This window comes from Streptomyces sp. SS1-1, from assembly GCF_008973465.1.
In the GTDB taxonomy this organism is placed as follows: Bacteria; Actinomycetota; Actinomycetes; order Streptomycetales; family Streptomycetaceae; genus Streptomyces.
In genome coordinates this window covers 3,456,631-3,905,054 of the sequence record NZ_WBXN01000004.1, presented here as the reverse complement: position 1 = coordinate 3,905,054, position 448,424 = coordinate 3,456,631, and the positions used below count along the sequence as shown (strand labels likewise).

421 protein-coding genes, 13 tRNA genes, 1 other RNA gene, 10 pseudogenes and 1 riboswitch are annotated in these 448,424 nt (G+C 71.6%); of the genes and pseudogenes, 189 read left to right on the top strand and 256 right to left on the bottom strand.

Features of this window, described 5'->3' with window-relative positions; genetic code table 11:
* Window positions 1-132 precede the first annotated feature (132 nt).
* Both F8R89_RS19265 and F8R89_RS19255 read left to right on the top strand, forming a co-directional pair.
* Entirely contained in the window at window positions 133-900 is a 768-nt protein-coding gene (locus F8R89_RS19265; protein WP_151788202.1) for a glycosyltransferase family 2 protein, read from the top strand.
* Window positions 901-1,236: 336 nt separating this feature from the next.
* A complete protein-coding gene (locus F8R89_RS19255) occupies window positions 1,237-3,138 on the top strand; it encodes an NAD-binding protein (RefSeq protein WP_151788201.1) in 1,902 nt (633 codons plus the stop codon).
* Between the two features lie 110 nt (window positions 3,139-3,248).
* On the opposite strand, the gene F8R89_RS19250 is transcribed toward F8R89_RS19255, so the two are convergent.
* Window positions 3,249-5,084, bottom strand: coding sequence for a prolyl oligopeptidase family serine peptidase (locus F8R89_RS19250; RefSeq protein WP_151785132.1), 1,836 nt, complete (start codon window positions 5,082-5,084; stop codon window positions 3,249-3,251).
* Window positions 5,085-5,215: 131 nt separating this feature from the next.
* On the opposite strand from F8R89_RS19250, the gene F8R89_RS19245 reads away from it, so the two are divergent.
* On the top strand, window positions 5,216-6,055 hold the full coding sequence (locus F8R89_RS19245) for an SURF1 family protein (RefSeq protein ID WP_151785131.1): 840 nt from the start codon (window positions 5,216-5,218) through the stop codon (window positions 6,053-6,055).
* 16 nt (window positions 6,056-6,071) lie between these two features.
* Here the strand turns inward: F8R89_RS19245 and F8R89_RS19240 are convergent, their stop codons facing one another.
* The 7 genes from F8R89_RS19240 to F8R89_RS19210 form a co-directional block, all read right to left on the bottom strand.
* The gene (locus F8R89_RS19240) at window positions 6,072-7,121 is read right to left on the bottom strand and encodes a hypothetical protein (protein WP_151785130.1); all 1,050 of its coding nucleotides are present in this window, start codon (window positions 7,119-7,121) and stop codon (window positions 6,072-6,074) included.
* A 74-nt stretch (window positions 7,122-7,195) separates the two neighbouring features.
* Window positions 7,196-7,798 carry a SigE family RNA polymerase sigma factor gene (locus F8R89_RS19235; protein ID WP_086866933.1) on the bottom strand — a complete coding sequence of 201 codons (603 nt, stop codon included), beginning with the start codon at window positions 7,796-7,798 and terminating at the stop codon, window positions 7,196-7,198.
* Window positions 7,799-8,276: 478 nt separating this feature from the next.
* Entirely contained in the window at window positions 8,277-9,329 is a 1,053-nt protein-coding gene (locus tag F8R89_RS19230; RefSeq protein WP_151785129.1) for an aspartate-semialdehyde dehydrogenase, read from the bottom strand.
* Entirely contained in the window at window positions 9,326-10,603 is a 1,278-nt protein-coding gene (locus tag F8R89_RS19225; RefSeq protein ID WP_151785128.1) for an aspartate kinase, read from the bottom strand. The genes F8R89_RS19230 and F8R89_RS19225 overlap by 4 nt, the downstream gene beginning before the upstream one ends.
* 189 nt (window positions 10,604-10,792) lie before the next feature.
* Window positions 10,793-11,455, bottom strand: a complete 663-nt coding sequence (locus F8R89_RS19220) for a DUF5063 domain-containing protein (RefSeq protein ID WP_151785127.1) — start codon at window positions 11,453-11,455, stop codon at window positions 10,793-10,795.
* Window positions 11,448-12,047 (bottom strand): recombination mediator RecR, encoded by a 600-nt coding sequence (recR, locus tag F8R89_RS19215; protein WP_151785126.1) that lies wholly within the window; start codon window positions 12,045-12,047, stop codon window positions 11,448-11,450. The genes F8R89_RS19220 and recR overlap by 8 nt, the downstream gene beginning before the upstream one ends.
* An 88-nt stretch (window positions 12,048-12,135) precedes the next feature.
* On the bottom strand, window positions 12,136-12,477 hold the full coding sequence (locus F8R89_RS19210) for a YbaB/EbfC family nucleoid-associated protein (protein ID WP_062739792.1): 342 nt from the start codon (window positions 12,475-12,477) through the stop codon (window positions 12,136-12,138).
* Window positions 12,478-12,769: 292 nt separating this feature from the next.
* Between F8R89_RS19210 and F8R89_RS19205 the strand changes: the two genes are divergently transcribed.
* Window positions 12,770-13,522, top strand: coding sequence for an SLATT domain-containing protein (locus tag F8R89_RS19205; protein WP_151785125.1), 753 nt, complete (start codon window positions 12,770-12,772; stop codon window positions 13,520-13,522).
* Between the two features lie 3 nt (window positions 13,523-13,525).
* Here the strand turns inward: F8R89_RS19205 and F8R89_RS19200 are convergent, their stop codons facing one another.
* Entirely contained in the window at window positions 13,526-15,889 is a 2,364-nt protein-coding gene (locus F8R89_RS19200; RefSeq protein ID WP_151785124.1) for a serine/threonine-protein kinase, read from the bottom strand.
* Between the two features lie 252 nt (window positions 15,890-16,141).
* Between F8R89_RS19200 and F8R89_RS19195 the strand changes: the two genes are divergently transcribed.
* From F8R89_RS19195 to F8R89_RS19180, 4 genes are all read left to right on the top strand, one after another.
* A complete protein-coding gene (locus F8R89_RS19195) occupies window positions 16,142-17,497 on the top strand; it encodes an aspartate aminotransferase family protein (RefSeq protein WP_151785123.1) in 1,356 nt (451 codons plus the stop codon).
* Window positions 17,498-17,640: 143 nt separating this feature from the next.
* Window positions 17,641-18,342 carry a GntR family transcriptional regulator gene (locus F8R89_RS19190; protein ID WP_151785122.1) on the top strand — a complete coding sequence of 234 codons (702 nt, stop codon included), beginning with the start codon at window positions 17,641-17,643 and terminating at the stop codon, window positions 18,340-18,342.
* On the top strand, window positions 18,339-20,810 hold the full coding sequence (locus tag F8R89_RS19185) for a dolichyl-phosphate beta-glucosyltransferase (RefSeq protein ID WP_151785121.1): 2,472 nt from the start codon (window positions 18,339-18,341) through the stop codon (window positions 20,808-20,810). Before F8R89_RS19190 ends, F8R89_RS19185 begins: the two co-directional genes overlap by 4 nt.
* Window positions 20,811-20,887: 77 nt before the next feature.
* Window positions 20,888-21,538 (top strand): hypothetical protein, encoded by a 651-nt coding sequence (locus F8R89_RS19180; RefSeq protein ID WP_151785120.1) that lies wholly within the window; start codon window positions 20,888-20,890, stop codon window positions 21,536-21,538.
* A gap of 45 nt (window positions 21,539-21,583) precedes the next feature.
* Here the strand turns inward: F8R89_RS19180 and F8R89_RS19175 are convergent, their stop codons facing one another.
* From F8R89_RS19175 to F8R89_RS19160, 4 genes are all read right to left on the bottom strand, one after another.
* On the bottom strand, window positions 21,584-22,027 hold the full coding sequence (locus F8R89_RS19175; RefSeq protein ID WP_151785119.1) for a hypothetical protein: 444 nt from the start codon (window positions 22,025-22,027) through the stop codon (window positions 21,584-21,586).
* Complete coding sequence (locus tag F8R89_RS19170; protein ID WP_225994436.1) at window positions 22,024-22,290, bottom strand: hypothetical protein; 267 nt, start codon at window positions 22,288-22,290, stop codon at window positions 22,024-22,026. Before F8R89_RS19170 ends, F8R89_RS19175 begins: the two co-directional genes overlap by 4 nt.
* Window positions 22,291-22,362: 72 nt before the next feature.
* Window positions 22,363-22,593 (bottom strand): hypothetical protein, encoded by a 231-nt coding sequence (locus F8R89_RS19165; RefSeq protein WP_151785117.1) that lies wholly within the window; start codon window positions 22,591-22,593, stop codon window positions 22,363-22,365.
* Window positions 22,594-23,190: 597 nt separating this feature from the next.
* Window positions 23,191-24,474 carry an adenylosuccinate synthase gene (locus tag F8R89_RS19160; protein WP_151785116.1) on the bottom strand — a complete coding sequence of 428 codons (1,284 nt, stop codon included), beginning with the start codon at window positions 24,472-24,474 and terminating at the stop codon, window positions 23,191-23,193.
* A gap of 186 nt (window positions 24,475-24,660) precedes the next feature.
* Here F8R89_RS19160 and F8R89_RS19155 point away from each other — a divergent pair, with 186 nt between their 5' ends.
* Window positions 24,661-25,512, top strand: coding sequence for a diacylglycerol kinase family protein (locus F8R89_RS19155; protein WP_151785115.1), 852 nt, complete (start codon window positions 24,661-24,663; stop codon window positions 25,510-25,512).
* Window positions 25,513-25,563: 51 nt separating this feature from the next.
* Entirely contained in the window at window positions 25,564-25,845 is a 282-nt protein-coding gene (locus F8R89_RS19150) for a hypothetical protein (RefSeq protein ID WP_151785114.1), read from the top strand.
* 29 nt (window positions 25,846-25,874) lie between these two features.
* Here the strand turns inward: F8R89_RS19150 and F8R89_RS19145 are convergent.
* From F8R89_RS19145 to F8R89_RS19120, 6 genes and pseudogenes are all read right to left on the bottom strand, one after another.
* Window positions 25,875-26,420, bottom strand: a pseudogene (locus F8R89_RS19145) (Uma2 family endonuclease); the annotation flags it as partial.
* 105 nt (window positions 26,421-26,525) lie between these two features.
* On the bottom strand, window positions 26,526-27,746 hold the full coding sequence (locus F8R89_RS19140; RefSeq protein WP_151785113.1) for a cytochrome P450: 1,221 nt from the start codon (window positions 27,744-27,746) through the stop codon (window positions 26,526-26,528).
* 54 nt (window positions 27,747-27,800) lie between these two features.
* On the bottom strand, window positions 27,801-28,235 hold the full coding sequence (locus tag F8R89_RS19135) for a VOC family protein (protein WP_151785112.1): 435 nt from the start codon (window positions 28,233-28,235) through the stop codon (window positions 27,801-27,803).
* A gap of 31 nt (window positions 28,236-28,266) precedes the next feature.
* Window positions 28,267-28,932 (bottom strand): response regulator, encoded by a 666-nt coding sequence (locus tag F8R89_RS19130; protein ID WP_151785111.1) that lies wholly within the window; start codon window positions 28,930-28,932, stop codon window positions 28,267-28,269.
* A complete protein-coding gene (locus F8R89_RS19125; RefSeq protein ID WP_413251260.1) occupies window positions 28,929-30,281 on the bottom strand; it encodes a sensor histidine kinase in 1,353 nt (450 codons plus the stop codon). Before F8R89_RS19125 ends, F8R89_RS19130 begins: the two co-directional genes overlap by 4 nt.
* A 137-nt stretch (window positions 30,282-30,418) precedes the next feature.
* Window positions 30,419-31,288 carry an alpha/beta hydrolase gene (locus F8R89_RS19120; protein ID WP_151785110.1) on the bottom strand — a complete coding sequence of 290 codons (870 nt, stop codon included), beginning with the start codon at window positions 31,286-31,288 and terminating at the stop codon, window positions 30,419-30,421.
* 210 nt (window positions 31,289-31,498) lie between these two features.
* On the opposite strand from F8R89_RS19120, the gene F8R89_RS19115 reads away from it, so the two are divergent.
* Entirely contained in the window at window positions 31,499-32,101 is a 603-nt protein-coding gene (locus tag F8R89_RS19115; RefSeq protein ID WP_151785109.1) for a TetR/AcrR family transcriptional regulator, read from the top strand.
* 22 nt (window positions 32,102-32,123) lie between these two features.
* Here F8R89_RS19115 and kynU read toward each other — a convergent pair whose 3' ends face one another.
* From kynU to F8R89_RS19065, 10 genes are all read right to left on the bottom strand, one after another.
* On the bottom strand, window positions 32,124-33,332 hold the full coding sequence (gene kynU, locus F8R89_RS19110) for a kynureninase (protein WP_151785108.1): 1,209 nt from the start codon (window positions 33,330-33,332) through the stop codon (window positions 32,124-32,126).
* A complete protein-coding gene (locus F8R89_RS19105; protein WP_151785107.1) occupies window positions 33,325-34,185 on the bottom strand; it encodes a tryptophan 2,3-dioxygenase family protein in 861 nt (286 codons plus the stop codon). The genes kynU and F8R89_RS19105 overlap by 8 nt, the downstream gene beginning before the upstream one ends.
* Window positions 34,186-34,337: 152 nt before the next feature.
* Window positions 34,338-34,751: a DUF3151 domain-containing protein gene (locus tag F8R89_RS19100; RefSeq protein WP_151785106.1), complete on the bottom strand. Its 414-nt coding sequence runs from the start codon at window positions 34,749-34,751 to the stop codon at window positions 34,338-34,340.
* Between the two features lie 216 nt (window positions 34,752-34,967).
* The gene (locus F8R89_RS19095) at window positions 34,968-36,437 is read right to left on the bottom strand and encodes an MFS transporter (RefSeq protein ID WP_151785105.1); all 1,470 of its coding nucleotides are present in this window, start codon (window positions 36,435-36,437) and stop codon (window positions 34,968-34,970) included.
* Window positions 36,438-36,510: 73 nt separating this feature from the next.
* Window positions 36,511-37,542, bottom strand: a complete 1,032-nt coding sequence (fbaA, locus tag F8R89_RS19090; RefSeq protein ID WP_151785104.1) for a class II fructose-bisphosphate aldolase — start codon at window positions 37,540-37,542, stop codon at window positions 36,511-36,513.
* A gap of 171 nt (window positions 37,543-37,713) precedes the next feature.
* Window positions 37,714-38,262, bottom strand: a complete 549-nt coding sequence (pyrE, locus tag F8R89_RS19085; RefSeq protein ID WP_151785103.1) for an orotate phosphoribosyltransferase — start codon at window positions 38,260-38,262, stop codon at window positions 37,714-37,716.
* A gap of 9 nt (window positions 38,263-38,271) precedes the next feature.
* Window positions 38,272-39,066 (bottom strand): aldose 1-epimerase, encoded by a 795-nt coding sequence (locus F8R89_RS19080; RefSeq protein WP_151785102.1) that lies wholly within the window; start codon window positions 39,064-39,066, stop codon window positions 38,272-38,274.
* Between the two features lie 40 nt (window positions 39,067-39,106).
* Window positions 39,107-39,976 carry an SRPBCC domain-containing protein gene (locus F8R89_RS19075; protein WP_151785101.1) on the bottom strand — a complete coding sequence of 290 codons (870 nt, stop codon included), beginning with the start codon at window positions 39,974-39,976 and terminating at the stop codon, window positions 39,107-39,109.
* Window positions 39,977-40,057: 81 nt separating this feature from the next.
* Window positions 40,058-41,656: a polyamine aminopropyltransferase gene (locus F8R89_RS19070; RefSeq protein ID WP_151785100.1), complete on the bottom strand. Its 1,599-nt coding sequence runs from the start codon at window positions 41,654-41,656 to the stop codon at window positions 40,058-40,060.
* Window positions 41,657-41,736: 80 nt separating this feature from the next.
* Window positions 41,737-42,303, bottom strand: coding sequence for a DUF2617 family protein (locus F8R89_RS19065; protein ID WP_151785099.1), 567 nt, complete (start codon window positions 42,301-42,303; stop codon window positions 41,737-41,739).
* A gap of 331 nt (window positions 42,304-42,634) precedes the next feature.
* Here F8R89_RS19065 and F8R89_RS36230 point away from each other — a divergent pair, with 331 nt between their 5' ends.
* Complete coding sequence (locus F8R89_RS36230; RefSeq protein WP_192806170.1) at window positions 42,635-43,135, top strand: hypothetical protein; 501 nt, start codon at window positions 42,635-42,637, stop codon at window positions 43,133-43,135.
* Window positions 43,136-43,167: 32 nt separating this feature from the next.
* Here the strand turns inward: F8R89_RS36230 and F8R89_RS19055 are convergent, their stop codons facing one another.
* Entirely contained in the window at window positions 43,168-43,728 is a 561-nt protein-coding gene (locus tag F8R89_RS19055; RefSeq protein ID WP_151785097.1) for a hypothetical protein, read from the bottom strand.
* A gap of 129 nt (window positions 43,729-43,857) precedes the next feature.
* Here F8R89_RS19055 and F8R89_RS19050 point away from each other — a divergent pair, with 129 nt between their 5' ends.
* Both F8R89_RS19050 and F8R89_RS19045 read left to right on the top strand, forming a co-directional pair.
* Window positions 43,858-44,604: a phosphotransferase gene (locus tag F8R89_RS19050; RefSeq protein ID WP_151785096.1), complete on the top strand. Its 747-nt coding sequence runs from the start codon at window positions 43,858-43,860 to the stop codon at window positions 44,602-44,604.
* 49 nt (window positions 44,605-44,653) lie between these two features.
* Window positions 44,654-45,829, top strand: a complete 1,176-nt coding sequence (locus F8R89_RS19045; protein WP_151785095.1) for a pyridoxal phosphate-dependent aminotransferase — start codon at window positions 44,654-44,656, stop codon at window positions 45,827-45,829.
* Window positions 45,830-45,841: 12 nt separating this feature from the next.
* On the opposite strand, the gene F8R89_RS19040 is transcribed toward F8R89_RS19045, so the two are convergent.
* The 4 genes from F8R89_RS19040 to F8R89_RS19025 form a co-directional block, all read right to left on the bottom strand.
* A complete protein-coding gene (locus tag F8R89_RS19040) occupies window positions 45,842-46,399 on the bottom strand; it encodes a Uma2 family endonuclease (protein WP_151785094.1) in 558 nt (185 codons plus the stop codon).
* A 63-nt stretch (window positions 46,400-46,462) separates the two neighbouring features.
* Complete coding sequence (locus F8R89_RS19035; protein WP_151785093.1) at window positions 46,463-47,311, bottom strand: hypothetical protein; 849 nt, start codon at window positions 47,309-47,311, stop codon at window positions 46,463-46,465.
* A gap of 264 nt (window positions 47,312-47,575) precedes the next feature.
* Window positions 47,576-47,698 carry a DUF397 domain-containing protein gene (locus tag F8R89_RS36800; protein WP_225994435.1) on the bottom strand — a complete coding sequence of 41 codons (123 nt, stop codon included), beginning with the start codon at window positions 47,696-47,698 and terminating at the stop codon, window positions 47,576-47,578.
* On the bottom strand, window positions 47,658-48,575 hold the full coding sequence (locus tag F8R89_RS19025) for a helix-turn-helix domain-containing protein (RefSeq protein WP_151788198.1): 918 nt from the start codon (window positions 48,573-48,575) through the stop codon (window positions 47,658-47,660). The genes F8R89_RS36800 and F8R89_RS19025 overlap by 41 nt, the downstream gene beginning before the upstream one ends.
* A gap of 155 nt (window positions 48,576-48,730) precedes the next feature.
* Here F8R89_RS19025 and F8R89_RS19020 point away from each other — a divergent pair, with 155 nt between their 5' ends.
* Complete coding sequence (locus tag F8R89_RS19020; protein WP_151785091.1) at window positions 48,731-49,198, top strand: ATP-binding protein; 468 nt, start codon at window positions 48,731-48,733, stop codon at window positions 49,196-49,198.
* 303 nt (window positions 49,199-49,501) lie between these two features.
* Here the strand turns inward: F8R89_RS19020 and F8R89_RS19015 are convergent, their stop codons facing one another.
* A complete protein-coding gene (locus F8R89_RS19015; RefSeq protein ID WP_151785090.1) occupies window positions 49,502-50,026 on the bottom strand; it encodes a YbjN domain-containing protein in 525 nt (174 codons plus the stop codon).
* 159 nt (window positions 50,027-50,185) lie between these two features.
* Entirely contained in the window at window positions 50,186-52,783 is a 2,598-nt protein-coding gene (clpB, locus tag F8R89_RS19010; protein ID WP_151785089.1) for an ATP-dependent chaperone ClpB, read from the bottom strand.
* Window positions 52,784-52,902: 119 nt separating this feature from the next.
* On the opposite strand from clpB, the gene F8R89_RS19005 reads away from it, so the two are divergent.
* Window positions 52,903-53,316, top strand: coding sequence for a pyridoxamine 5'-phosphate oxidase family protein (locus F8R89_RS19005; protein ID WP_151785088.1), 414 nt, complete (start codon window positions 52,903-52,905; stop codon window positions 53,314-53,316).
* A 202-nt stretch (window positions 53,317-53,518) separates the two neighbouring features.
* On the opposite strand, the gene F8R89_RS19000 is transcribed toward F8R89_RS19005, so the two are convergent.
* Window positions 53,519-53,854 (bottom strand): hypothetical protein, encoded by a 336-nt coding sequence (locus F8R89_RS19000; protein WP_062673604.1) that lies wholly within the window; start codon window positions 53,852-53,854, stop codon window positions 53,519-53,521.
* Window positions 53,855-54,173: 319 nt separating this feature from the next.
* Between F8R89_RS19000 and F8R89_RS18990 the strand changes: the two genes are divergently transcribed.
* Entirely contained in the window at window positions 54,174-55,187 is a 1,014-nt protein-coding gene (locus tag F8R89_RS18990) for a helix-turn-helix transcriptional regulator (RefSeq protein WP_151788196.1), read from the top strand.
* Here F8R89_RS18990 and F8R89_RS18985 read toward each other — a convergent pair.
* On the bottom strand, window positions 55,166-56,227 hold the full coding sequence (locus F8R89_RS18985) for a helix-turn-helix transcriptional regulator (protein ID WP_192806169.1): 1,062 nt from the start codon (window positions 56,225-56,227) through the stop codon (window positions 55,166-55,168). The two genes, F8R89_RS18990 and F8R89_RS18985, sit on opposite strands and share 22 nt — an antisense overlap.
* Before the next feature lie 323 nt (window positions 56,228-56,550).
* Window positions 56,551-57,678, bottom strand: coding sequence for a sugar ABC transporter substrate-binding protein (locus F8R89_RS18980; RefSeq protein WP_192806168.1), 1,128 nt, complete (start codon window positions 57,676-57,678; stop codon window positions 56,551-56,553).
* A gap of 304 nt (window positions 57,679-57,982) precedes the next feature.
* Between F8R89_RS18980 and F8R89_RS18975 the strand changes: the two genes are divergently transcribed.
* Window positions 57,983-59,698 (top strand): PA14 domain-containing protein, encoded by a 1,716-nt coding sequence (locus tag F8R89_RS18975; RefSeq protein WP_151785087.1) that lies wholly within the window; start codon window positions 57,983-57,985, stop codon window positions 59,696-59,698.
* Window positions 59,699-59,726: 28 nt separating this feature from the next.
* Window positions 59,727-61,433, top strand: a complete 1,707-nt coding sequence (locus F8R89_RS18970) for a PA14 domain-containing protein (protein WP_151785086.1) — start codon at window positions 59,727-59,729, stop codon at window positions 61,431-61,433.
* A gap of 68 nt (window positions 61,434-61,501) precedes the next feature.
* Here the strand turns inward: F8R89_RS18970 and F8R89_RS18965 are convergent, their stop codons facing one another.
* From F8R89_RS18965 to F8R89_RS18945, 5 genes are all read right to left on the bottom strand, one after another.
* Window positions 61,502-61,948 carry a heat shock protein transcriptional repressor HspR gene (locus F8R89_RS18965; protein ID WP_151788193.1) on the bottom strand — a complete coding sequence of 149 codons (447 nt, stop codon included), beginning with the start codon at window positions 61,946-61,948 and terminating at the stop codon, window positions 61,502-61,504.
* Window positions 61,949-61,953: 5 nt separating this feature from the next.
* Window positions 61,954-63,132: a molecular chaperone DnaJ gene (gene dnaJ, locus F8R89_RS18960; RefSeq protein WP_151785085.1), complete on the bottom strand. Its 1,179-nt coding sequence runs from the start codon at window positions 63,130-63,132 to the stop codon at window positions 61,954-61,956.
* A gap of 33 nt (window positions 63,133-63,165) precedes the next feature.
* Window positions 63,166-63,819, bottom strand: a complete 654-nt coding sequence (grpE, locus tag F8R89_RS18955) for a nucleotide exchange factor GrpE (protein ID WP_151785084.1) — start codon at window positions 63,817-63,819, stop codon at window positions 63,166-63,168.
* Entirely contained in the window at window positions 63,819-65,663 is a 1,845-nt protein-coding gene (gene dnaK / locus F8R89_RS18950; protein WP_151785083.1) for a molecular chaperone DnaK, read from the bottom strand. The genes grpE and dnaK overlap by 1 nt, the downstream gene beginning before the upstream one ends.
* Before the next feature lie 94 nt (window positions 65,664-65,757).
* Window positions 65,758-66,822: an MraY family glycosyltransferase gene (locus F8R89_RS18945; protein WP_151785082.1), complete on the bottom strand. Its 1,065-nt coding sequence runs from the start codon at window positions 66,820-66,822 to the stop codon at window positions 65,758-65,760.
* A gap of 217 nt (window positions 66,823-67,039) precedes the next feature.
* Between F8R89_RS18945 and F8R89_RS18940 the strand changes: the two genes are divergently transcribed.
* Complete coding sequence (locus F8R89_RS18940; protein WP_151785081.1) at window positions 67,040-69,334, top strand: (Fe-S)-binding protein; 2,295 nt, start codon at window positions 67,040-67,042, stop codon at window positions 69,332-69,334.
* A gap of 175 nt (window positions 69,335-69,509) precedes the next feature.
* On the opposite strand, the gene F8R89_RS18935 is transcribed toward F8R89_RS18940, so the two are convergent.
* Both F8R89_RS18935 and F8R89_RS18930 read right to left on the bottom strand, forming a co-directional pair.
* Window positions 69,510-70,199, bottom strand: coding sequence for a DUF2637 domain-containing protein (locus F8R89_RS18935; RefSeq protein WP_225994434.1), 690 nt, complete (start codon window positions 70,197-70,199; stop codon window positions 69,510-69,512).
* A gap of 369 nt (window positions 70,200-70,568) precedes the next feature.
* Window positions 70,569-71,222 carry a DUF5701 family protein gene (locus tag F8R89_RS18930; protein WP_151785080.1) on the bottom strand — a complete coding sequence of 218 codons (654 nt, stop codon included), beginning with the start codon at window positions 71,220-71,222 and terminating at the stop codon, window positions 70,569-70,571.
* A gap of 208 nt (window positions 71,223-71,430) precedes the next feature.
* Between F8R89_RS18930 and F8R89_RS18925 the strand changes: the two genes are divergently transcribed.
* Window positions 71,431-72,747 (top strand): FG-GAP repeat domain-containing protein, encoded by a 1,317-nt coding sequence (locus F8R89_RS18925; protein WP_151785079.1) that lies wholly within the window; start codon window positions 71,431-71,433, stop codon window positions 72,745-72,747.
* 9 nt (window positions 72,748-72,756) lie between these two features.
* On the opposite strand, the gene F8R89_RS18920 is transcribed toward F8R89_RS18925, so the two are convergent.
* Window positions 72,757-73,623 (bottom strand): DUF72 domain-containing protein, encoded by an 867-nt coding sequence (locus F8R89_RS18920; protein ID WP_151785078.1) that lies wholly within the window; start codon window positions 73,621-73,623, stop codon window positions 72,757-72,759.
* Between the two features lie 190 nt (window positions 73,624-73,813).
* Here F8R89_RS18920 and F8R89_RS18915 point away from each other — a divergent pair, with 190 nt between their 5' ends.
* Window positions 73,814-74,644 carry an alpha/beta fold hydrolase gene (locus F8R89_RS18915; RefSeq protein ID WP_151785077.1) on the top strand — a complete coding sequence of 277 codons (831 nt, stop codon included), beginning with the start codon at window positions 73,814-73,816 and terminating at the stop codon, window positions 74,642-74,644.
* 22 nt (window positions 74,645-74,666) lie between these two features.
* Here F8R89_RS18915 and F8R89_RS18910 read toward each other — a convergent pair whose 3' ends face one another.
* The 4 genes from F8R89_RS18910 to F8R89_RS18895 all read right to left on the bottom strand — a co-directional run bounded on the left by F8R89_RS18910 (window position 74,667) and on the right by F8R89_RS18895 (window position 76,664).
* Complete coding sequence (locus F8R89_RS18910) at window positions 74,667-75,440, bottom strand: polysaccharide deacetylase family protein (protein ID WP_151785076.1); 774 nt, start codon at window positions 75,438-75,440, stop codon at window positions 74,667-74,669.
* Window positions 75,441-75,613: 173 nt separating this feature from the next.
* Window positions 75,614-75,805 carry a hypothetical protein gene (locus F8R89_RS18905; RefSeq protein ID WP_151785075.1) on the bottom strand — a complete coding sequence of 64 codons (192 nt, stop codon included), beginning with the start codon at window positions 75,803-75,805 and terminating at the stop codon, window positions 75,614-75,616.
* A gap of 83 nt (window positions 75,806-75,888) precedes the next feature.
* Complete coding sequence (locus F8R89_RS18900) at window positions 75,889-76,110, bottom strand: hypothetical protein (RefSeq protein WP_055621205.1); 222 nt, start codon at window positions 76,108-76,110, stop codon at window positions 75,889-75,891.
* 116 nt (window positions 76,111-76,226) lie between these two features.
* Window positions 76,227-76,664: a hypothetical protein gene (locus tag F8R89_RS18895; RefSeq protein WP_225994433.1), complete on the bottom strand. Its 438-nt coding sequence runs from the start codon at window positions 76,662-76,664 to the stop codon at window positions 76,227-76,229.
* Between the two features lie 159 nt (window positions 76,665-76,823).
* Here F8R89_RS18895 and metG (F8R89_RS18890) point away from each other — a divergent pair, with 159 nt between their 5' ends.
* Entirely contained in the window at window positions 76,824-78,443 is a 1,620-nt protein-coding gene (gene metG / locus F8R89_RS18890; RefSeq protein ID WP_151785073.1) for a methionine--tRNA ligase, read from the top strand.
* Window positions 78,444-78,508: 65 nt separating this feature from the next.
* Here metG (F8R89_RS18890) and F8R89_RS18885 read toward each other — a convergent pair whose 3' ends face one another.
* A complete protein-coding gene (locus F8R89_RS18885; protein WP_151785072.1) occupies window positions 78,509-78,979 on the bottom strand; it encodes an SgcJ/EcaC family oxidoreductase in 471 nt (156 codons plus the stop codon).
* A gap of 88 nt (window positions 78,980-79,067) precedes the next feature.
* Between F8R89_RS18885 and F8R89_RS18880 the strand changes: the two genes are divergently transcribed.
* A complete protein-coding gene (locus F8R89_RS18880) occupies window positions 79,068-79,541 on the top strand; it encodes a MarR family winged helix-turn-helix transcriptional regulator (RefSeq protein ID WP_225994432.1) in 474 nt (157 codons plus the stop codon).
* Between the two features lie 522 nt (window positions 79,542-80,063).
* Here F8R89_RS18880 and F8R89_RS36795 read toward each other — a convergent pair.
* Entirely contained in the window at window positions 80,064-80,225 is a 162-nt protein-coding gene (locus tag F8R89_RS36795) for a hypothetical protein (RefSeq protein WP_225994431.1), read from the bottom strand.
* Window positions 80,226-80,236: 11 nt separating this feature from the next.
* Here F8R89_RS36795 and F8R89_RS36790 point away from each other — a divergent pair, with 11 nt between their 5' ends.
* A complete protein-coding gene (locus F8R89_RS36790) occupies window positions 80,237-80,530 on the top strand; it encodes a hypothetical protein (protein ID WP_225994430.1) in 294 nt (97 codons plus the stop codon).
* A gap of 87 nt (window positions 80,531-80,617) precedes the next feature.
* The gene (locus tag F8R89_RS18870) at window positions 80,618-81,316 is read left to right on the top strand and encodes a Crp/Fnr family transcriptional regulator (protein ID WP_151785071.1); all 699 of its coding nucleotides are present in this window, start codon (window positions 80,618-80,620) and stop codon (window positions 81,314-81,316) included.
* A 9-nt stretch (window positions 81,317-81,325) separates the two neighbouring features.
* Here the strand turns inward: F8R89_RS18870 and F8R89_RS18865 are convergent, their stop codons facing one another.
* Window positions 81,326-81,844 carry a Pycsar system effector family protein gene (locus F8R89_RS18865; protein WP_151785070.1) on the bottom strand — a complete coding sequence of 173 codons (519 nt, stop codon included), beginning with the start codon at window positions 81,842-81,844 and terminating at the stop codon, window positions 81,326-81,328.
* 328 nt (window positions 81,845-82,172) lie between these two features.
* On the opposite strand from F8R89_RS18865, the gene F8R89_RS18860 reads away from it, so the two are divergent.
* Genes F8R89_RS18860 through F8R89_RS18845 form a run of 4 tightly spaced genes read left to right on the top strand, consistent with a single transcriptional unit; the run spans window position 82,173 to window position 88,065 of the window.
* Window positions 82,173-82,934: a hypothetical protein gene (locus F8R89_RS18860; protein WP_151785069.1), complete on the top strand. Its 762-nt coding sequence runs from the start codon at window positions 82,173-82,175 to the stop codon at window positions 82,932-82,934.
* Window positions 82,935-82,962: 28 nt separating this feature from the next.
* On the top strand, window positions 82,963-85,245 hold the full coding sequence (locus F8R89_RS37115) for a hypothetical protein (RefSeq protein ID WP_151785068.1): 2,283 nt from the start codon (window positions 82,963-82,965) through the stop codon (window positions 85,243-85,245).
* A gap of 5 nt (window positions 85,246-85,250) precedes the next feature.
* Window positions 85,251-86,729: a hypothetical protein gene (locus F8R89_RS18850; protein WP_151785067.1), complete on the top strand. Its 1,479-nt coding sequence runs from the start codon at window positions 85,251-85,253 to the stop codon at window positions 86,727-86,729.
* Entirely contained in the window at window positions 86,719-88,065 is a 1,347-nt protein-coding gene (locus F8R89_RS18845) for a DUF4407 domain-containing protein (RefSeq protein ID WP_151785066.1), read from the top strand. Before F8R89_RS18850 ends, F8R89_RS18845 begins: the two co-directional genes overlap by 11 nt.
* 58 nt (window positions 88,066-88,123) lie before the next feature.
* Here the strand turns inward: F8R89_RS18845 and F8R89_RS18840 are convergent, their stop codons facing one another.
* The 3 genes from F8R89_RS18840 to F8R89_RS18830 all read right to left on the bottom strand — a co-directional run bounded on the left by F8R89_RS18840 (window position 88,124) and on the right by F8R89_RS18830 (window position 90,363).
* On the bottom strand, window positions 88,124-88,798 hold the full coding sequence (locus F8R89_RS18840; protein ID WP_151785065.1) for a DUF4232 domain-containing protein: 675 nt from the start codon (window positions 88,796-88,798) through the stop codon (window positions 88,124-88,126).
* A gap of 238 nt (window positions 88,799-89,036) precedes the next feature.
* Window positions 89,037-89,987, bottom strand: a complete 951-nt coding sequence (locus tag F8R89_RS18835) for a DUF1648 domain-containing protein (protein ID WP_151785064.1) — start codon at window positions 89,985-89,987, stop codon at window positions 89,037-89,039.
* A gap of 28 nt (window positions 89,988-90,015) precedes the next feature.
* A complete protein-coding gene (locus tag F8R89_RS18830) occupies window positions 90,016-90,363 on the bottom strand; it encodes a GntR family transcriptional regulator (protein ID WP_151785063.1) in 348 nt (115 codons plus the stop codon).
* A gap of 133 nt (window positions 90,364-90,496) precedes the next feature.
* Between F8R89_RS18830 and F8R89_RS18825 the strand changes: the two genes are divergently transcribed.
* From F8R89_RS18825 to F8R89_RS18800, 6 genes are all read left to right on the top strand, one after another.
* Window positions 90,497-91,081, top strand: a complete 585-nt coding sequence (locus tag F8R89_RS18825) for a TerD family protein (RefSeq protein WP_151785062.1) — start codon at window positions 90,497-90,499, stop codon at window positions 91,079-91,081.
* Window positions 91,082-91,497: 416 nt separating this feature from the next.
* On the top strand, window positions 91,498-92,127 hold the full coding sequence (locus F8R89_RS18820) for a PadR family transcriptional regulator (protein ID WP_151785061.1): 630 nt from the start codon (window positions 91,498-91,500) through the stop codon (window positions 92,125-92,127).
* Window positions 92,128-92,417: 290 nt separating this feature from the next.
* Complete coding sequence (locus F8R89_RS18815; RefSeq protein WP_151785060.1) at window positions 92,418-93,158, top strand: ABC transporter ATP-binding protein; 741 nt, start codon at window positions 92,418-92,420, stop codon at window positions 93,156-93,158.
* Complete coding sequence (locus F8R89_RS18810) at window positions 93,155-96,022, top strand: FtsX-like permease family protein (protein WP_151785059.1); 2,868 nt, start codon at window positions 93,155-93,157, stop codon at window positions 96,020-96,022. Before F8R89_RS18815 ends, F8R89_RS18810 begins: the two co-directional genes overlap by 4 nt.
* Before the next feature lie 117 nt (window positions 96,023-96,139).
* Window positions 96,140-96,361 carry a type II toxin-antitoxin system VapB family antitoxin gene (locus F8R89_RS18805; RefSeq protein ID WP_192806167.1) on the top strand — a complete coding sequence of 74 codons (222 nt, stop codon included), beginning with the start codon at window positions 96,140-96,142 and terminating at the stop codon, window positions 96,359-96,361.
* The gene (locus F8R89_RS18800) at window positions 96,358-96,768 is read left to right on the top strand and encodes a PIN domain-containing protein (protein ID WP_151785058.1); all 411 of its coding nucleotides are present in this window, start codon (window positions 96,358-96,360) and stop codon (window positions 96,766-96,768) included. The genes F8R89_RS18805 and F8R89_RS18800 overlap by 4 nt, the downstream gene beginning before the upstream one ends.
* Window positions 96,769-97,044: 276 nt before the next feature.
* Here the strand turns inward: F8R89_RS18800 and F8R89_RS18795 are convergent.
* A pseudogene (locus tag F8R89_RS18795) lies at window positions 97,045-98,237 on the bottom strand (IS1380 family transposase); the annotation flags it as partial.
* A gap of 627 nt (window positions 98,238-98,864) precedes the next feature.
* Here F8R89_RS18795 and F8R89_RS18785 point away from each other — a divergent pair.
* The 3 genes from F8R89_RS18785 to F8R89_RS36225 are packed head-to-tail and all read left to right on the top strand — an operon-like array spanning window position 98,865 to window position 102,574.
* On the top strand, window positions 98,865-99,380 hold the full coding sequence (locus tag F8R89_RS18785) for a hypothetical protein (RefSeq protein ID WP_151785057.1): 516 nt from the start codon (window positions 98,865-98,867) through the stop codon (window positions 99,378-99,380).
* 12 nt (window positions 99,381-99,392) lie between these two features.
* A complete protein-coding gene (locus tag F8R89_RS18780; RefSeq protein ID WP_151785056.1) occupies window positions 99,393-101,549 on the top strand; it encodes a hypothetical protein in 2,157 nt (718 codons plus the stop codon).
* Window positions 101,546-102,574, top strand: coding sequence for a hypothetical protein (locus F8R89_RS36225; protein WP_192806166.1), 1,029 nt, complete (start codon window positions 101,546-101,548; stop codon window positions 102,572-102,574). Before F8R89_RS18780 ends, F8R89_RS36225 begins: the two co-directional genes overlap by 4 nt.
* Window positions 102,575-102,873: 299 nt before the next feature.
* Here F8R89_RS36225 and F8R89_RS18770 read toward each other — a convergent pair whose 3' ends face one another.
* Window positions 102,874-103,911 carry a saccharopine dehydrogenase family protein gene (locus F8R89_RS18770; protein WP_192806165.1) on the bottom strand — a complete coding sequence of 346 codons (1,038 nt, stop codon included), beginning with the start codon at window positions 103,909-103,911 and terminating at the stop codon, window positions 102,874-102,876.
* A 128-nt stretch (window positions 103,912-104,039) separates the two neighbouring features.
* Between F8R89_RS18770 and F8R89_RS18765 the strand changes: the two genes are divergently transcribed.
* Both F8R89_RS18765 and F8R89_RS36780 read left to right on the top strand, forming a co-directional pair.
* Window positions 104,040-105,008 carry a helix-turn-helix domain-containing protein gene (locus tag F8R89_RS18765; RefSeq protein WP_151785055.1) on the top strand — a complete coding sequence of 323 codons (969 nt, stop codon included), beginning with the start codon at window positions 104,040-104,042 and terminating at the stop codon, window positions 105,006-105,008.
* Window positions 104,975-105,139, top strand: a pseudogene (locus F8R89_RS36780) (integrase); the annotation flags it as partial. The gene F8R89_RS18765 and the pseudogene F8R89_RS36780, both read left to right, overlap by 34 nt.
* Before the next feature lie 731 nt (window positions 105,140-105,870).
* Here the strand turns inward: F8R89_RS36780 and F8R89_RS18755 are convergent.
* Complete coding sequence (locus F8R89_RS18755) at window positions 105,871-106,284, bottom strand: arsenate reductase ArsC (RefSeq protein ID WP_151785054.1); 414 nt, start codon at window positions 106,282-106,284, stop codon at window positions 105,871-105,873.
* A 92-nt stretch (window positions 106,285-106,376) separates the two neighbouring features.
* Here F8R89_RS18755 and F8R89_RS18750 point away from each other — a divergent pair, with 92 nt between their 5' ends.
* From F8R89_RS18750 to F8R89_RS18740, 3 genes are read left to right on the top strand one after another with little or no spacing between them, the layout of a single operon-like run.
* Window positions 106,377-106,685: an ArsR/SmtB family transcription factor gene (locus F8R89_RS18750; protein ID WP_151785053.1), complete on the top strand. Its 309-nt coding sequence runs from the start codon at window positions 106,377-106,379 to the stop codon at window positions 106,683-106,685.
* The gene (gene arsB, locus F8R89_RS18745; protein WP_151785052.1) at window positions 106,682-107,791 is read left to right on the top strand and encodes an ACR3 family arsenite efflux transporter; all 1,110 of its coding nucleotides are present in this window, start codon (window positions 106,682-106,684) and stop codon (window positions 107,789-107,791) included. The genes F8R89_RS18750 and arsB overlap by 4 nt, the downstream gene beginning before the upstream one ends.
* Before the next feature lie 58 nt (window positions 107,792-107,849).
* Window positions 107,850-108,914 carry an ArsO family NAD(P)H-dependent flavin-containing monooxygenase gene (locus F8R89_RS18740; RefSeq protein WP_151785051.1) on the top strand — a complete coding sequence of 355 codons (1,065 nt, stop codon included), beginning with the start codon at window positions 107,850-107,852 and terminating at the stop codon, window positions 108,912-108,914.
* A 10-nt stretch (window positions 108,915-108,924) separates the two neighbouring features.
* Here the strand turns inward: F8R89_RS18740 and F8R89_RS18735 are convergent, their stop codons facing one another.
* Together F8R89_RS18735 and F8R89_RS18730 are read right to left on the bottom strand one after the other, a co-directional pair.
* Window positions 108,925-109,293: an ArsR/SmtB family transcription factor gene (locus F8R89_RS18735; protein WP_151785050.1), complete on the bottom strand. Its 369-nt coding sequence runs from the start codon at window positions 109,291-109,293 to the stop codon at window positions 108,925-108,927.
* Between the two features lie 39 nt (window positions 109,294-109,332).
* Window positions 109,333-110,415, bottom strand: coding sequence for a flavin-containing monooxygenase (locus tag F8R89_RS18730; protein ID WP_151785049.1), 1,083 nt, complete (start codon window positions 110,413-110,415; stop codon window positions 109,333-109,335).
* Window positions 110,416-110,544: 129 nt separating this feature from the next.
* Between F8R89_RS18730 and F8R89_RS18725 the strand changes: the two genes are divergently transcribed.
* Both F8R89_RS18725 and F8R89_RS18720 read left to right on the top strand, forming a co-directional pair.
* Window positions 110,545-111,921 (top strand): NAD(P)-binding domain-containing protein, encoded by a 1,377-nt coding sequence (locus F8R89_RS18725; RefSeq protein WP_192806164.1) that lies wholly within the window; start codon window positions 110,545-110,547, stop codon window positions 111,919-111,921.
* Between the two features lie 243 nt (window positions 111,922-112,164).
* Window positions 112,165-112,698 (top strand): DUF5994 family protein, encoded by a 534-nt coding sequence (locus tag F8R89_RS18720; RefSeq protein WP_151785048.1) that lies wholly within the window; start codon window positions 112,165-112,167, stop codon window positions 112,696-112,698.
* Here F8R89_RS18720 and F8R89_RS18715 read toward each other — a convergent pair.
* Entirely contained in the window at window positions 112,666-113,061 is a 396-nt protein-coding gene (locus F8R89_RS18715) for a DUF5994 family protein (protein ID WP_225994429.1), read from the bottom strand. The two genes, F8R89_RS18720 and F8R89_RS18715, sit on opposite strands and share 33 nt — an antisense overlap.
* Before the next feature lie 314 nt (window positions 113,062-113,375).
* Here F8R89_RS18715 and F8R89_RS18710 point away from each other — a divergent pair, with 314 nt between their 5' ends.
* Window positions 113,376-113,966, top strand: a complete 591-nt coding sequence (locus F8R89_RS18710; RefSeq protein ID WP_151785047.1) for a DUF5994 family protein — start codon at window positions 113,376-113,378, stop codon at window positions 113,964-113,966.
* Window positions 113,967-113,971: 5 nt separating this feature from the next.
* The gene (locus tag F8R89_RS18705; RefSeq protein ID WP_151785046.1) at window positions 113,972-114,253 is read left to right on the top strand and encodes a hypothetical protein; all 282 of its coding nucleotides are present in this window, start codon (window positions 113,972-113,974) and stop codon (window positions 114,251-114,253) included.
* Here the strand turns inward: F8R89_RS18705 and F8R89_RS18700 are convergent.
* Window positions 114,250-115,290: a fatty acid desaturase family protein gene (locus F8R89_RS18700; protein ID WP_151785045.1), complete on the bottom strand. Its 1,041-nt coding sequence runs from the start codon at window positions 115,288-115,290 to the stop codon at window positions 114,250-114,252. The genes F8R89_RS18705 and F8R89_RS18700 overlap by 4 nt on opposite strands.
* A 453-nt stretch (window positions 115,291-115,743) precedes the next feature.
* Between F8R89_RS18700 and F8R89_RS18690 the strand changes: the two genes are divergently transcribed.
* From F8R89_RS18690 to F8R89_RS18680, 4 genes and pseudogenes are all read left to right on the top strand, one after another.
* The gene (locus tag F8R89_RS18690) at window positions 115,744-115,956 is read left to right on the top strand and encodes an excisionase family DNA-binding protein (protein WP_151785044.1); all 213 of its coding nucleotides are present in this window, start codon (window positions 115,744-115,746) and stop codon (window positions 115,954-115,956) included.
* Window positions 115,956-116,885: pseudogene (gene xerC / locus F8R89_RS18685) on the top strand (tyrosine recombinase XerC); the annotation flags it as partial. The gene F8R89_RS18690 and the pseudogene xerC, both read left to right, overlap by 1 nt.
* Window positions 116,862-117,152, top strand: a complete 291-nt coding sequence (locus F8R89_RS36220) for a DUF433 domain-containing protein (protein WP_192806377.1) — start codon at window positions 116,862-116,864, stop codon at window positions 117,150-117,152. The pseudogene xerC and the gene F8R89_RS36220, both read left to right, overlap by 24 nt.
* Entirely contained in the window at window positions 117,152-117,592 is a 441-nt protein-coding gene (locus F8R89_RS18680; protein WP_055467907.1) for a DUF5615 family PIN-like protein, read from the top strand. Before F8R89_RS36220 ends, F8R89_RS18680 begins: the two co-directional genes overlap by 1 nt.
* A gap of 332 nt (window positions 117,593-117,924) precedes the next feature.
* Here the strand turns inward: F8R89_RS18680 and F8R89_RS18675 are convergent.
* Window positions 117,925-117,998: transfer RNA gene (locus F8R89_RS18675), tRNA-Gly, on the bottom strand.
* A gap of 526 nt (window positions 117,999-118,524) precedes the next feature.
* Here F8R89_RS18675 and dcd point away from each other — a divergent pair.
* Together dcd and F8R89_RS18665 are read left to right on the top strand one after the other, a co-directional pair.
* Complete coding sequence (gene dcd, locus F8R89_RS18670; protein ID WP_055621172.1) at window positions 118,525-119,100, top strand: dCTP deaminase; 576 nt, start codon at window positions 118,525-118,527, stop codon at window positions 119,098-119,100.
* Between the two features lie 7 nt (window positions 119,101-119,107).
* A complete protein-coding gene (locus tag F8R89_RS18665) occupies window positions 119,108-119,623 on the top strand; it encodes a phosphoribosyltransferase (protein ID WP_151785043.1) in 516 nt (171 codons plus the stop codon).
* A gap of 15 nt (window positions 119,624-119,638) precedes the next feature.
* Here F8R89_RS18665 and F8R89_RS18660 read toward each other — a convergent pair whose 3' ends face one another.
* The 4 genes from F8R89_RS18660 to F8R89_RS18645 all read right to left on the bottom strand — a co-directional run bounded on the left by F8R89_RS18660 (window position 119,639) and on the right by F8R89_RS18645 (window position 124,400).
* Window positions 119,639-120,175: a Type 1 glutamine amidotransferase-like domain-containing protein gene (locus F8R89_RS18660; protein WP_151785042.1), complete on the bottom strand. Its 537-nt coding sequence runs from the start codon at window positions 120,173-120,175 to the stop codon at window positions 119,639-119,641.
* Between the two features lie 266 nt (window positions 120,176-120,441).
* Window positions 120,442-121,350: a Yip1 family protein gene (locus F8R89_RS18655; protein ID WP_151785041.1), complete on the bottom strand. Its 909-nt coding sequence runs from the start codon at window positions 121,348-121,350 to the stop codon at window positions 120,442-120,444.
* A 153-nt stretch (window positions 121,351-121,503) separates the two neighbouring features.
* Window positions 121,504-122,937 carry an FG-GAP and VCBS repeat-containing protein gene (locus F8R89_RS18650; RefSeq protein WP_151785040.1) on the bottom strand — a complete coding sequence of 478 codons (1,434 nt, stop codon included), beginning with the start codon at window positions 122,935-122,937 and terminating at the stop codon, window positions 121,504-121,506.
* A gap of 59 nt (window positions 122,938-122,996) precedes the next feature.
* Window positions 122,997-124,400, bottom strand: coding sequence for an FG-GAP-like repeat-containing protein (locus F8R89_RS18645; protein WP_151785039.1), 1,404 nt, complete (start codon window positions 124,398-124,400; stop codon window positions 122,997-122,999).
* Window positions 124,401-125,000: 600 nt separating this feature from the next.
* Here F8R89_RS18645 and F8R89_RS18640 point away from each other — a divergent pair.
* Window positions 125,001-125,333: a GYD domain-containing protein gene (locus F8R89_RS18640; protein ID WP_151785038.1), complete on the top strand. Its 333-nt coding sequence runs from the start codon at window positions 125,001-125,003 to the stop codon at window positions 125,331-125,333.
* On the opposite strand, the gene F8R89_RS18635 is transcribed toward F8R89_RS18640, so the two are convergent.
* The 7 genes from F8R89_RS18635 to F8R89_RS18605 form a co-directional block, all read right to left on the bottom strand.
* Window positions 125,330-125,536, bottom strand: a complete 207-nt coding sequence (locus F8R89_RS18635; protein WP_151785037.1) for a DUF4287 domain-containing protein — start codon at window positions 125,534-125,536, stop codon at window positions 125,330-125,332. The two genes, F8R89_RS18640 and F8R89_RS18635, sit on opposite strands and share 4 nt — an antisense overlap.
* Before the next feature lie 89 nt (window positions 125,537-125,625).
* Window positions 125,626-126,111 carry a universal stress protein gene (locus tag F8R89_RS18630; RefSeq protein WP_151785036.1) on the bottom strand — a complete coding sequence of 162 codons (486 nt, stop codon included), beginning with the start codon at window positions 126,109-126,111 and terminating at the stop codon, window positions 125,626-125,628.
* 5 nt (window positions 126,112-126,116) lie between these two features.
* Window positions 126,117-127,376, bottom strand: coding sequence for an SLC13 family permease (locus F8R89_RS18625; RefSeq protein WP_151788186.1), 1,260 nt, complete (start codon window positions 127,374-127,376; stop codon window positions 126,117-126,119).
* 135 nt (window positions 127,377-127,511) lie between these two features.
* Complete coding sequence (locus F8R89_RS18620) at window positions 127,512-128,039, bottom strand: hypothetical protein (RefSeq protein ID WP_225994428.1); 528 nt, start codon at window positions 128,037-128,039, stop codon at window positions 127,512-127,514.
* Window positions 128,023-128,514 (bottom strand): RNA polymerase sigma factor, encoded by a 492-nt coding sequence (locus tag F8R89_RS18615; protein WP_151785035.1) that lies wholly within the window; start codon window positions 128,512-128,514, stop codon window positions 128,023-128,025. The genes F8R89_RS18620 and F8R89_RS18615 overlap by 17 nt, the downstream gene beginning before the upstream one ends.
* Window positions 128,515-128,629: 115 nt before the next feature.
* On the bottom strand, window positions 128,630-129,259 hold the full coding sequence (locus F8R89_RS18610) for a class F sortase (protein WP_151785034.1): 630 nt from the start codon (window positions 129,257-129,259) through the stop codon (window positions 128,630-128,632).
* The gene (locus F8R89_RS18605; protein ID WP_151785033.1) at window positions 129,256-129,606 is read right to left on the bottom strand and encodes a Tat pathway signal sequence domain protein; all 351 of its coding nucleotides are present in this window, start codon (window positions 129,604-129,606) and stop codon (window positions 129,256-129,258) included. Before F8R89_RS18605 ends, F8R89_RS18610 begins: the two co-directional genes overlap by 4 nt.
* 194 nt (window positions 129,607-129,800) lie before the next feature.
* Here F8R89_RS18605 and F8R89_RS18600 point away from each other — a divergent pair, with 194 nt between their 5' ends.
* A complete protein-coding gene (locus F8R89_RS18600; RefSeq protein WP_151785032.1) occupies window positions 129,801-130,259 on the top strand; it encodes a VOC family protein in 459 nt (152 codons plus the stop codon).
* Between the two features lie 31 nt (window positions 130,260-130,290).
* The gene (locus tag F8R89_RS18595; RefSeq protein ID WP_151785031.1) at window positions 130,291-130,659 is read left to right on the top strand and encodes a DUF6479 family protein; all 369 of its coding nucleotides are present in this window, start codon (window positions 130,291-130,293) and stop codon (window positions 130,657-130,659) included.
* Window positions 130,660-130,678: 19 nt separating this feature from the next.
* On the opposite strand, the gene F8R89_RS18590 is transcribed toward F8R89_RS18595, so the two are convergent.
* Window positions 130,679-131,167, bottom strand: a complete 489-nt coding sequence (locus F8R89_RS18590) for a hypothetical protein (RefSeq protein ID WP_151785030.1) — start codon at window positions 131,165-131,167, stop codon at window positions 130,679-130,681.
* Window positions 131,168-131,353: 186 nt separating this feature from the next.
* Between F8R89_RS18590 and F8R89_RS18585 the strand changes: the two genes are divergently transcribed.
* Window positions 131,354-131,803 carry an FxLYD domain-containing protein gene (locus F8R89_RS18585; RefSeq protein ID WP_151785029.1) on the top strand — a complete coding sequence of 150 codons (450 nt, stop codon included), beginning with the start codon at window positions 131,354-131,356 and terminating at the stop codon, window positions 131,801-131,803.
* Between the two features lie 31 nt (window positions 131,804-131,834).
* On the opposite strand, the gene F8R89_RS18580 is transcribed toward F8R89_RS18585, so the two are convergent.
* Window positions 131,835-132,590, bottom strand: a complete 756-nt coding sequence (locus F8R89_RS18580; RefSeq protein WP_151785028.1) for a carboxypeptidase regulatory-like domain-containing protein — start codon at window positions 132,588-132,590, stop codon at window positions 131,835-131,837.
* Between the two features lie 574 nt (window positions 132,591-133,164).
* Window positions 133,165-134,829: a glycoside hydrolase family 13 protein gene (locus F8R89_RS18575; RefSeq protein WP_151785027.1), complete on the bottom strand. Its 1,665-nt coding sequence runs from the start codon at window positions 134,827-134,829 to the stop codon at window positions 133,165-133,167.
* 248 nt (window positions 134,830-135,077) lie between these two features.
* Here F8R89_RS18575 and F8R89_RS18570 point away from each other — a divergent pair, with 248 nt between their 5' ends.
* A complete protein-coding gene (locus F8R89_RS18570) occupies window positions 135,078-136,001 on the top strand; it encodes an LAETG motif-containing sortase-dependent surface protein (RefSeq protein WP_151785026.1) in 924 nt (307 codons plus the stop codon).
* 84 nt (window positions 136,002-136,085) lie between these two features.
* On the opposite strand, the gene F8R89_RS18565 is transcribed toward F8R89_RS18570, so the two are convergent.
* Complete coding sequence (locus F8R89_RS18565; protein ID WP_225994427.1) at window positions 136,086-137,057, bottom strand: nucleoside hydrolase; 972 nt, start codon at window positions 137,055-137,057, stop codon at window positions 136,086-136,088.
* Between the two features lie 285 nt (window positions 137,058-137,342).
* On the opposite strand from F8R89_RS18565, the gene F8R89_RS18560 reads away from it, so the two are divergent.
* Complete coding sequence (locus F8R89_RS18560; RefSeq protein WP_151785024.1) at window positions 137,343-138,101, top strand: hypothetical protein; 759 nt, start codon at window positions 137,343-137,345, stop codon at window positions 138,099-138,101.
* A gap of 16 nt (window positions 138,102-138,117) precedes the next feature.
* On the opposite strand, the gene F8R89_RS18555 is transcribed toward F8R89_RS18560, so the two are convergent.
* The 3 genes from F8R89_RS18555 to F8R89_RS18545 form a co-directional block, all read right to left on the bottom strand.
* Window positions 138,118-138,396: a ribosomal protein L7/L12 gene (locus F8R89_RS18555; RefSeq protein ID WP_151785023.1), complete on the bottom strand. Its 279-nt coding sequence runs from the start codon at window positions 138,394-138,396 to the stop codon at window positions 138,118-138,120.
* 32 nt (window positions 138,397-138,428) lie between these two features.
* Complete coding sequence (locus F8R89_RS18550) at window positions 138,429-139,166, bottom strand: GAF and ANTAR domain-containing protein (RefSeq protein ID WP_151785022.1); 738 nt, start codon at window positions 139,164-139,166, stop codon at window positions 138,429-138,431.
* A 159-nt stretch (window positions 139,167-139,325) separates the two neighbouring features.
* Window positions 139,326-140,675 (bottom strand): helix-turn-helix domain-containing protein, encoded by a 1,350-nt coding sequence (locus tag F8R89_RS18545; RefSeq protein ID WP_151785021.1) that lies wholly within the window; start codon window positions 140,673-140,675, stop codon window positions 139,326-139,328.
* Between the two features lie 98 nt (window positions 140,676-140,773).
* On the opposite strand from F8R89_RS18545, the gene F8R89_RS36215 reads away from it, so the two are divergent.
* A complete protein-coding gene (locus F8R89_RS36215; RefSeq protein ID WP_192806163.1) occupies window positions 140,774-140,944 on the top strand; it encodes a hypothetical protein in 171 nt (56 codons plus the stop codon).
* Between the two features lie 35 nt (window positions 140,945-140,979).
* Here the strand turns inward: F8R89_RS36215 and F8R89_RS18540 are convergent, their stop codons facing one another.
* Both F8R89_RS18540 and F8R89_RS18535 read right to left on the bottom strand, forming a co-directional pair.
* Complete coding sequence (locus F8R89_RS18540; RefSeq protein ID WP_151785020.1) at window positions 140,980-142,044, bottom strand: hypothetical protein; 1,065 nt, start codon at window positions 142,042-142,044, stop codon at window positions 140,980-140,982.
* Between the two features lie 70 nt (window positions 142,045-142,114).
* A complete protein-coding gene (locus F8R89_RS18535) occupies window positions 142,115-143,308 on the bottom strand; it encodes a PP2C family protein-serine/threonine phosphatase (protein ID WP_151785019.1) in 1,194 nt (397 codons plus the stop codon).
* Between the two features lie 143 nt (window positions 143,309-143,451).
* Here F8R89_RS18535 and F8R89_RS18530 point away from each other — a divergent pair, with 143 nt between their 5' ends.
* From F8R89_RS18530 to F8R89_RS18520, 3 genes are all read left to right on the top strand, one after another.
* Window positions 143,452-143,892 carry a hypothetical protein gene (locus F8R89_RS18530; RefSeq protein WP_151785018.1) on the top strand — a complete coding sequence of 147 codons (441 nt, stop codon included), beginning with the start codon at window positions 143,452-143,454 and terminating at the stop codon, window positions 143,890-143,892.
* A gap of 111 nt (window positions 143,893-144,003) precedes the next feature.
* Window positions 144,004-144,918, top strand: coding sequence for a hypothetical protein (locus F8R89_RS18525; RefSeq protein ID WP_151785017.1), 915 nt, complete (start codon window positions 144,004-144,006; stop codon window positions 144,916-144,918).
* Between the two features lie 63 nt (window positions 144,919-144,981).
* Window positions 144,982-145,959, top strand: a complete 978-nt coding sequence (locus F8R89_RS18520) for an endonuclease/exonuclease/phosphatase family protein (protein ID WP_151785016.1) — start codon at window positions 144,982-144,984, stop codon at window positions 145,957-145,959.
* 73 nt (window positions 145,960-146,032) lie between these two features.
* Here F8R89_RS18520 and snpA read toward each other — a convergent pair whose 3' ends face one another.
* Window positions 146,033-146,698 (bottom strand): snapalysin, encoded by a 666-nt coding sequence (gene snpA / locus F8R89_RS18515; RefSeq protein ID WP_151785015.1) that lies wholly within the window; start codon window positions 146,696-146,698, stop codon window positions 146,033-146,035.
* Between the two features lie 172 nt (window positions 146,699-146,870).
* Here snpA and F8R89_RS18510 point away from each other — a divergent pair, with 172 nt between their 5' ends.
* The 3 genes from F8R89_RS18510 to metG (F8R89_RS18500) all read left to right on the top strand — a co-directional run bounded on the left by F8R89_RS18510 (window position 146,871) and on the right by metG (F8R89_RS18500) (window position 151,217).
* Window positions 146,871-147,830 carry a LysR family transcriptional regulator gene (locus F8R89_RS18510; RefSeq protein WP_151785014.1) on the top strand — a complete coding sequence of 320 codons (960 nt, stop codon included), beginning with the start codon at window positions 146,871-146,873 and terminating at the stop codon, window positions 147,828-147,830.
* Window positions 147,831-147,946: 116 nt separating this feature from the next.
* Entirely contained in the window at window positions 147,947-149,332 is a 1,386-nt protein-coding gene (locus F8R89_RS18505; RefSeq protein WP_151785013.1) for a VWA domain-containing protein, read from the top strand.
* A 175-nt stretch (window positions 149,333-149,507) separates the two neighbouring features.
* Window positions 149,508-151,217 carry a methionine--tRNA ligase gene (gene metG, locus F8R89_RS18500; RefSeq protein ID WP_151785012.1) on the top strand — a complete coding sequence of 570 codons (1,710 nt, stop codon included), beginning with the start codon at window positions 149,508-149,510 and terminating at the stop codon, window positions 151,215-151,217.
* On the opposite strand, the gene F8R89_RS18495 is transcribed toward metG (F8R89_RS18500), so the two are convergent.
* The 3 genes and pseudogenes from F8R89_RS18495 to F8R89_RS18480 all read right to left on the bottom strand — a co-directional run bounded on the left by F8R89_RS18495 (window position 151,190) and on the right by F8R89_RS18480 (window position 152,531).
* Window positions 151,190-151,408 (bottom strand): DUF397 domain-containing protein, encoded by a 219-nt coding sequence (locus tag F8R89_RS18495; RefSeq protein ID WP_151785011.1) that lies wholly within the window; start codon window positions 151,406-151,408, stop codon window positions 151,190-151,192. The genes metG (F8R89_RS18500) and F8R89_RS18495 overlap by 28 nt on opposite strands.
* Window positions 151,409-151,475: 67 nt before the next feature.
* Complete coding sequence (locus tag F8R89_RS18485) at window positions 151,476-151,685, bottom strand: DUF397 domain-containing protein (RefSeq protein ID WP_151785010.1); 210 nt, start codon at window positions 151,683-151,685, stop codon at window positions 151,476-151,478.
* Window positions 151,682-152,531: pseudogene (locus F8R89_RS18480) on the bottom strand (helix-turn-helix domain-containing protein). The gene F8R89_RS18485 and the pseudogene F8R89_RS18480 overlap by 4 nt, the downstream one beginning before the upstream one ends.
* Before the next feature lie 156 nt (window positions 152,532-152,687).
* Between F8R89_RS18480 and F8R89_RS18475 the strand changes: the two are divergent.
* The 6 genes and pseudogenes from F8R89_RS18475 to F8R89_RS18450 all read left to right on the top strand — a co-directional run bounded on the left by F8R89_RS18475 (window position 152,688) and on the right by F8R89_RS18450 (window position 156,501).
* Entirely contained in the window at window positions 152,688-153,233 is a 546-nt protein-coding gene (locus F8R89_RS18475; protein WP_151785009.1) for an ATP-binding protein, read from the top strand.
* Between the two features lie 156 nt (window positions 153,234-153,389).
* The gene (locus F8R89_RS18470) at window positions 153,390-154,265 is read left to right on the top strand and encodes a helix-turn-helix domain-containing protein (protein ID WP_151785008.1); all 876 of its coding nucleotides are present in this window, start codon (window positions 153,390-153,392) and stop codon (window positions 154,263-154,265) included.
* Window positions 154,266-154,288: 23 nt separating this feature from the next.
* Window positions 154,289-154,761 (top strand): annotated as a pseudogene (locus F8R89_RS18465) (Uma2 family endonuclease).
* A 79-nt stretch (window positions 154,762-154,840) separates the two neighbouring features.
* Window positions 154,841-155,317, top strand: coding sequence for a hypothetical protein (locus tag F8R89_RS18460; protein ID WP_151785007.1), 477 nt, complete (start codon window positions 154,841-154,843; stop codon window positions 155,315-155,317).
* Between the two features lie 37 nt (window positions 155,318-155,354).
* The gene (locus F8R89_RS18455) at window positions 155,355-155,720 is read left to right on the top strand and encodes a PH domain-containing protein (RefSeq protein WP_151785006.1); all 366 of its coding nucleotides are present in this window, start codon (window positions 155,355-155,357) and stop codon (window positions 155,718-155,720) included.
* A 19-nt stretch (window positions 155,721-155,739) separates the two neighbouring features.
* The gene (locus F8R89_RS18450) at window positions 155,740-156,501 is read left to right on the top strand and encodes a nucleotidyl transferase AbiEii/AbiGii toxin family protein (RefSeq protein ID WP_151785005.1); all 762 of its coding nucleotides are present in this window, start codon (window positions 155,740-155,742) and stop codon (window positions 156,499-156,501) included.
* 75 nt (window positions 156,502-156,576) lie between these two features.
* Here F8R89_RS18450 and aspS read toward each other — a convergent pair whose 3' ends face one another.
* Window positions 156,577-158,340: an aspartate--tRNA ligase gene (gene aspS / locus F8R89_RS18445; RefSeq protein WP_151785004.1), complete on the bottom strand. Its 1,764-nt coding sequence runs from the start codon at window positions 158,338-158,340 to the stop codon at window positions 156,577-156,579.
* Window positions 158,341-158,542: 202 nt separating this feature from the next.
* On the opposite strand from aspS, the gene F8R89_RS18440 reads away from it, so the two are divergent.
* A complete protein-coding gene (locus F8R89_RS18440; protein ID WP_151785003.1) occupies window positions 158,543-160,726 on the top strand; it encodes a SpoIIE family protein phosphatase in 2,184 nt (727 codons plus the stop codon).
* Here F8R89_RS18440 and F8R89_RS18435 read toward each other — a convergent pair.
* From F8R89_RS18435 to F8R89_RS18425, 3 genes are all read right to left on the bottom strand, one after another.
* A complete protein-coding gene (locus tag F8R89_RS18435) occupies window positions 160,660-161,754 on the bottom strand; it encodes an AI-2E family transporter (RefSeq protein WP_151785002.1) in 1,095 nt (364 codons plus the stop codon). The genes F8R89_RS18440 and F8R89_RS18435 overlap by 67 nt on opposite strands.
* A gap of 146 nt (window positions 161,755-161,900) precedes the next feature.
* Window positions 161,901-162,881 (bottom strand): pirin family protein, encoded by a 981-nt coding sequence (locus F8R89_RS18430; RefSeq protein WP_151785001.1) that lies wholly within the window; start codon window positions 162,879-162,881, stop codon window positions 161,901-161,903.
* A 130-nt stretch (window positions 162,882-163,011) separates the two neighbouring features.
* Window positions 163,012-163,491 (bottom strand): SseB family protein, encoded by a 480-nt coding sequence (locus tag F8R89_RS18425; protein ID WP_151785000.1) that lies wholly within the window; start codon window positions 163,489-163,491, stop codon window positions 163,012-163,014.
* A 194-nt stretch (window positions 163,492-163,685) separates the two neighbouring features.
* On the opposite strand from F8R89_RS18425, the gene F8R89_RS18420 reads away from it, so the two are divergent.
* From F8R89_RS18420 to F8R89_RS18410, 3 genes are all read left to right on the top strand, one after another.
* Window positions 163,686-165,512: an acyl-CoA dehydrogenase gene (locus tag F8R89_RS18420; RefSeq protein WP_151784999.1), complete on the top strand. Its 1,827-nt coding sequence runs from the start codon at window positions 163,686-163,688 to the stop codon at window positions 165,510-165,512.
* A gap of 132 nt (window positions 165,513-165,644) precedes the next feature.
* Window positions 165,645-166,940, top strand: a complete 1,296-nt coding sequence (locus F8R89_RS18415; RefSeq protein ID WP_151784998.1) for a M18 family aminopeptidase — start codon at window positions 165,645-165,647, stop codon at window positions 166,938-166,940.
* Window positions 166,941-167,026: 86 nt separating this feature from the next.
* Window positions 167,027-167,272, top strand: a complete 246-nt coding sequence (locus F8R89_RS18410; RefSeq protein WP_151784997.1) for a DUF6458 family protein — start codon at window positions 167,027-167,029, stop codon at window positions 167,270-167,272.
* On the opposite strand, the gene F8R89_RS18405 is transcribed toward F8R89_RS18410, so the two are convergent.
* Window positions 167,260-169,086 carry an NHL domain-containing thioredoxin family protein gene (locus F8R89_RS18405; protein WP_151784996.1) on the bottom strand — a complete coding sequence of 609 codons (1,827 nt, stop codon included), beginning with the start codon at window positions 169,084-169,086 and terminating at the stop codon, window positions 167,260-167,262. The two genes, F8R89_RS18410 and F8R89_RS18405, sit on opposite strands and share 13 nt — an antisense overlap.
* 88 nt (window positions 169,087-169,174) lie before the next feature.
* On the opposite strand from F8R89_RS18405, the gene F8R89_RS18400 reads away from it, so the two are divergent.
* A complete protein-coding gene (locus F8R89_RS18400) occupies window positions 169,175-169,669 on the top strand; it encodes an LURP-one-related/scramblase family protein (RefSeq protein ID WP_151784995.1) in 495 nt (164 codons plus the stop codon).
* 19 nt (window positions 169,670-169,688) lie between these two features.
* Here F8R89_RS18400 and F8R89_RS18395 read toward each other — a convergent pair whose 3' ends face one another.
* Complete coding sequence (locus F8R89_RS18395; protein ID WP_151784994.1) at window positions 169,689-170,483, bottom strand: carbon-nitrogen family hydrolase; 795 nt, start codon at window positions 170,481-170,483, stop codon at window positions 169,689-169,691.
* A gap of 229 nt (window positions 170,484-170,712) precedes the next feature.
* On the opposite strand from F8R89_RS18395, the gene F8R89_RS18390 reads away from it, so the two are divergent.
* Entirely contained in the window at window positions 170,713-171,537 is an 825-nt protein-coding gene (locus F8R89_RS18390) for a maleylpyruvate isomerase family mycothiol-dependent enzyme (RefSeq protein ID WP_151784993.1), read from the top strand.
* A 71-nt stretch (window positions 171,538-171,608) separates the two neighbouring features.
* Window positions 171,609-172,394 (top strand): SAM-dependent methyltransferase, encoded by a 786-nt coding sequence (locus F8R89_RS18385; protein ID WP_151784992.1) that lies wholly within the window; start codon window positions 171,609-171,611, stop codon window positions 172,392-172,394.
* 1 nt (window position 172,395) lies between these two features.
* Here the strand turns inward: F8R89_RS18385 and F8R89_RS18380 are convergent, their stop codons facing one another.
* Both F8R89_RS18380 and F8R89_RS18375 read right to left on the bottom strand, forming a co-directional pair.
* Window positions 172,396-173,691, bottom strand: coding sequence for an MFS transporter (locus F8R89_RS18380; RefSeq protein ID WP_151784991.1), 1,296 nt, complete (start codon window positions 173,689-173,691; stop codon window positions 172,396-172,398).
* Window positions 173,688-174,350, bottom strand: a complete 663-nt coding sequence (locus tag F8R89_RS18375) for a GntR family transcriptional regulator (protein WP_151784990.1) — start codon at window positions 174,348-174,350, stop codon at window positions 173,688-173,690. Before F8R89_RS18375 ends, F8R89_RS18380 begins: the two co-directional genes overlap by 4 nt.
* Window positions 174,351-174,581: 231 nt before the next feature.
* On the opposite strand from F8R89_RS18375, the gene F8R89_RS18370 reads away from it, so the two are divergent.
* Entirely contained in the window at window positions 174,582-175,460 is an 879-nt protein-coding gene (locus tag F8R89_RS18370; protein WP_151784989.1) for a D-alanyl-D-alanine carboxypeptidase family protein, read from the top strand.
* Window positions 175,461-175,536: 76 nt separating this feature from the next.
* On the opposite strand, the gene F8R89_RS18365 is transcribed toward F8R89_RS18370, so the two are convergent.
* The 4 genes from F8R89_RS18365 to F8R89_RS18350 all read right to left on the bottom strand — a co-directional run bounded on the left by F8R89_RS18365 (window position 175,537) and on the right by F8R89_RS18350 (window position 181,134).
* Window positions 175,537-176,943, bottom strand: a complete 1,407-nt coding sequence (locus F8R89_RS18365; protein ID WP_151784988.1) for a dihydrolipoamide acetyltransferase family protein — start codon at window positions 176,941-176,943, stop codon at window positions 175,537-175,539.
* 10 nt (window positions 176,944-176,953) lie between these two features.
* A complete protein-coding gene (locus tag F8R89_RS18360) occupies window positions 176,954-177,934 on the bottom strand; it encodes an alpha-ketoacid dehydrogenase subunit beta (RefSeq protein WP_151784987.1) in 981 nt (326 codons plus the stop codon).
* A gap of 1 nt (window position 177,935) precedes the next feature.
* Window positions 177,936-179,114: a pyruvate dehydrogenase (acetyl-transferring) E1 component subunit alpha gene (gene pdhA / locus F8R89_RS18355; RefSeq protein WP_062666033.1), complete on the bottom strand. Its 1,179-nt coding sequence runs from the start codon at window positions 179,112-179,114 to the stop codon at window positions 177,936-177,938.
* 457 nt (window positions 179,115-179,571) lie between these two features.
* On the bottom strand, window positions 179,572-181,134 hold the full coding sequence (locus F8R89_RS18350) for a protein kinase domain-containing protein (RefSeq protein ID WP_151784986.1): 1,563 nt from the start codon (window positions 181,132-181,134) through the stop codon (window positions 179,572-179,574).
* 351 nt (window positions 181,135-181,485) lie between these two features.
* On the opposite strand from F8R89_RS18350, the gene F8R89_RS18345 reads away from it, so the two are divergent.
* Complete coding sequence (locus F8R89_RS18345; protein WP_151784985.1) at window positions 181,486-183,129, top strand: protein kinase domain-containing protein; 1,644 nt, start codon at window positions 181,486-181,488, stop codon at window positions 183,127-183,129.
* A 101-nt stretch (window positions 183,130-183,230) separates the two neighbouring features.
* Here F8R89_RS18345 and F8R89_RS18340 read toward each other — a convergent pair whose 3' ends face one another.
* A complete protein-coding gene (locus F8R89_RS18340; protein ID WP_151784984.1) occupies window positions 183,231-183,770 on the bottom strand; it encodes a bacterial proteasome activator family protein in 540 nt (179 codons plus the stop codon).
* A gap of 232 nt (window positions 183,771-184,002) precedes the next feature.
* Between F8R89_RS18340 and F8R89_RS18335 the strand changes: the two genes are divergently transcribed.
* A complete protein-coding gene (locus F8R89_RS18335; RefSeq protein ID WP_151784983.1) occupies window positions 184,003-184,770 on the top strand; it encodes a hypothetical protein in 768 nt (255 codons plus the stop codon).
* A 52-nt stretch (window positions 184,771-184,822) separates the two neighbouring features.
* Here F8R89_RS18335 and F8R89_RS18330 read toward each other — a convergent pair whose 3' ends face one another.
* A complete protein-coding gene (locus tag F8R89_RS18330) occupies window positions 184,823-185,803 on the bottom strand; it encodes an NAD(P)H-quinone oxidoreductase (RefSeq protein WP_151784982.1) in 981 nt (326 codons plus the stop codon).
* Window positions 185,804-185,973: 170 nt separating this feature from the next.
* On the opposite strand from F8R89_RS18330, the gene F8R89_RS18325 reads away from it, so the two are divergent.
* Window positions 185,974-186,981 carry an ATP-binding cassette domain-containing protein gene (locus F8R89_RS18325; RefSeq protein WP_151784981.1) on the top strand — a complete coding sequence of 336 codons (1,008 nt, stop codon included), beginning with the start codon at window positions 185,974-185,976 and terminating at the stop codon, window positions 186,979-186,981.
* Window positions 186,978-187,826: an ABC transporter permease gene (locus F8R89_RS18320; protein ID WP_151784980.1), complete on the top strand. Its 849-nt coding sequence runs from the start codon at window positions 186,978-186,980 to the stop codon at window positions 187,824-187,826. Before F8R89_RS18325 ends, F8R89_RS18320 begins: the two co-directional genes overlap by 4 nt.
* 14 nt (window positions 187,827-187,840) lie before the next feature.
* On the opposite strand, the gene F8R89_RS18315 is transcribed toward F8R89_RS18320, so the two are convergent.
* The 6 genes from F8R89_RS18315 to pdhA (F8R89_RS18290) all read right to left on the bottom strand — a co-directional run bounded on the left by F8R89_RS18315 (window position 187,841) and on the right by pdhA (F8R89_RS18290) (window position 194,881).
* Window positions 187,841-188,938: a potassium channel family protein gene (locus tag F8R89_RS18315; RefSeq protein WP_151784979.1), complete on the bottom strand. Its 1,098-nt coding sequence runs from the start codon at window positions 188,936-188,938 to the stop codon at window positions 187,841-187,843.
* Window positions 188,935-190,320, bottom strand: coding sequence for a molybdopterin molybdotransferase MoeA (locus F8R89_RS18310; protein ID WP_151784978.1), 1,386 nt, complete (start codon window positions 190,318-190,320; stop codon window positions 188,935-188,937). Before F8R89_RS18310 ends, F8R89_RS18315 begins: the two co-directional genes overlap by 4 nt.
* A complete protein-coding gene (locus F8R89_RS18305; protein WP_225994426.1) occupies window positions 190,317-191,246 on the bottom strand; it encodes an NTP transferase domain-containing protein in 930 nt (309 codons plus the stop codon). The genes F8R89_RS18310 and F8R89_RS18305 overlap by 4 nt, the downstream gene beginning before the upstream one ends.
* A 67-nt stretch (window positions 191,247-191,313) precedes the next feature.
* Window positions 191,314-192,735, bottom strand: coding sequence for a dihydrolipoamide acetyltransferase family protein (locus F8R89_RS18300; protein WP_151784976.1), 1,422 nt, complete (start codon window positions 192,733-192,735; stop codon window positions 191,314-191,316).
* Window positions 192,735-193,739, bottom strand: coding sequence for an alpha-ketoacid dehydrogenase subunit beta (locus F8R89_RS18295; RefSeq protein ID WP_151784975.1), 1,005 nt, complete (start codon window positions 193,737-193,739; stop codon window positions 192,735-192,737). The genes F8R89_RS18300 and F8R89_RS18295 overlap by 1 nt, the downstream gene beginning before the upstream one ends.
* Window positions 193,736-194,881, bottom strand: coding sequence for a pyruvate dehydrogenase (acetyl-transferring) E1 component subunit alpha (gene pdhA / locus F8R89_RS18290; protein ID WP_151784974.1), 1,146 nt, complete (start codon window positions 194,879-194,881; stop codon window positions 193,736-193,738). Before pdhA (F8R89_RS18290) ends, F8R89_RS18295 begins: the two co-directional genes overlap by 4 nt.
* A gap of 190 nt (window positions 194,882-195,071) precedes the next feature.
* On the opposite strand from pdhA (F8R89_RS18290), the gene F8R89_RS18285 reads away from it, so the two are divergent.
* Complete coding sequence (locus F8R89_RS18285; RefSeq protein WP_086866169.1) at window positions 195,072-195,557, top strand: Lrp/AsnC family transcriptional regulator; 486 nt, start codon at window positions 195,072-195,074, stop codon at window positions 195,555-195,557.
* Window positions 195,558-195,587: 30 nt separating this feature from the next.
* On the opposite strand, the gene F8R89_RS18280 is transcribed toward F8R89_RS18285, so the two are convergent.
* Both F8R89_RS18280 and F8R89_RS18275 read right to left on the bottom strand, forming a co-directional pair.
* Window positions 195,588-196,178: a TetR/AcrR family transcriptional regulator gene (locus F8R89_RS18280; RefSeq protein ID WP_151784973.1), complete on the bottom strand. Its 591-nt coding sequence runs from the start codon at window positions 196,176-196,178 to the stop codon at window positions 195,588-195,590.
* A gap of 19 nt (window positions 196,179-196,197) precedes the next feature.
* Window positions 196,198-197,724 carry a 3-hydroxyacyl-CoA dehydrogenase gene (locus F8R89_RS18275; RefSeq protein ID WP_151784972.1) on the bottom strand — a complete coding sequence of 509 codons (1,527 nt, stop codon included), beginning with the start codon at window positions 197,722-197,724 and terminating at the stop codon, window positions 196,198-196,200.
* Between the two features lie 160 nt (window positions 197,725-197,884).
* Between F8R89_RS18275 and paaN the strand changes: the two genes are divergently transcribed.
* The gene (paaN, locus tag F8R89_RS18270; protein ID WP_151784971.1) at window positions 197,885-199,591 is read left to right on the top strand and encodes a phenylacetic acid degradation protein PaaN; all 1,707 of its coding nucleotides are present in this window, start codon (window positions 197,885-197,887) and stop codon (window positions 199,589-199,591) included.
* Here the strand turns inward: paaN and F8R89_RS18265 are convergent.
* The 3 genes from F8R89_RS18265 to F8R89_RS18255 are packed head-to-tail and all read right to left on the bottom strand — an operon-like array spanning window position 199,576 to window position 202,330.
* A complete protein-coding gene (locus tag F8R89_RS18265; RefSeq protein WP_151784970.1) occupies window positions 199,576-200,352 on the bottom strand; it encodes a TrmH family RNA methyltransferase in 777 nt (258 codons plus the stop codon). The two genes, paaN and F8R89_RS18265, sit on opposite strands and share 16 nt — an antisense overlap.
* The gene (locus F8R89_RS18260) at window positions 200,349-201,575 is read right to left on the bottom strand and encodes an HTTM domain-containing protein (RefSeq protein WP_151784969.1); all 1,227 of its coding nucleotides are present in this window, start codon (window positions 201,573-201,575) and stop codon (window positions 200,349-200,351) included. Before F8R89_RS18260 ends, F8R89_RS18265 begins: the two co-directional genes overlap by 4 nt.
* Window positions 201,572-202,330 (bottom strand): DUF5819 family protein, encoded by a 759-nt coding sequence (locus F8R89_RS18255; protein WP_151784968.1) that lies wholly within the window; start codon window positions 202,328-202,330, stop codon window positions 201,572-201,574. The genes F8R89_RS18260 and F8R89_RS18255 overlap by 4 nt, the downstream gene beginning before the upstream one ends.
* A gap of 340 nt (window positions 202,331-202,670) precedes the next feature.
* Here F8R89_RS18255 and F8R89_RS18250 point away from each other — a divergent pair.
* A pseudogene (locus tag F8R89_RS18250) lies at window positions 202,671-203,111 on the top strand (acyl-CoA dehydrogenase family protein); the annotation flags it as partial.
* Window positions 203,112-203,143: 32 nt separating this feature from the next.
* Here F8R89_RS18250 and F8R89_RS18245 read toward each other — a convergent pair.
* The 4 genes from F8R89_RS18245 to F8R89_RS18230 form a co-directional block, all read right to left on the bottom strand.
* On the bottom strand, window positions 203,144-203,491 hold the full coding sequence (locus tag F8R89_RS18245; protein ID WP_086866162.1) for a rhodanese-like domain-containing protein: 348 nt from the start codon (window positions 203,489-203,491) through the stop codon (window positions 203,144-203,146).
* Between the two features lie 172 nt (window positions 203,492-203,663).
* Window positions 203,664-204,578 (bottom strand): hypothetical protein, encoded by a 915-nt coding sequence (locus tag F8R89_RS18240; protein WP_413251259.1) that lies wholly within the window; start codon window positions 204,576-204,578, stop codon window positions 203,664-203,666.
* 67 nt (window positions 204,579-204,645) lie between these two features.
* Window positions 204,646-206,133: a DUF2252 domain-containing protein gene (locus F8R89_RS18235; protein ID WP_151784966.1), complete on the bottom strand. Its 1,488-nt coding sequence runs from the start codon at window positions 206,131-206,133 to the stop codon at window positions 204,646-204,648.
* A 208-nt stretch (window positions 206,134-206,341) separates the two neighbouring features.
* Window positions 206,342-206,704 (bottom strand): winged helix-turn-helix transcriptional regulator, encoded by a 363-nt coding sequence (locus tag F8R89_RS18230; protein ID WP_151784965.1) that lies wholly within the window; start codon window positions 206,702-206,704, stop codon window positions 206,342-206,344.
* A gap of 156 nt (window positions 206,705-206,860) precedes the next feature.
* Between F8R89_RS18230 and F8R89_RS18225 the strand changes: the two genes are divergently transcribed.
* Window positions 206,861-207,511, top strand: coding sequence for an FMN-dependent NADH-azoreductase (locus tag F8R89_RS18225; protein ID WP_151784964.1), 651 nt, complete (start codon window positions 206,861-206,863; stop codon window positions 207,509-207,511).
* Between the two features lie 139 nt (window positions 207,512-207,650).
* Here the strand turns inward: F8R89_RS18225 and F8R89_RS18220 are convergent.
* Window positions 207,651-207,734: transfer RNA gene (locus tag F8R89_RS18220), tRNA-Leu, on the bottom strand.
* Between the two features lie 582 nt (window positions 207,735-208,316).
* Between F8R89_RS18220 and F8R89_RS18215 the strand changes: the two genes are divergently transcribed.
* The 6 genes from F8R89_RS18215 to pknB all read left to right on the top strand — a co-directional run bounded on the left by F8R89_RS18215 (window position 208,317) and on the right by pknB (window position 216,466).
* On the top strand, window positions 208,317-209,180 hold the full coding sequence (locus tag F8R89_RS18215) for an FhaA domain-containing protein (RefSeq protein ID WP_151784963.1): 864 nt from the start codon (window positions 208,317-208,319) through the stop codon (window positions 209,178-209,180).
* A 10-nt stretch (window positions 209,181-209,190) separates the two neighbouring features.
* Window positions 209,191-209,706 carry an FHA domain-containing protein gene (locus tag F8R89_RS18210; protein ID WP_151784962.1) on the top strand — a complete coding sequence of 172 codons (516 nt, stop codon included), beginning with the start codon at window positions 209,191-209,193 and terminating at the stop codon, window positions 209,704-209,706.
* Window positions 209,707-209,797: 91 nt separating this feature from the next.
* On the top strand, window positions 209,798-211,369 hold the full coding sequence (locus tag F8R89_RS18205) for a Stp1/IreP family PP2C-type Ser/Thr phosphatase (protein ID WP_151788183.1): 1,572 nt from the start codon (window positions 209,798-209,800) through the stop codon (window positions 211,367-211,369).
* A gap of 27 nt (window positions 211,370-211,396) precedes the next feature.
* On the top strand, window positions 211,397-212,839 hold the full coding sequence (locus tag F8R89_RS18200; protein WP_151784961.1) for an FtsW/RodA/SpoVE family cell cycle protein: 1,443 nt from the start codon (window positions 211,397-211,399) through the stop codon (window positions 212,837-212,839).
* Window positions 212,836-214,311 (top strand): peptidoglycan D,D-transpeptidase FtsI family protein, encoded by a 1,476-nt coding sequence (locus tag F8R89_RS18195; RefSeq protein WP_151784960.1) that lies wholly within the window; start codon window positions 212,836-212,838, stop codon window positions 214,309-214,311. Before F8R89_RS18200 ends, F8R89_RS18195 begins: the two co-directional genes overlap by 4 nt.
* A 169-nt stretch (window positions 214,312-214,480) precedes the next feature.
* Window positions 214,481-216,466: a Stk1 family PASTA domain-containing Ser/Thr kinase gene (gene pknB, locus F8R89_RS18185; RefSeq protein WP_151784959.1), complete on the top strand. Its 1,986-nt coding sequence runs from the start codon at window positions 214,481-214,483 to the stop codon at window positions 216,464-216,466.
* Between the two features lie 76 nt (window positions 216,467-216,542).
* Here pknB and F8R89_RS18180 read toward each other — a convergent pair whose 3' ends face one another.
* The 6 genes from F8R89_RS18180 to F8R89_RS18155 are packed head-to-tail and all read right to left on the bottom strand — an operon-like array spanning window position 216,543 to window position 220,906.
* Window positions 216,543-217,316, bottom strand: a complete 774-nt coding sequence (locus F8R89_RS18180; RefSeq protein WP_192806162.1) for a class E sortase — start codon at window positions 217,314-217,316, stop codon at window positions 216,543-216,545.
* A 6-nt stretch (window positions 217,317-217,322) separates the two neighbouring features.
* Entirely contained in the window at window positions 217,323-218,567 is a 1,245-nt protein-coding gene (locus F8R89_RS18175; RefSeq protein ID WP_151784957.1) for a class E sortase, read from the bottom strand.
* Window positions 218,564-219,202: an aminodeoxychorismate/anthranilate synthase component II gene (locus F8R89_RS18170; protein ID WP_151784956.1), complete on the bottom strand. Its 639-nt coding sequence runs from the start codon at window positions 219,200-219,202 to the stop codon at window positions 218,564-218,566. The genes F8R89_RS18175 and F8R89_RS18170 overlap by 4 nt, the downstream gene beginning before the upstream one ends.
* On the bottom strand, window positions 219,199-219,408 hold the full coding sequence (locus F8R89_RS18165; RefSeq protein WP_151784955.1) for a hypothetical protein: 210 nt from the start codon (window positions 219,406-219,408) through the stop codon (window positions 219,199-219,201). Before F8R89_RS18165 ends, F8R89_RS18170 begins: the two co-directional genes overlap by 4 nt.
* 4 nt (window positions 219,409-219,412) lie before the next feature.
* On the bottom strand, window positions 219,413-220,111 hold the full coding sequence (locus tag F8R89_RS18160) for a class E sortase (protein WP_151784954.1): 699 nt from the start codon (window positions 220,109-220,111) through the stop codon (window positions 219,413-219,415).
* 18 nt (window positions 220,112-220,129) lie between these two features.
* The gene (locus F8R89_RS18155; protein ID WP_151784953.1) at window positions 220,130-220,906 is read right to left on the bottom strand and encodes a DUF881 domain-containing protein; all 777 of its coding nucleotides are present in this window, start codon (window positions 220,904-220,906) and stop codon (window positions 220,130-220,132) included.
* Between the two features lie 141 nt (window positions 220,907-221,047).
* On the opposite strand from F8R89_RS18155, the gene crgA reads away from it, so the two are divergent.
* Window positions 221,048-221,302 (top strand): cell division protein CrgA, encoded by a 255-nt coding sequence (gene crgA / locus F8R89_RS18150; RefSeq protein ID WP_062665968.1) that lies wholly within the window; start codon window positions 221,048-221,050, stop codon window positions 221,300-221,302.
* Between the two features lie 281 nt (window positions 221,303-221,583).
* On the opposite strand, the gene F8R89_RS18145 is transcribed toward crgA, so the two are convergent.
* Complete coding sequence (locus F8R89_RS18145) at window positions 221,584-222,471, bottom strand: rhomboid family intramembrane serine protease (RefSeq protein WP_151784952.1); 888 nt, start codon at window positions 222,469-222,471, stop codon at window positions 221,584-221,586.
* A 125-nt stretch (window positions 222,472-222,596) separates the two neighbouring features.
* Complete coding sequence (locus F8R89_RS18140; RefSeq protein WP_151784951.1) at window positions 222,597-223,130, bottom strand: peptidylprolyl isomerase; 534 nt, start codon at window positions 223,128-223,130, stop codon at window positions 222,597-222,599.
* A 326-nt stretch (window positions 223,131-223,456) separates the two neighbouring features.
* On the opposite strand from F8R89_RS18140, the gene F8R89_RS18135 reads away from it, so the two are divergent.
* Complete coding sequence (locus F8R89_RS18135) at window positions 223,457-224,155, top strand: DUF5324 family protein (RefSeq protein ID WP_151784950.1); 699 nt, start codon at window positions 223,457-223,459, stop codon at window positions 224,153-224,155.
* A gap of 516 nt (window positions 224,156-224,671) precedes the next feature.
* On the opposite strand, the gene F8R89_RS18130 is transcribed toward F8R89_RS18135, so the two are convergent.
* A tRNA-Ala gene (locus F8R89_RS18130) sits at window positions 224,672-224,744 on the bottom strand.
* 182 nt (window positions 224,745-224,926) lie between these two features.
* On the opposite strand from F8R89_RS18130, the gene F8R89_RS18125 reads away from it, so the two are divergent.
* Window positions 224,927-225,475, top strand: coding sequence for a helix-turn-helix domain-containing protein (locus F8R89_RS18125; protein WP_151784949.1), 549 nt, complete (start codon window positions 224,927-224,929; stop codon window positions 225,473-225,475).
* A gap of 178 nt (window positions 225,476-225,653) precedes the next feature.
* Window positions 225,654-227,231, top strand: coding sequence for a serine/threonine-protein kinase (locus F8R89_RS18120; RefSeq protein ID WP_151784948.1), 1,578 nt, complete (start codon window positions 225,654-225,656; stop codon window positions 227,229-227,231).
* Window positions 227,232-227,271: 40 nt separating this feature from the next.
* Here the strand turns inward: F8R89_RS18120 and F8R89_RS18115 are convergent, their stop codons facing one another.
* A complete protein-coding gene (locus tag F8R89_RS18115) occupies window positions 227,272-228,582 on the bottom strand; it encodes a hypothetical protein (RefSeq protein WP_225994425.1) in 1,311 nt (436 codons plus the stop codon).
* 257 nt (window positions 228,583-228,839) lie between these two features.
* Window positions 228,840-228,968 (bottom strand): DLW-39 family protein, encoded by a 129-nt coding sequence (locus tag F8R89_RS36775; RefSeq protein WP_003999697.1) that lies wholly within the window; start codon window positions 228,966-228,968, stop codon window positions 228,840-228,842.
* 336 nt (window positions 228,969-229,304) lie between these two features.
* On the opposite strand from F8R89_RS36775, the gene F8R89_RS18105 reads away from it, so the two are divergent.
* Window positions 229,305-229,685, top strand: a complete 381-nt coding sequence (locus tag F8R89_RS18105; RefSeq protein ID WP_151784946.1) for a DUF6344 domain-containing protein — start codon at window positions 229,305-229,307, stop codon at window positions 229,683-229,685.
* Window positions 229,686-229,837: 152 nt separating this feature from the next.
* Here the strand turns inward: F8R89_RS18105 and F8R89_RS18100 are convergent, their stop codons facing one another.
* The 10 genes from F8R89_RS18100 to dnaA form a co-directional block, all read right to left on the bottom strand.
* Window positions 229,838-230,578, bottom strand: a complete 741-nt coding sequence (locus F8R89_RS18100; RefSeq protein WP_151784945.1) for an AAA family ATPase — start codon at window positions 230,576-230,578, stop codon at window positions 229,838-229,840.
* A 321-nt stretch (window positions 230,579-230,899) separates the two neighbouring features.
* Window positions 230,900-230,976 (bottom strand) — tRNA-Ile (locus tag F8R89_RS18090).
* A gap of 123 nt (window positions 230,977-231,099) precedes the next feature.
* On the bottom strand, window positions 231,100-231,861 hold the full coding sequence (locus tag F8R89_RS18085) for a DUF3566 domain-containing protein (RefSeq protein WP_151784943.1): 762 nt from the start codon (window positions 231,859-231,861) through the stop codon (window positions 231,100-231,102).
* 18 nt (window positions 231,862-231,879) lie between these two features.
* A complete protein-coding gene (gene gyrA, locus F8R89_RS18080; RefSeq protein ID WP_151784942.1) occupies window positions 231,880-234,474 on the bottom strand; it encodes a DNA gyrase subunit A in 2,595 nt (864 codons plus the stop codon).
* 42 nt (window positions 234,475-234,516) lie between these two features.
* Window positions 234,517-236,577: a DNA topoisomerase (ATP-hydrolyzing) subunit B gene (gene gyrB / locus F8R89_RS18075; RefSeq protein WP_192806161.1), complete on the bottom strand. Its 2,061-nt coding sequence runs from the start codon at window positions 236,575-236,577 to the stop codon at window positions 234,517-234,519.
* 506 nt (window positions 236,578-237,083) lie between these two features.
* Window positions 237,084-237,647 carry a DUF721 domain-containing protein gene (locus F8R89_RS18070; protein WP_151784940.1) on the bottom strand — a complete coding sequence of 188 codons (564 nt, stop codon included), beginning with the start codon at window positions 237,645-237,647 and terminating at the stop codon, window positions 237,084-237,086.
* Entirely contained in the window at window positions 237,644-238,765 is a 1,122-nt protein-coding gene (gene recF / locus F8R89_RS18065) for a DNA replication/repair protein RecF (protein WP_151784939.1), read from the bottom strand. Before recF ends, F8R89_RS18070 begins: the two co-directional genes overlap by 4 nt.
* Before the next feature lie 134 nt (window positions 238,766-238,899).
* A complete protein-coding gene (gnd, locus tag F8R89_RS18060) occupies window positions 238,900-239,775 on the bottom strand; it encodes a phosphogluconate dehydrogenase (NAD(+)-dependent, decarboxylating) (RefSeq protein ID WP_151784938.1) in 876 nt (291 codons plus the stop codon).
* Window positions 239,776-239,962: 187 nt separating this feature from the next.
* Window positions 239,963-241,093 (bottom strand): DNA polymerase III subunit beta, encoded by a 1,131-nt coding sequence (dnaN, locus tag F8R89_RS18055; RefSeq protein WP_062665940.1) that lies wholly within the window; start codon window positions 241,091-241,093, stop codon window positions 239,963-239,965.
* Window positions 241,094-242,055: 962 nt separating this feature from the next.
* The gene (gene dnaA, locus F8R89_RS18045; RefSeq protein ID WP_151784937.1) at window positions 242,056-244,014 is read right to left on the bottom strand and encodes a chromosomal replication initiator protein DnaA; all 1,959 of its coding nucleotides are present in this window, start codon (window positions 244,012-244,014) and stop codon (window positions 242,056-242,058) included.
* A 384-nt stretch (window positions 244,015-244,398) separates the two neighbouring features.
* Here dnaA and rpmH point away from each other — a divergent pair, with 384 nt between their 5' ends.
* The 9 genes from rpmH to F8R89_RS18000 all read left to right on the top strand — a co-directional run bounded on the left by rpmH (window position 244,399) and on the right by F8R89_RS18000 (window position 251,340).
* Window positions 244,399-244,536 carry a 50S ribosomal protein L34 gene (rpmH, locus tag F8R89_RS18040; protein ID WP_003956500.1) on the top strand — a complete coding sequence of 46 codons (138 nt, stop codon included), beginning with the start codon at window positions 244,399-244,401 and terminating at the stop codon, window positions 244,534-244,536.
* Between the two features lie 21 nt (window positions 244,537-244,557).
* Window positions 244,558-244,929, top strand: a complete 372-nt coding sequence (gene rnpA, locus F8R89_RS18035) for a ribonuclease P protein component (protein WP_079033564.1) — start codon at window positions 244,558-244,560, stop codon at window positions 244,927-244,929.
* Window positions 244,926-245,279, top strand: a complete 354-nt coding sequence (gene yidD, locus F8R89_RS18030; RefSeq protein WP_055621059.1) for a membrane protein insertion efficiency factor YidD — start codon at window positions 244,926-244,928, stop codon at window positions 245,277-245,279. The genes rnpA and yidD overlap by 4 nt, the downstream gene beginning before the upstream one ends.
* 3 nt (window positions 245,280-245,282) lie before the next feature.
* Window positions 245,283-246,548: a membrane protein insertase YidC gene (gene yidC, locus F8R89_RS18025; protein WP_151784936.1), complete on the top strand. Its 1,266-nt coding sequence runs from the start codon at window positions 245,283-245,285 to the stop codon at window positions 246,546-246,548.
* Between the two features lie 15 nt (window positions 246,549-246,563).
* Window positions 246,564-247,076: a protein jag gene (locus F8R89_RS18020; protein WP_151784935.1), complete on the top strand. Its 513-nt coding sequence runs from the start codon at window positions 246,564-246,566 to the stop codon at window positions 247,074-247,076.
* A 120-nt stretch (window positions 247,077-247,196) separates the two neighbouring features.
* The gene (rsmG, locus tag F8R89_RS18015) at window positions 247,197-247,913 is read left to right on the top strand and encodes a 16S rRNA (guanine(527)-N(7))-methyltransferase RsmG (RefSeq protein ID WP_151784934.1); all 717 of its coding nucleotides are present in this window, start codon (window positions 247,197-247,199) and stop codon (window positions 247,911-247,913) included.
* A 298-nt stretch (window positions 247,914-248,211) separates the two neighbouring features.
* Window positions 248,212-249,285, top strand: coding sequence for a ParA family protein (locus F8R89_RS18010; RefSeq protein WP_151788182.1), 1,074 nt, complete (start codon window positions 248,212-248,214; stop codon window positions 249,283-249,285).
* Window positions 249,282-250,379 carry a ParB/RepB/Spo0J family partition protein gene (locus F8R89_RS18005; RefSeq protein WP_151784933.1) on the top strand — a complete coding sequence of 366 codons (1,098 nt, stop codon included), beginning with the start codon at window positions 249,282-249,284 and terminating at the stop codon, window positions 250,377-250,379. Before F8R89_RS18010 ends, F8R89_RS18005 begins: the two co-directional genes overlap by 4 nt.
* 343 nt (window positions 250,380-250,722) lie before the next feature.
* Window positions 250,723-251,340, top strand: coding sequence for a GNAT family N-acetyltransferase (locus F8R89_RS18000; RefSeq protein WP_151784932.1), 618 nt, complete (start codon window positions 250,723-250,725; stop codon window positions 251,338-251,340).
* 94 nt (window positions 251,341-251,434) lie between these two features.
* Here the strand turns inward: F8R89_RS18000 and trxA are convergent, their stop codons facing one another.
* The 7 genes from trxA to F8R89_RS17965 form a co-directional block, all read right to left on the bottom strand.
* Window positions 251,435-251,767, bottom strand: coding sequence for a thioredoxin (gene trxA, locus F8R89_RS17995; RefSeq protein WP_062665925.1), 333 nt, complete (start codon window positions 251,765-251,767; stop codon window positions 251,435-251,437).
* Window positions 251,768-251,809: 42 nt separating this feature from the next.
* Window positions 251,810-252,778 carry a thioredoxin-disulfide reductase gene (gene trxB, locus F8R89_RS17990; protein WP_151784931.1) on the bottom strand — a complete coding sequence of 323 codons (969 nt, stop codon included), beginning with the start codon at window positions 252,776-252,778 and terminating at the stop codon, window positions 251,810-251,812.
* A 168-nt stretch (window positions 252,779-252,946) separates the two neighbouring features.
* Window positions 252,947-253,858 carry an anti-sigma factor family protein gene (locus tag F8R89_RS17985; protein WP_151784930.1) on the bottom strand — a complete coding sequence of 304 codons (912 nt, stop codon included), beginning with the start codon at window positions 253,856-253,858 and terminating at the stop codon, window positions 252,947-252,949.
* Complete coding sequence (gene sigM / locus F8R89_RS17980; RefSeq protein WP_151784929.1) at window positions 253,855-254,586, bottom strand: RNA polymerase sigma factor SigM; 732 nt, start codon at window positions 254,584-254,586, stop codon at window positions 253,855-253,857. The genes F8R89_RS17985 and sigM overlap by 4 nt, the downstream gene beginning before the upstream one ends.
* Before the next feature lie 25 nt (window positions 254,587-254,611).
* Window positions 254,612-256,336 carry a protein kinase family protein gene (locus tag F8R89_RS17975; protein ID WP_151784928.1) on the bottom strand — a complete coding sequence of 575 codons (1,725 nt, stop codon included), beginning with the start codon at window positions 256,334-256,336 and terminating at the stop codon, window positions 254,612-254,614.
* A gap of 136 nt (window positions 256,337-256,472) precedes the next feature.
* The gene (murJ, locus tag F8R89_RS17970; protein ID WP_151784927.1) at window positions 256,473-258,713 is read right to left on the bottom strand and encodes a murein biosynthesis integral membrane protein MurJ; all 2,241 of its coding nucleotides are present in this window, start codon (window positions 258,711-258,713) and stop codon (window positions 256,473-256,475) included.
* 45 nt (window positions 258,714-258,758) lie between these two features.
* Entirely contained in the window at window positions 258,759-261,167 is a 2,409-nt protein-coding gene (locus F8R89_RS17965) for a DUF6049 family protein (RefSeq protein WP_151784926.1), read from the bottom strand.
* A gap of 268 nt (window positions 261,168-261,435) precedes the next feature.
* Between F8R89_RS17965 and F8R89_RS17960 the strand changes: the two genes are divergently transcribed.
* Window positions 261,436-262,878 (top strand): CCA tRNA nucleotidyltransferase, encoded by a 1,443-nt coding sequence (locus tag F8R89_RS17960; protein WP_151784925.1) that lies wholly within the window; start codon window positions 261,436-261,438, stop codon window positions 262,876-262,878.
* A 115-nt stretch (window positions 262,879-262,993) separates the two neighbouring features.
* Here the strand turns inward: F8R89_RS17960 and F8R89_RS17955 are convergent, their stop codons facing one another.
* From F8R89_RS17955 to F8R89_RS17940, 4 genes are all read right to left on the bottom strand, one after another.
* Window positions 262,994-263,341: a hypothetical protein gene (locus F8R89_RS17955; RefSeq protein ID WP_318841303.1), complete on the bottom strand. Its 348-nt coding sequence runs from the start codon at window positions 263,339-263,341 to the stop codon at window positions 262,994-262,996.
* Between the two features lie 250 nt (window positions 263,342-263,591).
* Complete coding sequence (locus F8R89_RS17950; RefSeq protein ID WP_151784924.1) at window positions 263,592-264,869, bottom strand: MFS transporter; 1,278 nt, start codon at window positions 264,867-264,869, stop codon at window positions 263,592-263,594.
* A 166-nt stretch (window positions 264,870-265,035) separates the two neighbouring features.
* Window positions 265,036-266,118, bottom strand: a complete 1,083-nt coding sequence (locus F8R89_RS17945; RefSeq protein WP_151784923.1) for an inositol-3-phosphate synthase — start codon at window positions 266,116-266,118, stop codon at window positions 265,036-265,038.
* Window positions 266,119-266,161: 43 nt separating this feature from the next.
* Window positions 266,162-266,845 (bottom strand): PadR family transcriptional regulator, encoded by a 684-nt coding sequence (locus tag F8R89_RS17940; protein WP_151784922.1) that lies wholly within the window; start codon window positions 266,843-266,845, stop codon window positions 266,162-266,164.
* 352 nt (window positions 266,846-267,197) lie between these two features.
* Between F8R89_RS17940 and F8R89_RS17935 the strand changes: the two genes are divergently transcribed.
* Window positions 267,198-269,816 (top strand): transglycosylase domain-containing protein, encoded by a 2,619-nt coding sequence (locus tag F8R89_RS17935; protein WP_192806159.1) that lies wholly within the window; start codon window positions 267,198-267,200, stop codon window positions 269,814-269,816.
* Window positions 269,817-270,092: 276 nt separating this feature from the next.
* Window positions 270,093-271,595 carry a glycosyltransferase family 87 protein gene (locus F8R89_RS17930; RefSeq protein ID WP_151784920.1) on the top strand — a complete coding sequence of 501 codons (1,503 nt, stop codon included), beginning with the start codon at window positions 270,093-270,095 and terminating at the stop codon, window positions 271,593-271,595.
* Window positions 271,596-271,686: 91 nt separating this feature from the next.
* Here F8R89_RS17930 and F8R89_RS17925 read toward each other — a convergent pair whose 3' ends face one another.
* The 3 genes from F8R89_RS17925 to F8R89_RS17915 all read right to left on the bottom strand — a co-directional run bounded on the left by F8R89_RS17925 (window position 271,687) and on the right by F8R89_RS17915 (window position 274,464).
* On the bottom strand, window positions 271,687-272,718 hold the full coding sequence (locus tag F8R89_RS17925; RefSeq protein ID WP_151784919.1) for an alanine racemase: 1,032 nt from the start codon (window positions 272,716-272,718) through the stop codon (window positions 271,687-271,689).
* Window positions 272,719-272,816: 98 nt separating this feature from the next.
* Window positions 272,817-273,935 carry a peptidoglycan bridge formation glycyltransferase FemX gene (gene femX / locus F8R89_RS17920; RefSeq protein ID WP_151784918.1) on the bottom strand — a complete coding sequence of 373 codons (1,119 nt, stop codon included), beginning with the start codon at window positions 273,933-273,935 and terminating at the stop codon, window positions 272,817-272,819.
* A gap of 220 nt (window positions 273,936-274,155) precedes the next feature.
* Window positions 274,156-274,464 carry a hypothetical protein gene (locus F8R89_RS17915; RefSeq protein ID WP_086865985.1) on the bottom strand — a complete coding sequence of 103 codons (309 nt, stop codon included), beginning with the start codon at window positions 274,462-274,464 and terminating at the stop codon, window positions 274,156-274,158.
* Window positions 274,465-274,723: 259 nt separating this feature from the next.
* Between F8R89_RS17915 and rpsF the strand changes: the two genes are divergently transcribed.
* The 4 genes from rpsF (at window position 274,724) to rplI (ending at window position 276,430) form a co-directional block, all read left to right on the top strand.
* Entirely contained in the window at window positions 274,724-275,014 is a 291-nt protein-coding gene (rpsF, locus tag F8R89_RS17910) for a 30S ribosomal protein S6 (protein WP_005482942.1), read from the top strand.
* Window positions 275,015-275,082: 68 nt separating this feature from the next.
* A complete protein-coding gene (locus tag F8R89_RS17905) occupies window positions 275,083-275,670 on the top strand; it encodes a single-stranded DNA-binding protein (RefSeq protein ID WP_151784917.1) in 588 nt (195 codons plus the stop codon).
* A 58-nt stretch (window positions 275,671-275,728) separates the two neighbouring features.
* Window positions 275,729-275,965, top strand: a complete 237-nt coding sequence (gene rpsR / locus F8R89_RS17900) for a 30S ribosomal protein S18 (protein WP_003949403.1) — start codon at window positions 275,729-275,731, stop codon at window positions 275,963-275,965.
* Window positions 275,966-275,983: 18 nt separating this feature from the next.
* Window positions 275,984-276,430 carry a 50S ribosomal protein L9 gene (gene rplI, locus F8R89_RS17895; RefSeq protein ID WP_055621034.1) on the top strand — a complete coding sequence of 149 codons (447 nt, stop codon included), beginning with the start codon at window positions 275,984-275,986 and terminating at the stop codon, window positions 276,428-276,430.
* Window positions 276,431-276,607: 177 nt separating this feature from the next.
* Here the strand turns inward: rplI and F8R89_RS17890 are convergent, their stop codons facing one another.
* The gene (locus F8R89_RS17890; protein WP_151784916.1) at window positions 276,608-277,945 is read right to left on the bottom strand and encodes an MATE family efflux transporter; all 1,338 of its coding nucleotides are present in this window, start codon (window positions 277,943-277,945) and stop codon (window positions 276,608-276,610) included.
* Between the two features lie 457 nt (window positions 277,946-278,402).
* Between F8R89_RS17890 and dnaB the strand changes: the two genes are divergently transcribed.
* From dnaB to F8R89_RS17875, 3 genes are all read left to right on the top strand, one after another.
* Window positions 278,403-279,881, top strand: coding sequence for a replicative DNA helicase (dnaB, locus tag F8R89_RS17885; protein ID WP_151784915.1), 1,479 nt, complete (start codon window positions 278,403-278,405; stop codon window positions 279,879-279,881).
* 157 nt (window positions 279,882-280,038) lie between these two features.
* The gene (locus tag F8R89_RS17880; RefSeq protein WP_225994424.1) at window positions 280,039-280,374 is read left to right on the top strand and encodes a hypothetical protein; all 336 of its coding nucleotides are present in this window, start codon (window positions 280,039-280,041) and stop codon (window positions 280,372-280,374) included.
* A gap of 42 nt (window positions 280,375-280,416) precedes the next feature.
* Complete coding sequence (locus F8R89_RS17875) at window positions 280,417-281,808, top strand: serine hydrolase domain-containing protein (RefSeq protein ID WP_151784914.1); 1,392 nt, start codon at window positions 280,417-280,419, stop codon at window positions 281,806-281,808.
* A gap of 77 nt (window positions 281,809-281,885) precedes the next feature.
* Here F8R89_RS17875 and F8R89_RS17870 read toward each other — a convergent pair whose 3' ends face one another.
* The gene (locus tag F8R89_RS17870; protein WP_151784913.1) at window positions 281,886-282,338 is read right to left on the bottom strand and encodes a GNAT family N-acetyltransferase; all 453 of its coding nucleotides are present in this window, start codon (window positions 282,336-282,338) and stop codon (window positions 281,886-281,888) included.
* A gap of 9 nt (window positions 282,339-282,347) precedes the next feature.
* Window positions 282,348-282,806: a MarR family winged helix-turn-helix transcriptional regulator gene (locus F8R89_RS17865; protein ID WP_151784912.1), complete on the bottom strand. Its 459-nt coding sequence runs from the start codon at window positions 282,804-282,806 to the stop codon at window positions 282,348-282,350.
* Window positions 282,807-282,946: 140 nt separating this feature from the next.
* On the opposite strand from F8R89_RS17865, the gene F8R89_RS17860 reads away from it, so the two are divergent.
* Together F8R89_RS17860 and F8R89_RS17855 are read left to right on the top strand one after the other, a co-directional pair.
* Window positions 282,947-284,161: an MFS transporter gene (locus F8R89_RS17860; protein ID WP_151784911.1), complete on the top strand. Its 1,215-nt coding sequence runs from the start codon at window positions 282,947-282,949 to the stop codon at window positions 284,159-284,161.
* Between the two features lie 92 nt (window positions 284,162-284,253).
* The gene (locus F8R89_RS17855; protein ID WP_151784910.1) at window positions 284,254-284,676 is read left to right on the top strand and encodes a GlcG/HbpS family heme-binding protein; all 423 of its coding nucleotides are present in this window, start codon (window positions 284,254-284,256) and stop codon (window positions 284,674-284,676) included.
* Between the two features lie 79 nt (window positions 284,677-284,755).
* On the opposite strand, the gene F8R89_RS17850 is transcribed toward F8R89_RS17855, so the two are convergent.
* From F8R89_RS17850 to F8R89_RS17825, 6 genes are all read right to left on the bottom strand, one after another.
* Window positions 284,756-285,622 (bottom strand): GNAT family N-acetyltransferase, encoded by an 867-nt coding sequence (locus tag F8R89_RS17850; protein WP_151784909.1) that lies wholly within the window; start codon window positions 285,620-285,622, stop codon window positions 284,756-284,758.
* A gap of 88 nt (window positions 285,623-285,710) precedes the next feature.
* Window positions 285,711-286,193: an NUDIX domain-containing protein gene (locus F8R89_RS17845; RefSeq protein WP_062665870.1), complete on the bottom strand. Its 483-nt coding sequence runs from the start codon at window positions 286,191-286,193 to the stop codon at window positions 285,711-285,713.
* 88 nt (window positions 286,194-286,281) lie between these two features.
* Window positions 286,282-287,187: a LysR family transcriptional regulator gene (locus F8R89_RS17840; protein WP_151784908.1), complete on the bottom strand. Its 906-nt coding sequence runs from the start codon at window positions 287,185-287,187 to the stop codon at window positions 286,282-286,284.
* 219 nt (window positions 287,188-287,406) lie between these two features.
* The gene (locus tag F8R89_RS17835) at window positions 287,407-288,561 is read right to left on the bottom strand and encodes a cystathionine gamma-lyase (RefSeq protein WP_151784907.1); all 1,155 of its coding nucleotides are present in this window, start codon (window positions 288,559-288,561) and stop codon (window positions 287,407-287,409) included.
* Entirely contained in the window at window positions 288,558-289,049 is a 492-nt protein-coding gene (locus F8R89_RS17830; RefSeq protein WP_151784906.1) for a low molecular weight protein-tyrosine-phosphatase, read from the bottom strand. The genes F8R89_RS17835 and F8R89_RS17830 overlap by 4 nt, the downstream gene beginning before the upstream one ends.
* 7 nt (window positions 289,050-289,056) lie before the next feature.
* Window positions 289,057-289,434, bottom strand: a complete 378-nt coding sequence (locus F8R89_RS17825) for a phage holin family protein (RefSeq protein ID WP_151784905.1) — start codon at window positions 289,432-289,434, stop codon at window positions 289,057-289,059.
* A gap of 60 nt (window positions 289,435-289,494) precedes the next feature.
* Between F8R89_RS17825 and F8R89_RS17820 the strand changes: the two genes are divergently transcribed.
* The 4 genes from F8R89_RS17820 (at window position 289,495) to F8R89_RS17805 (ending at window position 291,795) form a co-directional block, all read left to right on the top strand.
* A complete protein-coding gene (locus F8R89_RS17820) occupies window positions 289,495-289,812 on the top strand; it encodes a cupin domain-containing protein (protein WP_151788181.1) in 318 nt (105 codons plus the stop codon).
* A 159-nt stretch (window positions 289,813-289,971) separates the two neighbouring features.
* A complete protein-coding gene (locus F8R89_RS17815) occupies window positions 289,972-290,184 on the top strand; it encodes a DUF5326 family protein (RefSeq protein WP_151784904.1) in 213 nt (70 codons plus the stop codon).
* Between the two features lie 351 nt (window positions 290,185-290,535).
* A complete protein-coding gene (locus F8R89_RS17810; RefSeq protein WP_151788180.1) occupies window positions 290,536-291,261 on the top strand; it encodes an IclR family transcriptional regulator in 726 nt (241 codons plus the stop codon).
* Window positions 291,262-291,357: 96 nt separating this feature from the next.
* Complete coding sequence (locus F8R89_RS17805) at window positions 291,358-291,795, top strand: SsgA family sporulation/cell division regulator (protein WP_062665858.1); 438 nt, start codon at window positions 291,358-291,360, stop codon at window positions 291,793-291,795.
* A gap of 72 nt (window positions 291,796-291,867) precedes the next feature.
* Here F8R89_RS17805 and F8R89_RS17800 read toward each other — a convergent pair whose 3' ends face one another.
* Window positions 291,868-293,358, bottom strand: a complete 1,491-nt coding sequence (locus F8R89_RS17800) for a YibE/F family protein (protein WP_151784903.1) — start codon at window positions 293,356-293,358, stop codon at window positions 291,868-291,870.
* Window positions 293,359-293,429: 71 nt separating this feature from the next.
* Window positions 293,430-293,586: riboswitch (TPP riboswitch) on the top strand.
* Here F8R89_RS17800 and thiC point away from each other — a divergent pair.
* Window positions 293,579-295,381: a phosphomethylpyrimidine synthase ThiC gene (gene thiC / locus F8R89_RS17795; RefSeq protein WP_151784902.1), complete on the top strand. Its 1,803-nt coding sequence runs from the start codon at window positions 293,579-293,581 to the stop codon at window positions 295,379-295,381. It overlaps the preceding riboswitch by 8 nt.
* A 52-nt stretch (window positions 295,382-295,433) precedes the next feature.
* Entirely contained in the window at window positions 295,434-295,922 is a 489-nt protein-coding gene (locus tag F8R89_RS36770; protein ID WP_225994423.1) for a hypothetical protein, read from the top strand.
* Window positions 295,923-295,953: 31 nt separating this feature from the next.
* Here F8R89_RS36770 and F8R89_RS17785 read toward each other — a convergent pair whose 3' ends face one another.
* The 3 genes from F8R89_RS17785 to F8R89_RS17775 all read right to left on the bottom strand — a co-directional run bounded on the left by F8R89_RS17785 (window position 295,954) and on the right by F8R89_RS17775 (window position 299,487).
* Window positions 295,954-296,826: a hypothetical protein gene (locus tag F8R89_RS17785; RefSeq protein WP_151784901.1), complete on the bottom strand. Its 873-nt coding sequence runs from the start codon at window positions 296,824-296,826 to the stop codon at window positions 295,954-295,956.
* 192 nt (window positions 296,827-297,018) lie between these two features.
* On the bottom strand, window positions 297,019-298,110 hold the full coding sequence (locus F8R89_RS17780) for a metallophosphoesterase (protein ID WP_151784900.1): 1,092 nt from the start codon (window positions 298,108-298,110) through the stop codon (window positions 297,019-297,021).
* Window positions 298,111-298,374: 264 nt separating this feature from the next.
* A complete protein-coding gene (locus F8R89_RS17775; protein WP_151784899.1) occupies window positions 298,375-299,487 on the bottom strand; it encodes a LacI family DNA-binding transcriptional regulator in 1,113 nt (370 codons plus the stop codon).
* A gap of 436 nt (window positions 299,488-299,923) precedes the next feature.
* Here F8R89_RS17775 and hisC point away from each other — a divergent pair, with 436 nt between their 5' ends.
* The 5 genes from hisC (at window position 299,924) to F8R89_RS17750 (ending at window position 308,376) form a co-directional block, all read left to right on the top strand.
* The gene (gene hisC, locus F8R89_RS17770) at window positions 299,924-301,003 is read left to right on the top strand and encodes a histidinol-phosphate transaminase (RefSeq protein WP_151784898.1); all 1,080 of its coding nucleotides are present in this window, start codon (window positions 299,924-299,926) and stop codon (window positions 301,001-301,003) included.
* A gap of 149 nt (window positions 301,004-301,152) precedes the next feature.
* Complete coding sequence (locus F8R89_RS17765; RefSeq protein WP_151784897.1) at window positions 301,153-302,661, top strand: cytochrome ubiquinol oxidase subunit I; 1,509 nt, start codon at window positions 301,153-301,155, stop codon at window positions 302,659-302,661.
* Window positions 302,662-302,681: 20 nt separating this feature from the next.
* Window positions 302,682-303,686 carry a cytochrome d ubiquinol oxidase subunit II gene (cydB, locus tag F8R89_RS17760; RefSeq protein ID WP_151784896.1) on the top strand — a complete coding sequence of 335 codons (1,005 nt, stop codon included), beginning with the start codon at window positions 302,682-302,684 and terminating at the stop codon, window positions 303,684-303,686.
* Between the two features lie 12 nt (window positions 303,687-303,698).
* Window positions 303,699-307,199, top strand: coding sequence for a thiol reductant ABC exporter subunit CydD (gene cydD, locus F8R89_RS17755; RefSeq protein WP_151784895.1), 3,501 nt, complete (start codon window positions 303,699-303,701; stop codon window positions 307,197-307,199).
* 103 nt (window positions 307,200-307,302) lie between these two features.
* Window positions 307,303-308,376 (top strand): M23 family metallopeptidase, encoded by a 1,074-nt coding sequence (locus tag F8R89_RS17750; RefSeq protein ID WP_151784894.1) that lies wholly within the window; start codon window positions 307,303-307,305, stop codon window positions 308,374-308,376.
* Between the two features lie 19 nt (window positions 308,377-308,395).
* Here F8R89_RS17750 and F8R89_RS17745 read toward each other — a convergent pair whose 3' ends face one another.
* From F8R89_RS17745 to F8R89_RS17725, 5 genes are all read right to left on the bottom strand, one after another.
* Entirely contained in the window at window positions 308,396-309,322 is a 927-nt protein-coding gene (locus F8R89_RS17745; protein WP_192806158.1) for an HAD hydrolase family protein, read from the bottom strand.
* 127 nt (window positions 309,323-309,449) lie between these two features.
* On the bottom strand, window positions 309,450-310,352 hold the full coding sequence (locus F8R89_RS17740; RefSeq protein ID WP_151784892.1) for an LLM class flavin-dependent oxidoreductase: 903 nt from the start codon (window positions 310,350-310,352) through the stop codon (window positions 309,450-309,452).
* A gap of 41 nt (window positions 310,353-310,393) precedes the next feature.
* Window positions 310,394-310,840 carry a hypothetical protein gene (locus F8R89_RS17735; RefSeq protein ID WP_151788178.1) on the bottom strand — a complete coding sequence of 149 codons (447 nt, stop codon included), beginning with the start codon at window positions 310,838-310,840 and terminating at the stop codon, window positions 310,394-310,396.
* 46 nt (window positions 310,841-310,886) lie between these two features.
* Window positions 310,887-311,435 (bottom strand): RNA 2'-phosphotransferase, encoded by a 549-nt coding sequence (locus tag F8R89_RS17730; RefSeq protein WP_151784891.1) that lies wholly within the window; start codon window positions 311,433-311,435, stop codon window positions 310,887-310,889.
* Window positions 311,436-311,594: 159 nt separating this feature from the next.
* Complete coding sequence (locus F8R89_RS17725; protein ID WP_151784890.1) at window positions 311,595-313,352, bottom strand: SDR family oxidoreductase; 1,758 nt, start codon at window positions 313,350-313,352, stop codon at window positions 311,595-311,597.
* A 266-nt stretch (window positions 313,353-313,618) separates the two neighbouring features.
* On the opposite strand from F8R89_RS17725, the gene F8R89_RS17720 reads away from it, so the two are divergent.
* From F8R89_RS17720 to F8R89_RS17700, 5 genes are all read left to right on the top strand, one after another.
* Window positions 313,619-314,596 carry an ABC transporter ATP-binding protein gene (locus tag F8R89_RS17720; protein ID WP_151788177.1) on the top strand — a complete coding sequence of 326 codons (978 nt, stop codon included), beginning with the start codon at window positions 313,619-313,621 and terminating at the stop codon, window positions 314,594-314,596.
* Window positions 314,586-315,518, top strand: a complete 933-nt coding sequence (locus tag F8R89_RS17715) for an ABC transporter permease (RefSeq protein WP_151784889.1) — start codon at window positions 314,586-314,588, stop codon at window positions 315,516-315,518. Before F8R89_RS17720 ends, F8R89_RS17715 begins: the two co-directional genes overlap by 11 nt.
* A gap of 51 nt (window positions 315,519-315,569) precedes the next feature.
* Entirely contained in the window at window positions 315,570-316,481 is a 912-nt protein-coding gene (locus tag F8R89_RS17710) for an ABC transporter ATP-binding protein (protein ID WP_151784888.1), read from the top strand.
* Between the two features lie 9 nt (window positions 316,482-316,490).
* Window positions 316,491-317,210 carry an ABC transporter permease subunit gene (locus F8R89_RS17705; RefSeq protein ID WP_151784887.1) on the top strand — a complete coding sequence of 240 codons (720 nt, stop codon included), beginning with the start codon at window positions 316,491-316,493 and terminating at the stop codon, window positions 317,208-317,210.
* A gap of 260 nt (window positions 317,211-317,470) precedes the next feature.
* Window positions 317,471-317,555, top strand: a tRNA-Ser gene (locus tag F8R89_RS17700).
* A gap of 31 nt (window positions 317,556-317,586) precedes the next feature.
* On the opposite strand, the gene F8R89_RS17695 is transcribed toward F8R89_RS17700, so the two are convergent.
* The 9 genes from F8R89_RS17695 to F8R89_RS17655 form a co-directional block, all read right to left on the bottom strand.
* A complete protein-coding gene (locus tag F8R89_RS17695) occupies window positions 317,587-318,378 on the bottom strand; it encodes an HAD family hydrolase (RefSeq protein ID WP_151788176.1) in 792 nt (263 codons plus the stop codon).
* A gap of 65 nt (window positions 318,379-318,443) precedes the next feature.
* A complete protein-coding gene (serS, locus tag F8R89_RS17690; protein ID WP_151784886.1) occupies window positions 318,444-319,721 on the bottom strand; it encodes a serine--tRNA ligase in 1,278 nt (425 codons plus the stop codon).
* A gap of 523 nt (window positions 319,722-320,244) precedes the next feature.
* Window positions 320,245-321,177: a prephenate dehydratase gene (gene pheA / locus F8R89_RS17685; RefSeq protein ID WP_151784885.1), complete on the bottom strand. Its 933-nt coding sequence runs from the start codon at window positions 321,175-321,177 to the stop codon at window positions 320,245-320,247.
* 109 nt (window positions 321,178-321,286) lie between these two features.
* A complete protein-coding gene (gene efeB, locus F8R89_RS17680) occupies window positions 321,287-322,606 on the bottom strand; it encodes an iron uptake transporter deferrochelatase/peroxidase subunit (protein ID WP_151784884.1) in 1,320 nt (439 codons plus the stop codon).
* An 8-nt stretch (window positions 322,607-322,614) separates the two neighbouring features.
* Complete coding sequence (locus F8R89_RS17675) at window positions 322,615-324,627, bottom strand: copper resistance CopC/CopD family protein (protein WP_151784883.1); 2,013 nt, start codon at window positions 324,625-324,627, stop codon at window positions 322,615-322,617.
* A 13-nt stretch (window positions 324,628-324,640) separates the two neighbouring features.
* Window positions 324,641-325,090: a copper chaperone PCu(A)C gene (locus tag F8R89_RS17670; RefSeq protein WP_151784882.1), complete on the bottom strand. Its 450-nt coding sequence runs from the start codon at window positions 325,088-325,090 to the stop codon at window positions 324,641-324,643.
* Window positions 325,087-325,743, bottom strand: coding sequence for an SCO family protein (locus F8R89_RS17665; protein WP_151784881.1), 657 nt, complete (start codon window positions 325,741-325,743; stop codon window positions 325,087-325,089). Before F8R89_RS17665 ends, F8R89_RS17670 begins: the two co-directional genes overlap by 4 nt.
* A 92-nt stretch (window positions 325,744-325,835) precedes the next feature.
* Window positions 325,836-326,570 carry a YcnI family protein gene (locus F8R89_RS17660; protein WP_151784880.1) on the bottom strand — a complete coding sequence of 245 codons (735 nt, stop codon included), beginning with the start codon at window positions 326,568-326,570 and terminating at the stop codon, window positions 325,836-325,838.
* 215 nt (window positions 326,571-326,785) lie between these two features.
* Window positions 326,786-327,628, bottom strand: coding sequence for a hypothetical protein (locus F8R89_RS17655; RefSeq protein ID WP_151784879.1), 843 nt, complete (start codon window positions 327,626-327,628; stop codon window positions 326,786-326,788).
* Window positions 327,629-327,850: 222 nt separating this feature from the next.
* Here F8R89_RS17655 and F8R89_RS17650 point away from each other — a divergent pair, with 222 nt between their 5' ends.
* From F8R89_RS17650 to F8R89_RS17640, 3 genes are all read left to right on the top strand, one after another.
* Window positions 327,851-328,300 (top strand): ATP-binding protein, encoded by a 450-nt coding sequence (locus F8R89_RS17650; protein ID WP_151784878.1) that lies wholly within the window; start codon window positions 327,851-327,853, stop codon window positions 328,298-328,300.
* A 210-nt stretch (window positions 328,301-328,510) separates the two neighbouring features.
* Window positions 328,511-329,251: an ABC transporter ATP-binding protein gene (locus tag F8R89_RS17645; protein ID WP_225994421.1), complete on the top strand. Its 741-nt coding sequence runs from the start codon at window positions 328,511-328,513 to the stop codon at window positions 329,249-329,251.
* Window positions 329,248-330,462: an ABC transporter permease gene (locus tag F8R89_RS17640; protein ID WP_151784877.1), complete on the top strand. Its 1,215-nt coding sequence runs from the start codon at window positions 329,248-329,250 to the stop codon at window positions 330,460-330,462. Before F8R89_RS17645 ends, F8R89_RS17640 begins: the two co-directional genes overlap by 4 nt.
* A gap of 13 nt (window positions 330,463-330,475) precedes the next feature.
* On the opposite strand, the gene F8R89_RS17635 is transcribed toward F8R89_RS17640, so the two are convergent.
* From F8R89_RS17635 to F8R89_RS17620, 4 genes are all read right to left on the bottom strand, one after another.
* Entirely contained in the window at window positions 330,476-331,711 is a 1,236-nt protein-coding gene (locus F8R89_RS17635; protein WP_151784876.1) for an MFS transporter, read from the bottom strand.
* Window positions 331,712-331,765: 54 nt separating this feature from the next.
* Window positions 331,766-333,112, bottom strand: a complete 1,347-nt coding sequence (locus F8R89_RS17630) for a PLP-dependent aminotransferase family protein (protein WP_151784875.1) — start codon at window positions 333,110-333,112, stop codon at window positions 331,766-331,768.
* A gap of 80 nt (window positions 333,113-333,192) precedes the next feature.
* Window positions 333,193-334,653 carry an aminopeptidase P family protein gene (locus F8R89_RS17625; RefSeq protein WP_151784874.1) on the bottom strand — a complete coding sequence of 487 codons (1,461 nt, stop codon included), beginning with the start codon at window positions 334,651-334,653 and terminating at the stop codon, window positions 333,193-333,195.
* A gap of 139 nt (window positions 334,654-334,792) precedes the next feature.
* Window positions 334,793-336,304 carry a PP2C family protein-serine/threonine phosphatase gene (locus F8R89_RS17620; protein WP_192806374.1) on the bottom strand — a complete coding sequence of 504 codons (1,512 nt, stop codon included), beginning with the start codon at window positions 336,302-336,304 and terminating at the stop codon, window positions 334,793-334,795.
* Window positions 336,305-336,806: 502 nt separating this feature from the next.
* Between F8R89_RS17620 and F8R89_RS17615 the strand changes: the two genes are divergently transcribed.
* Both F8R89_RS17615 and F8R89_RS17610 read left to right on the top strand, forming a co-directional pair.
* Window positions 336,807-337,466, top strand: coding sequence for a bifunctional DNA primase/polymerase (locus tag F8R89_RS17615; RefSeq protein ID WP_151784872.1), 660 nt, complete (start codon window positions 336,807-336,809; stop codon window positions 337,464-337,466).
* A gap of 55 nt (window positions 337,467-337,521) precedes the next feature.
* On the top strand, window positions 337,522-338,172 hold the full coding sequence (locus tag F8R89_RS17610; protein ID WP_225994420.1) for a hypothetical protein: 651 nt from the start codon (window positions 337,522-337,524) through the stop codon (window positions 338,170-338,172).
* 242 nt (window positions 338,173-338,414) lie between these two features.
* On the opposite strand, the gene F8R89_RS17605 is transcribed toward F8R89_RS17610, so the two are convergent.
* From F8R89_RS17605 to F8R89_RS17595, 3 genes are all read right to left on the bottom strand, one after another.
* On the bottom strand, window positions 338,415-339,380 hold the full coding sequence (locus tag F8R89_RS17605; RefSeq protein ID WP_151784871.1) for a DUF5926 family protein: 966 nt from the start codon (window positions 339,378-339,380) through the stop codon (window positions 338,415-338,417).
* A gap of 335 nt (window positions 339,381-339,715) precedes the next feature.
* Window positions 339,716-340,354 (bottom strand): ATP-binding protein, encoded by a 639-nt coding sequence (locus F8R89_RS17600; RefSeq protein WP_151784870.1) that lies wholly within the window; start codon window positions 340,352-340,354, stop codon window positions 339,716-339,718.
* A 153-nt stretch (window positions 340,355-340,507) separates the two neighbouring features.
* Window positions 340,508-341,335: a glycerophosphodiester phosphodiesterase gene (locus F8R89_RS17595; RefSeq protein ID WP_151784869.1), complete on the bottom strand. Its 828-nt coding sequence runs from the start codon at window positions 341,333-341,335 to the stop codon at window positions 340,508-340,510.
* 269 nt (window positions 341,336-341,604) lie between these two features.
* Between F8R89_RS17595 and F8R89_RS17585 the strand changes: the two genes are divergently transcribed.
* Together F8R89_RS17585 and F8R89_RS17580 are read left to right on the top strand one after the other, a co-directional pair.
* Window positions 341,605-343,086, top strand: coding sequence for a S1C family serine protease (locus tag F8R89_RS17585; protein ID WP_151784868.1), 1,482 nt, complete (start codon window positions 341,605-341,607; stop codon window positions 343,084-343,086).
* 60 nt (window positions 343,087-343,146) lie between these two features.
* Window positions 343,147-343,233: transfer RNA gene (locus F8R89_RS17580), tRNA-Ser, on the top strand.
* A 136-nt stretch (window positions 343,234-343,369) separates the two neighbouring features.
* Here the strand turns inward: F8R89_RS17580 and F8R89_RS17575 are convergent.
* The 10 genes from F8R89_RS17575 to F8R89_RS17530 all read right to left on the bottom strand — a co-directional run bounded on the left by F8R89_RS17575 (window position 343,370) and on the right by F8R89_RS17530 (window position 352,784).
* Window positions 343,370-344,746: a tyrosine-type recombinase/integrase gene (locus F8R89_RS17575; protein ID WP_151784867.1), complete on the bottom strand. Its 1,377-nt coding sequence runs from the start codon at window positions 344,744-344,746 to the stop codon at window positions 343,370-343,372.
* A gap of 60 nt (window positions 344,747-344,806) precedes the next feature.
* Entirely contained in the window at window positions 344,807-344,992 is a 186-nt protein-coding gene (locus F8R89_RS17570; RefSeq protein ID WP_151784866.1) for a helix-turn-helix transcriptional regulator, read from the bottom strand.
* Window positions 344,993-345,437: 445 nt separating this feature from the next.
* Window positions 345,438-346,913, bottom strand: coding sequence for an ATP-binding protein (locus tag F8R89_RS17565; protein WP_151784865.1), 1,476 nt, complete (start codon window positions 346,911-346,913; stop codon window positions 345,438-345,440).
* Between the two features lie 3 nt (window positions 346,914-346,916).
* A complete protein-coding gene (locus F8R89_RS17560; RefSeq protein WP_151784864.1) occupies window positions 346,917-347,789 on the bottom strand; it encodes a DNA primase in 873 nt (290 codons plus the stop codon).
* Between the two features lie 91 nt (window positions 347,790-347,880).
* Window positions 347,881-348,345, bottom strand: coding sequence for a hypothetical protein (locus F8R89_RS17555; RefSeq protein ID WP_151784863.1), 465 nt, complete (start codon window positions 348,343-348,345; stop codon window positions 347,881-347,883).
* A 204-nt stretch (window positions 348,346-348,549) separates the two neighbouring features.
* Window positions 348,550-350,655 carry an ATP-binding protein gene (locus tag F8R89_RS17550; RefSeq protein ID WP_151784862.1) on the bottom strand — a complete coding sequence of 702 codons (2,106 nt, stop codon included), beginning with the start codon at window positions 350,653-350,655 and terminating at the stop codon, window positions 348,550-348,552.
* A 105-nt stretch (window positions 350,656-350,760) separates the two neighbouring features.
* Window positions 350,761-351,078 (bottom strand): hypothetical protein, encoded by a 318-nt coding sequence (locus F8R89_RS17545; protein ID WP_151784861.1) that lies wholly within the window; start codon window positions 351,076-351,078, stop codon window positions 350,761-350,763.
* Window position 351,079: 1 nt separating this feature from the next.
* Entirely contained in the window at window positions 351,080-351,427 is a 348-nt protein-coding gene (locus F8R89_RS17540; RefSeq protein WP_151784860.1) for an RRQRL motif-containing zinc-binding protein, read from the bottom strand.
* Window positions 351,427-352,521: a conjugal transfer protein gene (locus tag F8R89_RS17535; protein ID WP_151784859.1), complete on the bottom strand. Its 1,095-nt coding sequence runs from the start codon at window positions 352,519-352,521 to the stop codon at window positions 351,427-351,429. Before F8R89_RS17535 ends, F8R89_RS17540 begins: the two co-directional genes overlap by 1 nt.
* On the bottom strand, window positions 352,518-352,784 hold the full coding sequence (locus F8R89_RS17530; protein ID WP_151784858.1) for a DUF6284 family protein: 267 nt from the start codon (window positions 352,782-352,784) through the stop codon (window positions 352,518-352,520). The genes F8R89_RS17535 and F8R89_RS17530 overlap by 4 nt, the downstream gene beginning before the upstream one ends.
* 440 nt (window positions 352,785-353,224) lie before the next feature.
* On the opposite strand from F8R89_RS17530, the gene F8R89_RS17525 reads away from it, so the two are divergent.
* The 3 genes from F8R89_RS17525 to F8R89_RS17505 all read left to right on the top strand — a co-directional run bounded on the left by F8R89_RS17525 (window position 353,225) and on the right by F8R89_RS17505 (window position 357,168).
* Entirely contained in the window at window positions 353,225-353,986 is a 762-nt protein-coding gene (locus F8R89_RS17525; RefSeq protein ID WP_151784857.1) for a GntR family transcriptional regulator, read from the top strand.
* A 1,182-nt stretch (window positions 353,987-355,168) separates the two neighbouring features.
* Window positions 355,169-355,438: a hypothetical protein gene (locus F8R89_RS17515; RefSeq protein WP_225994419.1), complete on the top strand. Its 270-nt coding sequence runs from the start codon at window positions 355,169-355,171 to the stop codon at window positions 355,436-355,438.
* Window positions 355,439-356,628: 1,190 nt separating this feature from the next.
* Window positions 356,629-357,168 (top strand): hypothetical protein, encoded by a 540-nt coding sequence (locus F8R89_RS17505; protein ID WP_151784854.1) that lies wholly within the window; start codon window positions 356,629-356,631, stop codon window positions 357,166-357,168.
* A gap of 627 nt (window positions 357,169-357,795) precedes the next feature.
* Here the strand turns inward: F8R89_RS17505 and F8R89_RS17495 are convergent.
* From F8R89_RS17495 to F8R89_RS17470, 6 genes are all read right to left on the bottom strand, one after another.
* Window positions 357,796-358,185, bottom strand: coding sequence for a hypothetical protein (locus tag F8R89_RS17495; protein WP_151784852.1), 390 nt, complete (start codon window positions 358,183-358,185; stop codon window positions 357,796-357,798).
* Between the two features lie 33 nt (window positions 358,186-358,218).
* Window positions 358,219-358,803, bottom strand: a complete 585-nt coding sequence (locus F8R89_RS17490; protein ID WP_151784851.1) for a hypothetical protein — start codon at window positions 358,801-358,803, stop codon at window positions 358,219-358,221.
* 186 nt (window positions 358,804-358,989) lie between these two features.
* A complete protein-coding gene (locus tag F8R89_RS17485; protein ID WP_151784850.1) occupies window positions 358,990-359,337 on the bottom strand; it encodes a MerR family transcriptional regulator in 348 nt (115 codons plus the stop codon).
* Window positions 359,338-359,359: 22 nt separating this feature from the next.
* Window positions 359,360-360,310, bottom strand: coding sequence for an aldo/keto reductase (locus F8R89_RS17480; protein WP_192806156.1), 951 nt, complete (start codon window positions 360,308-360,310; stop codon window positions 359,360-359,362).
* Between the two features lie 44 nt (window positions 360,311-360,354).
* A complete protein-coding gene (locus tag F8R89_RS17475; RefSeq protein WP_151784848.1) occupies window positions 360,355-360,786 on the bottom strand; it encodes a hypothetical protein in 432 nt (143 codons plus the stop codon).
* 57 nt (window positions 360,787-360,843) lie between these two features.
* Complete coding sequence (locus tag F8R89_RS17470; RefSeq protein WP_151784847.1) at window positions 360,844-361,710, bottom strand: bifunctional DNA primase/polymerase; 867 nt, start codon at window positions 361,708-361,710, stop codon at window positions 360,844-360,846.
* 376 nt (window positions 361,711-362,086) lie between these two features.
* Here F8R89_RS17470 and F8R89_RS17465 point away from each other — a divergent pair, with 376 nt between their 5' ends.
* From F8R89_RS17465 to F8R89_RS17445, 4 genes and pseudogenes are all read left to right on the top strand, one after another.
* Window positions 362,087-362,413 carry a hypothetical protein gene (locus F8R89_RS17465; protein ID WP_151784846.1) on the top strand — a complete coding sequence of 109 codons (327 nt, stop codon included), beginning with the start codon at window positions 362,087-362,089 and terminating at the stop codon, window positions 362,411-362,413.
* A 166-nt stretch (window positions 362,414-362,579) separates the two neighbouring features.
* Window positions 362,580-362,705: pseudogene (locus tag F8R89_RS36760) on the top strand (lipid-transfer protein); the annotation flags it as partial.
* A 229-nt stretch (window positions 362,706-362,934) separates the two neighbouring features.
* Entirely contained in the window at window positions 362,935-363,507 is a 573-nt protein-coding gene (locus F8R89_RS17450; protein ID WP_151784845.1) for a SigE family RNA polymerase sigma factor, read from the top strand.
* Between the two features lie 252 nt (window positions 363,508-363,759).
* Entirely contained in the window at window positions 363,760-365,403 is a 1,644-nt protein-coding gene (locus F8R89_RS17445; RefSeq protein WP_151788172.1) for a long-chain fatty acid--CoA ligase, read from the top strand.
* A 120-nt stretch (window positions 365,404-365,523) separates the two neighbouring features.
* On the opposite strand, the gene F8R89_RS17440 is transcribed toward F8R89_RS17445, so the two are convergent.
* Window positions 365,524-369,669, bottom strand: a complete 4,146-nt coding sequence (locus tag F8R89_RS17440) for a PAS domain-containing protein (RefSeq protein WP_151784844.1) — start codon at window positions 369,667-369,669, stop codon at window positions 365,524-365,526.
* Window positions 369,670-369,949: 280 nt separating this feature from the next.
* A complete protein-coding gene (locus F8R89_RS17435; RefSeq protein ID WP_151784843.1) occupies window positions 369,950-370,414 on the bottom strand; it encodes an SSI family serine proteinase inhibitor in 465 nt (154 codons plus the stop codon).
* A 166-nt stretch (window positions 370,415-370,580) separates the two neighbouring features.
* On the opposite strand from F8R89_RS17435, the gene F8R89_RS17430 reads away from it, so the two are divergent.
* Window positions 370,581-370,671 (top strand) — tRNA-Ser (locus F8R89_RS17430).
* A gap of 209 nt (window positions 370,672-370,880) precedes the next feature.
* Window positions 370,881-370,953: transfer RNA gene (locus F8R89_RS17425), tRNA-Arg, on the top strand.
* Between the two features lie 80 nt (window positions 370,954-371,033).
* On the opposite strand, the gene F8R89_RS17420 is transcribed toward F8R89_RS17425, so the two are convergent.
* From F8R89_RS17420 to F8R89_RS17365, 12 genes are all read right to left on the bottom strand, one after another.
* Entirely contained in the window at window positions 371,034-372,314 is a 1,281-nt protein-coding gene (locus F8R89_RS17420) for a tyrosine-type recombinase/integrase (RefSeq protein WP_151784842.1), read from the bottom strand.
* On the bottom strand, window positions 372,314-372,511 hold the full coding sequence (locus F8R89_RS17415; RefSeq protein WP_151784841.1) for a helix-turn-helix domain-containing protein: 198 nt from the start codon (window positions 372,509-372,511) through the stop codon (window positions 372,314-372,316). The genes F8R89_RS17420 and F8R89_RS17415 overlap by 1 nt, the downstream gene beginning before the upstream one ends.
* A gap of 179 nt (window positions 372,512-372,690) precedes the next feature.
* Window positions 372,691-373,839: a DUF3631 domain-containing protein gene (locus F8R89_RS17410; protein ID WP_151784840.1), complete on the bottom strand. Its 1,149-nt coding sequence runs from the start codon at window positions 373,837-373,839 to the stop codon at window positions 372,691-372,693.
* Window positions 373,836-374,255 (bottom strand): hypothetical protein, encoded by a 420-nt coding sequence (locus F8R89_RS17405; RefSeq protein ID WP_225994418.1) that lies wholly within the window; start codon window positions 374,253-374,255, stop codon window positions 373,836-373,838. Before F8R89_RS17405 ends, F8R89_RS17410 begins: the two co-directional genes overlap by 4 nt.
* Window positions 374,252-375,157, bottom strand: a complete 906-nt coding sequence (locus F8R89_RS17400; protein WP_151784839.1) for a bifunctional DNA primase/polymerase — start codon at window positions 375,155-375,157, stop codon at window positions 374,252-374,254. The genes F8R89_RS17405 and F8R89_RS17400 overlap by 4 nt, the downstream gene beginning before the upstream one ends.
* Before the next feature lie 91 nt (window positions 375,158-375,248).
* Window positions 375,249-375,434 (bottom strand): hypothetical protein, encoded by a 186-nt coding sequence (locus tag F8R89_RS17395; protein ID WP_151784838.1) that lies wholly within the window; start codon window positions 375,432-375,434, stop codon window positions 375,249-375,251.
* Window positions 375,435-375,458: 24 nt separating this feature from the next.
* A complete protein-coding gene (locus F8R89_RS17390) occupies window positions 375,459-375,923 on the bottom strand; it encodes a hypothetical protein (protein WP_151784837.1) in 465 nt (154 codons plus the stop codon).
* A 207-nt stretch (window positions 375,924-376,130) separates the two neighbouring features.
* Entirely contained in the window at window positions 376,131-378,245 is a 2,115-nt protein-coding gene (locus tag F8R89_RS17385) for an FtsK/SpoIIIE domain-containing protein (protein WP_151784836.1), read from the bottom strand.
* A 104-nt stretch (window positions 378,246-378,349) separates the two neighbouring features.
* Complete coding sequence (locus F8R89_RS17380) at window positions 378,350-378,667, bottom strand: hypothetical protein (RefSeq protein ID WP_151784835.1); 318 nt, start codon at window positions 378,665-378,667, stop codon at window positions 378,350-378,352.
* 1 nt (window position 378,668) lies between these two features.
* Entirely contained in the window at window positions 378,669-379,016 is a 348-nt protein-coding gene (locus tag F8R89_RS17375; protein WP_151784834.1) for an RRQRL motif-containing zinc-binding protein, read from the bottom strand.
* A complete protein-coding gene (locus F8R89_RS17370) occupies window positions 379,016-380,128 on the bottom strand; it encodes a conjugal transfer protein (RefSeq protein ID WP_151784833.1) in 1,113 nt (370 codons plus the stop codon). Before F8R89_RS17370 ends, F8R89_RS17375 begins: the two co-directional genes overlap by 1 nt.
* Entirely contained in the window at window positions 380,125-380,391 is a 267-nt protein-coding gene (locus tag F8R89_RS17365) for a DUF6284 family protein (protein ID WP_151784832.1), read from the bottom strand. Before F8R89_RS17365 ends, F8R89_RS17370 begins: the two co-directional genes overlap by 4 nt.
* 437 nt (window positions 380,392-380,828) lie before the next feature.
* On the opposite strand from F8R89_RS17365, the gene F8R89_RS17360 reads away from it, so the two are divergent.
* Entirely contained in the window at window positions 380,829-381,674 is an 846-nt protein-coding gene (locus tag F8R89_RS17360; RefSeq protein WP_151784831.1) for a sigma factor-like helix-turn-helix DNA-binding protein, read from the top strand.
* A 2-nt stretch (window positions 381,675-381,676) separates the two neighbouring features.
* Entirely contained in the window at window positions 381,677-382,483 is an 807-nt protein-coding gene (locus tag F8R89_RS17355) for a protein phosphatase 2C domain-containing protein (protein ID WP_192806155.1), read from the top strand.
* Window positions 382,484-382,597: 114 nt separating this feature from the next.
* Here F8R89_RS17355 and F8R89_RS17350 read toward each other — a convergent pair whose 3' ends face one another.
* Together F8R89_RS17350 and F8R89_RS17345 are read right to left on the bottom strand one after the other, a co-directional pair.
* Window positions 382,598-383,518: a hypothetical protein gene (locus tag F8R89_RS17350; protein WP_151784830.1), complete on the bottom strand. Its 921-nt coding sequence runs from the start codon at window positions 383,516-383,518 to the stop codon at window positions 382,598-382,600.
* A gap of 632 nt (window positions 383,519-384,150) precedes the next feature.
* Window positions 384,151-384,681, bottom strand: a complete 531-nt coding sequence (locus tag F8R89_RS17345; RefSeq protein WP_151784829.1) for a proline dehydrogenase — start codon at window positions 384,679-384,681, stop codon at window positions 384,151-384,153.
* A 125-nt stretch (window positions 384,682-384,806) separates the two neighbouring features.
* Between F8R89_RS17345 and F8R89_RS17340 the strand changes: the two genes are divergently transcribed.
* Window positions 384,807-385,475, top strand: coding sequence for a Type 1 glutamine amidotransferase-like domain-containing protein (locus F8R89_RS17340; RefSeq protein WP_151784828.1), 669 nt, complete (start codon window positions 384,807-384,809; stop codon window positions 385,473-385,475).
* Window positions 385,476-385,491: 16 nt separating this feature from the next.
* Here F8R89_RS17340 and F8R89_RS17335 read toward each other — a convergent pair whose 3' ends face one another.
* On the bottom strand, window positions 385,492-386,697 hold the full coding sequence (locus F8R89_RS17335) for an MFS transporter (RefSeq protein ID WP_151784827.1): 1,206 nt from the start codon (window positions 386,695-386,697) through the stop codon (window positions 385,492-385,494).
* A 91-nt stretch (window positions 386,698-386,788) separates the two neighbouring features.
* Between F8R89_RS17335 and F8R89_RS17330 the strand changes: the two genes are divergently transcribed.
* Window positions 386,789-387,550, top strand: coding sequence for a DeoR/GlpR family DNA-binding transcription regulator (locus F8R89_RS17330; RefSeq protein WP_151784826.1), 762 nt, complete (start codon window positions 386,789-386,791; stop codon window positions 387,548-387,550).
* Between the two features lie 38 nt (window positions 387,551-387,588).
* Here the strand turns inward: F8R89_RS17330 and F8R89_RS17325 are convergent, their stop codons facing one another.
* On the bottom strand, window positions 387,589-388,107 hold the full coding sequence (locus F8R89_RS17325) for a hypothetical protein (protein ID WP_151784825.1): 519 nt from the start codon (window positions 388,105-388,107) through the stop codon (window positions 387,589-387,591).
* A 100-nt stretch (window positions 388,108-388,207) separates the two neighbouring features.
* Complete coding sequence (locus tag F8R89_RS17320) at window positions 388,208-388,690, bottom strand: MarR family transcriptional regulator (RefSeq protein WP_151784824.1); 483 nt, start codon at window positions 388,688-388,690, stop codon at window positions 388,208-388,210.
* A 139-nt stretch (window positions 388,691-388,829) separates the two neighbouring features.
* Between F8R89_RS17320 and F8R89_RS17315 the strand changes: the two genes are divergently transcribed.
* The 4 genes and pseudogenes from F8R89_RS17315 to F8R89_RS17300 all read left to right on the top strand — a co-directional run bounded on the left by F8R89_RS17315 (window position 388,830) and on the right by F8R89_RS17300 (window position 392,719).
* Window positions 388,830-389,231, top strand: coding sequence for an HGxxPAAW family protein (locus F8R89_RS17315; RefSeq protein WP_192806154.1), 402 nt, complete (start codon window positions 388,830-388,832; stop codon window positions 389,229-389,231).
* A 60-nt stretch (window positions 389,232-389,291) separates the two neighbouring features.
* Window positions 389,292-390,169, top strand: a pseudogene (locus F8R89_RS17310) (DUF2797 domain-containing protein).
* A gap of 211 nt (window positions 390,170-390,380) precedes the next feature.
* Window positions 390,381-391,121 carry a response regulator transcription factor gene (locus tag F8R89_RS17305; RefSeq protein WP_192806153.1) on the top strand — a complete coding sequence of 247 codons (741 nt, stop codon included), beginning with the start codon at window positions 390,381-390,383 and terminating at the stop codon, window positions 391,119-391,121.
* Window positions 391,118-392,719, top strand: coding sequence for a sensor histidine kinase (locus F8R89_RS17300; protein ID WP_192806152.1), 1,602 nt, complete (start codon window positions 391,118-391,120; stop codon window positions 392,717-392,719). Before F8R89_RS17305 ends, F8R89_RS17300 begins: the two co-directional genes overlap by 4 nt.
* Here F8R89_RS17300 and F8R89_RS17295 read toward each other — a convergent pair.
* A complete protein-coding gene (locus F8R89_RS17295; RefSeq protein ID WP_151784822.1) occupies window positions 392,665-393,240 on the bottom strand; it encodes a TetR/AcrR family transcriptional regulator in 576 nt (191 codons plus the stop codon). The two genes, F8R89_RS17300 and F8R89_RS17295, sit on opposite strands and share 55 nt — an antisense overlap.
* 88 nt (window positions 393,241-393,328) lie before the next feature.
* Between F8R89_RS17295 and F8R89_RS17290 the strand changes: the two genes are divergently transcribed.
* From F8R89_RS17290 to F8R89_RS17280, 3 genes and pseudogenes are all read left to right on the top strand, one after another.
* Entirely contained in the window at window positions 393,329-394,210 is an 882-nt protein-coding gene (locus tag F8R89_RS17290) for an SDR family oxidoreductase (RefSeq protein WP_151784821.1), read from the top strand.
* Between the two features lie 95 nt (window positions 394,211-394,305).
* A pseudogene (locus F8R89_RS17285) lies at window positions 394,306-395,436 on the top strand (glycosyltransferase); the annotation flags it as partial.
* A 116-nt stretch (window positions 395,437-395,552) separates the two neighbouring features.
* A complete protein-coding gene (locus F8R89_RS17280) occupies window positions 395,553-396,341 on the top strand; it encodes a TetR/AcrR family transcriptional regulator (protein WP_151784819.1) in 789 nt (262 codons plus the stop codon).
* Window positions 396,342-396,347: 6 nt separating this feature from the next.
* Here F8R89_RS17280 and F8R89_RS17275 read toward each other — a convergent pair whose 3' ends face one another.
* The 4 genes from F8R89_RS17275 to F8R89_RS17260 form a co-directional block, all read right to left on the bottom strand.
* A complete protein-coding gene (locus F8R89_RS17275; protein ID WP_151784818.1) occupies window positions 396,348-396,818 on the bottom strand; it encodes a PPOX class F420-dependent oxidoreductase in 471 nt (156 codons plus the stop codon).
* Window positions 396,819-396,867: 49 nt separating this feature from the next.
* Window positions 396,868-397,692: a YceI family protein gene (locus tag F8R89_RS17270; RefSeq protein WP_151784817.1), complete on the bottom strand. Its 825-nt coding sequence runs from the start codon at window positions 397,690-397,692 to the stop codon at window positions 396,868-396,870.
* Window positions 397,693-397,786: 94 nt separating this feature from the next.
* A complete protein-coding gene (locus F8R89_RS17265) occupies window positions 397,787-400,303 on the bottom strand; it encodes an MFS transporter (RefSeq protein WP_151784816.1) in 2,517 nt (838 codons plus the stop codon).
* Window positions 400,304-400,316: 13 nt separating this feature from the next.
* On the bottom strand, window positions 400,317-400,766 hold the full coding sequence (locus F8R89_RS17260) for a MarR family winged helix-turn-helix transcriptional regulator (protein WP_151784815.1): 450 nt from the start codon (window positions 400,764-400,766) through the stop codon (window positions 400,317-400,319).
* A gap of 206 nt (window positions 400,767-400,972) precedes the next feature.
* Here F8R89_RS17260 and F8R89_RS17255 point away from each other — a divergent pair, with 206 nt between their 5' ends.
* On the top strand, window positions 400,973-401,170 hold the full coding sequence (locus tag F8R89_RS17255) for a hypothetical protein (protein ID WP_192806151.1): 198 nt from the start codon (window positions 400,973-400,975) through the stop codon (window positions 401,168-401,170).
* Window positions 401,171-401,651: 481 nt separating this feature from the next.
* Here F8R89_RS17255 and F8R89_RS17250 read toward each other — a convergent pair whose 3' ends face one another.
* The 8 genes from F8R89_RS17250 to F8R89_RS17215 all read right to left on the bottom strand — a co-directional run bounded on the left by F8R89_RS17250 (window position 401,652) and on the right by F8R89_RS17215 (window position 406,120).
* A complete protein-coding gene (locus F8R89_RS17250) occupies window positions 401,652-402,557 on the bottom strand; it encodes an RNA polymerase sigma factor SigF (protein ID WP_151784813.1) in 906 nt (301 codons plus the stop codon).
* A 268-nt stretch (window positions 402,558-402,825) separates the two neighbouring features.
* On the bottom strand, window positions 402,826-403,677 hold the full coding sequence (locus F8R89_RS17245; RefSeq protein ID WP_179199572.1) for an RNA polymerase sigma factor SigF: 852 nt from the start codon (window positions 403,675-403,677) through the stop codon (window positions 402,826-402,828).
* A gap of 164 nt (window positions 403,678-403,841) precedes the next feature.
* Window positions 403,842-404,135 (bottom strand): Dabb family protein, encoded by a 294-nt coding sequence (locus F8R89_RS17240; RefSeq protein WP_151784812.1) that lies wholly within the window; start codon window positions 404,133-404,135, stop codon window positions 403,842-403,844.
* A complete protein-coding gene (locus F8R89_RS17235; protein WP_055625257.1) occupies window positions 404,132-404,311 on the bottom strand; it encodes a hypothetical protein in 180 nt (59 codons plus the stop codon). The genes F8R89_RS17240 and F8R89_RS17235 overlap by 4 nt, the downstream gene beginning before the upstream one ends.
* Before the next feature lie 162 nt (window positions 404,312-404,473).
* Window positions 404,474-404,558, bottom strand: a tRNA-Ser gene (locus tag F8R89_RS17230).
* Window positions 404,559-404,614: 56 nt separating this feature from the next.
* Window positions 404,615-405,046, bottom strand: coding sequence for a tRNA adenosine(34) deaminase TadA (gene tadA / locus F8R89_RS17225; RefSeq protein WP_225994417.1), 432 nt, complete (start codon window positions 405,044-405,046; stop codon window positions 404,615-404,617).
* A gap of 38 nt (window positions 405,047-405,084) precedes the next feature.
* Window positions 405,085-405,612, bottom strand: a complete 528-nt coding sequence (locus F8R89_RS17220; protein WP_151784810.1) for a hypothetical protein — start codon at window positions 405,610-405,612, stop codon at window positions 405,085-405,087.
* Between the two features lie 313 nt (window positions 405,613-405,925).
* Window positions 405,926-406,120, bottom strand: coding sequence for a hypothetical protein (locus F8R89_RS17215; RefSeq protein WP_151784809.1), 195 nt, complete (start codon window positions 406,118-406,120; stop codon window positions 405,926-405,928).
* A 140-nt stretch (window positions 406,121-406,260) separates the two neighbouring features.
* Between F8R89_RS17215 and upp the strand changes: the two genes are divergently transcribed.
* Window positions 406,261-406,896, top strand: a complete 636-nt coding sequence (gene upp / locus F8R89_RS17210; protein WP_151784808.1) for a uracil phosphoribosyltransferase — start codon at window positions 406,261-406,263, stop codon at window positions 406,894-406,896.
* 33 nt (window positions 406,897-406,929) lie between these two features.
* On the opposite strand, the gene F8R89_RS17205 is transcribed toward upp, so the two are convergent.
* Both F8R89_RS17205 and F8R89_RS17200 read right to left on the bottom strand, forming a co-directional pair.
* The gene (locus F8R89_RS17205; protein WP_225994416.1) at window positions 406,930-407,571 is read right to left on the bottom strand and encodes a LytR C-terminal domain-containing protein; all 642 of its coding nucleotides are present in this window, start codon (window positions 407,569-407,571) and stop codon (window positions 406,930-406,932) included.
* A 112-nt stretch (window positions 407,572-407,683) separates the two neighbouring features.
* A complete protein-coding gene (locus F8R89_RS17200) occupies window positions 407,684-407,980 on the bottom strand; it encodes a type II toxin-antitoxin system VapB family antitoxin (RefSeq protein WP_003999914.1) in 297 nt (98 codons plus the stop codon).
* 114 nt (window positions 407,981-408,094) lie between these two features.
* Here F8R89_RS17200 and F8R89_RS17195 point away from each other — a divergent pair, with 114 nt between their 5' ends.
* On the top strand, window positions 408,095-409,789 hold the full coding sequence (locus tag F8R89_RS17195) for a helicase HerA-like domain-containing protein (protein WP_151784807.1): 1,695 nt from the start codon (window positions 408,095-408,097) through the stop codon (window positions 409,787-409,789).
* Between the two features lie 31 nt (window positions 409,790-409,820).
* Here F8R89_RS17195 and F8R89_RS37110 read toward each other — a convergent pair whose 3' ends face one another.
* The 3 genes from F8R89_RS37110 to F8R89_RS17185 all read right to left on the bottom strand — a co-directional run bounded on the left by F8R89_RS37110 (window position 409,821) and on the right by F8R89_RS17185 (window position 410,997).
* Window positions 409,821-409,946: a hypothetical protein gene (locus F8R89_RS37110; protein ID WP_264158888.1), complete on the bottom strand. Its 126-nt coding sequence runs from the start codon at window positions 409,944-409,946 to the stop codon at window positions 409,821-409,823.
* A 48-nt stretch (window positions 409,947-409,994) separates the two neighbouring features.
* Window positions 409,995-410,327, bottom strand: coding sequence for a hypothetical protein (locus tag F8R89_RS17190; protein ID WP_151784806.1), 333 nt, complete (start codon window positions 410,325-410,327; stop codon window positions 409,995-409,997).
* Window positions 410,328-410,403: 76 nt separating this feature from the next.
* Complete coding sequence (locus tag F8R89_RS17185) at window positions 410,404-410,997, bottom strand: HhH-GPD-type base excision DNA repair protein (protein ID WP_151784805.1); 594 nt, start codon at window positions 410,995-410,997, stop codon at window positions 410,404-410,406.
* A 118-nt stretch (window positions 410,998-411,115) separates the two neighbouring features.
* On the opposite strand from F8R89_RS17185, the gene F8R89_RS17180 reads away from it, so the two are divergent.
* The 9 genes from F8R89_RS17180 (at window position 411,116) to F8R89_RS17140 (ending at window position 422,533) form a co-directional block, all read left to right on the top strand.
* Window positions 411,116-413,218, top strand: coding sequence for a penicillin acylase family protein (locus F8R89_RS17180; protein WP_151784804.1), 2,103 nt, complete (start codon window positions 411,116-411,118; stop codon window positions 413,216-413,218).
* Complete coding sequence (locus tag F8R89_RS17175) at window positions 413,211-413,822, top strand: GNAT family N-acetyltransferase (RefSeq protein ID WP_151784803.1); 612 nt, start codon at window positions 413,211-413,213, stop codon at window positions 413,820-413,822. The genes F8R89_RS17180 and F8R89_RS17175 overlap by 8 nt, the downstream gene beginning before the upstream one ends.
* Window positions 413,819-414,292: a cupin domain-containing protein gene (locus F8R89_RS17170; protein WP_151784802.1), complete on the top strand. Its 474-nt coding sequence runs from the start codon at window positions 413,819-413,821 to the stop codon at window positions 414,290-414,292. The genes F8R89_RS17175 and F8R89_RS17170 overlap by 4 nt, the downstream gene beginning before the upstream one ends.
* Complete coding sequence (locus F8R89_RS17165; protein ID WP_151784801.1) at window positions 414,289-415,047, top strand: SDR family NAD(P)-dependent oxidoreductase; 759 nt, start codon at window positions 414,289-414,291, stop codon at window positions 415,045-415,047. The genes F8R89_RS17170 and F8R89_RS17165 overlap by 4 nt, the downstream gene beginning before the upstream one ends.
* 63 nt (window positions 415,048-415,110) lie before the next feature.
* Entirely contained in the window at window positions 415,111-416,919 is a 1,809-nt protein-coding gene (locus F8R89_RS17160) for a copper resistance CopC family protein (protein WP_225994415.1), read from the top strand.
* Between the two features lie 92 nt (window positions 416,920-417,011).
* Window positions 417,012-417,824: an Fpg/Nei family DNA glycosylase gene (locus tag F8R89_RS17155; protein ID WP_151784800.1), complete on the top strand. Its 813-nt coding sequence runs from the start codon at window positions 417,012-417,014 to the stop codon at window positions 417,822-417,824.
* Between the two features lie 80 nt (window positions 417,825-417,904).
* Window positions 417,905-420,379, top strand: coding sequence for a SpoIIE family protein phosphatase (locus F8R89_RS17150; RefSeq protein WP_151784799.1), 2,475 nt, complete (start codon window positions 417,905-417,907; stop codon window positions 420,377-420,379).
* A gap of 225 nt (window positions 420,380-420,604) precedes the next feature.
* Window positions 420,605-421,894: a phosphatase PAP2 family protein gene (locus F8R89_RS17145; protein ID WP_151788166.1), complete on the top strand. Its 1,290-nt coding sequence runs from the start codon at window positions 420,605-420,607 to the stop codon at window positions 421,892-421,894.
* Window positions 421,895-422,029: 135 nt separating this feature from the next.
* Window positions 422,030-422,533, top strand: coding sequence for a hypothetical protein (locus tag F8R89_RS17140; protein ID WP_225994414.1), 504 nt, complete (start codon window positions 422,030-422,032; stop codon window positions 422,531-422,533).
* A 9-nt stretch (window positions 422,534-422,542) separates the two neighbouring features.
* Here F8R89_RS17140 and F8R89_RS17135 read toward each other — a convergent pair whose 3' ends face one another.
* On the bottom strand, window positions 422,543-423,118 hold the full coding sequence (locus F8R89_RS17135; RefSeq protein WP_151784797.1) for a DUF6529 family protein: 576 nt from the start codon (window positions 423,116-423,118) through the stop codon (window positions 422,543-422,545).
* A gap of 207 nt (window positions 423,119-423,325) precedes the next feature.
* Window positions 423,326-423,413, bottom strand: a tRNA-Ser gene (locus F8R89_RS17130).
* Window positions 423,414-423,485: 72 nt separating this feature from the next.
* Between F8R89_RS17130 and ffs the strand changes: the two genes are divergently transcribed.
* The 6 genes from ffs to F8R89_RS17100 all read left to right on the top strand — a co-directional run bounded on the left by ffs (window position 423,486) and on the right by F8R89_RS17100 (window position 432,141).
* Window positions 423,486-423,582, top strand: an RNA gene (gene ffs, locus F8R89_RS17125) — signal recognition particle sRNA small type.
* Between the two features lie 50 nt (window positions 423,583-423,632).
* Entirely contained in the window at window positions 423,633-425,807 is a 2,175-nt protein-coding gene (locus F8R89_RS17120; protein WP_151784796.1) for a DNA polymerase III subunit gamma and tau, read from the top strand.
* Window positions 425,808-425,912: 105 nt separating this feature from the next.
* Window positions 425,913-427,166 (top strand): phosphoribosylamine--glycine ligase, encoded by a 1,254-nt coding sequence (purD, locus tag F8R89_RS17115; RefSeq protein WP_151784795.1) that lies wholly within the window; start codon window positions 425,913-425,915, stop codon window positions 427,164-427,166.
* 337 nt (window positions 427,167-427,503) lie between these two features.
* Window positions 427,504-429,267: a hypothetical protein gene (locus tag F8R89_RS17110; RefSeq protein WP_192806371.1), complete on the top strand. Its 1,764-nt coding sequence runs from the start codon at window positions 427,504-427,506 to the stop codon at window positions 429,265-429,267.
* 378 nt (window positions 429,268-429,645) lie between these two features.
* Complete coding sequence (locus F8R89_RS17105; protein WP_151784793.1) at window positions 429,646-431,136, top strand: N,N-dimethylformamidase beta subunit family domain-containing protein; 1,491 nt, start codon at window positions 429,646-429,648, stop codon at window positions 431,134-431,136.
* A 105-nt stretch (window positions 431,137-431,241) separates the two neighbouring features.
* Entirely contained in the window at window positions 431,242-432,141 is a 900-nt protein-coding gene (locus tag F8R89_RS17100; RefSeq protein WP_151784792.1) for a phosphoribosylaminoimidazolesuccinocarboxamide synthase, read from the top strand.
* Between the two features lie 7 nt (window positions 432,142-432,148).
* Here the strand turns inward: F8R89_RS17100 and F8R89_RS17095 are convergent, their stop codons facing one another.
* The 9 genes from F8R89_RS17095 to F8R89_RS17055 all read right to left on the bottom strand — a co-directional run bounded on the left by F8R89_RS17095 (window position 432,149) and on the right by F8R89_RS17055 (window position 437,182).
* On the bottom strand, window positions 432,149-432,592 hold the full coding sequence (locus F8R89_RS17095; RefSeq protein WP_151784791.1) for a glutaredoxin domain-containing protein: 444 nt from the start codon (window positions 432,590-432,592) through the stop codon (window positions 432,149-432,151).
* A gap of 66 nt (window positions 432,593-432,658) precedes the next feature.
* A tRNA-Gly gene (locus tag F8R89_RS17090) sits at window positions 432,659-432,734 on the bottom strand.
* Between the two features lie 22 nt (window positions 432,735-432,756).
* Window positions 432,757-433,371 (bottom strand): response regulator transcription factor, encoded by a 615-nt coding sequence (locus F8R89_RS17085; protein ID WP_151784790.1) that lies wholly within the window; start codon window positions 433,369-433,371, stop codon window positions 432,757-432,759.
* Window positions 433,368-434,594 carry a sensor histidine kinase gene (locus F8R89_RS17080; protein ID WP_151784789.1) on the bottom strand — a complete coding sequence of 409 codons (1,227 nt, stop codon included), beginning with the start codon at window positions 434,592-434,594 and terminating at the stop codon, window positions 433,368-433,370. The genes F8R89_RS17085 and F8R89_RS17080 overlap by 4 nt, the downstream gene beginning before the upstream one ends.
* Before the next feature lie 18 nt (window positions 434,595-434,612).
* Entirely contained in the window at window positions 434,613-435,389 is a 777-nt protein-coding gene (locus F8R89_RS17075) for an ABC transporter permease (RefSeq protein WP_151784788.1), read from the bottom strand.
* Window positions 435,386-436,345, bottom strand: a complete 960-nt coding sequence (locus F8R89_RS17070; protein WP_151784787.1) for an ABC transporter ATP-binding protein — start codon at window positions 436,343-436,345, stop codon at window positions 435,386-435,388. The genes F8R89_RS17075 and F8R89_RS17070 overlap by 4 nt, the downstream gene beginning before the upstream one ends.
* A 136-nt stretch (window positions 436,346-436,481) precedes the next feature.
* A tRNA-Gly gene (locus tag F8R89_RS17065) sits at window positions 436,482-436,554 on the bottom strand.
* A gap of 80 nt (window positions 436,555-436,634) precedes the next feature.
* Window positions 436,635-436,706, bottom strand: a tRNA-Gly gene (locus tag F8R89_RS17060).
* 158 nt (window positions 436,707-436,864) lie between these two features.
* Window positions 436,865-437,182 carry a histone-like nucleoid-structuring protein Lsr2 gene (locus F8R89_RS17055; protein WP_151784786.1) on the bottom strand — a complete coding sequence of 106 codons (318 nt, stop codon included), beginning with the start codon at window positions 437,180-437,182 and terminating at the stop codon, window positions 436,865-436,867.
* Between the two features lie 336 nt (window positions 437,183-437,518).
* Here F8R89_RS17055 and purS point away from each other — a divergent pair, with 336 nt between their 5' ends.
* The 3 genes from purS to purL are packed head-to-tail and all read left to right on the top strand — an operon-like array spanning window position 437,519 to window position 440,714.
* Window positions 437,519-437,782 (top strand): phosphoribosylformylglycinamidine synthase subunit PurS, encoded by a 264-nt coding sequence (purS, locus tag F8R89_RS17050; protein WP_006133353.1) that lies wholly within the window; start codon window positions 437,519-437,521, stop codon window positions 437,780-437,782.
* A complete protein-coding gene (gene purQ, locus F8R89_RS17045; RefSeq protein WP_151784785.1) occupies window positions 437,779-438,459 on the top strand; it encodes a phosphoribosylformylglycinamidine synthase subunit PurQ in 681 nt (226 codons plus the stop codon). Before purS ends, purQ begins: the two co-directional genes overlap by 4 nt.
* A complete protein-coding gene (purL, locus tag F8R89_RS17040; protein ID WP_151784784.1) occupies window positions 438,456-440,714 on the top strand; it encodes a phosphoribosylformylglycinamidine synthase subunit PurL in 2,259 nt (752 codons plus the stop codon). The genes purQ and purL overlap by 4 nt, the downstream gene beginning before the upstream one ends.
* Window positions 440,715-440,767: 53 nt before the next feature.
* On the opposite strand, the gene F8R89_RS17035 is transcribed toward purL, so the two are convergent.
* Entirely contained in the window at window positions 440,768-441,352 is a 585-nt protein-coding gene (locus F8R89_RS17035; protein WP_151784783.1) for a Uma2 family endonuclease, read from the bottom strand.
* A gap of 132 nt (window positions 441,353-441,484) precedes the next feature.
* Here F8R89_RS17035 and F8R89_RS17030 point away from each other — a divergent pair, with 132 nt between their 5' ends.
* Entirely contained in the window at window positions 441,485-442,282 is a 798-nt protein-coding gene (locus tag F8R89_RS17030) for a maleylpyruvate isomerase family mycothiol-dependent enzyme (protein ID WP_151784782.1), read from the top strand.
* Here the strand turns inward: F8R89_RS17030 and F8R89_RS17025 are convergent.
* Window positions 442,272-443,003, bottom strand: coding sequence for a peptidase E (locus tag F8R89_RS17025; protein ID WP_225994413.1), 732 nt, complete (start codon window positions 443,001-443,003; stop codon window positions 442,272-442,274). The two genes, F8R89_RS17030 and F8R89_RS17025, sit on opposite strands and share 11 nt — an antisense overlap.
* Before the next feature lie 110 nt (window positions 443,004-443,113).
* On the opposite strand from F8R89_RS17025, the gene F8R89_RS17020 reads away from it, so the two are divergent.
* The 3 genes from F8R89_RS17020 (at window position 443,114) to purM (ending at window position 446,630) form a co-directional block, all read left to right on the top strand.
* Window positions 443,114-443,908 carry an META domain-containing protein gene (locus tag F8R89_RS17020; RefSeq protein WP_151784781.1) on the top strand — a complete coding sequence of 265 codons (795 nt, stop codon included), beginning with the start codon at window positions 443,114-443,116 and terminating at the stop codon, window positions 443,906-443,908.
* A 61-nt stretch (window positions 443,909-443,969) separates the two neighbouring features.
* Entirely contained in the window at window positions 443,970-445,499 is a 1,530-nt protein-coding gene (purF, locus tag F8R89_RS17015; RefSeq protein WP_151784780.1) for an amidophosphoribosyltransferase, read from the top strand.
* A 42-nt stretch (window positions 445,500-445,541) separates the two neighbouring features.
* The gene (gene purM / locus F8R89_RS17010; protein ID WP_151784779.1) at window positions 445,542-446,630 is read left to right on the top strand and encodes a phosphoribosylformylglycinamidine cyclo-ligase; all 1,089 of its coding nucleotides are present in this window, start codon (window positions 445,542-445,544) and stop codon (window positions 446,628-446,630) included.
* 90 nt (window positions 446,631-446,720) lie between these two features.
* On the opposite strand, the gene F8R89_RS17005 is transcribed toward purM, so the two are convergent.
* Window positions 446,721-446,975: a DUF3073 domain-containing protein gene (locus F8R89_RS17005; protein ID WP_062673355.1), complete on the bottom strand. Its 255-nt coding sequence runs from the start codon at window positions 446,973-446,975 to the stop codon at window positions 446,721-446,723.
* A 317-nt stretch (window positions 446,976-447,292) separates the two neighbouring features.
* Window positions 447,293-448,390, bottom strand: coding sequence for a Leu/Phe/Val dehydrogenase (locus F8R89_RS17000; protein WP_151784778.1), 1,098 nt, complete (start codon window positions 448,388-448,390; stop codon window positions 447,293-447,295).
* Window positions 448,391-448,424: the final 34 nt, after the last annotated feature.

Genomic DNA, 448,424 nt, shown 5'->3' with positions numbered 1-448,424 from the left:
ACCGCAGCCGATCCGTCGGCTCCCACGAGGCTCGCGGCCTTGTTACTGTTGGCCACAGCCCGATCGCTGGTGCATCCCCCGTCGCCAGCGGTCGGGCCTTCGCATGTCCTCGGAAGGGTGGTGAGGGGCGCCGTGCTCCGGCGGGTCGTCGTCGTGACCGCGGTCCACGGGCCCTCGGCGGCGTTCCTCCCGCAGGCCCACGCGTCGCTGTGCGCCCAGGAGTTGCCGCCCGGCTGGGAGTGGCACTGGGTCGTACAGGAGGACGGCCGCGGCGACACCGTCCGCCCGTACGTCCCCGACGACCCCAGGGTGACGTTCCGTCAGGGGCGGCCCGGCGGGCCGGGGGTGGCCCGCACGCTCGCCCTCGCGCACACCGAGGGCGCCTACGCGAAGATCCTCGACGCCGACGACCAGCTCACCCCGGGCGCCCTCGCCCGTGACCTCGCCGTCCTCGAGGGGCATCCGTCCGTCGGCTGGACGACGTCCCGGGTGCTCGACCTGCTGCCGGACGGCTCGACGGCCGGCTTCCCCGGTGACCCGGACGACGGCCCGATAGAGCCGGGCGCCCTCGTCGGCCCCTGGCGGGCGAACGGCTGGCTCGCCCCCGTGCATCCGGCGACCCTGTGCGTCCGCCGGGACCTGCTGCTCGCGCTCGGCGGCTGGATGGCGCTGCCCGCGTCGGAGGACACCGGCCTGCTGCTCGCGCTCAGCGCGGTCAGCCGGGGCTGGTTCTCGGCCCGGGTGGGGCTGCTCTACCGCAAGTGGGACGGCCAGGCGACGGGGCAGGCCGCCCACGTCGACCCCGCCGAACGGGCCGCGCGGATGGCGGTGGTGGAGGCCAGGGCCCGCGCGCTCGGCTCGTTCGGCTGGACGTACCCGCCCGTCACGACGCCTCGCTGAGCGCCCGGTCCTCGCGGTCGGAGGGCAGGTCGAGCGTCCGGATCGCGTTCGCGCGCAGCAGCGTGTACGCCACCTCCTCGGACAGCCCGCCGACATGCTCCTCGGCGACCCGTCGCGTCTCCGGCCAGGTGGAGTCGGCGCGGGAGCGTCGGAGGCACCTTCTGACGGACTGTCAGACAGGGGTCAGGGCAGTGGCCGCCCCGGGTCCCGCCAAGGGCCCACCACGCGGGCGGCGCGCGGGAGTTCACCGGCTGTGGAACAACCGATCACGATGAGGCAGGCTTCTCCCTCGTGGCCTTTCCGCAGCAGACCTCGATCAGTGACAGCACCACGCACCTGGTGGTGTGCGGCGACGACGGGCTCGCGCACCGGCTGGCCGCCGAACTGCGCGGCGTGTACCGGGAACAGGTCACGCTCGTCGTACCGCCGTCCGAGCGGGCCGTACGGCCGCCGGCCGTCGGGCGGGCCCGGGCCGCGTCGGCGGCGCTGCTGGGCGCGGTGACCGCGGCGGTCAACCGCGCGGGCACGGCACCGGTCCCCGGCGAACCGGGCGGCACCCGCGTCCTGGAGGCGGCCGAGCCGACCGAGGCGACCCTCGCCGAGGCCGGGGTGGAGCGGGCCGCCGCCCTCGCCCTCGTCTACGACGACGACGAGACCAACATCCGCGCCGCCCTCACCGCCCGCCGGCTCAACCCGCGTCTGCGGCTCGTCCTGCGCCTCTACAACCGCCGCCTCGGCCAGCACATCGAGGAACTCCTCGACCAGGCCGCCTCGTTGGCGGCGGACTCCGGGGAGGGCGGCTTCGACGCCTCCACCACGGTGCTGTCCGACGCCGACACGGCCGCGCCCGCGCTCACCGCCACCGCCGTCGCCGGCACCAGCAAGGTCGTGCAGACCGACGGCCTGTTACTGCGTGCGGTGGAACGGCCGCCCGGCGAGACCCGCCCCACCGACCTGGCCACCCTGGCGCTGCTGTCCACGACCCGCAGCGACCCGGCCGGTGCGGACGGCTCGGAGGACAGCGGCGAGCAGGGCCCGCTGATGCTGCCGGACGCCGCCCAGGTCGCGGCGGCCGAGGGACGCGGCACGGTCGTCCTGGAGCAGGTGTCCTACGCCGGCCCGCCGATGCCCGCGGGGCGCGGCGGACGGAGCCTGATGCCGTCGTTCGGGTCCCTGTTCTCACGGCGGCTGCGGTGGTCCCTGGCCGGGCTGGTGACCTGTGTGGCGGGACTCGCGGTGGCGCTGACCGTGGTGAGCGGCGACCACCCGCTGCACGCGACCTATGTGACCCTGCTCGACCTCTTCGCCATCAACGAGCCCGCGCTCCACCAGCCGCTGGCCCACCAGATCCTCCAGCTGCTGTCCGGGCTGACCGGACTGCTGCTGCTCCCGGTGCTGCTGGCCGCGGTGCTGGAGGCCCTCGGCACGTTCCGCTCGGCGTCCGCGCTCCGCAAGCCGCCGCGCGGCCTGGGCGGACATGTGGTGCTGCTGGGGCTGGGCAAGATCGGCACCCGGGTGCTGACCCGGCTGCGCGAGCTGCACATCCCGGTGGTGTGCGTGGAGTCCGACCCCGAGGCGCGCGGCATGCCCACGGCACGGCGGCTGCGGGTGCCGGTGGTGCTCGGCGACGTCACCCAGGAGGGCGTGCTGGAGGCCGCGAAGATCCACCGCGCGCACGCCTTCCTCGCGGTGACCAGCGAGGACACCACGAACCTGGAGGCGGCCCTGTACGCCCGCTCGGTCCGCCCGGACCTGCGGGTCGTCCTGCGGCTGTACGACGACGACTTCGCGAAGGCCGTGTACCGCACCCTGCGCGCCGCGCACCCGCGCGGCTTCACCCGCAGCCGCAGCGTGACGCACCTGGCCGCGCCCGCGTTCGCCGGGGCGATGGCGGGGCGGCAGATCCTGGGCGCCATCCCGGTGGAACGGCGGGTGCTGCTGTTCGCCACGCTGGAGGTGGGCGGGCACCCCCAGCTGGAGGACCGGACCGTCGGCGAGGCGTTCCGGCCCGGCGCGTGGCGGGTGCTGGCCCTGGACCGGACCCCGCCCGGCGAACGCCGGGACGACCCGGCAGCCGAGCGCCCCCACGACGATCGGACCGTCACCGGGTCCGGCTGGGTGTGGGACCTGCCCGACACCTACGTCCTGCAACGCGAGGACCGCGTCGTCCTGGCAGCCACCCGCCAGGGAATGGCCGAACTCCTCGGCCGCCGGGGCCGCGAGCGCGCGGGGACGTGACCGGGCCGGGGTGGCCGGGTCCCGGGCGGGGTCCGGGCGGGGCCGGGCAGACGGGGCCTGGCTGACGGCCCCGGAATCGGCGTCCCGGAGCCGTCGGTGCCGAAGACCGGCTACTTCCCGCGCGCCGGCAGGTGCCGGGCCGCGAAGTCCAGTTCCAGGCGGACCTGCTTGATGCGCTCGTCCACCACCAGCGAGCCGTGGCCCGCGTCGTAGCGGTACACCTCGTGCACGGCGCCGCGCGCCTCCAGGCGCTTGACGTAGTTGTCGACCTGGCGGATCGGGCAGCGCGGGTCGTTGACCCCCGCGGAGATGTAGACCGGGGCCTTCACCCGGTCCACGTAGGTCAGCGGGGACGACGCCTCGAACCGCTCGGGCACCTCCTCGGGCGTACCGCCCAGGAGGGTGCGGTCCATGGCCTTCAGGGCCTCCATCTCGTCGTGGTACGCCGTCACGTAGTCGGCGACCGGGACCGCCGCGATGCCCAGCGTCCACGCGTCCGGCTGCGTGCCGAGGCCGAGGAGCGTCAGATAGCCGCCCCAGGAGCCACCGGTCAGGACGAGCCGCTCCGGGTCGGCGAGACCCGAGGCGACCGCCCACTCCCGGACCGCCGCGATGTCCTCCAGCTCGATCAGACCGACCCGGTGCTTGAGGGCGTCCGTCCAGGCCCGCCCGTAGCCCGTGGAGCCCCGGTAGTTGACCCGCACGACCGCGTACCCGTGGTCCACCCAGGCCGCCGGGCCGGCCGCGAACGAGTCGCTGTCGTGCCAGGTCGGGCCGCCGTGGATGTCGAAGACCGTGGGGAGCGGGCCCTCGGCGCCGGCCGGGCGCTGCACCAGCGCGTGGATCCGGCCGCCGGGCCCGTCCACCCACACGTCCTCCACCGGGACCGAGCCCGGGGACCGCATGCCGGGCGGGTCCAGCACGACGCGGCCGGTCGTGGACCGCACCGCCGACGGCTCGGCCGCCGACGACCACAGGTACTCGACGCTGCCGTCGGGCCGGGCCGTCGCCCCCGACACCGAGCCCGCCGGGGTCTCGACGCGCTCCAGCGCCCGCCGCCCCAGGTCGTAGCGGAACAGCTCGCTGCGCGCCTCGAAGCTGTGCACGATCAGCAGACCCGTGCCGTCCGGGTACCACTCCGCGCTGACGTCACCGGGCAGCTCCAGCGCCAGGTCCGTCTCCTCGCCGGTCGCCACGTCCCACACCAGCGGCTCCCAGCGGCCCCGCCGCTGATGCCCGACGAGCAGCCGCGCGTCACCCACCACCGGGGCGAAGCCCAGCACCTCCAGGCCCAGCTCCTCGGTGCCGCCCTTGGTGTCGTCCAGCTCGGCGACCGTCGAGCCGTCCGGGCGCAGCACCCGCAGCGCCGCGTGCATCGCGTCGCCGTGCTCGGTGTGCTCGACGGCGATCAGGGTGCCGTCGTGCGAGAAGTCGCCGACGCCCGCGGACTCGCGGTGCCGGTAGATCTCCGCCGGCGGCTCGCCCGTGCGCACGAGGTGGATCGTGGTGCCCTCCTCGTCGGTGGAGCGGCCCACGATCGCGGTGCGGCCGTCCCGGCCGAGGGCGAGGCCCGCCGGGTAGGAGGCGTCCAGGCCCGGTGCCGCGAGCTCGTCCTCACCGCCGTCGAAGGGCTGGCGGCGCCAGACGCCGAACTCGTCGCCGTCCTTGTCGTCGAACCACCAGATCCACGCGCCGTCCGGGGAGAGCACGCCGTCCGTCGTGCCGTTCGGCCGGTCGGTCACCTGGCGCTGCTCGCCCGTCGCCCGGTCCCACGCGTACAGCTCGTACGTGCCCGTGGCGTTCGACACGAACAGCGCGCGGTCCGGGGCGTCCTCCGCCCAGTCGGGCAGCGACACCCGGGGCGCCCTGAAGCGCCGCTCCCAGTCCGGCATGTCCTCGTCCTGCTTCCGGTGATCCCGCGAAGCGGACCCGTGGCTCTCAGTCATGACCCCATAGTGCCTGGTCCGGACGACATCGTGCGGCCGGGATCCCCAGCCTGTGGAAAACTCCCCCCACGCCCGGCCACGGCGGCACCCCGCGCCCCGCCGCCGGCCCGCCGCACCGTACCGTTGTGGACGTGTACCGGTTTCTGCTGACGCCCCGCTGGTGGGGGATCAACGTCTTCGTGCTGCTCGCCATCCCGTTCTGCGTGTTCATGGGGTCCTGGCAGCTCGGCCGGTTCGAGGACCGGGTGCAGGAGCACCGGAGCGCCGGTGACCAGGCCGCGGAGAACCGCGACGAACCCGCCCGGCCGCTCGCCGAGCTGCTGCCTGTGGACAAGGCCACCGTGGGCCGCCAGGCCACCGCGCGCGGCCGGTACGCCGAGCAGCTGCTCGTCCCGGACCGCGAGGTCGACGGCGAGCGCGGCAGCTATGTCGTCACCCTGCTGCGCACCGACGACGGCAAGGCCCTCCCCGTGGTCCGCGGCTGGCTGCCCGGCGACCCGGACCCGGCCGAGGCCCCCGCCGCCCCGTCCGGCGAGGTCACCGTCACCGGCGCCCTCCAGGCGTCCGAGGTCCCCGGCCAGAACGGCGTCCCCGCGCGGGGCGGCCTGCCCGCCGGCCGGACCGCGGCGATCAGCGCCGCGTCCCTGGTCAACCTGGTGCCGTACGACGTCTACGACGCCTGGATCACCCTCACCGAGGCCGACTCCGGGATGAAGGCGGTGCCGGTCGCCGCCGTCAACGACTCGGGGCTGGACCTGAAGGCGTTCCAGAACCTCGGCTACACCGGCGAGTGGTTCGTCTTCGCCGGCTTCGTCGTCTTCATGTGGTTCCGGCTGCTGCGCCGCGAGGCGGAGGCCGTACGGGACGCGGAGCTCGGCATCCTCCCGGACGGCGGGACCGCCGCCGACGGCACGGACCCCGCGCCCGGCGAACCGGGAGCGGGAGCCGCGCCGGAGAAGGCGAACGCCTGACCCTCGGGGCCGCCGGCTACGCGACCGGCAGCACGCCCGTCCAGTACACGGTCCCCGCGCACGCGTTGGACACGGTCACCGCGGCCGTGGGCGCCGCCGCCCCGGTCGTGTTGGAGACCGTGACGCTTCCGTCGGCCGCCGGGTCCTCGCCCAGCAGCTGCGCGGAGGTGCCCGTGTCGCCGCCCGTCGAGGTGCCGGTCGTGGTGCCGCCGGAGCCGTCGGACGCGGTCGGGTCGGGGGTCGGGTCCGGACCGCCGGAACCGCCGCCGTTGCTGTCCCCGGTCGAGGGGCAGGTCGCCGACGGCACCCAGGCGAACTTCACCTCGTACGAGCCGCCGGGCTTGAGGACGAGGGCCGCGACCTCCTGCGACGGGTCGGGCAGACCGGCCGCCGGGTCACCGGCGACATGCCGGAGCTGACCGACCTTCGTGGCGTCGGCCGCGCCCGCCGCGGACAGCGACAGCGAGCCGGGGCCGGTCACCGTGCAGTCGGCGGTGGAGATGTTGCTGAAGCGGAAGGTGCCGTACACCGCACCGGACGAGTCGGGGCCGCCCGCCTGCTGGCCGGCCACGCCGAGCTGCGCCGCGGTGCACGCCGGAACCCCGGCCGTGCTGGTGGCCAGCGGGTCGTCGGAGCCGCCGGTGCCGGCGCCCCGACCGGTGCCGGAGCCGGCGTCCTTGCCCTGGTCGCCGCCCTTGCCCTGGCTGTGCCCGCCGCCGGAGGAGCCGCCGGACGTGCTCTCGCCGCCCTGCGTCTCCTTGCCCTGGCCGGCGCCCCCCTGCGCCTGCTCACCGTGCCCGGCGTTGGACGAGTTGACGTTGGCGCCGCCGGAGTTCGACACGTGCACCAGGGCCGGGACGGCCGTGCCCACGAAGAGCACGGCGGCCGCGGCGCCCACCAGCGCCTGCCGTTTGCGTGCCCGGCGGGCCGGCACCGCCCGGCGCAGATGCTCGAGCGTGCCGTCGCGCGGTTCGATCTCCTGGACCGCGTCCTGCAATATGCGGCGCAGTGCCAGCTCGTCCGAGTCGAGCCCGTCGGGGCCCTGGTCTTCGGGGCCGTGGTCCACAGTTCCGTTCCCAGCGTGCGATTGCTTCGGCTGATGCTCGTCCGGCCGTCCGGACGGCCCGCTATGGTCCCCGCTCATGCCGGCGCCTCCATCGCGACCCGCAGCGCCGCGATGCCGCGCGAGCCGTACGCCTTCACCGAGCCCAGCGAGATGCCCAGCGTCTCGGCGACCTGCGCCTCCGTCATGTCCGCGAAGTACCGCAGGACCAGCACCTCACGCTGGCGGCGCTGCAGGCCCTTCATCGCCTTGATGAGGGAGTCGCGTTCCAGCTGGTCGTAGGCCCCCTCCTCGGCGCTCGCCATGTCGGGCATCGGCTTCGACAGCAGCTTCAGGCCGAGTATGCGGCGGCGCAGGGCGGAGCGGGACAGGTTGACGACGGTCTGGCGCAGGTACGCGAGCGTCTTCTCCGGGTCCCGGACGCGTTTGCGCGCGGAGTGGACCCGGATGAACGCCTCCTGGACTACGTCCTCGCAGGAGGCCGTGTCGTCGAGGAGGAGCGCCGCGAGGCCCAGCAGCGAGCGGTAGTGCGCCCGGTAGGTCTCCGTGAGGTGGTCGACGGTCGTCCCGGCCGCCGCGGCGCTCTCCGCCTCGGAACCGTCACGCTGACTGGGGATGCGGGTCGGCCGCGCTGCGGGCATGGGCGCGATCACCGGCATGCCGCCGGGCGCACCGGGCATGCGGGGTCGGACGGGACGGCGGGGCGGCCGTAGGGCCGTACCGCGGGTCGCCGCGCTGAAGTCGAGAACCTCTGCCACGCCAGTTGGACACGCTTCCCCCCAGGAGGGTTGTACGTGCCGGACGTCACTTTTGCGTCAGTCGCCGCCACCGGCCCTCGCGTGCCGGGCAGCACGACCGACCGTGCGTCAAACGCCCACATACCTACCCGCTCTTCCCTTGTGCCTCATCTGTGAACGGGCGTCCCCACGCCTGCTCGGTGGCGTCCCCACGCCGGAAAGACGCGTCTCCACGCCCTTGAAGGGCGACCGCAAAGACGCTCCCCGCCCTGCAAGCGGTTGCAGGCGCGGGGAGAAAAATCTTCTGTCGCCGCAACGGTCCTGATCAAGAGGCCGGGACCATCGATCGGCTCACATTGTTCACACAGATCCTACAAATGCGGTGGCCCAACCTCAGTGGTTTTTTCCGGCCACTGCCGTGTCAGGAGAGTTCCGCCGCCACGAGCTCGGCGATCTGCGCGGTGTTGAGCGCGGCACCCTTGCGGAGGTTGTCGCCGCACACGAAGAACTCCAGCGCCGTCGGGTCGTCGAGGGCGCGGCGCACCCGGCCCACCCAGGTCGGGTCGGTGCCCACGATGTCGGCCGGGGTGGGGAACTCGCCCGCCTCCGGGTCGTCGTAGAGGACGACACCGGGCGCGGTGGCCAGGATCTCGCGGGCCTTGGCGACGGTGACCTCCCCCTCGAAGCCGGCGTGCACGGTCAGCGAGTGCCCGGTGAGCACGGGGACGCGGACGCAGGTGACGGCGACCGGCAGCTGGGGCAGGCCGAGGATCTTGCGGGACTCGTCCCGCACCTTCATCTCCTCCGACGACCAGCCGTCCTCGCGCGGCGAACCGGCCCACGGCACGACGTTCAGCGCGACCGGCTCCGGGAACGGCCCGGTGTCGTCGCCGACGGCCCGCCGTACGTCACCGGGGGCGGTCCCCAGCTCGGTGCCGGCGACCAGGGACAGCTGCCGGCGCAGGGTGTCGACGCCGGCCCGGCCGGCCCCGCTCACCGCCTGGTAGGAGGACGCGACGAGGGAGCGCAGCCCGAACTCGGCGTGCAGCGCGCCGAGGGCCACGATCATGGAGAGGGTCGTGCAGTTCGGGTTGGAGACGATCCCGCGCGGCCGCATCCGCACCGCGTGCGGGTTGACCTCCGGCACCACCAGGGGCACCTCCGGGTCCATCCGGAAGGCGCCCGAGTTGTCCACCACCACGGCCCCCCGGGCGGTGGCGACCGGCGCCCACCGGGCGGCCACGTCGTCCGGCACGTCGAACATGGCGATGTCGACGCCGTCGAAGGCCTCCTCGGTGAGCGCCACCACCTCGACCTCCTCCCCGCGCACGGCCAGCTTGCGGCCGGCCGAGCGCGGGGAGGCGATCAGACGGATCTCACCCCAGATGTCCGCGCGCTGGGACAGGATCTGGAGCATGACCGAGCCGACGGCCCCGGTCGCTCCCACGACCGCGAGCGTCGGGCGGTGCGTCATCGCCCGGTGCCTCCGTACACGACAGCCTCGTCGCTGTCGGAGTCCAGGCCGAAGGCGGAGTGCACGGCCCGCACGGCCTCGTTGACGTCGTCGGCGCGGGTGACGACCGAGATGCGGATCTCGGAGGTGGAGATCAGCTCGATGTTCACGCCCGCGTCGGACAGCGCCTTGAAGAAGTCGGCCGTGACGCCCGGGTTGGTCTTCATACCGGCGCCGACCAGGGAGATCTTGCCGATCTGGTCGTCGTAGCGCAGGGAGTCGAAGCCGATGCGGGACCGGCTCTTCTCCAGCGCGTCGATGGCCTTGCGGCCCTCGGACTTCGGCAGCGTGAACGAGATGTCCGTCAGGCCCGTGGAGGCGGCGGAGACGTTCTGCACGATCATGTCGATGTTGATCTCGGCGTCGGAGATCGCACGGAAGATCGCGGCGGCCTCGCCCGGCTTGTCCGGCACACCGACGACCGTGACCTTGGCCTCGGACGTGTCGTGCGCGACTCCCGAGATGATGGCCTGCTCCACCTGCTTTTCTCCTCGCTGAATCGGCTCGCTGCTGACCCACGTGCCCTGCAGCCCGCTGAAGCTGGACCGGACGTGGATCGGGATGTTGTATCGGCGGGCGTACTCCACACAGCGGTGGAGCAGCACCTTCGAGCCGGACGCCGCCAGCTCCAGCATGTCCTCGAAGGAGATCCAGTCGATCTTCTTCGCCTTCTTGACCACGCGCGGGTCGGCGGTGAACACGCCGTCGACGTCGGTGTAGATCTCGCACACCTCGGCGTCGAGGGCGGCGGCCAGCGCGACGGCGGTCGTGTCCGAGCCGCCGCGGCCCAGCGTGGTGATGTCCTTGCTGTCCTGGCTGACGCCCTGGAAGCCGGCGACGATCGCGATGTTGCCCTCGTCCACCGACGTCCGGATGCGGCCCGGGGTGACGTCGATGATCCGGGCCTTGTTGTGGACCGAGTCGGTGATGACACCTGCCTGGCTGCCCGTGAACGACTGGGCGGAGTGGCCCAGGTTTTTGATCGCCATGGCCAGCAGGGCCATGGAGATCCGCTCTCCGGCGGTCAGCAGCATGTCGAGCTCGCGCCCGGCAGGCATCGGGGATACCTGCTCGGCGAGATCGATCAGCTCGTCCGTCGTGTCGCCCATCGCGGAAACCACGGCGACCACCTGGTGGCCGTTCTTCTTGGCTTCCACGATCCGCTTGGCGACGCGCTTGATGCCCTCGGCATCGGCTACGGAGGAGCCTCCGTACTTCTGCACGACAAGGCCCACGTGCGCTCCTCGCTCAGTCCGTGTGTGTCGGCTCAGTTTACCGAGCGTCCGAAAACGACCATCGGGTTCCCAGATGGTGAGATTCGGTAGCTCCGGGATGGTCCCTGCCCGGTCGGGCGCGGACCACTCCGAAAGTGGGGGAGGTCACTCCGGGACGCACGGCGGGCGGGAGCGCCCGTCGGACCGCCGTCAGGTCGCCGAGCGCAGTCCCAGCTGCCCGCCGATCTCCTGCTGCATGACCCGGCCGGCCTCGAACTCCAGGGTCTCGTCGCCCATCACACCCTGGTCGGTGTCCAGGCCGTCCAACTCCTCCAGCGGCTGGTCCAGCCGGATGTGGGCGAGGACGGAGTGCAGGGCGCGCAGGGTCGCCGAGGCCGTGGAGCCCCAGTTGGAGAAGTAGGAGAACTGCCACCACCACAGCGCCTCGTCGGTGCGGCCCGCGCGGTAGTGGGCCATGCCGTGGCGCAGGTCGGTGATGACGTCGGCGAGGTCGTCGGAGATCCGGGCCGGGACGGGGGCCCTGCGGGGCTCGTAGGGGTCGAAGACCTCGGAGTAGACGTCCACCGGGTCGAGCAGGCGGGCCAGGTTCTCCCGGAGCTCGTCGACGTCCGCCTCGGGGCCCAGGTCGGGCTCGTAGCGCTCGTCGGGGACGATGTCCTCGTGGGCGCCGAGACGGCCGCCGGCCAGCAGCAGCTGGGAGACCTCCAGCAGCAGGAAGGGCACCGTCGAGCCCGGCTCGTCGCCCTTCGCGACCTCCGTCACCGCGACCAGGAAGCTCTCGATCTGGTCCGCGATCTGGACCGCGAAGTCGTCCGGGTTCGGCTCGGTCGCGTGCAGCGTGGCGTCAGACATCTAGGAGTCGTCTCCCCTCGAAGGCGCGGCCGAGGGTGACCTCGTCCGCGTATTCCAGGTCGCCACCCACCGGGAGGCCGCTGGCCAGGCGGGTGACCTTCAGGCCCATGGGCTTGATCATGCGCGCGAGATAGGTGGCCGTGGCCTCGCCCTCGAGGTTCGGGTCGGTGGCCAGGATCAGCTCGGTGACCGTCCCGTCGGCCAGGCGCGCGAGGAGTTCCCTGATCCGCAGGTCGTCCGGGCCGACGCCCTCGATGGGGCTGATCGCGCCGCCCAGCACGTGGTACCGACCGCGGAACTCACGGGTCCGCTCGATCGCCACGACGTCCTTCGGCTCCTCCACCACACAGATGACGGAGGGATCGCGGCGGGGGTCGCGGCAGATGTTGCACAGCTCCTCCTGCGCCACGTTGCCGCAGGTCGCGCAGAAGCGGACCTTCGCCTTGACCTCCATGAGGGCCTGCGCGAGGCGCCGCACGTCCGTCGGTTCCGCCTGGAGGATGTGGAAGGCGATCCGCTGCGCGCTCTTGGGACCGACGCCGGGCAGCCGCCCCAGCTCGTCGATGAGGTCCTGGACCACGCCTTCGTACAACGGACTGCCGTCCTTCCTGGGTTCCTACGGTACGTACGGTAGTTGGCGCGACCCCGCCCGTGGAAGGCGGCGGGTGACGCGCCCTGGGTCAGAAGGGCAGACCCGGGATGCCCCCGCCGCCCAGCCCCTGGGCCAGCGGGCCCAGCTTCTGCTGCTGGAGGGTCTGCGCGTTCTCGTTGGCGGCCTGGACGGCGGCGACGACCAGGTCGGCCAGGGTCTCGGTGTCCTCGGGGTCGACGGCCTTCGGGTCGATCTTCAGCCCCCGGAGCTCACCGGAGCCGGTCACCGTGGCCCGCACCAGGCCACCGCCCGCCTGGCCCTCGACCTCGGTCCGCGCCAGTTCCTCCTGCGCCCGCTGAAGATCCTGTTGCATCTTCTGCGCCTGCTGGAGCAACTGCTGCATGTTGGGCTGGCCACCACCGGGGATCACGTCGAGCTCCTCGCGTCTGTACGGCTTTCCCGTTCAGCACGAGCCTACGTGCTCCGGGCGGCCGTCGCCCCGGCACTCTTTCGAGTGAGAGGAACTCGGGAGAACTGGATTCCTATACCTGATCAAGACCCACTTCCGGGCGGAAAAGACGCGAAAGACATCTCTTCGCCACCCATTGGGCGGTAGGAAGGGTCCGGCGCGTCAGCCTCAGGTGTCGCGTGACGTTCCGTGCGCCACGGGGGTCGTACCCGGCGCGCACGTCCCACGCACCGTGATCAGTAGGGAGTGCCGGGTGGGTCAGCCGGAGATGCAGCCCGAGAGGTCGCCGCACGACGGGTGGGGCGGCGAGGGGGCTCCCGGACTTCGGCCGGGCGATCTGACGGGGCGGGTCTTCCCGCTCGGGGACTGGGGGGAGCCCGCGGTGCGGTTGCACGAGCTGTACCGGTGGGTGGAGCGCCGGGCGCTGGAGACCGCCGCGTGGTATCTCGCGGACCGGGTGTGGAAGCGGCGCGGGGCCAGGGCGCTGCGCGGCGGGGCGGCGGCGGGCGCGGTCGCCGGCGCGGCGCTGCCGCTGCTCGATCTGACGGGTGTCGCGGACGGGGCGGCGCGCTGGGGGTATCTGGCGCTGCTGCTGTCCGTGGCCTGTGTCGCGGCCGACCGGTTCTTCGGGGTGACGTCCGGCTGGATAAGGGACGTCGCCACGGCCCAGGCAGTCCAACGGCGGCTCCAGGCACTCCAGTTCGACTGGGCGACGGAGAGCGTGCGCGAGGTCCTGGGCCCGGCGGAGGGCACGGCGAGCGAGGCGGCGGAGCGGTGCCTGGGGGTGCTGCGGCGGTTCTCGGAGGACCTCAACGAACTGGTGCGGGCGGAGACGGCGGACTGGATGGTGGAGTTCCGCACGGGTTCGGCGCCCTTGGGCATCCAGTCGGCCCTGTCCGGCGGCGCCCGGCAGGACGCCGGGACCGGCACGGGCCGCTTCCCGGTCCCCCCGGCGAACGGCGCCCGCCCGAACATGCCGCGTCAGCGTCCGCCCGAGCCCCGGTGACGGCTACTGCCTGCTGTAGGTCAGCTTCTCGCCGCTGCCCACGGTCACGCGCTCCAGCCTGCCGTCGGGCAGCAGCCTGATCCGCGTGGCCTTGCCCGGGGAGCAGGTGGGGGGCGCGCCGACGGTCACCGTGGACGGGCCGAGGGACAGCGTTCCGTCCGAGGCGGGCGCGGCGGCCAGACTCGCGGTGAACTCGCAGTGGTAGGTGCCGCTCCCGGCGGGCCCGTCGGCGACGAGGGTGAGGACGGTGTCGCCGACCTCGCCCTGCCGGAGGGTCAGCCGGCGGCTGCTCGCGCCGTCGGCGGAGGCGATCGAGGCGTTCCAGGTGCCCAGCATCCCGGCGGGTACGGCCCCGTCGTCCGCCGACGCGCTCGGGGACGGCGTCGGGGAGGCGGTCGTCGGGTCGCCGGCCGGGTCCTTCGTGACACCGGCGGTGGTGGGGGCGGGGGTCGGCCGGCCGCCGCCCTCGTCCTTGTGACCACCGCTCATCATCGCGTAGACGGAGCCGCCCGCGGCGAGCGCCACGACCAGGGCCACGACCACCAGCACCACGGTGGACCGGCCGCCCCGGCCCTCGCGCTCGGGCGGGGAGGGCTGGTACGGCGACGCCGGGTCGTATCCGCCTGGCCCGTACGGCGACCCCGGCCTGTACGGCGGGGTGGCACCGTACGCGGGCGCCTGGCCGTACGGGGCCGGGGCGGCCGGCGGATAGCCGTACCCGTGCTGCTGGGGGTGCTGCTGCGGGACGCCGTACCCGGGGTGGGCCGGGGCGGCGCCGGGCGCGGAGGCTCCCACCGGACGGCCGGGAGCCCCGGGCGGCGGGGTGTCACCGCCGGGCCGCGCGGTGACGGTCGGCACCTGGTGCGCGGGCGTCACGGGCCCGGCGGAGGCGTGCTCGGGGGAGCCGGGGGCGGTCGGCCGGGCGGGATCGGGGACGCCGGGGGCGGGCGGAGCGGCGGGGCCGGAGTAGGCGGGTCCAGCAGGGCCAGCAGGCCGGGGGACGGCGGGACCGGAGGCGGCAGGACCGGCACCGGAGCCTGCGTTGCCGGGTGAATCGGCAGGCCCGGGGCCCGCAGGGTCGAAGGCCGCGGAACCGGCAGGACCGGAGGCCGCGGGACCGGCACCGGAGCCCGCGGGACCGGCACCGGAGCCCGCGGGACCGGGTGAACCGGCAGATCCGGGGCCCGCCGGACCACCCGCAGCCGCCCCAGCAGCCCCAGCCGAACCGGGCGCACCAGCCGCACCAGCCGCACCAGCCGCACCGGGCACGGCAGGCCCGGCCGGGACCGGCCCCGGCCCCGGCCCCGGTGCGGCTCCGGGCCGCCCGGCATCCGAACCGGCCCCCGGAGCACGCGGCACCCTCGCCTCCGCCCCGTCCTGCCGCTCCCCCTCCGGCCCCGGCGACGCGTCACCCCCGCCACCCGGCGAACCGGCGGAGCCGACCGGCACCGGGTCCTCCGCGTCGAGCAGCCGTACCGCGTGCCGGCCCAGCTGGGCGACCAGGGCGCTCGGCAGCCACGGGTCGCGGGAGCGGCCCCCGGAGACGGTGTCCTCGGCGCCCGTGCGCTCCAGGATCGCGTCCAGGGAGGGACGGGCCTCCGGCGCCTTGCGCAGGCAGTCGCGGACCAGTTCGGCGATGCCCTCGGGCACCCCCTCCAGGTCGGGCTCGTCCTGGGCGATCCGGAACATGACGGCGTGCGCGCCGCTCTCGATCGAGCCGAAGGGCAGCCGGCCGGTGGCGGCGTAGGCGAGCACCGAGCCCAGGCAGAACACGTCGCACGCCGGGGTGATCCGGTCGCCCCGGACCTGCTCGGGCGCCATGAAGCCGGGCGAGCCGATGAGCGAGCCGGTGCGGGTGAGGCCGGTCTCGTCGACCGACTCCAGGGCGCGGGCGATCCCGAAGTCGATGACGCGGGGCCCGTCGATGGTGACGAGGACGTTCGACGGCTTCAGGTCGCGGTGCACGATGCCGGCGGCGTGGATGTCCTTCAGGGCGTGCGCGAGCCCCGCCGTCAGGATGCGCACCGACCGCTCGGGCAGCGCCCCGTGGTCGTGGCCGACGACCTGCTGCAGGCTCGGCCCGGCGACGTACCCGGTGGCGACCCAGGGGACCTCGGCCTCGGTGTCCGCGTCGAGCACCGGCGCGGTCCAGTACCCGCCGACCTGCCGGGCGGCCCGCACCTCCTGCCGGAACCGGGCCCGGAACTCGTCCTGCGCGGCCAGTTCGCGCCGGACCAGCTTCACGGCGACGGTGCGCCCGCGGTCGGACCGGGCGAGGTACACGTCCCCCATGCCGCCCGCGCCGAGCCGCGCCAGCAGCCGATACGCCCCGATCCGCGGCGGATCCCCCGGCCCCAGCTTCTCCATCACACGCCCCCAACAGCCCCCGCCTACGCGTCGGCCCCACGATAGTGCGGCGTCGTACGGGCTGAGCGAGCCGGTCTCCACGGTTCGGTAACAGGGAGCCCGGCGACAGGGACCCCGGCGAGAGGGACCCGTGACAGGGGGCCCTGCCCACACCGGCGGCGCCCACCCGTCGACAACCTGTCGCTAAAAGCCCCCGACCGCAGACAGGACGCCGATTCCGCGTGCGGGCCCCCGGTGCCTACCCTCGGGCGCATGACCCCTCAGCCCAACCCCCAGGCCGGCGCCGCCGTGAAGGCCGCGGACCGCGCGCACGTGTTCCACTCCTGGTCCGCGCAGGAGCTCATCGACCCGCTCGCCGTCGCCGGTGCGGAGGGGTCGTACTTCTGGGACTACGACGGCAGGCGCTACCTGGACTTCACCAGCGGGCTCGTCTACACCAACGTCGGCTACCAGCACCCGAAGGTCGTCGCCGCGATCCAGGAGCAGGCCGCGCGGATGACGACGTTCGCGCCGGCCTTCGCGGTCGAGGCGCGCTCGGAGGCCGCCCGGCTCATCGCCGAGCGCACGCCCGGCGACCTGAACAAGATCTTCTTCACCAACGGCGGCGCGGACGCCGTGGAGCACGCCACGCGCATGGCCCGGCTGCACACCGGCCGCCCGAAGGTGCTGTCGGCGTACCGCTCGTACCACGGCGGCACCCAGCAGGCCGTGAACCTCACCGGCGACCCCCGCCGCTGGCCGTCCGACAGCGGCACCGCGGGTGTCGTGCACTTCTGGGCGCCCTACCTCTACCGCTCCCGCTTCTACGCCGAGACCGAGGAGCAGGAGTGCGCGCGGGCGCTGGAGCACCTGGAGACGACGATCGCCTTCGAGGGTCCCGGCACGATCGCCGCGATCATCCTGGAGACGATCCCCGGCACCGCCGGGATCATGGTCCCGCCGGCCGGCTACCTCGCCGGGGTCCGGGAGATCTGCGACAAGCACGGGATCGTCTTCGTCCTGGACGAGGTCATGGCCGGGTTCGGCCGGACCGGTGAGTGGTTCGCCGCCGACCTGTTCGGTGTCGTGCCCGACCTGATGACCTTCGCCAAGGGCGTGAACTCCGGGTATGTGCCGCTCGGCGGTGTCGCCATCTCCGAGGAGATCGCGCAGACCTTCGCCCGGCGCCCCTACCCCGGCGGCCTCACCTACTCCGGTCACCCGCTGGCCTGCGCCGCCGCCGTCGCCACCCTCCAGGTGATGGCCGAGGAGGGCGTCGTCGAGAACGCGGCGCGGCTCGGCCGTACGGTCGTCGGCCCGGCCCTCGCGGAGCTGGCCGAACGGCACCCGAGCGTCGGCGAGGTGCGCGGCACCGGCATGTTCTGGGCCGTCGAGCTGGTCCGCAGCAAGGAGACCCGCGAGCCGCTCGTGCCGTACAACGCGGCCGGTGAGGCGAACGCGCCGATGGCGGCCTTCGCCGCCGCCGCGAAGGAGCACGGCCTCTGGCCCTTCGTGAACATGAACCGCACCCACGTCGTGCCGCCCTGCAATGTCAGCGAGGCCGAGCTGAAGGAGGGCCTGGCCGCCCTCGACGCCGCCCTGAGCGTGGCGGACGAGTACACCGGATAACCCCTCGGCGACGGCGGCACGGAAGGTGCCGTCACGAAAACTCCCGCGGACGCCGAACGCGTAAGGTGGCGTGCTCGTAGACATGTACGTGCACTCGGACACGTGCACGCCACCTCGACGCGACGACGGGAGACGCCCTGACCATGGCCGGGATCGGCGGCACCGGCTCCGTGACGCGGAGCACCCTGCGGCAGCAGCTCGCGGACGCCCTGCGGGACGAGGTGCTGGCCGGCCGGCTGCAGGCGGGACGGGAGTTCACCGTGAAGGAGATCGCCGAGCAGTACGGCGTCTCCGCCACCCCCGTCCGCGAGGCCCTGGTCGACCTGTCCGCGCAGGGGCTGCTGGAGGCCGACCAGCACCGCGGTTTCCGGGTGCACGAGTACTCCGTCGACGACCACCGGGCCATCGTCGAGGCCCGCGGCCTGGTCATCGAGGGCATGTTCCAGGTCCTGGGCCGCGACATGACAGGCCGCCGCGACCCCGGCGACCCGCGGGTCGCCGCCGCCGTCGCGGGGGTGCGCCGCCGCGCCGAGGAGGCCCAGCGCGCCGCCACCGCCGGCGACCTCACCGTCCTCGTCGGCTACGACCTGCGCTTCTGGCGGGAACTGGGCGCCCTGTTCGGCAACCCCTACCTCGCCGACTTCCTGCACCGGCTGCGGGTGCAGGCCTGGGTCTGCACGGTGCAGCATCTGCGCCGGCTGCACGATCTGCGCGGGCATCTGTGGGCCCGTCACATCGAGCTGACCGACGCCCTCGCCCAGCGGGACCTGGTCACGGCCCGCGCCATCATCGCCGCCCACGACCAGGACGCCCTCGCCCTGATCGAGCGGCTGGCGGCCGGATGAGCCATGGGCGGGGCCTGCCGGAGGCGTCCACCGACGACCGGCGGCCCGGCTCCGGCGCGCCCGCCCTGTCCGTCGTCGTCCCCGCCTACAACGAACGCGACCGGCTCGCCGACACCCTGGACACGGTGACCGCGCACCTCGACGCCCCGGAGTCCCCGTGGGACGGCTGGGAGATCGTCGTCGTGGACGACGGCTCCACCGACGGCACCGCCGGCCTCGTCACCGCCCGCGAGGACCCCCGCGTCCGGCTCGTCCCGGGCGCCCGCAACCGCGGCAAGGGCCACGCGCTGCGCCTCGGGGTGGCCGCCTCCCGGGGCCGCCGGGTCCTGGTCACGGACGCCGATCTCGCCACCCCCATCACGGAGTTGGCGGCACTGGACGACGCGCTCGGCGCGGGCCACGCCGCGGCCATCGGCTCCCGCGCGGTCCCCGGCGCCACGATCGGCGCCCGCCAGCACCGGCTGCGCGAACTCCTCGGCCGGGCCGGCAACGCGCTCATACGCCGGACCGCGCTGCCCGGCATCCGGGACACCCAGTGCGGTTTCAAGCTGTTCGACGGCGACCGGGCCCGCGCCGCCTACGCCGCCTCCCGCGTGGACGGCTGGGGCATCGACGTCGAGGTGCTGCGGCAGTTGCGGCAGTCCGGGCTGAGCGTCGCCGAGGTGCCCGTGCGCTGGTCCCACCGGCCCGGCTCCAAGGTGCGCCCGCTGGACTACCCGCGCGCGCTCGCCGAGATCGTCCGGATCGCGGCGCGCTCCCTGCGCCCCGCCGACGTCTTCGCCGTCCTCCTCTTCTGCCTGATGTCCATGGCCCTGTATTCGGGGCGTCTCTTCGACCCGGCCCACCGCTATCTGCCGGACTCGATGCGCGACCAGACCCAGTGGGAGTGGTTCTTCGCGGTCACCGCGGACAACGTCGCCCATCTGCGCAACCCGCTCTTCACCGACCTCCAGGGCTTCCCGGACGGCGTGAACCTGATGGCCAACACGGTCATGCTGGGCCTGTCCGTCCCGCTGACGCCCCTCACCCTCACCGCCGGTCCCGCCGTCACCCTCAGCCTCGTCATGGCGGTGGGCCTCGCCGCGACCGCCGCCGCCTGGTACCGGCTGCTGGTCCGGCGTCTCGTGCGCAGCCGGGTCGCGGCCTTCACCGGCGCGTCCCTCGCGGCGTTCGCCCCGCCGATGGTCAGCCACGCCCACGCGCACCCCAACTTCGTGGTGCTGTTCATGATCCCGCTGATCATCGAACGCGCCCTGCGGCTGTGCGCGGGCACCCGTGTGGTCCGCGACGGTGTCGTCCTGGGCCTGATGGCGGCGTACCAGGTCCTGCTGGGCGAGGAGCCGTTGCTGCTGGCGGCCCTCGGCATGCTGCTCTTCGCCGCCGCCCACGCCGCCGTACGCCCCGAGGTGGCCCGCGCGTCCTGGCGTCCGCTGCTGCGCGGCCTGCTGATCGGCGCGTCGGTCTGCCTTCCGCTGGTCGTGTACCCGCTGATCTGGCAGTTCCACGGCCCCCAGTCGTACACCGGCATCGAGCACAACCCCCGGACCTTCAACAGCCCGCTCGCGCTGCTGTCGTTCGCCGAGCGGTCCTGGCTCGCGGGCGACGCCGCGCGGGCGGACGCGCTGTCCTTCAACACCACCGAGCAGAACGCCTTCTACGGCTGGCCGCTGGTCCTGCTCGCCTTCGCGATCCTCGTCCTGATGCGGCGGCGGCCGCTGGTGCGGTCCCTGGCGTGCACGGCGGTGGCCGCCGCGTTCCTGTCCCTGGGCCGGGAGTTCCGTATCCCGCTGACGGACCTCACCCTGCCCGGTCCGTGGCGGCTCCTCGCCGACGCCCCGGTGTTCGAGGCGGTCATCGAGAGCCGCGTCGCGCTGATCTGCGCACCCGTCCTGGGAATGCTGCTGGCCCTGGCCGTGGAACGCCTGCTCTCCGCCCCGCCGCGCACCCGCTGGACGGGCCTCGCCGCCGTCGCGCTGGCCCTCCTCCCCCTGATCCCCGCCCCGCTGCGGGCCGTCGACCGGACCGAGGTGCCGGCGTTCATCGCGGAGGGCACCTGGAAGGCGTACGTCCGCGACGGGGAGTCCCTGGTGCCGGTGCCGCTGCCGGACCCCGGCGACGCGGAGGCCCTGCACTGGCAGACCGAGGCCGGCCTCGGCTTCCGGCTGCCCGGCGGCTACTTCAACGGCCCCTACGGCGAGGAGCGCGTCGGCATCTACGGCGCCGAGCCCCGCTTCACGTCCAACCTGCTGCGGGACGTCGGCGCCTCGGGCGTCGTCCCGCCGGTCGAGGACTCCTGGCGCGACCAGGCGCGGGCTGACCTGGCGTACTGGCGGGCGGGAGTCCTGGTCCTGGCCCCGCAGCCGCACGCCGACGCGCTGCGGGAGACCGTCCGCCGACTCGTGGGCTCCCCCGGCAGATGGGTCGACGGAGTATGGGTATGGGACCTGCACGGACCGGGACGCCCGTGAGCGGTACTGATTATCCTTCCCTGACCACCGTGCTACGCCTTTGCCACATCGTGCGACCGTTGTGTGAGGAGCCCCTTTTGGCCTGTGACCTGTGGCTGGTACCGCTCGTCGACGTGTTGTGCCACACCCCCGACAACCCGTTCGCCGAGGAACTCGCGCAATACAACAAGGTGCTCGCCGAGGCCGGGCTGCCGCCGGTGCCGGTGTACCAGTACATGCCGGGCCTGTCCGGCGACGTCGCGCCGGTCGCCGGTTTCGACTACGACGCGCTGCACTTCCTGCGCCGGGCCCATCTGCTCCAGGTGTGCGGGCTGCCCGTGACGCCGGTCGACGAACTCGGCGGCGACTACGAGCAGTTGCTGGAGATGTTCGAGTCGACGGCCCAGCAGTCCCATCTGGTCTGGCACTACGACCACGCGGGCGCCTACGTCCCCGTCGACTTCCCGCACCCGCTCGCCGACGACGACCTCCTCGCGGGCGGCGGCCCGCTGGGCTCCTCGCAGGCGCTGCTGCGCGAACTGGAGGCGGTGGCGCAGGCCATCGGCATCGACCCGGCCAACCCGCCCGCGGCCCCGCAGCCCCCGCTCGCGCCGACGGCCCTGGAGGAACCGGCGGTCCCGGCGCCCTACGACCCGAGCCCCTTCGCCCGCGAACGGCACGTCTGGCTGGGCCTGCACGCGGCGGCGACGCGGAGCCTGGCGCAGGGCTCGATGATCGTCTTCAGCTGACCGTTTCGGGGAGGGGGCGCTCGGTCGTCCCCCTCCCCGAGCCGGTCAGTGCTGCTCGACGATGCGGATGGTGCGGATGCCGGTGCCCTGGTAGCGGGTCGGCGTTCTGGTCAGGACGGGGCGTCCGCGCGGCCACTCGACGGTGGGCAGGGCGAGATGCAGCACATGCGCGCCGCTCCAGTCCGCCTCGTCCTTGCCCTCGTCCCCGGCACCGGCCGTCCGCAGCCGCTTGCCCACCGCGGCGGCTGCGGGGAAGTCGAGCCCCTCGACATGGACCGACGGCAGGGCACCCAGGTGCTCGGCGACTCCGGCCCGTTCACGTTCGGCGGCTGCGAGGCTCAGTGCCGGGATGTAGACCCGCAGGGCCGGGTTCTTCTCCGCCTCGACGACCAGCCGCGAGGCCATGCTGTTCCCCGCACCGAGGGCGAGCGCGGCCGTGTCGTCGAAGATGACGGCGCGCGGCAACGGGTACCGCTTCTCGTCCGTCACTGGACCTCTCCGATGCGTCCGGCTTCGAGGTCGGCCCACAGCTTCTCGCCGGCCCGCTCGTCGTCCTCCGTGTACGCCCTGCCGAGGAAGTGCTCCTCGACGTACGCCTTGGTCTCCTCGTACCGCTTGCGCAGCTCTTCCCTGGTGGGCGTGGCCCCGGCCAGCTCCGCCACGAAGTCCCGCATGCTCATCCCGCGCTCCCGGGCCAGCTCCTGCAGCCGGTCGCGGACGGCGGGGTCAACCTTGATCGTGGTGTCGGCCATGAGGACAGTATACCGGCGGTATACCACCTCGGGCCGCTGCACTACGACACTCATCGAACACGTTCCCTTTCTCTAGAAGGACCGCCCGGCGCGCAGCCGGGCCTCCGTGTGGCCGTAGGCCGACGGCAGGCACGGCGGCGCGCCCCAGGTCACCGCCCTGCGGATCAGCGCGTCGCTCGCGCCCCGACGCCACCACTCCTCGACCAGCGGAGCGAGCCGTCGCGCCTCGGCGCCGGTGAGGGTGAGACGCCGGTCGTAGTCCCCGAAGGTGAGCAGCAGACGGGCCGCCGCGGCGGTCCCCACGCTCGGCGACACCCGCCGGCGCGGAACTTTTTCGGTTTCACCCGTTCGTGGCGCGGCGTCGCACGGCGTCTCGAACACCGTGTGAACGGCGGGGAGTTGAGCCGAACGGCCCGAACCCACCGCGCCACCCACCACACGCCGCCGGCACCGGAGTTCGTCCAGCTCACGCAGAGTCGAGGCGATCCGCGACCGCCCGTCGGCCCACACGTCGGCGAGCACCCGGAGGAGGACACGGACGCTGTTCGGTAGGGCCGGGAGGTACGTCAGTACGCTCACCGCGCACCAGAAGGTGCCGCGATCGCCCAGAAGGTCGGCGGAGAGGCCTGAAATGACGCGCGCAGGCGTCGTACGATGACCACGCATTGGGAGGTGCAAGCTCCTGGTGTCGAGCCCCCGGGTGTTGGCGCACCGCGGGGGCGTTTCTGTTGGCGTGACTCTAAGGCCACGCAGAGCTACGTTCGCAAGCCCAAACCGTCTTTTCCCAGGCCGAAGTTGATGTTCTTCACTCCTGCGAGTGAAGCGCGCCGCCCCGGTGAACGCACGAGCGCCCGGCCGGGGTCGCCGGCCGGGCGCTCGCACGTGTGCTCCCGCGTGGTCCTACAGGAACGAGTTGACCTCGATCGTCTCGTCCCGGCCCGGTCCCACGCCGATCGCGGAGATCGGGGCGCCGGACATCTCCTCCAGCGCCTTGACGTACGCCTGGGCGTTCTTCGGCAGGTCGGAGAACGTCTTCGCCTTCGAGATGTCCTCGGACCAGCCGGGCAGCATCTCGTAGACCGGCTTCGCGTGGTGGAAGTCGGACTGCGAGTACGGCAGTTCCTCGACCCGGCGGCCGTCGATCTCGTAGGCCACGCAGACCGGGATCTGCTCCCAGCCGGTGAGGACGTCCAGCTTGGTGAGGAAGAAGTCCGTCAGGCCGTTCACGCGGGTCGCGTAGCGGGCGATCACCGCGTCGAACCAGCCGCAGCGGCGGTCACGGCCGGTGGTGACGCCCCGCTCGCCGCCGATCCGGCGCAGCGCCTCGCCGTCCTCGTCGAACAGCTCGGTCGGGAACGGGCCGGCGCCGACACGGGTCGTGTACGCCTTGAGGATGCCGATGACCCGGCTGATCTTCGTCGGGCCCACGCCCGCGCCGGTGCAGGCGCCGCCCGCGGTCGGGTTGCTGGACGTCACGAAGGGGTACGTGCCGTGGTCGATGTCCAGGAGGGTGCCCTGGCCGCCCTCGAACAGGACGACCTTGTCGTCCTCCAGCGCCTGGTTCAGCACCAGGACGGTGTCCGCGACGAACGGCCGCAGCTTCTCCGCGTAGCCCAGCAGCTCCTCGACGACCTGGTCGACGGCGATCGCGCGCCGGTTGTAGAGCTTGGTGAGGATCTGGTTCTTGACGTCGAGGGCCGCCTCGACCTTCTGGGTGAGGATCGACTCGTCGTACAGGTCCTGGACCCGGATGCCGACGCGGTTGATCTTGTCCGCGTAGGTCGGGCCGATGCCGCGCCCGGTGGTGCCGATCTTCCGCTTGCCGAGGAAGCGTTCCGTCACCTTGTCGACGGTGACGTTGTACGGCGTGATGATGTGGGCGTTGCCGCTGATCAGGAGCTTGGACGTGTCGACGCCACGCTCGTTCAGACCGCTCAGCTCGGAGAGCAGGACCGACGGGTCGACGACGACTCCGTTGCCGATGACCGGGGTGCACCCCGGGGACAGGATTCCGGAAGGGAGCAGGTGGAGGGCGTACTTCTGATCACCCACGACTACCGTGTGGCCGGCGTTGTTGCCGCCCTGGTAGCGCACCACGTAGTCGACGGATCCGCCTAGCAGGTCCGTCGCCTTTCCCTTGCCTTCGTCACCCCACTGAGCACCGAGCAGCACAAGTGCGGGCACGCGCGTACACCCCTTCCGGGCGGGGCATGTCCAAGGTCAGGGGTGTACGCCGCACGTGTGCGGGTGGTACACCGGCGACCTTCGTTGGCCGCAAACCGTCGGACCGGATGCCCCGGAATAGACGAAGCCCCTGGCGCAATAGCGCAAGGGGCTCTTGCACAAAGATGCTACCCGAGGAAGCGAGGCATGGCCGAGGTGGCGACTTTCGCGAGGTCCGATCAGCTGCTGGTGGTGATCGATCCGGTTGCTCGCAGGACGGACGGGGAGTCCGTGCGGATAGCGAAAGACGTGCTCAGCGCGGGTGCGACCACCAAGGTGTGCCTGCCGGAGGACGGCGACGAGTTCGCCCGGGCGCTGGTGCGGCGCGGTGCGCGCCGGCCCGTCGTGATCGGTGACGACGGCGCGCTGCTGCGCGCGGTGTCGCTGCTGCACCGGCAGCGGCAGCTGGCCGAATGCGTGCTGTCGGTGGTGCCGGTCGGCGGCGCGCTGTCGCTGGCCGCGTCCCTGGGGGTGCCGCTGGGCGCGGTGGCGGCGGCCCGCGCGGCGCTGGACGGCGCGGAGCGGCGGCTGGACCTGCTGGTCGACGACAGCGACGGCGTGGTCCTGGGCGGCCTGCGGATACCGCCGGTGCGCGATCCGGCGGACCCGGCGGGGGCCACCGCGCCGGGCCCGCGGCCGTGGCTGCGCACCTGCCAGTCCCTCGTACGGACGCTGGTCCCGGCGCGCGGCACCCCGGCGGCGGCCTCCGCCGGGCCGTCCCGGCTGCGGATCGAGGTCGACGGCGACACGCTGATCGACCTGGACGAGCCGGTGGACGCGGTGTCGGTGACCCCGGGCGCCTCGGGGATCGCCTCGGTGGAGGTGCACCGGGTGTCGGTGGGCGCGGCCGCGGCGCCACTGCGGGCCGAAGGCCGCACGGTCACGGTCTCGGGCGCCCACTTCCGCTACCGCGCGGACGCCGCGGTCTCGGGCCCGGTCCGCCGCCGCACCTGGACGGTGGGCGAGGGAGCCCTGAGACTGGTCCTGCCGGGGCGGTGAGCCCACGGGCGGCGATGCCCCGCTGTCACTGGTCTGGCCTATCGTTCGGCCATGGCACTCACCGACATCACCGCTTCGGCGGTCATCCAGGCGATCGAGGAGTTCGACAGGCTCGGCCGTGATGCCTTCCTGGAGACCCACGGCTTCAAGAGCGCCCGCCGGTACCTCCTGGAACACGACGGCAGGCTCTACGACTCCAAGGCGATCGTGGGCGTCGCGCACGGCTATGTCCCAGGTCTGGAGGCACTGGAGCCCAGCGAGTTCTCCGGCGGAGAGGGCCACGCCGTCTCGGTGCTGCGCGACCTGGGCTTCTCGGTCGTCGACGGCGCCTGAGGGAGCCGGGGGGCTGGGTCCGGCGGGCAGTCGACGTACTGCCTGAGTTCCTCGGTGTCGAGTTCGATGCCCACGGGGTCGGGGAGCACGACCTTGCCCCCGAACCGCACCACGTGGATGTCCCGGTACCCGTCCTGCGGGTCCGGATCGCTGTGGACGAGGAGGGACAGGTGCTCCCGGTCGATCAGCAGGTGGACCGGGATGCCCGCCTCCGCGTAGGCCCGGGGCTTCTCGATCCGGTCCCGCTCGTGGGTCTCCGCGTCGCAGGACGTGATCTCCACCGCCATGAGCACCCCGTGCGGGTCCGCCCAGTCCCCCTGGCCCACGAAGTGGTCGACGGGGGCCAGCACCCCGTCGGGGCGGGCACGGCCCCTGCGGTACGCCTCGACCTTGATGCCCTGGAGCGGGTTGAGGTCCAACTCGGGGCGGGCTCGCGTGCATTGCCGGATCAGCCACATGGTGATCGCGCCGTGGTTGCCGTTGATCACTTTCCTGAGCCCGATCCGTCCGTCGATGAACTCGAACCTGACGGTCTCGTCCTCGTGCTCCGCGAACTCGGCGATCCGCTGGAACATCGCCACCGACAACGTCAAGGTGCCTCCCTTCGCAGGCAGGCACCAGCTTGACGAGTGACCGGCCCACGACCGGGCCGTTCTCCTGGGCGTCAGCCCATCGGGTGATCAGCCGATCTCGACCCGCAGGTCCTCCAGGCCGCGGATCACGAAGTTCGGCTTTCGTTGCGGGTCCACGGCCGGGCGCAGGGTCGGCGCCTGTTCCAGGAGGGCTGTCATCGAGGCCGCCAGTTCGATGCGGGCCAGCGGGGCGCCGATGCAGTAGTGGATGCCCGCGCTGAAGGAGATGTGCGGGTTCTCCGTGCGGGTCAGGTCCAGGCGCTCCGGGTCGGTGAAGACGGCCGGGTCGTGGTTGGCGGAGCCGAAGAGCATGGCGATCTCCGCGCCGCGCGGGATCGTGGTGCCGTCGATCTCGATGTCGTCCAGGACCCAGCGCTCGAAGAGCTGGAGCGGGGTGTCGTAGCGCATCAGCTCCTCGATCGCGGACGGGATCAGGGAGTGGTCGGCGCGCAGGGCCGCCAGCTGGGCCGGGTTGCGGAACAGCGCCCACCAGCCGTTGACCGTGGAGTTCACCGTGGCCTCGTGCCCGGCGTTGAGCAGCAGGACCGCCGTCGAGATCATCTCCTGCTCGGTGAGCCGGTCGTCCTCGTCGTGCGCCGCGATCAGCCCGGAGATCAGGTCGTCGCCGGGCTCCTTGCGGCGGGCCGCGATCAGTTCCCGCAGGTAGTCGGAGAACTCCACCGACGCCCGGACCGCCTTCGCCGCCGTCTCCTCGGACGGGTTCAGCTCGTACATCCCGCAGATGTCCGCCGACCAGGGCCGCAGCGGCCCGCGGTCGGCCTCCGGGATGCCGAGCATCTCCGCGATCACGGCGACCGGCAGCGGCTCGGCGACCTCCGTCAGCAGATCGCCGCCGCCCCGCTCGACCAGCCCGGCCACCAGCTCGCCCGCGAGGTCGCGCACGTACGGCCGCAGCCGCTCGACCGTGCGCGGGGTGAACGCCTTCGACACCAGGCGCCGGATGCGGGTGTGGTCCGGCGGCTCCAGGTCGAGCATGCCGTGGTCGTTGAGCGTGTGGAACGGCTCGTGCTCCGGCGGCGGCGCGCTGCGCCCGAACTCCTCGTGGGTGAACCGGTGCTGGTACGTCCGCCCGAGCCGGCGGTCGCGCAGCAGCGCGGAGACGTCGGCGTGGTGCGGCACCAGCCACTGGTTCGTGGGCTCGAACCAGTGCACCCGGCCCCGGGCGCGCAGTTCGGCGTAGGCGGGGTACGGGTCGGCGAGGAACGCCGGGTCCCAGGGATCGAAACCGAGGTCGGAAGGAGCTGCCATGAACGGACGGTAGACCGCCGTCCCCCCTTCTGACCAGGGTTGCAGGCGGTGCCCCTACGCGGCGCCGAAGTCCGGGAGGGTCACCGTGCCGTCGTCGGCGAGCGGGAAGGACGGGTTGTGCGCGACCTCCCACGGGTGCCCGTCGGGGTCCGTGAAGACCCCCGAGTAGAAGCCGACGACGTTGACGGCGGCCGGCTTGGTGACCGTCCCGCCCGCGTCCGGCACGGCCGCGAGCAGGGCGTCGACCTCGGCCCGCGAGCGGACGTTGTGCGCGAGGACGATGCCCCCGAACCCGCCGGGCTCCCCCGGTTCCAGGCCGCAGTCCCGGGCCAGTTTCTCCCGGCTCCACAGCACCAGTCCGAGGCCGCCCGCCTGGAAGAAGACGGTCTCCTCGACCTCCTGCCCCCGCCAGCCCAGCGCCGCGTAGAACGCCTTGGAACGGGCGAGGTCACAGACGCCCAGCGTGATCAGGGTGATGCGCTGCTCCATGGGGTCACCGTAGCCCCGCCGCACGACGGTCTCAGCCCGGCGTGACCAGCCGGGCCTCGTACGCGAACACCGCCGCCTGCGTCCGGTCGCGCAGCCCGAGCTTGACCAGGATGCGGCTGACGTGGGTCTTGATCGTGGACTCGGCGACCACGAGCCGCTCGGCGATCTCGGAGTTCGACAGGCCCTGCGCGATCAGCACCAGCACCTCCGTCTCCCGCTCGGTCAGCTCCCCGTACGCGGCGTGCGCGGACGACATCGCGCGCGGGGCGTCGGACAGCTTGGAGAACTCGGTGATCAGCCGCCGGGTGACCGACGGGGCGAGCAGCGCCTCCCCGGCGGCCACCACCCGCACCCCGTCGGCGAGCTGGCGCGCGGAGGCGTCCTTCAGCAGGAAGCCCGACGCCCCGGCCCGCAGCGCCTGGTACACGTACTCGTCGAGGTCGAACGTGGTCAGGACCAGTACCTTCGCCGCCCCGTCGGCGGCGACGATCTCACGGGTCGCCTCGATGCCGTTCAGCTCGGGCATGCGGATGTCCATCAGCACGATGTCCGGCGCCAGTTCGCGGACCCGTTCCACCGCCTCGCGGCCGTTGACGGCCTCCCCGACGACCTCGATGTCCGGCATCGCGTTCAGCAGGACCGAGAAGCCCTCACGGACCATCATCTGGTCGTCGGCGATCAGTACCCGGATGGTCATGCGCTGTCCTCCGCGGCCGCCTCGACGGGCAGGAACACCGCCACCTCGTAGCCGCCGTCGTCCGTCGCGGCGGCCGTCATCCGCCCGTCGAGCATGGAGACCCGCTCCCGCATGCCGGTGATGCCGTGCCCGGCGCCCGGCGACGGTTTCACCAGGGCCGGCGCGGGCGGCGGGCCGTTGACTATGCGCAGGCCGAGCCCGCCGAGGACGTAGCCGACCTCGACGTGGGCGCTCGCGCCGGGCGCGTGCCGCAGGCTGTTGCTCAGCGCCTCCTGCACGATCCGGTACGCGGACAGCTCCACGCCGGGCGGCAGGTCGCGGACCGCGCCGGTCACCGTCTTGCGCACGTCGAGCCCGGCCTCCCGCACATTGGCGAGGAGGGCGTCCAGGTCGGCGAGGGTGGGCTGCGGGGCGTCCGGCGCCTCGTAGTCCTCGGCGCGGACCACACCGAGGATGCGGCGCAGCTCGGTGAGGGCGGCCACCGCGTTCTCCCGGATGGTGGCGAAGGCGCGCTCCAGCTCCTCGGGCGGGTTCTCCACCCGGTAGGGCGCGGCCTCCGCCTGGATGGCGACCACCGACATGTGGTGGGCGACCACGTCGTGCAGTTCGCGGGCGATGGTGGTGCGCTCCTCCAGCAGGGTGCGCCGGGACCGCTCCTGCGCGGTGACCGTCTGCTGGGCGCTCACCTCCTGCTGCGCGGCCTGGCGGACGTGCCGCAGGGACACCACGAGCAGGGCGAACGCGGACGTCACCAGCATCGGGGCGCCGTTGGAGTAGTAGTACGACCCTCCGATGACGCCGTCCGAGAGGACGACGTACACGGCGGTGACGACCCACATCCAGACGGCGGTACGGGGCCGGGTGCGCAGCGCCACCACGACCAGCACGGTGAGGTGGCAGAGGAACGCGCCGGGCATCCACGGCCAGTCCGAGTCGCCGCCGTTGAGGGCGGCGGTCACCGGCGTGATCGCGAGGGACAGCCAGAACGCGCCGATGGGCCGGGTCAGCGTGGTGACGATGGGCAGCGCGCACAGCAGACCGGTCAGCAGGGCCCTGCCGTCCCCGCCGGGCACGCTGCCGGACAGGGCGCCGATCAGCAGGGTGAACAGCGCGATCCCGGCGACCACCGCGTGCGGGAGGCGTTCGGCGGGAGTACGCATCCGGGCGGGCAGCCGGCGCAGGAACGGGCCGTCGGTGCCCCGGGGCGGCAGCGGTCGGTAGGCGAACGGGTCGCGGAACAGGTCCTCGCGCAGTCCCTGCAGCGAGTTGCGGGCCAGCCGGTACTCCGGGCTGCGCTGCTTGCCCGCGTCGCCCGGCGGCGGGGGCGGCATCTGGGTCGTCTCGGTCACGTACAGCACCGTAGGGGCAGGGCGGGGGTCCGGTCGTCCCCATGGAGGGGGGTTCTCCCGCGTACATCTCAGGTACTACGGGGAGCGCCGCAGGTCGCGGGGGGTGCGGCCGGGGCGGCGGGCGACGGCCCGCCCGCTCACCACGCCAGCTGGGCGATCTCCTCGGCGACGACCGCGCAGGCGTCCGCGGAGGGGTCGATCAGCGGGAAGTGACCGACGTCCTCCAGCAGGGTCAGCCCGGCCACCTCGCCGGCCTTCGCCGCCGCGTCCGCGTACGCCTCGGCGACGGCCTGCGGGACCACGATGTCGGTACGGCCCTGGACCAGCGTCGTCGCGATGCCGGTGGGCAGCAGCAGCGCCGGATCGGCGTACGGCTGCCGCTCGGCGTACTCCGGTCCGCTGCCGAGGAGCTGGCGTACGGCGCCGCCGCACACGTCCAGCTTGTCGGCGACGGTGAGGTCGGCGATCGGCGCGAGCGCCACGACCCCGCGCAGGGGCGGGGGCCCGTCGGTGCGCCAGGCGGAGCCGGCGGGCAGGACGTGCCGGGCGGCCGCCCAGAGCGCCAGGTGCCCTCCGGCGGAGTGCCCGGCGAGCACCATCCGGCGCGGGTCGGCCTGCGGCAGCGCCTGACCGGCCAGCGCGGGCAGCGCGTCCAGGGCGGCGGCGACGTCGTCGAAGGTGTCCGGCCAGCGCCCGGCGTCCGTGTCGGACCCGTCCGCGCCCCGCCGGTACTCCACGTTCGCCACGGCGAAGCCGCGCCGGGCCAGGAAGCCCGCGAACGGGGTGAGGTGCCGCCGGTCGTAGGGGGCCCGCCAGGCGCCGCCGTGCAGCAGGACGACCAGGGGTGCCGGCCCGGCGGGCACGTCGGTGCCGCGCGGCGCGTAGAAGTCGACGACCTGGTCGGGGTGGGGCCCGTAGGAGGCGGTGGCGTCGGGTTCGACGGGCGGGTGCGAGAAGGCCGACTCCTCCTCGGCGGCGTCCCGGGCAGCGGCGACGTCGTCCGGCATGCTCCAACCTCTCAGCGATCAAACGGATTTGGACGGAAGCGGGGGTGACGGACCAGGGGGCACCCCGGCCGTTGGCGGGGACGGTATCAGGCGGATGACGTGCGCGAACACACGCATGTCACGCACGGTGAGGGTCAAACGGTCCTGTGGTGCCGTTACGCTGGCCGCGCGGCAGGCACCGCGTCCGCCGTGTGCACCAAGGAGACCGAAATGTCCGCCGAACCCGGCACCGTCCGTCCCGGAGGGCGTACCGCCCGTGTCCGCGCGGCCGTGCTGCGGGCCACCGGGGACGTGCTCGCGGAACACGGGTTCCACGGCCTCGACCTCGCCGACGTCGCCCGCCGCGCGGAGGTCGGCAGGACGACCGTGTACCGGCGCTGGGGCTCGGTGACCGGACTGGTCACGGACCTGCTCGCGGAGATGGCCGAGGAGTCCTCGCCCCGCGAGGAGACCGGAACCGCGCTGGGCGACCTGCGGGCCAACGCCACGCTCGTACGGCGCACCCTGTCCGACCCCCGGCAGGGGCCCCTGTTCCGCGCGGTCATCGCGGCGGCGGCCTGCGACGACCGCACGGCGGCGGCCCTGCGCCGGTTCTACGAGGCACGCATCGCCGAGTGGGCGCCCTGCGTCGAACAGGCCGTCGCACGCGGGGAGTTCCCCGCCGGCACCGACGCGCGGGCGGTCGTACGGGCGGTGTCGGCACCCCTCTACTACGGGCTGCTGACGACCGGGACGGCCCCGGACGCCCCCGCCGCGGACCGCGCCGCACGCGCCGCGCACGCCGCCGCCGCGGCAGGGGTGTTCGTGGCCTGACCCGCTCTAAGACGTGTCCGCCCTAGCGACCCAGCACGTCCGCCAGGACGCGGGCCGCCCGCTCGGTGTCCGCGAAGGACACGTACAGCGGGGTGAAGCCGAAGCGCAGCACGTCCGGGTGGCGGAAGTCGCCGACCACGCCCCGCGCGATCAGCTCCCTCATCACGTCCCCGGCGTCCGCGCAGCGCAGCGCCACCTGGCTGCCGCGCTCGGCGTGCGCGGCCGGCGTCACCGGCTCCACCCGCCCGGCGGGCGCGTACGCCTCGACGCACTCCAGGAAGAAGTCCGTCAGCGCCAGCGACTTGGCCCGCACCGCCTCCACCGGCACCCCGTCCCACACGTCCAGGGCCGCCTCCAGGGCGAGCATGGACAGGATGTCGGGCGTGCCGACCCGGCCGCGCGGGGCGCCGGGGGCGGCGGTGAAGTCCCGGTGCATGCCGAAGGGTTCGGCGTGCGAGTTCCACCCCGGCAGCGGCGAGTCGAACCGGTCCTGCAGACCGTGGCGCACATACAGGTACGCCGGTGAACCCGGGCCGCCGTTCAGGTACTTGTAGGTGCAGCCGACCGCCAGGTCCACGCCGTGCTCGTCGAGCCCGACCGGCAGCGCGCCCGCGCTGTGGCACAGGTCCCACACGGACACCGCGCCCGCCGCGCGCACGGCGGCCGTGAGCGACGGCAGGTCGTGCAGCCGCCCGGTGCGGTAGTCGACGTGGTTGAGCAGCACGGCGGCCGTGCGGTCGCCCAGCGCGTCCGGCACCTCGGCGGGCGTCACGGGCCGCAGCGTACGGCCGGTCATCCGGGCCGCCGACTCGGCGATGTACCCGTCGGTGGGGAACGTGGTGGCGTCGACGAGGATCTCGTCGCGGCCGTCCCCGGCGATCCGCACGGCGGCCACCAGTGCCTTGAACACGTTGACGCTGGTGGAGTCGCCGACGACGATCTGCCCGGGCGCCGCGCCGACCAGCGGGGCGATCCGGTCGCCGATCCGCTCCGGCGCGGTCCACCAGCCGCTCTCGTCCCAGGAGCGGATGCGCAGTTCGCCCCACTGCCGGCGCACGACGTCCTCGACCCGGCCGGGGACGTGCGCGGGCAGGGCGCCCAGCGAGTTGCCGTCGAGGTAGACGACGTCGTCCAGGACGAACTCCGCGCGCTTGGCGGCGAGTTCGTCGGCGGCGTCCAGCTTCTCGGCCCGCGCGGCGAGCTCGGCCGGCTCGGGCATCGGCTCAGACATGGGACCTCGCCGTCCACAGCTCCGGGAAGACGTTCTTCTGGGCGCGCTTCTCCAGCCAGGCCACCCCGGCCGAGCCGCCGGTGCCGGCCTTGGCGCCCATCGCGCGGCGGGTGGCGACCAGGTGGTCGTTGCGCCAGCGCCACACCAGTTCGGCGACGTCCGTGAGCGCCTCGCCCAGACGGGTGAGCTCGGCGTTCTGGTCGCCGGTGTAGATCTCCGTCCACACCGCCTCGACGGCCTCCGAGGGCTCGTAACGGCGGGTGACGTCCCGCGTGAGCACCGACTCGGGGATCGCGTGGCCGCGCCGGGCGAGGAAGCGCAGCACCTCGTCGTACAGGCTCGGCTCGTGCAGGGCCTTCTCCAGCTCGGCGTGGACGCGCGGGGCGCCGCGGTGCGGGACCAGCATCGACGCCGACTTCTCGCCGAGCAGGAACTCCAGCCGGCGGTACATCGCGGACTGGAAGCCGGAGCCCTCGCCGAGGGCGCTGCGGTACGAGTTGAACTGGGCCGGCGTGAGCTGTCCGAGCGGCGTCCAGGAGGCGTTCAGGGCCTCCAGCTCCCGCACGGACCGCTTCAGGGCGTCGACCGCCACACCGGGGCGGTCCTCGCGCAGCGCGCGGGCCGCGGTCTCCCACTCGTGGACGATGACGGTGAACCACAGCTCCATGACCTGGGTCGTGACCAGGAAGACCATCTCTCCGGGATCGTCGGAGAGGGTGTGCTGCAGGTGGGTGAGGACGTCCGCCTTGACGTAGTCCTCGTACGGTGTCGTACCCGCGAAGTCGAGATTCGGGGTCTCGGGCTCCTGAGTCCCCGCGGTGGTGTCCGCGGACCGATGAGCCTGCTGGGACATCGCTGTCTCCTGTGTAACTCCGGGTAGCGGTCCGCCCTGCCGTTATCGGCAAAGGGGCCCCGGTCCCCACCGGCATCCTCAGCCATGTCCCCGGAACCTCGCAAGGCCCGCCCGGTCACACCGGACGGGCCTCACCGGGACGCCTGGAACCGCTAGCCCAGGGTCTGGGCCGCGGTCGGCGAGGAGTCCTTCAGGAACTGCGAGCAGCGCTCGTACTCCTCCTGCTCGCCGATCGACCCGGCGGCCCGGGCGAGGGCGTGCAGGGCCCGCAGGAAGCCCCGGTTCGGCTCGTGCTCCCACGGCACGGGCCCGTGGCCCTTCCAGCCGTTGCGGCGCAGCGCGTCCAGGCCGCGGTGGTAGCCGGTCCGGGCGTAGGCGTACGACTCGACGACGCTGCCCCGCTCGAACGCCTCGTCGGCGAGCTGGGCCCAGGCCAGGGAGGAGGTCGGGTACCGGGCGGCGACGTCCGAGGGCGCGGTACCGCTCGCGAGCGCCTCGCGGGGCTCCGGGTCGTCGGGCAGATGGGTCGGGGGCGGACCCCCGAGCAGGTTCTCGTGAATGGCCATGGTCCAAGTGTCGTCCATCCACCCACCCCGACCCCACGCAGCCCGTCCGGCGCTTGAGGACGAGGCCCGTCCAGGGCCGAAGCGGGGGTCCGGGGGCGGCAGCCCCCGGGGACGGGACGGGTAGGGGCGGCGGGGGCGAGAAACCCCCGGCCCGAGCCCCACCCACCGGGCCGCCGCCCTAGTCCCCCAGCCCCGCCTCGGGCCGCCAGCCCCGCCCTAGTCCCCCAGCCTCGCCTTGCTCCCCTGCCCCTCCAGCGGCGGCGTCACCACGGAAGCGTGCCGCAGGCACTCCGGCTTACGGCACCCCGCGGGCAGCGACCGCACCGTCGCGAACGCGACCACCGCCCCCACCACCAGCACCCCCGCACAGATCGGCATGGCCCGCCGGAACGCGGCGTCGAACGCGGACGCCGACCGGTACGCGTCCTCGCTCATCCCCGCGAGCAGCGGCAACGCGGCCACCGCGATCAGCCCCGCCGCCCGCGCCGCCGCGTTGTTGATCCCGCTGGCCAGCCCCGCCCGGGCGGTGTCGACGGACCCGAGGACGGTCGCCGTCAGCGGGGCGACCAGCGTGACCATGCCGGTGCCCAGCACCAGCAGCGCGGGCAGCACGTCGGACACGTACGCGGCGTCCGGCCCGACCCGCAGCATCAGCAGCATCCCGGCCGCGCACACCAGCGGCCCCACGGTCAGCGGCACCCGCGGCCCGATCCGGTCCGCGAGGGCACCGGACCGCGCCGAGAACAGCAGCATCAGCCCGGTCGTCGGCAGCAGCGCCGCGCCGGCCGCGAGCGCCGAGTACCCGGCGACCACCTGGAGCTGGAGCGCGGCCAGGAAGAAGAAGCCGCCGAAGGCCGCGTACACGCACAGCGTGACCAGGTTGACGGCCGTGAACTGCCGGGAGCGGAAGATGCCGGGCGGCATCATCGGATCGCTCCGGTGCCGCTCGACCCGGACGAAGGCGAACCCGGCGCCGACGCCCGCCACCGCCGCCACCTCGACGGTCGCCGACCCCGTCGGCGCCTCGATCAGCGCGTACGTCACCAGGGCCAGGGCCAGCGCGCCCAGGGCGGCCCCGAGCACGTCGAAGCGGCCGTGCCGGGTCTCGTCGCCCGACTCGGGGACGTGCCGTACGGCGATCGGCGCGCACACCAGCGCCACCGGCACGTTCAGCAGGAAGACCCAGCGCCAGCCCGGCCCGTCGACCAGCCAGCCGCCCACGAAGGGCCCGACGGCCGCCCCGATCCCCCCGAACCCGGACCACAGGCCGACCGCGCGGGCCCGGTCGTCGGGGTGGAAGGACGCCTGGATCAGCGCCAGCGACCCCGGGGTCAGCAGCGCCCCGCCGATCCCCTGCAGGGCGCGGGCCGCGATCAGCACCTCGACGCCGGGCGCGAGCCCGCACAGCAGCGAGGCCGCCGCGAACCACACCACGCCCACGACGAAGACGCGGCGCCGCCCGTACCGGTCGCCGAGGGAGCCGCCGAGCAGGATGAGCCCGGCCAGCGTCAGCATGTAGGCGTTGACGGTCCACTGGAGGGCGGCGAGGTCGGCGTCGAGGTCGCGGCCGATGCGCGGCAGGGCGACGTTGACGACGGTGGAGTCCAGCATCGCCATGCTGGAGCCGAGGACGGTGGTGAGCAGGATCCACCGGCCCTGCGAGGAGGCCAGCCGCACATCGGGCATGTCCCCAGGTATACAGCGAGCCCGGCGCCAAGGGCAGGCGCCGGGCTCGCGGGTCCCCCTCGGGGGACGGGAACTACTTGATCTTCGTACCGGCGGAGCGCAGGTGCGTGCAGGCCTCGGTGACGCGCGCGGCCATGGACGCCTCGGCGAGCTTGCCCCAGGTGCGCGGGTCGTAGGTCTTCTTGTTGCCGACCTCGCCGTCGACCTTCAGGACGCCGTCGTAGTTGCGGAACATGTGGTCCGCGACCGGACGGGTGAACGCGTACTGGGTGTCGGTGTCGATGTTCATCTTGACGACGCCGTTCTCCAGCGCGGTCGCGATCTCCTGCTCGGTGGAGCCGGAGCCGCCGTGGAAGACGAAGTCGAACGGCTGGGAGCCGGCCGGCTTGCCGTACTTGGCGGCGATGCCCTCGTTGAGCTCCTTCAGCAGCTCGGGACGGAGGACGACGTTGCCCGGCTTGTACACGCCGTGGACGTTGCCGAAGGACGCGGCGAGCAGGTAGCGGCCCTTCTCACCGAGACCGAGGGCCTCGGCGGTGCGGATCGCGTCGTCGACCGTGGTGTAGAGGGAGTCGTTGATCTCGTGGGAGACGCCGTCCTCCTCGCCACCGGTCGGGGTGATCTCGACCTCGAGGATGATCTTGGCGGCGCGGGCGCGCTCCAGCAGCTCCTGCGCGATGGCGAGGTTGTCGGCGAGGGTCTCCGCCGAGCCGTCCCACATGTGCGACTGGAACAGCGGGTTCTCACCGCGCGCGACGCGCTCCTCGGACACCGCGAGCAGCGGGCGGACGTACCCGTCGAGCTTGTCCTTCGGGCAGTGGTCGGTGTGCAGCGCGACGGTGATGTCGTACTTCTTGGCGACGATGTGCGCGAACTCGGCCAGGGCGACGGCGCCGGTGACCATGTCCTTGTTGTGCTGACCGCCCAGGAACTCGGCACCACCCGTGGAGATCTGGATGATGCCGTCGCTCTCCGCCTCCGCGAAGCCGCGCAGGGCCGCGTGCAGGGTCTGGGAGGAGGTCACGTTGATGGCCGGGTAGGCGAACTTGCCTGCCTTCGCCCGGTCGAGCATCTCGTTGTAGACCTCGGGGGTTGCGATGGGCATCTGTCCGCTCCTTGGAGTGTGCGGGTCGGCGTACTGCGTACGGCGTTCTTCTTGGCCCTGACCTAGACCTTGGGGGGGTGTGACGTCGTCGTCGGCGCCCATCTTTCCAGACGAACCCGGATGGTCCGAGCGTCTGTCACCAGCCGAGACGGACCCGGCCGGCGAGGGGGGTCAGTCCAGGCCGAGCTCGTCCTTGGAGTACGCGTACACGTACGGCACTTGGGCGCCCTCGCGGATCTTCTCGGCGGCGCCGGTGGCCCGGTCGACGATGGTCGCGACACCGACGACCTCGGCGCCCGCCTCGCGCACGGCCTCGACGGCGGTGAGCGGTGAACCGCCGGTGGTGGAGGTGTCCTCGACGACGAGCACGCGGCGGCCGGCGATCTCCGGGCCCTCGACGCGGCGCTGGAGGCCGTGCGCCTTGGCGGCCTTGCGGACGACGAACGCGTCGAGCCTGCGGCCGCGCGCGGCGGCGGCGTGCAGCATGGCGGCGGCGACCGGGTCGGCGCCCATGGTCAGCCCGCCGACGGCGTCGAACTCCAGGTCGGCGGTCAGGTCGAGCAGCACCTGCCCGACCAGCGGGGCGGCCTCGCCGTCGAGGGTGATGCGCCGCAGGTCGACGTAGTAGTCGGCTTCGAGGCCCGACGACAGGGTCACCTTGCCGTGCACCACGGCCTTGTCCTTGATCTGCTGCAGCAGCGCCGCGCGAACGTCAGTCATGCCGCCAGCTTAAAGGCGCCGCCAGCTCCAGACGGTCGTGGCCTCCAGTGGCTCCAGGGGCGTGACCAGGCGCGGGAGGGTATTGAGGCCGTCGGGCGGTCCCGTCTGCGGTTCGACGCAGACGGCGGGCTCCTGCTCGTCGTAGACGACGACCCACTCCTCGCGGCTGGTCACCTTCAGCTCCAGGCGCTCCGGCCAGGTGAGGGTGACGTCGACGCCGCCGGGCATCCCGAAGCAGTCGTCCCAGGGGCCGGGCCGCGGCTCGATCCGGTTGCCGGTCGGCAGGTGGTCGTCGCCGCGCTCCTCCTGCCAGGCCGGGGTGAAGTCGAGCCGCACGTCCTCGCCGCCGTCGCCGAGGTTCCGGTTGAACCAGGGGTGCCAGCCGATCTGCGCGGGGAAGGACGCGTCGTATGTCTCCACGGACATGGTCAGGGTGAGGCTGTCCGGGGTGAGCGCGACGACCTGGGTGACCCGGCCCGGGTAGGGCCACGGCTCGACGAGGTCGTAGGTGAGGACGGTCTCGGCGCCGGTGTGCCGGGCGACCTTCCAGGCGCCGTCGCGGGCCGTGCCGTGGATGGCGTGGGGCGGCGCGTTGAGCGGCATCTGCCGTACCTCGGCGCCGTCGCGGAAGCGGCCGTCGCGGATGCGCCCGCACCAGGGCACCATCGGGAAGCAGCCGAACCGCTCCCCCTGCCGCAGCAGTTCCGTCCCGCCGACGCGCAGCCCCCCGACCCGTCCGCCGTTGCCCGGCAGGACGTCCACCTCCGCGTCGCCCGCGGTCAGCGTGATCTGTTCGGTACCCACAGGACGACCCTACCGGGGGCGATCAAGACCGCCCCGCCGGTCAGCGGCGGCGGCGCAGCATCCGGCCGGCCACGATCGCCGAGGCCAGGACGACCGCGGCGGCCGGGGCGGCCCAGCGCAGCGCCGAGTTGGGCGCGAGGGACTGGGGCGGCGGCACCGGCGCGTACCGGCCGCGCGGCGGGGCGTGGTCGACCTCCTCCGCGCTGCGCCCGATCATCGTGCGCCGGGCGTGCGCGGCCTCCGCGACGGGCGCTTCCCCGTCGGCCCCCTCGTCCTCGTCGTCTTCTTCCGGTTCCGTGTCCGTGTCGGCCTCCGGGTCGAGCGCCGGGGGCGGCACCTCGGTGTCGAAGACGGACGCCGGCTCGGGCACCGGCGGGTCGTCCGCGTCCGGTGTCGTCTCGAAGTCGCTGGTCACACGCGGCTCGAACTCGCCCGGCGCCAGCGCCTCCTCGACCCCTTCCGCGGCGGCCTCCGGCCCGGCGGACTCCGCCGCCACCGCGCCGAGCCGCTCGGCGAACCGGTTCAGCAGACGGGTGACGGCCGCGTGCACGGCGTCGGCCTCGAACTCGGTGATCCGCCCGTCGGCCAAGGCGCCGCCCTCGACGGCGAGCGTCGTGCCGCCGTCGGCGTCCCGCGCGCGCAGGGTGAGCGCGAGCTTCACGGAACCGCTGCCGCGCGCCTCGGTCGCGTCGCCCTCCACGGCGTACGCACCGTCGTCCCGCGCGGTGACGCGCACGGCACCCCGGTAGGTGATGGTGTGCCCGCCGACGCGCAGCTTCAGGCGCCCCGCGACGGGTTCGGCACCGGCGTCCTGCTGGAGCCCGGGGACCGCGCGGGCGACCCGCACGGGGTCGGCCAGCACCTCCCTGAGCCGCTCGGCCGCGACCGGAACGAACACCTCATGCTCCATGCCGATCGAGCCTACCCAGCATGGCGTGAACCGCACCCACACAATCCCCGGATTCGGCGGCCGGATGCCCGCGGGCGCCGCTCAGTAGCGCGGATGCACGAGCGTCGACGGCGGCAGCCCCCCGATCCGGGACGCCTCGGCCGCCCGCACCCCCGCCGCGAGGCCCGCGCGGGCGAGCGCGCCCGTCCCGGCCCGCATCGGCGGCGGGCCGTCCCTGCCGGCCAGCACGAACCCCCAGTCGTCCGGCGCCCGCGCCGGTCCCGCCGCCGGGTCGCGGACCGCGAGGGAGTACGGGGTGGTCCGCAGCCCGGCGGCGCGCAGGGTGGCCTCGACGGTCCACAGGACACGGGGGTCCGGGGTGAGGGACCCGGCGTGCACGGCGAGCCGCCCGTGCGGGGCGAGGGCGCGGCGGGCGAGGCCGTAGAACTCCTGCGAGTACAGCTTGGCGCTGTCCGTCACCCCGGGGTCGGGCAGATCGGACACGATCACGTCGTACGAGCCCGGCGGCACCGACCGCAGCAGACGGAAGGCGTCGGAGTCCCGCACCCGGACGCGGGCGTCGCCGTGGACGTACCCGTTGAGCCGGGCCAGCGGCGGGTCCTCGCGGGCCAGGCGGACCACCTCGGGGTCGGACTCGACGATGTCGACCCGGCGCACGCCCGGATGGCGCAGCACCTCGCGGGCGGCCAACCCGTCGCCGCCGCCGAGGATCAGCACGCGCGCGTGCCCGCCGTTCATCGCGGGGTGCACCAGCGCCTGGTGGTACCGGCCCTCGTCGCGGCCGCTGACCCGGAGCCGCCCGTCGAGGAACAGGTCGAGGGGCCGGCCGCCGGTGCCGCCGGTGATGACGACCTCCTGGGTGCCGGTCCGCACGGCCACCCGCACGTCCTGCCCGTACACCGCGTGCCGCGCGGCCCGCTCGAAGTCGTCGACGAGGACGGCGGCCACGGCGAGGACGGCGAGCACCGCGAGGTTGACGGCGAGGAGGACCCGGCGGGCCCGGGGGCCGAGGTCGGCGCGGAACACCCCGAGGACGAGTGCCGCGCCCACGACCGCGTTGACCCCGCCGGTGATCAGGGCCGACGTCAACTGCCCGAGCAGCGGCAGCAGGAGGAAGGGGAAGGCGAGGCCGCCGACGAGCGCGCCGACGTAGTCCGCCGCGAACAGGTCGGCGACCGCGCCGCCCGCGTCCTGGCGGCGGATGCGCTGGATCAGTTCCATCAGCAGCGGGACCTCGGCACCGATGAGCAGCCCGATGACGAGCGAGAAGGCGACGAGGAGGACGCGGGGCGCGTGCGCCCAGGGGCCGCCCCAGTCGCCGGTCCAGGCGAACACGGCGTACAGGGCGAGGGCGCTGCACCCGCCGACCAGGGCGAGGACCGCCTCGATGGCGCCGAACCCGGCTGCGGCCCGGGGCCGCAGCCGTTTGGCGCCGAGCGAGCCGATGCCCATGGCGAAGACCATGACGGACAGGACGACGGACGCCTGGGTGACCGAGTCCCCGATCAAGTACGAGGCGAGCGCTACGAGTTCGAGTTCGTACACGAGTCCGCAGGCCGCGCAGACGAAGACGCCCGCGAGGACCAGGAACCGCCCGGTGTCCGGCCGGACCGGCAGCCGCGCCCGGCCACCCCAGGGGGGCGTCGTGCCGGGCGGCGCAGGCGCGTGCGGTTCGATCACGTTGCCGACGGTACGTTACGCCTGGGGCACGCTTCGTCACCCACACGTGTGGAATCGGCGGCTCCGGGGGCGCCGGTGGTTTATCCGGCGAGGACGGCGGACGGGCGCAGCCGGCTCGCCGTGGGCCGGCCGGGGCCCGCCGGGACGCGCACCCCGACCCGGGTCCGGGTCGCCACCAACTGGCCGTCCTGCGGGTAGGCGTGCCAGGTCCGCCAGTGCACCTGCCCCTCGTGGCGGCGGGCCAGCATCGCGGTGAAGGCGTACGGGCTGCCGGGGAACACGCCGGCCAGGCCGTGCGGGTGGTCGGCCACCAGCGCCAGCAACTCCTGGGCGCGGCCCGCGAACTGGCCCGGCGACAGCACCTCGACGCGGGCGGCGAACTCGTACTCCCAGTCGCCCGCGCGCTTGGCGACTCCGAGCGGGAGGGGGGTGCTGCTGCCGGCGATACAGGCCACCGTCTCCGAACAGCGCCCCCGCTCCTCCTCGACGAGGACCTGGTGGGAGGCGCCGAGCAACCTCAACTGCAGGCTGGTCCCGTCGAGTTCCAGGTCGAGCGTGGCCAGTGCGGGCAGCGGCTCCCGCCCCAGGGTCCAGGCCAGGTCGGCGGCGCGCGTGTCGCTGTAGGCGGTGTTCAGGGTCGTGAGCATGGATGGGCTCCGCTTGGCACGCAGGAGGAAGGTGGGGTGCCGGCCGTCGTCGCACTGCCGGCACCGGGACGTCGGCCCCGTCAGCCCTGTCGGCGGTCAGATGGGTGTCCGTGGGACGTCCGAGGGGCTGCGTAGGTGAACTTCACTGAATCATGAACTGTGTCGGCGACACAGCGTTTTTACCCAAGTTCGTAGGGTTTCCATCCCTCAGAGGGCTTATCAGCTCAACTGTTCAACTCCGGCGTGCGCCTGTACGAGGGGCGCACGCGCCGGAGCTCTTCGCCGGGAGACGGAGAGCGGGGCCGGTCCAGGCACCGGCCCCGCTCCCGTGGTGGATGCGGCTCCCCCTGCTGGGTGGAGCTCAGCTGCCCCGTGTCAGCTGCCCCCGCCACCGCATCCGCCCCCTCCGCCGCACGACGACCCGCCTCCGCAGGACGAGCCGCTGGAACAGGAGGAGCTGCTCGAGCACGACGACGAGGAGGAACTCCCGCAGGACGACCCGGTGTCCCCGCCGCCGACCCACCAGCTGTTGTGGTGGCTGCTGCTGCTGTCACTGCTGCCGCTGCTGCTGCTGCGGCTGTACGAGGTGCGCCGGTTCGAGCCGCGCCCCCGCCCGCGCGCCCGGCTCGCCGACCGTCGCGCGGCGTTGCGCGCGATGGACACGAAGACCAGGACGAACACCACCGCGACCAGCACCACGACAAGTCCTGTGACCATGGCGTCGGCCTCCTTCCGTTCCCCCGAGACGGACCCGGACATCCCCCCGTGGGCGCCGCCGCTCGGTGCGTGCGGGGGAGATGCCCGGGGCGCTCGCGCGCCAAAGCAGAGTTGAGGAACTTCAGAGGATCGGCCGCCGGCGAGAGGTCAGGTTCCGAGGTGGGCCCCGTCGCCCGTGCCGAGGAGAGGGCCGGCGAGCCGGCGTTCGACGGCACTGGGGAGGGACCAGAGTTCCGCGCGCCGCTTCCGGTCCGCCGCGCCCTGCCGTTCGGCGCGGTGGATGCCCGGCACGGCGAGCGCGAGGGCGGCCAGGGACACGACGAGTCCGGCGCCGAGGAACGCACCGGCGAGCAGGGCGCCGTCCGCGAGGGCGAACGGCAGCGCGAACCCGAGGCAGAGCGCGCCGAGACCGCCGAGGACGGCGACCGTCCACCACAGCGGGGTGAGCGGGTGCTCGTCCCGCAGATGGCCGACGAGCTGCCGGTCGGTGGGGCGGCGGCGCGGGTGCTCCCCGGCGGCGGCGAACAGCTCGGCCCGCCCGCGCAGCGCCCACACGGCGTGCGTGCCGGCCCAGCCGAGGGGCAGCACGAACAGCGTCACCAGCACGAGGACGACCTGGACCGCGCGGGGCACCGCCACCCAGCCGGCGGCGCCCGCGACCACGGACGCGAGTGCGGCCACCACGAGCACGCCACCGACCACGCTCACGACCACCAGCCACCGCCGGCCCGCACGCACCCGGGCACTCAACGGAAACTCGACCGCGTCCAATGCCCTCTCCCCTCCACGACCGCAGGCACTCTACGCACCGCGCCAGGCCCGGGGTACTGGTCGCCCATGGATGAGGTCGAAGTGGTCGTCGCCCATTCCGAGCGCGCGACTCTGCGCGTCGGCGGCATGTTCCTGAAGGTGGACGCCGATCAGGCGCGCCTCGGCATCGAGGCCGAGGCGATGTCGCTCGCGCCGGTCCCGACCCCGGAGGTCCTGTGGCGCAAGCCGTCCGTGCTCGCGACCGCCGCGCTCCCGGGCACGACGCTCGGGCGCCTCGGCGGGCCGGCGACCGGCTCGCCGGCGGCGTGGGCCGCGGCGGGCGCCGCCATCCGGAGGCTGCACGACGCGCCGCTGCCGCCCTGGACCGGCCGGGCCGGCCGGAGCGTCGACGCGTTGCGGAAGGAGCTCGCCGACGAGTGCGAGGCGCTCGTGACGAACGGCGTCCTGCCGGCCGGTCTGGTCACCCGCAACCGCCGCGTCGCCGAGGCCGCGCTGCGGCCGTGGACCCCGGCGTTCACGCACGGCGACCTGCAGATCGCGCACGTCTTCGTCGACGGCGACGAGGTCACCGGCATCATCGACTGGTCCGAGGCGGGCCGGGGAGATCCCCTGTACGACCTGGCCACCTTCGTACTCGGACACGAGGAGCACCTCGACGACGTCGTCACCGGCTACGGCACCGACATCGACCTCGACGTGATCCACGCCTGGTCGTCGTTGCGCAGCCTGCTGGCGGTTCGCCCGCTGATCGAGCAGGGCTTCGACCCCTTCGCGCCGGGCTGTGAGGTCGACGTGCTGAGATCCCGGATGTGAGGCTGGCCCCGGGACAACAGACAAGCATCCGCGTCAGAACGGTGGAGACATGAACGCCAGGCCCCTGCTGAACCGCCGGCTCGCCGAGTTCGGGACGACGATCTTCGCGGAGATGTCGGCGCTGGCCCTGAGCACCGGGTCCATCAACCTCGGGCAGGGCTTCCCCGACACCGACGGGCCCGAGGAGGTCCGGGAGGCGGCCGTACGGGCGCTGCGCGACGGGCGGGGCAACCAGTATCCGCCGGGCCCCGGCGTCCCCGAGCTGCGCGCGGCCGTCGTCGCGCACCAGCAGCGCCGCTACGGCCTGACGTACGACCCCGACACCGAGGTCCTGGTCACCGCGGGCGCCACGGAGGCCATCGCGGCGGCCCTGCTCGCGCTGGTGGAGCCCGGCGACGAGGTGGTCGCCCTCGAGCCCTACTACGACTCCTACGCGGCCTGCATCGCCATGGCGGGCGGGACCCGGGTGCCGGTCACCCTGCGCCCGCACGACGGCGCGTTCCGCCTGGACCTGGACGAGCTACGGGCCGCCGTCACGGACCGCACCCGCCTCCTTCTCCTCAACACCCCGCACAACCCGACCGGCACGGTCCTCACCCGCGCCGAGCTGGCGGCGGTCGCCGAACTGGCCGTCGAGCGGGACCTGCTCGTCGTGACCGACGAGGTGTACGAGCACCTGGTCTTCGACGACGCCGAGCACATCCCGCTCGCCTCGTTCCCCGGCATGCGGGAGCGCACGGTGACGATCAGCTCGGCGGGCAAGACGTACTCGTTCACGGGCTGGAAGGTCGGCTGGGTGACGGCCTCCCCCGCCCTGGTCACGGCCGTCCGCTCGGCCAAGCAGTACCTGACGTACGTGTCGGCGGGCCCGTTCCAGTACGCGGTGGCCGAGGCGCTGTCGCTCCCGGACTCCTACTTCGACCACTTCCGCGCGGACATGCTCGCCAAGCGGAACATCCTGGCCACCGGCCTGGAGGAGGCGGGCCTCACGGTCTACCGGCCCGCCGGCACGTACTTCATCACCGCCGACATCCGCCCCCTCGGCGAGTCCGACGGCATCGCGTTCTGCCGCACCCTGCCGGAGCGGGCCGGGGTGGTCGCCATCCCGACGGCGGTCTTCTACGACCACCGCGAGGAGGGCGCCCCCTATGTCAGGTTCGCGTTCTGCAAGCAGGCTGCGGTCCTGGCGGAGGCGACCGCCCGCCTGAAGACCCTGTCGGTCTGAGGGCGGTCGGACCTACGACCGGCCGTCCGACTCGGGCTCAGGACGCGGCAGCTCGTCGAGGTCGAGCGTGAAGGTACGGCCGTCGGCCAGGGGGATCGGAAGCTTGCCCGTGCCGTACTTGTGCGTGTGTGCCGCGATGTAACCGGTGCCGGTCGGCTGGGTGTGCAGGACGACCTCCTGGGCGTAGGGGTCCACCACCAGATAGATCGGGATGCCGTACCGCCCGTACTTCGCCGTGCAGTCGTCGTAGTCCTTGCGCGCGGAGGAGGTCGAGACGACCTCGGCGATCAGCAGAACGTCCTCGAAGCTGTAGCGCTTGCCCTCCTTGCGGGCGTCCTCGCGCAGGATCGCCAGATCGGGGGCGGAGTTCTCGTCGGCGGGAAAGTCGATGTAGACGTCGGAGGTGACCTTCGCATGACGGCCCAGTGCGGCAGCCGAGTCGATCTGCATCGACCGGATGGTGCTTGAGTGCTCTTCGCTCTGCGGGGTCATGATCACCTTTCCGTCAGCCCCGAACAGGACCGTGTAACCCTTGGGGAACTCGGTGTGCACGATCGCGTCGACGCTCATGGACGGCTCCTTCCCGTGTGTGGTCAGGATACGGCGGACGATGTCACCGAGCCGAGCGGCGGCTCAGGCCGCCGCGGACCCAATGGAGCCGTGCCTTCGGCAGTCCCGGCAGCGGCCCGGGCTCGGGGCCCGGAAGGCGCGTTCGCAGCCGTCGCAGGTCTGGAAGGGCAGGACGGCCGGGTGCTCGGGTGGAGCGGCCTGTGGCGGCAGGGGCGGGACGGGCAGAGGCGTCTCGCGGAGGCGGAACGCCAGGACGCCCGCCGGACGCGCCCGGAACTGCTCGGGCAGCCGTGCGGTCAGCACGTCCGTGATCTCCCGCGGCCCGACCCCGGCCGCCAGCCACGCGGCGACGGCGGGCGCCAGCCGGGCCGCCTCCGTCGCGGACAGGACCAGTCGCGGGTCGACGCGGCGCAACGACGACAGCACGGCGACGGCCTCCGGGTCGGCGTCGGCCAGGGCGGGCGCAGGAGGCGCAGGGGTGGGCACGGGCGAGGTGGCGTCGACCGGTTCGTCGGGGACCGGGACCGTCTTCCGCGACCGGGGACAGTCGTCCGAGTCCCGGCCGGCGGGGACGTCGTAGAAGAACGTCCGGGTGCGGACCTGGCCTGCCGGCGTCCGTTCGCGGCGCCGCTCCAGGTACCCGGCCGCCTCCAGCTCCCGCAGCGCCCGCGAGATCAGGATCTCGCCCTCGCTGAAGTGCGCGCACAGGGCGGCGATGCTCACGGGGGAGCCGTCGGGCAGCGACGCGATGTACGCCGCCACCCCGATGGTGACCGCGCTGCCGCGCCGCTGGGCGAGGGCGTTGGAGAACACCGTGAAGTCGGCCGTCAGGCGGGTGCGGACGTGGATCACGCCGGTCGTCGGAGCTCCGGCGTCGGCGCGCAGGCGCGCGTTAGACTGCGAGTCAGCCATCGGGAAGGCGTTCACTTCCTGATCGGTCAGGCCCTCGATCGGGATTGCCGTCCCGGCCGGGGGCCGATGTCTTTGTGCGGTTGTCGCGGCGAACGTAACCGCCCCTGTCCGGCCCCTGCAAGCCGGTCACCCGGACGAGTGACGAGCGCTGCGCGGCCGGGGAGGGTGGGTGGGCGGGGAGTTCTTTCCCCCGGTTCTTTCAGGAGGTCAGCGCCCCACCGGACCCTCGCGGACAAGGACCCGGTGCCCCCCCCGGAAGCCGCCTCAGCGAGCCTTCAACGCACCTATGAACGCGGCCCAGGACGCCGTGCCGAAGCACAACGCCGGGCCATCGGGGGCCTTGCTGTCACGCACCGGGACGGCGGCTTCCGGGTAGCGGTCGGCCACCTCGACGCAGTTGCCGCCCTCCTGATTGCTGTAGCTGCTCCTGCGCCACGCGACGCCGTTCAGATCGGGACGGGACCTTCGCTCCACGGTGGTTGTCCTCCCTCACGGATCGGATCATGTCCAGGGACATGAGCGGGGGCAGAGCTGCCGCCCGCAGCCGATCGTAGGTCAGTGCGAAGCGCGTCACCTCGCCTGGTTCCTCGATGAGTTGGCCATAGTGCGCGCCCTCCGTGTACGCCGCCTCCGTGCCGTCCGGCAGGGTGAGCAGCGTCAGCGAGCCGCCCAGCGCGTCGTGCTCCCCCTGATCGAACGGCAGAACCTGCACGGTGATCTGCCGTTCGGTCGCCGTGTCGAGCAACCGAGCCAGCTGTGCTCGCATGACGTCGCGCCCGCCGACCGGGCGTCTGAGGACCGCCTCGTCGAGAATCACCCACAGCTCGGGGCGCCGTGGTGCCCTGAGGCGTTCTTGGCGTCCCATGCGCAGGGAGACCCGCTCCTCCAACTGCTCCTTGCCGCCGAGCGTCCGTCCGACGCTCAGAACGGCCCGCGCGTAGTCCTCCGTCTGCAACAGTCCGGGCACCACATGGGCGGCGTACTCATGCACGGCCACCGCCCGTTCCGACAGCTCCATGAACTTCCGGGACCAGTCCGGGAACGCCTCCCGGTACACGTACGGCCACAGCTCGACCAGCAGGTCGTCCGCTCCGAGGGCCGTGTCCAGCGCTCGGGCCAGTTCCAGCGTGGGCTTCGCGCCGGACGCCCGCTCGATCTGGGTGATACGGGTGCTCACCACATGCGTCCGTTCGCCCAGTTCGGCCTGGGTCAGTCCGGCCGCCGCACGGAGGCGGCGCACCCGCGCGCCGAACAGGGCCGCCATCGACGCGCTGGGGTCGATTCCGTTGGCCAAGGCGTCACTTCCGTTCCTTACGGGTGGAGAAGTAAGGCTCCGTCACCTGGTGAGCGTAGGCCGTTCACCCGAGTCTTGAACACGGAACGTGACGACTCGTGTACGACAAGGACGGATGACCGGCCGTGCTGACAGAAACCCCCACCCTCACCGAGCAGTTCGCCCCCACACCGCGAGGTGCCCGGCTCGCCCGGCACCTCGCCGTCCGGTGGTTGGAGGAGCGTGGCTGGCCGCCCGCTTCGGACGGGTCGTGCGCGGTCGCCCTCATCGTGGCCGAGCTGGCGGCGAACGCCGTGCTGCATGGCCGGGTCCCGGGGCGGGCCTGCGCGCTCCGGCTCGCCCTGGACGCGGAAGCGCACCTCGTGAGGATCGAGGTCGCCGACGCCGCCGAGGGCAGACGGCCGCCCGCCTCCGCTCCCCCGGCGTGCCCCGAGGGCGAGTCGGGGCGGGGGCTGGTCCTCGTGGAGGCCCTGGCCGTGCGGTGGGGATGGGAGCCCCGGCGGCCGGTGGGCAAGACGGTGTGGGCCGAGGTCTCCGTCGAGCCGGTGAGTAGCTGCGCAGGCATGTGCCCGGGTACCTGTACTCATGTCTGAGCGGAGCCGTCCGGCCACTCTGGTCGTCATCGACCTGTACGAGCCGAAGGGCCTCCCCATGCAGACCTCTCCCCGCCTCCGCCTGCCGCGGCTGCTCGCGCTCGGCACGGACAGCCGGCTCGCGGTGTTCGCCCTGAGTGTCCCGGCGCCGTGGGTCTCGCGGGACTCGTCAACGCCGTGCTGCTCGGGCGCCTCGCCCACGGGATCCGCGGCGCGGGGCGCTGAGACGCGGAAGAGCCCGGCATCAGGGCCGGGCTCTCCTCCGCCCGCGGCGCCGCGCCGCGGGTGCGTCCGTCGCGACGACTACTCGTCGTCCTCGGGCTTGTCCGCCTCGTTGATCTCCTGCTCCAGGCCGAGCTGCTCGACGAGCCACTTGTCGAACTCGATAGCGGCCCGCACCCAGCTGACCGTCGACGAGACGAAGTGCTCCAGGCTGACGCCCGTGCCGATCAGCATCTGCGCCTCGCCGATCAGGCGGACGGTGCCGTCGTCATGCGTGTGGCTGTAGACCTTCGGCCACAGCGTCCGGCGGTTCCAGTCGTCGATCGACTCGAGGAGCGCGGGCTTCTCGTCGATCTGGTGGGGCCGGTCGTAGAACGTCCGCACCGAGAAGACCTGCTGGTCGTCCTCGCCGCGGAACATGAAGTACGTACGGAACTGCTCCCACGGCGCCGCGAGGTCACCCTCGTCGTCGACGACGTACTTCAGCTCCATCTGGTCGAGGAGCTGCTTCACGAGGTCCTGATCCGGGATTACGGGGCCGGGCGGCGGCCCGGGCTGCGGCTGCTGGCCCCCGAAGTTCGGAATCGAGGACGGGTCGATGCTCACCGTGATTTTCCCTTCGTACGGATTCCGCCATCCTCCCCCATGCAGGGAGGGGGGTGGCAAGCCCGGACGGGCCCTGTCAGCCCTGGGCTGACTCGATCCGGTCACCAGGACGGGTACCCGGTTCGCGCCGGGTACCCGTGATCACGGTGCCGGGACGCCTCAGAGTGTCTTCCCGGTGGCCGGTCCCACGATCAGGCCGTCGCCGAAGGCGTCGACCCGGACCGTGTCGCCGTCCTTGACCTCGCCGGACAGGATCTCCTTGGCGAGCCGGTCGCCGATGGCCGTCTGGACGAGGCGGCGCAGCGGGCGGGCGCCGTAGGCCGGGTCGTTGCCCTCGTCGGCGAGCCAGGCAAGGGCCGCGTCGGTGACCTCCAGGGTGAGCCGCCGCTCGGCCAGCCGCTTGGCGAGCCGGTCGATCTGGAGCCGCGCGATCCGGCTGAGCTCGTCCTTGCCGAGCGCCGAGAAGACCACGAGGTCGTCCAGCCGGTTCAGGAACTCGGGCTTGAAGGAGGCGCGGACCACCTCCAGGACCTGCTCCTTCTTCTCCGTCTCGCTGGTGAGCGGGTCGACCAGGTACTGGCTGCCCAGGTTGGACGTCAGCACCAGGATCGTGTTGCGGAAGTCGACCGTGCGGCCCTGCCCGTCGGTGAGCCGCCCGTCGTCCAGGACCTGGAGCAGGATGTCGAAGACCTCGGGGTGCGCCTTCTCCACCTCGTCCAGCAGGACGACGCTGTACGGCCGCCTGCGCACGGCCTCGGTGAGCTGGCCGCCCTCCTCGTAGCCGACGTAGCCGGGGGGCGCGCCGACCAGCCGGGCCACGCTGTGCTTCTCGCCGTACTCCGACATGTCGATGCGGACCATGGCCCGCTCGTCGTCGAAGAGGAAGTCGGCGAGCGCCTTGGCCAGCTCGGTCTTGCCGACGCCGGTCGGGCCGAGGAAGAGGAACGAGCCGGTGGGCCGGTCGGGGTCGGCGATGCCGGCCCGGGTGCGGCGCACCGCGTCGGACACGGCCCGCACGGCCTCCTCCTGGCCGATCAGGCGCCTGCCCAGCTCCTCCTCCATGCGCAGCAGCTTCTGCGTCTCGCCCTCCATGAGCCGGCCCGCGGGGATGCCGGTCCAGGCGGCGACGACGTCCGCGATGTCGTCGGGGCCGACCTCCTCCTTGACCATGGTGTCCCGCGCGGCCTCCTCCTCGGCCTCGGAGGCGGCCTCCAGCTCCTTCTCCAGGGCCGGGATCTCGCCGTAGAGCAGCTTGGAGGCGGTGTCGAAGTCGCCGTCGCGCTGGGCGCGCTCGGCCTGGCCGCGCACCTCGTCGAGGCGTTCCTTCAGCTCACCGACGCGGTTGAGGGACTGCTTCTCCTTCTCCCAGCGGGCGGTCAGGCCGCGCAGCTCCTCCTCGCGGTCGGCGAGGTCGCGGCGCAGCTTCTCCAGGCGCTCCCGGGAGGCGGGGTCGGTCTCCTTCTCGAGGGCCAGCTCCTCCATGCGCAGCCGGTCCACGGACCGCTGGAGCTCGTCGATCTCGACCGGCGAGGAGTCGATCTCCATACGCAGCCGGGACGCGGCCTCGTCGACGAGGTCGATGGCCTTGTCGGGCAGGAAGCGGGAGGTGATGTACCGGTCGGACAGGGTCGCGGCGGCGACCAGCGCGCTGTCCGCGATCTGCACCTTGTGGTGGGCCTCGTAGCGGCCCTTGAGTCCGCGCAGGATGGCGATGGAGTCCTCGACGGAGGGCTCGGCGACCAGCACCTGCTGGAAGCGCCGCTCCAGCGCGGGGTCCTTCTCGATGCGCTCGCGGTACTCGTCCAGCGTGGTCGCGCCGACCATGCGCAGCTCGCCGCGGGCCAGCATCGGCTTCAGCATGTTGCCGGCGTCCATGGCGGAGTCGCCGCCGGCGCCCGCGCCGACGACCGTGTGCAGCTCGTCGATGAAGGTGATGATCTGCCCGTCGGAGTCCTTGATCTCGGCCAGGACGGTCTTCAGGCGCTCCTCGAACTCGCCGCGGTACTTGGCGCCCGCGACCATCGCGCCGAGGTCGAGCGCGACGAGCCGCTTGTTCTTCAGCGACTCGGGCACGTCGCCCTTGACGATGCGCTGGGCGAGCCCTTCGACGACGGCGGTCTTGCCGACGCCGGGCTCGCCGATGAGGACGGGGTTGTTCTTGGTGCGGCGGGACAGCACCTGCACGACCCGGCGGATCTCCTGGTCCCGTCCGATGACGGGGTCGAGCTTGCCCTCACGGGCGGCGGCGGTGAAGTCGGTGCCGAACTTCTCCAGCGCCTTGTACTGCCCCTCGGGGTCTGCGGTGGTCACGCGGCGGCCTCCCCTGGCCTTCTGGAAGGCGTCCAGCAGCTTCTTGGCGGTCGCGCCCTGGCGGGTGAGCACGTCGGCCGCGGGGCCGCCCTTGGCGGCGATCCCGATGAGCAGGTGCTCGGTGGACAGGTACTCGTCGCCCAGGTCCTTGGCGCGGGCCTGCGCGTCCGCGATGACGGCGAGCAGGTCGCGGTTGGGCTGCGGGGGCGCCACGGTGGACCCCGTCACGCTGGGCAGGGCGGCGAGCGCCTGCTCGGTGCCGGACCGCACGGCGGCCTGGTCGGCCTCGACGGCGGCCAGCAGGTCGGTGATGTTCTCGTTGTCCTGGCCCTCGAGCAGAGCCAGCAGCAGGTGGGCGGGGGTGAGATCCGGGTGCCCGTCGGTCACGGCCCGGTTGCTGGCCGCGTTGATCGCGTCCCGGCTCCTGTTGGTCAGCTCGGCGTCCACGTGTCCCTTCTCCTCCTGGCGTCAGCGTCTCCCAGTAACTGACAAAATCAGCGTACACAAAGTTGAGTCCATTCCGCTCAAGGTGGGCTCGGGGACCGGGTACCCGCTAGGTTCCGACCATGGCCGCATACCCCCAGGATCCGGGCGCGCCGGACGCGCCGTACCTCTCCTTCTGGCAGGAGAGGCATCTGTGCACGCTCACCACGTCCCGTCCGGACGGCTCCCCGCACGTGGTGCCCGTCGGTGTCACCTACGAACCCGAGGCCCGGCTGGCTCGGGTGATCACCAACAAGTCCAGCAGGAAGGTGGCGCACGTGCTCGCCGCCGGCGCCGCGGGTGCGCGGGTCGCGGTCTGCCAGGTGGACGGCGGGCGCTGGGCGACGCTGGAGGGCGTGGCGCACGTCAGCGGCGAGCCGGAGCGGGTGCGGGAGGCCGAGCGGCGCTACGCCGTCCGGTACGGGCGGACCCCGACGCCGAACCCGGACCGGGTGGTCATCGAGATCGCGCTCACACGGGCGATGGGGCGCGGGTGAGGCACCGGGCGAGCCCCGGGACATGGATGTGGACGCGGAGGGGCCGGTTCCGGCCGCGTCGGGGAGCGCCGAGCGCGCGTCGCGGGTCGCCGTAAAGCGGGAAATATCCCCGAAAACTGCAGCGGCGTCACCGTGTTCAGGTCACGGTGACGCCGCTGCGGGGGGAAGCACCTGAGCGATCTGTTACGACGGGGGAATCGCGTCAGGCACTGCGGGGGGTGGCTGAAATGGTCCTTGGGGCCGGTGCCTCCGGCTCCACGAGACGGTGGTCCCGCTGGTCCAGGTTGACGAAGATCATTCCGTACCGGATGGCGCACCGCACGGGCTGCGGCGCCCCCCGAGGACGCCGCAGACATCGATACGCCCGAACGTCCTCGTCCTCGTCGCGCGTGACGACCACCGGTTCGCCGAAGACGGTCACCATCAGGGAGTCACCGGGGTGGGGGATCGCGGTGACCAGGTCGATGAAGTGCCACCCTGAGCGGTAGGCGGTCGCCATCTCCCTGCGAAATGACCTGTCGTCGGGTGGGGTGGTCATGCCGGCTCCTGCTCGCTGCCGCCATCCGCGCCGATGACCGGCCAGGAGCTGTCCCCGGCGATGACGACAGTCGGAGCCGCACTCGGCCAGCTGCTGTCCGCCCGCGAGTCGCTCTTCGCTTCCGAAAGGCCACTCAGGGCTCCGACGGCCACAACGGCGGAGAAGGCGGCGACAAGAATCGAGCGAAGCATTTTGTTCCGCATAATCGGCTTCGTCCTCACTTGAAGGTCCCCTCTTCCCCCGTCGAGTAAGACGATGGCTCATTCGGGCACTTCATGGCCACACGATCGGTGCATCATGTTCCTGCATGTTCAGGACCATGGGGGGTGGAGATTTGGCAACGAATCAGACTAAAGCGACACATCCCCATGCGATGACCGAGATGTGCGCTCAAGGCAGCCGTCTCTATGCGAACGCGCTGCGTGCGGGGCGTATCGCCCGCGCCGACGTGGAGTCCGCGCCCTGTCTGATGGAGTTCGCGCTGCTCTATCCGGACCCCGACGACGCGAACTGGCTGATCCCCCTCCCCGCCTCGGTGGCGCTCGCCCAACGGCTCAATCCCATCGAACGGGAGATCGCCGAGCGCCGCCGGCTGTCGGTCGAGCTGACCGAGTCCCTCCAGCCCTTCATGGACCTCAGCACCCAGGTCACCGGGAGCACCCACTCGATCACGGTCCTGGAGGGCGGCGAGCGGATCAACGCCGCCCTCAACCTGGCCACCGCCCAGTGCCAGACCGAGATGCTCACCATCCAGCCCAGCACCCGTATCTCCGAGGCCAGCCTCCTGCAGGGCCTGGAGCGCGACCGGCCACTCATCGAGCGCGGGGTGCGCATACGGACCCTCTACCAGCACACGGTCCGCTACAACCCCGGCAAGCTGGCCTACGTCGCCCAGCTCTCCGACGGCAAGGTCGAGTACCGCACCATCGACGAACTCGTCGAGCGCCTCATCATCTGCGACGAGTCGGTCGCCTTCATCCCCACCCGCGACGACCAGCAGGTCGCCCTGGAGCTACGGCACCCCGGGCTCATCCGGTACCTCATCAAGGTCTTCGAGTTCATGTGGAGCCGCGCGGTCCCGCTGAGCGAGCACGCCCCCTACGAGACCGCCCCCGACGGCATCACCGACATCCAGCACACCATCGCCAAGCTCCTGGTGGAGGGCCACGTCGACGAGGCCATCGCGCGCCGGCTCGGGATGAACGTCCGCACCTGCCGGGCCCACATCGCCAAGCTGGCCACCGCCCTGGGCAGCGGCAGCCGCGCCCAGCTCGGCTATCTCATCGCCCAGTCCGGCATCCTCAACGAGGATCACCGGCCCGGAGGCAGCTGAGCCGCGTCACGCCCGGCCGTGACGCCGAACGGCTGCCGGCCGGGGATCTGGGCCGCGCGGGCCGCCCGGTCCAGGCCGACCTGCGCGATCCGCACCCCGAGCTGCGTACGGCTCGCCGCGCCCAGCGTCTCCGACAGGCGGGCGATGTGCGCCCGGCAGGTGCGCACGCTGATGCCGAGCCGCTCCGCGATGACCGCGTCCTGGTGCCCCTCCGCGAGCAGCGCGGCGATGGACTGCTCCCGGTGCGAGACGCCCTCGAAGCCGGTGTCCGGGATCGGGGCGGTCAGCGGGATCGCGAGCCGCCACAGCCGGTCGAACGCCGTCACCAGGTAGTTGATGAGGGCCGGGTGGCGCAGCTCCAGCGCCATCGTGCGGTCGGTGTTCGCCGGGATGAAGGCCACCGTGCGGTCGAAGAGGATCAGCCGGTCGATGACCTCGTCCAGGGTGCGGGCCTCCACCGCGTCGCCCATCAGCTCCAGGTAGTTGAGCAGCCCCTGCCCGTGCCGGGCCACATGCGTGTACAGGTCGCGCATCCGCACGCCCCGGCCGCGCAGCGCCATCGCCCGGTGCAGACCCTCCGTCAGCTCGTGCTCGGGGCGGATGCCGCCGGGCTGCACGGTCAGCACCTCGCTGGTGCACGCCCGCGTCGCCTCGTCCAGCGCGGCCTGGATCCGCGCGTCGCCGTCGAGGATGCGCAGGGCGGTGCCCTCGGCGCCGGACGCCTGGCGGGGGAGCGGGGCGAGTCCGGCGTACCGCTCGAAGGCCGCGACCGCCGAGCCCATCCGCAGCTGGGCCGTGCTGACCTCCTCGTACATCCCGCGCAGCAGCCGGGTCATGACCTCCTGCGGGGAGGTCGGCACCAGCCAGTCCATGTCGTCGGGGTCCGGGTGCAGCAGCGCCAGCTCCAGCAGGCAGGGCACCGGTTCCGCGTCCTGGCGGGACACCCGTCCGCGGCGTACGGCCCGGGAGTACACGCGGTCCCCGGTCTCGCACAGGCGGTCGGCGCCATGGGGATGCTCCTGCTCCCCGTGCCCGGCCATCGCTCCATCCACCCCCGGTCTCGCCTCGCGCGCCGGTACCGCGCCCGGCCCTGCGGGCGTGAGGTTCGCTCGCGCTTCCGCAGCGCAACTATGCGCGGACGGGCCGTGGTCCGCAACACGGCTCCCGCCGCGCGCCGGGGCACAACATCCCGCCGTATCCCGGTATTTCCGTCCCTCAGGGGCGCCGGGCTGCAACAACCTGATGGGGGTTTTCCGGCCCTGTCGCCCGAGCGGCGGCCGGTTTGCGACCCCCGGGTTCGCACAACGCAAGAGCCGCCGGGGCGTCCTGCCCCGGCGGCTCCGGTCGTTCGTGGGCCGGTCGGCTACTTGCTGAGGCCGGCCTGCTGGCACGCGGCCTTGTACTTGGCCGTGCAGATCTCCGACAGCTTGTAGATGCCGTCGGCCAGGACCGTCTTGTCGATGTTCGACTTGGTCAGGGCGGCCACCGGGACCAGCAGGGCCGGGATGTCCTGGTGGGTGGGGCTGTCGACCTGGTCCTGGGTGAGGGAGTCGAACTGGATGTCCTTGCCCTGGACCTTCGCGACGGCCATCTCGGCGGCGCTCTCGGCCTCGTGCGGGTAGGACTTGTAGACGCTCATGTACTGCTCGCCGGTCAGGATGCGCTGCACGGCGTCCAGTTCGGCGTCCTGGCCGGTGATGGGCGGCAGCTTGGTCACGCCCGCGGCCTCCAGGGCCTTGATGACGCCTCCGGCCATGCCGTCGTTGGCGGAGTAGACGCCCTTGATGTTGGCCACGCCGATCTCGTTGATCGCCTCGGTCATGTTGGCCTGGGCGTTCTCGGGCTTCCAGTCCTTGGTGTCGTAGGACTTGGCGATGTCCACCGTGCCCTTGAGCTCGGAGAGCGCGCCCGACTTGAACTGCTTGGCGTTCGGGTCGGTGAGCGACCCGTTCATCATCACGATCTTGTCGGAGGAGTCGACCTCCCCCATCGCCTCCAGCAGCGAACGGCCCTGCACCTCGCCGACCAGCTCGTTGTCGAAGGAGACGTAGGCGTCGATGGGGCCCTCGGCGAGGCGGTCGTAGGCGATGACCGGGATACCGGCGTCCTTGGCCTTCTGCACCCCGCCCGCGATGGCGTGCGCGTCCACGGCGTCCAGCAGGATGACGTCCACCCCGTCGTCGACGAGCTGCTGGAGCTGCTGCTCCTGCTTCTTCGCGTCCGCGTCGGCGTTGCGGTAGACGACCTTGCCCTGACGGCTGGTGAGGCTCTCGACCTTCTCCTTGATGATGGGGTAGTCGAACTTGTCGTAACGCGTGTTCGCGGTCTCCGGCAGCAGCAGGCCCACGGTGATGTCGTTGCCCTTGGTCGGGCTCGCCTCGCTGCTGTCCCCTGTGACCCCCAGTCCGCCGCACGCGCCCAGCGCGAGCGTCATCGTGGAAGCGGCGGCCACGGCGGTGGCGGTACGGCGCAGAGAGCGCAAGGGACGCATAGGGAAGCTCACTTCTGGTGCCTTCGGGACACGGGCGCGCCATTGCGCCCCAATGTCTGAAAAGACAACGCGCCGACGCCCCCCAGCGTCAAGCGGAACCACTTAACGAGTGCGCAACACTACGCTCCGTCGATCATGTAAAGACATTGCGGAACTTCGCAGATCACCAGTTACACCCCCTCCACCGAACCTCACGCGGGGACCCGGCGGACGGCGTAGCGGAATTCGTACAACCAACCCCGTTCGTGATGAGTCCTGTTCGAGACGGCTCGCACCGCCGTCCCGTACTCGACCAGAGGATCGAATGAACTCAGCCAGACGCGCGACCACCGCCGCCGCGACGGCGGTCGCGCTCGCCACCGCGGGCACCCTGCTCACCACGGTCACCCCCGCGTCGGCCGCGGTGTCCTGCACCTCGCCGGTCTTCAAGCGCCAGTTCTTCGCGAACACCACGTTCTCCGGGACACCGAAGAAGACCGACTGCGACACCGCCATCGACCAGAGCTGGTCCGGCGCCCCCGCCTCCGGACTCCCCAAGGACAACTTCGGCGTCCGCTGGAGCGTCACCCGCGACTTCGGCTCGGGCGGCCCCTTCACCCTCACCGCCTCCGCCCTCGACGGCATCCGCGTGTACCTCGACGGCACCCGCAAGATCGACCTGTGGAAGAACACCTCCACCACGGTCTCCAAGACGCTCAACGTCACGATCCCGTCGGGCAAGCACACCCTGCGCGTCGACTACGTCAACTGGACCGGCAACGCCAAGGTGAAGTTCGCCTACACCCCCCGCACCACCGCCACGGTCGACAAGACCAAACCCCTCGCCCCCACCGGCGCCAAGGCCGCCTACGACACCACCACCGGCAAGGCCAGACTCACCTGGACCCCCAACAAGGAGATGGACCTCGCCGGCTACCGCGTCTACCGCCGCCTCAAGGGCGCCTCGTTCGGCACCACGCCCCTCGCGACGACCACCTCCACGTCGTACACGGACACCACCCTCCCGAAGACGGGCGCGACGTACTACTACGAGATCCGCGCCAAGGACAAGGCGGGCAACACCGGCACAGGCACGACGGACCAGCCGGTGACGACGCTCGACCGGACCGCACCCGCCGCGCCCACCGGGCTGACCACCGCGTCCCAGGAGAACGGCCTGCGGGTCGGCTGGAAGGCCGCCGCCGAGGCCACGTCGTACCGGGTCTACCGGTCCGCGAGCGCCGACGGCACGTACACCCGGGTCGGCACCACCGCCCAGGTCTCCTACGTCGACACCACCGCTGTCGAGGGCACCACGTACCACTACCGGGTCACGTCGCTGGACGCCGCCGGCAACGAGTCGGCCCGCTCCTCCTCCGTCAGCGGCCGGCGCCGCGACGAGACCCCGCCGTCGCTGGTCACCGGCGTCACCGTCACGCCGACCGAGTACGGCTTCGAGGTGCGCTGGGACGCCAACCCCACCCCCGACCTGCGAAGCTACGTCGTGCGCCGGGGCGAACTCTGGGGCGACGAGGAGGAGCAGGTGTGCTCCCTCTACCCGGGGTACTACGTGTCCGCCGACACGACGTCGTACGCCTACACCACGCTCCCGGACGGCGAGGAGTCCTGCTTCATCGTCGACGCGGTCGACGACGCCGGCAACTCCGCCTTCCAGTGGACCGGTGACGCCCAGATCGTGGTGGCGACGGAACTGGACACCACGCCGTCCGTCGAGACGCCGGAAGGCTCCCCTCTCACCCTTGAGGCGGCGGGCGCCGAGGGCGACGAGGGCAACCGGCTCAGCTGGCACGGCCTCGGCGAGGACGCCCCCGAGCAGGCGGCCGGCTACCGCATCTACCGCTGGAACCGCGGCACCTCGGCCTACGAGCGGATCGACGTCGCCGCGCCTGGCGCCACGGAGTACGTCGACACCGGTGCCGCGCGCGGCACCACGTCCTACTACTGGGTCACCGCTGTCGCCGCCGACGGCACGGAGTCCGTCCCCACGGGCGACTACGCCATCACGGCCCCCGCCCAGTGACCGCTCGAGAACGGACCGAACGGAACCCATGAACCCAGCCAGACGCGCGACAGCGGTGACCGCCACCGCCGTCGTGCTCTCCACCGCCGGTGGTCTGCTCACCGCCCTCGCCGCGCCCGCGTCGGCCGCGGTGTCCTGCACCTCGCCGGTCTTCAAGCGCCAGTTCTTCGCGAACACCACGTTCTCCGGGACACCGAAGAAGACCGACTGCGACACCGCCATCGACCAGAGCTGGTCCGGCGCCCCCGCCTCCGGACTCCCCAAGGACAACTTCGGCGTCCGCTGGAGCGTCACCCGCGACTTCGGCTCCGGCGGCCCCTTCACCCTCACCGCCTCCGCCCTCGACGGCATCCGCGTGTACCTCGACGGCACCCGCAAGATCGACCTGTGGAAGAACACCTCCACCACGGTCTCCAAGACGCTCAACGTCACGATCCCGTCGGGCAAGCACACCCTGCGCGTCGACTACGTCAACTGGACCGGCAACGCCAAGGTGAAGTTCACCTACACCCCCCGCACCACCGCCACCGTCGACAAGACCAAACCCCTCGCCCCCACCGGCGCGAAAGCCGCCTACGACACCACCACCGGCAAGGCCAAGCTCACCTGGACCCCCAACAAGGAGATGGACCTCGCCGGCTACCGCGTCTACCGCCGCCTCAAGGGGAGCAGCAGCTGGAAGAAGCTGACGACCACCAAGGCGACCACGTACACCGACGTCCCGCCGGCCACCGGCGAGTCGTACTACTACGAGATCCGCGCCGCGGACAAGGCGGGCAACGAGGGCACGGGCACGACGGACCAGCTCGTCACCACACCGGACCGGACCGCGCCCGCCGTCCCCACGGGGCTCGCCGCGACCGACAGTCAGCCCGGCGTCCGGCTCACCTGGAAGACGGTCCCCGGGGCCACCCGGTACGTCGTCCATCGGCGCTGGGACGACGACGGCGGCGACAACCCGGTCGTGCAGGTCGCGAAGGTGACGTCCACGTCCTGGGTCGACTCCACGGTCAAGGAGAACCTGTACTACAGCTACTGGGTCTCGGCCGTGGACGCGGCCGGCAACACGTCCGCGAAGTCGGCCGGCGCGTACGTGGCGCGCGACGACTGGGCGCCCTCCGCGCCCGTGGCCGTCGAGGCGAACCCGACGGCGGGCAGCGGCATCACCGTGACGTGGAAGGCGTCCAGTGCGCCCGTCGCCTCCGACCTGTCGACGTTCCGCATCTACCGCGACGGCAGGCTCGTCGACGAGGTCGGCCCCCGGCAGACGTCGTACACCGACACGAACGTGCGGCACAGCCGCTCGTACGTGTACACCGTGACCGCCGTGGACAGACAGGAACAGGAGTCCGCCGCCTCGGCGCCGGCCACGGCCGTCGCCCCGGCGACCGGTCTGGCCCCGGCCGCCGTCAGCGGGCTGCGGGGCGCCATGGACGGCTACGACATCGTCCTGCGGTGGCAGGCGAACACCGAGCAGGACGTCTCCGCCTACGTCGTCTACCGCGGGGAGTTCGTCGACGGCACCTGGGTGTACGCGGAGTGGGACAAGGTCATTCCGAGGCGGGGCGAGGACGAGGCGCTGTCCTACTCCCACGAGGTCTGGGACCCGACGGGCCAGGACGTCCGCTGGGCCGTGGTCGCCCGGGACCGCGCCGGCAACTCCCTCTTCACCGACGGCGGTGCGTTCTCGTACGTCACCGTCACCGAGCCCGTCACCGGACCTCCCGACGAGTGATGCCGTAGCGCACACGAAGGGGCCCGGAGACAGATCTCCGGGCCCCTTTCGCGTGCTGTGCGGGTGTCCTAGTCCTTCGCCCGCTTCGGGCGCCAGACGACCAGCGCGCTGGTCTGCTGGACCTCCTGGTACGGGACCAGGTCGCGGCGGTACGAGGCGTGGACCGCCGCCTCGCGCTGCTGCATCGCCGCCGCCGCTCCGTCCAGGGCCGCCTGCAGTTCGGCGACGCGGGTCTGGAGCGCGGCGACCTGGTTCTCCAGTTCGATGATGCGCTTGATGCCGGCCAGGTTGATGCCCTCGTCCTGCGACAACTGCTGCACCTGGCGGAGCAGTTCGATGTCGCGGGCCGAGTAGCGCCGGCCCCGCCCGGGCGTGCGGTCCGGGGAGACCAGGCCGAGGCGGTCGTACTGACGGAGGGTCTGCGGGTGCAGGCCGGACAGCTGGGCCGCCACCGAGATGACATAGACCGGGGTCTCCTCGGTCAGTTCATACGGGTTGCGCCGACGACCGTCCATCTGACTCATGCTCCCTTCGCGGCCTGGAACAGCTCCGCCCGCGGGTCCTCACCCGCGGTCGCCTCGCGATACGCCTCCAGCGCTTCACGAGCCTTCCCCGTCACGTCCTTCGGGACACTCACCTCGACGGTGACCAGGAGGTCCCCGCGGGTGCCGTCCTTGCGCACCGCGCCCTTGCCCCGCGCCCGCATGGTGCGGCCGTTGGGCGTGCCCGGCGGCAGCTTCAGGGTCACGGCGGGGCCGCCCAGGGTCGGGACCCTGACCTCCCCGCCGAGCGCCGCCTCCGCGAAGGTCACGGGGACGGTCACCGTCAGGTTGTCGTCCTTGCGCCCGAAGACCGGGTGCGCGTCGACGTGGACGGTGACGTACAGGTCACCGGCGGGGCCGCCCCGCTCGCCGGGCGCGCCCTTGCCGCGCAGCCGGATGCGCTGCCCGTCGGACACTCCGGCGGGGATGCGCACCTGCATCGTCCGGGACGACTTGGCCCGGCCGCTGCCCTTGCACTCGGCGCAGGGGTGCTCGGCGATGAGGCCGCGGCCCTTGCAGTCCGGGCACGGGTCGGTCAGCGAGAAGCCGCCGCCCGATCCGCGGGCCACCTGGCCGGTGCCGACACAGGTCGGGCACACGCGCGGGGTGCCGTTCTTGTCGCCGGTGCCCGCGCACGCCTTGCACGGCGACTGGGAGGACATCCGCAGGGGGACCGTCGCCCCCTCGATCGCCTCGGTGAAGCTGAGGCTGACCTCGGTGTCGATGTCCTGGCCGCGCCGCGGCTGGGTCCGGGTCGTGCCCGTGCCGCCGCGGTTGAACAGACCTCCGAAGACGTCACCCAGTCCACCGCCGAAACCGCCGGCTCCGGCCTGGCCGCCCTGGGTGCCTCCGAAGAGGTCGCCCAGGTCGAAGTTGAAGGAGCCGCCCGCGCCGCCCGGACCGGGGCGGAAACCGCCGTTGCCGAACAGGGCGCGGGCCTCGTCGTACTCCTTGCGCTTCTTGGGGTCGCCGAGGACGTCGTTCGCCTCGGAGATCTCCTTGAACCGCTCCTCCGCCTTGGCGTTGCCCTTGTTGGCGTCCGGGTGGAACTCGCGGGCGAGCTTCCGGTACGCCTTCTTGATCTCGGCCTCGGTGGCGTCCTTGGGGACGCCGAGGACCTTGTAGTAGTCCTTCTCGATGAAGTCCTTCGTGCTCATCCTCGACGTCCCTCCTTCCTCATCGGTTCAACGTCAGCCCTCGTCCGGGCCACCGCTCTCCTTGTCGTCGGCCGCCTCGGCGGACTCCTCCTTGGCGGCCTGCGCGCCCGGCTGGGGCTCGGCGACGGCCACCCGCGCGGGGCGGATGGTGCGTTCGCCGATGCGATACCCCGGCTGGAGGATCGCGACGCAGGTCGTCTCGGTGACGTCCGGCGCGTAGCTGTGCATCAGCGCCTCGTGGATCGTCGGGTCGAAGGGCTCGCCCTCCTTGCCGAACTGCTGGAGGCCCATCTTCGCCGCGACGGTCTCCAGCGACTCCGCGACGGACTTGAATCCGCCGACGAGTTCGCCGTGCTCCCGCGCGCGGCCGATGTCGTCCAGTACCGGAAGGAGCTCGGTCAGGAGGTTCGCGACGGCGATCTCCTTGACCGTGATCCGGTCCCGCTCCACACGGCGGCGGTAGTTCTGGTACTCGGCCTGGAGGCGCTGGAGGTCCGCGGTGCGCTCGCCGAGCGCGGTGCGCACCTGGTCCAGCTGGGCCACCAGGCCCGGGTCTGCGTGTCCGTCCCCGGCCGGGGCCGTCCCCTCGCTGTTCGGCGAGGGCGCGGCCTTCGGCTCGGCGTCGTCAGGGGTGGCGCCGGAGGGGACGTCGGGCTTCTCCTCGAAGCCCGGGGTCTCCTCCGTCATTACGCCGCACCGTCCTTACGCTCGTCGTCCACGATCTCGGCGTCGACCACGTCGTCGTCGGCGGCCTTGGCGCCACCGGCCTCGGCACCCTCGGCGCCGGCTCCGGCGGCCTGGGCGTCGGCGTACATGGCCTGGCCGACCTTCTGGGAGACCGCGGCGACCTTCTCGGTGGCCGTGCGGATCTGCGCGGTGTCCTCGCCCTTGAGCGCGGCCTTCAGCTCCTCGACGGCGGACTCGACCTCGGTCTTGACCTCGGCCGGGACCTTGTCCTCGTTGTCCTTGAGGAACTTCTCCGTCTGGTAGACGAGCTGCTCGCCCTGGTTGCGGGTCTCGGCGGCCTCGCGGCGGGCGTGGTCCTCCTCCGCGTACTTCTCGGCCTCTTCGCGCATCCGGTTGACCTCGTCCTTCGGCAGCGAGGAGCCGCCGGTGACGGTCATCTTCTGCTCCTTGCCCGTGCCCAGGTCCTTGGCGGTCACGTGCATGATGCCGTTGGCGTCGATGTCGAAGGACACCTCGATCTGCGGGACGCCGCGGGGCGCCGGCGGCAGACCGGTCAGCTCGAACATCCCGAGCTTCTTGTTGTACGCCGCGATCTCGCGCTCGCCCTGGTAGACCTGGATCTGCACGGACGGCTGGTTGTCCTCGGCCGTCGTGAAGATCTCGGACCGCTTGGTCGGGATCGTGGTGTTGCGCTCGATGAGCTTGGTCATGATGCCGCCCTTGGTCTCGATGCCGAGGGACAGCGGGGTCACGTCGAGGAGCAGGACGTCCTTGACCTCACCCTTGAGGACACCGGCCTGGAGCGAGGCGCCGATGGCGACGACCTCGTCCGGGTTCACGCCCTTGTTGGCCTCCTTGCCGCCGGTCAGCTCCTTGACGAGCTCGGCGACGGCGGGCATACGGGTGGAGCCACCGACGAGGACGACGTGGTCGATCTCGTTGATGGAGACGCCGGCGTCCTTCATGACGTTGAAGAACGGGGTCTTGCAGCGCTCCAGCAGGTCGGCCGTCAGCTGCTGGAACTGAGCCCGGGTGAGCTTCTCGTCCAGGTGCAGCGGGCCTTCGGCGGAGGCGGTGATGTAGGGCAGGTTGATCGAGGTCTCGGTGGACGAGGACAGCTCGATCTTGGCCTTCTCCGCCGCCTCGCGCAGGCGCTGGAGGGCCATCTTGTCCTTGGACAGGTCCACGCCGTGACCGGACTGGAACTGCTTGACCAGGTAGTCGACGACACGCTGGTCCCAGTCGTCACCACCGAGGTGGTTGTCACCGTTGGTGGCCTTCACCTCGACGACGCCGTCGCCGATCTCCAGGAGGGACACGTCGAAGGTGCCGCCACCGAGGTCGAAGACGAGGATCGTCTGGTCGTCCTTGTCGAGCCCGTACGCGAGCGCGGCCGCGGTGGGCTCGTTGACGATGCGCAGGACGTTCAGACCGGCGATCTCGCCGGCCTCCTTCGTCGCCTGGCGCTCCGAGTCGTTGAAGTAGGCCGGGACGGTGATGACCGCGTCCGTGACCTTCTCGCCCAGGTAGGACTCCGCGTCACGCTTCAGCTTCTGGAGGATGAAGGCGGAGATCTGCTGCGGGTTGAACGGCTTCCCGTCGAGCTCCATCTTCCAGTCGGTGCCCATGTGACGCTTCACGGACCGGATGGTCCGGTCCACGTTCGTGACCGCCTGGCGCTTGGCCACCTCGCCGACCAGCACCTCGCCGTTCTTGGCGAAGGCGACGACGGACGGCGTGGTCCTGGCACCCTCGGCGTTGGTGATGACGGTGGGCTCGCCGCCCTCCAGAACGCTGACGACGGAGTTAGTCGTGCCCAGGTCGATGCCGACCGCACGTGCCATGGTTGATTCCTCCAGCTGACTTGAGTGGAACGGACTCAAGTGTGCATGACGGCTCGCGACGGGTCAACAGAGCTGAGTCGACCTGGCTCAAGTCTTATCCGTTCCTTACACGCAACTGCGCGCTCACCTGCGACGATGCCATACGCCGGGACACACGGACGGAGTCCTGCTCCGGTACGCGCGGTTGACGCCTGGGGCCGTAGGGCTTGATGTGCAGCAGGCCGAGGACGACGAGCGCGGAGCCCGCCGCCACCCACCACACCGCCGCCCCGCCGAGCCGCCCCAGGTGCACCAGGACGCCGACGACCACCCCGGGCAGCGCGGCGGCGCCCAGCGCGACGGTCGTGCCCTGCGGGGTGAGGCCGGCCCGCCGCAGCCGGTGCGCCAGATGGTCCGGCGCGCCCCGCAGCAGCGGCCGTCCGGCCAGCCGCCGGGAGACGGCGACCAGGGCCACGTCGGTGACGGCGAGCGCGGAGAGGGCGTAGAGGACCCCGGCGCTGACGGCCGGGTCGTGCCCGGCCCGGGTCGTCACCAGCGACGCGGCCAGCACGAACCCGACGAACAGCGAGCCGGTCGCGCCGAGCCCGATCCGCGCGGGATGCCAGTTCGGCAGCAGGAAACCGGTGAGGGCGGCGGCCAGCACGCTCAGCAGCACCGCCAGCTCGTCCATGACCTCGGCCGCCGCGCAGACGCCCACCCCGAAGGCGGTGAGCACGCCGACCGTGCCGGCCAGGGCGTCCGCGTGGTCCAGCGCCTTGAAGGCGACGGCGACCAGGACGATCCAGGCGACGGCGGGCACCGCGAGCAGGAACCCGATGTCGCGGTACGGCACCACGCAGGCCGCCGCGACGGCCGTACCGCCGACCAGGAACCGCGCCTTGACCCGCCGCACGTCGGCGACGAGCCCGAGCAGGGCGACGGCGCCCGCGGCGACCAGCAGCCGCATGATCTCGGAGCCCAGCGGGGCGTACCCGGTCCACTCGCCGGCGGCGGCGACCAGGCAGGTCACCAGGGCGACCGCCACCCCGCCGAGCAGGGGCAGCGGGCGCTGGCGGCGCCGGTCGAGAATGCCGAACCGCAGAGCGGGCAGACGGAGCAGCGCCGCCAGCAGGGCGGTGACCAGCAGGGCGGTGGTGGCGGCGGTGATCCCGTAGAGCACGGAGTCAGGTTAGTGCCGTATATACCATTTCGGGATGAATAACACGATCGGTTCTTAAGGCAAGCCTCAGCGACCCAGATCACCTCACCCCTGACTACAGTGCGACGGAGGATGCGGGTAGTCTCAGAGGACTGCATAAGTTACCGCTTAGTAATGTCGCCAGTCATGTCGAGGGACCCCCTCGAACCACCCCCTCGCAGGCCCGAGGAGCCCCGAAATGCAACTCGCCGCGATCATCGTGTCGCTGGTGCTGACCGTGGTCGGCGTTGCGCTGCTCGCACGCGCCATCGGCCAGTTCGTCCGGTACTTCAAGCTCGGCCAGCCGGTGCCGGCCGGCAGCCGCACCGACAACCCCTACGCGCGCAGCGTCACGCTCGTGAAGGAGTTCCTCGGTCACACCCGGATGAACCGCTGGGGCATCGTCGGCATCGCCCACTGGTTCGTCGCGGTCGGCTTCCTGACGCTGCCGCCCACCCTCGCCCAGGCGTTCGGGCAGCTCTTCCAGGCCGACTGGACGCTGCCGGTCATCGGTGAGTTCCTGCCGTTCGAGATGTACATCGAGTTCATCGGCCTGATGACGATCCTCGGCATCGCCGTGCTCATCGTGATCCGGCTGCTGAGCCTGCCGTCCCGTCCGGGCCGCAAGTCCCGCTTCGCCGGCTCCAAGGCGGGCCAGGCGTACTTCGTCGAGTACGTCATCCTCACCATCGGCCTCGCCATCTACGTCCTGCGGGGCCTGGAGGGCGCGCTCCACCACGTCGACGGCTACGAGGCCGGGTACTTCGCCTCGTACCCGCTGGTGCTCGCCTTCAAGGGCCTGAGCGTCACCACGCTGCAGAACCTCGTCTACTTCGTCGCGATGATCAAGATCGGCACGTCCTTCGTGTGGATGATCGTCGTCTCGCTGAACACCAACATGGGTGTCGCCTGGCACCGCTTCCTGGCGTTCCCGAACATCTGGTTCAAGCGCAACGCCACCGGCGAGACCGCGCTCGGCGCCCTGCCCGCGATGACGTCCGGCGGCAAGCCGATCGACTTCGCCGACCCCGGCGAGGACGACGTCTTCGGCGTCTCCCAGGTCGAGCAGTTCTCCTGGAAGGGCCTGCTGGACTTCTCCACCTGCACCGAGTGCGGCCGCTGCCAGTCGCAGTGCCCCGCCTGGAACACCGGCAAGCCGCTCTCCCCGAAGCTGCTGATCATGTCGCTGCGCGACCACGCGCACGCCAAGGCGCCCTACCTGCTCGCGGGTGGCGGCAAGACCATGGAGGGCGAGGAGAAGGCCTCCGAGGAGCAGCTGAAGGACGTCCCCGCGGCCGCCCTCGCGGAGGCCGAGCGCCCGCTGATCGGCACCGCCGAGGAGAACGGCGTCATCGACCCGGACGTCCTGTGGTCCTGCACCACCTGCGGCGCCTGCGTCGAGCAGTGCCCGGTCGACATCGAGCACATCGACCACATCGTCGACATGCGCCGCTACCAGGTGATGATCGAGTCCGCGTTCCCGTCCGAGGCGGGCACGATGCTCAAGAACCTGGAGAAGAAGGGCAACCCCTGGGGCCTGGCGAAGAAGCAGCGCCTGGAGTGGCTCAAGGAGGTCGACTTCGAGGTCCCGGTCGTCGGCAAGGACATCGAGGACCTCACCGAGGTCGAGTACCTGTACTGGGTCGGCTGCGCCGGCGCCCTGGAGGACCGCGCCAAGAAGACCACCAAGGCCTTCGCGGAACTGCTGCACATGGCGGGCGTCAAGTTCGCGATCATGGGCGGCGACGAGAAGTGCACCGGTGACTCCGCCCGCCGCCTCGGCAACGAGCCCCTGTTCCAGGAGCTCGGCATGGAGAACGTCATGGCGCTGAACATGGCGTTCGGCGAGGAGATGGACGACGAGGGCAACGTGACGCCCGAGTCGAAGAAGCCGAGGTCGGCGAAGAAGATCGTCGCCACCTGCCCGCACTGCCTCAACACGATCGGCAACGAGTACCCGCAGATCGGCGGCGACTACGAGGTCATCCACCACACCCAGCTGCTCCAGCACCTGGTGGACGAGGGCAAGTTGATCCCGGTCACCCCGGTCGAGGGCATCATCACCTACCACGACCCGTGCTACCTGGGCCGGCACAACAAGATCTACACGCCGCCGCGCGAGATCATCGCCAGCGTCCCCGGTCTGCGCAACGAGGAGATGCACCGCCACAAGGAGCGCGGCTTCTGCTGCGGCGCCGGTGGTGCCCGGATGTGGATGGAGGAGCGGATCGGCAAGCGCATCAACAACGAGCGCGTCGACGAGGCCCTCTCCACCAACCCGGACATCGTCTCCACCGCGTGCCCGTTCTGCCTCGTCATGCTGACCGACTCGGTCAACGGCAAGAAGAACGACGGCAAGGCCAAGGAGTCCATCCAGGTCGTCGACGTCGCCCAGCTGCTGCTGGAGTCGGTCAAGACGCCCGTGACGGACGACGAGCCGCCCGCGGGCGAGGCCGGCGCCGAGAACGAGCCGGAGCCGGCCCCGGCGAAGTAGCCGCTTCCCGAGCCGCATGGCGAAGCCCCCTGTCCCGTAACGGGACAGGGGGCTTCGTCGTGCGTCGGAAGGAAGGGGCGCAGGCCGCCCCCGGGGACCCCGGTCAGCAGGCGTACGGACAGCCGCGGCAGCCGTACCGGCCCGACGGCCTGGTTCCGGGACCCCCGGCGGCGGCCTACGGCTTCGGCTGCTTCGGGGCGCCCACGGCGTCGGCGGCGTGCCGGGGGCCGGGGCGGGACGAGAACTGCCCGATGAGCTCACGGAAGCAGACCAGGGCGGTGATCGGCGGGATCCCCACGACCACCATCGCGAGCAGCGAGTGCGCCGACTGCCCGATGCACAGCGCCACGGCGGTGCCGGAGGCGATCAGCATGACGGCCCAGGACTTGCGGGCGGTCCGGCGCTGGACCGACGCCCGCAGGATGGACAGCCCCGCCAGCAGCCACGGCCCGTAGACGGTCAGCGGCCACCAGTGGGCCAGCTTCGGCGCCACCACGAGCAGCGCGATCGTCCGCAGCTGGTCGTACGAGTACGAGATGGACCAGGTGAGCATCGTCACCGCGCACAGGGTGATGAGGACGACCAGGATCGAGACGGTGAGGACCTTCGGGTTCTTGGTGAGCGAGTGCGCGCCCGGCTGGGGCCGCTTGCGGTGCACCGGGCGGGGCGACGGCCGGCGGTCGGCCTCCTGGCGGGGCGGGACGGGGTCCGGGGCGCGGGCGGCGCTCAGCATCTGGGCCAGCTCCTCGTCCAGATCCCAGGCCTCCGGCGACATGCCCCCGTCCGGCGGCTGCCAGAGGTTCTGCATATCGAGCTGCTGCGTGTAATGAGGCGGCTCGCCCACCGGCTCGTACTCGGTCCTCATTTTCTACGACCCCTCCCCTTCGCGTGCCGCTCGCAGATATTCACGCTCCATCCGGCCGATGGTTCTCAGGAAGTCGTCGAGCAGATCAGAGCAATAGGTGATGCTCTCCGCTGTGATCTGATCAGCTGCCTGACGCGAACGACGCGCGCACTCCTCAGCTGCGTGTTTTTCCTGCCAAGTCACGCCCACCTAACGAGCGCCGCGCGGGGCAGGACATCTGGCATTCGGGGGAATATGCGTCAACGGTGATGATATGGAATATCCCATGACCGCCGCCGCCCGATGACATTCCGAAAATGTGCTCCGGCACTTTTCCTTTGCGGATCTTGGCCGAATTCCACACACCACGGGCGGCGGCGAGGACCGCCGCTATCCGACGCGTCCGGTGGCGGAGCCGAAGCCCAGCCAGGTGTGGCGGTTGCCCCACCAGCACCAGCCGACCTTCGGGGCGTCCTTGCGTTCCCGGCCGTCGCGGCCCGTGCCGTTGCTGATCCAGACGGCCGGGGTGCGGGCGTCGAAGGAGCCGTCGGCCCTGCGCAGCCGCGAGCCGATCGTCATGAAGCAGTGGCCGCGCTCCAGGGCCGCGGGCTGCTGGATCACCCAGTGCAGTCCCTCGGTGAGGGTCAGCGGCGTACGGCCCTTCCCGGTGAGCTCGGGCAGGGCCTCCTCGGGGCTCCAGTCGGCGAGATGATCACCCCGGTCCACGCCGGTGACGAGGTGGAACGGCCCCTCGGGCAGCTCGACGCCCACGGGGGCGAAGTCGTCGACGTCGGGCATGTCGACGACCACGAACCCGGGCTTGCCGCGATGGCGCAGCAGCGGCGCGAGCGCGGAGGCCGGGACCCGGTCGGGGTGGACGGTGAGCAGGGCGCCGGGATGCGCGTCCGCGGCCCGCTCGGCGTAGGCCCGCAGCGCGGCGGCCGGGGTCCCGGCGAGGTCGTGCACACCGAGCTCGATCAGGCGCTCGGCCTGCGCGGCGAGCGGGGGAAGGGCGGTGACGGCGGCGGACGAGGTGTCAGGCACGGCTCTCCTTCGGGTGCGCTGCGGGGGGCCTGGGGTCAACGAAGGCTCCCGCACCGGCGTTCCCAGGTGCGCAGGGCCGTGCGCGACTCGGGCGTATTCAAGCCACATCCACCCATCCCGCCACCCCGTCCGGGCGCAGGGCTGTCGCCGCTTCTCGAACGCGTGCATCATTACCCAGTTGTTGTCCCTGGTAGTGACGAGGTGAGCGGTGCGCGCGCGACGAAGCGGGAAGTGTACGGCGGCCCTGACCGGCACCCTCGCCACGCTCACGGCCCTGGCCCTGACGGCCTGCGGCCCCACCGCCCACGACGACACGAAGGCCGAGCCCACCCCGCTCCGGGTCGCCGACGCCCCCGCCAAGCTGCCGATCCCGCACGGCAAGGGGAGCGAGGTCCCCGACGACTTCAACGGGGACGGGCACCGCGACCTCGTCCTCAACGACCTGGCGAAGGCGCAGGCGCACACGGACGACGCCGGCATCGGCATCGTCTACGGCAGCGCCCGCGGACTCACGCCCGGCGCCCGGCAGTTGCTGGACCCCCGGCGGCACGCGGCCGCCACCGACGGCCGGCAGCCCGCCGTCTTCGACGCCGAGGCGACCTGCGACCTCGACGACGACGGCTTCACCGACCTGGTGGTCTCCACCGACCCGCCCTTCGACGGCCAGGGCCGGCCGCCGGTCCCGCTCCAGATCCTCTTCGGCTCGCCCGGCGGCCTCACCGGCAAGGGCGTCAAGCTGACCGTCCCGGACGCGGCCCGCTACGGCAACGACTGGCCGGACCAGCCCGTGTGCGGCGACTTCGACGGTGACGGCGCCCAGGACCTGGTGGTGCACGCCTCGGACGGGCGGCTGAGCTTCCTGCGCGGCCCGTTCGACCGCACGGGCGCCCCGCACGCGGCCGGCGCCCCCGTCCCCTCGCCGGGCAACCTGCCCACCGGGCCGGCCGCCGACGTCGACGGCGACGGGTACGACGACCTCGTGGTCCGCACGGCGGAGAACTCCGGCACCTCGGCCGTCGTCCTCGGCGGCCCGGACGGCCCGACCCGCACCGGGGTCACCCTGCCCGCCGGGATCGATCTCGCGCTCGGCGCGTTCGGCCGGGGCAAGGCCCTGGACGCGGCCGTCGGCGCCATGGGGAAGACGTCTCTGCGCTACGACCTGCCGGCCCCGGCGGCGCGGGCCACGCTCGGCAGCGCCGGCTCGATGCTGGACGCCGCCGACTTCGACGGCGACGGACGGGACGAACTGCTGTCCAGCGGATCACAGTTGCGCGTCTTCCGGGGCCGCGCCGGCGGCCTGCGCACCACCGGCATGGTCACCGTGAAGCCGCCGGCCCACGGCACCACCCGCGTCCTGTCCACCGGCGACTTCGACGGCGACGGCCGGGCGGACCTGGTCGTACGGACGTATGTCGGCGAGACGAAGGACACCGTGGCCGTGTACCCGGGCCGCCCCGCGAAGGAGGGCCTACTGGCGGCCGAGCCGTCGGTGACGTTCTCCAGCACGGAGTTCCTGGTCCGCTAGGGCCGGCCCTCAGGGGACGCGAGTGCCCTGTGTCTGGCCGAGGAGGCGGGTCATCTCCTCGGCGGCCCGTACGGCCGCGTCCCCGCAGCAGTTGTTGAACAGCACGTGCAGGGCGTCCACCCGGCCGGCCAGCGTCTCCAACCGGGGCAGCCACTCGCGCAGTTCGCCCTCGTCGTAGCAGTGCCGGAAGCGCTCCTCCTTGCTGCCCGTCCCCCAGTGGGCGCTGCGGCCGTGGAACCGCTCGACCGAGAGCCGGGGCGAGGTGACCGGGGCGACCGGCGGCACGGAGGCGGGCAGCGTCTGCGTCATGTCCACCGCGACCGCCGCCATCCCGTGCCGGGTGAGCAACGCCCGCGTCACCTCCGCCTGTTCGCCCCGCCACCACGCCGGATGCCGGAACTCCACGCTCACCGGCCATCCCCGCGTCCGTCGCGCGGTCTGCTCCAGGAACGCCTCCGCCCGCGCGCCGGGCCGGAACCACGGCGGGAACTGGAACAGCACGGCACCCAGCCGCCCGGCCCGCCGCAGCGGCGCGATCCCCGCCGTGAACCGCGCCCACACCTCGTCCAGGAGACGCGGGTCCCGCGCGTCGGCCGGCCACCCCCGCGGCATCAGGGCCGGCCGTGTCGGATGGCCGGTCAGCAGGGAGAACGCCTTCACGTCGAACACGAAGCCGTCCGGCGTCCGCTCCGCCCACAGGGCGCTGTTCCGTTCACCGGGCAGCGCGTAGTACGTCGCGTCGACCTCGACCACAGGGAACCGCTCGGCGTAGTGCCGCAACCGCCCCTCGGCGTCCCGCCGCCCCACCGGGTACCAGCCGCTGCCGACCAGCGCCCGGTCCGTCCACGAACACGTGCCCACCAGGATGTCGCCCATGGGACGGCGGTTACCCGCACACCCGGCGGCCAGACGTGCCGGCCCGCCGTCTGCGGATGTGGCCTCCGGTCCCCGCGCGTAGTCTGGTCCGGGTACATCCGGTGCGCCGCAGGCGCGAACTCGCAGGTCACGCGTGTGCCCCCCACCCGTTCGGTGGCTGAGGCACGCCAGGACGAGCGGAGGACCAACCATGGGTACAGTCACCACCGACGACGGCACCACGATCTTCTACAAGGACTGGGGTCCACGCGACGGCGAGCCGATCGTCTTCCACCACGGCTGGCCGCTGAGCGCCGACGACTGGGACAACCAGATGCTGTTCTTCCTGTCGCACGGCTACCGGGTCATCGCCCACGACCGGCGGGGCCACGGCCGGTCGACGCAGACCGCCGACGGCCACGAGATGGACACGTACGCGGCCGACGTCGCCGCCCTCACCGACGCGCTCGATCTGCGGGACGCGGTCCACATCGGGCACTCCACGGGCGGCGGCGAGGTCGCCCGCTATGTCGCCCGCGCCAAGCCCGGCCGGGTCTCCAAGGCCGTGCTGGCCGGTGCCGTACCGCCGATCATGGTCAAGTCGGAGAGCAACCCGGGCGGTACGCCGATCGAGGTGTTCGACGGGTTCCGCGCGGGCGTCGCCGCCAACCGGGCGCAGCTCTACGTCGACGTGCCGTCGGGGCCGTTCTACGGCTTCAACCGCCCCGGCGCGGAGGTCTCGCAGGGTGTGATCGACAACTGGTGGCGGCAGGGCATGATGGGCGCCGCCAACGCCCACTACGAATGCGTCAAGGCGTTCTCCGAGACCGACTTCACCGAGGACCTGAAGCGGATCGACGTCCCGGTGCTGGTCATGCACGGCACCGACGACCAGGTCGTCCCGTACGAGGACTCGGCCCCGCTGTCGGCGAAGCTGCTGAAGAACGCCACGCTCAAGACGTACGAGGGCTATCCGCACGGGATGCTGACGGTCCACGCGGACGTCCTCAACCCGGACATCCTGGAGTTCATCCGGTCCTGACGCCGGTGGCGGCCGGCGCGGGTCAGCGCACCGGGAAGCCGCAGGTGTAGCCCTGCTCCGCGAGCCACGGCAGGACGCGGCGCAGGGCCTCGACGGTCTGGGAGCGGTCGCCGCCGGCGTCGTGGAACAGCACGGTCGGCCCGTTGGCCAGCTCCCGCTGCACGGTGGCGACGATGGCGTCCGCGCCCGGCTGCTCGAAGTCCTTGGTGTCGACGTTCCAGCCGAGCGGCCGCATCCCGCGCGAGGCGGCGAGCTTGCGGCTGTAGGGGGTGAACGCCCCGCCGGGCGCCCGGTAGTACATCGGCCGGACGCCGCCGGACGCCTTGGTGATCATGCGTTCGGCGTCGAGGATCTGCCGCGACTGGTAGGTCTGCGCGTTCTTGTCCATGGCGGTGTCGTGGGACACCGAGTGGTCGCACAGCCGGTGCCCCTCGGCGACGACCTTCTTCACGAGGTCCGGGTACGCCTCGGCCTGCGTGCCGACCATGCAGAACGTAGCCTTCACACCGTTCTCGCGCAGTACGTCGAGGACCTGCGGGGTCCATTTCGGGTCGGGGCCGTCGTCGATGGTGATGTTGACGCCGCGCGGCCCCTTCTCCGAGGCGTGCGCGATGGTCACGTCGACGGGCTGGGCGGCGCGGTCCGCCGCGGCCGGCGCGGTCGCCCGGGGAGCCGCCTCGCCCGCGGCGCCGGCCTGCGCGGTCCACACCGACGCCCCCGTCGCCAGGATCGTCACGCCCAGCGCCGCCCCGACCAGCTTGCCGTACCAGCCGCGCCCGCCCCCGTGCCGTGCCATGTCCGCCCCGCTCTCCCGCTGTTGCCCGCCGCTGCCCGGTCACTGTGACCATCTGGCATGACGAGCGTGGGCGGCCCGGGGATCCGTCCGTTACCGATCACGGACAATCCCGGGGGCGTTCGGGGACAACCCGGCGGGGCGCGGCGCGCGGCGCCGTCCCGGCGGAGCGGTGGTCAGGCGGCGCGGCCGCGCCGTCCGCTCCGCTGGGGACGGGCGGCGGTCATGTCGTCCTCCCGGTCGTCCGTCTCCTCGGCCCAGACACCCTCGTCGTCCCCGAAGTCGGGGGCCTGGAAGGGCGTCGTGGTGGGAGGCGGAGAGGCCGCGCCGGTCCGGCGGGGCTGCCCCTCGTGGGGGGCGGAGAACAAGGACGTCGATTCGATGGGAGTTCTGCCTTTCGTGCAGGTCCCACGACGGGACCTGGGGTGCCGTGACCGGGCACCGGCGGCTACTAGAGCTTGGTCATCTTGGCGTACGGGCTTACGATCCGCATCTGGGAGGAGCCGAAGTCCACGAGCGCCGCGACCCCGTCCTCGATGCCGACCACCCGTCCGAGGCCGTACACATCATGGGTCACCTGATCGCCCATGGCGAAGTGTTTTGGAGCCGGCACGACCGGGGCCTTGAAGGGGCTGGTGGGCAGATGACGCTTCGGCGCCGGAGGCTTTGTCATGGCTCAGTATGCGCCTTCGCGCGGCCGCCCCGCTGTGGCCCTGGGCACAAGAAAGCCACAGATGCGGTCATGCACGCCGTTGACCTGGGCTTTCACAAATCCACATCGCGGCCGGATCAGAACTCCCGGTCGGCGATCATGGCGTTGCCGAAGACGTCGTACACCGACACGCGGCCCCGGTCGGCGTCCTTCCACGCGGCGAACGCCTCGGCGACCGCGTCGGCGGCCTCCAGGGGGTCCCGCAGGGGGTCCCGTACGGGTGTGCGGCCGCCGTTGATGTCGGTGGAGACGTAGGCGTCGCCCTTCTCCCCCACCCGGATGATCCGCTGGACCCGGCCGATGGCCTCCCGCTGCCGGGCGTCCCCGTGCCGCGCGACCCAGGCGCGCAGCTCCTGGGCGTTGTGCCGGGAGCGGGCCTGGTCAGGGTCGTCGGGCAGCACCCCCTGAGCCTCCCCGGGCGGCGCGGCGTCGCCGGAGGTGCAGGCCGTCGTGCCGGAAAGCAGGACGGCGCCCAGCACGAGCAGAGCGGCGGCGGTGCGGGGGGTGCGTCTCACGGGGCTCTCCATCACAGGGCGGGCGGGTCCGGGGACGTCAGGCTAACGGCACACCAACTGCCCCTTCACGGAGCGCGGTTGGAATGGCCGAAGGTCAGGGGCACGCCGAGGGCATTTCCTGGCAAACCAGGAGCAAGGGCGCGGCTAGGCTTGGCCGGTATGGAGCCGTCCGAGCGATCCGAGTCCGGTGGGGATAAGGCGTACTACGTCACCACCCCCATCTACTACGTCAACGACGCCCCGCACCTGGGCCACGCCTACACGACGCTCGCCGCCGACGTCCTCGCGCGCTGGCACCGGCAGCGCGGGGAGAAGGTCTGGTTCCTCACCGGCACGGACGAGCACGGCCAGAAGATCCTGCGCACCGCCACCGCACACGGGGTCTCCCCCCAGGAGTGGTGCGACCGGCTCGTGGAGGAGGCGTGGCAGCCGCTGTGGCGGCACCTGGAGATCTCGCACGACGACTTCATCCGCACCACGCAGCGCCGCCACACAGACCGCGTCCAGGAGTTCGTCCAGGACCTGTACGACAACGGAGAGATCTACAAGGACGACTACGAGGGCCCGTACTGCGTCCACTGCGAGGAGTTCAAGATCCCCGCCGAACTCCTCGACGGCGAGGGCGAGTACGCGGGCCAGAAGCTGTGCCCGATCCACCGCAGGCCCGTGGAACTCCTCCAGGAGGAGAACTACTTCTTCCGGCTGAGCGACTACCCCGAGCGGCTGCTCGCCCACTACGAGGCCCACCCGGAGTTCATCCAGCCCGAGTCCGCGCGCAACGAGGTCGTGAATTTCGTCCGGCAGGGCCTCCAGGACCTCTCCATCTCCCGCTCGACGTTCACCTGGGGCGTCCCGGTCCCGTGGGACGACCGGCACGTCATCTACGTCTGGGTGGACGCGCTGCTCAACTACGCGACGGCGGCGGGCTACAACGAGAACCCGGAGAAGTTCGCGACGACGTTCCCGGCGGACGTCCACCTGGTCGGCAAGGACATCCTCCGCTTCCACGCCGTCATCTGGCCCGCGATGCTCATGGCCAACGGGCTGCCGCTGCCCGGCCGGATCGTCGCCAACGGCTGGCTGCTGGTGGGCGGCGAGAAGATGAGCAAGTCCAACCTCACCGGCATCGGACCGCGCGACCTGACCTCGCACTTCGGCGTGGACGCGTACCGCTGGTACTTCCTGCGCGCGATCGCGTTCGGCCAGGACGGCACGTTCTCCTGGGAGGACTTCACCGCCCGCTACACCAGCGAGCTGGCCAACGACTTCGGCAACCTCGCCTCGCGCGTGGCGGCCATGGTCGGCCGGTACTTCGACGGCGAGCTCCCGGCGTCCACCGCCGACGGCGACGCCGAGGACGCGATCCGCACCGGCCTGACCAGGACGGTCACGGAGGCCGACCGCCGTATCGGCGAGGAACTGGACTTCCAGGGCGGCATCGCCGCGATCTTCGACTTCGTCAAGCAGGTCAACGGCTACCTCACCGAGCAGGAGCCGTGGAAGGTGGCGAAGGACGACAGCGCGACCGCCCGCGCCCGCCTCGCGACGATCCTGTACTCCGCCGCGGAGTCGCTGCGCGCCCTCGCCGTCCTCCTCCACCCGGTCATGCCGGAGACCGCCCAGCACCTCTGGACGTCCCTGGGCGCGGAACCCTCCCTCGGCCCCCTGCCCGCCCAGCGGATCCAGAACGCCGGAACGTGGGGCGCCCTGCCCCCCGGCACACGGATCACGAAGGGGCCGGCGCTGTTCCCGCGTCTGGAGGACGTGGAGCGGGGGTGAAGGGGGGCGCCGGCGGGGCCCGGGAGTCGGTTGGGGCTGGAGGCCGACAGGGCCCGGGCGGTCGGTCAGGGCTGAGGGGCCGACAGGGCCCCGCTGACCGGCTGGGGCCGGGTGGCCGGCTGGAGGCGGAAGGAGACGGCCTCCATCAGGCGCCGGTGCCGGGTCTTCTGCACGGCGGCGATCCGCCATCCCTCGCCGGGCCGGCGCACGACGGTGTACGTGGCGAGCTTCCCCAGCCGCCTCGGCCTGCCCCTGCCGACCTCGCCCCGGGCGACGACGACGGCCGTGTCGGGGCCGTGGAAGCGGACGTCGGTGATGGCGAGGGTGAGTTCCGTGCCCTTGAGGAAGCTGTCGAACAGGGCCTGATGGGCGCGGCCGATCTCCTGGCCGCCCCGGTAGACGGTGCCGGCGAAGGTCACGTCGGTCGCGTCGCCGGTGAAGCACCGGCCGTACGCGGCCCCGTCCCCGCGCCCCCACGCCGCCCGGCTCTCCTCGAGGAGCGCCAGGATCGCGGCGGTGTCGCGGCTGGTGTTCATCGGACCTCCCCGTGATAACTTCCTGCCGACAGTAACTGCCTACAGGATTTCTCTTCTTTAAGGAAGAGATTAGGAGGGGCTGGGACCCGTGTCAACGCCGACGCCACCCGCGCGACCCGACGCGCACCGCACCTACCGCCGCTATCTGAGCGCCGTGATGCTGCACGGCCACGCGGGAGCCAAGGCGTGCGGCCTCGGCGCCACCGACCTCTACGCCCTCAACGTCCTGGAGCTGTCCGGGGCGATGTCCCCCGGCGAACTGGCCGACCGCACGGGTCTGACGACCGGCCCCACGACCCGGCTGATCGACCGGCTCGAACGCGCCGGTTACGTCCGCCGCGTCCCCGACCCCACCGACCGCCGCAAGGTCACGGTGGAACCGGTCGGGCGCCCGGGAGAACTGGACCGGGTCATGACCCCGGCCCGGCAGCGGATCGCCGGGATCCTGGACGGCTACACCCCCGACCAACTGGACGTCCTGTACGACTACTTCACCCGGGCCGCCCGCGCGTACCAGGAGGCGGCGGAGGAACTGCGCGGCGAGGAGCCGGACGCCTCCTGAACCCTTCCGGGCCAGCCCGAGGACGGTATGCGAACCTGCGGACGGTATGCGGCAGCGAATGCCGACTCCCGGACGCCGGGAGGGCGTTGGCCTCCGGCCCCCTCCCTTGACCGCCTGGTCGCAAAGGCCGTTAAGCTGGCCGTCGAGTCGATCATGCTTTGTCCGGCGTGCGGTCCCCGGACGGCGCGTCGCGTACACGGGGGAAGCGATGAGTTCTGACATGGGTGACGCACGCCCTGTTTCCGCGCCGAACACCGGCCCGGATCCACGGACCGCCTACGGGATGCCCGCGACAGGGTCGTCCGGGGCGCCCGTCTCCCGGCCCGCCCGGCCCGTCGACGTCCGCGACCTCGATCCCGCGCCCGTCCGCCGGCCCTCGGCGGAGACGGGCGGCGGTATCCGGACGATGTCGGGCGGCGGCGACGGCACGGCCGGTGGTGTCCGGACGACCGATGAGACCGCCGCCGAGAAGGCCGACGGCGTCGGCAGCAGCCGCGACATCGACGGGGACCGGGGCGTGGACTACCTGGTCCACCACCCGTCCTGGCCCGCCGCGGAGACGCTCGCCGTGGACGACGGGCACTTCATGGGGCCGGGGACGGCCTGGCACGAACTGGTGGCGGTCGCGGACCAGTCCGCGGCGACGGGTGTCACCGACGCCGACGCCCGTCTGCTGCTGCTCATCCCCACCCTCGGTGACACGAGCCTCCCCGACGACGCGGCCCCCCCGTCTCACGGCCGCGCTCGACGCCCTCACCGCGATCGAGGAGCCCGCCGAGGTGGCGGGGATGCTCCTGGAGCACCAGGGCCAGTGGGAACCCGCCGACTGGAGACGCCGGGACGGCGTCTGGATCAACGACGGCGGCCACTCCTACCGCAACCCCGCGAACCCCTTCGCGCTGCCGGGGGGACGGCTGCGGGAGATCAGCGCCGCGCTGAACGGGGAGCGCCTGCACCCGGGTGAGCACGGGGCCACCGGCACCCCGTGAAGGCGGTGATCGCGCGGACCGGTCGCGGCGGTGGAGCGGAAGGGGGCAGGATCTGCGAGTGTCCGGCGACCGTCAGGGGGACCGCTCATGCCGTACAGCTCCGCGGAATGGCCCGCGCGCAGTCTGCTGGGGGTGCTGTCGCCACCGGCCCGTGCGGACGTGCTCGGGCTGGGCGTCGGGAAGCGGTTCGAGGCCGGGGACGTGCTGCTGAGCGAGGGGGCGACCGACCGGCACGTACTGGTGCTGCTCTCCGGCTTCGCCAAGGTGACGGCACGCGTCGAGAACGGCGAGACCTCGCTGCTCGCGGTCCGCGTGGGCGGTGACACCGTCGGCGAGATGGGGGCCGTGGACGGCTCGGCGCCGCGCTCGGCGACCGTGACGGCCTGCGGCCCGATGACGGCCCGGGTGCTGCGACCGGGCGCCCTGCACGAGTTGCTGACGCGGCGGCCCGAGGTGTCCGTGGCGCTGACCCGGATCATCGCCGACCGGCTCCGCTGGGCCAACCGCCGCCGTCTGGACTTCCGCGGCTACCCGGCCAAGGTCCGTCTGGCCCGCCTCCTGGTGGAACTGGCCGCCGCCTACGGGCACCCCGTGGACGGCGGAGTCGTGGTCGGCTGCCGCCTCACCCAGCCCGAACTCGCCGCGCTCACCGGTTCCGCCGAGACCACCGTCCACAAGGGCCTGCGCGAGCTGCGCCTGGACGGTCTGCTGGAGACCGGATACGCCACCACGACCATCCGCGACCTGCCCCGGCTCACGCGGCTGGCGGACCTGCCCCCCGAGTGAGACCGGGCGTCAGGCCAGCAGCGGGCGGGCCGTCACCAGCAGCCCGGCGCTGACGCCCATCACCGCCGTGCACAGCACCGCCAGCGTCAGGCACCGGTACTTGCGCACGGCCACCCCGGCGAGGAACCGGATCGTGCACGACAGCTCCTGGCGCAGCCGCTCCTCCTCCCCACCGGCACCGGCCGGCGGCAGCAGATCGGGCCCGGCCGCCAGGTGCGTGAAGCTGTAGCGGTTGACGCCGTGGGGCCGCAGCACCCGGGGCCGCAGGGCCGCCGCGAGCGACCCCGCTCCGCCCAATAGAGCGCACACGAAGAGCGTCAGCAGACTTCCGGCCACTACGCCCCGTACACCGCCGCTCTGCGCCGTGTGCAGGGCCTGCCCGCTCCATGATCCCGCCGTCCCCACCATCGCGGCCTGGGCGGCGGCCAGGATGCCGGCCTTGGTGTCGGCGTGCTGGTGCGTGGCCTGCAGGGCCTCGAACATCGCCTGCTCGGGGCGGCTCTCCGGTGCGGCGCCGATGGGCGGCATACGCGGTCCTCCTGCGGTGGGCGGTGCGGTCGGACCACCAGTAGGCACCGGGTGCGCGGCACGGCACCTCGCATTAATGCGGGATCTCGTATGACCGGTTATCGCCCTCGCCGGACATGTACCAGCCCGTAACTTCTGTCGCCCGCAGTATGTTTCCGCCCCCTTCCGCATCCCGTATTTCGACGGGGTCTCCCCACCGTTGAGGCGTGTACGACTGGCGTGCCGGCGTCCGCGAGTGGGGGGAGGCGGACGCCGGCGTGCCCAGCGCGCGCCCCCTGGACGCACGCGCACGGAGCGCGACTCCAAGCAATGAGCGGAGATTTCGATCATGGAAACGTTCGGTCGCAGACTGCTGCTGGCGGTCGACGCCAAGGGATACGGCGGTGTCGACGTACTGACGCAGCGCCAGTTCCAGGAGGCGATCCAGCGGCTGCTCGCCGAGGCCGCCCAGGCCGCCGGCCTGGAGCGGGAGCGGTGGGCCACGCAGGAGGGCGGTGACTCGGTGCTCGCCGTCCTGCCGGACGGGGCCTCCGAGCCCGCCCTCGTCGACCCCTTCATGCGGCACCTGGACGCCGGGCTGCGGGCCTTCAACCACGGGCGCCGGCCCGAGGCGTGGCTCCGGCTCCGGTCCGCCGTGCACTTCGGTACGGCCTCTCCGGCACCGACCGGGTTCGTCGGCCGGGCCCCGGTCGAGACGGGACGCATCCTGGACAGCGCGCCGCTGCGGTCGGCGCTGGCCGCGGTGCCGGACGCCTGCCTGGCCGTGGGGGTCTCCGCGACCGTCTTCAACGACGTGGTGCGCGAGGCGTACACGACCTTCCGCGCACAGGAGTTCCGCGAGGTGCGAATCACCGAGAAGGAGTACGCGGGGCGGGCCTGGCTCTGGGTGCCGGGCGCGGACCTCCACGCGCTCGACCTGGGCGGCGGCGAGGGCGGGACGGCCGGGGAGGGGAGCGCGTCGGACGGCAGGGGTGGTGAAGCTGTCGGTGCGCGCCCCCCGAACGCCCCAACTGCCCCATCCACCACGGTGGTTACCGTCAACACCGGAACCATCAACGCCGAGCGTGCCGTCTTCGGGATCCACAACTGAGTCCGACGGAACCGAGTGACGGCTGAGGATGGACGAGCAAGAGAGCGAACGGACCGGCCGGGGCGGCGCCCCGAACACCCCGGTCACCCCGGACGCGCCGGACGCGCCGGACTCCGCGGCCGGCCAGGAGCCGGCGGACGCGGCCCCCGCGACCGGCCCCGGACCGGCCAGGTCCGGACCCGCCGGTCCCGGGACACCCCACGACTCCGACGACTCCCTCGCGCCCGAAGGCCCCGAAGGCCCCGAAGGCCCCGACGACACGTCCGCCCGCGACGCCGGCGACGGCACGGGTGACACCGTGGCGCGGACGAAGGAGGAGGCCGCCGCGGAGAAGCAGCGGGCCGCCACCGCGAGCCAGGTGCACCACAACAACGTCAACCAGTACTTCCTCGGCGCCCTGAACTCCTCGGAGATGCACTTCGGCATCGGCGCCGCCGACTCCGCCCACGCCCGCCGCCGTGCCGTCGGCCGGCTCGACGCCGGCGAGGCGGACGCCGTCCTCGCGTCGTACGTCGAACCCGACTGCTTCGACGACGCCGTGACCGCGCTGCGGCGCGACGGTGTCGTCGTCCTCGTCGGGCCGTCCGGCACCGGCAAGCGCGCCGCGGCCGTGGCACTCGTCGCCACCGTCGCCGGGGGCAGCGACTACGTGGTCCTGTCCCCGGGCCGCAGCCTGGAGGAACTCGCCAACGGGCGCGTCGAGTTCACCGAGGGCGTCGGCTACGTCCTGCTCGACCGGATGCGGGAGGGCAGCGCCGCCACCGCCGACTTCGACTGGCGGCGGGTCCGCGACACCGTGCGCGAACACGGGGCGCACCTGGTGGTCACCACCGTGCACGAGGTGCAGGGCCGCGCCCCCGACGCCGTACGCCATGTGCCCTGGCGGGCGCCGGACCCGGCGGCCGTGCTGCGGGTGCGGCTCGTCCGGGCGCGGTGCGCGCCGGAGACCGTCGAGCGGGCCGTGGACCTGATGCCCGCCGGATGCCGGACCGCCGAGGTCGTGGCGGCGGCCGAGCGGATCGGCGCGGGCGCCGAGCCCGACGTCGTCTGGAAGGAGTACGGCAGCAACGCGGCGGCGCCCGTGCGGGAGTGGTTCGCCGCGGAACGCACCCCCCAGGAGTGGGCCGAGGTCACCACGCTCGCGTTCGTCACGGGCGCGGGCTTCCGCGACGTCGAGACCTGCCAGCAGCGACTGGAACGGCACGTCGCGCACGCCTTCGCCGAACCGACCGACGAGGAGGCCGCCGAGGCCGCCCGGCGCGCCGCCGACCGCCGTCTCTCCCTGTCCCGCAACACCCTGGTCACCGTCGAGGAGCGCGAGAACGGGGCGCTGACGCGCACCGCGCTCGTCTTCGCCCACCAGCAGTACCGGGCCTGGGTGCTGCGGGAGCTGTGGACCATGCGCTCGACCGCGTACTGGGACGGCGTGCGGGACTGGCTGAGCGGGCTGCTGCGCGACGGACGGGCCGATCTGGAGATGCAGCTCTCCATCGCCCAGGGGCTGGCCCTGCTCACCCCGTCCGCCTTCGAGGAGGTCGTCCAGAACTATCTGCACCCCTGGGCGTCCGGCGTGGCGGGCCCCGCCGGGCAGTCGACGGCGACCCTCGTGCTGCACTGCATGTGCCTCGACGAGAGCCTCGCCGCCGTGGCCCTCGGCGTGGCCCGTGACTGGGCCCGCTCCCCCGACCCGCTGGTCCGGTCCACGGCCGCCGCCGCGTTCAGCGGCCAGCTGGGCGTCCGTTTCCCCACGGACGCCGTGCACACCCTGCTGCGCCTGACCGGGCGGGGCGGCGGGGCCGCCTTCGCACTGGCCGGGCTGGTCGCGGTGCTCGCCGAGTGCCGGCAGGACACAGGCGCGGTGTTCCGGCCGCTCGCCTACCGGCTGCGCGCCCAGCGCGACCTGCTCGCGGGCCGCGCCAAGGAGGGCGTCCTCGACGCGGCGCTCACCGTCCTGCGGGCCCGCGACGCCCGCACCGGCCGCCCGGTCTGCGCCGACGTCCTGGTGCACAGCCCCGGCCAGACCGAGAAGGTCGGCGAGCTGTGGGCCGGGGTCCTGGGCAACCTGCCCCGCTGGCGGCGGGCCGTGGACGGGCTGTACGCCACGGTGGCCGCGCTGCCCTCGGCGTGCGACGACCCCGACCCGTTCGCCGTCCGGCTCGGCAGGGCCGTCGGCACCGCCCTGCGCCCCGACGAACGTCCCGCGCTCACGGCCGGTCTCGAAGCGGCCGTACGCCGCGCCGAGCGGACCGGCCCGGCGCCCGCCCATCTGATCCACCTCTTCGTTGACGCCGTACTGAGCACGGAGGACTGACAGGTATGGCCGAGAAATACCCGCTCGTCGAGCAGCGGGAATACACACGCGCCGGAAAACGCGGGGGCTTCCTGAGCCGGCGCGTCTCCCGCACCGACGACGAACTGCCCACGGTCGCCCCGCACCACGTGCGGGTCTTCCGGATCGGCGAGGCGTACGTCGAGGACCACGGACAGCTGCGCTCCGACGACCGCACGGTGGTCGACGCCAGCTCCGTCACCGTCGTCGACCGCCGGGTCGAGGTGCCCGTCGTCGTCGAGACCAGCATCCCGTCCGGCGAGGTCGGCGAGTTCACCGTACGGACCACCTTCTACTGCACCGTCGTCGACGCCTGCGCGGTCGTCCGCGACGGCATCACCGACGTGGAGGCCCTGCTCCTGAGCCATCTGCGGTCGGTGCCCGGGTTCGTCGAGGACGGCAGCGACCGTGCGATCGTCGACTCGCTCGCCGTGCGCGACCGGATCGACGCCCGGCTCACGGCGTACCAGGAGATGCGCCCGACCGTGCTGTCCGGGCTGCGCGCCCGGCACGGAGCGGTCGAGGTCCTCACCCCGGCGGAGCTGGCCGACGCCCTCGCGAAGGAGGAGGAGGGCCGCCGCAGGCTGGAGTGGACCCGGGAACGGGAGGAACGCGAGCAGGAGGCGAACCTGCGCCGGGCCCTGCTGGAGACCGAGCTGGAGATCCGGCGGGAGGAACTGCGCAACATCACCGCCGTGAGCAAGGAACGCAACCGGCAGGAGGAGGAGCGGCTGCGCAACCGCTACCAGCGCGACGAGGACACCGTCCAGCAGGAGCACGACCTGCTGCGGCAGGCCGAACGCAACCGCGCCACCCGCGCGGAACTCGTGGAGGACTACCGCCTGATCGGCGCCGACCCCACCGCCGCCGACTTCCTGGCCCTGCGCTCCGGCGACATCACCAGCGACGAACTGGCCCAGCGGCTGGACAGCAGGCGCCGGACCGACCACGAGGCCGACCTGCAGCGGCTCTCCGTCGACCGGGAGGACGAACGCTGGAAGCTCGAACGCGACGACCGGCTCCACGAGTTGACCCGCGCCGACCGGCGCGAGGACGCGGTGGAGCAGCGCCGTGAGGAACTGCGCCGCTGGGAGGCCGACCGCGAGGACGAGCTGCGGCGCCGCGAGGAGGCACGCGCCGACGAGGAACGGCGCCGGCGCGACGAACGCGAATGGGCCAGGGAGGTGCTCAACGTGAAGGCCACGCTCAGCAAGGAGGCCATCGCCCGCGGCCTGTTCGACGGCGTGCCGAGCGGGCCCGGCGACTTCATCAACGAGGTCGGCGAGGTGACGGTCAAACCGCAGTCCGGCGGGCGGGCGCTGCCGGAGGAGGACGCGGCGGGTGAACTGGAGGGCGCCGCACGGACCTCCGGCGCCGGTGCCCGCGCCCGCCGCGACACCGGCCTCGACGACGACGGCGAGCTCGACCTCGGCGGCACCGACTCGGAGGCGAGCCTTGGCCACTGACACACCTCTGCGCCCGTACGACAGCGCGCCGATGGACGACGACCGGAGCGCGGTCCGCCCGATCCCTCCGGGCACCGGACCGGCCGCGCGGCTGCGCCGGCTCATCGGCATCCGCGAGGAACTCCTCGCCTGGGTGCCGGAGGAACGCACCCGCTACACCTGGTACGGCGCGATCGTCTTCAACACCGCCCTGGTCGGCTCCCTGTCGATGGCCCTGGCGCTCGGCAGCTTCCGCTCCGACCTGCCCCTGGCGGCCGTGCTCCTGGTCGCGGCCGTCTGGTTCTGGGTGGTCCTCGTGATGGACAGCTGGCTGGTGTCCAGCACCCACGGCACGGCGGTCAAGAAGTGGTCGCTCGGTCTGCGGCTGCTGCTGTCGGTGCTGCTGGGCCTGTTCATCGCCGAACCGATCCTGTTCCAGATCTTCGACAAGGAGATCCGCCAGGAGATCGCCGTCGGCAACGACCAGAAGGTCGCCGACTACCGGGGCATGCTCGTCGCCTGCAACCCGACCGACGGCGCCTCCACCGCGGACCGCCCGGACTGCCGGCGCTACCAGCTCAAGATCGCCGGGTCCCCGGCGGAGCTGTCCCAGCAGACGGCGAGCAACACGTCCCGCGCGAAGGCGCTGGAGACGCAGGTCGCCTCCATCAACCGGACGCTCAAGGACAAGATGGCGGCCGAGCAGCGGCTGTGCGGCCGGGACAACTGGATCTTCCGGAACGGCGTCAGGGACGTCACCATCACCTGCGAACGGGCCCGCGAGGACTCCTCGTCGTACCGCACGACCAGCAAGATCGACACGTACGAGAAGCAGCTCGCCGCGCTGCGGGCCGAGGGGCAGACCCTCGCGGAGAAGAAGAACAGGGCGGCGGAGACCTACCAGCCGCTCCTCCAGCGGGCCATCGACACCAAGACCCGGGAACGCGCGGCCGACCTGGACACCGACGGCATCCTCACCCGGGCCCACGGCCTGAAGGCGGTCGCCGGAGCGGACGGCTTCGCCCTCTTCCTGACGGTCGTCCTGCACCTGCTGCTCCTGGGCTTCGACGCCCTGCCCGTCCTCGCCAAGTTCATGAGCGGCAGCACGATGTACGACACCCTGCTCGGCGCCCGCTTCGAGGCCAGCCGCCGGCTGCACAGCGACGAGCTGCAGGTACGGCACGAGTGCGCGCGGATGGAACACGGCGTGCAGCGCCACCGCGTCGAACTGGACACCAGCGACCGGATGCAGACCCTGGACCACCAGTACCGGGCGGCCCAGGCGGAACGCACCGTCAGGGAACGCGCGGAACTGGACGCCCGGACGGAGCGCATACTGCGCGCCCGGCACGCGTGAACGCGGACGGGGGGCGGGCCGGTGACCGGCCCGCCCCCCGTCCGTGCCGGGGTTCGGTTCAGCTGAAGGGAACCGCGTCCTTCGGCGCCGTGTGCCAGTTGGTGACGATCGCCTTGTCGACCGTGATGCTGCCGACCTTCAGGGAGACCGGGTTCGCGTCCGAGTCGTCGACGGCGACGATGATGGAGTCCAGCTCCTTGCCGCCGTTCGTGTTGCTGGTCTTCGGGTTCACCCCGGCGTACGCGGTCGTGCCCCCGGACAGCTTGATCGGCTCACCGACGGCCTGCTCCGCGGGGCCCGCCTCGGTGCCGTCCGACCCGAAGGCCACGACCGGGTGGGTGCCGGGCAGGTAGCAGGTGATCCCCGGCTTGGCCTTGGCCATGACCAGGATGTAACCGCCCGCCTGGCTCTCGGACCGGGTGCTCCACGTGATGTCGTTGGCACCGCACCCCTGCTCGACCGGCACCCGCGTACCGTCACCGGCGTCCACCCCGGAACCCGCGCCCGCCGAGTCGTCGCTCCCCTGACCCTTCGCACCGGACCCCTTGCCGCTGCCCGCGCCCGCCGAACCGGACGGCGTGGCCGACGCGGCGGAGCTCGACGCCGGCGCGGAACTCTGCGCGGCCCCGGTGTCCTTGGTGGCGTCCCCGTCCTCGCATGCGGTCATCAGCAGGGTGCCTCCGACGAGGGCGGCGGAGACGAGAAGGGCCTTGCGGTGGTGGGTGCGGAACATCGGATCCCCCTGGAAGAACAGTGGTCAGTCGTCAGTGGTCAGTCGTCAGTGATCGTTCAAGAAGAAGCCGCTCCCGGCGGCTCCGTGGTCACTCGATCACTATGAGGGCCCCACGAGCCGGAAGGCTCCGCTCGCGGTCGTTCCAGGACACCGTTGTCACAGACTGCGGACATGATGAAGGAGATGTGTGGGAGCGTGCCCAGCGGGATCGTGCCCAGCGCTGGGCGGGGTCAGGTCCTCACTTCGAGGACCTGGCACTCAGGGAGTTCAGCAGCGCGGCGCCCCGTTCGGCGTCGTCCACGCTCACGGCGAAGTCCTTGCCCTTCGCGCGGATGACCAGGCATTCACCGCGGCGCAGCATGACGGTGGTGCCGAGCCGGCTCAGCCGGTAGCCCCATCCCCCCACCTGAGCCGGCGTGCGGTGCTCGACGCGGGCCACCTCGATGTCCTGGACGGCCCAGCGCCGCGCCGGCCAGCCCAGCGGCCCGAAGGACACCCTCAACCCGTCCTCGCCGACCCGCGCCTGCACCGAGGCGCAGCCGAGAACGAGCACCGAGGCGAGCACGAAGGGCACGATGAAGGACAGCGCCCGGCGCGGCTCCGCGAGCCCGCCCACCGCGGCCACGACAGCGGCCAGCGCCACGAGCCCCGTGACGGCGGACGTCAGGTGGAGCCACGGATTGGACGTGCGGGAGAACCACACCAGCCGCTGGCCTTCGGGGAGGTCCATGCTCGGGCCGTCCGCCGCCCGGCTCGGTGCCGCGGGGCCGTTCCGGGTCGCGAGCCAGGCGAGCGTGCCCGCCATGGCCGCCACGGCGACCGTCGCCACGACCCAGCCCGTCACCGAACCGGCCTCCCGCCAGTCGGACCGGTCCAGGTTGGCGCGCACGATCGACGCCTGCGCGCCGACCAGGAGGACACCCCCGGTCGCGAGCGTGACCGCCGTCCCTCCGCGGACCGGTCCGATGGACCGCGGCCCCGTACGCCGCGACGCGAACGCCAGCCCCGTGGCCAGCACCGTCCATATGAGGGCGGGGATGAGCGCGGCCGCCCACAACGGCATCGAACCGTCAGGCTCTCCCGACCCGCCCCAGTGCGTCGCCAGCGTCTCCGGCAATCGCTCTCGCGCGGCGAGGGGCATCCCCGCCAGCAGGAGCAGGATCCCGCCGCACCACCCGACAAGCCCCATGTGGTCCCACGGCCGCGGCCCGAGTGCTTCACGGAATCCCCCTGATCATCTCGATGAGATCGGTCCTGCTGTACCCGAGACGTGCCGCTTCGGCCACCAGGTCGCCCACGCGGTCCAGCAGTACGGAGCGCCGGTCGGCCCCGTCGGCCACCGTCACCCCGCGACCGCGCCGGAACTCGAGAACGCCCTCGTCACGCAGTGCCCGGAGGCCGCGCAGCACGGTGTTGGCGTTGACGCCGAGTGCTTGTGAAAGGTCACGCGCGGGAGGCAGCCGGTCCCCCGGACCGCACTCCCCCTCGGCGATGGCGCGCCGGATCGCGCCGGCCACCTGCTCATACAGGGGGCGATGGTCCGCGACGTCCAGTCTCAGCAGCATGATGCTACTGATGCTAGCACCATCCACTCCAAGCGGGGTGCATGGGCGGCCGGGGGGACCCGTCACCCGGAACCGGGAAGGCGCGGGGCAGACTCTTCTGTTCAAGGCCCTACGACAAGAGGACGCGCCACACATGATCACGCTCACGAAGGAAAGCGGTCCGGCAGACCTGGACGGAGTGACGCACCTGTCCATCGGTGTCTCCTGGGACCCCACCGCCGGCAGCAGCGGCGGAGTGCTGGGCAAGCTGCGCCGCAAGAGCGGCACCGACCTCGACCTGATCGCCGTCGCGATGCAGGGCGGCGACCCGGTGCGCCTGGCCGGACTCGACTCGCTCGACCCGATGGGCAACGGCTCGCTGGTCCACAGCGGCGACAACCAGACCGGGCACGGAGACGGCGACGACGAGACGGTGACCGTCGAATTCGCCAGGATCCCGCCCCACATCACGTCGATCGTGTTCATCGCCGCCGCGTACAAGAAGGGCAGCTCCTTCCAGAAGGCGCGCAACATCAGCTTCAAGGTCTACGACGCGACCGGCGGCAGCTCCGAGCAGGTGGCCGACATCTGGCCGAGCCTGCTCTCCCAGGACAACGGCTGCGCCGTGGCCAAGGCGATGCGCGTCGGCGGGAGTTGGAAGCTCGAGGTGATCAACACGACCGGCAAGATCAAGCAGGGCGACGAGCACGCCCTGATGCGCTTCGCCGTCAGCAAGTAGGACAGTCCCGCCTCCGCCCCGTCGGCGCCGCCTTCCCACGGACCCGCCGGCCCCGCCCGTTCGTACCAGAACGGCAACAGGGGAGGAGCCCGCCGAGGAGTGGGAGGAGAGGGCCGACGCGTCACCCCGGACGGACGCCCAGGCCGCCGAGAGCTTGCCCGCGGAGCAGTCGGCGGCCGGCCACGGGACCAGCACCGAGGCCCCCTTCGACCTCTCCGACCGGCGGATTCCCATGTGCACGCGGGGCGCGGGCCGGTTCTGATAGACCTCGGCATCGGCTTCCTCGGGGTGCGGACGCGCCGCCGCCGAGCATCTCGCGACGGGCCCATCGCCCCTCTGTCGGACCGCAGTTGGACTTCCAGCGTCCCCCTCGGGGCGCTTGTCCCCCGCGAACATACTCGGTATACATACTCGGTATGTCCATCCGTCACGGGCTTCTCGCCCTCCTCGAACACGGCCCGCGCTACGGCTCACAGCTCCGGACGGAGTTCGAGTTCCGCACCGGCTCCACCTGGCCGCTCAACGTGGGCCAGGTCTACACGACGCTCAGCCGGCTCGAACGCGACGGCATGGTCGTGCAGGACGGTGAGGACGAGGCCGGCCACCCGCTGTACGCGATCACCGACAGCGGTCGCGCCGAACTCCGCGACTGGTTCGCGCACCCCGTCGACCGCACCAGCCCGGCCCGTGACGAGCTGGCCATCAAGCTCGCCATGGCCGTCGGGGCGCCAGGGGTCGACATCCGTGACGTCATCCAGTCCCAGCGCCGGCACACCGTGAAGGCCATGCAGGACTACACCCGGCTGAAGGCGCAGGCCCTCACCGCCGTGGAGAAGAACGGCGACCGGGAGCGGGACGACATCGCCTGGCTCCTCGTCCTGGAGCAGCTGATCTTCCAGACCGAGGCCGAGGCGCGCTGGCTCGACCACTGCGAGTCCCGGCTGATCCGCCTCTCGTCGACCGCCCGGACGGCGGGGACGGGAGCGGCGGAGACGGGGACGCGAGCGGCGGCCGGGGCAGAGAAGGCCGCACGCCACCGCCCGTGACGTCCGACCTTCACGACCGGCCCGACCCTGAGCACCCGAACGACCGAACGCCCGAACGCCCGAGCACCCGGGCTCACAGGGCCGACCGAGTCCACCGGCCCCGCCCGTCCACGCGTAGCACCTGAAGACCCCGGACCACCCGACCAGACCCATACCGTCCGCACGGCGCTGCCGACGACCGTCCGTAGCACCGGCGACCGCCCGTCGCTCTGATGACCGTCCGTCACACCGACGACCGTCCGTCACACCGACGTCCGGCCGCTCGCCGGCGTACGCCCCGAGGGGAAACCATGTCCACACCACAGCAGCAGCCCGTGCTGAGTCTGCGGAACCTGATCCGCGTCCACGGCTCCGGCGCCACCGAGGTGCACGCCCTGCGCGGCATCGACCTCGACGTCCACCCCGGTGAACTCGTCGCCGTCATGGGCCCGTCGGGCTCCGGCAAGTCCACCCTGCTCACCATCGCCGGCGGCCTCGACAACCCCACCTCCGGGCAGGTCTTCGTCGAGGGCACCGACATCACCGCCCTCGGCCTCAAGGGACTCGCGGCCCTGCGCCGCCGCAGCATCGGCTACGTCTTTCAGGACTACAACCTCATCCCGGCCCTCACCGCCGCCGAGAACGTGGCCCTGCCCCTCGAACTGGACGGCATATCGGCCCGCAAGGCCCGCACCGAGGCCCTCGCCGCCCTCGCCGAGATGGACCTCGGCCAACTCGCCGACCGGTTCCCCGACGAGATGTCCGGCGGCCAGCAGCAGCGCGTGGCCATCGCCCGCGCACTCGTCGGCGACCGCCGGCTCGTCCTCGCCGACGAGCCCACCGGCGCCCTCGACTCCGAGACCGGCGAGTCCGTGCTGGCCCTGCTGCGCTCCCGCTGCGACGCCGGAGCCGCCGGCGTCATGGTCACCCACGAGCCGCGGTTCGCCGCCTGGGCCGACCGGGTCGTCTTCCTGCGGGACGGCGCCGTCGTCGACCAGACCCTGCGCAGCGACGCCGACGAGCTCCTCACCGACCGGGCGGCCCAGCGGTGACGACCTGGTTCCACTCCTGGCGGGCCGCGGTCCGCATCGCCCGCCGTGACGCCTGGCGCTTCAAGGGCCGCAGCTTCCTGGTCCTCGCCATGATCGCGCTGCCGATCCTGGGCGTGAGCGCCCTGGACCTGACCGTGCGCAGCGCCGAACTCACCCCCGCGCAGCGGATGGAGCGCACCCTGGGCGCCGCCGACGCTCGCTTCTCCGACACCGAGATGGGCGGCGCGGCCGTCCTGCAGGACCCCGAGGGCGAGAGGCACACCCTGGCCGGGGACTACGACTCGCCGGGCATGTCCTGGCCCGAGGGCCGGACGGATGTCACCAAGACCATCCCGGCCGGTTCGAAGGTGCTGACCGACAGCAGCGGCACCGCCAAGCTGACCACCGCGCACGGTCTGCTCCAGACCGAGGTCCGCGAGCTGGCCGCCGCCGATCCCGTCGCCCGGGGCATCATGCGGCTGCGGGAGGGCCGCTTCCCCGAGAAGAGCAACGAGATCGCCGCGACCACCCGGTTCCTGGAGAGCAGCGGGCTGTCCGTCGGCTCCACCCTCACCGCCCGCGGCTTCGATCGCACCTATGTGATCAGCGGCTCGTACGAGCTGCCCAGCGACCTCGCGGTGGAGCAGGTCAACGCCCTGCCGGGGGCCTTCCTGACGCCGTACGCCAAGGCGGTCGAGAAGGCCGGACTGCCGAAGCCCAACGTCTCCACCACCTACCTGGTGAAGAAGGCCGGTGGTTTCACGTGGAACACGGTCCAGGCGATCAACGCCAAGGGTGTCGTGGTCACCTCGCGCGCCGTGGTCCTCGACCCGCCCGCCGACTCCGACGTGCCGCTCTACCAGGAGAAAGGCTGGGCCGCCTACGAGAACAGCGGGGACACCGACGCCGCCACGCTCGCTGCCGTGGCGACGGTCGTCGGCCTGGCGATGCTGGAGATCTGCCTGCTCGCCGGTCCCGCCTTCGCCGTCGGCGCCCGTCGATCCCGCCGCCAGCTCGGTCTGGTCGGCGCCAACGGCGGTGCCCGCAGCCACATCCGGGCCATCGTGCTGAGCGGCGGCCTGGTCATCGGCGTCGCGGCGGCCCTGGTCGGCATCGTCCTCGCCCTGATCCTGACCTTCGCCCTCCGGCCGCTCCTCGAGGACCAGATGGGGCAGCGGTTCGGCGGCTTCACCGTCAGGCCGCTGGAACTGCTCGCCATCGCCGCGCTCGCCGTCCTCACCGGCCTGCTCTCCGCGATCATCCCGGCCGTCACCGCCTCCCGGCAGACCGTCCTGGCCTCCCTCACCGGCCGTCGCGGCGTGCGCCGCGGCAACCGCGTGCTGCCGCTGATCGGCTTCGGCGCTGTCCTCCTCGGCGCGGCCGTCGCCCTGTACGGCTCGGTCGTCTCCGACCAGTCCGTCCTGGTCTCGGGCGGCTCGGCCGTCGCAGAGCTGGGTGTGGTCGCCATGACGCCCGCCCTGGTCGGCCTGTTCGGCAGGGCCAGCCGCTGGCTGCCGCTCTCGCCGCGCCTCGCCCTGCGGGACGCCGTCCGCAACCGGGGTCGCACGGCACCCGCCGTCGCCGCGGTCCTGGCCGCCGTCGCGGGCACCGTCGCCGTCTCGGCGTACGCCGCGAGCCGCGACGCCCAGAGTCAGGCCGAGTACCGGGCCAACCTGCCGTACGGCGCCGTCGCCGCGCTCGTCACCGAGGAGGGAGGCCGGGACGTCCCCGCGGTCCGCGACGCCGTGCTGCGGACACTGCCCGTCGACGTCCGCGCCGACGTGTCCCGGGTCGCCGTCGGCAAGCCCGGCTGCGACCCGTACGGCGAGGGCGACGGCTGTGGCTACTACGAGGTCGTCATCCCGCCGGCCAACGAGTGCCCGCTGTGGGCGCGCACCCCCGACGGCTCCGACCCGACGGAGAAGTACACCGAGGAGCAGCGGCGCGCGCTCGCCAAGGACTGGCGCTGCCGCTCGCGCGACGGACACGGCATCCACCTCGACAACGGTCTCCTCATCGCCGACGCCCCGCTCCTGAAGGTCCTCGGCATCCACGACCCGGGCGCGGCCAAGGCCCTCGCCGACGGAAAGCTCGTCAGCTTCCACAAGCCCCAGGTCGACAAGAGCGGCGCCGTCGGCATCAAGCTGATCACCGACCCGGAGGCCGCCGACCGCGCCCGCGAGCAGGAGAAGCCGATCCCGGGCGAGGTGAAGTCGTTCCCCGCCTACCAGGTGCCGGGCTCGCCCGAGTCCTACGGAGTGCGGAGCGTGCTCAGCCCCGCCGCCGCCAAGGCCGCCGGACTGATCACCGCTCCCCTCGGCGCCGTCTTCAGCACCGACCGGACGCCCAGCACCGAGCAACTGCAGAAGCTCGACGCCGAGATCGCCAAGCTCGGCAGCGACGTCGATCTGACCGTGGAGCAGGGCTGGGTCGACAAGCACGGGCTCGTCCTGCTCGCGCTGACCGTCTTCGCCGGCCTGGTCACCATCGGCGCGGCCGGCATCGCCACCGGTCTCGCCCAGGTCGACGCGGAGGCGGACCTCAAGACGCTCGCCGCGGTCGGCGCCCCGCCCCGGGTGCGCCGCATGCTCAGCGCCTTCCAGTGCGGTGTGGTCGCCGCGATGGGGGTGGTCCTCGGCTCGGCCGCCGGTGTCCTGCCCGCGGTCGGGCTGCGGCTCACCGAGGAGCGCGAGCAGATGCGCTCCTACCAGGACGCTCTCGCCCAAGGGTGGGCCACCATCGATGACGCCCCGCCCCACGTGCCGATCGTCATCCCCTGGGAGACACTCGCCACCCTCCTGATCGCCGTACCCCTGGGCGCCGCCCTCCTGGCCGCACTGGTGACCCGCTCCCGCGGAGCACTTACCCGCCGCGCGGCCCACTGACCCTCCGCCGCCGGCCCGTGCCGACGTCTGCGTCGACCGGACCGCATCGCCTGGCCCTGCGAATGTTGGTGACGTACTTTTCCATGTACATCACCAACATGGCAGGGGAGGCGCCTCATGTCCGTGACCCAGATCGACATCGACGATGACGCCCTGGAACGGGCCATGGCCGCGTCCAAGGTCAGGACGAAGAAGGAAGCGGTCAATCTGGCTCTGCGCTTCTACGCCGACCAGCAGGAGCGTGCCGCGCGCATCAGCCGCCACTTCGAGCGTGCGCGTGAGTGGGATGCTGTCGAGGACGCCGAGCGCCTGCACCGAGCGGAGAAGAACAGCCGGTGATCTACCTGCTCGACACCTCCGGCCTGGTCCGGCTGCTCCGCGATCCGAAACTGCAGTCGGCCTGGTACGACGCGATCGACGCCGGAGCCATCGCATCCTGCTGCGTACAGCGCGCCGAGCTCCTCCACAGTGCCCGGAACGGACGCGAGTACGACGAGATCACGGAGATGTTCACCGACCTCAATCCCGACGTGTCGGTGCCGAAGAACGCGGGCCGTTGGATCAGCGCCGTGCAACACCGCATGGCCCGGGCCGGAGAGCATCGCAGCGCCTCGGCGGTGGACCTCGTCATCGCCGCCACCGCGGCCCACCACGGCCTGGCCGTCCTCCACGACGATGCCGACTACCGGGCCATCGCCCGGCACGCAGCCGATCTCCTTGAACACAACGTTCACGATGTCGCCTGAGGTGCTTTCTCCAGGGTGTGGGCGGGAACTTCCTCCAGGCTCCCGTCCTGCCGGTGGTAGCTGCATGAACGTCGTCCGATGAGCAGAGACGAGTTTCGGTCACGAATCCTATTGGGCCTCGAAGTTACGTGACGGTCCGCCGACGGAGTCGGTGAACGTTTTCGTGCCGTGGGCTGAGGCTGTGCAGGCGGAAGAGCCGAGTGTCGCCTCGGGATGGCGCCGGATTCAACGGCTCCGGGTGTTCGGGTGCTGTCGAAGGGACGGGGAATCTACTGGTCAGCCCGGGTCGGGCAGTTGGGTGAGCCGTTCGAGAGCTGTGGTGATGTGGCTGGTCCAGGGCCAGTGGCGGGCCAGGCGGAGGATTCGCTGACGGCCTGCGGTCACGAGTTGTCCGGTCGTGGTGAACAGGCGGAGCCGTAGTCGGCGGGGCTCCCAGCACCTGGCCTTGCCGGTCAGGGCGAGCGTCGGCATCCAGGCCAGCAGGTCGAGAGCGATCTGCACGATCTCCAGCCAGAGCCGGTTCTGGGCCGTGCGGTGCAGGGGCAGGTTGCGCAGGCCGGTGGCCCGGGCGGCGCGGATGAGGTCCTCGGCCCGGGCCGCAGCCGGTGACGGAGCTCGAGCTCGGCGATCGGCCGGCCCGAGGTGTTGGTGGCGAAACAGATCAGCCGCATGCCGTCCGCGTCCGTGAGCCTCAACTGAGTGCCGGGATGTGGTCGTTCCTTCCTGACGATCAGCCGCATGCCCTTCGGCCAGCCGTCCAGGACATCGCCGGTGAGTTCGGCGACCCAGGCGCCGTCACGGATCTCGCCGTCGGCCTCGACGGCCGCCGTCCAGGCCGATGCCGGCACCTTCAGCACGTGCTGGTGGATGGTGTCCGTGATCGCCATGCCGACCGAGTAGGACAGCCACCGTCCCCGCTGGGCGAGCCAGGCGACGAAGTCGTGGGTGCCGCCCGCGGAGTCGGTGCGGATCAGGGTCCGGCGCCCGCGCCGGTACTTCTTCGGCAGTTGGGCCAGGGCCAGTTGGGCGGCGGTGATGTGGTCGGCGGCCGTGTTCGATCCCGCGTTGCCTGGTCGGAGCAGGGCCGCGACCGGTTCACCCGTGCCGCCCGGCCCGTGGTCGACGAACCCCATCAGCGGGTGGTGGCCATAGGTTCGCTTCCATGTGGGTGCGGCGTCCTCCTTGTCCGAGTGCGCGATCACCAGCACCCCGTCGAGGTCGACGGTCACCGTCCCGCCCGCATCCGGCGCTTCCCGGCCGGCCAGCCGCCAGACATGCCGGCGGACTTCGGCCCGCGCGGCACCAATGGCCCGCAGAGCGTTCTCCCCGGACGCTGCGAGGGTGTCGATGAGGCGGGAGTCCGTCGGGTCGGAGGCCACCGGCCCGAACACGGCCGGCTCGGCCCGCAGCACGGCGACATCCGCGAGGCAGTCCCCGCCCAGGGCGACCGCCAGGGCCACATCCAGCAGGTTGCTGGACCGGTTGCGGGAGGCTCACTGGCTCGACTTCTCTTGCGACACGCTCGATGCCTCCCAGGTGCAGGCCAAGCGGGGGCGAAGCCATCCGAACGGTGGCCCGAGTCCGGTTGCCCGGGAGCCACCGGGCGAAGTCCTTCCTCATTCGTGCGCTGTCCCCAGTAGTGCACGGGTCTCGGCGACTACCCGCGCGTTGAACGCCGGGTCGTGCACCTGTGCGGGACCCCGCATGGGTCGTCCCTTCTCTCTATGCCAACGGGCACAAGCGGGAAGATCGAACGCTACGCAGTAGTGAAGCGACGAACGGCGATGGCGGGTTCCCCTTCGCGCTCATCCGGCTCCTTGACCAACGGGATGCAACGGTCGTTAAGGTGGCGGCGAGGCGATCATCGTCTGTCGGCGCGCGGTCGCATGTGACCGCGCGTCACTTGCACGGGGGAAGCGATGAGTTCTGACACAGATGGCGTACGTCCTGTATCCGCACCGAACACGGGCCCGGATCCGCGTACCGCGTACCAGATGCCGGCGCCGGACACAGGCAGGGATGTCCGGGACATGGATCCCGCTCCCGGCGCCACCCCCGATGCGGGCGGCGGCCTCCACACCGATGGCATACGCACCATGCCGGCGCAGGCATCCGGCACCTCGGGCTCGGGTCCGGCGAGTTCACCCATCCCCAAGCCCGATCAGCCCGTCGACGTGCGCGACCTCGACCCCTCCCCCGGTGCCTACTCCGCGGGGACGGGCAGCGGCGGAATGCAGACGCTGTCGAGCGGCGGCAGCGGTGGTGTGCAGACCACCGGTTTCAGCGGCGTCGACGACCCGGCCGCGCTGAACCGCGCCGGCGAGAACTCCCATCAGCTGGCCAGCCTGGTGCACTCCAACGGGGACGTCGGAGACGACACCGAGATGATGGCGGCTGTGGGATCTCTCAGCGGTGACCTGTGGGGCGGCGATCTCGGCGTGACCCTGATGCGCACGCTGGAGAGCTGGGACAAGCAAGCGCGCCGTCTGGCCCGCACCTGCGGCGACATCGGCGACAAGTGCGTCACGACCGCGCACAACCACGTCCGTACGGAGTCGGCGAACGAGTCCGAGATGAACGCCGTCCACGCCTCGCTGCCCGACTTCGACTGACAGGAACCTGCCATGAGCAGCATCGCCTACGAGCAGCTGTACCACCTCGACGTCGCCTCTCTGAAAGCAGCCGCCGACCAGTGGAGCGATGTCATACGCCGCTACCGGCAGTGGGGCGAGGGATTCGGTGACGGCGTCGTCAAATCCTTCGACCAGGCCGGCTGGACCAGCATCGATGGAACCGCGGTGTTCGCCCGCGCCCAGATCGCGGCCGCCGAGAAGGAGTTCGGTGACGCGGTCACCGAGGCGAAGGGCATACGCGCCGTCCTGGAGGACGCCTACGAGGAGCTGCACAAGTACAAGGCCGACCTGCATGAACTGGACGCCGCCGCCAAGCGCAACGGTGTGCGGATCAGCGGCACGGGCGAAGTGAGCCTGATCGATCCGGACGAGGAGGGCGACCAGCGGCGCGGCCCGGGCGATGTCATCCCCTCCCGCAACGAGGAAACGATCCTGCTCTGGCAGACCCGTATCGCCCTCATCCTCACCGCCGCCGCGAACGCCGACCAGTCCGCCGCCATCGCCCTGAAGCGCAACACCGGCAAGGGCGGCGACGAGGGCTTCAACGACAAGACGGTCAAGTCCATCGACCAGGACGAAGCCCAGCGGGCCTCGAAGCTCTTGAAGAAGTACGAGCGTGGCGAGAAGCTCTCCCCCGCCGAACTCAAAGAGCTCGACCGGCTGATGAGCCACAACCAGAAGGACCCGGAGTTCAGCCGCATGGTCATCGACGACCTCGGCCCCGAGGGCACCCTGCGTCTGGCGCAGGATCTGGAGCAGGAACGCGCGGGTGACGGGCCGAACAAGGACAAGTACAACAACATCCAGCACGCCCTCGCCAACAACATCGCCACCGCGAACAGGGACAAGGAGTTCTCCGACCGGTGGCGCAAGGACATGCGAGAACTCGGGGTGCGGCGCACCGGCGACGACGGCTCCCAGCCGTACGGCTACCAGACCCTGACCACCCTGCTGAAGCACGGTGACACCGCCGACTACCCCCCACGGCTCACCACCGGGCTGACAGACGACATCATCGCGGCCGAGAAGAAGCACCCGGACCTGTGGAACGAGTACGACCAGGCCAATGCCGGTGCCGACGTCGACGCCGTCGCCGTCGTGGACCCGGTGGACGACATGCTCGGCATCATGAGCCGTGACCCGGACACGGCCACCGCGTACCTCGACCCGGGCGACGACGGAGGCAACAAGCGCCTGGAGTACCTCCTCAACGAGCGCGACTGGCCCGACCTGGAGGTCCGGGAGGTGGTCCGCGGGCAGGAGCCGACCGGGAACATCGACCACATCGACGCATCCAACACCCGCGTCGGCCTCGGCAGCGTCCTGGAAGCCGCGACAACCGGCGAGGAAGCCGGCCCGCCGCACACGGCCGGGCAGGCACGCATCATGCGCGACACCGTCGAGCTGATGGACACCGAACCGGGCCACGAGGAGATCAAGCCCAACCTCCGTCAGCCGCTGGCGAACTGCCTCGCCGACTACACCAACGACACCCACGAGATCCTCTCGGGAGTCCAGGGCTCGTACACCCACGAAGCCCCCCAGGCGCACGGCAAAGGCCTGTTCGGCGACGCCCACATGGCCCCCGACTCGGACAAGCTGATCCGCATGATGCGCGGCATCTCCGAGGACCCGGAAGCCTACGGCACCATGCACAAGGCCGAAACGGCGTACATCGCCAAGCAGATGGAGGACGAGGGCGGCAACACCGCCGACTCCGTCCGGGACCCCGTCCGCAAGGGCGGCTCCGCGCTCGGCGCCTACGACGCCGTACGCGAGGACGTCATATACGACAAGCGCGACAGCGCCAACGCCCAGGAAGACTGGAAGGCCAAGACCATTTACCACGTGGCCGGAACTCCGGTGACCATGGTCCCCGGGATCGGCGACGCCGCTCAGCGCATCCTGGACGCCTGGACCTACGACGTCTCCAATGAGGAGAAGGGCTACAACAACGACGCCGCGGCCGCCGAGGTCGCTGACCGGAGCCTGAAGTCCCAGCGGGAGATGCAGTTCCTCGTCGACGAGTGGGCCAACGGGCCCGGCATGCCGGGCATGGACGACCCGTCCGTCAACGACCTGCAATTCGACATGCGCAACGACCACACCACCGGCGAGAAGCTGGCCAACGATGCGATCGGCCGATGAACGACACCACCACCCCACCCCGGGCGGCACGCCCTCGCCGCAAACTGCTCCTCGCCGCGGCAGCGACCGCGATCGTCCTGGCCGGCGGTGGGGCGGTCAGCTGGACCGTCGTCGCGCGGGCGGACAAGCCGGACTGCGACAGCCTGTCGTCCGACGCCGCCCTGCGACGTTCCCTGGGCGACGCGTACCGGGAGGACATGGACTGCGGCGCCCTCGGCACCGCGATCCGGAGTGCCGCGACAGGTGCGGTTCCCGGACGGCACACGCTCGCCGAAGCACGTGCCATGCGGGCGGCCCTCACCGCGGTCGCCGCGGACATCGAACGACGCCAGGACCCCGTCGTCGCCCCGGACCTGCGCGCCCCGCTCGCGGCGGCGCTGGTGGACTACGCACAGGACACCCAGGAGATACTCAGCGGCGTCAACGGCGAATACACCCGTCGTGAGGACGACGCGCCATGGCGGGACGGCACGACCGTCCGGATGCCTGCCCGCATCGACGACCTCGTCGGGGTGCTGCGCTCGGTCTCCCAGGACCCCGCCGCGTACGCCGATCTGCGCGCCGCACACGTCCGTCAGTGCGCCGCGCACCTCGCCGAGGTCACCGCCGGGGCCACCGGCGCCCGCTACACCTCGCCGGCCCGTAGCTGCGCCGCCGGGCTCGGCCACTTCGACGGCATCGCCGACGACATCGCCGAGTCCCAGGGCGAGCAATGGCGCTCGGACGTCCTGCTGCGCCTCAAGAACACCGCGGGCGGGACCCCGTCCTACGACACCGACCCCGTACGCCACATCGCGGGCACCTGGCAACAGGCGGTGACCGGGCAGGCAGCCCCTGACCAGCGCCGGTTCCTCAAGGACGACAGCTCCCGGATCGTCGACATCTGGACCGCCGCCCGGGGTGAGGGCACCGACTCCAGGAAGGTGAACGACCTGCAGGCGGACGTGGCGAACGACGCCGGCAGCAGCGCGGGGGAGACACAGAAAGCCCTGAAATGCACCAGGCACCCCACGGAGTGCGGTTAGGCCCTATCCACACCCGTGGCCAGTCCCCGTCATTCTCCGTGGTTCCCCGCAAGATCTGGCACGCGAATGGCACGGTCCCTTGGCCTCGAAGGTTTCCCTTGCGGAGTGGGGACCCGCACGTCTGAGCCTCAGCCGACGACAGTCAGCCACGACGGTGGGTGTGCCGACTGACCCACGCGCGTGTGCCTCGCTGCACCCCACCGGCCTCGACCACGCTGCCATGCCGTCGACCAGAGCAAGCCGCGACGGCCAGCCCGTGCCCCACGGCGCCCCGAAGTCCCCTCCGTGGAGCATCGCGGTCAGGCGCCTTGCGGGTGGAGGTCGAGTGCGATGTGCGGGGCGAGTGCGTGCAGGAAGTCCGGTGCGTCGAAGATCTCGCCGGCGGAGGCGACGCCGGTGGTCTTGGTGCGGCCGGTCAGGACGCGTTCGAGGGCCTCGACGACAAGGGGTGCGGTGACGGCGTAGATGTCCTGGCCGCTGGCCGTGGCCCGGCGTTCGGTACCGCCGGAGCGTACGACTGTGTCGACGAGGAAGGTCTGGTCCGAGCGCCCGCTCCGGTCGGCGGCCGTCGGGGCGGGTGTGGAGGGCGCGGCAAGGTCACGGATCGCCTCAACGGTCATGTAGGTGGTCACGTCGGGAATGGGCAGGTGCTGGGGAACGGTGACGGCGTCCGCCATCGTGAACTCGCCGATCACCTCCCGGACTCCCATCGGTTCCGGGAAGGTCCACTGAAGGGCGGGTGCGGCGTCGGTGCGGCGCTCCCACTGGCCGCCGCTGTAGCGCAGGCGGACGTCGCCACGGCGCTCGCGGGAGACGGCACCGGACAGGCGGGTGCCGGCGGTGGGGTGCCAGCTGCTCAGCGCGTAGGCGATGTGAGCCTCGTCGGCTGCGGTCCAGTCGCCCATCGCCGCGGTGGCCAGCAGGTCACCGAGGCCGCCGAAGAAGGCCATGGCCGGGATGATCACCGCTCCCGCTTCCCGGGCCCGCTCCTGGTAGTGGGCGAAGGTGTCGAGGTTGGCCTCAAGCTCGGCGGCCACGTCCAGGTACGGGATCTTCGCACGGAGCGCGGCCTCGATCACGGGACCGGTGGTCGTCGCGAAGGGGCCCGCGCAGTTGATGACCGCCACCGCGCCCGCCAGCGCCCTGTCCAGCGACGCCGCATCCTCGGCCGACGCCACCCGGGCCTCCAGCCCGTGCTCGTCGGCCAGTTCCCGCAGCACCTGGGCGTTGCGCCCGGAGGGCACCGGGACGTATCCGCGCGCGGCCAGCTCCGCGACCACGAACCGCCCGGTGTGACCGTACGCGCCGAACACCGCCACCAGCTGACCTGACCCCATGAGACCGCTCCCGGGTACTGGAACACCTGCCGCGATGTCGATCCGCCGCGGCCTGACACCCACATCCTGTCCTCGCGGCAGCACCCCGCACGAGCGTCGGAAACGACATGGCGCGTACAGTTTCGGACATGCCTACCGTCGCGCTGGCCGTCACCGACGGCATGCTCCACTACGAACTGTCCGTGGCCATCGAGATCTTCGGCGCTGATCTGACCCACATCGTGGACCCCTGGTACGACTTCTCCGTCTGCGGAAGCGGTCCGGTACACGTCGACCGCTTCCGCCTGGAGCCCGACCACGGACTCGACCATCTCGCGCACGCCGACACGGTGATCGTCCCCGGCTGGGCCGACACCGACCGTGAACCGCCCGGCGACCTGGTCCAGGCGGTGCGCACCGCCCACGAGGCCGGCGCCCGCGTGGCGTCGCTGTGCACGGGCGCCTTCGTCCTGGGCGCGGCCGGACTGCTCGACGGCAGGCGCGCCACCACCCACTGGGCCCACACCCGGGAGCTGGCCCGGCGCCACCCTGCGACCACCGTGGATCCGGACGTCCTCTACGTCGACAACGGCGACGTCCTCACCTCCGCGGGCAAGGCCGCCGCCATGGACCTGTGCCTGCACCTGGTCCGCCTTGACCACGGGTCGGCCAACGCCAACAAGATCGCCCGCCGGCTGGTCGTCCCACCCCACCGCGACGGCGGCCAGGCCCAGTTCATCGCCACCCCCCTGCCCGAGCCCGGCAACCATCCCCTGGGTGAACTCTTCCCCTGGGCGCTGGAACGACTGGACCAACCGCTCACCGTCGAGGACCTGGCCCGCCAGGCCCGCATGAGCTCACGCCATCTCGCCCGCCACTTCAAACACCTCACTGGCACCACACCACTGCAGTGGCTCCACACCCAGCGCATCCGCCACGCCCAGGAACTCCTGGAAACCACCAACGCCACCGTCGACACCATCGCCACGGCCACCGGCATGGGCACCGCCACCACCCTGCGCCGCCACTTCCACCGCAGCGTCGGCGTCCCGCCCGACACCTACCGCCGCACCTTCCGCCCCCAAGAGCCGGCCAGTCCTCCGAGAAGGCGGCGCTGATCCATCAGCACTCCGACGAGGACCGGCAACGGGAGGTCGCCGCCGGGCTGGTCGACCTCGTACGCGCCGAGCATGCGAAGCACCACACCGACGACCGCGCGCACCGCGGGGAAGAGCCGTCGGCGGGCTGATGGTGCGGTTGTGGGGCGGCACCCGCCCACTGTCCGGACAACAAAAGACCCCCGGGTCGATGACCTGGGGGTTTCATATGGAGCGGGTGACGAGAATCGAACTCGCGCTCTCAGCTTGGGAAGCGACGGCGCTTCGCGAGCGAATTTACCTCTCACCTGCGGTTACGCATTCTGGAGCGCGCCTTCGGCTACCTTTTCCACGCCGCTGTTCACCGTTGTTGTCCGGTCGTATGGGCACGCTGTGGGCACGAAGCTGGACGGCGCTGCTTCGCCGAAGGCGGCCCGCCCTGTGGCGGTGAGGAATCTCTGACGGGGGAGCGCTGCTGGCATGGCCACTTGCGGATGCACACTCCGCGCCGACTCCGCCAAGATCACAAAATGCGTCTCTTCAGGTACAGACTTCGGGTTTTGCCGCAGGCAGCCTGGGGTTCTGGGCGGGGAGGCGGCCGATGTGGTGGAGCGCGATGGGGCTCGGGAGCGTCGCGGGTGTGGTGATCCTGCGCATTCTGCTGCGGCAGGTCCGGGGGCTGTTGCTGGACTTCGGCGACGTGATGCGAGCCTGGACCGAGGTTTTGTCGAGTATCGGTGGTGGGGAAGGCCGACGGGTTGGTTGCTGCGCTGCGCGCTGTCGGTGCCCCGGGGCCGTGGATGCTCCGAGGCGTGTACGCCGGCTCAAGTAGGCGATCTGTCGTGAGGCCATGGTCGGTCCGAGTGCGGGCTGCGGGCGTTGCTCATGACTGCGCCTCTGGCGCGATCTCCTTGATCAGGCCCTCGACCAGCACCTTGATCTCGTCGCGGATCGGGCGGACGGCCTCGACGCCCTGGCCGGCCGGGTCCTCCAACTGCCAGTCCAAGTAGCGCTTGCCCGGGAAGACCGGGCACGTGTCGCCGCAGCCCATGGTGATGCAGACGTCGGACTCCTTGACCGCGTCCACGGTCAGCATCTTGGGCACCTCGGCGGAGATGTCGATACCGACCTCGCGCATCGCCTCGACGGCGGCCGGGTTGACGTTCTCGCCCGGGTTGGATCCGGCGGAACGGACCTCGACGCGATCCCCGGCCAGGTGGGTCAGCCACGCGGCTGCCATCTGCGAGCGGCCGGCGTTGTGGACGCAGACGAACAGCACGGAAGGCTTGTCGGGCATCAGGAGGTCTCTCTTGTCTTGAGACGGCATCAGGCGCGCATGGCATCAGCGCCCGATGGTGTCAGTCACCACTGATGTGAGAGTATCAGTGCATGATGACGTCAGTCGACACTGACCTGATCCGGGTCCTGGCGGACCCGCTCAGGCTGCGGATCGTGACCCTGCTCGCCAAAGAGACGCTGTGCACCACCCACCTCGTGGAGGAGACCGGTGCCCGGCAGACCAACCTCTCCAACCACCTGAGAGTGCTGCGCGAGGCCGGCGTCGTCGAAACCGAGCCGTGCGGCCGCTACACGTACTACAGGCTCCGCCCGGACGTCATCGCCTCACTCGCCGGTCAGTTCGCCGACCTGGCCGAGTCCGCTCGCAACGCCGTCGACAACAAGAGGGCCTGTCCGTGACCCGCACCGAAGCAGCCGCGACGCCCGCCGAGGAGTCCTCCGTCGTCGCGAAGCTGTCGACGCTCGACCGCTTCCTCGCCGTCTGGATCCTCATCGCCATGGCCGTCGGCCTCGGCCTGGGCCGAGCCATCCCGGGCCTGAACGACGCCCTCGCCAAGGTCGAGATCGGCGGCATCTCCCTGCCGATCGCCATCGGCCTGCTGATCATGATGTATCCGGTCCTGGCCAAGGTCCGCTACGACAGGCTCGACGCCGTCACCGGCGATCGCAGGCTCATGGCCTCGTCGCTGGTGATCAACTGGATCGTCGGCCCGGCGGTGATGTTCGCGCTCGCCTGGATCTTCCTGCCGGACCTGCCCGAGTACCGCACCGGCCTGATCATCGTCGGCCTGGCCCGCTGCATCGCCATGGTCATCATCTGGAACGACCTCGCCTGCGGCGACCGCGAGGCCGCCGCCGTACTCGTCGCCCTCAACTCCGTTTTCCAGGTCCTGGCGTTCGGTCTGCTCGGCTGGTTCTACCTCGACCTGCTGCCCGGCTGGCTGGGTCTGGGCGACGGCGAACGCCTGGACATCTCCATGTGGAAGATCGCCCTGAACGTCGTCATCTTCCTCGGCGTTCCACTGCTCGCGGGCTTCCTCACCCGCCGCATCGGCGAGAAGAGGCTCGGCCGCGAGAAGTACGAGTCCCGCTTCCTGCCGAGGATCGGTCCGTGGGCGCTCTACGGCCTGCTGTTCACGATCGTCATCCTGTTCGCCCTGCAGGGCAGGACCATCACCTCGCAGCCGCTGGACGTGGTCCGCATCGCGCTGCCGCTGCTGGTGTACTTCGCGGTCATGTTCTTCGGCACCTTCCTGCTGGGCAAGGCGATCGGCCTCGCCTACGACCGGACGGCCACCCTCGCCTTCACCGCCGCGGGCAACAACTTCGAGCTGGCCATCGCCGTCGCCATCGCCACTTTCGGTGTCACCTCCGGCCAGGCCCTGTCCGGCGTGGTGGGTCCGCTCATCGAGGTGCCCGTCCTGATCGGCCTCGTCTATGTTTCGCTGGCCTGGCGCAAGAAGTTCACCCCGTCCGCTCCGACCACCGAGGGCATAGGCTACTGATGCATTGCCTCACGGCCCGCACCGTCCGGTCCATCACGTGCGCGGCGGCGCAGGCGGCATGACACAGCACTCCGACGTGGTGGTGATCGGCGGCGGTCAGGCAGGGCTCGCCGCCGGCTACCACCTGCGCCGCCTGGGCCTCGACTTCGTCGTCCTCGACGCCCAGGCCACCCCGGGCGGGGCCTGGCAGCACACCTGGGACTCGCTCCACCTGTTCTCCCCGGCAGCCTTCTCCTCGCTCCCCGGCCGCCTCATGCCGCCGCAGCCGGGCCAGGAGTACCCGGACGCCGGGCACCTGGTCGCCTACCTGAGCGACTACGAGAAGCGATACGACCTCCCGGTGCAGCGACCCGTCCGGGTGATCGGCGTGCACGCCGACAGCCGGCTGCTGCGAGTGGAGACCGACTCCGGCCCGTGGTACACACGCGCGGTGATCAGCGCGACCGGCACTTGGTGGCGTCCCTTCCTCCCCGCCGTCCCCGGCCGCGGCGACTTCCAGGGCAGGCAACTGCACACCGTCTCGTACCGCGGACCGCGGGACTTCGCGGGCCAACGCGTGATCGTCGTCGGGGGCGGCAACTCCGGCGCGCAGATCGCCGCCGACCTCGCCCACGACACCGAACTGACCTGGGTGACCCGGCGTCCGCCCCGGTACCTCGCCGACGACATCGACGGCCGCGCCCTGTTCGACGCGGCCACCGCCCGACGACGCGCCCTCGACGAGGGCCGCACCGACACCGGAGGCGTCGCCTCGCTGGGGGACGTCGTCGCCGTACCGCCCGTGCGCGAGGCCCGGGACGCCGGGCGGCTCAAAGCGTCACCCATGTTCGCCCGCCTCGACCGCGACGGCGTCGCCTGGGTCGACGGCACGCGAGCGCCCGCCGACGTGGTGATCTGGTGCACCGGCTTCCGGCCTGCCCTCTCCCACCTGTCACCCCTGGGCCCGCGCGGCCCGCGCGGCCACATCCCCACCCAGGGCACGCGTGCAGTGGCGGACCCCCGGCTGCACCTCCTCGGATACGGAGACTGGACGGGCCCCGCCTCCGCCACGCTCATCGGCGTCGGACGGCCGGCCCGCGACGCAGCGCGGGAGATCGCCGGGCTTCTCGAAGGAGCAAGGTGATCCGCGTGCGCTACCGAACGGCCAGCAGTTGTCCCATCGCCGCCAGTACCGACGGCTCGACCCGGTAGTAGACCCAGGTGCCGCGCCGCTCGGACGTGAGCAGGCCGGCCTCCTTGAGTTTCTTGAGGTGGTGGGAGACGGTCGGCTGCGAGACACCGACGTCGGAGATGTCGCACACGCACGCCTCGCCGCCCTCGTGCGAGGCGACGGCCGAGAACAGCCGCAGCCGCACGGGGTCGCCGAGCGCCTTGAACATACGGGCCGTGCGCTCGGCCTCCTCGGCGGTGAAGGGACGCTCGCTCAACGGCGGGCAGCACGGCACCGCGGCGACGGGGGCCTCGGATCGTTCCAGCAGCGGCAGTGCCTTGACATTCGACATACGTCTATGTTGACACATGTCGAACTAGACTGGCCAGAGTCAGCGGGCGTCGAGATGGGCGACAAGGCGCCGTACGACGAGGGCGGCGTCCCTGCCGACCCCGCGCAGGGAGTTCGAGGAGAGGCTGCGCTGCCATTCCAGGCCGACGTACGCCAGTCCGGGATGGGTGGTCGACAGGCCCTCCCGGTGGCGCGGGTGGCCGTCGCAGTCGAGGGCGCCGAGCGGGCGCAGATAGCCGAGGTCGGGTCGGTACCCGGTGGCCAGGACGATCGTGTCGATCTCCTCGGTGGCGCCGTCGGTCCATGTCGCCTTCGTGCCGTCGATCGCGCTGAACACCGGGCGCAAGTCAGGGGCGCCGGCTGCAACCGCGGCGCGGTAGCGGCCGTCGTCGATCACCAACTGTGTCGGCGGCGTGCGCAGGAACCTGCCCACCGGCAGGGTGTCGAGCCCTGTCCGCTGTAGCCACCAGTGCAGGTCCCGGCCCAGCGGGCGCTGCCGGGCGAACCGCACCGGATGCCGCGCCGCGAGCGTCACCCGGGTATGTGTGGCCAGCTCGGCGGCGATCTGCACCGCCGAGTTGCCGGCCCCGACGACCACCACCCTCCCCCAGCCTCCGGCCGGGGAGCCCCCCAGCCCGGCGAGTGGTTCCGGCCCCCGGTACTCGGCCGCGTGCAGCACGGTGCCCGTGAAGTCGTCCAACCCTGGGAGGGCGGGCCGGTGAGGCCGGCCGAAGGTTCCAGAGGCCGCCACGATGCCCCGGGCCGTCATGCGTTCTCCGGCTTCCAGGGTGAGGACGAAGGCTCCGTCGCTCATACGCACCTCCTGCACACGCATACCGGTGCGAACGTCGGCGTCCAGGCGCTCGGCGTAACGCAGCAGGTAGGAGACGACCTCGTCCCGGTGCGGGTAGCGGTCCGGATCGCCGCCGAACGGCAGGCCCGGAAGGGAGCTGCGGGCCGCGGGGGAGAAGAGGGTGAGGCTGTCGTAGTAGCGGGGCCATGACCCCGCCGGCTGCCCGGACGCTTCCAGGATCACCGGTGCCAGACCCTGCTTGCGCAGGGCGTGTGCGGTGGCCAGTCCGGACTGGCCACCACCGATGACCGCCACGTCGACGTGTTCCATGCCCGCTCCCTCGGATCGCTCAAGTACTACGGCTTCGATAAGTGTCTATGTTGACGCTCATCGAAGCAGGTGCCATCCTGGTCTCGCAAGGGATCGACAGATGCCGAAGCAAAAGGGAGTGTCGTCGCCGTGTCCAACACCAGCGTGTCCACCACCGACCACCAGCAGCCCGTTGTGGTCATCGGCGCCGGCCCCGTCGGCCTGGCCGCAGCCGCACACCTCGTCGAGCGCGGCGCGGAGCCCCTGGTGCTGGAGGCCGGCCAGTCCGCTGCCACTGCGGTGCGCGAGTGGGCGCACGTCCGCCTGTTCTCGCCCTGGGCCGAGGTCACCGACCCGGCCGCCGAGAAGCTGCTCGCTTCAACCGGCTGGGTCCGCCCCGACGGGACGACGTACCCGACCGGCGGCGACTGGGTCGAGCGGTACCTCCAGCCGCTCGCGGACGTCCTCGGCGACCAGGTCCGCTACGGAGTGACGGTCACCGGCGTGGCCCGCGCCGGCCGGGACCGGATCGTCGACTCCGGCCGCGAGGAGCAGCCCTTCACCGTGCACATCGAGACAGCGGACGGCGGCGAGGAGCGGATCACCGCCCGCGCCGTCATCGACGCCTCCGGCACCTGGTCCGTGCCCGGCCCGATGGGTGCGAACGGCATCCCCGCCCTCGGTGAGAAGTCCGCTTCCGACCGCATCACCTACCGCGTCCCCGACCTGAAGGACCCGGCCGTCCGAGCCCGCTACGCCGGCAAGCGCACGGCGGTCGTCGGTTCCGGCGCCTCCGCCTTCACCGCTCTCGCCCTGCTCGCCGACCTGGCCGGGGAAGAGGCGGACACACACGCGGTCTGGATCCTGCGCCGAGGCATCGGCGACGCCACGTACGGCGGCGGCGAGGCCGACCAGCTCCCGGCCCGCGGCGCCCTCGGCCTGCGTGCCAAGGCGGCGGTGGAGCAGGGGCACGCGAGCGCCGTCACCGGATTCCGGACCGGGGCCGTCGAGCGGGATGGCCACCGGCTGGTCCTCGTCGCCGAGGACGGCCGCCGCCTGGAACCGGTCGACGAGGTCATCGTCCTGACCGGCTTCCGCCCCGACCTCTCCTTCCTCTCCGAGCTCCGCCTCGGCCTCGACGAGCGCCTCCAAGCCCCGACCGCGCTGGCTCCGCTGATCGACCCGAACGTCCACTCCTGCGGCACGGTCTACCCGCACGGCGTGAAGGAGCTGTCCCACCCGGAGCAGGGCGTCTACCTGGCCGGCATGAAGTCCTACGGCCGCGCCCCCACCTTCCTCGCCATGACCGGCTACGAGCAGGTCCGCTCCATCACGGCCGCACTCGCCGGTGACCACGAGGCGGCCGAACGCGTCGAGCTGACCCTGCCGGAGACCGGTGTGTGTGGCGGCGCGGGTCTGTTCGACGAGCCCGACGCCGCGCGGAGCGGCGAAGGCGGAGGTTGCTGCGCGGCCCCTGCCACGCTGCACATCGGCATCGGCGCACCGGCCGCCTCCGGCGGCTGCTGACAGACCGACATCGCGGGCGCTGGCGCGTTCCTTGCGTTGGGCGGCGAGTACGTCGGGGTGACGGGCCTTGGTGCCGCCCAGAAGCGCAGGTCGGGGGAAGCACACCTCGACCTTGTTCTTCTACGCGTGCGGCGATGACGGTGAGTAGCCCGGTGATCGTGGAATCCCGGCCGTCGTCGGCCGAGGAGTACCGTGAAACCAGGAGACTTTCGGTTTGCCGTCCCCGGTAGGCAGGCGAGTGCGATGTCCGACCCCGACCCCCCGCGGGTGACCAGGCTCCTGCCCGACGCTGTGCATCAGGCGGTTTCGCGACCTGGAACCGCCGTGGTGCGGCTCGAGACGACCCATGACCGGAAGGGTGCGCTCGACGGAGCGTGGTGGCCCCGCTCCCGCGACATCGCCGGTGAACTGCCCGGCCTCGTCTCCGCGCTGTCCGAGTACCTCGGGCCGATCACACGTGTCGGTCTGGACACCGACGCCTGGGACGAGCTGCCGACGCGGCTGACGATCGACGGTCGTGTCGTCCGCATCGACTCCTTCCCGGTCGGAGACGACACCGTTCTCATCACCCGGGGCAGCAATGATCTCTTTTCGCTGCTGGTGGTTCCGCCCCACACCGCGGCCGACGCGGCCCGCGCGGCCATGGCCGCAGCCATGCGCCCAGGCAGTCAGACGCCGGCGGAACAGATCCTCATCGACACCGGCACGGAGCGTGTGGGCCCGGGGCACGCACCCACCGCTGCTCTACGCCACGGCCGCCATGAGCCGGGCCGCTGACGACGCGCTCGTCGGGGGCGGCACCACGAGGAGATCCCAACGGCCCGCAGTGTAGGACTGCAGCAGGATCCTGTGCGGGTTGAGCACCTCGGTGAATCGGTCGACCGCCACCTCGTAGCCGTTGACGACGACCACGCCGTGCGGAAGAGGCCGCCAGTGGCGGGGATTGACGGCCACGTGGGTGAGCCGGCCCCACAGCGGATCGATCACGTCGGCCAGTTCGCCGAGTTCTCGTGCCAGGTCGCGGGTCCGTGGCCACCAGGCGCCGTCCGGACGGCCGAAGCGGCTGGCGGATCCTAGGACGAGGCGTGCGGCACGTGGTCGGAACGGTGCCGCGTGCGGACGGAGCTGAGTGGTGTTCATGATCATGAGGAAGAAGCCTGACTGCGGGCCTGCGCCGACTGGCGGAGCGCCCGGTGATGGGTGAGCGAGGACGGGACCGGCGGCGCCGGTACACGAAGGCCCTCGAAGTCCTCAGGCTACTCCTCGACGAGCCCCGACAAGAGGCTTCGGCCTCATCGGGTGGACTGCTCCCGGTGTACGGCCTGGTCGGGCGCCGCGAAGAGTAGGCTGGAGGAACCGGGGACACTCCGCGCGCGGACATTTCGCGTCTGTGCCGTTTTCGGTGATCGAATAGGCCGGGTCGGCTCAGGCCCGCCCGGGGCAGGGTTCGCGTCATGACTGCGACCGTCTCCCCTCCGACGACGTCCGAAGACCGGCGTCCCACGTCCCCCGTACGTCTCTCGCTCGCCCCAGCCGGTTCGGCACCGCTCCTGCTGGACGGAGCCTGGTGGCCACGCTCGCGTGATCTCACCGCCGAACTGCCTGCCCTGGCGTCCGTTCTCGATCCGCTGTGGGGGCGGATCACCCGGATCACGGTGAACCCCGCCCAGTGGCCGGTCGTCCCGCGTAAGGTGCCTGTCGCCGGGCATGTGGTGAAGGTGGGCTGGTTCCGCTTCGAGCAGGACGAGCACGAGTTGCTGCTGCTCTCCTACCACGTGGGCCGCTGGAACCTGCTGGTCGTTCCCCCGCGGACGCCTCCGACCGCGGCCGCCTGGCTGATGGCCGCCGCGAGCGACTCGCGCCGGGCGGCGACCGCGAGCAGCCTGCTGGCGGATGCCGCGCGTCTGACGGTGACCGCCGAGGCCGACCGCACCAGGGAAGCGGTGTGGGAGTCCGAAGGAGGACATGGAGCCGGTGCTTCCGTCACTTCTCCATGGCTTCGAGTCGCCGTCGCCACCGCGGAGGACCGGCCGGAAATGGTGTGAGGGCCATGGACATCCTCGTGACGGTGTTCGTGCTGCTGGCGGTGATCGCGGCAGGCGCGTTCCTCATCCACCGGCTGAACTCTCAGCACGGGGGCAGAAGTGCCGCCTTCCACTACGGCCGCGGCGGTGTTGTCGCACCAGACCGGAAGACCGACGAAGGGCCGGCGGTACGCCGACGGTCCCCGGTCGCGAACGACGCCGGCGAGCGCCGAGGCTCCTGGTACGGCGGACGCGGACGGCTGCGTCCTGGACGCCGCCGTACCCACGGCGGCGTCTCGCCCCGCTAAGTGGGGACGCGGGTCCGTCGGAGCGGGGCGCCGGCGTCGTGGAGGCTGGTGAGTGCCAACCGGTAGGAGGCGACCAGGCCCGTTTCCGCGTAGTCGACGCCCAGGTCCCGGCAGTACCGCCGGACGATGGCGCGGGCCTTGCGCAGGTTGGGGCTGGGCATGCTCGGGAACAGGTGGTGCTCGATCTGGTGGTTCAGGCCACCGAGCGCCAGGTCGGTGAACCGGCCGCCGTTGACGTTGCGTGAGGTCAGCACCTGGCGGCGGAGGAAGTCGGGGCGGTCGTCGGCCGTCAGGATCGGCATCCCCTTGTGGTTGGGTGCGAAGGCCGAACCGAGGTAGACGCCGAACAGGCACTGGTGGACGGCGAGGAAGGCGATCGCCATCCCGGGCGGCAGGACCCAGAACAGGGCGGCCAGGTAGACGGCGCAGTGCCCCAGGAGCAGAGCGCCGTCGACCGCCCGGCGTTTGAGCCGGCGGTTGGCCATGGCCCTGCCGCTCGCCACGTGCAGGTTGAAGCCCTCCAGCGTGAGCAGGGGAAAGAAGAGGAACGCCTGCCAGCGGCCGAGCAGGCGGGGCAGTCCGGTGGCGGCGCGGGCCTGGTCCGGGGACCAGACGAGCAGGTCGGGGCCGATGTCGGGGTCGAGGTCCTCGGTGTTGGGGTTGGCGTGGTGACGGGTGTGCTTGTCCTGCCACCAGCCGTAACTCATGCCGATCGTCGCGCCGGCGATCCGTCCGGACAACTCGCTGGCCCGGCGGCGGCGGAACACCTGCCGGTGGGCCATGTCATGGGCGACCAGGGCGACTTGCCCGTACATCACGGCCAGGAACGCGGCGATCGCCAGTGTCCACCAGGAGGCGCCGACGAGGACGAACGCGGCCCATCCGGCGGCGTAGAGCCCGGTCACGGCGGTGATGCGTAACGTGTAGTAGCCGGGGCGGCGCCCCAGCAGTCCGGCATCCGCAATCTTCTTCGACAGCCGGGCGAAGTCGCTGCCGGGAGTGTCGGAGCGCGTGGCGGTGGTGGTGGCCATGGTCATGAGGACGTCTCTCTCAGAAGCGGGCGGATGACTCGGGGCGGCCCCGGGGCGGGTTGGGCGCGGGGAGCGGGTGCGTACAGGGACGTGCCCGCGGCGGCTCCTACCACCGAGGTGCCCGGGCTCCCCGCCGGGTGGGTCCCACACGGCCGCGCGGACCTGCCGCCGCCGTCGGGGCCGGGCTTCTCCGTCGGCGCCGGGCCGCCGGTCGTCCAGGGCGACGGCCGTGTGGAGAGCGGCTGCTTCCTCCGTCGCGTCCGGCGGGATCACCTGCAGGTCCCAACGGCCGAGCCCGGGGGAGAGCAGGACGACCCGGTCCGGGGCGTGCGGAGAGGCGGGGGCCTTGTGCAGTCGGACGACATTTCGACCTCGGTAAGGAAGTCTCACCGTTGCACCGACTCGCAATAGCCCCGGCCCGTTGCACTCAGCAGCACAGCCGAAAGGGGGCGGTCGCCCATGGCTGACCGCCTCCTGACGGTGGCCGAAGCCGCCGAACAGCTCGGTACCGGCGAACGCTTCGTTCGCCGTCTGATCGCCGAGCGCCGCATTCGCTACGTCAAGCTCGGACGTCCCGTGCGCGTCCCCGAGAGTGCCGTCACCGAGTACATCGAGGCGCGCACGGTCGAGCCGACCCGGCGCACCCGCACTCGGTACGGGCGGGCCGCCTGATGCCGACACGCAAGCTCCAGCGTCGTCGGGAGTTCGGTACCGTACGCAAGCTCCCGTCCGGTCGATGGCAGGCCCGCTACTTGGGCCCGGACGGGCAGCGCCACAATGCCCCCGAAACCTTCGACACGAAGACCGACGCGCAGGACTGACTGAACCTGGTCCGCGCCGACATCGAGCGTGACCACTGGCGTGACCCGGACGCCGGCGCGATCAACTTCGAGAAGTACGCCCTCCGCTGGATGGAGGAGCGCGGTCTGGCCCCGACCACGGTCGACCGCTACGACGGCCTGCTACGCCTGCACCTCCTGCCGGCCTTCGGCAGCAAGGACCTGGACGAGATCACACCGCCTTCCGTCCGCACCTGGCGAGCCGAGCGGCTCAAGGCAACGGGTGCCACGACGGTCGCCAAGTCGTACCGGCTGCTGAAGGCCATCCTGCAGACCGCGGTCGATGACGACCTCCTGCGAACCAACCCGTGCCGGATCAAGGGCGCCGGTCGGGAGGAAGCCGACGAGCGGCCGACCGCCACCGTGGAGCAGGTCTTCGAGCTCGCCGACGCCTTGGGTCCGCGCTGGCGCCTGATGGTCCTGCTCGGCGCTTTCGCCTCGCTCCGCCCCGAGGAGCTGGCCGAACTGCGCCGCCGCAGTGTCGATCTCGACGAATGCTCCCTGCGGATCACGCATGCGTCACCGGAGCTGACCAACGGCAGGAGGGTCACCGGCGATCCCAAGTCCCGCGCGGGCAAGCGCACCGTGTACCTGCCCGATTTCCTCCTGCCCGAGCTACGTCGCCACGTTCAGTGGTTCGCCGAGAAGGAGCCGGACGGGCTCCTCTTCGTCGGGGAGAAGGGCGCCCCGTTCCGCCGCTCGACGTTCGGACGGAAATGGCGCAAGGCCAGGACGAAGGTGGGGCTGCCGGATAACTTCCAGGAGTTCGCGCCCCGCGCCGGCGTTGTCGTCCCACACCTTCTGCGGCCCAAGCAACACGTCAGAGTGGACCCGGACACGCAAGGGGGACAGCCGGTCATCACCGGCACTCGCGTCCCGTTCGACGCCGTCGCGGAGCTGGTGGAGGACGGCGTCCCGCTCGACGAGATCGCCGCGTATTACCCCGGCGTGACAGTGGAGGCCGCCCGCGATGCGGTGTCCTTCGCACTGTATGTGGACAGCTACAGCCCGGGACCGCGCGCTGCCTGATGCGAATCCTCATCGACGAGAACGTCCCGGTACAGATGCTGGAGATGCTCCGGCGGCTGCTGCCCGGGCACGACGTGCGCCACGTCAGTGAGATCAAGTGGGCGGGGAAGAAGGATCTCGCGCTCCTCCCCGATGCTGCGAAGAGAGGCTTCGAAGTCTTTCTCACCAAGGATGGGCGTCAGCTGGAGGATCCGTCGGAGACGTCCGCGATCAAGAAGTCCGGCATGCACCACATCCGGTTCAGCCACGGTCACAAGGGCATGGCCGGTCTGGGGCTGGCCATGGGCGCTGTGATCGCCGCGATGCCTCTGATCGTCCGTGAGCTCGATACGGCGCACGGCCAGCAGCTCGTGCACATCAAAGGCTTGAACCCCGGCAGTAAGCAGCGGTTCGATCGGGTCGACCCTGCCAAGCAGCCGCCTCGTTACTGGCCGCGATAGTCACGTCGCCGACCCTGCGTAAATGCGCCTGGCTATCCACCACTGCCCGCCTCGCCGCGGTCGTGGAAGGCAACGTGGACGCGGCATCTCTGGCCCGCTGCAAACTCCCCGATTGCGAGAGCGACTTCGCCCCCACCCACTCGCTGAGTGGTGCCGGTCACATAGAATGCGTCTCGCTATTTGAGAAGCTACGGCGCCGCTGCCTTCGAAGTGGAGCTCCGGGTCGTCTGGATGAACCCGCTATGGCGGGTTAGGGCACGCGGAGGGCACGGCACTCCCGAATTGGACTAGACAACAAACAACCCCCAGGCCAATGACCTGAGGGTTTCGCATGGAGCGGGTGACGAGAATCGAACTCGCGCTCTCAGCTTGGGAAGCTGATGTTCTACCATTAAACTACACCCGCGTAAGACGCCCGATCCGGGGTAACCGGAGGGGGTGTCCGATCGCCTCGTCACTGTACCTCATCTCCGGGCCCGGGCGCTGTCGCGTCGGGGCCTGAGTGCGTTTCAGGGCATGGACGCGACTGCGGGGCGCAGGAGTTGGGGCGTACCGTGGAGGGGTGGAAGAGGGTCCCGGCGGGGTCGGAGTGCCGCCTGGAGGGCCGTCCCTTTGATCCCGTAATGTGGCCTCGCGTCGCCCGGCAGGCAGCAGCCGGGCGCGGCTCTTGGGGAAGGGACTCTAGGACTTGATGGAGCGCACCGTCGTCCAGTGTGCCGATGGGCACGTGTTCAGCACCGCGTCGTTCCCGATGCAGCAGGCCGACCGGCTCGGTCCCGGCCGGCTCGTCCGATGTCCCCGCTGTGCCCGGCTCCGCAGCGCGGTGCCGGTCCAGGTGGAGAAGCGGTAGCCGGCGGCACGGACAGACCGGGCGTGGGGCGCGCGGACGGTGCGGTTGTGGCCGGTAAGCGCGCCTTGCGTATCCTCGGGGCGTGCTTCTCTCAGACAAGGACATCCGGGCCGAGATCGACGCCGGGCGGGTACGGATCGATCCCTACGACCACTCCATGGTGCAGCCGTCCAGCATCGACGTACGGCTGGACCGGTACTTCCGGGTGTTCGAGAACCACCGGTACCCGCACATCGACCCCTCCATCGAGCAGGCGGATCTCACGCGGCTGGTGGAGCCGGAGGGCGACGAGCCGTTCATCCTGCACCCCGGTGAGTTCGTGCTGGCCTCCACGTACGAGGTGATCACGCTGCCCGACGATCTCGCCTCCCGGCTGGAGGGCAAGTCCTCGCTGGGGCGGCTCGGGCTCGTCACGCACTCGACGGCCGGGTTCATCGACCCGGGGTTCAGCGGGCACGTCACCCTGGAGCTGTCGAACCTCGCCACGCTGCCGATCAAGCTGTGGCCGGGCATGAAGATCGGGCAGCTGTGCATGTTCCGGCTGACCTCGCCCGCCGAGTTCCCGTACGGCAGCGAGCGGTACGGGTCGCGGTACCAGGGGCAGCGCGGACCGACCGCGTCCCGGTCCTTCCAGAACTTCCATCGGACCCAGGTGTGAGGACGGCATGAGCGACGCCCCCGTGCGGGAGAACCTGACCTACGAGCGTTTCGGCACCGCCGTCCGCGAGCTGGCGCAGACCATCGCCGACGACGGGTACCAGCCGGACATCGTGCTGAGCATCGCCCGCGGCGGCGTCTTCGTCGCCGGCGGTCTCGCGTACGCGCTCGACTGCAAGAACCTGCACCTGGTGAACGTCGAGTTCTACACCGGTGTCGGGACCACGCTGGACATGCCGGTCATGCTGGCGCCCGTTCCGAACGCGATCGACTTCACCGACAAGAAGGTGCTGATCGCCGACGACGTCGCCGACACCGGCAAGACGCTCAAGCTCGTCCACGACTTCTGCGTCGAGCACGTCGCCGAGGTCCGCTCCGCCGTGATCTACGAGAAGTCCCACTCCCTCGTGAAGTGCGAGTACGTCTGGAAGCGCACGGACGACTGGATCAACTTCCCGTGGAGCGTTCTGCCTCCCGTGCACAAGTCGGGCGAGGCGGCCAAGGAGAACAAGGAAGCCCTCTGATCGCGTTCTGACGCGTCAGGCCGGGAAATGGCGCCAGGTGCCCTCGGAGACGACCTCGACCGTGCCGTCGACGACCGTGAGGGCGGTGTCGTCGTCGGTAGGCGCCGTCCACTCGACGAAGTACGCGCCGATACGCGGGGTCATCGCCATGCTCCCGGCGCTCAGACCCACCCAGACCTTCTCGCTCAGCGACGGCAGCAGGTCCGCCAGGCCTGACCGCCGCATCCAGTGGGCCAGGTACAGCGCGTCGCCGCCGTTCACCAGCAGGACGTCCGCCTCCTGGACCCAGGGGACCCAGCGCTCCGCGCCGACGCTGGGCAGCGCGGTCAGCTCCAGCACCCCCAGGGACCTCCACCCCAGGTCGCACATGGGCAGGGGGGACTGTCCCGCGATGAAGCGCCAGGCACTGGCGGGGCTGCCCATGGGGTGCCCGTACCCCGCGGTGGGGACGCACAGGGCGTCCGACTCGGCGATCGGCTTGCCCAGCAGCCGCACGAGCGCGTCCTTGATGGTGGGGTTGGTGATGCCCGCCGACGTGAGGAGAAGCTTCACGGTGACTCCTGGCTCCTGGCTGCTGACATGCGTGCGATGAGCGGTCCGACCGATAGACCGGGGACCGCCGCCGGTAGCCGATTACTCCCGCCGTGCGCAGGGCCTCGATGGTCTCGTCGACCGTCAGGAGAACCGTCGTCGGCTTTCCGCCGACGGACCCGTCCGACGGGGTGTCCATCGGGCGTGCGGCCGTTCGGGGGAGAAAGGGCCCCTGTCGCCATGTGCGGCGGCAGGGGCCCTTCCGTGGGCTGTGCGGGCTGTGCGGGCTAGAAGGTGCCGAGCTTCACGATCGACAGCAGGGCGACCAGCTGGATCGCGCTCGCGCCCAGGGCCTTCGGCCAGGGGAGGTCGTGGGACTTGGAGACCATCAGGGTGAGCAGGGCGCCGCCCGCCACCCAGGTGGCCCAGCCGAGGATCTGGACGAACGAGGCGTCGCCGCCCGCGAACATCGCGACGACCAGGCGCGGCGCGTCCGACAGGGACATGATCAGCATGGAGAGGCCGACCGTGGGCTGCCAGGCGCCGTCGCCGCCGAGCTGGCGGGCCAGGGTGTGGGTGACGACGCCCAGGACGAAGGCCGACAGGACCATGGCGACGGCGGTGGTCAGGACGATCGGGACGGCGTTGGAGAGGGTCGCGTTGATCGCGTCCTCGCGGGCGCCGTCGAAGCCGAAGACGGCGAGCAGGCCGTAGAGGAACGTCACGATCAGGGCGGGGCCCCACATCGCGTAGTCCCGCATCTGCAGGAACGTCTGCTGGGGCGAGAAGATCACGCCCCGCAGGAGGTCCTTCCAGTGCAGGCGGGGGCCGATCGGGCCGGCCGGGGCCGTGCCCGCCCGGTAGGTGTCGCCCTGCGTGTACGGGTCCTCGCCGACGGAGAACGCCTGGGTGTGACCGGGCTGGTTCGCCGCGTACGGGTCGGCGGGGGCGTGCGGGTAGCCGCCGTCGCCGAAGTACTCCGGCTCGCCGTGGTTCGCCGGGCCGTGTCCGCCGGGGCCGTAGGCACCGTGCCCGCCGTGTCCGCCGTGCGCCTGCGGCCAGCCGCCTCCGCCGCCCGAGCCGCCGTACGGCTGCTGCGGCGGCGGCGGGTAGCCGTACGACGGTCCCTGGGGCGTCTGCTGCGTCTGCGGGGTGCCGTTGTTCCTGCCGCCCCGTCCGATCCTGAATCCAGCCACGTCTTCGAACGTACCTGGTCCTGGCAAACGGCGTGCCCGGCCCCGGGGTTAGGGCCGGGCTTTGCTGCCGAGCTGTGACATCCCCTAGGGGGTGCCCCGAGGGGATGTCACCAGGGACGTCACGAGCGATGTCGTCAGCGGAGCGTGTCCGGGTCAGCCGGTCAGGACGTCGCCGAAGTAGGCGAGGCCGGAGGCGCCGCCGAGCGTGGCGCTGCCGAAGGATTTGGCTCCGGTGGCGGTGATGCCGGAGGCGGTGCCGCGCAGCGTCCAGACGGAGCCGGCGCCGTCGTTCTCGCCTCGGGCGCCGACGACCAGCTCGGCGCGGCCGTCCTTGCTGGCGTCGGTGAGCAGCACGGAGTGCCCGAAGTAGTCGTAGGACTCGGCGGTGCCGGGGACGCCGGCGGTGTCCTGCGTGAACGCCTTGGAGCCGGTGCCGGTCAGGCCGGACGAGGAGCCGCGCAGGACGACGACCGATCCGGCGTCCCGCTTGCTCCCGAGGTCCTCGTTGGCGACGCCGACCGCGATGTCGGTGTAGCCGTCGCCGTTCGTGTCGCCGGCGTCCAGGCTCCAGCCGAAGGCGTCGTTCTTCTCGGAGGCCCCCGGCACCTTCGCGGTGTCCTGGGTGATGCGGACCGGCGTGCGGGTACTCAGGCCGCCGGACGCGCCGTAGGTCACGGTGATGGCGCCGCCGAGGCCGCCGTTGGGCTCGTCGGCGGACTTCTCCATGAAGTTGCCGGTGACGATGTCGCCGTAGCCGTCCCTGTTGACGTCGCCGATGACGGACGCGTAGCCGCCGGCGACCTTGGGGCCGGGCTTGAGGCCGGTGGTGGAGCCCTTGTAGAGGACGCCGCGGGTGCGGTAGCCGCCGCTGTACTCCTCCTGGCCCAGGACGAGCAGGTCGGTACGGCCGTCGCCGGTGACGTCGCCGGCGGTGATCTGGTCGGCGTTGACGCCGGTCTGGTCGTAGGTGTCGATGCCGGTGAGCGCGGCGGCCTTGCCGGTGCGGGTCAGCGGGCCCTTGAAGATGTTCAGCTGCGGGGAGGCCAGGTTGACCGCGGCGAGGTCGGTGGCGCCGTCGCCGTCGAAGTCGCCGGTGGCCATGGACCAGCCGAGCTCGCTGCGGTACCGCGGCAGCGGGGAGGAGACGTCGGTGCCGGACTTGACGCCGTTCGCGCCGCCCCACAGCACGGTCAGGACGCCGAAGTCGTCGGTCGAGCCGATCCGTTCGCCGTGCACGCCGACGACGATGTCGGTGTAGCCGTCGCCGTCGAGGTCGCCGGTGGTGACGCGGTCGCCGAAGTAGTCGCCGCTCTCGGGGACGCCGGGGATGCCGGCGGTGTCCTGGCTGATGATCTGCCGCTTGCCGGTGTTCGGGCCGCTGGAGCCGCCGTAGACGACGGCGACGTAACCGGCCTTGCTCTTGCCGGCGACCTTGGCGAGGGGCGCGCCGATGACGGTGTCGCGGTAGCCGTCGCCGTTGATGTCGCCGGCCAGGCCCGAGGGGGCGGCGGTGGCCGTGGTGGCCGGGAGCGCGGTCAGCAGGCCCGTGGTGAGGGCCGCCGCCAGCAGGACGCTGCGGGTGCGCAAGGTCGGGTCCGCTTTCGGGAGGGCGGGCGTCGGGAGCGCGGAGCCGGGAGCGGGGCGCGTCACTGGGCGATCACCGCGCCGAAGTAGTAGCCCTTCACGGAGACGCCGGCGGCGGTGATGCCCTGGGCGCCGCTGGTGGTCAGGCCGGTGGCGGAGCCGCGCAGGGTCCAGACGCCGCCGGTGCCGTTCTCGTCGACGCCGATGGTGAGGTCGGCCCGGCCGTCCTTGGTGACGTCGGTGAGGTCGACGGCCTGGCCGAAGCGGTCGCCGGTCTCGGCGGTGCCGGGGACGCCCGCGGTGTTCTGGGTGTAGGACTTCGAGCCGGACGTCTTCAGGCCGGACGCGGAGCCGAACAGCACGGTGACCGAGCCGGCGTCCTTCGCCTTGTCGATGTCCTCGCCGGGGGCGCCCACGACGACGTCGGCGTAGCCGTCGCCGTTGATGTCGCCGGTGCTCAGGGCGGAGCCGAACGCGTCGCCGGTCTCGCCGGCGCCGGGGACGTTCGCGGAGTCCTGGTGGACGACGGTCGGCTTCTGGGCGGGGTCGGGGCCGGTCGGGCCGCCGTACCAGACGGTGATCTGGCCGCCCTTGTGGCCGACGGGCTTGGTGGCGCTCGGGTCGGAGGAGTCGCCGAGGACGAGGTCGCCGTAGCCGTCGCCGTTGATGTCGGCGATCGAGCCGGTCATGCCGTCGGCCTTGGCGAGTTCGCCGAACTTGTAGCTCGTGCCGGTCCAGCGATAGGTGAGGACGGTGCCGCCGGGGTCGCCGTCCACGGCCATGGGGTAGACGCGTTCGGCCGCGCGGTCGCCGCTCAGGTCGCCGGCGATGACGTCGTACGTCGTGCCGACCTCGCCGACGCGCTGGTGGCTGAGGGGGCCGGTGCGGGTGAACGGGCCCTGGTAGAGGTGGGTGCGGTTCTGGCCGGTCAGCGTGACGTCGGCGTCTCCGTCCCCGTCGAAGTCGGCGGCCGCGGCGCCCCGCGAGAAGCCGCCGTACTGGGCGAGGCCCGACGGCTGGGGCAGGCCCTTGCCACCGCTCAGGCCGGACTTGGAGCCCCACAGGATGGTGCCGGAGCCGACGCCCTTGCCGGTGCCGACGGTCTCGCCGGACGAGCCGACGACGAGGTCGGAGTAGCCGTCGCGGTCGAGGTCGGCGGCGGCGAGGGAGGAACCGAAGAGGTCGCCCGCCTCGGCGGTGCCGGGCACGCCGGTGGAGTTCTGGGTGATCACGGCCTTGCGGCTCGCGGAGAGGCCCGAGGAGGAGCCGTACAGCACGATGACGGCGCCCGCGCAGGACTGGGAGCCCACCTGGGCGCACTGGGCGGACACGGCGACGTCGCGGTAGCCGTCGCCGTTGAAGTCGCCGGCGAGCTTGGACGGCGCGGCCGAGGCGCCGGTCGCGGGGAGCGCGGTGAGCAGTCCCGTGGTGAGGGTGGCGGCGAGGAGGAGGGGGCGCTTGCGCAAGGTGGGTGCTCCTGGTGAGGCGGGTCGGGGCCGGGCCCGTGGGGACGGTGGGGGACGGGCCCGGCGAGCGGCGGATCGTCCGCGACCGTGCGGGTGACGCGGTGTGGGACGTGGGGTCCGCCGCGGGGACGGCCACCCGTCTCCGCCGGCCGTTCGGCGGGGAGGGCGGGCGGCCGGTGGCCGGGGGGTGTGGGTCAGGCGGTGAGGAGGGTCCGCGGAACGGCCGGGTGGCCGGTCCGTGCGGGCGCGGCGGCCGTCCCCGGGGCGCGGCGAGGGCCGGCGGGCCGGTGTGTCGCGGCGGGCCGGCGTGGGGGCGCGGACGCGGGCGCGTGGTGCATGCGGGTCTCCTGCGGCATGCGGGATGCCCGGCGGGGCATCGCAGACGGGGGTGCGACCGGCCTCGTCCAGCCAGGCTTTGGCCATGGCTTTACGAAGGGTCGGCTCTCAGGAGACCGTCGGCCGGGGCCAAGGGTTGTACGCGAGTTCGCCGGGATTTCCGGGGCCCTTCGGGTGAACGCGGACGCGCCGGGCGAAGGGGCCCCGGCGGGGCGGGAAGGCTCGGCCGGAGCGCAGTGCCGGCGAGCAGGTCAGGAGTGTCCGATGCCGAAGTTCCTCATCCAGGCCACCTACACGGCCGAGGGCACCCAGGGGCTGCTGGCGGAGGGCGCGAGCGGGCGCCGCGCGGCGGTCGAGCAGGCCGTGTCCGGGCTGGGCGGGACGGTCGAGGCGATGTACTTCGCCTTCGGGGAGTACGACATCGTCCTGATCGTCGACCTGCCCGACGCGGCCGCGATGGCCGCCGCCAGCCTCGCGGTCAAGGCGAGCGGCGCCCTGCACACCCGGGCCACTCCCCTGCTCGCCCTGGACGAGGTCGACGAGGCCGCACACCGCCAGGTGCCCTTCCGGGCACCCGGGGCGGATGAAAGAACCTAGGACCGCTCGGCCAGCGTGTGGGCGACGAGCGCGTTGGCGTGCCCGTGCCCGAGGCCGTGCTCGGTCTTCAGCCAGGCGACCAGCTCCATGTGCCGGGTCAGCGGCGAGGTGCGGATGAGGTCCTTCCAGTACGCGACCGGACGGCCGTACTTCTTCTCGATCGCGGGGAAGTAGGAGGCGGGGCCCTTCACCGGTGCGCTCATGTCGTCCCGTCCGTTCAGGTGGCGTGGCGTGTCGTGTCGGGATGCAGACCGCCGGCGCCGGCGGAACTCATCGCCACCCCCGGAACCGGTCAGTGCGGCGGCGGGCCCGGCATCGTCGTGAGGTCCGGTGCCGGTTCGGGCCAGACCAGCAGCAGCGGGCACGGGGCGTGGTCGACGACGAAGCGGCTGGCGGGGCCGAGGCTGTGCGGGCCGAGCCGGCTCCGGTCGCCGTCGCGGGCCAGGACGAGCAGGTCGGCGCCGTCCGCCGCGGCGACGACCTCGCGTTCGACACGGCCGGTGCGCTCGGTGCGGGTGCAGGGCCGGCCCAGCCGTTCGGCGGCGGCGCCGAGGAGGGTCTCGGCGGAGGCGGCGGCGAGGTGCTCGACCCGGGTGCCGGGGTCGCGTTCGGGGTGGCCTCGCCCCAGCAGCCCGGCGAACGCGCTGTGCGCGGCCTCCGCCACGTCGTCCCCGGTGACGTGCAGCAGGACGATCTCGGCGTCCTCGGGCGCGTGCCGGCGCGCGGCGTCCACGCAGGCCGGCCAGGTGCCCTCGACGATCCAGACGACCACGGCCATCGGCTTCAGCCTCCTCCGATCACGGCCAGTGAGGCCCACAGTGCCACCACGGCGGCGCACAGGCTCGCGGGTACGGCGTACAGGCCGAGCCGGGTGAACTCCCCCAGCCGTACCTCGGCGTCGTGGGCGTGCACGATACGCCGCCACAGCAGGGTGGCCAGAGACCCCGCGTAGGTCAGGTTCGGCCCGATGTTCACGCCGAGCAGCACGGCGAGGACGGCGCCGGGCCCGGATCCGGCGGTCAGCGGCAGCAGCACCAGCACGGCCGGCAGGTTGTTGATGACGTTGGCGAGGACGGCCGCCAGCACGGCGATGCCGAACAGGGCGGCCAGTCCGGTGCCGTCGGGGACGAGGTGCCCGAGGGCGGTGTCGAGCCCGTTGTCCACGACCGCGCGGACGACGATCCCGAGGGCGAGGACGAACGCGAGGAACGGCACGGACGCGGAGTTCAGCAGCGCCTTCGCGGTGGTGCGGCGCCGCAGCAGGGCCCGTACGGCGAGCACGGCCGCGCCCGCCAGGGCCGCCCAGGCCGGGTCGACGCCGACGGCGGACGTCACCACGAACCCGGCCAGCGTGCAGGCCACCGTCACCAGGGCGAACAGCGGCAGTTCGGGGGCGTCGCCGCCGGAGGGGGCCTGTGCGCCCGCGTCCAGGTCGGTGGCGAAGAACCACCGGAAGACGGCGTACTCGACGGCGATGGCGGCCAGCCACGGCAGCGCCATCAGCGCGGCGAACCGGGTGAAGCTCAGCCCGCTCGCCGCGAACGCCAGCAGGTTCGTCAGATTGGACACCGGCAGCAGCAGGGAGGCCGTGTTGGACAGATGGGTGCAGGCGTAGACGTGCGGTTTGGGACGGGCGCCGAGCCGGGCGGCCGTCGCGAACACGACGGGGGTGAGCAGGACGACGGTGGCGTCCAGGCTGAGCACGGCCGTGATCGCGGACGCGGCCAGGAACACCTGGGCCAGCAGCCGGCGCGGCCGGCCCGCCGCCGTCCGCGCCATCCACGCCCCGCACGCCTGGAACAGCCCCTCGTCGTCGCAGAGCTGGGCGAGGACCAGGACGGCCGCGAGGAAGCCGACGACCGGGCCGAGGCGTTCGGCCTCGTCCAGCGCGTGGGCGGGGGAGAGGGCACCCGTGGCGACGACCAGCGCCGCGGCCGGCACGGCGGTCACCGCCTCGGGCAGTCCGAAGGGACGGACGACGGCGCCGGCCAGCACGAGCACGAGCAGGGCCACGGACAACGTCTCCGCGAGCGAGGCGTTCAGCTTCCGGTCCTTCCGGGCGGGGCGGAGGGTCCGCCGGTCGATCTCGCCGCACGGTACTCCGCGCGGACGCCCCTCCGTCCGTCCCACCCCCTGCGGCCCGCCCGATCCGACCGGGCGGCTCACCAGGGGTCTCCTCTACCGGCCGCGCTCCGCCGCCTCCCGGACGGGCACCCGCTGCGGCACCTCGCCCCGCGCCGACGGGGACGCCGTCGTCTCCGCCGTGGGGCGGGCCGCCACCTCGTCCTCCGGTGCGCGCGTCACGCCTTCCCTGCCCTCGGTGGGCGTGGAGGGGCCCGTACGGGCCGGGGGCGACGACGGGGTGCGCCGATCGGACGGTCCCGTGCTGGGCGTCGGCACCGGTACCGGGGTCGCCGGTGCCGAACGGCCGCCGGTGGGGGGCGCGAGCGGCGGGGCCGGGGTCGTCGGCGGGTCCGCGCGCTGCGAGGTGAACGGCAGGGCGGCGAGCAGCGCCACGGCACAGGTGACGCCCACCCCGGCGGCCGTACGGGCCAGGCGCCGGCGGGACGCGCGGCGGCGGATCGCCTCGTAACGGCCGGGCGGCGGGGCCAGGTGCTCGGACGGCGGGCGCAGGACGACGACCAGCGGGTCGTCGTCGGCGGGGGCGCGGCCGTCCGGTTCGTCGCCGTCAATGCGAGTGGTCAAGGCTTCTCCTCAGGTGGACGCGGAGCAGTTCGCGGGCCGCGTGCAGGTCGGCCTTGACGGTTCCTTCCTTGCGCCCGGTCAGCACGGACACCTCCCGGATCGGCATGTCAGCGTAGTAGTGGAGAAGGATGGGGATGCGCAGACGTTCGGGCAGGGACTGCACCAGCAGCCGGACCGAGGGGTCGGCCTGTTCGGGGTGCGGGGCGACGGCGGCCTCGGTGGTCGCGCGCCGCACGGCCCGGCGTTCGCGCTCCAGCTTGCGCCAGTGGTCGCGGACCAGGTTGGCCGCGGTGACGTAGAGGAAGCCGCGCGGTTCCTCGACGCGGCTCCAGCGGGCCCAGAGCCGGGTGAAGGACTCCGACGCGATCTCGTGCGCCGTCTCGTCGTCGTCGACCAGCCGGCGGCACCAGCCGGCCAGACGGGGGTAGAGGGCGGCGAACAGCTCGGACGCCGCCTCGTCTCGGGACCGTTTCAACGCTCTCCATGGTCGGGCCGGCGACCGGGTGCGGTGGCCGGGGTGTCACGGGGGAGGATGCCGGTACGGGCGCGCGCGTTGCGCGCCCGTACCGGTTTCCGCCCGGCGGGCCGGTTCAGCGGGACGTGGAGCTGAGCACCGCGAACACGATCACGTTGTCGCGGTACTCCTGTCCCTCCTTGGGTCCGCCGCAGGTGATCAGCCGCAACTCGGGCCGGTCGACGTCCCCGTAGACGTCGTCGGCGGGGAAGTGGGCCTTGGCGACCGTGCGGACCGAACTGACGGTGAACCGCGCGGTGCTGCCGTCCTGCCGGCGCGCCTCGATCGCGTCCCCCTTGCGCAGCCGCACGAGGTCGCGGAACACACCGTCGCCGAACTCGCCCACGTGGACGTGGCCGAGGACGACCGACGGGCCGACCTCACCGGGGGTGGGCGAGTGCCGGTACCAGCCCGCGCGGTCGTGGGCGGTGATGGGCGGCACCTCGACGGTGCCGTCCTGCTCCAGCCCGAGCCGGATCACCGGGGTGTCGACGTCGATGGCGGGGATGCGCAGCCGTACGGGGGCCGAACGCCCCAGGGCGCGTGCGGGGTTCGCGGACGCGTCGGCGGACCGGTCGCCGGTCTGCCGGGTGCCCCGCGTCCGGCGGCCGGGCGCGCTCGCGGGCTCCGAGGCCCCGCCGCCGCACCCCACCAGGACCGAGGCGAGCGCGGCCGTGCCGAACGCGCGCCGGGACAGCGGCGTCATGCGCCGTGCGTCCGCCGGCGCCGGACGACGAACGTCGCCGCGCCTCCGGCGAGGAGCACCGCGGCCGCGCCGCCGCCGACCAGGCCGCCCGTGGCGGTGCCGGACGACGTGTCGGCGACGCCGGTGTCGGGCGCCCCGGACGGGCGCACGGCGACCTGGCCGCGCTCGGCCGGCACGGGGGAGGCCGCCTCGTCGGCGGGGCCGGTCGAGGGCACCGGCGAGGCGGCGTCCTCCGCCACGCGGGTGGGCACGGGGCTGGGGGTGGAGCTGTCGGCGAGGGCCGGGGCGGCGCTCGCCAGCAGGGCGGTGCAGGTGAGGGCCAGGGCACTGAACACGGTTCGGCGCATCGGGTCGCTCTCTTTCGTCGTTCGCCCGGCCGGAACGGCGGGCGGGTGGTGACGGGTCGAGCGGAGAGACGACACGGCCCCCGGCCGGGTTGTAAAGAGCTGGCAAAGCCGCGGGAGACGGCGAGCGGGCGCCGGGAATTCCCGCACCGGGTAGGCGAGTTGACCGGTCACATCCGTCGACGAAGGAGGACGCCATGCCCGAGACCCCCGACGAGCGGCGCGGCCGGGTGCGTGAACTCCGGCTCGTGGTCACGGCCGAGGACTACGACGAGGCGCTGCGCTTCTACCGGGACGTGCTCGGCCTGCCCGAACAGGCCGCGTTCTCCTCGCCGGACGGCCGGGTCACCATCCTGGACGCGGGCCGGGCCACCCTGGAGCTGACCGATCCGCGCCACGCGGAGTTCATCGACGAGGTCGAGGTGGGCCGGCGGGTCGCCGGACACGTCCGGGTCGCCTTCCAGGTGGACGACTCCCCCGCGGTCACCGCCCGGCTCGCGGCGGCCGGCGCCGAGGTCCTGGCCGAGCCGACGCGGACGCCCTGGAACTCGCTGAACTCCCGCCTCGAGGCGCCGGGCGCCCTGCAGCTGACGCTGTTCACGGAACTGGACGAGGCGGCGGAGGAAGCCGCGCAAGGCGATTCCTCCCAGCCATAGCCTATTCGTCCGTTTTGGTGATAATTGAGGCATGAGTACGGCGACGCTTGAACTGGCGGCCACGGCGAGCGAGGTCCTTCGCTGGATCGCCGCCCTGGCAGGTGGCATTTTCATCGCCGGAGCACTGGTGTGGGCGGTGCAGTTCGGCATGCGGGTCCGCGACAAGGAGTCGCCGCGGCCCACCCCCGAGGAACAGACGCACCTGCCCGACACGGGTGCCGTCCACGAGATCCGTGAGGTGCGGGAACCCGACGAGGTGCCGCACGCCACGGGCGCGACCCGGCTCCTGCCGCACGAGCTGCACGCCGCGAGCAGCAGGCGCAGCGAGGACCAGCACCGCAGGCGATGGGATCCCGGCCACAGCGGGTCCTTCGGCGGCGGCGGCATCGGCCACCGCTGACCCGGCCACCGCCGACCCCTCAGGCGGGGTCCGGGGCGAGGGCCAGGGCCATGATCACGAAGAAGTCCACGGCCACCATGATCACGGACCAGACGGGTGCGTACGGCAGGAACAGGAAGTGGGCGACCATGCCGAGCGACGCCAGGAAGATGCCGGTGATCCGGGCCCACCAGGCACCCTTGAGGATGCCGTAGCCCACGCACACGGCGACCACGCCGAGGGCGAGCAGCACCCAGCCCCAGGTCGTCAGGCTTCCCTTGAAGACGTAGTCGCCGACCCGGGCGTACACGTCGTCGGCGGCGAGGGCGGAGACGCCCTGCAGGATGGCGAGCACCCCGTCGACCAGCATCAGCACACCGGCGAAGACGAGACCGCCGGTGAACCAGTCGGACGAGCGGCCGGTCCCGGCCGCCGGGGCGGGCCGTGGCATACGGGGCGCGGACACACCGGCGGCGCTGTGGGCGGCGTCGGTGGCGTGCGTCTGCGGTGGCTGCTGCTGCTGGGTCATGGCTGCCGTACCCCACTTCTCGCGGTGTCCGCGATCGGTCGTCGAACGGGTGCTGCGGTCGGTACGACGATCCGGGCGCCCGGGGCCGCCCACCAGGGGGCACGGGCCGATCGGGTGACGGCCGGAGTGCGGGCGGACCGGCCGCGCCCTTCACTTGAGGAACCGTCGGACACCCCTGGAGCCGTCATGCCCTCTCCCCGCACCGCGCGGACCCGGACCGCCCTCGCGCTGGCGCTCGCCGCCGTGGCCCTCACCTCGTGCTCTGACGACGACACCCCGTCCTCGGTCGCGAGCAAGGCGGCGTCCGCGTACGCCTCGGCGACGGCGGAGGCGGGCCGTGCGCTGGACGAGATCAAGGGCGGGGTGAACGCCAAGAGCGCCGTGAAGGCGGGCGGCATCACGACGGACTCGGGCGGGCGCGCGGAGGCGGAGATCACGGTGGAGAACACCACGGACGCGACGAAATCCTTCGCCGTGCAGGTCGACTTCAAGGACGAGGACGGCAACCTGCTGGACGCGACGGTGGTGACCGTGTCCGACGTGGCGGCGGGCGCCACGGGCAAGGGCACCGCCCGCAGCCACCGCGACCTCGGCGGCCAGGTGCGCGCGGAGGTGGCGCGGGCGGTGCGCTACTGAGCGGTGCCCCGTACGGCTTCCGGTACGGACGTCAGCCGGCGACGGTGATGGCGATCTGCTCGCTGGTCGCGGACACCCCGTTCAGGGTGGCCGTCGCCTGGAGGCGGCCCGGCCCGGCGGCCAGGGCGACCCCCGGCACGCACGACCAGGTGCCGTCCGGCGCGGCGGTCGCCGAGCAGACCTCCTGTTCCAGCGCGTCCGCCACGGTGACCTGGGCGCCCGGGTAGGCGGTGCCCGAGGTCTCCGGCGAGCGGCCCAGCGCCACCCCGGAGTCGGGGCGGGACAGGGTCGGTGCGGGCAGGCCGACCGTCACCGCGCAGGCGCCGCGCTGGTGGACCGTGCCCTTGGCGTCCCGCAGCTCCAGGGAGCAGTCGGGGAGCCGGGTGCCGGGCTCGGCGTCCGGCGACACGGACACCACGAAGGGGAACGTCCGGCCGTGCCAGGCGGTTGCGGCGGCCGTCCCCTCGAAGGCGTACGAGGCGCTGTGGCCGCCGGCGGCCACCGTGCCCCGGAAGTCGGCCGCCGCGAACGGCACACCCGTCACCCGGGTGCCGGCCGGTGCGGTCAGCGTCAGCACGCTGCCGGCGCCGAGCGGCGCGCCCTCGTAGCCGCCGACCTGGACGATGCCCGCGCGGCCGGGCTCGATCGTGGCGGACGCCCACAGCTCGTGCCCCACGGGGTCGGGTGAGCCGCCGGCCGCGTGCGCCGTGCCCGGCAGACCGGCCGCGAACAGTGCGCCGGCGGCGGCCAGCGCGGCGAGGATCGTCGTCTTGAAGGTCCTGCTCATCGTCGGGGGAGCTCCTCACATACCTCGGCGGTACCCCACCCTCGCCCGCGATTCTCGCGCCCGGCCCCCCGCCCGGCCCGCGCTCGGCGGCCGGACGGGGCCGGAGGGAGGACGCCTACCACCCGTCCGGGCGCGGCGGCGGGCCCAGCCGCAGCCAGACAAGCCCCCGAACGCGCCCTCCGCCAGCCAGGCCGCCGCGCCCTGCCCGAGCCACCCCGCCCGGGCACCGCTGAGCAGGCCCTCGACCCCGGCGACAGGCCGCCGACCGACCCCGCCGGAGCGGCGCACCGCGCACCACCGGCCCATCCGGCACCCGCCGGACCGGCAGCGAGCCACCGCAGCTCCTCGCCCCCCCCCGAGCGCGGTGACGCCCTTACGCCAGCCAGGCCGCCGTATCCGGGCCGAGCCACCCCGCCTCCAGCGGGCGCCGCTGAGCAGGACCTCCACCCCGGCACCGGGCCGCCGCCCCCGGCGGAGAGGTGCACCGCACACCGCCGACCCGCCGACCCGCCCGGCACCCGCACCGGCAGCGAGCCACCGCAGCTCCTCGCCCCCCCCGGGCGCGGTGACGCCCCTACGCCAGCCAGGCCGTCGTGTCCGGGGCGAGGCGGCCGGAGTCCAGGGGGGCGCTGGTGAGCAGGACCTCGCCCGGTGGCAGGTCGACGGGGTCGGTGGAGAGGTTGGCCACGCAGCGCCAGCCGTCGGAGCGGGCGAAGTGCAGCACTCCGGCCGGGGCGTCCGGCACCCAGCGCAGCTCCTCGCCGTCCTGGAGCTTGCGGCGCAGCCGCAGGGCGCGGCGGTACAGCTCCAGGGTGGAGCCCTCCACACCGTCCTGCGCCTCGACGGCGTACCCGGCGAAGCGCTCGGGTTGCGGCAGCCAGGCCCCGCCCGCGCCGAAGCCGTACGAGGGGCCGGTCGTCGTCCACGGCAGCGGTACCCGGCAGCCGTCGCGGCCCTTGCGCACCCGTCCGGTCTGCTCCCACACCGGGTCCTGGAGGACCTCGACGGGCAGGTCGGCGACCTCGGGGAGCCCGAGCTCCTCGCCCTGGTAGAGGTACGACGAGCCGGGCAGAGCCAGCATGAGCAGGGTGGCGGCGCGGGCGCGGCGCAGGCCCGCCTCCTCGTCGACCTCGGGTGCGTGCCCGCCGGACAGCAGCCAGGCGTTGTCGTCGGTGCCGGGCGGCAGCATCAGCCGGGAGGTGTGCCGGACGACGTCGTGGTTGGACAGCACCCAGGTGGCGGACGCGCCGGCCGAGCGGGCGGTGGCGAGCGAGTCGGTGATGATGCGGCGCAGCTCCTCGGCGTCCCAGCCGGCCTGGAGGTACTCGAAGTTGAACGCCTGGCCGAGTTCGTCCGGTCGGGCGTACAGGGCGCGGCGGGCGCTCGGGTTCACCCAGGCCTCGGCGACCGCCATGCGGGGCGGGCGGTAGGAGTCGAGGATCTTGCGCCAGTCGCGGTAGATCTCGTGGACCTCGTCGCGGTCGTAGAAGGGGTGGCTGCCGGGCGGCAGGTCCGGGAGCGCGTCCTCGCGGCTCAGCTCGGGTGTGCCGAGGTCGCGCAGCGGTTCGCTGAGGTCCTTGGCGAGGGCGTGGGCGACGTCGACGCGGAAGCCGTCGACGCCCCGGTCGGACCAGAACCGCAGCGTGGTCCGGAAGTCGGCGCGGACCTCCTCGTTCCCCCAGTTCAGGTCGGGCTGCTGCGGGGTAAACAGGTGCAGGTACCACTGCCCGTCGGGCACCCGCTGCCAGGCGCTGCCGCCGAACACGGACTGCCAGTCGGTGGGCGGGAGTTCGCCGTGCGCGCCGCGTCCGTCGCGGAAGACGTAGCGTTCGCGGGCGGCCGAGCCGGGTCCGGCGCGCAGGGCCTCCTGGAACCAGACGTGCTGGTGCGAGGTGTGGTTGGGGACGAGGTCGACGACGACCTTCAGGCCGAGGCGGTGGGCCTCGGCGACGAGGACGTCGAAGTCGTCCAGGGTGCCCAGGCGCGGGTCGACGTCCCGGTAGTCGGCGACGTCGTAGCCGCCGTCGGCCAGCTCGGACGGGTAGAAGGGGCTCAGCCACAGGGCGTCGGCGCCGAGGGCGGCGATGTGGCCGAGGCGCTGGGCGACGCCCTTCAGGTCCCCGAGCCCGTCGCCGTCGCCGTCGGCGAAGCTGCGCGGGTACACCTGGTAGATGACGGCCTGGCGCCACCAGTCGGGGTTGCTGGACGAGAGGTCGGGCGTGGTGGTGCGGACGGTCACGCGGTCTCCTCGTGGACGGGTACGGCGACATCTCCAACACTGTCCACTTGGCCCGGAAAGCGAACACCGCGCAGAGCGGATCGAATCATTCCTCGTGTGACGAGATTGTGATGACCGTTTGAACTTCCCTTGTGTTTCCGCAGGTTGACACGAGTGATCCACCCCAAGACGATGTGCTGACGCTGTGGCGCATGTGACCAGTGGGCCCAGTGTTCTCCGACCACTCTCCACCCCACGAGGGGATACGCATGTCCATAGCGAGACGTGTCACCGGACGGCGCCTGCTGGGGGCGGGCGCCGCGTCGCTCGCCCTGTGCGCGGCCACCGTCGCCTCCGCCGCCGGCGCCTGGGCCCACGGCTCCGGCGGGGACGGCTGGAACTCCGGCGGCAGCTACCGGCCGGGCACCGGCGCCGGCACCCGGACCGCCACCGACCGCTGCGAGTTCTCGCTCGACGGCACGCACTTCACGGCCTCCGTGAAGGTCGACGACCAGAACCTGAAGATCACCGGCGACGGCAAGGCCCACATCACCGTGCGCGCCGCCTCCGACGCCTCGACCTGCACCGCCTCGCTCGCGTCCTACCTCGCGCACGGCTCGTCCTTCGCCACCTCCGGCGAGCAGGTCCTCGTCGACTTCGACACGGTCACGGTGAAGCCGGGCGCCACCGACACCCTCGACATCGCCGTCCCGGACGCCGGCTGCTTCGCGCAGATCGACCTCTACCGCGGGGCCGTGAAGTTCGACGGAAAGCACGACGCGAACGACGGCTTCGAGCACGGCGACCTGCCCAAGGGCCCGGACCGCCCGGTCATCAAGGACAAGCTGATCGCGGCCTGGAACGGCGGCACGAAGGACTGCACGGCCGAACCGCCGGCCACCGAGGAGCCGCCCGCCACCGAGCCCGGCACTCCCTCGGAGCCGGCGCCGTCCACCCCGGCCGAGGAGACGGCCCCGCCCGCCACCGGGACGCCGGGTGACGAGTCGCCGGCCCCGGAGCCGTCCGCCTCCACGAGCGCGCCGGCGCCGAAGCCCCAGGGCGGCGGCGGTGACCTCGCGGAGACCGGTGGCAGCAGCGCGACCGGCCCGATCGCGCTCGGCGCCGTGGTGCTGGTCGCGGGCGGCGCGGCGTTCGTCGTCGCCTCCAAGCGGCGCCGCTCGGTCCGCTCCTGAGCGAGGACGCCGACGGGGGCCCGGGGTTCACCGCCCCGGGCCCCCGTGCGTGTGCGTGCGTGCGGGGTGGTGGCGGACGGTCCGTCAGACGCCCGCGACCGTCTCCAGATAGAGCTTCACGAACCGGTCCACGTCCACGTCGAGGGCCACGTCCACCAGGGACTGCTCGCGCAGCCCGGCGTGGATCTCGGACTCGCCGGGGCGGACGCGCCGGTCCACGAGGGTCTGGCCGCGGGTGGGCCCCGGCGCCAGGGCGACCTCCACCGGGAGCAGCCGGGTCGTGAGACCCGCCGGGTCCACGACCGCGCACACCGCGCCCGCGTCCCCGATGCCGCCGGCCTCCGGGTCGCCGTCGACGTCCGGTGCGGCGGGCCGGTGCGCGAGCAGGTTCCCGGCGAGCCGGGCGCCCGGTTCCGCGCTGTCCCGCAGCGCGCGGACGTCCGCGCCCGGCACCACGACCCGCTGGAAGACGTCCAGGCCGTACATGGTGATCGGCACCCCGGCGGTGAGCAGGATCGCCGCGGCCTCCGGGTCGTGCCACACGTTGAACTCCGCGACCGGTGTGGCGTTTCCGCAGGCCACCGCGCCGCCCATGAAGACGATCCGCTCGATGCTGTCGGTGACCTCGGGGTGGGTGCGCAGCAGCAGGGCGATGTTGGTGAGGGGCGCCGTCGGGATCAGGGTCACCGGGCGCGGGGACGCCAGGATCTCCCGGCGCAGCAGGTCCACCGCGCCGAGGGCGGACGGGGCGCGGGTCGGGGCGGGCAGGTTCATGTCGCCCATGCCGTCGTCGCCGTGCACGTGCCGGGCGGAGCGGGACGGCTCGATCAGCGGGCGGGCGGCCCCGCGGGCGACCGGGATGTCGGGGGCGCCGGCCACCTCCAGCACGGTCAGGGTGTTGCGCACGACGCCGTCCACGTCCGTGTTGCCGGCCACGCAGGTCACCGCGCGCAGGTCCAGCCCCGGATGGCGTACCGCGAACAGCAGCGCGAGGGCGTCGTCCACGCCCGTGTCACAGTCGATGATCACCGGGATCGGCCGGCCGTCGTTCGTCACGGCGGTTCTCCTGTCTGGAGCAGTGCGGTGGCGGGCCCTACGAACCGACCTTACGGTGTCGTACAGGTGGAGTGCGTCGCCGTATGGCGTCGCCACGCGGATGCGCGTGTGCGGCGTCATGCGGCGTCTCCGCTGTTCGGGGCGGGTGGCGTACGCGGCGGGCCGCACGGCCCCGGTGTCACCCGGACGGCCCGGCGCGCTGGTGGGGCGGGGCCCGCGGTGGTGCCGTGGGAACACGTGCCGATCTTGAGCGCGTCCCTCACGCCAGCCCAGGGAGGCCCTGCGATGCCCCGTAATCCGGCCCGTGCACTCGTCGCCCCGGCGCTCTCGGCCGCCGCCCTGCTGTCCGTCTCCTCGTGCGCGCTCGCCGGTCAGGAACAGGCCGCGCCGCCGCCCGTGAGCGTCCCCGCCTCGCAGTCCCCGGCCGCCGCGCCGACGCTCACCGAGGCGCAGGCCAGGGACGCGCTCGTCACCGAGACCGACCTCGGGGAGTCGTGGGTGCCCACGCGGGGCTTCGCGACCTGGCGGGAGGCCATGCTGAAGGCGACCGCCGAGCCCGCGGAGTGCGGGGCCCTGCTCGACGCGCTGTACGCGGACGAGATCTTCGGCCCCGACGCCACCGCACGGGCGGCCGTCGGGCTGGACGACGAGTGGGGCGGCGCCCAGCTGCGCTACCAGGTCGTCGCCCACCGCCCGGACGCCCTGGACCAGGCGCTGCGGCGGCTCGCGGAACTGCCGGAGCGGTGCGGGTCGTTCACCGCAGCCGCGGCGGGCGGGCCGCTGTCCGTGGAGGTCGGGGCGGTCGACCTGCCGGAGATCGGGGACGCCCGGCAGGCCCTGCGGATCGTCGTCGGCGCCGTCTCGGAGTACGAGGACGCGCCGCGGCTCACCCTGGACGTGGCCGCCGTCCGGGTGGGCGACGACGCGATCGCCGTCACCAACGGCAGCCTCGGCGAGGTGCCGTCCGACGCCACGCTGACCGCCGTCGAGCTGGGCACGAGCCGGCTGGAGGAGGTCAGGAAGCGGGGCCGGGCCGAGGTCTGACTCCGGGAGCGCCTCGTCAGGCCATGCGCTCCACGGCGTCCTTGGCCTCCGCGAGACCCGCGCCGGTGATCTCCCGGTAGACCTTGATCGCCTGGATCTTCTTGTCGTCCCGCAGCAGCGCCGCCACCTCGGCCAGGCGCGGGTCCTCCTCCGCCAGCCCCAGGTGCCCGAGGATCAGGTCCAGCTTGTGCTCGATCCGTGCCGCGCGCCGCTCCGCCTGGGACATCCGGCTCTGCATGCTCAGCAGGAGCAGGACGCCGGCGGCCACCGCGAAGATCACTGCCATCGTCTCCATGCCGTGGAGGACGCCGTCCGGGCCGCCGGGGTTCATTCGGTGTCGAAGCGCAGCCGGTGGGCCACCACGTCCTGGGAGACGTCGAGGGCGGTACGGCCCTCGGCGAACGCGTGCGCCCGCAGCCGGGCCAGCGCCTCGTCCGTGCCGACGGCGAGCTGGGCCATGATCATGCCGGTGGCCTGGTAGAGCGGGTCGTGGTCGGCGGCGAGGCCGCCCAGCCACACCTCCTCGCCCTGCTCGCCCGTGATGTCGGCGTGCGGGAGGTCCATCAGGGCCAGCGTCAGCATCCCGGCGACCAGCCGGGCCGTGCGCAGCTCCGGGCCGGACAGCTCGCCGGGGGTGTCGCCGTAGAGGTCGAGGGTGCCGACGCAGACGTGGGCGTCGCCGAGGGGCAGCGAGTACACCGCCCGCACTCCGGCCGCCGTGGCCTGCTCGGCGAAGACGGGCCAGCGTGCCACGTCCCGGCCGGCCGTCAGATCGCCGGCGAGCACGGGGGCGCGGCTGAGGGCGGCCGACTGGCAGGGGCCGTCGCCCAGGGTGGCCTGGATCTCCGTCACGTACGCGGCCCGGGGGCCGGTCGCGCCGAGCTGGAGGGGCATCCCGTCGTGGTGCAGCGACACGCTGGCGCCCGTCACGGGCAGCAGGTCGACGGCGGCCCGGCACAGCCGCACCGGCGCCTCGCCGGGACCGGCACCGCGCAGCCGGTCGGCGATCACGTGCTCGGCACGCCGCTCCGGCCCCGGATCACGGTGATCGTCTCTGCGCCGCACGGATGCCTCCCGGTGTGGCAACGGGCAGAGATCCGACGGCTCCCGACCACCAGCCCCGACTACCCGGCCCCCACCCCCCGAAACCCGGTGCCGGGCCCTCGTGCGGCGGGACCGGGAGCACGCCCGGTGCGAAGGCGCGGGGAAGCGCGCCCCGCCCCCTCACAACGGCGGCTGTGCCGGGGCCGGGCCCAGGGTCGTCGTGCCGGGGGCCGTGCGGTGGCCGAGGCCCGTGCGGTAGGCGTCCAGGGCCGCTTCGACGCGGCCGGTGCGGCGCAACAGGTCGCCCAGGAGGCGGCACAGGTCGGCCAGGTCGCCGGCCGCGCCCGCGCGTTCCAGCAGGCTCAGGGCGCGGACGTAGTGCTCCTCGGCGGCCTCGGTGTCCCGGGAGTCCTCGGCGATGATGCCGAGCAGCCGGTGGGCGGCGGCGGAGTGCAGCGCGCCGCGCTCGGAGCTGAGGTCGCTGAGGACCTCGTGGAGCAGCGCGGCGGCCTCGGCGGACTTGCCGCGCCGGTGCAGCACGTCGGCGAGTTCGACGGCGACCTGGCTGGTGTAGAGCGCGGCGCGCTGGGCCGTCAGCATGGTCTGCGCCTCGCGCATCTCCGCCTCGGCGCGCTCGAGGTCGCCGTTCTGGGCGTAGACGTAGCCGCGCATCCAGTGGCAGTTGGCGAGCTCGGTGCGGATGTGGAGCTGCCGGTACAGCTCGGCGGCCTTCGCGAGCGACGCGTCGGCCTCGGCGATCCGGCCCTCGGCGAGCAGGGTGCGGGCCACGGACCGGTGCATCCGGGCCACCAGCGCCGGGTCGCCGGCCTGCGGGGCGAGGGCCAGGGCGTACTCGGCGGCCTGGGCGGCGCGCGCGTGGGCGCCCATGTCCATGTAGGGCCCGATGACGCTGGCGTACAGCAGGAGAAGGGCGTCCGGGTCGTGCAGTCCGCCGCGGTTCAGCTCGTCGAGGGCGGACTCCAGGAGGTAGACGGCGTACCGGAGTTCCCCGGTGAGGTAGTGGGAGACGGCCCGCCCGCGCACGGCCGGTGCCCGGGCGGGCAGCGGTGCCCCGGCCGCCGTGAGCACCTGCTCGGCCTGCTCGAAGTGACCGCGCGCGGCGTCCAGTTCACCGGCGTCGAGACCGCAGTCGCCGAGCCCGATCAGCGCGGCGGCCCGCTCCTCGGGGAGGTCGTGGGCCGTCGCCTCGGCGAGCAGGGCGGTGAACTGGACGGCCGCCGCGTCGGTGTCCCCGGCGGCGAGGACGCGCTGGGCCTCGGTGAGCCGCAGCCGCAGATCGGTGACGAGATGGGCGGGGCGGCCGGTGGCCAGCTCCTCGAAGGCGACCCCGAGCCGGTCGGCGATGTGCCGCAGCGCCTCGTCGGAGGCGCGCACCCGGCCCGCCTCCAGGGTGGAGATGTAGGCGGGGGTGTACGCCGGTTCGGCCAGCTGCCGCTGGGTCAGGCCCCGGTCGGCGCGCAACTGCTGCACCCGCCGTCCGATGGTCCCCGGATCATCACGGTCCGACACGCTCAACTCCCCCTGGCGCCCTTGCCGTTCCACTGCGACAGCCCCTAGGTTAAACCGCGTATTAAACGTGGTTAACCCTTGGCTGTTGCGAGGTCGCCGTGCAGCAACGCACCAGCACCACCGAGCGCTACACCCGGGGCGTCGCCGCCGCGGTGGTCGCCGTGACGACCCTGATCCTGGCGGCCAACGCGGGCCCGGCGAGAGCGATGGAGCCGAAACCGGCACAGCAGCGGTTTCAGCATGTCATTCCGCAGGCCCCCGCGCGGTAGGTCTCACGGAATCACCACGCGTCCGGGCCGGGTCGTCACCCGCTGACCTGGAGCTGCCGCAACTGCCGGTGCACGTGTTCCAGGGCGCCCCGCCGGCGGCCCGGCACCCGGCTGCGCAGTTCCACCAGGATCGGGCCGAGCTCCCGCGCGAGCGCCGGGTCGTCGATCCGGCGCCACTGGTGATGGGCGTGGTCGACCGCCGACTCCACCGCGGGCGCGTCCGGGGACTGACCGGCGGTCAGCCGCGCCGAGGCGACCGTCAGCCAGGTACGGCAGCTGCGCACCGGGTCCCCCGCCAGCATCGCCAGGTCCGCGCGGACCTCGATCCAGTGCAGGGCCTGCTCGGAGGCGGGCCCGTGGGTGTGCACGGCCGTCCGCTCGTGCCCGGCGGCCAGCGCGTCCGCCTCCGCGTGCCGCCCGGCCCGCGCGGCGTCGGAGATCGCGGCGTGCGGGTCGCCCGGCGCGGGAGGGTACGCGCTCAGCACCAGGTCGACGCCCACCCCGGCGTCCGGCGCGATCCGCGCCAGCGCCTGCTCGTGGAGCCGGTCCAGCGGCGGCCGGAGCCCGCTGCGCAGCAGCGTGGCCACCGCCTTCATGTAGACGGGGCCGGCCGGCGCGCGGCGGCCCGGCGGCGGCGCGATCCGGCCGAGGACGGTGGTGCCGCGCCCGCAGTCCAGGGGGTGGGCGCGCAGCCACTCCCAGGTCTCGGCGTCGGCGTGCAGATCGAGCAGGAGGGACGTGGACCCCGGCGGCCGCAGGCGCAGTTCGTCCCGGAACCAGTGCCAGGGGAGGCCCGTGTAGCGGATCGTGGCCGGCGTCGAGCGGGCCAGCGCGAGATGCGGCAGCCGCTGGCGCCGGTCCAGGTGCAGCTGGCCGGTGACGAACACGGTGAGCGGGCCGGGGGAGACGGCGGCGGCCCGCAGCCGGGTCAGGACGGCCTGCGGTTCCAGCGGGTCGGCGAGCTCCACGACGTTCGCCGTGTCGGTGCCGGCCAGCACGGGCGGCGGCACGGCGGCCAGTACCGGGAGCACGGAGGCGGCGTCCACCAGACGCCCCCGGCCGGCCGGAGCGGCGGCGAGCAGCAGCACTGTTCCGGGCATCGGTCCCTCCCCGTCCCCCGTCGATCACGTATGGCAGCACCGTAACCGCTGTGTGTGCGGGAAGGGGATCTCAGCCGGGCGAGCGTCCGTCCTCCGGTTGCTCCTTCCCCGCCGGAGGGATGCGCCGGACCGCGAACACCGTGGTGTCGTCGCTCAGATGCCCGCCGCTGTGCCGCAGCGTGCTCTCCCGGACGAAGTCGACCAGCCGGCCCGGCTGCGCCAGACCGGGATCGGCGGCGACGGCTTCGGCGACCGTGCCGGCCAGCGGGAAGAAGACACCGCGGCCGTCCCGTGCCTCGGTGACCCCGTCGGTCGTCATCAGCAGCGTCTCGCCGTACCGCAGAGGCGCCCGCAGCACCGGCGGCGGCCCGGCGGACGGGTCGAGCTCGCGCATCCCGACCGGGAGGTGGGCACGGCACCACATCTCCCGGACTCCGTCGGGCCCGATGACGAGCGGGCTGTGATGCCCGAGCACGAGGGCCTCGACGGTCTCCGGCTCCCGGTCCGGGAACCCGACCAGGACGACCGTCGCGAACCGGTCGTCGTCGTCCCGGCCGAGCGCGGCCCGCATCCGCACATGCCGTTCGAGCCCCACCTCCAGCCGCGCCGCGATCGTCCGCAGGTCCGGCTCGTGGTAGCCGGCCTCCCGGAACGTGCTGAGCAGCGCGGCGGCCACCTCGACCGCGCCGAGCCCCTTGCCCTGGACGTCGCCGAGGATGACGCGCGTGCCGTACGGCCCGGTCTGGATGTCGTAGAAGTCGCCGCCGACCCGGGCCTCGCTGTCGGAGGCGAGATAGACGGCCGCGTGCTCCAGACCGCCCCAGCCGGGCGGCAGCGGGCGCAGCACGGTGCGCCGGATGGTGGCCGCCACGTCCTCGATGTGCAGCATCCGCTCCTCGCCGCGCACCCGGACCGCGCAGGCCAGCACGGCGAGGACACCGCCCATGGCGGCGAGGACCAGGTCGGGCAGACCGGCCTGGAACTGGTGCGGCAGCAGCGCGTCGGCGGCGATGTACGTCAGCGGCGCGAGCACGGCGAACACGGCCGTCCCCCACACCCCGCAGATCGCGGCCGCGATGCCGGGCACCAGCACGATCCAGGACAGGATGCGGAAGTCACGGCTGGTCCAGAAGTCCACGACCACGATGCCGACGAGCAGCAGCAGCGGCGGCACCCAGGCCACGCTCCTGCCCCGCACACGAAGCGGCCGCGCCCGGCGCATGTCACCCAGCGGGCTGACCTCACCGTCGCTGACGGCCCTCATGCGCCTCAGCGAAACACGGCGTCCGGTGGGCCGCATCCGGGTACCCGGGCCGGCGACACCGAGCCGGCGTCCGACGCCGACTTGCCAGGCCGCCGCCCCAGGTGTGCTCTGGAGGGCGGGGGCGGAGAGGAAGGAGTGCTCTCATGGCTCATGCGGCACCCGCGTCCCGGCGGCGCACGGCGAACCGGCGGCCGGCGACCGACATCCTCAGCCCGCGCGCGCACCAAGTCGCGCACGTGGCCCTCCCGGTCGTCCTCGGTCTGATCTACGGCTACTGGGTGGCGGCCGACCGCCGCTCCGGCGGCGAGATCACCGGCTGGAACCTGCTCCTGGGCTTCGTCTCCGCGGCGGTGTTCATGCTGCTGTTCGTCGCCGTCCGGGCCGTCTCCGGCCAGATGCGGCGCGAGATGCACGCGATCCTGTGGGCCGCCTTCACCGGCAGCGCGCTCGGGTTCCTGTACGCCCAGACCGGCCACAGCGTGGTCAGGTCGTCCCTGATGGGCGTCGTGTTCGGCGCGGCCTGCTTCGTCGTGCTGTTCTACCGCTACTACACGCACGAGGACGCCGAGGGCCGGCGCACCTGAGTCACCCGTTCGGGTGAACGTTCCACCGGAGCCTCCACCGGAGAGGGAACCGTGCGCCCGGATGCAGGCACCCGGCGGGCGCCCCGGGCCGCGCGGTCCTTCGCTTGAGGGGTGTCCACCCGATTGCGTGACGGTCTGTCGGCGGCGCTGATCGCGCTGTCGTGCCTCCTCCTGCCCTTCGGCGCGTCGGCGGCCTGGGCCGCGTACGGGCTCGCCGACACCGGCCGCTACGTCACGGCCATGGCGCCGCTCTCCTCCGACCCGGCCGTACGGCGGGCTGCCGCCGACGCCCTGGGCACCGGGATCATGCGCGAGGTCGACCGGCGGCTGGCCGGGGCGCCCGCGGCTCCCGCGCCCGGCACGGTCCGCCCCTTCGTCCGGGACGCGGCCGACTCCTTCACCCGCACCGCGACGTTCCGCACCGCCTGGGACGCCGGCAACCGCGCGGTCCACGACGCCGTCCTGGACGCCCTGCGCGACGGCCGCGCGGGCCCCGTCACCGTCGACCTCGCGCCGATCACCGCGCAGGTCAAGGAGCGGCTGCTGGACGACCACGTGACCGTCGCCCGGCACATCCCGGTCGAGCACACCGAGGTGCCCGTGCTCGGCGCCGACGAGCTGGCCCGGCTCAGGAAGGGGTACGACGTGCTGGAGGTCGCCGGTCTCTGGCTGCCCGTGGCCGCCGCCGTGCTCGCGGTGACCGGGATCGCCGTCGCCGCCTGCCGCCGCCGCGCGGTCACCGCGACCGCGCTCGGCACGGCCCTGGGCGGCGCGCTCCTGGTCCTCGCCGTGTCCCTCGGCCGCCGGCTGACCCTCGCCGACCTGTCCGAGGCCGCCCACCGCCCGGCCGCCGGAGCCGTGTACGACGCGCTGACCCAGCCGCTGCGCTCGGTGGCCTGGTCGCTGGTCGTCCTCGGCCTCGCCGTGGCCCTCGCGGCCCGCCTCGCCGGCCACCTGGCCCGGCGCCGGGAGGCCGCCCGGCCCGCCACGGACCCCGCCGCCCCGCCGGCGCGCGCCCGGGTCTGACGGGGCCCGGGGGGCACCCGGTGCTCCTGGCACCCGCGCACCCCACCTCGTAACGTCGTCGCCGTGACCGACCGGGGGAACCAGAACGGACGCCGACGCCACGGGGCCGGGTGGTGGCTCGCCGCGCCGCTGCTGCTCGCCGTCACCGTCGTCGTCGCCTGCCGGGCCGCCGACACCGACGCCCTGACCCCCGTCCCGCAGTTCCTGGCCTTCCTGCCCTGGCTGCTCGTGCCCACCGTGGCCGGACTGCTGCTCGCGCTGCTCGCCCGCTGGTGGACCGGCCTGGTCTGGGCGGTCGCGCTGCTCGGGCTGCTGGCCTGGTTCATCGAGCCGTACGGCAAGAGCCGGCGGCCGGACGGACCGCCGCTGGCCTCCGTGCGCGTCCTGACCTCGAACGTCGAGTTCGGGCACGCGGCCGGCGCGCTGGCCGCCGCCGTCCGCCGTGAGCGACCGGACCTCGTGTTCGTCCAGGAGTGCGAGCAGACCTGCGACGCCGTCCTGCGCCGGGAGCTCGGCCGCGCCTATCCGCACCGGGTGGCGGACGTGGCCGCCGGCTCCCACGGCTCGGTGCTGCTCAGCCGGTTCCCGCTCACCCCCGCCGAGGGCGTCGACGGCACCATGGCCATGCCGGGCGCCGTCGCCGACGTCCGGGGGCGGCCGGTACGGCTCCAGCTCGCGCACCCCATGCCGCCGCTGCCCGGCCGGACCGGGCCCTGGCACCGCGAACTCGGCCGGCTGCGCGACCTCGCCGCCGGGCGCGGCCGCACCCCGCTCGTGCTCGCCGGGGACTTCAACGCCTCCCAGGACCACGCGGCCTTCCGCCGCATCCTCGACACCGGTCTGGGGGACGCGGCCCGGCTCGGCGGCCACGACCGCACCCCGAGCTGGCCGGTCCGTACGGCACCCCCGTTCGGCGCGCAGATCGACCACGTACTGCTCTCCCGGGACTTCTCCGTGCGCGCCGCCCGCTTCCTCGACCTGCCCGGCACCGACCACCGCGCCCTGCTCGCCGACCTCACCCTGCACGGGCGGCCCGGCTGACGACATGGGCGCGGCCGCCCTGTGCAGGAGGGCGGCCGCGTCATGTGGGGGGTGGAACGGGGGCGGGAACCGCCTACCTGAGGGCTCCCTTGCCGAGGGCCTTGTCGAGCGCGGCGGCGAACCCGTTGGCCCACAGCTGCTCGACCCGGGCCCGCTCGTTGGAGTCCGGCTGCGAGTTGGTGCACGACGTGCCGGGGCCGCCGCCCGACATCAGCTCGCTGCACGGGCCCTCGTAGTGGTCCGGCAGCCCGAGGACGTGACCCGTCTCGTGGGTGGTGACGCGGGTGGAGTCGTACTGCTGGTTCTGCTGGTAGTCGAGGAAGACGTACCCGCGGCCGTGCCCGTCCGTCGAGGCGTACGAGCCGCGCGAGTCGTTGCCCTCCCGGTAGGTGAAGTCGGCGTTCGAACCGGACTGGAGCTTGACGTTGGAGACCGAGCTGTTCCAGATCTGGGCGCTGCGGGCTATCTGCGCGCTGAACGTGGGCGCGCCCGAGGCGTCGTAGACGACGGTGACGGCCGCGGCGGCCGTCGGACGGTCCGCCTGCTTCTCGGCGACCGACTTCAGCACGGCCTGGAAGAAGGCCTCCGAGGCGTCGGCGTCGGCCGAACCGGCGGTGAAGCCGGCGTGCACGGGGGCGGGGGCCGCGGACGCCGGGGCGACCATGCCGAGGCCGAGGGCCGCGACACCGAGAGCGGCCGCCGCCGTCGTGCGGGCGGACATGACGAAGGACACGCGCATGGATGACTCCTAGGTGGGGGGTGAGTCGTCATGGCGAGTGTCCGCGTCCGAAAAGCCGCTGTGATGATGGCAATCGGCGATAGCACGGGCCTATCAGGGCCCCGATTCGCCGTGTTCGGAGGGGATTTGGGTGGCTGGTGAAACCAGTCCTTCCGCTTTAGTCTCCCCAGGCATGGAGCTCGAGGTGAGACACCTCCGCGCGCTGTGCGCGATAGCCGACACCGGCAGTCTGCACCGGGCCGCGCGGCAACTGGGCGTCGCCCAGCCATCGTTGAGCACACAACTGCGCCGCATCGAGCAGGAGCTGGGCGGCGAGCTGTTCCTGCGGGCCCGCACCGGCTGCCGGCCCACCCCGCTGGGCCGTCTCGTCCTCAGCCGCGCCCGCCCCCTGGTGTCCGAGATGCGCGCCCTCGTCACCGAGGCGCGGGCCGCCGCGCTGGGCGGCGCCACCCTGCGGGTCGGCTCGACCGCGAGCAAGGCCCTGGCGGGCTGGCTGCGGCGGCTGCGCGGTCACGGCCAGGACCCCAGCCTCCACATGAACGTCTCCCCCAACGCCCTGCTGCGCATGGTCGCCGACGGACAGCTGGACGTCGCCTTCGTGCACGAGGTGGAGGGCTGCCCCCTGCGCATCCCGCCGGAGCTGCGGCTGCGCGTGCTGATGGACCGCGAACCGCAGTTCGTGTCCCTGCCCGCCGACCACCCGGCCGCCGCCCGGCACGAGGTCGATCTGCGCGACCTCGCCGGGGACCGCTGGATGGTCGACCCCACCGTCGACGGCGAGTGGGACGCGGTCCAGCGGATGTTCCGGGCGGCCGGCGTCAGCCCGCAGGTCCTGCACGGCGACTACTACACCGCGGACGCCCTGGTGGCCACCGGCGAGGTCGTCACCGTCTGCCAGCCCACCCACGCCGACAGCCCCACCATGGCCGTACGCCGGCTGCGCGGCGACCCCCTCGGCGTACGGCTGCTGCTGGCCGCCCGCGCGGAGACCGACCTCGACGGCGTCTACCCCGCGCTGGAGGAGGCGTACTGGGAGGCGGCCCGGCAGGCACCGGCGTACCGGGACTGGCTGGAACACGACGGCGACCGGCGTCCGCCGCCCGTCCCGGCAGGCGGCTCGATGCGGCCTTGACGGGCGAAAGAGCTTGTGTTCACCCCTCCCCAAGATCACCACCAGGGGCCGCTAACCTTACGTGTCCGTCCTGGCCAGGGATCTACGGGCATCAACTCACGCGAAGGGTTGCGCACATGGGCATTCTCACTCTCCTGCGGAACGCGTTCGGCCGGTCACGCAAGGGGCGGACCGCCGAGGCGGAGGGTGCGACTCCTTCGCAGGAACCGCAGCCGACCGCCACGACGACGGTCCCGGAACAGCGCACGTCCGAGCCGACGCCTACGCCGGCGGCAGCGGAACCGGACGACAACGAGCACGACCTGGTGTCGGCGGCCTTCGACAACGTCACGGTCCCCAAGCAGACGCCTCCGGCGGCAGCTCAGCCGGAACCGGAGCCGGCGGCCGAGCCGACCCCGGAGCCCGAGCCGGAGCCGGAGCCGGTGGCCGAGGCGACCCCGGCCCCCGAGCCGGTGGCCGAGACGACCCCCGAGCCGGAGCCGGAGACCCCGAAGGCCGAGGAGCCGACCCCGGAGCCGGAGCCCGAGCCGGTGCCCGAGCCGGTGGCCGAGCCGGTGGCCGAGACGACCCCGGAGCCCGAGCCGGAGCCGGAGCCGGTCGCCGAGACCACCCCGGAGCCCGAGCCTGAGGCGGCCCCGGAGCCCGAGGCCGCGAAGGCCGAGGAGCAGCCGGAGCCCGTCACGGAGACGCAGCCCGAGGAACCGGCCGCAGCCGCCGACGACGAGGAAGCCCCACAGGGGCCACCGGCAGCCGACGACGAAAGCGTCACGGGTGGTGCGGGTGGGAACGAAAAGGCCGAAGGCGAAGCCGAGGCCGAGACCGCCGCCCCCACCGGCGGAGCCCAAGGCGAAGCCGAGGCCGAGACAGCCGTCCCCACAAACCTCCGTACCGCCCACACCGCCGCCGGCAAGGCACTCGCCACCCACAACCTCACCGGCACCCGCGCCAAGACCTACCTCGTCCTCGACCGCTCCGCCTCCATGCGCCCGTACTACAAGGACGGCTCCGCCCAGGCCCTCGCCGAGCAGACCCTCGCCCTCGCCGCCCACCTGGACGACAAGGACCCGACCGTCCACGTCGTCTTCTTCTCCACCGAACTCGACGGCACCGGCGACCTCACCCTCACCGAGCACGAGAACAAGATCGACGAGCTCCACGCCGCCCTCGGCCGCATGGGCCGTACCAGCTACCACGTGGCCGTCGAGGAGGTCGTCGCCCACCACGCCAAGACGGCCCCCGGCACCCCGGCCCTGGTCGTCTTCCAGACGGACGGCGCCCCCGACGCCAAGACCCCGGCCAACCAGGCCCTCACGGACGCGGCGAAGAAGCACCCGAACGTCTTCTTCTCGATCGTCGCCTTCGGAGACCCCGAGCAGAAGGCGTTCGACTACCTCCGCAAGCTGAAGACGGGCAACACCGCCACGTTCTTCGCGGGCGAGTCCCCCCTGGAGCTCACGGACGACCAGCTCTACGACGGCATCCTGTCGTCCTGGCGCCCGTAGGACCGCCGGACCCAGCTACAACCCGTAGGAAACCGAGCCGCCCGCTTCCCACCCCTCAGAACGGGAGACGGGCGGCTCGCCCATGTCGGCTACCATTTCAAGGTTCGAAAGTGACGGCAGCGGCCGCGGAACCCGGCACCCGTCACCCCACGTAACGACCTGGGAGCAGCCCGCGATGGCTCGACACCTCATCACCAGCGCCCTTCCGTACATCAACGGGATCAAGCACCTGGGCAACATGGTGGGGTCCATGCTCCCGGCGGACGTGTACTCCCGGTACCTCCGCCAGCGTGACCACGACGTCCTGTACATCTGCGCCACCGACGAGCACGGCACCCCCGCCGAGCTCGCCGCGAAGGAGCAGGGCCTCCCGGTGGCGGAGTTCTGCGCCCAGGCGCACGACGCGCAGAAGGCGGTCTACGACGGCTTCTCGCTCGCGTTCGACCACTTCGGCCGCAGCTCCAGCCAGGAGAACGTCGAGATCACCCAGCACTTCGCCCGCAAGCTGCACGAGAACGGCTTCATCGAAGAGCGCGCGATCCGCCAGGTCTACAGCCCGGCCGACGGCCGTTTCCTCCCGGACCGCTACGTCGAGGGCACCTGCCCGCACTGCGGCTACGACAAGGCCCGCGGCGACCAGTGCGAGAACTGCACGCGCGTCCTGGACCCGACCGACCTGATCGAGCCGCGCTCGGCGATCTCCGGCTCCACGGACCTGGAGGTCCGCGAGACCAAGCACCTCTTCCTCCTCCAGTCCAAGCTGCAGCACGAGGTCGCGGAGTGGGTGTCCCGTCACGACGGCGTCTGGCCGCACCTGGCCTCCTCGATCGCCCACAAGTGGCTGACGGAGGGCCTGCACGACCGGGCGATCACCCGTGACCTGGACTGGGGCGTGCCCGTCCCGGCCGACACCTGGCCGGAGCTGGCGGCCGAGGGCAAGGTCTTCTACGTGTGGTTCGACGCCCCGATCGAGTACCTCGGGTCGACGAAGGAGTGGGCCGACCAGGACCCGGAGAACCGGGACTGGAAGTCGTGGTGGTACGACGTCGACACCGACGTCCGCTACACGCAGTTCATGGCGAAGGACAACGTCCCCTTCCACACCGTGATGTTCCCGGCGACCGAGCTGGGCATCCGGGAGCCGTGGAAGAAGGTCGACTTCGTCAAGGCGTTCAACTGGCTGACGTACTACGGCGGCAAGTTCTCGACCTCCCAGAAGCGCGGTGTCTTCACCGACCAGGCGCTGGAGATCCTGCCCGCCGACTACTGGCGCTACTTCCTGATCGCCAACGCCCCCGAGTCGGACGACGCGTCGTTCACGTGGGAGCACTTCATCGCGACGGTGAACAAGGACCTCGCCGACACCCTGGGCAACTTCGTCAACCGCGTCCTGTCCTTCTCGAAGAAGCGCTTCGGCGAGGAGGTCCCGGCGGGCGGCGAGCCCGGTGAGGCGGAGACGAAGCTGGGCGAGCAGATCGCGGAGCTGCTCGCCGAGTACGAGTCGCACATGGAGTCGCTGCAGTTCCGCAAGGCGGCGGCGGCCCTGCGGGCGCTGTGGTCGGCGGGCAACTCCTACCTGGAGGAGAAGGCCCCCTGGCTGGAGATCAAGACCGACAAGGACGCGGCGGCGCTGACGCTGCGCACGGCGATGAACCTGATCCACCTGTACGCGGTGGTGTCGGAGCCGTTCATCCCGACGACGTCGAAGGCCATGCGTCAGGCGTTCTCCCTGCCGGACGACACGGCGACCTGGGTGACCCCGGACGAGGCCAGGTCCCTGACCGCCGTCCCGGTCGGCACCCCCTTCATCGTCCCGCCGGTCCTCTTCGCCAAGCTGACGGACGACGACCTGGAGCTCTACAAGGAGCGCTTCGGCGGCGAGTAGTCCGACGCCGGCCACCCCACGAAGCCGGCCCACGCCCGCGCCCCGAGCGCGAGGCGGGGGCCGGCTTCGCCGTACTTGGAGTCCCGGACGTGCACGGCGCCGGGGGCAAGGGCGAGCTCGACACAGGAGTTGCCGTCCGTGCCGCTGCTGTAGCTGCTCTTGAACCACACCAACTCGGTCTCACGGTTCATGTCTCTCCCGCACTCGCTCGATCAGGGCCGACAACTCTTCGGTAGGGACCTTGGCCGAACGTCCCTGTCAGCGCCCCGCGGCGAACGCCACGAAAGCCGCCCAGGCCCGCGGGGCGAGGCCGAGGCGTGGCCCATCGACGTCCTTGGAATCACGGACGTGAACAGCGCCCGGGGAAGTAGCGAGCTCGACGCAGGACTCGCCGTCAGTGCCGCCGCTGTAACTGCTCTTGAACCACGTCAGTTCGGAGGCGCCCACGGCTGATGCTTTGTGGATCATGTGTCTCCCAGCAGTTGCTCGATGAAGGCCAGCGACTCCCTCGACGAGAGAGCCTGCGCCCGGATGGTGCCATACCGCAGCTCAAGGATGCGGAGCTGCTTCGGGTCGGTGATCGGCCGCCCGTTGAACGCGCCGTCAGACCGGCCCGCCGCCGCACCGTCCGGGAATTTCAGCAACTCGATCCTGCCGTCCAGGCCGGGATGGGGCTCGGTGTTCGTCGGCATGACCTGAAGCGTGACGTAGTGCAACCGCCCCACCTCCAACAGACGTTCGAGTTGCCGCCGCCACACCATTGTGCCCCCGACCCGCCGACGCAGTGGGGCCTCTTCCAGGACGAAGTGGATCGACGGAGCCGGGTCCCGGTCGAAGACCGATTGCCTGGCCAGCCGCGCGGCCACCATGCGCTCGACGTCGTCCAGCGAGTAGGGCGGCTGCGCTGCCTTGATGACCGCCCGAGCGTGCTCCGGTGTCTGCAGCAGACCGGCGATGATGTTGCACTCGTACACCCCGATCTCCACCGCCCGCGCCTCCATCTGCGCCAGATCCCGGACCTTCTTGGGATACCGGACCTTCGCCACGTCCTCCTTCATCGCCGCGAGCAGCCCACCCGCCCCCAGCACCTCGTCCGCTCTGTCCAGATACTCCTGCCGGGGAATCCGCTTCCCGCTCTCGATCTTGTAGACGAGGTCCTCGCCGCCCCACCGCCCTGCCGAACTCCCCGGCCCGCATCCCCACCGCCTCGCGCCGGAGCTTCAACTGCCGTCCCACGGTGGCGACCACGGCCACGCCCCACTCGTCGTCCGGGTCGACCTCCCACCCCAGCTCGTCGGCCTCCGTCCTCAGCATGCGCACCCCTCCGTCGTCCCGCCTCGTACCAGCGACGCCCTACCCGTGCGCAACGACCCGACAGGCCCGGACAGCACCGGACAACGACCGGACAGTCACCGTACGCAACCGCGGCGTCACTCCCCACGGTAGGTGTGGTCGGCCACGCTGAGTGACGTGACTCAGAAGCTCGTCGCCCCCGAACACGCCATCCGCAACTTCAGCGTCCTGCTGTCCCCGACACCCCGCGGCGCCCGCCTCGCCCGCCTGCTCGCCACCCAGCAACTCCTGGCCTGGGGACTGCCATTAGACCCGGCCCAGCTCATCGTGGCCGAGCTGGCGAACAACGCGGCCACCCACGGACGCGTCCCCGGACGGAACTTCCAGCTCCTGCTCTACGTGGTCGGGGGGACGCTCCGCATCGAGGTCACGGACACGCGCGGTGACGATATTCCGTGCCACCGGCGCCCCGACCCGACCGCCGAGTCAGGTCGTGGCCTGACCCTCGTGGCCGCCCTCGCCGACCGCTGGGGCGTCACCCGCAGCCTGCCACCCCGCAAGACCGTCTGGGCCGAGGTCACCCTCGCCACCGATGAGCCACCGGAACGTGAAGACCCACACTCCGGTCCCACCTGCGGTCCCTATGAACCACCCACCAGGGAGAAAGCACCCCGCCAAGCCCCACCCCTCCCTCCCGCCGGGCAAACTCACTCCCGCGAGTGAATATGCCCAAGTGGGCTGGATCTGGGCCCGGTTGCCTGCCTTACGCTCAGCGCCAGCAGCACCAGCACACGACAACCCCCAGACATGCGACGGCCCTCGCCGGGACTGGCACTCCCAAGGCGAGGGCCTGACCACCGAGGAAGAAACGGCTTCCCGATGGACACCGAAAACCCTAGCGCGCCCGCGCGCCCCCAGTCCCGTATCCCGGGCAAGAACCACCCCGACGGGCACCGGATCGCCGGCGTCGTCCACGACCACGTCCGCCACACCGAGAACTTCACGGTGATCGGCAACGACCTGGCCCAGCACCAGGACCTGTCCCTGCTCGCCATCGGACTGGCCTGCTACATCCAGTCGGTGCGGCGAGGGACCGCCGTCGACATCAAGACCCTCGCCGCCCGCTTCCCCGAGGGCCCCACCCGGATCGCCGCCGCCCTGCGGGAACTCGAGACGCACGGCTACCTGCGGCGCACCCGCGAGCGCACGGCCACCGGCCGGATCATCACCCGCACGGTCTCCTGCAACCGGCCGGGCCACCGGGGCTCCCGCGAGCAGACCACCCGCAGGCCCGCCCGGCGCACGTCCCCCGAGGAACCCGCGCCCCGCAAGCGGCTGCCCGCCGTACCCCAGCCGTCGCGCCCCTGGAGCGCCCTGCTCCAGCAAGCCGTCGACGTCCTGTCCGTCCTGCGCCGCCACGACCCGCGCCTGCTCCTGTCCGCCACCGACGCCGAACACCTCGCCCCCGGCGTCGCCGCCTGGCTGGAGCGCGACGTCGCCCCCACCGCCGTACGCCACGCCCTCACCGAGAACCTGCCGAACGAGCCCCTGATCCGCCCGGCCGCCCTCCTGGCCCACCGCCTGACCGCCCAACTCCCACCCCCGCCCCCGGTCAGGCCCCCGGCCGCACCGGCCCCCGAGCCCCGCCACCCCCTCCAGACCTGCGAAGGCTGCGACCGAGCCTTCCGCGCCCCCACCCCAGGCCACTGCCGCGACTGCCGCTCCGCTCGACAAGCCGAAGGGTGCCTCGCATGACAGCGACGCTCCTGTACCGGGCCATGCGCGACTTCGTGGAGTTCACGGACGGCACCCTGCCGGGCAGGTTCGAGATCACCAAGGAAGGCATCGTCCTCGACATGAGGGCATCGAGATGGTGCCGGAAGGCATCATGCGCCGCCCCGACCTCATGGTGATCGCCGAGGCCGACATGGAGGGACAGGGGTCCTTCGATCCCCGCACGCTCATCGCCGCCGTCGAGATCGTCTCCCGCTCCAACCCGGACAACGACTGGGTCACCAAGCTGCGTGACTACCCCCTCATCGGCGTCCCCGTCTATGCGATCTTCGATCCCCGCACGGGTGAGGGTGCCGTCCTCAGCGACATCCACGCCACCTCCGACGGCCCGCGCTACGCCACCCGCAAGGACTTCGTCTACGGCGAGGACGTCACCATCGCCGGCTGGACGATCTCCACGGAGGGACTTCCCCGCTACGAGGAAGGACCCGAGACCCACACCAACTCGGGACCATAAAGAACAATCGCCCCATCACTCGGCAACGATCGGACCCCACCGCCACCACCACCCCCGGAACGACCGTATGGTTTTCGCCATGGCAGTCCCAGAGGTCATTCCGATCGCCTACGAGCCCCACGGCCGCACCGAGGCGATCGGCTGTTACGAAGACGGGCAGTTCATGGGGTCCGTCACCTACGCCTTCCCCAAGGGCTTCGAGCTCGGTCCCGGGTGGGAAGAACAGAAACGCCTCTACGCGGTGCTGCACACCTTCGAGACCGACGGGACGTACCGCGACTCGGAGATCTGGTGCGCGGGCACCTGGGCCGAGCAGCAGCGCGACCCCGACGGCCCGGACTCGGTGCTCTCCCGGGCCCGCGTGCACCTCGCGACCCGGCTGCGCGGCCTCCCGCGGCGCACGTACACGAACATCGCCGTACGGCCCTTCCAACTGACCGTCGACAACGTCCTGTTCGGCCTGGTGACCGGAGAGGACGACGGGGAGGGCTGGGCCGAGCTGTACCCGGACCACCTGGGCTTCGGCGAGCCGTGGGACGGCTCCTACGACACCTGATCCCCTACGATGGCTGGCCTACCAAGGGGGGCCATCCATGGCACTGTTCGGCAACGCGCACACGATCGACCAGGGGCAGGCGCAGCAGGACTACGCGCGGCTGCTGGGGCACGGCGAGCAGGTGCACGCCGCGTATCTGCTGATACGGGACACCATCCTGTTCACCGACCGCCGGCTGATCCTGGTCGACAAGCAGGGGATCACCGGGAAGAAGGTGGAGTACCACTCCATCCCGTACCGCAGCATCACGCACTTCGCGGTGGAGACGGCCGGCACGTTCGACCTCGACGCCGAGCTGAAGATCTGGGTGTCGGGCAACTCCGTCCCGATCGAGAAGACGTTCACCAAGGGCGTCGACATCTACGAGGTGCAGGCGATCCTGACGCAGTTCGTCGCCAAGTAAGGACCATAATCGGCGGATCATGATCCCCAGCCGCCGCCATCTCACCGACGACGTCCTGACCGTGGGCGCCCGCTACGCGCTCGTCCTCGCCGGCGAGTGCGCCGTACGCGCCCACGGGCTCGCCCCCGACCCGCGGCGGGAGGCACCCCCGCGCGCGCAGGCGCTGGAACTGCCGGGCGCGGAGGACCACCGGCGCCGGCGCGGGCCGCGCCGCCCGCGTCCGGTGGAGGTCGCCACGCAGACCGCCGAACCCATGGACCGGGTCGCGGCCGTGCTGCGCGCCGGTCTCGCCGAACGCGGCTGGGAGGTCCGCCCGGTGGAGACCGACCCGCTGTCGGCGCGGCTGCTCGTCACGGACCCGGACACCGGCGAGGACCGCACGGTCGACGTCGTCAAGGAGACCCTCTGGCGGCCTCCGGTCACCACCGACCTGGGCCCGGCGCTCGCCCTGGAGGACGTCATCGGCACGAAGGTCCGCGCCCTGGCCGACCGGGGCACCGCCCGGGACGTCGTCGACGTGTACCTGGCCGCGCCCGGCTGGACCTTCCCCGACCTGGAGGAGCAGGGCCGCCGGCACGCCTGGGACGCGTTCGACCCCGCCGACCTGCAGTCCCGTCTGGAGGCGACGGACCTCCTGGACGACCGGGAGTTCACCGCCCGGGGACTCCCCGAGGACGCCGCGCCGGCGCTGCGCCGCTGGATCCGGGCCTGGGCCGACGACATCGCCGAGCGCCTGCTGGAGGAAGAGGCCCTCCGGCCGCCTCCCGAGCCCGAGGAATGACCGGAGGGCATCCACGACGAAGGGCGGTGGCCCGGACCCTGTCGGTTCCGGGCCACCGCCCTTCGTGCGTTCCGCCTACTTCGGCTGGGGCTTGCGCACCGACAGGTGCAGCTCCTTCAGCCGGGCCTCCTCCAGCTCCGTCGGCGCGCCCATCATCAGGTCCTGGGCGTTGCCGTTGAGCGGGAAGGCGATCGTCTCGCGGATGTTCGGCTCGTCGGCGAGGAGCATCACGATGCGGTCGACGCCGGGGGCGATGCCGCCGTGCGGCGGGGCGCCGAAGCGGAAGGCGCGCAGCATGCCGGCGAACTTCTCCTCGACCGTCTCGCGGTCGTAGCCGGCGATCTCGAACGCCTTGAGCATGATCTCCGGCTCGTGGTTCCGGATCGCGCCGGAGGACAGCTCGACGCCGTTGCAGACGATGTCGTACTGCCAGCCGAGGATGTCCAGCGGGTCCTGGGTCTCCAGGGCCTCCAGGCCGCCCTGCGGCATCGAGAAGGGGTTGTGCGAGAAGTCGATCGCGCCGGTCTCCTCGTCCTTCTCGTACATCGGGAAGTCGACGATCCAGCAGAAGCGGAAGACGTTCTCCTCGAAGTGGCCGGCGCGCTTGGCGGCCTCGACGCGGACCGCGCCCATGATCTTCGAGACCTCGTCGAACTCGCCGGCGCCGAAGAACACCGCGTGGCCGGGGGCCAGCGCGAGGCGCTTGGTCAGCTCGGCGACGTTCTCCTCGGTGAGGAACTTGGCGATCGGGCCGGTCAGCGAGCCGTCCTCGCCGACGCGCACCCAGGCCAGGCCCTTCGCGCCCTGCGAGACCGCGTAGTCGCCGAGCTGGTCGAAGAACTTGCGGGGCTGGCCGGAGACGTCCGGCACCGGCAGCGCGCGCACGTGCTTGCCGGCGAACGCCTTGAACTCCGAGCCCTCGAAGACGTCGGTGATGTCGACCAGTTCGAGCTGGGCCCGCAGGTCCGGCTTGTCGGAGCCGTACTTGAGCATCGCCTCGCGGAACGGGATGCGCGGGAACGGCGAGGTGACGTGGCGGCCGTTGCCGAACTCCTCGAACAGCTCGGTCATGAGCTTCTCGATCGGCTGGAAGACGTCCTCCTGCTCGACGAAGCTCATCTCGACGTCGAGCTGGTAGAACTCGCCCGGCGAGCGGTCGGCGCGGGCGTCCTCGTCGCGGAAGCAGGGCGCGATCTGGAAGTAGCGGTCGAAGCCCGAGATCATCAGCAGCTGCTTGAACTGCTGCGGCGCCTGCGGCAGGGCGTAGAACTTGCCCGGGTGCAGACGGGACGGGACGACGAAGTCACGCGCGCCCTCGGGGGAGGTCGCCGACAGGATCGGCGTCGCCATCTCGTTGAAGCCGAGGGCGACCATCTTCGAGCGGATCGAGGCGATGACCGACGACCGCAGCATGATGTTCTTGTGCATGCGCTCGCGGCGCAGGTCGAGGAAGCGGTACTCCAGGCGCCGCTCCTCGTTCACCCCGTCCTCGGCGTTGATCGTGAACGGCAGCGGGGCGGCGGCGCCGAGCAGCTCGACCTCGCCGACCTCGACCTCGATCTCACCGGTGGGCAGGTCGGGGTTGACGTTCTCGGCGCCGCGGGAGACGACTCTGCCGTCGACGCGGACCGTGGACTCCTTGGAGACCTTGTCCAGGGCCTCGTAGGCGGGGGTGCCGGGGCGGGCCACGAGCTGCGTGATGCCGTAGTGGTCGCGCAGATCGATGAAGAGGATGCCGCCCAGGTCGCGCCGATTGTGCAGCCAGCCACTCAGCCGGACGTCGGTGCCGACGTCAGAGGAGCGGAGCTCGCCGCAGGTGTGGGACCTGTACCGATGCATCGTCGTTCATCCAGTCTTCGCGGATCGGGGGCGTGGTTCCCGTGAAGGAGAGGCTTTGTTTCACGTGAAACTCCCCCCAAGCCTACCGGGCAGCCCATGATCGCCTCCCCACCGTTTCCCCGCGCCCCGGGCCCCGGCGGGCGGACGGGGGCCCGCACCGCTTCGGTGGCACGGTCCGATCGGCTCTTCTTACAGTGGGGCCATGCGTACGGGTGAGGCCCTGCCCGCCGTGGAGGAGGTCCTCACCGTCCTCGCGACGGGGCTGTGGCACTGGGACACGGACACGGGGCTGGTCACGGTCGACGCGGAGGCGGCACGCCTGCTCGGGCTGCCCGCCGAGACTCGCACGCTCAGCCAGGCCCAGGTCCGCTCACGCCTGCATCCGGTGGACTGGAACGAGATCACGTCCGTCATCCAGCTGGCGGTGGCCGAGGGCACGCTCGGCGAGGTGCGCGTACGGATCATGGACGACCAGGGACGGGTCGTCCGGGTCGCGCGCAGCCGCTTCCACGCCGCCTTCGACCGGGAGAAGCACGCCTACGAGGTGACCGGCTCCCTCCAGGAGGTCACCGAACCGGCGCCGGGCACCTCCTCGCAGCGCACCGCCGTCACCGGTGACTGGCGGCGCTCCCGGGAGGCGTTCCTGCTGGACGCGGGCCGGGCGCTGGCGGAGGCCCGCTCCACGTCGGAGGTGCTGCGGGTCGCGGCGGGCCTGGCCATGCCGGGGTTCTCCCCGGACGGGCTCGCGGTGTTCGGCGTCACGGGCGACCGGCTGACAATCATCGGCCACCACGGCCACGCGCCCGGCGACGAGGACCCCTTCAAGGATCTGACGCTGGACTCCGACTACCCGGCCGCCGAGGTGGTCCGCACCGGCCGGGCCGTCTATCTGTCCTCCCCCGAGCAGTACAAGGAGCGCTATCCGGCGACCTGGCCCCTGGCCGCGCACTTCGACCGCCGGTCCTGGGCGTTCCTGCCGCTGATCGTGGCCGGCCGCACGATGGGCGCCTGGATGGCCGCCTTCGCCTATCCGGTCGCCTTCACCCCCGACGAGCGCTCGGTGCTCACGACGGTCGCCCGCATGCTCGCCCAGGCCCTGTCCCGGGCCGAGGCCGCCGAGTCCGCGCGCGAGCTGACGGACGGTCTCCAGCGGTCCATGCTGCCCCGGCTGGGCCCCGAGATACCGGGCATGACCGTCGCCGCGCGCTATGTCCCGACCGGCGGGGGACTCCAGGTCGGCGGCGACTGGTACGACATGATCCCGCTGCCCGGCGGGCCGTCCACCGGCGGCGGCCGCTTCGCCCTGGTCATCGGCGATGTGCAGGGCCACGACGTCCGGGCGGCCGGGCTGATGGGCCAGCTGCGGATCGCCCTGCGCGCCTATGCCTCCGAGGGCCACCGCCCCGACGCCGTGCTGTCCCGCGCCTCCCGCTTCCTGCACGGCATGACGTTCGGCTCCCCCGACGAGGACCCGGCCGCACCGCGCTTCGCGACCTGTCTGTACGTGGAGGTCGATCCGGCGACCGGCCGGCTGGAGATCGCGCGGGCCGGGCACCCCGACCCGGCCATCCGGATGGCCGACGGCACGGTGCTGCACCGCCCGACGGCCGGCGGTCTGCCGCTCGGCATCGACCCGGACGCCGACTACCCGACGACCACGATCGCGCTCGGCCCCGGCGAGACCATGCTGATCTGCACGGACGGCCTGATCGAGACCGGCGGCCACGACCTGGACACCGGCTGGGGCCGTATCCGTACGGTCCTGGAGGGCCACGACGGCGATCTGGAGGGACTGGCCGACGCGCTCGTGCAGGCCGTGCACGGCCCGTCCTCCCACCACACCACCGGTCCGCTCGCCGACCGGCGGGAGGACGACATCGCGGTGCTGCTGCTGCACCGGACGTGCGAGGACACGGCCGGTACGCGGGCCGCCGCACGGGCCGCCGTGCGCCGCACGATGATGTCGGTGGCCCAGGCCGAGCCGGAGCGCGTGGCGGTGGCCCGCCAGCAGCTGCGGGAGCTGCTGCACGACTGGCCGGTCCCCGACCACGTCGACTCGGCGGTGCTGCTGCTGTCGGAGACGCTGACCAACGTCCTCGTGCACACGGACGCGGACGCCCTGTTCCTGGCCGAGGTGCGGGGCGGGCCGGGGGGCCGCCGGCTGCGGGTGGAGGTGTCCGACACCAGTGACGACCTGCCGCACGTGCGCCGGCCCGGGGAGCTGGCGTCGTCCGGGCGGGGCCTGGTCCTGATCGAGCTTCTGGCGCACGCCTGGGGGGTGGACCCCCGGGGCGAGGGCAAGTCCATCTGGTTCGAGCTCTACGAGTCCGGTGGCGGCGACGGCTCCGGGACGGCGGTGGCGCCGGGCGGGTCGGGGCGGGCGTAACGCTCCCTCAGCTCATGGGCGACGCCGGTGGCGGCGGCCGTCAGGGGCACGGCGAGCAGCATCCCGAGGATGCCGGCGACGGAGGCGCCCGCGGTGATCGTCACCATGACGACGGCCGGGTGCATCTGGACCGTGCGGCTCTGGATCATCGGGGTCAGCACATGCCCTTCCAGTTGCTGCACGGCGAGCACGATGCCGAGGACCCACAGCGCGATGACGAACCCCCGGTCGGCAAGCGCGACGAGGACGGCGACGGCACCGGAGATGAAGGCGCCCAGATAGGGGATGTACGCCCCGATGAAGACGAGCGCGCCCAGCCCGACCGCGCCCGGCACGTCGAGGATCAGCAGGCCGACGGTGATGCAGACGGCGTCGATGAGGGCGATGAAGGTGGTCCCGCGCATGAACCCCTCGACGGCCCGGAAGGCCCGCCGGGCCATGGCCTCGGTGAGGTCGCCGCTGTGCCGGGGCACCAGGGAGCGCAGCGCGCCGGCCGCCCGGTGGGAGTCGCGCAGGAAGAAGAAGACGAGCAGCAGCGCGAGCACGCCGATCGCGATGCTCTCGCCGACCACGCTGACCCCGCTGATGACACCGGAGGCGGCGGTCCCGCCGAACTTGGAGAGCAGTTCGCGGGAGTTGCCGGCGAGGTCGTCCAGCGAGGTCCCGGCGGGTCCGAAGCGCCGGGTGAGGTCGCGTCCGGCGTGCCGGAGCGAGGCGACGATCTCGTCGCCGCTCTCCACGACGGCGGCGGCGACGATGTAGACGGCCCCGCCGACCACGGCGACCACGGCGACACAGGTGAGTCCGGCGGCCAGGGACCGGTTCACGCCCGCCTTGACCAGCCGCCGGTGCAGCGGGCCGAGCAGGGCCGTCCCGAGCAGGGCGAGCAGGACGGGCACGACCGCAGTGCTCAGCTCCACCGTCAGCAGGATGCCGACGTAGACGACTCCGGCGACGAGCAGGACGACGGCGCACCAGGCGGCGAGCCGCCGGACGGGCTCGGGCAGCAACGGGGTGGGGGCCTGCACGCCTCCAGCGGATCATGCGCGGGGCCGGGTGTCGTGCGCGGGCGATCCGGGCGGGTGACGGACGGGGGAGGGCCCGCGGGTGGCGGACGGCGAGAGGCCCGCGGCCGCACCGGGTGGGTGCGGCCGCGGGCCTCGTGACGTGCCGGTCAGTCCTGCGCGGGTCCGGCGGCGCTCATGCCGTGCACCGCGGGGACGGTGCCCAGGCGGCCCTTCTGGAAGTCCTCGAAGGCCTGCATCAGCTCGTCCTTGGTGTTCATCACGAACGGGCCGTAGTGGGCCATCGGCTCCCGGATGGGCTGTCCGCCGAGGAGGACGACCTCCAGGTCCGGCGTGTGGGAGTCCTGCTTCTCGTCGGCGCGGACGGTCAGCGAGCCACCGGCGCCGAAGACCGCGGTCTGGCCCACGTGGACGGGACGGCGCTCGGCACCGACCGAGCCCTTGCCCGCGAGCACGTACGCCAGCCCGTTGAAGTCCTCGCGCCACGGCAGGGTGACCTCGGCGCCCGGCGCCACCGTCGCGTGGATCATCGTGATCGGCGTGTGCGTGATGCCGGGTCCGGCGTGCCCGTCCAGCTCACCGGCGATGACGCGCAGCAGCGCGCCGCCGTCGGGGGTGGTGAGCAACTGGACGTTGCCGCCGCGGATGTCCTGGTAGCGCGGGGCCATCATCTTGTCCTTGGCCGGGAGGTTCACCCACAGCTGCAGGCCGTGGAAGAGGCCGCCGGACATGACGAGGGACTCCGGCGGGGCCTCGATGTGCAGGAGGCCCGAGCCCGCGGTCATCCACTGCGTGTCGCCGTTGGTGATCGTGCCACCGCCGCCGTTGCTGTCCTGGTGGTCGAAGATCCCGTCGATGATGTAGGTGACGGTCTCGAAGCCGCGGTGCGGATGCCAGGGGGTGCCCTTCGGCTCGCCCGACGCGTACTCCACCTCACCCATCTGGTCCATCATGATGAACGGGTCCAGATGGCGGTAGTTGATCCCGGCGAACGCGCGGCGCACCGGGAAGCCCTCACCCTCGAAACCGCTCGGCGCGGTCGTGACGGCGAGCACGGGACGGGCCACGGCCTCCGCGGGCGCGGCGACACGGGGCAGCGTCAGCGGGTTCTCGACGGTCACTGCAGGCATGTCGGTACCTCCTTGTGCGGCCAGTTTAGTTGAGCGTTGAACTTTCTGCCACCCCGAACGCACAAAGCCCGGAGGGCATTCCCTCCGGGCGTTCGATCCGGGAAGCGGCTCAGTGTGACAGCACGTCCGCTCAGCCGTACATGCGGCGCATGGCGAACTCGACCATCTGCTCCACGGCCTTCGCGTCGAAGACCATGCGGTGCTCGCCCTCCATGTCCAGGACGAAGCCGTAGCCGGTCGGCAGCAGGTCGATCACCTCGGCGCCGGTGATGACGAAGTACTTGGACTCCTTGCCCGCGTACCGCCGCAGCTCCTTGAGCGAGGTGAACATCGGGATCACCGGCTGCTGGGTGTTGTGCAGGGCGAGGAAGCCGGGGTTGTCGCCGCGTGGGCAGTAGACCTTCGAGGTCGCGAAGACCTGCTGGAAGTCCTCGGCCGTCAGCTGACCCGTGGTGAAGGCGCGTACCGCGTCCGCGAGCGAGGGCGGGGACGGCTCGGGGTAGAGCGGCGGCTGCTGGCCGTACCCGCCGGCGCCACCGGCCATGGGCTGCTGCGGCGGGGCGTACTGCTGCTGCGCCCCACCGTCCATGGGCTGGCCGTATCCATACATGCGCGCAAGCGTACCGACCACGACCGGGCCCGTGGACCGCTATGGCCGCCGAGGTCGTTCCGGTGGGGCCTGTCACAGATCGGGGGTCGGGGTTGCGTCTTATTACTGGCGGGTAGCATCATCGTAGCTACTTGTTGGTACGTGAACCAGCGCGAGGATCCAGTGCCTCGCCGACCCGCTACGGAGCCGTGACCATGGGGCACTACAAGTCGAACCTCCGCGACATCGAGTTCAACCTCTTCGAAGTACTCGGACGCGACAAGCTGTACGGCACGGGTCCGTTCGAGGAGATGGACGTCGAGACCGCGAAGAGCATCCTGGAGGAGCTGACCCGCCTCTCCGAGAACGAGCTCGCGGAGTCCTTCGCCGACGCCGACCGCAACCCGCCGGTCTTCGACCCGGAGACCAACACCGCGCCCGTCCCGGCGTCCTTCAAGAAGAGCTACCAGGCCTTCATGGACTCCGAGTACTGGCGTCTGGGCCTGCCCGAGGAGATCGGCGGCACCACCGCGCCCCGCTCCCTCATCTGGGCCTACGCCGAGCTGATCCTGGGCGCCAACCCGGCCGTGTGGATGTACTCCTCGGGCCCCGCGTTCGCGGGCATCCTCTTCGAGGAGGGCAACGAGGTCCAGAAGCACATCGCGAAGATCGCCACCGAGAAGCAGTGGGGTTCGACGATGGTCCTCACCGAGCCGGACGCCGGCTCGGACGTCGGCGCCGGCCGCACCAAGGCCGTGCAGCAGGAGGACGGCTCCTGGCACATCGAGGGCGTCAAGCGCTTCATCACGTCCGGCGAGCACGACATGTCGGAGAACATCATCCACTACGTGCTGGCCCGCCCCGAGGGCGCCGGACCCGGCACCAAGGGCCTGTCCCTGTTCATGGTCCCGAAGTACAACTTCGACTTCGAGACCGGCGAGCTGGGCGAGCGCAACGGCGTCTACGCCACCAACGTCGAGCACAAGATGGGCCTCAAGGCGTCCAACACCTGCGAGATGACGTTCGGCGACAAGCACCCTGCCAAGGGCTGGCTGATCGGCGACAAGCACGACGGCATCCGCCAGATGTTCCGCATCATCGAGTTCGCCCGCATGATGGTCGGCACGAAGGCGATCTCCACGCTGTCGACGGGCTACCTCAACGCGCTGGAGTACGCCAAGGAGCGCGTCCAGGGCCCCGACCTGGCGAACTTCATGGACAAGACCGCCCCCAAGGTCACCATCACCCACCACCCCGACGTGCGCCGCGCCCTCATGACGCAGAAGGCGTACGCGGAGGGCATGCGCGCCCTGGTGATGTACACCGCCTCCGTCCAGGACGCCATCCAGGTCAAGGAGGCCAACGGCGAGGACGCCAAGGCCGAGCACGCGCTGAACGACCTGCTCCTGCCGATCGTCAAGGGCTACGGCTCCGAGAAGGCCTACGAGCAGCTCGCCCAGTCGCTGCAGACCTTCGGCGGCTCCGGCTTCCTCCAGGAGTACCCGATCGAGCAGTACATCCGGGACTCCAAGATCGACACCCTGTACGAGGGCACCACCGCCATCCAGGGCCAGGACTTCTTCTTCCGGAAGATCGTCCGCAACCAGGGCGCGGCCCTGAACTCGCTCGCCGAGGACATCAAGAAGTTCCTCGCGGTCGGCGAGGGCGGCGAGGAGCTGGCGGGCGCCCGCGAGCACCTGGCCAAGGCCGCCGTCGAGCTGGAGGCCATCGTCGGCCTCATGCTCACCGACCTCGCGGCGACCGAGCAGGACGTCAAGAACATCTACAAGGTCGGCCTGAACACCACCCGCCTGCTGATGGCCTCCGGTGACGTCGTCGTCGGCTACCTGCTGCTCAAGGGCGCCGCGGTCGCCGCCGAGAAGCTCCCGACGGCCTCCGCCAAGGACAAGGCGTTCTACACCGGCAAGATCGCGGCGGCGAAGTTCTTCGCGGCCAACGTCCTGCCCGGCGTGACCGGCGCGCGCAAGCTCGCCGAGGGCGTCGAGCTGGACCTGATGGAGCTGGACGAGGCGGCCTTCTAGGACCCGCGCGCACGGGAACGGCTCGGCGGCAAAGGGCCGTTCCCGTCACTCACGGACAATCCACATCGCCCCGCACGAGGGCCCGCTCCCCTTCCCCGGGAGCGGGCCCTCGCACGTCGTTAAGGTGAACCCATGAGCGCACCCCCCCGCTTCGACCGCGGCCACACCGACGACCTGATGTCCTTCCTCGCGGCGAGCCCGTCGCCGTACCACGCCGTGGCGAACACCGCCGAACGGCTCGAGAAGGCCGGCTTCCGCCAGGTCGCCGAGACGGACGCCTGGGACGGGTCGAGCGGCGGCAAGTACGTGCTGCGCGGCGGCGCGATCGTCGCCTGGTACGTCCCCGAGGGCGCGGCGCCCCACACGCCGTTCCGGATCATCGGCGCCCACACCGACTCCCCCAACCTGCGTGTCAAGCCGCTGCCCGACACCGGCGCGCACGGCTGGCGCCAGGTCGCCGTCGAGATCTACGGCGGACCGCTGCTCAACTCCTGGCTCGACCGCGACCTCGGCCTCGCCGGCCGGCTCACCCTGCGGGACGGCTCGACCCGGCTGGTCAACGTGGACCGGCCCCTGCTGCGCGTCCCCCAGCTCGCCATCCACCTCGACCGCGCGGTCTCCTCGGACGGCCTCAAGCTCGACAAGCAGCGGCACCTGCAGCCCGTGTGGGGCCTCGGCGACGTCCGTGACGGCGATCTGATCACCTTCCTGGAGGAGACGGCCGGCATCGCCCCGGGCGAGGTCACCGGCTGGGACCTCATGGTCCACTCCGTCGAGCCCCCCGCCTACCTGGGCCGCGACAAGGAACTCCTCGCCGGTCCCCGCATGGACAACCTGCTCTCCGTCCACGCCGGCACCGCCGCGCTGACCGCCGTGGCCGGCTCCGGCGCCGGTCTGCCCTGCATCCCGGTGCTCGCCGCCTTCGACCACGAGGAGAACGGCTCCCAGAGCGACACCGGCGCCGACGGCCCGCTGCTCGGCGGCGTCCTGGAGCGCTCGGTGTTCGCCCGCGGCGGCTCCTACGAGGACAAGGCCCGCGCCTTCGCCGGGACCGTCTGCCTCTCCTCCGACACCGGCCACGCCGTCCACCCCAACTACGCCGAGCGGCACGACCCCACGCACCACCCGCGTGTCAACGGCGGCCCCATCCTCAAGGTCAACGTCAACAACCGCTACGCGACGGACGGTTCGGGCCGTGCCGTGTGGGCGGCGGCCTGCGAGAAGGCGGACGTCCCGTTCCAGTCCTTCGTCTCCAACAACTCCATGCCGTGCGGCACCACCATCGGTCCCATCACCGCCGCCCGGCACGGCATCCGCACGGTCGACATCGGCGTCGCGATCCTCTCCATGCACAGCGCACGGGAGTTGTGCGGCGTCGACGACCCGTGGCTGCTCGCCAAGTCCCTGTCGGCGTTCCTGGAGGGCTAGTTGGGGCGGGCGCCGCATGAGCGCCTCCGGCCGGGGTACCCGGAGGTCCGGACCGGATCGTCCGGACCGGACAGGAGGCGACACTCATGGGCCTCGGCGGGTGCATCATCCTCATCGCCGCGGGAGCCATCCTCACGTTCGCGACCGACTGGGACATGGACGGCGTGAACCTCGACCTGGTCGGGGTCATCCTGATGATCGTGGGCCTCATCGGCGTCACGACCTTCAGCAGCATCGCCCGGCGCAAGCGCGTGGTGGTGCCGCCCTCGACCCCGGTCGTCACGGAGGACCCGCACCGGCGGGACGGCTACAACGACGGCTACGGCGTCTGACCGTCCGCGCCGGCGAACACCAGCGGCAGCCGCCCGGCACCCCCGCCGGCCGGCCGGACCGGGACGTCCCAGTCCCGCTGGTGCAGCCGGCACGCCGGATACGGGACCGAGGGGTCGTCGTCGCAGGACGCGACCCTCGCCGAGACGTGCAGGACGCCTGACCCGGCGGACGGGTCGAACACGAGGGTGCGGGAGAGCGACGTCCCCGCACCCTCGCCCGTGCGCAGCAGCTCCGGCGGCGTCGCGGACACCAGCAGCCGGGCCGGCGGCCCGTACCGGTCGTCCGGGCGCTGCCCCTCCGGCGCCTCGAAGAGCACGTCCAGCACCACCTCGCCGGGGGCCACGTCCGTCGGCGCCGTCGGTGCGGGGCGCCCGGCGCGGCGTACGGCCTCCTCGGGCAGCCGCAGCCGGGTCAGCCGGTGCCGGGCCGACTCCACGACCACGACGTCCCCGCCCACCGCCACCGCGCCCGACGGCTCCCGCAGGTCCCCGGCCAGCGTGGACACCTCACCGGTCGCCGGGTCGTAGCGGCGCAGCGCGTCGTTGTAGGTGTCGCTGACGGCGACCGAGCCGTCCGCGAGCGCCGTGACGCCCAGCGGATGCTGGAGCAGCGCCTGCCCGGCCGGGCCGTCGCGGTGCCCGAAGTCGAACAGGCCGGTGCCGACGGCCGTGCGCACCACGCCCCGCCGGTCCACCCAGCGCAGCGCGCTCGTCTCCGCGTCGGCCACCCACAGCCGCTCCCCGTCCGGTGACACGGCGAGCCCGGACGGCTGCGCGAACCACGCCTCGTCCGCCGGGCCGTCGACCAGTCCCTCGTCCCGCGTCCCCGCCGCCACCTCGACGGTCCCCCCCTCCGGGTCGTACGTCCACAGCTGGTGGATCCCGGTCATGGCGATCCACACCCGCCCCGCGAACAGCGCCACGTCCCACGGCGAGGACAGGTCCACCTCCCGCGCCGGGCCCGTCGTGGCCGCCCCGGGCCACCACTGCCGTCCGGTGCCCGCCACCGTCGTCACCGCGCCGGTCGCGAGGTCGACGCGGCGCAGCGCGTGGTTGACGGTGTCGGCGACGAACACCGCCCCGTCGTCCAGGAGCAGCAGCCCCTGCGGCTCGCTGAACGCCGCCGAGTCCGCCGGGCCGTCGGCGAACCCGCGCACGCCCGAACCGATGCGCCGGACGACGCTCTCGCCGTCCTCCGCGAACTCCACCAGCCGGTGCCGGGAGGTGTCGCTCACCAGGAACCCGCCGCCGGGCAGCGCCACGATCTTCCCCGGGAAGCGCAGCTCCGTCGGCACCGGCTCCGGCGGCACGTACGGCCCGTCGCCGCGCCGCAGCGTGCCCTTCGCCGCGTGCTCGGCCTCCAGCTCCGTCACCAGCCGCTCGATCGCCCGCACATGCCCCTCGCCGGAGTGCTGCGCGACGACGTACCCCTCCGGGTCGATCACGGCGAGCGTCGGCCACGCCCGCACCGCGTACTGCTTCCACGTCTCGAGCCCCGGATCGTCCAGCACCGGGTGCTCCACGCCGTACCGCTCCACGGCGTCGGCGACGGCCGTGTGCTCGGTCTCGTGCGCGAACTTCGGCGAGTGCACCCCGACCACGACGAGGGTGTCGGGGTGCCCGGCCTCCAGCTCGCGCAGCTCGTCGATGACGTGCTGGCAGTTGACGCAGCCCGCCGTCCAGAAGTCGAGCAGCACGATCCGTCCGCGCAGGTCGGCCAGCCGGTACGCGCGTCCGCCCGTGTTGAGCCAGCCGCCCGCCCCGGTCAGCTCGGGGGCGCGGACGCGGGCGTGCCGGGGCGCGGAGTCGGTCATGTCCCCAGGGTGCCACCCGCGGCCCGGACTCAGCCCGTCGGCCTAAAGGCGGGGGTTCCGGGGCGGGTGGCGGGGAAGCCCTCGTGGCATGAGATTTCTCGTGCGGGACCGGCTGCTCGGCTTCGGGGACGACTACTGGATCGAGGACGACCGCGGGGAGAAGGTGTTCCTCGTCGACGGCAAGGCCATGCGGCTGCGGGACACCTTCGAGCTGAAGGACGTCCAGGGACGCGTCCTCATCGACATCCGCCAGAAGATGTTCGCGCTGCGCGACACCATGGTGATCGAGCGGGACGGCGAGCCGCTGGCGACGATCCGGCGCAAACGGCTGTCGCTGCTGCGCAACCACTACCGGGTCACGCTCGCGGACGGCACCGAGCTGGACGTCAGCGGCAAGATCCTCGACCGGGAGTTCGCCGTCGAGTACGACGGGGAGCTGCTGGCCGTCGTCTCGCGCCGCTGGCTGCACGTCCGGGAGACGTACGGCGTGGACGTGGTCCGCGAGGACGCCGACCCGGCGCTGCTGATCGCGGTGGCGGTGTGTGTGATCCACCTGGCGGAGAAGGAGCGCGGGGACGACTGAGGCCCCGTGGGGGCGGGGCTCAGCGCCGGGGCGGGGCGAGCCCGAGCACGCGGTCCTTCAGGGCCGGGAACTGATCCCGTGTCACCGCGACCCGGCCGGGGTCGAACTCGACGGTGAGGACCTCCTCGCCGGGCCCGGCCTGGGCCAGGACCTCGCCCCAGGGGTCCACCACGATCGAGTGACCGGCCTGCGGAACCCCCGCGTGCGTCCCGGCCGTTCCGCAGGCGAGCACGTACGCCTGGTTCTCCACGGCCCGGGCCTGGGCGAGCAGCGTCCAGTGCGCCCGCCGGCGTTCCGGCCACCCGGCGGGGATCACGAACGTCTCGGCGCCGGCGTCGACGAGACCCCGGAAGAGTTCGGGGAAGCGCAGGTCGTAGCAGGTGGCGACGCCCAGCGTGGTGCCGGGCAGCCGGACCGTCACGAGGTCCCGGCCCGCGCCCATCAGCACGGCCTCGCCCTTGTCGAAGCCGAACCGGTGGATCTTGCGGTAGGCGGCGGCCAGGTCCCCGGAGGGGGAGAACACCAGCGAGGTGTTGTAGAGCGGCCCGTCGGGGTCGCGTTCGGGGATCGACCCGGCGTGCAGCCAGACCCCGGCGTCGCTCGCGGCCTTGGCCATCGCCTCGTACGTGGGTCCTTCGAGCGATTCGGCCTCGGTGCCGAACTCCTCGTAGGCGAAGGCGCCGGTGGTCCACAGCTCGGGCAGGACGACGAGATCCGCTCCGGCTTGTTCTCGTACCAGGGAGGCGACCCTCGCCCGGCGCGATTCCACCGATTCGTCCTCATTCACATCGATCTGGAGCAAAGAGGCGCGCACACTACCACCGTCCTGGCATTCGAGCCGTCCACACGGGCCTACGATCGTCACACGAAAGCACTGCCGGGGTGCCTCACAGCAGCGTAACTTTGGGGGTCCCCCCTGTTCGAGCGCAGCCGAGAACGTGGGGGACCGCCGAGACACCCGCCGACAGCCGCCGCCGCCCACTGGCACCGCCGCCAGAACCTGCCCGCGAACCGACGTACCAACCGCCGAGGGGTCCCGTTCCGTGAGTCTGCATCCCACCCTCCAGCCCTACGCCGACGCCTGGACCCACTCCATCGAAGCGATATCCGAGCTGGTGACACCGCTCGTCGAAGGCGAGTGGAACCGGCGCACCCCCTGCCCCGGCTGGTCGGTGCGCGACGTCGTCTCCCATGTCATCGGGCTGGACTGCGAGATGCTGGGCGACCCGCGCCCCATCCACACACTGCCGCGCGACCTCTTCCACGTCACCAACGACCACCAGCGCTACATGGAGATGCAGGTCGACGTCCGCCGCCACCACACGGCGCCGGAGATGACGTCGGAGCTGGAGTACACGGTCATCCGCCGCAACCGCCAGCTGCGGAACGAGAGCCGTGACCCCGGCACCAAGGTGCGCGGCCCGCTGGGCGCGGAGCTGACCCTGGAGGAGTCGATGCGCACGCACGCCTTCGCCGTGTGGGCGCACGAGCAGGACCTGCGCGCCGCGCTGGGCCGCCCCGGCAACCTGGACTCCCCCGGCGCGCTCGTCGCCCGGGACGTGCTGCTCGGCCGGATGCCGGACGTCATGGCCACCAAGGTGGACGCGCCCCGCAGTTCGGCGATCGTGCTCGACGTGCACGGCCCGGTGGAGTTCCTGCGCACGATCCGCATCGACATCCAGGGCCGCGGCACCCTGGAGACGGCCCCCGCGCTGGGCCCGGCCGCCGCGCTGACCCTGGACTGGGAGACGTTCGTCCGGCTGGCCTGCGGCCGGGTCGCGCCGGAGTCGGTGGCGGACCGGGTGAAGACCGAGGGCGACCCCGAGCTGACGGCGGCCATCCTGCGGAACTTCACCGTCACCCAGTAGTCCGTCACGGGCGCGGCGGCGGACCTAAAACCGGTGTCGCCGCCGCCCGGGTCCCGGCTACCGTCCCCGCCGTGACCGACGCAGACCCGCACCTCACGCGGCTTTCCGACGGGCCGCCCCGGCTGACCCGGCTGACCTTCCACGGCCCCCTGTCCGAGCAGCGCGCCGGCCGGCTGGTCGAGCGGCTGGCCCGGACTGCTCCCGCCACCGTCCTCGACATCGGCTGCGGCTGGGGCGAGTTGATGCTGCGGGTCCTCGAGGCGGTGCCGGGGGCCACCGGGACCGGGATCGACCTCGACACCGAGGACCTGGCCCGGGGCCGGCGGATCGCCCGGGAGCGCGGGCTGGCCGGACGGGTGCGGTTTCTGGAGGAGTCGGCGACCGGGACGCCCCACGGCCCGGCCGACCTGGTGCTGTGCGTCGGGTCCAGCCAGGCCCTCACCACGGCAGAGCCGCCCGAGCTCATCACCGACGCGCTGCGGGCGCTGCGCGGCCTGGTCGCCGACGGGGGCCGGGTGCTGCTCGGGGAGGGCTTCTGGCAGAGGCCCCCGACGGAGGCCGAGCTCGCGGGCATGTGGCCGGGCGCGAGCGCCACCGACCACCACGACCTGGGCACCCTCCTCGACCTCGCCGTGGAGGCCGGTTTCCGCCCGGAGTGGACGGAGACGGCGGACGCCGGCGAGTGGGAGGAGTTCGAGTCGGCGTACCAGGCGGACGCCGAGGTGTGGCTGGCGGACCACCCCGGCCACCCCCGGGCGGCCGAGACGCGGGAGCGCCTCGACCGGCACCGCGCCCAGTGGATGAGCTACCGGGGCGTCCTCGGACTCGCCTACCTCACCCTGGTGCCCACGAGCTGACTCACGCGGGGACGTGCACGGTCTCCACCCGGCTGGCGACCAGGCGTTCCCGTTCGCGGCGGGCGGCGCGTCCGCGCAGCCGCAGGATCTGGCTGACGCCGAGAGCCTGCAGGACGAAGACCGCCGAGAAGGCGATCCGGTAGTCGTCGCCGGTGGCGTCGAGCAGCACCCCGACCGCGAACAGCGTCGTCATGGAGGCGATGAAGCCGCCCATGTTGGTGATGCCGGAGGCCGTGCCCTGCCGCTCGGGCGGGTTGGCCGGGCGGGCGAAGTCGAAGCCGAGCATGGAGGCCGGTCCGCAGGCTCCGAGCACCACGCACAGCACGACGAGCAGGCCCATCGGCGCCGTGTCGCCCGGCCAGGCCAGGGTCGTCGCCCACAGGACGGCGGTGGCGGCGACCGTGCCGAGGGCGAGCGGCAGCCGGGCTCCGTGGTGCCGGGCGACGACCTGTCCGTAGACGAGGCCCACGGCCATGTTGGACAGGACGACGAGGGTGAGCAGCTCCCCGGCGGTGGCGCGGGTGAGGCCCTGCGCCTCGACCAGGAAGGGCAGTCCCCACAGCAGCAGGAACACCATCGCCGGGAACTGCGTCGTGAAGTGCACCCACATGCCCAGCCGGGTGCCGGGCTCCCGCCAGGACGCGGCGATCTGGCGGCGGACGTAGGCGGCGCCCTGGTGCGGGACCGGCTGCGGTTCGTGGCCCTCGGGGTGGTCCTTGAGGAACAGCAGGGTCAGCACGAGCACCACGACGCCCGCGCCCGCGCTGCCCGCGAACGCCGCCGTCCAGCCGACGCCGTGCAGCACCCGGGCCAGGACCAGGGTGGAGACGAGGTTGCCCGCCATGCCCGCGAGTCCGGCGAGCTGGGCGACCAGCGGGCCGCGCCGGGCCGGGAACCAGCGGGTGCCGAGCCTGAGCACGCTGATGAACGTCAGCGCGTCGCCGCAGCCCAGCAGGGCCCGGGAGGCGAGGGCCATGCCGTACGACGGGGAGAAGGCGAAGGCGAGCTGTCCCGCCGTGAACAGCACGGCGCCCATGGCGAGCACCTTCTTGGTGCCGAGCCGGTCGACGAGCAGGCCGACGGGTATCTGCATGCCCGCGTACACGAGCAGCTGGAGGATCGAGAACGTCGACAGGGCGGAGGCGTTCACGTCGAAGCGGTCGGCGGCGTCCAGTCCGGCGACCCCGAGCGAGGTGCGGAAGATGACGGCGACGAAGTAGACGGAGACGCCGATGCCCCAGACGGCGATCGCGCGCCGTCCGCCCGGGGGGTCGCCGGGCAGGGTGGGCTGCCTCATCGCTCCTCACCCCGGGCGAGGTGCGAGAACCAGTCGATGTGCCGGTGGACCAGTGCGACGGCCGCCTGCGGGTCGCCGGAGCGCAGGGCCGTGAGGATCTCCTCGTGCTCGCTGAGCGTCTTGGCGATCCGGTCGGGGTGGGAGTGCATCACGGCGGCGCCCATGCGCAGCTGCCGGTCGCGGAGCTGGTCGTAGAGGCGGGAGAGGATCTCGTTGCCGCCGCTGCGGACGATCTCGGCGTGGAAGCAGCGGTCGGTGACGGCGGCCGCCGCGAAGTCGCCGGCGGCGGCCTGCGCCTTCTGCCGGTCGAGCAGTTCCTCCAGCCGCTCCAGGAGCCCGGGGGGCGCGGGGACGGCCTTGCGCGCCGCGTGCTCCTCGACGAGCATGCGCGTCTCCACGACGTCCTTGATCTCCTGCGCGGAGACGGGCAGGACCAGGGCGCCCTTCTTCGGGTAGAGCTTGAGCAGCCCCTCCGCCTCCAGCCGCAGCAGCGCCTCGCGGACCGGGGTGCGGGAGACGCCGACGGCCTCGGCGAGTTCTCCCTCGGTGAGGAGCGTGCCGCCCTCGTAGCGGCGCTCCAGGACGCCCTGTTTCACATGGCTGTAGACGCGGTCGGCGGCGGGCGGCTGCTTCACGGGGGCGGGCGGGGCGGTAGGCATGCCCACAGCATAGATACAACACGTACGCAAGGGCCGGGCGGTCCACGATGCGGACCCGTCCGATGGAATCTCCCGGCAAAGAAGCACCGTCCGGACCAGCGGCGGCGCAACCTTGTGTGCTACTTACGTGTCACACACGTGCGGCCCCACTTTCTTCCCCTCCAACTCGGCCGCACCGCAGGGGCATAAGACGTAATCGGGGTAAATCAGTTGATAACTGCACACAAGGGCATGCGTGTTCGCAGAGCCGCCGCCGTCGTCCTCACGACCGGCGCCGTTCTCGCCACCGGCGCCCTCACGGCGGCGCCCGCGCAGGCCGTCACCACGCCCTCGATCAATGCCAAGGGCGGGTTCCTGATGAACAGCGCCAACGGCAAGACGCTGTTCTCGAAGTCGGCGGACACGAAGCGGCTGACCGCCTCGACGACGAAGGTCATGACCGCGAAGGTCGTCCTCTCCCAGTCGAACCTCAATCTCGACACGAAGGTGACCATAAAGAAGGAGGTCAGCAACTACATCGTGTCCAAGGGGGCGTCCTCGGCGAACCTGATCGTCGGTGACAAGGTCACCGTCCGTCAGCTGCTCTACGGGATGATGCTCAAGTCCGGCTGCGACGCCGCGATGACCCTCGCCGACAAGTACGGCACCGGCTCCACGGTCAACGCCCGCGTGAAGTCGTTCATCGGCAAGATGAACACCATGGCGAAGAGCCTCGGCATGACGAACACGCACTTCGACTCGTTCGACGGCATCAGCAACGGCAAGAACTACTCGACGCCGCGCGACCTGACGAAGCTGGCCCGCAGCGCGATGAAGTCCTCGACGTTCAAGACCGTCGTCAAGACGAAGTCCTACACGGCGAAGACCATCACCAAGACCGGTTCCACCCGCACGATGGCGGCGTGGAAGAACACCAACACCCTGCTCGGCTGGAACGGCACGCTCGGCGTGAAGACCGGCTCGGGCAGCGAGGCGAAGTACTGCCTCGTCTTCGCGGCCACCCTGAACGGCGAGTCCGTGGTCGGCACCGTGCTCACCGCCTCCTCCGAGGCCAACCGCACGGCGGACGTGAAGAAGCTCATCACCTACGGCTACGCCAAGATCAGCTGACCTTCGGCGAGCGGTCGGGCATGACGAACGGGGCGGTCACCGCGAGGTGACCGCCCCTTTCAGCGCCTTACGGGGCTCACGCCCAGGTGATCAGCCGCTTGGGCTGCTCCAGGATCGCCGCCACGTCCGCGAGCACCTTGGAGCCCAGCTCGCCGTCGACCAGGCGGTGGTCGAAGCTCAGCGCCAGCGTGGTGACCTGACGCGGCTTCACCTTGCCCTTGTGCACCCACGGCTGGAGCTTGATGGCGCCGACCGCGAGGATCGCCGACTCGCCCGGGTTGAGGATCGGGGTGCCGGTGTCGACGCCGAAGACGCCGACGTTGGTGATGGTGACCGTGCCGCCCTGCATCGCGCCCGGGGACGTCCTGCCTTCCCGGGCCGTGGACACCAGCTCACCCAGCGCCTCCGCCAGCTGCGGCAGCGTCTTGGCGTCGGCGTCCTTGATGTTCGGCACGATCAGGCCGCGCGGGGTGGCCGCCGCGATGCCCAGGTTCACATAGTGCTTGCGCACGATCTCCTGGTTCGCCTCGTCCCAGGACGCGTTGATGTCCGGGTTGCGCTTGATCGCGACCAGCAGGGCCTTGGAGATCAGCAGCAGCGGGTTCACCCGCAGCCCCGCGAACTCCTTGTCCGCCTTCAGCTCCTCGACCAGCTTCAGGGTCCGCGTCACGTCCACGGTCACGAACTCCGTGACATGCGGGGCCGTGAACGCCGAGCCCACCATCGCCGCCGCCGTGGCCTTGCGGACGCCCTTGACCGGGACACGGGTCTCCCGGGCGCCGTCGTACGAGGCCGCGGGCGCCGGGACGGCCGCCGGGGCGGGCGCCGCCGCCTGGGGGGCCGTGGGCTCCGGCTCGGCGGCCGGTGCCTGCGCCGCCACCGCCGCGTGCACGTCCTCGCGGGTGATGATCCCGTCGGGGCCGGTCGGGGTCACCGTCGCCAGGTCGACGCCCAGGTCCTTCGCCAGCTTGCGCACCGGCGGCTTGGCCAGCGGACGGCCCAGGTCCGGGGCGACGGCGGGGCCGTGCCCGTTCAGCTCGGCCTGGAGGGCCTGCGCCGCCGGCTCGGGCTCCTGGCGCGGCGCCTCGGCGCCCTTGCGCGGGCGGCGCTTGGTGGACGAGGCGGAGACGCCGTAGCCGACGAGCACCGGCTGGCGGCCCTGCGGCTCGGCCTCCTCCTCCTGCGCGGGCGCGGGCGGCTCCTCGTCGGCCGGGGCCGCCCCGCCGGAGACGTCGACCGCGATGATCGACGTGCCGACGTCGACCGTGGTGCCCTCGGGGAAGTGCAGGGCGCGGACCACGCCGTCGTACGGGATGGGCAGCTCGACGGCCGCCTTGGCGGTCTCGACCTCGCAGACCACCTGCCCGTCGGTGACGGTGTCGCCCGGCTGGACGTACCACTTGAGGATCTCGGCCTCGGTGAGACCCTCACCGACGTCGGGCATCTTGAACTCGCGCACGGACGCGTCTGTCATCGTCGTCACGACCCTCTCCTCAGTACGCCAGGGCACGGTCGACGGCGTCGAGCACCCGGTCCAGACCCGGCAGGTACTCCTCCTCCAGGCGCGCCGGCGGGTACGGGGCGTGGTAGCCGCCGACCCGGAGCACCGGGGCCTCCAGGTGGTAGAAGCAGCGCTCGGTGATCCGGGCGGCGATCTCCGCGCCGGAACCGAAGAACACCGGGGCCTCGTGGACCACGACGAGCCGGCGGGTCTTCTCCACCGAGGTCTGGATGGTGTCGAAGTCGAGCGGGGAGACCGACCGCAGGTCCAGGACCTCCAGGTCGCGCCCCTCCTCGGCGGCCGCCGCGGCGACCTCCAGGCAGGTCTTCACCATGGGGCCGTAGGCGGCGAGCGTCAGGTCGCGGCCCTCGCGGGCCACCTGCGCCTTGTGCAGCGGGCCGGGGATGGCGTCGGTGACGACCTCGCCCTTGTCCCAGTAGCGGCGCTTCGGCTCGAAGAAGATCACCGGGTCGTCGCTCTGGATGGCCTGCTGCATCATCCAGTACGCGTCGGACGCGTTCGACGGCGAGACGATCTTCAGACCGGCGACGTGCGCGAACAGCGACTCCGGGGACTCCGAGTGGTGCTCGACCGCGCCGATGCCGCCGCCGTAGGGGATGCGGACGACGACGGGGAGCTTGACCTTGCCCAGCGAGCGGGCGTGCATCTTCGCGAGCTGCGTGACGATCTGGTCGTACGCCGGGAAGACGAAGCCGTCGAACTGGATCTCCACCACCGGGCGGTACCCGCGCAGGGCGAGACCGATCGCGGTGCCCACGATGCCCGACTCGGCGAGCGGGGTGTCGATGACCCGGCTCTCGCCGAAGTCCTTCTGCAGGCCGTCGGTGACACGGAAGACACCGCCGAGCTTGCCGACGTCCTCACCCATCACGAGGACCTTCGGGTCCGTCTCCAGGGCGCGGCGCAGCGACTCGTTGATCGCCTTGGCCAGAGCCATCTTCTCCGCTGCCATGTCAGGCCCCCTCTACGTCCGCGAACGACGCCTGGTAGGCGGCGAACTGGGCGCGCTCCTCGTCGACGAGCGCGTGCCCGTCCGCGTACACGTTCTCGAAGATGGCGAAACGGTCCGGGTCCGGCATGGCGCGGACCGCTTCGCGCACTCGCTTGCCCAACGCCTCGCTCTCGGTCTCCAGTTCCGCGAAGAATCCCTCGTCCGCGTGGTTTGCGGACTCCAGGTACGCGCGAAGGCGCAAGATCGGGTCCTTCGCCTCCCAGGACTGGCGCTCCTCGTCCCCGCGGTAGCGGGTCGGGTCGTCGGAGGTGGTGTGGGCGCCCATGCGGTACGTGAACGCCTCGACCAGCGTCGGGCCCTCGCCGTTGCGGGCGCGCTCCAGCGCCCACTTCGTCACGGCGAGGCAGGCGAGGACGTCGTTGCCGTCGACGCGCACGCCGGGGAAGCCGTAGCCCTGCGCGCGCTGGTACAGCGGCACCCGGGTCTGCTTCTCGGTCGGCTCGGAGATCGCCCACTGGTTGTTCTGGCAGAAGAACACCACGGGGGCGTTGTAGACCGCGGAGAACGTGAAGGACTCGGCCACGTCGCCCTGGCTGGAGGCGCCGTCGCCGAAGTAGGCGATGACCGCGCTGTCCGCGCCGTCCTTGGCGACACCCATCGCGTAGCCCGTGGCGTGCAGCGTCTGGGAGCCGATGACGATCGTGTACAGCTGGAAGTTGTTGCTGTTCGGGTCCCAGCCGCCGTTGTTCACGCCGCGGAACATGCCGAGCAGGTTGGTGGGGTCGACGCCCCGGCACCAGGCGACGCCGTGCTCGCGGTACGTCGGGAAGACGTAGTCGTCCTCGCGGGTGGCGCGGCCGGAGCCGATCTGGGCGGCCTCCTGGCCGAGCAGCGAGGCCCACAGACCCAGCTCGCCCTGGCGCTGCAGGGCGGTGGCCTCGGCGTCGAAGCGGCGGGTGAGCACCATGTCGCGGTAGAGGCCGCGGAGCTCTTCGGGGGTGATGCCGGCGACGTACTTGTCGAACTCGGCGTTCTTGACGCGCTTGCCCTCGGGCGTCAGCAGCTGGACGAGCTCGGGTTCGGCGCTCGCCGTCTTCCTCGCGGATGTGGTCTTGCCGGCCGTGCTCTTGGTACCGGCGCTGCGTCGCGGCTTTCGCGCGGCAGTGCTCTCCACGGTCACGTGTGCTCCTCCGTCGGTCCGGCTACCCGGGTTCGCCGGGTGCTGGGGTTACCCCCTGTTCCGCGGTGGGAACGTGGGGGCGCGGCTCACCTGCGGCCCTCGGACGCACGGGGTGGGTGCGGCTCGTTGGGGACAGGCGTGACAGGTGCCCCGGCGAGCGCCCTGCAAAAGGCACGTTACCCAGTGCTCCACATTTCTGTGAAACCCCTCCTGACCTGGGATTTTGCTTGGAAATCCAAGTAAATCGCGAAAGTCGGGAACAGTCCTGGTCACAGCCTTGCAGGGGGCCGGAACAACGGCACGTTATATCGGTGAGCCAGGTCACGGGAAGGGTCGTCGTGTCACTGCCCGTGTCCGACGGCCACGGGCAGTGACAAACTGCAGCTCAGGGGTGTGAAAAGCGCGCGTGAGCCCGTTCGGGGCGCACGCGCGCGTGGGTGGAGGTGGGGCCGGTCGGTCAGACGCCGTTGCCCGCGATGGTCCCCGTCGAGGCCGTCGGATCCCCCGTCGGCTCCGGCGGGTCCTCCGTCGTCGGCGCTGTCGGGTCCTCCGTCGGGTCCTGCGTCGGCTGCTGCGTCGTCGGCTCCTGCGTCGGCTTCTGCGGCTGCTCCCGCGTCGGCTCCTGCGTGGGCTCCTGGGTCGGCGACCAGTCCGGGTCGGAGCCGGTGTCCGTGCCGCCGTCGTCGTAGCCGCCGGTCTGGTCCTCGGTCGCCTCGTCGGTGGGCTCCTCGGACGGCTTGTCCCGGTCCTCGCTCTGGGTCGCGGTGGGCTTGGTCGGCGTGTTGTCGTCGCCGCCGCCCTTGCCGTTGTTGACGGCGAGCGCGACACCGGCCGCGATCGCGATGACCGCGAGGACGGCGAGGATCCACAGCTTGCCGCGGCCGCTGCCCCGGTTGCCGTGCCCCTCGAAGCCGCCGTCGTCCCCGCCGCCGTAGCCGCCGGGCAGGATCGGCTGCGGAATCTGGGTCGTCCCGGAGCCGGGGTCGCCCGGGTGCCCCATGACGGCCGTGTGCGCGAAGCCGCCGGCCGGGGTGTGCCGGCCCTCGTGCGTGGTCACCGGGCCGGTGTTCCAGGTGCCGGTGTGGCCGCCCTGGTCGTACAGCATCTGCAGCGCGTACTGGACGAGGCCGCGCATCTCCTCGGCCGTCTGGAACCGGTCGTCCGGCTCCTTGGCGAGCGAGCGCATGACGAGGCCGTCGAGCTCCGGCGGCGCGGCGTCGGACGCCTCGGACGGCGGGGTCGGGATGTCCTGGACGTGCTGGTAGACCACCGACAGCGGGGTCTCGCCGGTGAACGGCGGGCGCAGCGCGAGGAGTTCGTAGAGGAGGCAGCCGGTCGCGTACAGGTCGGAGCGGTGGTCGACCGCCTTGCCGAGCGCCTGCTCGGGCGAGAGGTACTGCGGGGTGCCCATGACCATGCCGGTCTGGGTCATCGTCGACTGCGCGCCGTGCAGGGCGCGCGCGATGCCGAAGTCCATCACCTTCACGGCGCCGTTGTTGGTGATGATGACGTTGGCGGGCTTGATGTCGCGGTGCACGATGCCGTGCTGGTGCGAGTAGGCGAGGGCCTCCAGGACACCGGAGACGATGATGAGCGCCTGCTCGGGTCCGGGCGCCTCGGCGTTGATGAGAAGGTCGCGGATGGTGCGGCCCTCGACGATCTCCATGACGATGTACGGCACGGAGTGGCCGCCGACGACGTCCTCGCCGGAGTCGTACACGGCGACGATCGCGTGGTGGTTGAGGCCGGCCACGGACTGGGCCTCGCGCGTGAAGCGGGCCTTGGACACCGGGTCCTCGGCGAGGTCGGAGCGCAGCAGCTTCACCGCCACGGTACGTCCCAGCCGGACGTCCTCGGCCGCGAACACCTCGGCCATGCCGCCCCGGCCGAGTCTGCGGGTCAGCCGGTACCGGCCGTCCCCGACCAGCCCGCCGTTACCCCACATCTCCGGCGCGTCTGACATACCGCCGCCAGCCGCCTCGGGGTCGGACGGGCCCTGAGCGCGCTGCTGCTGTGCCATCGGTCCTCGCCGTCGTTTCTGCCCGCGGTGCGCGCGGTGTTGTTACGGTCTCCGTCGGCCACGCTACAGCCTCGGCGCAAGCCGCCGGTCCGGGACGGCCGCCCCGATCTGGCGAAGACGGACCGGTCATGAAACCTTCACCCGGCCCCCACGTGCAAATTGTGTGCACCGACGGTACGACCCCTGTAACGCTTGGGCGACGCGGCCTTCGCGTACGGTCACGGAACGGGCACCTCGCTTGACCTGTCGGTGCCGTGGGGCAGACTTGGCCGGGAATAGCACATTGGATCAACCGGGATCAGCGGATCCCGGACAGCCGCAGGCGCCCAAGGGGCACGGGGGACGCAGAACATGAGCCAGGACGGCGCACAGAACGCGCACGCGGGACGGTCGCTGGCCGGGGGCCGCTACCAGTTGCGCGACCTGCTCGGCCAGGGCGGCATGGCCTCCGTCCACCTCGCCTACGACTCCGTGCTCGACCGCCAGGTCGCGGTCAAGACGCTGCACACCGAGCTGGGCCGCGAGCCGGCGTTCCGCGAGCGCTTCCGGCGCGAGGCCCAGGCAGTGGCCAAGCTCACGCACACCAACATCGTCTCCGTCTTCGACACCGGCGAGGACGAGATGGACGGCATGACGACGCCGTACATCGTCATGGAGTACATCGAGGGCCGCCCGCTCAGCTCCGTCTTCGACGAGGCCGTACGGCGGGCCGGGGCGATGTCCGCCGACCAGGCGCTGAAGATCACCGCGGACGTGCTCGCCGCGCTGGAGATCAGCCACGAGATGGGCCTGGTCCACCGCGACATCAAGCCCGGCAACGTGATGCTGAACAAGCGCGGCGTCGTCAAGGTCATGGACTTCGGCATCGCGCGCGCCATGCAGTCCGGCGTGACGTCGATGACGCAGACCGGCATGGTCGTCGGCACCCCGCAGTACCTCTCGCCGGAGCAGGCCCTCGGCCGGGGCGTGGACGCCCGCTCCGACCTGTACTCGGTCGGCATCATGCTGTTCCAGCTCGTCACCGGGCGGCTGCCGTTCGACGCGGACTCGCCGCTGGCCATCGCGTACGCGCACGTCCAGGAGGAGCCGGTCGCCCCGTCCTCCATCAACCGCTCGCTGCCGCCCGCGGTGGACGCGCTGGTGGCCCGCGCTCTGAAGAAGAACCCGAACGAACGCTTCCCCAGCGCCGAGGCCATGCGGGACGAGTGCCTGCGGATCGCGCAGTCCTTCCAGGCGGCGCCGCCGAGCATCGTGCCGGGCGCGCAGACGCAGAGCGGCCAGGGCGTCGGCGCCTCGGTGTTCCCGCCGGTCGGGCAGACGCCGCCGAGCACCGGGCCCGTGCAGCAGCCGTACCAGCCGACGCCGCCGCCCTCGCCGTACGGCACCCCGCCGCCGTCCGGGCCGACCCCGGCGTACGGCTATCCGCAGCAGTCCGGCTTCGCGACGCCGGCGCCCGCCGGCTACTCCGCGCAGCCCGGCCACGCGACGCCTCCGCCGTACACGATCGCGCCGCAGGGGCAGGGGCAGGGCGCGCCGGGCGGCCGGAAGCGGAACCGGTCGGTGATCGTCGGCTCGATCGTCGTGGCCCTGGTCGCCGTGGGCGGTCTGATCGCCGCGCTGTCGATGAACGGCGGCGGGGGCGACGAGGGCAAGGGGGGCGGCGGCGGCTCGCCGACGGCCACCGAGATCTCCAAGGCGCCGGGCTGGCGGCAGGGCGACACCTCGCGGACCGTCGAGACGAGCGAGTGCACCGAGCCGCGCGAGTCCTACCTCGACCCGGACAAGGTGACGATGCCGGACCTGACCTTCCGGTACTGGCCGTCGGTCGAGGAGTGCCTGAAGGCCGCCGGCTGGGAGTACGAGAAGATCGACACCGACGAGAACACGTACGGCCAGGGCACGGTCATGGAGCAGGAGCCCAAGATCCGCAAGGACTTCGACCCGGACAACCCGCCGGTGATGAAGTTCAAGGTGTCCACCGGCAACCCCGAGTGACGGACCGGTCCGGGTGACCAACCGGTCCGGGTGACGGACCGACGAGGAAGGGCCCGGCGGCATCGGCCGCCGGGCCCTCGTCGTCCGTGGATGAGGACGTCCTACAGGTACGGGCCGCCCGTCCGGCCGGCCTGCGGGTGGTCGCCGTCGTCGCCGCCCACACCGGGCGGGAGGGCGCGGCGCATCTGCTCCAGCTGGGCGCGCGCCGCCATCTGCTGGGCGAACAGGGTGGTCTGGATGCCGTGGAAGAGGCCCTCCAGCCAGCCGACCAACTGAGCCTGCGCGATGCGCAGTTCCGCGTCGGACGGCGTCCCCTCGTCCGTGAAGGGAAGCGACAGCCGTTCCAGCTCCTCGACGAGCTCGGGGGCCAGGCCGTCCTCCAGTTCCTTGACGGAACTGGCGTGGATCTCCTTCAGCCGGGCCCGGCTCGCCTCGTCGAGGGGAGCGGCGCGCACCTCTTCGAGCAGCTGCTTGATCATGCTGCCGATGCGCATGACCTTCGCGGGCTGCTCCACCTGCTCCGTCACCGGGGTCTCGCGGGAGTCGTCGTTCCCGCCGCCGCCACCGAGCGCCATTCCGTCCTGGCCCACGACCAGGATCTGGGGGTTCTCGGGTTGCCTGTCGTTCCTCGGCATCTCCATGCCGCCATTCTCTCGCACCTGGACAGCTCATCATCGGGGTGCCCCCCGCGGGGGCTGATCCACCATTCACGCCGCCGGAGATTTCACGCGCCCACCTGGACGGGTCGGCCGGGTGGCGGCGCCCGGAATGCCGGGTGCGCCCGGTGCTGTGAGGCTTGTCCCCTGGGGGTGGGCTGGCTCGGGGTGCCGCGGACTCTCTTGGGTGGTGAAGGCAGTGGGAGCGATGGGGGTCATGCGCACGACCGGACTGCTCGGTGTGCTGGTCATGGGACTGGTCGCCGGCGGTGGCACCGGCACGGCCCACGGCGCCGGGGCCGCGCGCGCCGCTCAGGGCCCCACGGCGACTTTCCGGGCGTCGCCGTCCACGGACCCGTCCGCCGGTGAGCAGGAGGACCGGGACTCCGGGCGCCCCTCGCACCCCGCCGCCTCCGAGGGGCCCTCCGCCGCGCCGTCGCGGCACGGGGAGCACCCGGAGCACCACAGGCCGGGCGGGCGCGAGGAGGCCCGTGACCGGGAGGAGGCCCGTGACCGGGAGGAGGCCCGTGACCGGGAGGAGGCGCGGGAGTCCTGGCACTCCGCGCGGCACGAGCCGTCGCCCAGCGCCAGCGCCCACGGCCCCTCCGCCGGCCGGACCAAACCCTCCGACGAACCGTCCCGCGCCGGAAGCCGGCCCGGCGAGGGCCGTGAGCGGCCCGGACGGCAGAAGGCACCCCTGGAGGAGTCGGAGGCATCGGTGCGCCCGGCCGGCGACCAGGAAGCCACGGCACCCCCGGCCGACGAGGACACCGCCGCCGCCGTACCGGACGACGAGGACACGGCGGCCGCCGCCGACGCCACCGCGCCGCCGTCCGAACGGGCGGCGGACGACGCACAGGGCGCCGGCACCCAGCAGCGGGCGCAGCAGCCCGTCCTGCAGGTCCTGCCCCTCGGCATGGGCCTGGTCCTCGTCGGCCTCGGCCTGGGCCTCGCCTTCGTCGGCCTGCGCCTGCGCCGCGGGTAGGGCGTGCCAGGCGGCCGGCGGGACTTCGCGGACACGCCCCGAGGACGCCCCTCTACGGCACGACCAGCACCACCTTGCCGACATGCCCGCTCTCCTCGACCACCCGGTGCGCCTCGGCGGCGTCGTTCATCGGGATCTCGCGGTCGACGACCGGACGGACCTGGCCGGCCTTCAGCAGCGGCCACACGTGCTCACGCACGGCCGCGACGATCGCCGCCTTCTCCTCCAGCGGCCGGGACCGCAGCGAGGTCGCGGTGATGGCGGCGCGCTTGGCCAGCAGGGCGCCCAGGTTGAGCTCGCCCTTCACCCCGCCCTGCAGTCCGATGATCGCGAGGCGGCCGTTCACGGCGAGGGCCCGGACGTTGCGGTCGAGGTACTTCGCGCCCATGATGTCGAGGATCACGTCGGCCCCGGCACCGCCCGTGGCCTGCTTGATCTCCTCGACGAAGTCCTGCTCCCGGTAGTCGATCAGGATGTCGGCGCCCAGCTCGGCGCACCGCTCCAGCTTCTCCTTGCTGCCCGCCGTGACGGCGACCTTCGCGCCGACCGCCTTGGCGAGCTGGATCGCGAGGGTGCCGATGCCGCTGGAGCCGCCGTGCACGAGCAGGGTCTCGCCGGGACGCAAATGGGCGATCATGAAGACGTTCGACCAGACCGTGCACACCACCTCGGGCAGCGCCGCGGCCTGCGTCAGGCTCACGCCCTCCGGGACCGGCAGCAGCTGCCCGGCCGGCACGGCCACCTTCTCGGCGTAGCCGCCGCCCGCGAGCAGCGCGCAGACCTCGTCGCCGACGGCCCAGCCGGAGACGCCGGGGCCCACCTCGGCGATCCGTCCGGAGCACTCCAGGCCGGGGTACGGGGAGGAGCCGGGCGGCGGGTCGTAGAAGCCCTGCCGTTGCAGCAGGTCGGCCCGGTTGACGGCGCCCGCCGCCACCTCGACCAGCACTTCGCCCTCGCCCGGCACGGGGTCGGGGACCTCGTCCCACACCAGCGCCTCGGGCCCGCCCGGTTCCGCAATCGTGATCGCATGCATGTCACGGACGCTACCCCCGGGGCCCGCGTCCACCACCGTCCGCCGTCCCGTGCGCCGCACCGGTCCCGGTGAAAATCCTGTGCGGCACCGATGATTTCGCGGGACCGTAAAGGTCTCCCCATGCGTAGCCCAAGACCGCGGAAGGACCCTTCCGGAAGGACCCCGACAGCATGAGCACGCAGACGACCGGTCTCGCCATCGAGACCGCGGGCCTGGTGAAGACATTCGGTGAGACACGGGCCGTCGACGGCGTGGACCTCGCGGTTCCGGCCGGCACGGTCTACGGCGTCCTCGGACCGAACGGCGCCGGCAAGACGACCACGGTGAAGATGCTCGCCACCCTGCTGCGCCCGGACGGCGGCGAGGCGCATGTCTTCGGGCACGACGTGGTGCGCGAGGCCGACGCGGTACGCGGCCGGGTCAGCCTCACCGGCCAGTACGCCTCGGTCGACGAGGACCTGACCGGCACGGAGAACCTGGTCCTGCTGGCCCGCCTCCTCGGCCACCGCAAGCCGGCCGCACGCGAGCGCGCGGCACAGCTGCTGGAGGCGTTCGGGCTGACGGACGCGGCCGGCAAGCAGGTCAAGAACTACTCGGGCGGTATGCGCCGCCGTATCGACATCGCCGCGTCGATCCTGAACACCCCCGACCTGCTCTTCCTCGACGAGCCGACGACCGGCCTGGACCCCCGCAGCCGCAACCAGGTCTGGGACATCGTGCGCGCGGTCGTCGCCCAGGGCACCACCGTCCTACTGACCACGCAGTATCTGGACGAGGCGGACCAGCTGGCGTCCCGGATCGCCGTGATCGACCAGGGCCGGGTGATCGCGGAGGGCACCAAGGGCGAACTGAAGGCGTCCGTCGGCGCCGGCACCGTCCATCTGCGGCTGCGCGACCCCGCGCAGCGACCGGAGGCCGCGCGCATCCTGCGGCTGGCCCTGGACGCCGAGGTGCAGTCCGAGCCCGATCCCGTGGCCCTCACCGCCCGCGTCGGCGGCGCCGGCAACGGGCAGGGCGCGGCGGAGCAGGCCGGCCGCGCGCTCGCCGAGCTGGCCCGCGGCGGCATCACCGTCGACAACTTCTCGCTGGGCCAGCCCAGCCTGGACGAGGTGTTCCTCGCCCTGACCGGACACGACACCCATGAGACCGAGGGCGACCAGGACGAGGTGGCGGCATGAGCACCGTGACACAGACCGAGGGCCGGGACCTCGCCCCCGTCAGCACCGAATCGCTCGCCGCGCTGCTGATCGCCAAGGAGCGTCCGCCGCGGCCCAGCGCCTGGTCGGCGTCGATGACGTTCGGCTGGCGGGCCATCCTGAAGATCAAGCACGTGCCCGAGCAGCTCTTCGACGTCACCGCGTTCCCGATCATGCTGGTGCTGATGTACACGTACCTGTTCGGGGGCGCCCTGGCCGGGTCCCCGACGGCGTACATCCAGTTCCTGCTGCCGGGCATCCTGGTGATGTCGGTCGTGATGATCACCATGTACACCGGTGTCTCGGTGAACACCGACATCGAGAAGGGCGTCTTCGACCGGTTCCGGACGCTGCCGATCTGGCGCCCGTCCACGATGGTCGGCTATCTGCTGGGCGACGCCCTGCGCTACACCATCGCGTCCGTCGTGATGCTCACCGTCGGCATGATCCTCGGCTTCCGTCCGGACGGCGGAGTGGGCGGCGTCGTCGCGGGCATCGCGCTGCTGGTCGCCTTCTCCTTCGCGTTCTCGTGGATCTGGACGATGTTCGGTCTGCTGCTGCGCTCCGAGAAGTCGGTGATGGGCGTCAGCATGATGGTGATCTTCCCGCTGACCTTCCTGTCCAACGTCTTCGTCGACCCGAGGACCATGCCGGGCTGGCTCCAGGCGTTCGTCAACAACAGCCCGATCACCCATCTGGCCACGGCGGTGCGCGGACTGATGGCGGGCGACTGGCCCGCGGCCGACGTCGCCTGGTCGCTGGGCTGGATTTGCCTGTTCGTGCTGGTCTTCGGGCCGGTCACGATGCGTCTGTACAACCGCAAGTAGAACCGGGCGGTGCGTCAGCCCTGAGGCAGCCGCCAGGCGTCGGGCGCGACCTGCGCGCCCGGCGTCGCCCGCACGATGGTGATGAGCCGGTCCGTCAGCTCCAGGGTGCCGACGTCCGGGTCGTCGTAGCCGAGCACCCGGTGCCCGCGCAGGACGCTGACCACCAGGTCGTCCAGCTCCCGGGGGTTCTTGCCCACCTCGGCCTTTATGACCGGCCGTTCGACGATGTCGAGTCCCGTGCCCTGGTGGATCAGGTCCTCCAGCACCATGCCGGCCGCGGGGCTGAGCACGGACAGGCCGAGCAGCCGTCCGGCGGCGCTGGCGCTGGTGATGACGGCGTCCGCCCCGGACTGCTTCAGCAGCGGGGCGTTCTCCTCCTCGCGGACCGCGGCCACGATCTTCGCGCCCCGGTTGAGCTGGCGGGCCGTGAGGGTCACCAGCACGGCCGTGTCGTCGCGCTGGGTCGCGATGATGATCTTCCGCGCCTTGTGCACCTCGGCCCGCTTCAGGACCTCACTGCGGGTCGCGTCCCCGGTGACACCGGCGTAGCCCTCGGCGACGGCCGCCTCGATCACCTTGGAGCTGGGGTCGACCACGACGACCTGGTTCTTGCTGAGCCCTGTCGCGCAGACGGTCTGGATCGCCGAACGGCCCTTGGTGCCGAAGCCGACGACGACGGTGTGGTCACGCAAGGTGGACCTCCAGCGGTTCAGGCGCCATTCCTCGCGGGTCCGTTCGGTAAGGACCTCGAGCGTGGTGCCGACCAGGATGATCAGGAACAGCACCCGCATGGGCGTGATGACGAAGATATTCGTGAACCGGGCGGCGTCGCTGACCGGGGTGATGTCCCCGTACCCGGTGGTCGACAGCGTGACGGTCGAGTAGTAGAAGGCGTCGAGAAGGTCGACCGAGCCGTCGGAGCTGTCGTTGTAGCCCCCGTGGTCGGCGTAGACGATCAGCGCCGTGAGCACCAGCAGGGCGAGGGCCAGCGACACCCGCTTGGCGACCTGCCGGAAGGGGTGCTCCACGAGCTTCTTCGGGAGCGTGACCCGATAGGTCGCGATCCGCTCGTCCGCCTGACGGGCGATCGCGTCCTGACCCGGAAGTTTCACGTGAAACACACCTCGATACCGGCGGCCGCCCAGGGCAGATCCAGCAGTGCGGTCTCCTGACCGGCCCGGGCACCTCCGGGCGGTACGACGGCCAGGGCGTCGGCCGCCGCCATGCCGCGCAGCATGGCCGGGCCGTGGTAGTGCAGCGGCACGGCGTGGTCGCCGCGCAGCACGACCGGCACCAGCCGGGTGTCCCGCGGATGCCCGTGCACGGCCTCCTTCAACGGAAGCGTGTAGGACTCGGGCGCGGGACGTGCCGCGAGCGTCCGCAGCAGCGGCTCGGCGAGCGTGAGCAGCCCGGACACGGCGGCCAGCGGGTTGCCGGGCAGGCCGACCAGGTGCTGGTCCTCCTTGAGCCGGGCCAACAGCATGGGGTGGCCGGGGCGCACCTGGACGCCGTCCACCAGCAGTTCGGCGCCCATGCGCTCCAGCGTGGGGTGGACATGGTCGACGGGGCCGGCGGCGGTGCCGCCCGTGGTGACGACGAGGTCGGCGCGGGAGGCGGTGAGCGCCTTGTGCAGGGCCCTGGCGGAGTCGCCGAGCCGGCGCACGGCGAGGACCTCGGCGCCGAGGGCGCGCAGCCAGGGCGGCAGCATCGGCCCGAGGGCGTCACGGATCTTCCCGTCGTGGGGGAGCCCTTCGGTGAGCAACTCGTCGCCGAGGACGAGGACTTCCACCCGGGGGCGGGGCACCGCCGTGAGCGTGTCGTACCCGGCGGCCGCGGCCACTCCGAGCACGGCCGGGGTCACGATGGTGCCGGTCGCGAGCAGATGGTCGCCGGTACGGCACTCCTGGCCGCGCGGGCGGATGTCCTGGCCCGGTTCGATGTCCCGGCCGGCGTGCAGCCGGCCCTTGGCGTCCAGGGTGCCGTGCTCGGAGCGCAGCACGGCGGTGGTGTCCGGCGGGATACGGGCGCCGGTCGCGATCCGCACGGCCTCCCCGTCGGTCAGCGCGGCGGCCTCGGCGTGCCCGGCCAGGACGCCCTCCTCGCGTACCGCCCAGGGGCCCGGCCCGGCGATCGCCCAGCCGTCCATCGCGGAGGTGTCGAAGGAGGGCAGGTCGGTCAGCGCGGTGAGCGGGGTGGCCAGGGTGAGGCCGAGGGCGGCGTCCAGCGGCACCGGGACGGGGGCGCGGCGCGCGGCCTTCACCGCCGCACGGGCCGCCCGGGCGGCGGTCTCGCGGGCGTCGGGCCAGGGCGTGGCCCGGTGATGGCCGTCCTCCGCGGCCCGGCCGGACCGCCCGGAGCCATGGGGGCGCGGGGTGGGGGCGGGCACGGAGTCGCCGTGCGCGGACGGGCCGTGGCCTTCGTTCACGAGGGCGAGCACCTCCTCGATGTCGAGGTCCTCGGCGTCCTGGCCGGCCCGCGTGCCGCCGGGGGTCATCCGGCGTCCGGGCGGGTGTCGGGGGTGGCGTCGGGGGCCGCGTCGGCCTTGGCGGCGGCGGCCTCGTCCGCCCAGCGCCGGGCGAGCGCGGCGGCCTTGCGGGACGCCTCCGCGACGGCCTCGGGGCCGCCCTGGGCCCGGCCGGCCGCGTAGCCGACGAGGAAGGTGGTCAGGGGCGCCGCGGGCCGCGCGACGCCGTGGGCCGCGTCCCGGGCGAGGTCCAGCAGGACCTTGATGTCGACGTCGAGGTCGATGCCCAGTTCGTCCTTGGCTGCGGAGATCCATTCATCCAACACGTGCCCATGCTCCCTGATGCGTGCCCTGGCGGTGGCGATGTCGTCCCAGGTGTCGCAGTCGAAGGACGCGACGGGGTCGGGGACGCGGGTGAGGTCGAGGGCGCCGGTCAGCCGGCGCAGGGGGAGCCCGGTCAGCGCGCCGTGTTCCCGGGTGACCGCGGCCAGTTCACGGCGCAGGGCCGGGGCGCGGTAGGCGGCGACGAGCGGCTGGTCGCGGCCGTCGGCGTCGGTGAGCAGCGCGCCCGCCGTGTCCGGGGCGCCGCTGAGGGCGGCCAGCAGGGTGCGCACCGTGTCCTCGTGGAGGAACGGCAGATCGGCGGAGAGGACGACGACCACGTCGGCGGTGGTGTGCCGGAGCCCGGCGTCCAGGGCGGCGAGCGGGCCGCCGCCGGGCGGGTCCTCCCGGGCCCAGCGCACCGGACGGGCGGTGGGACGCGGGCCGGCGACGACGACGGTCGCCCGCGCGTCGGCGCAGGCGCCGAGGACCCGGTCGAGCAGGGCCCGGCCGCCCACGCGGACCGCGGGTTTGTCCACGCCGCCCAGCCGCCGGGCCGCGCCGCCGGCGAGCACGACGGCGTCGTACGCGGCGGGGGGTGCGCCCGGCGGGGGCGTGGGTTCGAACGCGGTCACCCCCCGAGTATGCGTGTCCCCGCGATCACAGGGAACGCACGGGGGGCGGCCCGTCGCGACGGGTGCGTCACAGGGTGCGCAGCAGCACCGCCGGGTTCTCGACGCAGTCCGCCACATGGCGCAGGAAGCCGCCCGCCGTACCGCCGTCGCAGACCCGGTGGTCGAAGGTCAGCGAGAGCTCGACGACCTGGCGCACCGCCAGCTCCCCTTCGTGCACCCAGGGCTTGGGGATGATGCGGCCGACGCCGAGCATCGCGGCTTCCGGGTGGTTGATGATCGGGGTGGAGCCGTCGACGCCGAACACGCCGTAGTTGTTCAGCGTGAAGGTGCCGCCGGTGAGTTCGGCCGGGGTGAGGGTGCCCGCGCGGGCCGCCTCGGTCAGCCGGGCGAACTCGGCGGTCAGCGACTCCGCGTCCCGCGCGTGGGCGTCCCGCACGACGGGGACGACGAGACCCCGCTCGGTCTGCGCTGCGAAGCCCAGGTGCACCTGCTCCAGCTGGACGACCTCGCGGGCCTCCATGTCGACCGTGGAGTTCAGCTCGGGGAACCGGGCGAGGGCCGCCGTGGTGATCCGGGCCAGCAGGGCGAGCAGGGAGATCTTCGGCCCGCCCACGGCGTTCATCGCCGCGCGCGCCCGCATCAGCTCGGTCGCGTCGGCGTCCACCCAGCAGGTCGCGTCCGGGATCTCGCGCCGGCTGCGGGACAGCTTGTCGGCGACGGCACCGCGCACGCCCTTGAGGGGCACCCGGATGCCGGCGGCGGGCGCGGAGGAACGGATGGGGCTCCGCGCGGGCGCCGGCTCCTCGCGGTGCGCGGGCGCGGCGGGCTGCTCGGTGCGGCGGGACTCGGCGGCCCGCAGCGCGTACTCGACGTCGGCCCGCAGGATGAGTCCGTTCGGTCCGGAGCCGTGGAGCTCCCGCAGGTCCAGGCCGTTCTCCCGGGCGAGACGCCGGACGAGGGGGGAGATCACGGGCACGGGCCCGTCGTGACGGACCGGCTCGGCGGCCGCCGGGGCGTCCGTGCCATGGCCGGCGGCGGTGCCGACGGGCCGCGCGACACGCTCGGCGGACGGGGTGCCCGCGCGCGGGGAGCCGTTCGCCGCGCTGTCCCGGGCGGGCGCCGGCGGGGTGGCCGGGGTCGCCGGGGTCGCCGGCCGGACGCGGCGGCGGCGCGCGGGTGCCTCGGAGGTGCCGTAGCCCACGAGCACGTTGCCCGAGCCCTCGGACTCCTCGCCGGGGGCCGGGGCGCCGACGGCGACCGTCAGCAGCGGGGCGCCGACGGGCAGTTCGGTGCCCTCTTCGCCGAAGCGGGCGGTGACGACACCGCCGTAGGGGCAGGGCACCTCGACCATCGCCTTGGCCGTCTCGACCTCGACGACCGGCTGGTCGATCGCGACGACGTCGCCGACCTGGACCAGCCAGCGCACGATCTCCGCCTCGGTGAGCCCCTCCCCGAGGTCGGGGAGCTTGAACTCCAGCACCTGTGCCATCAGCTCTCGGCCTCCCACTGCAGACGCCCGACGGCGTCCAGGATGCGGTCCACGCCGGGCAGATGGTGCCGCTCCAGCATCGGCGGCGGGTAGGGGATGTCGAACCCGGCCACGCGCAGCACCGGCGCCTCCAGGTGGTGGAAGCAGCGCTCCGTGACACGGGCGGCGATCTCCCCGCCGGGGCCGCCGAACCCGCCCGACTCGTGCACGACGACCGCGCGTCCGGTCCGCCGGACCGAGGCGGCGACCGTCTCGTCGTCGAACGGCACCAGCGAGCGCAGGTCGACGACCTCCAGGTCCCAGCCCTCCTCGCGGGCCGCCTCGGCGGCTTCGAGGCAGACCGGCACGGACGGTCCGTACGTGATGAGCGTGGCACTGCGGCCGGGGCGGCGCACCACCGCGCGGCCGATGGGCTCCACGGACTGCGGCTCGTCCGGGTTCCAGTCGGCCTTCGACCAGTACAGCCGCTTCGGCTCCAGGAAGACGACCGGGTCGTCGGAGGCGATCGAGGCGCGCAGCAGACCGTAGGCGTCGGCGACGGTCGCGGGCGTGACGACGTGCAGCCCGGGGGTCGCCATGTAGTACGCCTCGGACGCGTCGCTGTGGTGCTCGACGCCGCCGATGCCGCCGCCGTAGGGGATGCGGATCGTCAGGGGGAGGGGCATCCTGCCGCGGGTGCGGTTGCGCATCTTCGCCACGTGCGAGACGAGCTGCTCGAACGCGGGGTAGGCGAAGGCGTCGAACTGCATCTCCACGACCGGGCGCAGGCCGTACATGGCCATGCCGATCGCGGTGCCGAGGATGCCCGCCTCGGCCAGCGGGGTGTCCGTGCAGCGGTCCTCGCCGAACTCCTTGGCGAGTCCGTCGGTGACGCGGAAGACACCGCCGAGGGTGCCGACGTCCTCGCCCATGACGTGCACGGACGGGTCGGCGGCCATGGCGTCGCGCATCGCGCGCGTGAGGGCCTGCGCCATGGTGGCCGGCTTGACGGCGACGGTGGTCATCGGTGGGCACCCCCGTGGGAGTCGTGCTCGGCGTCGAGCTCTGCCTGCAACTGCGCCTGCTGCTCCCGCAGCTGCGGGGTGGGCTCGGCGTACACGTGGGCGAACAGGTCCGCCGGGTCGAGCGCCGCGTCCTGGTTCATGCGCTCGCGCAGGTCGGCGGCCATGGCCTCGGCGGCGTCCCGGGCGGCCTGCCGGCCGGCGTCGTCGAGCAGGCCGCGCTCGGTCAGCGCGTGCTCCAGGAGGGCGATCGGGTCGTGGTCGCGCCAGGCGTCCACCTCGGCGTCCCCGCGGTAGCGGGTGGCGTCGTCGGCGTTGGTGTGGGCGTCGATCCGGTAGGTGATCGCCTCGATCAGCGTGGGACCGCCGCCCTCGCGGGCGCGGCACACGGCCTCGCCCAGCACCTCGTGCACGGCGACCGCGTCGTTGCCGTCGACCAGGCGGCCGGGCATGCCGTAGCCGACGGCCTTGTGGGCCAGCGACGGGGCCGCGGTCTGCTTGGCGAGCGGGACGGAGATCGCGAAGCCGTTGTTCTGCACGAGGAAGACGACCGGCGCCTGCCAGACGGCCGCGAAGTTCAGCGCCTCGTGGAAGTCGCCCTCGCTGGTGCCGCCGTCGCCGACCATGGCGAGCGCGACGACGTCGTCGCCCTTGAGGCGGGCGGCGTGCGCGAGGCCCACGGCGTGCGGGAGCTGGGTCGCGAGCGGCGTGCACAGGGGCGCCACGCGGTGCTCGCGGGGGTCGTAGCCGGTGTGCCAGTCGCCGCGGAGCAGCGTCAGCGCCTCGACGGGGTCCACACCGCGGGCGACGGCGGCCAGGGTGTCGCGGTAGCTCGGGAAGAGCCAGTCGCGCTCCTCCAGGGCCAGCGCGGCGGCGACCTCGCAGGCCTCCTGGCCGGTGCTGGACGGGTAGACCGCGAGGCGGCCCTGCTTGGTCAGCGCGGTCGCCTGCGCGTTGTACCGGCGGCCCCGCACCAGCTCGGCGTACAGCCGGCGCAGCAGATCCGGGTCGGCCTTCGCGGCGGCCTCGGTGCCGAGAACGCGGTAAGGCTCCGCGTCGGGCAGCAGGGGCGCGGGGTCCATGCGGGGCTGCCAGGCGGGCGGCGGCGATGGCCGGTACGCGCCTCGCTGCTCCATGACCGTCATGACGGCACCTCCTCGTGGGAGCGGCTACGGGAGGCGCGGCGTCCGTGACGCGCCTCACCTACCGATTGTTCGGTCGCCGGCACATTTTGGCTACAGGCACCCCCAGGCTGTGGACAAACGGTTCTCCACAGCCTCCAATGAACGCAGGACGTCCACGCGAGGAGGGTGGGGGGACATGGACGCTGAACAAATGGCCGAAGACGACGGGGGCGGTCCTCTCCGGCCGCCCGCCCGTCCGCTGGACGCCATAGATCAGGACATCCTCCAGATGCTGCAGGCGGACGGCCGCGCCTCGATCCGTTCGGTCGCCGAGCGGGTGCACGTCTCCCGGGCCAACGCCTACGCCCGTATCAACCGTCTCGTCGAGGACGGCGTCATCCGCGGCTTCGGCGCCCGCGTCGACCATGAACGGGCGGGCCACGGCACCTCGGCCTACATCACCCTGAAGATCGTCCAGAACTCCTGGCGCACGGTCCGCGAGGAGCTGCGCCGGCTGCCCGGCGCCTCCCACATCGCCCTGGTGGGCGGCGACTTCGACGTCCTGCTGCTGGTGCACACCCCCGACAACAGGGCCCTGCGCGAGCTGGTCCTCACCCGGCTCCAGGCGATCCCCGAGGTGCTCAGCACCCGCACCCTGCTGGTCTTCGAGGAGGAGGACCTGGAGCCCCAGGGCTGACCCACGCGCGCGTACGGCCCCGCCGGCCGGTCAGCCGGCCTTGCGCAGCCCGTCGAAGACCAGCCGGACCACCGTCTCGGCGACCTCGCGCTCACTCGTGCCGCGGCCGTCGGGCCGGTACCACTCGACGATCGAGTTGATCATGCCGAAGACCAGCCGGGTGGCCAGCCGCACCTCCACGTCGGCGCGCACCTCGCCGTCCGCGGCGGCCGCCTTCAGCAGCGCGGCGACCCGGTGGTCGAAGTCGCGGCGCCGCTCCAGCGCCCACCGCTCGGTGTCGGTGTTGCCCCGCACCCGCAGCAGCAGCGTCACGTACGGCAGCTCGGTTATCAGCACCTCGACCATGCGCCGGACGACGTACTCCAGCCGGTCGACGGCGTGCCCCGTGCGCGCGTGCTCCTCGTCGAGGATGCCGAACAGCCCGTCCAGGGCCCGGCTGACGGCACGCTGCAGCAGCTCCTCCTTGCCGGTCACATGGTGGTAGATCGACGACTTGGAGATGCCGGCCGCCTTGGACAGGTGCTCCATCGAGGTGCCGTCGTAGCCCCGCTCGTTGAAGACCTGGACGGCGACGGAGAGCAGGGTCTCCGGCGTGTACGTGTCGCGCTTGGCAGTGGTCATGGGGTGCTGCCCTCCCGGGTCATGAGGAGCCGCCCTGGCGCTTGTCGGAGGCGTAGGCGTGGCGGTACAGCGCGAGGGACGGGGCGTAGCGGCCCGACGGATCGCGCAGGTGCAGGTCGTCGAGGAGGGCGTAGGCCCAGTTGCGCCCCAGCCGGCGGCTCCACTCGAAGGGGCCGAGGGGGTAGTTGACGCCCAGGCGCATCGCGGTGTCGACGTCCTCCTCGGTGGCGACGCCCTTGGCGACGGCGTCGTGCGCCAGGTCGACGATCCGTGCGACGGTCCGGGCGACGATCATGCCGGGGACGTCGCCGATGACGCTGACGTCCTTGCCGAGCGCCTGGAAGAGCCCGGTGGCCTCCGCGAGGGTCTGGGGCGAGGTGTCCTGGGAGGCGGACAGCGCGATCCGGGTGGCCCGCCGGTAGTCGAGGGCGAGGTCGAAGTACACGACGTCGCGGAACTCCACCGAGGTCTGCCCGTCGGCGAGCGCGAGCTGGCCGCCGCCCGGCAGCACCAGGCGCGTGCCGTGGTCCTCGTCCTCCTCGCGCACCTGGATGCCGGCCTCGCGGATCAGCGCCAGCAGCTCGGAGGCGGGACCGAGGTCGCCCTCGACGACGACGTACGCCGGGGGGCGGCCGGGCTCGGCGGTGTGCGGCTCGGGCCGTTCGGCGGGGCCGGACCCGTCGGCGTAGTCGTACCAGCCGTGGCCGGTCTTGCGGCCGAGCCGGCCGGACTCGACCAGGCGCCGCTGGGCGAGCGAGGGCGTGAAGCGCACGTCCTGGAAGAAGGACTGCCACACCGAGTGCGTCACCGACTCGTTGACGTCCTGCCCGATCAGGTCGGTCAGCTCGAACGCGCCCATCCTGAAGCCGCCGCACTCGCGCAGCACGGCGTCGATGGTGGCCGGGTCGGCGCCCTGTGCCTCGTACACCGCGAACGCCTCGGCGTAGAAGGGCCGCGCGATCCGGTTGACGATGAACCCGGGGGTGTCGGCGCAGGCGACCGGCGTCTTGCCCCACGCGCGGGCCGTCTCGTACGCGCGCGTGGCCGACGTGACGTCGGTGGCGAACCCGGAGACGACCTCGACCAGCGGCAGCAGCGGGGCGGGGTTGAAGAAGTGCAGGCCGACGAACCGGCCCGGGTTGGCCAGCGCGCCGCCGATGGCCGTCACCGACAGGGACGAGGTGTTGGTGGCGAGCAGGCAGTCCTCGCCGACGATGCCCTCCAGCTCGCGGAACAGCTCCTGCTTGACGTCCAGCCGCTCCAGGACGGCCTCGACGACCAGGGCGCAGTCGGCGAGGTCGCCGAGCGCGTCGGCGGGCACGAGCCGGTCCCGCGCCGCGTCGCGGTCCGCGCCGGTCAGCCGCTCCTTCTCCACCAGCCGGTCCAGCCGGGCGACGATGGCGTCGGCTGCGGCCCGCGCCCTCCCGGGGGCGGCGTCGTACAGCCGTACGGGATGTCCCGCGACCAGTGCGACCTGGGCGATGCCCTGGCCCATGGTGCCGGTGCCGACGACGGCCACGGGGCTGCTGAGGTCGAGTGCTGTCATGGGCGCGATCCTCCCGCACGGGGTTTTCCACAGATGCGGCGGACCCCCTTGAACCGACCGATCGTTCGGTTACTCTAACTCTGACCGCCTGTTCCTGCCCATGTTTCTGCCCAGGTCATGAGCTCGACGGAGAGCTCAGGAAACGAGGAGTTGGTCCCGCATGGCCACCGCCGAACTCACCGCCCACGAGCTGATCGCCAAGCACCGGCCCACTCTCGACCAGGCCCTGGAGGCGATCCGTACCCGCGCCTACTGGTCTCCGCACCCGGAGCACCCCAAGGCCTACGGGGAGAACGGCAGCCTGGACGCTGCGGCGGGCAAGGCCGCCTTCGACGCCGTCCTCGGCAGCCGCCTCGACCTGGGCCAGCCCGGCACGGACGGCTGGGTCGGCGGCGAGGTCTCCCCGTACGGCATCGAGCTGGGCGTGGAGTACCCGCACGCGGACCTCGACGAACTGCTGCCGGCCATGCGCGCCGGGATGCGGCGCTGGCGGGACGCGGGCGCCGAGACCCGCGCGGTGGTCTGCCTGGAGATCCTGAAGCGGATCAGCGACCGGACGCACGAGTTCGCCCACGCGGTCATGCACACCTCCGGCCAGGCGTTCATGATGGCGCTCCAGGCGGGCGGCCCGCACGCGCAGGACCGCGGCCTGGAGGCGGTGGCCTACGCCTACGTCGAGCAGGTCCGCACCCCCGACCACGCCGAGTGGACCAAGCCCCAGGGCAAGCGCGACCCGCTGGCGCTCAGCAAGGCGTTCACGCCCGTCCCCCGCGGCATCGCCCTGCTCATCGGCTGCAACACCTTCCCGACGTGGAACGGCTACCCGGGCCTGTTCGCCTCCCTCGCCACCGGCAACCCCGTGCTGGTCAAGCCGCACCCGCGCGCGGTGCTGCCGCTCGCGCTCACCGTCCAGGTCGCGCGCCAGGTGCTCACCGAGGCCGGGTTCGACCCGAACCTGGTGGCGCTGGCCGCCGAGCGGCCCGGCGAGGGCATCGCCAAGACCCTGGCGACCCGCCCCGAGATCCGGATCATCGACTACACCGGCTCCACCGAGTTCGGCGACTGGCTGGAGGCCAACGCCCGCCAGGCGCAGGTCTACACGGAGAAGGCCGGCGTCAACACGGTCGTCGTGGACTCCACGGACGACTACAAGGGGATGCTCTCCAACCTGGCGTTCTCGCTGTCCCTGTACAGCGGCCAGATGTGCACCACCCCGCAGAACCTGCTCGTCCCGCGCGACGGCATCCGCACCGACCAGGGCCCCAAGACCTACGACGAGGTCGTCGCCGACCTCGCGCGCGCGGTCGACGGCCTCCTCGGCGACGACGCCCGCGCGAACGCGCTCCTCGGCGCCCTGGTCAACCCGGACGTGAAGTCCCGTCTGGAGGCCGCCCCCGGCCTCGGCGAGGTCGCCCTCGCCTCACGGGAGGTCACCCACCCGGACTTCCCGGGCGCGGTCGTGCGCACCCCGGTCATCGTGAAGCTCGACGGCGCCAAGCCCGACGACGAGGCCGCCTACATGAGCGAGTGCTTCGGCCCGGTGTCGTTCGCCGTCGCCGTCGACTCGTCGGCCGACGCGGTGGAACTGCTGCGGCGCACGGTGCGCGAGAAAGGCGCGATGACCGTCGGGGCGTACACCACCGACGAGGAGGTCGAGGAGGCCGTGCGGGAGGTGTGCCTGGAGGAGGCGGCCCAGCTGTCGCTGAACCTCACGGGCGGCGTGTACGTCAACCAGACCGCCGCGTTCTCCGACTTCCACGGCTCCGGCGGCAACCCCGCCGCCAACGCGGCCCTGTGCGACGGCGCGTTCGTCGCCAACCGCTTCCGCGTGGTCGAGGTGCGCCGCGAGGCTCAGGGCCTGTCCTGAGCCGGGAGGGCGCCCCGGGTCAGACTCCAGTGGTACAGGGTCATCGCCACGCTGGTGGCCAGGTTGTAGCTGGAGACCTGGGGGCGCATCGGCAGCGCCACCGACCGGTCGGCCCGCGCGCGTAGCCCGGCCGACAGCCCGCTGCGCTCGGACCCGAAGGCGAGGACGGCGTCGTCCGGGATCTCCACACCCCGGATGTCGTCGCCCTCGGGGTCCAGCGCGAACAGTGGCCCCGGCGGCAGCTCCGCCACGGTCAGCCGTTCCACGGCCGTGGCGAAGTGCAGACCCGCCCCGCCGCGCACGACCGTCGGATGCCAGGGGTCCAGGGTTCCGGTGGTGACCACGCCGGTCGCGCCGAACCCGGCGGCCAGCCGGATCACCGCGCCCGCGTTGCCGAGGTGGCGCGGGTCGTCGAGGACCACGACCGGGGCGGGGCGCCCGGCCCGCGCGAGCGTCGCCAGGTTGGCCTCGCGGAACGGGCGTACGGCCAGCGCGGCCACCGCCGTCGGGTGCGGGCGCGGCACGAGCGCGGCGTACTCCGCCTCCGTGACCTCGGTCAGCAGGGCGTCCAGGGCGTCCCGCACGTCCGGGGCCAGCTCCTCGGCGAGGGCGAGCGACGCCTCGCGGTCGACGGCCACCGCCACCGGCACCTCGGCGCCGAAGCGGACGGCGTGCTTGAGGGCGTGGAAGCCGTCGAGCAGGACGGACGTGCCGGAGAGGCGATGCCAGACACGCACGGCACCGGGGGCGGGGTCGGTCATGCCGTGAAGCCTACGTGCGCGGGCTCGGGGTCCTCCGGGGTGCGCGGCTCGGGCACCCGCGTCCCGCCGTCGCCGCGCCGGACCGCCCGCGCCAGCCGGGCCCGGACACGGTCCGCCGCGTCGCCGACCCGGCGCAGGAACGGCGTCGGCAGGAACACCGCGTCCGCCGCGATCATCGCCAGCGAGAAGAACGGCAGCCCGAGGACGACCGCGATCACGGCGTGCTCGGTCATCATCGCGGCGAGCAGGACGTTCTTCACCCTGCGGTGGAACAGGGTGAACGGGAACGCGACCTGGACCAGGACCGTGCCGTAGGTGATGAGCATGACCATCGTGCCGCTGGCGGACAGCAGGTCGGCGAGGGCCGGCCAGGGCGAGAAGTACTCCAGGTGCAGCGGGTAGTAGACGGCGGTGCCGTCCTGCCAGCGGGAGCCCTGGATCTTGTACCAGCCGGCGGTCGCGTAGATCAGGCACGCCTCCGCCATGATCACCAGCAGGGCGCCGTTGTGCGCGATGTTCCCGACGACGTCGAGCAGGATGCGCGGCTGGTCGGTGCGCGCCCGGCGGTCCACCGCCCACCACAGGGCCGTGCCGAGCCACACCGTCCACAGGATCACCGGGATCGTCGGGTCCCCGTCGAGCCGGCCGACGGCGGTGACCGCGCCCAGCATCAGACCGAGCACCGCCCACAGCGCCGGGCCCACCCGGTCGGGGCCGACGCGCTCCCCGCGCGCGCGTGCCTCACCGGAGCGCCGGGCCCTGCGCGCGTCCAGCGACCAGACCTGGCCGCAGCGCGTGAAGACCAGGTACACGCACATCAGGTGCAGCACGTTGTCGCCGCCGTCGCCCACGAAGACCGAGCGGTTCTGCAGCGAGAGGACGCCGACCATGAACAGCACGGACATCGTGCGGGTGCGCCAGCCGAGCAGGAGCAGCACCGACGTCAGCACGGCGAGGCCGTAGACGGTCTCGAACCAGACCTGGCTCCCCGACCACATCAGCGCGGTGAACGCCCCGTTCGTCCCGACGAGCTGCTGGGCGAGCCCGAAGTCCCAGGGGGCGTCGGGCCCGTACAGCTCCTGGCGGTGCGGGAACTCCCGGAGCAGGAACAGCAGCCAGGTCGCCGTGAACCCGATGCGGATCACGGCCGTCTGGTACGGGCCGAGGGCGGACTCCGTCACCCGGGCGATCGCGGCGGAGACGGCGAGGGAGACGCGGTTCACCGGGCGTCCTCCCGCTCACGCGTCTCCGGGACCCGCCACCAGGGCAGGACGCGGTAGGTGGGCCGGTCGGACACCCGCTCGTCGCTCCACGTCGGGGGGCGCACATTGGTGGTGCGGGAGCGCACCTGGACGCGTTCCACGACGCCGCCCTCACCGGCCGCGTCCGTCCGGTCCAGCCGCAGTTCGACGGTCCGCCGCAGATACGACTCGGAGAGCGCCCCGCGCAGCCCGACCGGGCGGTTCTCGGCGTCGTGCGTGGCGACGAAGAAGTCCCAGGCCCGGCGCAGCGCGTTCTGCTGGGTGTGGCTGGGCAGCGGGTTGCCGTCGATGGCCCGGCCGTCCTCGGCGGACAGGTCGTACCAGCGGGTGGTGCGGACGCGGCCGTCGGCGGTCGCCACGCTCGCGCGGGCCTGGACGGCGATGTTCTGCTGGAGCGGGTTGGGCGCGAACAGCTTCCAGTTCTGCTCGAACTCCGGATATATCCAGTCGTCTATCGCCCGGCCGTGCTGCTTGGTGACCGTGTTCGACGGCGCGACGTGCAGAAAGACCATGCCGGTGTGCACGCAGACGGTGATGGCCACGACCGCGAGGGCGACGGCCGCGGCGATCTGGTACCGCAGGGAGAGGGCGGCCACCCCCGTGCGGGGTTCCGCTTCCGGGTCCGGGGCGGGCGGGGGCACGTCGGCGGCCGGAGCGTCGTGCGGCTCCCCGCCGGGCCCGTGCCGCACGACCGAGCCGGCCTCCTGCGCGTCCATCCTGCCCCGTCTCCCGATTCCGGTCCGTCTTTCCCAGGCGTCGCACGGGAACGGTACTCAGGCTTGCCCGCCGGGCACACCCCCTGCCGGGCCGCCGTTGCCCACACCCTACGGGGGTCCGGGCGGGGGCATTCCCTTCTTCTAGAACCTGTTCTATCCTGACGCACCGTCAGATACCCGTGCCGGCCGTGCGGAAGGGCAGGGACCGTGGACGGGGACCGTGGCTTCACCCTCACCGAGGAGCAGCAGGCGGCGGCCGAGGCGGCCCGCGGGGTATTCGCCGGGGTCGCACCCGACGCGGTGCCCTAGCTGTTCTGTCTCGGGAGGTTGTGTACGGGTGGCGCCCGGCGTCTCGCTCGCCGAGCAGTTCTCGACCAGCGGCGAACGACTGGGGAACTGCGCCTGGCCGCGGTGCGGCTCGCCGCGTCGAACGTCAACGACGCGTCGGGCGCCTGGGAGTGGCTACGGCTGCTGCTCGCCACCGGGACATGCGCTCGCCCTCGGCCTGGGCGAACAGGTCCCGCGCATGACCTCCGCCTGCACGGCGAAGCGCGAGCAGTTCGGGCATCCCGTCGCCACGTTTGCCAAGATCTGGGCCCCGGACGGCGTCCGGCGCGTCGTCCAGACCGCGCGGCATCTGCACGGCGGCCTCGGCGCCGACGTCGACCCCCCGCTGCACCGCCACCACACCTGGGCCAGGCACCTGGAACTCTCGCTCGGCCCGGCCGCGGCCCACGAGGAGACCCTCGGCGACCTGCCGGCCGCGCACCCTCTGGGCTGAGGGCGACGCCGCGGGGTGAGGGCGGCGACGCCTCAGAGCACGTGCCCCGGCCGGCCCTCGTCGGTCACCACGGGACGCCCCGAAGCGGCCCACACCTGCATGCCGCCCTCGACGTTCACCGCGTCCAGGCCCTGCTGGGCCAGATACATCGTGACCTGCGCCGAACGCCCACCGGAACGGCAGATCACATGCACCCGCCCGTCCTGCGGCGCGGCCTCGGTCAGCTCGCCGTAGCGCGCCACGAACTCGCTCATGGGAATGTGCAGGGCGCCCTCGGCGTGACCCGCCTGCCACTCGTCGTCCTCGCGGACGTCCAGCAGGAAGTCGTCGTCCTTGAGGTCCGTGACCTCGACCGCCGGTACGCCAGATCCGAAATGCATACTCCGACGCTACCCGACCCGCACCCCGCGCCGGGAGCGCCCGGCCCACCCCACACCCAGGCCCCCCGCAGCCACCGGTCCCTCGCAGCCACCGGCGCCAGCCACACAACCACCCGGCGCCTCGCAGCCACCGGCGCCTCTCAGGCCCGCCCTCCTTCAGGCCCGGCCTCTCTCAGGCCCCGGTGCCGCCCGCCGAGCCGCCGTCCGCCTGCGCGAGCAGCGACGCCAGCTCCGACTCCCGCTCGGCGACCTGCGCCAGCAGTTGCTCGGCGATCTCGTCGAGCAGCCGGTCCGGGTCGTCGGGAGCCAGCCGGAGCATCGCCCCGATCGCGCTCTCCTCCAGCTCCTTCGCGACCAGCGTGAGCATCTCCTTGCGCTGGGAGAGCCACTCGAGACGGGCGTACAGCTCCTCCGCCGGGGTCGGCCCCTGCTCCGCGGGCTTGGGACCGGCCGCCCACTCCTCGGCCAGCTCCCGCAGCAGCGCCTCGTCGCCCCGGGCGTAGGCCGCGTTGACGCGGGTGATGAACTCCTCGCGCCGGGCACGCTCGCCGGCCTCCTGGGCCAGGTCCGGATGCGCCTTGCGGGCCAGCTCGCGGTAGAGCTTGCGGGCCTCGTCGCTGGGACGCACCCGCTGCGGCGGCCGCACCGGCTGGTCCGTGAGCATCGCCACGGCCTCCGGGAACAGCCCCGAGTCGTCCATCCAGCCGTGGAACAGCTCCTCGACGCCCGGCATCGGCATGACCCGGGCCCGCGCCTCGTCGGCCTTGCGGATGTCCTCGGGGTCGCCGGTGCGCGCGGCGACCGCCTCGGCGATCCGGGCGTCCAGCTCGTCGAGCCGGGCGTACATCGGGCCGAGCTTCTGGTGGTGCAGCCGCGAGAAGTTGTCGACCTCGACGCGGAAGGTCTCCACCGCGATCTCGTACTCGATCAACGCCTGCTCGGCCGCCCGTACGGCCTTCTCCAGCCGCTCCTCGGGCCGTGCCCCGCCCTCCTGCGCGGGGGTGCCGCCGGCGGGCACCTCGGCACCGCCGGGCGCCGCCGCGTCGGCGGTCTCGGCCTGGGACTGCTCAGCTTCCGGCGTAGTCACCCGCCCAGCGTAGGCCACCCGGCCGTCGGCTGTTCGAACACCGCCGCTCCGCCCGCCACCGGTCCGCTCACACCCCCAGCTCCGCCGCGACCCGCCCCGCCCGCACGGCCGCCACCAGGTCGGCGTGATCCGCCTCGGTCCGGTCCGCGTAGGCGACGGAGAAGGCGGCTATCGCCTCGTCCAGCTCCTCGTTCTTGCCGCAGTAGCCGGAGATCAGCCGCGGATCGGCGCTGTGCGCGTGGGCACGGGCCAGCAGGGCGCCGGTCATCCGGGCGTAGTCGTCGATCTGGTCCGCTGCCAGCGCCGCGGGGTCGACGCTGCCCTTCCGGTTGCGGAACTGGCGCACCTGGAAGGGCCGCCCCTCCACCGTGGTCCACCCGAGCAGCACGTCGCTGACCACCTGGATGCGCTTCTGTCCGAGCACCACGCGCCGCCCCTCGTGCTCCGGCGCCGGCGACTCGAAACCGGCCGCCGCCAGATGCGGGACCAGCGCCGAAGGGCGCGCCTCCTTCACCTGCAGGACCAGGGGCTCACCCCGGTGGTCCAGGAGCAGGACGACATAGGACCGCGTGCCCACGCTTCCGGTGCCCACGACCCGGAACGCCACGTCGTGCACCGCGTACCGCGCCAGCAGCGGATGCCGGTCCTCGGGAAGCGTCGCGACGTAGCTCTCCAGCGAGGCCACGACCGCCGCCGCCTCCGCGTCCCCGACCCGGCGCAGCACGGGCGGCGCGTCCACGAACCTGCGCCCGCCGTCCTCGGTGCGCTCCGTCGACTTCGCCGCGAACCGGCCGCTGGTGTTGGCCCGCGCCTTCTCCGCCACCCGCTCCAGGGTGCCGAGCAGATCATGGGCGTCGGCGTGGGAGACGAGCTCCTCGTCCGCGATGGCGTTCCACGCGTCGAGCGCCGGGAGTTTGGCCAGCAGGCGCATGGTGCGCCGGTAGGCGCCGACCGCGTCCCGCGCCGCCAGACGGCACACGTCCTCGTCCGCCCCGGCCTCCCGGCCGGCGAGCACCAGCGAGGTCGCCAGCCGCTTCAGGTCCCACTCCCAGGGGCCCCACAGCGTCTCGTCGAAGTCGTTCAGGTCGATGACCAGGCCGCCGCGCGCGTCGCCGTACAGACCGAAGTTCGCCGCGTGCGCGTCCCCGCATATCTGCGCACCGATCCCGGTCACCGGCGTACGGGCCAGGTCGTACGCCATGAGCCCGGCCGAGCCGCGCAGGAACGCGAACGGCGTCGCCGCCATCCGGCCCACCCGTATCGGCGTCAGCCCGGCGATCCGGCCGGCGTTCGACTCCTCGACGGCGGTCACGGCGTCCGGGCGGGCACCGTCCACGTCGAAGCGGGCGTGCTCCGCTCGCGGCAACCGCGCGCGCAGCGCCTTCCCCTCCGCCTTGGGCGCACCCCCGGCGTCCCGCTCGGCGAACCCGCGCACCCGCGGCAGCCGCCGCACCCCCGAGCCCGGCTCCGCGTCCGGTCCCGCCCCGGACCCAGCCCCCGACTCGACCGCGCCCGCCGCGCGCTCGGCAACGACCTCGGCAACGACGTCGGCCATGACGACCGCCTCCCCCACATCCCGCGCTCACGCGCTCACGCGCGCCTGCGTTCCCGCAACTCCCGCGGTCCCGCACTCCCGCGTTCCCGCACGAACATCAACTCGTGCCGACCGTACAGCCGGTGGCCGAAACGCGTCAGGGCCTGTGGACAACTTCGGACCTGTGGAGAAAACCACGGACCAGGGGCCTCAAACCAGGGTGACGCCGTCAGCAGTTCCCGGGCTGGTCCTTGTCCGGCAGATGCTTCATCGCCCAGCCCCCCAGCTCCGCCAACGCGGGCTCCAGCGCGGCACCGGCATCCGTCAGCCGGTACACCACACGCAGCGGCGGCCCGTCGTACACCTCGCGCACCACGAGTCCCGCCTGCGTCAGCTCCGTGAGGCGGTCGGACAGCATGCGCTCGCTGATCCCGGGGATGGCCCGGCGCAGGGAGACGAAGTAGGCGGGGCCGGCGGTCAGCACCGACACGATCGGCCCGGTCCAGCGCTTGCCGAGCAGCTGGAAGACGCGGGTGATGCCCTCGTCCACCCGCTTGCAGCTCGCTACGTCGTGACTCTCCTCACCTGCCATGCCTCCAGGGTACTGGCCCTCCGTGTGGGGATGAAAAAAAGTAAGTGACTGTGCTATCCATAGTTAGGTACGAAGTTAGAGCCCCTGAGGAAAGTTCGACCCTCATGGCGGCAGTTCACCCCTATATGCCTTTTTGATCCTCTTCTTGGAGACGTCATGGCCACGCTTCTGCACATCGACTCCTCGGTCTTCCCGGCCGGTGCCTCTTCGTCCCGCACCGTCACCGAGGCCTTCCGGCGCACCTGGGAGGAGCAGCACCCCGACGGCACGGTGATCCACCGCGACCTCGCCGCGCAGCCGGTGCCGCACATCTCCGCGCCCGCCCACACCGCCGCCTTCGCCGACCCGGCCACGCACACCCCTGAGCAGGCCACCGCCTTCGCGGAGCGCGTGAAGCTGGTCGAGGAGCTGGAGGCCGCGGACGCCGTGCTGGTCGGCGCGCCGATGTACAACCTCGCGATCCCGTCGACGCTCAAGGCGTGGCTCGACAACGTGATCGTGATGGGCCGCACCGTCGGCGACGTACAGCCCCTGAAGGGCACCCCGGTCACCGTCGTCGCCAGCCGCGGCGGCGCGTACGGCCCGGGCAGCCCGCGCGAGGGATACGAGTACGTGCAGAACTACCTGTCGGCGATCTTCAAGGACTTCTTCGGCGCCGATCTCACGTTCATCGTCCCGGAGCTCACCATGGCCCCGGCCGACCCGAAGATGGCCGAGCTGGTCCCCCTCTTCGAGGCCTCGCGCGAGCGCGCTCTCGACGAGGCCGCCACGAGGGCCAAGTCGCTGGTGCAGCGCCTCGCGGCCTGACGCCGGCGGGCTTCTGACCTGAGAGGTTCATCACAGGGCGGGTCGTCGGAGACAGCCGCCGGCCCGCCTCGCACGCCACCTACGCGGTGAACACAACATAAGAGGCGGCACCGTGTGAACGGTGCCGCCTCTTCGTCTGTGCGCGAGGGGGGAGTTGAACCCCCACGCCCTTGCGGGCACTGGAACCTGAATCCAGCGCGTCTGCCTATTCCGCCACCCGCGCATTGGGTGTGTCCTCAGGGCCTTTCCGTGCGGTCCGGCGCCTTCCGACACCCAGAACATTAGCACGCTCGCCAGGGTGGATTCACATCCCTTATCCGCAGGCAGCCGCGGTGCGACCGGCGTACGGACGACAGGCGCGCGCCCACCAGCGCAGTCGCGTCCTGACCCGTGACCGCCGCACGCGCGTGCGTGGCGTGGGCCACGTCCGCCGGCCTCCGCCACCGAGCTCACGGCGTGGCCACGACCAGGCCACGGCCAGGTCCGCTCCGTATCGGCGAGAACTTGTTCACGTATCAACCTCGTACCGGTACCGCTCATCTCCCCACGACGGGACCGGGGTCCGCGGTCAGGTGCGGGACACTGGTCTGCGGCCCCCTCTACGATCCATGGCAGGACACCGCCCATGAGGAGTTCGAAGGGGAGCTCCCGGGGGAACTTCGAGGGCGTCGACACCCGTCGACCGGGCCGACAGGGGGAACCAGCCGATCGACCGGCGCGTGGATACGATCAGTAAGCAGTACCAGGAAAGGCAGTACCCGCCCCGCGGGATGCAGGACGTAGGCAACGACGGAGGAGGTGCCCCATGGGAGTCCTGAAGAAGTTCGAGCAGCGTCTCGAAGGTCTGGTCAACGGCACCTTCGCGAAGGTGTTCAAGTCCGAGGTGCAGCCCGTGGAGATCGCCGGAGCGCTGCAGCGCGAGTGCGACAACAACGCCACGATCTGGAACCGCGACCGCACGGTCGTCCCCAACGACTTCATCGTGGAGCTGAGCGCACCGGACTACGAGCGGCTGAGCCCCTACTCGGGCCAGCTCGGCGACGAGCTCGCGGGCATGGTCCGCGACTACGCCAAGCAGCAGCGCTACACCTTCATGGGCCCGATCAAGGTCCACCTGGAGAAGGCCGACGACCTCGACACCGGCCTGTACCGGGTGCGCAGCCGCACCCTCGCCGGCTCCACCGACCAGCAGGCCGGCGGCCCCCAGCGGCCCGCCCCGGCCGGACGCCCCGGCGCCCCGGGCGGCTACGGCTACCCGCCGGCCGCCGCGCCCGCGGGCCCCCCGCCGATGCCGGCCGCGCCGCCCCCCGGCGGACGTCCCGGCGGCTACGGATACCCGCAGCCCGCCGGCGGCGCGCGTCCTCCCGCCGCCCCGGCGCCCGGCGGACGCACCCGCTACTGGATCGAGATCAACGGCACCCGCCATCAGATCTCCCGCGCCACGCTCGTGCTGGGCCGCAGCACCGACGCCGACGTGCGGATCGACGACCCCGGCGTCTCCCGCCGGCACTGCGAGATCCGGACCGGAACGCCCTCGACGATCCAGGATCTCGGGTCCACCAACGGCATCGTGGTGGACGGGCAGCACACCACCCGCGCTACGCTCCGCGACGGCTCGCGGATCGTCGTGGGCAGCACCACCATCATTTACCGGCAAGCCGAAGGGTGAAGCGGGGGCAATGTCAGAGCTGACCCTCACGGTCATGCGGCTGGGTTTCCTGGCCGTACTGTGGCTGTTCGTGATCGTGGCCGTGCAGGTCATCCGCAGCGACCTGTTCGGTACGCGCGTCACCCAGCGCGGGTCGAGGCGAGAGGCGGGACGGCAGCAGCAGGCCGCCCGCCAGGCCGCCGCGCCGCCGCAGCAGCGCGGCCAGCAGGCAGGCGGCCGCCAGCGCCGCAACGCCCCCACCAAGCTGGTCGTGTCCGAGGGCACCCTCACCGGCACCACCGTCGCCCTCCAGGGCCAGACGATCACCCTGGGCCGGGCGCACGACAGCACGATCGTGCTGGACGACGACTACGCCTCCAGCCGGCATGCCAGGATCTACCCGGACCGCGACGGCCAGTGGATCGTCGAGGACCTTGGCTCCACCAACGGCACGTACCTCGACCGAACGCGGCTGACGACCCCCACGCCTGTTCCGCTGGGCGCGCCGATCCGCATCGGCAAGACCGTCATCGAGCTGCGGAAGTAGTACGAAACATGAGCGAGCGGAGCGAGCACGCAGCGGTGGCCCCCACCCAGGGCCCCGGCGCGCTCCCGACCGGAGGGTGGGCACCGTGCGGATGTACCCGGAGCCGACGGGCGAGGTGCGCATGAGTCTGTCACTGCGCTTCGCCGCCGGATCGCACAAAGGCATGATCCGGGAGGGCAACGAGGACTCCGGATACGCCGGACCCCGCCTGCTCGCCATCGCCGACGGCATGGGCGGCGCGGCCGCCGGCGAGGTCGCCTCCTCCGAGGCCATCTCCACCATCGTGGCGCTCGACGACGACGTCCCGGGCTCCGACCTGCTCACCTCGCTCGGCACCGCCGTGCAGCGCGCCAACGACCAGCTGCGCTCGATGGTCGAGGAGGACCCGCAGCTGGAGGGCATGGGCACGACACTCACGGCCCTGCTGTGGACCGGGCAGCGCCTCGGCCTCGTCCACGTCGGCGACTCCCGCGCGTACCTGCTGCGCGACGGCGTCCTCACCCAGATCACGCAGGACCACACCTGGGTGCAGCGCCTGGTCGACGAGGGCCGCATCACCGAGGAAGAGGCCACGACCCACCCGCAGCGCTCCCTGCTGATGCGCGCCCTGGGCAGCGGCGACCACGTGGACCCCGACCTGTCGATCCGCGAGGTCCGCGCCGGCGACCGGTACCTGATCTGCTCCGACGGCCTGTCCGGTGTCGTGTCCCACCAGACCCTGGAGGACACCCTCGCCAGCTACCAGGGCCCGCAGGAGACGGTCCAGGAGCTGATCCAGCTCGCCCTGCGCGGCGGCGGCCCCGACAACATCACGGTGATCGTCGCGGACGTCCTCGACCTGGACACCGGGGACACCCTCGCCGGGCAGCTCTCCGACACCCCGGTCGTGGTCGGCGCGGTCGCCGAGAACCAGCAGCACCACCCGCACGACAACGGCATCATGCAGACGCCCGCGGGCCGCGCCGCCGGACTCGGCCGCCAGGTGCCCGGCCAGGGCGGAGGCGAGTTCGGCCCGCCCGGCTCCGGCGACACCACCGGCTATGTGCCGACGGGCGGCTTCGGCGCCTACACCGACGACGACTTCGTCAAGCCCGGCAAGGGCCGCAAGTGGCTGAAGAGATCCCTCTACACGGCCCTGGCGCTCGCCGTCGTCGGCGGCGGCATGTACGGCGGCTACCGCTGGACGCAGACGCAGTACTACGTCGGCACGAACGACGAGCACGTCGCGCTGTACCGCGGGATCAGCCAGGACCTGGCGTGGGTGTCGCTCTCGAAGGTCGAGAAGGACCACCCCGAGATCGAACTCAAGTACCTGCCGCCCTACCAGCAGAAGCTGGTGGAGGCGACCATCGCCGAAGGCGGTCTGAAGGACGCGCAGGCGAAGATCGACGAACTGGCGCTGCAGGCGTCCGCGTGCAAGAAGCGGGCCGAACGCCAGGCCGCCGAGAGCGAGAAGAACGCGAAGACGGGCGAGGGCGAGGCCGGAGGCACCACGGGAACCACCCGTACCTCCCTCACGTCCAAGGCGACATCGACGCCGTCGCCCAACTCGTCCACTTCACCTCCCTCGTCCACCTCCCCGACACCGACTGCGACGCCAAACCCCGGCCCGACCCTCTCGGAGGAAGAGCAGAAGGTCGTCTCGAACTGCGGTACGCAGTAGGCAAGCCGTGAGAGGCCCCGTCACACGATGAGCAGTACTACGAACTCGCCGACGCACCACACGTCCACGATCGGCGCCATCGGAGCGCCGAGCCGCCGCAACACCGAACTCGGGTTGCTGGTCTTCGCGGTCGTGATCCCGGTGTTCGCCTACGCCAACGTGGGTCTGGCGATCAACGACGAAGTGCCGGCCGGCCTGCTCGCCTACGGCATCGGCCTGGGCCTGCTGGCAGGCATAGGCCATCTCGCCGTACGCAAGTTCGCCCCGTACGCGGACCCGCTGATGCTCCCGCTGGCAACGCTTCTCAACGGGCTCGGACTGGTCATCATCTGGCGGCTGGACCAGTCGAAGCGTCTTCAGGCGAGCAAGACGTTCGTCGAGGCGGCGCCGCGCCAGCTGCTGTACTCGGCCATGGGCGTGGCCCTGCTGGTGGCCGTGCTGATCTTCCTCAAGGACCACCGCGTCCTGCAGCGCTACACCTACATCTCCATGGCGGGCGCGCTGGTCCTGCTGCTCCTGCCGCTCGTGCCCGGGCTCGGCGCCGACGTCTTCGGCGCCAAGATCTGGATCAAGATCCCCGGTCTCGGCACGCTGCAGCCCGGCGAGTTCGCGAAGATCGTCCTCGCGGTCTTCTTCGCCGGCTATCTCATGGTCAAGAGGGACGCCCTGGCGCTGGCCAGCCGCCGTTTCATGGGCCTGTACCTGCCACGCGGCCGTGACCTCGGACCGATCATCGTCGTGTGGATGATCTCGATCCTCATCCTGGTCTTCGAGACCGACCTCGGTACGTCCCTGCTGTTCTTCGGGATGTTCGTCATCATGCTGTACGTCGCCACCGAGCGGACCAGCTGGATCGTCTTCGGTCTGCTGATGTCCGCGGTCGGCGCCGTCGGTGTGGCGAGCTTCGAGTCCCACATCCAGACGCGTGTCAGCGCCTGGCTCGACCCCGCCACCGAGTTCAAGCTCAGCCGGGCGGGTCAGCTCGGCCACACCGAGCAGGCCATGCAGGCCCTCTGGGCCTTCGGCTCCGGCGGCACCCTCGGCACCGGTCTCGGCCAGGGCAACTCGGACCTCATCGGCTTCGCCGCCAACTCCGACTTCATCCTCGCCACCTTCGGCGAGGAGCTCGGCCTGGCCGGCGTCATGGCGATCCTGCTGCTCTACGGCCTGATCGTCGAACGCGGTGTCCGCACGGCCCTCGCGGCCCGCGACCCCTTCGGCAAGCTGCTGGCCGTCGGCCTGTCCGGCGCCTTCGCCCTCCAGGTCTTCGTCGTCGCCGGCGGTGTCATGGGTCTCATCCCGCTGACCGGTATGACGCTGCCCTTCGTGGCGTACGGCGGTTCCTCCGTGATCGCCAACTGGGCCCTGATCGGCATCCTGCTGAGGATCAGCGACACGGCCCGCCGTCCCGCGCCGGCCCCGGCGCCCAACCCCGACGCCGAGATGACCCAGGTGGTCCGCCCGTCATGAACAAGCCCCTGCGCCGGATCGCGATCTTCTGCGGACTCCTCGTACTGGCCCTGCTGATCCGGGACAACTGGATCCAGTACGTCCAGGCCGACGAGCTGAGGACCGACAAGAACAACCGCCGCGTCATCATCGAGCGCTACAGCACCCCGCGCGGCAACATCATCGTCGACGGCAAGGCCATCACCGGCTACAAGGAGACGACGGGCAGCGACTTCAAGTACAAGCGGACGTACACCAACGGCCCGATGTGGGCGCCGGTCACCGGGTACGCGTCGCAGGCCTTCGGGGCCACGCAGCTGGAGTCCATCGAGGACGGCATCCTCACCGGCAACGACGACCGCCTGTTCTTCCGCAACACTCTTGACATGATCACGGGTAAGGAGAACATGGGCGGCAACGTCGTCACCACGCTCAACGCCGCCGCGCAGAAGGCCGCGTACAACGGTCTGAAGGCGCGGGGCGGCAAGGGCGCCGTCGCGGCCATCGAGCCGTCCACCGGCAAGATCCTGGCGCTGGCGTCCTTCCCGTCGTACGACCCGTCGTCCTTCGCGGGCAACTCCACGACGACCGACTCCAAGGCGTGGACAGGCCTGCAGAAGAAGAACAACCCCGCCGACCCGATGCTCAACCGGGCGCTGCGCGAGGTCTACCCGCCCGGCTCGACCTTCAAGGTCGTCACCGCGGCCGCCGCCCTGGAGCACGGCCTCTACAAGGACGCGGACGAGAAGACGGACTCCCCCGACCCGTGGGTCATGACGGGGACGAACACGAAGCTGCCCAACGAGGGCAACATCCCCTGCAAGAACGCGACGCTGCGGGTCGCCCTCCAGTACTCCTGCAACACCGTCTTCGGCAAGATCGGGGCGGACCTCGGCAACGAGAAGATGCTGGACACCGCGAAGGCGTTCGGCTTCACCGAGGAGCAGTTCACCCCGGTCCGCGCGACCGCCTCCATCTTCTCCGACGACATGAACCCCTCGCAGACCGCGCTGTCCTCCATCGGCCAGTTCAACACCGCCGCGACGCCGCTGCAGATGGCCATGGTGGCCTCCGCGGTCGCCAACGGCGGCACGCTGATGAAGCCGTACATGGTCGACGAGCTCCAGACGCACAACCTGGACGCCATCGAGAAGACCGACCCGGAGGAGCTGGGCAAGCCGCTGTCGGCGGAGAACGCCCAGATCCTGCAGTCGATGATGGAGACGGTCGTCGAGAAGGGCACCGGCACCAAGGCGCGGATCCCGAACGCCACCGTGGGCGGCAAGACCGGTACCGCGCAGCACGGCGTGGACAACAGCGAGAACCCCTACGCGTGGTTCATCTCCTACGCCAAGGTCGACGACAGCGCGCCGGTGGCCGTGGCCGTGGTGGTCGAGGACGAGAACGCCGTCCGTGACGACATCTCCGGCGGCGGTCTGGCGGCGCCCATCGCGAAGAGCGTCATGGAGGCGGTCATCAACAGCAAGAAGTGACCCCGCTCACGTCCCCTTCACATCGGTGCACGTTGCGATACCGGTCCTGTATCGGGTTACGGGCTTGGCCAGGTCACGCAGGATGAGCCGGGTACGGTATGCCCGGACGGACCACCGCCACACCCACAAGGGTGAGGGCGGGACCGACGGAGAGGGCTGGTAGGTAGCTATGGAAGAGCCGCGTCGCCTCGGCGGCCGGTACGAACTGGGCCAGGTGCTCGGTCGTGGTGGCATGGCGGAGGTCTACCTCGCGCATGACACCCGGCTCGGCCGCACCGTGGCGGTGAAGACGCTGCGGGCGGACCTCGCGCGCGACCCGTCCTTCCAGGCCCGGTTCCGCCGGGAGGCCCAGTCGGCCGCCTCGCTCAACCATCCCGCGATCGTGGCGGTCTACGACACGGGCGAGGACTACATCGACAACGTGTCGATCCCGTACATCGTCATGGAGTACGTCGACGGGTCCACGCTGCGTGAGCTCCTTCACAGCGGTCGCAAGCTGCTGCCGGAGCGGGCGATGGAGATGACCATCGGCATCCTCCAGGGTCTGGAGTACGCCCACCGCAACGGCATCGTCCACCGGGACATCAAGCCGGCGAACGTCATGCTGACACGTAACGGCCAGGTCAAGGTCATGGACTTCGGCATCGCCCGCGCCATGGGCGACTCCGGGATGACGATGACGCAGACCGCGGCCGTCATCGGCACCGCCCAGTACCTCTCGCCGGAGCAGGCCAAGGGCGAGCAGGTGGACGCCCGCTCCGACCTGTACTCCACCGGCTGTCTGCTGTACGAGCTCCTGACGGTCCGTCCCCCGTTCGTCGGCGACTCCCCGGTCGCGGTCGCGTACCAGCACGTACGGGAGGAGGCCCAGGCCCCGTCGGTCTTCGACCCCGAGATCACGCCCGAGATGGACGCGATCGTGCTGAAGGCCCTGACGAAGGACCCGAACTACCGGTACCAGTCGGCCGACGAGATGCGTGCCGACATCGAGGCCTGCCTCGACGGCCAGCCCGTCGCCGCCACGGCCGCGATGGGGTCCGTGGGCTACGGCGGCTACCCCGACGACCAGCCGACGACGGCCCTGCGCCAGCAGGACGCCGGCGCCACGTCGATGCTGCCGCCGATGAACCCGGACGACGGCGGCTTCGGCTACGACGACCGCGTCGACCGGCGCCGGCAGAAGAAGTCCAACACCTCCACGATCCTGCTGGCCGTCGCGGCCGTGCTGGTCCTCGTGGGCGCCATCCTCATCGGCAAGTGGGTCTTCGACGGAGGCACGGCGAGCAACGACTCCGTCGCCGTCCCGAGCCTGGTCGGCGAGAGCGAGGACGCCGCCCGGCAACTCCTCGCGAACGTCGACCTGAAGCTGGGCGAGGTCAAGCAGAAGGAGTGCGAGAACCAGCCCAAGGGCAAGATCTGCACGCAGAGCCCCGACTCCAAGACCAAGGTGGACAAGGGCTCCGAGGTCGACGTCGTGGTGTCCACCGGCGCCCCGAAGGTGACCGTGCCGAGCGTGATCGGGATCAGCCTGGAGGACGCCCGCAAGAAGCTCGAGGGCGACGACTTCCAGTTCACGATCAAGACCGAGACGCGTGAGGTCTCCTCCGAGGAGCCCGGCACCGTCCTCGACCAGGACCCGGCGCGCGGCGAAGAGGTCGAGAAGGGCTCCACGATCACCCTGACCGTCGCCAAGGAGCAGGAGCAGTCGACCGTCCCGGACGTCGTCGGCCGTACCTGTGACGAGGCGAAGGCACAGATGGACGACAACGACCTCACCGGCAACTGCACCGAGGTCGACACCCAGGACCCGAACCAGGTCGGCAAGGTCATCTCGACGTCCCCGGCGGCCGGCAGCAAGGTCGACAAGAACTCCACGGTGACCATCCAGATCGGCAAGCAGGCCGCGCAGAAGGCGCAGGTGCCCAACGTCGTCGGTCAGACGGTCGGCCAGGCCAAGCAGACCCTGCAGCAGGCCGGGTTCACGAACATCCAGTTCGAGAACGGCAGCGACCAGGGCGACAACGCCCTCGTCGTCCGGCAGGACCCCAACGCCGGCCGGCCGGTCGACCCCGCCAACACCACGGTCAAGCTGACCACGGTCGGCTTCGGCGGCGGCAACAACAACGGCGGCAACAACGGCGGCCCCTTCGGCTGACGGTGGGCCGCGGTACACGGAAGAGCCCCCGGTGTCCTCTCCAGGACACCGGGGGCTCTTTCACGTCAGGGCCGGGTCAGCGCAGTTCCTTCGGCGGTGTGCGCTGCTCGTCCACCTTCTCGACGCGCTGCAGTTCGCCCCACACGACGTACCGGTAGCGGCTCGTGTAGACCGGCGTGCAGGTCGTCAGCGTGATGTAGTGGCCCGCCTTGGTCTTCCCCGACTCCTTCGGGACGTCCCCGAGGACCTGGACGTTGTACTTCGAGGTCTCCGGAAGGACGGAGTAGACCTTGTAGACGTACCACTTGTCCTTCGTCTCGAAGACGATCGGATCGCCCTCGGCGAGCTTGTGGATGTTGTGGAACTTGGCGCCGTGCCCGTCCCGGTGCGCCGCGAGGGAGAAGTTGCCCTTCTTGTCCGACGTCGGCAGCGTCGCCTTGACCGGGTCCGTGTAGTACCCGGCGACCCCGTCGTTGAGGATCTTCGACGACGTGCCCTTCTCGACGAGGATCTCGCTCTTGCTCATCGCGGGAACGTGGAGGAAGCCGATACCGGCCCCGGAGTCGAACTCCGGGGGGCGACCGGAACCGTCGTCCTGGTGCTCCCAGCCGTCACGGACCTTGTCGGCCTCCTTGCCGGCCGCCCGGTCGGCGAGGACGTTCGTCCACCACAGGGAGTACACGACGAACAGGCCCATCACCAGGCCCGCCGTGATGAGGAGTTCACCGAAGACGCTGATCACCGCCGCCACGGGACCCAGACGGCGGCGGCGTTCCGGCCGGCGCGGGGACTGACGCGACGCGGAGCGGTCCGCGTACTCGGTGTCGTCGGTGGTCGATGCCACGTTCATCTGCCCTTAACTGACGAGCGCATCCGGCTTGCCCTTGCTGCGCGGCCGTTCCTCGACCATCTTGCCCCAGACGATCAACCGGTACTTACTCGTGAACTCCGGTGTGCACGTGGTGAGCGTGATGTAGCGGCCCGGCTTGGTGAATCCCGATCCCCGCGGGACCGGCTCCAGCACACTGACGTTGCTCGGCGACGTCACCGGCAGGACCGACGCCATCTTGTACACGAAGAACTTGTCCTGTGTCTCCACGACGATGTCGTCCCCAGGGGTGAGCCGGTTGATGTACCGGAACGGCTCGCCATGGGTGTTGCGGTGCCCGGCCAGCCCGAAGTTGCCGGTCTTGGCGTCCGGCATCGCCGTCTTCAGCTTGCCCTCGCCGTAGTGGCCGACCATGCCCCGGTCCAGCACCTGCTTGTTGCTGATGCCCTCGGCGATCGGCACGACGACGTCCAGCTTCGGGATGTGCAGCAGGGCGAAGCCCTGGCCCGGTTCGAAGCTGCCCGGGTTGCGCTTGCCGCTCGCCCAGTCGTCCTGGAGGCTGCTGGCCTCCTTGTCCGCCTGCGCGTGCGCCCGGACGTTCGTCCACCACAGCTGGTAGCTGACGAACAGCAGCATGAGCACGCCGGTGGTGATGAACACCTCGCCGATGGCCCGGCTCGCCAGCGTCGCCGCGCTGGGCTTGCGGGCCCGCGCCTGCCGCCGGGCCTCGAGCCGTGAGCGGGGGGCCGTGGGAGCGTCCGGCTCCGCCTCCGCGGTCTCCGGGTCCGGCCGTCCGGCTCCACGGCGCCCATGACGCCGCTTGGCGGCCTTCCTGCGGGCCGCACGGCCGCCCACGGGGGATTCGTCGGGGCTCTCCGTGGAACGCCCGCCAGAGCGCGCTCCGACGGCGGCAGCGGTGTCGGCTATCCGCAGAGCGACGGTCTCGTCGTCCGGAGGCGGTATGTACGTCTGCTGCTGCGGCTGGGCGTGCTCCGGTCGGCTGGGCTGCGTCTGCTGGGCGTACGGCTCCTGGTACGCGTCCGTGCCGTACGTCTGCGCCCCGTACCGCTCGCTGCCGTAGCCGTCGGCCCCGTATCCGGCCTGGGCCTGCGCGGCGGCCGCGCCGTCGCCGTACCAGTCCCCGTGCGCACCGGAGTCCCCGTACGGCTGCTGCCCGTGCGGGGTGCCCTGGTCGCCGGCGCCACCGTAGGAGTCCCCGGAGGACTGCCCGTAGGCGGTGCCGGACTCGCGCTCGGGGCGCAGCGCGGTCACGCCGTGGCCCTGCCCACCACCGGGGCGAGCCCCGCCGACCTCGCCACCGCGCCCTCGTCGCCGCATTCGGCCAGCCAGTTGGCCAGCATCCGGTGCCCGTGCTCGGTCAGCACGGACTCGGGGTGGAACTGCACCCCTTCGACCGGGAGTTCACGGTGCCGCAGGCCCATCACGATGCCGTCTTGGGTGCGGGCCGTCACCTCCAGTTCGGCGGGCACCGTCGCCGGCTCCGCGGCCAGCGAGTGGTAGCGGGTCGCCGTGAAGGGGGTCGGCAGGCCGGCGAAGACGCCCTTGCCCTCGTGGTCGACGAGTGAGGTCTTGCCGTGCAGCAGCTCCGGGGCCCGGTCCACCACACCGCCGTACGCCACCTGCATCGACTGCATGCCGAGGCAGACGCCGAAGACCGGGACGCCGGTCGCCGCGCAGTGCCGGACCATGTCGACGCAGACCCCGGCCTCCTCGGGGGTGCCCGGGCCCGGCGAGAGCAGGACGCCGTCGAAGCCGTCCTGGGCGTGGGCCGTGGAGACCTCGTCGTTGCGCAGGACCTCGCACTCGGCGCCCAGCTGGTAGAGGTACTGGACCAGGTTGAAGACGAAGCTGTCGTAGTTGTCCACGACGAGGATGCGCGCGCTCACTGGTTGTCCACCGTCACATCGTTGAAGGGCAGCAGCGGTTCGGCCCACGGGAAGACGTAGTTGAAGAGGACGTAGACCACGGCCATGACCAGCACGAGGGAGATCAACGCCTTCAGCCATGCGTTCCCCGGCAGATGCCGCCAGATCCAGCCGTACATGCCGTCCCTTCCGTCGCACCACGGCACCAGAATCACGCCGTCGGTCACCAGACTAACGGCGCAGGGCCTTCGGTTTCCCGGCCTCCACAGGCTGCGTGGAGTCCAGGTGGGCCCACACGATCAGCCGGTGACTGTGCCCCCACTCGGGATCGCACGTGGTCAGCGTCAGATAGCGGCCCTCACGCGTATACCCCGACTTACGAGGCACAGGGTCGATCACCTCAATGTCGGAGGGCACTGTTTTGTAGGGGCCTTTGTCGACCCTGTACGTGAACCATGAGGTTCCGTCCGTCAGCACCACCGCGTCGCCCGGCCGCAGCCTGGGGAAGTCCTTGAAGGGGTCCCCATAGGTCCGCCGGTGACCGGCGACGGAGAAGTTCCCCTTCTGCCCGAGCTGGGCGGTGTTCGCGTAGTGCCCGAGCCCCTTCTTCAGGGTCCTGGTCGCCGTGCCTTCGAGCACCGGCTTGTTCCACGTGAAACCAAGCCGGGGGATGTACATGATCGCGAAGGGCTTGTCCGCCGTGTACGGGGCGGGGGCCGGCGGGATCTCGGGTACCTGTGGGGCGCCGGACGCCCCGGGCGAGGGCCGCGTCTCGTCCTGGGCCCACTGCCTCTGCAACTGGTCGATCTGGTCGTCCATGACCGTGTCGGCCCGTACGCCGGTCCAGAACAGCACGTAGACGACGAAGAGGACGATCACCGTGCCGACGGTGACGCACAGCTCGCTGACGGTCCTGACGACGAGGCGCACCGGCAGCTCCAGTGAGGCTCACTCCACGGGCTTGGCGTACTGCAGATCCACTGTGCCCGAGTAGCCCGGCAGAGTCACCGTCCCGTCCTCCGTGACTTTCCAGCCGAGGCCGTAGACGTTGACGTAGACCATGTAGTTCTGGATCGCCTGCGAGGCCGCGAGGGCCTGCTGCATCTTCTCCGGATCCCCGACCGCCGTGATCTTGTACGGCGGCGAGTAGACCCGGCCCTGGAGGATCAGGGTGTTGCCCACACAGCGCACGGCACTCGTGGAGATCAGCCGCTGGTCCATGACCTTGATCCCCTTGGCGCCGCTCTCCCACAGGGCGTTCACCACGGCCTGGAGGTCCTGCTGGTGGATGACCAGGTAGTCCGGCTGGGGCTCGGGATAGCCGGGGAGCTTGGCGGTGGCGTCCGGCGGGGCGTCGTTCAGCGTGACGGTGATCGCCTCACCGGTCAGCTTCTTCGTCCCCGCGCCGGCCTCCAGCGCGGACAGCTTGGCGTCCTCGGCCTTGGTGCTGCCGTCGTCCCGTTCGGCGAGCGCCTCGACGTCGTTGCGCAGAGCGGCGTTCGTCTCGTCGAGCCGGCCGTTCTCGTGACTGCGCTCCTGGATGAGGTCGGAGAGCTTCAGCAGGGAGGCGTCCGTACGGATGTCGGTGCCCTTGGCGGTGTCGAAACTGGTGAAGAAGATGAGCCCCGCGAGGGCGAACACGGCGGCGGTGAGCACCCGTACGGGCCGGAATCGGCCACGGACAGGGCTGGATCCCGTACCGGGGGAGTCGGCAGAATTGCTCAACGTACCCTTATCTCCTTCGGCGCCACGGAAGCACTACGCTAACGGACGCCCGGGGGAGCCCACAGTGTCCCCTTGTACGCTGCCCCGAGCCCGACCCAGTTCCCTGCGCGGCCACGCAGCGCATCGACAGGAGAGACCCTCGTGCCGAAGTCACGTATCCGCAAGAAGGCCGATTACACGCCGCCGCCGTCCAAGCAGGCGACCGCCATCAAGCTGACCAGCCGCACCTGGGTCGCACCGGTCATGCTGGCCATGTTCGTCATCGGTCTCGCCTGGATCGTCGTCTTCTATGTGACCGACGGTTCCCTGCCCATCGAGGCGCTGGGCAACTGGAACATCGTGGTCGGTTTTGGATTCATCGCCGCCGGATTCGGTGTCTCCACCCAGTGGAAGTGACGGCCCGCGCGGCAGCTCTGCCCACGGCTATCCACTGAGTTATCCACAGCGGTTTTCCACAGTGTTGAAAAAGAACGACGATCTGTGGATAACCAACGGGACATTGACGCCGGTGTGACGGAACGACCGGTGATCATTGACAGTCGAAAACTTGTTCGCCCCCTGCCTGACCTGCGTAAACGCTGGTCCAGGACAGGGGGCGTTCGGCTGTCCGCACACTGTGCACAAGATCCGCCACCCGCTGTGGACAACTGTGCGCCTCAGGTGACGGATCCCGCTGCTCAGGTGAGCTGAAGGGTCCTGAGCGCGGTCACCAGGACGACCACCGCCAGGACCGCGGCCGTGGTGCCGTACTGGATCAGCGCTCGGCGCTTACGCGGGGCGTGGACCATGGCGTACCCGATGACGACGCCGGCCACCAGACCGCCGATGTGGGCCTGCCAGGCGATGTTGCTCCACCCGAAGGTGAAGATCAGGTTGATCACCAGCAGGGCGATGATCGGGCGCATGTCGTACTGGAGGCGGCGCATCAGGACGGCCGTCGCGCCGAACAGACCGAAGATCGCGCCGGACGCCCCGAGCGAGGCCGTGGTCGGCGCGGCCAGCAGATAGGTGAGGGCGCTGCCCGCGAGCCCCGAGCCGAAGTAGAGCGCGAGATAGCGGGCCCGGCCCAGCGCCGCTTCGAGCGGGCCGCCCAGCCACCACAGGCTGAGCATGTTGAAGCCGAAGTGCCAGATCGCCTCGTGCGTGAACATCGAGGTCACCAGGCGGTACCACTCCCCGTCCGCGACCCCGGAGGTCGTCTGGAAGGGGGCGGGCGGCCAGGCGCCGATCAGGACGAGGTCGTTCAGCAGCGCTTCGTCGGCCCGCACGGCGATGAACACCGCGAGGTTGATCCCGATGAGGATCTTGGTGACCAGACGGGGATCGGCCGCGACGCTGCCGCCCGCGAGCGTCCGGGGCCGGGTCGCCTCCGGGGCGTGGCCCGTGCCGGAGCCGGTGCGGACGCACTCCGGGCACTGGAAGCCGACGGAGGCGCTGATCATGCACTCCGGGCAGATGGGACGGTCGCAGCGGGTGCAGCGGACACCCGTCTCGCGGTCCGGGTGGCGATAGCAGACGGGCACGCTCTGGGCGTCCTGCGGGCTACCCACCGGCTGGTCCTCCATCGGATCCCCTAGGTCGTCGTCCGCGGCGCACAGACTCATACACCGCCCCCGCCCATCCTTACGGACGAGCGGGGCGATTGGTTCCCCGCGGGAGCTGTCGGACGTCCGGGCGGACGCCTGCGGCCTCAGCTCTGACGTGTCTCTATCACGACGGACTCGATGACGACGTCGTTCACCGGACGGTCGGTGCGCGGGTTGGTCTGCACCGCGGCGATCGCGTCGACGACCTTCTGGCCGGCCGCGTCGGCGACCTCGCCGAAGATCGTGTGCTTGCGGTTCAGCCAGGCCGTCGGGGAGACGGTGATGAAGAACTGCGAGCCGTTGGTGCCCGGACCGGCGTTCGCCATGGCCAGCAGATACGGCTTGTCGAAGGCCAGGTCGGGGTGGAACTCGTCCTGGAACTGGTAGCCGGGGCCGCCAGTGCCGTTGCCCAGCGGGTCACCGCCCTGGATCATGAAGCCGCTGATGACCCGGTGGAAGACGGTGCCGTCGTAGAGCTTGGCCGTGGACTTCTCGCCGGTGGCGGGGTTGGTCCACTCACGCTCGCCCTGGGCGAGTTCGACGAAGTTCCTGACCGTGACCGGCGCGTGGTTGGGGAGAAGCCGCACCGCGATGTCGCCGTGGTTGGTCTTCAGGGTGGCGTAGAGCTGCTCGGCCACGATCTGCCTTCCGTCGTCGTCCTGTGATCCCTCGATCCTCGCACGGACGGTCCCGGCGGGTGCCCGGCGCTCGTGAACCGGCACCCGTCCGGGCAGATCGCTTGCGGAAAACGCGTCGAGTCCTCCCGTGGCGGGGGCGCGACACGGCGAACCGTGGCATTGTCGACGACAAGCCACTGTTGCCCCATATTGATCCGTTATTCCATTCGATCACTTTCACCGGCACCCGAATGCCCGCCCACACATGCCCCGCCGCGTTCCGGGAGGCATGATCCGTAAAAGGGTGGAAAGTCGAATTACCGTACGCCACCGAGGAGGAGGAACCCGTGACCCGCATCGACAGCGTGCGCGCCGCGACCGGCTCGGCGAAGGACAGCGTGCTGCACGCCGCGGAAGTGGTGGCGCCCTACGCCGACACCGCAAAGGACAGGGCCGCCCACTACGCACACGAGGCACGCGTACGGCTCGCGCCCAAGGTGTCGCTGGCCACCGAGCAGGCCCGCGCCCAGTACGGCGTCCACGTCGCCCCGCGCCTGGAGCAGGCACGCGCCCATGTACCGCCGAAGGTCGACCAGGCCGCCCAGGAGGCGGCGCTCCGCACCCGCAAGGCGGCTCTGCAGGCCGCCGAGTACTCCCGGCCCAGGCTCGAGCAGGCCGTGGCCGCGGCCGGACCCGTCAAGGACGAGGCGGCCGCCCGCGGGGTCGCCGCACTGGCCGCCCTGCGCGGTCAGGTCTCGCCGAAGGACGTGCAGAAGTTGGTGCGCAAGCACCAGCGGCGCGCCAAGGCCGGCCGTCTGGCGAAGGCCCTGGCCGTCGTCGGTCTTCTCGCGGGCGGTGCTTTCGCCGCCTGGAAGTGGTGGGACAAGCAGGCCAACCCGGACTGGCTGGTCGAGCCTCCCGCCGCGACGGAGGTCCCGGAGTCCAACCGTCTGGCATCGGTCGACGGCACGGACCAGAGCGTGCTCGACCCCGAGGTCCAGGCGAAGGAGGCCGAGGAGGCCGCCCAGCGCGACGAGGGCAAGTGACCGAAGGTGTGACCTGACGGCGCGACCTGAGGGTCGGTCATATCAGCTTGTTCCAACACCGCCAGGGGGCGGGAGACTTCAGATCTCCCGCCCCCTGGCGGTGTTTCACGTGGAACATCGGCTGCCGCCGAAGATCGGCTGTCTTCGAGCGTCATCGGCCTCGCTCGAAGCTGTGAGGCAGTTGTGTTCACACCTCCCGCCCACGATGACGTTTGCAACGACTTGCGTGCGCGGGCTCCACACAAGCTCCCCTAACGGAACGCGCCCTTCTGATTACCTGATCACCTGAAGACCAGCTCACACAGGGGTTCGGGAGCGGCACGAAAGCGTCGACAGACCGTCGGCCGGGGACTTCCCCATGAGGGCCGAGGACATCGAGAATGTTTGCGCAAATATGCGCAACGTCACCACGGTCTCCCCGCCGGTGACACAGGTCACGGCCGCGCGGGCAGATCAACGGCGGCCGGACAGACGAAACCGGCCAGCACCCGTGAGAGTGCCGGCCGGTCCGGAGAGTGGAGCCTAGGGGAGTCGAACCCCTGACATCTGCCATGCAAAGACAGCGCTCTACCAACTGAGCTAAGGCCCCGGAAGAGGTGCATCCGACCGGAACGAGCACGTCCCGGCGGCTGCCGCAGTCCAGACTACCGGGTCGCGCCCCGGATCTCGCAAAAAAGATGGGGGGTCCCGATGCACAACCACTCTCCGTAAGATGCTCGACGTGGTTCGCTACAGCGAACCACGGTTTTGGGGAAGCGATGGGGAGACGCAATGGACGCCGCACAGCAGGAAGCCACCGCAAGAGCGCGGGATCTGCAGCGGAACTGGTACGGGGAGCCGCTGGGGACGCTCTTCCGTAGGCTCATCGACGATCTTGGTCTCAACCAGGCTCGTCTCGCGGGGGTTCTGGGACTGTCCGCGCCGATGCTGTCGCAGCTGATGAGCGGCCAGCGGGCGAAGATCGGCAATCCCGCCGTGGTCCAGCGGGTACAGCTGCTGCAGGACTTGGCGGGGCAGGTCGCGGACGGCAGCGTGAGCGCGGCCGAGGCCACCGAGCGCATGGAGGAGATCAAGAAGTCGCAGGGGGGCTCGGTGCTCAGCAACACCACGCAGACGACGAACAGTTCGGGCGCGCCCACCGTGAAGCGGGTGGTCCGCGAGATCCAGTCACTGCTGCGCTCGGTCGCCGCCGCGGGCGACATCATCGAGGCCGCCGACAGTCTCGCCGGGAGCCACCCGGAACTGGCAGAGTTCCTCCGGGTGTACGGCGCCGGCCGGACGTCCGACGCGGTCGCGCACTACCAGTCGCACCAGAGCTGAGCCGTTCCCCGGGCCGGTCGCCGAAGGGGGTCGGCGACCGGCCCGGCGGCTGAGCGGACCCCGGTCCACCGGTGCGTCCGGGGACCGCGCCCCAAGGGGAGCCGGGCAGGAGGAGTCGTATCGCCCGTCGTGGGGGAAGCAAGGGGGATGACCACAGGGGGAGGAGCGACGCACAGCCATGGGTGAGGTCTTCGCCGGCCGGTACGAACTGGCCGACCCGATCGGGCGCGGAGGCGTCGGTGCCGTCTGGCGTGCCTGGGATCACCGCCGCCGCCGGTATGTGGCGGCCAAGGTGCTCCAGCAGAGCGACGCGCACTCGCTGCTGCGGTTCGTCCGGGAACAGGCCCTGCGGATCGACCACCCCCATGTGCTCGCCCCGGCCAGCTGGGCCGCCGACGACGACAAGGTCCTGTTCACCATGGACCTGGTGGGCGGCGGTTCGCTCGTCCACCTCGTCGGGGACTACGGGCCCCTGCCGCCGGCGTTCGTGTGCACGCTGCTCGACCAGTTGCTGTCCGGCCTGGCGGCCGTGCACGCCGAGGGCGTCGTCCACCGGGACATCAAGCCCGCCAACGTGCTCCTGGAGGCCACCGGGACGGCCCGGCCGCGGCTGCGGCTGTCCGACTTCGGCATCGCCATGCGGCTGGGCGAGCCCCGGCTGACCGAGACCAATCTCGTGGTGGGGACGCCCGGTTACCTCGCACCCGAGCAACTCCTTGGCTCCGACCCGGACTTCCCGGCGGATCTGTTCGCCGTGGGGCTGGTGGCGCTGTATCTGCTGGAGGGCGCCAAGCCGGACGCCAAGGCGCTCGTGCAGTACTTCACCGAGCACGGCACACCAGGCCCGCCCAAGGGCATTCCCGAGCCGCTGTGGCAGATCGTGGCGACGCTGCTCCAGCCCGACCCGCACGCGCGGTTCCGCACCGCCACGGGCGCACGCAAGGCCCTCGCGTCGGCCGTCGAGCTCCTGCCGGAACCCGGCCCCGACGACGAACTGATCGAGATCTTCGACCAACTCGGGCCCCTGCCCTCGGGATTCGGCCCGGAGGGACCCCAGACGCGTGCGCCTGGGGTCATCGACGGGACGGGCACCACGTCCGGCGCCCTGCGCCTGGACAGGGCCGGACCGGCCGGAGCCGGCTCGTCCGCGTCCCTGACCGGGCATCAACCGCCTTCTGTCCCACCGCGCCCCGCCCTCATGCCACCCGCGCCCTCCATACCGGCCCCACCGGCCGTGGCGCCCCCTGTGCCGGCCTCCTCGCCGCCACCGCCCCCACACCGCTCCGAGACACCGCAGCAGGGCCCCGGGACGCCCCCGGACTCCTCGCCGTCCGGCCATCGGCTGCCCACCATGTCGGACACCGGCAGCTTCCCCCTGCCCCCGCCCGACAGCACCGCGTCCACCGCCCGCTACACGGCACCCCCGCCGTCGTACGACCGCACCCGCGATCTCGCCGCTCATCGATCCCCCGTCCAGCAGTACCCGTACGGGCCCCCGGCCCCCGCGGAGCCCCCGACGCCCACTCCCTCGCCGGCACCGGCTCCGTATCACCGCGTCGACACCTCTACTGCCTCATACACCGCCCAGAGCCCGCAGGTTCCCCTTCCTCCGCCGCCATCCGGCGCACAGTCCCGCCCGCGCGCCGGGCACCGTGCCGTGCGCCGGCCCGGTCCCCCCGCCAAGGTGGCCATCCCGCTCCTGCTGCTGGCGCTGGCCTGTTACGCCGTGGGGTTCTGGGCGCTCACCCGCATCTGAGCCGCGGCGCATGCCGCCCGCGTGACTCCGGACGGCGCTTCTACGAGCGCCCGAGCCTCCGGCGCGCGACCACCCTCCACACCGCGAGCACCGCCAGCAGCGCCGTTCCCGTGCCGATACCGCTCACCGCAAGCACGGTCATCGCGGTGTCGCCGTGCCCGTCTCCGCCCGGCGTACCGCCCGTGGCCGGTCCCCCGGTGACCCCGCCGAGGTCCAGGTCCACCGGCTCGGCCTCGAAGAGGTCGTCCGGCCTGGGCTGCCCCGCGTAGTCCGGAGCGGCCTTCTCCGAGCCGTCCAGCCGCACCCGCAGGGCCACGTCGAAGGGCCCCTCGCCGAACTTGTCGGCCACCTCGGACGCGAGGTGCACGACCAGGTAGTAGGACCCGGCGAACCGCATGGCGGCGATCCGGTCCGTCCCCGCGTACCGGTTCTCGTAGGCGACCGGAGGCAGGGGCGGGAGCGCGGCGGACTCCTCGCGGCCGGCGTAGTTGGCGCTCACGTCGTCGACGAACCCGCGCGCGGGGTTGTAGAGCGTGAGGCTCAGCGCGCCGGTCGTATAGCCGCCCCGGCCGTCCGCGGCGGCCAGTTCGGCGGTCGCGGAGAGCTGCCCGCCCCAGCCGACGGGCACCCTGTAGAAGAGCGTGCCGCCCGGTTCGATGCCCGCGCCCCACGCGCCCGGGCCGACGGGCACCGCCGAGGCGAAGCCCGAGCCGCCCTCGCGCGCGACGGGCTCGCCGGTGGCGGGCGCCGGGGTCCGCGAGTTCCAGGCCTCCGGCACCTCGGCGGCGACGGGCTCACGCAACGCCGGCTCCGAGACGACGAACAGCTCCAGGTCCCAGTCGTCCGGCGCCGACACAGGCGTACCGACCCGCTCGACGACCACGTCGTAGAGCCCCGCCGTCTTGCAGCGGGGCCGGTCGGCGGAGATCTCCCGGGCGCCCCAGGCGGCGATCGGACGGGCGCTGCGGACGACGCCGAAGGTCTCGGTGTCCAGGGAGCAGGAACGGCCGGCGGCGTCCCGCACGGTCACCTTGATGCCCTCGCCCGCGGACACGGTGCTGCCGGGGGCGGGGGCCGCGGTGGCGGAGACGTAGGTGTCGGTGGTCGCGTCGAGTTCCAGGGAATAGTGCACGGCCGCGTCACCGGGCAGCGAACTGCGGTACGTCGTCCCGGCGGTGAGGCGCTTCGCACCGGCGGGGGCGGGGGAGCCGGTGACGCCCGTGGCGTCGGGGGCGAAGCCGTACGGCCCTGGCGTCCCGGCCGCGAGCGCATCGGGCACCGGCAGCACGGCTGTTGCGCACAGCAGCAGCGCCCCTGCGGCGGCCGACCGCGCACGGACCGCGTGACGCACCGGACGCGCCCCCTGCCGTGCCCCCGTACGCCGCCTCATCCCGCGCCACCCCTCGTCGCCGCTTCCGGACCGTCGCCCATCCTGCCCAGCGCGGCGACCCGGCACCCCCGCATTCCGCACGCCCGTCCGAAACGGAAGCTCCTAAACGCTGTGGCCGGCTTCCGCAACTCGGGGAACGGTCGGGACGCGTTGCTCCGAACACACGAAACCCCGGCCGCGTCGGCGGCCGGGGTCTGTGTCGAATCCGTCGTGACGGCTCACGAACCCGTGGGCACGGAGTCAGTCGCCTCCGTCCACAGATCCTGCTCGGCGCGATCCGCCTGGATCTGGCGGTACACGAGGAGCCCGCCGATGGCGGCCAGTGCGACCAGGAGAAGCTTCTTCACCGCGCGACCTCGTCTTTCCTTGACGTAGGGGACCTCTGGCGCCCGACTATACACACCGGCCGATACCGATCGGTGACCTGCGTGGGGGCTCAACTGCCGCCCGGCACACCCCAGTAGATGGGGACGAACCGCCTCCGGACCGGAGAGTGATCACCCCCGGACACAGAGCGACTTTGTCGCGTACGGCAACTTTTGCCCTACTTCGCGCCTCTTGCGTCCATTCGAGTGCTGTTCATCTGAAGATCGACGCGCCACGGGCGTCGGTCCATGACTTCGCGGCCCACATACACATCATGAGGAAAGTACGCAAATCGCCCAACCTGAAAGTGAGGGGCCATGACCAGGAACAAGGTCATGAACCTGTGGACCGCCGTCGTCACCGCCTTCCTCGCGCTGTTCACGGCGCTCGGCTTCGTCTCCAACACCGCGGCCGCGGCCTCGCCGGGGACCGAGACCTCCTCCCGCAACACCGGCCGCGACGAGAGCGAGCGCAGCGCGGAGCTCGCGGTGCCGGCGCCGCCCCACTGGGCCTGGTCCTACGCAAGGGCTCTGCCTCCGACGATGAAGCAGCGCATCCGGGCCGAGGCCCACGGAAAGACCCCCAGCTGCCGGCACCGTCCGCTCGCGGACACGGAAGCGGCCGCATCGGTCCCGGCGACCCGCGAGTGCGCCACAGCGGCCTCCCCGGCCCAGCCCCTGGTGCCCCACCAACGCTGACCCGTCGGGCCCGCCCGAGCGACAGCACTACGCAGTACGCAGTACGCAGTACGGACGTAACGCGGTAACAGCAGTACAGGCAGCACGCAGTACCCAGCACGCAGCAGTGAACGCCGACGACGCAGAAGGACGCCCTCCCCTACGGCGGGACGTCACTCCGCTTCGACGATGTGCCGTAGATAGGCCCAGGGGTCGTTGAGATAGCGACGCCAGTGGTCGACGAGCTCCAGATCCCGCCAGCCGGCGGGACGCATTCCGTGGTCACCCACCTCGATGATCTCGGCGCCGGGTAGCGCCGTGAGCACTGGTGAGTGCGTGGCGCAGACGATCTGCGCACCGGAACGCCCCAGGTGATGCAGCAGCCCCACAAGTTGAAGACAGGAAGCGAACGACAGCGCGGCCTCGGGTTCGTCCATGACGTACAGCCCGGGTCCCTCGAAACGCTCGCGGAAGGCCATCAGAAAGCCTTCGCCGTGGCTCATCTCGTCCACGGCCCCCGAGAGCCTTCCCGTCGCTTGCTCCCGGCCCAGCGCGTCCAGCGCCGTCTCCGCCCGCAGGAAGAACCCTCTGCGGCGCGTCCGAGACCCGCGCAGCATGCGCCGCCCGGCCGCCGTCGCCTCGAACCGCACCCGCGCGCCCAGCTCCGAGGGCTCGCGGGCACTGGCGTACCGGTACCCCGCGGACCCGCCCCAGGAGTCCAGCCCGAACCCCTCCGCCAGCGCCTCGACCAGCGTCGACTTCCCGGAGCCGTTCTCCCCCACGAGGAACGTGACGGGCGCGGAGAACCGCAGCCCCTCCTCCACGAGCTGCCGCACACACGGCACGTCCCACGGCCACCGCCCCTCGGCCACCTCATCCGCGGCGGCATGCGCATAGACCCGCTCGACAATCACCCCGCCACCCTCCCACCCACCACTGACAACGGCTTCCCACGGCGCCCTGCGGTCGCGGTACCGGTGGATCGCGGTGATCCTCACAGGGAGGCGTGGCCGGCCTGCGTGAAAGGTGTGCGCGGGTGAGCCCGCCGTGCAGGAGGGCCGCGGAGCGGGCGTGGCGGCCGCGGGCATCAGCCTGATCACCCAGCTCATGTTCATCCCGTACTACCCGCTGTGGGCCCTTCCCATGATGGCGCTGGACCTCGCGAGCCTCTTCGCCCTGACACTGGTGACGCCGCGCAAAAGACCCCCGGACCACTGGTCCGGGGGTCTTCTCGCTGGTGGGGCTAACAGGATTTGAACCTGTGGCCTCATCCTTATCAGGGATGCGCTCTAACCAACTGAGCTATAGCCCCGCCGCGCTCTGCGGTGTGTCTCCCGCGCGCTGACTCCTGAACATTAGCGCACGACACGGGCAGTCCCAAAATCGGTTGCCGAAGGGGCGGCGGGAGGGGCCGGGGCCCTGCCTCACCCCACCCTCACTCGTCCTCCGCGAGGGTCAGCTCGACGCCGCCCACGAAGCCCGCGGAGAGGTTGTAGATGAACGCGCCGAGGGTCGCCAGCGCCGTCGCGAGGACGACGTCGATGACCGCGATGATCGACGTGAACAGCAGGACGTTCGGCAGCGACAGGAACGACTGCAGGTCGAAGCCGTTCGACTCGTTCGAGCCGGTGGCCTCGGAGATCGTGCCGCCGACCGTGGAGAAGACGCCCATGGCGTCCATGACCATCCACAGCACCGCGGCCGCGACGATCGTGCAGATGCCCAGCGCGATGGACAGCAGGAAGCTGACCTTCATCACCGACCACGGGTCCGCCTTGGCGACCCGCAGCCGCGCCTTGCGGGTGCGCGGGGTCGTACGCGCCCCGGTGCGCGGCTTGCGCATCGCGCCCGCCGGAGTGCCGCCGCCGGCCGTCTGATAGGCCTGCGGCGGGTGGTACGGACCGCCGGCCTGCTGAGGCTGGCGCTCACCCGGCAGGGGCGACGCCTGAGGCTGCCCGCCCCCCGGAGCGGCCGGGCCCCCACCGGCCGCGTAGGTGTCCGTCACGGTTCCCCCCTGGGATCCAGTCGCGTCGGGCGTGGACGCGCCCTTCGCCGGCGACGACTTGATCGCCTTCAGCTGCGTGGTGTGGGTGTCCGCCGCCTGCGCGGCGGAGCCACGACCGCCGCCGCCCGTCTCCGAACCGGCCGGAGAACCGGCCGGGATACCGGACGATCCGGTGCCCGTGGCTCCGCTCACGATGACTCACTCCTCGTGCTACTCGGCAGAGGGCGCGTCACCCTCGTCCGTGCCGGTGGTCGCGACCCCCTCGGCGGTCTCGTCGACGGCCACGTCGCCGTCGACCTCCTCCGCCTCGCGTCCCGCCTCGGCGTTGCGTGCGATACCTACGACGGCATCGCGCTTGCCGAGGTTGATCAGTTGGACGCCCATGGTGTCACGGCCCGTCTCCCTGACCTCGTTGACTCGCGTACGAATCACACCGCCGCCGAGCGTGATGGCGAGGATCTCGTCGGTCTCCTCGACCACCAGCGCGCCGACGAGCGAACCGCGATCCTCGACGATCTTGGCGGCCTTGATACCCAGGCCGCCACGACCCTGGACGCGGTAGTCGTCGACCGCGGTCCGCTTCGCGTACCCGCCGTCGGTGGCAGTGAACACGAACGTACCGGGTCGAACAACATTCATCGAGAGGAGCTCGTCGCCCTCGCGGAAGCTCATGCCCTTGACACCCGAGGTGGCACGGCCCATGGGCCGCAGCGACTCGTCCGTGGCGGTGAACCTGATCGACTGGGCCTTCTTGCTGATCAGAAGCAGATCATCATCGGCCGAGACCAGTTCGGCACCGATCAGCTCGTCGTCGGAACCGTCCTCCGTCTCACGGAGGTTGATCGCGATGACACCGCCGGAGCGCGGCGAATCGTAATCCTTCAGAGGCGTCTTCTTGACCAGGCCCGCCTTGGTGGCGAGCACGAGGTACGGCGCCGCCTCGTAGTCGCGGATCGCGAGGATCTCGGCGATGGCCTCGTCCGGCTGGAAGGCCAGCAGGTTCGCCACGTGCTGCCCGCGCGCGTCCCGGCCGGCGTCCGGGAGCTCGTACGCCTTGGCGCGGTAGACACGGCCCTTGTTCGTGAAGAACAGCAGCCAGTGGTGCGTGGTCGAGACGAAGAAGTGGTCGACGATGTCGTCTTCCTTCAGCTTCGTGCCGCGCACGCCCTTGCCGCCGCGCTTCTGCGCCCGGTAGTCGTCCGTCTTGGTGCGCTTGACGTAGCCGCCCCGGCTGACGGTGACCACGATGTCCTCTTCGGCGATGAGGTCCTCGATGGACATGTCGCCGTCGTAGGGCACCAGCATGGTCTTGCGGTCGTCGCCGTACTTCTCGACGATCGCGGCGAGCTCCTCGCTCACGATGCCGCGCTGGCGGACCGGGGAGGACAGGATCTCGTTGTACTCGGTGATCTTCGCCTGGAGCTCGTCGTGCTCCTGGACGATCTTCTGGCGCTCCAGGGCGGCCAGCCGGCGCAGCTGCATCTCGAGGATGGCGTTGGCCTGGATCTCGTCGATCTCCAGGAGCTCCATCAGGCCGCCGCGCGCGATCTCGACGGTGTCGCTGCGCCGGATCAGCGCGATGACCTCGTCGATGGCGTCCAGGGCCTTCAGCAGGCCGCGCAGGATGTGCGCCCGCTCCTCGGCCTTGCGCAGCCGGAAGCGGGTACGGCGGACGATGACCTCGATCTGGTGCGTCACCCAGTGCCGGATGAACGCGTCCAGGGAGAGCGTGCGCGGCACGCCGTCGACGAGCGCCAGCATGTTGGCGCCGAAGTTCGTCTGCAGGTCCGTGTGCTTGTACAGGTTGTTCAGGACGACCTTGGCGACCGCGTCCCGCTTGAGGACGATCACCAGGCGCTGGCCCGTACGGGACGACGTCTCGTCGCGGACGTCGGCGATGCCGCCGATCTTGCCGTCCTTCACCAGGTCGGCGATCTTCTGCGCGAGGTTGTCGGGGTTGACCTGGTAGGGCAGCTCCGTGACCACCAGGCACTGGCGGTTCTGGATCTCCTCGACCTCGACGACCGCGCGCATCGTGATGGAGCCGCGGCCGGTGCGGTACGCCTCCTCGATGCCCTTGCGGCCGACGACGAGCGCGCCGGTCGGGAAGTCGGGGCCCTTGATGCGCTCGATCAGCGCGTCCAGCAGCTCCTCGTGCGAGGCCTCGGGGTTCTCCAGGTACCACTGGGCGCCGGCGGCGACCTCGCGCAGGTTGTGCGGCGGGATGTTGGTCGCCATGCCGACCGCGATACCGGCCGAGCCGTTGATCAGCAGGTTCGGGAAGCGGGACGGCAGGACCGTCGGCTCCTGGGAGCGGCCGTCGTAGTTGTCCGTGAAGTCGACGGTCTCCTCGTCGATGTCACGGACCATCTCCATCGACAGCGGCGCCATCTTGCACTCGGTGTAGCGCATGGCCGCCGCCGGGTCGTTGCCCGGGGAGCCGAAGTTGCCGTTGGAGTCGACGAGCGGCATGCGCATCGACCACGGCTGGGCGAGGCGCACCAGGGCGTCGTAGATCGAGGAGTCGCCGTGCGGGTGGTAGTTGCCCATGACGTCGCCGACCACGCGCGCGCACTTGTAGAAGCCGCGCTCGGGGCGGTAGCCGCCGTCGTACATGGCGTACAGCACGCGCCGGTGGACGGGCTTGAGGCCGTCCCGGACGTCGGGCAGCGCACGCGAGACGATGACGGACATCGCGTAGTCGAGGTACGAGCGCTGCATCTCCGTCTCGAGCCCGACGGGCTCGACACGCTGGGCGATGACGCCGTCCTCTTCAGGAGTGACGGGAGTGTTCTCGTCGGCCATTGCTGGTGAAGATCCTTCCTGGTGCGGTCAGCTGAGACCGACTCAGATGTCGAGGAAGCGGACGTCCTTGGCGTTGCGCTGGATGAACTGGCGGCGCGCCTCGACGTCCTCGCCCATCAGGACCGAGAACAGGTCGTCGGCCTGGGCGGCGTCGTCGAGCGTGACCTGGCCGAGGACGCGGTGCTCCTGGTCCATGGTCGTCACGCGCAGCTCCTCGGCGTTCATCTCACCGAGACCCTTGAAGCGCTGGATCGAGTCCTCCTTGATGCGCTTGCCGCGCTGGCGGCCCATCTCGATCAGCGCGTCGCGCTCGCGGTCGGAGTAGGCGTACTCCACCTCGTCCCGGCCCCACTTGATCTTGTAGAGCGGCGGACGCGACAGGAAGACGTGCCCGGCCTCGACCAGCGGACGCATGAAGCGGAACAGGAACGTCAGCAGCAGGGTGTTGATGTGCTGGCCGTCGACGTCGGCGTCCGCCATCAGGATGATCTTGTGATAGCGCAGCTTCTCGATGTCGAAGTCCTCGTGCACACCCGTGCCGAAGGCCGAGATCAGCGCCTGGATCTCCTGGTTCTGCAGGATCTTGTCGATCCGCGCCTTCTCGACGTTGAGGATCTTGCCGCGGATCGGGAGGATCGCCTGGTACTCGGGGTTGCGGCCGGACTTGGCCGAGCCACCGGCTGAGTCGCCCTCGACGATGAAGATCTCGCACTTGGTGGGGTCGTTCGACTGGCAGTCGGAGAGCTTGCCCGGCAGGGACGCGGTCTCCAGCAGGCCCTTGCGGCGGGTCAGGTCACGCGCCTTGCGGGCGGCCACGCGCGCGGTGGCGGCCTGGATGCCCTTGCGGATGATGTCCGCGGCCTCGTTCGGGTTGCGGTCCAGCCAGTCCGCCAGGTGCTCGTAGACGACCTTCTGGACGAAGGTCTTCACCTCGGTGTTGCCGAGCTTCGTCTTCGTCTGGCCCTCGAACTGGGGCTCGCTCAGCTTGACCGAGATGATCGCCGTCAGACCCTCTCGGATGTCGTCGCCCGTGAGGTTGTCGTCCTTGTCGCGCAGCAGCTTCTTGTCGCGCGCGTACTTGTTGATCAGCGAGGTCAGCGCGGCGCGGAAGCCCTCTTCGTGCGTACCGCCCTCGTGCGTGTGGATGATGTTCGCGAAGGAGTAGACGCCCTCGGTGTAGCTGCTGTTCCACTGCATCGCGACCTCGAGGGACAGGAGCTTGTCCTTGTCCTCCGCCTCCAGGTCGATGACGGTGGGATGCACCACGTCCCCCTTGCGGGAGTTGAGGTACTTCACGAAGTCGACGATGCCGCCCTCGTAGTGGTAGTCGACCGACTTGACCTCGGCCTTCTCGTCCGCGCCCGCCTCGTCCGCGCCGGAGGTCGCCTTCGCCGACTCACGCTCGTCGGTGAGCCGGATGCGCAGGCCCTTGTTGAGGAACGCCATCTCCTGGAAGCGCCGCGACAGCGTCTCGAAGGAGTACTCGGTGGTCTCGAAGATGTCCGGGTCGGCCCAGAAGGTGACCGACGTGCCGTGCTCCTCCGTCGCCTCGTGCCGGGCGAGCGGGGCGGTCGGGACGCCGAGCTTGTACTCCTGCGTCCAGCGGTAGCCGTCCGTCTTGACCTCGACGGAGACCTTGGTGGACAGGGCGTTCACGACGGACACGCCGACGCCGTGCAGACCGCCGGAGACCGCGTAGCCACCGCCGCCGAACTTGCCGCCCGCGTGCAGCACGGTCAGGACGACCTCGACGGCCGGCTTGCCCTCGGACGGGACGATGCCCACCGGGATACCGCGGCCGTTGTCGACGACGCGGACGCCGCCGTCGGGAAGGATCGTCACGTCGATCGTGTCCGCGTAACCGGCCAGAGCCTCGTCGACGGAGTTGTCGACGACCTCCTGCACGAGGTGGTGCAGTCCGCGCTCGCCGGTCGAACCGATGTACATACCGGGTCGCTTGCGAACCGCGTCCAGGCCCTCGAGGACGGTGATGGCGCTGGCGTCGTACGAGGAGGTCACCTCGACGCTCGACGAAGCGCCCGCGCCGTCGGCGCCGGCGTCGGTGGACGGAATGTTCTCGTTGGGGTTGCCGGAATCGGCCACGAAGCGCCCTTTCTGGCACAGCACGAGCCAAGCTCGTCGGCGGGTTGCCGGAGCGGCTGCGGCATGTTGCGTTGGTAAGCCTTGATCAGCGTTGCTCAGCGTGTCCCGGACGGTCCCCACGACTGGGGCGGGATTGTCTTCCAGTCTACCGGTAGCGCTGACAGTGATGGGGGTTTGGCGGTACCTGAGTCCGCATGTGCCGCCCTGAACCCGGCTCGGAGGACTCCCGATATACGGAAGGGGGCTCCAAGAGGCTCACAGCGGCACTCAGCGCTTCGAGCCGTCAACCCTTGGCTACTTCGGAGTCAGCTCCGGATTCGCAACCGCGTGCGGTTGTACGACGAACGGCTCGCGGACGTCGTTTCGAGGCCACGAAGAGGCAATGATGTGATGTCTGTCACCTGAGCCTGAAGAGGCTGTGGAGACGCCTGTGACGCCTGTTTCGGACGCTTTTTCGGCCCGAGCGAGGCCGTGCGGACGGCGCCCGGAGCCGGTGCCGAACGCGCTCAGCCGTACGTGTCGCCCGGGCCCGTGCTGCCGGGGGCGCGCAGGGGGCCGTAGCGGCGGGCGGGGCCACCGGGGCCCTGCACCTTGATCTGGCGGACGGACCCGTGGCCCAGGTCCTCGTTGAGGCGGGCGACCAGCGTCGGCGCGAGCAGCCGCAGGTTCGTCGCCCAGGCCGTGGAGTCGCAGCGCACGACCAGGACCCGCTCGTCCTCGTCGTACCGCTCGGGGACGCAGTGCTTGGCGACGTCCTCGCCGACGATCTCCGGCCAGCGCCCCATCACGCCGCCCACGGCCGCCGGGGTCTCCCAACCCCGTTCGGTGATCAGGCGGTTGATGGCCGCGCCGAGCGCCAACGGGTCGCGTCCGTCGGCCCGCGCGCCGGAGCGCAGGCCGCCGCCGCGCCGTGCCTGCTTCTTCTGGTGGGCCGCGTCCCCCCGCGCGCGTGCCTGCTCCTTGGCCGCGCGCAGCGCCACGCGCGCGAGGTCGACGCCGGAGGGCTCGGGGGCCCGGGCGGCCTCCCCTGAGGCGCCGGCGGGAGGCTTCTCGGACGGCTGGTCGCTCATACGCGCTCCACCGTCCCCTCGGACACGGCGTACCGCGCCCCCGCCAGGACATGCGGGACGTCGTCGTCGACCGCGGCGGTCACCAGGACCTGCTCGCCGGGCGCGACCAGCTCGGCCAGGCGCTCGCGGCGCCTGCTGTCCAGCTCGGCGAAGACGTCGTCGAGGACCAGCACCGGCTCGTTGCCCTCGGCGCGCAGCAGGTCGTAGGAGGCCAGCCGCAGGGCCAGCGCGTACGACCAGGACTCACCGTGCGAGGCGTACCCCTTGGCGGGCAGCTGGCCCAGCTTGAGCAGCAGGTCGTCGCGGTGCGGGCCGACGAGGGTGACGCCGCGCTCGATCTCCTGCTTGCGGGCCTCGGCGAGCGCCGCCATCAGCTGCTCGAACAGGTCGTCCCGGGTGTGCGCCTCGCCGGGCGCGGACGGCTTGTAGTCCAGGGCGACGGGACCGCCGCCGGGGGCCAGCTGCTCGTACGCCTTGTCGGCCAGCGGCTGGATCGCGGCGATCAGGTCGAGGCGCTGGGCGAGCAGCTCGGCGCCCGCGCGCGCGAGGTGCTGGTCCCAGACGTCGAGGGTGGACAGGTCCATGGACCGGCCGCCGTGCCGGCGGGCCAGCGCGGCGGACTTCAGCAGGGTGTTGCGCTGCTTGAGCACGCGCTCGTAGTCGGAGCGCACGCCCGCCATGCGCGGGGAGCGGGCGGTGATCAGCTCGTCGAGGAACCTCCGGCGCTCGCCGGGGTCGCCCTTGACCAGGGCCAGGTCCTCCGGGGCGAACAGCACGGTCCGTACGATGCCGAGCACGTCACGGGGTCTGACCTGCGACGATCTATTGATGCGGGCGCGGTTGGCCTTCCCCGGGTTCAGCTCCAGCTCGACCAGCTGGGTGCGCTCGCCCTGCCGTACCTGGGCGCGGACGATCGCGCGGTCGGCGCCCATGCGCACCAGCGGGGCGTCGGAGGAGACACGGTGGCTGCCGAGGGTGGCGAGATAGCCGACCGCCTCGACGAGGTTCGTCTTGCCCTGCCCGTTGGGGCCGACGAACGCGGTGACGCCCGGGTCGAGCGGGACCTCGACCCGGGCGTACGAGCGGAAGTCGGCCAGCGAAAGATGCGTGACGTGCATGGTCGTTCGCCGACCTCCCCCAACGTGTGGTTCAACCGTCCCCAGCTGTGGACAACCGGGGGTGTCCAGGGTGCCAGATCGGCTCCCCCGGACGACGGGCCGCCTCCGGCCGACGACCGCGACCGGAGTGCGGGCTACTTCTTCTCGACCGCGTGCCCGCCGAACTGGTTCCGCAGGGCCGCGATCATCTTCATCTGCGGCGAGTCGTCCTGCCGCGAGGCGAAGCGCGCGAACAGCGAGGCCGTGATCGCGGGCAGCGGCACGGCGTGGTCGATCGCGGCTTCCACGGTCCAGCGTCCCTCGCCGGAGTCCTGCGCGTAACCCCGCAGGTCCTCCAGATGCTCGTCCTCGTCGAGGGCGTTCACCGCGAGGTCCAGCAGCCAGGAGCGGATGACCGTGCCCTCCTGCCAGGAGCGGAAGACCTCCCGGACGTCGGTCACGGAGTCGACCTTCTCCAGCAGCTCCCAGCCCTCGGCATAGGCCTGCATCATGGCGTACTCGATGCCGTTGTGGACCATCTTCGCGAAGTGGCCCGCGCCGACCTTGCCGGCGTGCACCGAGCCGAAGGCGCCCTCCGGCTTCAGGGCGTCGAAGACCGGCCGCACCTTGGCGACGTCCTCCTCGGAGCCGCCGTACATCAGCGCGTAGCCGTTCTCCAGGCCCCAGACGCCGCCGGAGACACCGCAGTCGACGAAACCTATGCCCTTGGCCGCCAGCTGCTCAGCGTGCTTCTCGTCGTCCGTCCAGCGGGAGTTGCCGCCGTCCACCACGACATCGCCGGGCTCCAGCAGCTCGGCCAGCTCGTCGATGGTCGACTGGGTCGGGGCGCCCGCGGGGACCATCACCCAGACGACGCGCGGGCCGGGGAGCTTGCCCACAAGCTCTTCCAGGCTGTGGACGTCCGCGAGGTCAGCGTTGCGGTCGTATCCGACGACGGTGTGGCCCGCACGGCGGATCCGCTCGCGCATGTTGCCGCCCATCTTGCCGAGGCCGACGAGACCGAGCTCCATCAGTTGTGTTCCTTCGGTTGCTGTGGCGTGTGAGGCACCTTCGTACCCGCGTACGAGACTAAACCCGGACGTCCGCGCACAGCTGTGGGCATACGCGCTCATACGTACACCCTCACCTGGGGCTTCCCCACAGGCCGGGTGGCTTTCGTCCCCGGCCTGTGGACAACCCGCGGTGACCGTCGGCGGCTCAGCCGCTCAGGCGCACCGGCATGATCAGGTACTTGTAGGCCTCGTCCGCCTCCGCGTCCAGGGCCGGCTTGCCGCTGAGCAGCGCGGGCTTGGTGGACGTGGTGAACGACAGCTGCGCCACCGGGGAGTCGATCGCGCTCAGGCCGTCCAGCAGGAAGGTCGGGTTGAAGGCGATCGAGATGTCGTCGCCCTCCAGCTGTGCGTCGACCCTTTCCACAGCCTGTGCGTCGTCGCTGGAGCCGGCCTCCAGGATGAGCACGCCCTGCTCGAAGCTGAGCCGCACCGGGGTGTTCCGCTCGGCGACCAGGGCCACGCGCTTGACGGCCTCGACGAACGGCGCCGTCTCGATCACGGCGACCGAGTTGAACTCCGTCGGGAACAGCGTGCGGTACTTCGGGAGGTCGCCCTCCAGCAGCCGGGTCGTCGTCCGGCGCCCGGCACCCTCGAAACCGATCAGGCCCTCGCCCGCGCCGGAGCCGGAGAGCGCCAGCGTGACGCTGTCACCGCTCGTGAGCGCCTTGGCGGTGTCCAGGAGGGTCTTGGCGGGCACCAGGGCGACCGCGGACGCCTCCGGGTTCTCCGGCTTCCACAGGAACTCGCGGACCGCGAAGCGGTAGCGGTCGGTGGAGGCCAGCGTGACGGTGTCGCCCTCGATCTCGATGCGCACACCGGTGAGGACGGGCAGCGTGTCGTCGCGGCCGGCCGCGATGGCGACCTGGGCGGCGGCGGAGGCGAAGACCTCACCCGGGACGGTGCCGGTGGCGGTGGGCATCTGCGGAAGCGCCGGGTACTCCTCCACCGGCAGGGTGTGGAGGGTGAAGCGCGAGGAGCCGCAGACCACGGTCGCCCGTACACCGTCTGTGGAAATCTCCACCGGCCGGTTGGGGAGGGCGCGGCAGATGTCGGCGAGGAGACGGCCGGACACCAGGACGGTGCCCTCCTCCTCGACCTCGGCCTCCACACCCACCCGGGCGGAGACCTCGTAGTCGAAGCTGGACAGGCTCAGCTGACCGTCCTCGGCCTTCAGGAGGAGGCCGGCGAGGACCGGCGCCGGCGGACGGGCCGGGAGGCTGCGCGCCGCCCAGGCCACGGCCTCCGCGAGTACGTCGCGTTCCACCCGGATCTTCACTGTTGCCGCCTCCTGCTGTTGCCGGCGCTTCTCGGCCTGCCTGGCTTCGTCGTCTGTCTCGGTGTCGTCGGCCCCAGTGACGGGAAGGACACCGGGAACAGTCTGACGCACCCCACTGACAGTAGGTGCCTCTCGGGGTCAAGTCGTGACGTGGGGCAGCCGGGAGCCGGACAGCGAGTTGTGCACAGGACCCTCTTCGAAACGGATTCCCAGCTCTCTCTAGTTGGGAGTAGTAGTAGGGCCTGTGGATACCGTGGATAACCTCGTTTGCCCAGCTCAGGGCCGAGATTTTGTCCACCGGGGCTGTGGGTGGAGGCCGTGGACAACCGGCCGCTTCTGTGGAGAACGGAAAGTTCTGCACACCCCGTGCACAGGACAGGGCGACTTCTCCCCAGCGCCGTCCCCAGCTTTACCCGCCTTTCCCACAGGGCAACCCGGCACCTTCGTGTGACGCCTTTCACTCGGCCCGGTGAGGAGCCGCGTCGCGTTGCCGAACAGTGGACAGCGGTGTGGAGAAGCTGGGGATCACTGGGGACAACCGGCTCCAGCCTGTGGGTTGCCCGTGGACAACTTCGTGCACAGGCTGTGGATCTCCGCGTCGTCCACAGTCTGTGGAGATCGTTCGTCCACGAATCCACAACCGATTGACCTGGTCTGATGGTCCTTCAACAGGTCGGCCTGTGGACGCAGTCTGGACAACTTCCCGGTCCCCAGGGTGTGGACGCGAGAAAGTCGCCGAATCTGTGGAGGAAGACCGTAACCCGGCAGGTAATCGAACAGGCGATGTCGTGGGGTGCCGGGCGGGGGACGGCGCTGGAGGTGCCACGGACGGTCGCCGAACCGCCTCCGGACCCTCCCTGGACGGTCTCCGGACCCTCTGCGCACGGTCTCCGGCCGTCCCCGGACATGAAAAGGGCGCCTGCGGATCTCTCCGGAGGCGCCCTCAGCGGTGTGGTGGGCCGTCAGCCGTTCTTGATGCGGTTGGTGAGCTCGGTGACCTGGTTGTAGATCGAGCGCCGCTCGGCCATCAGATTGCGGATCTTGCGGTCGGCGTGCATCACCGTGGTGTGGTCGCGGCCGCCGAACAGCGCGCCGATCTTCGGCAGCGACAGGTCCGTCAGCTCACGGCACAGGTACATGGCGATCTGGCGGGCCGTGACGAGCGCCCGCCCGCGCGAGGTGCCGCACAGGTCCTCGACCGTGAGGCCGAAGTAGTCGGCCGTGGCGCCCATGATCGCCGTGGAGGTGATCTCCGGGGCCGAGTCCTCGCCGCCGGGGATCAGGTCCTTCAGGACGATCTCCGTCAGGCCCAGGTCGACCGGCTGCCGGTTGAGCGACGCGAACGCCGTCACCCGGATCAGCGCGCCCTCCAGCTCACGGATGTTCCGGGAGATACGGGAGGCGATGAACTCCAGGACCTCTGGCGGGGCGTTGAGCTGCTCCTGGACCGCCTTCTTGCGCAGGATCGCGATACGCGTCTCGAGCTCGGGCGGCTGCACGTCGGTGATCAGACCCCACTCGAAACGGTTCCGCAGCCGGTCCTCCAGAGTGACCAGCTGCTTGGGCGGCCGGTCGCTGGACAGCACGATCTGCTTGTTCGCGTTGTGGAGCGTGTTGAAGGTGTGGAAGAACTCCTCCTGCGTCGACTCCTTGTCCGCGAGGAACTGGATGTCGTCGACGAGCAGGATGTCCATCTCGCGGTACCGCTTGCGGAAGCTGTCGCCCTTGCCGTCACGGATCGAGTTGATGAACTCGTTGGTGAACTCCTCGGAGCTCACGTACCGCACGCGCGTGCCCGGGTAGAGGCTGCGCGCGTAGTGCCCGATCGCGTGCAGCAGGTGCGTCTTGCCGAGCCCCGACTCCCCATAGATGAACAGGGGGTTGTACGCCTTCGCGGGTGCCTCGGCGACGGCCACCGCGGCCGCGTGCGCGAAGCGGTTGGACGCGCCGATGACGAACGTGTCGAAGAGGTACTTCGGGTTCAGCCGCGCGGTGGGCTCACCCGGGCCGGAGGCCGGCGCGGGCTGCGCGGCGAGCGGACCCGGGGCGCCGGAGGCCGGAAGGTTCGAGCCGACCGGGCCGCCGCGGTGCACATGGCCCGAGCCGGGCGGCGGATCGGGCAGCTCCCGGCGCGGACCCCGGTCGTACTCCGAGCGCGGCTGGTCGTAGTCCGGCCGCTGGTCGTACTCGGGGCGCTGCTGCTCGTACTCGGACCGCGGCTGGTCGTAGTCCGGCCGCTGCTGCTCGTAGTCGGAGCGGCGCTGGTCGTGGTCGGGGCGCTTCCCGTCGTACGACGACCGGTCCACCGGCTGCGGGCGGTAGTCCTGGGACGGGGAGCCGTAGGAGTCCTGCCCGTAGGAGTCCTGGCCGTACGACTCCTGCGGGGTGGCGTACGGGTCCCGCTCGGGGAAGCCGAGGCGCTGCTGCTGCCAGCCGTAGTCGTCCTGGGACGGGCGCGGCCAGCTGCCCGGCGCGGGCTCCGGGCGCTGGTACTCGCCGGGGTAGGCCGGGCGCGCGGTCGGCAGCGGGTCGGACGTGTGTCCCTCGGCGCGGTGCCGGCCGTAGCCCTCGTACGACGGGAGCTCCGGCTCCTCGTAGCGGGGCTGGGGCTGAGGCTGGGGCGACGGAGGGGCCGGGGGCTCGCCCGCAGAGTCGTCGACGGTGATCGCGATGCGGATGGGCCGCCCGCACTCACGGGTCAGGGTCTCGCTGACGACCGGGGCCAGCCGGCCCTCCAGTACGCCCTTCGCGAATTCGTTCGGTACGGCGAGCAGCGCGGTGTCGGCGACCAGCGCGAGGGGCTGGCAGCGCCGGATCCAGTGCTCGTCCTTCGCCTCCACACCCTGCCCGCGGCCCTCACCGAGGAGCTGCTCGAGTACTCGTGGCCACACTGCGGCAAGATCGGCAGGTACGTCAGCCACAGGGCACGCTCTCTCACAGGTCCCACGAACGTGTGATTGTGGGACGGGTCGGGATTCAATCGGGTGGAGTCAGAATCTGGGGGGGACAAGGGAACGAATCGGAGTTCCGTCACGGTAGTCAGCGCGACGGGTACGGTTCAAGTCGTTGTCCCCAGCCTGTGGATAGTGTCCCCCAGTCGCGGCTGGTTTGACCGGATGGCGTAGCCGCGCGTACCGTAACCAGGTCGAGTTGTCGATGGCTGCTGCCGCCTGCCTCCGATGGGCACAGGTCACGTCAGGTGATCGGATAGCGGTGCACTCGGGCGTAACTGCGAGCTACTCGTGGGCGCACGGTGACAGCCAGGACGGCACCCGCCAACACCGATTTATTACTGGAGCCCCCGAGTGAGCAAGCGCACCTTCCAGCCGAACAACCGTCGTCGCGCGAAGACCCACGGCTTCCGGCTGCGTATGCGCACCCGTGCCGGCCGCGCGATCCTCGCGTCCCGCCGTAGCAAGGGTCGCGCCCGTCTGTCCGCCTGATCCCGGTCAGGTCATGCCGTCGTGCTGCCCACCGAGAACCGGCTGAGGCGGCGCGAGGACTTCGCGACCGCGGTACGACGAGGGCGCCGGGCAGGACGCCCACACCTCGTCGTCCATCTTCGTAGCGGTGCCACGGACCCGCATGCGCCTGGGGAGAGCGCTCCCCCGACGCGTGCGGGTTTCGTCGTGAGCAAAGCCGTGGGTGGTGCAGTCGTGCGGAACAAGGTGAAGCGCAGGCTTCGCCATCTCATGCGCGATCGAGTCGACCAGCTGCCCCCCGGTAGCCTGGTAGTCGTACGAGCGCTACCCGGTTCGGGTGACGCCGACCATGCACAGCTGGCCCGAGACCTGGACGCCGCTCTGCAGCGGCTCCTGGGAGGGGGCGCGCGATGAAGTACCCACTGCTGGCTCTGATCAAGCTGTACCAGTGGACGATCAGTCCACTGCTCGGACCGGTGTGCAAGTACTACCCGTCGTGTTCCCACTACGGGTACACGGCCATCGACCGGCACGGTGCGATCAAGGGCACGGCGCTCACCGCCTGGCGCATCCTGCGATGCAACCCGTGGTCACTGGGCGGTGTGGACCATGTCCCGCCGCGCAAGCGTCCGCGGTGGCACGAGCTGCTGCGCAACGCATGGCGCGCACGCAAGGGCGGGCCCTCCGCCGCCGAAACGGCCATTGAAGAGAATGTTCCTTCGAGCCCGGCCGCAGAGACCTCGCCCCATGCCCAAGGAGCATGATTAGTGGACACGATTGCCAGCCTCTTCAGCTTCATCACGACACCCGTCTCATGGGTCATCGTCCAGTTCCACAAGGTGTACGGCGCCATCTTCGGCGAGGACACCGGGTGGGCCTGGGGCCTGTCCATCGTGTCCCTGGTGATCCTGATCCGTATCTGCCTGATCCCGCTCTTCGTGAAGCAGATCAAGGCGACCCGGGCCATGCAGACGCTCCAGCCCGAGATGAAGAAGATCCAGGAGCGCTACAAGAACGACAAGCAGCGTCAGTCCGAAGAGATGATGAAGCTGTACAAGGAGACGGGTACCAACCCGCTCTCCTCGTGCCTTCCCATCCTGGCGCAGTCGCCGTTCTTCTTCGCCCTGTACCACGTGCTCAACGGCATCGCGACGGGCAAGACGATCGGCGTCATCGACGATCAGCTGCTCGAGAGCGCCCGTAAGGCACACATCTTCGGTGCCCCGCTCGCCGCGAAGTTCACGGACAGCGCCGACAAGGTGGCCCAGCTCGGCGCCACGCTGACGGACGTCCGGGTCGTCACCGCGGTCATGATCGTCCTGATGTCGGCGTCGCAGTTCTACACGCAGCGCCAGCTGATGACGAAGAACGTCGACACCACGGTGAAGACGCCGTTCATGCAGCAGCAGAAGATGCTCATGTACATCTTCCCGGTCATGTTCGCCGTCTTCGGCATCAACTTCCCGGTCGGTGTTCTCGTCTACTGGCTGACCACCAACGTGTGGACCATGGGCCAGCAGATGTACGTCATCCGCAACAACCCGACCCCGGGCTCCAAGGCGCAGGCCGCCTACCTGGAGCGCCTCACCCACCGTGTCACGCAGCACGGCAAGGTCCGCGGGCGCGGCGAGAAGGCCATCATCAAGGCCATCGTCGCCAAGGGCCGCGACCGCAACGAGTACGAGCGCAAGTTCATCAACGGTCTCTCCAAGGCGAGCCTCGCGGCGCAGCCCGACGGCACCGTGATCAAGAGCGAGGGCGCCGTCGCCACCGTGACCGAGGACGGCACCCCGGCCGGCGGCGCTCCCCGGCGCCAGCAGCCGAAGCGGCAGAGCAAGTCGCAGCGGCAGTCGGGCACCCAGAAGCACGCCGACGAGCCGACGTCCCTGCAGAAGTCCGACGCGCCCGAGGACGCCAAGCCCGCGGCGGCCAAGAAGCCCGCGCCGAAGTCCGCGGGACAGGGTCGCAGCAAGGCCCAGTCCGGGCAGCGCAAGGGCGGTCCGCAGCGCCCCAAGTCCCCGTCCAAGAAGTAAGAAGGAGCCCATCCCGTGACGGAAGGCACCACCTCCGCCGCCGCCGAGGGTGCAGACACCCTGACCCGCCTGGAGCAGGAGGGCGAGATCGCGGCGGACTACCTCGAGGGTCTGCTGGACATCGCCGATCTCGACGGCGACATCGACATGGACGTCGAGGCCGACCGCGCCGCTGTGTCGATCATCAGCGACGCCGGTGGCCGCGACCTGCAGAAGCTGGTCGGCCGTGACGGCGAGGTGCTGGAGGCGCTGCAGGAGCTGACGCGTCTCGCCGTGCACCGGGAGACCGGGGACCGCAGCCGGCTGATGCTGGACATCGCGGGCTACCGCGCCAAGAAGCGTGCCGAGCTCTCCGAGCTCGGCGCCAAGGCCGCCGCCGACGTCAAGAACACCGGCGAGCCGGTCAAGCTGAAGCCGATGACGCCGTTCGAGCGCAAGGTCGTGCACGACGCGGTCAAGTCGGCCGGGCTGCGCAGCGAGTCCGAGGGCGAGGAGCCGCAGCGGTTCGTCGTCGTTCTGCCCGCCTGATCGGCCTTACGTTCTCCCGGCCCCGTCTGCCCGCAGGCGGGGCCGAACTTTGTCAGCGATAGTTCTCGTGGTTCTGGTGCAGGCGCCCGGTGCGCCGCGCCGTACGGAAGGACGGTCCCCGTGACGGAGGCAGCGGAGCTTCCCCCCGCGCCCGAGCAGGCACGTGACGTGTTCGGCGATCGCTTCGCGGACGCGGTCCGCTACGCCGAACTGCTCGCCGAGGCGGGTGTGCAGCGTGGCCTGATCGGGCCACGGGAGGTGCCTCGTCTCTGGGAGCGGCATCTCCTGAACTGCGCGGTGCTCTCCGAGGTCGTGCCCGAGAACGTGACGGTGTGCGACGTGGGCTCGGGTGCCGGTCTGCCGGGTATCCCCCTGGCCCTGGTCCGGGAGGACCTGAAGATCACCCTTCTGGAGCCGCTGCTGCGGCGCACGACCTTTCTGACGGAGGTCGTGGAACTGCTGGGGCTGGACCATGTGACCGTCGTGCGCGGTCGAGCCGAAGAGGTCATGGGGAAGCTCCAGCCGGTCCATGTCGTCACCGCACGGGCCGTGGCGCCGCTGGACCGCCTGGCGACCTGGGGCATCCCTCTGCTGCGGCCCTACGGCGAGATGCTGGCCCTCAAGGGGGACACCGCCGAGGAGGAGCTGAAGAGCGCGGCCACCGCGTTGAGCAAGCTCGGTGCCGTGGGGACGTCCATCCTCCATGTGGGTGAGGGCGTCGTGGATCCGCTGTCCACGGTCGTCCGGGTTGAGGTCGGCGAGAGCCCGGGCGGCGTGCGGTTCGCGGCCAAGCGTGCGAAGGCTGCCAGGACGGGGCGCACGCGCCGGCGCCGCTGATCCGTCCTGACGACCAGACGTACTCCACACAAGCTGGCAAACCTACCCATGCCGGAGTGTCGCGACAGTTCGGCCTCGGCTGCTGTGCATCGTGTTTCACGTGAAACGTCGCTCACTGTTGCACGGCATCATCAGCCGCGGCCGCGCTGCTGCCGAACCTCGAGATCGGAAGCCTCTCGGTTCTCTCGGAGAGGGTGTTCCTGACAGCAATCCGTCCCCCGCGAGGGGCACGGAGTTGTCCACAGAGGTGGATTTCTCCACAGAACACCAGGCCTCACTGGTTCACGACCCCGAAGACATGGGAGGCTCTGTTCATTGCGAGCCTGAAGTCGAGGAGAGTGAATCCTTGCGGTCCGACGCCAACATCGCGGGACCGATGACCGATCCGGTCCCCGGTCCCCGTACCGAGTCGATGGGGGACGATGTTTCACGTGAAACACCGCCCCCGATGGACGACACTCCCATCGGTCGTGCTGCCCAATTGGCGGTGGAAGCTCTGGGCCGCGCCGGCGAGGGCCTGCCACGGCCCGAGCAGACCCGTGTCATGGTCGTCGCCAACCAGAAGGGCGGCGTAGGCAAGACGACCACCACGGTCAACCTTGCCGCCTCCCTGGCTCTGCACGGTGGCCGTGTGCTGGTCATCGACCTCGACCCGCAGGGCAACGCCTCCACGGCTCTGGGAATCGACCACCACGCCGAGGTTCCCTCGATCTACGACGTTCTGGTGGAGAGCAAGCCGCTGGCCGAAGTCGTCCAGCCGGTCCCCGACGTCGAAGGGCTCTTCTGCGCCCCGGCCACGATCGATCTGGCCGGTGCCGAGATCGAGCTGGTCTCGCTGGTCGCGCGGGAGAGCCGACTGGAGCGGGCCATCCAGGCGTACGAGCAGCCGCTGGACTACATCCTCATCGACTGCCCGCCCTCGCTCGGCCTGCTGACGGTCAACGCCCTGGTGGCGGGACAGGAAGTCCTCATCCCGATCCAGTGCGAGTACTACGCGCTGGAGGGCCTGGGGCAGCTCCTGCGCAACGTCGACCTCGTGCGGGGGCACCTCAATCCCGCCCTGCATGTCTCCACGATCCTGCTCACCATGTACGACGGCCGCACCCGGCTGGCCTCGCAGGTGGCGGACGAGGTCCGCAGCCACTTCGGCGACGAGGTGCTGCGGACGAGCATTCCCCGCTCGGTCCGTATCTCCGAGGCGCCGAGCTATGGGCAGACGGTCCTGACCTACGATCCAGGATCGAGCGGTGCCCTGTCTTATCTTGAGGCGGCACGAGAAATCGCTCTGAGGGGCGTCGGTGTGAACTACGACCCGACGCAGGCCCATATCGGAGCCCAGAGCAACCCGAACATGGTGGAGGGGATCCAGTGAGCGAGCGACGGAGGGGGTTGGGCCGTGGTCTCGGCGCACTGATCCCTGCTGCACCCACGGAGAAGACCGTGCCCCCGCCGGCACTGGGCGGCACTGCCGGTACGTCCACGGCGACGGCTCCGGCGCTGAGTGACCGCGGAGTCGCCGCGGCCAAGGTGGCGACCCTGCCGCCTGTTTCACGTGAAACAGAGGAGCCGTCGGCGAGCAACGCCGCCGAGGTTCCCTCGGCTCCCATGGGCGCCCACTTCGCGGAGATCCCCCTCGACGAGATCACCCCGAACCCGCGCCAGCCGCGTGAGATCTTCGACGAGGACGCTCTGCAGGAGCTCGTCACCTCCATCCAGGAGGTCGGCCTCCTCCAGCCGATCGTCGTGCGTCAGCTCGCGTCGTCCCGCTATGAGCTCATCATGGGCGAGCGGCGTTGGCGGGCCTGCCGTGAGGCCGGCCTCGAAGCGATCCCGGCGATCGTGCGGGCCACCGACGACGAGAAGCTTCTCCTGGACGCCCTCCTGGAGAACCTGCACCGCGCCCAGCTGAACCCGATCGAAGAGGCAGCGGCCTACGACCAGCTGCTGAAGGACTTCAACTGCACGCACGACCAGTTGGCGGACCGTATCGGCCGGTCCCGCCCTCAGGTCTCCAACACCCTGCGACTGCTGAAGCTGTCCCCCAAGGTCCAGAACCGGGTGGCGGCCGGAGTGCTCTCCGCCGGGCACGCCCGGGCGCTGCTCTCGGTGGACGACCCGGAGGAGCAGGAGCGTCTCGCCTACCGCGTGGTGGCCGAGGGGCTCTCCGTCCGCTCCGTCGAGGAGATCGTGACGCTGATGGGCTCGCGCCCGCAGAAGGCGCCGCGCTCCAAGGGGCCGCGAGCCGGATCGGTGCCCTCGCCGGCGCTGTCCGACCTCGCCACTCGGCTATCGGATCGCTTCGAGACGCGGGTGAAGGTCGAGCTGGGGCAGAAGAAGGGCAAGATCACCGTCGAGTTCGCGTCTCCCGAGGACCTGGAGCGCATCCTCAGCACGCTGGCTCCGGGGGAGAAGCTCGCCCTGCAGAAGAGCCTGCTCGGCGACGACGCCGAGGACGGCGAAGGCTAAGAGCAGGGCGACTACGAGTGGGCTCCGATCAGTCTCTGATCGGGTTCTTCGGCCGTGAGTGCGGGTCGTGTCCGGTGTGTACCGGAACACGACCCGCACTTTGCTTTTATGCGGTATCGATGGAATCGCATCGTGGATACGATGCGTTCGGGTATGGCGCATCCACTGGGCAAGACCTCTAAGGGGAGGCGGGGTCCATGCGAACGGTGAGCCGCACCGGATTGGTGAGCGCGGCCCTGGGCCTGGGGGCGGTCGGCGGTTTCGTCGGCAGCCTGCTCAAGGAGCGGAGCGCCTTGACAGCCGCCCGCGATGCCGCGGGCGAAGGAAGCGAGGAACAGGCTGCATGGGGCGTCGGCTCGTACCGCTCACGCTGGACAACCTCCCGGACCTTCCCAAGCGCTGCCGGTCGTGCGTCTTCTGGGAACTCGACCCGGTCAGCGGTGAAGCAGCGGTAAAGGAGGGCACCGCCGCTCTGGAGAAGGAAGCCTGGATCTCCGCAGTCCTGCTGGACTGGGGGTCCTGCGGTCGTGTCGTCTACGTCGACGAGGTACCGGTGGGGTACGTGCTGTACGCGCCTCCGGCGTACGTCCCCCGCTCGACCGCGTTCCCCACGAGCCCGGTGTCTCCGGATGCGGTGCAGCTGATGACCGGGTTCATCCTGCCCGGCTACCAGGGACAAGGGCTGGGCCGGGTCATGGTCCAGACGGTCGCGAAGGATCTGCTGCGGCGGGGCTTCAAGGCGATCGAGGCGTTCGGGGACGCGCGGTGGAAAGAGCCCGCCTGTGTGCTGCCCGCGGATCATCTCCTCGCGGTGGGCTTCAAGACGGTCCGCCCGCATCCCACGACGCCCCGTCTTCGGCTGGAGCTGAGGTCGACCCTGTCCTGGAAGGAGGACGTCGAGATGGCACTCGACCGGCTCCTGGGGGCCGTACAGAAGGAACCGGCGCTGAGGCCTCTCTAGGACGCCTTTAGCCCCCGGTGGGCGCTGTTGAGCTACGCGACACGAAAATGGGCCAGCCCAAGAGGGCTGGCCCATTCGTGTTTCACGTGAAACATCACTCAGCGATGAAGTCCTCGAGGTCGCGGACGATCGCGGCCTTCGGCTTCGCGCCGACGATGGTCTTGGCGACCTCGCCGTTGTGGTAGACGTTCAGCGTCGGGATGGACATGACGCCGTACTTGGCGGCCGTACCCGGGTTCTCGTCGATGTTCAGCTTGACGATCTCGATCTTGTCGCCGTGCTCGGCGGCGATCGCCTCGAGGGACGGAGCGATCTGGCGGCACGGACCGCACCAGGCGGCCCAGAAGTCCACCAGGACAGGCTTGTCGCTCTTGAGGACGTCCTGCTCGAAGGTCTCGTCGGTCACGTTCTTCAGGGTGCCGGCCACTGCGGGCTCCTTAACTAAGTGGTGCGTGGGGCGGGGTGGGGTTCAGACTGCGGTCTTCTCGGGCTCGGCGTTCTCCTCGTCCGCCAGGGCGGCGAGGAAGCGCTCGGCGTCCAGAGCGGCGGAACAACCGGTGCCGGCGGCCGTGATGGCCTGGCGGTAGGTGTGGTCCACCACGTCACCGGCGGCGAAGACACCGGTCACGTTGGTACGCGTCGAGGGGGCGTCGACCTTGAGGTAGCCCTCCTCGTCGAGCTCCAGCTGGCCCTTGAACAGCTCCGTGCGCGGGTCGTGGCCGATCGCGATGAACAGGCCGGTGACCGCCAGGTCGGAGAGCTCGCCGGTCTTGACGTTGCGCAGCTTGAGGCCGGAGAGCTTCTGCTCACCCTGGACCTCGGCCACTTCGCTGTCCCAGACGAACTTGATCTTCGGGTCGGCGAAGGCGCGGTCCTGCATGGCCTTGGAGGCGCGCAGCGTGTCACGGCGGTGCACGATCGTCACCGACTTGGCGAAGCGCGAGAGGAAGGTCGCCTCCTCCATGGCGGTGTCGCCACCACCGATGACGGCGATGTCCTGGTCCTTGAAGAAGAAGCCGTCACAGGTGGCACACCAGGAGACGCCGCGGCCCGACAGGGCGTCCTCGTTCGGCAGACCGAGCTTGCGGTGCTGCGAGCCGGTGGTGACGATGACGGCCTTCGCGCGGTGCACGGTGCCGGCGGTGTCCGTGACGGTCTTGATCTCACCGGTCAGGTCGACGTTGACGATGTCGTCCGGGATCAGCTCGGCACCGAAGCGCTCGGCCTGGGCACGCATGTTGTCCATGAGCTCGGGGCCCATGATGCCGTCCTGGAAGCCGGGGAAGTTCTCCACCTCGGTGGTGTTCATGAGCGCACCACCGGCGGTGACGGCGCCCTCGAACACCAGCGGCTTCAGCGACGCGCGCGCAGTGTAGAGCGCCGCCGTGTAGCCGGCGGGCCCGGAGCCGATGATGATCACGTTTCGGACGTCGCTCACGGCTTGATTCCTCGTCTCTGGAATACGTCGTCGGACCGGTGGGAGCTCCTTCCGAGCTCTCACCCCACCCAACGGATCCTAAGGGGCGCGCATTCCCGCTGTGTCAGGGCACACGGTGATGCCCCCTCTACGGGTTGCCACGCGGGAGGACGGCCAATCGCCCGGCCCTCAGGAACGCGCGTAGGACTCCGTCAGAAGGATCTTGGCCGCGCTCTCCGTCGGGTGCTGCACACAGGTCGCGTCCATCAGATACGCGGTGACCCGAGTGACGTCGGAGGCATCCGGCAGGACGACGAGCAGAGCGTCCTTGCCCTGGAAGACGCCTTCCTCAGCAGCCAGCGCGTTCTCGTCGCGGCCGATCCCCTTGCGGACACAGTCCGGCACGTTGACCTCGCGCAGGATCTTCGGCCTCTGGGGGTCGACGCCGCCTTCCACGCCCATGCTGCGGTTGGGGCCCCGAGAGGACGGTGCGGCCGGTGCGTTCTTGTCGAGGAGGTCGGCGACCTTGCTCTCCAGCTTCGCCGCGGCGAAGGTGTCGGAAGCCGTCTGATTGCCCTCGGCCGTAGGGCTGGACCCTCCTCCGTTCACCGCGAAGACCAGAAGCACCGAGCCGAGACCCAGTCCGACGGCTGTGAAGGCGGCCCCCAGGGCCACCCTGCGGTTCCCCGGCCTCTTCTTGCCCTTGCGGCCGGGGCCGGCGGTCGACGGGCGCGCACGTCCCGCCGGCCGGTCGGCGGCCGGCGATGTTTCACGTGAAACATGAGACGCGGTCGAGGCACGGTTGTCCTCGCTTGCAGCCGGCGAGGAGGAACCACCCGGCGTCGAGGAACGAGCCAGAGACTCCGCCGCCAGCGCTGCATCGATACGTTCGGCGACATCATCGGGCATCCGCGAGGGGATCGGCACCGAGCCGATCAGCCCCCGGATCTCCTCCAGCGAGTCATGGACGTCCGCACACAGCTCGCAGACCTCGAGATGCCGCTCTATGTCGGCGGCCCGGGACGGTGTCAGCAGGCCCTCGGTGAGGTCGGAGATCTCGGTGACGTCCGGGTGCCCGGCCTCGCCCGTCGTGGATGTCACGCTCGCCCACCTCCGCCCTTCACTGCCGCTGGATCACTCGGACCATTGTCGCGTGGCTCCGTGTCCTGACCCGCGGCACGTGGACCCGCTGCCGGTGGGACGGATGTCCCCTGCGTCCGGTTCCGCCTCTCGCCGGAATCCTTGCCCGCACGCTCGGGCCGTAGATGCGTCAGGAGAGGCAGCAGCCGGGCTCTCCCTCTCGCGCAGCGGCTTTTCACGGTGCCGGTGGGGACGTCCAGGACCCGGGCGGCCTCCGCGACGGGGTAGCCCTGCATGTCCACCAGGACGAGGGCCGCCCGCTGGTCGGGAGGCAGCGTGCCGAGCGCTTCCAGGAGCTGGCGGTGCAGATCGTTGCGTTCCGCGGGTGCCGAGGCCGACTCGTGCGGCTCGAGAAGCTGCTCGAGGCGCTCGGTGTCGTCGACGGGTGAGGTCTTCCGGGAGGCCGCCTTACGAGCGCGGTCCAGGCAGGCGTTCACCGTGATCCGGTGCAGCCAGGTGGTGACGGCCGACTGGCCCCGGAAGGTGTGGGCGGCCCGGTAGGCGGAGACGAGGGCGTCCTGGACGGCGTCGGCGGCCTCCTCGCGGTCCCCGAGCGTGCGCAGGGCCACCGCCCAGAGACGGTCGCGGTGGCGCCGCACGATCTCACCGAAGGCGTCGGGGTCGCCGGCCACGTGCAGGGCGAGGAGGTCCTGATCGCTCGCGTCGCCGTGAGCGGTGCGATCTGTCACGCGGACCCCCTCCCCTGGGACGCAGTCAGCCGGCGAACTTCACTTCGGTGATGGCCTGCTTGTATCCAGGCTGACTGTAGTTGGCGGAGTCGGCGCCGGAGTACGGCATCGCGGTCAGCCACACCAGCACGTAGCGGGTCTTCACCGGCTTGTCGACGGTCACCTTGGCGGAGGTGCCGCTCGTCGTCGCACTGCCCAGCTGCTTCATCGAGCTCAGCGGCGTGGACGAGTCGAGCGTCTTGGTGGCGTAGAGCTGGACAGTGGTGTGATCACCGCCGTAGCGGAGGGACAGCGTGGCGGCCGAGACCTCCTGAGTGGCGCCGAGGTCGTAGACGATGCCGACGCCGGGCTTGATCACTATTTTCGGACCGTCCTTGTAGCTGTTGGTCCGCCATCCCGTCGTCGCGTCGTTGTCATACGTCAGGCCGACGTCCTTGGGATGCTGCGCGTCACCCTCGGCCACGTACTCCTGGGAGCCGGTGATCTTGAGCGGCTCGGCCGGCTTGTTCTTGCCGCCGTTCTTCTCGCCGCCGTCGTTCGTCTGATTCTGGTTGGGGTCGTCGGACTGCTTGCCCCGGTCCATGAGGGCGTCGGCGAGCTGCCAGCTGCCCAGGCCCAGGGCGGCGATCAGGAGGGCCGAGACGGCCCACTTCAGGGCCTTGCCGGTGCGGCTCTGCAGCGGGGGCGGCGGGGTGGGCACCGGCTGCGTGACACCCGGACGGGGCGCCGGGCGGCCGTAGGTGCCCTGCTGGTAGGTCGTGCGCTGGTAGTCCGGCGGGGCGGTGAACGCGGGCTCCGGCGGGCGGATGCGAGGCATCTCGCCGATGGCCTTCACCAGCTCCTCAGGAGTGGTGCAGGCGGCCTCGTGGCGGGAGGCGGTCGCGCCGTCGTTGGCGAGCGCGCGCATGGCGAGCTCGGACAGCCCGCGGTGGACGCCGGCCCGCACCTGGTCCGGGGCGATCAGCCCGACGTCCTTGGGGAGCCCGGACAGGCCGTAGGCGTCGCTCTCGTAGGGCCAGCGCTGCGTGAGCGACGCGTACAGCAGGGCGCCGATGGCCTCCGTGTCCGCACGTTGCGGAGTGTCGGAGCTGATGCCGCGCAGGGCGGCGTTCACCGCGAGGCCGCGGATGCGCCACTGCCCGGTGGACGTACGCAGCACGGCGTTCGGGTTGAGGCGCAGATGGGCCAGGCCCTCACGGTGCGCGGCGGCCATGGCGGCGGACACCTGCGTGACCATCTGGTAGGCGTCGTACACCTCCAGCGGGCCGGCGGCGAGGAGGGCCGTCAGCTCGGTGGCGTCGGGGAGCCATTCGTGGACGACGTAGACGACGTCGTCCTCCTCGACGGCGTCGAGGACCTGGACGAAGCGTGGATCGCCGAGCAGCGCGGAGGAGCGGGCCGCGGCCAGTACGGCACGGGCCCGTGTGTGATCCGCGGGCAGGATGTGGACGCCGACGGCGCGGCGCAGTTTCTCGTCGACGGCACGCCAGCTGCTGAAACCGTCCAGACGGGTGACGCACTCCTCCAGGCGGTAGCGACTGGCGAGCTTGTGACCGCTGTGCAGTTCGGGCGCCGAGGCCTTTTCGGGACCCTCCGTCCCGCCACTCCCCTGTGCCTCGTCGATGTCCTTGCCCCGCTCCCGATTCGTGGCCACCCCGTCGGCCGTGGACGACTCGTCCGCCTGAGCGGTCAGCGGCTCGTCACCGCTGTTGTCTGCCACGTCGACGGCAGCCGTGCTCCGTTCCGCCACCGTCGTTCCTGCCTCCCCATTCAATGCGCGCCGCCACACCTCGTGCGCGCCGTCCGACGCCGAACCAATTGTGCCCACAGTCCGCCGCTATGCACGACACACGATGACGGACGATGGTTGTGCGCCTACCCCCACCTCAGCGACCCAGGCGCCCGCGGACCATGCCGACGAGCGAGTTCAGTTCCTCGATGCGCATCCGTCGCGCGGCCACGAAGAAGACGCCCAGCAGCACGGCCCCACCGGCCAGGAGGGCGGCGAGCGAGCCGGCGGCGCCCTGGCCGAGGACCTGGCTGATGCCGTAGCAGGCCGCCCCAGCGACGAGCGCGGCCGGGACCGACGCGATGCAGAGCCGCGCGTAGGTCCGCGTCACGCGGGCGCCGTCCAGATCGCCGCCCAGCTTGGCGCGCAGCCGTCGCCAGGCCACCCCGACGCCGATCGCGTACGCCAGGCCGTAGGAGGCCGCCATGCCCACCACGGCCCAGCGGGCGGGCAGGACGAGGTAGCAGAGCCCGGAGGCCGCCGCGTTGCCGGCCGCCACGATGACCGTGTTGTAGAAGGGGGTGCGGGTGTCCTCGTACGCGTAGAAGGCACGCAGGACGACGTACTGCACCGAGTAGGGGATCAGGCCGAGGCCGAAGGCCATCAGCATGTAGCCCATGTTGGTGGCCTGGCTGGTGCCGGACGAGCCGAACATCAGGGTGCACATCGGGATGCCGAGCGCCACGAATCCGAAGGCGAGCGGCACGATCGCCACCGCGGTGGTGCGCAGGCCCTGCGAGATGTCGTCGCGGACCGCGCCGGCGTCGTTCTCGGCGGCAGAGCGGGAGATCCGGGGCAGCAGGGCGGCCATCAGGGAGACGGTGATGATGGCCTGTGGCAGACCCCAGATCAGCTGGGCGTTGGCGTAGGCGGCGAAGCCGGTGCCCTCGTCGCCCGACGCGAATCCGGCGGCGGTGGACAGCTGGGTGACGACGAGGGCGCCGGCCTGGTTGGCCAGGACGAACAGGATCGTCCACTTGGCGAGCATGGCGGCCTTGCCGAGGCCGTGCCCTCGCCAGTCGAAGCGCAGCCTCATCCGGAAGCCCGTCTCCCGCAGGTACGGGATCATGGCGAGGGACTGGACCACCAGGCCGAGCAGGATGCCGATGCCGAGGAGCCGCTGCCCCTCCGGCGGGATGCTCGTGACCGACATCCCGGAACGCTCGGAGGTGCCGTACACCCAGATGAACATGCCCAGCGTCACGATGATGACGACGTTGTTCAGGACCGGGGTCCACATCATGGCGCCGAAGCGGCCGCGGGCGTTGAGGATCTGGCCCATCACGACATGGACGCCCATGAAGAAGATCGAGGGCAGGAAGTAGCGCGTGAAGGTGACCGCCACCTCGTTGGCGGCGGGGTCGCTGGCGACCTTGGTCGACAGGGCGCTGACCAGGAGCGGTGCCGCGAACATCGCGAGTGCCGTGAGCGCGGCGAGCGCGACCATGACGAGGGTCAGCAGACGGTTGGCGTAGGCCTCGCCGCCGTCCTCGTCGTCCTTCATGGCGCGCACGAGCTGCGGCACGAAGACGGAGTTGAGGCCACCGCCGACGGTCAGGATGTAGATCATCGTCGGCAGCTGGTAGGCGACCTGGAAGGAGTCGCCGAGCAGACCGAGACCGAGAGCCGAGACGATCAGCATCGACCGGACGAACCCGGTGAGGCGGGACACCATCGTGCCGGCCGCCATGACGGCGCTGGACTTCAGCAGACCGCCGACCTTGCCGCCCTTCTTCGCGACGGGCGCGGGGGCCGGAGCGGGCGCCGGCTCCTCGCTCTCGGGCGCGGCGACCGGTGCGGCCGCCTGCTGCGGGCCGGGGGCGGGCGCGGGGGACGGACCGGGGACCGACGTCGGCTGGTACTGCTGCTGGCCGCCGCCCTGCTGCTGGTCCCGGAAGAGATGCGCGAAGGCGTCGTGCTCCGGGCGCTCCTCCGACGAGTGCGAGACGAGGTCGTCGACGCCGACGTACTGGGTCGTCCGGGGGTCGTCCCCGTACGGCAGGTACTGGGTCGGGCCCTCCGGCTCGGGCGCCGGCGTCTGCGCCCACACGTTCGGGTCGGGGGCGTACGGCGACTGCGGCGGCTGGGAGTACAGCGGCTGCTGGGGCCGGTAGGCGCCCGGCGGGGGCGGCGGGTGCGCGGCACGGTCGTACAGCGCCTCGGCGACCGGGTCCTGGGCGGTGATGTCCTGCCCCTGGTACGGGTCCTGGTCGTAGGCGTCCTGGAGGTACATGTCCGCGGGGTGCTGCGGCGGTACCTGGCCCTCGGGCGGCGGGCCCTCGGGGTGCCCCGAGCTGCCCGCGGCCTGGCCGCGGTCACCGTCGTACGGCGCGTTCATGGCTACCCCACCTCATCGTCCCGGGCCCACCGGCCACGACTTCGCTCAACGGTCCACTCTCTCACCCGTGCCGGACGGGTCGGCGCTTTCCGCTGCGGTGTCCGGGATCGGGTCACTCGGCTGCTCGGAGGCGCCTGCCCGGGCTTCGGCGCCCGACTCCTCCTCGGCCGGTCCCTCGTCCGTCAGACGTTCCGCAGGGCCTTCCGGGTTCTCCGGATCGTCCTCGGATTCGTTCGTCTGCTCGGGACCGTCCTCCTCGGCAGCCCGCGCCGCCGCGCGCTTGCGCTGCGTGTACATACGGAATCCGGCGAGGACGAGCAGCAGGAAGCCGCCGCCGATGACCAGCATCACGGTGGCCGTGAACTCGGTGACCTTCACGTCGAACTTGACGGGGTCGCCGTACGCCCGGCCGTCCTCGGTGTACAGCTGGGCGATCACGGTCGCCTTGCCGTTGGCCTGCGCGGACGCCGTGAACTTCACCGTCTGGCTGTGGCCGCCGGACACGGCGACCCGCTGCTCCTCGTAGGCCTCGCCGCCGATCTCGAGGCGCCTCGGAGCGGTCGACCTGAGCCGCAGCACCAGGTGGTCGACCCCCTGCACCAGGTTGTTCTTCACCGTCACCGGGATCGTGGCGCTGCGGCCGGACAGCTTGGTCTCGGACTTGTCGATCAGCGTGACCTGGCCGGCGAGGGAGTCGACGTACGCCTCCACCCCGTTGCGGAAGTCCGCCGCCGCGCCCGCACGGCCACGCCACGACGTCGACATCGTCCGGTTCATGGCCCGCCCGAAGGGGGTCACGACCCGTGACTGGTTGGTCAGGACGACCTTGAACCGGTCGAGCTTGTCCTGGGTGGTGGCGATCTGCGAGAAGGCACCCCGGGGCAGTTCCTGCTTGCGCAGGGCGGAGGGGTACTTGGAGGCCGCCGGGACGCGAGTGGTGGCGGCCGGGTCCGGCTTGGCCGAGGCGGCCGCCGTGAGGTCCTGCGCCTGCGACCAGGAGCCGTCCTGCAGCGCCCGCACGGCCTGGGCCATGGTCTGGGCCTGGCTCGCGGTCGGCATGCGCTGCGGGGCGACGACGATATTGCGCTGCTTGCTCGTCTGGAGGTTCAGGGTCAGGCTCTGTGCGAGGAACCGCTGCACGGCGAGCGTCGAGGTCGACGCCCGCGTCTGATTGCCCTGGAACAGCGTCGACAGACGGGCGTCGGCGACGACGGCGCTGGTGCCGCCGCCGATCGGGCGTGCGGCGGAGGGGGTGTACGGGAGGCTGTTGTCCTCCGCCAGGCTGTCGCTGCGGGCGATCACCTTGTCCGCGCCGGCGGAGGTGCCGACCTTGACGATCGACGGGTCCACGGCGCCCTCGACGGGCCAGGCGAAGTCGGTGGCCGGCTCCACGTGGAGGATCGACTCGACGGTGTCCCCGGCGACGTCGGTCGCCTCCTTGAAGTGGTTCAGGGACCCCGTGACGTTCGTGCCGTTGTGCGCGAGGGAGGCCAGGTCGGGGTCGCCGAAGGGCAGCGCCACGACCTCCTTGCCCTCGACCGCGTCCTGCAGGTCGGAGAGCCACTGCTTGGCGACGCCTTGGTGGGTGCCCGGCGTCTTCGTGTCGCCCTCGCCCTGGATGCTGTAGCGCTCAGTCATAGCGTCCACGGAGGCGAGCAGGTCCGGGTCGATCACCCACGTGACGTCCAGCTCCTTGCCGAGCGCCACCATCTGCTGGAGGCGGCCGCCGGGGGCGATCTCCTTGGCGAGGTCGTCGTCGTGGAACACGGGCGTCTGCGACTCGTCCGAGCCGGTCTCGGCCGTCATGTGCGTGGTCGAGATCAGCGGCCACAGGACGGTCGTCCGTGTCTTGGTCTCGGCCCCGTCGGGCTGCCACGGCAGGAACGTGCGCTGGATGCCGAGCACCTGCGGCCAGGGCTGGGCCGCCGTCTCCCCGGACAGGGAGACGGAGAACTGGTACACGCCGTCCTGGTCGAGGTTCAGCTTGTCGACCGGCACCGCGATGCTGAAGCGCTGGGAGATGCCGGGGGCCAGCTTGGTGAACTCCTTGACGTACTTCCCGCCCACCGGGTCGCCGTCGAGGCCGGGCTGGAAGGTGGTGCGGCGGGAGATCGTGTCGATGGCGGAGCGGGTGTTCACCGGCCGGCCCAGGAGCAGATCCACCTTGGCGTCGGTGACCGTACGCTTCCCCTTGTTGGTCACCGTGCCCGAGACCGTGACGGTGTCACCCTCTCCGGGGACGCCCGGGGTGAGGGAATCCACAGCCACATCGACCGAGCCGGGGCCCGATACGGCGCTCTGGGAGTCCTGTACGGCCGCCTGCGCGGCAGGGGAGGCGGGCAGCTGGAGCACACCGGCCAGCAGGGGCGCGCCGGCGAGCAGTGCCCCGGTGCGCCGCAGCCACCGGCGGGCAGGTGAGGGACTGGTCCCCTGGAAGTCTGCCGCCTCGGCCACGCGCTCGTCCGTCCCTAGTCGTCGTCAGTGGTCGTCGGAATGTGCGTCCAGGCATGGTAACGATGCGCGCTGAGGGGAAGTGCCACGGTCTCCCCAGCAAGATCGCTTCAGGCGACCGTCCTGCCCTTTATGTTCCCTTATAAAGGGGAGGGCTTCCGTACGAGGCGAGAACAGATCGTCCGCCCGTATCCGTGGGGGTGTCCGCGCTCGCGGGGGGCGCGCCCCGCAGGGAGCGGGCGGTCGCCCCGGCCACGTACCCTCTTCTGTTGTGCCGAACGCCAACGAAGACAAGCCCAGCGCCCTGAGCGAGGCGCAGCACCGCGCGGTCAGTGAACTGCTGCGGGTCGCGCCCGTCGCCGATGATCTCGCCCGCCGATTCCAGGAGGCCGGGTTCTCCCTCGCCCTGGTCGGTGGATCGGTACGGGACGCGCTGCTCGGCCGGCTCGGCAATGACCTCGACTTCACGACCGACGCCCGCCCCGAGGACGTGCTGAAGATCGTGCGCCCGTGGGCGGACGCGGTGTGGGAGGTCGGGATCGCGTTCGGCACGGTCGGGGCGCAGAAGGACGGCTACCAGATCGAGGTGACGACATACCGCTCGGAGGCGTACGACCGGACCTCGCGCAAGCCCGAGGTGTCGTACGGGGACTCCATCGAGCAGGATCTGGTCCGCCGCGACTTCACCGTGAACGCGATGGCCGTCGCTCTCCCCGAGAAGGAGTTCATCGACCCGCACGGGGGGCTCGAGGACCTCGCCGAGCGGGTGCTGCGGACGCCCGGTACGCCTGAGGAGTCGTTCTCGGACGATCCGCTGCGCATGATGCGCGCGGCGCGCTTCGCGGCCCAGCTGGACTTCGAGGTGGCGCCCGAGGTCGTGACCGCCATGACGGACATGGCCGGGCGCATCGAGATCGTCTCCGCGGAGCGGGTACGGGACGAACTGAACAAGCTGATCCTCTCCGACCACCCCCGCAAGGGCCTGACACTGCTGGTCGACACCGGGCTCGCCGCCCACGTCCTGCCCGAGCTCCCCGCCCTGCGGCTGGAGAGCGACGAGCACCACCGGCACAAGGACGTCTACGAGCACACGCTGATCGTGCTGGAGCAGGCGATGGACCTCGAGGAGGACGGCCCCGACCTGACCCTGCGGCTGGCGGCCCTGCTGCACGACATCGGCAAGCCGCGGACGCGCCGCTTCGAGAAGGACGGCCGTGTCTCGTTCCACCACCACGAGGTGGTCGGCGCGAAGATGACGAAGAAGCGCATGACGGCGCTGAAGTACTCCAACGAGCTCGTGAAGGACGTCTCGCGCCTCGTCGAGCTGCACCTGCGCTTTCACGGCTACGGCACCGGCGAGTGGACGGACTCGGCGGTGCGCCGCTACGTCCGGGACGCCGGCCCGCTCCTCGATCGCCTGCACAAGCTGACCCGCTCGGACTGCACGACGCGGAACAAGCGCAAGGCGGCCGCGCTCTCCCGCGCCTACGACGGCCTGGAGGAGCGCATCGCCCAGCTCCAGGAGCAGGAGGAGCTCGACGCCATCCGCCCGGACCTCGACGGCAACCAGATCATGGAGATCCTGGGCGTCGGACCGGGCCCCGTCATCGGCAAGGCGTACCAGCACCTGCTGGAGCTCCGACTGGAGAACGGGCCGATGGAGCATGACGCGGCGGTGGCGGCACTCAAGGAGTGGTGGGCCGCGCAGGACTGAGGTCTGAGGAGAGGCTGTGTTTCACGTGAAACACAGCCTCGGACACACAGAGCCGCGAACACACCGAGGGGCGATGTTTCACGTGAAACATCGCCCCTCGGTGTGGAAGCTCAGATCAGGCGTCCTTCAGGCACAGCAGGAAGTTGTCGCCGTCACCGGTCTGCACGTAGTAACCCGTCGCTCCGTCGACCTTGCGGCACTCCGACTCGGCGGTGAACGAGGTGTAGGTGCCGTCGATCTTCTTCAGGACCTTGGCCTCGGCCTCCGAGGACGTGCAGTCGACGACCTCCATCTCGTCACTGGAGGAGGAGGCGGACTTCAAGCAGTCGCCCACCGCAGCCTTGTCCGCGTCGTCCAGGCTCGTTATGTAGCCGACGACGATGGCCGTGAGGACGCCGACGACCACCAGGATGTTCTTGACCGTCTTGAAGCTGATCTTGCGACGGGGCGGCTCGGGCGGCATGGGAGCGTAAGGAGCGGCGCCCTGCGGGGGGACACCCGGCGCGCCCGGCTGCTGAGGGTAGGGAGCCTGGCCCTGCGGAGCCTGGGCGTACGGGTTCTGGCCCTGGGCGAATGGATTGCCCTGGGGCGGCGGAGTCGACACTTGGGGGTCCCCCTAGAACATGGGTGCTGATCGCGAGCAATGCGCGATGTAAGACGCACGTAAGCTACCGGTCCCCTCTGACAATTCCCCACCCGGGAGTGGCTCTGTGTCATTGCCGTGACACGGACCGCCGCTCAAACTGGGCCATAGCAACCGCAACCGCCGAGTAGATAACGGCGACCGTGACAATGAGCGGCGCCGAGCGGCCGTCCGGAGGCAGGATCAGGGCCGCCACGGCCGCGGCTCCGACGAACGCCACGTTGAACAGGACGTCGTAGACGGAGAAGGTCCGGCCCCGGAAGCCGTCGTCGACCGAGGACTGCACCACGGTGTCGGTGGAGATCTTCGCGCCCTGCGTCGTCACGCCCAGCACGAAGGCCGCCACCAGCATGGGCACCATGGCGAAGGGCAGCCCGAGGGCGGGCACCAGGATCGCGGCGACGGCCGCGCACACGGCGATCCAGCGCCCCGGTCCGAGCCGTCCCGCCGCAGCCGGCGTCACCACGGCCGCCGTGAAGAAGCCGGCGCCGGACAGGCCCAACGCCACGCCCAGCAGCGCGAGTCCGTCCTCCTTGTCCGAGGTGAAGGCGTACCGGCAGAGCATCAGCAGCATGACCAGCAGGGCGCCGTAGCAGAAGCGCATCAGGGTCATCGCCAGCAGCGCCCAGGCGGCCTCCCGGCGCGGTGGAGAGGCGAGATGGCGTACGGCCGCCCCCAGGTCGCGAGCGGTGCCGGACAGGGCCGCCGCGAGGCGCGGCCGCACCAACTCGGGATCGGGTCCGAGCAGTTGCGGCGCCATTCGCAGGGAGGCCAGACCCGCGCACAGATACAGGGCGGCCCCGAAGAGCACCACGGCGGCGTCCGAGTCCCACACCACGAGCCGGACGACGAAGGCGAGACCGGCACCCATGGTCGCCGCGAGCGTCCCGGCGGTCGGGGACAGGGAGTTGGCGACGACGAGCCGCTCGCCGTCCACCACCCTGGGCAGCGCGGCGGACAGCCCGGACAGCACGAACCGGTTGACCGCGGTGACACACAGGGCGGAGACATAGAAGAGCCAGTCGGGCACGTCGGCGACGATGAGCACCGCCGTGGCCGACGCCAGCACGGTGCGCAGCACGCTGCCGTACAGGAGCACCTGGCGGCGGCGCCAACGGTCCAGCAGGACACCGGAGAAGGGGCCGACGAGGGAGTACGGCAGCAGCAGCACCGCCATCGCGGCGGCGATCGCGCCGGCGGAGCTCTGCTTCTCCGGGGAGAAGACGACGTACGTGGCGAGGGCGGTCTGGTAGACGCCGTCGGCGCCCTGCGAGAACAGGCGTACGGCGAGCAGACGCCGGAAGTCCCGGAAACGCCAGAGGACCCGCAGGTCACGTACGACGGACATGGGGCACAGCCTCACATACGGCGAGGGCCCCCGGGACGACCCAGGGACCCTCGGCAGCTCTGGCAGGAGCGTTCTGGCGCGGCACCGCGCGCTCGGGGCGCGGTGCCGCGATGTCCGACCGGGGCGCGGACCGCGGTCCGGACCGGTGGACGGGGTGCCGTCGTGCTTAGCGCTCGACCTCGCCCTTGATGAACTTCTCGACGTTCTCCCGGGCCTGGTCGTCGAAGTACTGGACCGGCGGGGACTTCATGAAGTAGCTCGACGCCGACAGGATCGGGCCGCCGATACCGCGGTCCTTCGCGATCTTCGCGGCGCGCAGGGCGTCGATGATGACACCGGCCGAGTTCGGGGAGTCCCAGACCTCGAGCTTGTACTCCAGGTTCAGCGGGACGTCACCGAAGGCACGGCCCTCGAGGCGGACGTAGGCCCACTTGCGGTCGTCGAGCCAGGCCACGTAGTCGGACGGGCCGATGTGGACGTTCTTCTCGCCGAGGTCCCGGTCGGGGATCTGCGAGGTGACGGCCTGGGTCTTCGAGATCTTCTTCGACTCGAGGCGGTCGCGCTCGAGCATGTTCTTGAAGTCCATGTTGCCGCCGACGTTCAGCTGCATCGTGCGGTCCAGGATGACACCGCGGTCCTCGAACAGCTTCGCCATGACGCGGTGCGTGATGGTGGCGCCGACCTGGGACTTGATGTCGTCGCCGACGATCGGGACGCCCGCCTCGGTGAACTTGTCCGCCCACTCCTTGGTGCCGGCGATGAAGACCGGGAGGGCGTTGACGAAGGCGACCTTGGCGTCGATGGCGCACTGGGCGTAGAACTTCGCCGCGTCCTCGGAGCCCACGGGCAGGTAGCAGACCAGGACGTCGACCTGCTTGTCCTTGAGGACCTGGACGATGTCGACCGGGGCCTCGGCGGACTCCTCGATGGTCTCGCGGTAGTACTTGCCGAGACCGTCGAGGGTGTGGCCGCGCTGGACGGTCACGCCGGAACGCGGCACGTCGCAGATCTTGATCGTGTTGTTCTCGCTGGCGCCGATGGCGTCGGCGAGGTCGAGGCCGACCTTCTTCGCGTCGACGTCGAACGCGGCGACGAACTCGATGTCGCTGACGTGGTAGTCGCCGAACTGCACGTGCATGAGGCCGGGGACCTTGGACGCCGGGTCGGCGTCCTTGTAGTACTCGACTCCCTGAACCAGCGACGCGGCGCAGTTGCCCACGCCGACGACGGCTACGCGAACCGAACCCATTCCGGTTGCTCCCTGTGTGTACGAGTGAGGTCCTGAGTGGATCTCACGTGGCGGTGTCGTCGGGCGTATCCGGCCGGGAGGTTTCTCCCGGCCGGGGCAGGCCGCCCGGCGTTCCATGAGTGGTGTCCGGCGAGTCGGGCTCCCCGGAGGCGGACCCCTTCAGGTCCCGCCCGGCCCGCTCGCTCTCGATGAGCTCGTTCAGCCAGCGCACTTCGCGCTCCACGGACTCCATCCCGTGGCGCTGGAGCTCAAGCGTGTAGTCGTCGAGGCGCTCCCGGGTGCGAGCCAAGGAGGCGCTCATCTTCTCGAGACGCTCCTCCAGCCGGCTGCGGCGGCCCTCCAGTACGCGCATGCGTACGTCCTGCGGGGTGCGTCCGAAGAAGGCGAATCGGGCAGCGAAATGCTCGTCCTCGTACGCGTCCGGGCCGGTCTGCGAGAGCAGCTCCTCGAAGTGCTCCTTACCTTCTGCCGTCAACCGGTAGACGATTTTGGCGCGACGCCCCGCGAGTGGTGCGGCGAGGGCGTCCTCGGTGGTGCTCCCCGGCTCCTCGATCAACCAGCCGTTGGCGACCAGCGTCTTGAGGCAGGGATAGAGCGTGCCGTAACTGAAGGCGCGGAACACACCCAGTGACGTATTGAGTCGTTTGCGCAGCTCATAGCCGTGCATGGGGGACTCGCGGAGCAGTCCGAGAACGGCGAACTCGAGGATCCCGGAACGCCGGCTCATCCGCTCGCCTCCTCGCCTTATCTCTCGCTGATGTATCGACTCGATACATCAGCACGATAGAACGGCCTCTCGGAAGCGACAAGTGGAGAGATGGTGAACGGGATCACATCACCGTCTTGTGTCGAGCGACTTGCCTGATTTGGGGTGAAGTTCGGGCTCGCGAGGACTTTGACGGTGCGTAGTCTGTGCGCCATGCACAGCACCGGGAACCAAGTGACGCCAGAGGACGTCGTCGTCCTTGGTGCAGTACGGGTGAATGCGAAACCGCTCACATCCGTATGTCGGGGGGACCGGAAACCAGCCGCCGTTGCCAGGCGCCCAGGGGTGCGCCTGCCCGAGGAGTAGTCGTTCGATGAGCGAGCACCGTCGCAAACCGCCGCAGCCGCAGGGAGGCGGACGTGCCGCGGCCCGACGCGGCCAGTCCGGCTCGTCCACCGGCCGCCGTGCGGCACCGCGAGGCGCCACCGGATCTCCTTCCGACCCGTACGGGTCGGGTGCCACCGGATCAGGAGGCGAGGACCGTCTGTACGGCGGCCGCGCCGAGGCGCGACGCGCGGCCCAGAGAGGCAGTGGAAGCCGCCGCAGGGCGGCCGAACCGGCAAAGGGGGGCCGCCGCGCGGCTCCGGGGAGAGGACGTTCGGGACCGCCGCCGGAGAAGCGGTTCATCGACTATCCGCGCGCCGGCAAGTACGGGGCCGCGCGCTGGATGCCGTCCTGGAAGCTCGTGACGGGCCTCTTCCTCACCTTCATGGGAGGTCTGGTCGCGGCCGCGGGCATCGGTTACGCCATGGTGGGCATCCCGCAGGCCCAGGACACGGCCCTGGCCCAGAACAACGTCTTCTACTGGTCCAACGGCAAGCAGATGGCCGCGACCGGTGGCCAGACGAACCGCCAGTTGGTGAGCGACGCGGAGATCCCACCGCAGATCAAGGACGCGGTGGTCTCCGCGGAGAACGCGTCCTTCTACGACGACAAGGGCATCGACCCGGCCGGTATCGGCCGCGCGCTCTTCAACATGGCCAAGGGCGGCGAGACGCAGGGTGGTTCGACCATCACCCAGCAGTACGTGAAGAACACGTACCTCAGCCAGGAGCAGACGCTCTCCCGGAAGTTCAAAGAGCTGTTCATCTCCATCAAGGTCAACCAGAAGATGTCGAAGGACGCGATCCTCGCTGGTTACCTCAACACCGCCTACTACGGCCGAAACGCCTATGGCATCCAGGCGGCGGCCCAGGCGTACTTCGGGGTGGACGCCAGGAAGCTCACGCCGTCGCAGTGCATCTTCCTCGCCTCGGTCCTGAAGGGCCCGAACTTCTACAACCCCGACGGGGGTGTGGGCGCCAATGCCACGGCGAAGCTGAACACCAAGCGGGTCAAGGATCGCTGGTCGTGGATCCAGGGCCGCATGGTCGAGGTGGGACGTATGACCGAGGCGGAGCGGGCCAAGGTCGGTAAGTTCCCTACCCCGAAGAAGCAGACCTCCAACCTGTCCGGCCAGACGGGTTACCTGATCGACATCGCCAAGGAGTACGTGGCGAAGAAGGCGGGTCTGGCCCCCGAGGACTTGGAGAAGGGCGGCTACCGCATCTACACGACCTTCGACAAGGACAAGGTCAACGAGCTCGCGGCGGCCGTCGAGAAGACGGAGAAGGACTTCCTCGACCCCAAGAAGCGCGAGAAGGACAAGCACGTCCAGTTCGGTGGCGCGTCGGTCGACCCCAAGACCGGGGCGATCGTCGCGATCTACGGCGGCGCGGGCTACAACAAGGGGCACTACTCCAACAACGCCAACACCCTGGGTGTGCCGGTCGGATCGACCTGGAAGCCCATCGTGCTGGCGGCCGCGATGAAGTACGGGACCTACGAGACCGACGGCAAGCCGCTCTCGCCGATGGCCCGGTACAACGGTGACGACCTCCTCGTCATCAAGGACCGGAACGGCGACCCGATCATGGGTGAAGGCAACAAGCCGTTCCGTCAGAAGAACGAGGGCACCAAGGCCTGGGGCATGGTCACGCTCCGCAAGGCCATGGAGCAGTCGATCAACAGCCCGTTCGCCCAGCTGGGCATCGACGTCGGTCTGGCCAACACGCAGGAGCTCGCCCAGGACATGGGCATCTCCTCGGCCTTCTTCGACAAGGCGAACATCAAGAACGTGTCGTTCTCGCTCGGTACCTCGACCCCGAGCGCGATCCGGATGGCGGACGCGTACGGAAGCTTCGCCAACTCCGGGGCGCACTACGAGCCGTTCTCCGTCACCAAGGTGATCAAGGACGGAGAGCCGCTCAAGGGCTTCGAGCCGCCGGAGAAGGAAACGGCTATGGACGCCAACATCGCGAACAACGTGACGGACGTCCTGGAGAACGTGGTTCAGAACGGCACCGGTAAGAAGGTCGCGGACATCGGGTTCCCGGTGGCGGGCAAGACCGGTACGACCGATGAGAACAAGTCGGCGTGGTTCGTCGGCTACACCCGCGAGCTGTCGACGGCCGTGACGCTGTTCCGGACGGACCCGGACAAGGGCAAGCTGCTTTCCATGAACGGCACCGGTGGCGTCTCCTCCATCCACGGTGGTGACATCCCGGCGCAGGTCTGGAAGGACTACATGGCCGAGGCCATGAAGAGCTACGGCACGCCGGAGCCCTTCCCCGAGGCCGAGCCCATCGGCGAGATCATCAACGACACGCCCTCGCCGTCCGTGACGCCCACGCCCACGGAGACGGAGGAGGCGACCCCGTCCGAGACGCCGACCCCGTCCGAGACGCCGTCGCTCACGCCGCCTCCCACGGAGACGTGCAACCCGTTCGACTGGCGGTGCAACAACGACGACGGTGGGCAGAACGGCGGCCCCGGCGGAGACCCGACCTCCTCTCCGACCGCCACCGAGACCGAGACCGATGACAGCGGTGGAGGGAACAACGGCGGCGGCAACAACGGCGCCGGAGGCATCTTCGGTCGACCAGGGGGCTGACCGAGGGGCCGACGGGCTCTGACGTGACGAGAAGGCCGGTGGCCGGCATCCGAGGGTTTCGGGTGCCGGCCACCGGTCTTTGGCCTCTCATGCCCCCGCAGAGGCCCCGCAGACGCTGCTTGGAGCGAGAGGGGAGCCCCGCGCTGCGGCATCGAGCTCGGGCAGCCCCCTGCTGATCCCTGTTTCACGTGAAACGTCGGTTTCACGTGAAACAGTCACCGGCCGCGGTACGGCTTCCCGACGCTGTTCTCCGGCACGTGCGGCAGGATGTGCCCCATGCCCAGTGCAGAGACGACGCCCATGAGCGCGCATGAGCCGGATCAGGTGCGGCCGACCCGGGAGGACAAGGTCGCCGCGCATGGCAGTGAGCTGATCGGTGGCCCGATCGGGCGGCGTGCCCTGCTCGGGACGTCGTGGTGGACGCCAGTCCGGATCATCGCGCTGGTGGCCATCGGCATGTTCGCTCTCGGCCTGGTCCAGAAGGCGCCCTGCTACAACGGGGCCTGGTTCTTCGGCGCCAGCTCCCAGTACACGCACGCCTGCTACTCGGACATCCCGCACCTGTACCAGGGGCGGGGCTTCGCCGACGGGCTCGTGCCGTACTTCGACAAGCTGCCCGGTGACATGCAGTACCTCGAGTACCCGGTGCTGACCGGTGTCTTCATGGAGGTCGCGTCCTGGCTCACCTCGGACAGCGGCAGCATCCAGGACCAGGAGCAGTGGTACTGGATGGTCAACGCCGGGATGCTGATGGTCTGCGCCGCGGTCATCGCGGTCTGTGTGACCCGGACCCACCGGCGGCGTCCCTGGGACGGCCTGCTGGTCGCCCTGGCCCCCGCGTTCGCGCTGACCGCGACCATCAACTGGGATCTGCTGGCCGTGGCCCTGACGGCCGCGGCGATGCTGATGTGGTCGCGCGGCCGCTCGTTCGCCTTCGGGATCCTGCTGGGCCTGGCCACGGCCGCCAAGCTGTACCCCGTCTTCCTGCTCGGAGCGCTGTTCGTGCTGTGCTGGCGCGCGGCCCGCTGGCGGGACTTCGGGCGGGCGCTGGGCGGCACCGCGCTCGCCTGGCTGGTGGTCAACCTCCCGGTGATGCTGCTCGCGTGGGACGGATGGTCGCAGTTCTACCGGTTCAGCCATGACCGAGCCGTGGACTTCGGCTCCTTCTGGCTGATCCTGGCGCAGAACTCCACGGACCCGCTGAGCACCGACACCGTCAACACCTTGGCCATGCTGCTGATGCTGCTGTGCTGTGCCGGAATCGCGGTGCTCACGCTCACCGCGCCGCGCCGGCCGCGCTTCGCCCAGCTGGCCTTTCTGATCGTCGCGGCGTTCATCCTCACCAACAAGGTCTACTCGCCGCAGTACGTCCTGTGGCTGGTCCCCCTGGCCGCGCTGGCCCGCCCGAGGTGGCGGGACATCCTCATCTGGCAGGCCTGCGAGGTGGCGTACTTCCTCGGCATCTGGATGTACCTCGCCTACACGACCAGCGGAGACGCCCACAAGGGCCTGCCGACGGACGGCTACCACTGGGCCATCGGCCTGCATCTGCTGGGCACGCTGTACCTGGTCGCCGTCGTCGTACGGGACATCCTCATGCCGGAGCGCGACCCGGTGCGTCAGGGCGGCGAGGACGATCCCTCGGGCGGTGTCCTCGACCGGGCGGAAGACGTGCACGTGTTCGGAGCGGCCGCCCATCCGCCGCGCCACGCCGCCCACGACGAGGAGGGCCCGCAGGTGGCCTGGGGCGACCGGGAGGCCGTCGACGGTTCGCTCTGAGCGAACAGGGGCGGGGCGCTACGCGGAAGGCCGTACACGGGGGATTCCGTGTACGGCCTTTCGTCGCTTCCGTGGTGCCGAGCGGCTGGGCTCAGCGGTCCACGAGACGGTCGAACTGCGTGGTGGTGTGCCGCAGATGGGCGACCAGCTCGTCGCCGACCTTCGGCTCGGGCGCGTCCGACGGCACGAAGAGGATCGACACCTGCATGTGCGGGGGCTCCGCGAACCAGCGCTGCTTGCCGCCCCACACGAAGGGCGACAGGTTCCGGTTCACCGTGGCGAGACCGGCGCGGGCGACGCCCTTGGCGCGCGGCATGACGCCGTGCAGCGCCTTCGGCGCCTCCAGGCCCACACCGTGCGACGTACCGCCCGCCACGACCACCAGGAAGCCGTCGGAGGCGGTCTTCTGCTGGCGGTAGCCGAAGCGGTCGCCCTTGGACACGCGCGTGACGTCCAGGACCGCGCCGCGGTACTCGGTGGCGTCGTGGTCCCCCAGCCACAGCCGCGTCCCGATCCGGGCGCGGAAGCGGGTCTGCGGGAACTGCTGCTGCAGGCGTGCCAGTTCCTCGGCCTTGAGGTGACTCACGAACATCGTGTGCAGCGGCAGCCGGGCCGCCCGCAGCCGGTCCATCCAGCCGATGACCTCCTCGACGGCGTCCGAGCCGTCCGTGCGGTCGAGCGGCAGGTGGATGGCGAAGCCCTCCAGCCGGACGTTCTCTATGGCGGCGTGCAGCTGGGACAGCTCGTGCTCGCTCACTCCGTGCCGCTTCATCGAGGACATCACCTCGATGACGACGCGGGCGCCCACGAGGCCGTACACGCCGTCCACCGACGACACCGAGCGGATGACCCGGTCCGGCAGCGGCACCGGCTCCTCACCGCGGCGGTACGGGGTCAGCACCAGCAGGTCGCCGCCGAACCAGTCCTTGATGCGCGCGGCCTCGTACGTCGTGCCGACCGCGAGGATGTCGGAGCCCAGCCGGGTGGCCTCCTCCGCCAGCCGCTCGTGCCCGAACCCGTAGCCGTTGCCCTTGCAGACCGGTACGAGGCCCGGGAACTGCTCCTGCACGTGCTTGTGGTGCGCCCGCCAGCGCGCGGTGTCGACGTAGAGCGTGAGCGCCATGGCCGGACCTGGAACCTTTCTCGTGGCTGCGGTGTATCAGAGGTGTGGAAGCTATCGACGGTGCAGCTATTGACGGTATCGAAGCTGGGCGCGCGGGGTCAGCGACGCGACATGTAGATGTCGAGCGCCTTGTGCAGCAGCTTGTTCAGCGGGAAGTCCCACTCGCCGAGGTACTCGGCGGCCTGACCGCCGGTGCCGACCTTGAACTGGATCAGGCCGAAGAGGTGGTCCGTCTCGTCCAGCGAGTCGGAGATGCCGCGCAGGTCGTAGACGGTGGCGCCGAGCGCGTAGGCGTCGCGCAGCATCCGCCACTGCATCGCGTTCGAGGGCCGGACCTCGCGGCCGATGTTGTCGGAGGCGCCGTAGGAGTACCAGACGTGGCCGCCGACGATGAGCATCGTCGCCGCCGACAGGTTCACCCCGTTGTGCCGCGCGAAGTACAGCCGCATGCGGTTCGGGTCCTCGGTGTTGAGAGCCGTCCACATGCGCTGGAAGTACGACAGGGGACGCGGCCGGAAGTGGTCGCGCACGGCCGTGATCTCGTACAGGCGCTGCCACTCCTCCAGGTCCTGGTAACCGCCCTGGACGACCTCGACGCCGGCCTTCTCGGCCTTCTTGATGTTGCGGCGCCACAGCTGGTTGAAGTTCTTGTGGACCTCTTCCAGCGACCGGTTGGCCAGCGGCACCTGGAAGACATAACGGGGCTGGACGTCGCCGAAGCCGGCCCCGCCGTCCTCGCCCTGCTGCCAGCCCATACGACGCAGCTTGTCGGCGACCTCGAAGGCGCGCGGCTCGATGAAGTCGGCCTCGATGTCGCGCAGCCGCTTCACGTCCGGGTTCTGGATGCCCTGCTTGATGGAGTTCGCGTCCCAGCGCCGGATGATCACCGGCGGGCCCATCTTCACGGAGAAGGCGCCCTGCTGCTTCAGGTGCGCGAGCATCGGCTCCAGCCACTCGGTCAGGTTCGGGGAGAACCAGTTGATGACCGGGCCCTCGGGCAGATAGGCGAGGTAGCGCTTGATCTTGGGCAGCTGCCGGTAGAGGACGAGACCCGCGCCGACCAGCTCGCCGCTCCGGTCGAACCAGCCGAGGCTCTCCGAGCGCCACTCCGCCTTGACGTCAGCCCAGGCCGGGACCTGCATGTGGCTCGCCGACGGCAGGCTCTGGATGTACGCCAGATGCTGCTCGCGACTGATCGTCCTCAGGGTCAGGCTCATTCGGGGCGCTCCTCGGGCTGGTGTGTCCCCATGGGAACAGGGGCTCCGGCTCTAGCGCCGAAGCCTACTGCGCCCGGGGAGCGCCTCGACCGGGCGTACGAAAGCTCCGGACCGGCGCCGTGCGCCTCCGGGGCGTTCGTGGGTGTTCTATGCGGTGTTGTGCCGATGTCCGGTGGCCGGCCTCCCGGCCACCGGTTCGACGAGGGCTGTCGCAGGCGTGTCAGACGCCGCCGAAGAGCCCACCGTGTGCCATGCCGAGGAAGAAGCCGACTCCCGAGAGTCCGAGGCCCACGATCAGGCCGAAGCGCTCGCGGGTCGTCACCGAGATCCATTGGCCGTAGGCACCGGCGGCGATGCCGATCAGACCGGTCCAGGAGCTGAGCAGGTGCAGGTTGTGGAACTGGGCCGTGACGAAGGACGTGATGCCGAGCACCAGGGTCACCACGAGGAGGGTGTCCTGGAGGGGATGGGCCTTTCCGTCCGTGGCGAAGAGGCCTCCGGCGGTGTTGGGTCGCAATGCCTGTGCCATAGGGCACCTCCTGCGAAAAGCGGCGCATCGTAGCGCCATACACACCCGATGTGTACAGATTGTGGTCGACGGCGGCCGGATTTCAACCGGAAGCCGGTGTGCAGGTACTGTGTACCGTCTGCACCGGTGTCTGCCCGGCCTCGGGAGAACCGCAAGGTCACCCCCGATGTCAGTGGCGGCCGATACCGTTGCGTACGCATCACGACCCTCCTGCCACGGAACGACCGTGGCCGCTGAGTCCAAAGGAGGTGGGTTCCACATGCGTCACTACGAGGTGATGGTCATCCTCGACCCCGATCTGGAGGAGCGCGCTGTCGCCCCCCTGATCGAGAACTTCCTCTCCGTCGTCCGTGAGGGCAACGGCAAGGTCGAGAAGGTCGACACCTGGGGCCGTCGTCGTCTCTCGTACGAGATCAAGAAGAAGCCCGAGGGCATCTACTCGGTCATCGACCTGCAGGCCGAGCCTGCGGTCGTCAAGGAGCTCGACCGCCAGATGAACCTGAACGAGTCGGTCCTCCGGACCAAGGTCCTCCGCCCCGAGACCCACTGAGCTCCGCTCAGCTGATTTCGGGATTCGAGTAGCAAGCAGCCAGAGCAAACCCGCCGAGAGGTTCCCCCATGGCAGGCGAGACCGTCATCACGGTGGTCGGCAATCTTGTCGACGACCCCGAGCTGCGCTTCACCCCGTCCGGTGCGGCGGTCGCGAAGTTCCGTGTCGCGTCCACCCCCCGCACCTTCGACCGTCAGACGAACGAGTGGAAGGACGGCGAGAGCCTCTTCCTCACCTGCTCGGTCTGGCGTCAGGCGGCGGAGAACGTCGCCGAGTCGCTCCAGCGAGGCATGCGCGTCATCGTGCAGGGCCGGCTGAAGCAGCGGTCCTACGAGGACCGTGAGGGTGTCAAGCGCACGGTCTACGAACTGGACGTCGAGGAAGTCGGCGCCAGCCTGCGTAACGCCACGGCCAAGGTCACCAAGACCTCCGGTGGCGCTCGCGGTGGCCAGGGCGGTTACGGCGGCGGCGGTGGCGGCGGTCAGGCCGGCGGCGGCTGGGGCGGTGGCTCCGGTGGCGGCCAGCAGGGCGGCGGCGCTCCCGCCGACGACCCGTGGGCGACCGGCGCTCCCGCCGGTGGCAACCAGGGCGGCGGCTGGGGTGGAAACTCCGGCGGCGGCGGTGGCGGCGGCTACTCGGACGAGCCCCCCTTCTAGACCTTCGGGTCCAGGGGTGGGCCGTACCCACACTTCTTGATCACACAGGAGATACACCATGGCGAAGCCGCCTGTGCGCAAGCCGAAGAAGAAGGTCTGCGCTTTCTGCAAGGACAAGGTCACGTACGTGGACTACAAGGACACGAACATGCTGCGGAAGTTCATTTCCGACCGCGGCAAGATCCGTGCCCGCCGCGTGACCGGCAACTGCACGCAGCACCAGCGTGACGTCGCCACGGCCGTGAAGAACAGCCGTGAGATGGCGCTGCTGCCCTACACGTCCACCGCGCGATAAGGGAAGGGTGACCGACACATGAAGATCATCCTCACCCACGAGGTCTCCGGCCTCGGTGCCGCGGGCGACGTCGTCGACGTCAAGGACGGTTACGCTCGCAACTACCTGATCCCGCGGAAGTTCGCTATCCGCTGGACCAAGGGTGGCGAGAAGGACGTCGAGCAGATCCGTCGCGCTCGCAAGATCCACGAGATCCAGACCATCGAGCAGGCCAACGCTGTGAAGGCCCAGCTCGAGGGTGTCAAGGTCCGCCTGGCCGTCCGCTCCGGCGACGCCGGTCGGCTCTTCGGCTCCGTCACCCCGGCCGACGTCGCTTCGGCGATCAAGGCCGCCGGCGGCCCCGAGGTCGACAAGCGCCGCATCGAGCTCGGCACGCCGATCAAGACCCTGGGCGCCCACGAGACGTCCGTGCGTCTGCACCCCGAGGTGGCCGCCAAGGTCAACATCGAGGTCGTCGCGGCCTGATCGCCGCACTCGGCTTGATGAGCTGAGAGAAGGGGGCCGCACCCATCAGGGTGCGGCCCCCTTCTTCGTGGGTCGGCCTCACGGACTCAGCTCGGACGCCGTGGGTTCGTGGCTTCCGTGGGTTCGTGGCTTCCGTGGGTTCGTTTCACGTGAAACACGCTGTTCCACGTGAAACCGTCAGCGCGTCGCGCCCGTGACGATCCAGCGGCCGGAGCGAGCCCGCAGCCAGAGCGTCAGCATCCGGACCGTCATCATCAGCGTCATGGCTGCCCACACCCCGGTCAGGCCGCCGCCGATGACGGGGATCAGCAGAGCCATGGGGGCGAAGACGGCCAGCGTGGCCACCATCGCCCAGGCGAGATAGGGGCCGTCGCCGGCTCCCATCAGGACGCCGTCCAGGACGAAGACCACGCCGCAGATCGGCTGGGAGAGCGCCACCACGAGCAGGGCGGGCAGCGCGGTGTCCTGGACTGCGCTGTCGCTGGTGAACAGGGGCAGGAACAGGGGGCGGGCGGCCACCACGAGCAGTCCGAGGCCGATGCCGGAGGCGATGCCCCACTCGACCATGCGGCGGCATACGGCGCGGGCGCCCTCGGCGTCGTTCGCGCCCAGATACCGCCCGATGATCGCCTGCCCCGCGATGGCGATGGCGTCGAGAGCGAAGGCGAGCAGGCTCCACAGCGACAGGATGATCTGGTGGGCCGCGACATCGGCGTCTCCCAGCCGGGCGGCGACGGCCGTCGCGATCATCAGGATGGCCCGCAGGGACAGGGTGCGGACCAGCAGCGGTACACCGGCCTGGGCGGAGGCGCGGATGCCGGCGGCGTCCGGGCGGAGGGAGGCCCCATGTCTCCGGGCTCCGCGAACGACGACCAGGAGGTAGACGGCTGCCATGCCGCACTGCGCCAGGACGGTTCCCCAGGCCGAACCGGCGATGCCGAGATCGGCGCCGTAGACCAGGCCGACGTTGAGCCCGGCGTTGGCGATGAAGCCGCCGACGGCCACATAGAGAGGGGTGCGCGTGTCCTGGAGGCCGCGCAGCACTCCGGTGGCGGCGAGAACGACCAGCATCGCGGGGATGCCGAGCGCCGAGATACGCAGATAGGTCGTCGCGTACGGGGCGGCTGTGTCGGAGGCGCCGAAGACTTCGACGAGGGACGGTGCCGTGGGCAGGACGACCGCGACGACGGCGGCGCCCAGGAGGAGGGCGAGCCAGATGCCGTCCATGCCCTGACGGATGGCCGACGGCAGATCGCCGGCGCCGACGCGGCGGGCGACGGCCGCCGTGGTGGCGTAGGCGAGGAAGACGAACACGCTGACGGCGGTCATGAGGAGGGCCGAGGCGACGCCGAGTCCGGCGAGCTGCGCGGTGCCGAGATGGCCGACGATCGCACTGTCGGCCATGACGAAAAGGGGCTCGGCGACCAGTGCGCCGAAGGCTGGGACGGCCAGGGCGACGATCTCTCGATCGTGCTGCCGGCGGGCAGCCTTGGGGGACGCGGGAGCCTGTGTCATGGCCATCAATGTAATCGTCCACAGGTAAGTGATGCAATTCCCTAGTGCCCCTTACTGACCGTCTGGTGCTGTGAGTCGTCGCGCACCGTTCGAAGGGAACTTGGCCCGACCGGGAAACTTTTTCTTCTGCACAGCCGGTGGACGGCAAAAGGCCAGGTCAGGGGTGTGGTGTGGGGAAGGTCGCAGGCTTGTTCACAGGGCTGTCCACCGGGTCGTGCACAGGTTTCGCGGAGTTCTCCACAGCATCTGGGCCGTCGTCCACATGGCCTGTGGATAACCAGATTGGCTGACGCCTCCCGCACCTCTACCGTGGTCCGGCGCCCACTCCGTCCGACGGCTGGAAAACCGCCGCGAAACCCGACGTGACACAACCGGAGGTGGGGCTCTCGATTGTCAGAGGCGTGCCGTAGAACTGAGGCATGCGAGGTCCGCTCGGCGGACGGGAGGAGGTGGCTCGGTGAGTATTTCCGAGCCCTTGGACGACCCGTGGGCCGACAGCGGCCCCAGTGATCGTCTTCCCGCCTCCCGTCGCCGCGGCGACAGCGTCCGTGGCCGTGACGAGCAGCATGACCGGGGCAGGGACAGCGGGGAGTGGGACGGCGGAGGTGCCACCTTCGAGCGCGTCCCGCCCCAGGACCTCGACGCCGAGCAGTCCGTCCTCGGCGGCATGCTGCTGTCGAAGGACGCCATCGCCGACGTCGTCGAGGTCATCAAAGGCCACGACTTCTACAAGCCGGCACACGAGACGATCTTCCAGGCGATCCTCGACGTCTATGCGAAGGGCGAGCCGGCCGACCCGATCACCATCGCCGCGGAGCTGACCAAGCGCGGCGAGATCAACAAGGTCGGCGGCGCCGCCTATCTGCACACCCTCGTGCAGACGGTGCCGACGGCGGCGAACGCCGAGTACTACGCGGAGATCGTCCACGAGCGGGCCGTCCTGCGCCGCCTGGTCGAGGCCGGGACCCGCATCACGCAGATGGGATACGCGGCCGACGACGACGTCGACGAGATCGTCAACCGCGCCCAGGCGGAGATCTACGCGGTCACCGAGCAGCGCACCAGCGAGGACTATCTGCCGCTCGGTGACATCATGGAGGGCGCCCTCGACGAGATCGAGGCGATCGGCTCCCGCACCGGTGAGATGACCGGCGTCCCCACAGGGTTCACCGACCTCGACTCGCTCACCAACGGCCTCCACCCGGGGCAGATGGTCGTCATCGCGGCCCGCCCCGCCATGGGTAAGTCCACGCTCGCGCTCGACTTCGCCCGTGCGGCGTCCATCAAGCACAACCTGGCGAGCGTCATCTTCTCCCTGGAGATGGGGCGCAACGAGATCGCGATGCGTCTGCTCTCGGCCGAGGCCCGGGTGGCCCTGCACCACATGCGGTCCGGCACGATGACGGACGAGGACTGGACGCGGCTGGCCCGCCGCATGCCCGAGGTCTCGGCGGCCCCGCTCTACATCGACGACTCCCCGAACCTGTCGATGATGGAGATCCGCGCGAAGTGCCGTCGCCTGAAGCAGCGCAACGACATCAAGCTCGTGATCATCGACTATCTGCAGCTGATGCAGTCCGGTGGTTCCAAGCGCTCCGAGAGCCGTCAGCAGGAGGTCTCGGACATGTCCCGTAACCTCAAGCTGCTCGCCAAGGAGCTCGAGGTCCCGGTCATCGCCCTCTCGCAGCTCAACCGTGGCCCCGAGCAGCGCACCGACAAGAAGCCGATGGTGTCCGACCTGCGTGAGTCCGGCTCCATCGAGCAGGACGCCGACATGGTCATCCTGCTGCACCGCGAGGACGCCTACGAGAAGGAGTCGCCCCGCGCCGGCGAGGCCGACATCATCGTGGGCAAGCACCGTAACGGCCCGACGGCGACGATCACGGTGGCCTTCCAGGGCCACTACTCCCGCTTCGTGGACATGGCCCAGACCTGACGGGGCGCCTCGTAGGTGCCAGATACGGACGGCGAGCAGGGGTGAGGGGCGTTGCAGCGTCGTCCTGCATTCCGACGGGTCCGTGGTTGTGCGGGACGACGGGCGGGGGACCGACACTCGTGTCGACGAGTCCGGGCGGCCTGTGAAGAAGCCGGTCATGGCGACGAAAGATCTCCGTTTCTTCGACTCCGATGCTCCCGATCTGCTGCCTGACGGGCTGCCGCGACGCGGTATGTCCGTGGTCGCGGCGCTCAGCGAGTGGCTCGTCCACGTCAACCGCCGTGTCGACGGGGCCTGGACCCAGCGTTATGAGCACGGTGTTCCCGTCGGCGACCTTGAAGCGGTGGAAGCCGACGGTACGACGGGGACGCTGGTGCACTTCAAGCCGGACGAGTCGCTGGGTGCCTTGTCGCTGACGGAGGACGGTGTGTGCGCTTATCTCGCCCGCGTCTGGCCTCAGCTCGACGTGCTCGTCGAGGCTCGGCGTGGGTGAATGCGCTCGACCTCGGTGGGGGCGGCGGGGTGGACTGGGGGGATGACGACATCTCAGGAAGAGTTGCTGCCCGCTACGCGGCGTGCGTTGGTGCATCGGATCGCCGTGGCGCAGACAGAAGGACGGGCGCCCTCGTTGGTCGCCTCGGTCGTGCGGGGTGGGCGGGCGGTGTGGCATGGCTCGCGTACCTCCGTCGACGGGCACGGGCCGGACGAGGACGTGCAGTACCGGATCGGCTCGATCACCAAGACGTTCACGGCGGTGCTTGTGCTGCGTCTGCGGGACGAGGGCCTGCTCGACCTCGGTGATCCGTTGGAGAAGCATCTGCCGGGCACCGGCGCGGGGGAGGCCACGATCGCCCAACTGCTGGCACACAGCAGCGGGCTGGCCGCCGAGTCGCCCGCGCCCTGGTGGGAGCGGACCTCCGGGGCGTTGCGGCCCGAGCTCGCGGATGTGCTGGGCGAGCAGCCACTCCTGCATCCGTCGGGGCGCCGGTTCCACTACTCGAACCCCGGCTACACCGTGCTGGGGGCACTGGTGGAGAAGCTGCGCGGGGCGCCTTGGGAGGACGTCCTCCGCCGGGAGGTGCTCGAACCCCTCGGTCTCTCGCGCACCACCACCCGGCCGCGGGCCCCGCACGCCGGCGGCTGGGCCGTTCACCCGTGGGCCGATGTGCTGCTTCCCGAACCGGCGGAGGATCTCGGCAGGATGGCTCCCGCGGGTCAGCTGTGGTCGACCACGGGCGACCTGGGACGGTTCGCCGCCTTCCTGGCCCGTGGGGATGAACGGGTCCTGAGCGCCGACACGCTGCGGGAGATGAGAACGCCCGCGGCTCCGCACGAGGCGGCGGACGTGGCGAGCGGTTACGCCTACGGCCTGGGGCTGGAGACCCGGCACCAGGACGGCAGGACGCTCGTCGGGCACACGGGGTCCCTGCCGGGGTTCCTCGCCTGCCTCACCTTCAGCGTGGACGACGATGTGGCGGCGGTGGTCCTCGCCAACTGCACCTCCGGACCGCTGCCGTTCACGGTCGCCGCCGACCTCGTCCGGATCGTCGCCGAGGCCGAGCCGCGCATTCCGGAGCCCTGGCGCCCGATGCCCGATGTCGATCCGGCGGTGCTGGAGCTGGCGGGCCCCTGGTACTGGGGCACCCATGCCTTCGCCCTCCGTCTCACCGCGGACGGGCTGGCGGTACTGGAGCCGCTGTCGGGGAAGGGGCGCGGTTCGCGCTTCCGGCCCAATGGGGACGGCACCTGGACCGGGCTGGAGGGCTACTACGCAGGCGAGCGCCTGAAGGCCGTACGGCGGCCGGACGGCACCGTGGACCACCTGGACCTCGGGTCCTTCGTGTTCACGCGGCAGCCGTACGACGAGGGGGCGGCTGTGCCGGGTGGAGTGGACCCCGAGGGCTGGCGGGGGATCGGGCCCGCCTGACCAAGGAACCCACGACTGACGAGGGAAGCGCCTGTTTCACGTGAAACAGGCGCTTCCCTCATCAACATGGTCGTCCGTCAGAGCTGGAGCTTGAAGCCCGTATGCGAGGCGGTGAAGCCCAGACGCTCATAGAAGCGGTGCGCGTCCGTGCGGGTCTTGTCGGACGTCAGTTGCACCAGGTGGCAGTCCTGGCGCCGGGACTCGTCCACCGCCCACTCGATGAGCTGGGTCCCGAGACCGCTCCCGCGTTCGTCGGCGTGGATGCGGACGCCCTCGATGATCGACCGGGTCGCACCCCGCCGCGACAGCCCCGGAACGATCGTGAGCTGCAGGGTGCCGACGACCCGGCCTTCCCGGACGGCGACGACCACATGCTGATGAGGATCGCCCTGGAGGCGCTCCAGGGCGGCCAGATATGGGGTCAGATCGTCCGGTGACTCCCGCTGCGCACCCAGCGGATCGTCGGCCAGCATGCCGACGATGGCCGGGACGTCGTCGGCGACCGCGGGGCGTATCTCAAGGTCTCCCATGTCCGCACCCTATGCGGGCGCCGGAAGCGACTCCACCACACGCACGAGGGGGGCGAGTTCGGGGGTGCGGGCGGCGTCGTCGAGGGCTTCGCGGAGGGCTTTGTCGTTGGTGGGGCGGGCCTGGTCGAGGAGGCGGAGTCCGGCGTCGGTGACGTCGGTGTAGATGCCGCGCCGGTCGGTGGGGCAGAGGTAGCGGGAGAGCAGGCCGCGGTCCTCGAGGCGGGTGACGAGGCGGGTGGTGGCGCTCTGGCTGAGGACGACGGCGTCGGCGACCTGTTTCATCTGCAGGTGTCCGCCTTCGCCGTGGTGCTGGCGGCTGAGGACGTCGAGCAGGGAGTACTCGCGGACGCTGAGGTCGTGTTCGCTCTGCAGGGCGCGTTCGATGTGGGCCTCGATCCTGCCGTGGAGCAGGGAGAGGGCGCACCAGCCCTGGGCGAGGGCGGTGAGTGAGGGATCCGTCGCTGTCATGGCATGTCCTCCGTCCCGGGGTGGGCTGCCACCAGAGTAGAGCAACACCGAAATAGTCCGCGCTTGCAAGTAAGGCGCGTCTGCAAGTATTGTTGTCACTCGTAAAGCGCACCTGCAATCGTTTGGGAAGGTACCCCTTCATGCCTCTCGCGCTTCTGGCCCTCGCGATCGGGGCCTTCGGAATCGGGACGACCGAATTCGTGATCATGGGCTTGCTGCCCGAGGTCGCGGGTGACTTCGGGGTCTCCATCCCCACCGCCGGACTCCTGGTGACCGGCTATGCCCTCGGCGTTGTCCTCGGCGCCCCGCTGATGACCGTCCTCGGCACCAAGGTCTCCCGCAAGCGGATGCTGATGCTGCTGATGGGCCTGTTCGTCCTCGGCAACCTGCTCTCCGCCGTCGCCCCGTCCTTCTCCGTCATGCTGATCGGCCGCGTGGTCGCCTCGCTCGCCCACGGCGCCTTCTTCGGCATCGGCTCGGTCGTCGCGGCCGACCTGGTCGCCCCGGACAAGAAGGCCGGCGCCATCGCGATGATGTTCACCGGTCTGACGGTGGCCAACGTGGTCGGCGTCCCGCTGGGCACGTTCGTCGGACAGGCCGCGGGCTGGAGGATCACCTTCACCATCGTCGCCGTGCTCGGACTGATCGGTCTCGCCGGTATCGCCAAACTGGTCCCCGACATGCCCAAGCCCCAGGGCGTGCGCCTGCGCCACGAGTTGGCCGCCTTCAAGAACGCCCAGGTGCTGCTCGCCATGGCGATGACGGTGCTCGGCTTCGGCGGCGTCTTCGCGGCCATCACCTACATCGCGCCGATGATGACCCATGTCGCCGGCTTCGCCGACGGCTCCGTGACCTGGCTGCTGGTCCTGTTCGGGCTCGGCATGGTCGGCGGCAACCTGATCGGCGGCAAGTACGCCGACCGCGCCCTGATGCCGATGCTGTACGTGTCCCTGGGCGCGCTCGCCGTCGTACTCGCCCTGTTCACGGTCACCGCGCACCACAAGATCCTCGCGGCCATCAGCATCGCGCTGATCGGCGCCCTGGGCTTCGCCACCGTGCCCCCGCTGCAGAAGCGGGTCCTCGACCAGGCGCACGGCGCCCCGACGCTGGCCTCGGCCGTGAACATCGGCGCCTTCAACCTCGGCAACGCCCTCTCCGCCTGGCTCGGCGGCATCGTGATCGCCGCCGGCTTCGGCTACACCTCCCCGAACTGGGTCGGCGCCGCCCTCGCCGCCGCCGCGCTGCTGCTCGCGTTCCTCTCGGCGGCACTGGAACGCCGTGGCGGGACCTCCGCGCAGACCGCCGTCACGGACCGCCCGGCCTCCGTCGAGGCGGAAGCCGTCGCCCACCACTGAGCCGATCCGTGCGCGGGGTCAGGGCCGCCCCCGCGCACCCGGCCACTCGACCATCCCCTCGGTACCGCACCACCGCACCACAAGGAGAACCCATGACCACCGCGACCGCGGTCACCCCCCTGACCAGCCAGGACGCCGACGCCCTCGTCCTCGCCGCCCAGCGTGCCGCCGAGGCCGCCGGAGTGCCGGTCAGCGTCACCGTCCTGGACGCCGGAGGGCACCTGCTCGCCTTCCGCCGCGACGACCGCGCCGTACTGATCTCCGGCGAGACCAGCACCCGCAAGGCCTACACGGCGCTGCAGCTGAGCACCCCCACCGCCGATCTCGTCGACGCCGTCCAGCCCGGCGGTCTCTTCCACACCCTGCCGACCGCGCTCGACCGGCCACTGCTGTTCATCGCGGGCGGTCTGCCGATCCACCGTGACGGCCGCCTGATCGGCGCGATCGGTGTCGGCGGCGGGGCGCCCGAGCAGGACCACGGGTTCGCGGCCACGGCCGTCGACTCCGTCCTCTGACGGCACACGCGCCACGACGCACGTACGAAGCGCCGGCTCCCGACGGGGGACCGGCGCTTCGGCATGGGGCGGTGACCTCTCAGCCGGCGGCCACCGTCAGCGGGGCGAACCGCCGGCTCCAGTCACCCGGCAGCTCCGGGATGCCGTACGTCATGACCGCGTTGAAGGCCACGGAGTCCAGACCATGCCGCTTCACCCAGGTCAGCAGCTCCTCGTGGCGTACGTCGATGTCGGTGCGCAGGGGACGGTCGGTGTGGGCGGCGAGGGAGGCGATCAGCGCCTTTGCCGTCCCGGTGTCCCGGGCGACCAGGGGGCCCACCACATGCGTGGCCATATTGGGCCAGGCGCCCGCGTACCCGATGATCCGGCCGCCGTCCTCGGCCACCCGCAGCTGATCGGCGAAGGCGGGCAGCCGCGTGATGATGTGCGTGCGATCCGCCCCGAACACCTCCTCGTCCAGCCGGAGAAGCGCCGGAAGGTCCTCGGCGGTCGCCGTGCGGGTGGGGACCGAGGGCGTGAAGCCGTCCGGGACGAAGTGCCCCCTCACCATCTCCGCCCGACCCGTGGTCTTGAAGCCCAGCTCCTCATAGAGCGGCCGGCCGTTCGGGGTGGCGTGCAAGGTCAGCGGCGTCGTGCCCATCGCGGAGAGGACGTGACGCATCAGGCGCCGGCCGACGCCCTGGCGGGCGTACCGCTCGGCGACCAGGACCATGCCGATGGCCCCCAGATCGGGCCGCTCCCGAGGCCCGTACTCGGTGACGACACAGGCGGCGACGAGTCCGCCGTCGGGTGCGTCGATGCCGTATCCACGGCCGGCGGTCAGCAGCAGCCCCCACTTGTGTTCCTCACGGGGCCAGCCCCGGTCCTCGGACAGATCGGCACAGGCGACGAGGTCGCGATGGGTGAGACGGCGGATGGGCAGAGCGGCGAGGGAAGGTGTCGGCACGCACGTCAGGCTGTCGGACGAGTGCCCTGGCCGTCCACCAATTTCGAGTGAGACATACGACCTTTTGGCGATGCGTCGAGCATCCGCGTCAGCCCAGATCAGAGGCGTGCAGGGCGCGCACGCCCTCGATGTTCCCGTCGAGGTAGTGGCGCAGCGACAGGGGTACCAGGTGCACGGAGGCGATCCCGACCCGGTTGAACGGCACCCGGACGATCTCGTACTCGCCGATCGGCTCGTCCACCTCGGGGCCGTGCCGCAGGGCCGGGTCCATGGACTCCAGGTGGCAGACGAAGAAGTGCTGGACCTTCACCCCGGTCGACGCCTCGTCGTGGCCGATGTGCTCGACGGTGTCGACGAAGCAGGGGACCACATCGGTGATCTTGGCGCCCAGCTCCTCGTACACCTCGCGGTGCAGCGCGTCGACGACGGTGGAGTCCGTCGGTTCGACACCGCCGCCGGGCGTGAGCCAGTACGGATCCATGCCCGGCTTGGTGCGCTTGATCAGGATCAGATCGTCGCCGTCCAGAAGAACGGCGCGGGCGGTGCGCTTGACCACGGGTCGGACGGTCATGGAGGAAATGTGGCCCGGCTGGTTCCACGTGAAACATCGCATCCGGTCACCGCCCGAGCCCACCGGGTGACCGCTGCGAAACCCCAGCTCAGGCCCAGTCCGCCGCCGCCCTGAGCAGCCATTCGTGAGCCCGTGCGATATGCGGCATGGCCAGCGTGCCGGTACGGACGACCAGGAAGTACGTCCGCAGCGGTGGGACGGGCGGCTCGTGCAGGGCGACGACCTCACCGCGGGCGAGGGCGTCCGCGCACAGATAGCGCGGCAGCACCGCCAGCCCCGCTCCCGCGACCGCGCAGGCGAGGACCGCCCGCAGATCCGGGACGATCACGGTGCCGGGCGCGGCCGGGCGGGAGTCGAAGACGGAGGCCCAGTAGCGGGAGACGAAGGGCAGGGACTCGTGCACCTCCACCACCGGGATGTCCTCGAGGGCGTGCGCCCCCTTGTCGAGGAGGTGGCCCGCGCCGATCCGCTCGATCCAGAGGGGAGCCGCCACCAGGACGTGCTCCTCGTCGCAGAGCGCAGTCGCCGTGAGCAGTGCGCCCCGTGGACGGGCCGTCGTGATGGCCAGATCATGATGTCCGGCGGCCAGCCCTTCGAGGGTCTCCTCCGCGGTGCCGAAGGACGCGCGCAGGGCGAAGCCCTGGTTGTCCTCGCCGGTCAGACCGGTGAGCGCGGGCAGCGCACGCTCGGCGGTGAACTCGGGAGGCCCGGCGAGATGCAGCGAGCGTAAGGAGGACTCGTCGTCCAGACCGGTCTCGGCGATCTCCACCAGGGCGTCGAGATGGGGGGCGGCCTTGTGGGCGAGTTCGTCGCCGATGGTCGTCGGGGTCACACCGCGCGCCTGCCGGAGGAACAGGGGGCGCCCCAACTGCCGTTCCAGCGTCCGGATCTGCGAGGTCACGGCCGGCTGGGACAGGCCCAGCAGTGCCGCGGCCCGGGTGAAGGAACCGGCCCGGTGCACGGTCACAAAAGTGCGCAGCAAGGCCAGATCCATGCCACCGTCCTCCCCTTCCCCGCCCTTCTCCCCACCCCCAGGGCAGGGCCCAACTATAAATATGTCGATAGGTCGCTGTCGCTACTGTGATTGGACACTGACAGAGAGTCAACTAGCCTTGTTCGCGCGGTTCTTGGCGCGCGGAACCGGGGCGGTCCGAGCCACGAGGGGGGAGGCTCGGACCGCCCGTCCTCCCCCGGCGGCCGCTCCCGGCGAGGGTCACCGGGCCGACTCCTCCAGGGCCCGCAGCACATCGGCCACCAGGTCCTCCGTGTCCTCGGCGCCGACCGACATCCGGATGAAGCCCTCCGGCACGTCGTCCCCGCCCCAGCGGCCCCGCCGCTCGGCCGTGGAGCGCACCCCGCCGAAGCTGGTGGCGTCGTCGACGAACCGCAGCGCCTCCAGGAAACGCTCGGCACGCGCGCGCGTGGGCAGCGTGAAGGACACGACGCAGCCGAAGCGCCGCATCTGCCGGGCGGCGACGGCGTGCGACGGGTCCTTGGGCAGCCCCGGATACCGCACCGCGAGATCCTCCGGCCAGTCCTGCAGGGCCTCCGCGACGGCCAGGGCGGTCGCGTTCTGCCGCTCCACCCGCAGCTGCAGCGTGGCCAGGGAGCGATGCGCGAGCCATGCCTCCATCGGCCCCGGGATCGCGCCGACGATCTTGCGCCAGCGCCGCACGGCCGCCATGGCCTCCGGGTCGCGGCCGGTGACATAGCCCAGCAGCACATCACCGTGGCCGGTCAGCTGCTTGGTGCCGCTGGCCACCGAGAAGTCGGCGCCCAGCTCCAGCGGCCGCTGCCCGAGCGGGGTGGCGAGGGTGTTGTCGACGGCGACGAGCGCCCCGCGCGCGTGCGCCTCCTCGACGAGGCGCCGGACGTCGCACACGTCGAGGCCGGGGTTGGACGGCGTCTCGATCCACAGCAGCCTGGCCCCGTCGAGGACGCCGAGCTGCGCGTCGCCGCCGGTCGGCGCCGTCCGCACCTCGATGCCGTACGCCTCCAGCTGCCCGCGCACCAGGGGGAGCGCCTGGTAGCCGTCGCTGGGCAGGACGACCGCGTCGCCGGACCGCAGCTGGGAGAAGAGCACCGAGGAGATGGCGGCCATGCCGGACGCGAAGACGAGCGTCTCGACGTCGCTCTCCCCCGGCGCCTCCAGGCCGCCGATGGCCCGCTCCAGATGCGTCCAGGTCGGGTTCTCGTCCCGGCCGTAGGTGTACGGACCCGTGGGCTCGCCCGGCAGGTGGAAGTGGGCGGCGAAGACCGGCCCCGGCAGGGTCGGCTCGTACTTGACCGGCTCCGGCAGCCCGGCCCGCACCGCGCGCGTGCCGTCTCCCGCGTCGGGAACCGGTGTCTGTCCCTGTGTACCGCTCATGCCGTCCTGCCCTCCACCTCTTCGCGGACCGCTGTGAGCAGGCCCGTACTCGCCGACTCCACCATGGTGAGGCATTCCTCGAAGCCGTCCCGGTCACCGTAGTAGGGGTCGGGCACGTCGAGGTCCTCGCCGGCGGCGGGGTCGTAGGAGCGCAGCAGCCGGACCTTCGCCGCGTCGTCCGCCGTCGGGGCGAGCCGGCGCAGCGCCTTCATGTGCCCCTCGTCGAGGGCGACCACGAGGTCGACGCGTTCGAACCAGGACGTCCGGAACTGCCGGGCGGTGTGCTCGCTGTCGTAGCCGTGCTCCTCGAGGACGGAGACGGTGCGCGGGTCGGCCGGGTCGCCCTCGTGCCAGCCGCCGGTGCCGGCGCTGTCGACCTCGACGAGACCGTCCAGCCCGGCCTCCTCGACCCGGGCCCGGAAGACGGACGCGGCCATCGGGGAGCGGCAGATGTTGCCCGTGCAGACGAAGCAGACGCGGTAGGTCATCGGGCGCTCAGTCACCGTCGGGCAGGACGACGTTCAGCGCCCAGGAGACGATCGAGATGATCAGGCCGCCCAGGACGGCCGTCCAGAAGCCCTCGACGTGGAAGCTCAGGTCGACTTTGTCGGCGAGCCACGAGGTCAGCAGCAGCATCAGGGCGTTGACGACGAGGGTGAACAGGCCCAGCGTCAGGATGAGCAGCGGCAGGCTGAAGAGCTTGACGACCGGCTTCACGACCACGTTGACCAGGCCGAAGATCAGGGCGACGAGCAGGAGGGTGGCGACCTGCTTGCCGGTGCTGTCGCCGGTCAGGGTGATGTTGTCTATCAGCCAGACCGCGACGGCGAGGGCGCCGGCGTTGGCGATCGTCTTGACTACGAAATTCTTCATGTGTCTGATCGTGGCAGACGAGATCGGCCAAAAGCACTGTGACGAGGGCGGATGACTGCGATGAAGGCGTTCCGGCTGGACGAACTGGAAGCGGAGCGCGCTGCCAACGACGGTGCCTACCTGCAGTTTCTGCGCGAGCGGAACATGTCGGTGGGCCTGTACGCGCTCGACGCGGGCGAGCGCGATCCACAACAACCGCACAACCAGGACGAGGTCTACTTCGTCGTGAGCGGCCGCGCACAGATCACCGTCGGCCTGGAGACCACGCATGTGGGACGGGGGAGCGTCGTCTACGTGCCGGCCGGTGTCGCCCACAAGTTCCACCACATCAGCGAGGACCTCAGGGTGCTCGTGGTGTTCTCTCCCCCGGAGAGCTGATCCCGCGTCTCAGGGTTCCCTAGGGGTTCGATCAGGGGAGGACAAGGGCTGCGAGGCGCCCGCCGGACCACCTGCCGGCCCTAGCATCGAGTGCAGGGAATCAGTGGATTCGACAGTCAGGACCCGCACTGGACGGGCGGAGAGGTAAGGACAAGGGCGATGCGTGAGATCTTCGCGGGACTGCCGTGGTGGGTGAAGTGGATCGCGGTGCCGGTCCTCGCCCTGGTCGTGTTCGGCGGGCTGATAGCCAGCGTCGTCGGCTTCGTGATCGGACTGCTCTTCAAACTGCTGGTCTTCGTGGCCCTGGTCGGCGGACTGATCTACGTCGTCAGGAAGTTCACGTCGAGTTCGTCGTCACGCAGCGACTGGTGACGTTCACGGGGGACCGGTGGGGCGGTAACAGGAACCGCCGGTTCCCTCGGGCGAGGGAAGTTTCCCCGGCCGTGCGGCCGTCAGCGGTGACGGGCCAATAGGCTCCGTTAATCGACGCGGGGTCGCCCCCGCGAGCGGCGTGCACCCCTCCCGTGTTCCCCCGCACGGGCTCCCCCTCGCCCCTCGGGAGTGACCTTGCCCACGGTTGACACCGCACCACCCACACCGGCCCACCACCCCCTGGAACAACCGCGCCCCGCGGTCCCCCAGGTCCCGCGGCAGACGACCCCGGCGTCCCAGGCGGCCCCGGCCTCCCCCGAGCCGCCGCCGTCCGCGACCCTCATCGGATCGGTGCAGCGCGCCATGCGGCTGCTGGAGTGCGTCGCGGGCCACGCGTACGGCGCTCCCGCCAAGCAGCTCGCCCGCGAGACGGGCCTCGCGCTGCCCACGGCCTACCACCTGCTGCGCACCCTGGTGCACGAGGGCTATCTGCGCCGCGACAAGGGGCTGTTCTTCCTCGGTGACGCCGCCGTGCGGCTGAGCAGCACCAGCGCTCAGCAGAAACGTCGCAGCACGATGGTCGACGCACTCGCTCAATGGCGTGACGCGATCGGTGTCCCGGTTTACTACGCGCAGTACCGCGCCGGTGAGATCGAGGTCCTGTGCGTCTCCGACACCCCGGGCAATCCGGCGGTGCACGAGTGGGCCGACTTCCGCGAGACCGGCCATGCCCACGCCATCGGCCAGTGCCTGCTCTCGCAGCTGGACGAGGAGGCCCGCCGGGACCATCTGGACCGGCATCCCGTGCGCGCCATCACCCCCTACACGGTCCGGGACGGCCACAGCCTGCTGCGACGCCTCGACCAGGCCGGGCGCATGGCCCCTGTGACCGAACGTCAGGAGTACGCCCTCGGCACGGTGTGCGCGGCCATCCCGATCACCGTGGGCACGACGGCCGCGACGATCGCCCTGTCGCTCCCCCTCCACCAGGCCGACCGGCTGCCCTCGGCGGTGTGCCGGCTCCAGGCCGAGATCGGCCGGCTCCTGGGGTCACTCGCGCTCTCTATCAGTATCTGAAAACTCACTCCTTGTGATCTCTCGTGTACGTTCAGCAAGATTCCACCAGTGTCGGGGTCCGTCCCGGCCAGTCGAAGGCAACCGACGGGGTAGGCGATGCGCGAGTCCGTACAGGCAGAGGTCATGATGAGCTTTCTCGTCTCCGAGGAGCTCTCCTTCCGCATCCCGGTGGAACTGCGCTACGAGACCTGTGATCCCTATGCCGTGCGGCTGACGTTCCATCTGCCCGGTGATGCCCCGGTCACCTGGGCCTTCGGGCGTGAGCTGCTGGTCGACGGCGTGGGCAGGCCCTGCGGCGAGGGCGACGTACGGGTCTCCCCGGCCGGCTCCGACACCCTCGGCGATGTGCTGATCCGGCTCCAGGTCGGCCCGGACCAGGCGCTGTTCCGCTCCTCCGTGGCACCGCTCGTGGCGTTCCTGGACCGCACCGACAAGCTGGTGCCGCTCGGGCAGGAGGGGGCGCTCGCCGACTTCGACGCGCATCTCGACGAGGCGCTGGACCGCATCCTCGCCGAGGAGCAGAGCGCGGGCTGACGCACACGGTCGCCGGGTGCGGGAGTGGCGTAACGCTTCAGCGGACGTCAGGGGCGCCTCGGAGGCCCCGCCTCACCGCTTACGGCGGCGTCCGCGCCCACCCCGCCCCGTGGCCGGTGCCGGGCCCGTGACGGCCTGCCGGGGGCCCGCGGGCGCCGTACCGGGCTCGGGACGGTCGGCCGACACCACCAGCGCCGCCAGGGCCGTCGTCACCGGCACGGAGGCGACGAGGCCGATGGAACCCACCAGCGTGCGCACGATCTCCTCGGCCACCAACTCGCTGTTGGCGACCGTGCCGACGCCGCTCTGGGCGATGGAGAACAGCAGCAGCAGGGGCAGCGCGGCGCCCGCGTAGGCGAGGACGAGCGTGTTGACGACGGACGCGATGTGGTCGCGGCCGATGCGGATGCCCGCCCGGTACAGGCCGCGCCAGCCCATCGCCGGGTTGGCCTCGTGCAGCTCCCAGACGGCGGAGGTCTGGGTGACCGTCACGTCGTCGAGCACACCGAGCGAGCCGATGATGATCCCGGCCAGCAGCAGACCGCTCATGTCGATGGACGGGTACAGGCCGTGGATGAGGCCCGTGTTGTCGTCGGTGTTGCCGGTGAGCGCCGCCCAGTCCATGAACACCGAGCCGAGGACGCCGATCAGCAGGAGCGAGACCAGGGTGCCGAGGACCGCGACCGACGTGCGCGCCGAGAGGCCGTGGCACATGTAGAGCGCGATCAGCATGATGGCGCTCGCCCCCACCACCGCCACGACCAGCGGGTTCGAGCCCTGCAGGATCGCCGGCAGGATGAAGAAGTTGAGCAGCAGGAAGCTGATGGCCAGCGAGACCAGCGCCATGACGCCCCGCAGCCGTCCGACGAGTACGACGGCGACGGCGAAGATCCCGGCCAGCAAAGTGAGCGGGACGCGCCGGTTGACGTCGGCGACGGCGTACTGGAGGTCCTTGGGGGCGGACGGTTCGTAGGCGACCACGACCTCCTGGCCCTCGCTCAACTGCCGTGACTGGTCGGGCTGGACGATCTCCGTGAACGTACGGCCCTTGTCGTCCCCCGTGTCGACGCGGATGGTCGCCTTCTTGCAGGTGCCGCTCTCCTCCCGCCTGCCGGAGGAGCCCTGCGCGGCCGAGTCGCCCCCGGCCGGCGGAGCCCCGCCGGCGCCCACGTCCTTGCAGCTCAGCTCGACCACCTTGGTGACCGTGGCCTGATGGGTCTGCCGGTCGAAGCCGACACCGGTCCGCTCGTGCGCGGGGGCGCCGCCCGGCCAGAGCACGGCGAGGCCGACGACCACCGCCGCGGCGAACGGGATGAGGACGGCCGCGATGACCTTGCGCAGATGCCGGGAGACGGGAGCGGCCGGACCGTGGGAGTGGCTGTGGGAGTGCCCATGGCCGGGGCCGCGCTCGGGTCCGTGTCCGTGCCCGCCGTCGGGCCCGCCTCCTGGCGCCCCTGAACCCCGGTGCTCCGCAGGGTCGTTGTGCCGGTCGGGGTCGTCGCCCGGGCCGTGGCCGCGGCGCGGTTCGTGCGGCGGGTACGGAGGTTCATGCGTCGTGGTCACCGCCCGATCATCGCAAGAACGGTGGGGGCCCTCTGTTCACCGCGCCCGGACGGGCGCTAGCGTGGAGGCACCTTTGTACACGCGGGAGCTCGGAGCACCGGGCTGAGAGGGCGCTGACCTCCGTCCCAGCGATGTTTCACATGAAACATCGGCGGACGGACACCGCTGCGTCGACCGCCGAACCTGTTACCGGGTAATGCCGGCGTAGGGAGTAGGTCTCATGACCATCAAGGACGCGCGCACGCCTGCCTCGAACCAGGACGAATCGCCCCTGCCGGGCGAATCCTCCGCTGAGGCCGGGAAGTCCATCGGCTGGCACAAGGCGTATGTCGAGGGCTCACGCCCCGATCTGCGGGTGCCGGTCCGCCAGGTGCACCTCACCAACGGGCAGTCGGTCACGCTGTACGACACCTCGGGCCCGTACACCGATCCGGCCGCCGAGACCGACGTCCGCCGCGGGCTGCCCCCGCTGCGGGAGAACTGGATCATCGCCCGCGGGGACACCGAAGAGTACGCGGGCCGGCCGGTGCGGCCCGAGGACGACGGGATCAAGCACACCGCGCCGCGCGGAGGTCTGCGCAACCTCGACGCGGTGTTCCCGGGACGGCCGCGCCAGCCCCGGCGCAGCCGTGACGGACAGGCGGTGACGCAACTCGCGTACGCCCGCCGGGGGGAGATCACCCCCGAGATGGAGTTCGTGGCGATCCGGGAGAACGTCGACCCCGAGGTGGTCCGTGCGGAGATCGCCGCGGGGCGGGCGGTCCTGCCCGCCAACGTCAACCACCCGGAGATCGAGCCGATGATCATCGGCAAGCGGTTCCTGGTGAAGGTCAACGCCAACATCGGCAACTCGGCGGTGACGTCCTCCATCGAGGAGGAGGTCGAGAAGATGACCTGGGCGACCCGCTGGGGCGCCGACACGGTCATGGACCTCTCCACCGGCCGCAACATCCACACCACGCGCGAGTGGGTGCTGCGCAACTCGCCCGTGCCCATCGGCACGGTGCCGCTGTACCAGGCGCTGGAGAAGGTCGACGGCAAGGCCGAGGAACTGACCTGGGAGATCTACAAGGACACGGTCATCGAGCAGGCCGAGCAGGGCGTGGACTACATGACGGTCCATGCGGGCGTGCGCCTGCCGTACGTGCCGCTCACCGCGAACCGTAAGACGGGCATCGTCTCGCGGGGCGGCTCGATCATGGCCGCGTGGTGCCTGGCGCACCACAAGGAGAGCTTCCTGTACGAGAACTTCGAGGAGCTCTGCGAGATCCTCGCCGCCTACGACGTGACGTACTCGCTCGGCGACGGCCTGCGGCCGGGGTCGATCGCGGATGCCAACGACGAGGCGCAGTTCGCGGAGTTGAGGACGCTCGGGGAACTCAACACCATCGCCAAGCGGTTCGACGTCCAGACCATGATCGAGGGCCCGGGACACGTCCCGATGCACAAGATCAAGGAGAACATCGACCTCCAGCAGGAGATCTGCGAGGAGGCCCCGTTCTACACGCTGGGCCCGCTGACGACGGATGTCGCCCCGGCCTACGACCACATCACCTCGGGCATCGGCGCGGCGATGATCGCCTGGTGGGGCACGGCGATGCTCTGCTACGTGACGCCCAAGGAGCACCTGGGCCTGCCCAACCGTGACGACGTCAAGACCGGCGTCATCACCTACAAGATCGCCGCGCACGCCGCGGACCTCGCCAAGGGCCACCCGGGCGCCCAGGAGTGGGACGACGCCCTGTCCGACGCCCGCTTCGAGTTCCGCTGGGAGGACCAGTTCAACCTGGCGCTCGACCCGGACACGGCACGCGAGTTCCACGACGAGACCCTGCCGGCCGAGCCCGCGAAGACGGCCCACTTCTGCTCGATGTGCGGGCCGAAGTTCTGCTCGATGAAGATCTCCCAGGACATCCGCCGGCGCCACGGCGGCTCCCAGGACGAGATCGAGGAGGGCATGGCCCAGAAGTCCAAGGAGTTCGCGGCGGCGGGCAACAGGGTGTATCTGCCGATCGCGGACTGATCGTCCGAACTCCCGGTGTCCCTCGCGTACTTCGCGGGGGACACTGACTCCTGTGCGTGAACTGAAGAAGTGCGCCGTCATCGGGGGAATCGCGGCCGTCGTCGCCTTGACGGGCTGCAGCAGTGGCCAGGACCGGGCAGCGCCCTCCCCTCACACCGTGCCGCACCACGCCGAGGCCTCCACGGCCGGCGCGACGCCGTCGGAGCGTGCCGAGCGCGTGCCCGGGGAGACCGTGACCGAAGCCCCGGTCCTTCCCGGGGGAGAGGTCGTGGCTCAGGCCGTGAACGTCAGCGGCAACCGTGAGGTGGCCCTTCGCGGTGGCATCCAGGCCGGGACCCTGTCGATCCTCGTGAACTGCCAGGGCCGGGGCACGTTGACCGTCTCCGGGGAACCGGTCGGGATGAGCTTTCCCCTCGAATGCGTCGAGGGAGAAGTCAGCGGCACCCTCAACCAGTTGTCACAGAAGCGCGCCCGCGACCACGGCACCGTGCACGTGGCCGCCCCGTCCGGGGTCCGCTGGGCACTCACCGTGGGACGGTGACGCGAGGGGGCCAGCGGCCCGGGGCCGCGCCTCACTCCGGCTGGTGTTCCGGGCCTCCGAAGTCCGGGCTCGTGTAGTCCGGGCTCGAGAAGCGTGGGCGGTGGCCCCCGGCGGGGCCCTCGTCCGGGCTGCTGAACCCGGGGCGGCCGTAGCCGAGGTTCGGCATCCGGCCCGCCGGGGTCGACGGTGAGGTGGGGTGCAGGGCGGCGGCCGTGCCGGCGTCGGCGAGCGCGTCCCGCAGGAAGGGCAGGATGCCGCGTTCCAGCAGGGCCTCCCGCCAGGCGTCCCTGGCCAGGACCACTTCCTCGCTCAGCGCGCCGTAGGGCGTGCCGTCGAGGGCGGGCCGGTTGCGCAGGGCGGTCAGCAGGAGCCCGGCGCCGGCGACCAGGATGGCCGCCGCCGCGATGGCTCCGAAGACCCATCCGGTGGTGAGCATCGTCTGGGCGAAGGCCTGCTCGGGGTTGAACATCTTGAGGATGTATCCGACGAGCAGGAATATCGCTGCGGCGGTGCCGGCGAGGACGGGTGCCAGGACCGCGAGGACGGCGACGAGGCCGGGTCCCGCGGTCTCGGCGACCTCTCCCACGGTGGTGGCGAGTCCCATCGCGCCCCCGCCCGGCTCACCGGAGCCGGTCTCACGGGACGACGACGAAGAGCTGGACGGCGCCGGCTGGCGCAGTTCCTCACGGACCTTCACATAGTGCTGGTACTCGGTCGCCGCGGCGGCCGTGATGAGCGCGGTGGCGTTCAGCGCCATGGTGCGCAGTTGTTCGGGGTTGAGCCGCTGTCCGACAGCGGCCAGTTCCGGGCGGTGTGGGGCGGAGCGCAGCGCCTCGTCGAGGATCCGCTCGTAGTCCTGGCGGTCCTCGCTGAGCAGGTGCTGCGGAACGCTGTTCATGTGCATCCCCCGATGCTCCGTAGGGCTTGGGGCTCGCATGCCAACGAGCCGTCGGGCAGAAACGGAGGGGAGCCTGCTACGGATAAGCCGATGGTAGAGCGGTTCCGGCACACGGTGACAGGGGGTTTGCCAAAATTGGGCCCCGGTCCGCGCCTCCCTGCGCCCCCCGTGACCGGGGGACGCGTCACCGCCGAACGGTCAGATCTCCAGCGGAAGTTGCTGGACCAACAGCTTTCCGGCCATGGTCACGCCGCCGTCCATGGCGATCGCGAGGCCGTCCGCGTACACGTGCGGGCCCTCGACCAGCGGCCCGGAGTCGTCCTCGCCGTCCTCGGAGCCGACCTCGCCGAGCAGATACGGAATCGGGCTGTGGCCGTGAACGATCCGGGTGCCGCCGTACGTATCGAGCAGGGAGCGCACGGCCTGTGCGCCGCCCTCGTCACGGAAGGAGAACCGCTTGGTGAACTTGCGGAACAGGTCCCAGACCTCGTCGGCGTCGTTGCGCGTGAGCGTCTCGCGGACGGTGTCGTTGACCTCCTCGATGGACCGGCCGTAGTCGAGATAGGCGGTGGTGTCGGAGTGCACCAGCAGATGCCCGTCCACCTCCTCGACGGCGTCGAGCCGGGACATCCACTGCAGGTGGTGGTCCTGGAGGCGGTCCATGTCGGTCTTCTGCCCGCCGTTGAGCAGCCAGGCCGCCTGGAAGGTGGCGGTGCCCGCGCCCGAGTTGACGGGGGTGTCGCCGAACCGCTTGGCGCCGAGCAGCAGCAGCTCGTGGTTGCCCATGAGGGCCTTGCAGTAGCCGCCGGAGGCGGCGGCCTCCGCGGACAGCCGCATCACCAGGTCGATGACGCCGATGCCGTCGGGGCCGCGGTCGGTGAAGTCGCCGAGGAACCACAGCCGGGCGGTGCCCGCGCACCAGCTGCCGGCCGAGTCGATGAGGCCCTTCTCCTGGAGGGCGGCCGTCAGCTCGTCCAGGTAGCCGTGCACGTCACCGACGACGAACAGGGGCCCGGGGCCGTCGGTGGACTGCTGGACCGGGACGGAGACGGGCTCGACCTGCACCTGGACCGTGTCGCCGCGCTGGATGACCGGCAGGTCGCGCTCGGTGGGCGTGTAGCCCTCGGGGTACGGCTCCGGGTAGGTCTCGGCGGGAGGCGGCGGCGCCACGTCACCGGGGTGCGTGGCCTGGGCGTACGGACCGGTCTCGTGCACGTAAGCGGGCACCCGGAAGTCGCGCAACGTCGCCGTCCGCTCCACCTCGGGTCCCTGACCGGCCCCCTGAGTCATCAGACCCCTCCACCATCGCGCCGCAGCTGCACCGCTTCGGACTGCCTGGTCGCAGCGGCCCGCGGTGTCGTGCGCCCATCATAGGAATGCCGATCGCGCCATGTGATGACCCAGGGGTGGTGAATCGGAGCAGGACTCCCGTCCGGTGCGGCTTTCGCCCCGGTTGAGGGGGAAATCGCCCGCTCGACGACCGGCTCGTCACCCGCTCGACGACCACCCCGGACGCGCCCACGGACCTGTGTGCGACGCGCCCCGGGTCGGTGTCTACCGGTCCTCGGGGGACCTCGGCGGGCTGACCGTCGTACGCGGCGGGCGTCGCTGGGACGACGTGCGCACGATCAGCTCCGTCGGTATCACCTGCTGGACCGGCTGCTCCGAGTCGACCCCCTCGATGGCGTCGATGAGGAGCTGCACGACGGCCGTGCCGATGCGGCGCGGCTTGAGGGAGAGCGTGGTGATGGGCGGCTCGGTGTTCGCGTACACCGTGGATTCGCTGCAGCACACCAGAAGCAGGTCGTCCGGTACGCGCATGCCGTAGCGACGGGCGGCGGCGAGCAGATCCGTGCCGTTCGGGTCGAACAGGCCGTAGACCGCGTCGGGCCGGTCGGGCCGGGCGAGCAGTCGGTCGGCGGCGACGGCGCCCGCGCACGGGTCGTGCGCCGGGTAGGCCTCGTACACCGGGTCCTGGCCGACCCGCTCGCACCAGCGCAGATACGCGGTGGTCGACAGATGGGTGTACGTGTCGGTGGTGGTGCCGGTGAGCAGGCCGATACGGCGGGCACCGGCGTCGGCCAGGTGGTCGAGGATGCCGAGGACGGCGGCCTCGTGGTCGTTGTCGACCCAGGCGGTGACCGGCAGCGCGCCGGCCGGGCGCCCGTCGGAGACGACCGGCAGGCCCTGCCGCACCAGCTCGCTGACGACCGGGTCCTGGTCGGACGGGTCGATGACGACGGTGCCGTCGAGGGCGACGTTCGACCACACGTCGTGGCGCGAGGTCGCCGGGAGGATGACGAGGGCGTAGCCGCGGGCGAGCGCGGCCGAGGTCGCGGCCCGGGCCATCTCCGCGAAGTACGCGAACTCCGTGAAGGTGAAAGGTTCATCCCCGTACGTGGTCACCGTCAGGCCGATGAGGCCCGACTTGCCGGTACGGAGGGTGCGGGCGGCGGCCGACGGGCGGTAGCCCAGCCGGTCGGCGACCTCGCGGACATGGCGTCGGGTGGCGTCGGGGAGCCGGCCCTTGCCGTTGAGGGCGTCGGAGACGGTCGTGATGGAGACCCCGGCGGCGGCGGCCACGTCTCTGATACCCGCCCGGCTGGACCGGCCGCCCCGGCGAGAGGTTTCCGCGCGGCTCACCTGGTGCTTCCCTGCTGCTGTCATGGCGAGCCGATAGTAGGGCTCATCGGGTGGGGTAGTGCGGACGCATATGCACGCGTTGACAGACACGTTTCTGCATGGTCATCCGACGCCAATGCCCTTGGAAACCAAGAGAGTTGAACGATCCAATAGTAGGACGTGACGTGTCGGCGGGTGTGGGCCTGCCCCCTGCCCGATGTTTCGAAGAGGTCTCAACTCACCTGCACGAGGGATGCGCGCCACGGCGCGAGCTACCGGCGCATAGATATATGTGCGGCGCGCCCCTGCTTTCGTACGCCTTCGTACGACGATGCCCTGGATGGCGGCGGGATCGGGTGTGACGCGGTGGCCGGCAGCCGGACCGTCTCCCCTGTACGCATCGGAGCCGAATCCTCATAAGGTGAGGAGTATTGGAGCCGGCGGTGGTGATGGGCCGCCGGTGGTCGCGAGGAGGACTGCGGTGAGCGAGACGAGCCCCAAGCTGCGCGCCGAGCTGGAGGGGATCCCCACCTACAAGCCGGGCAAGCCCGCCGCGGCCGGTGGCCCGGTGGCCTACAAGCTGTCCTCCAACGAGAACCCCTATCCGCCGCTGCCCGGTGTGATGGAGACGGTGACGGCCAGCGCCGCGTCGTTCAACCGCTACCCGGACATGATGTGCACCGGGCTCATGAACGAGCTGTCCGAGCGCTTCGCCGTCCCGGCGTCGCACCTGGCCACGGGCACCGGCTCGGTCGGTGTCGCCCAGCAGCTCCTCCAGGCGACCTCGGGACCGGGCGACGAGGTCGTCTACGCCTGGCGGTCCTTCGAGGCGTACCCGATCATCACGCGGATCAGCGGCGCCACGCCGGTCCAGGTGCCGCTGACGCCGGGCGATGTGCACGACCTGGACGCGATGGCCGACGCGATCACCGACCGCACCCGGCTGGTCTTCGTGTGCAACCCGAACAACCCGACCGGCACGGTCGTGAGGCGGGCCGAGCTCGAGCGGTTCCTCGACCGGGTGCCCCGCGACGTCCTGGTGGTGCTGGACGAGGCGTACCGCGAGTTCATCCGCGACCCCGAGGTCCCGGACGGCGTGGAGATCTACCGCGAGCGCCCGAACGTCTGCGTCCTGCGGACCTTCTCCAAGGCGTACGGCCTCGCCGGTCTGCGCGTCGGTTTCGCCATCGCCCATGAGCCGGTCGCGGCGGCCCTGCGCAAGACGGCGGTCCCGTTCGGCGTCAGCCAGATCGCGCAGGAGGCGGCGATCGCCTCGCTGCGCGCGGAGGACGAGCTGATCGGCCGTGTGGGCTCGCTGGTGTGCGAGCGCAACCGCGTCGTCGAGGGGCTGCGCGGGCAGGGCTGGACGGTGCCCGAGACCCAGGCCAACTTCGTGTGGCTGCGGCTGGGGGAGCGCACGGTCGACTTCGCTCAGGCGTGCGAGCAGGCGGGCGTGGTGGTCCGGCCGTTCCCGGGCGAGGGTGTGCGGGTGACGGTCGGCGAGGCCGAGGCGAACGACATCTTCCTGAAGGTGGCGGAAGGCTTCCGCAAGGAGAAGTAGCAGGCCGGGGGCCTGGCCGGGAACAGATCCTGGCCGGGCCCCCTGGGTTGACCGCGGGTAACAGGACCCCCCTACGGAAGGGAACACGCGTGCTGCATAATGGCTTGTGAATGTGAACGCTTTCACAAGCGTAGGTAAGGAGCGGCGACGTGAACCTGGCTCTGGCGCCGGAGACGCTGGCGCGATGGCAGTTCGGCATCACCACCGTCTACCACTTCCTCTTCGTCCCGCTGACGATCTCGCTGGCCGCTCTGACGGCCGGACTGCAGACCGCATGGGTGCGCACGGAGAACGAAAAGTACCTCAGGGCGACGAAGTTCTGGGGCAAGCTCTTCCTGATCAACATCGCGATGGGCGTCGTCACGGGCATCGTGCAGGAGTTCCAGTTCGGCATGAACTGGTCCGACTACTCCCGCTTCGTCGGTGACGTCTTCGGCGCCCCCCTCGCGTTCGAGGCCCTGATCGCCTTCTTCTTCGAGTCCACCTTCATCGGGCTGTGGATCTTCGGCTGGGACAAGCTGCCGAAGAAGATCCACCTGGCCTGTATATGGATGGTCTCGATCGGCACGATCCTGTCGGCGTACTTCATCCTGGCCGCCAACTCCTGGATGCAGCACCCCGTCGGCTACCGCATCAACGACGCGAAGGGGCGGGCCGAGCTCACCGACTTCTGGCACGTGCTCACCCAGAACACCGCGCTCGCCCAGGCCTTCCACACCCTGTCGGCGGCGTTCCTCACCGGCGGCGCGTTCATGGTCGGCATCGCCGCCTTCCACCTGCTGCGCAAGAAGCACATCCGCGAGATGAAGACCTCGCTGCGGCTCGGCCTGGTCACCGTCGCGATCGGCGGCCTGCTGACCGCCGTCAGCGGTGATGTGCTCGGCAAGATCATGTACGAGCAGCAGCCGATGAAGATGGCCGCCGCCGAGGCCCTGTGGGACGGCGAGCAGCCGGCGCCCTTCTCGGTCTTCGCCGTCGGCGACGTCGACAAGGGCCACAACAAGGTCGCCGTGGAGATCCCGGGCCTGCTGTCCTTCCTGGCCAAGGACGACTTCACCTCGTACGTCCCGGGCATCAACGACATCAACAAGGCCGAGCAGGAGAAGTACGGGCCCGGCGACTACCGGCCCAACATCCCGGTCGCCTACTGGGGCTTCCGCTGGATGATCGGCTTCGGCATGGCGTCGTTCACGATCGGTCTGGCCGGCCTCTGGCTGACCCGGAAGAAGTTCATGCTGCCGCAGCACCTGCGGGTCGGCGACGACGAGGTGCCGCATCTCGCCCTGCTGCCCCACAAGGCGCTCAGCCCGAAGCTCACCACCTGGTACTGGCGCATCGCGATCTGGACGCTGGCCTTCCCGCTGATCGCCAACTCCTGGGGCTGGATCTTCACCGAGATGGGCCGTCAGCCGTGGGTCGTCTACGGCGTCCTGCGCACCCGTGACGCGGTCTCCCCCGGTGTCTCCCAGGGCGAGGTCCTCACCTCGATGCTCGTGTTCACCGCGCTCTACGCCGTCCTCGCGGTCGTCGAGGTCAAGCTCCTCGCCAAGTACATCAAGGCCGGACCGCCGGAGCTGACCGAGGCCGACCTGAACCCGCCCACGAAGATCGGCGGCGACTCCCGGGACGCCGACAAGCCGATGGCCTTCTCGTACTAGGCCGAGGGAGCTGCACAGTCATGGAACTGCACGACGTCTGGTTCGTCCTGATCGCCGTCCTGTGGATCGGCTACTTCTTCCTGGAGGGCTTCGACTTCGGGGTCGGCGTCCTCACCAGGCTGCTCGCCCGCAACCGGCCCGAACGACGGGTGCTGATCAACACGATCGGCCCCGTCTGGGACGGCAACGAGGTCTGGCTGCTCTCGGCGGGCGGCGCCACCTTCGCCGCCTTCCCCGAGTGGTACGCCACGCTCTTCTCCGGCTTCTATCTGCCGCTGCTGCTGATCCTGGTCTGCCTGATCGTCCGGGGTGTGGCCTTCGAGTACCGGGCGAAGCGGCCCGAGGAGAACTGGCAGCGCAACTGGGAGCAGGCCATCTTCTGGTGCTCTCTGCTCCCGGCGTTCCTCTGGGGCGTGGCGTTCGGCAACATCGTGCGCGGCGTGAAGATCGACCAGGGGCACGAGTACGTCGGTGGCGTCCTGGACCTGCTCAACCCGTACGCCCTGCTCGGCGGTCTGGTGACGCTGACCCTGTTCACCTTCCACGGCGCCGTGTTCACGGCCCTGAAGACCGTGGGGGAGATCCGGGAACGGGCCCGGGCCCTGGCCCTGCGGGTCGGTCTGGTGACTGCCGCGCTGGCCCTGGTCTTCCTGCTCTGGACGCAGGCCGAGAACGGGGACGGGCAGAGCCTGGTCGCGCTGGTCGTGGCCGTCGCCTCCCTGGTCGCGGCGCTCGTGGCCAACCAGGCGGGGCGTGAGGGATGGGCGTTCGCGCTGTCCGGCGTGACCATCGTGGCCGCCGTGGCGATGCTCTTCCTGACGCTTTTCCCGAACGTCATGCCGTCGTCGCTGAACGGCGAGTGGAGCCTCACGGTCACCAACGCCTCGTCGAGCCCGTACACCCTGAAGATCATGACCTGGTGCGCGGTGATCGCCACGCCGCTCGTGATGCTCTACCAGGGCTGGACCTACTGGGTCTTCCGCAAGCGGATCGGTACACAGCACATCGCTGAACCCGTGCACTGAGGTGTGTTTCACGTGAAACCAATCGACCCCCGTCTCCTGCGGTACGCACGCGCCACCCGGCTGTTCCTGATCGCGGTCGTCGCGCTGGGTGCCGTGGGGGCGGGTCTGGTGATCGCCCAGGCGATGCTCATCGCCGAGATCGTGGTGGGCGCCTTCCAGGACGGTCTCTCGGCGAGTGACCTGCGCACTCCCCTGGCGCTGCTGGTGGCGGTCGCCGTCGGCCGTGCGGTGGTCGCGTGGCTCACCGAGCTGGCCGCCCACCGGGCCAGCGCGGCGGTGAAGTCGGAGCTGCGCGGGCGGCTGCTGGAGCGGGCGGCCGAGCTGGGACCCGGCCGGCTGGGCGGACAGCGGACCGGTGCGCTGGTCGCCCTCGCCACGCGTGGGGTCGACGCCCTCGACGACTACTTCTCCCGCTACCTCCCCCAGCTCGGGCTGGCGGTCGTCGTCCCGGTGGCGGTGCTGGCGCGGATCGTGACCGAGGACTGGGTGTCGGCGGCGATCATCGTCGGCACCCTGCCGCTCATCCCCGTCTTCATGATGCTGATCGGCTGGGCGACCCAGTCCCGGATGGACCGCCAGTGGCAGCTGCTGTCCCGGCTGTCCGGGCACTTCCTGGACGTCGTCGCCGGTCTGCCCACCCTGAAGGTGTTCGGACGGGCCAAGGCGCAGGCCGAGTCGATCCGCCGGATCACCGGCGAGTACCGCCGCGCCACGATGCGGACGCTGCGAATCGCCTTCATCTCCTCCTTCGCCCTGGAACTGCTGTCGACGCTCTCGGTGGCCCTGGTCGCCGTGTCGATCGGCATGCGCCTCGTCCACGGCGAGATGAGCCTGTACGACGGCCTGGTCGTCCTGGTGCTGGCGCCCGAGGCCTATCTGCCCCTGCGTCAGGTGGGCACCCAGTACCACGCGGCGGCCGAGGGGCTGTCCGCCGCCGAGGAGATCTTCGAGGTCCTGGAGACCCCCGCACCGGCGACGGGCGGAGCCGAGGTCCCGTCGGGCGCGGTCACCTTCGACGGCGTCCGCGTCCGCTACCCCGGCCGGTCCACCGACGCGGTGTCCGGCGCGTCCTTCACGATCGAGCCCGGGGAGACGGTGGCCCTGGTCGGGCCGAGCGGCGCGGGCAAGTCGACGCTGCTGAACGTCCTGCTGGGCTTCGTACGGCCCACCGAGGGCCGCGTCCTGGTCGGGGGAGCCGACCTCACCGGACTCGACCTGGCCGAGTGGCACGCGCGGATCGCCTGGGTGCCGCAGCGCCCCCACCTGTACGCCGGGACCGTCGCCGAGAACGTCCGGCTGGCCCGGCCCGACGCCGACGACGACGCCGTACGGCAGGCGCTGCGGGACGCCGGGGCGCTGGAGTTCGTCGACGCGCTGCCCCAGGGCGCCGCGACCCCGCTCGGGGAGGACGGGGCGGGGCTCTCCGCCGGGCAGCGGCAACGGCTCGCGCTGGCCCGGGCGTTCCTCGCGGACCGGCCCGTGCTGCTCCTCGACGAGCCCACGGCCGCCCTGGACGGGGCCACCGAGGCCGAGGTCGTGGAGGCCGTGCGCCGGCTCGCCGTGGGCCGGACGGTCCTTCTCGTGGTGCACCGCCCGGCGCTGCTCGGCGTGGCCGACCGGGTCGTGCGGCTGGCCGAGCCCGAGACCCCGGCGCGGACGGACGGCCCGCACCGGGCGCCCGCCCCCCGCCCCGCCGAGGACGCCTTCCCGGCGGACGCCCCTCAGGCCGCCGCCCCCGAGGCACACCGGGACCAGGCCACCGGGCAGGGTGTCCTCGGCCGGGTGCGCGCGATGTCCCGAGCCCGGCGCGGCCGGCTGGCCCTCGCCCTGCTGCTGGGCAGCCTGGCGCTCGGCAGCGCCGTCGGGCTCATGGCGACCTCCGGCTGGCTCATCTCCCGCGCCTCCCAGCAGCCGCCCGTGCTGTATCTGATGGTGGCGGTGACGGCGACGCGCGCCTTCGGCATCGGACGGGCCGTGTTCCGCTACGCGGAGCGCCTGGTGTCGCACGACGCGGTGCTGCGGATGCTCGCCGACACCCGGGTCGCCGTGTACCGGCGGCTGGAGCGGCTGGCGCCCGCGGGGCTGCGCCGCACCCGGCGCGGTGATCTGCTGTCCCGGCTGGTGGCGGACGTGGACGCGCTCCAGGACTACTGGCTGCGCTGGCTGCTGCCCGCGGGCGCGGCCGTGATCGTCTCCGCCGGAGCCGTCGGCTTCACGGCGTGGCTGCTGCCCGAGGCCGGTGCCGTGCTCGCGGCCGGGCTGCTCGCGGCCGGTGTGGGCGTCCCGCTCGTCACGGGTGCCGTGGCCCGCCGTGCCGAGCGGCGGCTGGCCCCGGCCCGGGGCGTGCTCGCCACCCGGGTGACGGACCTGCTCACCGGCACCGCCGAACTGACCGTCGCCGGCGCCCTGCCCGCCCGTACCGCCGAGGCCCGCCGGGCGGACGGCGTGCTCACCCGGATCGCCTCACGGGCCGCCACCGCGACGGCCCTCGGCGACGGGCTCACCGCGCTGGTCTCCGGGCTCACCGTCGCCGCCACCGCGCTCGTGGGCGCCGATGCGGTCGCCGCCGGACGCCTGGGCGGCGTGACCATGGCCGTCGTCGTCCTCACCCCGCTGGCCGCCTTCGAGGCGGTCCTCGGGCTGCCGCTCGCCGTGCGGTACCGGCAGCGGGTGGGCAGGAGCGCCGAGCGCGTCTTCGAGGTGCTGGACGCCCCGGAGCCGGTGCGGGAACCTCACGCGCCGGGGCAGGCGCCCGCCACGCCCTTCCCGGTCGCGCTCAGCGGTCTCGGCGCACGCCACGCGGGACAGGAACGGGACGCGCTCACCGGCGTCGACCTCGTGATCGAGGAGGGCCGCCGGGTCGCCGTCGTCGGCCCGTCCGGCTCCGGAAAGACGACGCTGGCGCAGGTACTGCTGCGCTTCCTCGACGCGGACGCCGGCGCGTACACGCTGGGCGGCACCGACGCGGCCAAGCTGGACGGGGACGCCGTACGCCGGCTGGTCGGGCTGTGTGCCCAGGACGCGCACCTCTTCGACAGCTCCGTACGGGAGAACCTGCTGCTGGCCCGGAAGGACGCCACCGAGGCCGATCTGCGGGACGCCCTGGAGCGGGCCCGGCTGCTCGACTGGGCCGACGGTCTGCCCGATGGACTGGACACGCTCGTCGGGGAGCACGGGGCCCGGCTGTCGGGCGGCCAGCGGCAGCGGCTCGCGCTCGCCCGCGCGCTCCTCGCCGACTTCCCCGTCCTCGTCCTGGACGAGCCCGCCGAGCACCTCGATCTGCCGACCGCCGACGCCCTCACCGCCGACCTGCTCGCCGCCACCGAGGGCCGCACGACCGTGCTCATCACCCACCGGCTGGCCGGGCTCGACGCCGTCGACGAGGTCGTCGTCCTGGACGCGGGACGGGTGGTGCAGCGGGGTCCCTACGCGGAACTGGCGGCCGTGGACGGGCCGCTGCGGGCGATGGTGGAGCGGGAGGCGGCGGCCGACCTGCTCGTGGGAGCGGTGTAGCGCCGGGGGCGGTCGTCCGGACTGCCCCGTCCGCAGCAACGGGTCCCCCGGCCGGCGGACGTGAACAGGACCCGGCCGCGGTGCCGGGTCCAGGATCGCTGACATGCGTTCACATCGCCGTCGCCCCCGGGTCGTTCCGGTGCTGCTGTGCGCGCTCGTCCTGCTGCTGTCCCGGCCCGCCGTCTCCGTCGCCGACGACACGGACTCCCCGGGGAACGACGGCCCCGGCGCGCTCGGGCTGAGCGCCCAGGTGGTGCGGCTGTACGAGGACGCGGCGCTGGCGACCCGGCGGTACGAGCGGGGACGGCAGGAGGCCGAGGTTCATCGCGCCCAGGCGCTGCGGATCGAGAAGCTGCTCGACCGTGAGCGGCGGGAGCTCGGCGTCCTGCGGGAGGACCTGGGGCGGATCGCGCGGGCCCAGTACCGCACGAGCGGCGGGATGCCGCTGACGGCGCAGATCGTCCTCGCGTCGAGCCCCGAGGAGCTGATGCGCGGTCAGCATGTGTTCTCGCAGACCAACCTGGCCGTCAACAACGCCATCGAGAAGAGCCGGCGCGCCGAGGACCGGCTGGAGAAGGACGAGGCGAAGGCCGTCGCCGCGTGGGAGGGCCTGGAGGGGCGCAACGCCGAACTCGCCGAGCTGAAGAAGACGGTGGAGCGCACGTTGGACACGGCGCGGTGGGAATTGCAGGGGAAGGCGGACGCCGCCGTCGCGGCCGGGTCCTGCCCCGGTGCCGTGCGGCTCGACCAGAAGCGGAAGAAGCTCTCTGCCGCGTGGGTCACCCCGGTCGAGTCCTACGCCCTGTCGGCGTCCTTCGGCAGCGGCGGACAGCGGTGGGCGCACCGGCACACCGGGCAGGACTTCGCCGTGCCGATCGGCACGCCGGTGCGGTCGGTCGCGGACGGCCGTGTCGTCAAGGTGTCGTGCGGCGGCGCCTTCGGCATGGAGGTCGTCGTCCTGCACACCGACGGCTACTACACGCAGTACGCGCACCTGGCGTCCGTCGCGGTCGACCAGGGCGAGCGCGTGGACGCCGGTCAGTGGATCGGGCAGTCGGGCACCACCGGCAACTCCACGGGCCCGCACCTGCACTTCGAGGTACGGATCACCCCCGAGCTGGGGTCGTCGGTGGACCCGGTGCCCTGGCTGGAGGAGCGGGGCGTACGGCTCGGCTAGAAGGGCCTCCTGGCGCGGGTCAGGCGTGCTCCGCCAGCAGTCGCTCGATGACGACGGCGACGCCGTCCTCGTTGTTGGCGACGGTCCGGCCGGAGGCGGCGGCGACCGCCTCCGGGTGCGCGTTGCCCATCGCGTAGGAGCGGCCCGCCCAGGTCAGCATCTCGACGTCGTTCGGCATGTCCCCGAAGGCGACGACCTCCTCGTGCGAGATGCCGCGCTCGGCGCAGCACAGCGCGAGGGTGCTGGCCTTGGAGACGTCGGGGCCGCTGATCTCCAGGAGGGCGCTGGGGCTGGAGCGGGTGACCCCGGCGCGGTCCCCGAGCGCGACCCGGGCGAGGGTCAGGAAGGCGTCGGGGTCCAGCGTGGGGTGGTAGGCGAGGATCTTCAGCACGGGCTCGCCGGCACCGGGCCCGTCCGGTGCCAGGATGTCCTCGGCCGGGGCCAGCTCGTCCGGTATCTCCATGTGCAGCTTGGGATAGTGCGGCTCCTGGTGGAAGCCGTAGGTCTGCTCGACCGCGTAGACCGTGCCCGGCGCCGCGTCCCGCAGCAGCCGTACGGCGTCCAGCGCGTTCTCCCGGGCCAGCTCGCGGACCTTGACGAACCGGTGGGCGCCGGGGCCGCCGTGCAGGTCGACCACGGCGGCGCCGTTGCCGCAGATCGCCAGGCCGTGCCCGTGGACGTGGTCGCTGACGACGTCCATCCAGCGCGCGGGGCGGCCGGTCACGAAGAACACCTCGACGCCCGCCTTCTCGGCGGCGGCCAGCGCGGCGACCGTACGCGGGGAGACCGACTTGTCGTCCCGCAGCAGCGTGCCGTCCAGGTCGGTGGCGATGAGCCGCGGGCGGACGACGGGCCCGCCGTCCGGCCCGAGCGAGGTCGAGAGCGCGGGGGACGCCGGGTTCTGAGGCTGTCGAGTCGCTGAGGTCACCTGGTCATTCTCCCGCATATGCCTGCACGCCCGTGCAGGAGTCCGCACATCTGATGCGGTACCTGAGGAGATACCGCCCCTGCGGGCACCGGCGGGACCGCCCGCACCCGTCCTCTCGCCCGGGTATCCACCCAGGCCGCCCGGCTCACGCGAGCTGGGCCCGCGCCTCCATGGCGATCTGCTCGAAGACCTTCATGTCGGCGGCGAAGTCCGAGTCCGCGATCGGCCAGTGCACCACGATCTCCGTGAATCCGAGCTCCTGATGGCGGCCCGCGAAGTCCACGAACGCGTCCAGGGACTCCAGCGGGCGTGCCCGGTCGGGGGTGAACCCGGTCAGCAGCACCTTGTCGAGCGACCCCGTGTCCCGGCCGGCCTCCGCGCACGCGTCGCCCAGCTTCTCGATCTGCCCGCGAATGGCTTGAACCGACTGCTCGGGAGTGCCGTTCTCGTACAGCTTGGGGTCGCCCGTGGTGACCCACGCCTGCCCGAACCGTGCCGCCAGCCGCAGTCCGCGCGGACCGGTCGCGGCCACCGCGAAGGGCAGCCGGGGGCGCTGCACACAGCCCGGGATGTTGCGGGCCTCGTGCGCCGAGTAGAACTCGCCCCGGTACGACACCGAGTCCTCGGTGAGCAGCCGGTCCAGCAGCCCGACGAACTCGGCGAACCGGTCGGCGCGCTCGCGCGGGGTCCAGGGGTCCTGGCCCAGTGCGGTGGCGTCGAAGCCGGTGCCGCCGGCGCCGACCCCGAGGGTGACCCGGCCGCCCGAGACGTCGTCGAGGGAGATCAGTTCCTTGGCGAGGGTCACCGGGTGCCGGAAGTTCGGCGAGGTCACCAGCGTGCCCAGCCGCATCCGGTCGGTGACGGCCGCGGCGGCGGTCAGTGTGGGCACGGCACCGAACCACGGCCCGTCCCGGAAGCTGCGCCAGGACAGATGGTCGTAGGTGTAGGCGGCGTGGAAGCCGAGCTGCTCCGCCCGCTGCCATGCCTCGCGGCCTCCCTCGGACCAGCGGCGGTACGGGAGGATCACGGTGCTCAGGCGCAGACTCATGCGTCGAGCGTATGCGGCCCTGCCGGTTTCACGTGAAACGGTCACCGCACGCGCGCGCTCAGCCACGGAGTGAGGCTGAGCATCGGCAGGAACTCCCGGTGCGTACGGTCGCCGGGGAGCGGCACGATCAGAAAGTGGCCGGGCGGGAAGCGGCGGGCCCGGACATGGGCGAGGCCGTCGTAGACGGACCGGACGAAGGCGGGCACGTCGTCGCGGTCGACGTCAGGGCAGTCGACGCCCTCGACGGTGACCAACGCGTCGTCGTCCGGATAGAGCCGCACGCTCACACGGGGAGAGCCGCCCAGCTCGACGTACGCCTCGTGCGGCAGCGAGCCGTCCGGGTCCACGGTCACGCCGACCCCGGCGGCACTGCGGCGGGACGTCTGGTCGGCGCCGATGTCATGGGTCACCTCGATCGCCCGGTCGTAGGCGGCGGCGAGGTCTCGCAGCGCGGTCACGGCGGACTCGGTGGTGGGGAAGTGGTCCATACCACCGATCATGCCGGAGGAGACGATCATGCGGGGCGGATCGAGGTCAGTGCGCCTCGGGAAACCGCAGGTACTCCGGCGGCACGGCCTTCGTCAGCCAGACCCCGTTGGCGCTGACATGGAAGACATGCCCGTCGCGGTGCATGGCGCCGGTGTCCACGGAGAGCACGACCGGGCGGCCGCGCCGGGCGCCGACGCGGGTGGCGGTGTCGCGGTCCGGGGACAGATGTACGTCGTGCCGGTTCATGGGCCGCAGCCCCTCGGCGCGGATCGCCTCCAGATGAGCCGCCACGGTCCCGTGGTACAGGTACGGCGGCGGGGTCGCCGGGGGCAGCCCCAGGTCGACGTCGACGCTGTGGCCCTGGCTGGCGCGGATACGGGTGCCGTCCACGGCGAAGCGCTTCTTGTCGTTGGCCGTGACCACGTGGTCCAGCTCGTCGCGGGTGAAGGGGAAGCCGTGCGCCTGCGCGGCGGCGATCAGCGTGTCGATCTCCACCCAGCCGCCCTCGTCCAGCGTGAGACCGATCCGCTGCGGCTGGTGGCGCAGATGCTTCGACAGATACTTGGACACCTTCACGGTGCGTCTCTCGTCCATGCCCCCCAGCGTGCCGGGAGCGAGGCGAATCACGCGAACGATTTCGCGCGGGAGGTTTGGTCCACAGCCAAGTACGGTTATCCACAGGGGGAATTGGCGATCCTGTGGAGAAACGGCCGCTCCAGCCAGGGGTGTTGGGACGCGGAACCGGCCACCTGCCTACAGCCGAGGCCGTACGCGCGCGATCCTGCGCAGCGCCCTCGGGGCGAACCGCGCCAGCAGATACGACCCGCGGGCCTCCGGCGTCACCGGGACCACCGCGTCACCCCGCACCACCGCCCGCAGGATCGCGTCGGCGACCTTCTCCGCCGGGTAGTTCCGCAGGCCGTACCAGCGCGCCGACCGCTTCCGCAGCCGCCGTTCCTCCTCGGCGTCCACCCCGGCGAAGCGCGCGGTCGAGGTGATCGGCGTGTTGACGAACCCCGGGCAGATCGCCGTCACCCCGATGTCCTGGTCCGCCAGCTCCGCGCGCAGGCACTCGCTCAGCATCAGCACCGCCGCCTTGGAGGTGCTGTAGGCGGGCAGCGCCCTGGACGGCTGGTAGGCGGCGGCCGAGGCGACGTTGACGATGTGGCCGCCCTGCCCCCGCTCGGCCATCTGCCTCCCGAACAGCCGGCAGCCGTGGATGACGCCCCACAGATTGACGTCCAGGACCTGCTTCCAGTCCTCCGGGGTCGTGTCGAAGAAGGAGCCCGCCAGACCGATCCCGGCGTTGTTCACCAGGACGTCCACCACGCCGTACTCGGCGGCGACCTTCGCGGCCAGCTTCTCCATCGCCGGTCCGTCGGAGACGTCGGCCGTCTCCGCCCAGGACGCGGGCGCGCCCATCAGCCGGGCCGTCCCGGCGGTCGTCGCGGCGGCTTCGGCGTCCCGGTCCACGGCCACCACCCGCGCCCCGGCCTCGGCGAACGCGTACGCCGTGGCCCGCCCGATGCCGCTGCCCGCGCCGGTGACCAGCACCAGCTGCCCGGCGAAGCGGTCCGCGTGCCGCCCGGTCACGGGCGCCTGCTCGGGCCGCCCGTCCTCCACCGACGTCACGAACTCGGTGATCCAACCGGCCAGCCGGTCCGGGCGGGTGCGCGGTATCCAGTGCCGGGCGTCCAGGGTGCGCCGGGTCAGCCGCGGCACCCACCGCTCCAGGTCGTCGTACAGCCGCTCCGACAGGAAGACGTCCCCGAGGGGCGTGATGAGCTGGACGGGCGCGTGCGCGAAGGCGTCCTCGCGCGGGCGGCGCAGGCGCGCCCGGACGTTGTCCCGGTACAGCCACGCCCCGTGGGCCGCGTCCGACGGCAGGGACGGGGTCGGGTACCCGTCGCCGGAGACCTTCTCCAGGCGCTCCAGCATCCGCGGCCAGCGCCTGCCGAGGGGGCCGCGCCAGGCCAGCTCGGGCAGCACCGGTGTGTGCAGCGCGTACACGTACCAGGACTTGGCGCCCTGCCCGAGCACCTGCCCGAGCCGGCGCGGGGTGGGCCGGCGCAGGCGCCCGCTGATCCAGTGGCCGAAGTGGTCCAGAGACGGCCCCGACATCGAGGTGAAGGACGCGATGCGGCCCTGGGTGCGCCCGACGGTCGCGAACTCCCAGCCCTGCACCGAACCCCAGTCGTGCCCGACCAGATGCACCGGCCGGTCCGGGCTGACCGCGTCCGCCACGGCGAGGAAGTCGTCCGTCAGCTTCTCCAGCGTGAACCCGCCGCGCAGCGGACGCGGCGCCGTGGACCCGCCGTGGCCCCGGACGTCGTACAGCACGACATGGAAGCGCCCGGCGAGCAGCGCGGCGACCTCGGACCACACCTCCTTGCTGTCCGGGTAGCCGTGCACGAGGACCACCGTCGGCCGGGCGGGGTCGCCGAGCTCGGCGACGCACAGCTCGATCCCACCGGTCGCCACCCGGCGCTCGCGCGCACCCTGAAGGGTCACTTCTCCTCCGCCCCGCACCCGGTCCCCGCGTCTCCGGTCGCCGTACGTGCCCGTAACGTGACACCGGCGAATCTGACATCTGTTGGAGATCGCGTCAATGGCGCCGCCCGAGCCTGTGGAAAAGCCGCGCCTTGGGGAAAATCGGGGCTCGGCGCCTTGGACCTCAGGGTGATCCCCAGGGCCGCGTAGTCCTGGAGGCTGACCCCGAAACAGCTCTGCGGGCTGACGACCGGCGTGGCGCGGGTCACTACCTTCGTGGTGTGACTGTGATCGCGACCGAAAGCCTGAGCAAGCGGTTCCCCCGGGTGACCGCGCTTGACCGGCTGACCATGGACATCGGGCCCGGGGTGACCGGACTCGTCGGGGCCAATGGAGCCGGCAAGTCCACCATGATCAAGATCCTGCTGGGTCTGTCCCCCGCGACCGAGGGCCGTGCCGAAGTGCTCGGACTCGACGTCGCGACCAAGGGCGCCGCCATCCGCGAGCGTGTCGGCTACATGCCCGAACACGACTGCCTGCCGCCCGACGTCTCGGCCACCGAGTTCGTCGTGCACATGGCCCGCATGTCCGGCCTGCCGCCGACCGCCGCGCGCGAGCGCACCGCCGACACCCTGCGCCACGTCGGCCTGTACGAGGAGCGCTACCGCCCCATCGGCGGCTACTCGACGGGCATGAAGCAGCGCGTCAAGCTCGCGCAGGCCCTCGTGCACGACCCGCAGCTGGTCTTCCTCGACGAGCCGACCAACGGCCTCGACCCGGTCGGCCGCGACGAGATGCTCGGCCTGATCCGGCGCATCCACACCGACTTCGGCATCTCGGTCCTGGTCACGTCCCATCTGCTGGGCGAGCTCGAACGCACCTGCGACCACGTCGTCGTCATCGACGGCGGCAAGCTCCTGCGCTCCAGCTCCACCACCGACTTCACCCAGACCACCACCACCCTCGCCATCGAGGTCACCGACAGCGACGAGCACCCGGACGGCACCCGCGCGGTGCGCGACGCGCTCCACGCGCGCGGGGTCGACGTCCTCGACGGCAGCGGCGGCCTCCCCGGCGCCGGGCACATCCTGCTGCTCACCGCGGAGGGCGACGGGACCTACGACCTGGTGCGGGACGTCGTCGCCGACCTCGGCCTCGGCCTGGTCCGCATGGAGCAGCGCCGCCACCACATCTCCGAGGTCTTCCAGGACGGCGAGCAGACCGCCGGCACACAGCGGAAGGAGGCGGTCGGCCATGGCGGTTGAGCAGCCCACACGGACACCGGTCCCGCAGCCGGGTGACCAGACCCGCATCCACAACATCGGCTACCGCAGCTACGACGGCCCCCGCCTGGGCCGTTCGTACGCCACCCGCTCGCTGTACTCGCAGTCCCTGCGCGGCGCCTACGGCCTCGGCCGCTCGGTGAAGTCCAAGGTGCTGCCGATGCTGCTGTTCGTGGTGATGTGCGTGCCCGCGGCCATCATGGTGGCCGTCGCGGTCGCCACCAAGGCGAAGGACCTGCCGGTCGACTACACGCGCTACGCGATCATCATGCAGGCCGTCATCAGCCTGTACGTCGCCTCGCAGGCACCCCAGTCGGTCTCCCGCGACCTGCGCTTCAAGACCGTGCCGCTGTACTTCTCGCGGCCCATCGAGACCGCCGACTACGTCCGCGCGAAGTTCGCGGCGCTGGCCTCCGCCCTGTTCATCCTGACGGCGGCTCCCCTGCTGGTGCTGTACGTGGGCGCGTTGCTGGCCAAGCTGGACTTCGCCGAGCAGACCAAGGGCTTCGCACAAGGACTCGTCTCCGTGATTCTGCTGTCCCTGCTGTTCGCCGGCATCGGCCTGGTCATCGCGTCCGTCACCCCGCGCCGCGGCTTCGGCATCGCGGCCGTGATCGCCGTCATGACGATCTCCTACGGCGCGGTCTCCACGCTCCAGGCCATCGCCGACGCGCAGACCCTCGGCGAGGAGGGCGGCAGCGGGGCCATCGCCTGGATCGGGCTGTTCTCGCCGGTCACGCTCATCGACGGCGTGCAGTCCGCCTTCCTCGGCGCGACCTCGGCGTTCCCGGGCGGGGTCGGCCCCAGCACCGGGGAGGGCGTCGTCTACCTCGTCGTCGTCCTCGGCCTGATCGCCGCCGCCTACGGCCTCCTGCTGCGCCGCTACAAGAAGGTGGGACTGTGACCACGCCCACCCGTCTCCCGCCACCACCCTTCTAAGGAGTGGGCTGCGCCCATGAGCACTCTCTCTATCGACCACGTCTCCCGCTGGTTCGGCAACGTGGTCGCCGTCAACGACATCACCATGACGATCGGCCCCGGCGTCACCGGCCTCCTGGGCCCGAACGGCGCCGGGAAGTCCACCCTCATCAACATGATGGGCGGCTTCCTCGCCCCCTCCACGGGCACCGTCACCCTCGACGGGCAGCCCGTCTGGCGTAACGAGGCCATCTACAAGCACATCGGCATCGTCCCCGAACGCGAGGCGATGTACGACTTCCTGACCGGCCGCGAGTTCGTCGTCGCCAACGCCGAACTGCACGGGCTGGGCGCCAAGGCCGCCCAGAAGGCGCTCGCCACGGTCGAGATGGAGTACGCGCAGGACCGCAAGATCCAGACGTACTCCAAGGGCATGCGCCAGCGCGTGAAGATGGCGAGCGCCCTCGTCCACGACCCGTCGCTGCTGCTGCTCGACGAGCCGTTCAACGGCATGGACCCCCGCCAGCGCATGCAGCTGATGGACCTGCTGCGCCGCATGGGCGACGAGGGCCGCACCGTGCTGTTCTCCTCCCACATCCTCGAGGAGGTCGAACAGCTCGCCCGGCACATCGAGGTCGTGGTGGCCGGACGGCACGCGGCCAGCGGCGACTTCCGCAAGATCCGCCGCCTGATGACCGACCGCCCGCATCGCTACCTGGTGCGCTCCAGCGACGACCGCGCCCTCGCGGCCGCGCTGATCGCCGACCCGTCCACGTCCGGCATCGAGGTCGACCTCGCGGAGGGCGCGTTGCGCATCCAGGCCGTCGACTTCGGCCGCTTCACCGCCCTGCTGCCCAGGGTCGCCCGCGACCACGGCATCCGGCTGCTGACGGTCTCGCCGTCCGACGAGTCCCTCGAGTCCGTCTTCTCGTATCTGGTCGCGGCGTAGGAGGCCACAATGTACGACCCCACAGTCGCCCGGCTCACCTATCGGGCCCTGCTCGGCCGGCGCCGGGCCCTCATCCTGGGCGCGCTGCCGCTGCTGCTCATCGTGATCGCCGTGGCCGTCCGCGGACTCGCGGGAGCCGACGACCAGACCGCGTCCGACCTGCTCGGCGGGCTCGCGCTCGCCACCATGGTGCCGATCATCGGCGTCATCGCCGGCACCGGTGCCATCGGCCCGGAGATCGACGACGGCTCGGTGGTGTACCTGCTGTCCAAGCCGGTGAAGCGGCCCACGATCATCTTCACCAAACTGATCGTGGCGATCGCCGTGACCATGGTGTTCTCGGCGCTGCCGACGTTCGTCGCGGGCTTCGTCCTCAACGGCAACGGCCAGCAGATCGCCGTCGCCTACACGGTGGCCGCGCTCGTCGCCTCCATCGCCTACGCCGCGCTGTTCCTGCTCCTCGGCACGGTGTCCCGGCACGCCGTGGTGTTCGGCCTCGTCTACGCGCTCGTCTGGGAGGCGCTGTTCGGCTCCCTGGTGCCGGGCGCGCGCACCCTGAGCGTCCAGCAGTGGTCGCTGGCGGTGGCGGAGAAGGTCGCCGGCGGCGAGATGGTCACCTCGGACGTCGGTCTGACGACGGCCACGGTGCTGCTGGCGCTGGTGACCGTGCTGGCCACCTGGTACGCCGGCCAGAAGCTGCGCTCCCTGACCCTCGCCGGCGAGGAGTGAGCGCACCCGGTTTATTCGGTGGCGCCCAAGTCGGCGTCCCGGCACCATGGTTGTGCCGAGGGCGCCGGCCGGGTCCGGCGCCACCGTCTGGGAGAGGAGCTGAGCGATGTCCCTGCACGACAGTCCGTTCAGCTCCCGTCAGGGCGTCCCGCGGCGGGTTCCGGTGTAGTTACCCCACCGTCGAGCCCGCTTCCGCAGGGGAGCCGCCCGGGGCGGCCGCTTCGAGCACGCGATGTCGCTCTCGCGTGGGCCGCCCACCCGGAGGATTGGCCGAGAGGTAAGGCACCGGCTTGCTGAGCCGCGGTCGGGGGAGACCCCGCGCACGTTCGATCCGTGCATCCTCCTCAAGAGACACGCGCACGAACGCCCACGGGGCTCAGCCCAGCAGGCGCTCCAGGACGACCGCGATGCCGTCCTCCTCGTTGGAGGCCGTCACCTCGTCCGCGACCGCCTTGAGTTCCGCGTGGGCGTTGGCCATGGCCACGCCGTGCGCGGCCCACGCGAACATCGGGATGTCGTTCGGCATGTCGCCGAAGGCGATCGTGTCCGCGGCCTTCACGCCGAGCCGGCGGGCCGCCAGGGACAGCCCGGTCGCCTTGGACAGCCCCAGGGGCAGCAGCTCCACGATGCCCTCGCCGGCCATCGCCACCGTGACGAAGCCGCCCGCCGCCCGGCGGGCCGCCTCGGCCAGCTCGTCGTCCGACAGCTCGGGATGCTGTATGTAGATCTTGTTCAGCGGGGCGCTCCACAGGTCGGAGGCGTCCGTGAACGGCGTCGAGGGCAGCGCGCCCGTCAGCGCGTACCCCGGGCCGACCAGCACGTCCCCGTCCAGGCCGTCCCGGCTCGCCGCCAGGTACAGCGGGCCGACCTCGGCCTCGATCTTGGCCAGCGCGACACCCCCGAGCTGCCGGTCCAGCGTCACGGACGTCAGCAGGCGGTTCTCCCCGGCGTGGTACACCTGCGCGCCCTGCCCGCACACCGCGAGCCCCTGGTATCCCAGGTCCTGGAGGATGTGCCGGGTCCACGGGACACCGCGGCCGGTGACGACGAGGTGCGCGGCACCCGCCTCGGTGGCCGCGGCGAGCGCGTCACGGGTGCGCTGCGAGACCGACTCGTCGGAGCGCAGCAGCGTCCCGTCCAGATCGGTCGCGATCAGCTTGTACGGCAGGCCGCCGCGGCCGGCCGGAAGACCGGCCGCGGAGCCCTCGGTGTCGTCGGCGCAGGCGGTGCCAGTCACTTGGCCACCGGCTCCAGGACCTCGCGGCCGCCCAGGTACGGGCGCAGGACCTCGGGGACCCGGACGGAGCCGTCGGCCTGCTGGTGGTTCTCCAGCAGGGCCACGATCGTGCGCGGGACGGCGCACAGGGTGCCGTTGAGCGTGGCGAGCGGCTTGACCTGCTTGCCGTCACGGACGCGGATCGACAGGCGGCGCGACTGGAACTCGGTGCAGTCCGACGTGGACGTCAGCTCGCGGTACTTGCCCTGCGTCGGGATCCACGCCTCGCAGTCGAACTTGCGGGACGCCGACGAGCCCAGGTCGCCCGAGGCGACGTCGATGACGCGGAACGGCAGCTCCAGCGACGTCAGCCACTGCTTCTCCCACTCCAGCAGGCGCCGGTGCTCGGCCTGGCTGTCCGCCGGGTCGACGAAGGAGAACATCTCCACCTTGTCGAACTGGTGGACGCGGAAGATGCCCCGGGTGTCCTTGCCGTGCGAGCCGGCCTCACGGCGGAAGCAGGGCGAGAAGCCCGCGTACCGCAGGGGCAGCTGGTCGGCGTCGAGGATCTCGTCGCGGTGGTAGGAGGCGATGGCGACCTCGGAGGTGCCCACCAGGTAGAGGTTGTCCTTCTCCAGGAAGTAGACGCCGTCGGCGTCCTGTCCCAGGTAGCCGGTGCCGGCCATCGACTCGGGGCGCACCAGCGCGGGCGTCAGCATCGGCGTGAAGCCGGCCGCTGTGGCCTGGGCGATCGCCGCGTTCACCAGGGCGAACTCCAGGAGGGCGCCGACGCCGGTGAGGAAGTAGAAGCGGGAGCCGGAGACCTTGGCGCCGCGCTCGACGTCGATCGCGCCGAGCAGGGAGCCGAGCTCCAGGTGGTCCTTCGGCTCGAAGCCCTCGGCCGCGAAGTCACGGATCTCGCCGTGCGTCTCCAGCGTGACGAAGTCCTCCTCGCCACCGACCGGGACGTCGGGGTGCACGAGGTTGCCGAGCTTGGCCAGCAGCTCCTGGGTCTCCGCCGCGGCGGCGTCGCGCTCGGCGTCGGCGGCCTTGACGTCGGCGGCCAGCTGGCTCGCCTTCTTCAGCAGCTCCGCCTTCTCGTCCCCGGACGCCTTGGGGATGAGCTTGCCGAGCTGCCTCTGCTGGGCGCGGAGTTCGTCGAAGCGGACGCCGGACGACCTGCGCCGCTCATCGGCGGACAGGAGGGAGTCGACGAGCGCGACGTCCTCTCCACGGGCGCGCTGCGAGGCGCGCACTCGGTCGGGGTCCTCACGGAGCAGGCGAAGGTCAATCACGTGCCCCAGGCTACCGGGGCGCGGCGGGAGCCCACGACTCACTATTCCGGAACGCGGCTTACGTTGCGTTATGGGGGAATTGCGAGCCGTGTCAATAAAGTGCGACAGGCTCCCTGGAAGAAGCACTTGCGGGGCGGGTCGTTGACTCGATTCCCTTGCGGGGAGCGGGACTTGAGGGGTTCTTGTCCACAGGCATTCCCAGGCTCCGAAAAGTTATCCACAGGCTGTGTGGAAGAACTGTGGATGTCGGAATCGATCACTCCGCAACATGGTGATCACGTCGAAGATTCCCAGGGCAAACCCGCCTCACCCGTACCTTTGGGGGGAAAGTGGTCGCCCCAAAGGATGGCGCAAGGGAAAAGGGTGGACGAAGGGTGATGTGCGTGAAGGTGGACGCGGAGAGACGCTGAGGACCGATTTGTCGACAGACTTACCCTTGTCTGTCGACTTGTCCCCAGGTCGAGAAGCGGACCTGTGGAAAACTTCTGTGGATAACGACTATCAGCAGGTAGGACCGCGTGGCTCAGAAGCGCCCGTCCTGGCAGCGCGCCACCCAGTCCGCCGCCGCCACGAACTCGTCGTCCGACGTCCCGAGGCGCGGCGGCTCCACGTCCGACGGCCTCAGGTCCGCCCGCGGGTACGAGCCCAGGAACCGCACCTGCAGACAGATCCGCTTCAGCCCCATCAGCGCCTCCGCGACCCGGCGGTCGGAGATGTGTCCCTCGGCGTCGATGCAGAAGCAGTAGTTGCCGATGCCCGCACCCGTCGGACGGGACTGGAGCAGCATCAGGTTGATCCCGCGGGTGGCGAACTCGCCGAGCAGGTCCCGCAGCCCACCGGGGTGGTCGTCCCGCTGCCACAGCACCACCGACGTCTTGTCCGCCCCGGTCGGCGCGGCGGGCCGGGCGGGCCGGCCGACCAGCACGAACCGCGTCTGCGCGTTCTCCGCGTCGTGGATCCCCGTCTCCAGCGCCACCAGGCCGTACCGGGCGGCGGCGAACTCACCGGCGAAGGCGGCGTCGTACTGGCCCTCCTGGACCAGACGCGCGGCGTCCGCGTTCGACGCGGCGGACTCCCAGTGGGCGTCCGGGAGGTTGTTCTTCAGCCAGTTGCGCACCTGGGGCTGCGCCGCCGGATGAGCGGAGACCGTCTTGATGTCCGACAGCCCGGTGCCCGGCCTGACCAGCAGCGCGAAGGTGATCGACAGCAGCACCTCGCGGTAGATCATCAGCGGCGCGCCCGCGACCAGCTCGTCGAGCGTGGTCGTGATGCCGCCTTCCACGGAGTTCTCGATCGGTACGAACGCGGCCTCCGCCTCGCCGACGCGCACGGCGTCGAGCGCGGACTGCACGGACACGTACGGGATCAGCTCCCGGGTCGCGGCCTCGGGAAGCGTGCGCAGGGCGACCTCGGTGAAGGTGCCCTCGGGGCCCAGATAGGCATAGCTCGCTGGCATGACCTCACCCTAATGGGCCTGGCGAAACCGGGCGTGCGCCTTCGCGCCCCAGCCACCCGCGAGGGCGACACCAACCCCTCGAGGCAGGGCGACCCCGCGCCGGGCAGGGTCACCCCTCCAGCAGCCGCTGCCCCACGTACTCCCCCTCGGCCGCCCCGCCCGGCACCGCGAACAGGCCGCTCGCCTCGTGCCGGATGTACCGCGACAGCGCGTCGCCCCGGTCGAGCTTGCGCTGGAGGGGGACGAAGCCGCGCAGCGGGTCGGCCTGCCAGCAGATGAAGAGCAGACCGGCGTCCGGCACACCGTCGGCGTCGATGCCGTCGTGGTACGAGAAGGGCCGGCGCAGGATCGCCGCCCCGCCGTTCTGGTCGGGCCGGGTGATCCGCGCGTGGGCGTTGAGCGGGACGACCAGGTTCCCCGCCCGGTCCGTCTTCTCCAGGTCCATCTCGGTCGTCTCGGTGCCGCCCGTCAGCGGCGCCCCGTCGGCCTTGCGGCGCCCGATGACCTCCTCCTGCTCCTTGGCGGAGAGCTGCTCCCAGTCGTCGAGGAGCATCCGGATCCGGCGTACGACGGCGTAGGAGCCGTTCGCCATCCACGCCGGGTCCTGCGAGCCGGACTCCGGGACGAAGATCCGCCGGTCGAAGTCGGCGTCGGCCGGCTTCGGGTTGCGGGTGCCGTCCACCTGGCCCATCAGATTGCGGGCCGTCATGGGGTGCGCGGTGGCTCCGGGGGACCGGTTGAAGCCGTTCATCTGCCAGCGGACCCGGGCGGCCCGGCCGGCGTCCTTCTGGACCGCCCGCAGCGCGTGGAAGGCGACCAGCGCGTCGTCGGCGCCGATCTGCACCCACAGGTCGCCGTTGCCGCGTGCCTTGTCCAGCCGGTCGGAGGAGAACTCCGGCAGCGGGTCCAGGGCGACCGGGCGCTGCTTCTCCAGACCGGTCCGGGCGAAGAAGCTGTGCCCGAAGCCGAAGGTGATCGTCAGGGAGGACGGTCCGGCGTCCAGGGCGACCCCGGTGTCGTCCTCCCGGGCGGCCTCGCCCGCCATCAGCCGCCGGGCCGTCTCCGACCAGCGGCGCAGCAGTGCCGCCGCCTCCTTGCGCCCGGCGCCCGGCGCCAGGTCGAAGGCGACGAGATGACCCCGGGCCTGGAGCCGCTGGACGATGCCGGGCTGATGTTTCCCGTGAAACATCACCTCGCCGGACCCCACCGAGCTGAGCGGGGTCGCCCCGGCCGGACGGGCGGCGTAGCCGGCCGCCCCGCCCGCCGCGCCCAGCACCAGGCCGGTCGCCCCGGCGGTCCCGAGCAGCCGGCGCCGCGAAAGCCCGCCCGTGGCCGGGTTCCCGGTGGCGCCCGCCTCGGGGACGCCGGCGTCGGAGCCGACGGCGTCGGCCCGCGTGCGGTGGGCCTGGGGGAGGGACTGGTCGGTCATGGTGCGGTTCAGCCGATCTGCGCGTTCTTGGAGACGGTCGCCTGGTCGATGTCGGAGGTGCGCACGGTCACGGCGACCTTCCAGTCGCCGGCCATCGGGATCTGCACCCCGCTCGCCGACCAGTGTCCGGTGGAGATGTGGTCCGGGACGACGGGCAGCGGCCCGATGTCCTGCTCCTCCAGGGTGAAGGCGATCTTCACCTCGGGGATGTCGAAGGCACGCCCGTTGGGCCGCAGCACATAGACGTGCAGCTCGTTGGAGCCCGGGCGCGCGGGGTCGAGGTCGATCCGCACGACGCCCTTGCCGTCCTCGCCGCCGGTGTCGAACGACATGTCCAGGGTGAGCGCCCCGGCCGCGTTCGCGTCCTCGGTCGCGGACGAGGTGGCCGCCGCGGCCTGCTCCTCGGTACGGCCCGGCTCGGTCGACGTCAGCATGGTCGTGACGGCGAGCAGGGCGACGGCGACCGCCGCCTCGGCGAGCACCGAGCGGCGCAGCCCGGAACGGTTCGGGTCGGCGTCGCGCTCCCGCTTGCGCCGGGCGGTGTCGATGGCGGCCCGCTGCCGGGCGAGCTGCGCGGCCCGCTCGGAGTCGGCGTCGGTGCCGTCGGAACCGTCGGAGCCGCTGGGACCGGCCCCACCGGCGGCACCGCCCCCGGAGGCACCCGTCGCCGCGGCGGACGCACCGGCACCCGTGGAGACGTGCTCCTTCTCGGCACCGTCCTCCTCGGCCCCCTCGCCCTTCCCGGCCCCCCCGTCCTCCGTCACCGTCCCGGCGTCCACCTCCGCCACGCCGACGTCCGCCAGCCGTGCCGTCCACCGGCGCGATATCCACGCGATGCCGACCAGCAGCACCACGAGCCCGATCTTGACGAGCAGCAGCTGCCCGTACCGGGTACCGGTGAACGCCGACCACGATCCGAGCTGCCGCCAGGACTGGTAGATCCCGGTGGCGACGAGCGTCAGCACGCTGCCGAACGCCAGCCGCGAGAAGCGCCGTACGGCCGCCGCGTCGAGAGGGGTCTCCGCGGGCGCCCGGTACAGGGCCGTCAGCAGCGCGGTCAGCCCGCCCAGCCAGCCCGCGACGGCCAGCAGGTGCAGTACGTCCACCGGCATGGCCAGCCCCGGCTGGAGCCCGGTCGAGGCGTGCTCGGACATCGCCCAGCTCGCCGCGAGCCCCGCCGCGACGACGGTCCCGCCGATCGCGAGCCCGAAGGTGAGGTCCCGCTTCTCCTCGTCGTCCCGCTTGTCGTACGCCCCGAACAGCACCGCGATGAACAGCGCCGCCGCGGCGAGCAGCAGCAGCCGGGAGACGAGCGCCGCGCCGGTCTTGGTCTGGAGGACCTGCCCGAGCAGGTCCAGATCGAAGATGTCGCCGACCTTCCCGCTGCCGGTGTAGGAGCCGCGCACGAGCAGCAGCCCGAGCGTGGCCGCCGTCAGCGCGAGCCAGCCGGACACCACGAGCCGCTGCATCGACCGCACGGCCGTCCCGCGCCGCCAGCAGCCCAGCACGAACGCGGCCCCGCCGACCAGGACGATGAACCCGGCGTACGACACGTACCGGCCGAAGCCGTAGAGCACGCCGACGACCCCGCCGCCCGCGGTCTGCCCGTCGACCGAGACGGACGTCTTCGACGGCGCGCCGATCGAGAAGGTGTAGGCCCCGGCGACCGGATGGCTGTCCTCGGACACCACCTGGTAGGTGACGGTGTACGTGCCGTCGGGCAGACCGCCGTGCAGCTTCACGGCGTAGGTTGTGCCGCCGGTGCCGGCGGGGTCGCCGCTGTCCACGCGCTTGCCCTTGGGGTCGAGGACCCGCAGGGAGTCGTCGGACAGGGCGACCTTCTCGGAGAAGGTCAGCGATATCCGCTCCGGGGCCTTGTCCACCACCGCCCCCTGCCGGGGGTCGCTGCCGGTCAGCGCGGCGTGCGCGGAGACCGGGCCGGCGCCGGCGAGGAGCAGGCCGGTGGCGGCCAGGAGCAGCAGCACCAGCGTCCGGACCCGGGGGGCGATGGTTGACGTCAAGGCGATCTCTCCCTCAGTGTCCGGTCTTCGGGCTGTACGTCGCGGACTTCACCGGGATCTCGACCGTGACGGTGCCCGACTCCGCGAAGTGGAGCTGCACCGTCACCTTCTCGCCCTGCCGCGGCTTCCGCTTCAGCTTTTCGAACATCAGATGGTTGGCGCCGCTGCGGAACACGAGGGTGCCGTGTGCGGGGACCGTGAGGTCCTTCGCCTCCCGCATCGCCGAGTCGACCGTCTCGTGGGCGGTGACCTCGCCGATGTCGCTGGTCACGGAGGTCAGTTCGTCCTCCGTGCCGCCCGCGTTGGTCACCGTCAGAAAGCCGGCCGCCATCGAGTCGGACACCGGCTGCGGCATGTAGGCGCCGCTGACGGACAGGTCGGCCGCCGAGTCGTCCCCGGAGCCGCAGCCCGCGAGGAGCAGCGCCCCGGCCAGGAGCGCGACGGGTGCGACGCGACGGCTCACGGCCGGGCCCCCTTGATCAGCGCCGGGAGGTCCTTGGTGTAGTCGTCCACGGTGGCGTCCTCGGTGTAGAGGACGTACCCGGCGTCGGTCTTCGGGGAGAACGCGACGACCTGGGTGCCGTGGGTGGAGACGACCTTGCCGTTCTTGTCCTTGTGCGGCGCCTCGATGGTGATGCCGAGGGTGCGGGCGCCGGCCTGGACGGTGTCGAAGTCACCGGTCAGGCCCACGACCTGGGGGTCGATGCCCTTGAGCCACTTGCCGAGCGCGGCGGAGGTGTCCCGTTCCGGGTCGGTGGTGACGAAGACGATCCGCAGCTCGTCCTGCTGGGCCTTGGGCAGCTGCTTCTTGGCCACGGCGATGTTGCTCATCGTGGTCGGGCAGACGTCGGGGCAGTTGGTGTAGCCGAAGTAGATCAGCGTGGGCTTGCCCGCCGTCTCCTTGCGCAGGTCGTACTTCTCGCCGTGGGTGTCGGTGAGGACCAGGTCCGGCTTCTCGAACGGCTTGTCGAGGACGATGGCGGCCTTGTCGGAGCCGGTCTCCTCGGAGACCACGGTCACCGGCGAGGCGTCGTCGCCGTCACCGCCGCCGCACGCGGTCAGGGTCAGGGTGGCGGCGGCGAGCAGGGCCGCCGCCGCGAAGGTCTTCTTACGCATGTGCAGTCTCCCGCGGGACGCCCCCGGCCCCCGCCCGGCGTGCGCCGGGGACAGGGAGCCGGGGACGACCCGACGTATGGGTTCGGGACGGGTCAGGCGGTGGTGCGCCGACGGCCGGCGAGCACGCCGTAGGCCACGCCCAGTGCGCCGACGACGATGCCGACCACGCCCAGGACGCGGGCGGTGGTGTCGCTGCTGTCGGCGGGCTCGGCGGCGGACGTCTTCGCGGAGGCGGCCTCGGCGTCGCCGGAGCCCTTGCCGGCGGAGGCCGAGCCGTGGTGGCCGCCCTCCTCGGCGGCGGACAGCTGGAGCACGGGCGCCGGGTTGTCGGGCTCCTCCTGGCCCTCCTGCGGCACCTCGATCCAGCGGACGACCTCCTTGTTGGAGTACGTCTGCACCGCCTTGAAGACGAGCTGGTCGGTGTCCTCGGGGAGGGTGCCGACGGACAGGGGGAACTTCTGGAAGAAGCCTGGCTCGACGCCCTTGCCGTCCGCGGTCCAGGTGACCTTGCTGACGGCCTCGGTGATCTTCTTGCCGTGCAGCTCCAGCGGCTTCTTCAGGGTGGACTTGGTGACCTCGGCCTTCCAGCCGGGCACCGGCTGCGGCATCACGGACGCCAGCGGGTGGTCGGTCGGGAAGGTGACCTCGAGCTTGGTGGTCGAGGCGTTGTCGCGCTCGTTGGGCACCTTGAAGTCGACGACCGCGTAACCGCCCTTGGCGGCCTCGCCCTCCGGCTGCACGCTGACATGGGCGAACGCGGGCGCGGACAGGGCGAGCACGGCGGTGCCGGCGAGGGTGCCGGCGGCGGCGAGACGAGAGGCCTTCATTCGGAGCACTCCACTGTGGGTGAGATACGGGTTTTCCGGTGGTGAAGAGGAGTACGCGTGCGCGGAGGTGCCTGATCAGGGGTGATCGGCGGGAAACCGGCGCACCGTGACCGGCGTGCCGTACCGCCCCTCGGTCGGGGACGGGCGCACGCGCGCGTGCCGCACGACGGCGGCCTCTTCACACCCCCGCGGGGTGGAGTGGTGGTCGCGTCGTGTCAGGCGGCGAGGCAGAGCGCGGCGGCGGCCGGCGGGCCGCGTCTGATCACGGTGTGCTGGAGGACGACGGTGCGCGGGGCGGGGAGGGCGTGTCCCTCGGCCCGCGGAGGACGCGGGCCCGCCTCGGGCGCGCCGGGCAACCCGGCGCGCAGGGCCCGTACCAGCGCGAGCGCCCCGCGCAGGGAACGCACGAGTGCGCCCTCGGCGACCGCGTGCGCCGACAGCGCGGACATCTCGGCGAGCCGCAGCACCGCCAGGTCCCCGCGCCGCAGCAGCCACCCGGCGACGAGCGCCGCGAGCAGGTGGCCGAGCAGCATCGGCAGGGACGGCAGCAGCGACACGGACGTCGCGTCCACGGCCGAGGCCATGGAGTCCGCGTGGACGTGCGCGGCGTGCGTTCCGGTCCCCGGCGCGATCCGCGCGTCGGTGAGGATCCGCTCGGCCTGCACGGGACTGATCGCCGCGGCGGCGGTCCCGCAGACGAGCCGCGCCGCCTGTTCGACGAGCGCCGCGTCGGACGCCGGACCGGAGGAGGTGCCGGAGGTCGCCCCGGCCGTCACCGCCCCGTGCTGCCCGAGCCCGAACAGCGTGTGCAGGACGGTCTGTCCACCGGCGAGCAGCGCGGCCGTACCGGGCAGCGAGCGCACCCGGCCGGTGAGCGGCACCGTGACGAGGAGGACCCCCAGGAACCCGGCGCCCAGCGTCCACAGCGGGACCGAGGCGCACGAGCCGAGCGCGTGCCCGACCCCGGCCAGCACGACGCAGACCGCGGCGAAGACCGCGGCCCGCGGTACCCGGAGATCGCTTCCGGCGCGCGCTGTGCGCGGGTGGGGGGCAGACATGGCGGGCTCATCATCGCACTGGCCCCAGGGCCGCCATACGGCAGGTCCGCAAGATGACATACAGCCGGAAGATCACGTTCTGGTGTGGCCCGCCACCACATACACCGATTCACGCATAGGCGCATCGACCATATGGGCGGCGTCACGTCACGGATGTGCTTACGGGCGGTCACTCGCGGCAATACGTATCGGTATGTCGAGCCGCGGCCAGGAGGCTGGAGCATGAGCATCTGGTGGTCACTCCATCTGCGGCGCGATGCCGCGAGCGTGCCGCTCGCCCGGCGCCTGCTCATGGGCACCATGGAGACCGCGGGGGTGGACCCCGACGTCTCCTACGACCTCTCCGTCGCCCTCAGCGAGGCCTGCGCGAACGCCGTCGAGCACGGCGGCGCCACCACCCCCGACGGCTCGCCCCAGGCGTACCGCGTCACGGCCTACCTCGACGGCGAGCGGTGCCACATCGAGGTCGCCGACTCCGGCCCCGGCTTCACCCCACCCCGCCGCGCCACCCGCCAGGCCGCCTCCGACGCCGAGCACGGCCGGGGCCTGTGCCTCATCGAAGAACTCGCGGACCACGTCCACTTCGGCACCCCGACGGGCCGCACCGGCGCCGTGGTCAGCTTCGAGAAGATCCTCAAGTGGCGGAACGACGCACCGTTGATGGCGGTGTAGCGCCGGCGGCGACCGCCTGAACCGGGCCGCCCGCGAACACCGGCGCGGAACCCGGGATGCCTCATCACCGTCTACGACTACGCGCTGGTCGTACGGGCCTCTGTGCTGCGCGGCGGCGCACCGGACGCGGCTCTGCCGGATCGGCAACCGCACGGCGCCATGGGCTGGTTGCCGGCCGCGATCCCGAGGACGAAAGTGAGCGAGAGTCCGGTGAGCGTAGTGCTGCGCGCGGAGGGCGTGGGCAAGTCCTACGTCCTGCGCGGAAGGAGGGTCGACGTCCTGCACGGCGTCGACCTCGCCGTGAGGAAGGGTGAGGTCACCGCCCTGGTCGGCCACTCGGGCTCCGGCAAGACCACACTTCTGCACATCCTCGGGCTGCTGACCCCGCCGGACAGCGGCCGGGTGTTCGTAAAGGGCGTCCACGGCACGGGCCCCGTCGACACGACGGATCTGTCGGACGGAGCGCTGGCGGATCTGCGCCGCGGCACGCTCGGGTTCGTGTTCCAGTCGTACAACCTGCTGCCCCAGCACTCGGCGCTGCGCAACGTCCTCCTGCCGTTCACCGGCCGCCGCCGCGAAGGCGAGACACGCGCACGCGAGCTGCTGGCACGGGTGGGACTCGCGGAGCGTGCCGACCATCTGCCCAGCGAACTGTCGGGCGGCGAGCAGCAGCGGGTGGCCCTGGCGCGGGCGCTGATCAACGACCCGCCCGTGGTGCTGGCCGACGAGCCGACCGGGAACCTCGACACGGAGAGCGAGGAGGTGCTCCTCGGTCTCTTCCGGGAGCTGGCGGACGAGGGCCGCGCGGTGCTGCTCGTGACGCACAACCCGGCCGTGTCCGACGCTGCGGACGTGGTGCACCGCCTGGACAAGGGCAGGCTCGCCGGCCCGGCCGACGGCGTACGGGCGAAGACCGGCGCCGAACGTGTGGAGACGGAGAGCCCCGAATGAACACCTTCAGTCTCGCACTGGCCAACGTCCGCGCCCTGCGCCGCCGCCTGTTCGGACTCGTGGCCCTGGTCTCCGTCGCCGCCGCCGTCTGCCTCGGCGCACTCGGCATCGCCGCCCGGGCGCAGGGCGCCACCGACACGGGCGTCAAGGAGAGCAGCGCCAACCGCAGCATCACCGTCGACAAGCCCGACGGACGCCCCGACACCCCGCAGCTGACCGACCGGACCGCCGCCCGGCTCGCGAAGCTGCCGCACGTCGAGTCGGTTCAGCACCGGGCACAGGTGTCGTTCGGCGTGCTGACCGAGACCGGCGACACCGTCCTGCTGTACGCGACGACCCACCGGCCGGCGCTCACCCCGCCGGTCACCAAGTCGGTACGGAAGAACCTCTTCCCGCTGCGCCCCGGCGAACTCGTGGCCCCGGCCGCCGCCCAGGGAGTCGACCTGAGCAACCTGGTCGGCCAGAAGATCGACGTCGAGACGACTCGCTACGTAAGGCAGGGCGAGGGCACCGGAGTCACCGGCAAGGCCCGCCTCGTCGGTGTGTACGACCCGACCTGGCAGCTGGACAACCCCGGTGCCGCGTACGCCGCCGACGACACCGTGATCGAGTGGGCGGCACAGCGGTCCGGGGAACCGGTGGACAGCTACGTGTCCACCATCGGCTACGACCAGCTGACCGTGGTCGCGAAGACGGCGGCGGACGTGCCGGCCGTGATGGAGTCCGTGCAGCGACTGGGCTATCCGGCGGTCACCCTCCAGCAGCAGCTCGAGGCGCTCCCCGCCGTGCTGGAGATGATCAGGCTGGTCGGCCAGGTGCTGCTCGGGGTGCTCGGGGTGCTCGCGTTCGTCGGCGCGGTCACCGTGACCGGCGCACTGTCCCGGCAGCGCGCGCAGGAGATCGGCATTCTCAAGGCGGTCGGCTTCCGTACCAGGTCGGTCCTGATGCTGGTCACGGAGATGGCCCTGGTCGGCGCCGTGGCCGCGCTGATCGGCGCCGTGCTCGGCGCGGCACTGGGCAGCGGCGCCGCCGCCCTGCTGCGGGGCAGCGCGGACCTGGCGCCGTACGTCGACGGCTGGGTGCCGCTGCCGTCCGCGCCCACCCTGCTCCTGCTCCTCGGCCTGACGGTGCTGGTGGTGGCGATCGGTTCGCTGGCCCCCGCCCGCAGAGCGGCGAGCATGTCCCCCACCGACGCGATGAAGGACTGGTGACCCACCTGGTCCCTCACGCAACCGGCACCGCCACGGGCTCCTCCCCCCGCCCCGCCCCCCGCCGCCCCAGCGCGTGCCGCGCCGCCGGCCCCATCGCGTAGGACGCCGCCAGCATCACCGCGCCCAGCGCCAGCCAGCCCGCGGTGCCCCCGTCCACGAGCAGGGACGTCAGCAGGAGCGGGCCGAGGGTCCGGGCGACGGTGACGCCGGTTCCGAAGAGGCCCTGGTACTCCCCGGTGCGACCCTGCGGGGCCAGGTCGAAGGACAGCTGCCAGGACCCCGCCGACTGCCCCATCTCGGCGACCACCTGGAGCACCGCGCCCAGCACCAGCACGCCGGCGCCGACCCACAGCGGGGCCCCCGCGCTCAGGGCGAACGCGCCGCACGCGGCCAGCATCACCCAGGCGGCCCGGCGGATCGCCCGGGTCGCCGTCGCCGGACCCGTGACCCCGCGCGCCACCCGCACCTGGAACGCCATCACGGCACCGGTGTTGAGCACGAACAGCGCGGAGACCATCCAGGCCGGGGCGTCGGTCCGCCGCGTGATCCACAGCGGCAGTACGAGACTGAGCAGCGGAAGCCGCAGCAGCAGCACGGTGTTGAGCAACGCCAGCACCGCGTACGGCCGGTCCCGCAGCACCCCGAGCTTCCCGGTCCGCCGCGCGGCCCCGGCCCGGACGGCGGGCAGCCGCAGCAGCAGCCCCGCGCACAGCAGGAAGCTCAGCCCGTCCAGCGTGAACACCGCCAGGTACGCCGTCCGCGTCCCGGCGTGCAGCGCGAGCCCGCCGAGCCCGGCCCCCACCGCCAGACCGGCGTTCAGCGTCGACTGCAGATGCGCCAGCAGCCCCGTGCGCTCCCCGGCCGACACCAGCCCGGCGAGCAGCGCCTGACGGGCCGCCGCGAGGCCGGACTGCGCGGCGGCGTACACGCAGGCGACCAGCACGAACGGCAGGAAGCCGCGCACCACCGTGAAGGACGCCACCGCCAGCCCGGTCGCCAGGGCCAGCAGCACCGCCGTCCCGCGCGGCCCGCGCCGGTCGGCGAGGCGCCCCAGCGGCACCCCGGCCAGCGAGCCGACCGCCCAGCCGACGGTCAGCCCGAGGCCCACACGGGCGGGGCCGAGCCCCACGATCTGGGTGAAGTACAGCGCGGACGTCGTGTAGTAGGCGCCGTCGCCGACCGAGTTGCTCAACTGGGCCAGGGCGAGGACGCGGCGGGGACCGGCGGGCGGGAGGAGTCGCGTGGTCATAGGACGACCGTAGAGTCGCGGTGGGCCCGTCACGAGGCCCAATCCGAGGGCCTTTCAGGGGCCCAATCCGGCCTCGTCCAGGACCCGCGCCAGCACCTCCAGCGCTTCCCGGTACGCGCCCTCCCGGGGCGTGCCGTACCCCACGACCAGCCCCTGCGGCCTGCCCGCGTCCGGTGTGTGCCAGTGGTCGCCCAGCCGTCCCACCGCGAGCCCGTGCTCCCGCGCCCGCGCCAGCACGCGCTCCTCGTCGTCGACCTCCACCAGCGCGTGCAGCCCGGCCGCGATCCCCCGCACCCGCGTGCGCGCCCCCAGCCGGTCCAGGAGCCGGTCCCGGCGCCGCCGGTAGCGCAGCCGGCAGGACCGCACGTGCCGGTCGTAGGCGTGAGTGTCGATCAGCTCGGCGAGCGCCAGCTGTCCGAGGGACTCGGTGTGGTGGTCGCTGTGCAGCTTGATGTCGGCCACGGCGTCCACGAGATGCGGCGGCAGCACCATCCAGCCGAGCCGCAGCGCCGGCCCGAGCGTCTTCGAGGCGGTCCCCAGATACGCCACCTGCCCCGGCGCCATGCCCTGGAGGGCGCCGACCGGCTGCCGGTCGTAGCGGAACTCCCCGTCGTAGTCGTCCTCCACGATCAGGGCGCCCCGCGCGCGGGCCCACTCGGTGAGCGCCCGCCGCCGCTCCGGATGGAGCGTCACCCCGGTCGGGTACTGGTGCGCGGGCGTCACGACGACGGCCGCGCAGTCCCCGGGCGTGCGCGCCCCCCGCCCGTCGACCTCCAGCGGCACCACCGCACCCCCGTGCCGCCGTACGACCTCCCGATGGAACGGCAGACCGGGGTCCTCCATGGCGACCGGGCCGCCGTCCAGCACCCGCGTGAGCAGCGCCAGCCCCTGCACGTATCCGGAGGTGATCACGATGCGCTCCGGGGGAGCGACCACCCCGCGGGCCCGGCCCAGATAGCCCGACAGCGCGGTCCGCAGCTCGATCCGCCCGCGCGGGTCGCCGTAGTCGTAGGCGAGGGCGGGCGCCCTGGTGACCGCCGAGCGCAGCGCCCGCAGCCAGGCAGCCGCCGGGAACGCCCCGACGTCCGGGCTGCCGGGCCGCAGATCGAAGCGCGGCGCACGCGCGGGCTCGCGCGCCCCGGGCGCCCCCGTCTCGGCGGGCGGCAGCGCGGCGACCCGCGTGCCCGAGCCCTGGCGGGCGGTCAGGAACCCCTCCGCGACGAGCTGGTCGTAGGCGGCCTTCACCGTGTTCCGGGAGACGCCGAGCTCCCCGGCCAGCTGCCGCGTGGCGGGCAGCCGCTCCCCGGGCGCGAGCCGCCCGTCCCGTACGGCGTCCCGCAGGGCGCGCTCCAGGCCCGCCCGGCGCCCCTCGCCCGCGGCGACCGCGAGATGCAGATCCACCCCCACCCCCCAGCAGAAGCGACGACGGCCGGGCGCCCCGCAGGGCACCCGGCCGTCCTCCGTCCGTCAGCCGCCGGACCTCAGCCCTTCAGCGCGGCCATCCAGCTCTCGACCTCGTCCGAGCGGCGCGGCAGCCCGGCGCTCAGGTTCCGGTTGCCGTCGGCGGTGACGAGGATGTCGTCCTCGATCCGCACGCCGATCCCGCGGTACTCCTCCGGCACGGTCAGGTCGTCGGCCTGGAAGTACAGCCCCGGCTCGACGGTCAGCACCATGCCGGGCTCCAGCGTGCCGTCGACGTACGACTCCACGCGGGCGGCGGCGCAGTCGTGCACGTCCATGCCGAGCATGTGCCCGGTGCCGTGCAGCGTCCAGCGGCGCTGCAGTCCCAGCTCCAGGACCCGCTCGACCGGGCCCTCCACGAGACCCCACTCGACGAGCCGCTCGGTGAGCACCCGCTGCGCGGCGTCGTGGAAGTCGCGGTACTTCGCGCCCGGCTTCACGGCCGCGATCCCGGCCTCCTGCGCGTCGTACACGGCGTCGTAGATCTTCTTCTGGATCTCCGTGTACCGGCCGTCGATCGGCAGCGTCCGCGTGACGTCGGCGGTGTAGTACGTGTGCGTCTCGACGCCCGCGTCCAGCAGCAGCAGGTCGCCGGAGCGGACCGGGCCGTCGTTGCGCACCCAGTGCAGCGTGCACGCGTGCGGGCCGGCGGCGCAGATGGAGCCGTAGCCGACGTCGTTGCCCTCGACGCGCGCGCGGAGGAAGAACGTGCCCTCGATGTAGCGCTCGGAGGTCGCCTCGGCCCTGTCGAGGACCTTCACGACGTCCTCGAAGCCGCGCACGGTCGAGTCGACGGCCTTCTGCAGCTCGCCGATCTCGAAGTCGTCCTTGACGAGGCGCGCCTCGGACAGGAAGACCCGCAGCTCCTCGTCCCGCTCGGCGGTGACCTTGTCGGTCAGCGCGGCCTCGATGCCGGCGTCGTACCCGCGCACGACCCGGACCGGGCCGGTCGCCTCGCGCAGCTTCTCGGGCAGCTCGCGCACGTCGGAGGCGGGGATGCCGTACAGCTTCTCGGCCTCGGTGAGGGAGTGGCGCCGGCCGACCCACAGCTCGCCCTGGCCGGAGAGCCAGAACTCGCCGTTCTCCCGGTCGGAGCGCGGCAGCAGGTAGATCGTGGCCTCGTGGCCGCCGGCGACGGGCTCGAGGACGAGCACGCCGTCCTCGGTCTGGTTGCCGGTGAGGTACGCGTACTCGACGGAGGCCCGGAAGGGGTACTCGGTGTCGTTGGAGCGCGTCTTCAGGTTGCCCGCCGGGATCACCAGGCGCTCGCCCGGGAAGCGCGCGGACAGCGCGGCGCGGCGGGCGGCGGTCTCGGCGGCCTGCGGGATCGGCCGCAGGTCGTGCAGTTCGGTGTCGGCCCAGCCGGACTTCATGTTCTCGGCGAGCTCGTCGGACACGCCCGGGTACAGGCCGTTCTTGCGCTGCTTGATCGGCTCTTCCGTCTCTTCCGGGGTCTCCGGGAGCTCGTCGGCCACGGTCATCCTCCTCGATACGGCATTCGACCCCGTCCATCGTACGGTCGCGCCCGCCCGTGCCGGGGGTGCGGGACGAGCCGTCCGCCGCTGCTATGGCGCAGGCCACGCGGCTGTTATGGGACGGTCACCGAGGGCCCGCGAGGCGTCACGCGAAGCGAGCGGCCAGCAGGACGACGTCCTCGTCGCTGTCGGTGCCGTCGAGGCCCTCGGGCAGCACGGCCCGCAGCACGTGGTCGGCGACCGCCTCCGGGTCCTGCCGCAGCGCCCGGGGCACCCCGGCGGCGGCCGAGTGCAGCCGCGCGAAGGCCCGGTCGGTCGGGTCGCCGGTGCGGTGCAGCAGCCCGTCGGTGTAGAGCAGGACGGTCTCCCCGGCCTCCACGGTCAGCTCCACGCTGGGCGCCTCCCAGCAGGCCAGCATCCCGAGCGGCGCGGACACGGACGTCTCCACGAACTCGGTGCGCCGCTCCCCGATCAGCAGCGGCGGGCTGTGGCCGGCACCGGCCAGCGTGATCTTGCGGAGGGCGGGCTCGCAGTAGGCGAACAGCGCGGTCGCGGAGCGGGCCGGCTCGGTGAGCCGCAGCAGCAGCTCCAGGTCGGACAGGACCGCCACCGGGTCCTCGCCCTCCATCACGGCGTACGCCCGCAGGCTGGCCCGGAGCCGGCCCATCGCGGCCACCGCGCTCGGCCCGGACCCGGTCACCGAGCCGACCGCGAGGCCCAGCGCGGCGTCCGGCAGCGGCAGCGCGTCGTACCAGTCGCCGCCGCCGCGCGGCCCGGTGCCGTGGCGCACGGCGAGCTGTACACCGGCCGTGCGGGGCAGCCGGGCGGGCAGCAGCTCCTCGGTCATGGTCCGCATGGCCGCGCGGGTGCGCTCGACCTCGACGAGCCGGGCCAGGTGCGCGGCCGCGGACCGGGTGTAGAGGCCGACGAGGTGGCGCTGGCGCTCGGCCGGTTCGGCGGGCTCGTCGTACAGCCAGACGGCGGCGCCGAGGCGTCCGGCGCCCTCGGTGGACAGCGGCAGGGCGTAGCTGGCGGCGTAGCCGAGGCGGGCGGCGACCTCGCGGTGACGCGGGTCCAGTCCGTCCTCGGCGAGCAGGTCGGGCTCGGTGATCTCGCCGTCGCCGCCGGGCAGTCCGTCGAGGATCCGCCCGTACGACATCGCGCTGCGCGGCACGGTCTCGATGTGCCCGAGGTCGGCGCGGGCGAGGCCCAGGCCGATGGTGGTGTCGGGTCCCTGTCCGTCGCCCGGTTCCAGGACGACGAGACCGCGCCGGGCGCCCACGAGGGCGGACCCGGCGCGCAGCAGTTCCTGGAGGGCTTCGTCGAGCGAGTCGGTGCGGACCAGGCGCTCGGTGAGTTCGTGCAGGGTCGTCAGGTCCGACACCCAGCCGGCGAGGCGGTCCTGGAGCAGGGCGCCCGGCGCGTGCGGTGAGGCGACCGCCGGGGCGTCCGGGGCTGCGGGCGTGGGCGCGACAGTGTGTGCGGGTGAGGGAACCGTTGAATCGATTCCGGCCACTTTCGAAGGGTGAGGGGCGTTCATGGCGTCCGGCTTTCCGACCGGTGCGTACTGCTCAAAAGCATCGCAAACCCCCATGTCATTCTGCGCCGCCAGCAGTGTCTCCACATGTACACGCACTCGTGAGGGGATGTCCAGCATTGTCCTGCGGGGATTCCTGGTGTCCGTGGGATGCGTGCGCATTCCGCGTACACCTCTTGCGTCCAGGCAAAGTTGGCTTGAAACTGCCTCAGGGAACGGGGTATTGCGGTCGACTGGTTTCGCTCCACGGAGCGTCACAGCGGTCGTGATGGGTACGTACTCGGTGAAGACCAGGGGTGGTTGACGGCCACCCGGAACCTGGTGACGGAGCCGAGCGTCCTAGCCACCGACGATCGTGCCCCATCCTCCCGTGGCGGAGGCGAAGAGAAATACGCGCGACGCAAAACGCCAGACTTCGCCACCCCACGCCATGCCCATGCTTCTGGTAGACGCAGTATGGACGAGGCCGCCACGGACGCAGTCCACGTTCGGCCCATAGGGGTGTCCCTTGCCCGGAGCAGGGGTGTGATGCGCCAACAGGTACGCAGAGTGAAGTGATCGACACATGGTGTGATGTGATCCTCGGTGTTGCCAGCGGTGCAACGGAAAGGAACGAGCGCTCATGCGCGAGATCCTCGGAAGGCGACGCAGGCTCCTGCGTGGTGACGGGAAGTCTGAGCTGATCAGCGCGGCCCTGACCTTCGCGACACAATGGCGATGGCCCGTGCTGCCGGGCGTGACGGCACCCCCGCAGGGGCGGGGCCGCTGCGGCTGTCCCGACCCCGAGTGCACGGTGCCCGGAGCCCATCCCTTCGACCCCGGCCTCCTCGCGGCCACCACCGACGAGCGCATGGTGCGCTGGTGGTGGGCCAACAGGCCGACGGCCCCGATCATCCTCGCCACGGGCGGCACGGCGCCCTGCGCGGTCAGCCTGCCCGCCCTGCCGGCCGCCCACGCCCTGGCCGCGCTCGACCGGATGGGCATGCGCCTCGGCCCGGTCGTCGCCTCGCCGGCCCGCTGGTCGATCCTGGTGAAGCCCTACTCGATGGAACAGCTCGGCGAGCTGCTGTACGCCAAGGACTTCGTCCCCGGCTCGCTGCGCTTCCACGGCGAGGGCGGCTACCTCGCCCTGCCGCCCTCCGAAACGGGGCTGGGGCCGATCAGCTGGCAGCGCGCCCCGCTGCCCGGCTCCGCCTCGCCATGGGTGCCGGACGTGGAGGCCGTGGTCGACGCGGTGGTCGAGGCGCTCACTCGTACGGGTGTGAGCGCGCCCGAGTTGTAGGGCTGTCCGGCGCGCGCGGACCGCGCTCGGGCCCCGGATCGTTAGATTCCGCCCTATGCCGCGTCATTCCAGGGGAAAAAGGGCACCGTCGTCACATCGGCGCGGGCCCCACCAGCGAAGAGTCCGTCTGATCGCCCTCGCGTCCGTCGCGGCGGCCGCGATCGCCCTGCCACTGGCCTGGGCGGCCGCCGGCCAGGTCGTCGAGGCCGGCCGGTCCACGGCCGACGCCCCCGCGAAGGACGCCCCGGCGCGCTCCTCGCGCGACGGCGCCGCGCACCCGTCCCCCCGCGCCGACGCGAAGGCGCCGTCCGTCGCGCCGTCCGGCCTGCTCGGGCTCGGCATCGCGACGGCCGTGCGCTGCGGGCCCGAACTCACCTCGCCCGAGGGCGTCGAGGCGCAGACCTGTGTCCTCACGCAGGGCGAGGAGACCTGGGCGCGCACCTACTACCGCAACGCCACGGGCGGCGCCCTGGACTCCGTGCTGAGCCTGATGGGGCCGGAGGGGCGCACGGTCCGGATGCGCTGCGCGGTGGGCGCCGGGGACGACCCGGGGACCTGTGAGACGCCCCGGCAGCGCACCCGCGCGGGAGCCGACGGCTACACGGCGGTCACCGAGTTCGCCGAACGGGCCGGACGCCGGGCGCTGTTGCTGCGTTCCGCCAGCAACTCCGCGCCCGCGTCGGCGGGGTCGACCACGGGCGGTTGACAGGCGGCGGCGTTCCGTAAAGGGCCGCGCACATGGAAAGACCCGGTTGCTGGCGACGGGGGATGCACCAGCAACCGGGCTACTCGAACGGTAACAAGAAGTCGGCGGTTCGCAAATTCGATCCGGGCTTTCCAGTCACGGATTCCCTTGCCCCGCAGGGGAGTTGTGATCGGATTCACCCCGTGCGGGCGGGCGCGTCCCGCTGAACCGCCGTTCAGCCGGGGCCGCCCGCCCCCCTCTCGTCAGCTGAGGGTGACCTGCCGGTTGGTCAGCCCGCCGCGCGCACGGCGCTCGTCCGGCGTCAGCGGGGCGTCGGTCGCCAGGGCGGCGGCCAGCCGCTCGGCGAACTCGGCCGCCGGCTTCTCCACGTCCTCCGCGCCGACACCGCTCGGCAGGTCCCAGACGGGCACGGTCAGGCCGTGAGCACGGAAGGAGCCCACCAGGCGGGTGCCCTCGCCGAGGCTCGACGTGCCCGCCGCGTGCAGCCGCGCGAGCGCGTCCAGAAGCTGCTCCTCGGGGTGCGGCATGACCCAGCGCAGGTGGTTCTTCTCCGGGGTCTCGCACCAGTAGGCCGAGTCCACGCCGGTCAGCTTCACGGTCGGGATGGCCGCGGCGTTGGCGCGCTCCAGGGAGGCGGTCACCTCGGCGGTCGCGTTCTCCGCGTCGGGGACCCAGAACTCGAAGCCCGGGTGCACAACTGGCTCGAACGCGCCTTCGGGGTCGAGGAGGTCCTGCAGCCGCGGGCCGTCGGCCGGGGCGCGGCGGCCCTGGACCGGCGTGCCCGGCTGGGCGGCGAGGGCCTGCTGGAGGGTGTCGGCGAGGTCGCGGCTGATGTCGCCGGACGCCGTGTCGTTCTGCAGGCCGAGGAGGACCGAGCCGTCGTCCCGGCGCAGCGCGGGCCAGGCCATCGGGAGCACGGTGGCCAGGGTGACGGACGGGACACCCTCGGGGAGGCCGCCCTTCAGGGTCAGCTCGGCCGTGGCGGCGGGCACCAGCTCGCGCAGCGCGACCCAGTCGCACTCGCCCGGCAGCCCCTCGAACGGGCGCTGCACCAGCTCGGTCACCGCCTGCGCGGCTGCCCGGCCGTGACAGGCCTTGTAGCGGCGGCCGCTTCCGCAGGGGCAGGGCTCGCGTGCGCCGACGACCGGGACCTCTCCGTCGGCGATCTGCGGGCGCTTGGCCTTGGTCTGGGGTCGCTTCTTGGCCATCGTGGGTGTCTCCCGGTTACGGCGCGTCTGGTACGGGCGCGAGCCTAGCCGTTTCCGCCAGGGTCGACGGGAGCCTGTGGACGGAGGACGCGCGTGTGCCGGGGGGAAGCGGTGGTGGGGGGAGGTGGGCGTGGCGGTGGAGCGGGGGTCCGGGGAGGCGCGCGTGCCGGTGGAGCGGGGGTCCGGTCGAGCGGCGGTCCGGGGGCGGGTGTGCCGGTGGAGCGGCGGTCCGAGAGGCGCGCGTGCCAGTGGAGCGGGGAGGCGTGCGTGCCGGTGGAGCGGGGGTCCGGAGAAGCGGGCGCGCCCGTCGTCCGGAGGCCGTGGCCGACGGTCCGTCAGTCCAGGTCGTCGAAGGCGTCCGTGAAGTCCAGGCCGGGGATGGCGCTGACCGCCGGCGCGGTGACGCGCGTAGCGAAGTCGTCGCGCCGGTGCCCGGCGTGCGCCGCGCGGACGTCGCCGTGGACGACCACCCAGACCGTGACCTCGCCCAGCACGTCGTCCCGCACGCCCCAGTCGTCGGACAGGGCGCTGATGATGTTGAGCCCGCGGCCGCCGTGCGCGGTGACCGAGGGCGTCGCCGGAGCGGGGCGGGTGGGTCCGCCGCCGTCCGTCACCTCCACGGTGAGCCTGCCGCCGCCGTCCACCCGCCAGGCCGCGCGGACGTCGCCGTCCCCCGCCAGGGAGTCGCCGAGCGGCCGGCCGTGTTTGCAGGCGTTGCTCAAGAGCTCGGACAGAATCAGTACGGCGTCGTCGATGACCGATTCCGGGACCCCGCCGCTGCGCAGCTGCGCCCGCATGCGGTGCCTCGCCTTCCCCACGCCCGCAGGACCATGGGGTACGGCCATGCTCGACGACGTGGGCACCTCCTGTGCCACCACCAACGCCACCCCCGAGACCTCCTTCGCCCCACGCCACGGAGTGGATGCCCTCTTGGCCTGGACCGGAAACCGGCCAAACAAGGTCCGGTGACGCATTCGCAACGACCGAACACGCAGCGAACGCGCCGGAGCACTCCCTGTCACCGGGATGGCTGAAATCCGACGGTGTGGCTGAGAGTGGAGGATGAGGCCCCCGGGACCACCGGGTCAAGAGGTCGTACGGGGATCGCGGCGCACCCGCCGGGGGCTTCAGCGTCCGAGCTGGTCCAGCACCGCGCGCGGGCGGTTGGTGATGATGCCGTCGACACCGAGCCGGACGCAGAGATCCACGTCCTCGGGCTCGTTCACGGTCCACACGTGCACCTGGTGGCCGGCCGCCTTCAGGCGCTGTACGTACGCGGGGTGGCTGCGCAGGATGCGGATCGAGGGGCCGGCGATGTGCACGCCCGCGGGCAGCCGCCCGTCCCGCAGCCGGGGCGAGACGAACTGCATCAGGTAGACGGTCGGCAGGGTCGGCGACGCCGCGCGCACGCGGTGCAGGGAGCGCGCCGAGAAGCTCATGATCCGTACCGGCGACTCGGCGGGGGCGGCCGGGGCGTCCAGTCCGAACCGTTTCAGCAGGTGCAGCAGGCGCTCCTCGACCTGGCCCGCCCAGCGGGTGGGGTGCTTGGTCTCGATCGCCAGCTCCACCCGGCGTCCCGCGTCGGCGACGAGCTCCAGCAGCCGCTCCAGGGTGAGGACGGAGGTGTCCTCCGGGTCCTCGGGGCGGACCTCCCAGTCCGGCTCCTCCGCTCGGTTCTTCCAGGAGTCGCGGTTCCTGCGGGAGCCGAAGTCCAGGGCGGCCAGCTCGGCGAGCTCCAGCGCGGAGACCGCGCCGCGGCCGTTGGAGGTGCGGTTGACGCGGCGGTCGTGGACGCAGACGAGATGCCCGTCGGCGGTGAGGCGGACGTCGCACTCGAGGGCGTCGGCGCCGTCCTCGATCGCCTTCCGGTACGCGGCCAGGGTGTGTTCGGGGGCGTCCTCGGAGGCTCCGCGGTGGGCGACGACCTGGATCTGGTGCTGCCGTGCGTGGGTCACCGCGTCATGGTGCCACCGTGCGGGGGTACACGTGCGACCGCGGTGGTCGCACGAAGGCTGGGATTGCGCCCGTTTGGTGAGAAATGGCCTATATAAAGAGTGGCCGCGGACCCACAGGCACCGCTTATGGTGCTCTGACGGCCGTTGGGAAAAGCTGACCGCATACAAATAGGCGTGCAAGCTGAGCGCACCGACCGCCGAGGATCGAGCGTGAACGGGCGTGCCCGCGTGCGACCGAAGACACCAGCCGTGGATCGAGGAGAGAAGCTGTGAGCACCGAGAACGAGGGCGCCGCGGTACCCCCGGCCCCGTCCGCACCCCCCGTACCGGTGGACGCTCCCGCTGCTCCCGCCTCCCAGGAGCACCCCGCTCCCGAGAGCGCGACGGCACCGCTCCCGCCGGTGCCGGCCGGTAACCCGTACGCCGCCGACGCCCGGGCGCACGGCGGTGGCGACGGCTTCCACACCACCTCTTCGGGCTCAGCGCCGGACGCCTCCTGGCCGCCCCCGCCGCCCTCGGGCACGTCCCCGTACGGCGAGGGCGCCGGCGGTGGCATGGGCGCGGGCGGTGGCATGGGCGCGGGCGGTGGCATGGGCGCCGGTGGCTGGGGCAGCACCTACCAGCAGCCGGCGCCCCGTTCCGGCCGTGGCGGAATGCTCGCCGCGGTCCTCATCGCCGCGCTGGTCGCGGGCGGCCTGGGCGGCGGCCTCGGCTACACCCTGGCCAAGAACGACGACAACACCTCCTCCACGACCGTCTCCGCCCCCGACAGCGGCGGCTCGGTCAAGCGCGACCCGGGCACCGTCGCGGGCGTGGCCGCCAAGGCGCTGCCGAGCACCGTCACGATCCAGGCGGAGAGCAGCAGCGGCGAGGGCGGCACCGGCACCGGGTTCGTCTTCGACACCGAGGGCCACATCGTCACCAACAACCACGTCGTGGCCGACGCCGTGGACGGCGGCAAGCTCACGGCGACCTTCCCGAGCGGCAAGAAGTACGACGCCGAGGTCGTCGGGCACGCGCAGGGCTACGACGTCGCGGTGATCAAGCTGAAGAGCGCCCCGTCCGACCTCAAGCCGCTCACCCTGGGCGACTCCGACAAGGTGGCCGTCGGCGACTCGACGATCGCCATCGGCGCGCCCTTCGGCCTGTCGGACACGGTCACCACCGGCATCATCAGCGCCAAGAACCGCCCGGTGGCGTCCAGCGACGGCACCGGCAGCAACGCCTCGTACATGAGCGCGCTGCAGACCGACGCGTCGATCAACCCCGGTAACTCCGGCGGCCCGCTGCTGGACGCGCAGGGCAACGTCATCGGCATCAACTCGGCGATCCAGTCCACCGCCAACGGCATGGGCGGCACCGCCCAGTCCGGCTCCATCGGCCTCGGCTTCGCGATCCCGATCAACCAGGCCAAGTACGTCGCCCAGCAGCTGATCAAGACGGGCAAGCCGGTGTACGCCAAGATCGGCGCCTCCGTCTCCCTGGAGGACACCAGCGACGGCGCCAAGATCACCGACCAGGGCGCCGGCGGCTCGGACGCGGTCGAGCCGGGCGGCCCAGCCGCCAAGGCAGGCCTCAAGCCCGGCGACGTCATCACCAAGCTCGACGGCACGGTGATCGACTCCGGCCCCACCCTGATCGGCGAGATCTGGACCCACAAGCCCGGCGACAAGGTGACGATCACCTACGAACGGGACGGCCGCACCCGCACGGTCGACCTCACCCTCGGCGCCCGCACCGGCGACAGCTGACCCGCCGCCCGGGCCCCACGGTACGCTGTACCCGCTCCGCCCCCGGCGGGCCGGAGCACTGGTGGGTTGCCCGAGCGGCCTAAGGGAACGGTCTTGAAAACCGTCGTGGCGGCGACGTCACCGTGGGTTCAAATCCCACACCCACCGCAGCAGGTCAGAGACCTAGCAGGTCAGAAGGGGTGCAGCTCCAAGGAGCTGCACCCCTTCTGCGTGACCTTGTCTCACCCTGGCTCGCCGGTTTCCCACCTCTGACCAGTGCGTGTGGCCAACCTGCGGCCAGGAATCAGGGCCCGGTGGCCCCGTCGTCGTGCTCGGCCAACCCTTGTTCGATCAGGGCGTTCATCTTGGCTTCCTCGCCATCCAGCACCTTGGCGTAGTAGCGCTGGAGTACGGCGACGCTCTGTCCTGCGCGCCGGGCTGTCTCAGCGAGGCTTACGCCGGAACGCAGCCAGAACGACACGCACGCGTGCCGCAGGTCGTACGGGATCGCGGCTAGCGGTGAGGCCACCTGCGCGGTCGTGAGCGCCTTTCTTCGGGCCTCCTTCCATACCGCGCCGTACTCCTGCGACCGAACCGGACCGCCCCGTACGGCGCTGAACAGCCGGCCTTCGGACGTGGTGCCGAACGCGTCCAGGTGGGCGCGCAGAATGGCGACCAATACCGGCGGGATGGGCACCGGCCGGACCGCTCGGCGAGCTCGGTGCTTCAACTGACGTTCCTCGTACGGCTTTCCGTCGTCCGTCCATGCGGAACCCACTTGCGGACGGGCGCCGGCGAGCAGGAGTCGACCCCATCCCTCGGTGGGGAGGTCGCACTGGTCGGCGCTGAGCATGGAGACTTCCTCAGGCCGCATGGCGGCGTAGTAGATGCACGCGAAGAACGCGACCAGGTGGGCGCCGCGAGGGCCCTGAGCGCGGACCGCATCGAGCAGGGCCCGTGCCTGAGAAGGCGTGGCGACGCTGCGCACGTCCAGTTCCTCGACTGCCTTGGGCGTCTCCCAGTGCACGCGGTGCAGGGGGTTGCCAGGCAGCAGCTCGTGTTCCACGGCCAAGCGCAAGCAGTTGCTCAGCACCGCGCGGCGGCGCCGGAACGTGTTCGCGGCGGCCGGCTTGCCGTCTTGGCGCTTGGCTAGATGTTCCAGCACCGCACGGACGCGCTTAGCGTTGTCCAGGTCGACCACGGCAGGTGCATTGCGTTCAACCCACGCCAGCGCCTTGGCTTCGGCTTCCGGGGGTTCCTGGCCGTGTCGTCCGGCGTTGAAAGCCCACTGATAGAGCGCGCGGCGCAAAACGTCGTCCGCCGGGCGCCCCTTGCCCGCCGGGCACAGAGCCATCGTGGCGACGGTCAGGCTCTCGGCGATGCTTGCTCGGTGCTTTGCCGCCGCCGTCGGCCACTTCCGTGCAGCGTGCGCACGGGCGTGGGCGTACCAGCTCGTACGGTTCCGCTCCCGTACCTCCGATACGGGGAGACCGGTCTCCGTGTCGAACGGCTCGCCCTTGCGGGTCGCAGTCAGCAATTCAGCGCGGCGGGCGTCCGCAAGGGTCTTGGTGGGGAACTTCTCCTGATACTCATCGCCGGCCACTCGCCAGCGAAGCTGGAACGGAGCGACCTTGCTCGGGCGCTTGCGGATGCTCCAAATGCGCACGTCGTAGCTGTGCATCGTGCTCCCTCGTGGGGACGTGACCCCGCTATGGCGAGGTCACGTCGGTGTGGTCAAAGATCAGGCAGCGACTTCGTGTTCGGCCCACCACGCGTCCAGATCGCTGCGGCGGCAGCGGATCTGCCCGTTGGGGAGCTTGATGAGCTTCGGGGCCAAGCCGCGAGCGCGCAGGCGGTAGAACGCTGCGCGGCTCATCTCGATCTCTTCGAGGACTTCGGGGAGCTTGAGCATCTTGGGGCGAGCCATCGTTGCTACTCCTCGCTTGGTCTGATCTGGGGGGGAGTGTGTCCGAGGTGCGGATTTCTGCGTCACCCGCGTCACCTGCGTCATTCGCCGCTCTGACCTGCGGTTTCTCGGTGACGCAGCACGGCGGGGGTGTGTCACCGGTGACGCGGGCATCCGTCATCGCGGTGACGCGGGTGACGCGGGGTGACGCAGGAATCGGCCGTCTGCGTCACCCGTCTTCCGGCAGGTCACCGGCCGTTTTCGGGGCGCGGGTGACGCAGGTGACGCAGCGCCTTCTTACTTAGGACAGAAAGAGGGTGCTGTCTGTTAGGTGGCGGCTCAGAGAGCGAAGAAGGAGCCGCTGCGCGGCACGACCATCGCAGGGCGGCGCCGCCGCCGAACAGCAAGAAGAGCACGCGGCGCCGGGTGCTCCTCTTGCTTGTCCGGGCGGTTGTGGCGCCTGCGGTCAGAAAGCCGGTTCCTGCTCGTGCGGGGGCGGTGCGGCAGACGCCCGCGTGATCTCGATGTAGCGGGACGTTTTGGTCCGGCCCCAGTCGATGAGGACGCCCCGGGCGGCGAGGGTGGGCTGAAGGCGCTTGAGACGGTCGGAGAGCACCTTGCCCGTGGTCGGCCACCCTTTAGGCAGTGGACGGAAGTCCTCGCCCGTGTAGAGGCCCGTGAGGGTGTGCAGCCACTCAGCAGACGTCATTCGCTGCTCGGTGCCCGGCTCGATGCCGGCGGCGTGCTTGAGCACCGTCTGCGCCAGCAAGTCGCCCTCGATGACGTCGTCATTGAGGTCATCCAGGCTAGCCCGGTAGGCGGCCAGCGCCCCCAGACCGGTGGCCGCGTCGAGCTGCGCGCACAGGTGCGCGAAGTCGGCCATGCGCAGGTCGGTCGGAATGTCCGCCTGCGCCGCCCGCACCTGCACGGTGAGGTCCAGCAGCGAGCCGAGGATGACCGGCAGCGCCTCCGCGAAGTCGGACCACAGCTCCGCCTCAGTGCGCCGGACGCGGGGACGTTCCAGCCGCAGAGGCAACAACCGCTCCGCCAGGTCGGGTCGAATGACGCCGACGTCGATGCCGGTCAGCAGCAGCGGGCGGCGGTAGCCGACGCGGAAGACGTCCCCGTCGGTGAACAGGGCGCGCTTGACGTTCTCAGCGCCGGTGACGATGCAGCACATCGCGTCGGAGAGTTCCGGGGTCATGTGGGAGAGGTTGTCCAGGGCGGTGACCCATCCGGCCGCCACCGCCGTGATCAGGTTCTCCTCATCCCTTGGGGCGCGGCGCAGGTCGCCGGTCATGCCCTCGATGATCCGGACGAGCATCCGCCCGCCGGTGGATTTGCCCGCGCCTTGTGGGCCGGTGAGGAACGGGGCGGGGACGGGCACGTCGGGTCCGAGGCAGCCGATGAGCCAGGCGATGGCAAGGCATTCGGTTTCGGCGGTGGCGAAGTTGCACAGTCGCATCAGCCGGTCGATGCCTTTGCCGTTGGTGTCTTTGGCCGGCAGGGGCAGTTCCCCGGTGAGCTGGGTACGGCGCCAGCAGACCTCGCGGGGGTCGGGGGTGAGGATGTCCCAGCCGGTGGGGTGGATGCGCACGGATTGCCCGTCGGCGCGGCCGAGGTCGAGCCAGGTGGCGCCGTCGTATCCGGGGGCGACGCGGATGTGTACGGGTTGGACGTCTTCGGTCAGGGCGAGTGCTTCGATCAAGTCGAGTGCCTCCTTCATGGCGGTGCCGTTGAAGACGCCGATGCCGTCGCGGAAGAGTCCGACCATGAGTTCCTGGCGGTGGCTTCCGGTGGTGCCCTGTGAGCGGATGGGGCGAGCCACGGGGTGGCCGTTGCGCTGGGCGTAGACGGTGCCGTCGGCGGTGCGGAAGTACCGGAAGTGCGATTGGGCGTAGTCGGTGATGACTTGGCGTGCGCTCTTGTCGTCGTCAGCCACTGGTCACAGTCCCAACGTGGTACGGGCGTTGTTCCAGGCATCCGTGCAATGCCGGGCCGATTCGCCCTTGCTCTGCGCGGCGGTGAACAGGCGGGCCACGTGGGCGTCCGTGAGGCAGCCGCACCGCCCATGTGTGGACAGCACCGCGAGGAACGCCCCGTAAACCGTGGCGTGGACCGCGCTGCGAGCGGCGGTGATGCGCTGCTCCGCCATGGCGATCCCGCGTTCGAGGAAGACGGGCGTGCGGTGCGGGCACCGCTCACCGGACCGCGTGGGCATTGACACGCCTCGCGGCGCCGGGCGGACGGCGGGCGGCTGTTTCACGGCCAGCGCGCGCACCGCGTCGGGCAGGTCGACCAGGGGGCCGGTGCCGGGGCCGAGGTAGCGCGCGTAGGACATGGACGACTTGATGTCGACACCGGACCGGACCGCATTGTGCGAGGCCATCGTGCCCCGGTAGATCCAGTGCTCACCGCGCGTCGTCGGCACGGTCCGTGTGGCTGGCAGGGTCTGACGGGCCCATGCGATGGCGTCTGCGTCGTCCAGGTCCACCACGGTCAGTCCGGCGCCGCCGGGGTGGTAGGCGACGGCGACGGCCCGGCGCCATGCGTCCGTCCAGGCCGGGGAGGTGAGGACGGCCGGGTCGGTGGTGGCGGCGGCCCATGCATGGCAGACGCCGGGGCACTGGCACGGCCCAGGGGTCTTCATGTTCGGCCGTCCGCCGCACGCGTTGCCGGCACAGGTGGGGCAGTTGCCGAACGGCACCTTGCCCACCCGCAGGGGCAGGGACGGGATGCCCCGGGCGGCGAGCATGAGCACGGTGCGAATGAGGCCGGGAGCGGGCAGGGCTCGCCCCCGGAGGGTGGCTTGAGTCATCCTGGGAGACCTCCACAGGTCAAGTGGTTGGCAGGTGGACAAGGGCGGCCCCGCGACTTTGGCGAGACGATGGGGGCCGCCCTTGGCGTAGCTAGCCGTGGAAGTGGTTGCGCTTGAACGTGGCCTTGCGGATGTTCACCGTGGTGCCGCCCTGGTGGCCGCTCGCGGTGAACACCTGGACGGCGATCCAGCCCCCGAAGATCACGGCGGCCAGGGTGATGAGCTGAGTCACCAGAGCGGTCAGCGCGGTGATGAACGTGGTGAGCAGCAGCAGTCCGCCGCACACGGCGAGGAACCCGACGCCTCCGAGGGCGACATTGACGGCCGCTCGGGAAACCGGGGGCTTGGTGGCGAGGGGTTCGGGCTGCACCGGGCTCATGGCGTAGCCGGTGACGACGCGGCCGTCCGGCAGGACGACGCTCGCCACCGACGGGACGGCGCCCGGCTGCATCGGGACGACCGGTGCCGGCGCCACGGCGGCGGGCGGGAGCAGGGTTGGCTGGTGGACCTCCACGGCCCGCTGTGCTGGGGCGTGCGGGGTGTTCTCGGGGTACATGCGGAATCCCTTCGCGGAGTGGTTCAGGGAGGCAGACGCACCCCCTTGGGGGTGCGCTTGAGAGGGGGTTTCAGGGGTCTGACCTGGGGTGCCTCCCTGACTCCCTGACTGATCATTTGCACAGGTCAGGGCCAGGGAGGCGGGGCAGGGAGGGGTTCAGGGAGTTCTCCCTGCCTCCCTGACCCGGGCGGGGTCGGATCCCTGTCATCCGTCGACGGAAGCGGAACCTTCGCCGTCGCGGTTGGCGAGGGCTCGGGCGAGCCGGTCGCGGCCGACGACCATGCGTCCGTCGGACTTGTACGGCTCAGCTCCGGTGCCGTCGAGTACGCGCTTGAGATCGATGAACGACCACTTGCCGTACGCGTCCGCGTTCAGGGCGGCGAGTCGCTTGAGGACGTCCTGGGTGAGCACTCGCGACGCTGTACCGACAACGGAGGCGATGTCCGCGAGCGGGTCACGCTCTTCGCCTCGTTCGATGGTGTGCAGGGTGGTGACGCCGTCGCGCAGGGCCTTGGCCCGGTCGGTGATCGCGGTGGCCGCGTCGTCATCGATGTAGTGCGTGCGCACGGTGATGGACGACTGGCCGGCCGGGATGGTGATGCCGTCGGAGGCAACGACCAAGGTTCCCTTGTCCAGACCGGGGCGCAGCAGGTTGGGGGCGGCGCCGCCGTCGACCGCCTTGTCTCCCAGGGCCATGCGGGCCTGCGATTCGGTGCCCAAGGCGAGGGAGGCGCGGGTGTGGGCGCCCTCGCGGACCAGCTTGGGAAGGTTCTCGTTGGTCGGGTCCTGCGTGCCCTGCCACATCAGCACGTTCACCGCCCGCCCCTGGTTGTGGATCTTGCGGACGGCCATGAAGTACCGGGAGTTGGCCTTCGACCCGCCGTAGGGGCGCTTGTCCTCGTCTTTGGCCGGGCACATGAACGCGACCTGTGCTTCGTCCACGAGCACGATGAGCGGCGGGAACACCGTGCCGGGCGGGGCCTGGATGCGGCGGTTCATCTCGTCCACGGCGCCTTCGACCATCTCGGTCACCTGGATGACGTGCTCATCGGTCGGGCCCTGGATGAGGGTGCTGGCGAGGCCGTCGAACATGGCCCAGTCGCCCACGCCCTTGAGGTCGCCCATGAGGAACTGCACCGACCGATCCAGCGACAGCCATAGCGCCAGGGAGCGCAGGGCCACGGTCTTGCCCTGATTCGACAGACCCGTGATGAGGAGGTGGCGCTGATACAGGGACAGGGCTGCGGCATCCCCGCGCAGGTCCTGGCCCCATGGGGCCCTGCCGGTCTTGTAGTTGGCGGTCAGTGTGTCGTCGGTGACCAGCGGGGACGGGCCGATCGGCTCGTCCAGGGCTCCGGAGTCGGCGATCCACAGCCGGACCGTGCGGGCGGCGGTCGGGATGGTGATGAACACTTCGTGTTCGTGCCGGGTCAGGTTCTCCGCGAGCTTGCGCCGCTTGTTCTGCACCTCGTTGGTGGAGACCCCGGAGGGCAGGGTGACGTCGACTTCCACGCCGCATCCGGCGATCGTGATCGGGCCGAGCATGGAGGCGCCGGCATCGCCCATCTCCTTGATGGCACTGCGCAGGGCGGGGATGCCCAGGTCGCGCAGGGCCTTGACCACGATGGACGGGGTGATCGGCTCACCCTCACCCGATCGCACGTTCGCCGGGAGCGCCCACTGGGGTGCGGCCTGTTGCTTGCGGCCGACGGCCCACAGGGCAAGCAGGGCGAGGAACGGGCCGATCGTGAGCGCCGGGCCCCACACGATCTGCACGATGCGGATGAGCAGGGCGATGAACTCGATCGTTGCCGACAGGGGTGTGATGACGTCGGCGACCTGGCCGGTGCTGATCGCCAGGACGACTCCGAGGCCGACCAGCACACCGATGCTCATGCCGGCGCCGACGGCGACGCCCTTGGCGGCCTCCACCGGGGAGTGCAGGAGGTCCATGCGGCGGTGGTGGCGGGCGGCACGGAAGCGCTGCAACCGCTCCTCCCACTCCTCGGCCGCTTCGAGGTTCCCCGCGGCTTCCGCCGCTCGGATCATCCGCTCGTACCGGGAGCCGGTACGGCCGTCCCACGCCCGACGGGCCACGATCCGCCCGCCGTTGAACGTGTAGGACGTGTGCCGGGCCGCCGCTCGCGCGGCCGCCCTGGTCCTCTCGTGCGTGACGGCCGTCTTCACCGCGCGGCCGGAGCGGACCCACAACGGCACGGGCCGTGTCGGGGCCGCGTCCGGGACCACGGTCAGGGTCGTCACGGGCGCCGGGTCCGTGTTCTTGTGGAGGTGAACGACGTTCTCGGACATGCTGAGGTGTCTCCTGACTGCCCCCTGTCGGGGCGGGAGTGAGGGAGAGAGCCGGGGTGGCCGGGTCCGTGGAAAGAGCGGCCACCCCGGTACCGGAAGCGCTGGTCAGAACCAGCGGGACGACTTGCGTGCGGCTTTGGCGCGGGCGGCCTCGGTGATCAGCCGCTGACGCTCGCCGTGCAGGGCCGTCAGCTCGGCGGTCAGGCGCATCTCCACGGACGAGCCGAGGGAGTCCATGCGGTTCTCCGCGCCGGTCGTGCTGCGGTCGCGGTAGACGCTGTGGGCACCGGAGGCGAGCGCGCGGCTCATGGCGAGGCGTTCGCGGGCGGTCAGGGGCCACCACTCGCCCCTGCGCACGGCCTCCAGCTTCTTCCTGGTCTTCTCGATCTCGCGGTCGAGACGGCGGATCTCGGAGTTGCCCATGTCAGTGACTCCGTTCGGACCCGTCGGGGTCGGGATAGGCACACGGGGTGCAGGTGCCGAGCGAGGCGGGGATGACGTATCCGGCATCGCGCCGGCATGCGGGGCAGCGACGGCGGGCGGCGTTCGCCTTGGCGAGAGCCGCCCACCGGGCCGCCGTCATCGGACGCACCGGCACGGCTTGGTCGATGCGGTAGAGGTAGGCGACCAACGGGCCCCGCCGTCGGCGGGGCCGTTCGAGCTGCGCGGCCACGGCCTGACCGCCGGGGCGTAGTCCGAGGGCGCGGAGTTGGCGGCGGGTGGCGTAGCCGTCCGGGGCAAGCCGCCACCGGTAGACCGGCAGCGCGGCCATTAGGCGGCCCGTTCGGCGAGCAGGGTGTCACGGAGCTTGCGGGCGTTGGCCGGTGAGGTGTGGACCTCGCGGCGGATGCCCTCGGCGGTCACCTTGGCGTCTGGCCAATCGGCCGTGGCCTTGCGCGCCTCGGCGAGCAACTGATCGGGGGTGCGCTTGGGTCGGGGCGATCGGGCTGCCTCGGGGAGTCGACCGGTTGCCCGACGCGGCCGGGTCGACTCGGCACCCACAACACGGCGCGCCGACTCGATCGGGGCGGTGATGGCAGGGGTGGACTTGAGCGGGGGAATCGACTTGCCCAGGTCAACCGCTACGGGTTCCGGCACGGTCAGCCGAGTGAGCGTCACGATCGGGTTCGGGGTCGATTCCCGCAGATCAGCCATAGACCGTTTCATTGTGGTCTCGGTGGATTCCTCCGCATTTGCGGTGGGTGCAGGATTGAGCATGGGCGCCGGGGTGGTGGCGCCAAACATGGCGGCGAGTGCGGCGTCCGCACCGGCCGTGACTCGATCGCGCTGAACGTCCAGCAGCCTCGATCCGAGCGCCACATCGCCGACACCGACCCTGCGGGCCAGCCGCCACGACTTGCGCTCCGACCACTTCCTGACCCGATCGCTCGGGTGCTGTGTGGCGCGGGCCCGGTGGTAGGCGAGGGCCTGCACCAGATCGGCCGTGCGCCGCTCGTTCTCCGCGTCCCGGCCGTCGGTGTGGACGACGATCCTGCGGGCCAGGAACGCCATGCCCTCTGCCGAGACAGACATGCCCATCGGCGTCAGGGCGTAGATGACGGTCCGGCCCGCATCCGGTGCGGCCATCGCGCCCATGACGGCGGCGGCGGCCGGCAGGGCCCACAGACCGACCCGGACGATGCGCGGGGAGGACTGGCCCAGCATGGTCAGCCCGAGCAGGACCAGGGCGAGGACGGCCGTGGCGCCCTCGCCGGCGGCGAGAGCTCCGAGTGCGGTGCCCTTGCCGTAGGAGTGGCCGATGTTGCTGTAGGTACCGATCCCGCCGAATACGCCCGTGGCGAGCATCGGCACGAACGCGGCGGCCAGCACCCCGATCTGTACGCGGGTCAGCTTGGCGGTCCTCATGCGGCACCGCCCGGCATGCTGCGGGTCGTGCGGTTGAGCAGTGCCACGCGTGCGGCGAGCGCCCGGCGGCGGGCCCGGCGGATGCGCTGGTGGTCCAGCTCCGTCGGGGTGCGGTCCAGGGTGATGATCTGTGCGTCGAGCAGGTCGACGTCCGCCAGGATGACGGGCATCTCCTGCTCGATCGCGTCCAGCTCCGCGTTCGTCGGCTCCATGAAGTCGGCGAACGCGGTAACAGCGTCCTGAACAGTCACGATGTGGTTCATTGGGTCTGGTTCCTCTCACCAGGAACGGCCCGAACAGTGGCCCCGGTGTTCCAGCACCGGGGCCACGCGCCGTTGAAGTCGGAACATCCGGCTCCCCTCAGCGCTGCTCGTACGAGACGAGCAACGGAGGCAACCGGCCGCAGCAGGGCTGCGGAAAGGTCGAATCGCGCTGTACCTCACACGGAGATCCCGTGTGGCCGCCTACTTGGCCGAGGAGAGGCGGCGTGATCCCCATTCAGTTGTCAATGAACGACCAGTTCAGAGCCTTACGGCGCCCTACAGCACGCCGCAGCTACCCCGCCCGGCATAAAGACGGACTCAACGGTGTTGGTGGTGTTGTACCAACAACCGATGCCCTGAGCTTGCCCCGAGTTGCTGGGCTCGTCAAGGCAAAGGGCGTATGTTGTTGGCACAAGTCAGCCAACTAACAAGGAGGCACAGTGCGGGAGCAGCGCCCGAGGTACCACCGAATTGCGGATGACCTGCGGGGACAGATCGAGCGGGGCGAGCTTGAGGCCGGTCAACAGCTCCCGACGGAGTTTGAGCTGGTGGAGCAATACGAGGCGAGTCGCAATACAGTCCGCCTGGCCCTGCGGCGCCTGACTGAGGAAGGTCTCATCATTGCTGGTCAAGGGCGCGGTAGCTTCGTTCGCCGTAGCCTGACGCCAGCCGTATGGGACTGGTCGGTGCTGGAGTCGCGAGCACGGCACAAGTCAGACAACAAGGGCGACCAGTGGGCCAGCATTGTGGCTGAAAGCGGTCGACAGCCCCGGCAGGAAGTTCGAGTCTCCATCCGGCGCCCGCCGGCGGACGTCGCAGAACGGCTCCACCTCGACGCTGAGACTGCGTTGACTGTTGTTCGGGAACGAGTGCGCATAGTCGACCAGGACCCCTACGCCTTGGCTGACTCCTACTTCCCGGAGGAACTTGTCAGGGGGACCCCGCTCATGCTGCCGGAAGATGTGGCAGCACCCGGCGGCATCCTGGCCAGCGTTGGCCTTGTTCAGGCTCGCTATCGCGACGAAATCACCGTGCGAATGCCGACACGTGCGGAGATCGAAAAGCTGTCTCTGCCCTCTGCCACTCCCGTGGCCGTGCACATGCGTACGGGCTACGACGAGAACGACCGGCCCCTACGAGTAATGATCACGATCCTTCCGGGAGACCGCCATGTCATCAGGTACGACGTTTCGGCAGAGTGAGCACGTCCCACAGGAGCGAACCAGAGTGAAGGCCCTGCGAAGTATCGACTCGACGCTTCCGCGTGATCAGCGCCCTGCGCGGGTCTGGTACACGTCCTATGGGTCCAACATGCATCTGGACCGGCTCGCCGCCTACATCCAGGGCGGTCGGCCACCTGGCGCAGCCAGGCGCTATCCCGGGTGCCGTAACCCTGCCATGCCGGTTCGCTCGATTCCCGTGGAACTCACGGGAGCGATGTACTTCGCCACCGAGTCGCCCGTCTGGGGTGGTGGCAGAGCCTTCTATGACCCGCACGTTCCTGGTCGAGTGCTAGCCAGAGCACACCTCGTCACTGCCCAGCAGTTCTCGGACATTGCCGCTCAGGAGATGTATAGGGAACCCGGCGTCGACCTTGATCTCTCGGAAGTGCTCTCGGGTGGACGAGCAGTACTGGGCGAGGGGCGCTATGAAACGTTGGTGTGTGCTGGACAGGTAGATGACATGCCAGTCCTCACCTTCACGGCGCCATGGGGGGTGGACGATGTTCAGCTTGTACCTCCGTCGTCTGCCTACGTGCGCTTCCTAGCCTCGGGTCTGCTGTCCGCTGGAGCATGGGACGTTGAGGCGGTGGCTTCCTACGTAGCCTCCTGCCCCGGAGCTGCGGAGCATTGGTCGGAGCAAGCCATTGCCGACCTGCTGAACACAAGTCGCTAGCCCTCGCCTCCGCAAGAAACCTCTATGGGTGACAGGTCTAAACCATTCCCGGAATGCCGAATTCTGAATGCTGGATTCAACGGCGTCGCGGCTATTACTCGCGGGTCACTTACTGGGGAAAAGCTCGGGATTATATACCCACCCACTGACAATGAGGGAAGTCGCTAACGGCAACGACCATGCTGTGACCTTGGTCACAGTGCTCGAAATGCGTTTCCGCAGCTCAAAAGGGGTGTGCTCGTTTTTTTCCCGGGCTTCTGCACAGACCTGCCGGCTTAATGCACATAGTTATCCACAGGTTTCGAGGGCTGCCTGTGGATAACCTACTTGGCGTATGGCTGATGTGGCGTCATGCTCTTTCCACGGCGCAGCGATTGATCAGAAAAATTCTGTCAGTGGGGTGCGCTAGCTTGTTCGACAACGGAAAGAGGCGCCCGTCTCTCGCCAAAGAAGTCCGGGCGCCTCCCTAACGAACGCAAGGAGAACGCGTGACGCTCAGCCTGGCTCGCAACGCAATCGCTCCCTCACGGGAGGGCATGCTGTCTCGTACCTTCGCATACGGCACTGACAGCCGCAACAGCTATTTGATCTTCATTGCCACCTGTGTGGCATGTGTGATCAACGGGGAGACGCTGACCGGAATCCTGGCGCAGGCCACTTGGCTGGTCACTGCGGTGATCATCTTGGTGGTCGTGCAGCGGGTTGATCGATTGGTCTCCGGGTGGACTCCTAGCGGACGGCGCTCAAGCGTCCGATAGTTCGGTTTCCTGTTTCGGGCAGGTGTGGCCGCCGGCCGTCGTTAGGTGGAGGTAGGTACCTGCCTCTAAGCGCGTGGCGACTGCCTGCGGCCATCCTGTGGCCAAGATCCGGGGTGAGAACTCGGCTCGCGCGGAAGGATGCAGGTCAGGGAGTGTCCCCTGCTGCTCTACCCAGCGCTCTTGAAAACCGTCGTGGCGGCGACGTCACCGTGGGTTCAAATCCCACACCCACCGCGCAGTGGACGGCCCTTGACCGGGTGACTCGGTCGGGGGCCGTTCTCGTGTCCGGCTACCTTGACTACCCGGTGCTCCCCGTGGTTTCCCGCTCGATCGGGTACGCCTGGGGCACGGTCCCCGTCTGATCGGTAGTCGACGGTCTGGGTCCGCTCGTTCCGGCGGTACCCCTTGAGTGACCTGCGGTCGACCGACGACCCAGGCTGAAGGCCCACTGCCCGTCCACATCCCGAAAGAACGCCTCGTGACCGCGAACGGTCGGGGCGTTCCTTTCGCGTTTTGGGTGGGGTGGTTCGATCTATCGCCTTGATCAGGCCCAAGGCATGCTGTGTGTATGACGAGGGGGCGGAAGCGCAACATCGTTGCCTACAGCGTGTTCACCCTGCTGGGCGTCGCAGCGGTGGCATGGACTGTGATCACCGGTCTCGTGCGGCTGGACCTGCTGGGGGACGCTGTCCAGGTTCGGCTCACAGAGTGCCGTCGTGAGGGCGGCGGGCGTGGGGGGAGCCACTCTGTTTGCAGCGGCCCACTGGTGGGCGATGAGGCGCAGACGGTGGAGATTCAGTACGAAGGACACCCTGGAGAAGTCATTCGTGCCGCGCAGAAACCGTGGGGCAGCTACGAGCCGGTGGAAACGGGCTTCGTCGCATGGGGCATCTGGGTGCTGACGCCTGTTGTTTGTCTCATGGGGACAGCCGCTGCGGGCGTGCTGACTGTCAGAGAGATACGCCGAGTACGGCGGGGGTTCAGTAGTCACACAGTGGACGGCCCTTGACCGGGTGACTCGGTCGGGGGCCGTCGGCGTGTGAGCTGCATGCCGGCCACCACGATTCCCCCTGAGTCCCGGCCTGTCGGGCATGGATGGGGCACGGCCGGTCTGCCGGTCCGCTCAACCGGCGCCCCCGTCGCGGCGATACTCGGTGGAGTCGGTCGGATGGGCGCCGCAGGATGGGCGGATGCGTCCGTCGACCGTCTCGCACCGGGTGGAGTTTCTGCGCCACCCCCACCCCGGCCACCCGCACCTCAGGGCCTGGGGCATCCGGATCGACGGCACCGACATGCGCGTCCTGGTCGCGGAAGCGACGCGCGCGCTCTGGGACCAGGAACTCGACGAGGACGACTACACCCGGCAGGAGCGCGACGAGTTCATCCTGGGACAACACGCCCCGCTGCACCTGGACGACGACGCCGACGGCACCCGGGCCCGGGCCCATTTCCTGGGCGACGCCCAACCAGCCCTCCGCGACCACCACACGGGCGCGATGTGCCTCCTGGGCTGCCCCTGCGGAATCGACGCCTGCTGGCCCCTGCTCGCCATGGTCCGCGCCACGGCGACGGAAGTCGTCTGGTCCCGCTTCCACCAGCCCGCCCGGCCGGAGTGGGGCGAACTGCCCCTGGGCCCCTACGTCTTCCCGCGCCCTGCCTACGAGGCGACCCTGGCCGCGCCGACCCCGCTCACCGAGGACCCCCTCGCCGCGCTGCTGGGTGAGGGATAGTCGGCCGGCCCGGCGCCGTCCCCGCGTCCGGCTACCGGGACTGGGGAATCAGCGGAACAACCCTGGTACCGGGCAGACTTCCCACGGTTCGTCCGGCCGGTCCGCCCAGTTCCAATAGACATGCCCACCGGCACACCTCCACAGCGACCGACAGGCCCGCCGGCCGTCGCCCTCGCGCTCGGAGAGGACCAGGCCGCCGGACTTCATGGGTTGGCGGCACTGGGGACAACCCGGGGCGTGGTTGGTCATGGGCCGCACGCTAGCGGAGTGACCTCATGGGCGCTCTATGCGTTAGCGCCAGCCGCCCGGCTGGGACTGCAGCAACGCTGTTCAAGTGCGGCTCACGGAGTGCCATCAAGAAGCCGTGGGGCAGCTACGCCCCAAGGGAGACAGGCTTTGTCGCGTGGGGCATCTGGGTGCTGAGGCCTGTTGCCCGTCTCATGGTGACAGGCGGCCCGGGCGTGTGTACCTGTGGCGGAGTGGCGTTGCCCGCCGAGGCACCGGGAGGTTCTGGAAACCGTTGTTGCGGCCACAATCACCAGGGTCCGAACCCACGCCCATCGCGCGTGAACGGCCCCCGACCAAGTTGCTGGTCAGGGGCCGTTCGTATGCCCGCACAGTCGGCTGCTACCAGCCCGTCATCACTGCGCCGAGCGGCAGTGGTGCGGCCAGCAGCACCAGTGCCTTGACTCGCAGGGGTTCACGCTCGCCCGTCATGGTCGTGCGGCAGACCACGAATGCCGCCACGATGCCCAGCGGGAACAGGATCGGGACGCTTTCCGACAGCGGGCCGCGGGTCCCGCCCACATATGCCGCCAGATAGGAACCCGCGAGCCCCGCCAACACGGTGAAGAACACCTTGCCGGCGCTGAACCACTCACGCTCCATCAGTTCGGCGAGCTCACCGAAGCGGGCTCCGTCGCGGTGACGGCGCACAGCGGCGAAGGCGAAGGCGACCAGCAGGGCTGCTCCGGCTGCGAAGAACCCCCAGCGCAGGACGCTTGCTGTGATGTCCATGATCAGTACACCTCCCTTTCGGCCACGGACTCGTCACCAGCAGTTCTTGATGACACCGTCGATGCCGAGAATCTCCGCAGCGATGCCGCCGAGGCCGGAACCCGCCTCCTCGAAGACCTCCATGATTCCCTTCTTGAAGGTCTTGCCCGCCTTCTTCTTGGAGCGGATCTTGGCGACGACCTTCTTGATGCCGCCGAGCTTGTCGATCGCCTTCTTCATCTTGTAGATCTTGGCGACAGCGAAGATGTTGGAACCGATGGCGAGCAGGATTCCGCGCGCACAACCGCCCGCGTTGAAGGACCGCTTTCCACTGGTCTTGGCTATGCGCTCGTTCAGCCACTGCTTGGTGGCATCCTCGCCCTGAGCCAGCACCTCGTCCGGGATCTCTGTGAAGAGGCTCAGCGCCTCCTCGATGCCGGCCAGGACCTCGTCCTCCGTGCCGATGCCGTCCAGCGAGGACAGGACGACGGACGATGCCGCGGCCTCGGACCGCGGCTGGGCCTGGGCGGCGTGAGCGGCGCCGGTTGTGACGAAGACAGCGGCGGCGGCGATTCCGGCCACCATCATGGATCGGCGTCGGAGCGGAGCGCCGGTCCGCGAGCTGATGAAGGCAGACATGCTGAGGTTCCCCCTCTGTTCATGTGAAAGGTGTTCACATTCGGCACACCACCGTGATTGCCCTGGTCAGGGGCGAGGTGGGTGCGGAAGCATGGTGATCATCGCCGAGCAGAGCGCCGATTATCAACAGAGCTGAGGATCATCTGAGGTACTTGGCACGGGAGTTCACTCGGATCCGGCTCGCGCTCAGCTGAAGTAGGCGATCTTGTCGTCCAGGACGCCGATGGCCCGGCGCAGGGCGTCCACGCGTTGTTCCAGGGCAGCGCGGCGGTCGCGGAGGAAGGCGACGCGGTGGTGCGGGGGGTGGTCGGCGCGCAGCATCGCGACGAACTCCCGCAGGTCCGCGATGCCGAGGCCCGCGTCGCGGAAGCAGGTGACCATGCCGATCCAGAACAGGTCGTCCTCGGTGTACTCCCGGTGCCCGCCGGTGGAGCGGCGGATCGGTCCGATGAGTCCTTCGCGCTCGTAGTACCGCAGGGTGTCGAGGGAGACGCCGGTGCGTTCGGCGGCCGTCGCCGGGCTGACGGTGGTCATGGGGCTGCCTCCTCGGGGAGTGTCACCGGGCTTCGGCGAAGCGGGTCATGTGTGCCTCGGTGAGGCGTACTTGGCGTGCCGCGAGTGCTTCCTCGAGTTGGTCCACCCGGCTCACTCCGACGATCGGGTCGATGCCTTGCCGCATCAGCCAGGCCAGGACGACCTGGTTGCGGGTGGCCCGGAGTTCCGCGGCGACCTCGTCCAGGACGGACAGCACCCTGGCCGTACCGGGATGATCGTAGGTCTCCGGCAGCGGCTTGTCCGGGCGTACGTAGGAACCCCAGATCAGCGCGCTGTACGCCCACACCGCGAGCCCCTCGGAGCGGGCGAGGTCCAGGTCCTCGGCGGTGAGCAGGCGGTGGCCGGCCTCCGGGAGCGGGGTGAGGGGGCGCGGCTGGGCGAGGGAGTGGCGCAGTTGCAGGGCCGTGTACGGCTCCACGCGCTGCTCCCGTGCCAGGGACCGGGCGCGTTCGACCCGCCAGGCGGCGTGGTTCGCGGCCCCGACCCGCAGGGCGACCCCCTTAGCGACGAGCTCGCCGAACGCGCCGACCGTCTCCTCCAGCGGCACGGCACGGTCCTCGGCGTGCGCCCACAGCAGGTCGACGTGGTCGACGCCGAGCCGCCCCAGGCTCTCCTCCACACCGGCGTGGACGGCCCGCGCGGACAGCCCTTCGGCGCTCTGCGGCCAGGAGTGCGGGACGAGCGGGTTCTGCCGGACCTTCGTCGCGATCCGCACCGTGTCGCGTGCGCCCGGGCGGGCCCGCAGCCACGCCCCGATCACCCGCTCGCTGGCCCCGCCGACGCCGCTCGGGTCGTTCCAGAAGGAGTAGCAGTTCGCCGTGTCCAGCCAGACGCCACCGCCGGCGACGAAGGAGTCGAGGATCGCGAAGGCCCGGTCGGCGTCCACGCGGGTGCCGAAGTCCATGGTTCCCAGCACGAGTTGAGGGTCACTGGTCGTCGTCATGCGACTCATGCTGGTATCTGGAGCGCGCTCCAGGTCAAGGGCGTCCTTCCCGCCTACAGCTCGTAGTCGTCCGCCAGCCCCTCCCAGTCGATCCCCCGCAGCGACTCCTCCGCGTCCTCGCCGGACGGCACCCGGGTCGTTGGCTGGAACCAGACGACCGTGAGGGACGAGCGGTGCAGGACCGGGTCGTGGGACGGGTCGAGGGCTGTCGAGCGGAACGAGCCGACGCAGGCCACGGGCGGCAGGATCTCGACCGGGCCGAAGGGGCCCGCCGGCTGGTCGGGGCGGTCCAGGTCCGGCGGGACCAGGTGGACCGGCGAGGACGGGTGGGTGTGCCGGGCGTTGCTCAGGAGTCCGTGGACCGTCATGTCGTTGACGAGCTTGCAGGGGTAGCCCTCCAGCATGCCGCCGTACGTCGACGTCAGCCGGAGTTCGGCGAGGTCGAGGGAACGGCCGGACGTGAGGGTCACACGGGTCAGGGACATGACGGCACTGTAGGGCGGGGGTGCGGGGCGGGTCGCCCCGGTTTTCCCGGGACGGTGTCAGGGGTGGTGGCCCGTCAGGCGGGCCGCCGAGGCGAGCGTGGCGCGGGCCTCCCGTTCCGTCAGGCCGGTGTCGAGGGCGGCCTCGACGAGCGGTTCGACCAGGGCGGGCCCGATGCCGTCCTCGTACGCCCGGCAGGCGGCCCAGAACAGGCGGGTGTTGCGCTGGCCCTCGTGGGCGGCCAGCACGAACTGGACGAGACCCTGTCCGTGACCGCCGGCCGACGGGGGCGTGGGGTGGTGCGTGCGCGGCGGCGGGAGCAGCAGGCGCAGCAGCGCGCGCGGGCAGGGCGCCGGGCCGATGTGGGCGGTGCCGGGGGCGGTGCGGTAGACGCCGTGCTCGGTACGGGAGCCGGGGCCGACCAGGTAGCCGCCGGCGCCGCGGATGTCGATGCCGGGCGCGAGCCGGCCCGCGGAGTTCGGCACGACCACGTCCGGCGGGCCGGTCAGCCACAGGTGCCGGCCGCCGCTCGGCGTCAGGACGACGACGGTGGGCGGGATCGTGAACAGGTGCCGCAGCGCCAGTTCGCGCAGGGCCGCCGAGGAGTCCGCGTCGGACTTGACGTCCAGGTCGACGCCGATCAGATGGTACGGCGGCAGTCCGCAGGCGATGCCGTAGCCGGTGGCCCAGGGGGCGGCGGCGAAGAGTTCGCGGATGCGGGCGGGGTCGGTGGAGGCGTCGTAGACCCCGTGTCCGGGGCGGCCGCACTCGCCGTGGCAGAGCTTGGGCGCGGGGTCGTCGCGGTGCGGGGAGCGCAGGGCCGGGAGCTTCGTCCGGGACAGGGGGATGACGGCCAGTCCGCGTTCGGCGGCTGACAGGGCGTGTGCGAGGGCCAGCGTCGTGGCCTGCCGGTCGGTGGTGGCCATGCCTCTATGTTCGTACGAGTGTTCGAAAAAAGGAAGAGGGGGTGGTGCGGGGCGGCGCGTGACACGCCGGTCGTGGCGGGTGGCCCGAGTGACAGGTGGAACCTTTCGCCCCTTGCGGGGCTTGAGGTCGGAGGTGTCCTGGCTGTCCCGACTGAGCGCTAAGTGTGGCGATAGGGGTTTATCGACTTGTCCTCACGCTTGAGGGCGAATAGGGCCGTCCGGGGTGGTTCGCCGGGGTTCCGGTGGGCAACTCTGTTCTCGCGACGTCGTGCAGGACTTCGGGACGGTCGGCCAACTGCCCGGAGAGAAGCAGTACTTCACGCACCACCAATGCGTCCGGCGGGGAGCCTGGGCGCACCTGTTCTGGAGGAACAACATGGCAAGCATCCGTACCGCCCGCGTCGTCGCAGCCGTCACCGCACTCCCGCTCGCCGCCGCCCTGTTCGCCGGGGTGGCCAGCGCGGACAACGGCGCATTCGCGGACGACGGATCCAGTGCGGCCGTCTCGACCGCCGTCCAGGGCCTCCTCGGCAGCGGGGTCGGCGGCGACAACTTCGGTACCTCGTCGACCACCCAGCAGCAGGCGACCGGGTCCGGGGCCTCGAACCAGAGCAACACCGCCCAGGTCAACGGCTCCGCGTTCACCTCGGTCAACCAGGGCAACGACAACACGTCCGTCACCTTCACCCCGCTCTGGTGGTGAGCTGAGAGGGCCGGTGCCCCGGTGCTCAGGCACCGGCCCTCTCTGTCCGTGGGTGTGCTTGTGGGGTTTCACATGGCTGCGCGGCGGTGCTCCGGCACCGCCGCGCAGGCGTGTTCGCGGCCATGGGTCTTGAGGCTCTTCAGTGTCTGACGGACAGCCAGAAGCCAAGCGGATGACGATCTTCTACCGGGGCGGCCTCGGCGGCCTGCCCGAGGCGGGCGTCGTGGCGCGCCGGCCGTGGCGGGCGTCCGGACTCCGCCCGGCGGACGTCGACGTGGGCATCCCGTACGACGCTCGTGACGGCCGGGACGGGGGTGCCGGCCGCCGGGACGGGGGTGCCGGCCCCGGGGCTCGTCCTCGCGGCCGACCGGACGACCATGAGGGACATCCCTCAGTGGGAGGGGGGACGTTCGTCCACCTTCAGGAGGTGGAGCAGGCCCCACCCCTACAACCTGAGGCGGACGCGGCTTCGGCACCTGCGGCCGATCCGCCGGAGCGGGGTCCGCTCATAGCGTGGAGCCATGACCCCACCCGTCTGCACCAGCGCCTCCGACGCCGCGACGCGGTCCCTGCCGAACGCGACGTACCCCTCGACGTACCCCTCCTTCTCGTCGTACGTACGCGCCCGGCAGCCGGTGCTGCTGCGCACGGCCCGCTCGCTCACCGCGAACCCGAGCGACGCCGAGGACCTGCTGCAGACGGCGCTGACCAAGACGTACGTGGCCTGGGAGCGCATCGAGGACCACCGGGCGCTCGACGGCTATGTGCGCCGGGCCCTGCTGAACACGCGCACCTCGCAGTGGCGCAAGCGCAAGGTCGACGAGTTCGCCTGCGACGAGCTGCCCGAGCCGGAGCCGCTGCCCGGCCACGCCGACGACCCGGCGGAACGGCAGGCGCTGCGCGACGCCATGTGGCGCGCGATCATGCGGCTCCCGGCACGGCAGCGGGCGATGGTCGTCCTGCGGTACTACGAGGACCTCAGCGAGGTCCAGACGGCCGAGGTGCTCGGGGTCTCGGTCGGCACGGTGAAGTCGGCGGTGTCGCGGGCGCTCGGCAAGCTGCGCGAGGACCCGGAGCTGGTGCCGGTCCGCTGACCGGGCGCAGGCCGGGCGGCTGTCACACGGGGCCGGCGCCGGTGAGATCCTCCCTCTCACCTGGCAGCCCCAGGGCGTCTCACCCGCAGCCGCGGGGCGTCAAGCCCGTAGCCGCCGAGCCCCGTGAACGCAACGTGACATGATCGATCACCCGGGCCTAGTGACATACCGCGCGGTATGCGCGCAGAATCTCCGCAACCCTTACCACCGCGTAGGCAATGTCGCCCCCGGGAGGACGCCGTGCTGAGCACCATGCAGGACGTACCGCTGCTGATCTCGAGGATCCTGGCCCACGGGTCGACGATCCACGGCACATCGCAGGTCATCAGCTGGACCGGCGAGGCCGAACCGCACCGCCGCTCCTTCGCCGAGGTCGGAGCCCGCGCCGCCCAGCTGGCGCACGCCCTGCGGGACGACCTGGGCGTGACCGACGACGAGCGGGTCGCGACCCTCATGTGGAACAACGCCGAGCACGTCGAGGCGTACTTCGCGATCCCCTCCATGGGCGCGGTCCTGCACACCCTGAACCTGCGCCTGCCGGCCGAGCAGCTGACCTGGATCGTCGACCACGCGGCGGACCGGGTGATCATCGCCAACGGTTCGCTCCTCCCCCTGCTCGCCCCGCTGCTGCCGCACCTCAAGACGGTGAAGCACGTCGTGGTGTCGGGCCCCGGCGACCGGTCCGCCCTCGCGGACGCCTCCGTCCAGGTGCACGACTACGAGGAGCTGATCGCCGGCAAGGCGACGGCGTACGAGTGGCCCGCGCTGGAGGAGACCCAGGCCGCCGCCATGTGCTACACCTCCGGCACCACGGGCGACCCCAAGGGCGTCGTCTACTCGCACCGCTCGATCTACCTGCACTCCATGCAGGTCAACATGACCCAGTCGATGGGGCTCACCGACCAGGACACCTCGCTCGTCGTGGTCCCCCAGTTCCACGTCAACGCCTGGGGTCTGCCGCACGCCACCTTCATGACCGGCGTCAACATGCTGATGCCCGACCGCTTCCTGCAGCCCGCGCCCCTCGCCGAGATGATCGAGCTGGTGAAGCCGACGCACGCGGCGGCCGTGCCCACCATCTGGCAGGGCCTGCTCGCCGAGCTGACCGCCAAGCCCCGGGACGTCTCCTCCCTGACCCAGGTCACCATCGGCGGCTCGGCCTGCCCGCCCTCGCTCATGGAGGCGTTCGACCGGCTGGGCATGCGGGTCTGCCACGCCTGGGGCATGACGGAGACCTCGCCGCTCGGCACGGTCGCCCGGCCCCCGGCCCACGCCGTCGGCACCGACGAGGAGTTCGCCTACCGACTCACACAGGGCCGCTTCCCGGCGGGCGTCGAGGCCCGGCTCACCGGCCCCGGCGGCGAGCGCCTCCCCTGGGACGGCGAGTCCGCGGGTGAGCTGGAGGTGCGCGGGCCCTGGATCGCGGGCGCCTACTACAACGGCCCCGACGCCGAGCCGCTGCGCCCCGCCGACAAGTTCAGCGAGGACGGCTGGCTGAAGACCGGTGACGTCGGCACGATCTCCCCCGACGGCTTCCTCACCCTCACCGACCGCGCCAAGGACGTCATCAAGTCCGGCGGCGAGTGGATCTCCTCGGTGGACCTGGAGAACGCGCTGATGTCCCACCCGGACGTCGCCGAGGCGGCCGTGGTCGCCGTTCCGGACGACAAGTGGGGCGAGCGGCCGCTGGCCACGGTCGTCCTCAAGGAGGGAGCCACCGCCGACTTCACGACCCTGCGGGCCTTCCTCGCCGAGGAGGGCCGGATCGCCAAGTGGCAGCTGCCGGAGCGGTGGACGGTGATCGAGGCGGTGCCGAAGACGAGCGTGGGCAAGTTCGACAAGAAGGTGCTGCGCAGGCAGTACGCCGAAGGCGGGTTGGACGTCACCCGGCTCTGACGGGGGCCCCTTGGGGCGGGGGACTGCCGACGGTCGGCCGCGGGTTCGCCGTGGCCGCTCGCGCGGTTCCCCGCGCCCCTTCGCGCGCCGTTGCCCGCGCCCCTTCCCGGGGGCGCGGGGTCAGTTCGTGCCGATTCTGGACAGGAGGTCCACGATGCGGGTCTGGACCTCGGGGCTCGTGGAGCGCTCCGCCAGGAACAGGACCGTCTCGCCCGAGGCCAGGCTCGGCAGGTCGGCCTGGTCGACGGCGGCCGTGTAGACGACCAGCGGCGTGCGGTTGAGCTGCCCGTTGGCGCGCAGCCAGTCCACGATCCCCGCCCGGCGCCGGTGCACCTGCAGCAGGTCCATCACGACCAGGTTCGGCCGGAAGTCCCCGGCCAGCGCCACCGCGTCGGCGTCGCTCGCCGCACGGGCCACCTGCATGCCCCGCCGCTCCAGCGTCGCCGTCAGCGCCAGCGCGATCTCCGCGTGCTCCTCGATCAGCAGCACCCGCGGCGGATGCTGCTCGCTGTCCCGGGGCGCCAGCGCCTTGAGCAGGACGGCGGGGTCGGCGCCGTACGCGGCCTCCCGCGACGCCTGCCCGAGTCCCGCGGTCACCATCACCGGCACGGACGCGGCGACCGCCGCCTGCCGCAGCGACTGGAGCGCCGTCCGGGTGATCGGGCCGGTCAGCGGGTCGACGAACAGCGCGGCCGGGAACGCCGCGATCTGCGCGTCCACCTCCTCGCGCGAGTGCACCACCACCGGCCGGTAGCCGCGGTCGCTCAGCGCCTGCTGGGTCGTCACGTCCGGCGCGGGCCACACCAGCAGCCGCCGCGGGTTGTCCAGCGGCTCCGGGGGCAGCTCGTCGTCCATCGGCTGCGGGCGCGGGGGATCGGCGACCTCGACGGCCCCGCCCGGCCCGTCCAGCGGCTCGGGCCCCTCGGCGGCGTTCTCGTCCGGGGCGCCTATGGCGTACGACCGCCCGGCCGCCTCCGCCACCGGCGCGAGCCGGTTCTGCCCGGCGCCCGACGGCGGGGAGGGCTGCGGCTGGGGCGCGGCGGGCGCCGCCTGCTCGGCGGCCGGCGGATGCGGGCGCGCGGGCTGCTCGGCCGCACCGGCCCGCGTGGCGGGGTCGGGCGGCGTGCCCAGCTTGCGGCGCCGTCCGCCGTTCGTCTGGTGCGGCGGGGGCGTGGCCTGCGAGGGCTGCTGCACCTGCGCCGCCTGCCGGGTGAACGGCACGCCCTGCCCCAGCGTGCGCACGCTGATCGCGCGCCCCTGCGTGGAGTTGGGGTCGACGGGGGCGCCGGGCGCCTCGGCGGGCAACGGCTGCGCGGCCCGCTGCGGCCGCCCGGCCGCCGCCTCCGGCGGCAACGGGGTCCCGGGCGCGGGAGTGCCCTGCGGCACCTGCGGCTGCGCGGGCTGCGGAGCGCCCTGCGGCGGTACGACGCCGGCCCCGGCGGTGCCGTCGGCGGCGGGCCACTGCTGCGCGACCGGGGCGGGGACGCCCTGCGCGGGCGTGCCGTGCGCCGGGGTGCCCTGGCCCGGCGGCGCCTCGGCCGGGAGCGGACCACCGGGAACGACGGCGGGCGGCACGGGCTGGGCGGGAGCCGCCTGCGCGGCCGGGGCCGTGACAGGAGTGGGCGCGGGCGCGGGCGTGGGAGCGGCGGCCGGGACGGGATGCCCCTGCGGCACCCCCTGCTGCGCCGGAACAGGAGCGGCCACGGGCACTCCAGGCGCCGCCGCCTCCTCCGGCGGGCGCGCCACGGCACGGCGGCGCCGTCCGGTGGGCGCGGTCGTGGGGTGCGGCTGCGGCGGGGTGTGGTCCTCGGCCGGATCGTGCGCGACGGCGTGCCCCTCGTCCGGCACAGCCTCCGGAAGGGCCTCCGGTACGGCGGCCTGCGCGGCGGCGACGGGTGCGGCAGCGGTGCCGGGCGCGCGGTCCGCGTCGGCCGGGGGCAGCGCGAACACCTGGCGCGGGCCCGCCTCCTGGGCCTGCGCGGCGGCGGCCCGTTCGGCCGCGGCGGCCAGCGCGCGCCGGCGCCGCCCGGTCGGCTGCGGGGCGTCACCGGCCGCGGGGGCGTCCGGCGCGGCGGGCTGCTGGGCGGCGTCACCGGCCGCCGGGAGCGCGGCGGCGGGCGCGGGCGCCAGGGCCGGCTGCTGTCCGCCGTCACGCCGGGCACGGCGTCCGCCGGACGGCACACCCTGCGGCGGCACGGTCCCGCCCAGGTTGTTCCCCGTGGCGGCGGTGCCCGCGGACTGCTCACCGGCCATGACGACGGCACCCTCGGAGACGGCGTCCCCGCCGGCCTCGGCCGGGCGACCACGGCGCCGTCCGGTGCCGCCGGAGACCTCGGGCGCGTTCTCCACGGCGGCGGCCGGGGCCTGGGGGAGCGCGGGCGCGGCGGCCCGCCTGCGCCGCCGTCCGGTCGGCGCGGCACCCTCCGCACCGGCGACGGCCTCGGCCTGGGCCTCGGGGGACTCGCTCTCCAGGAAGGCGTCGACGGACGAGCGCCGGGCCCGCCGCCGCCCGCCGCCACCGCTCTGCGCCGCGTCGTCGGAGCCGGCCGGTTCCTCGGCCGGAACCTCCGCCGGGGCCTTGGCGGGAGCGGCGGGAACGGCTCCCGCGCCGCCTCCGATGGGCACTTCGAGGACGAACGCGCTGCCGCTCATCCCCGGCACCTCGTGCGTCTGCAGGACACCGCCGTGCGCGCGGACGATCCCGCGCACGATCGGCTCGTGCACCGGGTCTCCCCCGGTGTACGGCCCGCGCACCTCGATGCGGACGACCTCGCCGCGCTGCGCCGCCGCGACGACGACCGTGTTGTCCAGGTAACCGCCCGCCGACACCGGCGAGTTGCCGGTGGCGTCCACCCCGGCGACGTCCGCGACGAGATGCGCGAGCGCGGTCGCCAGGCGCTGCGGGTCGACCTCGGCCTCGATGGGCGGCGCGTGCACGGCGAACTGCACCCGGCCCGGGCCGATCAGCTCGACGGCCCCGTCCACGCCCGCCGCGACGACCGCGTCGAGCATCACCTTCGTGCGCTGTATCCCGTCGGTCCCGGCGTCGAGCCGCTGGTAGCCGAGGACGTTGTCGATCAGGGTGGTGATCCGCGAGTAGCCCGCCGACAGGTGGTGCAGCACCTGGTTCGCCTCGGGCCACAACTGCCCCGCGTCGTCCGCCGCCAGGGCCGCCAGCTCGCGGCGCAGCTCGTCCAGCGGGCCGCGCAGGGAGCCCCCGAGCAGCGTCAGCAGCTGCTCGTGCCGCATGGCCAGCGCCTCGTGCCGGTCCTTCTCGCGCTCACCGAGGGCGGCGTACCGCTCCTCACCGGCGGCGAGTTCCTCCGCGTGCCGCTCCTCGAGCTCCTCGATCTCGGCGACGTGCTTCTGGCGCAGTGCGGTCAGCTCGGAGGCGTGCTCCTCGGCGAGGCGTTCCAGCTCCTCCTCGTGCTGCCGCTGCGCGGCCTCCTTCTCCTCGATGAGGGTGTCGTAGGCCCGCCGGTCGGTGAAGGTCATGACGGCGCCGACGAGCTGGTCGCCGTCGCGCACGGGGGCCGTCGTCAGGTCGACGGAGACCTGGTCGCCGCTCTTGGACCACAGCACCTGCCCGCGCACCCGGTGCTTGCGCCCGGAGCGCAGGGTGTCGGCGAGCGGGGACTCCTGGTACGGGAAGGGGGAGCCGTCGGCGCGGGAGTGCGCCACGAGGGTGTGCAGCTCGCGGCCGCCGAGGTCGCTGGCCCGGTACCCGAGGATCTGGGCGGCGGCCGGGTTGACGAGGACGATCCGCCCGTCGGTGTCGGTGCCGACGACGCCCTCGGAGGCGGCCCGCAGGATCATCTCCGTCTGCCGCTGCGAACGCGCCAGCTCGGCCTCGGTGTCGACGGTGCCGGTCAGGTCCCGGACGACGAGCATCAGCAGCTCGTCGCCGCTGTAGCCGTGTCCGTCGTAGGCCTGCTGGCCGTTCTCCAGATTCGCGGACGTGACCTCGACCGGGAACTCGGTGCCGTCGGTGCGGCGGGCCGTCATCCGGGTCGGCTTGGTCCGGCCCTGCGGGTCCATGTGGTCGGGCCGGCGCATCGAGCCGGGGATCAGCTTGGAGTCGAACTGCGGCAGCAGGTCGAGCAGCCCGCGCCCCACCAGCGCGGTGCCCGGCGCCTCGAAGGCCTCCAGGGCGATGGTGTTCGCGTTGACGACGGTCCCATTGGCGTTGACCAGCACCAACGCATCGGGAAGCGCGTCGAGTATGGCTGCGAGGCGAGCAGCGCCTCGGGATGGCCTGCTGCTCACGAGACGCTTCCTCCCTGTTACCGCACCTAGCCGACCGCTCCGGCCATCTTGCCAATCGGTCCGCAGCGTGTCACGCGAGGGAGTCTAAGGGCTGGGGTTGCGCTCGCGACGCCGGATGAGAGCGAGGTCGCACCAGGCGGTGACGTAGAACGTATGACCGCCCGCCCCTCCGCCCCTCCTGCCTGCGCCCCTTGCCCCACGGGGCTTCGCGACACCTTCGCGGGACCTTTACGGACCCGGTGCCTCCGGTATGCCGAAGCGGTACGGGACACAGGCCGCTCTACGCTCCCAGCCCCTGCGCCCGGACGTCGGGAAGGAGCGGCACGAACCGGTTCCACCGCGCGATCGCGCACCCGTCGCCCCGGTCGAACCGGGCGTCGACCGGGCGCCCGGCCCAGGTCCCCGTGACATGCGCGGTCGCCGGCCCGCCGTACTGCATGGTGCACAGCCCGCCGGGCGCGTCGGGAGCGAAGAGGTCCCGGCCCCACCGGGTCCCGCCGTCGAGCGCGGCGCAGGCGCCGGCCGGGTCCGGGTGATCGCCTCCGGCCGGGTGGCAGGTCAGCTCATGGGTGCCGTCGCTGGCACCGGTGCCGGCGACGGTGACGACGAGGTGATCACCGGAGCGGCCGGGGACCGGGCCCTGGGCCTGAGCGGCGGCGGGCACGACGGTCCCGGAGGCGACGGCGACGAGGGAGCCGGCCGCGAGGAGCAGCCGGGCGGAGACGGAACGGTTCACCTGCGACATGCCCTGCCTAACGCCACACCGGGCCGGACGTTGCGCGCGCAGCACGCCGAGAAGAGCTTTGCCCTGCGGGCTCTCCGCCTAGTACCGTGGAGGTCGATTGGTGACAGCACGCTCGACTGTGTCATCATCTGCACGCACCGAACGCGCTCGCGCGGGCGGTTGTGCTGGAGGCGTCGCCTAGTCCGGTCTATGGCGCCGCACTGCTAATGCGGTTTGGGCCTTAAAGCCCATCGAGGGTTCAAATCCCTCCGCCTCCGCCCTCCGACAGGGAGCCCGGCTGATCTCAGCCAGGCTCCCTGTTTCGCGTTCGGAGCCCCTGTACGCCCGCTGCACCCGCTTCCGCACATTTCCGCAGGTCACAAGGGGTGCGGCAAACGGATTTCACATGGCGGCGGCAGTCATGTAATGTTCTTCCTGTCGCCGCGAGCGGGCCGGAAGGGCCGGGAGCGGCGAAAAAACAGAACAAGCACTCGTAGCTTAACGGATAGAGCATCTGACTACGGATCAGAAGGTTGCAGGTTCGAATCCTGCCGAGTGCACACAGGTCAAAGGCCCCCCGGGATGATCCCAGGGGGCCTTTGACATCAACGGCTGACATCAACGCGGTTGAGAGTGCCGATCACTCCTCGGTGTCTGCCTCCTGCTCGCTGCCGGATCCCTCGCCGGACTCGTCCAGCCCGAGGGCGTCGTCCATTCGGTCAGCGGCGGCCTTGAGCGTCGTGCTCATCACGTGCGCGTAGGTGTCCAGCGTCATCGTGATCGTGCTGTGCCCGAGCGTTTCCATGATCGTGCGAGCGTCCACGCCCTGCGCGAGCAGCAGTGAGGCGCATGTGTGCCGGAGGTCGTGCACCCGCACCCGCCGCACGCCGGCATCCCGGCACAGGATGGTGAGCATCCTGTTCAGGCTGCGGGGGTCCGTGATCCGACCGTGCGTCGTAGTGAAGATCAGGCCGTCCGGCTGTCCGGGCGCGGGCTGCCACTTCTTCCCCGCGACTTTGTGTTCCCGCTCCTGCTGGGTTCGGTGCTGGGCAAGTGCCCGCATGCAGTGCTTCGGCAAGGAGACCGTGCGGATGGAACGCGTGGTCTTGGGGGTGCCGAAGATCAGCTCACGTCGGATGCGCTGGACGTTCCGGCGGACGCGAAGCTGACCGTTTGTGAGGTCGACGTCCGCCCACGTGAGGGCAAGTGCTTCACCCCGTCGCAGGCCTGTCGAGACGAGCAGCAGCCACAGGGCGTAGAGGCGGTGGGACCGGGCGGTCTTGAGCATGAGGCGAGCCTCTGCGGCGTCCAGCGGACGCACCTCCTTGCGGGTGACGGTGGGAGTCTCAACGATCCGGGCGACGTTCCGCGCGATCAACTCCTCTCGGATTGCTTGCTGGAGAGAGGAGCGGAGGACGGCATGGATGTACTGGACGGTCCGGGCCGACGGGCGACGCTGGCAGCAGCGGCCCACGGCGCAGCACGAGCGTTTGTCCTCCGGCCGGTCCTTGTCTGCACCACGCAGGCAGCACAGGCAGGAGTCCTTGAACTCCGCGAGGAACCGGCGCACGTCCGCCGGGGACAGCCGGTTCAGCCGCTTCCTACCGAGGGCGGGGCGGATGTATAGGCGGGCCAGACCTTCGTAGCTGTTCAGCGTGGACGGCTTGAGTCGCTGCGGCGCGATGGTGGCGAGCCAGTACGTGAGGTAGTCGCCGAACGCCATGGTGGACTCTGCGGCCGGAATCCCCTGGCGTGTCTTCTCCTGCAACTCCGTGAGCTTGTCGGCCACTTCTTTGCGGGTCTTGCCGTAGACGAACTTGCGGGTGCGGGTTCCGTCAGGGCGGTACACGTAGGCGGCGGCGTGGTATCGGCCATCCGCACGCTTGCTGATCGTTCCCTCGCCGTTGGCACGCTTGGCCATCAGTCGGTCTCCTCGATGCGGTTCTGCATGTAGCGGCGGACGGACTCGACCGGGATGCGGCGGGCTCGTCCGGCCGTGAAACTTTCGAGCTCTTTCGAGCGGATGAGGTCGTAGACCTTGCTGCGGCTGAGGCGCAGGGCGGTCATGACTTCCGGCACCTTGAGCGCCTGCAGGCTCGGGGGCGTGGCGGTGGTCATGCGGTGACTCCTCCGGGGCTGTCCGTCGGGGGTCCCTCTGAGGGCCGCTACTTCCGCTACCTCCGCTACCGTGCAGGTCAGGGGCCTGTTCGGGGTAGCGGGATGGGGTAGCGGTAGCGGATGGGTAGCGGCGGGGTAGCGGCAACCGGGGCCGGTTGCCGCTACCGCGTTAGTGCTGGTCAGGCGGCGTTTTGGGTGCCGGGTAGCGGAGGTAGCGGACTTTCGGGGGGTGGGGGGCAGTAGCGGGCCCACGCGTCCCTGAGGTCGGCGGCGTAGTAGCCCTTGAGGACGCTCCCTGCGGCCTTGATGTTGCGGGAGGTGATCGGCTCGTTGTCGGCCGTCATGTACTCGGCGAGCATCCGGGACAGGCGCCGGTTGTCGAGCGGCTTGCCGTGCAGGTCCGCCCACGGAGCGTCGTCCAGGGCGTTGAGCCGGTCCAGGATCGCGACGGTGGGCAGGCGGTCGATGCCGACCATCACGTGGTCGCGCAGGTCGGTGAGCAGCCGGACTCCGAGGCTGCCTTTGTCGTTGGCTTTGGAGGCGGTGACCAGGACGATGCAGGCTTCGCGGGCCCGGTCGGGCCAGTCCCCGCCCGCGGCGTCCGCGATCGCGAGCAGCGGTTCCCATACGTCGGCGGGCCGGTCCGTGACGCCGTCGGGCAGTGCCGGCCACACGTTCATGACGCGCTCGCTGACCTGCTCGGCCCAGGTGGCGAGCCGGTCGCGCAGGGCGAAGCCTTCCTTTTCGTGGATGCGGGTGCGGTAGGGCTCGATCGTCTCGTTGCGGGCCCGGCGGCGCATGCGGATGTTGACGGAGCGGTCCCGGATGGTGTCGGGCAGGTAGCCGAGCCCGGCCACGGCGACGGCGGCGAAGGAGTGGAACGCTTGCACGGTCTGGTTGGCGCCGTCTCCCACGCATCGGAACATCGGCCGGTTGCGGCGGTGGCCTGCGTTGATGAAACCCCGGAGCTGTTCGTTCTCCCCGGCCTTGGGGCCGAAGATGGTGTCGATCTCATCGAAGAGGATCGTGGGCCGTTTGCCGTCGACCCCGGCCACGGCGCGGAAGAGCGCGGCGGCGGAGGCGTCGACAGCGGCCATGGGGTTGGGCACGAGGGTTTCCACGATCTCCAACGCCCGCGACTTCCCGGACCCGGGTTCCGGGGACAGGAACGCCAGGCGCGGGGTGGACTCGAAGCAGTCGAGCAGGTGAGCGTGCGCGTCCCACAGGACCACGGCGACGTAGGCGGCCTCGTTGGGGAAGACGTTGAAGCGGCGGTGGAAGGCTTCCACCTCGTTGAGCAGCGCGGCGCCGTCAATGCGGTCGGTCATGCGGCGGCCCTCCTTTCGGGGGGTGCGGCGGAAGCTCCCGTGCAGGCGGATCGGTGGGCGTCGTACTCGGTGACGAGCGCGGCCACGTTCTCGGGGCCGGTGGCGGTATCGGTCAGTCCGCAGGGGCAGGCATAGGCGGCGGTGGGCAGGGCGCCGGGCCGCGTCGACCAGCGGGCGCCGTCGTAGTGGTGCCGGTAGACCGGCGGGGCGAAGATTCGGATACCGGGCGCGTCCGGGGTCGGGTCGCTACCGGGCCGGGCGGTGGATCGGTTCGGACGAAGAGCAGTTGGGACGCCCTTGCGGGCGGCGCCTTTCGGCTCGCCCACGGCCGGTGTGTCCGCACCCTGTGCAGCGTCCGGCGGGCCGTCCGGGGTGGTGGGGATGCTCTTCAGGTGGGGGCGGGAACGGGTGCTCATGCCGTCGCCCCGCTGCGGCTGTTGTGGGTGATGGACCAGTTGAGGGCGCTGCGCAGGGTGGAGCGGCACTCGGACGCGGACAGTCCGGTCGCCTCGCCTACCTCCTGAAGAGCCTGTTCAACCAGGTGTCGGGGGAGGTCGCCCCACGCGACGAAGCGACCGAGAGCGCGGGCGGCCCGGAACAACGCCGCTTCCCGTGAGCCGTGTTGAGCGGTGGCGACGTTCCGTGTCTCGTTGGCGAGTGCTACGTCCGCGTATCGCCGTGATTGCCCCGCTACGGCCACAGACGGGGCCTGGGCGGGCTTGGGAGCGGGTTGCAGGATGCTTTGGAGCCACGACGGCACCGGGGCGGTCTTAGGGGCGCTCAGGGCTTCGTACTGTCCGGCGGGCAGGATGCTGCCCGCCGCGACGACGTATCCGCCCCACCCCCGGGTGTCCACCGATTCGGCGACGGTGCCCGCTGTGGAGCCGATGCGGACGCCGGCCGGGGCGGTGAAGTACAGGTGGGTTCCGCCGCTGGTGGTCCGCACCCGGTAGGTGTCGGGGACGGCCTGTGCGGCGCGCTCGCAGAGCGCTCCAAAGGTTGCCGCGCCGTCAGGCGCGTCCGAACTGCCTTTGTGCTCTGGCGTGTCCAGGTCCACCACGACCAGCCCGGACGGGCCGGTCGCGATACCGACGTTGAACGGCGCCCGCGACCACGCGGCACGGATGCGGTCGGGGTCGGTGGTGGCGCGCTGCTCCCACTTGCGGTGTCCGCCGGAGCATTCGCCGGTGCGGGTGCAGGACTTCTCACCGTGCAGGGCGGGCCGCTTGCTGCCAGGGCGCAGCGGGAAGACGTGCCAGCCACGTTCGGCGGCGTCCAGCGCTGCACGGAGCAGCGCTAAGCGGGGGTCATGGGTCATGCTGGATGTCTCCAGTTCCTTGTGTGGGTGACTGGTTGGCAAGGGCGGCCCCGCGGCTTTGGCGAGACGGTGGGGGCCGCCCTTGGCGTAGTCAGGCGTCGGTGGCTTCGTTGAGCAGGGCGGCGGGGTCGGGGTGGAATGCCTTGGTGTAGAGGCGGATGCGGTAGCCGTCGCGGGCGGGCCGGCGCTCGATGGGGTCGCAGTCGAATGCTTCGGTGAGGGCGTGCACGATCTCGGGTTCGTCGGCGGGGTCGCAGGTGATGCGGATGTCGAACATGGGGCGGGTGTCCCTTCGGGTTGGTCAGCCGTGGAAGTGGTTGCGCTTGAACGTGGCCTTGCGGATGTTCACCGTGGTGCCGCCCTGGTGGCCGCTCGCGCTGAACACCTGCACGGCGATCCATCCGCCGAAGATCACGGCGGCCAGGATGATGAGCTGGGTCACCAGAGCGGTCAGCGCGGTGATGAACGTGGTGAGCAGCAGTAGTCCGCCGCACATGGCGAGGAACCCGACGCCTCCGAGGGCGACGTTGACGGCCGCTCGGGAAACCGGTGGCTTGGCTGCGAGGGGTTCGGGCTGCGCCGGGCTCATGGCGTAGCCGGTGACGACGCGGCCGTCCGGCAGGACGACGCTCGCCACCGACGGCACCGCGCCGGGCTGCATCGGGACGACCGGCGCCGACGCTACGACGGCGGGCGGGAGCAGGGTCGGGTGATGGACCTCCACGGCCCGCTGTGCGGGCACGTGCGGAGTGTTCTCGGGGAACATGCGGAATCCCTTCCGAGGGGTGTTGGGGGAGGCAGAGACACCCCCTTGGGGGTGTGCTGTGGAGGGGGGTTTTGGGGGTTGGTGCAGGTGGGCTCCCCGCCTCCCCGAAACGGTGTTTTCGCTGATCAACGTGGGGGAGGCGGTGCGGGGAGGGGGTTGGGGAGTTCTCCCCGCCTCCCCGGCGCGGGCGGGTGTTCCTCCCCGGGGTCAGGACGCGGAAGCGGAACCATCCGTGTCGCGGTTGGCGAGCGCGCGCAGGACGTGATCGCGGTGGACGACCATGACGCCGTGCGACTTCTTCGGCTCCTCGCCGTGCTCCTCCAGCAGGGCCTTGAGCCGGTCGTTGGTCCACTGGTCGCCGTAGACCTTGGGGTCCAGGGCGTGCAGCCGCTTGAGGACCTCGTTGGTCCGCAGCCGGGACTCATCGCCGATGACGGCCGCGACGTCGGCGAGCGCGTCCCGTTCCTCGCCCTGGTCGACCACCCGCAGGGTCGTGACGCCATCGCGCAGCGCCTTGGCACGGGCGGCGATCTCGGCTGCCGGTTCGTCATCGATGAAGTGCGTGCGCACGGTGATGGATGCTTGGCCGGCGGGGATCGTGATGCCGTCGGACGCGACGACGAGGGTGCCCTTGTCCAGGCCCTGGCGCAGCAGGTGCGGGGCGGCGCCGCCGTCGACGGCCTTGTCCCCGAGTGCCATGCGGGCTTGGGATTCGGTGCCCAGCACGAGGGAGGCGCGGGTGTGGGCGCCCTCGCGGACCAGCTTGGGCAGGTTCTGGTCCGTGGGGTCCTGGGTGCCCTGCCACATCAGCACATCGACCGCACGGCCCTGGTTGTGCACCTTGCGCACCGCCATGAAGTACCGCGAGGTCGCCTTGGACCCGCCGTACGGGCGCTTGTCGTCGCCGACGACCGGGCACATGAACGCCAACTGCGCCTCGTCTACCACCACGATCAGCGGCTGGAACACGATGCTCGGGTCGCGGCGGCGCTCCTCGATCCTGCGGTTCATCTCCTCGACCGCGTCCTCGACCATCTCGGTCGCCTGGATGACGTGATCGTCGGAAGGCCCCTCGATCAGGACCTGCGCGATGCCGTCGAACATGGCCCAGTCGCCGATGCCCTTGAGGTCAGCGATCCAGAACTGCACGGAGCGGTCCAGGGCCAGCCATAGGGCGAGCGAGCGCAGGGCGGCGGTCTTGCCCTGGTTGGACAGGCCCGTGACCAGCAGGTGGCGCTGATACAGGGACAGGGTGGCGGCGTCGCCGCGCAGGTCCTGCCCCCACGGCGCCCTGCCCTTCTTGTAGTCGGCGGTCATGGTCTCGTCGGTGACCAGCGGGGACGGCCCGATCGGCTCGTCCAGCGCACCCGAGTCCGCGATCCACAACCTGACCGTGCGCGCGGCCTGCGGGATCGTGATGAACACCTCGTGTTCGTGCCGGGTCAGGTTCTCCGCGAGCTTGCGGCGCCGCTTCTGCACCTCATCCGTCGCCACACCCGACGGCAGGGTCACGTCGACCTCCACACCGCACCCGGCGATGGTGATCGGCCCGAGCATCGATGCTCCGGCGTCCCCCATCTCCTTGATGGCGGCCTTGAGCGGAGCGATGCCCAGGTCGCGCAGGGCCTTGACCACGATCGACGGCGTGATCGGCTCCCCCTCGCTCGATCGCACGGTGGCCGGGAGGGCCCAGGCGGGGGCGGCTTGTTGCTTGCGGCCGACGGCCCACAGGGCGAGCAGGGCGAGGAACGGGCCGATCGTGAGGGCCGGGCCCCACACGATCTGAACGATCCGGATGAGCAGGGCAATGAACTCGATCGTGGCCGACAGGGGTGTGATGACGTCGGCGGCCTGCCCGCTGCTGATCGCCAGGATGACGCCGAGGCCGACCAGCACACCGACGCTCATGCCGGCGCCGACGGCGACGCCCTTGGCGGCCTCCACTGGAGAGTGCAGGAGGTCCATGCGGCGGCGGTGGCGGGCGTCGCGGAAGCGCTGGAGACGCTCCTCCCACTCAGCGGCCAGCTCCATGTTCCCCGCGGCTTCCGCCGTGCGCATGTACCGCTCGTAGCGGGAGCCGGTACGGCCATCCCATGCCCGGCGGGCCACGATCCGCCCGCCGTTGAACGTGTAGGACGTGTGCCGGGCCGCCGCCCGCGCGGCCACCCGGGTCTTCTCGTGCGTGACGGCCGTCTTCACCGCGCGTCCGGAGCGGACCCACAGCGGCACGGGCCGCGCCGGGGACGCGTCCGGAACCACGGTCAGGGTCGTCACGGCCGCCGGGTCAGTGTTCTTGTGGAGGTGAACGACGTTCTCAGACATGCTGGAAGTTCTCCTGACTGCCCCTGTCGGGGCGGGAGTGAGGGAGAGAGCCGGGGTGGCCGGGTCCGTGCAGGGAGGCGGTCACCCCGGGCGGAATGGGCTGGTCAGAACCAGCCGGACGACTTGCGTGCGGCCTTAGCGCGAGCTGCCTCGGTGATCAGTCGCTGACGCTCGCCGTGCAGCGCGGTCAGCTCAGCGGTCAGGCGCATCTCCACGGACGAGCCGAGCGAGTCCATGCGGTTCTCGACGCGGCTCGTGCTGCGGTTCCGGTGGGCGCTGTGCGCTCCGGAGGCGAGCGCGCGGCTCATGGAGAGGCGTTCACGGGCGGTCAGGGGCCACCACTCGCCCCTGCGCACGGCCTCCAGCTTCTTCCTGGTCTTCTCGATCTCACGGTCAAGGCGGCGCATCTCGGAGTTGCCCATGTCAGTGACTCCGTTCGGACCCGTCAGGGTCGGGATAGGCACACGGGGTGCAGGTGCCGAGCGAGGCAGGGATGACGTATCCGGCATCACGCCGGCACGCGGGACAGCGACGGCGAGCGGCGTTCGCCTTGTCCAGGGCCGCCCACCGGGCCGCCGTCATCGGACGCACGGGCTTGGCACGGTCGACGCGGTACAGGTAGGCCACCAGCGGGCCCCGCCGACGACGGGGCCGCTCCAGCTGGGCGGCCACGTCCTGACCGCCGGGGCGCAGCCCGAGGGCGCGGAGTTGGCGGCGGGTGGCGTAGCCGTCCGGGGCGAGGCGCCACCGGTAGACCGGCAGCGCAGCCATTACGCGGCCTCAGCCGCCGTGGCGGCCCGCTCGGCGAGCAAGGTGTCCCGCAGCGTCCGGGCGTTCGCCGGTGACGTGCGCACGGCACGGCGGATGCCCTCAGCGGTCACCTTCGCGTCCGGCCAATCGGCCGTCGCCTTGCGCGCCTCGGCCAGCAGCTCATCCGGGGTGCGCTTGAGGCGGGGTGATCGGGCCGCCTCGGGGAGTCGACCAGTCGCCCGACGCGGCCGGGTCAACTCAGCACCCACAGCACGGCGCCCTGACTCGATCGGGGCGGCGATGGCGGGGGCGGGCTTGAGCGGGGGAATCGACTTGCCCAGGTCGACCGCTACGGGTTCCGGCACGGTCAGCCGAGTCAGCATCACGATCGGTTCCGGGGTCGATTCCCCCAGCTCAGCCGTAGACCGTTTCCTCTTGGTCTCGGTGGATTCCTCCGCATTTGCGGAAGGTGCGGGATCGAGCGCGAGGGCGGGGGCGGTGCCACCGAACATCGCGGCGAGCGCGGCGTCCGCACCGGCGGTGACTCGATCGCGCTGGACATCCAGCAGCCTCGATCCGAGCGCCACGTCGCCGACACCGACCCTGCGGGCCAGCCTCCATGACTTGCGCTCGGACCACTTCCTGACTCGATCGCTGGGGTGCTGGGTGGCGCGGGCGCGGTGGTAGGCGAGGGCCTGGACCAGATCGGCCGTGCGCCGCTCATTCTCCGCGTCGCGGCCGTCGGTGTGGACGACGATCCTGCGGGCCAGGAACGCCATGCCCTCGGCCGACACGGACATGCCCATCGGCGTCAGGGCGTAGATGACGGTGCGGCCCGCATCCGGTGCGGCCATCGCCCCCATGACAGCGGCGGCGGCCGGCAGGGCCCACAGGCCGAGCCGGACGATGCGCGGGGAGGACTGGCCCAGCATGGTCAGCCCGAGCAGGACCAGAGCGAGCACGGCCGTTGCGCCCTCACCGGCCGCGAGAGCTCCCAGCGCGGTGCCCTTGCCGTAGGAGTGACCGATGTTGCTGTAGGTGCCGATCCCGCCGAACACGCCCGTGGCGAGCATCGGCACGAACGCGGCGGCCAGCACCCCGATCTGTACGCGGGTCAGCTTCGCCGTCCTCATGCCGCACCGCCCGACATGCTGCGGGACGTGCGGTTGAGCAGCGCCACGCGGGCGGCGAGCGCCCGGCGGCGGGCCCGGCGGATGCGCTGGTGGTCCAGCTCTGTCGGAGTGCGGTCCAGGGGGATGATCTGCGCGTCGAGCAGGTCGACGTCCGCCAGGATGACGGGCATCTCCTGCTCGATCGCGTCCAGCTCCGCGTCCGTCGGCTCCATGAAGTCGGCGAACGCGGTAACAGCGTCCTGAACAGTAACGATGTGGTCCATTGGGTCTGGTTCCTCTCACCAGGAACGGCCCGAACAGTGGCCCCGGTGTTCCAGCGCCGGGGCCACGCGCCGTTGAAGTCGGAACATCCGGCTCCCCTCAGCGCTGCTCGTGCGAGACGAGCAACGGAGGCAACCGGCGCGGCAAGAGCCGCGAAGGTTGATGCGCGATCCAGTCGCGCGGTCCGCCTTTTCGACTCGGGGAGGCGGGACCCACCTATGCAGTTCTCAGGGATCAATCGCTTCCTTCGTACTCACCCCCGCGGGCTTTCCTCTGGGCGCATCAATGCAGGTCAAGCAGTCATGACAAGCCCTCACCCCGTTTGCTTAGGGGGGGTTGCGAACTTGCTTGATAGGTACGGTAGGCAAACTGAGGGCTGCGCGCAACCCCCTCTCGCGATACAGTCTGATAGCCCCCCTAGGCGATGGATTGGAGAGTCGTGCACGACGACATGGAGCGGGTCTCCGGGGTTACGGACCCCGTCGACCGCGCCAAGGCGGCAATCGACCTGATGGCGCGGTATCAGAGCCACGTGAACGAGCTGTCCCGCGTTCGCCGCGAGGCGATCGAGGAGGCGCAGGCGTCCGGGCTGACACAAGCCGAGATTGCGAAGCGACTTGGGGTGAGCCGGGGGCGCGTCGGGCAGCTCGCGTCAGCCGGGCCGCCGCCAGAGCGAGCCTTCTTCGGTACGGACCTGGTCACGGTGTCGCTCGGTGGGAAGTACGAGGCAGGCAAGGGGCCCGACGACAACCCCAGCCACGTAGTGACGCGGGAAGACCTCGACAACTTCGAGCACCTTCGGAAGTTGCTCGCCGGCATGAAGCTAGATGCTCAGTACGAGGTGATCCCGCCGTCCGGCATCGTCAACCTCAACCGGGACAACCATGTCGTTGTCTGCGGCCCTCGCCTTTCTCCGATCGTGGCGCAGGTCCTCGAAGGAGACGACAACCTTCAGTTTCGGAAGGACCGGGCGTGGCATCTGGTGGACCAGAGAGAGGGGAAGGAGTACAGGTCACCCCAGGACGAAGACGGCTCGACCGGTGACTTTGGGTACCTGGGCAGACTTCCTCGCCTGGACGGGAAGGGCACGTTCCTCTATATCGCCGGCATCCACGCCATCGGAGCAAACGGGGTGGTGCACTACCTAGAAAACAACGTTGCAGATCTTTACCGAGAAGTCCGCACGCGCCGTTTCTCCACGTTGATCTCTTGTCGTTACGACCCCAAGACGATGGAAGTGCTGGAGAGTCGACGCGTCACGCCGCTATACCGACACGAGGGCTGAGCATGCGCGTCGCCATCGACACCCAACCTGGTGGAGCCGGGCCCAACGAGGATTGGGTGGCTGGCACACCGACTCTTGCCGTCGTGCTGGACGGGTTGAGCACCGCGGGCCTGGACACGGGATGCCGCCACGGCGTGCCCTGGTACGTGGCGAACCTCGGCAGTCAGCTTGTCGCGGCACTGGCGGACGCTAGAACCTCGCTTTCGGTTGGCCTCGCGAATGCCCTCGAACAGGTGGCGGCGCTACACCCCGAGTGCGACCTTCGAAATCCCGGTACGCCCTCAGCCACGGTCGCGATCCTCCGCGAACGAGAGGGGTTCCTGGATCACTTGGTTTTGGCGGACTCACCCATCGTGCTCAAAGGGGTCGACGGGTTCACGGTCCTCACTGACCTGCGGGTGGACAAGATTTTGCCCGAACTGCGGGCGGAAGTTGAACAGTACGAGACTCATACGGCAGAGCATCGGGAAGCACTCCGGCGGTTGGTCACCGCTCAGCGGCAGACTCGCAATACGCCCACCGGGTACTGGGTGGCCGCTTCCGATACGGAGGCAGCAGCGCACGCCCTCGTGGGGAGCACCCCGGGCCAGGACGTGCAGGCCGCAGCCGTCCTCTCCGACGGCGCTTCGCGCCTGGTCACCGAGTACGGCATGGCGACCTGGTCGGAAGTGTTCGCGACGCTCCGCACCGGAGGGCCTCAGGAGCTGATCTCTTCCGTCCGGAAGGTTGAAGCGACCGACCCAACCGGGCGACGATGGCCGCGCTACAAGTCCGGCGACGATGCCGCTGTCGCCTTCTGTCAGTGGTGATAGTGGCTGGTCAGTGCAGAGATTGGCCATCTAACTCCGTCTCAGTTTCCGTCTAATTCACCCCCATTCGGAACCGTCCGACGCCGTTCATGCGCTGGACGGGCTCCGTCGACCTTACGAGCTCTGTGGGAGGTGTCTGGAAACCGATCCGGACACGAACCAGTTGACCAGCGTAACTGCCAAGACGATCGCGCTTTCAGCTTCCTCCTGGGATACGTGCAAGGGGGCTTGAATGTCTGGATCGACGTGCCGGGAATACTCGTTTGTCCAGAGGATCTGAAGCATCCCCAAAAGGACATTCTTGGGGTCGGCGGCGGAGTCAACCTTGAAAGAGAAATCCCACTTCTCTGGCTTGTTCCTGAATGCTGAGATCATTTTTCCGAGAGTCGGGATTGTGTCGTTGGGTGAGATCACGGGGGCTGCTGCTGCTTCCACCGCGCGAACGGCGCACCGGTAAGCGGCCGAGGGGTCTCGGTTCATGGAGAAGGCATGCTTCCATGCGTCGGCCAGCAGTCTTCCAGCTCTCGGCTCAAGGGCTCCGGTTGTCTCCGCTGCCAGTTGTACCGTCGCATCGATGCGCTCAACAAGGCCGGGCCTGTCGCTAACTCGCCCTACGCGCCAGGCGGAAGCGCCCTCTTCCAAGACCGTTTCCAATGCTGCGCACTGCGGCGCTTTCGGATCGAGTTCAGAAAGGGCGAGGTCTACGGCTCCAAGAAATGATTCCGGATTTGAGTACAGGACGGCCCTGAATTTTGAGAGGCCGCTCACTCTGTCGGGATGTGATTCTCCGGATGAAGTCCAGCCGGATGAAATTTTGAGGATCCGCTCGGCTCTTCTGATCTTTGCTTCGTCTGGTGTCGTGTACCAGGTTCGGTTGTTGCTGAGTGCCCTCTTGTGCATCTGCTCAGAGAGCCATTTCCAGAGCGACTCGCGCAGCCAGCCAGGTACTCCATCGGAGAGGCGGACGAATTCTTGACGACCGGCTTCTGAGCGGCGAGCCGAGAAAGGGAGCCATTCATCATTCGCGTCACTCATAACCCCTCCGATGATCAAATAGCCTGACCCCTGAGTTTATCGGCGCCGACGTCCCGCATGGCAACTGCATATCAAGCGTCCAGTACGGGTGGCGCGCCAGAGGCGCCGGTCGCGACAGTCTCATGCTGAGCACCGCCGCGTTCCATCGGCTGTCGTGATCATCTTCAACCTGTGCATCTCTGGGGCCGTCTCTGCGCCGTGCGTGGCTGCCCGAGGCCGACCAACGACGGCCGACAGTGACAGTCGAGTCTGAGCCACCAGCAGCGAAGCCCGAGGTCAGAGCGCCCCGCCCATACCCGTGCACCCCGAGGTGACGATCCGGCAAGATGGGGTGCTTCCTGCCGTTGATCGGCTTTCGGACCTGTGTGTTGGGTTGCGGCTTGCTGGACGACGTCGCAGTTCCGGAGCTTGGGCCTGACATCAGCCGCTGACATCAACGGGGGCGAACAGACGCGTACGGCGACACACTCGCAAGCAGCCGTCGGGCCAACACGTCGCAGCACACGAGTGGCCCGTCGAGACCGTGCACGCGCCTACGGATCAGAAGGTTGCAGGTTCGAATCCTGCCGAGTGCACACAGGTGAGAGGCCCCGGAGAGATCCGGGGCCTCTTGCGTTGTGGGGAGCAGGCGACTACGAGGTGCGAATCCGCCGGTCGCCGAGGACGTCCGATGCCGCTGCGCGCAGGGCCTTCACCGACTGGTAGGACGGGTGCTCCCGCTCGGCGGCGAGTGCGAGGTCCGCGGCCTTCCGGGATGTCTCACCCGCATGGGCGTCACGCACCATGCGTCCCACGACCTCGGCCACGTCGTCGGCCGCGTGCACCGCGCGATAGAGCGCCCGCACCACGGATTCCGGGCCTTCCAGGATGACGAGCTCGGCGACTCGGTGAACGTCACGGGCCCGGCTCCGGAACTGCTCCATCCTCGCGTCGACCGCCCGCAGGTCCGGGCGGTCGGCCCGCAGCGCGTCGCGTACGGCGTCCAGGGCGACGTCACGGTCGTACACCGCGGCCAGGTAGTTCGCGTAGGCGTCCCGCCGGTGCTGTCGGCGCCCTTGGGCGAACTGGGCGTGGGCGGCCACGCGCCCGGTGACCACCGCGGCGCCCAGGGTCGCGAGGGAGCCCACGGCGGCGCCCAGCAGTGCCGTCGTTCCAGCGTCCATGGCCCCATTCTGCAGAGCCCGTCGGCCTTGCGGGGCGTCTTCGCGATCTTCGGCGCCGTGAGCGCGGGGCATGGCACGGCCGGCGTTCGTTGCACCGGGTGGGGGCGGCGTGTTTGGGTCGGGTGATGGAGTGTCTGTTGACGGCCGCCGGGCTGCGGAACGATTCGTTGCGGGATGCCCTGCGGGACATGCTGGGGAAGCCGTTCGGGGAGGCGAACGTCGTGTACGTGCCCACGGCGTCGGTCGCCGAGGCAGGGGATCACGGGTGGCTCCTCGCCGACATGAACCGCGTGCACGCCCTCGGCTGGCGGGAGTTCGACATCCTGGAGCTGAACGGGCTGCCCCCGGCGATGGTGCTCGACCGGCTGCGCCGCGCCGACGTCGTCTACGTCAGCGGCGGCAACCACTACCACCTCGCGCGCAGCATCACCCGCAACGGGCTGGCCGACGGGTTTCTGGAGGTGCTGGAGAGCCGGGTCTACGTCGGGCTCAGTGCCGGGTCGATGATCTTCAGCCGGTATCTCGACGCGCACTCGGCCGACGTCATCGGGGACGCCCAGGACCTGCACGCGCTCGGGGCGACCACGCTGGAGCCGCCGTTCGGGCTGTTCGACTGGTACCTCAAGCCCCACCTGTACTCACCGGACTTCCCCGAGCGGGACGACGCGTGGGCCGACCGGATCGTCGCGCGGGCGGACTTCCCGATCTACTTCCTCGACGACGACACGGCCGTCCGCGTCCGGGGCGGCGAGGTGGACGTCGTCTCCGAGGGGCGGTGGCGCTTCCACCCGTGACCGGGCCGGAGGGGGCTCAGTGGCCGGTGCCCGCCTCCTCGGGGCGGGGGGTGGGGGCGGCGGAGTCCGTGCGCAGGACCCCCGCGCCCACCGCCGTCGCCACGCACAGCAGGGTCAGCAGGACGAACGTGTGGTTGAGGGCCACGAGGTGGGTCAGCCAGCCGATGACGGCGGGCCCGGCGAGCATGCCGACGTAGCCGAGCCCGGCGACACGGGAGACGTTCGCACCGGCCGCCGCCGGGTCGGCGTGCCCGGCCGCGCTGAACAACTGCGGGACACAGCCGGACAGGCCCAGGCCGAACAGCGCCCAGCCCGTGAACGCCGCCCACAGCCACGGGCCGAAGGCCACGAGCGTGATGCCGGCGCCCGCCACGACCGCGCCGTACCGCAGGATCGCCAGGGAGCCGAAGCGGGCGGCGAGCCGGTCGGCCAGCAGGCGGCCCGTGGTCATCGCCGCCGCGAACGTGCCGTAGCCGAAGGCGGCCGTGGTGGTGGACGTCCCGAGGACGTCCTTCAGGTGCAGGGCGCTCCAGTCGTTGGCGGCGCCCTCGCACAGCATGACCATAAGCGCCAGGACGGCGAGGAGCCAGACGCGCCCCGCCGTACCGCGGCGTGCGGAGGGGGCCGGTGACGACTGCTCCGTGACGGTCTCCCCGGCGGCCGGAACGGTCGGCATCAGAACGCGCGCCGAGACCACGGCGATCACGATGCTCACCGCTCCGACACCCGCCAGCGTCACGACCGGCCCGGCACCGGCCGCGGTCGCCCCCGCCGCCACGAGCGCGGCGAGCACCCCGCCGACGGAGAACGTGGCGTGGAAGCCCGACATCACGGGCCGGCCGTACGCCTTCTCCACATGTACGGCGTGGGCGTTCATGCTCACGTCCAGGCCGCCGTTGCAGAAGCCGAAGACCAGCAGGGCGCCCGCCAGCGTCCATGGATCACGGGCGAGCGCGGGGAGCACCAGGGCCGCGCCGCACAGGACGCCGGTGGCGGGGACGACGACGCGCGCGCCGAGGCGGTCCGTCAGGGGGCCGGCCACCTGCATCCCGGCGAACGCGCCGAGGCCGAGCAGCACCAGCAGCCCGCCCAGCGTCGCGTGGCTGACGCCCACCCGTTCCTCGACGGCCGGGATGTGCACCACCCAGGCGCCCATCAGCGTGCCGCAGAGGACGAAGTAGACATAGGTCGCCACACGGGCGCCGAAGAGCGAGCGTTCCATGGCTCGCCACCGTAACGAACAGGATGGGTGTTTGAAAGAGTCTCTATCGAACGGCTTGTGTGTGCGTTTTCGCGTGGTGTTCAATCCCCGTATGAGCAACGCAGACCGGCACGGGCTGATCGCGAAAGCCGTCAGGGACTCCGGCGCTGCCACGGTCCAGGAGCTCGCCGAACTGACCGGCGCCTCGGAGATGACCATCCGGCGCGACCTCGACACCCTGGCCGCGCAGGGCGTCCTCGAACGGGTCCGCGGCGGCGCCCGCACCCTGCTGCTCCGGGGCGAGGAGCCGCCGTTCGCGCTGCGCGCCCATGAGGCCGTCGACGCCAAGCGCCGGATCGCCGCCGAGGTCTGCGCACTCGTCGCCGACGGCGAGAGCGTCGTGCTGGACAGCGGCACCACCTGTCTGGAGGTCGCCCGGCTGCTGCGCGAGCGGCCCGTCACCGTGATGCCCCTGTCCCTCCAGGCGATCCATCTGTTCGGCGAGACGCCAGGCCCGGCCACGCTGGTGGTGCCCGGCGGGCAGCCCCGCGCCGCCGAGGGGGCGCTCACCGGCCCCCTCACCCTCGCCTCCCTGGCGGCCCTGCGCTTCGACACCGCCGTCATCGGCTGCTGCGGCCTGAGCGCGGCCGACGGTCTGACCGCCTACGACCTCGACGACGCGGCGGTGAAGAAGGCGGCCGTCGCCTCCGCCCGCCGGGTCGTCGTCGCCTCGGACGGCGGCAAGCTCGGCCGTACCGCCTACGCGTCCGTCGTTCCCGCCGCCGGCCTGCACACCCTCGTGACCGACGGCACCGCCCCCGCCGGCGAGGTGGCCGCGCTGGAGAGCGCCGGCACGGTCGTCAGGACCGTCTGACCGGGCCGGCCGGGTGGTCCACGGCGGCCTACAGTCCGTCAGGCGTACTTCCAGCGCCACGCGTTCGCGCTGAACACGCATCTGATCCGGGATCCGCTCGCCGTCGTCGTGGTGGCGCCGTGGTCGCTGTTGCGGCAGAACTGGCCAGCCGAGTAGCAGTTTCCGGAGTTGGAGACGATCGAGCAGGTGCCGGTGCTGTCCCCGCCTCCCCCTCCGCCGCCCCCTCCACCGCTTCCGGTGCCCGTGCCGGCCGCCGCGACGGTGGCCGTCTTGGTGACGGTGACCGTGGGAGCCGGCTTGGCCTTGGCCTTCACCGTCTCGGTGACCGTCGGGCCGGGCTCGGGCGTGGTCGTCACGGTCGCCGTGACGGTCGGCCCCGCCTTCACCTTCGTCTGGACGGGCTGCTGTTCGTCGCCGTTCCCCGGGGTGGCGACCAGGAGGCCCGCCAGGAAGAGGCCCGAGCCGCCGAGCCAGACGCGCTTGCGCCGGCGCAGGGGGCGGGTGTCCGGCGGACGGGGCGCGGGTGGTGGCGGCGAAGCGGTGTACGGGTTGGCCATGTCGTCCCCCCAGAGCGATACGGATGGGGCGACGGTAAGGCTCCGTGAGCCGGGGTGTGAAGAGGATGTGAACAGCGTGACTGTCTTGTGACGGGCGCGCTCAGGTCGCGTCGCGCTCCCGGAGTTCGTCGATGTACGTCTGCGCGAGCCCGGTGGCGCGGGTGAACCAGTCCGTGAGGACGGCGATCTCGTCCGCCGAGTAGGAGGCGAACAGCTCGATGAGGCGGACGTAGTACGGGCCGTACAGCTCCTCGACCCGGGTCAGCGCGTCGGGGACGGCGGCCACCCGGACGCGGCGCCGGTCGCCGGGGTCGGGGCGGCGGGTGACGAAGCCCGCGCGCTCGAGGCGGTTGAGGATGCCGGTCATCGCGCCGGTCGTGACGTGCACCTGCTCCGCGAGGGTCCCCGCGCCGAGCAGGTCGTCGCCGGCCTTCACGACGAAGCCGAAGCAGAGCAGGTCGGTGATGTTCAGTCCGAGCCGCTGGGCCATCTCCTGCTGTCCGAGCAGATGGGCGGCGATGAGCGAGTCCATCGCCTCCAGAGCCTCGGCGGGGCTGGCGGTGGGGCGTGGCGTGGCTGACATCTTCCCTTTTACCTTAGCTCGTGAGAGATTTAGTTACTGAAATTCTCGCGTCGTAAGGGATTCGGGGTCCCTTCGACGCACCGGGTTCCGCTGCCCTCGGACGGAGTGGGAGTGGAGGAGAGCAGGAGGAGCGGGCGGCATGAGCCAGTATGACGAGGGGCACACGCTTGCCGGATGGATCGGGGTCGCCGTCGCGACCGTCGGGTGTTCGGTGCTGGGCGCGGGGATCTGCGTCATGTCGGCCCCGCTGATATGGGCCGGGTTCGCGGTCACGGTGGCGAGCGTCCTGGTGACCTGGGGCCTCCATCTGACCGGCTGGGGCAAGCCGTCGGGGATCCGGCCGCGCGACCAGTGGGGGATGCTGGTCCGGGACCTGAGCGCGCTCGAAGGGCACCCCGACTGCTGGGGATGCCGGCTGGCGGGGCGCGGACGGCGTACGGCCGAGGCGCCGGCGGCGGCTCCGTCACCGGCGGTCGGGGTGGCCGGGGCGGTCGGGGCGGTCGTCGAGCGGGAGTCCGTCGCCGTCGGGGCCGACCGGTAGGACCCGAGGGGCCCTCTCGTCCGGCCGCGTTGTCAGTGCCGCCCCCTACTCTCGTCGGTGATGGCACAGGCATGGAGATGCTCGGGTCTGCGCTGGTCGGCGGACGGGCCCGAGCTGGTCTGGGACGGCGGTCGGCGGTCGGCGCTGACCTGGGGAGACGGGTGGCCTTCGCGGTCGCGGAAGGGGGAGTGCGGACATGTGTGGGAGCGCGGCGGCATCCCTGTCCGACGCGCGCGGCCGTGCCGGGGCGGGGCACGGGGGCGCGGTGCGAGGAGTGCGCGCGGCTGGACCGGGCGCACTCGGTGGCCGCGGACACCCTGGCCGACGACCCGCGGCCGTACCACGTATATCTGGCCTGGTTCGGGCCCGGCATGACCAAGGTCGGCATCACCGCCGTCGAGCGGGGGCCGGCGCGGCTGCTGGAGCAGGGGGCGGTCTGCTTCAGCTGGCTGGGCGCCGGCCCGTTGATGGCGGCCCGGCGCACGGAGGAGCTGCTGCGGGCGGCCCTGGGCGTGCCGGACCGCATCCCCTACGCCGCCAAGCGGGCCGTGCGCTCGGCGCTGCCCGCGTCGGCGGCCGGGCGGGCGGCCGAGGTGGCGGAGCTGCACGCCCGGGCGGTGGCGCTCGACGGCTGGCCGGAGTCGCTGGCTCCCGAGCCGTGCCGGGCCGTCGACCACGCGGAGGTGTTCGGGCTCGCCGGGCTGCCGCCGGCGGCCGGTGCGGTCGGTGAACTCGTCGCGGGCGGGGCGGTGAGCGGGGAGCTGGTGGCGGCCGCGGGGCCGGACCTGCATCTGCGGACGGGCCGAGGGGCGGTGGTCGTCGACACACGGCTGATGACGGGGTGGGAGCTGGTGGCCGCGGACCCGGACGCGGAACTGTCCGTCCCGGTGGTGGAGTTCAAGGCGAGCGAGGGGAGCGTGCAGGACGGGCTGTTCTAATGAGCTGACGTGCGGACGAGCTGACGCACCGACGAACCGGGTGAACCGGGCGAACCGGGCGCGAGCCGAGCGACCCGCCGACCCGCCGCCCCGCCGGCCGGCGTCTCGCAGGCCGCCCCCAGGTGCCGCCTGAGAGGAACCTGTGCGTTTCTCAGGTGATTCACAGGTTGGGGAAAGGGTCTTCTCAGGGGCCGTCGACAGGGTGTGCCCCATGACCACGACCTCGCCCCAGGGGCGTTCCGAACTGCTGAGGTCGGACGGGAGCCCCGTCCGCGTGCTGGTGGTGGACGACGAGCAGTCGATCACCGAACTGCTCTCCATGGCCCTGCGCTACGAGGGCTGGCAGATCCGCAGCGCCGGGGACGGCGCGGGTGCCCTGCAGGCCGCGCGCGAGTTCCGGCCCGACGCCGTCGTCCTCGACATGATGCTGCCGGACATGGACGGGCTGACCGTCCTCGGACGGCTGCGCCGGGAACTGCCGGACGTGCCGGTGCTCTTCCTGACCGCGAAGGACGCCGTCGAGGACCGGATCGCCGGGCTCACGGCGGGCGGGGACGACTACGTCACCAAGCCGTTCAGTCTGGAGGAGGTCGTCGCCCGGCTGCGGGGACTCATCCGGCGCTCCGGCGCGGCAGACCGGCGGGCCGAGTCGGTGCTGGTCGTCGGCGACCTCACCCTCGACGAGGACAGCCACGAGGTCACCCGGGCGGGGGACAGCATCCACCTGACCGCGACCGAGTTCGAGCTGCTGCGCTTCCTGATGCGCAACCCGCGCCGCGTGCTCAGCAAGGCGCAGATCCTCGACCGCGTGTGGTCGTACGACTTCGGCGGCCAGGCCAACGTCGTCGAGCTCTACATCTCCTACCTGCGCCGGAAGATCGACGCAGGACGGGAGCCGATGATCCACACGCGGCGCGGTGCCGGGTACCTGATCAAGCCGGCCGTGTCGTGACCGGGCGGCGACGGCTGTGGACGCGGCGGGCGGGCCAGCCGCGCACGCTGCGCTCCCGGCTCGTCGTCGCCTGTGTGACGCTGATCGCCGTGGTGTGCGCGGTGATCGGCACGGTCACCACGCTCGCCCTGCGCGAGCATCTGGACGACCAGCTGAACGGGCAGGTCGAGGACGCGGGCAAACGGCTGTCCGTGCCGTTCAAGCCGGAGGGCGGGGATCCCCCGGCGAGCGACGAACGGATCGAGGGCTTCGTCACCAAGGGGCCCGTGCAGACGGGCACCGTCGCCGCCGAGTCCGGAACCGGCCCCCGGGTCACCCGGGCCGTCATGGCCGAGCGGCAGCCGGACGAGTCCACGGGCTTCGAGGGCCGGGCCATCGAACTGGGCGACGCCGTGAAGGACGCGCTCTCCGGCGTCCCCGACGACGGAAGCCCCCACACCGTGAGGCTGCCCGGCCTCGGCGAGTACCGGGCCCTGCACGTCCACCGTCTCGACGGCGGCTACTACGTGGCCCTGCCGACCGCGACGGTCACGGGCACCCTGCGGACCCTCGTCCTCATCGAGGCGATCGTCACCGCCGCCGCCCTCGTGGCCGCCGGACTCGCCGGCACCGCCATCGTCGGCGTGGCGACCCGCCCCCTGCGCCGGGTCGCCGACACGGCCACCCGGGTCTCCGAACTCCCCCTGCACACCGGCGAGGTCAACCTCAGCGAGCGCGTCCCCGAGCCCGAGACCGACCCGCACACCGAGGTCGGCCGGGTCGGCGCGGCCCTCAACCGGATGCTGGACCACGTCCACGGCGCCCTGCACTCCCGCCAGCAGAGCGAGACGCGGGTACGGCAGTTCGTCGCGGACGCCAGCCACGAGCTGCGCACCCCGCTCACCGCGATCCGCGGCTACGCCGAGCTCACCCGGCGCGGACGCGAGGAGATCGGCCCCGACACCCGGCACGCGCTCAGCCGTATCGAGTCCGAGGCCGCCCGGATGACCCTGCTCGTGGAGGATCTGCTGCTGCTCGCCCGGCTGGACGCCGGACGCCCCCTGCAGATCGAGCGGACCGATCTGGTCCCCCTCGTCGTGGACACCATCAGCGACGCCCGCGCGGCCGGCACGGACCACACCTGGCGCCTCGACCTGCCCGACGAGCCCGCCGTCGTCCCGGCGGACGCGGCCCGTGTGCAGCAGGTCCTGGTCAACCTGCTCGCCAACGCGGGCACCCACACCCCGCCGGGCACCACGATCACCGCCCGTGTCCAGCGACGGGGCGCGTGGGTGTGCGTGGACGTCGTGGACGACGGGCCGGGCATCCCGGCGGACCTGCTCCCCCGGGTCTTCGAGCGGTTCGCGCGCGGCGACTCCGCGCGCTCCCGCGCCACCGGCTCCACCGGGCTGGGCCTGGCGATCGTGCAGGCCGTGGTCAGCGCGCACGGCGGCTCGGTGAGCGTCGACAGCGTGCCCGGGCGGACCGTGTTCACCGTGCGCCTGCCCGCGCAGCCCGCAGAGAACGCGACCGCCTGGAACGGCCTCGCCTGGAACGGCCTCGCTCAGCCCAGGGACGCGGTGGCCGCGCGCAGCTCCTCCAAGGCCGCGAGCGCGTAGGGCGCGAACGCCTCGTCGTCCCGGTCGCCCTCCGACCAGCGGGCATACCCCTGCTTGAACGCGAGGACACCCATCTCCGCCGCGAGGTGCGCGGTCGCCTCCGGCACTCCGCGGGCGACGAGCGCCGTCGTCATGGCGGCGGCGAGACCGACGCTCTTCAGGGCGTCGCGCTCCTGGAGTTCGGTGCTGGCCGCGACGGCCGCCTTCAGCCGGGGACCCAGTTCGCGGTTCGCCGGGCCCATCGCGCTCGACGCGCGTTCCAGTCCGGCCGCCACCGCCCGTAGCGGAGTGGCGTCGGCGGGCGCCTCGGCGACCCCCTCCGCGAGCAGCCGGCTGAGCGTCTCCTGACCGGCCACGAGCAGTTCCCGCTTGTCGGAGAAGTAGCGGAAGAACGTGCTCTTGGTGACGCCGGCGCGCTCGGCGATCTGCGCCACGGTCGTGGCGTCGTACCCCTGCTCGGTGAACAGGTCGACCGCCGCGACGACGAGTCGCTGGGCCGCTCCCGGTTGCCATCTAGCCATGCGGCCAAGTCTAAGTGATGGGACTCTTGTCCCATCGCGGTGTATGGTCGGTGATGGGACAAGAGTCCCATCACTTCGAGGAGAACCCATGCACGTGTTCATCACGGGCGGCACCGGCACCATCGGCTCCGCCGTCGTCACCGAACTGCTCGCCCACGGCCACACCGTCCTCGCCCTGGCCCGCTCGGACGCCTCCGAACGGACCCTCCGGGACGCCGGCGCCGACGTGCTGCGCGGGGAGATCGCGGACCTCGACGTCCTGCGCTCCGGCGCCGCGGCCGGCGACGGGGTCGTCAACCTGGCCTTCGGACGCGACTACGGCACCCCGGAGGCCCTCGCGCACTCCATCCGCGAGGAGAGCGCCGCGCTGACCACGCTGGCGGAGGAGCTCACGGGGACCGACCGCCCGCTCGTCGTCGTCTCGGGGACCCCGTGGATCCCGGGACGCGCCGCCACCGAGGCCGACCCGGTGTCCACCGACGGCCCGGTCGGCGAGCGGGGCCGCAAGGTCACGGAACTTCTGGGCTCGGCCGACCGGGGGCTGCGGAGCATGGCCGTCCGGATGCCGCGCACGGTCCACGCCGACGGGCAGGGCGGGTTCGCCGGCCTGCTGACCGAGGCCGCGCGCCGCACCGGCGTCGCCGGCTACCCGGGCGACGGCACCCAGCGCTGGCCGGCCGTGCACGCGGCGGACGCGGCCGCGCTGTTCCGCCTGGTCCTCGAATCGGCGCCGGCCGGGACCGCCTGGCACGCCGTGGCCGACGAGGGGGACGCCGTACGGGACATCGCCGAGGTCGTCGGACGGCGGCTCGGCCTGCCCGTGAAGTCGGTGCCGGAGGAGACCTTCGGCCCGTTCGGCCCGATCTTCGCCGCCGACCAGCCCGCGTCCAGCGCCCACACCCGCGACGTCCTCGGCTGGCGGCCGAAGCACCCGAGCCTCCTGGAGGACCTGGAGAACATCCGGCCCTGACCCTGCCGCTCCCCCGGCCGGGACGCCCGTGCTCACAGGTGCGGGACAGTCCCACCACACCGCCGGAACAGGGGAGTTGACGACAGTCGGGTCCCATGCGAACCGACTCTTCCCCCGGCACCGCGCCGGCGCGGGAGCACCTCCCGGCCGCGGACGCCGGCACCCCTGTCCTGGACGTGGTGATCCCCGTCCACAACGAGGAGAAGGACCTCCAGCCCCGCGTACGGAGACTGCGCGACCACCTCGCGCGCACCTTCCCGTACGCCTTCCGCATCACCATCGCGGACCACGCGTCGACCGACGCCACCCCGCGGGTCTCGCGCCGGCTGGCTGCCGAGTTCCCCGAGGTCGTAGCCGTAAGGCTGGAGCGGAGGGGACGCGGCCGCGCGCTGCGGACCGTCTGGTCCGCCTCGGACGCCCTCGTCCTCGCCCATCTGGACGTGGACCTGTCCACGGACCTCGACGCGCTGCTGCCGCTGGTCGCCCCGCTGATCTCCGGCCACTCCGACCTCGCGCTCGGCTCCCGGCTCAGCCACGGCTCACGCGTGGTGCGCGGCGCCCGGCGCGGGTTCAAGGCGATACGCCGTGACGTGGCCCAGGCGCTGCTGCCGCTGATCGAGGACACCGCGTGGTGCTTCGACACGGAGATGCTGGTGCTCGCCGAGCGCGCGGGCCTGCGGATCCACGAGGTGCCGGTCGACCGGGTCGACGACCCCGGCTCCGGCCTCCGTACCGCGCGGACGGCGACCGACGACCTCAAGGGCGTAGGGCGGGTGGGCCGTGCGCCGGCGGCGGGTTCCCCGCCGCTGGACCGGCCCACCCGCCCCTTCGGCGACGACCCGCGCGACCGCGAGGCCGAGGACGTGCCGCGGCCCCTGCTCCGCCGGCTCGTCGGCTTCTGCGCGCTCGGCGTCCTGTCCACCGTCCTCCACCTGCTGCTCTACAGCGCCTTCCGCGGCTTCGCGGGGTTCCAGAGCGCCAACGCGCTCGCCCTGCTGGTCTCCGTGCTCGCCACCACCGCCGCCGACCGGCGCCAGGCGCAGGGCCTGCTCGTGTTCGGCATCGCGCTCACCCTCACCAGCGGCTCCCTCGCCGCACTCGACGCGGCCGGCGGCCGGCCCGCGCACTCCACCGAACTCGCCGTCCTGGTCACCGCCGACCTCGGGGCGACCGCCCTGCGCCTGCTGCTCCTGCGGGCCTGTGCCTTCCCGGACCCGGGTGAGCCGTCCGCCTCGCGAACCTGAGCGCCTCCGGTCACCGGGGCGTCGCCGCACGCGGAGGGGGCAGACAAGAGCTGACGGCATTCCGAGCGGCCGATGACGGAGTCGGAGGAAGGTGCGCCATGGCCAGGGCAGCCCGGCAGTCCCCGCGGACCAGTGTCTGGCTGGAGGACAAGCCCCGCCGGGGCGGCCGTGGCGGCGGGGGCCAGCCCTCCGGCCTCGACCGGGACCGGATCACCGAGGCGACCGTACGGCTGCTGGACGCCGAGGGGCTGGCCAAGTTCTCGATGCGCCGGCTCGCGGCCGAGCTGAACGTCACCGCGATGCCCGTGTACTGGTACGTCGACACCAAGGACGACCTGCTCGAACTCGCCCTGGACGCCGCCCTCGGCGAACTCGGCCTGCCGGACGACGTGACGGGAACCGACGGCGGCGAGGACTGGCGCGACGAGCTGCGCGCGCTGGCCCGCGCCTACCGGGGGCTGCTGGTGCGCCACCCGTGGCTGTCCCCGCTGATCGGCACCTACGTCAACATCGGCCCCAACAGCCTCGCGTTCTCCCGGCGGATCCGGCGCATCGTCCGCCGCACCGGCCTGCCCCCGCACGGCCTGGTGGCGGCGATCTCCGCCGTCTTCCAGTTCGTGTACGGCTTCGGCACGGTCGAGGGGCACTTCATCGCCCGCAGCGCGGCGTTCGGCATGAGCCCGGACGCCTACTTCCGGCACGCGATGAGCTCGGTGACCGGCTCCGCCGAGGCCGCCGACGTCGTCCAGGACTCCGCCGAACTCATGGAGGCCCGGGGCGGCGACACGGTCGAGGAGATGTGGGAGCGGGACTTCGGCTTCGCCCTCGACCTGCTGGTGGCCGGCATCGAGGCGATGGCCGACAGGGCCCGCCCGGCACCCTCGTAGGACGGCTCAGTCGCCCTCGACGAGCCGCGCCGGGAAGCCGCCCGTCGCCACCGGGCCCCAGCGCTCGGGAGTGACCCGGATGATCGACTTGCCCTGCTTCACCATCGCCGCCCGGTACTCGTCCCAGTCCGGGTGCTCCCCGGCGATGTTCCGGTAGTACTCGACGAGCGGTTCCACGGAGTCCGGCGCGTCCACGACCTCCGCGGTCCCGTCGATCTGCACCCAGGGCCCGTTCCAGTCGTCGCTGAGCACGACCACACTCACCCGCGGGTCCCGCTTGGCGTTGCGCGTCTTGGCCCGCTCCGGGTACGTGGAGACCACGATCCGGCCCGAGTCGTCGACCCCGCAGGTCAGCGGACTGGCCTGCGGGCCGCCGTCGGACCGGCGGGTCAGCAGCAGGGCCCGGTGCCGGGGCCGTACGAAATCGAGCAGCTCTTCGAGCGAGACGCGGGTGTTGGTCGCGATGTTCGGTGCCATGGGACGAGCCTAGGGCGCTCCCGGCCGTGTCAGCCTGACCCTGCTGTGCTCAGGCTTCCGGGAGTGTCCCGCCCTGCACGGCCTGGATGTCGAGCTCCACCTTCAGCGTCGTACCGATCGCGGCGATGCCCGCCTGGACGACCTGGTTGTAGTTCATGGCGAAGTCGTCCCGGCGCAGTTCGGCCGTCGCCCGGAACGCGGCGCGGGTGCCGCCCCACGGGTCGGCGCCGGTGCCGAGGTAGGCGAGGTCCAGGTCCACGGGACGGACGACCCCCCGCATCCCCAGCTCGCCGTGCACGGTCCAGCGGTCGGTGCCGCCGGCCGCCGTGACGCCCGTCGAGCGGTAGACGATCTCCGGGTGCCGCTCCACGTCCAGGAAGTCCGGCGACCGCAGGTGCCCGTCGCGCATGGCGTTGCCGGTGTCGATGGACGCGGCCTCGATCACCGCCTCCACCCGGGACTTGGTGACGTCGTCCGGCGCGATCTCGACGGCGGCGGAGAACCGCGTGAACCGGCCGTGCACGCTGGAGATCCCCAGGTGCTGGGCGACCGCGGCGACCGTGGAGTGCGCCGGGTCGACGGTCCACGGGCCGGGCGTCGGCAGTTCCGTGCCGCCCTGGCGGGCCAGCGTGACCGTGCCGACCTCGGCCCGCCCGCTCGCGGTCACCAGCGCGCTCGCGGCGGCCGGCGCGTAGCCGACGGCGGTGACGATCACGGTGTACGCCCCCGGCGGCAGCGGGTTCGCGTCGCGGACCGCGCCCTCCGGGTCGGCCTCCAGCCGCAGCACCTGCGCCCCGGTCATGTCCGTCACCGTGACGACCGCGTGCGGCACGGCCCATCCGTCCCGCGTGCGGACCCTCGCGGTCAGTCCCATCTCACGTACTCCTCGGAAGTCTTCGAACAGAACCGGCCCGTGGCGGCGGCACGCCTCCGCTCGGAGCGCGCTCGCCACCACGGGCCGGGCCGGGTCACTCGCCGGGGTGGGCGAGTTCGATGTCGTGGCCGTCGGTGCCGCGGCCGGTGACCGTCAGCGCCGTCGCGACCGGCGGGTAGCCCGTCGCGATGACCGTGTACTCGCCGCCGTCCAGGTCGGTGAAGGCGTACGCCCCGTCCGTCCCGGTGGTCGCCGTGCCGACGACGTTGCCGGCCGCGTCGACCAGCGTCACGCGGGCGTCGGCCAGCGGGCCGTGCGGCGCCCGGACGACGCCCTGGACCTGGGCGCCGGCCTCCAGCTCGACCTCGATCCGGGTGACCCCGGTGCCGGCGACCTCGACGGGCAGGGCGCGCGGCCGGTAGCCGTCGGCGTTGACCGCGACGGTCACGGCGCCGGGCACCAGCTCGGCGAGGCTGAACTCGCCCTGCTCACCGGTGGCGGCGGTGGCCAGCAGGTCCCCGCGCACATCGGTCACGATGACCATGGCGCCGGCGACCGGCTCGGCGCCCTGCGCGGCGCGCACGACACCGCTCAGGCCGCTGGTGCCGCTGAGCAGGATGTCGTAGGCCACCGGCTCGTCGCCGTCGACGACGATCGTGGAGGCCTGCGGCTGGAAGCCGTCGGCGGAGGCGATCAGGACGTACGAGCCCGCGCCCGGCGCGTCCACCGCGTAGGCGCCGTCGGCCTGCGCGACCGAGCGGCCCAGCTGTCGTCCGGCCAGCGAGATCAGCGTGACGGCGGCCTGCGGGACCGGCGCGCTCTCTGCACCCCGGACGAAGCCGCGCACCGGGACCCCACGGGAGGCGGCGCCCCCGGTGGCCTCGGCGTCGGCCACGGTGGCCACGGCCGCGAGGGCCTGGGCGGTGCCGGGGGCGGTCTCGGCCGACGCGACCGCGCTCTCGGACCGCTCCGGGGCGGCCTCGGCGGCCTCGGCGGCGGCGACGGCCGGGGTCTCGGCCGGGGCCGGGTTCTCGTCCTCGGCGGCCTGGGCCAGGGCTCCCTTGGTCTTCAGGGGGACCTCCTTGATGAACACGGCGAACAGGAGGGCGAGCAGGGCGATCGGCGCCGCGTACAGGAAGACGTCGGCGACCCCGTGGCCGTACGCGCCCTCGACGACCGTGCGGACCGGCGCGGGCAGGGAGTCCAGGTCGGGGATCTCACCGTGACCGGAGGAGGAGCCCCGCACGCCGAGCTCGGCCAGGCCGTCCTGGACGTAGTGGGTGATCCGGTGGCTGAGGACCGCGCCGAGCGCCGAGACGCCCATGGCACCGCCGAGGGACCGGAAGAAGTTCACGACGGAGCTCGCGGCGCCCAGGTCGCTCGGGTCGACCTGGTTCTGCGTGGCGAGGACCAGGTTCTGCATCATCATGCCGACGCCGAGACCGAGCAGCGCCATGAAGATCGCGACGTGCCAGTACGCCGTGTCGTAGCGGATGGTGCCGAGCAGGCCGAGGCCCGCCGTGACCAGCACACCGCCACCCAGCAGCCAGGCCTTCCAGCGGCCGGTGCGGGTGATGACCTGGCCGGAGACCGTCGAGGAGACGAACAGACCGAGGATCATCGGGATGGTCAGGACGCCGGACATGGTCGGCGACTCGCCCCGGGCCAGCTGGAAGTACTGGCTGAAGAAGATCGTGCCCGCGAACATCGCGATGCCGACGAACAGCGAGGCCAGCGACGCGAGGGTGATGGTGCGGTTGCGGAACAGCCGCAGCGGGACGATCGGCTCGCTCGCCCTGGACTCGACGAACACGAAGATCAGCAGCAGCGCGAGCGCGCCGCCGGTCATCGCGCCGGTCTGCCAGGACAGCCAGTCGTACTTGTCACCGGCGAAGGTCACCCAGACGAGCAGCAGGCAGACCGCGGCGGTGATGAAGAAGGCGCCGGCCCAGTCGACCTTGACCTTCCGCTTCACGACGGGCAGGTGCAGCGTGCGCTGCAGCACGATCAGGGCGACGACGGCGAACGGCACGCCGACGTAGAAGCACCAGCGCCAGCCGAGCCAGTCGGTGTCGGTGATGACGCCGCCGATCAGCGGGCCGCCGACCATGGCGGTGGCGAACGTGGCGCCGAGGTAGCCGTTGTACCGGCCGCGCTCACGCGGCGAGATCATCGCCGCGAGGATGATCTGGGCCAGCGAGGACAGACCGCCCATGCCGATGCCCTGGACCACGCGGAAGGTGATCAGCATGCCCGGGTTCTGCGACAGACCGGCCAGCGCGGAGCCGGCCACGAAGACCACGAGGGCCAGCTGTATCAGCAGCTTCTTGGAGAAGAGGTCGGCGAGCTTGCCCCACAGCGGTGTGGACGCGGTCATCGCCAGCAGCGACGCGGTCACCACCCAGGTGTAGGCGCTCTGACCGCCGCCGAGGTCCTTGATGATGTCGGGCAGGGCATTGGAGACGATCGTCGACGACAGGATCGCGACGAACATGCCGAGCAGCAGCCCGGTCAGGGCCTCCATGATCTGCCGGTGGGACATCGGAGCGCCGTCGGGGGCTCCCGAATGCCTGGCGTGGGCCCGCACACCGGCTGGTGTGGTCGTTGCCATGAACTTCCTTCTCCTACTGGGTGATCGCGGGTGTACGGCAGTCGTCGAAGCTGGCCCGCAGCCGGGCCATGAGCCGGATGAGCGCGGCGACGTCGTCGTCGGACCAGTCGCTCAGGCGCTCCTCGAGCAGCCGCGTGGTCCGGTGGGACATCTCCCGCACCCGTTCCTCGCCGCTCGGGGTGAGACGCACGATGCGGCTTCGCTTGTCCGCGGGGTCGGGGGAGCGCTCGATCCAGCCGCGCTCGGCCACGTGGGCGACATGCCGGCTCGTGACCGACATGTCCACGGCGAGCAGCTCGGCGAGCTTGCTCATGCGCATCTCTCCGTGGCGGACCAGCAACGTGAGGACGGCGGCGGAACCGGAGGGGCAGTCGGACGGCAGGGTGCGTCCCATCTCCCGCTTCACGGCGCCGAAGGCACTGAACTGGCGGACCAGCTCCTCGTACTGTGCCGTTTCGGCCATCACACCTCCCGTGTTTGTTGCTCAGGGCAACTATAGGCAGTGCTTGGTTGCTACAGGCAAACAAATCCGGGGGTGCCGCCGCAAAAAGTTGGCAAAGGCAAGTATTGCGACCGTAAATGTGCAGGTGGAGTGGGGTGTGTGGACCTGTGTGCGGAGCGGCGTCCCCCACTTGGGCCTCCACCGCACATTCGCTAGGGTCTCGGGCCATGGCTAACACCCAGGGCCCCCAGGGCCACCACGACCCCGCAGGCAGCACCCAGATGTTCCGCGCCTTCGTCGACGAGGGCCCGCAGAGCGGCGGACGGCAGCAGGCGGCCTCCTCCGGCCCCCGCATCGGCCTGATCGTCGGCGTGATCGCCGCCGTGGTGATCGTCGCCGCGGTGGCCTGGCTCGCACTGAAGTAACCCGGCGGGGCACGGCGGTCGTACCGGGACGTCCGGCGTCTCGGCGTGTAAGCCGAGCTCCCCGATGACACGGCTGCCGAAGGTGACGCTGCCCGCGCGCACGGCCTCGCCGCCCTCGTTGTGGAGGGTGAGCGTCACCTTCTCGCACCAGCACCGGTCTCCGGGCGCGCGCACCGGCTCGCCCACGACCAGCCGCACGCGGCGAGGCGGACGCCGAGGACGCCGGTGCGTTCGCGGAGGGGGCGCGGGGCGTCACCGTGCCGGTCGGACCCGCCGCCGGGGCCTGGGGCGGGCCGCCCGCAGGTCCCGGCGCCACGAACCCTCCACCGTCCGGACCGCCACCGCACGAGGCCGGGACGGCGCCCAGCACGACGACGGCCGCCGACGCGCCCTCAGGGCGCACCGACGGCCGGGTGTCGAGGTCGTCCACATCAGGCGGAGCGTCAGGCCGTGAAGGCCGGCGCCCGTCCGGCATGAGGCGTCAGTCGGAGATCAGGCCCTCGCGCAGCTGGGCCAGGGTCCGGGTCAGCAGCCGGGAGACGTGCATCTGGGAGATGCCGACCTCCTCGCCGATCTGCGACTGGGTCATGTTGGCGAAGAAGCGCAGCATGATGATGCGGCGCTCACGGGGCGGCAGCTTGGCCAGCAGCGGCTTCAGCGACTCCCGGTACTCGACGCCCTCCAGCGCCGTGTCCTCGTAGCCGAGGCGGTCGGCCAGCGAGCCCTCGCCGCCGTCGTCCTCCGGGGCCGGAGAGTCCAGCGAGGAGGCGGTGTAGGCGTTGCCCACCGCGAGGCCGTCGACGACGTCCTCCTCGGACACGCCCAGCACGGTGGCGAGTTCGGCGACGGTCGGCGAGCGGTCCAGCTTCTGGGACAGCTCGTCGCTGGCCTTGGTCAGCGCCAGGCGCAGCTCCTGGAGGCGGCGCGGGACACGCACCGACCAGGACGTGTCGCGGAAGAACCGCTTGATCTCGCCCACGACCGTCGGCATCGCGAAGGTCGGGAACTCCACGCCCCGCTCGCAGTCGAAGCGGTCGATCGCCTTGATCAGGCCGATGGTGCCGACCTGGACGATGTCCTCCATCGGCTCGTTGCGCGAGCGGAAGCGGGCCGCCGCGTAGCGCACGAGCGGGAGATTGAGCTCGATCAGGGTGTCCCGGACGTACGCGCGCTCGGGGCTGTTCTCGTCCAGCGCGGCGAGCCGCAGGAACAGGGAGCGGGACAGGGTGCGGGTGTCGATGTCCGCCGAAGCCGGGACGGCTGTGATGTCGGATGCCGGAAGAGCCGGGGCCGGAACGGCCTCGAGAGCCGAAACGTCGAGCGCGGCGTCGGGCGACTCGCTCTTCATGAGCGTGAGCACCTTCGAGCTGCCCTGGTCTGCGGACATGCCACCCCCTCTGGGTCGCGGGACGGTCGTGGCGAACGCTCCGAACGAGGAACGCCAGCCTTCACCTGAATACCGGAGCCGAAGCCGCGGCAAACGCGCTAGCCGAAGAATGTCACATGTCGGCAACACGCTGTAGTGACATGTCGACATGTGAGATCCGAATCGGCCCTGCTTACAGGGGGTCTGACGGTGTTTCGGCTCTCAACTGTCGGCATCCGCCCTGGTGAGCGATTCGCTCTCGCAGGTTATGGCTCGCTCGCGTATGCGGTTATGCGTCGATGCGATTCGCCGAGCGGAGCCGCTGGAAGCTACGCGCGAGTAGCCTCGACACGTGCATCTGGGAAACCCCGAGTTCCGCACTGATCTGCGACTGGGTGAGATTGCTGTAGTAGCGCAGCAGCAGGATTCTCTGTTCCCGCTCGGGCAGTTGCACGAGGAGGTGGCGGACCAGGTCCCGGTGCTCCACGCCGTCCAGGGCGGGGTCCTCGTAGCCGAGCCGGTCCAGGAGCCCGGGCAGCCCGTCGCCCTCCTGGGCGGCCTCCAGTGAGGTCGCGTGGTACGACCGACCGGCCTCGATGCAGGACAGGACCTCGTCCTCGGTGATGCGCAGCCGCTCGGCGATCTCGGAGGTGGTGGGGGTGCGCCCGAAGGCGGTCGTGAGGTCCTCGGTCGCGCTGTTGACCTGGACCCACAGCTCGTGCAGCCGGCGCGGCACGTGGACCGTGCGCACGTTGTCGCGGAAGTACCGCTTGATCTCGCCGACCACCGTCGGCATGGCGAAGGTCGGGAACTGCACGCCCCGGTCCGGGTCGAAGCGGTCGATGGCGTTGATGAGGCCGATGGTGCCGACCTGGATCACGTCCTCCATCGGCTCGTTGCGGGAGCGGAAGCGGGCGGCCGCATAGCGCACGAGCGGGAGGTTCGCCTCGATGAGCGCCGCGCGCACGCGGTTGTGCTCCGGCGTGCCCGGCTGGAGTTCCTTCAGCTCCCCGAAGAGGACCTGGGTGAGTGCCCGGGTGTCGGCGCCACGGCTGCGCGGCGGGGACGCGGGTGTTTCCTCCTGCGTCGGGGCTTGAGGCGCAGTACTGGCCGGCACGGTCAACTCCACCTCGTGATCCATCAACTCATCCGTCAAAAGCGGTCATAGCATCACAAGACAGTTCATTGTGTTCAAGTACCGCATAATCCCGTGTTGAGGACCCGGCGCCGCTACGGACACGCGAAAGCCCCCCGCCGGAGGGCGGAGGGCTCGGGAAGCGACGGGGCGCCCGGGGGCGCGGCGCCTCAGAATTCGTAGTCGGCGATCACCCAGCTGCTGAACTCGCGCCACAGCGCGACGCCCGCCTGGTGCTCGGGGTGGTCGACATAGGTGCGCAGGGCGTCCGCGTCCTCGAAGGCCGAGTTGATGGCGAAGTCGTAGGCGATGGGGCGGTCGCTGAGGTTCCAGCCCAGCTCCCAGTACCGGATCTCCTCGATCTTGCCCTCCAGCGCGCGGAAGGCCTCGACGCCCTCCACCACCCGGGGGTCGTCGCGCTCGACGCCCTCGTCGAGCTTGAACAGGACGAGGTGGCGGATCATGAGTCTCCTCCGTTGGCGATCCAGGTCATGAACTCCCCGACGGCCTGGGCGGCGTCCGAGATGCCCTCGAACCCGACCTGGACGTAGTCGGCGGCCTTCGCCGGATCGGTGATGATCACATAGAGCGCGAAGACCACGACCAGGTAGACGGCGATCTTCTTGCCATTCACCGCCATCGCGGCCTCCCCTGTGGCTGCTGTGTCTGCCGTGGCTGCTGTGCCCAGTGCGTCGAAAGAGCCGACAACGGCCCCGTGTTTCCGGCGGTGAGTGTAGCGGCCACGCCTCCACGGAGATCAACAGCACGAAGGGCCCCGTCGTGAGACGAGGCCCTTCCAGAGCGGTAGCGGAGGGATTTGAACCCTCGGTGACTTGCGCCACACTCGCTTTCGAGGCGAGCTCCTTCGGCCGCTCGGACACGCTACCGAGGGAGACCTTACAGCACGGCGGGCCGTGCTCAGAAATCGATAAGCGGCCGGGGCTCACCGGTCCCGGAAGAACTCCGTGAGCAGGTGCGCGCACTCCTCGGCGAGGACGCCCTCGATCACCTCGGGCCGGTGGTTCAGGCGCCGGTCGCGGACGACGTCCCACAGGGAGCCCGCCGCGCCGGCCTTGTCGTCCCGGGCGCCGTAGACGACCCGGTCCACCCGGGACTGCACGAGGGCGCCCGCGCACATCGTGCACGGCTCCAGGGTGACCACCAGCGTGCACCCGGTCAGCCGCCACTCGCCGAGCTCGGCGGCGGCCCGGCGGATGGCCAGCACCTCGGCGTGCGCGGTCGGATCCCCGGTCGCCTCCCGCTCGTTGTGCCCGGCGCCGAGCACCCGGGTCCCGTCGGCGGACAGCACGACGGCGCCGACGGGGACGTCCCCGCCCCGGACGGCCTCCTCGGCCTCCTCCAGGGCGAGCCGCATCGCCGCCCGCCAGCGGTCGCGTACGGGGTCGGGCGAGGTCAGCGGACGGTCTCCAGGACCTCCGAGGCACCCAGCGCCTCGGCGATCGCGCCGAGGGCGTCCTCGGCGTCCAGGGACTTCAGCTCCTTCTCGCCGACGCCCAGGTCGTCGAGGATCTCGCTGTCGCCGACCGGGCTGTGCGGGACCGCGTCACCGCTCCCGCCCTCCTCGTCGTCGGAGTCGCCGTCGGGCTCCTCCGTGCCGTCGAGGTCGAGGGAGTCCAGGTCGGCGCCGTCGTCGCCGGGCTCCCTGCCGAGCAGTTCGTCGGTGAGGAGGATCTCGCCGTAGCTGCTGCGGGCGGCCGCGGCGGCGTCCGACACGTAGATGCGAGGGTCGTCCTCGCCGTCGATGCGGACGACGCCGAACCAGGCGTCCTCCTGCTCGATGAGGACCAGCACCGTGTCGTCCTCGGGCGAGGCCTCACGGGCCAGATCGGCCAGATCCGACAGGGTCTCCACATCGTCGAGCTCTGTGTCGCTCGCTTCCCACCCGTCTTCGGTGCGCGCGAGCAGTGCGGCGAAGTACACCGTGACTCTCCCACTGGTCTGAGGCGTGCCGGTTGGGGGTCCCCCCGGCGGAGGTTACGGGCGGGACGGCTCGGGGGTCCGAGCCCCACCCACTCGGAATCGTGGCAGAAACAAGGCGTCCAGGGGACGTCTTCGGCTCCCTGTGTCCGGCTGTTTTGATCGCCGTGGCCCGAGGGGGTCCGCGAGCGCGTCCGCGAAGGACTCACCAGCGCACTCGTTGCCGCCACCTGCGGATCGTACGCGGCTTTTCCGGGTGTTCCGGCACGCCCCGGCCCCAACGGCGCCCGGCGCGGCCGGTGGTGGCGGCGCCGCGCTACCAGCGGAACGTGCGCATACGCATGGCGTGGCGCAGCCGGGCCGCCTTCGCCCGGCGCGGCTGGACCCGGTCGCGCAGCGCGCGGGCCTCGGCGAGTTCCCGCAGGAACTGGGCGCGCCGCCGGCGGCGGGCGGCGTCGCTCGTGTCCGGCGCGTCCCCCGCGGGGTCCGCCGGCGATTCGGCGTTCGGCATCGGTTCACCACCCCCAGGTCACGTCCCTCCCACTTTCCCTCCGACGGGCGGTTTGATGCAGGCGCGAGGGTGAACCGCGGACCGGGGGCTTGCCGTGTGCGGGGGCGCCGGTCATACCGGGCCCGGTTACTGTTGTGGACATGCGTCTCCACGTCGTCGACCACCCCCTGGTCGCCCACAAGCTCACCACGCTGCGCGACCGGCGCACCGACTCCGCGACCTTCCGGCGGCTCGCCGACGAACTGGTCACCCTGCTCGCCTACGAGGCCACGCGGGACGTGCGGACCGAAGCGGTCGACATCTCGACCCCCGTCACCGAGACCACCGGTGTGAAGCTCTCCCACCCGCGCCCGCTCGTGGTGCCGATCCTGCGGGCCGGACTCGGCATGCTGGACGGCATGGTCCGGCTGCTGCCGACGGCCGAGGTGGGCTTCCTGGGCATGATCCGCAACGAGGAGACGCTTCAGGCGTCCACCTACGCGTCGCGGATGCCCGAGGACCTCTCCGGCCGTCAGGTGTACGTCCTCGACCCGATGCTGGCCACCGGCGGCACCCTGGTCGCCGCGATCCAGGAGCTGATCAAGCGCGGCGCCGACGACGTGACCGCCGTGGTGCTCCTCGCCGCGCCCGAGGGCGTGGAGCTGATGGAGCGCGAGCTGGCGGGCACCCCGGTGACCGTCGTGACGGCCGCCGTGGACGATCACCTCAACGAGAACGGGTACATCGTGCCCGGCCTGGGCGACGCGGGCGACCGCCTGTACGGCGCCGCCGAGTAGGCGCTCAGGGGCGGAACACGCCCCGCGCGCCCCTCAGCACCCCTTCTTCGACGAGGCGGGCGACGGCTGGGGCTCGGCCACCGCGGCCAGGGCCTTGTCGGCGTCCGCCTTCTTCGTCAGCTCCCTGAACTCGTCGCCGATGATCAGGTCGACGGCGGTGCCCTTGCGGGCGGCGTCGGTGCGGCGCTCGGCGGCGGTCAGCTGGGTCGCGAGGACCGGCAGCGAGGTGTTCAGCGAGGAGGCCGGGCCGAGCAGCAGCCCGGTGCCCTTGACCTTCTTGTCGTACTCCTTGCTCGCGTTGCCCACGTCACCGATCTTGAAGCCGCGCTTCTTCAGCTCGTCGGCGGTCTTCTTCGCCAGCCCCCCGCGGGTGGTGGCGTTGAGGACGTTGACGGTGATGGCCCCAGGCTTCGGCGGTTCGGGCGTGGCGGACGGCGAGGCCGTCGCCTTCGTCGCGCAGTCGCTCCTGGCCCCGGCCGCGGAGGCCTTGCCGCCGCCGCCCGTGAAGACGTCGACGAGCTGGAGCGTGCCCCAGCCGGCCAGGCCGAGGCCGGCGAGCGAGGCCGCGCCGAGCAGGACGAGCCTGCCGCGCGCCCGGCGTCGCCGCATCCGTGGGTACTTGTCCCCCTTGATCCGGTACTGGCCACCCATGCCGGGGGGAGTCAGCATGCTCATGGGCGCAGCGTAGTGCGCCCGGGCGGCAATGCCTACTAGATGATCATTCCCAGCCGCGCGGTCCAACCCGAAAGGGTCAATGCGGACCAGGCCCGGCCGCGTCAGCCCGGACTCAGTCCAGTTCCAGCACTCTCGCGTGCAGCACCTGGCGCTGCTGGAGTGCCGCGCGGACCGCGCGGTGCAGGCCGTCCTCGAGATACAGGTCGCCCTGCCACTTCACGACGTGCGCGAAGAGGTCGCCGTAGAACGTGGAGTCCTCGGCGAGCAGGGTCTCCAGGTCGAGTTGGCCCTTGGTCGTCACGAGCTGATCGAGGCGGACCGGGCGCGGAGCGACGTCCGCCCACTGCCGGGTGCTTTCCCGGCCGTGGTCGGGGTACGGCCGGCCGTTTCCGATGCGCTTGAAGATCACACGGAAAGCCTACCGGTCCAGACGTTCCGGGCGCAGCCATGGCGGCGGAGTGCGACGCTGGAAAAGATCGGGCAGAACGTGACGAAACGGCGAAGGCCGTGGGGGAGAGCGGACATGAGCGACCGCAAGAGCACCCCCGGAACCGGGGCCGCGCCCCCGGCGCCCGGGACCCGGACCGGCGCTCCCGCACTCCCGCGGGAGGCCCTGGAGATCGCCGCCGGATACGCCTTCCCCGGCCCCGCCCTCGATCTCGGCGCCCTGCTGTGGGACGGCACCTGCCTGCCGGACGCCCAGATCAGGGTGCCGCTCTCCATGCTCAACCGGCACGGTCTCGTCGCGGGTGCCACCGGCACCGGCAAGACCAAGACCCTCCAGCTGATCGCCGAACAACTGTCCGCGCAGGGCGTCCCCGTGTTCCTCGCCGACGTCAAGGGCGACCTGTCCGGGATCGCGGCGCCGGGGCTGGAGAACGACAAGGTGCGCTCCCGGGCCGCCGAGGTTCACCAGCGGTGGACGGGCACCGGATTCCCCGCCGAGTTCCTCGCGCTGGGCGGCATCGGGCACGGCGTCCCGGTGCGCGCCACGATCACGAGCTTCGGCCCGGTGCTGCTGTCCAAGGTCCTCCAGCTCAACCAGACCCAGGAGCAGTCGCTCGGCCTGATCTTCCACTACGCCGACAGCAAGGGCCTGGAGCTGGTCGACCTCAAGGACCTGCGGGCGGTCGTCGCCTTCCTCACCTCCGACGAGGGCAAGGCGGAGCTGAAGAACATCGGCGGCCTGTCGACGGCCACCGCCGGGGTGATCCTGCGCTCCCTGACCGCCTTCGAGGCGGAGGGCATGGGCGACTTCTTCGGGGAGCCGGAGTTCGACACGGCCGAGCTGCTGCGGACGGCACCGGACGGGCGGGGCCTGGTGTCGGTCCTCGAACTGTCCGCCGTCCAGGACCGGCCCCGGCTGTTCTCCACCTTCCTGATGTGGCTGCTCGCCGACCTCTTCCACGACCTGCCCGAGGTCGGGGACGCCGACCGGCCCAAACTGGTGTTCTTCTTCGACGAGGCGCACCTGCTGTTCGACCAGGCGTCCAAGGCGTTCCTGGACGCGATCACCCGGACCGTACGGCTCATCCGCTCGAAAGGGGTCGGCGTCTTCTTCGTGACGCAGACGCCGAAGGACGTGCCGGCCGAGGTGCTCGGGCAGCTCGGCAACCGCGTCCAGCACGCGTTGCGCGCGTTCACCCCCGACGACCAGAAGGCGCTGCGGGCCACGGTGAAGACGTTCCCGGACTCGCCGTACGACCTGGAGGGACTGCTCACCGGGCTGGGCACCGGCGAGGCCGTGGTGACCGTCCTGAGCGAGAAGGGCGCCCCGACCCCGGTCGCCGCGACCCGGCTGCGGGCCCCCGAGTCGCTGATGGGGCCGCTCGGGGAGGAGGAGCTGGACCGGGCCGTGACCGGGTCCGCGCTGTACGAGCGGTATGCACAGGCTGTGGACAGGGAGTCCGCGTACGAACGGCTCCAGGAGTCCCGGAGCGGCAAGGGCCCGGACGAGATCACCGGCGAGCGGCGCTCTGGGAAGGGGCCCGACGAGGTCACCGGGGAGCCCCGGCGCGGCAAGGGGCCCGACGAGATCACCGGCGCGGGCGGGCGCGGAACGCCGTCCCGCGGCAAGGGCAGGGCGGAGAAGGACGAATCCGTGGTCGAGCAGGTCGTGGGCAGCGGCATGTTCAAGTCCCTGGCCCGGTCGGTCGGCACGCAGATCGGGCGGGAGATCACCCGGTCGCTCTTCGGGACGGCGCGGCGGAGGCGGTGACCCGGAGAAGTCCGCCCCCGCCGCGCCGGTCTCAGCCGCGCTCCCGTTCCTCACGGGGACGCGGCGGCTCCTTCTTCCGGGCCCCGGGCTTCGGGGCGCCGCGGGCCGCCTCCGCGCGCAGCAGGGCGCGCAGGACGGCGTAGGGGTCGGCGGGCATGGCTGTGCTCCTCCTGTCGTGCTGACGGGGCCTCCTGGCGGGGGCGGGTCAGCAGCGCAGGACGACGGTGCGCAGCAGGGGCGGGACGCCCGGGAGCGTGGCCGGGCGGACCGTCCGGCGGGTGACGGGGGCGGGGGCCGACCGGTGCGGCGGGCCCGCGCAGGGCCGTACGGGACGACGGGTGCCGGCGCGGCGGTCGGCGCGGGCGGCGGGCCGGACGGTGGCGTCGAGGGTGTCGTGCTCGACGGCCTCGGCTCCGGCCGTCACGGCCACCGGCAGGGTGTGCGCGTGGGCGTGCGCCCCCGGCACCAGCAGGGCGAGCAGCAGCACGACGACCCGCGGCCAGACCCGGCTGCGCGATCCCCTGCGTGCGGTGCTCACGGAAGGTCATGTCCCCCCGCGGCGTCCACCGTTCATCGCGCCGGACGCCGGAACCCCCCGCACGGACCAACGGACGTCAGCCGCGGGACGCCTTCGCTGCCTTCGCCGCCGCCTTCATCTCCTGCTTGTGCGCCCGCACCTTGGCCAGCGACTCCGGACCGGTGATGTCGGCGACGGACCGGAAGGACTCGTCCTCGCCGTAGGCGCCGGCGGCCTCCCGCCAGCCCTCGGGCCGCACACCGAGCCGCTTGCCGAGCAGGGCGAGGAAGATCTGTGCCTTCTGCTTGCCGAACCCGGGCAGCTCCTGGAGCCGGCGCAGCAGCTCGCGGCCGTCGTCGACGCCCTTCCAGACCAGCTCGGCCTGGCCGTCGTAGTGCTCGACCAGGTACTGGCACAGCTGCTGGATCCGCTTGGCCATGGAGCCCGGGTAGCGGTGCACGGCCGGCTTCTCGGAGAGCAGGGCCGCGAACGCCTCGGGGTCCTGGGCGGCGATCTCGTGCGCGTCGAGGTCGTCCGCGCCGAGCCGGTCCGCGATCGTGCGCGGCCCCTTGAACGCCCACTCCATCGGCACCTGCTGGTCCAGCAGCATGCCGACCAGCGCGGCGAGCGGGCTGCGGCCGAGCAGCGCGTCGGCCTCCGGGTCCTGGGCGAGATGCAGGGTGACGTCCATGCCCCCGATCATGCCGCGCGGGCCGCCGGGCCGCGCGCGGGGGCGGGGCCCGGCCGGTCCCGTACCATTCGGGCTGACGACTTAGGCAAGGCTTACCTAAAGTGAGGGAGGGGTGCAGGTGGCCGGCGAGATCTTCCGTGACGCCTGGGGCATTCCGCATCTGCGGGCGGACGGGGTGGACGAACTCGCCCGCGTCCAGGGCCGGGTCACCGCCCTCGACCGGGCCTGGCAGCTCGAGGTGGAACGGCACCGGGCGCGCGGCACGTCCGCGTCCTTCCTCGGCGCCGAGTCCCTCTCCTGGGACGTACTCGTCAGACGGGCCCGCCTCGACGACACCGCCCGACGCTGCTTCGCCGCCCTGGAGCGGCAGGACCCCGAGACCGCGCGCTGGGTACGGGCGTACGTCGACGGGGTGAACGAGGGGCTGGCCGAAGGCGCCCGCCGGGCACCGGAGTTCGAGCGGACCGGGCTCGCCCCCGGACGCTGGGAGCCCTGGACGCCGTTCGGGATCTGGCTGAGCGTCCACCTGCTGTTCGCGGGCTTCCCCGCCAAACTCTGGCGGGAGCAGGCCCGGCGGCACCTCGGACCCGGGGCGGTCGGCCTGTTCGCCACGGACGGGCCGGGCACCTCCGGGAGCAACGGCTGGCTCGTGAGCGGCGAACGGACCGTGACCGGCCGGGCGATCATCGCCGGTGACCCGCACCGCTTCATCGAGGAACCCGGCGTCTACCAGCAGATCCAGCTGTCCTGCCCGGACTTCGACGTCGTCGGCCTCGCCGTGCCCGGCGTCCCCGGCATCGCCCACTTCGGGCACACCGGCTCCGTCGCCTGGGCCATCACCAACGCCATGGCCGACTACCAGGACCTGTACCGCGAGCGGCTGCGACGGACCGGGGCCGGCGTCGAGGCGCTGGACCCGGACGGGGTGTGGCGGCGCGCCCCCCGGCACACCGAGACCGTCGAGGTCGCGGGGGAGGACCCCGTCGAGGTCGAGGTGATCGAGACCGCCCGGGGACCGGTGATCGTCGGCGGCCCGGAGGGGCTGCCCGACGGCACCGCGGAAGGCGACCGGGAGGACCCGCCCCTCGCGCTCGCCCTGCGCCACCCGCCCCGCGTCACCGGCGACCTCGGCTTCGGCGCCCTCCTGCCCCTGCTGCGGGCCCGCAGGGTCGCCGACGTCGACCGCGCCCTCGACGCGTGGACGGAACCCGTCAACGTGGTCCAGGCCGCCGACACCGAGGGCGGCCTGCTGCACCGCGTCGCCGGGAAGGTGCCCGTGCGCTCCACCGCCAACCGCCTCCACCCGGTGCCCGCCTGGGAACCCGGACACGAGTGGCGGGGCTGGCACGAGACACCCCGCGGCGGCCTCACCGACGGCGTCGCCGTCATGGCCAACCAGCGGGGCCTCGCCACGCCCCTCGGCGTGGAGTTCGCGGCCCCGCACCGCGCCGACCGCATCGCAGCCCTGCTCGCGGAGAAGGAGCACTGGTCGGCCGCCGACATGCCGGCGATCCACACGGACACCCATCTGGCCTCGGCGACCCCGCTGCTGGACCTCCTGGCCGGACTCGGCCCCCTCGGCCCCGGCGCCGAGCGCGTCCGCCGCACGCTGCTCGCCTGGGACCGCCGTATGGACGCGGACAGCGTGGACGCCGCCCTCTACGCGCGGGTGCGCGGGGCCGTCGTCCGCCGGCTCGCCGCGCACCCCGCCTTCGCCGCGCCGGCCGTCCCGCCCGCCTATCCCGACGTCCTGCTCCCCTGGCTGGCCCTGCTCCCCCGCGTCGCCTTCGCCCTCGAACACCTGCTGCGCGCCGGCGACCTGTACGGCGTCGACCGCGCCGAGCTGGTGCGGGCGGCCGTCGAGGAGGTCGCCGAGGACACCACCGCGACCCCGCCCACCTGGGGCGACACCCACCGGCTCGCCCCCTGGCGGGCGCTGCCCGACCCGGCGTCCCGGGAACCCGGTCTGTCCGGCGACCACGACTGCGTGCTGTGCACGTCCTCCGTGCCCGGACTCACCGACCTCAGCGCCCGCGGCCCCGCCGCCCGCTACGTCTGGGACCTGGCAGACCGGGAGGAGAGCCGCTGGGTCGTCCCGCTCGGGGCGTCCGGCGTCCCCGGCTCCCCCCACCACCGCGACCAGCTCCCGCTGTGGCTGCGCGGCGAACTGGTCCCGATCCGCACCGACTTCACCACGTTCGAGAAGGAGACCGATGTCTGACCGGCCCGCGTCCGCCGCCGCCCCCGTCCACGAGCAGACCGTCGACGGCTTCGGCACCGTCACCGTCCGCCCCCTCGACCCGCACGCCGACGCCGCGACCGTGCACGCCTGGGCGAGCGAGGAACGGGCCGTGTTCTGGGGCATGAACGGCCTGACGCGGGAACAGATCGCCGGCATCTACGCCCATATGGCCACCCTCGACACCCACCACGCCTTCCTCGTCGCACGCGACGGCGACCCGGTCGCCCTGCTCCAGACGTACGAACCCGACGCCGACCGGGTCGGCGAGTGCTACGACGTACGGCCCGGCGACATCGGCCTGCACCTGCTGCTCGTCCCCGCCGCCCCGGGCGGCCGGCGGCCCGGCTGGACGTCCGCGCTGCTCACCGTCGTCACGGCCTACGCCTTCCGCACCCTGGGCCGCTCACGGGTGGTCGTCGACCCCGACGTGCGCAACGAGAAGGCCGTGGCCCGCTTCCTCCGGGAGGGCTTCACCGCCGGACCGGCCGTCGTACTGCCCGAGATCGACCTGCCGGACGTGTACCTCCCGCGCAAGGAAGCCCAACTCGCCTTCCTGACACGGGAGGTAGCTTGTGGAGGATGACGCCCGAGGAACTCGTCGCGCACTACCGCCTGGAGCCGATCCCGCGTGAGGGCGGGCTGTTCCGCCGTACCTGGGCCGGACCCGAACGGCCCGACGGACGGCCGCAGGGCACCGCGATCGTCGTCCTGCTCACCGCCGACGACTACTCGGCCCTGCACCGCCTGCCGTCCGACGAGGTCTGGCACTTCTACCTCGGCGACCCCCTGGAGATGCTGCTCCTCGCCCCGGACGGCACCTCCCGCACCGCCGTCCTGGGCCCCGGCATAACGCGCGGCCAGCACCTCCAGCTCACCGTGCCCGCCGGCACCTGGATGGGGGCCCGGGTGGCGGCCGGGGGCTCCTGGGCCTTCTTCGGCTGCACGATGACCCCGGGCTTCACCTACGAGGACTACGAGCACGGCGACCTGGCGGACCTCACGGCGCGCTATCCCCACGAGGCCGCCCGGATCGCGGAACTGTGCCGTCCATGAGCGGACTCCTCGACGGACAGGTCGCCCTCGTCACGGGCGCGGGCGGCGGCATCGGACAGGGCATCGCGGCCCGGTTCGCCGAGGAGGGTACGGCGGTCGCCCTGCACTGCCGCACCGCGCGGGACGCGGCCGACCGGGTCGCCGGGCGCATCCGGGACGCGGGCGGCCGGGCCGTCGTCCTGACGGCCGACCTGACCGACGAGGACGCGTGCCGGCGGCTGGTCGCCGAGGCCGCCGCGTGGGGCGGCGGTCTGACCGCGCTGGTGAACAACGCGGGCGTGCAGCCCACCCGGGAGCTGGCGGAGATGACCGCGGCCGACTGGCGGGCCGTGGTGGACACCAACCTGTCCGGCGTCTTCGCCTGCACCCGCGCCGTGGTGGAGGTCATGCGGCCCGGCAGCGGTTCGGTCACGCACATCGCCTCCGTCGAGGCGGCCCGCCCGGCCCCGCTGCACGCCCACTACGGCGCCTCGAAGGCGGCGGTGGTGGCCCACGCCCGCACGGCCGCGCAGGAGTACGGCCCGCTCGGCGTCCGCGTCAACACCGTCTCGCCCGGCCTCGTGCACCGGGAGGGGCTGGCGGAGGCGTGGCCGGACGGGGTGGCACGATGGCGGGCGGCGGCGCCCCTGGGACGGCTCGGGCGCCCGCGGGACGTGGGCGACGCCTGCGTGTTCCTGGCCTCGGACCTGGCGTCCTGGATCACCGGGCACGACCTCGTGGTGGACGGCGGGGTGTCCGCACGGCCCGGCTGGTGAGCACGGGGGCCGCCGCGTGCGTATGTACCCGGAGGCGGTGCGGACCGAAGGCGGAGATGCGGCGTGGGGTGTGCGGACGGACGACCGGGACGACGGGGGCCGCGACGGCTGCTCCTGCTGGGCCCGCTGCTGGTCCTGCTCCTCCTCGGCGGCGCCGGGCCCGCCTCCGCGCACGCCGTGCTGCGGGACGCCGACCCCGGGGACGGCGCCGTCCTGAAGTCGGCACCCAGACACCTCACCCTGACCTTCAGCGAGTCCGTCGCCCTGCTCGACGACTCCTTCCGCGTCCTCGACCCCGACGGCCGCCGGCTGCGCGTCGGGGAGCCGGAGAACGGCCCGGACGGCGCCGACACCGCCCGGGTGACCCTTCCCGCCGGGCTGGAGCAGGGCACCTACACGGTGGCCTGGCGGGTGGTGTCGGCCGACAGCCACCCGGTGTCCGGCGCGTTCACCTTCTCCGTCGGCAAGGCCACCGTCACCACGGCCGCCGCCGCCCTGGCCAGCGGCCCCACCGAGGACCCGGTGACCAAGGCCCTGCACACCATCGCCCGCTACCTCGCCTACCTCTCCGTCGCCCTGCTCATCGGCACCGCCGCCTTCGTCGCCGTCTGCCGCCCGCCCCACGTGCCGCTCCACGACCGGCTGCTGCGCACCTCCTGGTGGGCGCTGCTCGCGGCCACGCTCGTCCTGCTGGTGCTGCGCGCCCCGTACGAGAGCGGCGAGGGCCCGCTCGGGGCGTTCGACGCCGACGCCGCCGCCCGCACCCTCACCGGCCGCCCCGGCATCGTCCTGCTGGCCCGGCTGGCCCTCCTCCTGGCCGCCGGCGCCCACCTGCTGCGCGTGTCCCGGCGGCGCGGGCGGTACGGCCGGCCCGGCGCCGCCCTCGCCGTGGGGCTCGCGGCGACCTGGGCGGCCGGCGAGCACGCCTCCGCGGGGATCCAGGTGCCGGTGGCCATGACCTCCTCGGCGCTGCACCTGCTCGCGACGGCCGTCTGGCTGGGCGGTCTGGCGGCCCTGCTCGCCGCCCTCCACCACGGGGCCCTGCCCGCGGAGGCGGTGCGCCGGTTCTCCCGGGTGGCGTTCGCCTCCGTGGTCGTCCTGGTCGTGACCGGCGTCTACCAGTCCTGGCGCGGCCTCGGCGGCTGGGACGCGCTCGCCGACACGACGTACGGCAGGCTCCTGGCCATCAAGCTGATGGCGGTCGTCGTGCTCCTCGCGGCGGCGGCCGTGTCCCGCCGCTGGACGGCCCTGCAGACGACGCCCGCCGTGGCGGAGCCGTCCGAGGACCAGGCGGTCCGCACGAAGGTGGCGGCGGCGGTGGGCGGACCGCCGTCCGGGCCGCCGCCGGAGCCGGCCGGCCCGGAACCCTCCGCCGGGGGAGAACCCGATCCCGCTCACCGCAGGGCGCTGCGCCGCTCCGTGCTCACCGAGGTCGCCGTCGGCGCGGCCGTCCTGGCCGTCACCACCCTGCTGACCAGCACACTTCCCGGCCGGGCCGAGTCCGAGGCGGCCACCGCCGCGCCCGCGGTCGTCGGCGCCTCCGTCACCGATGTGCCGTTCGACGTCGGCACACCCGGCGGGCGCGGCACGGCGCAGATCACCATCGACCCCGCCCGCGTCGGCGACAACTCGATCGAGGCGGTCGTCTACGGCCCCGACGGCGGCATCTCCTCCGTCCCCGAACTGCGGATCTCCTTCACGCACCGGGGCCAGGACATCGGGCCGCTGGACGCCGCCCTCACCGACAAGGGCGGCTACTGGGGCAACAGCTTCCTCAACCTGCCCGTCGCCGGGACCTGGGAGATGAAGGTGACCGTGCGCACCTCGGACGTGGACCAGATCACCGAGACCCGCACGGTGACCGTCCACTAGGCGTGCTTCCACACCGTCTCAAAAGGTGAGAGGCCGGAAGGAAACGGGCACACCATAAGAAGTGCGGCATCCACCTGAGGAGGCCGTCCGTCATGCCTGAACTGCCGGACGTCGAGGGATTCCGGGGCGTGCTCCGGGCCTGCGCACGGGGCCGGACCGTGCGCCGGATCGAGGTGCGCGACGCGGGCGTGCTCCACGGCGTGAGCACGCGGCGGCTGCGCGACGCGCTGGAGGGGCGGCGGATCACCCGGGCCGAGCGGCACGGCAAGTGGCTGCTCGCCCGCACCGGCGGCCCCACCCTGGCCCTGCACTTCGGCATGACCGGCTCCCTCGTGTGCGCCGGGCCGGACGACCCCGTGGCGCCGCACGACCGCGTGCTGTTCACCCTGTCCGGCGACCGCCGCCTCAGCTACCGCGATCAGCGCAAGCTGCGGGGCCTGTGGCTCGCCGAGGACGACTCCGCCGTGGCCCGCCTGCTGGCCGGGCAGGGCCCGGACGCCCTGGACGTGGACCGCGAACGGTTCGAGGAGGCCCTGCGCGGGCGCCGGGGCGCCGTGAAGGGCGTGCTGCTCGACCAGTCCGCGGTGGCCGGCCTCGGGAACCTGCTCGCCGACGAAATCCTCTGGCGGGCCCGGCTGAGCCCCGCCCGCCGGGCGAGCGATCTGACCGGCGCCGACCGCAGGGACCTCTACCGCCAGATGCGCCGCACCCTGCGCTCCGCCGTCCCCACCGGACGCGTCCCGCCGCGCCCCTCCTGGCTGACGGGCCGCCGGGACACCCCCGACCCGCACTGTCCGCGCTGCCACGCCCAGTTGCGCCGGACCCGTGTGGCCGGCCGTACGACCGTGTGGTGCCCCGGCTGCCAGCCCGCCACCTCCGGCACCGCCACCGGACCGCGCCGATGAGGAGGCTCAGCGTGCGAGGCACCGCAAGGGCGACCGGGCGCGGCCCCGCCGGAATCCCTCCGAGAGCGAGATGAGCGATCATGCACGAGCCCGCCGGCGCCCGGGCCCCGTCCGACCTCGACGATCTGGTCGGCGCGGACCTGACCGCCCGGGTCACCGTCGACGAACACGGCACCGTCACCGGCTGGAACGCGGGCGCCGAGCGGCTCCTCGGTCACCCGGCCGGTGAGATCGTGGGCCGTCCGGCGGCCGGTCTGCTGGCCGAGCCGCCGCGCGGGCGGGACCTGCCCCCGTTCCCCCGGCTGCGGCGCTGGCACGGCACGGTCGCTCTCCGGCACCGCGACGGCCGTACGCTCACCGCCAAGGTCCTGGCCCACCACCGGACCCGGGAGAACGGGCGGCGCGAGTGGTTCTGCGTCAGCGCGCCGCCCGACCGGCCGTCACCGCCCGAGCGGCACGACGACCCCTTCGTGAGCTGGAGCTTCACCCAGTCCCCGTGCTGCGCAACGGCCCTGTACGACACCCGGCTGCGGCTGCGCCGGGCCAACCGGGCCATGGAGCGGGCCGTCGCCCTCACCGAGGACGACATGCTGGGGCTGCGCGTCGGGGAGATCGTCGACGATCCGGCCGGCCGGCGCGCGGAGGAGAGCATGGCCCGGGTGCTGCGCACCGGGGAGGTGGAGGTCGACGAGGACTTCCTGACCGCCGCGGGCGAGACCCGGGTGGGCGCCTGGTCGCTGCTGATGTCCCCGCTGCGGGACGCCGGCGGAGTCGTCCGGGGCGTCTGCCTCACCGCGCACGACATGACCGAGCAGCACTGGGCCCGCCGCCGGCTCCAGCTGATCGCCGAGGCGGGCCGGCGCATCGGCACCACCCTCGACGTGATGCGCACCGCGCAGGAACTGGCCGACGTCGTCGTCCCCGAACTGGCCGACTTCGCGTCCGTCGACCTGCTGACCGCCGTCGACGACCCGCCGGACACGTCCCGGCGCGGCGGCCCGCCGCCCGGCCCGCTGGAACTGCTCCGGGCCGCCCACCAGTCCGTGACCCCGGGCGTCCCGGAGGCGGTCACCGCGCTGGGCTCCCTGGAACGGTTCTCTGAGGGCTCCGCGCCGGTCGAGACGCTGCGCTCCGGACACGCCACGGCGTACGAGATGACGCATCCGGCGATCACCGCGCTCGTGGCGCACGACCCGGTCCGGGCCGCCCGCGTCCGGGAGTTCGGCATCCACTCGGTGATGACGGTGCCGCTGACCGCGCGCGGCACCACCCTCGGCGTCGCCGTCCTCGCCCGGCACCGCCACCCCGAGATCTTCCAGCAGGACGACGTGGTGCTGGCCGAGGAACTGGCGGCCCGCGCGGCCGTCTGCATGGACAACGCCCGCCGCTACACCCACGAACGCGACCGGTCGGTCACCCTGCAGCGCAGCCTGCTGCCGCAGCGGCTGCCCGAGCAGGCGGCCGTGGAGGTCGCCACCCGCTACCTCCCGGCGGGCGCGCACACCGGGGTCGGCGGCGACTGGTTCGACGTGATCCCGCTGTCCGGGGCGCGGGTGGCCCTCGTCGTCGGGGACGTCGTCGGGCACGGCATCCACGCCTCCGCCACCATGGGCCGGCTGCGGACGGCCGTACGCACCCTCGCCGACATCGACCTGGCCCCCGACGAACTGCTCACCCACCTCGACGACCTGGTGTCCCGGCTGTCCACCGAACGGGACGGCGGCCGGACGCGCGAGCGGCACCCCGAGTGCGAGGGAGAGGTCGGCGCGACCTGCCTGTACGCCGTGTACGACCCGATCTCCCGGCGCTGCTCCCTGGCCCGCGCCGGGCATCCGCCGCCGGTCGTGGTCGCCCCCGGAGGCGCCGCCGAGCGCGTCGACCTGCCGCCCGGACCGCCGCTCGGCGTGGGCGGCCTGCCCTTCGAGGCCGCCGAGATCGACCTGCCCGAGGGCAGCCTGCTCGCCCTCTACACCGACGGCCTGATCACGCCCGGCGGCCGGTCCCGCGCCGGGGACGGGGACGGGGAGGCGGACGTCAGCCGGCTGAGCGGTCTGCTGACCGGCCCCGAACCCACCCTGGACGCCCTGTGCGACCGGATCCTCACCGACCTGCTGCCGCCCAGGCCGCCCGACGACGTCGCCCTGCTCGTCGCCCGCACCCGCGCGCTGGACGCCTCCCAGGTCGCCACCTGGCAGGTGCCGTCCACCCCGTCCGCCGTGGCCCAGGCCCGCAAGGACGCGCTCGCCCGGCTCGACGCGTGGGGCCTGGAGGACGCCGCGTTCGTCACGGAACTCGTCGTCAGCGAACTGGTCACCAACGCCATCCGGCACGCCCGGCCGCCCGTCCAGCTGCGCCTGATCCATCTCACCCACGAGGACTCCCTCATCTGCGAGGTGTCCGACGGCGACAGCACGGCACCCCATCTGCGCCGGGCCCGCACCTTCGACGAGGGCGGCCGGGGGCTGCTCCTCGTGGCGCAGCTGACCCGGCGCTGGGGGACCCGCCAGTCGTCCCACGGCAAGACGATCTGGGCGGAACAGCCCCTGGACGTCTGACCCGGACGTCCGGCCCGGGACGGAGGGCAACGCACCGGCCGCTTTCGGCGTCTTCGTCGGCGGGGTGGGGATTCGGGCAGCGCATAAATCCCCCTTGCCCCGCTCCGATACCATGCTCGAACTCACGAACGAGTGTGCTGACGATCGCCCCTTACACATCGGCCGGGACCATTGATATCCGAGACATCGCAGACGTTCGCGCGCACAGGCAGCCGGCAGCGGGCGCTGGTGTGGTCCGCCGTGGGCGTGGTCGCCCTCGGGTTCCTGATCGCCCTGGAGGCGGCCGCCCGCCACTACGGTGAGCCGGGTCCCCTCACCAACCAGGTCCGCGAGATCGCGTTCCCGCCCAAGTCCGGCTTCCTGCTGTACGCCGGCCTGGGCCTGATGGCGGTCGTCCTCACCTGGCGCGAACGCCTCGTCGCCTTCGGCGCCGCCCTCGGCATCGACCTCGTGGTCCTCGCCGTGCGCTGGGCCACCGGCACCCTGCCCGCCCTCGGCGAGGGGCACCCCTTCGGCAACGGCGCGCTCTGCGTCGTCCTGGCCTGCGCGGTCGTCGCCGTCACCCGCCGCACCGGCGCCGAACGCCTCCTGCTCCTCAAGGGCGTCGGACTGGCCCTGCTCCTGGTGGCCGGCCGCAAGACCGGCGACACCTGGCTGCTGATCACGTCGAAGACCCAGCCGCGGGTCCTCGACCCGTACGTGGCCACCGCCGACAAGGCGCTCGGCAACCCCTCCTGGGTCGTCGGACGGATCGTCGACGCCACCGGCCCCGTCGGCGCCCATGTGCTCGACTACGTCTACGTCCAGCTCGCGGTCGCCGCCGTCCTCGTCTCGGTCTACCAACTGCGCCACGTGGCGGCCGAGCGCCGCTTCCCGAGCCACCACCTGGTGCGCACGTTCCTCGTCATAGGCCTGCTCGGCCCCGGCATCTACATGATCTTCCCGGTGGTCGGCCCGGTCTTCGCCTACGGCCCCGACGGCGGCCACTGGGCGACCGCCGACATCTGGCCCCAGACGGCACCGGCGCTCACCGCCCCGCACTCCATACCCTTCGACGGGATCACCCCGCGCAACTGCATGCCCAGCCTGCACACGGCATGGGCCACCGCGCTCTTCATCCACTCCCGCCGCGGACCGCGCCTCCTGCGCCACGCGGGCACGTTCTGGCTGGTCGCCACCCTCGGCGCGACCCTCGGCTTCGGCTACCACTACGGCGTCGACCTGGTGGCCGGCGTGGTCTTCACCCTCACCATCGAGGGGGCCCTGCGCGCGGCGTCCCGCGGCTGGGACCGGGCCGGCGCCCGCCTCGTCGCGCACGGCGCCCTGGTGTTCACCGCACTCCTGCTGTCCTACCGCTTCCTGCCGCTGGAGATGGCCCGCCACCCCTGGCTGTACGGCCCGCTCCTGCTCGCCGCGATGGGCTCGGTCATCTACGGCTACCTCCGCACGACCCGCGTCTGGGACCCGAAGCCCGCCCCGGCCCTGCGCCCGGAGCCGCGGCCCGAGATGGCCTGACCGTACGGCCGCGGCGGACGGCGCCGGGCGCGCGCCGTCTGCTGTGGCCGAGCGGTCCGCTTCGTTGTCTACTGGGACTCATGTGACGCGCGCGCCCAGAGCGGAAGCCGGACCCCATCCTCCGAGGCGATTCCCGTGAACATTCACGCCCGAGCACTTGTCGCAGCCACCGGAACAGCCCTCCTGCTGTGCGGGACGACCGTCGCCCACGCCGCCGGCGCCCCGTCGGCGACCGGCACCAAAGCGGCGTCCTCCGTGACGGTGACCACCAAGAACACGTCCCTGGGGAAGATCCTCGTCAACGAGAAGGGACACACCCTCTACCTGTTCGAGTCCGACAAGAAGGACAAGTCCACCTGCAACGATGCCTGCGCCGAGGCCTGGCCGCCGCTGAAGGCGGACGGCAAGGTCGTCGCCAAGGGCGGCGTGGACAGCAAGCTGCTCGACACCATCAAGCGCAGCGACGGCTCGAAGCAGGTGACGTACAAGGGGCAGCCCCTCTACACGTTCGCCGACGACACCAAGGCCGGGCAGACCAACGGCCAGGGCGTCGACGCCTTCGGCGCCAAGTGGTTCGTGCTGGGCACCGACGGCAAGAAGATCACCAAGCAGCCCGCGTCCCAGAACGGCGGCTACTGACCGCCGGCGTCAGGTCAGCCCCGGCGAGTCGAACCCGTTGAGCTGCCACAGCGCGGCGGTGTACCAGAGCAGGGCGATCGCGCAGAAGAGCAGACCGCCCCCGAGGGGCAGCGTCCACCCGGGGAACCGCCGGCTGCGCACCACGACGACCTTCGCCGCGAAGGCGCCGTACAGGACGCACCCGGTGACCGAGTGGATCGCCACCCGTGGCGAGGTCGTCTCGATGCCGTACGCGCTCAGGCAGTGGTAGGCGATCGGCACCGAGAGCAGGAAGGCGAGCAGTCCGGTCACCCGGTGCGCGAGGGGCACGGCGCGCGGGGCCGGCCGGGACCCGGGCAGCACGCCGTACATCCAGGCGGCCAGCAGCAGCTGGACGAGCGCGAGCCCGAGCAGGGCGCTGCCCAGCCGGGCCTTGAACTCCATGGCGTCGTCGTACCGGGCCCCGAACAGACCGCTGTTCGGATCGGGCGTCACCCCCCGCCCCACGAACCAGATGCCCAGGCCCACGGCCACGGGGATCAGCAGCAGGACCGCGGCACGTCCCCTGCCCGTCGTGCCGCGGGAGGTGTCGGGTTGCTGTTCCACGAGGGACTCCGTACGAAGGCGACGACCGGAACCCTCACCATGGCGCCGCCCCGGCCCGACGCCCGGCCGACCACCCCGCCACCCCACCGGGAATCACCCGATGGACGGCCCCATGTGACCGACGCCACCTTGGATATGACGCCGGACAACGTCGAAGGGCCCCACCGCGAACGGTGGGGCCCTTCGACATCGTGCCCGGTGAGGCACTGGCGGAGGATACGAGATTCGAACTCGTGAGGGGTTGCCCCCAACACGCTTTCCAAGCGTGCGCCCTAGGCCTCTAGGCGAATCCTCCGCCGCAAACAATACAAGACGTTGAGGAGTGCTCGCGAACTCGTTCCCCGCCCCCGTCATCAGGTACTGTTTGGGCAGCCCCTCACGCGGCGCTATCTGACTGAACTCCCCCAGGGCCGGAAGGCAGCAAGGGTAGGTCGGCTCTGGCGGGTGCGTGAGGGGCGTTCGCGTGCTCCGGGGGCGGGGCCCGATGTCAGTGCGCGCCTATAACCTCGTAGGCGTGTCGTCTCTCGCGCTGTACCGCCGCTATCGCCCGGAGTCGTTCGCCGAGGTCATCGGGCAGGAGCATGTCACCGACCCGTTGCAGCAGGCGCTGCGGAACAACCGGGTCAATCACGCGTACCTGTTCAGCGGCCCGCGCGGATGCGGCAAGACGACCAGCGCCCGGATCCTCGCCCGCTGTCTGAACTGCGAACAGGGCCCCACCCCGACCCCCTGCGGCCAGTGCCAGTCCTGCCAGGACCTCGCACGCAACGGCCCAGGCTCCATCGACGTCATCGAGATCGACGCGGCCTCGCACGGTGGTGTGGACGACGCCCGTGAGCTGCGCGAGAAGGCGTTCTTCGGACCGGCCTCCAGCCGTTACAAGATCTACATCATCGACGAGGCCCACATGGTCACGTCGGCCGGCTTCAACGCCCTGCTGAAGGTCGTCGAGGAGCCGCCGGAGCACCTGAAGTTCATCTTCGCGACGACCGAGCCCGAGAAGGTCATCGGGACGATCCGCTCGCGCACCCACCACTACCCGTTCCGGCTGGTCCCGCCGGGCACCCTGCGGGACTACCTCGCCGACGTCTGCCGCCGTGAGGACATCCCCGTCGAGGACGGCGTGCTCCCGCTCGTCGTCCGCGCCGGACAGGGCTCCGTGCGTGACTCCATGTCCGTGATGGACCAGCTCCTCGCCGGAGCCAAGGAGGAGGGTGTGACGTATGCCATGGCCACCTCCCTCCTCGGGTACACCGACGGCTCGCTGCTCGACTCCGTCGTGGAGGCCTTCGCGACCGGTGACGGCGCCGCGGCCTTCGAGGTCGTGGACCGGGTCATCGAGGGCGGCAACGACCCGCGGCGGTTCGTCGCCGACCTGCTGGAGCGGCTGCGCGACCTGGTGATCCTGGCCGCCGTGCCGGACGCCGCCGAGAAGGGACTCATCGACGCCCCCGCCGACGTCCTGGAGCGGATGCTGGCCCAGGCCGGCACGTTCGGCGCCGCCGAGCTCAGCCGCGCCGCCGACCTGGTCAACGAGGGGCTGACCGAGATGCGCGGCGCCACCTCGCCGCGGCTCCAGCTCGAACTCATCTGCGCGCGCGTGCTGCTGCCCGCCACCTACGGCGACGAGCGGTCCCTCATGGCCCGGCTCGACCGGCTGGAGCGCGGTGTGAGCTTCACCGCGGGCGCAGGCGCCCCGGCGATGGGATACGCCCCCGGTCCCGAGGCCCACGCCGCCCCGGCACCCCCGCAGGCCGCCGCCCCTCCGGTGCCGCCCGGCGGGGGTCTCGCCGCCGCCCGCGCCGCCGTACGGGGTCCGGGCGCCCCCGCCCCGGAGGCACCGGCCGCGGAGGCAGCGGCGGCTCCGACGCCCCCGGCTCCGGCCCCCGCCCCTTCCCCGGCTCCGGCGCCGCCCGCGCCTCCGCAGGCGCCCGCCGCTCCCGCCCCCGGCGCCTGGCCCACCGCCGCACCCGCGGGCGGCGGCCGACGGCCCGGCGGCTGGCCCACGGCGGCCCCGGCGGGCGGCGGTGCCCCGGCACCCGCGCCCAGCGCCCCCGCGCCCGCACCCACGCCCGCCCCGGGAGGCGGACCGGCGGCGCCCTCCTCCGCGCCCCCGAGCGGCGGCCTGGACCCCCGCCAGCTCTGGCCGAACATCCTGGAGGCGGTCAAGAACCGCCGCCGCTTCACCTGGATCCTGCTCAGCCAGAACGCCCAGGTCGCCGGCTTCGACGGCACCACGCTCCAGCTCGGCTTCGTCAACGCCGGCGCGCGCGACAACTTCGCGAGCAGCGGCAGCGAGGACGTGCTGCGGCAGGCCCTGGCCGAGCAGTTCCACGTGCAGTGGAAGATCGAGGCGATCGTCGACCCGTCGGGCGGCGGCTCGGCGCCCCCGGCCCCGGGTGGTTCCCCCGGCTTCGGCGGAGGCGGCGCCGCCCCGGCCCCCGGCGGCTACGGCGGTCAGTCGGCCCCGCGCCCGGCCCCCGCCCCGTCCGCGGCACCGGCGGCCCCGTCGGCACCGGCCCCCGCGCCGGCCCCGCGGCCCAGCGCCCCCGAGCCGCCCTCCGTCTCCATCGAGGACGACATCCCGGAGGACGACGACCCCGACCTCAACGAGTCGGCCCTGTCCGGCCGCGAGCTGATCGTGCGGGAGCTGGGCGCGACGGTCGTCGAGGAGATCACGAACGACTAGGCCTCGCCGGCGGTCTGTGGTGAGGGGCCGGTTTTGGAGGAACGCACAGCTCCCGAGCCCCCGGCCCCTCGGCGTCCCGCACAAGAAGGCCGTTAGGCTGACCCCGTGAAGGTCCTCGTCATCGGTAGCGGCGCCCGCGAACACGCCCTGTGCCGCTCCCTGTCCCTCGACCCCGACGTCACCGCGCTGTACTGCGCCCCCGGCAACGCCGGCATCGCCGAGGTCGCCGAACTGCACCAGGTCGACGCCCTCGACGGCGAGGCCGTCGCCGCGCTGGCCGAACGGCTCGGCGCCGGCCTCGTGGTCGTCGGACCGGAGGCCCCCCTCGTCGCGGGGGTCGCCGACGCCGTGCGCGGGGCGGGCATCCCGGTGTTCGGCCCCTCCAAGGAGGCCGCGCAGCTCGAGGGGTCCAAGGCGTTCGCCAAGGACGTCATGGCCTCGGCCGGCGTCCCCACGGCCCGCTCCTACGTCTGCGCCACGCCTGCCCAGGTCGACGAGGCCCTGGACGCCTTCGGCGCCCCCTACGTCGTCAAGGACGACGGTCTGGCGGCCGGCAAGGGCGTCGTCGTGACCGCCGACCTCGACGCGGCCCGCGCGCACGCCAACGCCTGCGAGCGCGTCGTCATCGAGGAGTACCTGGACGGCCCCGAGGTCTCCCTCTTCGCCATCACCGACGGCCGGACCGTCCTGCCGCTGCAGCCCGCCCAGGACTTCAAGCGCGCCCTGGACGGCGACGAGGGCCCGAACACCGGCGGCATGGGCGCGTACTCGCCGCTGCCGTGGGCGGACCCGAAGCTGGTCGAGGAGGTCCTGGAGACGGTCCTCCAGCCGACCGTCGACGAGATGCGCCGCCGCGGCACCCCGTTCTCCGGACTGCTCTACGCCGGTCTCGCGATCACATCGCGGGGCGTGCGCGTGATCGAGTTCAACGCCCGCTTCGGCGACCCGGAGACGCAGGTCGTCCTGGCCCGGCTGAAGACCCCGCTGGCCGGTGTCCTGCTGGCCTCCGCCCAGGGCCGCCTGGCCGACCTGGAGCCGCTGCGCTGGAGCGACGACGCCGCGGTCACCGTGGTCGTCGCCTCCCACAACTACCCGGGCACCCCCCGCACCGGCGACCCGATCACCGGCCTCGACGAGGTGGCCGCGCAGGACGCCCCGCACGCCTACGTGCTGCACGCCGGCACCCGGCGCGACGGCGAGGCGGTCGTGAGCGCCGGGGGACGCGTGCTGTCCGTCACCGCGACCGGTGGCGACCTCACCGAGGCCCGCACCCGCGCCTACCGCGCGGTGGACCGGATCGGGCTGGACGGTTCCCAGCACCGTACGGACATCGCCGCGAAGGCCGCCGCCGACGCGTAGCCGCTCCAGCGAGCCAACCGTCCGGGCCCCGGATCCGTCTCAGGATCCGGGGCCCGACGCATACCCGGACGCGTGCGGGCGCGGGCACCGTGATCAAAGGGGTGATCCTCGCTGTCCGTCATCCACCTTTCCCCAAAGCCATTCCATCGAGTGAGCGATGGCCCAACCGGCTGACGTGGGTCGACGCCCCAACTAGGGTGCCGCGCAAGCGTTCCGGCACTTGGCCCACCGGCATTGCGATGTCGGTGGCGGGTGCCACAGTGGGGGGATGAGCAGAGCCAGGACAGTTCCGACGACCAGGGCAGCGCGGAGGGGGTGAGGTCCGGCCGTGACCGGGATGGGGATGGAAGCGGGGGCCCAGGCCGCGCGTGCCCGGGCCCTGGCGGTGCTGCGCGTCCGCAGCCGTGCGCTCGCCGTCGCCCTGCTGCCCGCGGCGTTCGCCGTGGTGCTGCTCGCCGGACCGTCCACCGGGCATCTCACCGGCCCCGCCTGGGACGCCGTGCGCTGGGTGCTCACCCCGTTCGCCGTCCTGGTGCTGCTGGCCGCCGGGGTCATCGCGCTGGTCGTCGCCCGCGCCCGTCCCGCCGTCACCCCCACCGTGACGATCGGCGAGGAGCAGGCCCCGGACCTCTACCGCCTGGTCCGCGACCTCGCCGACCGGCTCGACGTGCCCGCCCCGTCCGCGATAGCGCTCACGCCCGACTGCGACAGCTGGCTGGAGGACCGCACCCATCGGTCCCACGGCCCGCCCCCGCCCGAGGAGCACGCGGACGACGGACTCAACGGCCTGCGCGGAGGCGGGCGCGGCCCCCACCGCCGTACGCCGGCCGCGCCCGTCCTCGTCATCGGCTCGCCGTTCCTGTGGTGGATGCGGGTCGGGGAGCTGCGGGCGGTGCTCGCCCCGGTCGTCGCCGGCACCGGGCCCTCCGCGCACCCGGACATAGCCCAGGCCCGGCGCTTCGTCCGGGGCCTGGACGCCGCCGTGGCCGTCGCCGCCACGGGCGGCCGCTGTCCGGGGTCGCGGGCGGTGTGCGCGGGCCTCGGCCGGGTGGCGCGCCTGCTGCTGAGGAACTGCCGGGAGCACGCGGCCGAGATGGAACGGGGGGTGGCCGCCGCGGCCGCCGAGCGTGCGCAGGCGGTGGACTACGGTCTGCGGATCGTCGCCCAGGAGCAGGTCGGCCTGGCCTACGCGGGCTGGGACCGGCTGCTGACCCGGGTCGCGCTGCCGGCCTGGCGGATGGGCCGCTGGCCGTCCCGGCTGGACGCGGGCGTCGTCGCCGCCCTCACCGAGCTCTCCCGGCGCGACCGGCTGGCGGAGGGGTTCGCCTCGCGGCTGGGCGAGCGCCCCGCCTGCGACCTCCTCGAGGAGCCCGGCGCGATCGACGAGGCCGCCTCCCTCCTGGCCGCCCGGCTGTTCCACGGCGGCCCGGCCGAGACCGGCCAGGACTGGTCGCCGGTGGGCTGGCAGGAGTATCCGGAGGAGGTCGTGGACCGCACCTGGCGTACCGACGCCGCCCGCCTCCACCGGGTCCTCGACGCCCTCGGCGTCCGCCGCTCCCCGGACGACGCGTCACCCGGGTCCGACGGCCCCACCCTCTCCCGGGTCCTCGACCATCTGACGGCCCCGCAGCCGGCCCCGGTGCCGGAAGCGCCCGTCCCGCCCCGTGCCGCCGCCGACGACCTCGACCCCTACGAGGACCAGGAGACCGAGCGGAGTTCGGCCCTGGCCGCCGGCATCACCGCCGAGCTGGCCCGCGAGGAGGCCGCCGCGCCCGCAGGGCCGCCCGCCGCGCCCACCCCCGAGACCTCGCTGCTGGACATCGGCACGCTCCCGCTCTTCCCGCTCCAGCCGCCCCGCAGCTCCCGCGAGCTGCTCACCGACCACGTGACCGCGATGGTGTGCTGCGCGGCCATGGACACCGCGGGCGCGACACCCGGTCTGGACTGGCTCGACGGGCCCACGCTGCTCATCGACGGGGAACGCGCCACCGACCTCACCCCCCGGGTCCTCCGCCTCATCGAGGACGGCGATCCGGCGCCCTTGCGCGCCTGGCTCGTGGAGTCCGGGATACGCCCCGAGAAGCCGGTCCGCCTGGTCTGACGGGCGAGGACGCGGCAGCCGCCCCGGCCGTGCGTCCCCCGGCGACGGAACTCAGTCGGAGCCCCCGGTTCCACTTTCGGCCAATTCACAACGAATAGTGACAGGAAGCGAGCGCAATGTGATGTGCTGGGGTCGATAGCGCATATGGCAAGGGCTTACGCCACGACAGCCGGTGAAGCCCTGCCGCACGGCGGCACCACCGGGCAGGCGCATCGGCGTACGACAGGCACCACCGGACAGGACGAGCACGACGCGCACCACCCGGCACCGTGAGCACGACGTGCACCACCGCACCACCGGTACGGCGTGCGCCCGGCGCGCCACGGCCGGGGCACGACGCTCGATGTGCGCACACGGGGACAAGGGAGGGGTACGGCCATGGGGTCGGAGCAGATCCGCCGCTGGGAGTCGGGAGCTCTCGCGCACGCCGTGACGGACCCCTTCGGCCAGGGCCCGGTCCCCTGGCTGCGCGGCAACGTGACGTACTTCGACGACACCGGCCAGGTGGTCCCCTGGTACGTCGACGGCCAGGCCCACCCGCCGACGTCCGGCACCCCGAGGGTCCCCGCGCCCCGCAGCGCCGGACCCCGCTCCGCCGACGACGTCCACCGTCAGATCAAGGGGTTCACCTCCACCGGCGCGGTCGCGCCCGGCGAGGCGGTCGACTTCCACATCACGGTCGACCCGCCCCAGGAGTTCGCCGTCGACATCTACCGCATCGGCCACTACGGCGGGGACGGCGCCGCCAAGATCACCACGAGCCCCCGGCTGTCCGGCATCGTGCAGCCCGCGCCGCTCACCGCCGACCGCACCGTCTCCTGCCACCACTGGTGGCTGTCCTGGCGCCTCCAGGTCCCCAGCTACTGGAGCAACGGCGCCTATGTCGCCGTCCTCACCACCCACGACGGCTACCGCTCCCACATCCCGTTCACCGTCCGCGACAACCACCCGGCGGACCTGCTCCTGCTCCTGCCGGACGTCACCTGGCAGGCGTACAACCTGTATCCGGAGGACGGCCGCCTCGGCGCCAGCCTCTACCACGCCTGGGACGAGGACGGCCGGCTCCTCGGCGAGGACGACGCCGCCACCACCGTCTCCTTCGACCGCCCCTACGCGGGCGCGGGCCTGCCCCTGCACGTCGGCCACGCCTACGACTTCATCCGCTGGGCCGAGCGCTACGGCTACGACATCGCCTACGCCGACGCCCGCGACCTGCACGGCGGACACGTCGACCCCACCCGGTACCGGGGCCTGGTCTTCCCCGGCCACGACGAGTACTGGTCGGCGAACATGCGCCGCACGGTCGAGCTCGCCCGGGAGAACGGCACGTCGCTGGTGTTCCTCTCCGCCAACTCCCTGTACTGGCAGGTGGAGCTGGGCCCCTCCCCGTCCGGTGTCCCCGACCGGCTGCTCACCTGCCGCAAGCGCAGGGGACCGGGCCGCCCGGTGCTCTGGCGGGAGATCGACCGCCCCGAGCAGGAGCTCATCGGCATCCAGTACGCCGGGCAGGTCCCCGAGCCGCACCCGCTGATCGTCCGCAACGCCGACCACTGGCTGTGGGAGGCCACCGGGGCGCACGAGGGCGACGAGATCCCGGGCCTGGTGGCCGGCGAGGCCGACCGCTACTTCCCGCGCACCCCGCTGCCCGGCCACGAGGAGCGCATCCTGCTGGCGCACTCCCCGTACGCCGACCGCGACGGGGTGCTCCGCCACCAGGAGACCTCGCTGTACCGGGCGCACTCGGGCGCCCTGGTCTTCGCCTCCGGCACCTTCGCCTGGTCCCCGGCGCTGGACCGCCCGGGCCATGTCGATCCCCGGGTCCAGCGCGCCACCGCCAACCTCCTGGACCGCATCTGCAAGCGTGACTGACCTCACGCGGCACGGCCCCGGCGGTCCCCCCGCCCCACCCCCGGTCCATCGCCCGCGCCCCGTACGGGACAATCGACGCATTGGACAGACTTACGGGGAGGAACCGTGTCCGGATTCGTAGAAAAGCCCGAACCGCTTCAGGTTCCGGGCCTGGTGCACCTGCACACCGGCAAGGTGCGCGAGCTGTACCGCAACGAGGCCGGTGACCTCGTGATGGTCGCCAGCGATCGCCTGTCCGCCTACGACTGGGTGCTGCCCACCGAGATCCCGGACAAGGGCCGCATCCTCACCCAGCTCTCCCTGTGGTGGTTCGACCAGCTCGCCGACCTGGTCCCCAACCATGTGCTGAGCACCGACGTGCCCGACGGCGCCCCCGCCGACTGGGCCGGCCGCACCCTCGTCTGCAAGTCGCTGCGGATGGTCCCGGTCGAGGCGGTGGCCCGCGGCTACCTCACCGGCTCCGGGCTCGCCGAGTACAACGACACCCGCACGGTCTGCGGCCTGGCCCTCCCCGAGGGCCTGGTCGACGGCTCGGAACTGCCGGCGCCGATCTTCACCCCGGCCACCAAGGCCGCCGTCGGCGAGCACGACGAGAACGTCTCCTACGAGGAGGTCGCCCGCCAGGTCGGCGCCGATACCGCCGCCCAGCTGCGGCAGACGACGCTCGCCGTGTACGCGCGCGGCCGGGACATCGCCCGGGAGCGCGGCATCATCCTCGCGGACACCAAGTTCGAGTTCGGCTTCGACGGGGACACCCTGGTCCTCGCCGACGAGGTCCTCACCCCGGACTCCTCGCGCTTTTGGCCGGCCGAGCAGTGGGAGCCGGGCCGCCCGCAGCCGTCGTACGACAAGCAGTTCGTGCGGGACTGGCTGACCTCGCCGGACTCCGGCTGGGACCGGGCGAGCGAGCAGCCCCCGCCGCCGCTGCCGCAGGACGTCGTGGACGCGACCCGCGCCAAGTACGTGGAGGCGTACGAGCGTCTGACGGGCACGAGCTGGAGCTGAGGGGCGGTCAGTCCCGCCCGGCCGGGGCGAGCCGCTCGCGCACCCAGCGCGGATCGGGGTTGGTGTGCGGCCGCCCGGCCACGACGACCGTCGGCACGGTCTCGTCGCCGCCGTTGGCCGCCCTGACCTCCGCCGCCCCGGCCGGGTCCCGCCAGATGTCCACCCAGTGCGCCCGGCGGGCCCGCAGGCCCAGCCGGAGGCGCAGCCGCAGGCAGTAGACGCAGCCCGGCCGCCAGTAGACGACCGGACGGCCGTCGGCGGCGCTGCGCCGGACCGCCTCCTCGGCGCCGACCGCCCTCGGGAAGACCAGCGGGGAGTGCAGGACCGCGAGCAGCAGGAACACCACGGCGACGGGCAGTGCCTCGGCCGGGTTGCCGCTCAGGAGGAAGCCGGCCGCGAGGACCGCGCCCCCGAGCGCGAACCGGGCCGGCAGGGTCCAGCTGCGTGTCATGGTCACGCACGCTACCGCGTCGCGTCCCACGCGAAAGGCCCCGGTCGATGACCGGGGCCTCTGCTCTGGAGCGAACGACGAGGTTCGAACTCGCGACCTCAACCTTGGCAAGGTTGCGCTCTACCAACTGAGCTACGTTCGCATGCGCCGTGGCGCGGGAACCACTATACCCAACCCCGGGAGCGCGCGAGGCGCACCGCCGCGTGCCGGTTCTCCGCGCCGAGCTTCGAGACGGCGGAGGACAGATAGTTCCGCACGGTCCCCTGGGACAGCGCGGCGCGCTCCGCGATCTCCGCGACGGGCGCCCCGTCGGCGGCGAGTTCCAGCACCTCGGCCTCACGGGCGGTCAGCGGCGAGTCCCCGGCGGCGATGGCGTCGGCCGCCAACTCGGGGTCGACGTACCGGTTTCCGCCGTGCACGGTCCGGATGATCTCCGCGAGCCGCTGGGCGCTCACCGTCTTCGGGACGAACCCACGCACACCCGCCCCGAGGGCCCGCTTGAGATGCCCGGGCCGCCCATGACTGGTCACGATCAGCACCCGGCACTCCGGCAGTTCCGCCCGCAGGGTTGTGGCGACCTTCACACCGTCGGCGCCCGGCATCTGCAGATCCAGGACCGCCACGTCGGGTCGGTGGGCCCGGGCCATCGCGAGCGCCTCGGGCCCGCTCGCCGCCTCCGCGACGATCACCAGGTCGTCCTCCAGGGACAGCAGCGCGGCGAGCGCGCCCCGGATCAGATGCTCGTCGTCGGCCAGCAGCAGCCGCACCGGCCCGCTCATACGACGGCCTCCGGCACCCCGGCCGCCACCAGCGGCACCTCCGCCACCAGCCGGAACGCCCCCTCGCCGACCTGCCCGGCCTCCAGCGTGCCGTCCACCGCGGCCAGCCGCTCCCGCAGCCCGGCGAGGCCGGAGCCGCCACCCCCGTCGGCGGCTCCGGCGGCCCCGTCGTTCTCCACCTTCAGCACCACTCGTCCCTCACGCACCCCTACATGCACCGTGCACCGCTCGGCGTTCCCGTGCCGCAGCACGTTCGTGGTCGCCTCCCGGACGACCCAGGCCAGCGCCGACTGCACGTCGACCGGCAGCCCGGCCGTCTGTCCCGTCACCTCGCACGTGATCCCCGCCGCCGTCAGCACGCCCTGCGCCCCGGTCAGTTCCCCCTCGAGGTCGGCCTCCCGATAGCCGCGGACGACAGCCCGCACCTCACGCTGGGACTCCTGCGCGATCCGCTGCACCTCGATCATCTGCTCGACGGCCTCGGGCCGCCCGCGCCGCGCCAGCTGCACGGCCAGCTCGCTCTTCAGGGCGATGACGGCCAGGTTGCGCCCCATCACGTCGTGCAGATCACGCCCGAACCGCAACCGCTCCTCGGCGACCGCGAGCCGGGCCCGGGTCTCACGGGCCTCGTCCAGTTCGAAGACGGCCCGCAGCAGCCAGAGGGAGAACACGGCGGTGAAGGAGGCGAAGCCGCTGCCCAGCAGCACGATCACCGCGAGGACCAGCGCTTCGAGCGGGATCCCGGTGATCGCGAGCACGAGAAGCCCGGACCCGGCGGCGAAGCCCGCGACGAGGGCGTACACCTGCCTGCGCTCGCGGATCCCGAGGACGATGATGCCCACCCCGAAGATCGTGGTGACGCCGAAGACGCCGCCCATGCTCGTGGCCAGGTCGTCGTCGTCCGGGCCGTACTCGGCGAGGGCGAGGCTCGTGACGGCGATCGCGGCGGTGGCGGCGCCGAGGGCCCACATCAGCCGGAGCGGCTGCTCACGCCTCCCGCGCACCCAGTCCACGGCGTGCGACACGGTCACCAGGCAGAGCGCCGAATGCGCGCAGACCATCAGCAGCAGCCACCCGCCCGACGCGCCGCCGGGGTGGCGGAGCAGCGGCACCCCGGCGCTGACGACCTCGATCACCGCGAAGAAGTGGAACGACCCCCGGGTGTACGTCTCCACCTTCGCCGGGGTGCTCTTCCCCCGCCACCACCTGCCGGGCCCGCGCATACGTCCGTGTCCCCTCCGTCAGCGCCGCGGTTCCCACCGGAACCACCGCCGTACAGCAAACACGGCGAGGACCGTCCAGGCCAGCGCCGTGGTGGCCGCACCGAGCGTCTCGTACGCGGACAGCCCGCCGGTCCAGCCGCCCCGGATCAGGGTGATCACCGGTGTCAGCGGCAGCAGTTCGCACACCGACGCCATCCGGTCGGGCAGGACCTCCAGGGGCACGAACATCCCGGAGAAGATCATGGAGAGCAGTACCACGGGCAACGTCGTGACCTGCGCGCTCTCGACGCTACGGGTGAAGGAGGAGGTCACCGCGGCGAGCGCCGCGCACAGCACGAACCCCGACAGCAGGCCCAGCACGGCGAGATGGGGAGCGCGGGGCGCGCCCACGTCGAGCAGGACGGCGCAGCCGATCGCCAGCACCACACTCTGCGCGAGGCCGACGGCCACGGCCGGCAGCGCGGCCCCGCCGAGGATCTCGGTGTCCCGCGGCTCGCCGGTGCGCAGCCGCTTGAGGACCAGCTCCTCGCGCCGGGCGGTGTAGACGCTCACGAGCGTGGCGTACACCGCGTACAGCAGCGAGAAGCCGATGGAGGCGGGCAGGATCACCGTGCCGAGGGTGAGACCCGCCTCCGCCAGATCCATCTGCTTCGCCGCCTCGCGTGCGCTCAGCGGCAGGATCAGCGGTACGAACAGCGCCGCGAAGAGGGTGCCCCTGCTGCGTCCGAGCAGCGTCAGTTCGGCCCGGGCCAGCGACGTCATGCGCCCCGCCGGGGTGGTCGTCGCCGTGCTCATGCCGCGTACTCCTTCGTCCCGGCGGCCTCCGCCGCCTCCCGCGCGATACCGAGGAACGCCTCCTCCAGCGACGCCGACCGCACGTCGAGCCGCCGCAGCCCCACCCCGGCCTGCTCGGCCCACACCAGCAGCCGGGTCGCCGCCCACTGCAGCCGGTGGGTGCGCAGCCGTACGGCCCGCCCCTCGACCTCGTGTCCGCTCACGCCCAGTTCGGCGAGCGGCGGCAGGTCGCCCAGGAAGTAGCCGTCGGGCAGGTCGAAGGTGATCCGCGACGGCTGGGCCGCGGTCACCTCGGCGGGTGTCCCGGCTGCCGCGATCCGCCCCTCGTGCAGGATCGCGAGCCGGTCCGCGAGATCCTCGGCCTCCTCCAGGTAGTGCGTGGTGAGCAGCACGGTGGTGCCGTTGTCGCGCAGCGCCCGCACCAACTCCCAGGTGTCGCGGCGCCCTTCGGCGTCGAGTCCGGTGGTCGGCTCGTCGAGGAACAGCACCTCGGGGTCCCCGAGCAGCGCGAGCGCCAGGTCGAGGCGCCGGCGCTCACCGCCGGACAGCTGCTTGACGCGGACGCCGGTCTTCCCGGCCAGCCCGACCAGGCCGAGCACCTCCAGCGGCGGCCGGGCCCCGCTCACGCACCCCGCCCACATCCGCGCGGTCTCGGCGACCGTCAGCTCGGACGGGAACCCGCCCTCCTGCAACATCACCCCGGTGCGCGGCCGTACGGCGGCCCGCTCGGCGAAGGGGTCGTGCCCCAGCACCCGCACCTGCCCTCCGGCGGGCTCGGCGAGCCCTTCGAGCAGTTCCACGGTGGACGTCTTGCCGGCGCCGTTGGTGCCGAGCAGGGCGAAGACCTCACCGCGGCGCACGGAGAAGGAGACTCCGCGCACCGCCTCGAACCCGCCCCCGTAGACGCGCCGCAGGTCGGTGACCTCGATCACGTGCTCGTGTTCGTCGTTGTCCATGCCCTCAGCCTTCCGCCGGCCGAGGGCGCCCGGCAGTGCGTGCTGTCATCGCCCGGCATGACAAATGTCAGAAGGGGCGGGGTGCTTCGGGGCAACGAAAAGACCCCGGTCCAGAAGGACCGGGGTCTCATTCCCGAGCGGACGACGAGGCTCGAACTCGCGACCTCAACCTTGGCAAGGTTGCGCTCTACCAACTGAGCTACGTCCGCATTGCCTCCGACCGGCTCTCACCGATCGGCGCGGGCACCAGCCTACCTGATCCACAAGGATCGTCGGTACGGCGGTGCAGAGCGGGTGACAGGAATTGCACACTGCGCCTTCCCCCTGGAAGGGGGATGTTCTACTACTGAACTACACCCGCATGCTCGGCGAGCTGGACTTTCTCGGCCCCGCCCGCTGGCGTGCTCCAGACATTAGCTGATCAGCAGGGGGGTAGCGCAAGTCGGTTGTCGCACCGGTCCGGGCGCACCGCCCCGAGGGTCCGCCGGCGGGCCCTGAGGACCCGCCCCGCGGACCGGCTCACTGCGCCGAGGCGAACGCCTCGTAGACCTTCTTGGGGATACGGCCGCGGGCCGGCACCTCCATCTTGTTGGCCTGGGCCCAGGCGCGGACGGCCGCCGGGTCGGGGGCGACCTCCGTCTGCCGGAACGCCTTGCCCGACCTCGACCGCTTGCGGCCGGCCTCCACGTAGGGCGCGAGCACCTTACGCAGTTTGCTGGCATTGGCTTCATTCAGGTCGATCTCGTACGACTTGCCGTCGAGTCCGAAGGCGATCGTTTCCGCCGCTTCTGAGCCGTCGATGTCGTCAAAGAGAGTGACCACGACCTTCTGCGCCACGAATATCGGTCCCTTCGTACGGCACGCTGACAATTCATTTGTACCGTGCCCGACAATGCAATGTGAAGCTCGACTAAATCCTTCCGCGTGTCCAAAAGCAAGAAGGAGCCGGAGTGACTTCGGTGGAAGCGTGGTGCGCGGAGACCGTCGCGCGCAATAGGCATCGGGTGTCGATCCGGGATCTTTTCCGGAACTTTTCACGGCGTGGCCCGCCGGGTGGCCGTCGTGAGCGCGGTCACGTAGCTTCCTACAAGTCGACGCGCGTAGAAATTTTGTGCGGGTAGTCTGAAAGCACCTTGCAGGAACCTGCTCAGCACCACACCACCGGGAGTGCACGTGGCACGCGTCGTAGTCGACGTCATGCTCAAGCCGGAGATCCTCGACCCCCAGGGCCAGGCGGTGCAGCGCGCACTGCCGCGACTGGGTTTCGAAGGCATCTCGGACGTACGTCAGGGAAAGCGTTTCGAACTGGAAGTTGACGGACCGGTCGACGAAGCCGCGCTCGCCCGCATCCACGATCTTGCGGAATCCTTCCTCGCCAACACCGTGATCGAGGACTTCACCGTCCGCGTCGAGGAAGTCGCGGAGGCCGCGAAGTGACCGCTCGTATTGGCGTCGTCACTTTCCCGGGTTCTCTCGACGACCGGGACACACAGCGCGCGATCCGCCTCGCGGGCGCCGAACCGGTCGCCCTGTGGCACAAGGACAAAGACCTCAAGCAGGTCGACGCCGTGGTGTTGTGCGGTGGTTTCTCCTATGGCGACTATCTGCGCGCCGGAGCCATCGCCCGCTTCTCGCCGGTGATGGACACCGTCATCGAGCAGGCGAAGGGCGGCCTTCCCGTCCTCGGAATCTGCAACGGCTTCCAGATCCTCACCGAGGCGCATCTGCTGCCCGGCGGCATGCTCGGCAACGACCACCTGCACTTCATCTGCCGTGACCAGAAGCTGCGCGTGGAGAACGCCGGGACGGCCTGGACGACCGACTACACGGCCGGCCAGGAGATCCACATCCCGCTGAAGAACATGGACGGCCGCTATGTGGCCGACCAGTACACGCTGGACAAGCTGGAGGCCGAGGGCCGGGTCGCGTTCCGCTACCTGGACTTCAACCCCAACGGCTCGCTCAACGACATCGCCGGCATCACCAACGAGGCCGGCAACGTCGTGGGCCTGATGCCGCACCCGGAGCACGCCGTGGAGTCGCTCATCGGCACCGGCCGCACCGACGGCCTCCCGTTCTTCACCTCGATCCTCAAGAAGCTGGTCAACGCATGAGCCGGACGCCTCTGGACACGGTCGAGCACGCGGCCGCGACCCCCGACGTCGAGCTGCCCTGGGCCGAACTGGGCCTGAAGAAGGACGAGTACGAGCGCGTGGTCGAGATCCTCGGCCGCCGGCCCACCGGTGCCGAGCTCGCCATGTACTCCGTCATGTGGTCCGAGCACTGCTCCTACAAGTCCTCCAAGGTGCACCTGCGCCAGTTCGGCGAGAAGGCCCCCGAGTCCGACGCCCTGCTCGTCGGCATCGGCGAGAACGCGGGCGTCGTGGACGTCGGCCAGGGCTACGCGGTCACCTTCAAGGTCGAGTCGCACAACCACCCGTCGTACGTCGAGCCCTACCAGGGCGCGGCCACCGGCGTCGGCGGCATCGTGCGCGACATCATCGCGATGGGCGCCCGCCCGGTCGCCGTCGTGGACCCGCTGCGCTTCGGCGCCGCCGACCACCCCGACACCAAGCGCGTCCTGCCGGGCGTCGTCGCCGGCATCGGCGGCTACGGCAACTGCCTGGGCCTGCCCAACATCGGCGGCGAGGTCGTCTTCGACGCCTGCTACCAGGGCAACCCGCTGGTCAACGCCGGTGCCATCGGCGTCATGCGGCACGAGGACATCCACCTCGCGAAGGCGTCCGGCGCCGGCAACAAGGTCATCCTGTACGGGGCCCGGACCGGCGGCGACGGCATCGGCGGCGCCTCGATCCTCGCCTCCGAGACCTTCGACGACGCCAAGCCGTCGAAGCGCCCCGCCGTGCAGGTCGGCGACCCCTTCCAGGAGAAGCTGCTCATCGAATGCACCCTGGAGGCGTTCGCCGAGAAGCTCGTCGTCGGCATCCAGGACCTCGGCGCGGCCGGCCTGTCCTGCGCGACCAGCGAGCTGGCGTCGAACGGCTCGGGCGGTATGCGCGTGACGCTGGACGACGTCCCGCTGCGCGACTCGACCCTCTCGCCCGAGGAGATCCTCATGAGCGAGTCGCAGGAACGCATGTGCGCGGTCGTCGAGCCGGAGAAGGTCGACCGGTTCCTCGAGATCTGCGACAAGTGGGACGTCATCGCCACCGTCATCGGTGAGGTCACCGACGGCGACCGCCTGGAGATCTACTGGCACGGTGGCAAGATCGTCGACGTCGACCCGCGTACGGTCGCGCACGAGGGCCCGGTCTACGAGCGCCCCTACGCCCGCCCGTCCTGGCAGGACGAGCTGCAGGCCGACGACGCGAACAAGCTGCCCCGCCCGGCGACTTCGGAGGAGCTGAGGGACCAGGTCCTGAAGCTGGTCGGCTCCCCGAACCAGGCCAGCAAGAAGTGGATCACGTCCCAGTACGACCACTTCGTGCAGGGCAACACCGTCCTCGCCCAGCCCGAGGACTCCGGCATGATCCGCATCGACGAGGAGACCGGCCTCGGCGTCGCGATCGCGACCGACGGCAACGGCCGGTACGCCAAGCTGGACCCGTACCACGGCGCCCAGCTGGCCCTCGCCGAGGCGTACCGCAACGTGGCGACGACCGGCGCCAAGCCGCTCGCCGTCTCCGACTGCCTGAACTTCGGCTCGCCCGAGGACCCGGCCGTCATGTGGCAGTTCGCCGAGGCCGTGCGCGGTCTCGCGGACGGCTGCAAGCAGCTCGGCACCCCGGTGACCGGCGGCAACGTCTCGCTCTACAACCAGACGGGCGAGGCGGCCATCCACCCGACGCCGGTCGTCGCCGTCCTCGGCGTGATCGACGACGTGGCCCGCCGCACGCCGGTCGCCTTCCAGGAGGAGGGCCAGCTGCTCTACCTCCTCGGCGACACGCGTGAGGAGTTCAGCGGCTCGGCCTGGTCCCAGGTGATCCACGACCACCTCGGCGGCCTGCCGCCCAAGGTCGACCTGGAGCGCGAGCGGCTGCTCGCCGAGATCCTGATCTCGGCCTCCCGCGACGGCATGATCGACTCCGCGCACGACCTGTCCGACGGCGGCCTGATCCAGGCCGTGGTCGAGTCGGCGCTGCTCGGGGACAAGGGCGCCCGCCTGGTCGTGCCCGACGGCCTGGACGCCTTCACGTTCCTCTTCTCGGAGTCGGCGGGCCGCGCGGTCGTGGCCGTGCCCCGCTCGGAGGAACTCCGCTTCACCGACATGTGCGGCGCCCGCGGTCTGCCCGCGACCCGCATCGGTGTCGTGGACGGCGACGCGGTCGAGATCCAGGGCGAGTTCTCCCTCCCCCTGACCGAACTCCGCGAGACGCATGAGGCGACGATCCCGGCGCTGCTGGCGTAGCCGGCGTACGCCAGGAGGTCCCGTCCGGCCGACCGGACGGGACCTTCTTCGTCTCACCGCACGTAGTTCTCGAGGATCTCCGTGTCGAGTTCGATGCCGACGGGGTCGGGGAGAAGCACCTTCTCGTCGAACTTCGCGACGTGCACCTCGCGATAGCCCCCGACTCGCCGGTCAGGGGAACTGTGCACGGTGACCGTGCAGTTGTCCCGGTCGATCAGGAGATACAGCGGGATGCCGGACTGGCCGTAGGCGGCCGGCTTGTCGTGCCGGTCCCGCCGGTCCGTGTCCGAGTCGTACGAGGTAACCCCCACGACCATGAGGGTTCCGTCGGGGTCGGCCCACTCCCCGTGCCCGGCGAAGTGGGCTTCGGGTGCGAGTACTGCGTCCGGTTTCGCCCGGCCTTCCCGGTACGCCTCGACCCGGAGCCCTTGACCCTGATACAGGTCCAGGTCGGGCCTTGTCTGCATACACCGCCGGGCCAGCCAGGACACGAGGGTGCTGTGGTCCCCGTCCGTCACCGCTTTGACCCCGATCCGTCCGTCGATGAACTCCAACGTGACGGTCTCGGGAGCGGCGGCGGCGATCGTTTCGAACTCCTCCACCGACATCTGAGACGTGCGCTCGGCCATAACCGTCATGCTGCACCTCCTCCTGAGCGGTGACCAGTGTCGTCCGGGGCAGCCGACGCGGGATGTCTTCCGCAGTCGATCACTCGGACGAGTTATCGAACGCCGATTCGAGCCGCGATCTCCCGCAATAGGCTGCTCCCCATGCCCCCGGCCAAGAAGCGCGCGCGCACCTACGACCCCGTCAAGATCCGCACCGCCGTGCTCGCCCAGTTCGGGCACGTCCGGCAGGCCGTCCGCGGGCTCACCGCCGAGCAGCTCGCCCTGCCGACCCGCCTGGACGCCTGGACCGTACGGGACCTGGCCGCCCACGTGACCATGGCCGTGGAGACCGTCAGCCGCAACCTCGACCGGGACGAGCCGGCGAAGGCCACGCTCACCCTCCTCGACTGGCCGTCGGCCACCGCCGCCCGCGCCGCGGACATCGCCGACGGCACCCGTGAGCTGGCCGCCGCCCACCCCGACCTCGACGCGCTGTACGCCCGCACCGAGGAGCGCATCACCGAGCGCCTGGCGGCCGCGCCCGGCGACCGGCTCCTCGACACCCGCACCGGCGTCCTGTCCCTCGCCGACTACCTGGTCACCCGTACCGTCGAACTGGTCGTCCACACCGACGACCTGAACGCCGCCGTCCCCGGCCTCGACATCCCGTACGAGCGGCAGGCCCTCGCCGCCTGCACCCGGCTCCTCGCCGACGCGCTCGCCGTGAAGGCGCCCGGCGGTTCGACCGAGGTCCGCGTCCCGCCGTACGCCGTCGTGCAGTGCGTGGAGGGCCCCCGGCACACCCGGGGCACCCCGCCCAACGTCGTCGAGACCGACCCGCTGACCTGGATCCGGCTCGCGACCGGCCGCCTCACCTGGCGGGACGCCCTCGCGGAGGCCAAGGTCAGCGCGAGCGGCGAGCGCGCCGACCTGGGCGCCCTGCTGCCCCTCATGGGCTGACCGGGCCCCCGGGGAGCGGGCTACAGGGCACGGCGTGCTCGGTGGCCCCGCCCTCCCCGGCCGGCTCCACCCGGTACAGCCCGGCCCCGGGCACCCGCGTCACCGCCTCCGTCAGCCGGCCCTCCGTGAACAGGGCGCCGACCCCGTCCTCCACCGCCCAGCCCGGCGGCAGCGCCCCGCCCGCCACCGCCGCCCGGTAGGAGGGCCGCCGTCCCGGCTCACCGTCGTAGTGGGGGCACACCGAGCCGGGTAGCAGCCCCAGCCCGTCGGCCAGGTGCGTCAGCGGCCCGAAGGAGTCGGTGTGGGAGCCCTCGGCCCAGCAGTTGGCACCGGCGCTGATGCCGCACAGCAGGACGCCCCGGTCGTACGCCTCGCGCAGCAGCCGGTCCACGCCGTGCGCGCGCCAGACGGCCAGCAGGTTCGCGGTGTTGCCCCCGCCGACATACACGACGTCCCGGCCCAGCAGGAAGGACCGCAGGGCCTCGTCGTCGAGTGTGCGTCGGAACAGGGGCAGCACCCCGGTGTCGACCGGACGGGACGCGAACGCGTCGAGGAAGCGGTCGACGTAGCCGGGCGCGTCGCCGCTGGCCGTCGGCACGAAGCAGACCTTGGGCCGGGCCGCGTCCACCAGGCCGAGCACCCAGTCGTCCAGCACGCCGTCGTCGTCGGTGGAGAACCCGCCCCCGAGGAGGGCCAGACGGCGTCGCGGGCCGGGCGTCACGGGCGGTCTCCTTCGGCCGGGTCACGGATCGGGTCCGACTCTGCCCACCCAGGCGCCTGGGTCGCAATCGAAAAGCGGAACCGGTCCCCCGTCCCTCCCGTCCCACCGGCATGGACACTCTCGGCACACCCGGTACGCGGCAGCGGCGACTGCCCGCCCTCGCCGCCCTCACCCTCATCCCGCTCGCCGCGGCCTGCGGCAGTGAGGACGCGGGCAGCTCATCCGTCGGCGCCGGGGCGCGGGCGTCCCTCTCCGACGCCCGATGGGCCGTCGACCAGGTGACCGTGGACGGCCGGAAGAAGGCGGCCCCCGACGGCGCCTGGCTGCGGATCTCCGGCGACGGGAAGGTCGAGGGGAACCTCGGCTGCAACGCCTTCGGCGCCCGCGCCGACTTCGCCGACGGACACGTCTCCTTCGACGGCATCCAGTCGACGGAGATGGCCTGCGACGGCGTCCCCGCCGGCTTCGAGCAGACCCTCGCCCGCACCCTCGCCGACGGCGACCTGACCACCGGGAAGGACGGCGACAAGCTCACCCTCACCACGAAGGACGGCGACCGCGTGGCGCTCACCCGGAGCGAGGCGGCCCCGCTCAAGGGCACCGAGTGGACCGTCACCAGCCCGGACGCCGACGGCCGGGCCCACCTCACCTTCGACCCGAAGACCGGCCAGGTCGGCGGAAGCCTCGGCTGCAACCGCGTGAAGGCCACCGCGACGGTCCGCGACGGCAGTATCACGCTCGGCACGGCGTCCACCACCCGAATGATGTGCGACACCTCACTCATGACAGCGGAGAAGAAGCTCCTGGGGCTCTTCGACAGCACCGTGAAATACCGCGTCGACGGCCAGACCCTCACGCTGACCAGCGAAAACGGCGAGACCGTCCGCGCGACCGCCGGCAAGTGATCCTTTACGGCCGCGCATCCCCAATTCGGACCAGTGGTCGACCTCGCCTACACTCGGGGACGTGCCACGTGGTGACGGTCGACTCAATCACGATCTGCTCCCCGGCGAGAAAGGCCCCCAGGACGCGTGTGGCGTCTTCGGTGTCTGGGCTCCGGGCGAAGAGGTCGCAAAGCTCACGTACTTCGGGCTCTACGCCCTCCAGCATCGGGGCCAGGAATCCGCGGGAATCGCGGTCAGCAACGGCTCCCAGATCCTCGTCTTCAAGGACATGGGCCTCGTGTCCCAGGTCTTCGACGAGACCTCGCTCGGTTCGCTCCAGGGTCACATCGCGGTCGGACACGCCCGCTACTCGACCACCGGCGCCTCCGTGTGGGAGAACGCCCAGCCGACGTTCCGTGCCACCGGGCACGGCTCCATCGCGCTCGGCCACAACGGCAACCTCGTCAACACCGCCCAGCTCGCCGAGATGGTCGCCGACCTGCCCAAGCAGGAGGGCGGCCGGTCCCCGCGCGTCGCGGCGACCAACGACACCGACCTGCTGACCGCGCTGCTCGCGGCCCAGGTCGACGACGACGGCAAGCCGCTCACCATCGAGGAGGCGGCCCACGAGGTCCTTCCGCAGGTGCAGGGCGCCTTCAGCCTCGTCTTCATGGACGAGCACACCCTCTACGCCGCCCGCGACCCGCAGGGCATCCGCCCGCTGGTCCTCGGCCGGCTCGAGCGCGGCTGGGTCGCCGCCTCCGAGAGCGCGGCCCTCGACATCGTCGGCGCCAGCTACGTCCGCGAGATTGAGCCGGGCGAGTTCGTCGCCATCGACGAGAACGGCCTGCGCAGCTCCCGATTCGCGGAAGCGAAGCCCAAGGGCTGTGTCTTCGAGTACGTGTACCTGGCCCGCCCCGACACCGACATCGCCGGCCGCAACGTGTACCTCTCCCGCGTGGAGATGGGCCGCAAGCTGGCGAAGGAGGCCCCGGTCGAGGCCGACCTCGTCATAGCGACCCCGGAGTCGGGCACCCCGGCCGCCATCGGGTACGCGGAGGCGAGCGGCATCCCGTTCGGCGCCGGCCTGGTGAAGAACGCCTACGTCGGCCGGACCTTCATCCAGCCCTCGCAGACCATCCGCCAGCTCGGCATCCGCCTGAAGCTGAACCCGCTCAAGGAAGTCATCAAGGGCAAGCGCCTGGTCGTCGTCGACGACTCGATCGTGCGCGGCAACACCCAGCGCGCCCTGGTCCGCATGCTCCGCGAGGCCGGCGCCGCCGAGGTCCACATCCGGATCTCCTCGCCGCCGGTGAAGTGGCCGTGCTTCTTCGGCATCGACTTCGCCACCCGCGCCGAGCTCATCGCCAACGGCATGACGATCGAGGAGATCGGCACCTCGCTGGGCGCCGACTCCCTGTCGTACATCTCCATCGACGGCATGATCGAGGCGACCACCATCGCCAAGCCGAACCTGTGCCGCGCCTGCTTCGACGGCGAGTACCCGATGGACCTCCCGGACCCGGAGCTGCTCGGCAAGCAGCTCCTGGAGACCGAGCTCGCGGCCGGTACGGCCGCCACGGCTGCCGCCGACGCGATCCGTCGCCCGTAAGCCCCGTAGTTCCCAACCGAAAGATCCCAGGCAATGTCTCCTGTGTCAGATCAGTCGCCTCCGGCGACGGGCACCAGCGGTGCCTCCTACGCGGCGGCGGGCGTCGACATCGAGGCGGGTGACCGCGCGGTCGAGCTGATGAAGGAGTGGGTGAAGAAGGCCCAGCGCCCCGAGGTCCTCGGCGGCCTCGGCGGCTTCGCCGGACTCTTCGACGCCTCCGCCCTCAAGCGGTACGAGCGTCCCCTCCTCGCGTCCGCCACGGACGGCGTCGGCACCAAGGTCGACATCGCGCGCCAGATGGGCGTCTACGACACGATCGGGCACGACCTGGTCGCCATGGTCATGGACGACATCGTGGTGTGCGGTGCCGAGCCGCTGTTCATGACCGACTACATCTGCGTCGGCAAGGTCCACCCCGAGCGGGTCGCCTCGATCGTCAAGGGCATCGCCGAGGGCTGTGTGCTCGCCGGCTGCGCCCTGGTCGGTGGTGAGACGGCCGAGCACCCGGGCCTGCTGGGCGAGCACGACTTCGACGTCGCCGGCGCCGGCACGGGCGTCGTGGAGGCCGACCGGCTGCTCGGCGCGGATCGCATCCGTAAGGGTGACGCCGTGATCGCCATGGCGGCCTCCGGCCTTCACTCGAACGGGTACTCGCTGGTGCGGCACGTCCTGCTGAACCAGGCCGGTCTCGCGCTGGACGCCCGGATCGAGGAGTTCGGCCGCACGCTCGGCGAGGAGCTGCTGGAGCCCACGAAGATCTACTCGCTGGACTGCCTGGCGCTGACCCGGACGACCGAGGTGCACGCCTTCAGCCACATCACCGGTGGCGGTCTGGCCGCCAACCTGGCCCGGGTGATCCCCGACACACTCCACGCGCTCGTCGACCGGTCCACCTGGACCCCGGCTCCCGTCTTCGACCTCGTCGGCAGGACCGGACGGGTCGAGCGCCTGGAGCTGGAGAAGACGCTGAACATGGGCGTCGGCATGATGGCGATCGTGCCGGCGGAGTCGGTCGACGCGGCTCTGGCCACGCTGGACGACCGCGGCGTCGACGCCTGGGTGACCGGCGAGATCACGGACCGCGGCGAGCACACGACCGGCGCGGAGCTGGTCGGCGACTACGCGGTCTGAGACTCCGCGGTCGGAGCGGTGCGGACCTGAGGACAGCACAGAACCCGGCCGGTGGCAGAGCCACCGACCGGGTGAGTGCTCACTGCATGGTCAAGCGCCGCGACGGTGTTGTGAAGAGGGACCGTCGTCTTCGTCCTCGTCGTCGTCCTCATAGAGGTCGGCGTATCGAGAGTAGAGATCGTCCTCGTCATCCTCATCGTCCTCGAACGGCTCGCCGTTCGGCGGCTGGCTCGAAGTCGATGCGCCCAGTTCACTGGCCAGACGTGAAAGGTCCGTCCCACCGCTGTTGTACTTCAGCTGGCGGGCGACCTTCGTCTGCTTGGCCTTGGCCCGGCCGCGCCCCATGGCTCGACCCCCTCGGTGACGGGGCTCGACGGCCCCAGAGTCTGACACGCGTTCATGATCCGGAACGGACTCTCCATGGAGAGGCCGATCCGTAGGGCTTCCACGGTACCTGAGCCCGCGCCCATACGGTACGTCGCCCGCAGCACGCGCGTCTGCCCAGGACCTTCGAGGTGCCCTTTCCTCGCTGGTCAACCGCGATTTTAACCACTTATGGGCGGTCGACCCGCCGGTAGAAGTGAGAGTTCTCTCCAACCGCCCACCCGCGGGTACCGCCCGGGGCGGGGCCGTCGGACCGGCCCCGCCCCGGGCGCGCCGGATCAGCGGCCCGCGCGGGCCTCGCGCCCCTCCGCGATCCGCTGCTCGGCGATCCGGTCGGCCGCGGCGGCCGGCGGAATCCCGTCGGCCTTCGCACGTGCGAATATCGCCAGCGTGGTGTCGAAGATCTTCGCCGCCTTCACCTTGCACCGGTCGAAGTCGAACCCGTGCAGCTCGTCGGCGACCTGGATGACCCCGCCGGCGTTCACCACGTAGTCGGGCGCGTAGAGGATCCCGCGGTCGGCGAGGTCCTTCTCGACACCCGGATGGGCGAGCTGGTTGTTGGCGGCGCCGCACACGATCCCCGCGGTCAGCACCGGCACGGTGTCGTCGTTCAGGGCCCCGCCGAGCGCGCAGGGCGCGTAGATGTCGAGGCCCTCGACCCGGATCAGGGTCGCGGTGTCGGCGACGGCCGTCACGGAGCCCGGGTGGGCCGCGACGATCCGTCCGACGGCGTCCTCGCGCACGTCCGTGATCACGACCTTGGCGCCCTCGGCCACCAGGTGCTCGACCAGGATGTGCCCGACCTTGCCGACGCCCGCGATCCCGACCGTGCGGTCCCGCAGCGACGGGTCGCCCCAGCGGTGCTGCGCGGAGGCGCGCATGCCCTGGTAGACGCCGAAGGCCGTGAGCACCGAGGAGTCGCCGGCGCCGCCGTTCTCCGGGGAGCGCCCGGTCGTCCAGCGGTTCTCGCGCGCCACCACGTCCATGTCGGCCACATACGTGCCGACGTCGCACGCGGTGACGTAGCGGCCGCCCAGGGAGGCCACGAACCGGCCGTAGGCCAGCAGCAGCTCCTCCGTCTTGATCCGGGCCGGATCACCGATGATCACGGCCTTCCCGCCGCCGTGGTCGAGCCCGGCCATGGCGTTCTTGTACGACATCCCGCGCGCGAGGTTCAGGGCGTCGGCGACGGCCTCCTCCTCGGTCGCGTACGGGTAGAAGCGCGTACCGCCGAGGGCGGGGCCCAGGGCGGTGGAGTGGATGGCGATGACGGCCTTGAGGCCGCTGGCGCGGTCCTGACAGAGCACAACTTGCTCATGACCCCCCTGGTCCGAGTGGAACAGGGTGTGCAGGACGCCGTGTGTTACGTCGGTCACTGTGGTGACTCCTGAGTACGGGCGGCGATCGGAG

What these genes read in the sequence shown, in the direction of transcription:
- F8R89_RS19250 (WP_151785132.1), bottom strand. Translation starts at nt 5,084, where the DNA reads ATGACTGAGAGCCACGGGTCCGCTTCGCGGGATCACCGGAAGCAGGAC.
- F8R89_RS19235 (WP_086866933.1), bottom strand. Translation starts at nt 7,798, where the DNA reads ATGCCCGGTGCGCCCGGCGGCATGCCGGTGATCGCGCCCATGCCCGCA.
- F8R89_RS19230 (WP_151785129.1), bottom strand. Translation starts at nt 9,329, where the DNA reads ATGACGCACCGCCCGACGCTCGCGGTCGTGGGAGCGACCGGGGCCGTC.
- F8R89_RS19220 (WP_151785127.1), bottom strand. Translation starts at nt 11,455, where the DNA reads ATGTCTGACGCCACGCTGCACGCGACCGAGCCGAACCCGGACGACTTC.
- F8R89_RS19200 (WP_151785124.1), bottom strand. Translation starts at nt 15,889, where the DNA reads ATGGAGAAGCTGGGGCCGGGGGATCCGCCGCGGATCGGGGCGTATCGG.
- F8R89_RS19195 (WP_151785123.1), top strand. Translation starts at nt 16,142, where the DNA reads ATGACCCCTCAGCCCAACCCCCAGGCCGGCGCCGCCGTGAAGGCCGCG.
- F8R89_RS19190 (WP_151785122.1), top strand. Translation starts at nt 17,641, where the DNA reads ATGGCCGGGATCGGCGGCACCGGCTCCGTGACGCGGAGCACCCTGCGG.
- F8R89_RS19185 (WP_151785121.1), top strand. Translation starts at nt 18,339, where the DNA reads ATGAGCCATGGGCGGGGCCTGCCGGAGGCGTCCACCGACGACCGGCGG.
- F8R89_RS19170 (WP_225994436.1), bottom strand. Translation starts at nt 22,290, where the DNA reads ATGGCCGACACCACGATCAAGGTTGACCCCGCCGTCCGCGACCGGCTG.
- F8R89_RS19155 (WP_151785115.1), top strand. Translation starts at nt 24,661, where the DNA reads ATGGCCGAGGTGGCGACTTTCGCGAGGTCCGATCAGCTGCTGGTGGTG.
- F8R89_RS19150 (WP_151785114.1), top strand. Translation starts at nt 25,564, where the DNA reads ATGGCACTCACCGACATCACCGCTTCGGCGGTCATCCAGGCGATCGAG.
- F8R89_RS19140 (WP_151785113.1), bottom strand. Translation starts at nt 27,746, where the DNA reads ATGGCAGCTCCTTCCGACCTCGGTTTCGATCCCTGGGACCCGGCGTTC.
- F8R89_RS19135 (WP_151785112.1), bottom strand. Translation starts at nt 28,235, where the DNA reads ATGGAGCAGCGCATCACCCTGATCACGCTGGGCGTCTGTGACCTCGCC.
- F8R89_RS19130 (WP_151785111.1), bottom strand. Translation starts at nt 28,932, where the DNA reads ATGACCATCCGGGTACTGATCGCCGACGACCAGATGATGGTCCGTGAG.
- F8R89_RS19120 (WP_151785110.1), bottom strand. Translation starts at nt 31,288, where the DNA reads ATGCCGGACGACGTCGCCGCTGCCCGGGACGCCGCCGAGGAGGAGTCG.
- F8R89_RS19115 (WP_151785109.1), top strand. Translation starts at nt 31,499, where the DNA reads ATGTCCGCCGAACCCGGCACCGTCCGTCCCGGAGGGCGTACCGCCCGT.
- kynU (WP_151785108.1), bottom strand. Translation starts at nt 33,332, where the DNA reads ATGTCTGAGCCGATGCCCGAGCCGGCCGAGCTCGCCGCGCGGGCCGAG.
- F8R89_RS19105 (WP_151785107.1), bottom strand. Translation starts at nt 34,185, where the DNA reads ATGTCCCAGCAGGCTCATCGGTCCGCGGACACCACCGCGGGGACTCAG.
- F8R89_RS19100 (WP_151785106.1), bottom strand. Translation starts at nt 34,751, where the DNA reads ATGGCCATTCACGAGAACCTGCTCGGGGGTCCGCCCCCGACCCATCTG.
- F8R89_RS19095 (WP_151785105.1), bottom strand. Translation starts at nt 36,437, where the DNA reads ATGCCCGATGTGCGGCTGGCCTCCTCGCAGGGCCGGTGGATCCTGCTC.
- fbaA (WP_151785104.1), bottom strand. Translation starts at nt 37,542, where the DNA reads ATGCCCATCGCAACCCCCGAGGTCTACAACGAGATGCTCGACCGGGCG.
- pyrE (WP_151785103.1), bottom strand. Translation starts at nt 38,262, where the DNA reads ATGACTGACGTTCGCGCGGCGCTGCTGCAGCAGATCAAGGACAAGGCC.
- F8R89_RS19075 (WP_151785101.1), bottom strand. Translation starts at nt 39,976, where the DNA reads ATGGAGCATGAGGTGTTCGTTCCGGTCGCGGCCGAGCGGCTCAGGGAG.
- F8R89_RS19065 (WP_151785099.1), bottom strand. Translation starts at nt 42,303, where the DNA reads ATGCTCACGACCCTGAACACCGCCTACAGCGACACGCGCGCCGCCGAC.
- F8R89_RS19050 (WP_151785096.1), top strand. Translation starts at nt 43,858, where the DNA reads ATGGATGAGGTCGAAGTGGTCGTCGCCCATTCCGAGCGCGCGACTCTG.
- F8R89_RS19045 (WP_151785095.1), top strand. Translation starts at nt 44,654, where the DNA reads ATGAACGCCAGGCCCCTGCTGAACCGCCGGCTCGCCGAGTTCGGGACG.
- F8R89_RS19040 (WP_151785094.1), bottom strand. Translation starts at nt 46,399, where the DNA reads ATGAGCGTCGACGCGATCGTGCACACCGAGTTCCCCAAGGGTTACACG.
- F8R89_RS19035 (WP_151785093.1), bottom strand. Translation starts at nt 47,311, where the DNA reads ATGGCTGACTCGCAGTCTAACGCGCGCCTGCGCGCCGACGCCGGAGCT.
- F8R89_RS19025 (WP_151788198.1), bottom strand. Translation starts at nt 48,575, where the DNA reads ATGGCGGCCCTGTTCGGCGCGCGGGTGCGCCGCCTCCGTGCGGCGGCC.
- F8R89_RS19005 (WP_151785088.1), top strand. Translation starts at nt 52,903, where the DNA reads ATGGCCGCATACCCCCAGGATCCGGGCGCGCCGGACGCGCCGTACCTC.
- F8R89_RS19000 (WP_062673604.1), bottom strand. Translation starts at nt 53,854, where the DNA reads ATGACCACCCCACCCGACGACAGGTCATTTCGCAGGGAGATGGCGACC.
- F8R89_RS18990 (WP_151788196.1), top strand. Translation starts at nt 54,174, where the DNA reads ATGGGGGGTGGAGATTTGGCAACGAATCAGACTAAAGCGACACATCCC.
- F8R89_RS18985 (WP_192806169.1), bottom strand. Translation starts at nt 56,227, where the DNA reads ATGGCCGGGCACGGGGAGCAGGAGCATCCCCATGGCGCCGACCGCCTG.
- F8R89_RS18980 (WP_192806168.1), bottom strand. Translation starts at nt 57,678, where the DNA reads ATGCGTCCCTTGCGCTCTCTGCGCCGTACCGCCACCGCCGTGGCCGCC.
- F8R89_RS18975 (WP_151785087.1), top strand. Translation starts at nt 57,983, where the DNA reads ATGAACTCAGCCAGACGCGCGACCACCGCCGCCGCGACGGCGGTCGCG.
- F8R89_RS18970 (WP_151785086.1), top strand. Translation starts at nt 59,727, where the DNA reads ATGAACCCAGCCAGACGCGCGACAGCGGTGACCGCCACCGCCGTCGTG.
- F8R89_RS18965 (WP_151788193.1), bottom strand. Translation starts at nt 61,948, where the DNA reads ATGGACGGTCGTCGGCGCAACCCGTATGAACTGACCGAGGAGACCCCG.
- dnaJ (WP_151785085.1), bottom strand. Translation starts at nt 63,132, where the DNA reads ATGAGCACGAAGGACTTCATCGAGAAGGACTACTACAAGGTCCTCGGC.
- grpE (WP_151785084.1), bottom strand. Translation starts at nt 63,819, where the DNA reads ATGACGGAGGAGACCCCGGGCTTCGAGGAGAAGCCCGACGTCCCCTCC.
- dnaK (WP_151785083.1), bottom strand. Translation starts at nt 65,663, where the DNA reads ATGGCACGTGCGGTCGGCATCGACCTGGGCACGACTAACTCCGTCGTC.
- F8R89_RS18940 (WP_151785081.1), top strand. Translation starts at nt 67,040, where the DNA reads ATGCAACTCGCCGCGATCATCGTGTCGCTGGTGCTGACCGTGGTCGGC.
- F8R89_RS18935 (WP_225994434.1), bottom strand. Translation starts at nt 70,199, where the DNA reads ATGAGGACCGAGTACGAGCCGGTGGGCGAGCCGCCTCATTACACGCAG.
- F8R89_RS18920 (WP_151785078.1), bottom strand. Translation starts at nt 73,623, where the DNA reads ATGGGCGACATCCTGGTGGGCACGTGTTCGTGGACGGACCGGGCGCTG.
- F8R89_RS18915 (WP_151785077.1), top strand. Translation starts at nt 73,814, where the DNA reads ATGGGTACAGTCACCACCGACGACGGCACCACGATCTTCTACAAGGAC.
- F8R89_RS18910 (WP_151785076.1), bottom strand. Translation starts at nt 75,440, where the DNA reads ATGGCACGGCACGGGGGCGGGCGCGGCTGGTACGGCAAGCTGGTCGGG.
- F8R89_RS18900 (WP_055621205.1), bottom strand. Translation starts at nt 76,110, where the DNA reads ATGACAAAGCCTCCGGCGCCGAAGCGTCATCTGCCCACCAGCCCCTTC.
- metG (WP_151785073.1), top strand. Translation starts at nt 76,824, where the DNA reads ATGGAGCCGTCCGAGCGATCCGAGTCCGGTGGGGATAAGGCGTACTAC.
- F8R89_RS18885 (WP_151785072.1), bottom strand. Translation starts at nt 78,979, where the DNA reads ATGAACACCAGCCGCGACACCGCCGCGATCCTGGCGCTCCTCGAGGAG.
- F8R89_RS36795 (WP_225994431.1), bottom strand. Translation starts at nt 80,225, where the DNA reads ATGAGCAGCAGCAGACGGGCGTCGGCGTCGGTGACACCCGTCGCCGCG.
- F8R89_RS18870 (WP_151785071.1), top strand. Translation starts at nt 80,618, where the DNA reads ATGCCGTACAGCTCCGCGGAATGGCCCGCGCGCAGTCTGCTGGGGGTG.
- F8R89_RS18865 (WP_151785070.1), bottom strand. Translation starts at nt 81,844, where the DNA reads ATGCCGCCCATCGGCGCCGCACCGGAGAGCCGCCCCGAGCAGGCGATG.
- F8R89_RS18860 (WP_151785069.1), top strand. Translation starts at nt 82,173, where the DNA reads ATGGAAACGTTCGGTCGCAGACTGCTGCTGGCGGTCGACGCCAAGGGA.
- F8R89_RS37115 (WP_151785068.1), top strand. Translation starts at nt 82,963, where the DNA reads ATGGACGAGCAAGAGAGCGAACGGACCGGCCGGGGCGGCGCCCCGAAC.
- F8R89_RS18850 (WP_151785067.1), top strand. Translation starts at nt 85,251, where the DNA reads ATGGCCGAGAAATACCCGCTCGTCGAGCAGCGGGAATACACACGCGCC.
- F8R89_RS18840 (WP_151785065.1), bottom strand. Translation starts at nt 88,798, where the DNA reads ATGTTCCGCACCCACCACCGCAAGGCCCTTCTCGTCTCCGCCGCCCTC.
- F8R89_RS18835 (WP_151785064.1), bottom strand. Translation starts at nt 89,987, where the DNA reads ATGGGGCTTGTCGGGTGGTGCGGCGGGATCCTGCTCCTGCTGGCGGGG.
- F8R89_RS18830 (WP_151785063.1), bottom strand. Translation starts at nt 90,363, where the DNA reads ATGCTGCTGAGACTGGACGTCGCGGACCATCGCCCCCTGTATGAGCAG.
- F8R89_RS18825 (WP_151785062.1), top strand. Translation starts at nt 90,497, where the DNA reads ATGATCACGCTCACGAAGGAAAGCGGTCCGGCAGACCTGGACGGAGTG.
- F8R89_RS18820 (WP_151785061.1), top strand. Translation starts at nt 91,498, where the DNA reads ATGTCCATCCGTCACGGGCTTCTCGCCCTCCTCGAACACGGCCCGCGC.
- F8R89_RS18815 (WP_151785060.1), top strand. Translation starts at nt 92,418, where the DNA reads ATGTCCACACCACAGCAGCAGCCCGTGCTGAGTCTGCGGAACCTGATC.
- F8R89_RS18805 (WP_192806167.1), top strand. Translation starts at nt 96,140, where the DNA reads ATGTCCGTGACCCAGATCGACATCGACGATGACGCCCTGGAACGGGCC.
- F8R89_RS18785 (WP_151785057.1), top strand. Translation starts at nt 98,865, where the DNA reads ATGCCGGCGCAGGCATCCGGCACCTCGGGCTCGGGTCCGGCGAGTTCA.
- F8R89_RS18780 (WP_151785056.1), top strand. Translation starts at nt 99,393, where the DNA reads ATGAGCAGCATCGCCTACGAGCAGCTGTACCACCTCGACGTCGCCTCT.
- F8R89_RS36225 (WP_192806166.1), top strand. Translation starts at nt 101,546, where the DNA reads ATGAACGACACCACCACCCCACCCCGGGCGGCACGCCCTCGCCGCAAA.
- F8R89_RS18770 (WP_192806165.1), bottom strand. Translation starts at nt 103,911, where the DNA reads ATGGGGTCAGGTCAGCTGGTGGCGGTGTTCGGCGCGTACGGTCACACC.
- F8R89_RS18765 (WP_151785055.1), top strand. Translation starts at nt 104,040, where the DNA reads ATGCCTACCGTCGCGCTGGCCGTCACCGACGGCATGCTCCACTACGAA.
- F8R89_RS18755 (WP_151785054.1), bottom strand. Translation starts at nt 106,284, where the DNA reads ATGCCCGACAAGCCTTCCGTGCTGTTCGTCTGCGTCCACAACGCCGGC.
- F8R89_RS18750 (WP_151785053.1), top strand. Translation starts at nt 106,377, where the DNA reads ATGATGACGTCAGTCGACACTGACCTGATCCGGGTCCTGGCGGACCCG.
- F8R89_RS18740 (WP_151785051.1), top strand. Translation starts at nt 107,850, where the DNA reads ATGACACAGCACTCCGACGTGGTGGTGATCGGCGGCGGTCAGGCAGGG.
- F8R89_RS18735 (WP_151785050.1), bottom strand. Translation starts at nt 109,293, where the DNA reads ATGTCGAATGTCAAGGCACTGCCGCTGCTGGAACGATCCGAGGCCCCC.
- F8R89_RS18730 (WP_151785049.1), bottom strand. Translation starts at nt 110,415, where the DNA reads ATGGAACACGTCGACGTGGCGGTCATCGGTGGTGGCCAGTCCGGACTG.
- F8R89_RS18720 (WP_151785048.1), top strand. Translation starts at nt 112,165, where the DNA reads ATGTCCGACCCCGACCCCCCGCGGGTGACCAGGCTCCTGCCCGACGCT.
- F8R89_RS18715 (WP_225994429.1), bottom strand. Translation starts at nt 113,061, where the DNA reads ATGAACACCACTCAGCTCCGTCCGCACGCGGCACCGTTCCGACCACGT.
- F8R89_RS18710 (WP_151785047.1), top strand. Translation starts at nt 113,376, where the DNA reads ATGACTGCGACCGTCTCCCCTCCGACGACGTCCGAAGACCGGCGTCCC.
- F8R89_RS18705 (WP_151785046.1), top strand. Translation starts at nt 113,972, where the DNA reads ATGGACATCCTCGTGACGGTGTTCGTGCTGCTGGCGGTGATCGCGGCA.
- F8R89_RS18700 (WP_151785045.1), bottom strand. Translation starts at nt 115,290, where the DNA reads ATGACCATGGCCACCACCACCGCCACGCGCTCCGACACTCCCGGCAGC.
- F8R89_RS18690 (WP_151785044.1), top strand. Translation starts at nt 115,744, where the DNA reads ATGGCTGACCGCCTCCTGACGGTGGCCGAAGCCGCCGAACAGCTCGGT.
- F8R89_RS18680 (WP_055467907.1), top strand. Translation starts at nt 117,152, where the DNA reads ATGCGAATCCTCATCGACGAGAACGTCCCGGTACAGATGCTGGAGATG.
- F8R89_RS18665 (WP_151785043.1), top strand. Translation starts at nt 119,108, where the DNA reads ATGAGCGACGCCCCCGTGCGGGAGAACCTGACCTACGAGCGTTTCGGC.
- F8R89_RS18640 (WP_151785038.1), top strand. Translation starts at nt 125,001, where the DNA reads ATGCCGAAGTTCCTCATCCAGGCCACCTACACGGCCGAGGGCACCCAG.
- F8R89_RS18635 (WP_151785037.1), bottom strand. Translation starts at nt 125,536, where the DNA reads ATGAGCGCACCGGTGAAGGGCCCCGCCTCCTACTTCCCCGCGATCGAG.
- F8R89_RS18630 (WP_151785036.1), bottom strand. Translation starts at nt 126,111, where the DNA reads ATGGCCGTGGTCGTCTGGATCGTCGAGGGCACCTGGCCGGCCTGCGTG.
- F8R89_RS18610 (WP_151785034.1), bottom strand. Translation starts at nt 129,259, where the DNA reads ATGACGCCGCTGTCCCGGCGCGCGTTCGGCACGGCCGCGCTCGCCTCG.
- F8R89_RS18605 (WP_151785033.1), bottom strand. Translation starts at nt 129,606, where the DNA reads ATGCGCCGAACCGTGTTCAGTGCCCTGGCCCTCACCTGCACCGCCCTG.
- F8R89_RS18600 (WP_151785032.1), top strand. Translation starts at nt 129,801, where the DNA reads ATGCCCGAGACCCCCGACGAGCGGCGCGGCCGGGTGCGTGAACTCCGG.
- F8R89_RS18595 (WP_151785031.1), top strand. Translation starts at nt 130,291, where the DNA reads ATGAGTACGGCGACGCTTGAACTGGCGGCCACGGCGAGCGAGGTCCTT.
- F8R89_RS18590 (WP_151785030.1), bottom strand. Translation starts at nt 131,167, where the DNA reads ATGACCCAGCAGCAGCAGCCACCGCAGACGCACGCCACCGACGCCGCC.
- F8R89_RS18585 (WP_151785029.1), top strand. Translation starts at nt 131,354, where the DNA reads ATGCCCTCTCCCCGCACCGCGCGGACCCGGACCGCCCTCGCGCTGGCG.
- F8R89_RS18580 (WP_151785028.1), bottom strand. Translation starts at nt 132,590, where the DNA reads ATGAGCAGGACCTTCAAGACGACGATCCTCGCCGCGCTGGCCGCCGCC.
- F8R89_RS18570 (WP_151785026.1), top strand. Translation starts at nt 135,078, where the DNA reads ATGTCCATAGCGAGACGTGTCACCGGACGGCGCCTGCTGGGGGCGGGC.
- F8R89_RS18560 (WP_151785024.1), top strand. Translation starts at nt 137,343, where the DNA reads ATGCCCCGTAATCCGGCCCGTGCACTCGTCGCCCCGGCGCTCTCGGCC.
- F8R89_RS18555 (WP_151785023.1), bottom strand. Translation starts at nt 138,396, where the DNA reads ATGGAGACGATGGCAGTGATCTTCGCGGTGGCCGCCGGCGTCCTGCTC.
- F8R89_RS18540 (WP_151785020.1), bottom strand. Translation starts at nt 142,044, where the DNA reads ATGCCCGGAACAGTGCTGCTGCTCGCCGCCGCTCCGGCCGGCCGGGGG.
- F8R89_RS18535 (WP_151785019.1), bottom strand. Translation starts at nt 143,308, where the DNA reads ATGAGGGCCGTCAGCGACGGTGAGGTCAGCCCGCTGGGTGACATGCGC.
- F8R89_RS18530 (WP_151785018.1), top strand. Translation starts at nt 143,452, where the DNA reads ATGGCTCATGCGGCACCCGCGTCCCGGCGGCGCACGGCGAACCGGCGG.
- snpA (WP_151785015.1), bottom strand. Translation starts at nt 146,698, where the DNA reads ATGCGCGTGTCCTTCGTCATGTCCGCCCGCACGACGGCGGCGGCCGCT.
- F8R89_RS18510 (WP_151785014.1), top strand. Translation starts at nt 146,871, where the DNA reads ATGGAGCTCGAGGTGAGACACCTCCGCGCGCTGTGCGCGATAGCCGAC.
- F8R89_RS18505 (WP_151785013.1), top strand. Translation starts at nt 147,947, where the DNA reads ATGGGCATTCTCACTCTCCTGCGGAACGCGTTCGGCCGGTCACGCAAG.
- metG (WP_151785012.1), top strand. Translation starts at nt 149,508, where the DNA reads ATGGCTCGACACCTCATCACCAGCGCCCTTCCGTACATCAACGGGATC.
- F8R89_RS18495 (WP_151785011.1), bottom strand. Translation starts at nt 151,408, where the DNA reads ATGAACCGTGAGACCGAGTTGGTGTGGTTCAAGAGCAGCTACAGCAGC.
- F8R89_RS18485 (WP_151785010.1), bottom strand. Translation starts at nt 151,685, where the DNA reads ATGATCCACAAAGCATCAGCCGTGGGCGCCTCCGAACTGACGTGGTTC.
- F8R89_RS18470 (WP_151785008.1), top strand. Translation starts at nt 153,390, where the DNA reads ATGGACACCGAAAACCCTAGCGCGCCCGCGCGCCCCCAGTCCCGTATC.
- F8R89_RS18460 (WP_151785007.1), top strand. Translation starts at nt 154,841, where the DNA reads ATGGCAGTCCCAGAGGTCATTCCGATCGCCTACGAGCCCCACGGCCGC.
- F8R89_RS18455 (WP_151785006.1), top strand. Translation starts at nt 155,355, where the DNA reads ATGGCACTGTTCGGCAACGCGCACACGATCGACCAGGGGCAGGCGCAG.
- F8R89_RS18450 (WP_151785005.1), top strand. Translation starts at nt 155,740, where the DNA reads ATGATCCCCAGCCGCCGCCATCTCACCGACGACGTCCTGACCGTGGGC.
- aspS (WP_151785004.1), bottom strand. Translation starts at nt 158,340, where the DNA reads ATGCATCGGTACAGGTCCCACACCTGCGGCGAGCTCCGCTCCTCTGAC.
- F8R89_RS18440 (WP_151785003.1), top strand. Translation starts at nt 158,543, where the DNA reads ATGCGTACGGGTGAGGCCCTGCCCGCCGTGGAGGAGGTCCTCACCGTC.
- F8R89_RS18430 (WP_151785001.1), bottom strand. Translation starts at nt 162,881, where the DNA reads ATGCCTGCAGTGACCGTCGAGAACCCGCTGACGCTGCCCCGTGTCGCC.
- F8R89_RS18425 (WP_151785000.1), bottom strand. Translation starts at nt 163,491, where the DNA reads ATGTATGGATACGGCCAGCCCATGGACGGTGGGGCGCAGCAGCAGTAC.
- F8R89_RS18420 (WP_151784999.1), top strand. Translation starts at nt 163,686, where the DNA reads ATGGGGCACTACAAGTCGAACCTCCGCGACATCGAGTTCAACCTCTTC.
- F8R89_RS18415 (WP_151784998.1), top strand. Translation starts at nt 165,645, where the DNA reads ATGAGCGCACCCCCCCGCTTCGACCGCGGCCACACCGACGACCTGATG.
- F8R89_RS18410 (WP_151784997.1), top strand. Translation starts at nt 167,027, where the DNA reads ATGGGCCTCGGCGGGTGCATCATCCTCATCGCCGCGGGAGCCATCCTC.
- F8R89_RS18405 (WP_151784996.1), bottom strand. Translation starts at nt 169,086, where the DNA reads ATGACCGACTCCGCGCCCCGGCACGCCCGCGTCCGCGCCCCCGAGCTG.
- F8R89_RS18400 (WP_151784995.1), top strand. Translation starts at nt 169,175, where the DNA reads ATGAGATTTCTCGTGCGGGACCGGCTGCTCGGCTTCGGGGACGACTAC.
- F8R89_RS18380 (WP_151784991.1), bottom strand. Translation starts at nt 173,691, where the DNA reads ATGAGGCAGCCCACCCTGCCCGGCGACCCCCCGGGCGGACGGCGCGCG.
- F8R89_RS18375 (WP_151784990.1), bottom strand. Translation starts at nt 174,350, where the DNA reads ATGCCTACCGCCCCGCCCGCCCCCGTGAAGCAGCCGCCCGCCGCCGAC.
- F8R89_RS18370 (WP_151784989.1), top strand. Translation starts at nt 174,582, where the DNA reads ATGCGTGTTCGCAGAGCCGCCGCCGTCGTCCTCACGACCGGCGCCGTT.
- F8R89_RS18360 (WP_151784987.1), bottom strand. Translation starts at nt 177,934, where the DNA reads ATGGCAGCGGAGAAGATGGCTCTGGCCAAGGCGATCAACGAGTCGCTG.
- F8R89_RS18350 (WP_151784986.1), bottom strand. Translation starts at nt 181,134, where the DNA reads ATGGCACAGCAGCAGCGCGCTCAGGGCCCGTCCGACCCCGAGGCGGCT.
- F8R89_RS18345 (WP_151784985.1), top strand. Translation starts at nt 181,486, where the DNA reads ATGAGCCAGGACGGCGCACAGAACGCGCACGCGGGACGGTCGCTGGCC.
- F8R89_RS18340 (WP_151784984.1), bottom strand. Translation starts at nt 183,770, where the DNA reads ATGGAGATGCCGAGGAACGACAGGCAACCCGAGAACCCCCAGATCCTG.
- F8R89_RS18335 (WP_151784983.1), top strand. Translation starts at nt 184,003, where the DNA reads ATGCGCACGACCGGACTGCTCGGTGTGCTGGTCATGGGACTGGTCGCC.
- F8R89_RS18330 (WP_151784982.1), bottom strand. Translation starts at nt 185,803, where the DNA reads ATGCATGCGATCACGATTGCGGAACCGGGCGGGCCCGAGGCGCTGGTG.
- F8R89_RS18325 (WP_151784981.1), top strand. Translation starts at nt 185,974, where the DNA reads ATGAGCACGCAGACGACCGGTCTCGCCATCGAGACCGCGGGCCTGGTG.
- F8R89_RS18320 (WP_151784980.1), top strand. Translation starts at nt 186,978, where the DNA reads ATGAGCACCGTGACACAGACCGAGGGCCGGGACCTCGCCCCCGTCAGC.
- F8R89_RS18310 (WP_151784978.1), bottom strand. Translation starts at nt 190,320, where the DNA reads ATGACCCCCGGCGGCACGCGGGCCGGCCAGGACGCCGAGGACCTCGAC.
- F8R89_RS18300 (WP_151784976.1), bottom strand. Translation starts at nt 192,735, where the DNA reads ATGGCACAGGTGCTGGAGTTCAAGCTCCCCGACCTCGGGGAGGGGCTC.
- F8R89_RS18295 (WP_151784975.1), bottom strand. Translation starts at nt 193,739, where the DNA reads ATGACCACCGTCGCCGTCAAGCCGGCCACCATGGCGCAGGCCCTCACG.
- pdhA (WP_151784974.1), bottom strand. Translation starts at nt 194,881, where the DNA reads ATGACGGTCATGGAGCAGCGAGGCGCGTACCGGCCATCGCCGCCGCCC.
- F8R89_RS18285 (WP_086866169.1), top strand. Translation starts at nt 195,072, where the DNA reads ATGGCCGAAGACGACGGGGGCGGTCCTCTCCGGCCGCCCGCCCGTCCG.
- F8R89_RS18280 (WP_151784973.1), bottom strand. Translation starts at nt 196,178, where the DNA reads ATGACCACTGCCAAGCGCGACACGTACACGCCGGAGACCCTGCTCTCC.
- F8R89_RS18275 (WP_151784972.1), bottom strand. Translation starts at nt 197,724, where the DNA reads ATGACAGCACTCGACCTCAGCAGCCCCGTGGCCGTCGTCGGCACCGGC.
- paaN (WP_151784971.1), top strand. Translation starts at nt 197,885, where the DNA reads ATGGCCACCGCCGAACTCACCGCCCACGAGCTGATCGCCAAGCACCGG.
- F8R89_RS18265 (WP_151784970.1), bottom strand. Translation starts at nt 200,352, where the DNA reads ATGACCGACCCCGCCCCCGGTGCCGTGCGTGTCTGGCATCGCCTCTCC.
- F8R89_RS18255 (WP_151784968.1), bottom strand. Translation starts at nt 202,330, where the DNA reads ATGGACGCGCAGGAGGCCGGCTCGGTCGTGCGGCACGGGCCCGGCGGG.
- F8R89_RS18245 (WP_086866162.1), bottom strand. Translation starts at nt 203,491, where the DNA reads ATGCATTTCGGATCTGGCGTACCGGCGGTCGAGGTCACGGACCTCAAG.
- F8R89_RS18235 (WP_151784966.1), bottom strand. Translation starts at nt 206,133, where the DNA reads ATGGCCGACGTCGTTGCCGAGGTCGTTGCCGAGCGCGCGGCGGGCGCG.
- F8R89_RS18230 (WP_151784965.1), bottom strand. Translation starts at nt 206,704, where the DNA reads ATGGCAGGTGAGGAGAGTCACGACGTAGCGAGCTGCAAGCGGGTGGAC.
- F8R89_RS18225 (WP_151784964.1), top strand. Translation starts at nt 206,861, where the DNA reads ATGGCCACGCTTCTGCACATCGACTCCTCGGTCTTCCCGGCCGGTGCC.
- F8R89_RS18215 (WP_151784963.1), top strand. Translation starts at nt 208,317, where the DNA reads ATGGGAGTCCTGAAGAAGTTCGAGCAGCGTCTCGAAGGTCTGGTCAAC.
- F8R89_RS18210 (WP_151784962.1), top strand. Translation starts at nt 209,191, where the DNA reads ATGTCAGAGCTGACCCTCACGGTCATGCGGCTGGGTTTCCTGGCCGTA.
- F8R89_RS18205 (WP_151788183.1), top strand. Translation starts at nt 209,798, where the DNA reads ATGTACCCGGAGCCGACGGGCGAGGTGCGCATGAGTCTGTCACTGCGC.
- F8R89_RS18200 (WP_151784961.1), top strand. Translation starts at nt 211,397, where the DNA reads ATGAGCAGTACTACGAACTCGCCGACGCACCACACGTCCACGATCGGC.
- F8R89_RS18195 (WP_151784960.1), top strand. Translation starts at nt 212,836, where the DNA reads ATGAACAAGCCCCTGCGCCGGATCGCGATCTTCTGCGGACTCCTCGTA.
- pknB (WP_151784959.1), top strand. Translation starts at nt 214,481, where the DNA reads ATGGAAGAGCCGCGTCGCCTCGGCGGCCGGTACGAACTGGGCCAGGTG.
- F8R89_RS18180 (WP_192806162.1), bottom strand. Translation starts at nt 217,316, where the DNA reads ATGAACGTGGCATCGACCACCGACGACACCGAGTACGCGGACCGCTCC.
- F8R89_RS18145 (WP_151784952.1), bottom strand. Translation starts at nt 222,471, where the DNA reads ATGGAGGACCAGCCGGTGGGTAGCCCGCAGGACGCCCAGAGCGTGCCC.
- F8R89_RS18125 (WP_151784949.1), top strand. Translation starts at nt 224,927, where the DNA reads ATGGACGCCGCACAGCAGGAAGCCACCGCAAGAGCGCGGGATCTGCAG.
- F8R89_RS18120 (WP_151784948.1), top strand. Translation starts at nt 225,654, where the DNA reads ATGGGTGAGGTCTTCGCCGGCCGGTACGAACTGGCCGACCCGATCGGG.
- F8R89_RS18105 (WP_151784946.1), top strand. Translation starts at nt 229,305, where the DNA reads ATGACCAGGAACAAGGTCATGAACCTGTGGACCGCCGTCGTCACCGCC.
- gyrA (WP_151784942.1), bottom strand. Translation starts at nt 234,474, where the DNA reads ATGGCCGACGAGAACACTCCCGTCACTCCTGAAGAGGACGGCGTCATC.
- F8R89_RS18070 (WP_151784940.1), bottom strand. Translation starts at nt 237,647, where the DNA reads ATGAGCGACCAGCCGTCCGAGAAGCCTCCCGCCGGCGCCTCAGGGGAG.
- recF (WP_151784939.1), bottom strand. Translation starts at nt 238,765, where the DNA reads ATGCACGTCACGCATCTTTCGCTGGCCGACTTCCGCTCGTACGCCCGG.
- gnd (WP_151784938.1), bottom strand. Translation starts at nt 239,775, where the DNA reads ATGGAGCTCGGTCTCGTCGGCCTCGGCAAGATGGGCGGCAACATGCGC.
- yidD (WP_055621059.1), top strand. Translation starts at nt 244,926, where the DNA reads ATGAAGTACCCACTGCTGGCTCTGATCAAGCTGTACCAGTGGACGATC.
- F8R89_RS18010 (WP_151788182.1), top strand. Translation starts at nt 248,212, where the DNA reads ATGGGAGGCTCTGTTCATTGCGAGCCTGAAGTCGAGGAGAGTGAATCC.
- F8R89_RS18000 (WP_151784932.1), top strand. Translation starts at nt 250,723, where the DNA reads ATGGGGCGTCGGCTCGTACCGCTCACGCTGGACAACCTCCCGGACCTT.
- murJ (WP_151784927.1), bottom strand. Translation starts at nt 258,713, where the DNA reads ATGAACGCGCCGTACGACGGTGACCGCGGCCAGGCCGCGGGCAGCTCG.
- F8R89_RS17955 (WP_318841303.1), bottom strand. Translation starts at nt 263,341, where the DNA reads ATGCCGCCCGAGCCGCCCCGTCGCAAGATCAGCTTCAAGACGGTCAAG.
- F8R89_RS17950 (WP_151784924.1), bottom strand. Translation starts at nt 264,869, where the DNA reads ATGTCCGTCGTACGTGACCTGCGGGTCCTCTGGCGTTTCCGGGACTTC.
- F8R89_RS17945 (WP_151784923.1), bottom strand. Translation starts at nt 266,118, where the DNA reads ATGGGTTCGGTTCGCGTAGCCGTCGTCGGCGTGGGCAACTGCGCCGCG.
- F8R89_RS17940 (WP_151784922.1), bottom strand. Translation starts at nt 266,845, where the DNA reads ATGAGCCGGCGTTCCGGGATCCTCGAGTTCGCCGTTCTCGGACTGCTC.
- F8R89_RS17935 (WP_192806159.1), top strand. Translation starts at nt 267,198, where the DNA reads ATGAGCGAGCACCGTCGCAAACCGCCGCAGCCGCAGGGAGGCGGACGT.
- F8R89_RS17930 (WP_151784920.1), top strand. Translation starts at nt 270,093, where the DNA reads ATGCCCAGTGCAGAGACGACGCCCATGAGCGCGCATGAGCCGGATCAG.
- F8R89_RS17925 (WP_151784919.1), bottom strand. Translation starts at nt 272,718, where the DNA reads ATGGCGCTCACGCTCTACGTCGACACCGCGCGCTGGCGGGCGCACCAC.
- femX (WP_151784918.1), bottom strand. Translation starts at nt 273,935, where the DNA reads ATGAGCCTGACCCTGAGGACGATCAGTCGCGAGCAGCATCTGGCGTAC.
- F8R89_RS17915 (WP_086865985.1), bottom strand. Translation starts at nt 274,464, where the DNA reads ATGGCACAGGCATTGCGACCCAACACCGCCGGAGGCCTCTTCGCCACG.
- rpsF (WP_005482942.1), top strand. Translation starts at nt 274,724, where the DNA reads ATGCGTCACTACGAGGTGATGGTCATCCTCGACCCCGATCTGGAGGAG.
- F8R89_RS17905 (WP_151784917.1), top strand. Translation starts at nt 275,083, where the DNA reads ATGGCAGGCGAGACCGTCATCACGGTGGTCGGCAATCTTGTCGACGAC.
- rpsR (WP_003949403.1), top strand. Translation starts at nt 275,729, where the DNA reads ATGGCGAAGCCGCCTGTGCGCAAGCCGAAGAAGAAGGTCTGCGCTTTC.
- rplI (WP_055621034.1), top strand. Translation starts at nt 275,984, where the DNA reads ATGAAGATCATCCTCACCCACGAGGTCTCCGGCCTCGGTGCCGCGGGC.
- F8R89_RS17890 (WP_151784916.1), bottom strand. Translation starts at nt 277,945, where the DNA reads ATGACACAGGCTCCCGCGTCCCCCAAGGCTGCCCGCCGGCAGCACGAT.
- F8R89_RS17880 (WP_225994424.1), top strand. Translation starts at nt 280,039, where the DNA reads ATGGCGACGAAAGATCTCCGTTTCTTCGACTCCGATGCTCCCGATCTG.
- F8R89_RS17875 (WP_151784914.1), top strand. Translation starts at nt 280,417, where the DNA reads ATGACGACATCTCAGGAAGAGTTGCTGCCCGCTACGCGGCGTGCGTTG.
- F8R89_RS17870 (WP_151784913.1), bottom strand. Translation starts at nt 282,338, where the DNA reads ATGGGAGACCTTGAGATACGCCCCGCGGTCGCCGACGACGTCCCGGCC.
- F8R89_RS17865 (WP_151784912.1), bottom strand. Translation starts at nt 282,806, where the DNA reads ATGACAGCGACGGATCCCTCACTCACCGCCCTCGCCCAGGGCTGGTGC.
- F8R89_RS17860 (WP_151784911.1), top strand. Translation starts at nt 282,947, where the DNA reads ATGCCTCTCGCGCTTCTGGCCCTCGCGATCGGGGCCTTCGGAATCGGG.
- F8R89_RS17855 (WP_151784910.1), top strand. Translation starts at nt 284,254, where the DNA reads ATGACCACCGCGACCGCGGTCACCCCCCTGACCAGCCAGGACGCCGAC.
- F8R89_RS17845 (WP_062665870.1), bottom strand. Translation starts at nt 286,193, where the DNA reads ATGACCGTCCGACCCGTGGTCAAGCGCACCGCCCGCGCCGTTCTTCTG.
- F8R89_RS17840 (WP_151784908.1), bottom strand. Translation starts at nt 287,187, where the DNA reads ATGGATCTGGCCTTGCTGCGCACTTTTGTGACCGTGCACCGGGCCGGT.
- F8R89_RS17835 (WP_151784907.1), bottom strand. Translation starts at nt 288,561, where the DNA reads ATGAGCGGTACACAGGGACAGACACCGGTTCCCGACGCGGGAGACGGC.
- F8R89_RS17830 (WP_151784906.1), bottom strand. Translation starts at nt 289,049, where the DNA reads ATGACCTACCGCGTCTGCTTCGTCTGCACGGGCAACATCTGCCGCTCC.
- F8R89_RS17825 (WP_151784905.1), bottom strand. Translation starts at nt 289,434, where the DNA reads ATGAAGAATTTCGTAGTCAAGACGATCGCCAACGCCGGCGCCCTCGCC.
- F8R89_RS17820 (WP_151788181.1), top strand. Translation starts at nt 289,495, where the DNA reads ATGAAGGCGTTCCGGCTGGACGAACTGGAAGCGGAGCGCGCTGCCAAC.
- F8R89_RS17815 (WP_151784904.1), top strand. Translation starts at nt 289,972, where the DNA reads ATGCGTGAGATCTTCGCGGGACTGCCGTGGTGGGTGAAGTGGATCGCG.
- F8R89_RS17805 (WP_062665858.1), top strand. Translation starts at nt 291,358, where the DNA reads ATGCGCGAGTCCGTACAGGCAGAGGTCATGATGAGCTTTCTCGTCTCC.
- thiC (WP_151784902.1), top strand. Translation starts at nt 293,579, where the DNA reads ATGACCATCAAGGACGCGCGCACGCCTGCCTCGAACCAGGACGAATCG.
- F8R89_RS17785 (WP_151784901.1), bottom strand. Translation starts at nt 296,826, where the DNA reads ATGCACATGAACAGCGTTCCGCAGCACCTGCTCAGCGAGGACCGCCAG.
- F8R89_RS17780 (WP_151784900.1), bottom strand. Translation starts at nt 298,110, where the DNA reads ATGACTCAGGGGGCCGGTCAGGGACCCGAGGTGGAGCGGACGGCGACG.
- F8R89_RS17775 (WP_151784899.1), bottom strand. Translation starts at nt 299,487, where the DNA reads ATGACAGCAGCAGGGAAGCACCAGGTGAGCCGCGCGGAAACCTCTCGC.
- cydB (WP_151784896.1), top strand. Translation starts at nt 302,682, where the DNA reads ATGGAACTGCACGACGTCTGGTTCGTCCTGATCGCCGTCCTGTGGATC.
- F8R89_RS17750 (WP_151784894.1), top strand. Translation starts at nt 307,303, where the DNA reads ATGCGTTCACATCGCCGTCGCCCCCGGGTCGTTCCGGTGCTGCTGTGC.
- F8R89_RS17745 (WP_192806158.1), bottom strand. Translation starts at nt 309,322, where the DNA reads ATGCGGGAGAATGACCAGGTGACCTCAGCGACTCGACAGCCTCAGAAC.
- F8R89_RS17740 (WP_151784892.1), bottom strand. Translation starts at nt 310,352, where the DNA reads ATGAGTCTGCGCCTGAGCACCGTGATCCTCCCGTACCGCCGCTGGTCC.
- F8R89_RS17735 (WP_151788178.1), bottom strand. Translation starts at nt 310,840, where the DNA reads ATGGACCACTTCCCCACCACCGAGTCCGCCGTGACCGCGCTGCGAGAC.
- F8R89_RS17730 (WP_151784891.1), bottom strand. Translation starts at nt 311,435, where the DNA reads ATGGACGAGAGACGCACCGTGAAGGTGTCCAAGTATCTGTCGAAGCAT.
- F8R89_RS17715 (WP_151784889.1), top strand. Translation starts at nt 314,586, where the DNA reads ATGGCGGTTGAGCAGCCCACACGGACACCGGTCCCGCAGCCGGGTGAC.
- F8R89_RS17710 (WP_151784888.1), top strand. Translation starts at nt 315,570, where the DNA reads ATGAGCACTCTCTCTATCGACCACGTCTCCCGCTGGTTCGGCAACGTG.
- F8R89_RS17705 (WP_151784887.1), top strand. Translation starts at nt 316,491, where the DNA reads ATGTACGACCCCACAGTCGCCCGGCTCACCTATCGGGCCCTGCTCGGC.
- pheA (WP_151784885.1), bottom strand. Translation starts at nt 321,177, where the DNA reads ATGCCAGCGAGCTATGCCTATCTGGGCCCCGAGGGCACCTTCACCGAG.
- efeB (WP_151784884.1), bottom strand. Translation starts at nt 322,606, where the DNA reads ATGACCGACCAGTCCCTCCCCCAGGCCCACCGCACGCGGGCCGACGCC.
- F8R89_RS17665 (WP_151784881.1), bottom strand. Translation starts at nt 325,743, where the DNA reads ATGCGTAAGAAGACCTTCGCGGCGGCGGCCCTGCTCGCCGCCGCCACC.
- F8R89_RS17660 (WP_151784880.1), bottom strand. Translation starts at nt 326,570, where the DNA reads ATGAAGGCCTCTCGTCTCGCCGCCGCCGGCACCCTCGCCGGCACCGCC.
- F8R89_RS17655 (WP_151784879.1), bottom strand. Translation starts at nt 327,628, where the DNA reads ATGTCTGCCCCCCACCCGCGCACAGCGCGCGCCGGAAGCGATCTCCGG.
- F8R89_RS17650 (WP_151784878.1), top strand. Translation starts at nt 327,851, where the DNA reads ATGAGCATCTGGTGGTCACTCCATCTGCGGCGCGATGCCGCGAGCGTG.
- F8R89_RS17640 (WP_151784877.1), top strand. Translation starts at nt 329,248, where the DNA reads ATGAACACCTTCAGTCTCGCACTGGCCAACGTCCGCGCCCTGCGCCGC.
- F8R89_RS17635 (WP_151784876.1), bottom strand. Translation starts at nt 331,711, where the DNA reads ATGACCACGCGACTCCTCCCGCCCGCCGGTCCCCGCCGCGTCCTCGCC.
- F8R89_RS17625 (WP_151784874.1), bottom strand. Translation starts at nt 334,653, where the DNA reads ATGACCGTGGCCGACGAGCTCCCGGAGACCCCGGAAGAGACGGAAGAG.
- F8R89_RS17620 (WP_192806374.1), bottom strand. Translation starts at nt 336,304, where the DNA reads ATGCTGGACATCCCCTCACGAGTGCGTGTACATGTGGAGACACTGCTG.
- F8R89_RS17615 (WP_151784872.1), top strand. Translation starts at nt 336,807, where the DNA reads ATGCGCGAGATCCTCGGAAGGCGACGCAGGCTCCTGCGTGGTGACGGG.
- F8R89_RS17610 (WP_225994420.1), top strand. Translation starts at nt 337,522, where the DNA reads ATGCCGCGTCATTCCAGGGGAAAAAGGGCACCGTCGTCACATCGGCGC.
- F8R89_RS17605 (WP_151784871.1), bottom strand. Translation starts at nt 339,380, where the DNA reads ATGGCCAAGAAGCGACCCCAGACCAAGGCCAAGCGCCCGCAGATCGCC.
- F8R89_RS17600 (WP_151784870.1), bottom strand. Translation starts at nt 340,354, where the DNA reads ATGCGTCACCGGACCTTGTTTGGCCGGTTTCCGGTCCAGGCCAAGAGG.
- F8R89_RS17575 (WP_151784867.1), bottom strand. Translation starts at nt 344,746, where the DNA reads ATGCACAGCTACGACGTGCGCATTTGGAGCATCCGCAAGCGCCCGAGC.
- F8R89_RS17570 (WP_151784866.1), bottom strand. Translation starts at nt 344,992, where the DNA reads ATGGCTCGCCCCAAGATGCTCAAGCTCCCCGAAGTCCTCGAAGAGATC.
- F8R89_RS17560 (WP_151784864.1), bottom strand. Translation starts at nt 347,789, where the DNA reads ATGACTCAAGCCACCCTCCGGGGGCGAGCCCTGCCCGCTCCCGGCCTC.
- F8R89_RS17555 (WP_151784863.1), bottom strand. Translation starts at nt 348,345, where the DNA reads ATGTACCCCGAGAACACCCCGCACGCCCCAGCACAGCGGGCCGTGGAG.
- F8R89_RS17550 (WP_151784862.1), bottom strand. Translation starts at nt 350,655, where the DNA reads ATGTCCGAGAACGTCGTTCACCTCCACAAGAACACGGACCCGGCGCCC.
- F8R89_RS17545 (WP_151784861.1), bottom strand. Translation starts at nt 351,078, where the DNA reads ATGGGCAACTCCGAGATCCGCCGTCTCGACCGCGAGATCGAGAAGACC.
- F8R89_RS17540 (WP_151784860.1), bottom strand. Translation starts at nt 351,427, where the DNA reads ATGGCCGCGCTGCCGGTCTACCGGTGGCGGCTTGCCCCGGACGGCTAC.
- F8R89_RS17535 (WP_151784859.1), bottom strand. Translation starts at nt 352,521, where the DNA reads ATGAGGACCGCCAAGCTGACCCGCGTACAGATCGGGGTGCTGGCCGCC.
- F8R89_RS17530 (WP_151784858.1), bottom strand. Translation starts at nt 352,784, where the DNA reads ATGAACCACATCGTGACTGTTCAGGACGCTGTTACCGCGTTCGCCGAC.
- F8R89_RS17505 (WP_151784854.1), top strand. Translation starts at nt 356,629, where the DNA reads ATGCGTCCGTCGACCGTCTCGCACCGGGTGGAGTTTCTGCGCCACCCC.
- F8R89_RS17495 (WP_151784852.1), bottom strand. Translation starts at nt 358,185, where the DNA reads ATGGACATCACAGCAAGCGTCCTGCGCTGGGGGTTCTTCGCAGCCGGA.
- F8R89_RS17490 (WP_151784851.1), bottom strand. Translation starts at nt 358,803, where the DNA reads ATGTCTGCCTTCATCAGCTCGCGGACCGGCGCTCCGCTCCGACGCCGA.
- F8R89_RS17485 (WP_151784850.1), bottom strand. Translation starts at nt 359,337, where the DNA reads ATGACCACCGTCAGCCCGGCGACGGCCGCCGAACGCACCGGCGTCTCC.
- F8R89_RS17480 (WP_192806156.1), bottom strand. Translation starts at nt 360,310, where the DNA reads ATGAGTCGCATGACGACGACCAGTGACCCTCAACTCGTGCTGGGAACC.
- F8R89_RS17475 (WP_151784848.1), bottom strand. Translation starts at nt 360,786, where the DNA reads ATGTCCCTGACCCGTGTGACCCTCACGTCCGGCCGTTCCCTCGACCTC.
- F8R89_RS17470 (WP_151784847.1), bottom strand. Translation starts at nt 361,710, where the DNA reads ATGGCCACCACCGACCGGCAGGCCACGACGCTGGCCCTCGCACACGCC.
- F8R89_RS17465 (WP_151784846.1), top strand. Translation starts at nt 362,087, where the DNA reads ATGGCAAGCATCCGTACCGCCCGCGTCGTCGCAGCCGTCACCGCACTC.
- F8R89_RS17450 (WP_151784845.1), top strand. Translation starts at nt 362,935, where the DNA reads ATGACCCCACCCGTCTGCACCAGCGCCTCCGACGCCGCGACGCGGTCC.
- F8R89_RS17445 (WP_151788172.1), top strand. Translation starts at nt 363,760, where the DNA reads ATGCAGGACGTACCGCTGCTGATCTCGAGGATCCTGGCCCACGGGTCG.
- F8R89_RS17435 (WP_151784843.1), bottom strand. Translation starts at nt 370,414, where the DNA reads ATGTCGCAGGTGAACCGTTCCGTCTCCGCCCGGCTGCTCCTCGCGGCC.
- F8R89_RS17420 (WP_151784842.1), bottom strand. Translation starts at nt 372,314, where the DNA reads ATGGCCAAGCGTGCCAACGGCGAGGGAACGATCAGCAAGCGTGCGGAT.
- F8R89_RS17415 (WP_151784841.1), bottom strand. Translation starts at nt 372,511, where the DNA reads ATGACCACCGCCACGCCCCCGAGCCTGCAGGCGCTCAAGGTGCCGGAA.
- F8R89_RS17410 (WP_151784840.1), bottom strand. Translation starts at nt 373,839, where the DNA reads ATGACCGACCGCATTGACGGCGCCGCGCTGCTCAACGAGGTGGAAGCC.
- F8R89_RS17405 (WP_225994418.1), bottom strand. Translation starts at nt 374,255, where the DNA reads ATGAGCACCCGTTCCCGCCCCCACCTGAAGAGCATCCCCACCACCCCG.
- F8R89_RS17400 (WP_151784839.1), bottom strand. Translation starts at nt 375,157, where the DNA reads ATGACCCATGACCCCCGCTTAGCGCTGCTCCGTGCAGCGCTGGACGCC.
- F8R89_RS17395 (WP_151784838.1), bottom strand. Translation starts at nt 375,434, where the DNA reads ATGTTCGACATCCGCATCACCTGCGACCCCGCCGACGAACCCGAGATC.
- F8R89_RS17390 (WP_151784837.1), bottom strand. Translation starts at nt 375,923, where the DNA reads ATGTTCCCCGAGAACACTCCGCACGTGCCCGCACAGCGGGCCGTGGAG.
- F8R89_RS17385 (WP_151784836.1), bottom strand. Translation starts at nt 378,245, where the DNA reads ATGTCTGAGAACGTCGTTCACCTCCACAAGAACACTGACCCGGCGGCC.
- F8R89_RS17380 (WP_151784835.1), bottom strand. Translation starts at nt 378,667, where the DNA reads ATGGGCAACTCCGAGATGCGCCGCCTTGACCGTGAGATCGAGAAGACC.
- F8R89_RS17375 (WP_151784834.1), bottom strand. Translation starts at nt 379,016, where the DNA reads ATGGCTGCGCTGCCGGTCTACCGGTGGCGCCTCGCCCCGGACGGCTAC.
- F8R89_RS17370 (WP_151784833.1), bottom strand. Translation starts at nt 380,128, where the DNA reads ATGAGGACGGCGAAGCTGACCCGCGTACAGATCGGGGTGCTGGCCGCC.
- F8R89_RS17365 (WP_151784832.1), bottom strand. Translation starts at nt 380,391, where the DNA reads ATGGACCACATCGTTACTGTTCAGGACGCTGTTACCGCGTTCGCCGAC.
- F8R89_RS17355 (WP_192806155.1), top strand. Translation starts at nt 381,677, where the DNA reads ATGCGCGTCGCCATCGACACCCAACCTGGTGGAGCCGGGCCCAACGAG.
- F8R89_RS17350 (WP_151784830.1), bottom strand. Translation starts at nt 383,518, where the DNA reads ATGAGTGACGCGAATGATGAATGGCTCCCTTTCTCGGCTCGCCGCTCA.
- F8R89_RS17345 (WP_151784829.1), bottom strand. Translation starts at nt 384,681, where the DNA reads ATGGACGCTGGAACGACGGCACTGCTGGGCGCCGCCGTGGGCTCCCTC.
- F8R89_RS17340 (WP_151784828.1), top strand. Translation starts at nt 384,807, where the DNA reads ATGGAGTGTCTGTTGACGGCCGCCGGGCTGCGGAACGATTCGTTGCGG.
- F8R89_RS17335 (WP_151784827.1), bottom strand. Translation starts at nt 386,697, where the DNA reads ATGGAACGCTCGCTCTTCGGCGCCCGTGTGGCGACCTATGTCTACTTC.
- F8R89_RS17330 (WP_151784826.1), top strand. Translation starts at nt 386,789, where the DNA reads ATGAGCAACGCAGACCGGCACGGGCTGATCGCGAAAGCCGTCAGGGAC.
- F8R89_RS17325 (WP_151784825.1), bottom strand. Translation starts at nt 388,107, where the DNA reads ATGGCCAACCCGTACACCGCTTCGCCGCCACCACCCGCGCCCCGTCCG.
- F8R89_RS17320 (WP_151784824.1), bottom strand. Translation starts at nt 388,690, where the DNA reads ATGTCAGCCACGCCACGCCCCACCGCCAGCCCCGCCGAGGCTCTGGAG.
- F8R89_RS17315 (WP_192806154.1), top strand. Translation starts at nt 388,830, where the DNA reads ATGAGCCAGTATGACGAGGGGCACACGCTTGCCGGATGGATCGGGGTC.
- F8R89_RS17305 (WP_192806153.1), top strand. Translation starts at nt 390,381, where the DNA reads ATGACCACGACCTCGCCCCAGGGGCGTTCCGAACTGCTGAGGTCGGAC.
- F8R89_RS17295 (WP_151784822.1), bottom strand. Translation starts at nt 393,240, where the DNA reads ATGGCTAGATGGCAACCGGGAGCGGCCCAGCGACTCGTCGTCGCGGCG.
- F8R89_RS17290 (WP_151784821.1), top strand. Translation starts at nt 393,329, where the DNA reads ATGCACGTGTTCATCACGGGCGGCACCGGCACCATCGGCTCCGCCGTC.
- F8R89_RS17280 (WP_151784819.1), top strand. Translation starts at nt 395,553, where the DNA reads ATGGCCAGGGCAGCCCGGCAGTCCCCGCGGACCAGTGTCTGGCTGGAG.
- F8R89_RS17275 (WP_151784818.1), bottom strand. Translation starts at nt 396,818, where the DNA reads ATGGCACCGAACATCGCGACCAACACCCGCGTCTCGCTCGAAGAGCTG.
- F8R89_RS17270 (WP_151784817.1), bottom strand. Translation starts at nt 397,692, where the DNA reads ATGGGACTGACCGCGAGGGTCCGCACGCGGGACGGATGGGCCGTGCCG.
- F8R89_RS17265 (WP_151784816.1), bottom strand. Translation starts at nt 400,303, where the DNA reads ATGGCAACGACCACACCAGCCGGTGTGCGGGCCCACGCCAGGCATTCG.
- F8R89_RS17260 (WP_151784815.1), bottom strand. Translation starts at nt 400,766, where the DNA reads ATGGCCGAAACGGCACAGTACGAGGAGCTGGTCCGCCAGTTCAGTGCC.
- F8R89_RS17255 (WP_192806151.1), top strand. Translation starts at nt 400,973, where the DNA reads ATGGCTAACACCCAGGGCCCCCAGGGCCACCACGACCCCGCAGGCAGC.
- F8R89_RS17250 (WP_151784813.1), bottom strand. Translation starts at nt 402,557, where the DNA reads ATGTCCGCAGACCAGGGCAGCTCGAAGGTGCTCACGCTCATGAAGAGC.
- F8R89_RS17245 (WP_179199572.1), bottom strand. Translation starts at nt 403,677, where the DNA reads ATGGATCACGAGGTGGAGTTGACCGTGCCGGCCAGTACTGCGCCTCAA.
- F8R89_RS17240 (WP_151784812.1), bottom strand. Translation starts at nt 404,135, where the DNA reads ATGATCCGCCACCTCGTCCTGTTCAAGCTCGACGAGGGCGTCGAGCGC.
- F8R89_RS17235 (WP_055625257.1), bottom strand. Translation starts at nt 404,311, where the DNA reads ATGGCGGTGAATGGCAAGAAGATCGCCGTCTACCTGGTCGTGGTCTTC.
- tadA (WP_225994417.1), bottom strand. Translation starts at nt 405,046, where the DNA reads ATGCGGCTCGCCCTGGAGGAGGCCGAGGAGGCCGTCCGGGGCGGGGAC.
- F8R89_RS17215 (WP_151784809.1), bottom strand. Translation starts at nt 406,120, where the DNA reads ATGCCGAACGCCGAATCGCCGGCGGACCCCGCGGGGGACGCGCCGGAC.
- upp (WP_151784808.1), top strand. Translation starts at nt 406,261, where the DNA reads ATGCGTCTCCACGTCGTCGACCACCCCCTGGTCGCCCACAAGCTCACC.
- F8R89_RS17205 (WP_225994416.1), bottom strand. Translation starts at nt 407,571, where the DNA reads ATGAGCATGCTGACTCCCCCCGGCATGGGTGGCCAGTACCGGATCAAG.
- F8R89_RS17195 (WP_151784807.1), top strand. Translation starts at nt 408,095, where the DNA reads ATGAGCGACCGCAAGAGCACCCCCGGAACCGGGGCCGCGCCCCCGGCG.
- F8R89_RS37110 (WP_264158888.1), bottom strand. Translation starts at nt 409,946, where the DNA reads ATGCCCGCCGACCCCTACGCCGTCCTGCGCGCCCTGCTGCGCGCGGAG.
- F8R89_RS17185 (WP_151784805.1), bottom strand. Translation starts at nt 410,997, where the DNA reads ATGGACGTCACCCTGCATCTCGCCCAGGACCCGGAGGCCGACGCGCTG.
- F8R89_RS17175 (WP_151784803.1), top strand. Translation starts at nt 413,211, where the DNA reads ATGTCTGACCGGCCCGCGTCCGCCGCCGCCCCCGTCCACGAGCAGACC.
- F8R89_RS17170 (WP_151784802.1), top strand. Translation starts at nt 413,819, where the DNA reads ATGACGCCCGAGGAACTCGTCGCGCACTACCGCCTGGAGCCGATCCCG.
- F8R89_RS17165 (WP_151784801.1), top strand. Translation starts at nt 414,289, where the DNA reads ATGAGCGGACTCCTCGACGGACAGGTCGCCCTCGTCACGGGCGCGGGC.
- F8R89_RS17155 (WP_151784800.1), top strand. Translation starts at nt 417,012, where the DNA reads ATGCCTGAACTGCCGGACGTCGAGGGATTCCGGGGCGTGCTCCGGGCC.
- F8R89_RS17150 (WP_151784799.1), top strand. Translation starts at nt 417,905, where the DNA reads ATGCACGAGCCCGCCGGCGCCCGGGCCCCGTCCGACCTCGACGATCTG.
- F8R89_RS17110 (WP_192806371.1), top strand. Translation starts at nt 427,504, where the DNA reads ATGGGGATGGAAGCGGGGGCCCAGGCCGCGCGTGCCCGGGCCCTGGCG.
- F8R89_RS17105 (WP_151784793.1), top strand. Translation starts at nt 429,646, where the DNA reads ATGGGGTCGGAGCAGATCCGCCGCTGGGAGTCGGGAGCTCTCGCGCAC.
- F8R89_RS17095 (WP_151784791.1), bottom strand. Translation starts at nt 432,592, where the DNA reads ATGACACGCAGCTGGACCCTGCCGGCCCGGTTCGCGCTCGGGGGCGCG.
- F8R89_RS17085 (WP_151784790.1), bottom strand. Translation starts at nt 433,371, where the DNA reads ATGAGCGGGCCGGTGCGGCTGCTGCTGGCCGACGACGAGCATCTGATC.
- F8R89_RS17080 (WP_151784789.1), bottom strand. Translation starts at nt 434,594, where the DNA reads ATGCGCGGGCCCGGCAGGTGGTGGCGGGGGAAGAGCACCCCGGCGAAG.
- F8R89_RS17075 (WP_151784788.1), bottom strand. Translation starts at nt 435,389, where the DNA reads ATGAGCACGGCGACGACCACCCCGGCGGGGCGCATGACGTCGCTGGCC.
- F8R89_RS17070 (WP_151784787.1), bottom strand. Translation starts at nt 436,345, where the DNA reads ATGGACAACGACGAACACGAGCACGTGATCGAGGTCACCGACCTGCGG.
- purL (WP_151784784.1), top strand. Translation starts at nt 438,456, where the DNA reads ATGAGCCGGACGCCTCTGGACACGGTCGAGCACGCGGCCGCGACCCCC.
- F8R89_RS17035 (WP_151784783.1), bottom strand. Translation starts at nt 441,352, where the DNA reads ATGACGGTTATGGCCGAGCGCACGTCTCAGATGTCGGTGGAGGAGTTC.
- F8R89_RS17030 (WP_151784782.1), top strand. Translation starts at nt 441,485, where the DNA reads ATGCCCCCGGCCAAGAAGCGCGCGCGCACCTACGACCCCGTCAAGATC.
- F8R89_RS17020 (WP_151784781.1), top strand. Translation starts at nt 443,114, where the DNA reads ATGGACACTCTCGGCACACCCGGTACGCGGCAGCGGCGACTGCCCGCC.
- F8R89_RS17005 (WP_062673355.1), bottom strand. Translation starts at nt 446,975, where the DNA reads ATGGGGCGCGGCCGGGCCAAGGCCAAGCAGACGAAGGTCGCCCGCCAG.